We start from the raw sequence: 449453 nt of genomic DNA, 5'->3' as shown, positions 1-449453 counted from the left end.
GCTCAAGATCGATCCGGCCCTTCGCGGCAAAGCCCGACGTCAGGCAGCGGGAGCGGCCTTACAAGACATCATGACCGACACCGCCGTGCTGACGACGCCGATCGACCAGACGCTGTTCGAAGCACTCGTGCTTGCCCATCAGACCCGCGATACCGGCAAGCCCGCCATCGAAGATCCTCTCGGCACCAAGCTCACGTACAAAAAGCTGATCGTCGGCGCACAGGTGCTGGGCGCCAAGATCGCGCCAATGCTGCCGCCCGTCGGATCATCCGTCGGCGTCCTGTTACCGAACTCGGCTGGCGTCGTCGTCACGTTCTTCGCGCTGCAGACGATCGGCCGCGTCCCTGCGATGCTGAACTTCTCTGCAGGCCCTGCAAACGTCGTCTCGGCGTGTAAGGCTGCGAAGGTCGACATCGTTCTGACGTCGCGTGTGTTCGTCGAAAAGGGACATCTCGAACCGCTGATCAAAGCTCTCGAAGGCGTCGTGCGCATCGTTTATCTCGAAGACATTCGCCCGACGATCACCTTCGCCGACAAGGTCAAGGGCCTGATGCAGGGCACCCGCCCGCAGGTCGCGGTCGATTACAACGCTCCGGCCGCCATTCTGTTCACGTCAGGTTCGGAAGGCACGCCGAAGGGCGTCGTGCTTTCGCATCGCAATCTGCTCGCGAACTGCGCACAGACACTGACGCGAGTCGCATGCAACGGCACCGATAAGGTCTTCAACGCTCTCCCCGTCTTCCATTCGTTCGGGCTGACGGCAGGCGTGCTGATGCCGCTCGTCGCTGGCGTGCCGATCTTTCTTTATCCAACGCCTCTGCACTATCGGATCATTCCGGAACTCGTCTATCAGTCGAACGCGACGATCATGTTCGGCACCGATACGTTCCTGACGGGCTACGCCCGGGTCGCCCACCCTTACGACTTCGCCCGCGTACGCTTGGTCGTTGCCGGTGCCGAAGCCATCAAGGACCGCACGCGCCAGCTTTACATGGACCGCTTCGGCGTACGCATCCTCGAAGGCTACGGCGTTACAGAGACTGCGCCCGTCCTCGCGCTCAACACCCCACTTGCCAACAAGGCGCACAGCGTTGGGCGCATGTCGCCGCTGATGGACTACAAGCTCGAAGCCGTGCCCGGTATCGAGCAAGGCGGCCGCCTCTACGTCCGCGGTCCGAACGTCATGCTCGGCTATTATCGCGCGGAAAATCCCGGCGTCCTCGAACCGCCGGCCGAAGGCTGGCATGACACCGGCGATATCGTCGAGATCGACGCACAGGGCTTCATCTTCATCAAGGGCCGCGCCAAGCGCTTCGCCAAGGTCGGAGGTGAGATGATTTCGCTGTCAGCCGTCGAAGCTCTCGCCGCCGAACTTTGGCCGCAGCAGACGACGGTCGTCGTCGCGCTTCCCGATCAGCGCAAAGGCGAACGCCTTGTGCTGCTGACAACCGACGCCAAATGTAAGCGCGAAGACTTCCAGAAATTCGCTCGTCACAAAGGTTCGACGGAGCTGATGGTCCCGGCGGAAATTCTCGTTGTCAGCAAGATCCCACTGTTAGGCACGGGCAAGCCCGATTATGTCGCGAGCCTTGCGCTTGCCAAGGAGATGGTTGCCGCAAAGCAGCCGACGTCAGGGAGCGCTGAACAGAAGCCCCTCACGCCGGCCGTCTGAGAGGTAAGCCAGCACCTCGCGCGCGAGCACCGGCGCCAGCAGGAACCCGTGCCGGTACGCGCCGTTGACGCGGATAACTTTGCCGCCGTCTTCGACGACGATGCGCGGAACGTTATCGGGAAACGCAGGCCGGACACCCGCGCCCATCTCCAAAACCGACGCTTCGCCGAACGCCGGGTGCAAGGCATACGCCGAACCCAGAAGATCGAGCGCCGACTTGAGCGTCATCGGCCCGTCGTCCTCCCGCTCGACGACACTCGCCCCGACCACAAACCGTCCGTCGCCCTGAGGCACGATGTAGATCGGCTGCCGCGGATGTAACAGCCGCACTGGCCGCGAAAGGCCGACATCACGCGTTTCGATAAGCACGCGCTCGCCACGCACGCCCCTCAAAGGCTTGAGATCGCCTTGTGCGCCGATACCCCGGCAATCAACGACAATGCCGTCCGCGTTACCGTTCCACTGCACGCCGAGATGGAGCTCTCCGCCCAGCGCTTTAATTTGATCGAGAAGCCAATCCAGTGCCTTCCGCGCATCGAGATGCGACTCGGCCTCGAAATAGAGCCCGCGCTCGAAGCGGCCTGCGAGCGCAGGTTCGAGTTCGCCGATGCGCGCCGCACCTACGAGGTCATGTCCCTCGGTCATGTTTTGGAAGCGCGCCAGATCGCCTGCGTCGCGCGCGTGCGCCACGACGAGCGTGCCATTGTCGATCGTCGCCGGATACACATCACGCCAGATCTTCAGCGCCTCTCGGCCGAGATCGCGAACGATCGGCGGTGCGCCCTCGGCTTCGCATTCCGGCGCAATCATCGCGCCTGCCCACCGGCTCGATGCCCGCGCAAACGGCGCGCTACTTTCTTCAATGAGGCGAATGCGATAGCCGGCTTTGGCCAGCGTATAAGCTTGCCAAAGGCCGAAAATGCCTGCACCGACGACGGTGATGGTCGAATTGTTCACGTCTAAAGCTGCCTGCTGCTGTCTCTCAATCGCCGAGCGCTACGCCTTCGCGGCGCGGATCTGCTCCGCCTTCGAGCAAAGCGCCATCTCGCGCAACCGTATTGACGCCCGACGTCATCGTCGCGCCAGCGACGGCCTGACCGTATAGCGTAAGTTCATAAGCGGGCCAAAGGATCGGCTGCGAATACTCGATCAATACCGGTCCGCCCTGGCTGCCGAAGTTGGTCAGAGACGCCGCCTGTTGCGCGTTCATATCCCAATCGATCATCGCAACGAGCGTCTTCACAACATAGAGAATGATCTGCGACCCGCCGGGCGAGCCGGTCACGATCTCCGGATTTCCGTCCGCGCCGAGCACGATCGTCGGCGCCATCGAGCTACGCGGACGCTTTCCACCTTCGACGGCGTTAGCGACAGCTATGCCATGATCGTCGACAGGCTTGAACGAAAAATCCGTCAGCTCGTTGTTGAGCAGGAATCCCTTCGCCCACAGATGCGAACCGAACGCGCTCTCGATGGTCGCCGTCATCGAGAACGCATTGCCATCATCGTCGATGATGGACATCTGCGTCGTGCCGGGCACCTCATACGTCGCATCGACGCCGAATGTCTTCTTCGCGAGTCCCGGCGGCAGACCCGGCTCGGCTTTCTGCATCGCTCTCTTCGGATCGATCAGCTTCCGCCGCTCGGCGAGGTAGCCATCGTCAAGCAAACCCGAGGGAACAGGAATGCGCTCGGGATCGCCGATGTAGCGGTTGCGATCGGCATACGCGAGCTTTTCAGCTTCCGAGACGATGTGCAGCGCTGGCGCGGTCATCGCCGCAGCCGGACCTTGCACTTGCGGGAACAGTTCGATGAGCTTCAGCACCGCGCCGACCGTCAACCCGCCAGACGATGGCGGCCCCATCCCGCAGACCTTACGCCCGCGATAATCGACACAAACCGGCGGCCGCTCCGGCGCGGCATACAAAGCGAGATCGGCGGCGGTCATATCGCCTTTGATGCTTGTCGCGCCTTGCACAGCCGCAACGATCGCATTGGCAATATCGCCGGAATAAAAAGCCTCCGGCCCCTTATCCGCGATCACGCGAAGCGTCGCGGCATATGCCGGGTTCTTCAGCAATTCGCCTTCCGCGCGCGAGCGCGTTCCGCCTTCGTAAAAGTACGCGCGCGCTTCCGGCGCAAAGTTTTGCGGGTCGTCTTTCGCAAGCAGAACAGCAAGCCGCGGCGAAACGTGAAAGCCGTTCTCCGCAAGCTTGATCGCCGGATCGAACAAATCCTTCCACGGCAGCTTGCCGTGCTTTTCATGCGCCACATAAAGAGCGCGCAACACGCCCGGCACGCCGACGCTTAGGCCCGACAAAACGGCATCTTCGAAGGCCATCGGCTTGCCGTCTTTGGTCAGGAAGCGGTCCGGCTTCGCGGCGGCAGGCGCCGTTTCGCGTCCGTCGTACGTCGTGACCGAACGCGTCTTCGCATCCCAGTACGTGATGAAAGCCCCGCCGCCGAGCCCCGACGACTGCGGCTCGACCAGCCCAAGCACCATCTCAGCCGCGATTGCAGCATCGACCGCGGACCCGCCGCGACGCAGAATCTCGCGGCCGGTCTCCGCCGCCAGCGGCTCTGCCGCAGCGATCATATGCCGTTTGGCGGTAACGAGTGCTTTCTCGGTTGTTCCCGATGCTGCCTCAGGCGGCGGCCGAAATTCCTGCGCCGACGCTACGGTGGCGACAAGCAGACACGAAGCGGCGAGTAAAATTCGAAACGTCATTCCATCTCCGGGGAGGGTGTACCGCACCCGGCCCAAAGCGCGTGCGGAGATCAATAGCTTTGCTGGATGAAACTCTCGGGCGTTCCGTCTTCAGGGTTGACGAAGATGATATCCTTGGGATCGCGCCGGGGCGTATCGACCGAAAGAAATACCACTGGTCCTTCAAGGATATCGGGGAGCGCATGGACCGTCCCCTTCTCAAAGAACAATAGCTGACCGGGACTGAATTCCGCAATCGTCGCCGGATCTTTCATCCAGAACGTGCCGCGACCTGAAAACACATAAAGATACTCGTCGCACGTGGCGTGATAATGCGGCGGCGTCGGCTTGTAGACGCGGAAAACCCGCGCGCTCGCAGCCTCCCTGTTCGTGAGGTAGCGGTCGACGAGCAGAGTCGTCGCTGTCTCGGGAAACGACGCGGCGACCTCGGCGATATCGAAACGGCCCGTCGCCGAAGCTCCCGGTTTTTCGCTCATGAATAGAACCTCGAGTTTCCTGGTCTCGACAGTACCCCGCAGTGGCAAATCCGGCACGCGGCGCGATTCCCCTGTTTATGGCGCTTTGACAGTGGCTGTCTTTCGAATGCGCACCCGCTAGTTTCCGGCCGGGGAGACCCATTTTCGATCTGGAGGGGCAAATGCGCTCATTGAAACTCGGATTTGCAGTGGCTGCAGTAACGTGTGCACTTTCTGTAACGGCTCAGGCCGGCAGTTGCGTCAGAGTTGCAGCGGTCGGCGATGGCCTGACCCACGACCTCGCCGTTATCATGTCGACCCACGGTCTCGCGAACATCATCGAGGGTAAGGGCCGCACCGGCAAAGGCCCGGTTCACACCAAGTGTGTGCCCGGCACGTTCGGCACCCAGTGCACCTCCTGGCAGAACGCCTGCAACTAGCTCTCGATAGTAGACTGACCGACATCATCGCGCGGCCAAATTCCGTCGGCCTGGTTTCGCGCGATGATGCCTGAGGCCCTACCAGTTACGGCCGCAGCTGCTGTGTTTCCGCACACACCGGCAATCCATACTGAACAATCGTCTCGAAAACGGACGCGGCACAACGCGGCCAGTGTTCCGATTTTGTTCCCGCCGCAGCTCTATCGAAGCCCGCACTGGTTCAGACAAAGAACGAACATCGTCTGTCCCCGTCATCGAACCGCAACACGCAGTGCGAAAATTTCGAAAACTCTTGGAAAGTCAGCGATCCGAACACAATCGGCGCCCAACTGTGACTTCCCTGCTCTGCCGATAAAAACGGTCCTGAACTATACCCGCTCTTCATAATTCGGCGCACAGGATGATCACCCGTTCTGTGCATTGTTAACTATTGTTGCCAAACCGGAGCATCCCCCCGATGAATCTGCCACGTCGCCTCAGCGGATTAGCTCTCGCCGCCCTCATCATGGCTGGCGGACTGGTTTCCGCGTCTTCGGCCAAAGCCGAGGATCTCGTCGATTTTCTCTGGGGTGGCAGCCCTGAATATGGCGGTGGCCGCAGCATCGTCTCTTTCGACCCGCAATATAAGCCGGGCCAGATCATCGTCTCGTTCTCCGATCGCCGCCTCTACTGGATCATGAAGCCGGGCGTTGCGCTGACCTACCCGGTCGCCATCCCGACCGGCGAAGCCCGCTGGCAAGGCGTTACCAAAGTCTCGGCAAAGCGCGTCAACCCACCGTGGACGCCGACGCCTGAAATGGTCCGCAACAACCCCCGCCTGCCGCGTTGGGTCCCCGGCGGCCATCCGATGAACCCGCTCGGTATTCGCGCGATGTATCTGGGCTCCAGCGCCTATCGCATTCACGGCACAGACGCGCCGTGGACCATCGGCCAGGCCGTTTCGCACGGCTGCATCCGCATGACGAACCAGGACGTGCTGGACCTTTATCCGCGCGTGCCGGTCGGAACGCGCGTGACGGTCACGTGGCAGCAGTTCAAGACGCAGACCATCTCGGATGGCAGCAACCTGCCGCGCTATACCGACAAGGACTCGAACCCGCGGGCCGCAGCGGCGGTGCCCGCCCAGAGCCAGCAGCCCGAGCAGACGGCCGCCAAGCAATCGACTGGCGGCGGCATCGAAAGCCTGTTCTTCTGGGACGAGCCGAAGAAGCCGGTTGCGACCGCTTCCGCCTCTGAACCGGAGCCGCAGAACGATCAGCAGAACGCGCGCGACGCCACGAAGGACGATGACGATTTCGTGCCTGAGAAGAAGGCCGAAGCGGAAAAGCCCGCAAAGAAGGTTCACGAAGCGCGCGCCGTAATTGAAGAGCAAGCCCCGACGGACGCGCCGAAGAAGAAGGCAACGAACGCCTCGGCCGCCAAAAAGAAGCCGGCGGCCGCTGCCGTCGCGAAAGTCCCCTCGGCTTCCGATCCGTCCACGGATCCAACGGTTGCAGTTCCGGACCCTGTCAAGCCGACAGCTGCGACACGGGCATCCGACGCGACGCCTCGTGCCACTAAGGCATCGGTTTCGAGCAGCGAAATTGCTCATGTCCGGCAGGCATCGGTTCGAGTGCAATAAGCTGCCACGATCCGGCCTTGGAAATGCAAGGGCGGCTCCCACGAGCCGCCCTTTTTATTATCCTTCCCCGCGTCTGTCGCCGATCAGCCTAGCCCTAGGTCTTGTTGCAATCCGACCGCCACGGCGGCTATGCTCGGCCAACCTTCAGTTGGACAGATGGCGACCTTGACCACTCTGCTCGATACCGTCGGCATGCCGCCACGTCCGCGCCATCCCGAGAAAGCTTCGCATACTGATACCCCGGCGCTGCCCAAGCCGAACTGGCTACGCGTGCGCGCCCCCGGCTCGACGGGCTACGACGAAACCCGCTCGATTGTCCGCGCTCATCGCCTGCACACGGTCTGTGAAGAAGCCGCCTGCCCCAACATCGGCGACTGCTGGCAGAAACGCCATGCCACGATGATGATCATGGGAGGCGTCTGCACGCGCGCCTGCGCGTTCTGCAACGTCGCAACGGGATTGCCCACCGCGCTCGATCCTGACGAACCGAAGCGCGTCGCTGATGCCGTCGCCAAACTCGCCCTTGAGCACATCGTCATCACGTCGGTCGATCGCGACGACCTGAGCGACGGCGGCGCGGCCCATTTCGCCGCAACGATCCATGCCATCCGCGCAGCGTCTCCCGAGACGACCATCGAAGTTCTGACGCCGGATTTCCTGCGCAAGGACGGCGCGCTTGAAATCGTCATCGAAGCCCGCCCGGATGTCTTCAATCACAACCTCGAAACCGTACCGGGCCTCTATTTGAAAATTCGCCCCGGCGCGCGCTATTTCCATTCGCTGCGGCTGTTGCAGCGAGCAAAGGAACTCGACTCGAGCGTCTTCACGAAATCGGGCATCATGGTTGGCCTCGGCGAAACACGCGAAGACGTTCTACAAGTCATGGACGATCTGCGTTCCGCCGACGTCGATTTCCTGACGGTCGGACAATACCTGCAGCCGACGCGCAAGCACGCCGAGGTCAAGCGCTACGTCCCGCCGGATGAGTTTGCCAGTCTCGAACAAGTCGGACGCGCCAAAGGCTTTCTGCTCGTCGCCGCCTCGCCGCTCACTCGGTCGTCCTTCCACGCAGGCGATGATTTCCGCCGCCTCAAAGCGGCCCACCGCGCCCGCGTCTCGCCTTAGCCCGAATAGAGAAACCAATGCCGAAGTTTGCGGCCAACCTGTCGCTGCTGTTCAACGAGCTGCCGTTTCTCGATCGCTTCGAGGCCGCCGCAGCAGCGGGCTTCGACGCCGTGGAATTCATGTTTCCCTATGACTTCGAAGCCGAGGACATCCGCGCCCGCCTCAAAGCCAACGGGTTGCAGCTCGCTCTATTCAATCTTCCCGCCGGTAATTGGTCGGCAGGAGAACGCGGCCTCGCGATCTATCCGAACCTTGTCGGCGAATTCCGCGACAGCGTTACCCGCGCGGCGAAATACGCGACGACCCTCGGCTGCAAACAGCTTCATTGCCTCGCCGGCGTCGCCCCCGTCGGCGGCGACATACGCGCCATGCGCAAGACATATGTCGAAAACCTGCGCCATGCCGCGCATGTGTTGGCCGCCAACGGCATCACGCTCCTGATCGAAGCCATCAACACCCGCGACGTTCCGGGCTACTTTCTTGACACCACGGCGAAGGCCGCCGACATCGTCGAAAGCGTGGAAGGGGAAAACCTCCGCCTGCAATACGACGTCTACCATATGCAGATCATGGAAGGCGATCTTACCCCGACCATCGACAAATATCTGAAGATGATTGCCCACGTGCAGATCGCCGATACGCCAGGCCGCCATGAACCCGGCACCGGCGAGATCAACTACCCGTTCATCTTCAAGCATCTCGACAGCGTCGGCTATACCGGCTGGATCGGCTGCGAATATCGCCCCCGCACAACGACCTTCGAAAGCTTGGCGTGGTTTCGCGCGTTGAAACCGCACGTCGGCTAAGCGGGACCGAAATCGGCGCGTTTATGTCGACGCATCTGTCGGCGCCGCCGTCCCTGCCTTGACGACCTTCTCGGTCAGCGCCGGCGCGCAAAGCTCGATGAAGCGATAGGCGAATCCCCGCAGAAAACGTCCGCGCCGTAGCGCAATCCGAGACGTTGACTGCGGAAAGAGATGCGTCGTGTCGAGCAGAGTCAGACCTGTGTCCCGTTGTTCATCGTAAGCCATTGAGGCGACAATGCCGATGCCGAGCCCGACCTCGACATACGTCTTGATCACATCGGCATCAAGCGCGGCCATGACGATATCAGGAGCAAGATTGGCCGACGCAAACGCCGCATCGATTGCCGGACGTCCCGTAAAACCCTCATGATACGTGATGATCGGCCATTCGGCGATCTTATCAAGCGTCAACGGAGCGCCGTCGTCGAGCGGATGCCCCTTTGGAACAATCACAGCATGGTGCCACGAATAGAATGGAAACGACACATGCTCGGGCGTGTCTTCCAGCGCCTCGGTTGCGATTCCGATGTCCGCGGTGCCATCGCTCAGCATAGCCGCGATTTCCTTCGGCGTGCCTTGCTGCAGGATCATATGGACGTTGGGAAACTCCTTTCGGAATGCTGCAATCGGGCCCGGCAACGCATACCGCGCTTGCGTGTGTGTCGTCGCAATGGTGATCTCACCCCGATCCGACTTTGCGAATTGATCCGCCAGCCGCTTGATGTTTGCCGTATCGAGCAATATGCGATCGACGATCTGCGCCAGCTCCTTGCCCGGTTCCGTCAATCCTAGAAGCCGCTTGCCACGGCGCACGAACAGCTCAACGCCGAGCTCATCCTCGAGATCCTTGATGTGCTTCGAGACGCCGGATTGCGACGTGTAGAGCGCATTCGCAACTTCTGTCAGATTGAAATTACGCCGCAGCGTTTCTCGAATAATGCGGAGTTGCTGGAAATTCACGACGCGTTGCTACCGTTCTGATCTGAGAAGACACTCAATTTGCGTGCCTTGAGCTTAACACGTTGCCCGGCCGAAAGGCCGAGTGATTGCAATTCGAGGCCCGGAATTTCCACTTCAAAGAATTCCTTCCGGCCCTGTCGCGCCTCGCCGTTAGCAATAAGTTCCACACGCGCAAGCGCACCATTGCCCAGAATTCGGTTAATGCGTGCCGATACGCCGTCCTCAGACTGGTCATAAGAAACAATCTCAGTGTCCTGCGGCCGGCTGAACGCAATGACCTGCTGGCCGTCGGAGAAATGCTTGTCTTCGATGCGTAGCCTCTCGTCACCGATGCGCACGTAGCCTTGTTCGACACGCCCTCGAAATTCGTTGACGGATCCGATGAAGCCATAGGCGAATGCCGTCTCTGGATACTGATAGATTTCGCCCGGTGCACCGATCTGCTCGACTCGCCCTTTGTTGATCAGCACGATGCGGTCCGACACTTCGAGCGCTTCGTCTTGATCGTGCGTCACGAAGATCGACGAGATATGCAGCTCATCGTGAAGCGTGCGAAGCCAGCGACGAAGCTCTTTGCGTACTTTTGCATCGAGCGCGCCGAACGGTTCGTCGAGCAGAAGAACGCGCGGTTCGACCGCGAGCGCACGCGCTAGGGCGATACGCTGGCGCTGGCCGCCCGAAAGCTGCGACGGAAAGCGGTTTGCAACCCAGCCAAGTTGTACAAGCTCGAGTAGACGCGTAACTTTGGCGCGTATCTCTTTCTCACTCGGCCGTTCGCGACGCGGCCGAACCCGCAGCCCGAACGCGATATTCTCGAACACAGTCATGTGCCGGAACAGTGCGTAGTGCTGAAACACGAACCCGACGCGCCGCTGCCGCACATCCTTGTCCGTCGCGTCGACACCGTCGAGCAATATTCGTCCGCTGTCGGCGTGTTCAAGCCCGGCAATCACCCGCAGAAGTGTCGTCTTTCCGCATCCCGAGGGGCCAAGCAAGGCGACGAGCTCGCCGTCCGGGAATTTCAGCGAAATATCGTCAAGCGCCTTGAACGTACCAAAGTTCTTGTTGACGGCTAAAACTTCGATGCTCATCAGCCATGCTCCTCGGTAGCCGACTGGCCTGCCCGCCATTCGACGTAAGTCTTCAACACCAGCGTCACGAGTGCCAACAGAGCGAGCAGCGACGCCACCGCGAACGCGGCCGCGAATTGATATTCGTTGTAGAGAATTTCCACATGCAGCGGCATCGTGTTGGTCTCGCCGCGAATATGCCCAGACACGACCGACACGGCGCCGAACTCACCCATGGCGCGCGCATTGCAAAGGATCACGCCATAGATCAGCGCCCACTTGATGTTCGGCAACGTGACACGCCGGAACGTCTGAAAACCTGAGGCGCCAAGCGAAACCGCTGCTTCCTCTTCGTCCCGCCCCTGCGCCTGCATCAACGGAATAAGCTCGCGCGCAATGAATGGAACCGTCACGAAGATCGTAGCCAGAACGATGCCCGGCACCGCGAATATGATCTTGATATCATGATCCCGAAGCCAAGGCCCGAACCATCCCTGCAGCCCGAAGATCAGCACGTAAATCAAGCCTGCGATGACCGGCGACACCGAAAATGGCAAATCGATCAACGTGACGAGCAGATTTTTTCCGCGAAACTGAAATTTCGCGACCGCCCAGGCCGCCGCCACGCCGAAGACGAGATTTGACGGCACCGATATGGCAGCAGCCAACAGCGTCAATCTGATTGATGCCAGCGCATCAGGCTCGACGAGAGACGCAAAATACGTGTCCACGCCTTTGCGGAAGGCTTCGGCGAACACGGCAATCAAAGGCAACAGCAGAAACACTGCAAAGAACGTCAGGCCCAGTCCGAGCACGACGGCTTTCACCCAAAATGCATCGCGCGTCGCGGGATTGGCTTCGAACTTTCGCGCCCCGTCGAGACGCGCATCGAACGTAGCAGCAAGACCGGCCATCAGATTGCCCTCCCCGTCCGGCGCGACGTCCACGCCTGCAAGCCGTTCACGATCAACAATAGAATGAACGAGAAGACGAGCATCACCGATGCAACGGCCGTAGCGCCGCGATAATCGAACTGCTCAAGTTTCGTGATGATGATCAGTGGTGTGATTTCCGAAACCATCGGGATATTGCCGGCGATGAAAATCACCGATCCGTACTCTCCAACGGCACGCGCAAATGCCAGCGCGAAGCCCGTCAGAAGTGCAGGCAACAACGCCGGAAAAACCACGCGTTGGAATGCCTGCCAGCGGTTAGCACCAAGGCTTGCCGCAGCCTCTTCGAATTCCGTTTCAAGGTCTTCGAGGACTGGCTGCACCGTTCTGACGACGAACGGTAAGCCGATGAACGTCAGGGCAACAAGCACACCAAGCGGCGTGAACGCGACCTTGATGCCTAACGGCTCCAAGAGACCGCCAATCCAGCCGTTCTTCGCATAAATGGCGGTCAGCGCGATGCCTGCGACCGCCGTCGGCAAGGCGAACGGCAGGTCGATCAGAGCGTCGATGATCTTGCGACCGGGAAATGTGTAGCGCGTCAATCCCCATGCCAGCAGCAAACCGAACACCGCGTTGATGAGAGCCGCAAGAAGCGACGCGCCGAACGTCAATTTGTAAGATGCGACGACTCGCGGTGTAGCGACCGCTGACCAAAACTCAGCCCACGACATTGTCGCGGTTTTGAAGAAAACGGCCGACACCGGAATAAGGACGATTAGCGACAGGTACGCGAGCGTAAACCCGAGCGACAATCCGAAACCCGGAAGGACGCGTTTGCGTGAAGCGCTTGCCATGACCCGTTAAATCCTAGGCCAGAAGCGCGACGGCAACGATGAAGCCGGAGACGGCCAGAACCGTCGCCCAGGCAACCACGGTGCCCAACATCTGCGTATTGAGGATCATTTCCGCGCCTCTGCTAATGCGAACAGAGCGCATACTATGTGAGAGGCCGCGCCCCTCTAAGGAAGAAGAGTTGCTAAGCATTTTCGATTGCCGAATGAATGGGAGAGATGACGTCAGACTTGGCGTTTACGAGAACTCGTTGCTTCAAACGAACTCGAGACAAGCAACGCCGTTGCGTCTTTTTCGCCGGGATTGAAAAAGGTGTGCGCAGCATCGCCGTTGAAAAGGGCGGCATCACCGCTCGAAAGACGCATTGGCGTCTCTTCGCCGACGGTAATTTCTAATTGACCGGCGATCATCACCAGCGTTTTTTTGCTGCCCGACGGCGACGTCCGGAACGTCTCGATGTAACGCGGTGCGATAGTCACCTCATAGATCTCCACGCTCTGAGGCTCGCCCCATGGAAAAAGCGCGCGGCTGATAAATCCGCCTTCGCTCGACGCCACGATGGTTGCGCGATCATGCGGAATGACGATCGTGTCTTTGACGCCTGGGTTCGAAATCAGCCCGGAAACCGAAACGTTCAAAGCTTCCGCAATGCGCCCCAATAGGTTGATGGTCGGCGCACTTTTGCCTGTCTCAATCTGCCCGAGCATCGCCCGGCTGACGCCAGAAACGGAGGCAAGCTGCTCCAGAGACAACCCTTGCCGACGGCGAAGATGACGGAGATTTTCGCCGACGATCCTCGACAGCTTAGTCGATGCCCCCGCGATCGAGTGGAGCTGCGGACTGTCTTCTTTTCTTGCCATCGCAATCGCCATCGGCCTACTCGCAGTCGAGTGATCCTCTGCGAATACAGATAGCCGAGCTACGATACCGTCAGAACGAAGAAGAAATGCTGAGCTTATGCGGCGCCTTCAATAACGGCCGCCCGAAAAATGACAGTGCTTCTTATAAAATTGCGAGAAGAAGGACACTCGATGGTCCTCCTTCTCGCGAGAGTCTGACGGGAGGGTCAGAAATTCGTACGTATCTTAACCCTGGCGCCCCAAGATCAGAAGTTGATCTTCGCGCCTGCAATGACCTGCTGCATGGCCGAAAGCTCCGTGGGTGCCGTGTTAGGCACATTGCCGACAGTGACGTCGCCATCGACATGCTGATAGACAAGGTACATCGTCATCTCGGCAGCTTCGAAGTTCTGAGCCGCGCCCAGCGCCCAGAAATTGATGTTGGCATTCTGCGTCTGAAGTGTGCCCGAACCGTTTACGTTTGAACCAGCTTCATCGCGCCGATATTCACCGAAGAAATTCGTCTTACCGAACGAATTCCATTTGTTTTCGATACCGCCCTGCACGAACCATGTGAGATCGTTATCATCGACAAGGTTCTTGATCCCCGGCGCCACGAGATTGGCACGGGTATCGTTATTCTGATCGCCGTAACCACTGTAAACGTAGAGACCTGTCGGGACGTGCTGAATGAGACCGGCGACACCCCACCATTCGCAGTTCATGCCATTGTAGGGTGACGACGAAGAGCCCTGGCACGGCGTCGAAGCACCGTCAGTCGAGTTTCCGTAACCCGCGCGAGCCGTATATCTGAAATCACCCGCCTCTCCGACATAAGAGACAAGCATGTCCCAGACATCGTCCTCGCCCCACGAGGTGGCAAAGGTGAAGCCTCCAAACGTCGGCGTTTCATAGCGCACAACGTTACGACGGCCGCTATCGCCTGGTGTCGAGTTGTTGAAACCGCGCAGCGCATCCGACCAGCGCAATTGCGTTGTGCTCGTAGGCGATGCCTTAATGAAATTGCCGGCCTTATCACGCAGAAAAAAGTTCTGCATGTAGTCCGGCGCACCTTCCGCATCGTAGAAGTTTCGCGTCATCGTCGTGTCGGCATCGTCGAGCAAGTGATAGGTCGCCGTGCTTTCCTGTCCGACGGACACTTTGCCGAAGGTTTTGCTCTTCAGGTACCAGCTGCTTTTGCGAACGAGCAGGCTGTTGGCACCCGTCGAACCGTCCGGACTGTTTTGATCGAACTTCGAGCTATTGTCACCCCAAACGCCGATTTCGAGCAAATAGCCGGCCGAAAGATCCGGAGTGACCCGTGCTTCGCCGACGAACCTGAAGCGCGACTGCTCAACCGGGTTGGTTCCAACGTAGGCGTTGCTTTCGTGACCGTCGTCCCACCAGATGACATTCTCGTTGACCCAGCCGGAAACCGTCAGGCTAACTTTGCGATTGCCCTTCCGCGCCGTCGTCGCTTCGAGTTCGGCGACGCGCTCTTCAAGATCCGCGCAGCAATCTCCCCCGAGATCCGCAGCAGCGGCGGGCATCGCCCAGCCGCCAATCAAAAGAACGGCAGCCCCATATTGCCACCCCCGCCTTTTTCCCCACACTCGCTTCATGCCGTCAGACCCCATAAGATTGGCAGAATTTGCCTCTGCCTACCGCTTTGTTTTCAATAACTTTCTTTGTGAACGTCGGGCCGTGTCAATTGCTCAACGCGTCCATTACACTTTTCTGTCATAGCGGAGTGGCTATCTTGCCACCTATGATATCAGAGTCGGGGCCATACTCGGCCCGCCCCGCCGCGCGCAGCACGGCGGCAGCTCCGCCAAGGTCCCGAACATTGACCGAGCTCCCTTCGCGCCTCCGAAAACCGTAAGGCCGTCTCGCTAGCAAATGCTTTGTCTGGAAGCGCGACTGCAGCAGGCTGAGAGCTGCAAGGCGCTCCGATGATCGACGAAATTCCGCGGCCTTTCGCAGCCGTTCAAGCAGTGTCAAAGCCTCTGGCCATGGGCCAAACCCGGCGTCGGCATTGATATGGCCCGCAGCACCGAGATTGAGGTAATCGGCTCCCCAAAAACGCGACCAACGCTCAGCCGCCTCTGCCGACATCCACGGATCGTTACTGCTCGCAACGACGATCGTTGGAAAGGCCAGCCGCTTTGCCGGAAGAAAATCGGCGACGCCAAAGTGTTCGGGGTCGGCCGGTGCAACGAGCAGCACACCGCTGATTCGTTCCGCGTGATCGCTGGCGGCTTGTACGGCGGCAAGGACGCCGAACGAGTGGGCAGCGACGAAGATCGATCCCTGAGCCCGGACGATCTCACGTCTGATCCGGGCCGACCATTCCGGCAGATGCGGATCGTTCCAATTGCGTTGTGTGACGCGGACGCTGCCGGCGACGCGATGCTGAAGCCAAGTCTGCCAATGCGTCGGCCCGCTAGAATGGAGGCCAGGTACGATGAGGGTCGTGGACATGAAAGTCATCCTCGAATGCAGAGCCGTAAGCGGCTCTTGAATTTATGGGTTTGTTCGTCAGGAAGGCTGGCGCCGAAGACATTCGACATTTCTGGAAGCCCTCCAGGCAACAGCTCTCGCGCTTATGCATTCGCATCGACTCGGTTCTCTCTTCTGATGATCCTTCGCGCGCCGCCCAGTCCCACGCCCATTGGCAAAAATTGCAATGAGAACATCAGAATTGGCGCGGCGCACGGCTTTAAATTGAAGGTTTCAGCTTTTATTTCCGGGCGTATAGATCTGATCGAAGATGCCGCCGTCAGCAAAGTGCTTAGCCTGCGCCTTCGCCCAACCGCCAAAAACATCGTCGACGGTGAAAGTCTTCACAGGCGCAAACTGGCTTGCGTATTTAGCAGCGACTTTTTCGTCACGCGGACGATAGAAGCTCTTCGCTGCGATCTCCTGCGCCGGTTCGCTGTAGAGATGCTCGAGATAGGCGTGCGCGACCTCACGCGTACCGTGCTTGTCGACGACCTTATCGACGACGGCAACGTTCGGTTCAGCGAGGATGGACACCGAAGGCGTTACGATCTCAAACTTGTCAGGACCAAGTTCTTTGAGCGAAAGATACGCTTCGTTTTCCCAGGCAATCAGCACATCGCCGATGCCACGCTCGACGAATGTCGTCGTCGATCCACGTGCGCCTGAATCGAGAACCTTGGTGTTCTTGTAGATCTTGCCAACGAAATCCTTCGCCGTTTGCTCGTTGCCCCCCGGCTGCTTCAGCGCATACCCCCACGCCGCGAGATAATTCCATCGCGCGCCGCCCGACGTCTTCGGATTGGGGGTGACGACCTCGACGCCGTCCTTAGCAAGATCCGGCCAGTCCTTGATGCCCTTCGGATTGCCCTTACGGACAAGGAACACGATTGTTGACGTATAAGGCGCCGAATTGTTCGGGAACTGCTTGATCCAGTCGGCTTTGACCAGATCGCCGTTCTTATGCAGGGCGTCGATGTCTGCGGCCAGAGCCAGCGTTACAACGTCGGCATCAAGACCATCGATGACCGCCCGCGCCTGCTTGCCGGAGCCGCCATGCGATTGCTTGATCGTGACGGTGTCGCCGGTCTTGGCTTTCCACCACGATGCGAATTCCTTGTTGTAGGCCTGATAAAGCTCGCGCGTGGGATCGTACGAGACGTTGAGCAGCGTGATGTCTTTGGCTGCCGCGAGACCGGAAAATCCGGCGAGCCCCAGGCCCAGCGCCGCGCCGATGGCGGTTCGGCGGGTCAAAGTATGGATTGACATAAGGAACCTCTCAAGGTGTGCGTTAACCTGAGAGCGAACCTATTGGGCGACATGTCCTCCGCGAACGAAGAAGAACTGCTGAGCTTATGAGAGGCCCCGCGCCGCGAAACACGCACACCTCGAATCGACCGCAGACTAAAATAACAACCTAGACAAGGGCGCCCGAGAAGATTTTCATCCTCCGGACAGCCACTTGCATCGCGCTATTGCTTTCGCGGCTCCACGCTATCTGCGGTCATTGTGTAGCCGGCATCCGCGAGCCCAGTCGAAGCGAGACTCGTGCTGATTTTTCCCGTCACGGTCACCGGATCGAATTGTCCGCCGACTTCGAATCCCTTGTCCGTTTTCACGTAGATGATCTGGTTGGCCGGCGGCGGCGGCACGTGAATGCACGCGCCGACGAACGGCACCAGCAGAAATTCCTTCACCGTCGTCGCGTCGAAATCGAGCGGCACGACATACCCCCCGATGGAAACAGTCTGGCCGTTAAGCGCCTGGTTGATCGCCGGAGGCCTGTCATCGCCCGGCTGATGCCGCTTCACCGACATGAAGCGTCCTTCCGGCAACGGCGGCGGGGGCGGCCCGGCATCCGACAACGGCACCGAACCGCCGAAGAATGTCTTGGACTTCATCACGGTATTGGCGGCTGGCATGGTCTTCGGAATGAGGTCCGCCCATTTCAGTTGCCGCGGAGCTTCGGCCGCAGCGCTCGACGCCATTCCGGCAAGAAGCGCGAGCGGCAAAAACGCCCTCGATACCGACACGAATAACGACGTCATGTTCTCCTCCAATCGAGGCTTCATCTCAAATTCTAACCATCATGCCGTCGGCGAGCGACAGCCTGTAGGCACGCAACGCGGGTAGCAGTCCGGCCAGGAAACCGGCCACGACGATCGCGCCGAGCTTCAACCACTCATCAGGGCGTGGGGGGTCGATAGGAAGGCTCAGACCATACGTGTGATCGATGTAAGGCCGCGCCAGATAAAGTCCCGCATAAAGCCCCACGGTCCCGATGACCACCCCCGCGAGCGTCAACAGCCCACCTTCGACCGCGAGAAGCCCCAGCACCGTCGCTGGCGTCGCTCCCACGGATCGCAGAATGGCCATTTCGCGCCGTCGCTCGTTAAGCGTCGTCAGGATCATCGTCACCATGCCGAGCAGCGCCGTCGCGACCACCATCGCCGAGACCACCGACAGCGCCGTCTCCGCTGTTCCGATCAGTCCCCAAAGCTCCTGCAAAGCAACGCCCGGCATGATCGCGGACAACGGCTCTTCCTCATAGTTGTTGATCCGCCGCTGCACCTTGAACGTCGCGAGTTTGGATTTCAGACCCACCAGCGCAGCCGTGATCGCCCGCGGAGTCAAATCCATCTTGCGCACTTGATCTGCCGATATGCTCTGCCCCGGCACCGGCGCGCCGTTCTGCCAGTCGATGTGGATCGCCTCGATCGCTTCGAGACTGACATGCACTGTGCGATCAATCGGCGTTCCAGTCTTCGCCAGAATGCCCGAGACGCGAAACGGCTTGTCTTCGTGCTCGATGAACGAGATCGAGCCGACACCGTGCGCCACGACGATCTTATCACCGACCTTGTAGCCAAGTTGCTCGGCCACATCCGAACCGATCACGGCGTCGAACAAATCCTTGAACGGACCGCCCGCAGCGAACTGCATCGTCTGCCCGTGGCGGAATTTGTAATGCGTGAAATAATCCTGGTTGGTGCCGAGCACGCGGAAGCCATGATGGCTGTCCCCCAGCGACAGCGGCACGATCCAGGAAACTTCTGGCATCTTAGCGATGTCCTGATAGCTCTTCCACGTCACGTTGTTGGTGGCGTTGCCGATGCGAAAGACCGAGTAAAGCAGCAGGTTCAAGCTGCCGCTTCGCGCGCCGACGATGAGATCCGTGCCGGAAATGGTATCGGCGAAGCTCTCGCGCGCACCCGTCCGTACCTTCTCGACACCGAGCAGAAGCATGACGCTCATCGCAATGGCGAGTACCGTCAATAAAGCCGTCACCCAGCGATTGAGCAGCGATTGAAAAGCAAGTCGCGCAATCATCATGACCGGCCACCGCGCTGCGATTGAGCGATATCCTGTAGGCGGACGACCCGGTCGAAATGCCCAGCTAGTCCTTCATCGTGGCTGACCATGATTACGCTGGCATCCACCTCCCTGCTTTGCGCAAAGAGTAGTTTCAGAAATGCGCCTTCCGTGTTTCGGTCCAGCGCCGACGTCGGCTCGTCGGCCACGATGATTTGCGGTGCGCCGATCAATGCGCGTGCCGCGGCCACACGCTGTTGCTGACCGACGCTCAAGCTAGCGGCCTTGCTCGTCGCGATCACGGTTTCATCGAGGCCCAGCGCCAGCAAAAGGCGTTTCGCGACATCTTCCAAAGGCCCCTCACGCAACGCATTCTCACGGCGCAACTTCGAAAAGCGGAGCGGCAAAAGCACGTTGTCGATCAGCGATCCATAAGGAAGCAGATTGAACATCTGAAAAATGATTCCGAAGTGGTCGACGCGAAACCGGTCGCGCGCGGCGCCGCCGAGTGCCGCCATGTCCTCCCCGCTCACTTCGATCCTGCCACTATCCGGTACGACGATGCCGGCAAGCAGACTGAGAAACGTGCTCTTCCCGCTGCCCGACGGCCCGAGCAGCAAAAGCTTCTCGCCGCGGCGAAGTTTGAAGCGATTGATTGTCAGCGTGAACGGAGACAGTCCCGGCCACGAATACCTGACATCAGCGAATGAAACCGCATCGAGAGGGCTCTTGCCCTCTCTCGCGGCCGCCGGTGAAGCCACCATCGGCTCGTTCATCGCTTACATCACGCCCGTGAGATCGAGCGTCGGCTTTTCGCGCGTCATCTGCGCCTGCGTCTGCCCTTTCGGCGTCGTGACGTTGACATTCAGCAGCTGACCACCTGCAAAGTCGGTGAAGTATGCTGTTTCCAAGCCCGTGACGCTTTCCGGCGCCTCGCACGTGATGGTGTAAGTCGCGTGAAACTCTGAATGCTGCGGCTCGCCCGGCTTGTCGTCGTCATCATCCTTTTCGCCCGGATGATGTGTTTCCTTGCGGCTTTCGACATTCGCCGTGTCGGTCTTGCACTTTGCAGCGGACGGCAGCTTGAAGACATTCAGTACATCTGCGAGCTGCGCCTTGGCTTTCTCGACCTTCGCCTTCTGCTCATCCGTCGTTGCGACGTGCTCGAACCCGACAATGTCCATGCCGGGGGCAACAAGCTCCATCTCGATCTTGTTGCCTTCGATGGCGATATCGAGCGTACCCTGACCGTGCACATGCGGTCCGAGCTGGCGATGCTCTGCCTGGTCTGCGAGGACGGGCAGTGACACGAGAATGGCCAAGGACGCGATTGTCGATCTGGCTGTTGAAGCGGTGATCATGAAAATCTCCAACGGGTGATGAGTTGCGGCATGCCGCGCATGCGCCGCGCTAGCCGGCATGAACCGAGGCTCTGGTGCCATCGTGCCTGACCGGCAATTGAATCAAAAAAGGAAAGCAGTTCGCAGCGCGCACGTGCGCCCTGCAGAGTCGGCGTCAGCCGAGTGCGATGGGCGGCGGTCCCCGTGCACGCACTTCAGTCAGCCGTGCGAGGCTGACCGTCTGCGGTTCGTCGGCTTGGAGCCGAATACCATGCGCGACTGCCGGCAACGGCATGTCGAATGAAACCGGCGTGAGCGACGTCGCCGCTATTGCCGTTGCCCAACACAGAATGCAACCGTCGTGATCATGCTGGTGAGGCGCGCAAGGGTGGTCATTTGACGGACGGCACATGCCCGCCGTCATCGCCCGGGATTCAATGCCCGTACCGCGCGAAATGTGATGATGAAAGTCGGCAACAGCCATCTGAACGCCGAACGCGAAAAGCGTCAGCCAAAGCAGTCTCAGGCGGAGTCGCGCGCTGATCATCGATCCCCAAACATCTTGCCCGGCGCAGAGTTCGACCGATCTTGTGTCACAATCGTGGCGTCCGCCGACGGCGACATCTTGGTAACCCCGTGGCAAGATGGATAACGCTCAGAATAGGTCCAAAGCGCAAGTGGGAACCATTGAGACAATTAGGCATTTTCATCTGACTGCAGGGTTTGGCGAACCATGAACACGATAAGAAACGGATTGTGAACAATAATCTTTTGCAGAGGTTCTTCAGACCTCATCTCGCTCGAATGCTGCCGCACTTCCTCTTTCCAAGAGAGCCGTCCCGCCTGCTCGCTTACGCGCTTTGCCTCGGTATCCTTCTGCCGTCGCTGACGTTCGCCGCATATCTGCTGAACCAGCTCCATGCACGCGAATTGAGCATTCTCCATCAGTCCGCCGAAAGCCGGGCGTTGCTGGCAGCGTCCTATTTCGATGAACGCATGGCAAGCCTCGTTTCGAGCCTTAAGGAGCTCGCGAGCCCTCCGGCGGAAGCTTCGGAAAGCGTTTACGACCATCTGAAATCGGAACTTGGCCGTAACGGGATTCTCGTCTTCAATCGCGCGGCCAACCTCGATCTGCTATCTCCAACAAGCGGCGCCGATGCCGCCATCGCCGCGCTTGACGCACCCGCGCGCAGCGCAGCTGCCGCCGCCCTAGCGACCCTTGCGCCCCAGATCACACCGTACGGCATGGCAGCGAAGGGCGGAGTGAACATCTGGATCGCATCGACCGATAAAGCCGCGCCTCCTGTCGTGCTCCAAGCGCGCATTCCGTCGGCCTATCTCGCCGCAACATTGAAGAATTTCGTCTCGGACGGTCCGTGGTCGATTTCCATCGTCGGCGGCGATGGCCAAGTTTACGCCGAGGTCAACGGCAAGCCTCTCAATGCGTCCTATTCCGGGGCGGCAGACAACCCGTCCCTCGTCGAAGCGTTCGCCGATACGTCGCAATTCGGCTGGAAAATCGCGGCTGGGGTTCCATCCCGATCCATAGAACTTCACACTCGGCGCAACTGGATGACCTTCGTGGCGATTTCTTCTTTGCTCGCCATTGCTTCGTTTACCGGAGCGACACTGTTAACACGGAGCGTAATAGAAGAATCGAACTCGGATTTGGCCCAAGCTCCCCGCATGCCATCGTCAATTGATCGCCCGTCAAAAACGAGATCTGGCCTGATGTCCATCCCAGCAGCCGATGATCGCGCGCGCGCGGCATTGAAAGCCGGCAACGTCGGCCTTTGGGAATGGGACCTCCGGTCAGGCGCGATCCACTGGGACGCCGAAATCGCTCGGATATTCGGTCACGCGGTAAATGGCGATCAGCTCGCCCATCGCCTGCTGCGACTTGTCGAACCGAGTGACCGCCGCCCCCTGCTCAGCGCAATTTCGGCCTCTCTTGAGAACATGACGCCGCTCGCCGTCGAGGTCCGCGTACGACGTCTGGACGGTGAAGGCCGCTGGATCGCCCTCCGCGGCGCCGCAACGAAAATAGCGCGTGGAAAGATCTCTGTGTTATCTGGAGTTGCATATGACGTTACGGACCTGAAGGTCAGCCTTACGCGCACAGACGCACTACTGCGCGAAGTTTCCCACCGCTCGAAAAACCTTCTGGCGCTGATCCTGGCCATGGCCCGTCTGACGGCACGCGATGCCGTCGACGTCAAATCGCATTTGAAAGACTTCACATTGCGGGTCGCCGGTCTTTCTGCATCGCAAGATCTGATTGTCGCCTCCGACTGGCAATGTGTCGATCTCGCAACTCTGGCCTCAGCCGAAATCGGCGCCGTCGCACGAACCGACGCTGATCGCATCAGTGTCTCTGGGCCGCCGGTGTCATTGACTCCGGAAGCTGCACAGTCATTTGGCATGGTCCTGACGGAACTTGCACTCAATGCGGTCGAGCACGGCGCGCTTTCATCCGCAAAGGGGGAAGTCCATCTATCATGGAGCTTTCCAGACGCCGAAACCATCGAGATCATCTGGCACGAATCCGGAGGTCCACCATTTCTCGTAGACGGACCAAGAGGTTACGGCCGATCCGTCGTGGAAAGATTCTCGACCCAAGGCCTGAAACTATCGGTCCATGCCGCCGCCGGCATCGACGGCTTCAAGTGGACTTTGACAGGCCCACTGGCAAACGTCGGAGTGCGCGGCGGTCGCGAAGCTGAACCCTCCGTCTGAAGACGGCGGCTACCACGGACCGAAGTTAAGCAAAAAGACACAGTCGTACGTTGCGCGCGTCACACATGTGGAACCTTCTTCGGTTCGCCACGTTTCCGGAATCACAGACGCTGCCCGGCCCCATTTCGGTGGAATCGTAATCGGGCATCGTCTGTACTGCGGGGAAAACGATGAACGTCCTGATCACCGAAGATGAACCGATACTGGCCGACGAACTCGAAACCATCGTCAAGGATCTCGGCCACGAGGTCGTTGGCATTGCGGGATCATCGCGCGGCGCACTGAAGCTTGCTGAAACGTCGTTGTGCGATCTCGCTCTGGTCGACCTCCACCTCAGCGATGGAGCGACGGGGACGACCGTGGCACGTCACCTAAGTGAAGCATGGCAGGCGACCGTCATCTTCACGACGTCCAATCCCGGCCGCGTTCCTGAAGACTTCTCTGCGGCCTGCGGGGTGCTCGTAAAGCCGCTTTCCGAGCAGGCCGTGAAGTCGGCGATTTCTTTCGTCGCGGACTGCATCAAAACGGGCCACTCGGCACGTCCGAAGCCCCGTTCGCTACATCTTTCCCCGGCCTACGCAGCCCGCTGGAAAGTCGCCTGCTGACTTGGCGCACGCGGCACACGTTTGTGAAACATTTTCCTCGATCACGACCGTCGCCTACGCTGACGGCGGACGCCCTTCGTGCTGCGGCGATGTCAGTTGCTGGGGGTCGGAGAGAACGAGATCGGTCAGGGTAACGATGACACGCGTTCCGGGTTTGTCTGTTCCTGGACGCATGGTTTCGTAAGAAATCGTTCCGGAAAACTGTCGCGTCAGCAACGCAGCGATTTTGGTTCCGAGCCCCTCGGAGTGTTGTACCGCTCCGTCATGATCTGCGGTGGATGAGACTACGGCACCGCCGCCGACACCAATGCCATCGTCCTCAACGACGAGTTCTGCGCCACTCTCACCCTTCCGTTTCAAGAGAACGTTGACGCACCCCGACCCGCTCTCACCGAAAGCATGCTTGAAGGAATTCACCACGAACTCCTGCGTCAGCACGCACAGCGACGTCGCAACCTGCGCCGATGCAAGCAACGGCGGCACGTCGACCATCAGCGCAATACGGTCTTCTCCTGCGGCTTCAACAACATCATCGAGCACGGCCTGGATCAGCGTATCGATTCGCACAAGCTCCAGATCGTTGACGACGTTAATACGCCGCTGCGCGCTGGCGATGGCATGGATGCGGTCGCGCGCCCCGATCAGCGTCTTCAGGGATTTTGGGTCCGTCGTATGCCGAATATGCAAATTGATGAAGCCGACGACCAGCGCCAGTGTGTTGCCGATCCTATGCGTAACGTCACGCAGCAGTGCTTCAGCACGCTCCCGCTCCGCTTCCGCCCGGTCGCGCTCGATGGCCAGTTCTTCCGTACGCGACCTTACGCGCTGTTCGAGAGACCTATTCGCCGACGTCAAGGTCAGAGCCGTAAGCTCAAGAGCAGCCACCCGCTGGCGCTCGCGGATCATAGCCACAAGAGCTAGCGCCGCGCACGCCAGAAGCGTGGCCAGCATCGCGCCGAGAAGCCATGAACTTTGCCGGCGGAATTGCTTGAGTTCCCTGCGATAGAGCATCTGCTCTTGCTGCTTTGCGGCTGCTATCTGGCTTCGCAACCGCTCCATGATTTTGCCGCCGAACTCATCGGCGCCGAACGGGCGAGGCGACACATCACCGCCCTTACCCGCAGCGGCCATGTTCTTATCGAGAACCTCAAGCCGCTCTTTGATCGTCTGGTGTATCGACTCGATCACCGCGATCTGCCCAACGTTACCAGCGACCAGACGGACGAGGTTATTATGGATGAGCGAGACGGCGCCCTTCGCCGATTGATAGGGCTTCAGATAGCTTTCGTCCTTCGTCAGCAGATAGCCAAGCTGCCCGTTTTCGAGATCTTGCGTAGCGCTGAGCCACTTGGTCAGTTCCTGCTGGACGAGCTGTGTATGTGTAACCTCGTCGGCGGACTTGACCATCCACTGCCATGCGACGATCGCCGTCATCCCTGACAACACGGCGATCACTATCCAGATGAGCAGCGTTCGAGTCGCGTTCCAGGTAGGAAACAACGAGACGTTCCGAAATATGTTGAAACCAACCATAACAAGTGCAGCATATCCAGGACTTCTCCTGGAATGCTACGACATCCACACCTTTCCCCCGCGAGATCTAATCTTTTTAAGTTATCATGATTTGCGCGCGCCCGCCCACCGGCACACTACAGCTTCGGTAAACGCGGCTGAATCGGCATCCCACATGCTACACCAATCCCCGCCCTAGCAGACCTCTCAGACTTGTAATCCGTGTCGGTGGCTTTTTGGGGAACTGCCTGCAGGACGGCGCGTTTGTTCCATGTGACCGCGTCCCACACTCCCTCCCACTCCCCCCGTGGCCCAGGGGCGCGGCGCTTCCGATGAGAGTTCGCGACCGCTTTCCCCCGAGCGGCGCGAACTCTACATCTTTGGTCCATTCCAACCCATCGCGAACCCTAGTTTTACGACCCTCGTACCGTGGACTGCCCGCAAAGTCGCCGGAACTGCGAGCTTGGTGTGCACGTTAGATCGCCATTCGGGATATCAGATTAAACCGATCGGAGATCTGGATGGGAAATCTTCTGCACTACGCGATCGTATTCCTGATCGTCGCGCTTGTCGCCGCCGCTTTCGGATTTGGCGGCCTGGCCGGTACCGCAATGGAAGGCGCACGCATGATCTTCTGGGTGGCGATCGTTCTGTTTGTCGTGTCGCTCATTGCCAACTTCGTCCGCCGGGTTTGATCAAAAAGTCGTCAGGCCGACTGAAAGGATTCGCAAATGGACGGGAACCGCATCCAAGAAAACTGGATACAGTTCACCGGCAAAGCCAAGGAGCAATGGGCAAGCTGACAGATGACGATCTTCAAATCGTCGCCCGCTGGCGTGAGAAGCTCGAAGGCAAACTGCAGGAGCTTTACGGCTACGACAAAGCTCAGATCCGCAAGGAAGTCGACGACTGGCTGTCGCCTGTCTAGCAATAATGTCCCTGTGTTGATTTTCTGCGGCCGAGCGTCTTCGGCCGCTTTTTTTGATCTCCCGTAGAAAGGCCAAGTGCCCGCGAAAATCGGAACAAAAACGACGAGCGCAAGATTGACCAGATAGGAACGTCAGGGAGAGCGAAATGAAAAAAGCAAATATCTATCGCACCATGCTCGTCGCCGGGCTGGCAATCGCTCCGGTCGCGGCGACGACATCGGCATCGGCTCTGTCATTCGTGGCGACGCAGGGCGGAGGCGAACAAAGCACCGCGAGCGTCATTGGACTTCCAGTTGAGAATAACGCCGGCGACAAGCTTGGCGACATCAACTATCTCGTCCTCGACAATACCGGAATGATCAGCACGGCCGTTATCGGCGTCGGCGGTTTTCTCGGTGTCGGTGAAAAGAACGTCGGCATTCCCTACAACGAGCTGTCATTCACCGAGAAGAACGGCCGCCGTATCGCCACCGTCGACGCGACCAAGGAAACGCTGACGAATGCCCCGAGCTATACGTGGACTGAAAAGTCGGCGATGGAAAAAATGGGAGATCACGCCAAAAATTCCGTTTCGGGCTCGGAGACGAACAACTCGTCGAAATAATCCAAGCCTCGCTTTTCAGGCGCGAACAAACAATCGGGCGCGGAACAATTCTTTGTCCGCGCCCGAAAGTTCTAAAGCCTGAAGTCGCTATATCAGGCCGCGCGCTGTCCGGCCTTTTTCGATTTCAAGCCGAAGAACAGCGACTGGCTGATCATCGCCTTGACGACGGCAGGCTCGAACGGCTTCGTAATCAGGAACACGGGCTCAGGCTTGGTGCCGGTCAGCAGGCGTTCCGGGAACGCCGTGATGAAGATCACCGGCACACTGATGGTCTCGAGAATTTCGTTGACCGCTTCGAGGCCTGAACTGCCATCGGCAAGGTGGATATCAGCAAGCACCAACGAGGGCGCTTTCCTCGCAACCTCTTCGACCGCCTCCTGATGCGTGCGGGCGACGCCCTGAACGCGATGGCCGATATCGACCACCAGCGCTTCGAGATCCATGGCGATCAGCGGCTCGTCCTCGATGATGAGAACGTCGGCCGAAAGCTGCTCTGCAATTTCGGCACCGGCCATTTGCAGCAGTTCTGTCACATGCGCGGGCGTCACGTCGAGAACCTGCGCAGCCTCGGCGGTTGAAAAACCTTCCACAGAGACCAGCAGGAATGCCTGCCGCGGCAGCGGCGTGATCGACTCAAGACGGCGCTCCGGCAGCGGCTTGTCGTGCGAGACTTCTTCCGCCGTATGATTGACGGCGAGCGAATTCCAGACCTTCGTGAAAGCTCGATAGAGCGCCACACGCGGTGCAATCGACTTATCGAATGCGTCGGAATCGGCAATCAGTGCTTCCAGAACGGCCGCTACATAGTTATCGCCTGAAGCCTGACTGCCGGTCAGCGAGCGGGCATATCGGCGGAGATAGGGAAGGTGGGGAGCAATAGATTCGGCAATCGACATTGTTCACCTCGTAAGCTCGTAATTGGCAAGAAGACAACGGCGCGTTCGGCACGCGATCATCTTTCGTTCAGTCGTTTCGTCCGTCCAACTCACCCTCGACTGACAGCCCGAGTGATGCCGACGAATTCTCCATTCGGATTGAAATTCTCACCGTCTTCGAAACCAAGAGCCTTGTTCAGCGCGACACGTGCGCGATTGACCCGGCTCTTGACCGTTCCGACCGCCGCATTGGTGATCTCTGCGGCTTCCTCATACGAAAAGCCCTCGGCTCCGACCAGCAGCAGCACTTCCTTCTGATCATCGCTCAAACTGCCGAAAGCCTTCTTGAAATCGACGAGGTCCATATGGACCTGCTGCTCCGGCATCACCGACATACGTTCCGCCAGCGCCCCATCGGCGTCCTCCACCTCACGGCGGCGCTTGCGAAGCTCTGAGAAATAGGTGTTGCGCAAAATGGTGAAAAGCCAGGCTTTTAGGTTCGATCCGCGCTCGAAACCTTCCAAATTCGACCATGCTTTAACGAGCGTGTCCTGCACGAGATCATCCGCGCGCGTCGGATCCCCGCACAGGGAATTCGCGAACGCGCGAAGATTCGGCACTGCACTGATCAACAGAGCCTGCAGGTCGTCGTCGGTCTTGGTCACGACTGGCCTCCTTGCCCTTGATCCTCCCGCTGCTTCAATTTCTGCAACAGCGCGACAAACCGATCAGGAACCGGCTCATTGATGAGTTCGATATAAGCCTCCCGCAACCGCTGGCCAATCTGGCCCTGCAGCTCGACCGGTAAGGGTGCCTGCATTGTGACTGAATCCCCCCGCTTGGGGTCACTGCCAGTGCCCATCGTACAAAGACCTTATTGACGGATTCCGTGGTAACTTTCGCTCGTACTCCGGGTTCCCGACGAACCTTCCAGACCTAAATGCATGACGATCCGAAAAGTTCCGCCCCCGCGGTAACCTATTGAATTGCGCGAATTCCGAGGTGCGCAGCTTCACCGAAAAATATAGCCCGACACGACCGCGAAACGGTAGCCTATCTATCGATAAAGTGAAAAAAGGATCCCGTTGCAAAGCCGCGGCGGCTCCCCCCATTTTGCAGCGCTTCTCCGTCGGAATTCTCCAGTTTGAAAAGCGGCGCGTCCGGAGACGCAAGAACGCACGAATAATGAAACTCGTGCCCCATCAGGATATCGCCCGGAGCCCCCAAAGGGCACGGCGCAACGAGCTCGGCTCGTCGATACCCGAGGTTCATTTTTCGCACTGCAAAAGATGTTTCCAACCCCAAAAGGCCGAGCATCTCGTGCCGCTCGCCGTCAGCATCGATCAATCCCGCGCCGAGCACCATGTACCCACCACACTCTCCATGAACGGGACGTGACTGCGCAAATTCGAAAATCGCTGCCTTAAACCGCCGGGCACTCGCGATCGCCCCCGCGTGCAGCTCCGGATACCCGCCGGGTAGCCAGACCACGTCGGCACTCGCGTCGGGCGCTTCGTCCGCGAGCGGTGAAAAGGGCAGGATCTCGGCACCTGCGGACCGCCAGCCCGCCAGCACGTGCGGATAAACAAATGAGAAGGCCGCATCGCGGGCGAGTGCAATCCGTTGTCCAGGCGGCGGCACCGGCCTTGGCTCACCCGCTTCCATACGTCCGCGAAATGCGCAGCCCATGATCTTATCGAGATCGACATGTGCTTCGATGAAATCCGCCAGCGCATCGAGACGGCTGTCCAGTTCCGCCGTCTCCTCGGCCTGGACAAGACCCAGGTGCCGCTCGGGCAGCACGACACCCGTTTCGCGCGGCAGTGCACCTGCGACCGGCAATCCGACGCGTTCGAGCGCGTCCGTCGCAAAGCGAATGTGGCGCGGGCTGCCTGCCCTATTCAAAATCACTGCCGCGATTGTCACGCCATCGCGATAGCCCTGAAATCCTCGCGCCACCGCAGCAGCAGTCTGCGATTGGCCCGAGATATCGAGGACGAGCACGACAGGCCATCCCGTGGCGGCAGCGATATCGGCACTGGCGCCGTTGCCCCAAAGACCCGGCCGCGACACCCCATCGAACAGCCCCATCAACGCCTCGCAAACGACGATATCGGCGCCTTGCGACGCATCCGATAGGATGTACGCGGCATGATCCGGCCGCATTGCCCAGCTATCGACATTGTACGACGACCGCCCTGCTGCGACGGCATGAAAAGCTGGGTCGATGTAATCCGGCCCGCACTTGAACGGCTGCACCCGCAGCCCGCGCCGCTGCAAAGCCCGCAGCAGGCCGAGCGTCACCGTCGTCTTGCCGGAGCCCGAACGCGGCGCCGCGATCATAATGCCGGGCGGCAGCGTCCGAGCTTCGCTCATGACACCCCGCCTCGGAACCGACGCCGATAATCGACGCTGTAAAGTGCGCTCTCGCGAAAATCGTCCCGCCCCAACGCGTCGCCGACCAGGATCAACGCCGTGCGCTCCGGACCTGCTTCGGCTGTCTTAGCCGCAATCGTCCCAAGCGTGCCGCGAATAACCTGCTCGTCCGGCCACGTCGCGCGATAGACGACGGCCGCCGGACAATCGGGGCCGTAGAAGGGCAGCAAACGGCGCACGACATCCGCAATCGCATGAATGGAAAGATGTACCGCCAGCGTCGCGCGCGTTGCGGCGAAAGCTTCGAGCTGCTCCGTTTCCGGCATCGACGACGCCCGCCCCGACGTGCGCGTCAACACAACGGATTGCGCCACTTCAGGTAACGTCAGCTCCCGACCAAGCACCGACGCAGCAGCCGCAAACGACGGCACGCCGGGGGTAATCGTATAGGAGATCCCGAGTTGGTCGAGCCGCCGCAACTGCTCGCCGAGTGCACTCCAGATCGAGAGATCGCCCGAATGCAGTCGCGCGACGTCCTTGCCTTCGCGCGTCGCCAACTCGATACGCGCCATGATTTCGTCGAGCGTCATCGGAGCCGTATCGACGATCTCGGCGCCGGGCGGGCAATGCGTCAGCAGCGCTTGAGACACAAGCGATCCGGCGTAAAGGCAGACCGGACATTTTGCGATGAGATCGCGCCCACGAACGGTGATGAGATCGGCGGCTCCCGGACCCGCACCGATGAAATGCACGGTCATGTCCCCTGCTCCCGTTCGTCCGCCGATTGCGCCGCCGCAATCGTGACATGACCGACTGTCCGCCGCGGCGCGATCAACCGCGATCCAGGCCCAGCACCGGCGAGGGCCGCCGCTTCCGCGATCGAGGCAACGCCGAACAGCGAAAGCGATCGCTCGGAGCGCGTCAGACAGTCCCCATTTCGTGCGCGCATGCTGTCAATCGTAACTGCACGATAGGCAAGCGACGCCTGTTGCGCCGCCTCCCGCACATGAGAGGCAAAAGCCGCTGCCTCAGACGTTGCAACTACGTCAGCGCCTCCCGCGCGCTGCCGCGCATCATTCAAAGCCGCTGCAAAGTCTCGTTGCTCCGCACGGCTATTGGCACCGATGCCGATCGCGATCATGAGGCACCTGCAGGCTTTTGCGCCACCCACTGCATGATCGGCAATGCCGGACGCCACGTCGTGCGCGATCCGACCGGCTCGGCGCGTTCAACGCTCAAGCGCGTCAACGTTCCACCATGTCCATGATAGGCAGCGAGCAGGCCAAGCTCGGATTCAATCGTGACGGCATTTGCGACGATCCGGCCGCCCGGCTTCAGCGCCGCCCAGCACGCTTCGATAACCGCGCCTCCCGCCGTGCCGCAGCCAATGAAAATGGCATCCGGCTCCGCTAATTCTCGAAGCGCATCCGGTGCCGCTCCAATCTCGATCCCAAGATGCGGTACACCCAGCGCGACCGCGTTGCGCATAGCCCGTGCCGCGCGCGCTTCATCACGCTCGATGCCGATCGCCCGGTTCGACGGATGTGCGAGCATCCACTCGATCCCGATCGAACCGCTTCCTGCGCCGACGTCCCACAGCAATTCGCCCGCTCCAGGTCTCAGCGACGACAGCGTAACCGAGCGGACTTCACGTTTCGTCAACTGTCCGTCATTCTCGAAATAGCTGTCAGGCAACCCGCTCGTGAAGGGGATCGCCTGCGCATCCGGCCCGGCGACCACTTTGATACCGATGATGTTCAAAGGATCGACGCTCGTAAAATCAAAAGTATCGGCGGTCGCCCGTCGGATGCGCTCGCGGCTGCCGCCAAGCGCCTCCATCACGATCATCTCGCTGTGTCCAAACCCAGCCGTCGTCAGCAATGCCGCGATTTCGCCTGCTGTAGTGCTATTCAGCGCCAACGCGAGAATGCGGCGCCCATGATGCACATGGCGACGGACGAGAGGCGTGTACCCAGGCATATTGAGACCGAGCGTTGTCACCTCTTGCAGCGGCCAGCCGAGCCGCGCTGCCGCAATTGAAAAGCTCGACGGCGACGACACCACCAGCATCTCATCAAGCGGAATGGACCGCGCGAGCGTCGCGCCAGCACCAAACCAGAACGGATCGCCGGAAACGAGCACCACAACCGGCGAACCGCGCCGCGCCAGGATCGTCGTGGCAGTAGCTTCGAGCGGTTTTTCCCATTCCGCTTTTTCACCGCGCGTGTCGCCAATCAAATCAAGATGTCGACGCCCGCCGATGATAAGATCAGCTCCATCGACGAGGCAAAGCGCCGCCGCGCTCAACCCCGAACGCCCGTCTTCGCCGATTCCGATTATGGACAACCAGCGTCCGCTCATGGCATTGCGCTCACATGACAAAAGCGATCATGACGACGACGCTGCGCATCCTGCTCCTCGGCGGCACAACCGAAGCGGCAACGCTCGCCGACCGTCTTTCGACGGCCGACAACATCGAAGCGAGGCTTTCGCTCGCCGGACGAACCGCCAATCCCGCGACAAGCAAGCTTCCGACGCGCATTGGCGGTTTCGGCGGCAGCGACGGACTTGCCGCTTACCTGCGTCAGGAAAAGCTTGACCTGCTGATCGACGCCACGCACCCTTTCGCGGCACAGATAAGCGCCAACGCCGTAGCGGCCGCGGCGGCCACAAACATTCCGCTGCTCGCCATCGAACGCCCTGCCTGGACGCCGGTCGAAGGCGACAATTGGATTGAGCACGACAGCATCGATGCCGCGATTGCCGCCCTTCCCACTGAGCCTCAAGACGTCTTTTCGGGTTTGGGGCGCCAGGCCATCGATGCGCTCTGTCGAGCGCCGCTGCATCGTTATCTGATCCGCGTCGTCGATCCGCTCGAGCTGCCCTGTGAGCTGATCAACTCCGAACTCATCGCCGCGCGCGGACCGTTCCGAACGGGCGAGGATGCCAGGCTGTTCGCGGACTATGACATCCGCTACGTGCTGGCGAAGAACGCAGGCGGCAGTGCCGCTTATGCCAAGATTGAAGCTGCGCGCCAGCTCGGCATTGCGGTCCACATGGTTCGCCGGCCGGCGATCCCAGATCGCACGAAGGTGTCCTCCGCAGACGAGGCGCTGACCTGGATCGCAACCCATCATCGGTCGCGCTCCGACCTCGGCGTATAAACCCACGCGCGCCCATCGCTCGCCTGCACGGTCCGCGTCGCACGCGATCCAATCATCACGAGCGTGCGCATATCGCACGCCATGTCCGCCGCTGTCGCCAACGTCGCGATATCGATCTCTTCATCGGGACGTCCAACCGCGCGCGCGAACACGACGAGCGTTTCAGCAGGCAACACGTCTCTCAAAATCTCAAACGCCGACCTGATCTGCTGCGGCCTCGCCTTCGATGCCGGGTTGTAGAGCGCAATAACGAAATCAGCTTCGGCCGCAAGACGCAGCCGCTTCTCGATCGTCGCCCAAGATTTCAAATTGTCGGACAACGAAATGGCGCAGAAATCGTGCCCTAGCGGCGCCCCGATCCGCGCCGCCGCCGCCAGCATCGCGGTAACGCCGGGCTCGACACGAATGTCGACGCCATCGGCAGCCGCCGGATTTTTCTCGACGGCCTCATAAACCGCCGCCGCCATGGCGAAGACGCCCGGATCTCCGCCCGAAACTATCGCAACGCGACGTCCGCTCGCGGCAAGTTCGAGCGCACGTTCCGCCCGCACCAACTCCTCGCGATTGTCGGAAGCCTCCAAAATCTGGCCGGCCCGCGGCGTCAGACGATTAACATAGGGCGCGTACCCCAGAATGACATCCGCCCCGCCGACGACATCGCTCGCCGCAGGTGTCACCCAACCTTTCGGACCGGGCCCAAGCCCCACGATGGTCAACTGTCCGTTCATGCGATGCGCCGTCCACGCCCGCCTGGAAGCAGGACAATTGAGAAATAGGGAACCGCGCATTCTCCGAGGTCAGACAGCTTCGCGACGCGCTCGCCCGGCATCGTTCCGCGCTCGACATAAATTGCATCGTCGAAACGACCCGCCGCGCGCAGCGCCCGTTTGATCTTCTCGATGTTGTGGCCAACCTTCATGATCACGGCCGCGTCGGCAACGCCAAGGTGTTTCGCCAGCGCCTCTTCATCGAGCGTACCCGGCAACACCGTCATGACGTCGTCACCGTAGGTGATCGGCGCCTGCGCCGCCGTCCAGCATCCCGACATTCCCGTGATCCCAGGGATGACCATCACCCGATGTGCAGCCTTGATGCGATCATACATGTGCAGAAACGATCCGTAGAAAAACGGATCGCCCTCGCATAGCAAGGCCACATCTCTACCGCCCTCGAGATGAGCGACAATCGCCGCCGCGCTCTCTTCGTAGAAATCGCGGATCGCCGAAACGTACCCATCTTCTCGGAAATCGATCTCGGTCGTCACCGGATATTCGAACGCCGCCTCGACAACATCGGTGCGGATATGAGCATTCGCAATGGTTCGCGCGTGTCCCGTGCGTCCCGCCTTGCGGAAATGCGCGACGACCGGCGCTGAACTCAGGACGCGCACCGCCTTGAGCGTCATCAGCTCCGGATCGCCAGGCCCCAGCCCGACGCCGAACAACGTGCCGGATTTAACCTCGCTCATTCGGCCTCGCTTGCGAGCGCATTGACCGCTGCTGCAGCCATCGCGCTTCCGCCTTTGCGGCCTTTGACGATTGCAAATGGAACGCGCCCATCAGCCGCCAGCGCCTCCTTCGATTCGGCCGCACCGACGAAGCCAACCGGCATGCCGATGACAGCCGCAGGTTTTGGCGCGCCCGCATCGAGCATTTCGAACAGCCGGAACAGCGCCGTCGGGGCATTGCCGACAACAACGACGGAGCCCGCAAGCTTCGACCGCCAAAGCTCCATGGCAGCGGCCGTGCGCGTATTGCCGATCTGTGCCGCGATCTCAGGTACGCGCCGATCGCGCAGCGTGCAGACGACGTCATTCTTCGCCGGAAGGCGCGCACGCGTGATGCCATCTGCGACCATCATCGAATCGCAGAGGATCGGGGCCCCCGCTTTGAGCGCCGCCTCAGCACCGCGCGCAAACGTCGGTGACATCACAATATCGCGGGCTACCTCGACCATGCCGCAGGCGTGAATGATCCGCACCGCGACGCGCTCCTCGACCGGTGACAACCCGGCGAGATCGGCCTCTGCCCGGATGATCGCGAACGAGCGCGCGTATATCGCCGCTCCGTCGCGAATGTAGTCTTGTACCGTCATACTACGGGCTCCAGGATCAAGCGCGAAATCGTCGTGCTCATGTCGTCAGCATTGATCGTATCGTGTACGCGCATCGAATCCGCTGAACCGTCTCTGATGATATCGTACCGGCCGTCACGGCCGACGAGTGTCAAACGTGCTTCCGTCCGCCGCGCGCACCCCTTCTCGCATCCGGAAATATGCAGCGAGCAGCCGTGCAGCGAACCCTCAAACGTGTCGGCAAAGCGCTGCGCGTCCCGCCGCGTATTGGCGCGTGCATTTTTGCACCCAGGCGAGCCCGGACAGACATCCATCGCGAGCCGTATATCGTCTTCTTGCACGATCAGTCCTGCGGCATTGGCGCCCCGAAGCAATTCGTGCGCATGCATCGCATCCTGCAGTGGAAAGACGAGCACGCGTTCTGGGCTTGTGCGAACGTCTTCAGCGCCCGCCACTGTCGCGTGATCGCAAAGCGCGGCAAGCTGATCAGCAGTAATCCGCCCGAAGGGAAAACCGACGCCAGCTCCGAACACGCTGTCGTTCCGCTGCAACAATCCCACAGGCACACTGTCTGCAGCCGCTTCACCCAGGGGCGTCGGAAGCGGCAAACCTGCCATTGCAAATACCCTTGCGACGCCGAACTGAGCAACCGCGTCGCGCATACGCCGAAAACTCGCGTCATTTGCCTTCAGCTCGATAAACGCCAGCGCCAGACGATGCATGGCATCGACGACCTCTCCGCGCGCAACTTCGCAGCCCATCCCAATCGCACCATCGAGCACGATTGAGAAACAATCATCGCGCGCGGACATCATGATATCCGCGCTGCGTCCGCCGATGCGCGGCGTCGCCACGCCTGAAAAACTGAAACCGAATTTTCCGGGCAGAGACCATAAGCGCGCATCTCGCAGTAGGACCGTCTCCAACGCTGCCGCGAGATCGCAAATATCCGCGCGCCGCGGATCAAGCCCGCTCAACGGATCGACGACGACGTTGCGCACGGCCTCCGCGTCCGCAGACGGATCCAGCAAACCTGCCGTATCCAGCGCACCGAGAAGCACTGCGAATGCGCCGTCACTCACGCCTCTGATCTGCAGATTGCCGCGATTAGTCAAATCAATATCGCCGGACCCAAACTGAGCGGCGATCGCACCGATGGCTCGCAACGAACTGAGCGAAAGAGCGCCCGCGCGCGGACGCACACGCACCAGAAGCCCGTCGCCCGAACGCATCGGACGATGCGCGCCTGGGCACCAGCCTTTCCTCAAATGATCCGCCGACGTCATTCCGCTGCCTCGCGCGATGAACCGTCTTTGTTTGCGAGTTCGCCGATATCGTTGCGTCGCGGCTGCCAAAGCCCGCGCGCAATCGCCTCCTCGAACCGGCGCCGCATTGCCGCGATTGCGTCGGGGTTCTCGCGCGCGAGAAATGCTGCGACCACTGGGTCACCGAGATATGCCTCGTAGAGCCGCTCGAAGCCGCCGTTGTCGACGGCCCGCGCCGTCGCCGCGAAGGCGAATGCCGCGTCAACGCTCTGCGCCATCTCCGCGCCGCCGCGGAAGCCGTGACGCATCTGGCCCTCGATCCAGCGGATGTTCGCAGCGCGCCCATGAATCACGCGGGCACATTCTTCCTGCAGCGTGCGAACGCGCGGCGCATCTGGCATTGCCGTATCGCCATGATAAAGCGCTACGCGATCGTTTCCGAGAGAAGCAGCGGCAGCCGCGAACCCACCTTCGTGTGCCGCAAAGTCACCGCCGGTTAGCAAATCAATCTCGCTGTGATCCTGCACATGCACGAAGGCGTCTGCCGATTTCACGCGTCTTTCGAAGCCCGCGCTCGTCGCTTCCGAGCCATCGCCGCGATACGCCGACAGTGTGCTGACGAGATACGACCGCCCAAGATCGTCACGCTCGCTCCAGTCGCCGCGGTCGATGTGCTGCATTACGCCAGCGCCGAAGCTGCCGCCGGCGGGTCCGAAAATGCGATCGAGCTTTGCTTCGGACGACGAGGCCTGGCGCAGCGGATTATCGCCGACATCTTCTTCAAGACTGGCAACGAGCGCGACGGCGCTATCAAACAACGCAAGTTGCGCTCCGAACATATCGCGGAAAAGTCCTGAGATCCGCAGTGTCACGTCAACACGCGGACGGCCAAGCTCCGCCAATGCCTCGGTCTCGACGCCCGTCACGCGATAGGAACGCTGATCCCAGACGGGGCGGACGCCAAGCAGCGCCAGCGCGGTTGCGAGTTCCTCGCCGCCAGTACGGAGCGTAGCGCTGCCCCAAAGATCGAGCACGATCGCGCGGGGCCATTCGCCATGATCGGAGAGATAGCGATCGAGGATAGCTTTCGCCGCACGCTTGCCGTTCGCCCACGCCGTTGCGGTCGGCACGCTGCGCGGATCGACGCTGAAAAGATTGCGTCCTGTCGGCAGTACATCAGATCGCCCTCGGCTCGGCGCTCCAGCAGGACCCGGCGCGATGAATTTTCCAGCAAGCGCCCGCGTGATCGCTTCAAGCTCCCCCTTATCGAGAATATGTAGCCCGTCGCGGATCGACAGCTCTTTCACATCGCACAGAAAGGCGTCGATGCGCGTCAACGCTTCGCTCGCCGCCATGCCCGCATCGAGGCCGCACTGGGCCGCAATTCCGGCACGAATGGCGGCGTCGACGATCTGATCCGACAGAACCTTGCGCCGCCTCGGATCAAGACCTTCCGCCGACGCGAATTCATCGACCAGCCGATCAACCTCACTCAACGGCCCCGACAAACCGGCTTCCGTCATCGGCGGCGGCTTATGTCCGAGCGTCACGGCAGATAGCCGCCGCTTCGCCTCCGCCGCTTCGCCGGGATCATTGACGATGAACGGATAGATCATCGGCGTAGGACCAAGCAGCGCGCGCGGCGCACACGTTTCGCTGCCTGCAACGGCCTTGCCCGGCAGCCATTCGAGCGTGCCGTGCGCGCCGAGATGAATAAGCGCATCGATCTTTGCGACGTGTCTTAGCCAGAGATAGAACGCGACATAGCTGTGCCGTGGCGGTGTCGCCGGATCGTGATACTGCGCCTTCCGGTCAAGCGCCTGCCCGCGTTCCGGCTGCAGTCCAATCAAAAGACTTCCGCACGGCGCGACACGAAAGCGGAACGTGTTACCAACGAGTGCGTCATCATCTTCTGGCGGTCCCCAGGCGCTGACGACGCTTTCTTTAAAGGCTTCTGGCAGCGCATCGAATGCTGAACGGTAAGCATCAAGCTGCCACCCGATTGCCTGTGCTGGATCGAGTCGCGCCACAAGATCGCGACTGTCCGACGGACGATAGGCGACGTCATAACCCGCGTCTTCGAGATGCGACGCGATCCTGCACGCGCTCTCAAGGCCATCAAGTCCAACCGCGTGCGCGATCTGATCCGGCCGCCCCGGATACGTCGAGAGCAACAGACCAATGCGAAGATCATGGCGCGAGGCTGAACGAAGCTTCGCCCAACGCGCGGCAAGCTCGGCAACATGCGAAACGCTTGGCTTATAAGGCACATGGCGCAGCAACGACACGCCGAGTTCCGTCCCCAGCGTATCCGCTTCCTTGAACGATACGACGCCCGCAAACAACCGTCCGTCGAGCTCCGGCAAAACGACGTGCATCGCAAGATCAGCGGCACTGAGGCCGCGCTGCGACTTCTCCCAAAGCGTAAACGTCGAATTGGCGAGCGCGACCTGCAAGACCGGACAATCCGCAACGTCGAGCGGCGAGGCATCCGCGCCGTCGCGTGAGGCAAACGCCGTCGCATTAACGATGACGCTCGGCTGGAGACGTTGCAGCTCATCCTGAAGCCAAGCCGCGGCATCCGCTGCCTTCAGGCTTGGAACGTAGAGCGCCGCCCCCGCCAAGCCGCGATCTTCAAGTGCGTCCACCAAAGCATCGACTGGCGCAACATCGCCCGCAAGCAAATGTGAACGATAGAAAACAACGGCAGCCGCCCCGAGCGTAGCACCGGATTGCGCGCTTTCCCGATAGACGCCGAAATTCGGAATCTCTCGCGGCGATGCAATTTCTCCACGCGCGTCGCGTTTGCCGAGCGTCGCCAGCAAAGCCATGCGTGTATTCTCAATGCCGCCAACATCGAGCAGAGCCTCAAGCCGCGCCAGCTCATCTGGACCAAGCGTCGACAACGCCGAGAGTCGAATGTCCGGTCGCCCGTCGCCTGGCACGATAGCAAGTGTGATTCCCAGTTCGCGGCAGCGCCGCCCGAGTTGCTCGCCGCCATACCGCCAATAGTCGAGGCCGCCCAGCAGGCGCACGATCACGGCCTTCGAACCTTTCAGCGTCGCGTCGGCAAACAGATCGACCGACATCGGGTGGCGCAAGGCGTTGAGGTTTGCGATCCGCACACTCGGTTGCGTGCTCTCGGTGCCGCGAAACGCAGCCGCCGCCATCGCAAGGTCGGAATCGGAAAACGACAGAAAAACGATATCGGCGGGCGCGAGTCCGAGATCTTGAGGCGCGGCGGCCTCGTCCAGATCCCGGCTCTCGCGAACGACGATATGCATCAGGCAGCGCCCGTCAGGGTCCGAGTGATGCCGTCGCGATCAAGCCCCTTCTGGCCGATGACGACCAGCCGGCCCACGCGCGCCTCGCCCGATTGCCATGCACGTTCGTAACGCGTGTCGATCCGCTCACCGACACCTTGCAAAAGGAGCCGCATCGGCTTCCCACCGATGGCCGCGAAGCCCTTTACACGCAGCACGTCGTGATCGTTCGCGATGGCTTTCGCCCGCTGAGCAAGATCATCAGGCGACGACAGCTCCGGCACTTCGACAATGAACGTCTCGAAATCGTCGTGATCGTGTTCCGGTTCGGCATCGTGATGCGAAGGTCGAGCGGCGAGATCATCTTCCGCAGCTGCCGAAATGCCGAGCAGCACATCTGTCGGAACGACCCCATTTTGCGTTGCCACGATCTTGATTGCCCGCGGCACCATGCTGCGAATGTCTTGCGCGATCAAAGTCGCGTCTTCCGGCGAAAGATGATCGCACTTGTTGAGCACGACGAGGTCGGCGCAGAGCAGCTGATCCTCGTAAACCTCTTCCAGCGGATTTTCATGATCGACGGACGGATCTGCTTCGCGCTGCGCCGCGACCTTCACCGGATCGTCGGCGAAGCGACCGGCGCGCACGGCCGGGGCATCGACGACCGTCACCACGCCATCAACCGTCACACGATTACGGATATCCGGCCACTCGAAGGCTTTGACCAGCGGCTTCGGCAGCGCGAGGCCTGACGTCTCGATAATGATGTGCTCCGGCGCGGGCTCGCGCGCCAAAAGCGCTTCAAGCGTCGGAATGAAATCGTCAGCGACGGTGCAACACAGGCAGCCGTTCGTCAGCTCGATAATGTTTTCTTCCGGGCAATTCTCAACGCCGCACGACCGGAGGATCGTCCCGTCCACGCCGACATCGCCGAATTCGTTGACGATCAGCGCCAAGCGACGGCCTTGCGCGTTCTCAACGGCATGGCGAACGAGTGTCGTTTTGCCCGCTCCCAAAAAGCCGGTGACGATCGTGACGGGAACCTTGCGCGTGCTCATTGCCCCGCCTCCACAGACATTGAATTTTCGGAAGACCGGCCAGACGCGCGGTATAGCGCGCGGGATATTCTGAAGTGCATCTTAACCTTTCTCGCCCCACCGGCGATAAGTTGGAAATCTCGTTGACGGCAGGTCTCCTGGCTCGCGGGTCTTGGCATTAGGCGACCTTCCCGGGCTGTTGCCCAGTGGCGTTCTCGCCTATGCTCACCGCGCACAGTTGCGGGGGCAGCTGCGGAGTAAATACCGCATTCCCTTTTGAACCCTCTTGCGAGGGACCGTCGTCCCAATCGATAAGTGAGCCCACATCTTACGTCAATCGCAATAGCGGCCTCTGCGGCACGACCGAAAGTTTATAATGACGACTTTGCACCTCCCGCAGCTGACCCTCATCCTCGGGGGCGCCCGGTCCGGCAAAAGCGCTTACGCGGAGCGCCTTTTGACAGGCATTCCCGGGCCTTGGGCTTATGTCGCCACGGCGGAAGCGTTCGACGACGAAATGCACAGCCGCATCAAGCACCACAAGAGCCGCCGCGGCGCGGGATGGGTCGATCACGAATCGCCCCTCGAAATCGCCGACGTGCTGGCCAACCGCGTTGCAGAGCTTCCCTCTCTGGTCGATTGCCTGACGCTCTGGACCTCCAATCTGATGCACGCCAACCGCCCCGTTCCGGAGGCAAGCGACGCATTGCTGGCCGCCGTCGCCAAACGCGTCGCGCCCTGTGTGATGGTCTCGAATGAGGTCGGCCTCGGTATCGTGCCGGACAACGCGCTCGCCCGCGCCTTTCGCGACGAAGCCGGCCGCCTCAATCAGAAGATCGCAGCCGCCGCCGACAAGGTCATTTTCGTCGCCGCCGGACTGCCGCTGACATTGAAAGGCTGAGCCGTGAGCAACAATCCCACCACGGTCGACGACGCCGAGCGTCACAAAGCCAAGATGGCTAAGCGCAAAGCCGTGCAAGATGCCGAGGTCGCCTCGAAACAGATCGAAAAAGGTGTGCTGCTCGTCCACACCGGCCCCGGCAAAGGCAAATCGACGGCCGCGTTCGGCCTCGTGCTGCGCGCGCTCGGGCACGGCTGGCGCGTCGGCGTCGTCCAGTTCATCAAAGGCGCGTGGAAGACCGGCGAACGCGATGCGCTGGAACGCTTCGGCGATCAGATCTCCTGGCACACGATGGGCGAAGGCTTCACCTGGGAAACGCAAGACAAGGCCCGCGACATTGCCGCTGCCACGCGCGCCTGGGCGAAGGCAAAAGAACTGATGGACGATCCATCCATTCGTCTGCTCATTCTCGACGAACTCAACATCGCACTGCGTTACGACTATCTGCCGCTCGATGACTTGCTCGAAACGCTCCGCACGCGGCGACCCGATCTTCATGTCGTCGTCACCGGCCGCAACGCCAAGCCGGAATTGATCGCGCTCGCGGATGGCGTGACGGAAATGGGCGCCGTGAAGCACCATTTCGCCGCCGGCATCAAAGCTCAGGAAGGCATCGAATTCTGATGCCTGCGCGCGCGTTGATGTTCTCAGGCACCGGCTCCGACGTTGGCAAATCGCTGATCGTCGCCGGGCTTTGCCGTTTGTTCTCCAACCGCGGAGTTCGCGTCGTTCCGTTCAAGCCCCAGAACATGTCAAACAATGCCGCGGTCACGGCCGACGGCGGCGAAATCGGCCGCGCCCAGGCATTGCAAGCGCGAGCCGCGCGCGTTGCGCCATCCGTGCACATGAATCCGGTGCTGCTGAAGCCCGAGACCGAAACCGGCGCGCAGATCGTCGTGCAAGGCAAAATGCGCGGCTCGGCGAAAGCGCGCGATTTTCAATCGAAAAAGAAAGAGCTTCTGCCTGCCGTTCTCGACAGCTTCGCGCACCTCAAAGCGAACGCCGATTTCGTTCTCGTCGAAGGCGCAGGCAGCGCATCCGAGATTAACCTGCGTGCGAACGACATCGCCAATCTCGGCTTCGCACGCGCCGCCGACGTTCCGGTCGTACTGATCGGCGACATCGACCGCGGCGGCGTCATCGCCAGCGTCGTCGGCACACGCCACGTCCTCGATCCCGACGACGCGGCCATGGTGCGCGGCTTCATCATCAACAAGATGCGCGGCGACTCGACGCTCTTCGCCGATGGCATGACGGCAATCGCCAATCTGTCTGGCTGGACGCCGCTCGGCCTCGTGCCGTTCTTCCCCGATGCTCACAAGATTCCCGCTGAAGACGCGCTCGGATTGCGCGATCTTATGAAAGCGTCGAAGTCTGGCAGCGAGACGAAGCTGCGTATCGCCGTACCGCTGCTGCCGCGCATCTCGAATTTCGACGACCTCGATCCACTGCGCAACGAACCTGGCGTCATCGTCGAGCTGATCGAACCGGGCCAGCCGATTCCGGCTTCTGCCGATCTCATTCTGCTCCCGGGCTCGAAGACTACGATTGATGATCTAACAGCCTTGCGTGCCGCAGGCTGGGACATCGACATCAAAGCGCATGTTCGCCGCGGCGGCCGCGTACTCGGGCTGTGCGGTGGCTATCAAATGCTGGGAAAGCGCATCGCCGATCCGAACGGCATCGAAGGCCCGCCGCGCGCCGTCGATGGCCTCGGCCTTCTCGATATCGAAACCGAGTTCGGCACCGAGAAAACGCTAGAGCGCGTTTCCGGCACGCTTACGGGTTCCATAGCGCCGTTTGAAGGCTATGAAATGCACGTCGGCAAGACGACTGGGCCAGACACCGCGCGCCCCATGGTAACCTTCCCCGACGGCCACCGCGACGGCGCCACCTCGCCAGACGGCCGCGTCTCGGGATGCTACATTCACGGCCTATTTACGTCGGACGCTGCACGCCGGACCTTTCTGGCCTCTTTGGGCATGGAAACATCTGCGCTCAGCTACGATACAGAAATCGACGCCATCCTCGATCGCTTTGCCGAGCACCTCGCCCAACACATCGCAATCGAAGAGCTCCTCAGCCTGGCAAGATGATTGCGATGAGCAGCAGGCTGCCGACCATGACGCCCCAAGCCGTCGTCGTCAGCCGCAGCGCAGCGCGAATATCTTCTGCTGTTGCATCGCGCTTGCCGTCGCCCATGTAGGCATCTTCAACGCGCGTCTCGCCGTAGACCTTCGGACCGTTGAGCTTCAGCCCGAGTGCGCCCGCGAGCGCGCTCTCCGGCCAGCCCGCGTTCGGCGAACGATGCTTCGATGCATCGCGGGCCACAGCTTCGAGAGTTCCCGCCACCGACGCACCCGGCGTGAAGATGCTCGCCAGCGCCAGCAGCAGGGCTGTCAATCGCGAAGCAGGAAGATTGACAAAATCGTCCAGACGCGCCGAAGCCCACCCAAACGCCTCATGTCGCGGCGTCCGATGCCCTATCATGCTGTCAGCCGTGTTGATGGCCTTGTAAACGACAAGGCCCGGCAGCCCCAAGATCGCAAACCAGAACACCGGCGCCACGATGCCGTCGGAGGCATTTTCAGCAAGGCTTTCGATAGCCGCCCGCGCCACGCCGTGCGCATCGAGCGTCTTCGGATTGCGCCCGACGATGCGGCCAACCGCTTGCCGCGCATCGTCCAGACCATATTGATCAAGCGCCCGCGCCACGTCTTCGACGTGCGTGTAAAGGCTCCGGCTTGCAATCAGCATCGACGCCAAGAGCGCAATGAAAAACGCCCCGAAGGCAACGTGATCGAAAAACTGCTCCAACGCCCAGGCGATGACACCGGTAATGACGATAAGAATCCCGAGCGCCAGCACGCCCTTGTTGCGCCTGACTTGCGAGCTGTCGGTTTCCCGATTGAGCTTTTTATCGAGAAAGGAAATGAATCGCCCAATCCACGATACCGGATGGCCAATGCGCTGATAAAGCCAGTCCGGATATCCGAACGTGGCCTCAAGCGCGAGAGCGCCGACAAGGACGAAAAGCGTTTGTGCGGCTGTCACGGGCGGCTATGCGGGCAGGACGTACAGAGCACGCCACATCATCATGACTGCCCCGGCATGGCATCGACCGCCGCAACGATAGCATCGGCCTGCTCCGAGACATCGCGAACAGTCGCGTAGCGCAGCGCTTCTCCGACCATCACAAGCACCGGACCGTCCGGATGCGCCGCATGAAGCTCAGCCGCGATGGTCGCGACGGTCGCTATGAAAACCTGCTCGTCCGGTCGCGTCGCATTCGCAACCGCAATCGTCGGCGTATTGGGATCGAGGCCGTGCACCAGTGCCACGTCGGTCAGTTCCGCAAGCGTGCGCTTTGGCATGTAGATGACCGTCGTCGCCGCGCTGTCGGCAACTGCGCTCCAATCGATATCTTCCGGCAGATGTCCGCGACGATCATGCGCCGTGATGAACTGCAGCCGCCGCGCGTGATCGCGGTTCGTCAGCGAAACTTTGAGGCTGGCGGCCGCACCCTGCGCCGACGTCACACCCGGCACGATGCTGATCGGAATGCCCGCGCTGCGGCAGGCCTCGATCTCCTCTCCCGCGCGCCCGAAAATCAGCGGATCGCCAGATTTGAGGCGGACCACCTTGAGGCCCTCGCGCGCCAGCGAAACCATCGTCGCGTTGATGTCCGGCTGCTTGCAGGATGTGCGATAGCCGCGCTTGCCGACGTCGATCATCCGCGCGCCGGGCCGGACGAATTCGAGGATCGGCTTGGCCACAAGATCGTCGAACAGCACGGCATCGGCGGATTGCAGCGCCTTCAGCGCCTTCAACGTCAAAAGCTCCGGATCGCCCGGACCGGCACCAACCAATGTAACCGTTCCCATTGGCACGTCGGATGCCTTTGGCTCGTCAGCTTGCACGCTGGCCCGCTCCGCTATCGATCCGGCTTCAAAATAGCGGGTCTCGAACGGCGTGCGCGGCTGCCAACCGTAACGTTGCAGCTCCGGATCGAGATGCTCTTCCTCCGGCCAGCCGAGCAGAAGATAGCCGACGAGCTTCCAGTCGGCAGGTGCATCGAGCGCCTTTGAAACCTCCGCCGGATCGATGATCGACACCCAGCCCAGCCCAAGTCCCGCCTCGCGTGCCGCAAGCCACAGCACCGTCACCATGCACGCACACGAATGATCGAGCGTCTCGGGCATCGTCTGCCGGCCGAGACCGTGGCCTTGCAAAGCGCTCCTGTCGCAAAACACCGCGAGATGCACCGGCGCGGCATCAAAGCCGGAGAGCTTGAGCCGGTTATAAAGATCGGCCTGATCCCCGACGTAGGCTTCCGCCGACCGGTCCCGTGCCACTTGGAAATTCTCGATGATGGTTGAGCGCGTCTCGGCCGAACGCACGTTGACGATGCGCCACGGCTGGCTGTTACCGACCGACGGCGCCAGATCCGCAAGGCGCAGAAGGCGGTCGATCAGCTCGTCAGGAACCGGGTCCGGCCGGAAACGGCGGACATCGCGGCGCCAGCGGACGAGTTGCTCGAGCGAAGCCCGGCCGTCCTGCTGCTGATTGTGGTCGCTGGTCTTGCGGTCGGTCATGGTGAATAAATGCGTTCGGTCGGAAATGCCGTTGCGGCAATCCCGACCTATAGCACCATTCGACGCCCGCCGCGCAAGCGCTCGGCTTTCCGGCCCGAAACCTGCGGCGTTACGGCGTTATGACCCTGTATTTTCCAACAGATCGTCTTGTTTCTTAAGCAGGCCCGACACCTTCGCCACCGGAATCTTAAATTCCCAACCGGTCGTCAGCGCCGCGATATCATCGGCCTGCTTCTTAGCGTCGCCAGTGCCTGAAGGCGTGACGATGACCCAGGCCTGCTTGCCGTCGGACTTGACGTCGAGTTGAATTTTTAAGCCCTTGTCGGTCTCGTACGACACCTTCCCAGCGTCCGGCAGCGTCTCGGATTTGTCCGCCTTACGCACACCTTGGAAGTCGACATAACTTGCGGACTCGATGATCTCATCGACCGAGTTCACATACTTCAGCTTCTTGCCGGCCGGCATCTGCGCCAGCTTATGCGAACCGTCCTTCTCCGAATCGATCTGATAAGCCGGTTGCCCCGCAACTTCGATCGACGCCGTCTTGATCGAATTCGTCGGAATATCGACGACGCGCGTCTTCACCCAATCGCTGAGCTTGGCTGACGCATCGATCGGCCGGTCTGCGAGCCAGCTTTGATCGGTCCCCGGCTTGCGAACATATGTGCCGTTCTTGTTGGTTCCGAACGCATCCGCCTTACTATTGCCGGCCACGATCTCGCCAATGGCGTGTCCGCTCGCATCGAGAAACCGGATCAGCCGCGACGAGCTTGTTTTCGGATCGCCGAGACCGAGAATAGGCAGCATATCCTTCTTCGCCGTCTTACGTTCGACGAGCGATGCTTCCGACGCATTGAGCAGCAGCTTGCGGACGGCTTCGACATTCGCCGGGTAATCTTGCTGGCTCGCGACCACCCACTTGCCGTCCTTCAGCGCAAGCTTGATCGTATTGCCGCCTTGCTCGACTTCGATCACCGCGACTTTATTTTCCGCTGGAGTGAGCGCCGGCAGTGCCGCTTCGCCGTGGATGATGGCGGTCGGCGACCAAGGCCGCGACGACACGAATGCCGTCACCGCAACCGCCAGCGAAAGAATAGCTGCACCGAGCAGAGCTACGAAGGTCTTGGGCTTCATCGCGCGTCCTCCTCAGCGTTCGTTCTTCGGTGTCTTGCGGCGCTGGCGTGTCCGTCGCCACGACACGCCGACTGCCGCCATGCCGAGCATCAACGGCACGAGAGCGATGTTCGCGAACTTCAGCCAGCCGCCGAGGTTATCAATGTCCTGGCGAAGCGCGAGTTTGACGTTGCGGAGTTCACGCCGCGTATCGACCATCTCGCCGCGGAACTTCTCGACGGTCTCCTGTTCCTTATCGGAAAGGATCGCGCTGCCGCCATTCCCCGAGGCTTGAATTTTCTGCAGCTCCGCTTGCGTGGTCTTCAGCTTGTCTTCCAGCGCTTCTTCCTTCGCACGGAATTTCTGCTCTGCGCCCCGGCGCAGATCTTCGACCAGCGTGAACGGCCGGTCTTTGACGCCGCGCCCGCGCAGCGCGATGAGCGCATTACTGCCGGAAAGATTTTCAAGCGCCCCGACAACAAACGCAGCGTTGTGCGCCGTTGGAATGGCGACGTCCTGGCCGAGGCTGGTATTCACCCAGAACTGATCCGCCAGAATGTCCGTATCGGCAACGACGATGATGTTGATCTTGCCCGATTTGACTTGGTCGTTTTTGGCGGTGTCCGACGGGGCGGCGGGTACTGCATCCTTTTTCGCCGCATCCGCCGTTGAAGTACCGGCTTTACCAGCAGACTTGTCTTTCTCGTCTTTCTTGGCCGCTGCATCCGCGGCTTTTGGCGGACCGTCCGGGAACGCCGACATCACGTCGCCCGAAAGGCGCGCTGCAAGCACGAGCTTGTGACCGCCGGAAACGTAATTGCGCAACAGAGCAAGCGGATCGGCGCCATAGCCGACATCCTTCACGTTGACGGCCTCGGCGCTGTCGCTCGTCTCCAGAATGGGCGAAAAATCGACCGTCGCGCCGTCTTTCTTGCTCAAGAAGCCTGCCGACGCGACGTTGATCTGATCAATGCCCGCCGACAGCACGTCTTTCGGATTGATGCTTGATTTGTCGAGCCCAAGCCACGCGACAAAGTCGGTGACCGCAGGCTGCCCCGTCTGTGGGTTTTGGAACTGTACGCGCCTCGCGTGCTTGATGTCCGTCGCAACCTTCGATCCGTCGTAGTTTACACCCCAGCCAGCGAGAAGTTTCGTCAACTCCTTCTCGCCATTGCCCTGGTTCTGCAGAAGTTGCATCTCCGCCGTATCCGAAACCGGATCGGTGAAGATCAAGACTTTGCCGCCTTTCAGCGCGTATTGATCGATGGCGTAAGCGGCATCCGGCGTCAGCTTCGTCGGCTGCGCCACCATCAATACGTCCAGACCGGCCGGAATTTCCTTCACATCCTGGTCGATGGGTTTGACGTCGAAGAACTCGCGGATCTGTCCCATCATCAGCCACGGCTGCATCTGTTGCTGCCGCATCGGCGACTTGCCGCCGTCGAGAGGCAGCGACGTCATCAAGCCGACGGTACGCTTCTTCGGATTGGCAAGCGAGTATATAAGCTTCGTGACATCATATTCGAGATACGACTCGCGGCTCGGATCGAAGAACGGAATGACCTGCTGATTATCCGTCGCGTTTGTCGCGACGAGGCCGAAATATCCAACGTCGCCATCCGCATTGAGGCGAAGCCCTCTAAGGCCCCCTTCGACAGCTTTGTCTTCCGCATCAGAGAACGGTTCGGGATCAAGGATAGTAAGCTGCAGCTTGCCGCCCGAGATATCGCGATAGCGCTCGAACAACTCACGTACACGATCGAAATAGCGCACGATATCAGGCGAGGCGTCGGCAAGGTTTTTCGAAAAATAGAGCCGCGCCGTGATCGGCTCGTCGATCGACTTCAGGATCTGACGCGTGCCGTCCGAAATCGTGAATAGTCGATCTTGCGTAAGGTCGGCGCTCCACGCCTTGAGATCGATCGTCGAGGAAAGGTTGACCGACAGTAGGATAACAGCGCCAAGCGCCAATCCGCCCCAGGCAAGCGTCGATCTCTTGAATGACGAGAAATAAGCCACCGTCGCTTTGAATGCACCGGCGACGGGTCCAAACCCGTTCGACATGGCCAAACCTCACTGCGCTTTCTTCTGGTCGATCGCGATCACCGTCGCGAACAGCCAGAAAACGATCATCGAGAAGAAGAAGATGAGTGTCGGTAAATCGAGAACACCACGCGTGATCTGCTCGAAATGCGAAAGGAAACTCATCGACGAAACGGCAGACGCGAAGAACGCCGGCGTCCAAGCCCTCAACCCGCTCTGCACCATCTCCAAGCCGCTCATCGTGAACAGGAAGCAGATGAGCGACGCGACGATAAAGGCGATGACCTGGTTCTTCGTCAGCGTCGAAACGAACGAGCCGATCGCCAGAAACGCACCTGCCATCAGAAAGCTGCCGATGTAGCTCGTTAGAATGACACCATTGTCCGGATCACCAAGAATGTTGACCGTAATCCAGATCGGAAACGTCAACACCAGCGCGAGGCCGATAAACGCCCATGCCGCAAGAAATTTGCCGAGGATCGCTTCAAGCGGCGTAATCGGCAAAGTCATCAAAAGTTCGATGGTGCCGGTCTTGCGCTCTTCCGCCCAAAGCCGCATCGCCACCGCAGGCACGAGCAGCAGATAAAGCCACGGATGATAGGCGAAGAACGGAAACAGATCGGCTTGCCCGCGCTCGAAGAAATTGCCGACATAGAACGTCAGCGCACCGGTCAGAGCTACGAAGACCGTCAGAAACACGAGCGCCAGCGGCGTCGCGAAATATCCGCGAAGTTCACGCTTGGCAATAATCCAAGCGTTATCGAAAGTCTCAACCATTCGAGCCTCCGTCTTCAGGCATGGTGATCTGTCGGAAGACATCGTCGAGGCGACCGCGCTCGACATAAAGCTCATCGACCGGAATGTTCTGCGCGCGAAGCAGCGCCGCCACCTCGGCCGCGGCCATCTCCTTCTGCTTCGGGATCGCGCGAAGCAGAAAATGGCCGTTCGGCTTACCGAGCGTCTCGACCTTCGCAACACTGCTCGCGCTCGACAGCACTTTGATCGCGGCGTCCCCGCGCTCGGCAATGACCTTGAGCGACACCGCGCCGTGATAATGCATCCGCTGCATCAGATCGTCGGCCGTACCGTCGGCGACGATGTGCCCCCGATTGATGACGATCGCCCGCGAGCAGACGGCCTCGACCTCTTCGAGAATATGAGTCGAGATGATGATCGCCTTGTCCGAAGACATATCGCTGATCAGCTCGCGGACGTGATGCTTTTGATTCGGATCGAGACCGTCCGTCGGCTCGTCCATGATCAGCACGGGCGGATCATGCAAAATGGCCTGCGCGAGGCCGACGCGCCGTTTATATCCTTTCGACAGCGTGTCGATCACCTGATCGAAAACGGTACCGAGACCCGCACGCTCGACCGCGCGATTGATACGGGTCGTAAGCTCCACACCGCGATAACCGCGAATTTCCGCGATAAATGTGAGAAAACTGCGCGGCGTCATTTCAGCGTAGGACGGCGCCCCTTCCGGTACGTAACCGAACAGTACTTTGGCTTTTTTCGGATTTTCGAAAACGTCGACGCCGCAGATTGCGGCCCGTCCGGCATCCGGTTCGAGAAAGCCGGTGATCATCTTCATCGTCGTGGACTTACCGGCGCCGTTCGGTCCGAGAAATCCTAGAACTTCGCCCTTTGCAACTTTGAGCGATATGCCATCAACGGCTTTGATCTCGCCAAACTGTTTCTCAAGTCCGACGGCTTCGATCAGGTCCGTCATTGAAGTCCCCTTGGGTGAGGTAAAGGCGCGTTAGTCGAAAACGCTGAATGACGCCAAGAGCCCAAGGGGTCAAGTTTGATATCCTTAAATTTTAGACAGCAAAAACGGCCTATTACCTGATGTTCCCGCCGTCTCTACGTAGGTACTTCACGCGCCTTCGCCACCGACCGCATCGCGACAGCGTTCGCAAAGATCGCTATTTCCTTCGCTTGCACGCTTGATCGGAGATCCACATTTCAAACAGAGCGTATGTTGCCCGGGGCGCACGCCGTGTTCCAGCGCAACGCGCTCATCGAAGACAAAGCACTCGCCGCGCCACAGACTCTCATCGGGTGCAATCTGTTCGAGATACCGCAGGATTCCGCCGTGCAATTGGTAGACGTTCGTGAAGCCTTCCTGAAGCATGTACGAACTTGCTTTTTCGCATCGGATGCCGCCCGTGCAGAACATCGCAATCTTCTGTGAGCGGTTATTTGACAATGTGCGGCGCACGTAGTCGGGAAATTCAGTGAAGGATCGCGTCTGCGGATTGTGCGCGCCTTGGAACGTTCCGACATCGAATTCGTAGTCGTTACGCGTGTCGATGACGATCACGTCGGGATCAGAAATCAAAGCATTCCAATCTTCCGGTTCGACGAGTTCGCCGGTTATGGCGCCCGGCTCTGTCCCCGGTACGCCGAAGGTGACGATCTCGCGTTTGATCTTTACTTTAAGGCGCTGGAACGGATGCTCCGCCGTCTCTGAAAATTTGACGACGAGATCGGAAAAGCGCGCGTCCGCTCTGACCGCCGCAAACAGCGTATCGATCGCGTCGTTTGCACCCGAGACGGTGCCGTTGATCCCTTCACTAGCAACGAGAATGGTGCCCTTGATCTCCTGCGCCGCACACACTTCGCGAAGCGACGTTTGAAGCGCCGACGGATCGTCGATCAATACAAATTTATAGAAGGCAGCGACTTTGACGGCCACGCGATGAGTTCCGGCAATTGAGTTTGAGAAGGCCCGCCCCGGCTGTCCGATACGCGGTCGCCCATGTCCTTAAGACCCGCGTCGCCCCGGTGCAAGAGCCCTTCCCTGTCACCGGAACCTTAACAATATCGGGCAAATATCTTGACCGGAATCAAGCACTGGGTCCTCGAGCCATGTTATAAGAAGTGCTGGAAAATGCTGGTCTTGGAGGCCTTCGAGATGGTGAACCTTCTTCTTCGCCCGGTGATGTTCGTGGCAGCGGCCATCGCAGGCTGGTTCGTCGCCGAAGACGCCGTCAACTTCGACGTCATCCAGATGGTCGTTGCACTATTTCTGATTACAATCGTCGTCGCCGTCGCCGCGTTCTGGGAAACGCTGTCCGATTGGTACATGAACCGGAAGACAAACCGGAAAGTGAAGAACTGAGCAGCGTTCTCGTCGAACTGACGCTTCGCATCCGTTCGCCTATTATAAACCGTTCTGATATATCCAGGGGCACAACGTAGCCCTCACATCTGCACGGACATCTCGTGGACCTGCCAAGTCTTGCCCGCGACCTCGATAAACTGGCGACGGCTGACGCCGTCGTTGCGGACAGCTACATCCGATATGCATTGAGGAAGGGCGTTCTCTATGGCCTCGCCGGCATTCTTGCCGTCCTGGGGCTCGCGATTATGGGCTTAGCGCTCTATTGGCTGCTGGAAGAGAGCCTCGGCCGCATCGGCGCCGCGGCATTGGTTGGCGTCATCGGCTGTCTTCTGGCAAGCCTCGTCGCGATCATCGCGATGCTTCAGCGCCCTGGACGCGAATATGCCGTCGCCCAGGAAATGCGGAGATCCACTGTCTCGGCCCTCGAGAAAAACGTCGGAAGCCCAGCCATAGGGCCTAGTGCCTATATCTATCCTGCCAGCGAGGTATTGATCAGCTCAGTCTTGCTGCCGCTGCTGGGATCCCTCATTCACAGCCTCAAATCGCCCCGCAGCAAGGCCGCGGAAACACCGGCCAAGCTGGACAACTCCACCGCGTTGAGCGCGCCACCAGCGGAGTCTCGGGAAACCTGACGCCTCACTGACCTGCAAGTTCGGCTAAACGGTCGCCGTCCAGGATGTGAACTTCCGTACCGCGGACGACGTCAATGACGTGCATCGTGCGCAGCTTCGTGATCGTCCGGCTGACCGTCTCGATCGTGAGACCCAAGAGATCCGCAATGTCGGAACGGCGCATCGGAAGCTTGACGACGTTCTCTTCGCCATCGGAGGCCCGGGCAGAAAGGCCGAGGAGGAAGCCCGCCAACCGCTCCATCGCGCTCTGCTGCCCGACCGACACGAGCAGGCTGCGAGCAGCCGCGAGCTCGGCCGAGACGGCCTTGTAGAGCCTCAGTGCCAACCCAGCATCGCGGGCAGCTTCCTGCTCCAGGGCGGCCGCCGACAGGCACCGCACTTTCGCCGGGCACGTCGCCTGAGCATCGAAAATGTGCTCGCGCAGCGTCCCGAGCCCGATGTAATCGCCGGGATATGCAAATTCGATGATCTGCCGCCGGCCATCACCGAGCAACTTAGAAAGCGCGATGACACCTTCTTCGATGCGGAAAACATGGGTCCGCGGATCGCCATCGCAGAAGACATGCTCTTTCGCTTCGATACGCCGGATCGTCCCGCGTTCGAACCGGTCGGCAGAACTGTCGCTTGAAGAACTGGCAGCGGAGGCCGCAATGTGTGCCCCGTGGGAATTAGCTCCGATGACCTGAGAAGCGCCCAGCATGTCCAACCTCCTGCAATGCCGACTGTCTGCGGTGTGTCAGGAGTTCTAGCGACCGTTCGTTCGGCACATATGCGGCTGGCGTAACGGTTTGTAATTGTTTGTAACAGCGAGAAAGTTACGCGATAGCAATGCGTTAGCCTATTCGCCGGGCTGGGCGCCTGCCTGCGAAGGGCCATTTGCATCGGCGCCCAGACGTTTTAAGCCTTCCGCCGCTGCATAAAGCGTCGGCTCCAGCGCCAAGGCCGCGCGGAAGTCGGATATGCTGGCTGTCCGGTCGCCGATCATCTCGTTGGCGAGCCCTCGATTCAGAAATGCGGGAGACATGTCGGGCGCCAACTCGATCGCCCGCGAATAATCGGTAATCGCCCGATCAGGCTTGCCTAGATCGAGATACACGTTGCCGCGATTGTAATACGCGAAATTGTTGGCCCCGTTGGCGTCGATCGATGACGTAAAATCCGCTATAGCCTTCTTCAGCTGATGCTGCTGGGCGTAGGCAATGCCGCGGTTCATGTAAGCCGTGGACAGCGGATCGCCGAGCATCGTGCGCCCGATCACTTTCGTGCAACCGCGAATTTGCCGGGCCAGATTGGCACCGTCGTTACAATCCGCAATAGCGTCAGCTCGTCCGGCGGCCGGAATGACCGCTACAATTGCCAATATTGGATAGACGACACGTCTCACGGGTACACGGCCTTGCTACTCACTGGACCGACTGTTCCTTGCAGGACAGGGTCCGAAACATTTGGCGCTGAACTATGCGGCCTCTCGAAATATGTCACGCGCCAGCACAGTCTCAAGGCCCAGCATCACGCGGCGCGGATAAAAATTCCATAACAGAACGAATTTATGCACGTTTGATTTGTGTCACGTTAAAGACGTCGACTTTAGCCGCCATCGACCATAAGTCTCCCATGCCGCCCGCTCGCGCCGCGGGCAGGCGCTTTGCCGAAAAAGCGCGCATAGAGCAGCGCAAGGCAGACGAAAAATGCGGTATGCGCCGCGGCAAACCAAGCCATGCCCGCAACCGTCAGATGCCGCGCCCCAGCGAACCCCTCACCCGTGAGCGGCAACACCACCGCGGCGTTGAGCACCCATACGGCAAGGGCATAGAGAAGCCCCTTCATAACGGAAGAACCTGGAAGGTAGGGCTCCAGAACGAACGCATAAACGATAGCCATCGCCACGCCGATGGCCGCGTGAAATTCCCATCGGAATGCAGTCGTCGCGGGCAAGTGAATGCCGGTCGTTATCTGGAGCAGCCGGAGCAATCCACCATGCGCCGTCGCCAGCGAAATGAGATCGGCAGCGCGCAACAGCAGCGAATTTAGCGTAATCGCGATGGCGCCCGCGATAAGCGCTGCAAAGATTCGAGACATGTTTAAACCGGAAGAAACCATGGCCGCCGCGGTCTTGTACGCCGGGGCGGCCATAGTCCGATGATTTATTATGATGGTTCGGCGCCGATGGCGGGAACTACCCCGGCACCTTGCCCGGTACGATTCCCGGCGCGTCGCTTGGGAATTTCGCGATGTCTGCAACATCGATGTTGAGGTGCTGCGCCACAAGAGACGGCGGCGTATGGGTCAGCCAATCGGATAGGCTGATCTCCTGATAGTCGGGGACTTTGAAGACAGCCACGAACTTGAGGTCGGTCTTGCCTACGTTCTGAATCACATGCCCTTGGCTCTTCTTGACGTAGCCGACGTCCCCCGGCCTAAAGTCAGCCGTAACGGCATGCGGTCCGGCATCGAACACAGTCATCCGGCCCTCGCCTTCCATCCAGTACTGCCACTCGTCTGCGTTCGGATGCCAGTGCATTTCACGCACGGCGCCCGGCTTCAAAACCTCCATCGCCGCAGCGATCGTCTTTGAGGCTTTGAAGATCGAGCTGTCGGCCATGCGCAGTTCGCCCGAAGGATTGGCTTTGACCGGCTTCGAAGATCCGAGCTTAAAGGTGAACGGATTGGGTGGCGTCCCGCCCGACGCGACAGCCGCTTGATCGGCAGCGAGCGGCCCCGGCTCCTTGCCCTGGAATATCCAGAGATCCTGCAGCGGAATATTCTTGAAGACATCTTTCGGCACGCCAAAATTTGCGGCCAAGATATCGGGTGGCGTATGCGCAAGCCAATCAGTGACCAGCAGCGTGCTGTATTCCGATTGCCGGCCTTCGTCGAAAACCAGCACGAACTCCGCCCCGTCAGGACCAAGGCCCTGAAGCGAGTGCGGGAAGCCCGCCGGAAAATACCAAAGATCGCCCGGTCCAACGTCATCAACGTAGGCATGACCCTCCGGATCAAGAACGGTCACGCGGCAGCGGCCGTTCGTCATGATCGCCCACTCGGCTGCCAAGTGCCAGTGCATCTCGCGAACGCCGCCCGGCCCAAGCCGCATATTCACGCCCGACACCGCCTCAGAAATAGCGAAGTCGGCCTGCGTTAACTGCCGAGCCCATCCACCATTCTGGATGCGCTTCTGCGCATTGTTGAACGATCCCCAGAAGAGCGGCATGCCGCCGACATCCGTGGGCGGCGGACTTTCGAAAGACGGAAACTGACTATTGATGACCGGGTTCTTGGGACCTGGGTCCGACAGCCCACCAGGATTGGCGTTGATTGCACCTTCAGCCGGCTGATCGGGATTTCCAAACGTCGCAGCACGCGCCGCCGCTGAAGATGCCAACGTGCCGGTCGCCGCCGCGATCGCGAGAATATTTCTGCGGGAGATTTCGTTCATGAGACACGCTCCAATCGAGATGCAAAGCAATCATCAGCGGAGACCATTGACCACGCCGCCGATCCGAAGTGCGACGAACGTAGTGGGGCAAAAGGCAACCTTCTTTCACAATCGCCGCGGTGATTGCGGATTAGCACGAACGGCGATCAGACCAAGAAACCGGATCGATGATAGCCAGCTGCTAAATTCTAAAATTGGAAATCTGAATTTGAAGGCATCAGCGCCCATTCAGGCCGCATCGCATAGATAATCCGCACGCATTGCGGTTGGCGCAATATACCTACGTATAGCGTTCAGAAACGATTGTCTCCTGCACTCATCCCAACGTCGCCGTTTTACGAACCTTTGTGCGATAGCGAAAGAAACGTGAGCGGACCAAATTGTCGGTCAGCTGCTCACGAGCCAACGAGACCCGAAAGCAGCGGAAAATAAATCAAAGCTCTTTGGGAGTAATGGCTATGTCAATGCACAAGATTCTTTCCCTCGCAGTCGTTGCCGGTGCGTTCGCTCTTTACGGTGCCCCAGCAAATGCTGAATCGCTTCCGGAAATCGTGAACCAGCAGATCAGCGATCGCGGCGTCCCGAGCTACTCGGGTGCAGAAAACGGTTCAGATGCATCGATCGTTCAGCAGCAGCTGCAGCAGTACGGTAACTCGGCGCAGCCGGATGTTGATGCCTCGGCCTCGCGCGGTCACGATGACTCGCTCGTCCGCCTTCAGTACGAACAGATCCCTCACTAACCACTAACGATAGCAGACCCTCGCTTGCCCTAAAAAACCCGCCGCTCCTCCCGGCGGGTTTTTCTTTTTTGTTTAATGCAACGTTGAAAAACGCCGGTGAGTTAGCCTGAATATTGCAGGCAGGATGTGCGACGGCCGAGAGCGCGCCATCACCGATCGCAGCGTCATCAGTTCATGAGTTAATCGCGCCGCAGATGTCTAATCTGCCAGCTTCAGAGAGAAAATCCCGCAACGGCTGTGCGTATTTTCCCAATTGAACGAGACAAATCTCCCAACACGAACATTTATCTCTACACAGATAGACTAGCCCATAAGGCATATGCCAGCGTATTCGGATCGTTATATTTTTCGGAGTAAGCGATGCCGACAATATTGCTGGGCGGCCGACGCGATTGGCGAGAAATTCTCACGACTAAGCATGCTCGCATGACAGCACCGCCCCAAAAAAAGAAAAAGCACTTTTGGAAACGTTCCCGCACTGCCGCGGCGCCCGAGCCGGTCGGGACACGCCCGAAAATCACTTTCCTCGAAAAAGAATTCAATCGAGACACCGTGCTGGAATCGGAATGCGATTTCATATTGCCATTCTCAATGGAAGACTACGCCATACTGCGAGATTGCCCGCAGGTTCGGCACAAATGCATCTTTCCAGAAGAACACATCGCGAAAGCAATAGACGATAAGATCGTCTTCAACGCGCTGATGATGGAGTGTGGCTATGCGAACTGCATTCCACGCGTAGGCTCACCGAGCGAATTGGAATTGCCCTTCATTCAAAAGCGACGCGTCGATGAGTATGGAATCCATACCCGCATCATCACGAAGAGGTCGGAGACGGATAGGATCCACGATCCCGACTTCTATTTTCAAGAGTACGTTGCAGGTGCCGAGGAATATGCTACGCACGCGATCTGCGTCGCTGGCCGTCTGGTTTACGTGAAAACATACAAATATCTGTTCAGCAGTGATACTTACACAAAGTCGGCGCAAAACCATCCATGCTTCGTTGAGGACTTAGGCGGGTACATACCCTCAGAGCTTGCCAGCATTTTCGCAGACCTCTCTTACACCGGATGCGCATGCTTTAACTTTAAGCTCAAGGATGAAACGCCGATGATTTTCGAACTCAATCCTCGGGTCGGAGCGTCCTTCGCAAGAAATTACGAGCCCTATTTGTGGGCGTATATGCGCGCTGTGCAGGACAACAACAGAAGAGCAGCAAACCCGGAAGTCTCACGTCCTGGTCTGAGCAGAGCTTCGCTCACGGAAATAGCTTCACGCCAATCGCAGTGAACCTTCCTGCATCCGAAAATCTCAGGAAAATCGAACGAAGAATTTGGGAATGGCGGAAAAATCATAGCCGCCCGCATTATAGGGCACCCGCGCAGGTTGGCGATCGCCCCGCCCATCGACCACGCACGTTTCGATGAGATATGTTCCCGGTAGAGGCGACAACGGAATTTCGAACCTCACCCAGGTATAGCGGTTAGGCTGATGATCGATGATCCGTGCTGGCTCCCATTGGCCGCCGTTGACACGCACATCGACGCGTTTCACGCCCCAGTGCGGCGCCCAAGCATAGCCCCGCAAGGTCTGTGCCCCCGACGGCAGGACGGGCAGTTCACCGCGATTAAGCGGATAGTTGGATGGCATCTGCGGTTGCTTGGCGAGCACCAACGGTATTGCAAGCATGGACCGCGATGTGTGCCATGTCACCGGAATACCGATGACGTCCTTCGGCGTGACGAATCTAAACTCGTCGTCGCTGGACGGTTTCGGCGGCGGATAGTCCGGGCCAACCATGGAGTGGCCAATTGTGTTCAACCGCACCCAAAAATCGTGCGACGCAATTTTGATCTCGGTTAGCCATTTCGTCGATGCGCCTCCACACCGGCCCGGCACGAGAGCCCGGACTGGAGCGCCGTGATCCGGTGGCAACGGCATGCCGTTCATCTTGAAGGCCAGGCCGATGTCCTCGCCGCGCTCGATCAGTTCACTGATTGGAAGCGGTCTGCCGGTATCGGATTGAATGTTCGGCGCGTTGCCGTCGACTCCCGACCAGAAAAGCACGCTCTTGGCATTGGCCTTCAGGCCGACACGGCCGAGAATCTCGCTCATCGGAACGTACTGCCATTCCGCCTGTCCTACGCCGCCAAGCCCCCAGCCGTTTCCTGATACCTTGGTTGGCGACGACAGCATGTCCTGCTGTTCCCAAAACAGTGACCGGCCATTCCCCGCACACTGCATGACGCTAACGATCGACCGCGACGGCATCCTGAGGATGTCATCGTATGTGAGTTCAAGCGGCCGCTCTATCGCGTCGCCATGGATTTTGAGACGCCAGAATCGCGGATCGACGCGCTGATCGATCTCCGCACGCGGAGTCGGATATTCGTTGCGAATGTAGAATTCTTCGACTGGCGTAATGTACGTATCGAAGTTCCACCACGCCCCTCCTTGGTTCGTGGCGTTGAGGTCGGTGAGCAGACCGACGTCCTTCACGAACGAGGGATGATAACGGGATGGCCCACTGCCGCCATGCAGAAAACTTAGTCTCGGCTGTTCCGGCGCGGATACTGCCTGTGCGGCCGCGCTCGCGTTTTTTGCGGCAACGATCCCCGACGCTGTAAAGCTCGTAGCGCCGAGAAAAAACCGGCGCCGGTCGACGGACGACCTATCGGAAAATTGCCCGAGATGCGCGTCAACGAAGGCGTCGTTCATAAATCTCTCCATCTCCGGTCGAATACCCGGACGTACTGGATTTCATTTGTGAACGCCGACACGCGGCCGATCGCGAAAGTGTAGCGGAGGGGCGCACTGCACTTCACGGAGAAGGCAAAGCCTAACAGCCTCTGCTCCGCCGTTACAATGAATGATCAACGACAGGCACACCCATGCGTTTATGCGGCCGTCGCGAGCATTCCGCGCCGTCCGTACAAGGACGCCAGATTTTCCGGATTGAGGCCGTGTTCTGCTGAACGAATTTTAGCGAGGGACTTCAAAGAATACGTTGGGCAATGGTGCCCAGGGGCAGAATTGAACTGCCGACACTGCGATTTTCAGTCGCATGCTCTACCAACTGAGCTACCTGGGCCTGCCTCCGCGGCGCAGAGCCCCGAACGAAGTAGGCGGTCCTTATAGGGGGGCGATTGGCGGTATGCAAGCGCCTCTCGCAAGGCTTTTTTATACCCCCTCGTCTTCGTCCCCCGAACGCTTGCCGTTCTCGGGCGGCGTCGCGTTGTCGCCCTCGTCTTCGTCCCGTCCGGCAATGGCATAACCGCCCGTAAACCACCGCGCGAGGTCGATATCGGCACAGCGCTTAGAGCAGAACGGCCGATAGGCCTCGGCAGCCTCCTTGCCGCAGATCGGGCACTTGAGCGGCTTCGCTCCGGACTTGGCAGCGGACATAACGAAACTCAATCGCGGTCGACTTCGGCGTATTTCAGCCAGTTGTACTGGATCGGGAACTTCTCGGAATTGAGAAGCCCCACGACTTCCGTCAAGGGCAAGCCGACCACGTTCGTATAAGAGCCAATCAGCCGCTGCACGAAGCAGCCGGCCAAGCCCTGAATGGCGTATCCGCCGGCTTTGCCGCGCCATTCACGCGAGGCGATGTAGGATTCAAGCTCCGCCTTGTTGATGTAGCGGAAGCGCACCCGCGTATCGACAATCTTCGTCCGGACGCGATCGTCCGGCGTAATCAGGCAAATGCAGGTCTGGACCTTATGTGTCCGGCCCGAAAGCAGTTGTAGCGACGCCATCGCCTCTTCGATGTGCGCCGGCTTCATCAGGATCTTGCGACCCATCGCAACGACCGTATCGGCGGCCAGGATGTAGGCGCCTGCAAGCTCCGGATCGTTGGCGATTTGCGCGCGTGCCACTTCCGCCTTGGCGCGGGCCAGCCGGGACACCAGGGCACGCGGCATTTCTCCACGCTTCGGCGTCTCGTCGATAGAGGCGGGACGCAGTGCATCCGGGTTCACCCCGACCTGAGCCAGAAGCGTAACCCGGCGAGGACTGGCGCTGGCGAGCACAAGCTGCGGCCGCTCAATAGCGGCGTTCGTCTCCGATCGCTCGCGCGACAGCGTGCGCCGCAGCGTTTCTCGTCCGGGCACGCCGGACCGGGCAAAGACGGGCAATAAACTGCTCATGAGCGTCGTTATCATAACCGTGACCACAGGCGATAGAATAAAGGCGACACACAAGAGGCGAACAATGCGGCCGTCGTCCCAGCCTTTGCAAGCCCCAGCCCATGCGTTGCAGGCGGCACCAAAACAGGGCATGAATAGCCTGATCTTTCCCAGATTTGATGGCCGCAATGGCTTTGAAACCAGACCCCGCCGACGTACTTGCCAGGACGCCGCTTTTCGGCACGCTCGACGAATCGAGCCGAAAGGCTGTCGCGGCAGAGCTTCGTGACTCCGCCTACGAGCCCGGCCAGATCATTTTTTCGCGCGGTCAGGCCGGTTTAGAGCTTCACATCGTCACCAAGGGCCGCGTCCGGCTTTCGGTCCTGACGTCCGATGGCCGCGAACTATCTTTTGCGCATGTCGAGGCCCCTTCGATCTTCGGCGAACTGGCGGTCTTCGACGGCCTTCCCCGCTCCGCCGACGCGACCGCCGTCAACAAGGTCGAAACGTTGATGCTGTCGAAAGCCGCATTCGTCCGGCTGCTCGGTACCCAGCCCTCCGTCGGCGAGGCCGCGGTGCGTTTTCTCGCTGGCCGTCTGCGCGATGCCGATGAGCAACTGGAAGCAATCGCCCTGCACCCGATCGAAGCCCGGCTTGCGCGCTTTTTCCTTGCATCTGTTCGCCAGAAGGACCCGGCCGGAAAAGCCGAGAAAGTTTCGCTTGCCCTCCCAATTTCACAAAGCGAGCTCGCCCTGCTCGTCGGCGCCAGCCGTCCGAAGGTCAACGCCGCGTTGGGCATGCTCGAACAGGAAGGCGCCATCGAGCGTCGAGGCCAACAGGTCATTTGCAACATCGCGGCACTGAGCGGCATCGGCCGCCTCGACGACAGAGATTAGTCGTCTTGCCGCAATCGCCGGACCAAGCACATGACGATCGTTGATCGGCCAAAGCGGCGTGCCCTGCCTACGTTGGCAGTTGGGTGGTTGAAGGCCGCCTTCGATGGTATCCGCAGTTTTATTCGCCGGATATCCAATATCGGCATCAAAGGCTATCCGCCGGACATCCAGCGTCGCCTCAAGATCGTCAATGTATTCTCGGCGCTCGTTGTCGTCACGACCTGCATCTACGCAGCTCAGCTCTGGGCCTCTGGCGTGAAAGAGATGCTGCCCGCCGTCTATATCAACTTAGGCGTCGCGCTAATCGTCGCTCTCGTGCCGCTCATGCATCGCTACAACGAGATCGCGGGCGGACTGCTGCTCGTCGTCGCCGAGTTTTCCGCTCTCATCGGGTTCACCGCATTTTTCGGACGGATGGGCGGCGCACCACTGCAATACGTGATCGCCGCCGCAGCGCCGTTCGTCATTTTTGAAGCCCGGCGCTTCCGGATCATCATCGCCATCGTCTGGCTGGCGCTGATCCTGCACCTGTTCGTCTGGTTCTCGTTTCCCATGGAAGCCGCCAAGTTTCGTGTCGACGAGAAGACGATCAACTCGCTCTACGTCCAGGCCGCCGTGACGACGTTCGGACTGATCGCCGCTTGCGTTTATTATGCCTTCAGCCTGTTCGAGCGTGCCAAGGCCGAAACCGAGACGGTCCTCCGCAACGTCTTGCCTGACAGCGTGGTCGAGCGCCTCAAGGAAGCACCGGGCGAAACGATCGCTGACGGCTTTTCCGAAGCCTCGGTGCTTTTCGCCGACATCACCGGCTTCGTCGGCATGGCGCGCGGCCTCGGCCCGGAAAAAACGGTCGCGCTTCTCAATCACCTGGTCATCGCCTTCGATGAAATCGCGGATCACCACGGCGTCGAAAAAATCAAGACCATCGGCGATGCCTACATGGTCGCCTCCGGCGTACCCGTCCCTCGCAAAGACCATGTCGAAGCGCTTGCGGCCACCGCACTCGACATCGTCACGGCAGTGAAACGCATTAGCATTGAGGAAAATATTCCAATCAGCGTTCGCGTCGGCATGGCATCGGGCCCGATGATGGCAGGCATCATCGGCAAGAATAAATTTAGCTATGACGTGTGGGGCGATCCGGTCAATCTCGCGAGCCGTCTGGAACAGTCGAGCAAACCGGGCTTTATCGCCATCTGCCCGACATGCGCCGGCGCGCTGCAAAGCACGTTCGTTTTAGAACCGCGCGACGATATCGAGATCAAAGGCGTCGGCCAGCAGACCTCCTGGTATCTGCTTGCCCGCAAATGATCCGGCCACTCATCCCTTCCAGTGCAGCGAGCAAACGAGCGTGAACAGCCGCCGCGCCGTATCTTCATCGACGACGATCCGCGGCAACAGCTTTTCCTTGAGCAGCACACTGCCTTCGTCGTGCAGCGCGCGACGGCTGACGTCGATGGCCTGAATACGGGCCGGTGGCGCTGTCCGGACCGCTTCGTAGTACGACTCGCAGATCATGAAATAATCTTTCACGATCCGCTTGAGCGGAGCCAGCGCCATACCCAGTTCAACCGGATCGCCGCCTTCCGCTGGAGAAATTGCCAGAACGAGGCGCTCCTCCGTCAGCGACAGATGCAGCTTATATGGACCTGCATCCATTTCTTCGACGCGAAAGCTGTTGCCGTCGAGGATATCAAAGATCGCGACTTCGCGTTCATGCTCGATACTCGAGTTCGCGCGCCCCAGCGACTTTGCATCGAGCGTGATCTCTATCAGCCGGTCCCGGCTCTTTTCCGGTGAAGCGACGGTTTGGTCCATCTCGTTTTTTAACCTGCTTTTTCGAGCCGGATTTCCACGGAACGCCGATGCCCTTCGAGCCCTTCCGAGCGAGCAAGCGTCATCGCAGCAGGGCCAAGTTTCGACAGCGCCGCCGCATCGAGCTTCAGGATCGACGTCCGCTTCATGAAGTCGAGAACGCCAAGCCCGGATGAGAACCGCGCGCTCCGCGCCGTAGGCAGCACATGGTTCGATCCCGAAACATAATCGCCGATCACTTCCGGCGTCACACTACCGATGAAAACAGCGCCCGCGTTACGAATTCGTTTCGCGAGATCTTCGGCGTCTGCGGTTGCAATCTCCAGATGTTCGGCAGCGATCCGATCGGCCAGCGGTACAGCCTCGCCAAGCGATCCTAGAATGATCGTCGCGCCATACGTGTTCCAGCTTTCGCCCGCGATATTTCCGCGCGGCAGCGTTTCGAGCTGGCGCTTCACGGCCTTTTCAACTGCGTTTGCGAACTCCGCATCGTCTGTCATCAAAATCGACTGCGCCGCCGTATCGTGCTCGGCCTGCGCCAGAAGATCGGCGGCGATCCATTCCGGATTGTTGTTCTTGTCGGCAATCACCAGAACTTCCGACGGCCCCGCGATGGAATCGATGCCGACGACGCCGAACACCTGCCGCTTCGCCGCTGCGACATAGGCATTGCCAGGCCCGACAATTTTCACGACCGGCTTGATCGTCTCCGTGCCGTAAGCGAGCGCTGCCACGGCCTGCGCACCGCCGATGCGATAGATTTCCGAGACGCCGGAAATTTTTGCCGCCGCCAGCACGAGCGGATTGAGATCGCCGCTCGGCGACGGCACCACCATGACGATGCGCGGCACGCCCGCAACTTTCGCCGGTACGGCATTCATCAGAACTGAACTCGGATACGACGCAAGTCCGCCCGGCACATAAAGCCCAACGGATTCCACCGCCGTCCAGCGATGCCCAAGCTCGACACCCGCGGCGTCAGTATAGCGATCGTCCGTGGGCAATTGGCGCTTGTGATGCTCGGCAATGCGATTGCATGCGAACGTCAGCGCATCGAGCGTCTCTTCCGAACACGCCGCATACGCCGCCTCGATTTCATCGGCCGTCACCGCAATGCCGGCCTTCTTGAGATCGAGACGATCGAACTTCTGCGTCAAGTCGATCAGCGCTGCGTCACCACGCTTGCGGACATCCGCGATGATCTCGCGCACTGCGTTATCGACATCGACCGACACTTCGCGCTTGAGGCCAAGAAGCTCAACGAACTGCGCTTCGAAACCGTTATCGTTATTGTTGAGACGCACAGGCATCGGCAATCTGTCCTTGGGAAGCGATCGAAAAGCAGATCAGCTTGCATCCTCGGGATGCTCGGGAGAGCGTTTTGTCCCCCACGCCGCCCCGAGATCTTTCAGTTCGACCTCGATACATTCGACGCTCAGCCGAATGGCCGCGCCACCTGAAAATGTCAACGTGACATCGCCTTCGGGAGAACCTTCGCCGCCCTTCGGCTCGAACGTAACGGCCAGCAGCGCGAGCGCTGTTCTTTTGTCCTTGAAGTCAATTCCCTGTACTTGCGCGGCATTCACCCGCTCGAACCGGATACCTGCCCGGCGGCGCTCGAAATTCTCGTCGCGGCGCCCCTGCGCGGTCTGCGAATGGCCCAGCGCATTCGCCCAGTCGAAACGATTGACGATCGCAGCAAACCGCTTTTCCTTCGGCAAATACGTCATCTCGCCGACGCGCAGCACCGCATCCTGCAAATGCGCGGAAATAATACCGAGGTCTAAGGTATCGAAGGCGATGAGCTTAAGGTCCGGCATCGGGCGCGATTGTCTCCGCAAGGCAGGCGGGCGGCTTGGAAAGGCCGAGTGATACAAAGACGCGCCGAAAGCTGCAACGTCTCCTGGTACAGAACCTCAACCGCTGCTGAGGCGCTCGATTTCAGCACCGCAGGCGCCGAGCTTCCGCTCCAGCTGCTCGAAGCCGCGATCCAGATGGTAAACGCGGTTGATGACCGTCTCGCCCTCACCTGCGAGCCCCGCGATAACGAGCGAGACAGAGGCGCGAAGATCCGTCGCCATCACTGGCGCGCCTTTCAGCGCTTTCACGCCTTTGATCGTCGCCGTGTCGCCATGGAGCTGGATGTCTGCGCCAAGCCGCGCCAATTCCTGCACGTGCATAAAGCGGTTCTCGAAGATCGTTTCGCGAATGACGCTCGTTCCCGATGCGCACGTCAAAAGTGCCATCAGTTGTGCCTGCAGGTCGGTCGGAAATCCTGGAAACGGCTGCGTCTCGACCGACACCGGCCGGATGCCGCCGCCATTCCGCACAATGCGTACACCGGTTTCGGTGGCTTCGACCGATGTGCCCGTCTCGCCCAGCACATCGAGCGCAGTCTTGAGATCGTGAATGTGCGCGCCTTCGAGCAGCACATCGCCGCCCGTTGCCGCTACCGCCATCGCGAATGTGCCGGTCTCGATACGGTCTGGCAGCACCGTATGCACTGCGCCTTCGAGCCGATCGCGGCCCTGAATGCGCAGCACCGACGTGCCGATGCCTTCGACATGCGCCCCCATTTTCGTGAGGCACGTCGCCACGTCACCGATCTCAGGCTCGCGTGCTGCATTCTCGATCACGGTCTCGCCCTTGGCGAGAGCCGCGGCCAACAGCACGTTATGTGTGGCACCGACCGACACCTTCGGAAATACGATATGCGCACCGCGAAGTCCCTTTGGCGCCCTGGCGACGACGTAACCGCTGTCGATGTCGATCTCGGCCCCGAGTTCCTTAAGACCCATGAGATGCAGGTCGACCGGCCGCGTGCCGATGGCGCAACCGCCCGGCAGCGACACCCGCGCTTGCCCCATCCGCGCGATCAGTGGACCAAGCACCCAGAAGCTCGCCCGCATCCGCGATACCATTTCATAGGGCGCGGTTGTATCGACGATGTCGCGGGCCGTCAGATGGATGGTGTCGCCGAGATGGCCCGACGGGCTCGAACGCTTGCCATCGACGGCAAGGTCGACGCCGTGATTACGCAGGATCCGCACCAGAAGATTGACGTCCGCGAGATTAGGGACGTTCTTCAGCGTCAGGCGGTCTTCCGTCAAAAGGCTGGCGATCAGCAGCGGCAAGGCCGCATTCTTGGCGCCGGAAATCGGGATGCTTCCCCGAAGCGCGTGGCCGCCGACAATTCTGATCCGATCCATGAATTCCAATCGTCTCCATGTGGAAAATCCGCACGAATCGGCCAGAGGGCCCGAGATCGCGTGATTATCCGTTGAGCATTACCCTCGGCAAGCCGCTTTTCCGGGTGAAGCAGCCTTAGTCCTCATGATTGCCGGACGATGTTTCCCCGTCGTCCCCATCCGTCTCTTTGTGGCGCCGAGCCGCAGCCTTGCGGCGTTTCAGGTTGGCGCGCAACTCCTCGGCAAGGCGCTGCTTCCGGGACATCTGGGCGGCAGACGGCTTTGCACCCGGATTTGCAGGCGGTTTTTGCGGCAAATCTCCGCTCATTCAGCCTTCGCGCGTCTCGGAATGTGTCGCAAGACTTGCATCTTCATGCTCCGTCCTCCCCCCTTGTCGATAGCTTGGCTTTCCGGCTTGCTCGCCGTCAAGCCTTGTGGCAGTGTCCGCCCGCCCGAGCCAGGAACATTTCCGGCACGCCGGTTGGCGCGCCTGAATTTTCCGTTCGTTGGCCCTCAAAGGCGATACGCCAAATCAGCTGCCGTAGCTCAGTGGTAGAGCACTCCCTTGGTAAGGGAGAGGTCGAGAGTTCAATCCCCTCCGGCAGCACCACCGAAATAATCAATAAATTCCGATGCTTTGCCCATGTTTTTGGGGTGCTCTGCGTCATGTTCTCATGCGCTTCTCTGCGCTTGGACGCTTCGCGAACATTCCATGATTGCGTGGGGACGGGTTGGGGACGGATTCCGCCTTCTGGTGGGGTGTCGCCATGACCCTATTCCCAATCCCTGACGAAGCCTTGGACGACCGCCTTGCAATCGTCGGAACGAGTGGTAGCGGCAAGACATATGCCATGACCACGGCGGTCGAGCGGCTTCTCGATCGCAAATCCAAGGTCGTCATGATCGACCCTCTCGGCGTCTCCTGGGGTATCCGGCTCAAGGCCAACGGCAAGGATGCAGCGTTCCCCGTTGTGATCTTCGGCGGCGATCACGCCGACATCGATATCACCGAACAGTCGGGGAAGCTGATCGGCGAAGCGATCGCCGGCGCCGCCGAGAGCGCCGTGATTGATCTGAGCAATCTCGGCACAAAATCCGCCGAACGTCGCTTCATGCTTGGGTTCCTGGAGGCGATGTACCGGAACAGCACGGGCGAGCCCTTCCATCTCATCTTCGACGAGGCCGACCTCTGGGCGCCGCAGCGCTCGATGGAGCCGCAGCTCCAGGGCTTGATGGAAAACATCGTTCGACGTGGGCGCGTCAAAGGCTTCATTCCGTGGCTCATCACCCAGCGACCGGCCGTCATATCGAAGGACGTGCTGAGCCAGGCCGACGGCTTGGTCGCGATGAAACTCACGGCGAAGCAGGACCGGGACGCGCTCGGCGCCTGGATCGAAGGGCAGGCCGATAAGGCCGAGCAGAAAGAGTTCAACGCCAAGCTGCCGACGATGCAGCGCGGTCACGGCATTCTCTGGATCCCGGGCCGCGGCATCCTCCAATCAGTGAAGTTTCCGACGAAGACGACGTTCGATAGCTCGAGCACGCCGAAGCGCGGCGAGAAACGGCAGTCGGCATCTCTCAAGCCGATCGACATCGGAAGCCTCAAGGCAGCGATCGCCGCGATTGAAGCGGAAAAGACAAAGCCGAAACAAGTTGCTCGCACAACATCGACGGCGGCGACAACCATCGTCCAGCCTGAGCCGGCAGCATTGCGCGCCGCCGAAGATCGCGGCCGCGCCGCCGGCTTCGACGAAGGCCGTCGTGTCGGATTTGCAGAAGGGGAAAAGGCAGCACTGAAGAAGGCGCAGTCCGCTCTCGGAGCGATTCAAGCCGATGAGCCGACATTAGCGGCTCTTCCGGCGCGTGCCGCGCAGCCTCTGGTGGTTGGGAAGGAAATCGTTCTTCCGCCGCAGAAAATGAAGCCGGCAATCAAGATGGCCTATGGCGTTGGCACTCAGATGCCGAAAGCGGAACGCCTCGTGCTCACCGCACTGGCGCAATATCCGAGCGGCCGCACCAAGGTTCAGATCGCCATTCTGACCGGCTATGCGTCATCCGGAGGTGGTTTCAACAATGCGCTATCTGCTCTCCGGACGAAGGGCTGGCTCACAGGTCATGGGCAGCTATCGATCACCGACGCCGGTATCGAAGCGCTCGGCGAATACGAGCCGCTGCCCTCCGGCGAAGCCCTTCTTCAACATTGGCTCAATCAATTGGCAAAAGCCGAGCGTGCGGCCCTTCTGGTTCTCGCGCAAGCGTGGCCGAGAGCGCTGACGAAGGAAGAGGTCGCCGACCAAGCCGGATACGAGGCCAAGGGCGGCGGCTTCAATAACGCTCTTTCCAGACTTCGCACTCTCGAACTGATCTCCGGTCGCGGAGAACTCCGAGCTAGTGATGATCTCTTTGATGAGGCGGCATGACATGACGCTTCAAACCCCTTGGCACCACGAGCCCCGAAAGTTCCTAACCGACGCTCAAGCGGCGAAGCTTTTCCTGGAGCATGGCGGCCGATGCTGGAAGTGCAAGCAGAAGATCGGGCCGACCGAACTCGCTCGCGATTGGAGCGTCGGTCACAAGCTCGCGCTTGAGCTTGGCGGCACGAACGATTGGGCCAACCTCGCTCCGGAATGCTGCCTTTGCAAACCTCTTGTCGATGCTGAAGACCACAAAGCAGCCGGACATAACAGGCGTGCTGCAACAAGGCATGTCATTCCAAAATCGATGAAGAAGAAATCGGCTTTGGCGAAAAGGCCGGGAATGAAATTCAATTGGAAACAAGGGCGATATGTGAGGGAGACGGATTGATGGATCAGCAATTGAAAGACGAAGCACGCTCCCGTCGTCTCGAACTTCTCGCGATCAAGAAGACGAGCAATTCCAGGTTCGTTCGTTGGCTCTGCGACAAGTTTATGGACCTCGCTCTGTGGTTGGAGCGCGAAGCGAAATGGATGGATTCACATGACTGAGAAACCTGTAATCGAGAAATGGGCAGAAGACGAATATCGCGAAGGCGTCTCTGCTGGCGCTGCTATGCGCCAACTTTGCCGTCTCCTTGGGTGCAGCGGTGCCTATCCCAAGCTCAAAGAAATGATGGAGGATGTTCTCGCTGACCGCAATCGGGCAAGTTTCGACCGCAGCCAAATACTCGCAGCATTTCGCGAGGCTGCGCCAGAAGCGGCTGAATCTGCGAGCCGCGAGAGCTTCTACCGGAATAACCCTGATGCCCCGATCAGCCAACATCGAGGCGACCTTCAATGAAGACGATCGACGTCCCTCCCGCTACCTGCCGCACATGCGGGAAGCTCAACGACCAGATCAGCGGGGTTGGTCATGGCCATTCCGCAAAGCCCGGCGATCTCAGTCTCTGCATTCAGTGCGGAACGCTTTCGATCATCTGTGACGACTTCTCACTTCGAGAGCCTTCCGAAGATGAAGCCGCTTATCTCGAAAGACTTCCTGACGTTATCAAAGCGCGAGCGGTGATTAAGGCTGAAGCTGCGAAGAGATCTGGGAACTTTCATTTTCACGGGGTGAGGCAATGACGGAAAAAGCCGACCTCATCACCGAAGACTGGCTCAAGTCGATCGGGTTCAAATGGCACCAGATGGACCGCCAGCCCGATAAGCACTGGCTTCTCTGGATCGGCCGCGTGATGGAAGACTCGACAACCTGCATGGAGGATTTAGGCATCGAACTCGCGCCGATGTGGTTCAAGAATCATGCAGGTGAAGAGCGCGGCGACAGGAAATGGTTCTGTTGGATCCGGAGCGACTTCGCGCACAAATATTCGCGATTTCTGCATGTCCGCCACATCGAGACGCAGCGCGACCTGATCCGACTATTCGAGGGTCTAACGGGGAAGGATTGGGCGCCTGAGAACCATTTCTATGGCTCCGCATTGCCGCCCAAAATGGCGGAACGCGAGCGTGCAAATATGCAGCGCCTGGATCGTGTCATTGCGACCTCAGTGCCTTGGCGAGATCACGAGAAGGATCGCTCGCAAGGAGGCGCGCTGCCCGATCATCTGGAAGAACTTGAGAAGCGAAAATCGACTGAGGACACCACATGACAGAAGCAACGCTACTGACACTCGAAAGACTAAGAGAGGTTATTCATTACGATCCAGATAGCGGCGCTCTGACGTGGCTTATTAATACTAGAAACCGCATTCGATCCGGAGATGCTGCTGGATCCGTGAATGATAAAGGCTACGTGCGGGTACGACTGAACGGCCGCGATTACCTAGCTCACCGCCTTGCGTGGTTTTACATGACGGGCAAATGGCCGGTTGCGTTTTTGGACCATATAAATGGCGTTAGGGACGACAATAGACTGCGCAATCTTCGCGAAGTGAATAATACCGAGAACATTCGTAATGCGCGAAAGGGTCGTGGAAATAAATCTGGCTTCAAGGGTGTGCGCCTGAATAGAAGCACAAACCGCTGGGAAGCTAAGATTGGCGTTGACCGCAAGCAGAAATACCTTGGACTTTTCGACACACCGGAAGAGGCACATGCCGCATATTGCGCAGCCGCCAAGAAGTACCACGGAAAATTTGCGAGGTTCGAATGAACGCTAATTCAATTGTGGAGAGGCTGCGGGACGCGGCGCTTTTTTATCGAAGCAAACGGCCATCGGTCAATCACGAGAAACGTATTCCTCGGACTCAAGAGATTACCGAACGGGAATGCGATGAGATTGCAGAACGTGAGGAAGCGGCTATTGCCGAGATCGAGCGCCTGCAGAAAGAGCTTGGGGAAGCGAGGAGAATTATTTCTCGCGTAGCTGTAATTCTCGACCACGAAGATCCTTGGGACCGCGAAGACGTCGCTGCGTGGGAAGAAATCGCCAAAGCCATACGTTCTATAGATGGAGGGGGAAAGTGAGCCATTCCCTTCCCGGGCGCGTCGGCGCGCACAAAATAAGCCCCTGATGCGCGGGCAGGGTCCGGGCACCAGGGACTCTCGCTAGGAAAGTTCCGCCGGGAGACTGGCGGCGTTCCTAAGTTCGATTGACTGCGTCGCTGGTCTGTCGGCCAAAACCTCGCTGTTCGATAACCGCCATCGAGCTGCTTCCTCTCGCAGAAGGAAACCGCGCGTCAGCGAGACGGGAACCGAACGTGACGTCGAGTCTGCCGCTCATAATACGTTCCTCCAACTGCTTCGAAACATCGAGAGCCGACCTCTTTTGCGCGGCAAGCTTTTGCAGCTCATGTGGAGCATCGGCCAATACGTAAGGTATGCCCATCATCTTCATTTCGGCACACAGATCGAACGCTTCGTTGTGCAGGCCCTTATCTATCACTGCGGCGTCAAACTCCTGTCGTTCGAGGAGCGAGAACGCCGAGATGATATTGGTGGCGAGAACCACTTTCGCACCACGATCAGCTAGAACCGCCTCCAAAGCTTTTGCAGCGAGGAGCGACCCTTTGACGATGAGAATGCGCTTTGCAGAAAGTAAGGTTTGCATCGCTATCTCCCGTTCTATCAGCACAAAGAAGCTCCGGCCCGACGACTGCGACCTCGCGGGCGAACCCATGTCGGCCGGCGTCGACAACGATCCTGGATCGTTCGCAGCGGCCGAACGATGCGGTAATCGAGATCGTTCGCTTCAGCAAAGCCAATCGCCGCAACCAACGACTTGAAGAACTTGAAATTCCCCGGGAGCGGTAGTCCGAGAAGCCACGCGCTCGTACGCTCAAGCTCGAGACCCCAACCTTTTCCCAGTGGAAAGATCCGGCACGAGGGACGGCCCGAAAGCCGCCCCTGCCTCACTGCAATGCCGACGCCACTTCCTATCGCCATCGGCATTACGCCCGGCTCGGCCGCAGCAGTGCGGCCGCAGAAAGCAACTGCGCTCATTTCAGCCTCTCAGCCGATGAACTATGCTGCGATCTTTTCGAGACGCGCAGGCGCGCCAGAATCTGCGCCAACGGAAATGGGAATCGTGCGCGGCTTCATGACCTCCGGCAATTCGCGCTTGAGTGAGATCACGAGAAGACCATTCTGGAGATGCGCCCCAGTGACCTCCACGTAATCGGCAAGGTCAAACTCTCGCGTAAACTGGCGGGCCGCGAGACCGCGATAGAGATAGGTTTTTTCTGGATCACTCTTTGTGGCGCCACGAACAGTGACACGGTTTTCGGCTTGGATGATCTCAATATCGTCCTGAGATAAGCCGGCAACCGCCATTACGATGCGGAACTCGTCATCTCCGATCTTTTCGATGTTGTAAGGGGGGTATCCGTCGGCTCCGCGTTCCAAAGCGTGCGCCAGGATATTCGGGATTTGCTCAAAACCAATTGTAGAGCGGAACATCGGCGTGAAGTCGAATGTCGCCATAGCTATCCTCCTTCCAGAAGCGACAACCAAAGCAAGGGACGGCGCAGAGGCCCGTCCGGACAGCAAAATAGTTCAGTCAAAAGAGCGTTCAAGGGGCGATGAGGAAATTTTTTAACGTCCATAAGGTTTCTTTGCCATCGAAGTGCCGTTAAGCACTTTAAACCGTGGCAGACGAACTGCAAACCTTCTTGCTGGAGATCGATGGCCCGTTAGCGGTTCAGGGGCAAGGGGACTTTCACCTTTTGCCGCTGTTTGGTTTGATTTTAACGGCCTTTCATTCAGTCAACGGGAGGACTTGATGAATGTCTGGGTGCTCGAGGAAGAGCATGGTTACAACGGTGCCGCGGTCGTCGGTGTCTTCACAACCCGCGAAATAGCACTCGCGGCAATTGTGTGGAACGAGCCGTGCGTGACAGGCTTCTTCTTGAGTAAGTTGGCCGTCGACCAGATCCAAGCCGATCCGAGTGAAGAATATATTCCAAGGCCCTTCCAACCAACCGATTCGGAAGTCACAACAAATTGCCCCGATGCATGGACGGGACCGGCATCGGGGCATGCTAGGAAGCTGCCGGCGGGAGACGGACCGCGTTCCTAGGTTCGATTTTGGAGTTGGATTTCGTCAGCTTCCCCGGACGCCTGGATGCGTCATCAGCACGATCACAATAGCGGCAGCCGACGTCGCCACCGCAAACATCCAAAGCCCTATTCGTGTTCTTTGTGGCCATTTGCATTGTAGGTATGGATTAGATCGGCGACGGTCTCCGGATGCGAGGCCACGCTCAACGCCGCCACGATAATTGCGATCGCGATCGCCAGTTCTTTCAGCGATGCCACGGCCTCGATGAACTCCCGGCCCTCTTTGAGCAGGACGAGCAGGATATTCTCCTTTTTCTTGTCCTCGCTCTCCGGCTTCTGATTCAGCGCGCGCTCGATCGAGGATACGCGGCCATGGAGATCCTTCGTCGCCCAAATCAGGTCCTGATGGACTTCCCGGCCGTACGTGAGTTCGCGCCGCATTTCCACTTGTGCCCGCGCCATGTCCCCTTGGGCTCTCGCCATATTGCGCAGTTCGTTGACGTTGTCCTGCCCAAGCCGGACCAGAATCTCGATCGGGTCCATCCCGTTCCCCGCCTCTTTCCAGATCCCAAAGGGCCATAGCCGAGATCTCCCTGGTTGTGTTTACCGCCGCTGCTTTGTCTTCGATAAACGCGACGGGGCCTTTGCCAGTTTCTCGACTTGGTCTTTGAGCGTGGCGACTTGATTCTTCAGATCATCGATGCGCGCGTTGGCTTCGGCGACGTCGGAACGAGATGGTGTCGCCGCGGCAAGCTTACTGACGTTCGCCGCTAGCGATGAGACGGCAGCATTGGTAGCGGCGATCTCGGGCGCTCGATCCGGCACATTCGGAATGAGTGCAACGACCAAGCAAAAGGCGATCGCCGCCGCAAAGGTTGCCATGACTCCAATCGGGTGCGCTTTCCAAAAGGCGGCCGCCTTCGTCTTGATCTTCTGCCACCAGCCTGTCGCGATCGTTTCCGCGGCGTGAACGGCATCCTTGAGATCGGCGTCGGCGGCCGTAACGAGTTTCGACTCCAGCTTTTTGGTCTTTTCGATCACCTCGGTCGTGATGGTGGTTGGCGCCTTCGATGGCACGGGAACTGCTACGGTCTGGTCAGCCATTGTTCTCTCCTATTTCTTTGCTGCTTCGACGCCGGCGCGGCAGATCGATCGCCGATACCGCATCGCGTTGAATGCTTCCTTGTTGGTCTGGTAGTTCCGGGCCGCTTCGGAACGCTTCACATCGGCGTCCGGAAGTTCGGTCCATTTCGGGTCTGACGTTGAGCACTCGCGCGGCGGATCGACTGTCGCGAGCTGGGTCATGATTGCGGGCACGGGGTCGCTGCCGCAGCCCGCAAGGACAACGGTTGCAAATAAGACGATGCGTTTCATTTTCTGAGGCTCCGAGCGATCGACTTCGGGAAACAAACTGGATCGTCCGTCAGCAGCTTGAGCTGCGCTTCGAGATAACGGACGCGGTCCATGGAAACGGCGGCATCGGCTTGAGCCTTATCGCGTTCGGCCTGCGCAGCCTTCTCTGAGGCGTCGCTACGCGCTTTCTGTTCGATACGTGCTCGCTCGCTTACGGCATTGATCTCGCGGAGCCATTCGGCATTGGCGCCGTCGCGGATCCAGGAGACAAGAAACGTGCCGAGCCCCGTGATTAGCGCCATCAACAGCCCGATACCCAGCGCGCCGGCGGCCAACTGTCCAATCCGGCTGACTAGCCATGTCCAGATGATCATCACACGGCCTCGCGCTTCAGAAGCTTCGAACGATCGAGCCATGCGAAGCAGGCCGCAGAGACGACGCTCAGTCCGATCCAGAACACGGGATCGCTGGCGAGCGTGATCAGAAACAGCATGAAATCCATGCCTCTGTCGGCGTGATAAGCAGTTTGGGCCGCCTTCGCTACGGAGATTCCGACCGCGCCGTTGCCGGCGAGGCCAGACACGCCGGCGGCCTTCCCCGTCTGTGTAGCGGCAGTCGACGCAGGCGGCGGCTGGTCTGCTTTGCCCTGAGTGGCGCTCTGCTCATCTGAATACTCGACCGGTGACATCAGGGAGACTGGCGCATGGTTTGCGCCAGCCATCGCAACAGCAGCGTCTGTGCATTCCTGAACGCGAGTGAGCCAGCCTCGTCCGAATCGCCAGAACGTCGAAAGAGAGCGATAATATCTGCGGCGGTAATCAGCCATCTTGCTGACGATTTCAATTGGATCGCAGGCAGCCAGAGCGCGCTCGGTGATCTCACCCATATGCCCGTCTGGATCGACACCCAGCGCAGACTGGAGACACTTAATGCCGCGCTGCGGTCCGGCGTTCACGCCGAAATCGAAGGTCTGAAGATCGACACCAGGCGGCAGACGGTCACCGTTGACTTCATCCCAATATTTCGTGCGATAGATCTCGTCACGCTCGGCGGCCGAGATATTCCGAACCGACTGTTTCGCGAGGCCTTTGCGGAGACGATAGGCATCATATTCCTTCTGAATGATGCCGTTCATCGTGGCACCGCCAGGGTCGTATTTGTCGTTCGAGTAGCCGCCTTCCCATTTCAAAGTCTCTGCAAGGCACGCGTGAAAGCGCGCCTCGGCGTCTGGCGCCGTAGCCATCGGGTGTTCTCCTGATTGTTAATTGGATATTTGCTGCTAGCCGCGTCAGAGTTTGACGTGGATCACCGGTTAGTTAGGCTAAACGTAGAACGGCCATATGGATCTCAAACGATGCGTCTATCTAGAGCGCAGAATAGAGGAGATATACGGCGTGCTCGCGCTGAGGTCGCGCTCGCCAAAAAATAGCGATAGCCGTGCATCTAGAGTGTCGCATCGAATTATGCGGATAGTCCGAAAACATCGTCTAGATATTCGACGTCGCAGTGTGTGATCTCTGACCGGAACCCACCGACAACGCCACGTCTCACCTTGGATGCTCCGTTCCGTTTGCGCAGCCAGGGCTCTTGAAAATCCCCGGCATCTTCGACAGCACGCATTCTATCGATCGTCGAGGCCTCGATTGCTCGACGAATTAGCGAGTCATCGACATCAAGATCAAGATACGCAACGGCGATTTTGAGTGCAGAAAACGTATCCTGATGAAGACCCTCGTATGTTATCTTGAGAAAGCCCTTTCTATCTGCAATATCGTTCCACATTTTCCGGAAGCGATGCAAGTTCTGGGCAACGAAGTAGGGATCTCTCAAGAATTCAGACATCGTACCGCGATAATCGAAGAAATCCTTGAATCGGCCTGTTACCTGATGAAAGAGGCTGACCATTACATCCCGTGGATCGCGTTCGAGATAAATAACCCGATCAGCAGGACTGTAACGATTTATCCTCTTGGCGGTATCGAAGTCCAAACGCGGCTTGCGGCCATCATTGAATTCAAATCCATCATGGTGAAATTCGATGAGAGAGGCTTGGCCCATCTGGACGAGCATGTACCGCAGCCACGTTCGGCCTGATTTTGGATAAGAAACAAGCTCTCTCTTCATGCTAATGTGTAGTTGCTCGCTGACAGATCTCCAGAAGCGAGACACAGTAAGGCTTCCAATCAAATCTCTCAATAACTTCTCTGCCTTTGGCACTCAGTCTTTGGCTAAGCCCCGGGTCAGACTTCATCCGATCGATAGCCACGCGCAAAGCCTTAGCGCTCGGCTCTTCGACGACAATGGCAGTTTCACCGTCACGCGCGAAGGCCGTCGTCCCATGCGGCGTGCAAATCAGAGGAACGCCACTAGACATTGCCTCGGCGGCAAGATTGGCCCAGCCTGCGAATTCCTCCGTCATGACGACGCAATCGACATCACGATAAAACGCCGGAAGTTGCTCCTCTACGAGAGTTCCAACGAGGTCCAACCTGCCATCCCGAACGAGGTGTGAGAACTGAGATGCCAAGTCATAGTTGTCACGGCCAAACAGTTTTAAGACGACGTCCTTGGTTTCAGATACCGCCGCAACCAATGGTACGGGATTCTTATTGGCAAGCCCTCCAATCGTCCATCGCGCCCTATGTCCTGCATTGTTCTGCGGTGCAAAGCGACGCGTATCAACTGCTCCCAGAAGAATATCGAACCGGTCTGCTTTGAGTTCTTGGTATGATCCTTGGGGCCAATGCTCGTTGTTAAAGATCACGATATGCGGCTGTACCGATCTGTTCACGGCAGTAAAGCCAGCCTCCGCGTTTGATCGTTTAAGATAAACTGAATCCTGGTCCCGAAGTTCGGGTTCTGCAGTATCCGAAAACGCTCGATCGTTTCGGCCGGGAAGCCAGCCCCAGGAATCATCACGCCATCCCATCGCCTCGCCTGCGCCTCACCGATATCGAGAACTTCGAGATCGGTTGGACGGTCACAGTCCTTAGAGCCAAAGGCGACGAAGGAGAGACTATGCCCGTAGTCTGAAATGGTACGTGCGATTCGATCAAATCTTATAAGACCGCCAGAAAGAACAACGCGATCGCATGCCACAAGAAATTCCATTTATCCCCCATAATCAGTATCCCGGCGCTGCGCGGGCAGCATGATCCAGAGATCAAAAATTTAAGTTTCTAGCACACCTAAAACATAAAGTTCCGGCAGTTTAACCGGTACAATTGGTTGCAGATAATTTGAATCCGTCGCAGAAAATCAAGAACAAAAATAACTAGCTCAAATAAAAACATAGATCCAAATCGCGCTAGGCTAAGGGCCACGGCGGTTCCGGCAACATCGCGACAAGTTCAGCAATCGTCGGCTGTGAAATGGTTCCAGATTGCACGGCTGCGAGCTTGCCGAACACGAACGGCCATAAGGGATCGCGCCAGGCAGTGAACGCTTCGGCATCGGCCGCATAGTCGGCGACCGAACTTCCCCTGTAACTCGCGAGCGAAACGCCGCTATCATAATCCTTCGCACGGGCGACGGCATCGATATGCGACTGGATAGCAGTTTTATAATCATCGATTGTTGGTTGCGGCTCAAAAAATGGTGCGATCGGTTCGCCACTTGCAACGAGATCTCTGTAACCGATGTTGTTTGGGCTCGCTTGAATTAATAGCGTAGAACCATTCAGATCCGCCCATACGCTGGTCTTTTCTTTGTTTGCCCACCTAGCATTCATCATGTCAGCGCCATCCTAGCATCGAAGGCCATATAAGAAGCGGTGTTAAGACTATAAAGTAATGCGGCATAACCAGAGGTCATGCCGCCAGAAACCGTAACCTGAATGCGGGCCGTAGATTTTCCAATAAAAGTACTTGCTCCATATGAACTTCCAGACGTTCCTACACCAGCAGTGCTTACTCGCCAGTCGGCCGCCGAACCGCCGTCCCAATTTGGGACATCGCGCATCGGGATGGGATATGGAACAAGATAATTCACATTTGTCGATGATCCGACAAAGCCAGATGAGACACCTTCGTTAGCAGCCGCGGGCATCAGCTTCCAATAATGCCGCCAACACCGTATCAGCTCGATGTCTTTGGCGGGCGGGTCGAACACCGTCGGCGCGCTGGCTCCCTGCCCAAAGAACACGTTTGAAATATCAAATGTGACGTTCTGAGCTTGAGCACTGTCGGTCCAGAAGAAAATGACGATGTTGTTCATCGCCGACGAGATCGACGCCGACAATGAGACATCGGTCAGTGTTGATGCAGCGAGATCGATTGACCCGATTTCAGCGATCGTCAGGTTCGACGCCGCGAAGAATTGACCCGACGTAAACGTAGTGTTTGTCCAAGAATTTACGATATCCGCGAGCGTATCAGCAGCTCCTGTCCACTCGATGATGGCATATCGGAGTTTTGTAGGCACCGACAGGCGCACGACAGCGGATAGAGAGACCGTCTTCGATCGCAGATCCTTGACAAATGAACTCTCGAGCAGCTGCGCCCAGCCCATGCGCTGCGCCGTCGCTTGACTCTGCGTTAGCCGGCCCATGCTCGGAACGCCGTCGGCGACATTCGTAAGCAGCGAAGACGCGACAGCGCCCGTTTGCGTGTAGACGTGCCACTGATCTATTCCGGAATAGCCGCAATCCAGAACTGATCCCACACCGGCCTGCGCGATCGCAAATGTCGGGTTTATGATCCTATTACGAGATGAACTCGATGATCCTGATCCTGATGTCCCGAGTATCGTCGGGTCGCTCCAGTCTCCGGATTCCGCACTCAGTTTGAAAAAGAGGCAGGCAGTCGTTATTTGATCGCCATCACCGTCGATGGAAAGATAGCAATAGTTCGTATCCTCGCTATCGTGATCGGCCCGCTCGGCGAATGCACCTCGAGAATCAGGCTCAAGGCCCTCTCCCTGCTGACCGATCGGTCCCCTAATATCGACTCCATCTGTGATATCATCGACAAACCCCGTGTCGCCGACGTACTTATTGATCGCAGGCTTTGTTCCTATGCCGCCGGTCCAATCCGTAACTTCAAGAACGCGCCGATCGCCATCTTCTACGATCGAGAAGACGGGCGACCAACCGTCGTCGCCGGTCCGGTAGAAGGTGACAACGATCTGATCATTGGTCGCGAATGTTCCGTTTCCGCTCAAATATTCGACAGCAAGCTGTGACCACCCGGTGTTGTCTACCGTCGCGCCCACAATCGCGAGTTCAATGAACGTCTGTTCGGCGTCCTGCTTCGCGATCCGAAGCACGCCCTTGTTTTCGGTGTTACCGCTATTGTCCCAGCTCAGGATCGAAGCCGAAACGTCCGGATTGCCCGTCGCGGCGCAGAGATCTGAGATCGCGACAGCCGTGATCGTGGCATAGGTATTGCTATTGAAACGGAGAAAGCCGGTGCCGGGATCGACCATTCCGGTCATGGTCGCGAACTTGAATCGGAAACCCGCCTGGACGCCCGGATCGCCCTTGTCACCGGTACGAATGAACGCAATGGCAAGTTCGTCGCCGTCATCAATCGAGCCGCCAGAGGCGACATGGCTGACATTGACCTGCGTCCAACCCGCGTTATCGACGAGGCTGGTAATGGCATAGACGAGAAAGTTCTGGGTTGCGCCGACCTCATGAAAGATGAGATGGCCCTTGACGGTGTTCGTGCTCTGCGCCCACGTCGCGAGATACGCTGAGACGTCCGGAGATCCGAAATCTGCCGAGATATCATCGAATGCGATCTGCGTGACCGATGCAGAAGCGGCATTGTTGAGCCGGAACTTGCCGGCGCCGGGATCGGCCATCGATATCGATGACTTGTCGATCTCGAACTTGAAACCGGCGTCCATACCGTCGGCGCCGCCGAGATTCTGCGGGTCTCCCCAGACGCCATTGGTCTTCTGGTACCAGACGCGATTTGGACCGTCCCAGCCGATGGAGCCGTCACCACCACGCGTATCCGGCGGCTTGCCTGTGGTTTGAAACAGGTCGATCTGATTGAGAACGACGTCCTTATAGAGCTGGATGACTTCGACCTCGGCCGGCGTGTAACCGTTGCCGCGGTTGTCGATCAGGACGGAACCATCTGAGATTGTCGTTTCGGCGAAATCATCTGCGAGCGTGATCTGCGTGTTGCTGTCGACGGTGAGGATTTCGTAATATTTCGAGCCACCATCGAAGCTGATGCCGTTGCCGGGCTTCGCGGTTACAAGCCATACCGCCGCCTCTGCCGTAACCGTCGGAGATCCGTTCTCGACCGACACGTGATCGGTCAAGCTCCACTGACGTGTTGCCATTGTGATGTTCCGAATTTTATCGTGGGGTTTAGGTGAAAAGCCCAGCTTTGAGCCGGAATGAAACCGTGCAGCTGCTGACCGAGATGCTTCCTTGCGAGGCCTTGCTGCACCAAGCGCGCCGCACGAGCTGGACTGCGGTGCCCGAGACTCGGAAGTAGAAATGGATATGCTGGTAGAGGCCTAGGTTTGGATCAGGGCTATTTCCGATCGGTCCGTGGCCGTCCTGATAGAGAACGAAACAGCTCTCGTTCATTACCCGCTGCCAGGCATTGAGCATGATGCTGGTGTTGGAATCGACACCTCCCGGACCGGATATCGTGACACCTCCCCAGCCCGAGACGTTGCACATTCCATAGACACCGGTGCAGCCCGCGCTGCAGCTGCCGATGTTCCAGATGTCGGTTTGATCGAATCCCTTACCATCAGACGCATTGATGCTGCCCATGAGTTGGGAGCCAACAACCGGATCGACACCATGCAAGAGACCGTCATCGGTATTGAACTGGGTCGCACCGGCGTTATCGGTGATCAGGATGCGCCCGGCACCAACGCGCAAGCGGCTCATCTACGGAGACTTCAGAACCGACTTAGACGTGGACGTTAATCGGCGAATTGAAGCCGCTCGGCACGCCAACGAGCGTGTTCGACGCCATCGTTGCAGGTCCACTCTGCCAACGCCATCCTGCTTGTCCCGCACTGGTCGGATTGATGGCTATCGTTGGGCCGCTCGACATGTAGAGGTTTCGCTCCGCTGCATTCACGACGCGCCTGAAGAAGCGATATCGGCTATCGAACTGGCCATTTCCGATCGAGAAATAGGCGCCGAGATGGAATTGGTTAGCCATCAGAGAAGCTCGTTTGTCATGAGGACGGTGACGGGGACGGTAATCGCTGGATACGATCCGTAGGAACTGCTGTTGGACCAATAGTTGACGCAGTACTCGTGGACGTAGACGTAGGTCGCATCAGCGCCGAGCGACAGCCAGCGTGCGAAGCCTTGCGGCCAGAAAGTCGGATTGAGACCGGCATTGTTCAATTGAACCGGAATGCTTCCGGCGAAGTCGATGGGCTGGCCGCCGACGGTGATAATGCCGCCAATGACGGGGAAGCCGCCTCGTCCATGCGCATAGAGTGGAATGGTTTGTGACGCCGACTGAAACTTGTCGCGCGGCGGAAGGTAAACATTGAACGGCTTCTGATCAATGATCTTGGTGTAGTTGAACCCGCTGTGAAACAGAACGCGCGAGAGATTGGCCTTCGGGTTTGTAAATGGAGCGGTATCTGTCTCACCCTTCCAGATCGCACAGATGTTGCCAGCGACACGCCACCGCTTCGCCATGTCAGAACGTCCAGTCGATGACGCCGTTCTTCATGTCGAAGATGCGTTTTCCGTCGGTACTGACCCAGCGCATCAACGCCAAATTGAGCGTCGATGTATTGGCGGGGTCGGTGATAGAGACCGTTCCGAGGCTGACCGTATCGATGTGCTCGGCCTTGATCGTGCCTTTGAAAATGACCTGACTGGCATCGATGCCGACGCCCGTGGTGCCATCGGCGAGCAGACCGACGGTGATGATCTGCTTCTGTCCCGTCCCATCCGGCATCGCGAAGACGATGCGGTCTGCGAGAACGCTAAATTGGGTGTAGCTTGTATCGCCGGACAGTGAGACCAGACCGGTGACGTTGCCATTCTCGTCGATCGCGATGGACCACTGCGCCAAGAGCCCGTTGGGACCATTGAGCGCTTCGAGCACCTCAGTGATGCCGATCGAGTTTCCGTCGGTTTCGGCACGGACGCTGCGCAGAAGCTGTGTGTTCTTCGCCGAGATGCCGGCGATCGCACTGATCGCGCTCCGGAGCGTCGCAACGGTGTCGTCGAGACGCTGCTGGACCGAGCCCTGGAGACTGGCGAGCGCCGTCGACATCTCCAGCTCAAGTCTCGCCTGGGCCGACAGCATCTCCGGTGTCACCGTGTCCGGTGGCGTCCCGTTCTGTGAGAGCAGAGCGAGGGCGACGATCTGCGGCTCGGTTTGGCCCGTTGTTGCAGACCATCCTGTCGCGACGGTACCGCGCTTCGGGACGGTGACCATGTCAAGCCGGGCTTCATAATCGACGCCGCCCTGAACGCCGTCGATCCAGGTGTATTCGCCAGCCGACGGATCAAGGATCTGCTTTTGAAGCGCGACCGTTGAACCGACCTTCCGGAACTCGAGCTTAAGCGTCTGGACAGTTTGGTCGGTGATCGGATCCCATGTGATACGCAGACCAGGCGCCTGGACGCCGGTGTCCTCGTTGACGATAAGGGTTGTGGTGAGCGCAACGCCCGTTGGCGTCAGAAGTTTCGCACCCCCCGTGCCCACCGTAGCCGGATCGTTCGGATCGAGCTGATCGACCATCGGATTCCAGGCAAAGATCGACTCCGACGTCTCATTGATCTCGACCGGGACCGTGAGTTCAGGATTGCGATTGCCCTGGACCACACGGAATAACATATCCGTGAAGCCATAACGGCGCGACGTCCAGCTGATCCAGTCGCAGGACTCGAGCCCGACCGCTATCGGCGACAGCGTGAACTGGAGATTGCGCTGGAATCGCCCCTGGCGGCGTAGAATTTCGGTGATACGTTGGCCCTGCGTCCCGCTCGAAACGTAGGTCAGACCATAGTTCTGCGAGAGACGTAGACCGCCATCCGCTGCCTCGTCCGTCGGCGAAATCCGCGGCGGGAGCGCCGTGCTCTGGTACATCTGGGACGGATCATTGAACGATCCGAATACCGCATTCACGAGCCCGGAGCGGGACTGCTTTGGAACATACTTCACCGTGACATTCGACATGATGTCGTCGTCGGTGATGTGCAGTACTGGGGTCTGAGAGACGCCGGGGTAAAGCTTGAAGATGCCGCCGCAGTCCGCAACCGAGCCTGCCATGCTCGTCACAATATCGCGCATCACCGAGGCATTATCGGCATCGACCGGAACGATGCCCCCCATCCGGTACCGCCTCTCCGTCCCGCCGGCCTTGAGATTGACGGTCTCATCACAGGCGTTTGCCGCGGCCATCCAGTTATCGAGCGGCAGGAAGTCAGCAGGCACGTTCATGCCCGCGAGCGGCGCGCCGTTGACGCGGATACCGCGATACCAGTTGTAGGCGATGACTGCAGGATTTTCGGTGAACTCGTAGGTACTCTCAGTGCCCCAACGATGGGAGCCGGAACCGCCGACACTGCCGTCCTTGCGATAGTCGTAGAGCTTGGCGCCCTGAAATACGAAGACAAATGCCGGGAGCCCATTCTTGTAGAGCTTCTGGTCGAATTTGAGCGTGACGCGGACATAGCAGATGCCGCGACCGCGATACGAAGACAGGAACTCGCCACCGGTAGCCTTGGAGACAAGATCGCTATCGACGGACTGGTTCCAGTCGCCGCTGTGATAGCTGATCCACATCGCGCCCGGATATTCGAGGACTGCGGTCCCCGAGACATTCGCATCCCCAGAGGGAGAGCCAAGTGTCAGCTGTTCGCCGTTGGCAAAGACTTTGAGTAGACCACCGCACGGCACGTCCCCGAGCTTGTAGACAAGCTGGACGTAATCGTTGCCGTTGGGACCATAAGAATTGTGATAGATCAGCGTCCCGGCCGAGGCGCAGACGCCGAGGGGTACCTGACGCGGCCCGTTGGGCTGATAGCTCAGCGAGAGCTGCATGCCCGTCGATGAGGATCCAGCCGACGTCGATTGCGGTTGCAGCTTCTTCGCGAGATAGGAGACGCCGAACGACAGCCCAATCCCGACGATGCCTTCGCCAACAAGGCCAAGCGATCCCAGCCCCAGCGCCGTCGTGACGACGGGGGTGATCAGCGGAACGAGAAACGGCATCTCAGCCGACCCGGTACGCCGTGACCAATTGAGAGCGTGGAACCGTTATCCAGCCATCCGGATTCCTGGAAACAGCCTCGGCGCCGGTGATGATCGCGGGGCACATCAGCGACGTCACGTCTTCGGGATACCCGACGTCGCCGCGACGCGCTTCGGAAACCGGAATGATCTCAAGCTCGGCATCGAGATAATCCTTTACAGACACGAACCCGGTTGACACCAGCGCGCGCAAGGCACCGTGCTCGGAGTTCCAACGACCAAAGATTTTCATGGGATCGACGTCGGTCATTGCCCACGCGACGTCGGAGAAGATGATGCCGCAATCGGACTGCCCCCAAATGAAATCGAGCTTGCGATGTTCTCGAAGCGCGAAATTCATGCGCTCGATGCAGTCGTTGCGACGGGTCCAGGAGATCATCAGAAGATCTTGCTCAGGAATCCAGCGATGCCGCCCGACGACTGTTTTGGCGGTGACTGGGGTGCTGCACCCCAATCAATCGTGGTCGAGACAGCGGATTGCGCAAAACTCAGGATACCGTCACTTGAATCGCGTTCGCGCTGATCGGCGTCCGACGTTGTTCGTGTCCCGACACGGGAATATTCCCGTGACGTCGATTCACACGTCAGCTTAAGGATCGACGTTCCATCGACGTCTTCATCCCATTCGATCTGGTCCATGAATCCAGCAAACTCTGGAATGATGTTGAGCACCTTGGGCTGATTGATCGCGATGATGGCGCGCTGAACCAGGATCGGACGTTGGGACCATTGGGCCCCATCGACAAGCGCCACGGCCTGCGGATCGATGCCAGATAGGTTGACGGTGAGATTGCGGATCGAGAAGTCCGCAGATGAGCCAGAGGATTCAATCGTGAACCGCCGCGGCTTTCCGACATAGACATCGCCGCCAAATGAAATCGATCCGTTATCATCCCAGATGCAGAACGGATCGTCGCCATCGGGCGACGCCTTCAGCAAGGTGCGGATACGGCATCGGCCGCTCAAGAGAGCGGCTTGGGCCTGACTGGAGATATCGCGCATTTAGAAGGTCTGGACCGCGGAGAACGTCACCGACCCGAACCCGCCTTCGGTAAAGGGTCCGTCGATGGAGTCAGCATCGATCGTGGCGAGGCACCACGGTTTGAAAAACGTCGCCCAGACCGCGGGGCTGACGTGGGGATTGAACGACACCGGCAGAGTTGGCGCCACTCTGATATCGACGATTCCGGAGCCGTTCGCCGTCGCCGGGGCGATGATACGATGCAGGATCTGGGTGTCTTCGTACGGCATCGAGATCATGTCGCCGAGGCGGATCTTGAAGTCGTTGGGAAGGTGCGTCAGCGTCAATGTTGCGAGATCATCATCGACGTCAGAGATGACGCACGTCCCGTCGAATGCGCCGCCAGTGGCCCGAACGAGACCGTCGAAGCCATTCGGGTAACTCATCGGATACTTGAGAAGCGGATGCCAGATTTTGAGCAGGTTCAGACCGCCGGCAAGCGATTCCAATACGGTCTGGATCTCCATCGCCTCATCGAAATACATCGACGGCGTCGAGAACTGGGCCTGCCAGAGCTGGGTTCCAAGTTCGGCGACCTGCTGTCGGCCACCGCGGTCCGGAGCTTTGGTGACCGAGTACAGCGGCTTGAACGTGGCCTGATTGAACGGCATGACGCCGTCCGTCCTCTCCGGCATCTCAGCCGGAAAGCTTGTCGATATCACGAGGCTCATGCTCAGACTAGGTTCCGGGATTTGGCGTTTTGGATCGTGGATACGATGGTCTTCGGCAACGTCTGTTGCAGGCTCACGACCTGAGCTGTCAGTCTTGCCAGCTGCGAAGGATCGGCGCCGTCGGCACTGATCGATACCGGAACCGATATCGAGACACCGCCGCCGGCCGCTCGCGCGCCCTTTGGCACGACCCTCTCGCCGCGTTGCAGAATGGCCGGGACTTCATCCGGCTTCAGTCCTGCGATGCCGCCGCCGTGATACCGAGGTGCGTTGGCAAAAATTGCAGGCGAAACGGCGCGATGCGGATAGTTATCGTTACCCGCGATGCCGCCAGAATGAAGAATTCCCGGCAGTATGTTGCCGCCAAAGAGGCCTTTGCTCGCCGTGCTCGTTCCAAGACCAGCGAAGAGAGTATCCAGTGAGTTATCAAGGATCTTATCCGCAAGGCGATCCAACGCGTCTCCCAGGGATTCCACAGCTGATTTTCCGGATACCATGTCGTGCAGGAAAGTCGACGCAAAGTCTTTTTGGACGTCCATTGCCCGCTTGTATTGTTCGCCGAGGCGCACGACTGAGGCTGTCTGTTCGTCAACGATCTTGCCATTCTCAAGGAGACCGGCCGACTGCATTTTCTCGTAAACCGCTTGCTCTATTGGCGTGCGCCCAAGTTGGGCATTCTGAAACGCGACGTCACTCTTGACCTGCCCAGCCCTGATCGAATTGTTGATCTCCGCGAGCTGGTCCTTCTCGGCTAGCAGTTGCAGGTAGTGCTTCTTGTCGTACGCATCTCGGTCTCCATACAATTTCAGAGCTTCCTGCTCCATCTGCTGCCGAAGCTCCATGGCGCCGCGCGCTTTATCTTGTACCAGGGCTGAGGCATTCTGCAGGGCGAGATCCTGACGGGCCAGTTCGACCTGCTGCTGGGATTGGAGAAGCTGTTCTTGGAACTGTTTGAGAGCTTTGGCCTGCTGATCGGTCAGAGCCGTGCTCGCCTTCGGTGTTTGCTCTGACTTGGTAGTTGTCGTCTGCCACGTATTCGTGATGTTGCCCCATGCGCCCTGGATCTTAGCGATCCGGTCACTAATGCTCGCTCCCATCGCATCGGTAGCCGAGACAACATCCTTAAAATTTAGGGTCGCGATGTTCTTTAGGGTCAGCAGGAATCCCCATGCGGCATCCTTGGCGATACCCAAGGACTGAGAGATCGTGGTCCACACGGCTATCATAGTATTGCCGACGCTGATTGTCGTATCGCCAATTTTTTGGGTGTCATTCCCAAATTCGACGAGGTAGGTGGTTAGCGTGACAAGCGCCGTCGCCGCTAGCCCGCCAACTGCAAATATGGGGTTAGCCCTTACAGCTACGCCCAGCGCGAGGACCGCCCCGACGAGTGTCGTTCTAATCACATTTGCGACGGATAATAGGAGGCCGAGAATCGATGTCGAAAAAGCCGTCGCCAAAGAAGCGCCAGCGAGGATTGCCACTTTCGCTACCGTTTTCAAATTGACAGCGACGGCTACCAGCGCCTTCGCGAACCCCTCAGATAATCCGTTAGTCTGGTCATAGACGCCCACGAGTTGCAGCATGGCATTGCGGATACGACCAAATCCATCAGCAATAGTCGCCGGCATTTTGTCGGACTGCTCCCCCAGTTGCTCCATGCGCTTCACAAGAGCATCAAATATCACCTGGCTCGTGATCTTGCCTTCTTCTCCCAGACGCCGGAGCTGGTTCGTGCCGACGCCGAGCTGTTCCGCTAGTACCTCAGCGACGCGTCCGCCTACTTGGATGACTGTGTTGAGTTCTTGGCCCCTAAGTGCTCCACCGGCCATGGCGCGGCCGAGCGCTTCCTGAATCATCGCCGCGCGATCGCCCTTTGCGCCCGAGACGACAAGGGCATTATTGAGTGCTTCGGTGAAATCGAGTTGCTGAGACGTTGTTTTCCCAAGCTCTTTGAGCACGGTCGAATTGCGAATAAAGGACTCGACGGTTAGTTCTGTTGACGAATAGGTTCGGTCCGCGACCTTTGCCAATCTATCCATAATAGCGGCAGCACCATCCATGTCGCCGGTGGCGATTCCGACGCGCGCGCTCAAGTCGGACCAAGTGTCGGCCATACCGGCTACACTAACCGATAGCTTGCTGGCGGCCAGAACGATGGCACCGATACCGATTGCCAGTGCGGCGGTTCTGAAACCGACATCCTCAATAAGCGAGCCGAACGAGCGGAAACGCGATGCGACGCCGCCAAGGGGGCCGTCCATAGCGGCAATAGCCTGTCCCACCTTGCGGAATTTATCTCCAGCATCGAGAACCTTACCCGATGTACCTGAGACAGCTTTCTCAACCCGTTGTGATGCCGCTGTGAGAGCATCCAATCGAGTTATAGCGGGCGGCACTTGGCTGCTATCGACTGCAAGTGCTAGCGTGCTGACTTCGGCTGGCATGCGGCTACCTTTTGGGAGGACATGGAGTGAAGGTTCTTGCGGGAGACTGGAAAGAGGGAACGCCGGTATTGATCGCCAACTCGGAATTGCATTTCGCCGTGGGCATTTTCAAAAGCGACAAACTTCCAATGAACCAAATCTGCCAATTCGATATCGTGACCGAGGACAATCGATTTTCAATTCTTGGCAAAGTCGGCTGGGGCGCTGCCGGAGCATTGGCGCTCGGACCGATTGGACTATTGATCGGAGCCGTCGGTGGCGGCAGGCGGCAAGCCCGCGTTTTGTCCATTGTTTTCGACGATGGCCGAAAGGCCTTGGTTAAGGGAAACGCGAAAGATGCGGAGAAGATAACGGCAGCGACATATGCGCGACTATCGTCCCCACCGCAGCCCGTTGGCTAGTCAGGATGCGTCTCTCCATCCGGCGCCACCGATGCCAGATAGACGTCGTCCAGATCTTCGATCAGCTTGATTTCCCACGGCACGAACCGCAGGCTTGAAAGTCGAGAGAACGTCTCGATAGCTTGCAAAGTGATCGGTTCGGCGCCGCTATAGCCGCCCGCCGTTCGGCGACGGAGACGCATGAACGCCGACCAGATATATCCAAGTTCAATCGGGAACGGCGGTAAAGCAAGTTCGGCTTCCAGAGCTTTTATTCTCTCTTGGACACCTTTCCGTTCCGCTCGTTCGAGTAATGATTGAAGCCGGTCCCATTTCGACCGGCCTTCTTCCACCTTCGATAGGTCAAAGGCGCGCTCGGCAAAGTCCTTTAGTTCGTCGCCGAGCGTTTCGTAAAAATCGTTTCGTCACCGAGGAAATCGAGGCACTGCGTGAGAATGGTGCCCTTCTTCGGATCGGATAGCAGCTTCCTAGCATTCTCAGGTGAGAATGGGTACGGCTCGCCATCCAAAGTGACAGGCGTCCAGTCGATCAAACGTTCAACTATCAGCTGTATATTCTTAGCAATCACTTCTTCGACGGTTTCATCTTCCGGCTTCCATTTGCGCCCATTAACTTGCGCGCGCTCTTGCGCCTTCCGGCGTTCAAGATTTTCTCGGGCAAGGCGGTTTTCCTGCTGGATGGACTTCTGGTGCCCGGGGCCAGCAAACCGCAGTCGCCATCCTGAAAGTTTCCCGTTTATGCGAACTTCCATCTCGGCTTCATCAGCCGTATCCAATGACGAGAGGTCGAAAGAAGCTATTTCGCTTTTATTGCTCATCTGGTTTCCTATTCGAGCCATGACCAAGTTTTGCGAGTCGCAATGTCCGATATTGCTCGCGGCGAGACGCTGAACCGACTGGCGATTGAACGATACGAAGCATGGCCAACCAATCGTCGGATTGTCCGAACCTGGTCTTTGGTCAGCTTTGCCATTCCATGTCGCTCGCCTCGCGGGCTGTTCCCGTGAGCGACCATATCCTCTGCATTTTCTTGTTGAGTACCCCACCTAAGATGGGATGGGTTTACGCAACCAAGATGCCCGTTGCCGCATGAATGAAGCGCGAAGTTCCGATCAGGAGGCGGTGGGCCATGCGCTGCCTCGCAAACGTAGCGATGTGCGAATATTCTTTCGCCTTCGGGCTGCGCAGTTCCGTAGCCATTCCCGTTATGCCCGAAGGGCCATGGCAGACAATCATCCCCACGATAGGGAATGGCGACCTCCAAAAGGAACTGAGTAACTTCTCCTTTGAATGTCTCGCCAGCCAAAGGGTCTCCGTATTTTTGCCACCTCGGAAGGTGCATAGCGCAGTACCCGTGAGAGTCATGAATCCGATTACATCCGGGCGCTTTGCATTTCGGCGCTGTGGCCACAAGATTTTCTCGTCGCCATCGCTTGTAATGGAGATCGCACCATCCTCTTTTTGTCGCGGTTCTATCGCACCCGTCTATAGTGCACGGCGCACCATGATATTGAGTGACATCCGGTCCTCCTGCCGTCTGGTCTCCATGGGCTCGCCATCTTTGATAGTGACGGCTGCACCATCCTTTTTGCCCGCCTGCGCGGCTACCTGCATCTCGCTTGCATCCCGGAACGGCACATGGTTTGAAATTATCAGCCACTCGAACCTCCAATGTTCGGGCTTGGTCAGAACCGTCGAGTGTGTTGCAAGCACCTCGGCGGTTCGCTTTTATGCAGTAATATTGGGGCCTTTTTGCATCCTGCCTTCAACGCCATACCCTTAAGGGCTTTCGATCAGAGCTGAGAGCACGCGATAGATTTTGGTATTGATCGAGATCGGGAAGGTCTGGCGCACGATGTTGTTCTGCGCACCCTGATTGACGGCTTCACCAGTCACCAAGCCGATGAAATATTCGACCGTGTTGGTATAGCTCGCCGATCTGGCGTCATTTCTTACGATCTTGAAGGCGTAATTAAAGTCGGTCGCCTGCGCATCGGCAAGCGCGACCTGACCCTCGTCGAGAGGATCGACGCCGACAACGATTGTCTTCGTGCCGGCATTACGCGCGCCCTTCTGCTTCCGCGTGCGGGCATCGCTAACGGACGTGAACGTGATTTCTTCGGCGGTATCGCCGTGCTCGCCAAGGTCTTCGACTTCCTCGACTTCGACCCAGTCCGCGATAGCCTCGAAGAGCGCAAGAGCGGCTGCGTCATTCACGCCATTGTAATTGCCTGGGTCCACCGACACCGGAGAGATATAGATCTTGCTTCCGGCCGTTTTCGAGATTGCCATTTGGAGGTCTCCATAAAAAGAAACCCCGCTCGAAACGGCGGGGCTTGGGGTCTTTCGAATATGCTGACCAAAGTCAGCCGAACGCATACCAAGAGACTGAGATCGGGGTTTCGACCCGATCAGTTGACTGCATGTCAGCTGCAACGCTCGGCCGTCCATCGATCCTGACGACGAGATCTCCACTCGCGAGAGATGCGCCGCGTTCGAAATGATCGGCCACCTTGCCCGCTATCTCTGCGCCGGCAATGCTGCCGGCGCCACTCGGCGAGACCACAGTGATCTGAAAAATACCGCGGAACTCGGTGGTGCTATCATCCGACACGAATTGATTGCGGTTCGTATTCGGGATCAACTGCGCTTTCAGATATGTCCCTTCCGGTGGCGCGAACGAGATATCGGGATAAGCGACGGGCAACGGTGGCGTAAGTGACAGCGCGGCAAGATGCGCCAGAAGGGCATCACGGATCTTTGCTTCAACGGCCATTGCCATGCGTCACTCCCCGATCCGCGTCTGGGCTTCGAGTGTGACCTGATCAACGATCATCTGCCAATCCTGCGCGGCCTTTCTTACGAAGCCGAGGGCGGGACGCCCTTGGGTGCCATATTCGAGATAAGAAACGTAATTGGCGACCCAAGTTCCATAAATCACATCTTTGCCGATAGTGGCCCCGGCAATGACCAGGGCAACTGCGTTATCATCTGGAAAGAAAGACTGCGATCCGCCTTGGTTCTGACCCGCCGGCGTGTTCATCGGCCGGAATGTGACTGAGACATCCGGCGAGTTGAGCGTGGCACGAAAGCTTGCTTGTGCGAACCCGGTGTCGACGGGCACGCCGTGATTGGCCTGCATAAATACGCGCTGTGTGCTTGCTTTGACGATATAATCAATTCGACGCCGGCTTTTTGCGGCCCATGCACCGACTGAGGCGCTGAAGGTCTGCGCCACGATTATGCCGCCTCTTCGCGCGCCAGTGCACCGATGAAGTCGATTGTTGTATCGACTTGGCAGTGGCAGTTTGCCGTATGACTGACCGGAGCATCCGGATCGCATGGGTACATCAGCTTCGTTCCATCCGGCGCGGTGAACGGCTCCTCAAGTCCAACCGTCTGACCGTCCATCGAAATATGCTGCTCTCTCGGATGCAGGTTTCCAACATGCCGCCACGTCCTTTGAACGTCGCTCTGGTTCACTTGGCCTGTTCCGACGGCTTGCAGGAACGATTCATGCTCCGATTGATGCAGAGCGGCCTTAGCCTCAAGGCGCGCGATCGTCTCGCCGCGAAGATTGAGGAGGCCGGAACGATACCGCCCGACGATGGCTTCGGCGTCCGTAAGACTTAAGCCCTCTCCGTTTCGGATTGCCGCTAAAACAGCCCGGTCAGACCTCTTGTCCCGGCGACCCCTCGTCAGATAATTCCGCATCAGCGCCGGATCGCCGGACGTCAATTCTGCCAATGCTGTGCGGGCATATTTCTCCTGCATCGATGTGAGGCCGATCGCTCCGCCCTCGCGAACTCCCGTCGCCCGGTTTATGCGGCCGGTCAGGCTCAGCGCAATGGTCCGAGGATTAGACCCTTCTCTAAGACCCGCTGAGAGGATGTTGCGAACCATGACCCTCTGATCGTCGAGGATGCGCGTGATCATGGTGGACGAATGGTCAAGCAGCCAGCTTTCGGCTCGGGGGTCGCGAGCGTTGAAACGAAACACTGCTGCGATGCCGCTGCGAACGGCCTGAGATGAGATATATGCTGTTGCGGCGATGCCGCCGCTATCGAATGCTGCCGTCAAGGCGCGATCGAAAGCACGGAACGCGGCTGGATCAAGGTTCAGCGATTTTATGGCACCGTCTATATCATTTCGTTCCAGAGCCGCGACGATTAGGCGAAGGTTGGCATTGGATCGAAGGTCTTTGACGCCTTCCAGGAAGGCCTTCTGCAAAAGCGGCGCATGCTCCTGAAGAAGTTCCTCAATGCGTTTTCGAAGACTGCTCGCCACCGTCAACTGGCCCTGATTTGAAGGTCATACAGCACGATGACTCCGGCGGGATTTAGAGGCTTCGACAGAATAATTGTCCAAACCTTCCCAGATGCTTCGACCAGCTTGTCGGTTGGCTTGATCTCGTCGAGGGGGACGCCTTCGGTAGTTTTCAATCCCAGTGCGGAGACATAGGCGCGCTTATCTGTTGCGAGGATCAGCGTGCCGTCGCGTTCCGAGATCGTGTAATCGACGATGACGAGATCGGCCGCGAATTCGACCGGCGTCGACGGACCCGGATCGTACGGAGGGCCGTTACCGGGCACGAGACGCCGGATGGCGCCGTGTTGCCCGAACTTCTTGATGAGCTTCGCGGCGGATGCGGCGGTCTTCGAATAGTTAAACGTGCTCACCGCGCCCTCGCCTCTTCCACCGTTGTCGAGATATGAGACCGGATCAGCGCGATCTGCTCTTTGAGAGGCTTCTCCTTGATGCGGTTCATGAGTTCGAGGATGCGTTCCATTTCAGCGGCGAGCGCCTCATTCACCGGTTAAGCCCGGAGAAGGAGCGTCGATTTGGTATTGCTCTCAGCGCCAACCAGGGCCGACATGATGTCATCGATCAGTGTCACCGTAGGACGCATGTCGGTGGCGGTGACGATCTGGTTGTCGGAATAGGTCTGTGAGATCGGGCCGACGCGTTCGGAGATGACGCGTTCGGCAAGTATGAGGTCGGGCGAGAGCGAACCAGGGTCGGCAAGCTCGCGCAGGGCTGCCTCGTACGTCGCGCTCAGCACCTCGACCGGGACTTCGTCATCGGCGATTGCATTGCCTTCGACGTCTCGCGCGCATGATCGTGGCCAGCCCAAGAGCTGAGAGCGTCCGCCGGTCTTCTTGCCAGGATATTTCGCACCGAAACGACCGTCGAGCCAGGTGCTAGCTCTCACGAGCGCTGCTAGCCTCGCGCTGTCTGGGCTGCTATCTGCTGCGGCCCAGGCCGCGTTTCCGCGGGCATCATGGTAAGCGCTCGCTTGCTCTATCGTGCCGTAATAATCTGGCATCACGCGCTCCTAATGCCGGTATCCGCAGAAGTCCGAAAGATCGATCGGTGACCATCGCTGATCGTCACGCCATTGGACGATTGCAAATGCATATTCGCCCGGGTCGTCGGTCTCTTCGCCATAGACGTCAAGAAAGCTCTCGATGTCACCAATGGAGCCATGCTCGTCGATGACGTGCCGCTCTTTAACGTTCACGGCGTCGACGACGCGGGTGGCGCTCATGACTTCGGCCAAGGCTTGACGTTCATCATCCGCTTGTTCGCGGAACGGATCGCTGCGACGCCACACCCATAGTCGCAAGCAACGACCTTGCCGTTCAGAAGACCGAAGTTCTCAGGCTCGACGTCCTGTAGGAATGCGGGCAGCTTTTTCGGCCAATCTTTCCTGCGAAGGGGCTCGACCTTGTCCTGGATCAAGTATAGCCCACAAGGCGATATCGAGATGCAGGGGGCGAACCACTTCGCCATGGGCGTTCCGCGCGCCCATTCCCAAACCGTCCACTCCTGGACGTTCTGGAACATTCCGCCTGGCTTCTCGACTTTGATAACGCGCTTGCTGCTGAGCGGATCGATCATCGGAGCGCCGGTATCTTTGTGTCGGCCCCAGCAGCTCGGGTCATTCAGTTCGTATACCGTCCGCGATAGACCTGCACCGAGACGTTTCCCGAAAAGCAGGAACTCCATCTCGGAACGGTGCAGCGCATCGGACATTGCCGCGATTTACTTCTTTGCCGCCTTCGCGCGCCGCTGCAGTTCCTCGGCGATGATATGGACCGCCTGCTCACGGTTCACGACCGGCGTCTTCGAAAGCTTGCCGACAAGGGCGCGAAGATGCTTCCAGCCGAGAGTTTCGTAGTTGTCAGGGATCTCGACGTCGGCGGCAGACGCGTCGTCCTTCGCGGGGACTGTGGCGTGCGCCGCAGCCAGCTTATTGGCTTCGGTCGGAAGAATGTCTTTCACCGGTGCCGGTTCTTTCACGGGCTCGTCAATCTTCGTGACGGCCCGAGGCTCGACGTCCTTCTTCGGTTCGTCATCGACCGGATCAGGCACGACCATGACCTCTTCCGGCTTCTGACTTGCATAGAGCTTCCGGCGAGCCGCAGCGATTGCTTCTCGATCCTCCGCCGTTCTTGGGTATTTGCGCTGCATCTCTGCCTCCGAAATGGTTCAAAGCAAAGGGCGGGAATTGCTCCCCGCCCTCGATTGCGTGACCGGCGGCTAGCCGATTTTGTGCTTGATCTGCACCAGACGAATGTTTTTCGCCTCCCAGCAGCGAACCCAGTTCGCTGGATTGGCGAGTTCGGCATCGCTCGGCGTCGCCGAAGCGGGAACGCCCGAAATCGGGTTCCATTTGATGCCGCGGGGATGGATGACGAAGTGGCGACGAGAAACTACGAACTCTTCACCGCCATTCTTCAGTTCGTCACGATCCGTGGCGCTCGGTACCTTGGGCGAGCCCTCGCCAAAACCAAGAGCGCCGGCACCGAATAGGTACGTGGTGTAGACGCCCGTCGTCGGTGCGTTGGCATCATCCTGAACGATGCGCTTGCCCATGAACGTCTCGTACTGAACGACACCATCCGCATCACGGATCGTCTCGATGAGGCCCTGTTTGGCAAGCCAGGCGTTCACCGCCGAGTGCATGCCGACGCCGACGATGCCGCCTTTCGCATCGCCCATGGTCTGAGCGCCGTCGATGAAGGCTTCGCCATCCAGATAGGCAGCAGCACCCGATGCCGTCGAGATGTTGATGGAGTTCACTGGCGTGCCTTCGGCCGCCAAAGCGCCCATGGCGCCCTTCAGCGTCGCGAAGGTCATCATGTTGAACTCGTATGACCAGTTCTCGGTTAGGCCGGCGTTGATGGCATCCATGGGATCGTCCCCGGCGAGAGCATCCGACAAGTCGGTTGCACCGTAGACGAGCGCGCGAGCATGCATCACGGCGAAGTCCTGGCCGCTCTGGATCTTACGAATTTCCAGATCGTCGTTGTCGTCGATGAGCTGAGCACGCTCGCCGAGCGCCTTCCAGAACGGCATCGCGACACCCTGTCCGCCTTTCTGAGGAAAGACGAGATCGGGGACCGTCGCCATGATGCCGCCCTGAAAAAAGGCGTTTACGCGAGTGGTGTTCTCGCGGACGTATGCATTGCTCTGTTCCGGAACGAAAACGTCCGAAACTTTGGTTGGAGTATCAGCCATTGCCAAAATCTCCTGTGTTGATGGCTGGTTGCTGGGGTTTCAGCGCGGCCATCGGCACGGCTGGTTTCGGGAGTGGCGGCATCGCCGCCTACGCTTTACGGATTAGAGAGGACGTGCTGCGGCGTTCGCCGCATCAAGATTGCGGAAGCCCGCGGACTTCGCGAGACGCTCCGCTTTGCCGCGATCGGTGCGCAGAAGCTTGCCCTGTTCGGTCTTGCTCCAGTGCTCTTTCGAGAACGGATTCGAGTCGCCAGACCGCTGCTGCGATCCAGGTGCGCCGCTGCCGCTGGCAGGAGCGACGAAGCTTTTTCCCTCATCACCCTGAACCCAGTTGGCGACGTACTTCGCGATATCGTCACCTCCGAGCTCTGCCTTCATCTTGGCGACCGCAGTGCCATCCTCGTCGATGACCTCGACGCCGGATTCGAGCATTGCGCGCGCCGCCTTGAGGAATGCCGGGGATGTGACGCCGGACTCCGTCAGAGCCGCCGTCAAACCGTCGGTGATGAGACGCTTGCGCTGATCGCCCTCGAGCTTGGCAATCTTGGTGTCTTTCTCGGCGAGAGCCGTGGCATGGTCCTTCGTCAGCTTGCCGATCTTGGTCTCGTACTGAGACTTCACCGAAGCCGTCGCCGTCTCGATCTGCTTACGGACGTCTTTCCCGTCGGGATCGTTCTGTCGCGCAGCATCTTCGGTGCGGAGCCGTGCCCACTCGTCGGCGTCGAAATCCTCCGGAAGGTCTTTGACCTTGGAGTTTGCCGCCGCCAAGTCGGTCGTCAGCTTGACCTTGTCGGCCTTCACCCGCTCGAAAGCGGACTTCAAATTGACGACGCCGGGATGCGCATCGACCCCCTCGAGGTCGAGGACGTAAACCGTTTTGTCGCCCTGCTTCTGTTCCTTGTATTCACCACGAACCGCCTCAGCGACTTCGTCGAGTGAGGAAATTACGGTCTTAAGCAAAGGATTTCTCCGTGTTTGCCCGGGCATCGCCAGGGCGGTTGACCGGCATCGCCGGCATGAAAAAACCCGCCGAAGCGGGTCGTCGAGGCGTTACGCTGCCAACCAGTCGCTGCTGGGCTCGCCGAGCATCGATCGGGACCAGCCGGACATCGAACGGACATAAGGCGCGATCTCCGCGCGCCGATTGATCCAAGCCTGTCGAAACGTCTTCGAGGCATCCCAGGGATTGTCGTCGAAGAAGTGAGCACCCTCGGCACTCATTGGGACGCCACAGAGCACGATGCGCTCATATCCGAGCTCGCGCGCGATCTTGACCGCGAATAGGCCCGACGATCCCTTCCAATCCGACGTCGCGCGATCGACAGGACAGCCAGCAATCTTCTTGTGCGCCCAGGTCGTAAAGCCGTCTGGATGGCCTTTTTCGCGGCGGGCGCGGATCCAGCCTTCGAGCTTCTCCGGGTGAAGGCTGCAAAACACGTCGATCTTGCCGGCCCAATGTGCTCCGATATCATTAGCGGCGATGACGAAGTCGAACTCAGCCAGGTCTAAAGCGGCTTCGGCATCGGTCCAAACCGAAGCGCCGCCGCCCAACACTAAGCACCGTTTCGGCCTCGGCAGCGGCGAATTTCCTGCATAATTTGCAGCTAAGCCCGGAATTGCCTGTCGGACGTGATCGAACGCCTCTCCGGACTCGATCTCTGGCAAGGCCCACTGTCGATAAGCTATCGACCGGAACCAGTCCTCGCGATCCGGTGTGACGAGGTTCGCTTCAAGTCCGAACGCCGCTACCGGTTCGGCCATTGAACCGCTATCGCATACGATCGTCGGGATGCCAGCGAGGGCGGCATCTACCCCGGCGTTGGAATTAGCAGTTACCACGACGGCGGCACCGGCGAACGCTTTTTCGAGAGAGACGGCGCCGAGGCGGCAACTTGGCAGGACTTGAGACGTCAGATTCCCGGCCAACGGATGAGGCCTAAACTTGATCTCGAAGCCGCGCGCCTTCATCGTTTTGGCCGCGGCGCCATACCAGGCCTTCATGTCGATCTCGGCCGTTGCCATGTCTCCAGGGACTTGGCCGATGATCAGGGCATATCCGTTGTCATTCCAGCGCCAAGGCTTGACCAGATGGCGGAAATTCTTGTCGAAACGCTCGATCGACTTGCCGGTATCGGGCGCCCAGGTGGCTCGACCATTAAGTCCATTCCAGCCGAGCGACGTTTGAGAAAAACGATCACCAATGTACGAACGCTCCATCACGAGCACGTCGCGCCCGCGAGCGCGGATCAGCGATCCGGTGCGCCAGCCCCAGGTGACGAAGAAATCGGCGTTCTTGACCGTTTCATTGCTGCGGTAGAACTGGACCTCGATGCCATGCCGACCGAGTCCGGACGCCATCGCCTTGGAATGAAGCTGCTGATGCTCGGCAGGCCCGGCATAAACCGCAGCCTTCACCAAGGCTTGTCGTCCATCATGACGATGCCCAAGCCCATACCACGCAGCGGTGAAATGAACTCAATGACGTCATATTCGAGCTTGATCTCGCCCCAGAGCTTCGGAACCTCGACGTGCAGGAACCTTCCGTCTTTGGTCGTTTGGCCGTCGCCATCGATGTCGTGAAACGCGACGAGCCGACCGAGGTTTTGATAGGCATCCCAATCTGCTTTTACGCCGTCGTAACGATGATCGCCATCGATCAGGATCGCATCGAACTTGCGATAGGTACGGATCTCGTCGAGCACGCGTTTCGAGGTGCTGTCGCCGAAGATGACGTCGACATGGTAGCCGTTCCGGGTCAGGTCTTCAGCGGCCCTAACGAGATGTTCGGCGCTCTTATCTGTGCCCCACGCGCCACCCGGAAGATCAACAGCGACACCGACAGAACCCTTGGGCAACGCCGACATGACGTGATGGAACGTGTCGCCGTGTCGCGCGCCGATCTCCAAATAGGACATCGTGCACCAATCCTTCAGCATGTCGACGAAGCCTTTCAACTCGTCTTCACGCTGCGACGCGCGGCGGCCGGAAAAGGTCTTCATGCCGCGGCTGGCAGCACGTTGGTCGGCAAGATGCCGGTTTCTTCCGGCGTCGGAGGCGGATGTTCGATGTCTTCCTGGTCGATGAGATCGCGTTCCTCATCTGCGTTACGTTCCTCGGACGCGATTTCGCCGCGCTGCAGGTTCTCATAGAGCGTCGGATAGCTGATGGCGCCATCCTGCCAAAGCGTGACAAGCTGGACTGCATCCTGAGGCGTCAGCGCGCTATCGACAAGCCGCTTCGGTGCCTTGACCGTGACGAGTTCGGGATCGAGCCCCATCATCACAGCGATGTTCCGAAGGCCCTTTTCGAGAAGCGCGGCGCTCGCTTGAGCGATCGTCTGGAGCGTCGCGGTTTGGGCCGTGAACCTAAGCCGCAACGCGTCTCCGCTCTCTGCGGTCTTGGACTGATTGTCGAACAGACGGGCACCTGATGCGATCGCCGCGGCACGCTCGTCCTGCATTGCGATACGATGGTCAGCGGTCCCTCGACCAGTCGGTCCGACCATCTTCGCATCCGGCGGACTGTTATCAGTACCACCTTTCAATTCGACAACTACGCCCGCGCCGACTACTTCAGGCGCGTCGCCGTTGATGATGAAAAGGGTATCTTGGCCGGTGTTATAAAGTTGCCAGCGATAATCCGCGGACAGCTGATAGATCGCTATGCTAGAACGCCCTACGCCGAGTAATGGAGGTCCTTCAGGCCGGATCGCGACGTTGCGCGGACCCGCGACGGCGAAGGGGATAGCGGTCAGAGGCTTGGAACCGACGGCCGTGGGATTCGTTGCTGCGCCGGCGACGCCATTTTCCCAGACCGTGACCTGGTACTTGCCATTGACGAGTTCGAGGATGCGGTATTTCTTCTGCTCGTTCCAAGCGAAGCCGTCGCGAACGAGGCCGCATTCATCGAGCACAAAGAAGTCGCCAGCCTCGGACCAGTTGATCAGGCTTTCAGCAGTGTACCCCGCGAGATATGGAATTCGTTCGCCGCCTGTCGGGGCATCAGCCAGAAGCGCGAAACGCCCAGTTTCCAGAAGCTCGCGCGTGATCTGCTTATGCAGCGCTTCGAGCGGCATGCCATCAGCTGTCGCGCTCTCGAAGAGCGGCTCCATGGCATCCGGCATGTCGATCTGGGATTCATTGCGATGGATGACGCCAACCATGCCGTCGATCGTTGGTGAAACGATGTCGGGAAATTGGGCACGGCCGATATAATGCTTATATAGCTCCGCCCCTTTATCTTTTTTCGTGGCAAACCCCGACGGCATGAGAAGGTAATTAGTGCCTGCTTCTTTGATCGCCTTTTCGCCGCGTGTGGCTCGGCGCATAAGCTGCCATTCGTCGGCGCGATCCATCCAGTCTGGATGCTTTGTGGAGACGTCGCCTGCCATTTAATAGAACCCCGTCAAATCCTTGACCTTGGTCACTGTCTTGCGCTTCGCGAGAGCCATGAATGCGCGGGTAGCGGCATCGGTCTGGTCCTTGAATTGGCTACCGGGGAAGGTAGAGAGTTCATCTAGAAACGGTTCGATCCAAGCATCGCGCGCCGGATCACCGGTCCGCAGGATATCGACGTTGCCCGCCTCGGCTTGGGCGGCTAGCGGTTCCGCTCTCGTCGCCTTGTCGCCGCTTTCAGGTGTCGCTCTCGCATTGAAGCCGGCTAGCCTTCCTACGAGATATTGTGACTGGGCTTTCCCAGCTTGGCCCGGGTCTTGTGGCAAAGAGATCGCGCACTGTTGACCATCAGAGCCCGCAGTATTGACGATCAATCGTTCGACGCCGCCCGCGCTGAGACGATCACGACGACAATTGGCGATGACGTATCGCCCGTTTGGCGTCGCTCCCATCTTGACGCCAGCAGAAAAGGCCGACGTCTTTTCGGTCGATGCCGCCAAGTCCCAGCCGCGAACGAATTCAGTCCCTGCAGGAATGGCGCCGACGAATCCGAACCAGGCGCGCTTGAACATGCCTCCTTCGCGCGGCGCCGGCCGCTGCTGGAATTGCCCCGCAACGGCGTAGCTGCCCATGGTCTTCTTGAGATCTTCGACCTGTTGCGCGGAGAAGCGTTCGGGGAAGAGCAATTCGCCATCTTCGGTGCGCGGATCCTCGAAGCCGATTGAGGTCACGCACTTCCGATCGGGCTCGAACTCCATCGGGAGCATGAGATGCACGTAATTGAGCGAGCGAGCCAGGATAATGCCGGAAGTATCCTTCTGGTTCAGCCGCTGCATGATGACGATCTTGGCTGACTTCTCGTTGTTGACGCGGGTCGGAAGCGATTCCGTGAACGTGATCTCTGCGCTCAAAAGATCAGCTTCGGAGTTCGCCTCATCGACCGAAAGCGGATCGTCGAGGATGACACGGTCGCCGCGCGAACCGGTCATCGACGTGAAGGCCATCGCCTCGCGGAACCCGGTCTTGTCGTTTTCGAACTTGGTCTTAGCGTTCTGGTCGCCCGTCAAAACGATGGGCCATCGGTCCTGATACCAATCGGACTGGATCAGCCGACGGCACTTCATGTTGTCCCGGATCGCGAGGTCCCGATTATGCGACGTTCCGAGATATCTCAGGTCGGCGCGGTCCATCGGCCCCCATTCCCAAGCCGGGAACAGGACGCCAGTGAGAAGCGATTTCATGCATCCCGGCGGAACGTTCATCAGGAGTTCCGTGATCTCGCCGGCATTCACGGCCTCTAGATGCTCGCAGATTGCGTCGAGCGACCATCCCCATTTGAGAACGGCAGATGGCTCGAGAACATGCCAAGCGCGCTTTGCGAACTCGGCGAACGATCTAGTGCACGCCCTTCGATCGATCTCGATCTCGATATCTTTCAGAGGCGGCAGCGACAATTCGATAGGCAGCGAGTTCCTCATCGTTCAATCCCGAGAGGTCAACAGCCTGCTCGCTCCGGATCGGGCCTCCATCCTTGCCAGTATGCTCAAGCTTATGTCGGTTCGTATAGACCTCGCCCATCTCTTCCGCGATCTGCTTCATGAGCGATGCGGCAAGCACGGGATTCTTCTTTTCGACGGCAGCCATGGCCATGCGATTCAAGGTCCGAACGCGCACGGCCTTGCTGGCCAACGGAATGTCATCGGTGCTCTCTTTGAAATCTTTCCGCGCCTTCTCAAAAAGCACTTTCCATTTCGCCGACATGCGCTGCCCGGTCTTCGTTTTCGGGTCATAGCCCGAGACCGACTGCTTGCTGACGACGATGCCAAATTCCTGTTTGACAAGATCAATTACGACTGACGGCGGCTCGAAGGCAGCCAGATTCATCACGATAAAGGCTTTGACCTCGTCGCTGAGTTGTCTCTGCTTCGCCATGGGGTAAAACGGGCGTCTAAGCTAAGCCGCGCGCCTGGCCTGGCATGTGCCGCAGGCCTGCGCGATGTTCACCGACGCGATTTCCGGTCCTCTATTTGCAGCCTCCACCAACGCGGAGACGTGAGTTGCATTTGCTCCGTAGCGGCGCACGATCGAGACAAATTCTTCGCAATCGTGGCCTCTCATGGCAAAGACGGGATCGCCATTCTTCTTAAACTTCGGCATTCCGAAAAGGTCTGTGGCTTGCCCGCAATGCGTGCACTCATGGTCGATGAGCGCGAGAAATTCCGCATCCCCGCACGTCGCGGCGTATGCGGCGTCGAGCGTGATCAGGAAGGTCGGTATTTCTCCGAACCACTGCCTAAGCTGGTGCTCGACCCGCGCAACTCCCCAGCCCGAACCTGCAGGACGCGCGAACTGGGCGGTTCCAAGAATGCGCCGGCCACGGCTTCCGTTCGGCACATTGGTCCAGAGGAAGCCGATCTCCGCATCCGCGAGGTGTCTGTGGTCTTCGTTGAAAGCGGGGCCTTCCTCGTCGATCAGAACCGAGCGCACCCAACGATCCAATTCCGGGCTCGGAACAAACGTTTCATCGGCATCGACTTCGAGGATACCCGCCGGTGGCATGGGCCGTTTGAACCCGCGCAATTGGATAATCGCGGCCGACTGCGGCTTAGCCACGAGCTACCGGCTCCGGCACAGCGCTACCGACGCGCATAGCGAGCAAATGCTGCCCGAGCGGCCGCCCCTCACAACGGAATGCCGTACACCCAGCCTTCCCTTCCACCAGGGAGGAATAGTTCGGAGCCAAAGCCTTCTGGCATCTGCCGCCTTTAGAGATCCAGTCACAATGCCATGTTTCAGTTGAGCAAGGTCTACGATCAGTTAGAGAAAGAGGGCGGCTCCAGCGGGGCATCAGGCGCAGCCGGTTCCGTCGAAGTCGGGCTGATCGATGGGCAGGAAGTCCCTGACGTATCCGTCGGTATCAATGACAACCGAATAGTTGCGCCGACCGCCGTAGAAAGCCGCCAAGCGCTCCGCTTGCGACCGAGACGTAATGGTCACTAAGTCCAATTCACCGAAGAGGCGCGGCGCGATCATGCCGGGCTCGATAAAGCCACCGGCATGAAGCGGCTGAGCGAGTTCCTTGGCTACCATTGGAGCTACGACGGGAGCCGCAGCAAGAAACCTGAATAATCCGCGTCTGTTCAACATCTCAGTTCCTATCCCAGCAATGTTCGGGCTCTGATCCAGGTTCGCCGATTTCGATGCGAACCGATCCATGGATCGTCTCGGTCAGCAATTCTTCGCGGTCTTCAGTCAATTGTGGGCGGCCATCAGCGCTCATAACCGCGCGCCGGACGGTACCCTCGATATCGTCGCAGAGATCGACCTCTTTGATCTCTTGCCCATTAAGGAAAATGGTGATCTTACGGCCATCCTTTCTGAAGCGACGCCAGTTCAAGTAGCCGGGATCGGCGGGATCAGTACAGAGCCTCATCTAGCCTCCGTGACGACATAAAACAGCTCGCCGCTTTCCGCTCTGAGGGAGGGAACGGCCAACATGATTGTTACACCCCAAGAGGAAGCCCGTCCCTATGGAGCGCAGCGGCGGGTTTTCGACGATGCCGACCATCCGACGATCAGGCCTTGAAGCGCGCCCTGTAGGAATCCGATGTTCTGATCCATCTGCGGCTGGCCTTCTGTCGGTCGGGATGGTGAGCAAATCTTATCGAACCTGATAGATCAGCCAAACGCAGGCGAACCCGATCGCGACACTGAGCCAGAACGATGGGGTTTTGAGGATATCGCGCATCAGTGTGGGTATCCCGTTGCCTCATCAAAATCGTGATCTGGGTCGATTCCGGGCGTACGGCCCTCGGCCAGCGCGAGCCGGTCAAAGATCACGCGGAGCGTATAGGCGGAAACGACAAGGCTAGATGCAGGGTCGGATTCGCACCGGACTTCCCGCTCGAGTTCGTAGACCAGCCTCTTATCGCTCAGCATGCTGTCTCCCGAACCCCAGAAGTGTTCGCCGCCTCTCGCGCTGCTAGCGAGCTTTTAAGCACCGGGGCCATTTTCCTGCTGACCGGGGCGGACTTAGTTTCTGACCGGCAGGGTTCGACACCTGCTGCACAGCTTTTGTCAGGAATCCCGCCTAGACCTAAGTCCCCGGCTTCGGACGCCAACAAGAGCCAATTCTAAGCGTCCACCCTTCGGCACGCGGCTCCGCGTGTGCTGCATTGTCCTGTCAGCACGTCCTTCTGTGCTGCGGTCAGAATTCGAATAGTGTGTGATACACACAAATAGGTGCCGAGATTGATCCTTGTGAAAGAGGCTCGGCCCTCTCACCAGCGCTTGTTTATTGACGTTACTGGCTTAACAGCCTTTCGGCTCGTCAAATAATTTCTGGAAACGCCGCCATTTCAGGCTTCGCGACTTTTGGCCGATGCCTCGGACAAGGGGTCTCGCCTAACCTTCACGGATGCCGAAGCATTGCCGTCACGCCGCCAGAATTCGAACTCGTGCATTTCTTGCACTTATTGCAAAGAAGCCGCCGAGCGCCCTAGACCATTTTGCCAACGCCGGGAAAATGGTCTTGCTTTGCAGGGTAACAGACCAAAAATGGCTTCGAGTTGTAACCGTCGATACAAGGAGAAGATTTCAGGGTCTCTGCGAGCCCAATAAATACGGGCTCCAGAATGCGGATTTCAGTGGCCTAGGCACACTTCTCCGAGTCATAAAAATGAGCCCTCAAAAGAATCCTATTCGCGGATCTTGTCAATCGTCTTGATCAAAAAAGGGCTGACGGAATTTGCTTCGTCTCTTTAAGCCGCCGGAATGCCAGCCAATATTGTCCTGATCGAATTTGCGCGTTCGGCTGTCATATCCGCCATTATCGCCCTTATTCATGATCTCTGCCCAAAGGGCGCGCGCTCGGGGATCGGCGCTATTTTCGATGGAATTGTCCTTCAGAAACAGGAAGAGGCCAGACGTCATCAAGTAACAACCATCTTCCTTGGGCACTTCCGAGAATAACTTACGGATCGAAGCAAGCCGGGTCGTCGAACCTTCGACAAGTCCAATAAGGCGGCCGCCGTGAAAGTCAGGATCGACATTGTAGAGGGAATGGACGAACCCGATCTTGATCCGGCCGTCCGCGCGCTCGACGAAATAGATCATCCCTGATCACCAAAAACCAGTTTCAGAATTACGTCCGCATGCTCATCGCTCAGAAGCGCACTCGGCTCTACGTCCAGATCCCAGTCGCTAAATTCGGCAATAGCTCCGTCCGGAGAGATTGCCTGATAAACGCCATCGAACACTCCCGCGTCGTCGAAGCATTCAATTTGCCAGCCGTCTGCATAGATCGTGAACATCATGTCGCCGTCGAAGCGGACGTTTTCGGCTTGGCCTTCCGCCACGCGCTGCAGGACGGATAGTACCATCGTCGCCGGAATCGGGGTCATGCCGCCAACGCCGCTCCGACAAGGTAGGCGTCCTTTCCTTCGACCCTGACCCTGACACCAGCTTCGTGACAGAGCACGGCGAGTTCCCGGGTAAAGGCGCGGGCGTCGAGAGCTTTCACGCGCTCACGGGCGCAGGCCATTTGATAGGCCGCAAGCACGTCACGCATGCTGAGCTCGGCGCCGGGCGCGCGCACGATCTTGTGTTTCGCGAAAGGTGCCAGCTTCGAGTTCGATTGATCGAACGGCGTCACAGCAAGTTCTGAGAGGGAAGCTATTTCCGGCAGCATGACACGAGGGGCATCTTCCGCTGCTAGCGGCGTGGGCTCCGGACTGCTAGCAGTGGGTGGAGGCGTTGCTAGCTTGGTCTTTGATGCGGTGCTAGCGGGAAGGCCAAGCCACCAGCATTGCAAACCCCAGATGCCCAACGCCGTGAGCACTGCTGACATGGCCGACGTTAGCGTCGGGACCATCAATGGCTGATAGAGGCGTACCGAGTCCTCCGACACCGGGAGGATGGCGGCGATCCGCTTGGCAAGCGAGTCCGTCTTTCCAATTGGGGCTTCGGCACCGAGCGCTTTCGTCTTGTCGAGATTGGCGCGGGCATCGGCGACTTCCTTCTCGGCACGGATAACGGCCGCACTCAGAAGGGCGGCACAATTCGAAGCGCAGCCTTTCTTGGAGGCATTCTCAAGCACGTCATCATTAGCCTTGTCCAAGGCAATGTTAGCGGCGTCCAACCGGGCCTGAGCATCCGTGTGGGCTTGGGCAATCTGCGCATCGGTGTTCTCGATCCGCTCGCGGCGCTCCTGCGCGAGATCGGTTGCCGAGCCCGTCCGCGCCAAAGCAGAAGCGACAACCGATGCCAGCGCAACCACAAAGATCACCCAGATCGATGCCGATAGCAGCGGCCGGCCGCGCCAGGCAAATGATGCCCAGGCCGGAAGCAATGAGATCGCGGCCGCAATGGCGGCACCGGCGACGACGACGTACGTGATACCGCCCTGGTCCTTATGGAGATACTCAAAGGTCCCGAAGACCTCGCACCCTGCGAAGATAATCCCGAAAATCAATGCCGTGATGCTGAGGATGAGGCGCATTGGATCAGATCCCGACGGTTGCCTTGTAATGTTCCCAAGCGCGTTCGAAGAGCTCGGAAATAAGAATGCTCTGACCCGCGGCAGTCTGCTTGAATTCCACGACGGTCATTGGCCGAAGCCGGACGTTCAACTGATCGGTACGACCCGTGACCTGAAGTGCGCGTCGGTCCGCAGGGCTCAACTTCTTGTGTTCCTCGGCGCGGCGGCCTTTGAGTGTCTGACCGGCACGTTTCGGGGGTTGGTTCAGTGCGGCGAGCGCCGACGTGAAGCCGCCGACCATGTCGAACTCATCGCGATCCTGCTTCACCCGGGAACCCTCCCGTATTTCTCAACGGTGTCTTGAACGGTCTGCCAAAGCGCGTCGATCTCTCGTTTTGAGGTCTGATCCCGGCTTTCCCACGCCGTCTTGCCAACGAACATCGCGTTCGAATGGCTGGGCCGATAGGAGATGAACGGTTCCACGAGCATCCGCCGATTGGTCCTCAGATGCGCGGCCGCAGCCTCGGTGACCTTAGTTCCCGGAGCCACCATGTTCAGAATGAAGGCATAGGGCCTTCTGTGCTCGATGCAGATTTCCTCCGTAATCCGAACCGCCTCGAGATCCATGATGCCCGGGCGCGTCGGGATGAAAACGAAGTCGCTGCAAGCGATGATGGCGCTGATCCGATCCAGCTGCGACGGCGGCGTATCGAGGAACATCCAATTGAAGCCCTCCGATGCGACGAGACCGATAGCGCCGGCCGAACTGTCACCATCGAATAGCAAAGGATTTTGCGGTCCTCCGCGGCGATCCCACCAGCTCGCAAGACTGAGCTGGGGATCGCCATCGAAGAGCGCCACCTTCTCAAAATCCTGCGCCGCCCGGACGGCGAGTGCAGCCGTCAGCGTGGATTTGCCGACGCCGCCTTTGCTCGCAGCGAGGCAAACGATATGTGTGCGGAACTTCTTTTTAGACACGGGATCACGTCTCAATGCTAGCTGTAGCTAGCAGAGTCAAAGTGTTCGCCGGACGTGTCAAATGGAGATAACTGCTAGCTGTTAGTTTGGTGAGAAATATCAGTTGACGATACGCAATACGTATCATATATCTAGTTCATGATCGTCAATTTCGCAGATCGCGCCACGGCTGATTTCTACCAGACCGGTAAAACCAAGGAAGGCTGGCAGAGCGTTGGTAGGATCGCGATGCGAAAGCTCGATCAGCTTGCGGCCGCAACGACCTTGGAGCAGATGGCCGTGCCCCCAGGCAATCGGCTCGAAGCGTTGAAAGGAAAGCGCCTCGGTCAACATTCGATCCGCATCAATAATCAATGGCGGATTTGTTTTCGGTGGACAGAAGCTGGCCCGAGCGAAGTTGAGATCACAGATTACCACTGAGGAGTACATTGCATGACGAAGACAGCATATCCTTCCCCTTCCCTCCTTGAGATGAAGCGGGTCACGACACATCCCGGCGAAATGCTGAGCGAGGAATTCTTGAAGTCGCTCGGTATGAGCGCGCGGGCGTTGGCGAAGGAGATCGGCGTCCCGGCAAACCGGCTGACAGAGATTATTGCGAAGCGGCGCGGCATGACGGCGGACACCGCTATCCGGCTTGCACAATATTTTGGCGGGTCGGCAGAGTTCTGGATGAACCTGCAGTCGATGTATGATTTGACGGAGGCAGTTGTGAAGAAGCGGAAGGCTTATGCAGCTATCCCAGCGCGGGAAGCGGCTTAATCCTTCTGAGAAGGATCTCGGGGATCGAAGCAGGTGACTTCTTCGGTCATTTCTTCACTGCATCAAGAATGGCTGCAAGACCGAAAAGCGTGGTGCCTCCCAAGAATGACACGACTGCCAAAATCATCTGTATGTCAGAAACCATAACCTTAAGAGCAATTAAGCCGCCCGCGTAAGCAATGAGCCCGACCACGACTAGAAATATCTGCATGATCTATACTTCCCCCGTTTGATGCCGGACCGTTAATGCACAATCTCATAAAGTTCCGACGGCGCAGGTCCAGTATAACTCGACCCTTGTACAAACGACTCCCGTTTACGTCGCTCATATTCCGTGGCGGATGGCCAAAGTTCATCTTGGACCTTGTCCGCTACTTTCTCGGGCTCATCGGGATAATATTTCTGCTCAAGGTCGTAATGTCTCTGTGAAATGGCATTGCAAAGTTCGACCTTTTCCAGGTCCGCTTTGTAAACCGCCTGACAGAGCGACTGCAGTCGACCGCGAGCGTTTGCTTCGGCTTGCTGCTGCTCGTCGCAGCCCGCGAGTAATACACTCGTGATCAAGCCTAGAATTAGAGGCATATATCTCATTTGCGCTTTCTCCCCTGCTCGGACTCAATTTTTCGGGCGGCCGCGAATACCAGCTTTTTGACCATCGCTGTGCGGTCAACCTTCGGAAGTTCAGCCCCTCTGAGAAGATCGAGAGCTTCCAGAAAGGCTTCCCCTTCCTCTGTATCAGTTCGCATCGAGAACAATTTTTGCCGTGTCTTTGCCATGCCGAGGCTCATAACACGGTCGAATTGTTGCGTCAATGCACCGTAATTACATCGTCGCTACTTATTTTGTGGATAAGTTGATTTATGTATTGACTGTGTAATTACGCTTGCCTATATTAAGATCATCAAGACGGCAGTGCAGGCCCCTACCCGAACTAAGACGCCACGCAAGAGATGCCAGAACGGGCACCGCGAAGTGGAACGGGGACTCTAACGGGACGACCGGCAACCGATGAAAAAAGGTCGAAAGACCGAATGGCGAAGCTTTGGCTATTCGGTCTCCGGGGTTTTATGATCCCGCTGATGAGACCAGAACGTCTCTTGGAGAAGACAGATGACTAAAGAACAAGCACTCGCCGCTATGGGCATCGCCACTTATGGCGACGCTGCATGGTTTGACACCGACGATGTAGTTACGACAGCCGAAACGATCGCTGATTTCGTGGAGGCGCAAGGCAAGCCATCCTTCATCACGGACGGCGTGTACCAATGGGAGATGGGTAAGACCAGCCTCCTCGTGGTTGACGCCGGCGATGTTCGCTATGCGATCAAGTATTGAGGCCGCGATGCAAATTCATGACCCTATCGAAAAGTTGATCGCTGACGCACTGGACGAGGCTTCCACACCCTACATCCATGATCAAGCAGACAACATAGCAACCCTCGGCCTTGATTTCAAAGTCGAGGGAATCTTCATCGAGTGCAAAGCCTACCATACAGATCGTTCAAACGAGCAGCTGTCGCGTGCGCCCAACATAATTCTGGTTCAAGGACGCGGCGCAGCCGAATGGCTGGCGAATATTATCCGCAAATCAAAATGATGCGGCGTTCGAATCTGTGGTCGTTCCCCGCAGGTTCGCGCCCTGCGCCATTAAACGCGGGAAACCAAAAGGCCCGCCGAACTCCCGCTGTTTCAGCAGCGGGCGGCGAGCCTCTGAAGATCCAACCTGAGAGGAAAGATCCACATGCTCGAACCTACCACAGGCGAGCGCCGCCTCGCAATAACGGTCGGTGCTATCATTCTTGCCGCCGCTACCGATGTCGCTATCCGAAAGGCTGGCGGCTATGGCAGCGATTACGCAAGATTGCTTCTCGCTCTCGCGTTCGGCGTCTTTACCGGCGCCTATCTCATCGGCCGCGCGTGGTTGATGTCTCGTGTTCTTGCTGTCGCCATTGCTGTCACGCTTGGCGCCGGCGAGACGTACAATCTCTGGCAGACGGCAGAACGTGTCATGAATGCCAGAGAACTTGGCCGCGCTCCCGCCCGCGCAGCGCTCAAGCGGCACAACGATGCTGAAGCTGGTCTCAAAGCGGCCGAAGCTGCCGACGTCAGATCAGCGCGCCTCACTCAGGCAAGGGCCGACAAGATCAAGGCCGATGCTGATTACCAGAAGGAGCTGCGCGAGGGCGGGCGTTGCCGCACGATCTGCAATGGACTTAAAGCCGATGCTGATAAAGCTGAAGCCGAAGTCATTGCAGCCCTCGCGGAAGCGGAAAGCATGAAGGCATCGGCGATTGAAACCGCCAAGGCCGATCTTGCTGCCAATCCTCTTCCGGCATCGGGAACGGCGTCGTCGGATGAAACGGGCATCCCCGTTTGGGTGCTCGACATCATCTCGGCATGCCTGCTTTCTGCCGGCGCGAATGGTCTCGCCGCGTCGCTCATTGCCTTCGGAGCGCATTCAGTAGGTAAGGAAAGCTTACCAACTGGAACGGCCTCGGTCGGCCAAACCGACTTCGATCCGGTCTATGCTGAAAACGTCGTCCGGTTCTTTCGGCCGGATAGTGGCGGATCTGGCGGAACCGACCGGAATCCGAAACCGAGGCCGGTCCCGCCCGGACCGACCGGACTGAGCAAGGATCAGGCCCTTGCAGACATGCTCCGCAGGCTCTCTGAAGGCGAAAGAATACCGTCGCAGGACAGCCTAGCCGCAGATTGGGGCAGACCAAAGCAGACGGTCTCGGACTGGATGCGGGAGTGGCGCCGGATTGGCGTCGTACCGGCTCCGGTCCGGACCGGACGATATAAGGCGACGATTGCAGGATAAGATGAGCCCGGTCAGAAATGGCCGGGCTTTTTTGTTTCAGACAGCGGCACGATCTCCGTACCATCACCCATTTCCCGCCCTCGTCGCAGTCTTTCTGCCGCTTCCATGCTGTGAAACTTCATTGCCTCTTCTATATCCGGCCACCACATGAAATGCTCGAATTGTGCAGGGCCTCTGAAGTATTTCCCGTCCTTACGGCGGATGACATAGATCGTTTTGTGCATCGCTAGCTCCTGGTGCTAGCCGTCCCTTCTCCCGGTAGGATTTTAGAACAGCCAAGCGCCGGGCGCTACCATTCCGATCAGAAGAATGACGAACTCCGAGGCGCGGATTCTGACATAAACCGTCGGATCGCCATCGTCTCGGTGCTCGATCTTCCCAAACCATGTTTTCTCGCTGAAGTCGGCCGGGTCCTTCATTTCCTCACCACGATCCGTTCGAGAGGCTTAGCGCATTGCTTGTCGTGAAACTTGATCAAGAGTGCCGATGCCTTCTCAAGATGTCCGGCTGCTTCCGCGACAAGAGCATCCGAGGCAAGCGAGCGAACTTGATGAAGCGTTCGCGTGATCTGTTCGCAGATGTCGTAGGGACGCGGTTTCAGGGCCACAACCCCGGCAGGATCAGAAAGAAGTCTCCAACAAACAATGGAAGAGCTGCGAAGATAGCAATCATTCCCAAACCAAGAATGGTGCCGATAGCGATGTCCGTTGCAGCGATATCGGCGATCTTGGTGATGGTCGATCTTGCTAGCTGATGAGGCTTTGATGCTAGCTGCATTGTCGTCCCCCCCCCCCTAATGAACAGCATCACGCGCTTCGCGCATATGTTTCAGAATAAATTCCGATATACCGGACTCGCTCGACTCTTTAATCATCGACCAAGGCATTTCGATTTTGAGGATTTTGTCGTCCATCACGACAGCGCAGTTGATCGAGCCGCGCTCGCGCGCCGCGGCTATCTTTCCCGCTGGATCAGGCACCCCGAGAGCATCCCCGCGCTCGATCGCCTTCAGCTTCGCGGCGATCTTGTCGGCCTCGGATTTGAGCTTCCGAAATGGCGAGTGGGACGTGCTCATGTCCCCACCTTCTGGCCGTTATCCCAGACGAACTCGCCATCCTCTCCAACTGGGAAGTGGCTGCGGCACCCGACACAGAACGTGCCGCTGTAAAAATAGGGGTCGCGAGCGTAGGTCTCGGCAAGCTCTTGCCCCATCTTTGTCGCCACGCCGCACTTCTGATGGACATAGGTGCGGCGCACAGGCCGAATAAATCCCTTCGCCCGCTCTGCCTCAGATAAGACGACGTAGCCCTCTTGCTGACCGTTAGGCTTGAGTTTTGTATGGCTGTTATCCGCAGGGACTGGTGAACCATCCGTCAGCGTTCTTTCAGACATCTCGGCGTCCTCCTTATTGTGGCATCACAAATGCTGCCGCATGTCGCGGCTTGGTTTCGACGACATATCCGAGATCATTCCAGCGCTGCTCTTCCGCTCTCGGGTGCGCCGAGATTGGGCAAATCTCATAGAGATGCTTGATCTCCGATGAGACCATCCAAAGCGCACCCTTGCCCTGCCCATGAAGCCGGCCGACGAGCTTCACGCCCGGAATCATTCTCCGGCCGAAGTCTTCGAACGTCTGAATCGATCCGTCATTGTTCAGCACCTCGCAGGTGATCATGCATTTGATCGCCAACTTGGCTTCCCAGCTGAGATGCTTAAGCACCCATTCGAAGCGCGCGATTGACGTTCGGACCCGCTGCGGCTGGACACCGACGCCGCCGACGCCGGGAGCGGGCTTTTCGCCGGACTTCATCTGATGATTGGCGACCTTCACCTTGAGCGCATACTGAGCATCATAGAGGCATTGCTCACAGGCCCGGACGCGGTCTTCGCCAAGCTCGTGACGATATTGCTCGAACAGATACCTGACCTTGAAGCGTTTCGCCCCGATAACATCTCCCCGGCCGGCCGTTTCGGTGGCAATTCTCTTTCCTGCCCTAGTGAGCCATTCTTGAGTCGGATCGTTTGAGTTCCGAAGCGGCTCCGGCTCGCGATAGAGCAGCGGCGCACCTTGGATCGCAAGCCGCGCCCTCGAAGCCTTGACCTTAGCCTTAATCCCGTTCTCAATCTTATCGATTGTTTCCTGGCTATAGCCCTTGGCGATGGCGTATTCGAGCGCATCACGGGAGGCGTCACCGGTTTCGATGGCTCTTTCAAACGCGCGCTGCATCTTGGGCGTTGAGACAATGGTCATGTCAGTCCACTTCCTTCGTTTCGCGATGCGCAAGAAGAATCCTGTCCACAAGAGCCGTGCAGCGTGCCTTACTGGCAGGTGAAAGACTATCATACCAATCCATACACCCGAGTCGCTGCTTGGAGTAATGATCGCCCCAGAGATTCATTGCGATGATCGCTTCAGCATGCGGATCGAGATTGCGGCGCTCGCGCATGGTCTGGGCCGCCCGGCGCGTATCTTCGCGGAGCCATCCGGGTTTCAGAGAGACTTCCCTCGTCATTCTTTGCCCCCAAACATCGCATCGATGTGGCCAGCCAACTCAACGGGATCGACTTTACTCAGATCGACTTCCTCTCCCCACGGAGCTTCCATTGGAGCCCAGTCTTCGAGATGCGGAAGGATTTCTTCCAGTGCTAATTCTCTACATGATTTGAGGCGTCTCGCGGAATCCCTTGCGTGTGTTGCGAGAACAATTTCATGCGCCCAATCTTTCCATGAGGATTCGAGCCGCTCCGAATTAAGCTTTGCCGCTAGAACTTCTCTCTCAATGTCGTCAAATATGTCCGGCAAGTCGCTCATCGGCGTTGTTTCCATTGGCCTGATAGAAACGCGCACGGATATTTTGGAGGTCGCCTTCGCTCAAATGGCGGTCAACGACCTGCGTCGGCTTGATGGCCTTGGCCACATCGACAAAGAAGCCGCCTGCCTTGGCGCATTCCGCGCCAGTCGCATCACGGAGCGCTTTGCCGTTCGGCAGGAGCAGGTCTAGCAGGACGACGCTGCGGACCTTAGCCTTCATCTGCTCGAATACGATTGCAGTCCTCGCGGCAGATTCTTCCCTTGTTCGTCTGACCAACATCGGACTTGGCGGCTGATGGGGATGCTTGCGGCGATCCGCATTGTCCTGAGCAACATCTGTTCTTGTGAATGCATTCCCAAGAAGATTGCTCGAACGCACCGTCCATACAGCCGCCATTCTGTCGAAATAGTCTCTGGCCAATAAATCTAAGAAAATTTGGTCAGACTGCATCTGTAAAACGAACTCGTCCTGCGCTTCTCTTCTGGACGCATCAGGGTTTTCCATCATCGTAGATCGAAATATTTCAAACAGTTGAGCGCTCATTTTAGTGCCTCCAAGCCTTTGGATTCGATTTCACGAACGAGTTTGAGAGCGGCTCGGCTCTCGGCATAAGAATGCGATTGCCGCTTACGAATGACGTCACGATTTTCGGCATATCGCTGCCGCGCTTCGCATCGCATCTGGTCTGCGTCACGCCCATATCTACGACGCCTTTGGGCATTGCGCGCGGGCGCATTCTTCGCCCAATCCGCGGCGTGGTGCTTCCTGACCTGGTCAGGATTTGCGCGTTGCCACTTCCGCAGATTGCGAGCCCTGTGTACTTTTCGGCATTCGACCGAACACGCCTTCGTTTGTGGGTGCGGGCTTTTGAATCTGCGCCCACAAATACTGCATTGAATGGAAACCGGTTCGCGCCGGTTTTTGGCCAGTATTTGATCACGATGAATTTTGTAGTGACGGGATCGGCGGACGCGTTTCATCTCGCGCTCACGTGCTCTCATGCACTCCACAGAACATGAGCATGTGCTAGTTCCTGCCTCAAACTCTTCACCGCAAACCACGCATTCCTTGATCATGACCAAATCCAATCAGCCCAAGCCTTTCCGGTGAATTTCCCGAGCCTTGCCTAGGACGATGCTAAATTCTACGATATCAACCCACTTCTTGCCCTGCATGTGTTCGATCCAATCGTCTTCGTCGAGCCGCTCTATCTCGATGAAATAATGATAAGGACCGGCAATATTCTCGACGCCATATGAAGTCACCGCCCACTGTCTGTTCTTATAAATGACCCGATCTATTTCCCAATACATCGGTCCATACATTTCCGCCTCAGACATTAGATCCCCCCGAATTTCCCTCAATTCCGGTGATAGCTTCGAAAATGGCGGAGTTCCCGCGCTTAAGTAGGTTATGGCGATGGCGCTCAGCGACTCCTTCGAGCAGATCAAGCGTGAGGCCGGTTCGCCATGCGATCGTCATGAACACCGCACGCGCTGTATTCGTCATGCAGCATCGACCGTCTGAATCCCGGCATCCGCAGCAGCCGTATTCTCCCGCCAAAACATTCGCGACCTCTTCGACTAGATCATCAGGAGGCGTCATCATTCAGCGGCCTCATTGGGTGTCACGTCTTCGAGACTATCGGATAGCGTCTTCGCAGCGAGGACATCGCGCTCGATAGCGTCGAAGATATCGTCGCTAGGGGTCATTCTGGGATACCTCGAACGGCGAAGCGCGCAACGTCGTCCGACCTCGTCAAAGCCTCCCGCTGTCCCGGCGGTATCCAAACAATCCGCGACGGCGTGCCGAAATGCTCCCGCTCCCAAATGAACCAGACATATGACGTTGCCGTCGACGCTTTCGGGTCCCATCGGCCTTTGACCATCGGAACTCGCTCGGCAAATACAGCCACAGTTGTAGGCGGCCTATCTCTGAAGATCGTTTCATAGCGGTCGCGACCTTCGAGCCATGAGGTCCGCAGCAGCATGGCAACGCCTGTCGACGCCTCTTCAAGACCGCGAATGACAAAGTCTTTGGCGAGGTTGAAAGGTGGGTTCGAAATGATCCAATCAGGCCGGAACGGGCATCGAGCGAGATCGTCAACAAGGCCGGAATTTTCAGCAGCGAATGCCCCAATACCGTGACCGCGTCCATAGTCCCAGATATCGGAGGCAAAGACGTCGCGGAAGTATTCTGCGAGCACGTCGGACATATGCCCTTCGCCAGCGGCGGGCTCCCAGCAGCTCAGATTCTGGAGCGCGCCCGTTCCACCAAGCACAACTTCACAAAGGGCACGGGTCGACCATGGAGGAGTCGGAAAAAAGTCGAGACTGTCGAGCGGCTCCGAGCGAGAAGCCATGACTGCAGTATGTCCAGAGGCGCGCATTAGAACAAACTCATCTGCTCGCCCTTCACCGAAGGCGGCTGTACGGACTCAAGCACTGGAATTGAAACGGAAGCATTGGGGCAATATCTGACTTCCTCTCGGACACGATGCTGACCTGCGCCACACCAGTTCGAAGTCGATGATGATGAAGCCTGTCCGGAAGTATCGAGGCCGAGGCGATCAGAGCAGTGTTGGCAAGTCCAAAGTCCCGTCACGCTGCCTTCTCCCTCAATGAAGGCCTCGAAACCCTGAGGTCGGAAAAGAACGTAAGCCAATAAAATCCGTCGTCACACGGCGCTACGATCCCGGCATCTCTCGGGCTGGGATCGTGCGCGATACGACCGCCTTGGCAGACGACAGTATGATTGACACCTGTTCGGGATTTTCCGCCGAGCAGATAGACGAAGTCATCGCCGTTCAGGCGGCCGATCATATCTAGGATCTCGTCGAGGCTCTGGCCCTCCACGACGTTAAATGGAAAGGCGATTGGGAACAGACCGTGCGCGCGCAAGAACTCTTGCTCGCGAGTGGCAAATATCAAGTCCCCGGGATCGCCATCTGCAAAGTGTGGAACCGCATCGATATCGAGATCTAGAACGGTTGCTATCGCAGCTCTGTGGCAATCGCCGTAGATGCCATTCTCAGGATCGTGCTTATTGCGTTGCTTGACGGGCGTCATAGTGCGCTTCCCTTTCGTGATGAAGCTTTTGCCTCCTTCGCGGCATGCTTGAGTTTCGACAGGGTCAAAAGTGCAGGCTTCACATCAGGATGCGCCTGGTCATAAGCGAGGCCATGCCGACCATTAAGCTGCGGCAGGATTGATCGCGGGATCGCTTCCCAATTCGACGGATCACAGTTGGTTTTGTCGCCGTCCAGGCACTTCAGGACATAGCCTTCTGGCAACGGACCGTGCTTTTGCTCCCAAAGGTAGCGATGCTTGTGAACTGGCCGCGTCTTCGCGCCGGTCCAAGGGTTCGCTTCATCGACGATCAGGATGACATAGCCGTCCTTGCTATCGATCCGCTCGTGGCCGGCGCCGCGGGTGTTGTGGGGCAGGTTTCCTTTTCGAAACTGCGTCCGCTGCGCATTCGGGTGCCTGCCCCCTTGTCCTAGTGGACAGCGCTTGCCCTTATTGTGCGGAACGATCCCTTTTTCGAAACAGCCAGTGCGTCCCGTCTTCCAGCCTTTCCGCTTGCGGAGGGCATGGAGATGGCCGGCTGAAATATCCTCGCGACCAAACTTGGCGCAGAAAGCCCGATGATAGTCGCCGATGACCATCAGCCGGTTGGCTTCGAGCCAAGCGATTTCCGCCGGGCTGTATTTGATCCCATGCCCCTTCATGATTTCGCGCCCTCAATCGTCTTCGGTGCATCGAGCATCGGCAGATACTTGTCGATGTGCGCGCCGTGCTCGGCGACCAGTCGCGCGCCTTTGAGAGCGAGATCGGCATTAGCGATGATTTCCTTGCTCACCGCGACAATCGCCTCCGTGCGCTTCACTTCGTTGTCGATCTGATTGGCCGAAAGCCCTTCCTCGCCCAGCCGCTCAAGCTGGGCAAAGAGGTGATTATTCAAATCGACGAGCTTGTTCTTCATCCCGAAATCCCCATCGAAAATTCCCGCTATCCACTCGCCTCACTGCCGCCCGTTCGCCGCATATCTCGGTGCCTCATACGACGCCGGATATTCCGGTACTGGCGGCGGTGTCTGTGATTTCATCTGCTGCCGCATGCCGTTGAGCACGCGTGGAAGTTCTTCGGTTACGGCATCGGCGAGTTGCTGCTGACGGACGGGATCGATATCTCTACGCACTGCGCCTGCTAGCTGCGATGCAGGGGCTGCTATCACCTTCGGTTCATCGAGCACGTCTCGGAGCTGTGCGCGCATCTCCTGGTTTTTCTTCAGCGCCACGATGAGCGCATGACCGGTGCTGGTCTGGAGCGCTACTGCGGCTCCAAACTGGTTGATCAGTGTCGACGTCTCGTGCGTCTGATCGAGTTCGGTTCGGAGTGTGGCGTCTGCTGATGGGCCTTGGTTCTGCATGGTGTCGTCTCCCTCTTTGGATTTCACTTCACGGCTTCCTGGCCGCCCTGCGCGGCCGGTAATTCTATCGTTCTCGCCTCTCGGCTCATGGCATCGACTTCAGCCCACCAACGCGCGCTGAATGCGCGTTTCGCGATGATGGTCGGATCCGGCTTGGTCTCGGGTTTGGCCGGCGGCGCTGGCTGAATGGACATCACGGACGCCGGACGCTGCGCGACGATCGCGGACGGCTCGACGTCGGGCCAGAGCAGAAGGATTTCCCGGACCGTCCGGATCTTGGTCCGGAACTCTTCGTCCGAAACTGAGCGAGCACGCCCTTTCTGCAGTCCGACGACGATCGTCGAATGGTCTCGATTGCACAGCAGCCCGATTGCTGACGTCGACGAGTCCGGACGGAATTCCTTGATCAGCAACCAGGCCGCGCGCCTGGCGAGCGTCAGCTTGACGGAGCGCCGTGCCGAGACCAGTTCCTCAAACGAGAATCCAAAGGCTTCTGCGGTTTTCTCGGCGATGAATTTGCGGGGGATGCGAGGATTCATCAGGCACCCTCATTTTCACGAGGGCGCAACGACTCCATCCATTTCGTATACAGAACGTCAGAGAGCTGGTCGTTAATTCGCTCCACTATTTCATAGGCAACTTCAAACGGTTTATTCCAAATCTCAGATCCAGTGAATCTATGAACCTCGACCCCGGCGTTCTGAATTTCGCGATCACGAAGCTTATCGCGCTGCGCCTGGTCTCTCGTCTTCTCGTGGAAGTCATGGCCATCGCATTCAATGGCAATAAATCGCCTGCCGCCGTCAGCGCTCTGCGTGACAGCTAGGAAGTCCACTCTGTACTGAAGAATAGACACTTGGGGTTGGATAAAGGCATTGGACCGCGCAGGAAATTCTTTCGCCCGCACCACATCAAGCGTCTCGAACATGGTTCCAAAGAACACGATGTGAGATCGCGTTACATGGATATAGGCTTCCAATGCCGCCGCTAGAATTTCCTCTATGGGAGAGTCATATTCGCAAGGAACGCCGTTGCTAAGGCAGCCGGCAGACTCGATGGCGACCCTCTCAAAAAGGCAACCAATAAGGTCTTTCTTCGCATGGCTAACCAAATGCTCGTAGCTTTTTCTGTCCATTAGCTGTTCGTCCCTGAAAATCCATTTTCATCGTGATTAATTTGGCCGTGATAGATCTCGATTAGCGGCGCCTGGAGTTCCATCGGAACGAGGCACTCGGCGTGCCCAGGAGGCGCCGTCAGAAGCCACCACGGCCACGTTCCATTCGGGTTCGCCTTTTCGATCGCGGCCTGCCAGCGCTCCAGCGGGAGATTGCGGAGAGCATCGGCGTTGTCGCGCCACCAACCCCATCGCTTGCCATTTGGTCCAGGCTCCGCCGGGTCCGAGAATGCTCCGGCGATCGGCTCGGGATGATCTTGCCAACGGGCGCCGTTCAGCCACGTCGTTGGCATTGGCAGGTACTCGGGGTCCGGGTTTGATTTGGCGTAGCGCTCGGCGCCGCGAACGATTTCCTCGGCCCTGCCACGAATCCCCTTCCGGTGCGTGCCGGTCACGATGCGTTTGAAAATTTCGAAGGCCTTGGGTCGATCGGTCTTGCGGCCACGAGGCGGAGGTGATCCGGGGAAGGCCGACCAGAAATCGTCAAAAGCCTGTTCGAGTGGGTGGACGCCCCCTTGGGGGCTATGGGGGTTACTTTCTTCACTTACTTTAGGCTTAGGCTTAGGCTTAGGACGGGCACGCGCACGAGAGGCTCGCGTTTGCTCTGGCACGGTCGTGGCATCGCCTTCGTTGATTTCATAGCCTTTTTCGGAAACATCACACCCTAGCTGTGGCGGAAGTTCTCCGGACTTATCCTGGACTTCTTCCGGACTTGTGGGCGGAAGTTCTCCGGAAGTCTGCTGGAAGTCCGGGGGGATCTCGGCCTCGCGCTTCTTTCCTTCACGGGCTTTAGCCGCCTCGGATCGACGCTTAAATTCGCGAACATAATTCGTGATCTCACGCTCGACGCGAGAGTTAGAGACGCGACCGTCGGCGATGTAAATCTTGCCCAGCGCGACCATGCGCGCCTTCATTTTCTTGTAAACGCGGATGTCCAGGCTCATCGCGCGCGCGTTGTGCGCATCGTCGTCCAGAAGATCGCCCATGCGGTCGTAAAGAAGAACTGTGAAGCGCCAATAGAAGCCTTCTTCCTCCAGAGAAAACCCCCGGGTGGCGGCGGCCCAATCGTTCAGGTGAACGCGGACGATATGCATTCTCGGCACGTCGCCATCGACAATTGGAGGGCCACCATTTTCGCCGGGTATCATGCGAACCGCTCCGGCAATCTGGCCTCATCGGCGAGGTCGGAAAACTTAGTCAGATCACCGTTAAACGACATCGGAACGATGCCGACAGGCCCGTGACGATGCTTGCCAATGACAGCTTCGGCTTTGCCCTTTGCCGCTGCCATTTTCGCTATCCATTCGGAGGTCGCGGTAAGGTCAGTATCGGCCGGCTTCTCGCGCTCGATGTAATATTCCTCGCGGTAGACGAAGACGACGATATCGGCATCCTGCTCAATCGATCCGGACTCGCGGAGATCCGATAGCTGAGGTCTCTTGTCTTCACGTTTCTCGCTTGCGCGGGAGAGCTGCGACAGGGCGATGACCGGGATATTGAGTTCCTTGGCGAGCGCCTTAAGTCCGTTCGTGATCTGCGTCAGTTCCTGGACGCGTTCCTTTTTCGATCCCGATAGGAGTTGCAGGTAATCGATCACGAGAAGCTCGATGCCATGCCGCCGTTTCATGCGCCGCGCGCGGGAAACTAGCTGGGCAATCGTGATGCCGCCGCGATCATCGATATGGAGTGGTGTCGACGAAATCTCAGCCTGCTTACGGATGACTGCTTCGACCTGGTCGGGACGAAGTAAGCCGCGGTTCAGGCTCTCGCCCGAGATTTCCGTTTCCGACGAGAGAAGTCGAGCGGCAAGCTGCTGATCTGACATTTCGAGGGAGAAGAATCCGACCGGAGAAATCCTCTCGACGCCGTCGTCATCCACCCATTTCCCGCGCGCCACGTTCCACGCGATGTTGGTCGCCAACGCCGTCTTGCCCATCGACGGACGGCCAGCGAGAATGATCAGGTCCGAACGCTGTAGGCCGCCAAGTTTCTTGTCGAGATCGACGAAGCCGGTCGATAGGCCCTGTATGGCGCCACCGCGCTTGTAGGCGGCCAATATGCGGTCGAGTGACTTCTTTGATGCTTCGGCGAATGAAACGGTCGCCGCACCCTTTGTTGCCTCACGCTCGGCAACGCCGAACAACTTTCCTTCTGCATCCTCGACCAGTCCGGCCGGCGTATTGTCAGACTCCGGACGGTAGGCCGACGCCGCCAAGTCTTCGCCAATGATGATCAGAGAACGGCGGTCCGCCAACTCACGCACGGTCAGAGCATAGTCACGCGCGCCGGAAACCGTCGTTGCGTTTCGCGCAAGCGTGCCGAGATACTGCACAACAGTCCGGCCATCGCTGATCGGCTCCGCATTCTCGAAGAACGGCGCCAGACTGATCGGCGTCGCTGTGCGTCCGTCGGTGATGATTTTGGAAATCGTTTCGAATATCAGGCCATGAAGCGCATCGAAGAAATCCAGCGGCGCAATGATCTCGGACACGCGCTCGAAGGCGCGGTTATCGACGAGGATGGCACCGATGAGAGCCTGTTCGGCTTCAAGATTATGAGGAACACGTGGAAGCTTTTCAGCCTCGACAGACGGATCGCTGACGATTTTCGCGAGGGCATTCATTGAACCGTCGCCAGTTCTTCGCGGGCGCGCGAGGTATCAATTCCCATCTGATCGGCACAATCGAGTACGACGCGCCGCGCCGCACATCCAACCGGCGCCCAGGTCCAGGGCGTGTCGCCGCCATAGTCGATTTCGGAGTCCATTTATCCACTGTTTCCGGGCAATTCGCCTTGTTTTCGTCCGCGATTTGCAGTACAAAAACAAAACAAGTTAAAGGCGTTCCCAGAGATCGATCTCGACCTCTCGGTTATTGAAGTGTTCCTAGTCCGCTCTCAGACTTCGAACGCACACAGACAAAACAGCTTCGGCACATCCCCAGAGCTTCTGACGCAGCGAACGTCGGAAGCTCTTTCCGTTTGCGCTCCTGAAAATGACCGCCAGCTTTTGGCCGGCGGCCGAGTTCAGAGGAAACACGCCCGGGTAGGGCTCCTGTCTCGCGACAGGGGAGATGCAGGCCGAATGAACGGGTGATCACATCCCCGCGTCCGGAGCCGTTTCAACCTGCATCACCGCTATTGCGAAACCAACTCACACTCACTGCGGCTTTCCCGGAAGCGGGCTTGGTGCGGAGACACCCAAGCTCATTTCCCTTCCCCCGAAGACTTCCGGGAAAGCGGCGCTAAGTGCGAAACGCGAACGCTACTGAGAACAAAAGTGCGGGCGACCGAGTTAACCGGCCCGCGCGGTGATTTTTCCCGCTCGGCTCATCGATCAGGTTCCCGCGGAAATGACCTGACCAGTCCTGCAAACCTCGGAGGGAGCGACCCCCGTCAACGATCTGTCCGCACGTCCTCAAAACTCAATTCACAACCGGCGGCGCATTCGAAAACGCGCCGCCGCTTCCCCGAGGTCGGATGTCTCAAACACAGCTATCGGTGCTGATTGAACCGCTATCGCCGTGCAAGACACGCTAGACCCCAACCAACGCTCGGCTCATTTGCCGGGAGGTCGTCATCGTGTCCCAGAAGCCTTGGATGGCAGTTGGGGGACCCGGCTCCCAGGACGCTGCTGTGGATCAGCGGACAGGGGGATGTCACACGACAGACGACCGCCCGGTGAATGTTCCGAGCTAAGCGAACGCTACTGAAGCAACTGGAACTGGAACCGGTATCGAATCCCGTTAGACCGGATGGTGGAAAGCGACCCGCAACCAAAAGGACTCGATACCGATGACGGAAAAACTTGAACTCACTCAGGAAGCGCGTGATGCTGCAATTGAAGCAACGCTGAAGTTTCTCATCTCAAGAGCGGCCGCTAATGATGACCGTTCCGAGCATCGAAGACTTCTCGGCATTTGCGAACATCACATCCTCAATAACCTCCTGAAATCTGATGCAAACGGGCCAGATAAGACCGCAGCAAGCCACCTGATTAAGAAACTGTGCCGCTCGTCGTAATTGTTCCGTCTTCGTTGAGAATGAGCTTGAAGCATGCGTCGTCCCACTTTTTGTGGGCGGCGCACCACCGTTTGTAGAAAGCGTTCTCGTCTTCGAGCGCGGCGACGCGCTCCTGCAGCGAGGTGAGCGCAAGCTTCACGGCATCGATATCCGAAAGAGCTATGTCGGCTACTCCTCCACTCATCTTCCCCTCACCCTGCTCTGCGCTCTGCGTGCTCAACGGCATCGAATCCGTCAAAAGAGATGTTCTCAAGCAAACTCAACTGACAGGACTCGATACCGATGACTGACAAACCAAAAGGCTGGAACCTGCCGCCCGACCTCGCCGAGCAAATCAACCGCAAGAACCTCCTGATCGATTTCCCGACGGATCGGCTTCTAGGTACGTTCCTGGGCGTGGAAATTTCAAAATTAGAAGGGCGTCAGGAACCGTTGGCAGCGATAACGCTACGGAGCCATACAGGTCAGATCGAGAGAGCGTGGTGCGATCTCCCGAACTTGAAATTTCTTCTACGGTCACTCGCGAGCGAGCCAATGATTCGGGATTTTCCCGATCCGGTGCGAGAACCTCGACCGACACTTCCAATTTCGGAAACCGATCGACGCTAGGAGCACCGACATAGCCCTGGATCGCATCAGCAAAGGATGCAAAGCCGCGCGGAAGAACCGTCTCGCCCTTCTGAAGAATAGCGGGCGGTTCGTACGGACCGATGCCTGCTGGTGCCCTCTCGGTCATCAGACGAGATTCCTCTTCTGAGCGTCCTGCACCGTCGAAACTATTGTTTTCGGAAGCGAAGCCTGCAGGCTGTTGACCTGCATCTGAAGGCGCGTGAATTGATCGGCAGTTCCATCGCGTACGATGCGCCGGCAGAGCCGTTTCCAAAGATAGATCATCTTCCCCTCAACCCCCTAAGCAGCATCTGCCGGTACTTCACCCGCTCCCGACATGACGAATCGCTCCAGAGTGCGAATTGCAAAGTCCACAACTGGAGAATTCATCATGTCGGAAGATATCGAAAAGACGCTTGATAGTCTGTATTTGCGCCAAATCATGCACCAGAACGCACTTTGCATTCTGTTCGCCAATCTTGGCGCGGCCATGGGGCCGGGCAAAACCGAAGAATTGCTGAAAGCGTTTGAAGCCGAGGCAAAGCACATCATCGGAATTCGGCATCCTCTTGAGGATGAATCTCCTGAAGGCCAGAAACGGCGATCCGATCTGATGAAGAAGAACCAGAAACTGATTGCGGCGTTCTCGGATCGAGTTCGGCAAGCCCGCGTGAAGCCAAGTCCTCGTAAGGGATGAATGTCTCTTGACCGCCTTCCCCGACCAGGGTGACGCCGCCCGGGTCGGGACTGCGGACGACGTCAACAGGCCTTTCCAATTCAGAAAGCCGACGCTCGATCTCAGACAGTCTTTCTTCGGTCGTCATCAGTTCACCTTCCTAAGCCGCGTCAGCGGGTACTTCGAAGAACCATTCATAACCGAAGCTTATCTCTGTGATTTCGAAGACGAATTGCGTATAAATGCTTCGATTTTATCGACAGTCTTCAGCCTGACGTCCTTCCCATCTCGAAGCCTCTTAACGAAGCCACTGTCGTTCAAGGCCATCCGACCGAATTCGGATGCAGACAGACCATTGACCTCTAAGAACCGATCGATCTTGTCGACCAGCTGCTCACGGATGTTGTTCATGACCGAGAAGTTATGTGGATATTTCCAACAAGTCAATTGGAAATATCCTTGTGGGCTCTTGACCGTCGCCTTGGCAATATCCAAACATGGATGAGACGTGGTTGAAGCGCGCCCTGACGCGCATGAAAGTGCTGGGCTTGACGGTGACCGACCTGAATAGGGTCGGCAGCAAAAGCGGTACGCTGATTACTGATGCGGAAAGGAAGGGATCCAGTCCCTCGATAGATAATTTTGCGAAATTGGCGCGCCTTCTGCAAATGGGAGTCGGCGAATTATTTGATGGCGATAAACCCGTGCCGGAGAGATTATTATTGCAAGGTTTTGTGCGGGGGTCGGAAATGTGGCATGCTGCGTCGAAGAAAGAAGCAAAAGAAGTAAAATTATCATTTTTCGACAAAGACTTAGTTGTTCTGGAAATTGAAACTCAAGAAATGCAGCCGAGTTATCGGCTTGGAGACGTCGTTGTCGGCCCGAGAATGGTCGGGCGAAACCTCGACAATCTTATTGGCAAGGACGTGATTTGCGAGACTGGAGATGGCTCCAAATACCTGAAGAAACTTGCAAGGGGGCTCAGGCCTGGCACCTACAATCTTCGCTCGCTCATCCATGGCGTGGATGATCTCGAGTCGCAAAAAATTAGCTGGGCGGCCCCCGTCGAGATGATCATTCGCAGCCCAAGTTAGGATTGCGATTTTGAGAACAGATACTCGGTAAGGCCGATAGCAGAAGTCATTCCGGTAGGAATGACTTCGGTATCAATTTCGGCTTCATATGGCCACTTTACGTGGCGCACGGTGATCTTCTTGGCCTTTAGGGCTTCAGCTAGGGCGTGTCCGGAAATACAGCCCGATCGATCGGCCTTGATTGGGTGGCCACCGTCGATCCGGAACATGGCTTGCTTCCCAGGGAAATCGTGCATACCTGCGCAAATGGCAGTAGGCTTACGCTCGCCAGCAAATAATACAATGAGCGGCGCATCCATTCGCGAAAGCGTGCATGATCTTGAATCGTCCATCTTGTCCGTCTGGCAGCGCACATTCCATTTGTGCATAGACAATTCATCGCTATCTAGATTTACGCTGCCACTTCCATCAGAGAAATAGCGGTATTCAAATCCATCCGGCGTTCGTCCCTTGCGATAGGATTCCATAATGCCGAGGACCGGACCCGCATTATGGGCCGGAATAATCATTTCATTGGCCTGCCATCCGTCAGGAGCTGGCGTGCCTGCACTTTCCAAATCGGAAACGGTCGTCGGTCCAGCAGACGTCACTATGGGATAAGGCTGCTGGGCACATCCCCCTGACAGCAACGCTGCGCAGATAATTATTCGTCTCATTATGGCCCCCCACCACTACGCGACAGACTGAGCACATCTGAGCCCGAGCGCAAGCGCTTCGCCCGCGCCAAAAATTGGATTTTTGGAAATTTCCAATTTTGTTGTTGACCGTTTGGATATTTCCAATCATAGTCCACGCATCAACCTTGGTTGGCAAGGCGAAGCGGGGCGAACGACAAAATGCAACCGGCACTTCAAGCATCACATGCAAGTCGAGAGGTTCAGCCGGTTGTCATCCGCTGCGCACCGCGCCAGGTCACGTACGAGCTTTCAGCCTCGACCTTGCTCCGCCTCCAAGACCAGGAGCGCATCAATTTAAAGCTGGCTCACCTGCAGGCGTGCATGGCGCGCTCGGGTGTGAACATGACGGGAGGGCGTGCACGATGAGCAAGCCCGTCGAACTGATCATTGCCAATGTCGTTCATGAAATTCAGTACGCGATCAGCAACCTGTCCGTAGAGGCGCAGGAAGTTGCGAAGAAGGTCGCAGCGACGGGTTCTGATCCTGTCGCGCAGACCGCGGCGCGCTCGATGCTCGCGGCCATCGCTTTCGGTGCCGATCTATCTCAGGTTCTGAAGGCGCTCGCATCCGTTGGCGGCCCGAGCACACAGGACGAGATCGCACAGAGGCTTTCGGCTGCTCGTGATGCCATGGCTCGTGAAGCCGGTGGGAAGACAGCGGAGGCTTCCAATGTCTCGCGCTGATCGGATCGACATGCCACTTGGTGAAATCGTTTGCGAAGAATGCCGCGGTGATCCGCGCCAGTACCGCATCGACTTCGATGTCGATTGTCCGAACTGCCGCAACGTCGGGACGGTTCCTGATCCTGATTATTACGACGCCAGCGAAGCTTTTGATCCGCGTGCTGAGTACGGCACACACCATCACATCTATTGCGGAGGGCGCCGATGACATCGAACCCGGTAATCGATTGGGAGCCGACCTCGGCCATCAATCATGTCGAATGCGATCTGATCACGCTCCTGAAGCGTGATGACCTCACCGAGTCCGAGAAGGTGGCTATCCGCATCGCACGAGAAGCGATGCAGGTCGCCTGGAACTTGGCTTACGACCGCAAGAAAGCTGCTGAAGCCGCTCAATCAAGCGAGGTCGCCAGCAATGGAACATGATCTCAGGTACCCGACAGCCACTGGCATTCTCGAAGCGGCTGCCGAATTTGCTGCGATCGACATTGAGAGCATCATTCGCAACACCGTCATGGACGCATGGGCGAAGGAAGAGCTTGCCGATGCGGCGCGTCATCTTCGTGAAGCTGTGAAGCGTTCTCAGGACCTCACGGAGCGCGCGCGATGAGCCCGGAACCTTTCCGCACAAAGATCGTCGAGATCAAAGCCATCCAATGGGATGGTACAGATATCACGTTCTTCGCCCTCAAGGCCTGGGCTGGCGAGCTGATTATCCGCTCATCGGATGGTTCTGACCTGATCATCTTTGAGCCAACGGGCTCGTCTTACGTGAATATCGGCGATTGGATCATCAAGCAGAACGGCATCTTCTCGCTTTGCCCGAAGGACATCTTCGCCTGGAAGTATGAGGCGGTGTCATGATGTTCGACTCCGCATCAAACGACGCGATCCTTTTTCTCACGATCATTATCGGCGGCATCGTGATGCCGTTTGTCATCGCGCTTTCGATTGAGATCGGAAACGCGCGGAAGAACCGTTGCGCCTGGCGCGATAGTTTTGGGGGAGAGCAATGACGACCGAACGCAACGTCTATCAATATTGGCAGAAGCATCACAAAGGCGAGCAGACCGACGAGATGCGTCTGCCAACGCTCTCGGGAAACATCAATGCGCTCGCGGGCTGGGAAGACCCGCAACCCGGCCTTTGGAAAATCAAGACCGGCGGCGGATATCTCGATGGCAAGAAGAGGCCGAAGCAGTTCGCGCTGATGCAGGTCTGGCTTTGCCGCAAGGGCGATGCCGAGCGCAAGCCCGTCACATATTGGGAAGACGGTCTTGAACTCGTCGGCGATATCGACGGCCAGCCCGTCTCGGCGGATGTTCTCGCTTCTCGCTGGGTAGGTTCCACCTTCCTGACGAAAAAGGAAAAGACCTACTACTTCGACAATGAGATGCGCTTCGAGGAAGAAGCGCCGCCGGCGACGGACAACAGCAACGATCTAACGACGTTCGAAGGCATGTGCGCCCAGATCCGCGGCGAAATCTTCGAAGCGACACGGTTCTTCGCTGAGAACCCGATCGCCAGCAAAGCGCTCGCCGATCGCGCCGAGAACTATCGCGGCCGCATCGCGAAACTCGGCAAGCAAGCCGACGAACTCAAAAAGGCCGAAAAGCGACCGCTGCAGGACCTCGTCGATGCTGTCGAAGCCAAATGGAAAGTCGTCATCACCGAGGCATCGTCGGCCGCGATGATGCTGAAGGGCCTCGTCGACACCTTCGATGCCGCCGAACGCAAGCGCATCCGTGAAGAGGCCGAAGCTGCCGCCAAAGCGAAATGGGAAGCCGAGCAGAAGGCAAAACGCGAAGCCGCGGCGAAGGCTGAAGAGGAGCGCAAGGCGGCAGAAGCCGAGAACGCGCGCCGTCTCGCCGAGCACCAGGAGAAGATGGCCGACGATCCTATCGCGGCGCTCTCAGAGCCTGTCGAGTTCGTGCCCGAGCCGGATGTTCCCACGGTCGTCGAAGAGGTGTTCGTCGCCCCGGTCGTCGATGTCCCGAAGGCTCTTTACGGCACCGGCACGGAAGGAAATCGCCGGAGCGCCAAAGAGCCCGCGCCGACGGCGATCATCACGGACCTGAAAGCGGCAGCGCTCTTCTACGCCGAACAGAACGATCCCGATCTCATCAAGCTCATTCAGAAGCTGGCGGACAAAGCCGCGAAGGCGCGGGCAACCGTGCCGGGCATCACGATGCAAAAGGCTGCGGCCTAAACCGAGGATACCGCGATGTCGCGACACGAGATCATCATCCCGCCCGATCGCCAGACCGCGATGGCGGAACCCGCAATGGCGGAACGGCTCGCCAAAGTCGAGTTCGACCGGCAGATCGCGACCGCCCGGCAGTTCCCTCGTTCGATTGAAAAGTCTGTTGCCGCGATCACGACACTGGCGACGCTCGACGTCGAGACTGCGCAGGACTGCATGTATGTCCTGCCCCGCGGCGGCAAGAACATCAGTGGTCCCTCTGCCCGCTTTGCCGAAATCATCGCTTCTCAATGGGGCAACAACCGTGTCGCCGCGCGCGTCGTCTACGTCGATCGCGATGAAGGCTTCATCGAAGCCGAAGCGATCTTCCACGACCTCGAAACGAACTCCGCGTCGACGTCGCGTGTCCGCCGGCGGATCTTGGACAGCAAGGGCAAGGTCTATAACGAGGACATGATCATCGTTACCGGTAACGCGGCGTGCTCGATCGCCCGCCGGAACGCAATCCTCGGCGGTGTACCCAAACCCGCTTGGCGTCGCGCCTACGATCGCGCCCAAGCCGTAATCAAAGGCGACGTCCAATCTGTCGGAACGACGCGCGACCAGCTCGTTGCTGCATTCGGCTCGCTCGGCGTCGGGCCGCTAGCGATTGCCGCCGCTCTCGACCTCAAATCGGTAGCGGACGTCAAGCTCGACGATATCGTCACCTTACGCGGCATGTATGCGACGCTGAAGAGCGGCGAAGCCTCCGTCGAAGAAATGTTCGGCGAACAATCGAGAGCAGATCGTGCCGCGCTGGCGAAGGTGAACTCGCCCGATATTCCTGATGCCGAGGAACCGGAGAAGAAGCCGGAGCCGAAGCAAGAGGCCAACGTCGCCCAGGCGAGCACGCTTCTGCCGAAGACCGAGGCACCGAAGCAGAGCGCGCCATCTGACGACGATATGTTCCCCGGCGACCGTCCGGCGCGAACCGAAAACGTTCACCTCTCGCCGGAGGCGTTCATCGCATCGCTGCAAGCCGAATGTCGAAACTGTGACGACATGGGCGAACTCGAGAAAATCCGCGCCAAGCATAAGCCGATGATCAAGAAGCTCCCGAGCAACTTCGCTCAGAGAGCGACACAGATCATTGACGACGCTTTCTTTGCGGCATCGTGAGGGCGTCATGGCTGGTTCGGTCAATAAAGCAATTCTTGTAGGCAATGTCGGCAAGGACCCCGAAATCCGCCGCACGCAGGACGGTCGTCCGATTGCCAATTTGAGCATCGCGACGAGCGACACCTGGCGCGACAAGCAGACGGGCGAGCGCAAGGAACGCACCGAGTGGCATCGCGTCGTCTGCTTCAATGAGGGACTGAGCGGCGTCATCGAGAAATATGTGCGCAAGGGCACCAAGCTCTACGTCGAAGGCTCCTTACAAACGCGAAAATGGACCGATCAGAGCGGTGCCGAGAAGTATTCGACTGAGATCATCATTCAGCCATTCAACGGCACGCTGACGATCCTTTCTTCTCCCGATGGCGACCGCAAACCTGCGGAACCAAAGCAGGAAGAGTTCACCGGCACGAAGTTCGAGAAGGGCTACTTCGACAAGCCCGCTGAGGACTTCGACATCCCATTCTGAGTTCAGTTTCCCCTGCGTTTGTGCATGCGTCAAAACCAATGGAGACCCCGATGCGGGCCCTGACGATTGCTATTCTCGCACTTCCTCTAGCGCTTGCACCGGCGCATGCGGCATCACTTCTGAAATGCGGTGATGGACCGCTTGATATTCACAACTGTCCGGCGGGACCTGCGGGAAGTCCGGGCGTCGATGGCCGCGACGGAATCGACGGCAAAGATGGCTCCCCTGGCGTCGCCGGAAAGGACGGGAAGGACTCAACGCTCCCTGGCCCCCAGGGCGCACGCGGATTACCCGGCCGTGACGGCAGGGACTTCGATGAGGACGACGCGCTTGCGCTGAGCGCCGCACTGTCGCCCCCGGTTTGGCTGGGCGACAACGAGAAGGTTCGCATCAGCATCGGGACCGGCTTCACGGGTAGCGCTGCTGCCGTCGGAGCTACCGGCGTCGTGCGGATCAATAGCGCCCTAGCCGGCTTTGTCGGTGGCGCTGTATCGGCCGAGAGCGGCGACGCTGTGGGCAAGGCCGGCATCTCAATCGGCTGGTGATCAACCGAATACTGCGGTTCCCGGCGTAAGGCCACGGCATCAAGCACAACGGATGCTCCCCACGTAGGCCCGAAGGTAAGTAGCGCTGAAGCTCCCGGACCGCAGTTCATAATTTTGAATGATAGAGGGCAAGATGAAATTTGAATTTCGATCCCGCTGGGACAGCACGAAGATCATTTCGGAAGTCGAGTTCGAATGTTCGGCCGATGCCTCCGAAGGCATTAAGCTCGGTCTGGCGATCAAGGCGGCGATTAAATCCGGCGCGAACCTCGGCGGCGCGAACCTCCGCGGCGCGAACCTCTACGGCGCGAACCTCTACGGCGCGAACCTCCGCGGCGCGAACCTCTACGGCGCGAACCTCTACGGCGCGAACCTCCGCGGCGCGAACCTCTACGGCGCGAACCTCTACGGCGCGGACCTCGGCGGCGCGAACCTCTACGGCGCGGACCTCGGCGGCGCGGACCTCTACGGCGCGAACCTCCGCGGCGCGAACCTCTACGGCGCGAACCTCTACGGCGCGGACCTCTACGGCGCGGACCTCGGCGGCGCGGACCTCTACGGCGCGAACCTCCGCGGCGCGAACCTCGGCGGCGCGAAAGATCTCCCGGAAGCGGCGCTGCGGGTTTTCAAAGCAGACCTTTGGATGACGCTAACGCAAAATCGATCCGAAGCTGCCGGTGTCATCGTTGCATTGCGTGAAGGTCGAGTTGACGGAAGTACCTATGCTGGCGACTGCGCCTGCTTGGTTGGTACCATCGCCAACGTCCGTGGCATCGACGTTGGTGCGCTTGATAAGGGATCGGATCGCCCCGCCGAACGCTGGTTTGCGATGATCAGCAAAGGTGACAAGCCCGGAGATGATTCCGGCGGCGGTTTTGCTTCACGGAAGGCTTTGGAGTGGACTGAGGAATGGTGCGTTCTCAATGGGATTGAGGTTCCTGCAAGTGAGGCCGCAGCATGAGCCGCATCGCAAAAATCAAATTCAAGGACGGCCTTTGGCAGATCGTCGAGATCTCTGGAGAAGGCTCGCACGTCGAGTCGGAAACGACGCACAAGATCTACGAAGAACCGCATCCTGATCTTCCAGCCGCTCTCGCCGGCCTCGTCTCACACGCCCGCGAAATCCTCGAATGGCCGACGAGCTACGCCGACAACCGCGTCAGGATCACCGGCGTCTCGTTCTCTCATTCCGAGGACACAGGCGTCGAGGGGGCAGTGATCACCGGGTTCGTCGATCTCGATACCTCGGACTCGCCGTTCTCCTTCAACACGCCTCACCTTCCCTTCGAGCAATACAAGGAAGGCAATACCGCGAAGCTGATGCCGGATGGCGCCATCGATGCGCTCGAAAACCTAAGAACCGAAGCGGCGAAATTCCTCAAGGGCAAGCGGGCTCAGGGCAATCTGTTCGAGAGGGCGGCGTAGACATGGATGATTCCACCGAGATTGAGTTTCGCGAGTGTCCGCATTGCGGCGGCTACGGCGTTCGCGACAACGGTAAGAATTGCCGCACATGCGGCGGCGTCGGAAGTGGCGGTCTTTCGTCCGGCGGCATCGGCAGCGGCGAGATCATGATCGACAAGAAGACTCGTCGCCAGATCACCGCGAAGGAATTTCGCCAATATCACGAAGCCAAGGCAAATGAACAGGGGCGCCTAAATGTCGATCGATAAAGATGGTGGTGCGGCATACCCAGTGATCCCCCCATTAGATCCAGAAGTTCCCGGAAGCGCTTCGGGCTATCCTTACCCTTCATCTGGCATGACGCTTCGCGATTACTTCGCGGCGCAGGCACTCCCATCCCTGGTTCTCGCGTGCGGGAATGACACGCTCATTGATGGCGAGACGCTGGAAAAGCATGTCTCACGACTAGCCTATGATCTTGCTAGTGCGATGCTGAAAGCTCGGGAGGGCAAATCCTAATGCCCGCACCTGAACCCATCCTTGGCTACCCGAGCAAGACCGCAGCGGTTCGTGATCTATTCGATAACAAAAAGATGAAGCGTCGCGAGATCGCGGAATTGCTCGATATCGAGATCTCAACGGTGAGTTCTCTCATCTTCTATTCGAAGAACGGCAAGCGGCAGGATCCGGCGCGCGCCGACGACCGCATGATGCAGATGCCCGGCGATCTCTTCGCATTGGCCAAATCGGATGCCGAACGCCGACGCATTACACCGCACGAATTGTTCCGCCGCATCGTCAGAGCTGTGATCGAGGAAGGCATCGTCGATGCTGTTCTCGATGATGCTGAGGAGTATCGGCAGTGATGGAAGAGCCCATCCCAAAATTCACGCCGCAGCAGCTAGTCGGGCTCAAGGAGTCCGCTACCGGCATCCGAAAGATGATCCGGCTGCTCAATAGCGGTCCAGGCGGCGTTGTCCAGCTCAAGAGGGAATTGAAGGAGCGATTGGAGTTCGTCGATCACCAGATCTTCGTTGCGGAAAGGGATCAGGCATGAAAGTGACGCCGACCCTTTTTAGCGCGCCGATGGTTAGGGCCATCTTAGATGGTCGGAAGACGATGACACGGCGCATCCTCAAGCCTCAGCCCGACTTCCCGCCGCATCCTCGCGGAGGGATTGGCTTCTCGGCACTGACGCCAGAACGGCATTATGAGATTCGTGGATGGACCGAGGAACAAGGTCCCCTGATGCGACACCGACCGCTTCGATTTTGGCGGGGCGATCTCCTTTGGGTCCGCGAGACGTGGGCGCGTGTTCATGACAATTTCGACTGCGACGATCCTTTTTGTCGGCACCGCTTCATGTTCGCCGCCGACGATCAAGGCGGCAATGATGAACTTAAGTGGAAGCCTTCAATCCACATGCCCCGCCTCGCATCTCGACTTACCCTAGAGGTCAAGAGCGTCAAGGTGGAGCGAATTCAGGACATCAGCGATGATGATGCACTCGCCGAAGGCGTCTCGAAGATCAAAGATCACTGCTACGTCATCAAGGGCTTTGGCTACGACACCGCCGGCCTTTGTCACTCCCGCCCGACGATTCCGTTCGCCATCCTCTGGAAACATCTGAACGGCGAGGAAGCCTGGGAAGCCAATCCGTACGTCGTTGCAGTGACCTTCAAAACCCACCAATGCAACGTCGATGACTTCCTGAAACAGCGGGAGGCGGCATGAGCGACACTACAGACATCGAGTGGACGAACGCCACCGTCAATTTCTGGCACGGCTGCACCAAAGTCGGACCTGGCTGCGACCATTGCTATGCCGAGACGATGGACTCGCGCTTTGGCGAATCCCATTGGGGCCATGGCGTCGCTCGGAGGAAGATCAAGAGCGCGGTTGGGCTCCTTCACCGGCTCGATAATGCCTATGCCGATTGGGCGGCTGACGCAGAATGCGCGAACGGGAATGCTCGGGCGTTCGGGATGCCCGATCCTCAAGTACCGCGCCGGCGACGCGTCTTCATCCAATCGATGTCAGATCTGTTCGACTTGGAAGTGCCAACGGAATGGTTTACCGAAGCATGGCGCACCATCACGATTTGTAATCGCATCGACATCCAGATTGTCACCAAGCGAGTTTCCGCTATCGAGAAGCGGCTGAGCGAAATCGGCGCGAAGACATGGCCAGTACACGCTGGCCTGATCGTGACCGTCGTCAATCAGGCCGAAGCGGATCGCGATATCCCGCGTCTTTTGGCTTTGAAAACGAAGATGGGGATACCTTGGGTAGGTATCTCCGCTGAGCCATTGCTGGAGCCAATTGACCTCGAAGCGGTTAAAATCGAAGCGGCTCCCGGCTTCTTTGGAAGCCCTTTGCGCTGGCATCACCGGGGCAAATGCCACGTCGATGAAGGCGTCCGTTATCCGACATTAGATTGGGCCATAATTGGCGGTGAATCTGGCCCCCGCGCGCGCCCCTATGATCTCGAGTGGGGCCGCAGCATCATTGCTCAGTGCAAGGATGCTGGCGTTCCTGTCTTTCATAAGCAGGTTGGATCGCATCCGGTTGATAGCGCGAGACTGTGCGCACCAGATGATCGACCGCTGAGGCTTAAGCCGGTCGACCGAAAAGGCGGTGACCCCATGGAGTGGCCGAAAGAACTTCGCGTCCGGGAATTTCCATCAGTCGCAAAGCAAGTGGTGACGGCATGAGCCAGCGCATCAGAAAGGCCTGGGAGGTTTCGACGACCTGGAGCCGCGAAGACAACGAGTGGGATTGGATTTGGGCTGAGACGGCATCGAAGGCGCGCTATGCTTTCAAGCTCATCATCGGCGATTGCTACGACGATATCGAGTTCTCGGACATCCACGTCAGGCGCGCCAAGCATCACGATCTCGTCTTGCCCGCCGAACACCGCCTCGTGGCCGAACTCAGCGACGAAGAGCGCGACATCATCCTTCACGCCTTCGCGGCCGATCATAAGCGCGAGCCCGGCTATCGCGATCATTACTGCACGTCACCAAGCGATAGCCGACTTCACCGTCTCGCATGGGAACTCGGGCTTTTCAGCGGCCCTCACGGTCAGGAGACCGGGTACGGCGATGTCAAAGGTTGGTGCGGCGTCTTCTATTATCTCACCGATCTCGGAAAGCATGTCGCGCTTTCGATGATGCCAACATACGGGAGTGTGTCATGACGCCTCTCATGTTCGGCAACACTCCCGTACCGTGGACCGTCTCATGGTCGGCCGAGGAAGGCATGTTGTTGGCGCGGGACCCTTTCTTTGGCGGCCGCCTTGCGATCAGCCAGCGCGAACTGCCCGGCCAGGGCAAGCCGCAATTCGGAAAGCCGCATTCGAACCGACAGCGGAAATGTATCGCGCAATGTCGTTGCGATCTTTGCGGCCGTCTGCTCAAGCTCAGCACCAAGGTTTCGCTATCGCATGCCCGGCCGGTAATGCACGGTGCCGAAGGCTGGGCGATTTTGCAGGTCGAACCTTTGCTGCATCCCGAATGCGCCGCGCGATGCATCAAGTTCTGCCCGTCACTGAAACGCGACGTTGACGCCGGCACTCTGATGATCCGGCACGTCACGAAGTGGCGGCCCCAGTGCGCCATCATGGATGAAATCTACACCAAGGAAGTCACGGGCCAAGCCGTGAAGGCACTCGGTCACGCCAAGGTCGAGCTGATGCGGTGGACCGATCACGATCTCGACTGGCTGAATGCTAAGGCGGAAAGGCAGGCGGCATGAACTCGACGATCACTTTCAAACTGGAGTCCCCATTCTTTACGGCATTTCTGTTGGCGTGGGGCGTCATCTTCGCCGTCGGCATCAATCAGATTTTGAATGAACTGTCTCAAAACGACGAGACCCCTCCCCTTCGCATCGAATTCTCACCTCAAATCTCAGAGCCTCATTACGAGAGGCAGGACTATCGGGGGCCGGTATGACTTTGGAAACCTTCATGCCTCTTCGAGATTCGACTGTCATCTGCGCGGGCTGCCGCCTGTGCTGCCAGAACCGCTCACTTGTCCCCCTTCTCCGTGAATATGGTGATCGGCCGGAAGACTATGAGACGCAAACCATTTACGGCCTAACCGCTCTAGCGATGAAATCGAACGGAGACTGCGTCTATCTCGGCGATGATGGCTGCACGATTTACGACCGGCGTCCGATTATCTGCCGGAAGTATGATTGTGCCGAGCACTATCGCAGCTTGACGCGCGCACAGAGAAAAGAGGCGATAGCGCAAAAAATGATCTCGAAGGAAGTTCTCGCAGCGGGACGAGCGAGGCAATCGCCATGAACCAGCGCGGCTACTTCGCTATCGGCCTTTGCCAGCCGAAAGTTCGCGAGAACGTCGGCAGCGTGCTTCGCGCCGCATCTTGTTATGATGCGGCCTTTGTCGCCGTCACCGGCAGAAGATTTGAGCAGGCCTGCACGGATACCGCGAAAGCTTGGCGCCATCTTCCACTGCTCCGAACTCAGGATCTTCTCGCGATAGTTCCATACAGCTGCAAGATCGTCGCGATCGAGATCTGCGACAAAACTGAGAGCCTTCCTGCATTCGAACATCCCGAGCGCGCCTTCTACATTTTCGGCCCGGAAGATGGCTCGATTCCACCTTCGCTCATCGAGAAAGCACATCACGTCGTCAGCATTCCAACGCGGTACTGCATGAATTTGGCCTGTACAGCGAATGTCGTTCTTTACGATCGGATGGCGAAGCGTGCTCGCGTTCCAAAGACAGTGGAGGCGGCATAGCATGGCTGAGCAGAATAAGGACCTCATTCCGCTCGACGAGGCGCAAGAGCTTTTGCCGGCCGGTCCAGACGGAACGAAGCCGACGATCCGCTGGATAAGCGAAGAGGCGCGCCGCCTGTCATGCTATAGAAAAATCGGCAAAAGCGCGTTTATCATCGGCGCCGCTTGGACTTATTTCGTGCAAGGTATCCCATGGCCATACGCATATCCTGGCGCGAGCACATCGCCAAAGACGGCACCAAAACGACCTATGCGAGATACAAAGAGCCGCGCCGTGTCGAAGGCGGTGCCGTCGAGCTCAAATCCGTTGAGCGAAGCATTGGCACTCGCTCGAAGCGCGAGGGCGCGAAACTAGTCGAGGAATGGTACAAACAGGCGGTCGAGAAAGCCGATGCCGAACCCAAAGAAATTCCGACTTTTGCTGAGATCGCCGTTGTCTATCAGCGGACGCAGGGCGCATCGATTTATTTCGTTCCTATCCTTGAGAAGATCGGAAACAGACTCATTTCAGAAATCGATCAGAACCTCATGACCTCGCTAGCGACTGAGATTTACCCGAACCGTACCGCGGCGACGATCAACCGGCAACTCTTCACGCCGGTCAAAGCGGCGCTACGCTTATCTGGCCCCATCGGAATCGGCATCGCGGCAACTCTCAAACGGCCGAAGGGCCATGATAGCCTGCCCGATCTCGACGTTCCGAAGAATGATTGGTTCAGGGCCGTGCTTCCCCACGCCAATCCCTGGCTTCGGGCATTTCTGATCTGCGGCCGGTTGCATGGTCGCCGACCGGGCGAGTACCTCAATCGCAAGCGGGAGCATTTCGACGCCGAGGCGCGTACCCTTCTCGTCAGGGACAACAAGGGCAAGCAGAACATCGTTATCAATCTTGCCGAGCCCGCCTGGGCGGCGCTCATGGCACTTCCGGACCTTGCGGAAGCCGAGAAGATTCGGATGGGTGACCGGGGCAAGGAGACGCCAAGGCTGACGAAGAGCAAGCGCGGCTACCTGTTCGGCACAAAATGGCAGAGCACCATGCGGAATTGGCTGCTCGACGCCTGTAAGGAGGCCGGGGTTCCGTACCACATGGCCAAGGAAGCCGGCCGCCACGCCTTTGTGACGGGGCATCTGAGCGAGGGCAAAAGTCTGAAGTGGGTGCAGGACGCCGGGCACTGGAAGACGATCACGGCGCCGGCTCACAAATATTCGCATCTCGAAAAGCAAGAGGTCCATCGCCAAGCGAAGGATGGAGGCGAAAGTTGGTTCTCCAACAATGTCGGCAAGGTCTCGGCTGGCGCGCCGTTGCTCATCGTTTCCGGGGAAAATGCGGAGACGGAAGTTTCGTCAAACCGTGGGGACGAGATGGGGACGAACAAAGAGAGGAAGGCGAAATGACCTCAAAAACTCCCGTATTTGCTGGCATTTTGAATGCTGACCCTGATCTTGGAATTAGCCTTGGTAAGGGAGAGGTCGAGAGTTCAATCCCCTCCGGCAGCACCAGCATTTTTGCTCCAAAAAGCCAGGCAATACAGAGCGTGACGTCGATATTTCGAGCTGCTCCCAAGCGTCCCGTAAAGTACGTATCTCTCGGCGCCGTTGACGGTCAAATAAGCGATGAGTTGCATCGCTATTTCGATCGCTCCAGCCGCAGGTGATTTAATCCCATTCCTCGACTCTTGCTGCCCTAGGACGGTATCTGAACGAGCTAACAGCAATTATGACCGCTTTCGCTCTTCAGACCTTCGCTAACTAAGCGAGGCAGGTTGCGTCGGCCCCCCCGCTTCTGCAGGCACCGCAACATTTGAGATGACATTAGTTGACCGACGCCTGCTCCGATGATCCCTTGTCTTTCGATTGGCCGATATGACGCCGTTCCAGATAGGGAACATGGCAACCAGTCTAGGTGTCACCGCGTTTGGAACCGGCAAGAGGTAGGTTCGCCCCAGCGAGGTGACTAATGGCTGACATCGTCATCATCAATCCACGCTTCAATACGTCCTTCTGGGGCATGGAGCACTGCATGGGGATGCTGGGCAAGCGTGCGAACTTGCCGGTTGCATGCCTGCCCCTCCTCGCGGCGCTCGTCCCGGACGACCATAAGGTTACGATCGTCGATGAGAACGTCGAAGACTTGGACTTCGAGCGTCTCGGTCGTGCGGACATGGTGTGCTTGACGGGAATGTCAGTGCAGGGCGCGCGACTGCTGGAGATCCTCGACCAGCTTCGTCTGCGCAATGTATTCACGGTCGTAGGCGGCCCCATGGCAACCGTCGAGCCTGAAGCATTCCAAGATCTTGCCGACGTTATTTTTGTCGGCGAAGCAGACGTTACTTGGCCGCAATTTATCAAAGAGTGGGAGGCAGGGCGGCACGCACATCGCTACGAACAGACTGAAAAAACCAACATGACCACACTGCCGCTGCCGCGCCTCGACCTGTTGAAATCACAACACTATATGTTTGGGAGTATGCAGATTTCGCGCGGCTGTCCTTTCACGTGCGAGTTCTGCGATATAATCGTTACATTCGGGCGCAAGCCCCGTCTCAAGTCAGCCGATCAGGTGATCGACGAACTCGATGCCTATTATCGTGCCGGCGTTAGGATCATCTTCGTCGTTGACGACAACCTCATCGGAAATAAGAAAGCAATCAAACCGCTGCTGCGTGAGATCGCCAAATGGCAAGAGGCGCATGCCTATGCGCTCACGCTTTTCACGGAAGCTTCACTCGACTTAGCGGAAGATGAAGAGTTGATGGGCCTGATGGGACAGGCTGGGTTTCAAAGCGTCTTCATCGGTATTGAAAGCCCAGATGAGGCCTCCCTCAAGGAAACAAAAAAACTTCAGAATGTTCGAGAGCGTGCCGGGACGCTTGTTGAGCGCGTTCGACGCATCCAGGATCACGGCCTGGATGTTTGGTGCGGAATGATCGTTGGATTCGACAGCGACAAACCGCAAGCTTTCGATGTCTTGCCGGGTTTCCTCGCAGAAACCCGCATCGCGCACGCTCTTATTGGACTATTGCACGCCATTCCAACAACACCTCTTTTTGAGAGATTGAAATCAGAAGGCCGGCTGAACGATGATGCCGGCAGCGATGCCTTTGGCACGAACGTTATTCCTCTTGGAATGTCGCCTGCCATGCTGCGTGAAGGACTGGTGCGAGCGACCGAAAAGTCCTATTCGGCGAGCGCCTATTTTGAGCGTCTTGATAGGTTGTTCGTGGATGGTAAGTTCAAGTTTGCGGTTCATCAATTGCCCTATTGGCGAAATCATCGCTGGGCCTGGATAAAAAGCTGCATCGAAAATTATGTTATGTTTGCAGTTCTAGCGCTGCGCGTGGTTCACCAAATTGATGATCGGGCCATCGCACGTCGTTATCGGGCGCAGTTGCTGCAAATCGTCAAAAAGCGGATGTTCGAGCCGCAGTTATTATTTACGTATGCAATCAAAACGGCGATGCACCATCATTATGCGACGATAACAAAAAGTCTTGTGGCATCCGCCGGTGGGCCTGTACCGGAAGCGGTACGGTCGTTCTCTCGAACCAAGTCCGGGCGCCTAGACACGCGGCAATCCTCCCAGATCGATCGTGTTGCTTAAGCTTTCGCAGACTGCGTGTAGATTTTCTCTTCGATTTTTAGCTTCATTCAGGAAGCTGCCATCGAACTAGCTCAAGAGCTTAGCTTCTGGAGGCACGGTTTATCTGAGCTCGAATTGATGAAAAGATTGGCAAATATTGTCGGCGTGGTGACCGCATGAAGGAAATGAGCGCCTGGGAACGCATGCTCCGGCAACCTCGCTCAACTTCCCATTCTCACGTTCGTGCACCGATCAAATGTCCCCTCTTCTGCAAGACGCCGGAGGGCTGGGTGCCGGACATGTCGACAATGCCGACCTAAGCGCACCGCAACTTGGCCATGCCCACTTAAGCGCGCAGGCCGCATTTCGGCGTCGCCATAACCGCAACAAGCAGTAAAAGTTGATCGGGCCGGCGCGAAAATCTAATTTTGTCCGCCTGCATTTTTGCGTCAGCCAAGTTGCGCCTCGCACCCAGCAGGGAAGAACTTGGATCTTGCCATGTTGCTGCGAACGATTGCCATTCTGCTTTCGCTGTCCGTGCACGGCTTGATCGGCTACGCGATATGGCCCAGGATTCACAACGAGGAGCTGGAAATCCTCGATTTCGGCACGGGACAGGACATTGAGTTGATGCCGCAAGGCATGGTCCTAGATACCGTGGCCAATCGCGGCGACAGCGTCGAAAGCCTTGCGACGCCGGACGTCGTGCCGATGGACGAGCGCAAGCCGCCGCCGGAAGCGTCAAGCTCCGTTACGCCGATGCCGTTACGCGACGTGAGCGGCGGTGCGCTGGAAAAAAGCACGCAGGACGTCGCTATGCTTCCGCAGCAAAAACCGGCGCCGCAATCATCGCCCGTTGCGCCGCCGACGCCACTTCATGACGCCCCGGACGCTCAGCAAGCACAAAACACCGAGGACATTCCGGCGATCGAACCGCGAAAGCCGTCGACGCAACCGCCGACCGTGACCTCGTCGGACCCGCTGATTGACCTCCCAGACGACGCCGGACGACAAATCACACCGGACGTCGCGCCGGTTCGCGAGCAAGCTCCGGCTGCCCAACGCCCCCTCGTAGCGACAGCGGAGCAGCTTCGCGACGACGCCAGCAAAGTTGAAAGTCGGAAACCCGACGCTGCCGCAACTGTAGAAGAGCAACGGCCCGCGCCGGCGCACCCCATAACAAAGCCGAGCGAACAGCTCGACGCCATCGCCGCACCGCAGAAAAGCGCCGTCGAACAGATCGCGGCGCAACCCACCGAGACACCGCTGCCGACCCCTCTCAAAGCGCCAAGCTCCGGCAAGCCCGGAGACTTGCCGCCCCTAGACCAACTCAAGGAATCGAAGGTTACGCAGGTCGACAAGCCATCGCCCCCCACCCCGATGGCAGAGCAGCAGCCCGATACAAAGGAAGTTGAGGCCCAGCCCGAGCAGGTCGCGATTGTCACCGAAGAAAGTTCGGCAACGGTGAAGTCCGGCGGCGAGGCACGTGTCGTCGGAATTTATCTGGGACAAATCAACGACCGGGTGCAGCACTCGAAAGTCAATCCACGCTCGCGGCAAACGGGTGTGGTCGTTTTGAAATACACGATTGGCACCGACGGCGCTCTTCTTTCGAGAGAAGTGATGTCGTCATCGAAATATCGCGTTCTGGACGAAGCAGCACTCGCCGCCCTCGACCGCGCCACGCCTTTTCCGCCCATTCCGCCGGAAGTGAGCCTGAAGCCGATGACGTTCACGCAGCCCTTTAAATTCATAGTGCGCTAGGCACGCTGCACCTCGGCGTTACGCACCGCAAATTCTTTGGCCACCCAGTCGATGAAAACTCGGACCCGCGGCGACAGCTGGCGATTGCGCGGGTAAAGCAGCGAAACCGGCGTCGACGTCGGCGGATAATCCGGCAGCACTTCGACAAGCTCGCCCGCCTGCACCGCAATGTCACCGCGATAGCGCGGAATTTGAATGAGCCCGAGACCGAGCTTCGCCGCTGCGTGATAGGTCTCCGCACCATTCACCGAGACAGTCGATGGCAGCATGATATTGCGCACCTTGCCATCGACGATGAATTCCAGCGGCAGATGCCCGCCCGTGGCGGTCGAATGGAACGCGACCATCCGATGCCTTCCAGGCAAATCGTCAGGATGCCGAGGCAATCCGTGCGCTGCGATATAACCGGGCGATGCGAGCGTCATCTCCTCGAGCGTTCCGACGCGGCGCGCAACCATATCGCTGTCCAGCAGTGACCCGGCGCGCAATACGCAGTCAATCCCTTCGCGGACGAGATCGACGTAACGATCGCCTTCGCTGATGTAGATTTCGATGTCCGGATAAGTTTCAAGAAACGCCGGCAGGCTCGGCAAGAGAAAGTGACGCCCGAGCGTACCGTGCACATCGACCCGCAGCAGGCCTTTAGGCTTGGCGCCCGCAAACGCGCCCTCCGCGTCTTCGATATCAGCCAAAATGGAGAGGCAGCGCTGGTAGTAAGCCTCGCCATCGAGCGTCGGACTGACGTGGCGGGTGGTCCGCTGCAGCAATTGCACCCCAAGGCGCGCTTCAAGCTGCTTGACCGCATCTGTCACCGTCGAGCGCGGCAGCCCCAAGTCTTCAGCCGCAAGCGTAAAGCTCCGCCGCTCCACGACGCGCGAGAAAACCCGCATGGCATCAATTCGGTCCATCGCCCATTTGTTCGCATATTTCGAACAGTAATGCCGGATAATGCCAGATTATACGCCAAGCTGAAAGATACATCTTCCAGCAGAGGCGCCTCGGCGCACTTTTTCAAAGGAGAAGGGAAAATGACCGTCAACCAGAACAAGGTCGCCATCGTCACGGGCGCGTCACGCGGCATCGGGGCGACCGTCGCGGAGCGTCTCGCCAAGGATGGCTTCACGGTCGTCGTCAATTATGCCGGCAGCGCCGCCCAAGCCGATGACGTCGTGCGAAAGATCGAAAAGGCGGGCGGCAAGGCCGTGACAGCCCAGGCCGACGTATCAAAGCCAGAAGACGTGTGCCGCATGTTTCAATCGGCAGAAACAGCCTTCGGCGGTATCGACGTGCTCGTCAACAATGCGGGCGTCATGGCGCTCTCATCGATTGCCGATGCCGACGACGCCACATTCGATCGCCAAGTGGCGATCAACCTTAAAGGCTCATTCAATGCCATGCGAGAGGCCGGCAAGCACCTGCGCCACGGCGGTCGCATTATCAATTTCTCGACCAGCGTCATCGGGCTCAAGCTTGAGAACTACGGCATCTACGCCGCCACCAAGGCTGCCGTCGAAGCTATGACAGGCATCATGGCGAAGGAAATGCGCGGCCGGTCGATCACCGTCAACGCCATTGCGCCCGGTCCGGTCGCGACCGAACTCTTCCTTCATGGCAAGTCTGATGAGCTGATCGACAAAATGGCGAAGATGAACCCGATGGAACGCCTCGGAACTTCGGAAGACATCGCCAATGTCGTCTCGTTCCTCGCAGGCCCGGAAGGCGCCTGGATCAACGGTCAAGTGCTGCGCGCGAACGGCGGCATGATCTAACGACCCACGGCCAACCACCCTGGGTTGAAGCAAGATAGCCAGTCTGAAATTTCGCGCCTTTTGGAGGATTGTTGCGCGGCGCGCTGAATGCATAGCAGACCGTACCATATCAGAGAGCGCGCTAAGCGTCAGCAACAGCGCGCTCCTCTCACTTGCCCACAGCGTCCAAAAAAATACCGGCGTTTTTCACAGCAATTGTAACTTATCGCGATACGCGGTGACAACGCTCGTCCGGTTAGGACCGAGCCTAGAATTGCTCTGCATCAACGTTGTCTTGAACCATAGTCGTATTCTCCAAACACTGAACCTCAATATTTTCCCCGACCGCCGGGCAACCCTTAGTTCATCCCGCACTTTCCAAAAATCAGTCCTGAGAGCTTCGGCCCGCGCTGATCGGGAAAACAAGACGATAATCCTAGGAAGGACAAACGATGAAGTTCGTGACGACCAACCCCTATACGGGAGAAGTCCTGAAGACCTTTCCGACGGCCAGCGAATCCGAAATCAAACAGGCCATCGATAAAGCCCATGATGCATTTCTCAGTTGGCGCGAGACGTCGTTTCGCGAACGCGCGCGCATCATGCAGAAGGCTGCGGACCTCCTGCGCCGCGATGTCGATAAGTACGCGCCGATTCTGACGATCGAAATGGGCAAGCTGCTTTCCGAAGCGAAAGCCGAAGTTGAGCTTTCCGCCCGCATCTTTGAATATTACGCCAAGAACGCCGAGAAACTGTTGGCTCCGGAAAAGCTTCCGGTTGCAGATCCGGAAGAAGGCGAGGCCGTTCTGGTTTGCGATCCGCTCGGCATCATCCTCGCGATCGAGCCGTGGAATTTCCCTTACTACCAGATCGCTCGCATCATCGCGCCCCAGCTCTCGGCAGGTAACGTCATCCTGCTGAAGCACGCAGCCAACGTTCCGCAATCTGCTATGGCCTTCGAAAGCCTCATGCTGGAAGCTGGTCTGCCGGACGGCGCCTTCATCAATCTCTTCTTGGACCATCCCCACGTCGGCGTGGTCCTCAACGATCCGCGCGTTCACGGCGTCGCTCTCACCGGCTCCGAATACGCCGGTTCGATCGTTGCGGCTGAAGCCGGCAAGGCACTCAAGAAGTCAACGATGGAACTCGGCGGCGCCGACGCCTTCGTCGTCCTGAAAGACGCCGACCTCGACAAGACCGCGAAGTGGGCCGTGTTCGGCCGCCACTGGAATGCCGGCCAGGTCTGCGTGTCCTCCAAGCGCATGATTATCGAAGAGCCGGCGTACGACGGCTTCATGGAACGTTACGTTAAGGGCGTTTCCGAGCTGCGCGCAGGTGATCCGATGGATCCCAACACGACGCTTGCGCCGCTCTCGTCGCAGAAAGCCGTCGATGACCTCAAGGACAAGATCCGCCAAGCCGTCGCGCACGGCGCCAAGGCGATCGAAGTCGGCCCGAGCGTCCCCAACCAGGGCGCATTCCTGCAGCCGACGATCCTCACCGACATCGCCGAAGACAACCCGGCCCGTTACTGGGAGTTCTTCGGTCCGGTCTCGATGATCTTCAAGGCTAAGGACGAAGACGATGCCGTCCGCATCGCCAACGACTCGCCGTTCGGCCTTGGCGGTTCGGTCTTCACGTCGAACCCCGCTCATGGCGCCGAAGTCGCCAAGCGCATCTCGACCGGCATGGTGTTCGTCAACCATCCGACGATGGTCAAGGCCGACCTGCCGTTCGGCGGCGTCCGGCGCTCAGGATACGGCCGCGAGTTGCTCGGCCTCGGCATCAAGGAGTTTGTGAACCACAAGCTGATCGACATCGTCGACATCGACGCGGCGTTCTAAGCGGCCGGCAGCAAAACAAGACCATTCGCACCGTGCAGGAGAACTGGCACGGTGCGAATTTTTATCAGCCGAGCCTCATCGACACTTCCACATCGTCGCCGAACGGCGTCGAAAGATAACCATTCGACGTCGAACGGACGCGAGCGAGATAGTCGGGACTGTAATCGGCGTTATCGGCGATCACGAAGGCGCCCGGCCTGAGGCGGCTTTCCAGCAAGCTTAGAATTTCCGGGTAAAGTGCTTTGGCACCATCCAGCAGCACGAGGTCGATCACCTCGGGAAGATCGGCGTTCAGCGTCTGAAGCGCATCGCCTTGCCGAATTTCGACCAGATCAATCACACCGCCCGCCGTCAGATTTTCGCGTGCCTTTACCACTTTCGATGGCTCGAACTCGCTCGTAATCAGACGGCCTCCGCCATTGTCTCGAAGCGCCGCGGCGAGGTGCAGTGTCGAAATGCCGAATGACATTCCGAATTCGACGATCGATCGCGCCCGGCATCCGCGCGCAAGCATATATAGCAACGTTCCCGTCTCCCGCGAGACAGCAAGCGGGAAGTCCTTTAGTCTCCGATAGAAATCCCGATAACCAACCTTGCTGCTCATCAGTCGCGCATGTTCTTCGGACGAAAGGTCCCCAAAATCAGGACCGTCCGTCGGTGAGACGGCGCTGGCTACTTCAAAGAGGCTATCAAGAAGCGGTCCAACAGGGGGAGTAGTCAGCGTATTCATCGTAATCTCTCCTACGACTTTTGATCAGTCTTCCGCCCGATCAAGAATACGATTAATCCATCGCATTCACTATTCGCATTTCCCACGCCGCCCATGTCTCGAAAAAAAAGAACCCAAATTTCCTCGCGAAAAGAACCCAGGCAGGTCCGTTCCACCGAGCTTGTGACGGCCATTCTGGACGCTGCTATTCAGGTTTTAGCGAAAGAAGGCGCGCAGCGTTTCACAACTGCGAGGGTCGCCGAAAGAGCTGGAGTCAGCGTCGGCTCGCTCTATCAGTATTTTCCGAACAAGGCGGCGATCCTCTTCCGTCTCCAGTGCGACGAGTGGCGGCAGACGACAGAGTTGTTGAGCAGCATTCTCGGCGACTCACGCAAACCAGCGCTTCAACGACTCCGGACGCTCGTACATACCTTTATCCGATCGGAATGCGACGAAGCCGCAGTCCGTGTCGCGTTGGACGACGCCGCCCCTCTCTACCGCAATGCCCCGGAAGCAAAGGAAGCGAGAGCATCGAGCGCACGAGCGATGGACAATTTCATGCGTGAAGCATTGCCCAATGCCTCGAAGTCGCAGCAATCGTTAGCAGCCAAACTCATCAAGACGACGCTCAGCACCGTCGGAAAGCAGTTCTCGGAAACGCCGCGCACCCCGGCGGAAATTAAGGCCTTTGCCGGTGCTCTGGCCGATATGTTTTGCGCTTACTTGGACGGGCTGGCAAATCCTGGCAGCCCGCTAAGGATAGCTGGGCCAAAACGTGCTCGTCAGGCGTCCAACACCTCTTCGATCTGATAGAGCGGCCGATACCGCCGCGTCACAACCGTGATCCGCTCGCCATCTCGCAAGGCATGAAGCCCCTGGGTGACAAGCTGAATGGTAACGCCACTGTCGGTATGGAGCTCAGCATAATCGTTGCCCCACACCCGGACGGTGCCGGAGAACACGTGTGTCCCCGGTTCCAGCAGATCGGGAGTGCTTGTTCTGGTGCCACCCATGTGCCACACGCCGCAAATCCCAAAGCCATCCGAGTTTGCCGACGAAATCTCGGCGTGCGCAAGGCCGTCGCGGACACCATCTCCATAATTCTGCTGTCAGCCATCACCCTGGCCGTCCGGCCGAGGTAAAAATCCAAAAGATCGAACGTGTTGATCTTGACTATTACTCCCGAACGGCTCATGTGAACCGCGCGGTCGCCCCCGTTTAAGGCGCCGTGAATCCGAAGGAACCCAACCCTTGTCTAGCGACAGTAGTCGATTGCCCCGGCCGTCGAGGCTCGTGGACTGACCGTTGGGTCGGCTCCCGCGATCCGTGCGACGGCGGATCGGAAGGTGAGCCATGGAAAATATCCGCAAAGCATCGGGCGACGATGTCGACCCGATCGTTCTGGTCGAGTTGCTCGAAGAGCACGACGCCGACATTGTCGCTCAGCTCAATGAGGAAGACCTCGAAACGGCTGCGTCAATTCTGTCGCAGCTTCCGCTCGACCGCGTCGTCGAAATCTTCGACCGCCCCGAGCTGTCTCGCGCCAGCGACCTGATCCTCGAACTCCCAGAGGACTTTGCAGGCCAGGTCCTGACCGGCATGTCCGCCGACCGCGCGGCCGACCTCCTGCGTCAGCTCGACGGTACCGACCGCACGAAGCTGCTGTCGCTTCTCGATTTCGAGACCGCCCAATCCCTGAAACTGCTGCTCGCCTACCATGAGGGCACCGCCGGCAGCATCATGACGACCGAGTTCGTCAGCGTCCCCTCGACCTTCACGGTTGCCGACACCTTGCGGCTGATCCGCGAGGTCGAGCACACGCGCGAAACCGTCTATGCGATCTATGTTATTGATCCTGCGTCGCGCGTCCTCGTGCGCACCGTCACGCTGCGCCAGCTGATTACCGGCGAACCCGATCAGCCCATTCTGGATGTCGCGCCCGATCGCGATCCGATCTGGGTCGATCCCGACACCGATCGCGAAGAAGTCGCACGGCTGATCTCGATCCACGACCTTCTCGCTGTTCCGGTTCTCAACGCCCGGCACCGCGTGCTCGGCATTGTCACCGTCGATGACGTGATCGACGCCATCCTCGATGAGAGTACCGAAGACGTGCAGAAGTTCGGCGGCGTCGAAGGCATCGCCGAGCCGTATCTGGAAATCAGCTTCCTGGAGATGATCAAGAAGCGTGCCGGTTGGCTTTGCGCTTTGTTCCTCGGCGAAATGCTGACAGCGAGCGCGATGCAGCATTATTCCGACGAGCTTGAAAAAGCGGTGGTCTTGACGCTTTTCATTCCGCTGATCATGAGCTCGGGCGGCAACTCCGGCTCGCAGTCGACGTCGCTTCTCATTCGTGCGCTCGCGCTCGGACAGATCCGGCTGCGTGACTGGTGGCGCGTCGCCATCCGCGAGATTCCGACGGGCATTACGCTTGGCACCATCCTCGGCATCATCGGCATCGCGCGCATTTCGCTGTGGCAGACGATCGGTATCTTCGACTACGGCCCGCACTGGCAGCTCGTCGCCTTGACCGTTGGGCTCGGCCTCATCGGCATCGTCACCTTCGGCTCGCTGGCCGGCGCAATGCTGCCGTTTCTGCTGAAACGCATTGGCTTCGACCCCGCGAGCGCGTCAGCCCCGTTTGTCGCAACGCTCGTCGATGTCACCGGCCTGATGATCTACTTCAGCGTCGCCATGCTCGTGCTCAGGGGCACGCTGCTTTAGCTCGAAAATCGTACTTTGGAACGAGACGGCGTATGCAGGCAAAAAAACTGCATGCGCCTTCGTTATTTTCGTGTCGTAGTTTCATACAGCCTGCAAACGATCGCGGCATTTCTACTGGGATTGAGCGGCTTACTGAAATCCAAGTTTTGAAAGCCTCTCATTCGATCGAGGCTTTATGGCCACTATCTCGGGGCGAAATGCCCTTTGCCCGCAATGAGATGGGCCACAATGATGGTCAACATCATTGAATTTCGGATCGTCGGAATGCATGTGGTGTACTATTGTCCACTGGCGTCGGCGCGCCGTGGAAAATTCTCGCCTGTGGATTCTGAAAAAATGACGACGACCACCGCCCTTGTGAGGCTTAAGCCTCGATGCTCGGCCTTGTCCGTGCTGGCCGCGATGGCCTTCATCGCGAGCAACGTCCAATCTGCAAGCGCGCAGAGCGCGCCACCGGCGTTTCCGGTCACCGTGGCGCCCCCGATCGCGAAGCACATCAAGACGTGGGACGAATTTCCCGGCCGCTTCGAAGCCGTCGCCCGCGTCGAGCTGCGCCCACGCGTCAGCGGCTACGTCGATCAGGTCAATTTCAAGGAAGGCACGATCGTAAAACAGGGCGATCTCCTCTTCACGCTCGATAAACGGCCGTTCCAGATCGCCGTCGAAGCCGCGAAAGCGGATGTCGCGCGCACGCAGGCCCAGGTCGAATTTGCCAAGGCCGATCTCGAACGCGCCGGCCCGCTCGTCGAAACGAAAGTCTTGAGTGAACAGGTCTACGAGCAGCGCAAATCGAGCCTCGGCGTCGCCGAAGCCCAGGTGATGTCGGCAAAGGCCAATCTCAAATCGGCCGAGCTCAATCTGGAATGGGCGGAAGTGCGCGCTCCGATCTCCGGCCGCGTCTCGGACAAGAAAATCGACGTCGGCAACCTCGTGATCGGCGGTCAGGTCAATTCGACCTTGATGGCGACCATCGTCACGACCGACCCCATCCACTTCGTCTTCGATACCTCCGAAGCCGACTACATGCGCGATGCCCGCAAGCGGAAGTCGGGCGTGCTTCCCGCATCCCGCCTCGCGCCCGTTCCCGTCCGCGTGAAACTCGCCGACGAAAAGGACTGGGCGCACGAGGGCACGATGGACTTCATCGACAATGCCTTCAATCAGCGATCAGGCACCATCCGCGGCCGCGCCGTTCTGTCTAACAAAGACGATCTGCTGACGCCGGGACTTTTCGCCCGCATTGCCGTTTACGGCGGAGACGCGGATGCGCTTCTCGTTCCCGACGATGCCATTATCTCCGATCAAGCGAGCAAAATTCTTTATACCGTCAATGCCGACAACGTCGTCACCGCCACGCCGGTGACGCTCGGCCAGATGTACGAAGGCTTGCGCGTCATCACCTCCGGACTGAAGCCGGACGACCGTATCGTGATCGAAGGCGTCGCAAACCCCGCCATTCGGCCGGGAACGAAAGTTGCGCCGACGACCGGTGCGATCAAACCGCCAGAGAAGACGGCGCAGAACTGATCTGCGCCGCCGCGCCTGAACGAGCATTCCGTCTGAAGCTTCCAACGCCGATAGGGCCCGATGCGTCTGTCTCACTTTTTTATCGACCGGCCGATCTTCGCTGCAGTCGTCTCGATTATCATTACGATCCTCGGTTTGATCTCGATGCGGTTTCTGCCCATCGCAGAATATCCCGACATCGCGCCGCCGACGGTTGCCGTGCACGCTACGTATCCCGGCGCGTCCGCCCAAGTCATCGCCGAAACCGTCGCCACGCCGATTGAGCAGGAAGTCAACGGCGTCGACGACATGCTCTACATCAACTCGCAATCGACCGGCGACGGCCAGTTGACGATCAACGTCGTCTTCAAGCCGGGCACGAATGTCGATCAGGCGCAGGTTCTGGTGCAGAACCGCGTCGCGGTTGCTGAGCCCCGCCTACCGGAAGACGTACGCCGGCTCGGCATCTCTGTGCGCAAGGCCTCGCCCGACCTGATGATGGTCGTGTACATGATCTCGCCTGACGGCACGCGCGACCAGCAGTACATTTCGAACTACGCGACGCTCTACGTCAAAGACGTGCTGACCCGCATCGATGGCGTCGGCGACGTCCAGGTCTTCGGCGCCCGCGACTACTCGATGCGTATCTGGCTCGACCCCGACAAGGTCGCAGCTCGCGGCCTGACTGCAGGTGAAGTCGTCTCGGCACTCCAGGCCGCCAACTTGCAGGTTGCGGCAGGCTCGATCAATCAGCCGCCCGCGTCATCCGACGGCGCCTTCACGATCAACGTCAAGACGCTCGGACGTCTGTCATCGCCGGATCAGTTCGAAAATATCGTCGTGCACGCCGAACCGGACGGCTCGGTCGTTCGCATCCGCGACATCGCCCGCGTCGAGCTGGGATCGCAAGACTATACCGTCAACGCCTATCTCAATAACAAGGTCGCGACCGCCCTCGTCATCTTCCAGAAGCCGGGTTCGAACGCGCTTGCGACGGCGGCCAACGTCAAGGCCGAGATGGAGCACCTGAAAAAGAGCTTCCCGCCGGGCGTCGGCTATGCAGTCGTCTATAACCCGACAGAATTCATCCAGTTCTCGATCGACGCCGTCATCCACACGCTCATCGAAGCACTGGTGCTCGTCGTCCTCGTCGTCATCCTGTTTTTGCAGACATGGCGCGCGGCGATCATCCCGATCCTGGCGATCCCCGTATCGCTGGTCGGCACCTTCTTCATCATGAGCCTCGTCGGCATCACGTTTAACACGCTGTCGCTGTTCGGCTTGGTGTTGGCCATCGGCATCGTCGTTGACGACGCCATCGTCGTCGTCGAGAACGTCGAGCGCTACATCGCCCAAGGCATGACGCCGAAGGAAGCCGCTCATAAGACGATGGATGAAGTCGGCGGCGCACTGCTTGCGATCTCGCTGGTGCTGATCGGCGTCTTCTTGCCGACTGCCTTCATCACCGGCCTGCAAGGCTCCTTCTTCAAGCAGTTCGCCATCACCATCGCCGCTTCGACCGCAATTTCGCTGATGGTCTCGCTCTCGCTTTCACCCGCCATGGCTGCGCTGCTTTTGAAACCGCACGCCGGAGAGCATGAAAAGCGCAATCCCATCGTGACAATCCTCGGTGCGCCCCTGCGCTGGTTCTTCGCCGGCTTCAACTGGGCCTTCAGCACGCTGTCGCATGGCTACGCCTGGCTGACGCGCAACCTGATCCGCGTCGCCGCCGTTCTGCTCCTTATCTACGCCGGCCTGCTCTACGTCACCTATGAGCGATTAACGGCGACGCCGACGGGTCTCATCCCACAGCTCGATCGCGCCTACTTCATCACGGTCTTCCAGCTTCCGCCGGGCTCGACCTTGAAGCGTACCGATGAGGTCGTGCGCCGCGCCTCAGAAATCATCATGCATCGGCCGGGCGTCGCCAACGCCGTTGAATTCGTCGGCTTCGACGGCGCGACATTCACGAACGCGCCCAACACTGGCGTCGTCTTCGTCGGCCTGGAACCGTTCGAACAGCGCATCGCCAGCGGCCTGACCAAGGATATGATCCTTACCGACCTGCGCCAGCAAATGGCGACCCTCAAGGACGCTTTCATTTTCGTGCTGGAACCGCCATCCGTGCCTGGCATCGGAACCGGCGGCGGCCTCAAAGGCTATGTTCAGGATAAAGCAGGACGCGGTCTGCCCGCGCTCGAAGGCGCAGCCTGGGCAATGGCCGGCGCCACCGGCCAGACGCCGGGCTTCACGCAGGCCTTCACGCTCTTCAACGTGCGCACGCCTGAGGTTTATGCCGACATTGACCGCACCAAAGCCGAGCAGCTCGGCGTTCCGATCAGCCGCGTGTTCGAAACGCTCTCGGTCTACATGGGCTCGGCCTTCATCAATGACTTCAACATTCTGGGCCGCACGTATCGCGTCACAGCCCAGGGCGACAACCCATACCGCCTGTCTCTACGCGACGTCTCCAATCTGAAGACGCGCAACAACGACGGCGACATGGTGCCGATAGGTTCGGTGGCAACCTTCCAGGATACGACCGGCGCCTATCGCGTGCCGCGCTACAATCTCTATCCGTCTGCCGAAGTGCAGGTTCAGCTTGCGCGCGGCTATTCGAGCGGCACGGCCATTGCGACGATGGAAGCGATCGCCGAGAAAGTCCTGCCGCAAGGCTTCGGTTTCGAATGGACCGAGATCGCGCTGCAGGAAAAGCTTGCGGGCAATACCGCAATCTACGCGTTCGGCCTGTCCGTCGTCTTCGTGTTCCTGCTGCTCGCGGCGCTCTACGAAAGCTGGGCGCTGCCGCTTGCCGTCATCCTGATCGTGCCAATGTGTATCCTGGCGGCAATGATCGGCGTGAACATCCGTGGCCTCGATCGCAATATCCTGGTCGAGATCGGCTTGATCGTGCTCGTCGGCCTCGCGGCCAAGAACGCCATTTTGATCGTGGAGTTCGCCAAACAGGGCGAGGACAACGGCCTGTCGCGCGTCGACGCCGCCGTCGAAGCTGCCCGCACCCGTCTGCGGCCGATCCTGATGACGTCGCTGGCCTTCATCCTGGGCGTCGTGCCGCTGGTCTTCGCTGAAGGAGCGGGCGCCGAGATGCGGCAATCGCTTGGCACGGCCGTGTTCGCGGGTATGCTCGGCGTGACGCTCTTCGGCCTGATCTTCACGCCGATCTTCTACGTCGTCGTCCGGAAACTGTCGCCGCGGAGAGATCCGCATGCCGATCCGCACCAAACGCCGCATACCCCGGCGGCGGGCACGCCATCGGCGTAAAAAGGCACGGCGAGCACCAAATTAACTTGTCCGGCCTTACGGGGTCGACAAACCGGCCATCGGTCACCATCTAGAGGGACGGCAACAGGTGTTTGCCGTCTCAAATCCAATGGGTCTATAAGGGCGCTTCATTTTGCCCCCGTTGGCATGACCGTCTTCTCACAACAACTCAGTGGTCTCATGAATTCAGATCAGAAGCCGACGCGCGCCGACGTCGAATCCGCCATTAAGACCATCCTCCGCTGGACGGGCGAAGACCCCGACCGCGACGGCCTGAAGGAAACGCCCGCCCGCGTCACCAAGGCCTTCGAGGAATGGTTCCGCGGCTACGGTGAAGATCCCGAAGCGATCCTCAACAAGACCTTCGAAGAAATTGAAGGCTACGATGAGATGATCGTGCTGCGCGGCATCCGCTTCGAAAGCCACTGCGAGCACCACATGGCGCCGATCATCGGCCGCGCCTGGGTCGGATATATTCCGAATGGCCGCGTTGTCGGCATTTCGAAACTCGCGCGGGTGGTGAATGCCTATGCCAAGCGGCTTCAGATCCAAGAGAAAATGACGGCCCAAATCGCAAATGCGATCGAAGAGGCGCTGCATCCTCAGGGTGTGGCAGTCATAATCAAGGCCGAGCATCATTGCATGACGACGCGCGGCGTACTCAAGCCGGGAACCGACATGGTGACAAGCCGCATGCTCGGCGTCTTCCGCGACAACGCGATCACACGTCAGGAATTTCTGGCGCTGGTGACGGAGGATACGAAGACGTCGTGACGTTTGCGGGCGGATAATTGACCGCGACGAGGTAAAGGCCCGACGCCGGCGCGACGGGCCCGCACGCCTCCCGGTTCGCCGCAGCCAGCGCCTTTGCGAGGTCCGCACGAGCCCACTTTCCTTCGCCGACGAGCTTTAAGCTCCCGACCATCGACCGCACCTGATGGTGCAGGAACGAACGCGCTGACACGGCGCAGACGATCTCGTCGCCGTCTCGGGAAATCTCGAACCTGTCGAGGGTCTTGACGGGCGACGCCGCCTGGCACTGCGCGGCGCGGAAAGTCGTGAAATCGTGCTTACCGACGAGCACTTGCGCAGCTTCATGCATTGTGCCCGCATCGAGTTCCTGCATCGTCCACCACACGCGGTTACGATCGAGGATCGGCGGCGCGCGGCGCGTCAGCAGACGATACTTGTAGTGCCTCTTGATCGCGCTGAAACGGGCGTCGAACTCGGCATCGACAGCCGCACACGCAACGATACCGATCGGATGCGGACGCAAATGAAAGTTCATCGCGTCGCGAACGCGGCCTGGTGACCACTCTTTGCTCAAGTCGAAATGCGCGACCTGACCCAGCGCATGCACGCCCGCGTCCGTGCGCCCGGCGCCGCGCACACCGACAGTCTCTTGCGAGAACTTGCGGATCGCATCTTCAAGCAGGCCTTGGATCGAAAGGCCCTGCGCCTGCCGTTGCCAGCCGACAAATGGCGTTCCGTCGTATTCGATGGTGATGCGATAGCGGGGCATTCAAGCTCGGTGCTCAGGGATGGTCTCGCCATCCCTAGCCGTTCCGGAGCGCGGGCTCAACGTTCGGCAGTTATTCTTCGTTCTGCTTGTCGGGCGTTTGAGGCTTCGCTCTATGGACGGCCTTCGGCGCTCGCACACCTGGAACCCAGTAGAAGGCAGCGCCACGATACACGACCCCGCCAGGAATCTCGGTCTCCTCGTCGACCACCCACGCGGGATCGAACGGCACCGGACGAATGACCCTGACGCCCGCCTCGATCGTCACGTCAGCGCCGGGCACGAGATGTCTGCCAGCCGCCCCACTCGGCGCTCCGAAGTCCGCAGCCATGGCCGCGACTGGAAGAGCAGCCGTCAAAACCAGAACAACGCAGACCTGCCGAAACATTCTCGCACTCACCGCTACCAACCACTGGGTTGTAGCCTCAAGCGCTGGTCTTTGCAGCCCGGACGCCGGATATCATTAACGGGAAAATGGCGTCCCGGCCGCAACTGGAGTACCACGCAGAAAATCCGAGGCCGCCATCGGTTGCTTGCCGGCCCGCTGCAGCTTCACGATCCTGATCGCGCCGCTGCCGCAGGCAATGGTCAACCGGTCGTCGATCAGCGTACCGGGCGCACCCGAACCATCGACGACAGCCGCCAGCAAAACTTTGATCCGCTCGGGCTTCCCGCCGAGCAAAATTTCAAACCACGCGCCGGGAAACGGCGACAAACCGCGAATGTGATCCGCGACCTCTTTTGCAGACCGCGAGAAATCAATCCGCGCCTCGCTCTTGTCGATCTTGGCGGCATAGGTCGCGCCTTCGTCCGGCTGCGGCACGCATGCGAGCGTCCCCGCTTCGAGTTTGCCCAGCGCCTCGACCATAAGTTCCGCACCAAGCTTCGACAGGATGTCGTGCAACTCGCCTGCCGTCATATCCGGCGAAATGGGAACATCGCGGCCGACGCACACCGGCCCAGTGTCGAGTCCCTGCTCCATGCGCATGATGTTGACGGCCGTGACCGCATCGCCCGCCATGATCGCCCGCTGAATCGGCGCCGCCCCGCGCCAGCGCGGCAGCTTCGAGGCGTGCACGTTAAAACAACCGAGCCGCGTCGCGTCCAGGATCGCTTTCGGTAGCAGTAGGCCGTAGGCAACGACCACTGCCGCATCGGCCTGCAACGCCGCAAATGCCTGGCGATCGTCGTCGCTTTTGAAATTCACCGGCGTGCGAACTGGAATACCGAGAGCTTCCGCACGCCGATGCACCGGCGATTTCGCTTCCGCCATGCCCCGCCCCGCCGGACGCGGCGGCTGGCTATAAACCGCGACAACCTCATGCCCCGCCGCCACGACCGCATCGAGCACAGGCACGGAAAAATCCGGCGTCCCCATGAATACGATCTTCAATGGCATATGGACTCTTTTGTAGGCGCGATCGACGACCCAAATTTCGCGCGTGCGGCCGGCTGACCGGAGGTCAGTCGCACGCGCCAACCAAAACCTTAGCTTCGCGACTGCTTCTTGAACTTGCGGATGACCATATCGCGCTTCAGCCGCGACAGGAAATCGATGATGAGCTGGCCGTCGAGATGGTCGATTTCATGCTGGATGGCAGTCGCGAGCAAACCGTCGGCCTTAAGCTCCTGCTCTTTGCCGTTTCGGTCGATGTAGCGCACGGTCACTTCCGCCGGTCGCTCGATTTCGACCCGCACGTCGGGAATGGACAGACAGCCTTCCTCATGCACCCGCGTCGTTGATCCCAGCGCGACAAGTTCCGGGTTGGCCATGGCGAGCGGATTGGGCGGCTCGCCCTCGTCCGAGGTATCGAGCACGACGACGCGCCTCAGCACGCCGACCTGCGGCGCGGCAAGGCCGACACCCGGCGCCGCGTACATCGTCTCCAGCATGTCGTCCATCAGCTTGACGACGGCATCGTCCACGCGCTCGACCGGATCTGAGATCTTGCGCAGGACGGGATCGGGAATGGTGAGAATGGGAAGTACGGCCATGGCGCCTGACATATGAAAGGCCGCAGCCGCGGTCAATGGCGTGCGTCTCTATACCGTTCCGAGACCTGATCCCCGGCAGGTTGCCGCGCCGCTACAGAGGCCGCGAGCGCCGCGGCGGTTGTCTCTTGCGGCGCCCAGCCAATCCGGCGCAACCGGGCCGCGTCAACGACCAGATCACCCGTTAGCCGGTCGGCGAAATCACCCTTCCCGGCAATCCGCAGCAGGCGGGCGAGCGATGTATCCGGCACGGGAAGCAGCATTTCCGGCCGCCCGAGCCCCCGCCGCAGCGCACGAATGATCTCGGCCATCGTCAAAGCCCCCGGGTCTGCCACGATAAATGCAGCATTTTCAGCAGTTTGGGTTTGCAGAACATATTGCAGCGCGCTGATGAGGTTGCCGATGCTGACCAGCGACCGCCGCGCTTTGAGCGCCCCGAACGGCAGCGGCACCGGCAAAGCGGCGATTTTCAGCAGCGCCGCCATGTTGCCTTTGACGCCGGGTCCATAAACCAGCACCGGCCGGAGCACGGTCCAACGCGTCGCCGAACCATCGAGCATCTGCGCCGTGACGGCTTCCGCCGCCTGCTTCGACCGGCCGTAGGCGTCCGTCGGCGCGGCCGGCGTCGCCTCCGTCACGAGCTCAGGATAGGTCACGCCCACCTGCGCTCGGATCGACGACATCAAGACGAAGCGCTTCACCCGCGCCGAACGGGCGGCTCTGGCCAGCTGCCGCGTTGCATCAACATTGATAGCCGTATAGGCCGCAGACGGCAGATCGGTCCGCGCCGCCGAAAGCCCGGCCGCGTGCACGACGGCATCGACGCCGCGCACGAGGAATTCCGCGGCGAACGATCGCGACATGTCGCCGACGGCGACGCCCTCGACGCGAGGACTGTCAAATACGATGGGGTGCCGCGACGCCGCCCGGACGTTATAGCCACGCTCCGCCAGTACGCGGACGACATGCTGTCCGATGAAACCCGACGCTCCAGTCACGAGAATGCGTTGGGCAATAGCCACACCCGCTCTCCGTTAGCTCAACGTGGCGCTGCAATCGACTCTTCCAACACGATCTAGGACCGTCTCGTCCGAAAGTGCAACGCCGCGCGCGCTAAAGTCTCAGCGTTTCCCCAACGCGCGCAACCAGACGGTAGCCTACAAATATGGAAATTAAGCCAAAGGCGACGCCCCCGACCAAATTACCCGCGAGCACGCCCTCTGCGCCGTAAAACTTCCCGCCCCAAATGACGAAAGGAATAGTGCCAACCGTGGCGCGGCCCCAGTTGAGAATCGTCGAGACGTGCGGCCGACCCAGCGTATTGAAGACGGCATTCGTCACGAAGATCGCGCCCATGAAAACGAACAGCGGCGACAGCCAGCGGCAGAAGAAAACGATCAGATCACGCACCTCGCCCGTTGCATGAAACAACCTCGCCATGGGATCGGCCGCGACCGCAAGACCGAGCCACGCAACTGCCGTGAAGGCCGCCATCGTCAGCAGCGAGAGCGTGTAGGCGTCGCGCATCCGCGTCCGCAAGCCCGCACCGAAATTCTGTCCAATGATCGGTCCGACCACGCCGGAAAGCGCAAAGATCGCGCCGAACGCCACCGGAATGATCCGTCCAATGATCGCCCACGCCGCAACCGCTGCATCGCCATAGGGCGCAATGGCGTGCGTAATGTAGGCGTTACCGACGGCCGGTGCGATATTCGTCAGCACGGCAGGTGCTGCGATCCGCGAATAGGGCCCGACGTCCTGCTTCAACGTTGCGATCTTCGGCCGTCCCATCAGATCGTGGACGCGGATGACGCCGCACAGCCCGACGACCATCATCACCAGCCGCGCCAGCAAACTCGACAACACCGCACCTTCGATGCCCAGCCCGAAATGCACGATGAAAATCAGATCGAGGATCGTATTGACGATCGCGCCCGACAGCGTGACATTCATCGCGCGACGCGCATCGCCGACAGAGCGCAGCACCGCTGACGATGTCATGCCGAGCGACAGAAACGGCAGCGTCGGCAGCAGAATTTCGAGATAGAAGCTTGCCAGATCGAGCGTCCGCCCGCTGGCGCCGAGCAGCCGCAGCAACGGCTCGATCGCGAACCACAGCGCCAAGCTCGCAATCGCTGAGAAAACAAACGCCATCACGTGCGCGTTAGCCGTCAACCGCCGTGCCCTGACGCGCCGCTGCGCGCCAAGGGCCGGCGCGATCAGAGACGTAGCGGCGATGGAAAGCCCGATGCCGATCGACGTCGAGAAGAAGAGGATGGAACTCGCGTAGCCGACGGCGGCGACGATCGCGTCATCACCGATACGCGACAGAAAATAGATATTCGCAAGATCGCCGACGAACACCGCCATCAGGCCGAGCGCACCGGCAGCGGTCATCGCCAGAATGTGCCGCAACAGCGAGCCCGTGACGAACTTCGGCCCGCTACCGCCGCGCCTGACGATTTCGATTTCCGCCATATGCCTGACGTTTCCGCGGTGATATATCCGCGCTCCCGGAGTTCTTATAATTTCCGCCGGGCCTTGAAGGCGGCGGCCAGCGTGCCGTCGTCGAGATAATCGAGTTCACCGCCGATGGGAACACCTTGCGCCAGCCGCGAAACAGTAACGTCAGTACTCTGAAGCTGATCCGAGATGTAATGTGCCGTCGATTGGCCTTCGACGGTGGCATTCAGGGCCAGCAGAATTTCCTTCACATCCGGTGATTGCGCCCGCGCGACGAGGTTCGCGATATTGAGCCGCTCCGGCCCGACGCCGTCGAGGGGCGATAAGTGTCCGCCGAGCACATGATAGCGCGCCGAGACGATGCTAGCGCGTTCGAGCGCCCAAAGATCGCCGACCTCTTCGACGACGACGATCAAACTCGCATCGCGCCGCGGATCGGCGCAGACGCTGCACGGCGACACCGTATCGAGATTGCCGCACACAGGGCACTCGGTGATTTTGGCGATGGCCTGTTGAAGCGCGTCGGCCAGCGGCAGCATGAGATCGTTGCGTCGCTTCAAGAGCGCCAGCACCGCCTTGCGCGCCGAACGCGGGCCAAGCCCTGGCATTCGCGCCAGAAGCTGCACCAGCCGTTCGATTTCAGGGCCTGCCGTTTTGCGAGACATGGTTTAATTGTGATTTATTTCGTCATCCTCGAACGGCAAGCCTGCGAGCCATTCAAGGATCCGGCGTGAGACTGCCGGTCGAGGACGACGGGAGAGAAAACTCAGAAAAGCTTCATGCCCGGCGGAATCGGCAGACCGCCCGTGATCTCGGCCATCTTCGCCTGCATCACATTATCGACTTTCGCCTTGGCATCGGTCGCCGCCGCCACGATAAGATCCTCGAGTATCTCAACCTCGTCCGGCTTCATCAGGCTCGGATCGATCCGCACGCGTTTCAATTCGCCGCGGCCGTCGACCGTCACATGCACAAGACCGCCGCCCGCCTGGCCTTCGATCTCGGCCTTCTGCAGCTCGTCCTGCATTTCCTTCAGGCGCGCCTGCATCTGGCCCACCTGCTTCATCATACCCATAATGTCTTTCATATTGTCCTCGCGGCAGAGAGCCGAATTCGTCCTGAAGTTTTAAACGGCTTCGCTCTCGCTGTCCGTATCTGTCTCGCGCCCAGCAATTCGCCGCACCTCAGCGATCTTCGCATCCGGGAAAGCTTCCAGAACCGCACGCACCGCCGGATGCGCTTTCAGCGATTCAAGCTCCTGAGCTTCGCGCTCTCGGCGCACGACGCCAATAGGCGGCGCACCGGCATCCTTCGAAAGAACAACGACCCAGCGCCGCGTTGTCCAGAGGTTGAGTTTTTCCCGAAGGTCGTTGGCGAGTTCCGGCGGCGCCTCGGGCATCAGGAAAAGATCGATCGAACCCGCCACCGCATCGAACTTGACGAGGCTGACATGGTCTTCGAGGTGCCACTTGAGCTTCGCATCCCGCTTCTCGCCAGCGAGCGCTACGACGTCTGCAAACGATCTCGGATCGGACTTCATGGATCCGGCCGCAACAGCCGGAGCAGCCACTTCGTCACCCTCGGCATCGCCAATCGGCTCGCCGTCGTCGAATTCGAAGCCGTCGCCCAAATCGCCGAGGTCATCCTGATCGTTTTCAGCGACCGGAACGTCAACGCGCCCATTGAGCGGACCGCGCTGACCGGCCGGAGCATCCCCGGCCGGCAATGCCGGACGCCGCGCCGGAACAGCCCCGCCGCCGAGCGCTTTGATCAACTCATCGGGCGTCGGCAGATCCGACGTGTAAGCAAGCCGAATCAGAACCATCTCGGCCGCGACACGCGGATTGGGCGCGCGCGAAACCTCATCGAAACCTTTGACCAGCATCTGCCACGCCCTCGACAGGTACGGCATCGACAAACGAGAGGCGAAACCGGCAATGCGCGCCTTTTCTTCCGCCGTCAGCGCTTCGCCCGCAGGCTCCTCTCCGACAGCTTTAACGCGCGCTATAGCGTGTACGGCTTCAGCCAGATCGGACACGACCTCGGCCGCTTCCGCGCCGTCACGATGCAGCGATTCCAATCCGCGAATGGCCGTCGCGACATCGCCTTTGAAGAGCGCTTCGGCGAGATCAAAAATCCGCGCGCGATCGGCAAGGCCGAGCATGTCGCGAACCTTCGCCGCCGTGACGTGCCCCTCGCCCATCGCGATCGCCTGATCGAGAATGGACAGGCCGTCGCGCACCGAACCTTCGGCCGCGCGTGCGATAAGCTGCAAAGCATCAGCGTCAGCTTCAGCACTTTCCAGGCCGACGATCTTCTGAAAATGTTCAGCCAGCACCGGTTGCTCGACGCGGCGCAAGTCGAAGCGCTGACAGCGCGATAGCACGGTCACGGGAACTTTGCGAATTTCCGTCGTCGCGAAAATAAAACGAACATGCGATGGCGGTTCTTCAAGCGTCTTCAAGAGCGCGTTGAACGCGCCCTTCGACAGCATGTGAACCTCGTCGATCAGGAACACTTTCGTGCGCGCAACGAGTGGCGTGTACTGCGCGCTTTCGATGATCTCGCGGATGTTATCGACGCCGGTATTCGAGGCAGCGTCCATTTCGAGCACGTCCGGATGACGGCCCTCCATGATGTCCTTGCAGTGGACGCCGAGGCCCGGCATGTCGATAGTCGGCTTGTCGTAGCCCGGCGCTTCGTAGTTAAGCGCCCGCGCGAGAATGCGCGCCGTCGTCGTCTTGCCGACACCGCGCACGCCCGTCAGCATGTAGCCCTGCGCGATGCGCCCAGACGCGAACGCGTTGCGCAGCGTCGTCACCATCGCCGACTGGCCGATCAGGTCGTCGAATGTCGCGGGCCGATACTTCCGCGCCAGCACGACATACGGCTTCGCCGGCTCGGTGCTTCCCGAACCTTCGACGCCGTCAGACGTTTCCGATTTCTTTTTCGCCATGATCCCTGAAACAACCTTTCGCCCGAAGGGGCGAGGGAGCAAGGCGACCCGCGGTAAGCCGCGCCCCCGCGGAGAGCGCCGGATCGCCCTTGCGATCCGAATTGCGCTCGTGAGCGAGTAAAGAGGCTGGCGAACGACCCGATTTCTGATCGTTAGGGCTGCTTCCTTCCGGACCTGACCCGGTTGGCGACGAACTCGTCCGCCGCCAGCCCATTTCTATAATGGGCCGGGCGGCAGAAAAGTACAACCCTCCCCGCACAGGAAGCTAACAGCCTCCACAACAAGGCAAGCCGCAGATTTACCGGCCGAATTTCACTTCCGGCGCAGCGGCGCTATTCGGCGCGCTTGATCGGGACGAGGCCGTTGGCCGCAAGCTCCGCCGCCTCCTTGCGGTAGGGGCTCGCCGGATAGGTGCCGAGGATCTGCGTCTGCGTCGAGAAGAACGACAATTCCTCAAGCGCAAGTTGCACAGGCCGGTCGACCGGATGACCTTCGATATCGGCGAAGAAGCGGGAGGCGTTGAACGTCCCCTCCTCCTGATAGCTCTCCAGCTTCGTCATGTTGACGCCGTTGGTTGCGAACCCGCCGAGCGCCTTGTAGAGCGCCGCCGGTACGTTTCGCACCCGGAACAGGAACGTCGTCATCACCGGGCCGTTGCCGGGCTCGGCGTCATCCGGCTCCTTCGCCAGGATTATGAAGCGCGTCGTATTGTGGGACTGGTCTTCGATATCGCTCCTGATGATTTCGAGACCGTAGATTTCCGCCGCAAGGCGCGACGCGATGGCGCCCGTCGAAAGATCGTCGCTCTCGGAGACGAGCCGCGCCGAACCTGCCGTATCGGCTTCCGGCACCGGCTTCAAACCGAGCTTGCGAAGTGTCGTCCGGCATTGCCCCAGCGCCTGCGTATGGCTCATGACGCGCTTGATCGTCGAAAGGCTTGCGCCCGGCTTCGCCATGAGCTGATGGCGCACGCGCAGGAAGTGCTCGCCGATGATGTAGAGCCCGGCCTCGGGCAGCAGATGGTGAATGTCCGCGACCCGCCCAGCGACCGAATTCTCGATCGGGATCATCGCATAGTCCGCGTCGCCGTTCTTCACCGCCGCGAGCGCATCCTCGAACGTCGGATAAGCGACGCTTTCGGCATCCGGATAAACTTCGCGGGCCGCGAGATGCGAATTCGCACCCGGCTCGCCTTGATACGAGATTTTGAGGGCTCCGGCTTCGGAACCTGCTGTTTTGGTCATGGTGGATCGGTTGTCCGGGAAAGAAACGTCAGGGCGCGATGAGGCGTCGGGCGCGCTCAAGGTCGGCGGGAGTATCGACACCGAGTGGAACCGTGTCAACGACGCTGACGTCGATCCGCATTTGAGCCTCAAGTGCCCGTAATTGCTCTAGCTTTTCCCGTTTTTCCAATGTCGCTTGCGGCAACGAGACGAACCGTTCGAGGCTTGCCCGCCTATAAGCATAGATGCCGATGTGGTGGTAGAGCGGCCCGTCGCCGTGGGGTGCGGTGGCTCGGGTAAAGTAAAGCGCGCGCAGCCGGTTCTCACCGATCGGCGTTCCGACCACTTTGACCACGTTCGGATTGGTGCGCTCTTCGTCTTCCGAAATCACCGCCGCAAGCGTTGCGATGTCGGTCGCCTCATTAGCAAGCGGCGCGACACAATCGGTGACGAGCACCGGATCGAGCGTCGGTAGATCGCCCTGCAAATTGACGATGATCTGGGCTTTTTTCTCCGGATCGAGCGCCATGATCGCTTCGTGAATCCGGTCCGAACCCGAGGCGTGGTCGTCTCGCGTCATAACGGCTTCGCCGCCTGCCCGCTCAACCGCCGCTAAAATCTCCGAACTGTCGGTCGCGACGACGACCCGCCCCAGACCGGCCTCCATCGCCCGTCGCCAGACGTGCACGATCATGGGCGCGCCATGAATATCCGCAAGCGGCTTTCCGGGAAGACGGGTGGCGTGCATGCGGGCGGGAATGAGGATGAGCGTTTGTTGAGACACTGCGATCGAATTCTTTTGTTCGGTGACAAATCGCCCCAATACCGCTATCGACGTTCCTACAAAAAACGACGACGTGCTTGCAGGGCGGCCGAGCTTATATACCGCAAATCGATCTCGTCACCTTGAATTGCGCGTCATGGGGAGTGACCGTCCGAGGAGCTGAGACATGACGATGGACAGTTTCGAATTCACGAAACTTGCCGGGGCCGTGCTGTCTGCACTGCTTTTGATTTTCGGAACCCGCACGATCATCGAGATGACCGTTGGTCATACGCCCGAGAAACCGGGTTTCACGCTTCCTGCTGCCGCGCCCGCTGATACGGCGACGCCGCCCGCAGGCGGTGCAGCGGCGGCTGCCGCTCCGGCCGAAGACAGCGGCAAAGAGGTCATCGCGCTTCTGCCCAAGGCGAACGCCGAAAAAGGCAAGACGATTTTCAAAAGATGCCAAGCTTGTCACGTATCCGAAAAAGGCCAGACGCCGACCGTCGGCCCGAACCTGTGGGACGTGGTAAATCGCAAAAAAGGCTCATATCCCGGATTTAAATATTCGGCAGCGATGGAGAAAAAAGGCGGCGACTGGTCCTTCGACGACTTGGCGCATTTTCTTCACAGCCCCAAGACGTTCATCCCCGGCACAAAAATGACGTTCAACGGCTTGCCGACGCCGCAGGATGAAGCCGACGTCATCGCCTATCTCGCCACCCTTGCAGATACGCCCGTTCCACTGCCAAAATGACGGCGTTTTAACTCGCTATGGGTACAAAAGTTTGCGACCTTGCCGGCTCTTTGGCGGGGTCGTTTTTGTATCCGGCCCACGACTTGTCCCCGCTGCCCGGGGCTGTGTTAAGCTGGCCCCGGAATGTGACAGTTTGAAAGGGACGAAGTCGAATATGCAGATGCGCCTGACGCCGTTTATCCTTGCCGCGCTGGCGTTCACGAGTTTTTCGCTCCCGAACCCTGCAAAGGCGCAAGACGCCGCAACGCCGCCCGCCGCAGCGGCGCAATCCGCAGACGCTCCAAAGCCCGCCGAAGCTCCCAAGACCGACGACGCGCCGAAGCCGGTCGATGCGCCGAAAGCCGATGAACCCACCAAGCCTTCGGAAGCCGCTGCCCCCGCTGAAGCGCCGAAACCCGCGGAAGCCGCAACCACTCCGGCAACGCCGAACCCGTCAGACGCCGCTCCCGCCGGTGCTGCCTCAACGGCCGAAGCCGCTGACGTGCAATGCCATCACGCACTGTCCCTCGTCGGCGAACCGAAATACGGACCCGACTTCAAGAATTTCGATTGGGTGAACCCGAACGCGCCGAAGGGCGGCACGGTCCGTCAGTGGGCAGACGGTACCTTCGATACGCTGAACCCGTTTTCCGACAAGGGCGTCAAGGCTGCAGGCCTGGGTCTGATTTTCGACAGTCTGTTTACGCCGAGCCCGGACGAACCCTCAACCCAATACGGCCTGATCGCTCAGTGCGCCTCCTACCCGGCCGACTATTCATCCGTCACGTTCAAATTGCGCCCCGAAGCGAAATTCCACGACGGCTCGCCGATTACGCCAGAAGACGTCATCTTCTCGTTCGAGCAGTTCAAGAACGTCAATCCATTCTACGCCTTCTACTACAAGAACGTCGTCAAGGCCGAGAAGACCGGCGACCACGAGGTGAAATTCACCTTCGACAAGACCGGCAACCGCGAGTTGCCGATGATCGTCGGTGAACTGAATGTCGTCTCCAAGGCCTACTGGACCGGCAAGAACGCCGATGGCTCCCAGCGCAGCCTCGCGGCCACGACGGTTGAAGCGCCTCTCGGCAACGGCGCCTACAAGATCAAGTCGGTCGATACCGGCCGCAAGATTACGTTCGAGCGCGTGCCCGACTACTGGGCGAAGGATCTGCCTGTAATGAAAGGGCAGATGAACTTCGACACGCTCGAATTTACCTACTATCGCGACCGCACGCCGGCGTTTGAAGATTTCAAGATCGGCAACATCGACGTCTGGTCCGAGAACCGCGCCGACGCCTGGGCGACGCAGTACAATTTCGACTCGCTGAAAAAAGGCCTAGTGAAGAAAGAAGCCATTCCGGTGAAGCGCGTGGCGCCGATGCAGGCGTTCGTATTCAACATTCGCCGCCCGCAGTTTCAGGACCCGCGCGTCCGCCACGCGTTCAACCTGCTCTTCAATTTCGAAGAGACGAACAAAAAGCTGTTCTACAATCTGTATAAGCGCGTCGGCAGCTACTTTGAGAATTCAGATCTCCAGGCGACGGGCCTGCCGCAAGGCCGCGAGCTTGAGATCCTGAACGAGATCAAATCCGAAGTGCCGCCGGAAGTATTTACGGCGACCTACGAAAACCCGGTCAACGCCCAGGAAGGCGACTTCCGCAAGCACCAGCAGGAAGCGCTGAAACTGTTCGAGGACGCCGGCTGGAAGATCCGCAGCGAAACCGTCAACGATCCGCATTGCGGCTTCTGGTGCAAGGCGATGCAGACGATCGGCCTATCAGCGGGCTCGACCGCGCGCGTGCTGCGCAACGACAGGGGCGACCAGATGACCGTCGAATTCCTGATCAACGGCGACACGTTCGAGCGTATCATTTTGCCCTACGTGCAAAACCTCGAAGCCATGGGCATCAAGGCGACGGTGCGCAACGTCGACGACGCACAGTACAAACAGCGCGAGGACAACCGCGACTTCGATATCATCGTCGACAGCTTCGCCCAGTCGAATTCGCCGGGCAACGAGCAGCGCGATTTCTGGGGCTCTGCCGCCGCCGACAAGCCCGGTAGCCGCAACACCATCGGCATCAAGAACCCCGCGATCGACCACCTGATCGATAAGATCGTATTCTCGAAAGATCGAGCCGACCTCGTTGCCGCAACCCATGCGCTCGATCGCGTTCTCTTGTGGAACTACTACGTCGTCCCGCACTGGTATTACCCCTACGACCGGCTTGCCTACTGGGATGTTTTCGGCCGTCCGGACAAACTGCCGTCACAAGGCGCCGCTCTCACTCAGGTCTGGTGGTACGACGCGGACAAGGCGAAAGCCGTCCAGGCAGCGAAGGGAAAGTGACCCTGTTGGAACGACCTACTCGATCACGCGCGGCGGCCAGAGCGAAGCTCTCATTTCTCGCCGCGCTGGCATTGCTGTTTTCCATGCCCGGCGGCAGCCTGGCGCAGGCTGAGCCCCGCCATGGTCTCTCGATCTTTGGCGAACTGAAATACCCGCCCGACTTCAAGCACTTCGACTACGTCAATCCCGATGCGCCGAAGGGCGGCCGCATGGTGACGATGGGAACGGGCGACGTAAATACGTTCGACAGCTTCAACCAGTTCATCGTCAAAGGCGACGCCGCTCAAGATCTCGACCTGCTGTTCGACAGCTTGATGGTCCGCGCGCAGGATGAACCTGACGCCGTCTACGGCCTCGTTGCCCAAACGGCCGACGTCGCGCCCGACCGCATGTCGGTGACGTTCAAGCTTCGTCCCGAGGCGAAGTTTTCGGACGGCACCCAGATCACCGCCGACGATCTCGTCTACACGCTTAGCCTTCTGAAAAGCATGGCGACGCGCCCGCAATATTCGCAGCCTTTGCACGACGTCGTGAAAGCCGAGGCGCTCGATCCTGAGACGGTGCGCTACACCTTCCAGGGCAAACTTGTGCGCGATCTGCCGATCCTGATCGCTCAGCTCCCGGTTCTGTCGAAAGCCTACTACACGGCGAACCCCTATGATGAAACGTCGTTGAAGCCGCCCCTCGGCTCAGGCCCTTATCGCATCAAGACGTTCAACTCCGGCAGCTCGATCACATACGAACGCCGCGACGACTACTGGGCGAAAGATTTGCCGGTAAACAAGGGCCGCTTCAACTTCGACGAGGTCCGCCTTGACTATTATCGCGACCGCACCATCGAACTCGAGACGCTCAAATCCGGCAACTTCGACTTTCGCGAGGAATTCTCAAGCCTCGGCTGGGCGACGCAGTACGACATTCCAGCCGTTCGCGACGGTCGTCTCATCAAAGCGCTTTTACCCGACCGCCGCCCGTCCGGCGCGCAGGGCTACTTCATCAATACCCGTCGCGATAAATTCAAAGACCCGCGCGTGCGCGCCGCGCTCGATCTCGTCTTCGATTTCGAATGGTCGAACAAGAAGCTGTTTTACGGCCTGTACAGCCGCACGACGAGCTACTTCGAAAATTCCGACATGAAGGCCGAGGGCCTCCCCTCGCCGCAAGAACTCGCCCTGCTCGATCCTTATAAGGACAAGCTGCCTCCGGAAGTCTTCGGCGAGCCCTATACGCCGCCCGTCACCGACGGCAGCGGCAACAACCGCGCCAATCTCAAGAAAGCGCGCGATCTGCTCATCAGCGCCGGTTGGAAGCCCGACGCCGAAGGCAAGCTGCGCAACGCCAAGGGCGAGCAGTTAAGCATCGAGTTTCTAGATTTCGAAGCGCAGTTCGAGCGCATCACGCTTCCCTATGTCGAGAATCTCAAGCGCATCGGCGTCGACGCCAACTGGCGTCTCGTCGATCCGGCGCAATATCAGCAGCGACTGAAGTCGTTCGATTTCGACGTCACGACACAGCGCTTCTCGCTCGGCCTGACGCCGGGCGTCGATATGCGCGCCTTCCTCTCCTGTGAGGCGGCCAAGGCCCAAGGCTCGTTCAACCTCGCAGGAATCTGCGATCCCGTCGTCGATGCCCTGACCGATAAGGTCATAGCCGCCAAATCCCGCGCTGAGCTGACCACGGCCACACACGCCCTCGACCGCGTTCTGCGCGCCGGCCATTATTGGGTGCCGCACTGGTACAAGCCGTTCTATTCGGTCGCCTATTGGAACAAGTTCTCGCATCCAGCCGTCCAGCCGAAGTATGATAGTGGCGTTCTGGATACCTGGTGGTTCGATGCCAAGAAGGCCGCCGACCTCAATTCCGGCAAGCCTGAGCCTCAGAAAGCGTCGCAAACGACGCCGAACTCCACGCAACAACCAGTGAAGCAGTGATGGCCGTTTATCTTTTAAAGCGCTTGCTCCTGGTGATCCCGACGCTGTTCGGGATCATGCTGTTTTCGTTCGTCATCATCCAGTTCGCGCCTGGCGGACCGGTTGAACGCATGATTGCGCAGCTGATGGGCCAATCTTCCTCCATCGTCAGTCGCATGGGCGGCGGCGGCGGCGATACGCTCGGCGGCGGCGGTATGAACAGCCAGCTCGGCGTCGGCGGTGGCGATTCCATCACCTCGAAATATCGCGGCGCGCAGGGTCTCGACCCGGCCTTCATCAAGAGCCTCGAAAAGCAGTTCGGCTTCGACAAGCCGGCGCCCGAGCGCTTTTACTTGATGATGAAGAACTTCCTCACCTTCAATTTCGGCAAGAGCTATTTCCGCGACGTCTCGGTGCTCGATCTCATCAAGGAGAAGCTGCCCGTCTCCGTTTCGCTCGGCATATGGATGACGCTGCTGACGTACCTGATTTCCATTCCGCTCGGCATCCGCAAGGCCGTGAAAGACGGCGAACCTTTCGATACCTGGTCGAGCGCCGTTCTCGTCGTCGGCTACGCGATCCCGGGCTTCCTGTTCGCCGTTCTGCTGCTGATCCTGTTCGCAGGCTCGTCGTTCTTCCAGTGGTTCCCGTCGCGCGGTCTCTTCTCCGACAACTGGGATCAGCTCTCGTTGTTCGGGAAGATCACCGACTATCTCTGGCACCTCGTGCTGCCGATGATCGCGATGGCCGTCGGCTCGTTCACCGCTATGACGTTCCTGACCAAAAACTCGTTCCTGGATGAAATCCGCAAGCAATACGTCGTCGCCGCGCGCGCCAAGGGCCTCACCGAAAACCAGGTGCTCTACGGCCACGTCTTCCGCAACGCCATGCTGCTCGTCATCTCGGGTTTTCCGTCGGCCTTCATCAGCGCCTTCTTCTCCGGTGCGCTGCTGATCGAAACGATCTTCTCGCTCGACGGCCTCGGCCTCTTGTCGTTCGAGAGCATCGAAAAGCGCGACTATCCGGTCGTATTCGCCTCGCTCTACATCTTCTCGCTCGTCGGCCTGCTGGTCGGAATCCTGTCGGACTTCGTCTACACCCTCGTCGATCCGCGCATCGACTTTGAATCGCGCGAGGTATGACGATGGACCAGCGCGCCGACAACACACCCGAGACGGTCGCAGCGCCAGCCGCGAAGGCCAAGAAGTCCTGGTGGCGACGCCTCTTCCGGCTGTCGCCCGTCAACCGACGCCGCTGGGAACGCTTCAAGGCGCACAAAATTGGCTATCGCTCGTTCGTCGTCTTCTCGATCCTGTTCGTCGTCTCGCTGTTCGCCGAGTTCGTCGCCAACGACCGCCCGCTGATCGTCAGCTACAAAGGCGAAATCCTGTTCCCCGTGCTCGTCGACTATCCGGAAGACAAATTTGGCGGCTTCCTCGCCATCACCGATTATCGCACGCCCGATATCCAGAACGAGATCAACGCCAACGGCTGGATGCTGTGGCCGCCGATCCGCTATTCGTATTCGACCATCAACAAGGACTATCCCGGCCGCATCGGCGACAACGGCGTCTGCCTCGGTTATCCAGCGCCGCCGCCGTGGTCCTCGTCGCTGAAGCTGTGCCCGGCGCCGGCCGACCAGCTCGCCCGCTATAACGAGTGGGGTAACACCAACTGGCTCGGCCTCGACGATCAGGGCCGCGACGTCGTCGCCCGCATCATCTACGGTTTCCGAATATCCGTTCTCTTCGGCCTGATCCTGACGATCGTCTCGTCCGCCGTCGGCATCGTGGCCGGTGCGGTGCAAGGCTATTTCGGCGGCCGCGTCGATCTCATTTTCCAGCGCCTGCTCGAAATCTGGAACTCGATCCCTGAGCTGTTCGTGTTGCTGATCCTGTCGTCGCTGTTCGTGCCTGGTTTCTGGACGCTGCTCGGCATTCTGATGATCTTCTCCTGGACATCCCTCGTCGGCCTCGTCCGAGCCGAATTCCTCCGCGGCCGCAACCTCGAATACGTTCGCGCCGCACGCGCGCTTGGCCTGTCCGACTGGCAGATCATGTTCAAGCATCTGCTGCCGAACGCCATGGTCGCGACGCTGACGTTCCTGCCCTTCAAGCTGTCGGGCGGCATCGCAGCGTTGACCGCGCTCGACTTCCTCGGCCTCGGCATGCCCCCGGGTTCGCCGTCGCTCGGGGAATTGTTGTTGCAGGGCAAGAAGCACCTCGAAGCGCCATGGCTCGGCATCTCGGGCTTCATTGCCGTGTCGATCATTCTCTCGCTCGCGATCTTTATCGGCGAAGCCGTTCGTGACGCCCTCGATCCGCGCAAATCGTTCAGGGCCAAAAGCTGATGGCAAATCCCGTTCCCCTCGTAGACGTGCGCAATCTCTCCGTCGCCTTTGGCGAAGGCAAAGACCTCGTGCAAGTTGTCAACGGCGTCTCGTTCCACATCAACAAGGGCGAAACCGTTGCGCTCGTCGGCGAGTCCGGTTCGGGCAAGACCGTCTCCGCAATGTCGATCCTGCGCCTGTTGCCGAACTCCGCCTCCCACCCGACCGGCGAGATTTTATTCGGCGGCACCGACATTTTGAAAATGTCTGGCAACGACCTTCGCGAAATCCGCGGCCGCCGCATCTCGATTATTTTCCAAGAGCCGATGACATCGCTCAACCCGCTTCACACCATCGAGAAGCAGGTCGGCGAAATCATCAAGTTGCACCAAATGCTGCCCGAAGCCAAAACGCGAGAGCGCGTCATCGAGCTTCTGACGAAGGTCGGCATCCGCGATCCGGAGAAGCGCCTCGGCGCCTATCCGCATGAGCTGTCTGGTGGCCAGCGCCAGCGCGTGATGATCGCAATTGCGCTCGCGAACAAACCTGACCTATTGATCGCCGACGAGCCGACCACCGCGCTCGACGTCACTATTCAGGCGCAAATTCTGGAGCTTCTGAAGTCGCTTCAGAAAGAGATGGGCATGGCCATGCTGCTCATCACCCACGATCTCGGCATCGTGCGCCGCATGGCCGAACGCGTCTACGTCATGCGCAACGGCGACATCGTCGAGACCGGCGAAGCCGAACAGATCTTCACCGCACCCAAGCACGCCTACACGCGCCATCTTCTTGATGCCGAGCCGAAAGGCATGCCGCCCGCCACCGATCCGACGCGCCCCGTCGTCGTCGAGACGGACGATCTGAAGGTCTGGTTTCCGATCAAAAAAGGGCTGTTGCAGCGAACCGTCGATCACGTGAAAGCCGTCGACGGCCTTTCGATGAAGCTTCGTGCTGGCGAAACGCTGGGAGTCGTCGGTGAATCCGGCTCCGGCAAAACCACCCTCGGCCTCGCCATCCTGCGGCTCATTTCATCGCAAGGTCCCATCGCCTACGTCGGCAAGCGCATCGACGCGCTGACAAACAAGCAGATGCGTCCGCTACGCAAGGAAATGCAGATCGTCTTCCAGGACCCTTATGGCTCGCTCTCGCCACGCTTGACGGTCGGCCAGATCATCGAGGAAGGGCTTCTGATCCAAAACCCCGAACTCGACGAAGAGCAGCGGCGCGAACGCGTCGGCGCGGAACTGAAGGAAGTCGGCCTCGATCCAGCGTCGCAGGATCGCTATCCGCACGAGTTCTCCGGCGGCCAGCGTCAGCGCATCGCGATTGCCCGTGCCATGGTGCTTCAGCCGAAGTTCGTCATGCTCGACGAGCCGACAAGCGCTCTCGACATGAGCGTGCAGGCCCAGATCGTCGATCTTCTGCGCAAGCTGCAAGCAAACTACGGTCTCGCCTATCTCTTCATCAGTCACGACCTCAAAGTCGTCCGCGCGCTTTGCAACTACGTCATTGTCATGAAGAACGGCAAAGTCGTCGAAGAAGGCCCCGCGCGCGACATCTTCGAAAAACCGCAAGACGAATATACAAAGGCGCTTCTCGCAGCAGCCTTCGATATCAAAGTGGCATACAAGGGGGCACTTGCGAGCTGACAGGGAGGTCGCAATGCCAACGCCGAAGCTCATCCACTATCACGCTCCAAAAACCCGCTCCTTTGGTACGCGCTGGCTTTTTGAGGAACTGGGCTCGCCACCCCACGAGCTTAAAATTCTCAACATGAAAAAGGGCGAACACAAATCGCCTGAGTTCCTCGCCATCAATCCAATGGGAAAGGTGCCGACGATCACGGCAGACGGCGTACCTGTGAGCGAAGTCGGCGCCATCGCCATTTTCCTCGCCGATCTTTTTCCCGAAGCAAACCTCGCGCCGGGTCTCAGCGATCCGGCACGCGGCACCTATCTGCGCTGGATCGTTTTCAATCACGGCGATGTCGAGCCGGCCGTCATGGACAAGGCCCGCAACATCCAGCCCGGCGCCCTTCCGCCATCGGCCCTGTGCTACGGCAGCTACGATGATACGGTGAATGCGCTCGTAAGTGCGGTCCGCAATGGGCCATACATTTTGGGCGAACGTTTCTCCGCAGCCGACGTGGTGCTCGGCGGTGCGATCCGATGGCTGCGGCTGTTCAAACTCCTGCCCGACCGGCAGGAATTCGCCAGCTACGTGGAGCGCATAACGGCGCGCCCGGCCTTCAAGCGGGCCTTGGAGAAAGACGAAGCGCTGGCCCAGGCGATGGCATCCTGAAGCGCATCGCCTTTCCGTACCCGGAAGATCGGTTATTCTGGTGATCCTCCGAATCGCTGACGCGAGACTGCCAGATGCTCCCCGATGATGTATTCCGCGACCGACTCGAAAAAACGCTCGTGGAAATTGAAACGTCCGTCGCTCGCATGCGCGACTACGCCGCCGTCGAAGTAATCGCGACGACGGCTTATTGGCGTGTCGTCGTTCTGCCGATCGTGCCGGAAGCTTGTCCGTTTGAACTGCTCATAACATCCAAGCAGACCTTTAGCCTTAAGCTTGCTGAAGAAGCATTCGAAGACCTGCCGGTCGAGCATTTCGAGCTGTTCCCGCACCTCGTCCGCTCCATTGAAGCGGGCCACGTCGAGAAAATCTCCAAGTTCGATGCCATGACCGACGAGCTGGTCGCGATCGAGATGCGTGTGGCGCTCGGCCCCGGATGGGATTGGCGCGGCGAACGCCGGATTGCCAAAGCGCCGCCAGAAGAGGTCTGGCGAACGCATCACTATCTCGCCTACCGGCGCTAGAACCCATCCATCGCGGCATAGCCTGGAATGCGTTTGATCGCAGTAATCTGACTGCCCGTCTTGGCAATGCGCAGCACCGCCTCGGGCAGCGTCTCGACCGACGTCTGCATATGCCAGGCGTTGGCGTGCACCATCATGATGCCGTCGATCATGATGCCGACGTGTCCCTTCCAGAACACCAGGTCACCGCGCATCAAGCCTTCGAGATCGTCGGCCACGAGCACGTTGTCGCCGAGCTCGGCCTGCTGCATGTCACTGTCGCGCGGTGCGGGAAACCCGGCGGCGGCGAGCGACGTCTGCACAAGGCCCGAACAATCGATGCCGATCCGCGTGCGCCCGCCCCAGAGATACGGCGTGCCGATAAAGCGCTCAGCAATTTCCACGAAGTCGCGCGCAAAGCGATCGTGCGGTGCGGCGTGGCGCGCATAGACGAAGCCGCCGCTTTCAAGCTCCAGAAAGCCCTCGTCGCCGCCGCGCACGGCAATCGCGGCGTTGAGCGGCAGATGCATGATCGGCGGCGTCTTGATGTCAGGTTGGGCGTAAAGAAACGTCCCTAATGCCTGAATGTGATGCGTCGTGTGAAAGGTGCCGCGGCGGATGGCGTCGCTCGGCACATAGCCGACATAGCCGTCACGCGCGAGCTGCACCCAGCTCCATCCACCGCCGTCTTCGTAGATCGTCAGGCTCTCTCCGAACAGCGCTTCCGTCTCGAAGCCGCGGGCGGGATCAGGAAATTTACGCAACGGCACCGTTGCGCGGATCACGAAACCCGGCTCTCCAGCGACATAGCGTTCTGCGCGCACGACGCCTTCGAGCGACTTCGCCGCGAGATCCGAGCGGAATACGTTCCGTCTCGGATCGAGCGCGCCCGCCGGTCGCTGAGAAACGTCGGCCGTCACGTCATCAACTCTCGCCGCAAGTGTTCCATCACGGCCCTCGCCGTTTGTGGCTCACCGCCCTTCGGCCCGAGAGGACGCGCGGCGGGACGCCAGCCATAGAGATCGAAATGCGCGAAACGGCGCGCCTTGCTGACGAACCGTTTCAGAAACAGCGCCGCAGTAATGGCACCAGCAAATGGCGATTCCCAGACATTGTTGATGTCGGCAATGTCGCTGTCGAGATTGCGTAGGTAACCCTCCCAAAGAGGCATAGCCCACAGCGGATCGCCGATTGACGCTGCAAGCGGCGGCAAGCTCTGCGCCAGCTCGTTGTCGTTCGTGAAGAATGCCGGCAGGTCCGGCCCCAGAGCCGACCGCGCTGCGCCGGTCAGCGTTGCGAAAACGAAGATGCTGTCGGGCTCGTCGGCGTCGGCAAGCGCCAGGGCATCGGCGAGCACCAGTCGCCCCTCCGCGTCGGTATTGCCGATTTCAACACTAAGCCCCAGACGGCTCGCCAGAATGTCGCCTGGACGGAACGCATCGCCGCCAACGGAATTTTCCGCCGTCGGGATGATGACGCGCAGCCTGCAGTTGAGCCGCTGCCCCATGATCATATGCGCGAGCGTCAGCGCTGTCGCCGCGCCGCCCATGTCCTTCTTCATCAGCAGCATGGCGCTCGCAGGCTTGATGTCGAGGCCGCCCGTATCGAAGCTGATCCCCTTGCCGACGAGCGTGATTTTCGGCGCCCCGACCGGCCCCCAGCTCATGTCGATGAGACGCGGCGGCCGCGGGCTCGCACGTCCGACCGCATGAATGAGCGGGAAGTTCTTCGCCAGCAAATCGTCGCCGACGACGACGGAGATGTCGGCCCCATGACGGTCGGCCAGATCCCGCGCGACGGCCTCGAGATCGGCGGGCGCCATGTCGGATGCCGGCGTGTTGATCAGATCGCGGCCGAGCCAGACGGCTTCTGCCGTATTGATGATGCGCTCAGCACCCTCCGCCGCCAGACGCAGCTTCGCGCGCGCTCCGTTCGGTCCTTTGCTGCGGTAGCGCGAGAACGAATAGCTGCCGAGCGCCCACGCCAGCGCTGCAAGGTCGGGCTGTGACAGCTCTGATGCGATCCGATAGGTCCCGGCGGGCAATCCCGCACCGAGCAGCCCTGCCAGTAGCTCCGATGGACCGCTCGGCTCGCCCTGCTGGCCGTTGCCCGTGCCAAACGCGACGGCTGAAACTTTCCCCTCGGCGTTGGGCAGAAGAACGGAGCGCTTGGCGCTCCCGGAAAAATTCTGAGCTGCGAGCCACGCCTGTTGCGCGGCATCGAGCGGCGCTGACGGCTGAAGACTGTTCGACCCGATGAAGTGCACCGGTATGTCGCTCGCATCCGGCGCGCCAAGTGCAAAGGTCTCCGCTGCCGCCCAGGCTGTCGTCTCAACCATTCGTCTTCGTTCTCTCTTTTACCGTTGCACCAAGCTGACCAAGGTCGCGACCCGGTCGCAAACTGGCGCCCTCGATAGGCGCCCTCGGGCTGCAGTTCATTCGCGTTTTCTCCAGCTATCACAGGTCACTGGCAAGTCTTAAGCGTTTGTTGACCGATGCCCCAGAAACTGACGGCCTCACCTTGATTCGTCGCTGATGAGCGAATCACCCCAGGAGACCGTCATGACGCGTTTTGAGCGCCCCCGCTCGCAGACTTTGCCGCGCCTTCCGCGCCTCGGAACCTTCGCGTCGCTCACGGCATCGCTACTCCTGGGTGCCTGTTCCGCCTCCACTGACCTGCTGCCAAGCATCGCCATGAAACCCCGCGATACGACGACCGGCGATACCACGCCGGGCACGCCGCAGACCGAGTTGCAGAAGGCAACGATCTACTGGGGCCAGCAATACGCCAAAAACCCGGCCGAACTGAAGCCTGCACTCAATTATGCGAAAGACCTGAAGGCGCTCGGCGAAAAGTCGAAAGCCTTGTCTGTGCTGCAGCAAGCCGCGCTCATTCACGGCAGCGATCAGGAGCTTGCCGGCGAATACGGCCGGCTGGCGCTCGAAATGGACCAAGTCGGCGTCGCCAACCAGATGCTGACGATTGCCGACGATCCGGCGAAACCGGATTGGCGGGTCGTCTCGGCGCGCGGCACCGTGATGGCGAAGCAGGGCAAATATGCAGACGCCGTGCCGTTCTATGAGCGCGCGCTGACCCTTTCGCCGGACAATCCCACCGTCATGAACAATCTGGCCATGGCCTACGCCATGACGGGCGATCCGAAAAAGGCAGAGGGCATCCTGCGTCAGGCGCTTGTCGCTCCCGGCGCGACGCCGAAGGTTCGGGAAAACCTGGCTCTCGTGCTCGGCCTGCAGGGCCGCTACGATGAATCGAAGGCCATCGCATCCGGCGTGCTCTCGACCGATACCGCCAGCGCCAACGCCAACTACCTGAAGCAGATGGTCCAGCTCCAACCGACGACGGCCATGCCCGACGCCAAAAGCTTCGCCAGCAATACCTACGTGAGCCCCTCCCAACCGCGGATCGAAGTGCAGCGCGCCGCCGCCACGACGACGTCGTCGCTTCCCGTCAGCCAGAGCGTTTGGCAAACGACGACCGACCAAAGCCCGCCACTCGTGCGCTGAAGCCGCTTCCGGCTACCGCTCGACGTCATGACGCGTCGCGCCATGCCAAGCTCGCGCGTCTCACCAATAGACAAAGACCAATCGCAAACCGGGCGTCTCTTCTCGCTGCTCCTCGCAAACGTGGGGCGGCGAAAAGCGCGTCCTAATGCTGCTTCAGCGCCATATAGCTGATGACGGCCGGTCCCAGAATGACGACGAAAAGTACCGGCAGGAAGAACACGATCATCGGCACGGTGAGCTTCGGCGGCAGCGCGGCCGCCTTACGCTCGGCTTCCGACTGCCGGATTTCGCGGTTTTCCTTGGCCATCGTACGCAGCGCCGTCCCGACGGGCGTGCCGTAACGCTCGGCCTGAGCGAGCGCTGTCGTCACCGCTTTCACACCGGGCAACCCCGTCCGCTTCGCAAGATTGTCGTAGGCCTGCCGCCGGTCCTGAAGATACGAGAGTTCCGCAGTCGTCAGCGACATTTCTTCCGCAAGCTCGACCGACTGGCTGACGATCTCCTTGCCGACTTTCGCAAACCCGGCTTCGACCGACATGCCCGACTGCACGCAAATCAACAGCATATCGAGCGCATCCGGCCACGCCTGCTTGATGGCCATCTGCCGCTTCTGCACGCGGTTGGTGATGAACATGTTCGGCACATAGAAGCCGAGGAAACCCGCTGCCAGCGCGATCAACAGATTGATCATCGGCGGGTAGCCGCTGTCGTACAGCACGAAAAGATAAAAGAGCGCGAAAAAGAAAATCGCAATCGGCGCAGCAACGCGGAAGAATAGGAACGCGACAATATTGGCCTGACCGCGCAGACCAGCCCGCTTGAGGTTTTCGCGCAGTTCTTCGTTGTCGAACCGTTCCCGCAAATTGAACTTGTCGACAACCCGCTGCATAAAGCCTTTCGGCGTCGAGCGAAGCCGGCTCGTACCGCCCTGCTGGCGGTCTTTCGACGTCATTTCCGCAAGCCGCGCCGAGCGCATTTTGCTGCGCTCAATCGCCATTTCACGCATGCGCCGGTTCATCTGGTCCCGCTGCAGCATCGGCAACGCCACCGTCAAAACCGTCGCGAAGACGCAGATCGCCGCCAGCGCCGTCGCGATGAACTGCGGGTTCATGATTGTATCGATGAATGTCGTCATCTGCGCACGACCGTGCCTGCTCGCGTGAAAAGATCTAGAATTTGAAGTTGATCATCTTCCTCATGATCAGAACGCCGGTAAGCATCCACACCGCGCCAAACGCGACCATGAAATGCCCCATCGTCGTCGTGAACAGCGGCATGATGTAGTCGGGCGACGACAGATAGACCATCGTCATGACACCGGGCGGCAAAGATGCAAGCACGATGGCCGACGCCTTGGCTTCCGCCGACAGCGCCTTGACTTTCATTGCCAGCGACTGCCTTTCGCGCAAAACGCTCGCCAGATTGGAGAGCGCTTCCGACAAGTTGCCACCCGCCTGCTGCTGGATCGCAATGACGATCGTCAGAAAGCGCACTTCGGGAAGTGGAAGCCGGTCGCACATGCGCTCAAGCCCGTCCGCCAACCCGACGCCCATCTTTTGTTGATCGACGACTTCGAGAAACTCGCTTCCGAGCGGTTCCGGGCTCTCACGTGCGATGACCTGAAGACATTCGTTGAGCGGCAGGCCGGATTTGATGCCACGCACGATGACGTCGATAGCGTTTGCAAGCTGACCCAGAAATTTGGCCTGCCGACGCGCGGTCATCTTGTTCAGAATCCACCTCGGCAGACCAAAACCGCCGACGAACGCCGCCACGATCGCCGCCGAAAACGGCAATTCGAGAATGAAAAGCGCGATAGACGCCAAAAGCACGCCGAGCAACGCACTCGCAACATAGAAATCGCGAGGCTTTCGCTTCGTGCCGGCCCGCATCAAGCGCAGGCTCATCGTAATCTTCTTCTTGGCCTTCTCGCGGACTTCGATTTCCTTCAGCGTTTCAGCAACGGACTTTTTTCTGCTGCTCTGGATGTCGGCAATGGCCGAGCTACCTTTGCGCGACGACCGTCCTCCCGCAACGACCTCGACACGCTTTCCCTTGCGGTCGTCGGCAAAATACGGGTACGCCACTGCGAACACGATACCGGCGAAAGCCAGCGCGGCGAGTAGCGGAGCGAGAAACGTCGGCAGCCCGAGATCAGCCATTTTGATCTCCGAGCGGATTGCCGAGATCGTCCATGACTTCCGACCGCACGAGCGCCGCTGCGAGCTTTTCAGTCTCGTTGTAGTATTCTGCGCGCTCCCAGAACCGCGGACGAACGATGCCCGTCGAACGGTGCCGTCCCGTCAGCTTGCCGTGTGCGTCTTCGCCCGTGATTTCGTAGACGAGAATGTTCTGCAGCGTGATCGTTTCTTCTTCCATGCCGAGAACTTCAGTGATGTGCGTGATCTTGCGCGAGCCGTCCCGCAATCGCGAGGCCTGAATAATGACATCGACCGAACCGCAGATCATTTCGCGGATCGTCTTGATCGGCAGCGCGTAGCCACCCTGCATGATCATCGATTCAAGACGGCTCAAGGCTTCGCGCGGACTGTTGGCGTGAAGGGTGCCCATCGAGCCGTCGTGGCCGGTATTCATGGCCTGAAGCAAGTCAAACGCTTCAGGTCCGCGGACTTCGCCGACGATGATCCGCTCAGGCCGCATACGCAGACAGTTCTTAATGAGATCGCGCATCTTGATCTCGCCCTCGCCTTCGAGGTTCGGCGGGCGCGTTTCAAGTCGCACGACATGAGGCTGCTGCAGCTGAAGTTCTGCCGAGTCTTCGCACGTGATAATACGCTCGTCGTGGTCGATCGAGCCGGTCAAACAGTTGAGCAGCGTCGTCTTGCCCGAGCCCGTACCGCCTGAGATGACGACGTTGCAGCGAACGCGTCCAATGATCTCCAGAATGGTTTTGCCTTCCGGCGTAATCGAGCCGAACTTGACGAGCTGTTCGAGCTTCAGCCGATCCTTTTTGAATTTTCGGATCGTGAGCGCTGGCCCATCGATCGCAAGCGGCGGAGCGATGACGTTGACGCGTGACCCATCCGGTAGACGCGCGTCGCAGATCGGGCTGGATTCATCGACACGCCGGCCGACCTGGCTGACGATGCGCTGACAGATATTCATCAACTGCTGATTATCGGCAAATCGGACGCCGGTCTTTTGCACTTTGCCGCCGACTTCGATGAAGGTCGTCGCCGCGCCGTTCACCATAATATCGGCGATATCATCGCGCGCCAGAAGGGGCTCAAGCGGACCATAGCCGAGAACGTCGTTGCAGATGTCTTCGAGCAGTTCTTCCTGCTCCGAAATCGACATCACGACATTCTTGATCTGAATGATCTCGCTGACGATGTCGCGAATTTCTTCGCGCGCCGTCACGCTGTCGAGCTTCGATAGCTGCGTGAGATCGATGGTGTCGATCAGCGCGTTAAAGACCGTCGTCTTGACGTCGTAATACTCTTCGGAATGCCGCCGCTGCTGTTCCGGTGCGGGTTCCGGCCTTTTAGGCGGCGCGCTCGGTGGTGGCGCCGCACTGCGCGCCGGAGCGGCCGCAGCCGGTCTAGCCTCGCTGGCGGCAGGGACGGCCTGCGGTTCGGGAGGACGCGGCGTTACGCGTCGATCTGCCTGTGGCTCGTTTGAGCGCCTTCCGAACATGAAACTGCAATCCTCAACGCTTGAGCTTTAGCTTCTCCAAGATCGGCGCCAGGGCCGAAAGTGCCGAACTCTGTTTTTCGGCCTTCGTGTCTTTACGTCTCGTTAGCTTCATCGCCACATCGTGAAACTTTTCGACGGCTTTTGCCTTGGCGTTAAGCTCTTCGACCATCTGGCCGTTGTTGGCGGCATGGCTGAACGTCTCGCTGTCGTAGTCGACGACGGCGAGAACCTTCAAATCGAGCGCCTGCTCGAACTCCTTGACGCTGATTTCCTGCCGCTTCGGCTGATTTGCCATATTGAGGATCAGGTGCGGATGCTGGTCGTTCCGCCGCGAGGTCTTCATGAGATCGACGATATTCTTCGCGTTTCTCAGATTGGCGAGATCGGGGGCTGCGGTAATGACGATCTCGTCGGCCTGCAGCAACAGCCGCTTCGTCCACGGAGACCAGCCATGCGGCAGGTCGATCGCGACGAACGGCACGTTCTGCCGCGCAACATCGATAACGGTCTCGCAAGCGTCAGCCGAGAAGTCGAAGTCGCGATCGAGGACGACTGGCGCTGCAAAAATCGACAGCCGTTCGGAGCACTTCGTCAGTAACCGGTCGAGCAGCTGATCGTCCAGACGCTCCGGTGCCGACAGCGCTTCAACGATGCCTTGAACGGGATCCTGATTAAAATCGAGACCCGTCGTGCCGAACGCGAGGTCCATGTCGGCAATCGTGACGTCGGTTTCCAGCGCCTCCGACATCGTCCACGCTACGTTATGGCAGATAGTCGATGATCCGACGCCGCCCTTGGCGCCGATGAACGCAAAGACGTGCCCGACCGGGTCCGTCTCGGGGTTGTTGTAGAGATTGGAGATGCTCTCCATCAACTCGATGGGATCCGTCGGCGCGACCAGATATTCGGCGACGCCGCGCTTCAACAGCTCGCGATAGAGCATCACGTCGTTATGGCGACCGATAACGATCACCTTCGTTCCCGGATCGCAGCTTTCTGCGAGTTGATCGAGCTCCGACAGCAGCTGACTGCCGCTGTGAGAACTATCAGCGATGATGAGATTGGGCGTCGGACTATCGGCATAGTGCGCGATCGCCGCCGCGATCCCGCCCATGTGGACGCTGACATGCGCCTTCGCCAGCCGCCGATCTTCAGCCGCATGCTGAACTGCATCAGCGACGTTCAGATCATCGCAAAACGCTTGAATGGAAATGCGCGGGATCGGCCGGGCGCGATCGCTAGGATGGGCGGCCAACCCCTCATCGCTATCGAAGTAGGGCTCGTCGTCGGTAAGATGAGCAAGCTTGGACATGACGTCTCCGATCGATCACTGGCCGCTGGTGACACTCTGGACGGTCTGAGCCTCGGCGGCTGCCCCGACGGCTTCACCCTTCACGTATTTTTCGTACATGTCGTCGCGGCGGTTGGAATCGCGGCTCGTCATCGTACGCGGTCCGAGCAGATCGGCCGGATTGGCGACCATCACCGCCAAGTTGCGCTGCGCCGCGCAGCCCATGTTCGGATAAGGCGTGTTCTGATAAGCCCGCGCCAGGTTCTCAGACCAGTCCTGCCCGCAATTCGGCGCTTCCGCGATATAGCGCATATACGACAGCCGCACCGGCGCATCGCGGCCATAAGCCGGGTACGCCTCGACCGCGATCGTCGTCTCCGAATAACCTGTATCAATAAGAAGCTTGCGCGCTTCATCCGCGGCCTGCATCGAAGCGCTTTCGTTCGACGCGCCACTTGGTGCCGAGATAACGATACGGCTGTTACCGGCATCGGACGCCCGGCTGCGGCTGGAGAATTCGAGCACGCGCGCCCGCTGCGCTGGCGTCAAGCCATCGGCGTTCCGCGAGATATGCAGGCTGAGGGTCGCGGGCTGTTGCGAAACCAGAATCGGGTGGCGCTGCTCGGGATCGACGAGCGTCCAGCCCGCAACTTGCGGTCCCGTGACGCCATCATGCTGACAGCCGCCCGCAACGATGGACAGCAGTGCGATCGTGACGATCCTGCCCATATCGGTCCGCAATCTCTTCGGGCCGCCGGCACTCGTGCTTTTCATCTGCATGACGCGTCTTGCCCCAATTATTCGACGATAAAGCCGTAGTCACCTTTGAGCCCGCCGGACGGCATGGCTTCGCTCTTGCCGTAGATCCGGTTCAGGTGACCCAGAAAGTCTGCCTTGAGATCGGTCGCCGGCGCCAAACCATCCGCAGGCGTTGCAAGCTGCTGACGCGAGACCGGCTGCACGACATAGGGCGTCACGATCACGACCAGCTCCGATTCCTGGTTCTGGAAGTCGCGACTGCGAAACAGCGTGCCAAGGATCGGAATGTCTTTTGCGCCTGGCAGCCCGTCGATGTTCTGCTGCGTCTTGGTGCTGATGAGACCGGCAAGCGCCAAGGAACCGCCCGACGGCAACTCGACGACCGTCTTGGCCTGGCGCGTATCGAACACTGGGTTGTTGGCGATGAACTGCGAGATATCGCTGACGCTGGTATCGATCTTGAGACTGATGCGACCTTCGGAAAGAACGACCGGTGTGAAGCTCAGCTGCACGCCGAACTTCTTGAAAGCCACCGAGCTGACGCCCGACTGCGTGTCGATACCCGTGACGTAAGGAACCTCGCCGCCCGCCAGAAACTCAGCCGGTTCGCCCGAAATCGCTGTCAGGTTGGGCTCGGCCAGCGTACGGATCAGACCGTCGCGTTCGAGCGCACGGATCGCAGCCTGGACTCGGTTGTTTCCGCTCCCCCACGACGACGTAGCACCGCTATTTTGATATGTACCGCCAGCGCCGGTATTGATATTGCAAAGGCTACCCACCGCACAGCCGGTCGACGCTCCCGTTCCGATACCAATCTGAGGCATCGCGCCCAACCCCTGCGCAACTGTAATTGGCAGCGAGTTCTCAGTTAAGAGCGCCGTCGCGAAACTGCCGGACTGGATCATGGCGCCGACGTTGACACCCATCTGCTTGAGCAGCGTGCGCTGAACTTCTGCAACCGTGACCTTGAGCATAACCTGCTCTTCGGCCTCGACCGTCAGCATGTTGATGACAGATTCCTTGATCTGGTTCGTCTGCCCTTCAGCCAGCGAAACGCCTTCCTTGGTATTCGCCGAAAAGCTCCGCAGCTGCTGCGAGATGAATTGTCCGGCGATGTCGCCCGCACGCGTCGAGTCAATCGGGCTCTTGACGGTCCCGGTCAGGATCACGGTCTGGTTCAGCATTTCGACCTTGATCCGGCCCCCGGTTATGATGCGGTTCAGAAGCGATTCCAGTCCTGCCGTCTCGCGCGCAACATAAAGTTCCATAGTCGCGAATTGATTGCCGGACGTGTCGAAGAAGAAGGCATTGGCTTCGCCCATGTCTTTCGCCAGCAGAAAAACGCGGTTCGAGCTCAGCACCACGGCATCGACGACAGCCGGGTTGGAAACCATCACGTCGCGAACCGGCCGCGGGAACTCCAAGAGAACCGACTTGCCCATTCCGATCTTTATGCTCTTACGGATCGGACCTCCGGTATCCTGGATGCGGATAAACGACTGGTGATCCGCCCCCGAAACATCGTCGTCGTAAGACTGGTCGCCGCCCCGTTGAGCCTGCGCAGATGCGGGCGATAAATTCGCGCACAACATCCCGACGCCGACAAGCAGCGCGACGGCGCGCACCGCGGCGCGCCACGAAAATTCTAGAGTAATGCGCATGAGGTCTTACCTTATGACGACCACTGACTTTTGATGACTCAGTTCACGCCATACACACGCGATTTCGCGCCGTAACGTACGATACGCACGGAATTCTCTTTCGGCCGGCTGAGGCCCGCACCCGATCCCGTCGGATCCGAATTCAGATCGGCGACGCTGCGCAGCGAGAGGGTGATGTCCCCCATCGTATTTGCAAGCGCCATCATTTCGGACTGACGTGGCGTCAGCTCGAGCGTTGCCGTGCTCGCCGAGCTTTCGGCGACCATCTTGCCTTCTTTGGTCTGGATCTGCTGTCCGATCGCGAGCACCCGAACGTTGCGAAACAGCGTATCAGCGACGCTCTGGTCATCGTTGTTGCGACCTCGCACGCGCCGGATCAGGATGACGTCGACGTGATCGTTCGGCAGGATCAAGCTGCCCGCCGCGGTTTCCGCGCGGATCTTCGTCGATATGGCGCGCATGCCTTGAGGAAGAATGGCAGCGAGGACGCCGCCATCGCCGGGCTTGATCAGCTTTTGCTTCGTAATCGGCTCACCCGCGAGGATCGGCGCTCGCGCAACCGATCCGGCAAGTCGCTTCAAGATGTCAGCTCCGGCCGTTTTTTGGTTCAGATAGTCGGGCGACACAGCGCTTTTCGGCCACGTCATCCAGCGGAAGCTGCCTTCGTTGACGATGTCACCAACAGGAATATTCCTGCCCGCAACGAGCACCTTTGTGCTGTCGACATGCTTCTCGACGGTAATGGGAGCGGGCGGCTGCAGAAGAGCGCCCGCGACATAATAAGCGAGCCCCGCGGCAACGAGTGCCACTGAAAAACCGATAAGCTGAGCCCGCTTCATACGCCCCGCAAGTCCCTTCGCGAACGAACGTGATTCCTTCGCCCGACGATGGCCCGACAATCGTCAATTTGAAGTTAACCGCCGTCTCGAACTGGGGCGCGGAGGCAATTTGTTGTAGAGACAGTTATCGAAGCGTAAACGGCATTGCGCCGGGCGTTGCTCTGACGCCTATGCGCTTACGACATCAGCGACAGGAAAAGATCCGTGCTCGGGAACACGGCAAGCGCACCTGCCGCGATCGCGATGCCATAAGGGACTGGACCCTTTTCGGTGTGCAGCCGATGCGCCCAGCCGGGAAGCGCGAGGGCCGTGGCCGGGACCCATCGGCGATAAGCCAGGATGGCGAGGCACAGCACACCGCCGAAGATCGTCGTCAACAGCAAATAGTCGATGATGTGCGCCGCGCCGATCCAAAGCGCACCGGCCGCGATCAATTTGGCATCACCGCCGCCGAGCAGATTGAACGCAAAAAGGCTGAACGTCACCGCAAGGACGGCAAATCCGACCGCCAAATTCATGCCGAACACGTCTAGCGGCATGCGGGTCAGAAGCGCAATGACGACAAATCCGGAAACCAGTGCCATCGGAATACGATTGGGGATTTTCATCGTGAGAAGGTCGTTCGCCGCTGCAAACGCCATCGCCACGGGGAAAACCATCAGAACGACAGAAGCCAATGAATTCATACGCCAAAGACCCGATTACAGACCGCAATGGCGGGAAGCCTGCCCGAACAGGGTAAAAGTCGACCTAATATCCAGAAGCCTGGCACAGCTTTATTGGCGCGCCAAATTAAGCTGCGTACCAACGTTATTGAAAGTGCCCTGAAGGGTTCCGGAAATCTGCGTCAGACCTGCCACCATGCAGACACTGATGATCACCGCAATCAGTGCATATTCGATTGCGGTCGCGCCTTCATCGTCGGCACAGAGCCTCAACAGTTTGGCTTTAAGCATCGCTTAGCTCGCTTTCCATTTGCGGCGCGCCCGCCCTAAAAACGCATCACCACGTCTCAAAAAAATGCGCCCGGAGAAATACTCTCCGGGCGCGATAAACGCTGATAAGCGTCACGGAATTAGTTGCCGTTCGCGGTATTGAGCTGCGTGGCGACACCCTCGAACGTCGTCTGCAGAGAGCCACGAACCTGGCTCAGAGCGGCAATGATGCCGACAGCGACGATGGCAGCGATAAGGCCATATTCGATAGCCGTTGCGCCCGACTCGTCCTTCACGAAACGCGAAAACATGTTCATTCGTACTCTCCCAAACCAATCTTCAAGTAGTTGTCCGATCCATGTCCCATTGGGTCTCCGCCCAAACTGGGAACTTTCGGAAACATAGTCCTGAAAAATTAAAGCCGAGTAAAATAGGCGAATTTCGCCATAAATCTCCATTAATACACGATTATCCAAGTTAACATCAGCAGTATTAAAGAAATAAGCGACGAAATACACTAAAATAAACCGTTACCATTTCGAAAATGGGCGTCACAAAGCGCATAGCGCACAAGTATTTATGGGTTAATACTAGATTTATCGAATGATATACTAAAAGAACAAGAATGAGAAATTCTGCCGGTTCCGCACCGTGTCCGGACCGCCGCGCCTGTGCATCTGGCAAGCCAGTATCTTAACTCGAACAAGCACTGCCGGGCCACGAGAGTCGATACGAACAAATTTATCGATTGGCAGAGCTTCGCTTTGACGCCGCCGACCGTACCTCCTCCAGGCTTAGGCCGCTCTGAGACGGACGTTTGCACATCCTTCACCAATTTCTGGGGTAATGGCGCAATTCCTCACGAACCCGGATTCCGTCAGATGCTGACAAACGCCAGAACAACCACCGTCTCCTCCCAAGTGAGGAGCATTGTGCTCGGCATCGGCGTCTCATTTCTCTTCGCGATGCCGGCAACGGCCGCCGATCTGATCGTCCGCTATGATCAATCGCAGTTGCTTCGGCTGCCGCGCCCCGCTTCCGAAATCATCGTCGGCAATCCGTCGATCGCGGACGTCGCTTTGCAGGACGGCAACCTGCTCGTCGTGACGGGTAAGACCTTCGGCATCACCAACATCATTGCGCTCGACACCGACCACAACATTATTCAGGACCAGCGCGTGATGGTCGAGCGCGACGACAGCCGTATCGTCAATCTCCATAAAGGAAGCGAGCGCTTTACATATGCGTGCACGCCGAACTGCGAACCGACACTGACGATTGGCGATGAGAAGGACTTCTTCAAAGACGTGGAGTCCGCAAACTCATCGAAGATCAAATTCTCGTCCGGCACATCGGACCAAGGCAACAACGCCAACAACGCGCAATAGCGAACGGAAGCGGCATCTCGGCAACGCCTTCTTAACCGATAAAGAAAGACCACCTTTCGATAAATGCCGTCTTAATCTTCCGCAGTTTAGCTCTTCGCAAAATATGATCGCGATGCGGAGCTCCAACCCATGGCAGGCCTGGCAACGGCCAGACGACGGCCGTCTTTGAGATTTGCGAGCCTACGCCGCTTTAGTCGCGACGACCGGGGCGCAACCGCAGTCGAATTCGCCATCCTCCTTACACCGTTCCTGATGTTCGTCTTCGCACTGATCGGCTGCGCGCTTTACTTCTTTGTTTCCAATACCCTCGAACGCGGCATGGATCAGACGAGCCGGCTGATCCGCACTGGCGAAGCCGTCAACAACAAGATGACCGTTGCTCAATTCAAGAAGACAATCTGCGATAGCGCCGGCGGTTGGATCAAATGCGACAAGCTTCAGGTCTGGGCCCAAAGCTGGACCGACTGGGGTGCCATTGGAACGAACAATCCGACGGACGACACTGGTTTCAACTCCAACGGAATACACCGCTGCGTCGATGCAAACAACACGGCGAGCGTGAACAATCGTAATCCGGGAGATCTCATCGCTACCTATACCGGTGGCGCCAGCAACGTCGTGGTCGTGACGACCTGCTACCAATGGGAATACGCATCAAAAATTCCGTTCCTCCATTTGGGCAACATGCAGGACGGAACGATGATGATCCAGTCGTCTACGGCATTCCGGACTGAGCCGTTTCCGGGAACGGGCAGCTGACATGCGCAAGCTTTGGACATCCTCGCTGTCGGCAAAATTTCGCGTCTTCCGCACCGATGTCGCGGGCGTCGCCGCGATCGAATTCGCATTGCTCGTGCCCCTACTCTTAATGATGACCTTCGGCACGATCGAGCTGTCGCGCGCCCTGATGATCCATAAGCGCTTCCAGCGTGCAACGGCGATGGTTGGCGACCTCGTCACGCGCGAAAAGCAGCTTTGGCCGGAAGATGAAGCCGAGGCAAACGTAACGACAACGGATGCCAAGAATACTCTTGCGGGCATCATGCAGTCCGTCGCGCACGCGATGGAACCATACAGCGTCACGCCGCTGTCGCTTCGTGTCTACCAAGTTTGGGCCAAACTCGATGCGCCGAAGCAAACGAAAATCGAATGGTCTTACCAGTATCCCACCGGCGCTACGGTCGGATGCGGAGATTCTAAGACGATCGCCGAGAACGTGCTGGTCGGCAATGGACGCGCCGTTTTCATCGAGGCCACATACACGTACACGCCCATCCTCTCTAACCTGCTGCCCAGCGTCATTCGGCAGTCAACATGGTCAGATACGATGGTCATGACGCCCCGCGATGTTCCCTCTGTCATGTTTCTGCCAGGCCTGAACAACAACAATACGTGGGATAATCCCTCGAAAGCCGCTTGCCAGTGACGTCTCCCAGCCCTTTTTGCGGCAAATAACAAAATTTTGTTCAGCGCTGGCCAACGTTCACATTTGCGATATAATCAGCATGCTGATGTTATAAAACCCTGACACAGCATGTCTTTGCGGATCGATAAATCATTCTATTCCCTTGGGAAATAAACATAATTTCCCCGAAAGAAATTCACCTCTAGGATTTCAAACTCCGAGTTCTATATTTCCTTGTGCTGTTATAAACGTAAGTTAAAGTCCACCTTACGAAAATGTAAACACTGTTTGGGGATCGTAGGAAACCTATGGGACGGAGATCCGTTCACTCGCCGGAAGAATTGAGACAGCTTATTCTTGATGCGTCTCAGACCATTGTAGAACGCAATGGAATTACTGGTCTTTCGGCTCGCGAAATTGCGCGAATGATTGGTTATTCGCCAGGCACGCTCTATAACATCTTCGAGAACCTCGATGATGTTTTGCTGACTCTCCAGGTTCAACTGATGGGCCGCACGGTCGAGCACCTGAAACGTGTGCCCCTCGGACAAGACGGTGAAAAGAACATCGAAGACTTGTCGTACGCCTACGTCGACTTCGCGCTGGTCAATCGGCGGATGTGGAACCTATTCCTGGCCCACAATCTCCCGGCCGGAAAAACAGTCCCGGCGCCCTTCCATGACTATACAAACAGCCTTGTCGAAGTCGTCAAAGGCGCGCTTGCCCAGGTCGCACCAAACCTGTCGACCGAGGATCTCGATACGACGGCGCGCTCTTTCTTGGCCGGCCTGAATGGCATCACGGCCTTCGCCGCCACTGAGAAGGGCGTCTACATCACTCCAGCAACGGCCCAGACTTACGCCAAGGATCTCACCTCGACGTTCCTCAAGGGCTTGCGCTGCCGCTCGGCCCACCAGTAACGGCGGCCGGGGCTACGGCCGGAGCTGAAACCGCTGCAGGCGTCTGCGACGCGGGAAGAGGTGTAGTCGCCTCCCCTGCGCCGCCGCGGGCCTGCTGTGCCGCCGAATGATCTGCCGCCGCGCCCGTGCCGCTCGCTGGTTGAGAGGTGGCTGGCTGGGCGGCGATTGATCCCGTCGTCATCCCTTCGCCCGCCACCGGCTTGCGAGACGCGAAATGCGGCCCCTCGATAACGCCGAACCATTTGCCTGTCGGCAGCAACCGCTGCTCAAGGCCCGACCACATGTCGTGCGAGCTGAGCCCGTGAACGAACGTGCTCGTCTGCGGCGATAGCATGATCGCGAGCGCCGTCGCTGCCGCCATCCCCGCCGACGCATAGAGATGTCGGCGATCGAACAGCTTCAGCGCCGTCCCGAACGAAGACTTGATGCGGGTATCCATGACGTCGACCGAGTATATCTCATCGAGCGTCAGATGCGTGATGTAGCCCACGAACATGAACGCCGCCGCCAGCCACGACACGCCCTCCGGCTTTCCCAGAAGATGGCGAAACACGATCGCCGTCGCCACCGCACAGAAAACAGCAGCCAGGATCGAGTGCCAGATACCGCGATGAACGGCCATGCGATGGAAGATCGTATGCAGCCCGTAGCGCACAAGAAGCAATGTGCCGAGCCAAAGCAGCCAAAGCTCTGCAATCGAATAATGTGTCGCGGCGTTAAACAAGACCGCGAAGGACGCAAAAATAGCGAGTCCGGCGAACATCGCGCGGCTCGGCCGCGAGTCCTTGAGGTCGATATCCGGCAACACCGATCCGAGCGCACCGGCCAGTGTCACCGCCACGAGGTTTTGCGGCGCCACGACGTCGGCCGCGAGCGTCAGCGTCGCCAGCGCGCCGGAAACGACGGTGCCGATCGCAATGTGTGTCGTGAAATTCGCCATTGGGGTGCTCCAGCCCGCTCGCAGCCGAAATACCGGGCTGAGAGATTCGGCAGTCGATAATGCGACTATTGGAGCATCAGATTCTCGTCTTCCCGACGAGATGCCCGGCCGGCCCGCATGTGGATAAGCCGCCGCAGCCTCCATTCTTATACCGCTCGGGCGACGAGTCCGGCTCTGCGGTAGCGCCCACCGATGGAATGTGCGACTAGGTCACGACATCAGCGAAACCAATGCTCACATGTCTACGAACAGCACCCCGACCAGCAACAAAATCACGAAGGTTGCAGCCGCAAACATAGCCGTGGCTCTGGTGGTGATATGTCTGAAGTACGCCGCTTACGTCGTCTCCGGCTCCGTCGCGTTGTACTCAGACGCACTCGAAAGCATTGTCAACGTCATAACGGCGGTGGCCGCCTACGTCGCCATCTGGATGAGCGCGAAGCCGCCGGACTCGGACCATCCGTTCGGCCATTCCAAGGCTGAATTTCTTGCCGCGATGTTCGAAGGCGCGATGATTGCCGTCGCAGCCGTGCTGATCATGATCAAGGCTTACAACGGTCTCGTTGAAGGCGTGACGCTCGAACATTCGGTGCTCGGTCTCTCGATCAACAGCTTCGCGACCATCATCAACGCGATCTGGGCCGGGGTGATGATCAAATGGGGTACGCAATGGCGCTCTCCCGCGCTTGTTGCCGATGGCCATCATCTCTTCACCGACGTCATCACATCGGTCGGTGTGGTCATTGCGCTCATCCTGGCGCTGATGACGGGCTTGTACATTCTCGACCCGCTGATTGCGGCCGTTGTCGCGGTCAACATTCTGATGATGGGCTATCGCATCGCGACCGAATCAATGTCGCGCCTGATGGACCAAGCCGCGAGCCCCGAAATTGAGGCGCGTATTCGCGGCGCCATCGAAGCGAACGGTATTGGCGCGCTTCAGGCGCACGACATTCGCACCCGCCAAGCGGGCCGCGCCCTGTTCATTGAGTTTCATCTTGTTGTGCCGGGCTCGATGACCGTCGATGACGCGCATGCAATCTGCGACCGCCTCGAAAACTCCATCGAGAAAAGCATCGAAGGCTCGGAAGTCGTGATCCACGTCGAGCCGGAATACAAAGCGAAGCCGGAAGATTCCGGCGCAGTGCCGCTTTAGAACTTTTTCGTCATTCTCGATCGAGCGTCAGCGAAGATCGGGAATCCAGCCGTTAAACCACCCGCTCGCCCCAGAGGTCGTATTCGTCGGCCTCAATGATGTTCGCCTTGACGATATCGCCGGGCCGCACATCGCCATCACCGTTGAGAAACACGTTGCCGTCGATCTCCGGCGCGTCCCATTTCGAGCGACCGATAGCGCCGTCCTCGTCAACCTCGTCGATGATGACGTCGATCGTCGTGCCGACTTTGCCGCGAAGCAATTCGCCGCTGACCTCTTTCTGCGCTTCCATGAAGCGATGCCAGCGCTCGTCTTTCAGTTCTTCCGGAACTGCGCCTTCGATCTCGTTCGCCTGAGCGCCTTCAACCGCTTCATACTTGAAACATCCGGCGCGGTTGATCTTCGCTTCCTTCAGCCAATCGAGCAGAAACGCGAAATCGTCTTCGGTCTCACCGGGAAAGCCGACGATGAACGTCGAGCGGATCGCAAGATCAGGGCAGACATCCCGCCAGCGCCGAATCCTCTCTGCCGTCTTCTCCTGCGAGGCCGGACGCCGCATCTTCTTCAATACGGCCGGAGACGCATGCTGAAACGGAATGTCGAGGTACGGCAAAATCTTGCCCTCGGCCATCAGCGGAATGACGTCATCGACGTGCGGATAAGGATAGACGTAGTGCATCCGGACCCACGCACCGAGGTCGCCCAGCGCGCGCGACAGATCAAGAAAGCGCGCCTTGAGCTGACCGCCCTTCCAGGCACTCTCTTGATATTTAAGATCGAGGCCGTACGCACTGGTGTCCTGGCTAATGACGAGTAGCTCTTTCACGCCCGCATTCACCAGCCGCTCCGCTTCCGTCATCACGTGGTTCGCGGGGCGGCTCGCAAGATCGCCCCGCAATGACGGGATGATACAGAACGTGCAGCGGTTGTTGCAGCCTTCCGAAATCTTCAGATACGCGTAGTGGCGCGGCGTCAGCCGCAAACCTTCCGGCGGCACGAGATCGACATAAGGATCGTGCAGCGGAGGCACCGCGTCGTGAACGGCTTCGACGACCTGCTCGTATTGATGCGGTCCCGTTACCGCCAGCACGCCCGGATGCGCCTCGCGAATGCGCCCTTCCTCGGCGCCGAAGCACCCTGTCACGATCACCCGGCCGTTGCCGTTCATCGCTTCGCCGATAGCGTCGAGGCTCTCCTGCTTGGCGGAATCGAGGAAGCCGCAGGTATTGACCACGACAACGTCTGCGCCCGAATACTCGCGCGCGATCGCGTAGCCTTCCGAGCGAAGCTTGGTAATAATGCGCTCGCTATCGACCAGCGCCTTCGGGCATCCGAGCGACACAAAGCCGACCTTGGGGGTGCGCGCTTGCTCAGCCGTCGCGCCATGCGCCAGCCGCCGCACCTTCGCACTTGCCTTCGCCTTGATCTTTAGAGAGGGTCTCGCCATCTTCGGGCTTCTAGCCTCGGGACTTCCGAAGCGCAATCGCGACACTGTGGCAACCAGTTGAAGATACCCCCGTGACCGATCTCAAGACCGCTGAAACGCCTCAAAAATCCGACGCCCCGAAGACCAATCCTCGGGCGGCAGCAAGGGCTTGGCTCGAAGCCGGACGCCCCGTCGCCATTGCGACTGTCATCGACACTTGGGGGTCGGCCCCCGTCCGCGCCGGCGGACAGATGGTTATCGCCGGCGAGGATGAGTTCCAGGGCTCCGTGTCGGGCGGGTGCGTCGAAGCCGATGTCATCGCCGCCGGGATGGACGTCATCGAGACCGGCAAACCCGACACGCTGAGCTTCGGGATAGCCGACGAAACAGCCTGGCGCGCAGGCCTGGCATGCGGCGGCAAGATCCGCGTCCACGTCAGCAAGCTCGAACCTAAAACCGATCTCGACTTTCTGAAAAAACTCGACAGTGCCGCCGCCGCTCGCGAGCCCGTCGTCGTGATGACGCGCCTCGCCGACGGCGCGAGGCAAATCTATGACGGCACAAGCACAACCGATCCCGCCATCTCCGAAGCCATCCGCCGCGCCCATAGCGGCGTCGACAAAAGCGGTGAAACGTTTCTCCATGCCCTGACGCCGCCGCCGCGCATCGTCATCGTCGGCGCGACCCACATCGGCCAGCACCTGGCGACGATGGCGACCGCTTCGGGCTACGATGTGAAGGTGATCGACCCGCGCACGGCCTTCGCGAATGCCACGCGTTTCGACCCGTCGCAGCTCATCGCGGGCTGGCCGGAGGATTGTTTTAGAAAGCTCACCGCCGATCCGTTTTCCGCCGTCGTCACGCTCACTCACGTCGACCACATCGACGACGAAGCCCTGTCCATCGCGCTCAAGTCGCCGTGCCGCTACATCGGCGCACTCGGCTCGCGCAGAACACACGCTAAACGCGTCGACCGCCTGAAGGCCGCGGGCTTCACCGACGACGATATTGCGCGCATACACGCGCCGGTCGGCCTCAATATCGAAGCCGAAACGCCGGGCGAAATCGCAACCTCGATCCTGGCGCAGATCATCTCGGCGTTCCGCAAAGCGCCTGACGCGTGACCGTCTCGGCTGTCATCCTGGCCGCTGGACGCTCATCCCGCTTCGAAGATGGCCACAAGCTGTTGGTCGAAATCGACGGCATTCCCGTTGTCCGCCGCGTTTGCCAGGCGCTGGCAGCATCCGACGCTGCCGACATCGTGCTGGTGACTTCGGAAGCAAATAGAGCTGTTGCAAAGGCCGCCGGACCAGGGCGCTGGAGCGTTGCCGAAAATCCCGACGCTCGCGATGGCCTCTCGACGTCGCTACGCATCGGCCTGAAAAGCATCTCGCAAGACGCCGACGGCCTGCTCGTTGCATTGGCCGACATGCCCGCCATTTCGACGGAGCTGGTGAATGCGCTTGTTTCGGCGTTCCTATCCAACTCGGCCACGATTGTCTTTCCCGTCGCGAGCGACGGCCGCAGGGGGCACCCGATCCTCTGGCCAAAATCGCTTTTTCCGGAACTCATGACCGTCACGGGCGACAGCGGCGGCAAGGCGATCCTCACCTCGCATCAAGCACTTTGGCGACCCGTACCGTGCGACGACGAAGGCGCCTTTGCCGACATCGACACCCGAGCCGACCTTGAGGCTTTCAAAGCCCGCGATCAGGCGATGCGCCGCAAGTGATTGTCGAACGCGATGTCCTGCAGCGCGCGCTCTGAAATCGTGCTCGCTTGCGCCGTCTCGTAGCGAATGATGCCGAAGCCCGACGACGCAGCGAAATCCCGCGTGCCTTCCGCCGCAAGCCCGCACACATCCTTGAGATTGCTGCGCCCGATGACGGTCGCCGTCTCGGTATCGACGTAGAGCACGTGCCCAGCCTTCGGCGCACTAGCCGCAATGAAGCGGCCGTCATTGCTCACCGCCATGGCGCCGATATAGCCCTTGAGGTCGTCGCCGCCCTTGCCTTGCGGTTCGAGAAGCTTGAACGGCCGATCGAGCCCGACGCTGCCCACGATCTGCGGCGGCGTCTCGCTTGGGCTGCCCTCCCATTGGCCGCCGAACCAGACGACGCCCTTCGCGTCCTGCGTCACGTGCCGGATCGACAGTGATTGCACGTCGCCCGTCATCTCATGTTTCGATAAAAGCTTGCCGCTTTCCGCATGGACGAACGTCAGCGACGGCTGCATCGAATCGACGTTGAGATTTTCGCGTCCCGCCTCGGGTGTCGTATCGAGACCGCCGTTTCCGCACGCGATCGTCTTACCGTCAGCCAGCAGCATGATCTCGTGCGGCCCCATGCCGAACGTGGAGTGCTCGCCGATCTTCTTGAAGCTACGCGCCACATCATAAATGCCGATCACGCCCACGCCGGTCGCAATGTCGTTCTCTGATGCATAAAGCAATCGCCCATCCTGCGAGAACGAGCCATGCCCGAAGTAGTGGCGGCCTTCGCCCGGCGTAAATACATGCGGTGGCGTTGCGTCGTTGAGCTCGAAAGAAACCGCGAACGCGCCAGGTCGCCGAGCAAACACCACAACACGCCCCGACGTCTGGTCGACAGCAATGTCGTGTCCACGCGCCGACAGCGGCACTTCGCGCAAGATCGCCCCATCAGCGCTGAGCAGCAGAATTCCAAACGAACCGTCGGCAAGGCGCGCTGCCGTAACGTAAGCCGCGCTTGTTCCCGCCGCCGCGAATTCCGGTCGAAGTGCCGTCGCGCCGACAAACGCCAGCGTACCGAGCAACACCTGCCTGCGATCAATCGCCATCAAGCTCATTGAAGCCTACCGTCAGTTTGGCCGCCACCGACAGCCTGTTTGCGACCATGTTGCGCAATCCATTCGTGCGATCGAACACTTCCCGAAGCGTCGGCGCATCCTCGCGCTTGGCGTGGGGCATATGCCCGCCGACGCCATCGCTCGATTCGAGCGTGCGCCATGTTCCCAGCGCCCAATCCTTCATCCAAAGACGATCGGGCGGCAGCCAGCTTTCGAGATTGAGGACATCGTAAAGCTGATGCAACGACGCGACGCTCGCCGCATAATAGGCTTTCTGCAATCCCGATTTATCGTAGGGCGGCGTCAGCCGGACCTTGGCATCGATCTGCGGCTTCACCTGCAGATCGGCCGTCAACCCTAAGCCGACGATCAATGCCTTGACGACTTCAACAGCCGCCTCACTATCGCTTTTGTACGTGTCGTTCGCGGGGCCTGGATGCAGCATCTTATCGGCCCAGCCGTCCGGCTTCTTCCAGCCCTCGGCCACTTCCGTCGCGAGGCTTGTGACATTGACAGCAATCGCATGCGCCACAAGGCACCGGTAACGCGCGGCATCGGCTGGCCCCAGTGGCACATTCTTATCGTGCATCAGCGTTTCGAGCGCCGGAAGCCCCTGCACAGCCGCACTCTGTTTGCGAATGGCGCCCGGCTGCGCAATCGTTTCATCCTTGTTCAAAAGCAACAGCCGCATCTGCCGGGCAACGAACCCGCGCGGATCGGGCCAGAATGAAATCTGCTCGCGCCGCCCCTTTTCGAGCATTGGGCCGAAGCGCAGGAAATCGACACCCGCATAGGCGATAACGGCCTTGTCGAAGCGCTCTTGGAGCGCTTTTTCGGCTTCCGGCGAGCCCGTCTTGCAAGCATCTTCGACGGCTTCCGGCAACGGCGCGGTTGCAGCCCTCAGCGCATCGATGTGCGGGATGATGTATTGTTCGATTGCAGCCTTCACCATGCCCGCATGGCTCAGCGGTTCAGGAGGCAGATCGGCGCTGACTGCCTCCGTCGCAAATGCCAAAAACGCCAGCACCGCGATCATGACTTTTCGTACCATCATAGCCCATTCACATAATCGACAAGCCGCTTCTTGTCGTCGACCTTCAAGGCCTCAAAAAGATTACGGCTGTGTTCCGCTTCTCCACCGTGCCGCTCGATCGCGTCTTCAACCGTTGCAGCCGAACCGTCGTGAAGATAGCGCCGGTCTTCGGGCCGCAAACGGCCATTGATTAACGGCGCCGTCCGCCATTCGAACGATTTCACGCCCGGCTCTCCGACATGGTCATCGAGCCCTGGACCCATATCGTGAAGCAAAAGATCGGTGAAGGCCGGAATTTGCCGCCCGTCGCGCGCCGTTAACGCCGGGACATGGCATGCCGCACACCCCGTCGAAGTAAATAGCGCCAAAGCCTCGGTCACGGGCCGGGCGCGAAGAGATTTCAGATAACTTGCGACGACACCGATCATCGGCGACGAAAGCTCGCGCCCCTCGAACGCCGGACTTTCGCCGTTCGGCGCGGACAGACAGGCCGTCTCAGCCGTCGTGCAGTCTCCATACGGCAACGGGAACAGCGGGCTCGAGAGCCCGATATCGAACGCGAACGCACGCGCGATCTGCTCGTCGATCGAAACGTGCGCCGCTTTCCAGCCATAACGGCCGATGCCGTGCGGCGTGACGTTGGCGCGGCCTTTAACAGGGCCACCGCTCTTCGCGTTGGCGGCGGCGCGCTTTACGATCTCTTCGTCCGGCACGTCATCGAACTTGGCCTTGCCGAACAACTGCGGAGCAAGACGAACGCCCGCATGCACGCCCTCCCCGAGCGGCGGCCCATTCAGGTTGTAGCTAAGGTGCGGCAGAAATCGTGCGCTGCCCTCGGGTTTCAATCCTGGGATCGCGTTGGTTTGCAGTTCAAGACCGTAATAAGAATCTGTGGTGCCGTCGGCGGTGCCGAAGCGAACGACGGCGCCAGCGATGTCCGGTTTGCCATCATCGCGCACGACCACATGCGCGCCGTCCGCGCGGGCATGACAGCCCGTGCATGACCGCGACGCAAACAGCGGCCCAAGACCATCGGTTCCGTTCGTAGAAGACGGCGCCGGAATCCACTGCCGGTCGAACAGCGCTTTGCCGACGGCAGCATCGAGCGGGTCGGCGCAACCGGCATCGGGCAGCAACATTCCAGCGAACAATGCCAGCACCGATAGGGCCTGCAACCGCCGCGTCATACGACCTCGATGTACCCCATCATGCCCGTCTCCTGATGTTCGAGGATATGGCAATGGAACATCCATTTTCCCGGAAGGCCCGCAACCAATCCGACCTGGATGCGCTCGTTCGGGATCAGCAGCACCGTATCGCAACGGAAGCGCGGAAGCTTCCGTTTACTTGAATTCAAAACTTCAAATGTGTGTCCATGGATATGGATCGGATGCGATCGCGGCGTCGTATTATCGAGTTCGAAGATATAGCTTTGCCCGGATTTCAGCACCGCGAGCGGCGGCCCGAGATCGCGATGATCCTGCCCTGGCCACGCGCGCTTGTTGATCGCCCAGAACGTCCGCTTCGTCAGACAGAGCGGCCCAAGCTCGATGCCGGGACCGGCGCCGATATCCGCGATGGCCTGTCCTGTTGGCGTCGCTGAAAACTCGAACGGAACGATTTGCGCGTTCGCTTCGTCGAGTTTCGGAAACGGCATCACCTTGAGCGGCGTCGGCTCGAACGCGTCCGAGCGTTTCGGCGGGCCTTCCGATTTGAACTCGGCAAGCACGAACGGTTCTTTCGCGAAGTAATCATAGAGCTTAATCGACCCGCCGGGCGCTGCCGTGCGCAACAGAATATCGACACGCATCGCGGTGCCGAGACGCCAGGATTCGAACGTCATCGGCGGCAGGCCGTTGCCATCGATGGCGATGATCGCAGCTTGCGCATCTTCAAAACCGATTTCGGAAATGCGCATCGGATCGAGGTTGTAGAACCGGATACGAACATTCGCCGACGATGGCACCGTGATCACCGGCGAGGTCGCACCATTGACGGACCGGATCGTTCCCGGCGTTCCGCCTTTGGCTGCGCCCTCGTCCGTCGAGAACGGAAGAAATTTGCCGTCGGGTCCGATGCGCCAGTCTTTGGCAAGCAGCACGTATTCCGCATCCGCCGGCTCGATCTCGTCACCTTCGACGATCAGTGCGCCAACCAATCCGCGCCCGAAGTGCTCCACCGAATTGCAGTGCGTGTGAAAGAAGAACGAGCCCGTGTCCGGCGGCACGAATGAATACCGTCCCTCGCCGCCCGGCGGTATCGGCTGCTGTGTCAGATACGGAACGCCATCTTCCGCGTTCGGAATTCGAAGCCCATGCCAATGGATCGAGGCGACCTCGCCATTGCGCGGCAGATGGTTTCGGAAAACCGTATCGAGCCGCTCGCCGAGCTTGACCCGCACGATCGGAAACGTCGGGCCGGCTTCGAACGTCCAGAGCGGCAGCGTCTTGCCGCCGAAACATGGTAATGCCGTCGGCCGCTCTGCGAGATCGAGCGCAAGCGACTTGACGCCGTGCGCGATCGGCTTGGCGATGACCTCTTTTGCCTGAACCTTCCGCCCGGGGGCGACAAACCCCACCCCCGCGCTCGCGGTGAAGGCTGCGGCTCCGAGCATGAGGTCGCGACGCGTTACCATGCGTGCACCCTTTCAGCTCGCAGCCGCTGCGCTTTGACCGAAATCACCTTACTTTGCCTTGGCGATCTTATCGGGATCGTCAAGACTGTCCGAGCCCTCAATCTTGACCTTGAGGTTCAGCGCCGCAACGACCGCCTCGATGGCACGCGCCTGCGCAACGAGCGCATCGACCGCATCCAGGATCATCTTGTTTCCAGCCTCGTTCCCGGCTGCCAGCATTTGATCATAAGCCATTTCGCCGGAGTCGGCCTTGATCTTGATCGCCTTGATCTTCTCCAGCGTCACCGCCATCGCATCATCGACACGCTTCGCGGCGTCGGGCGCCTTATCGCGAGCAAGCTCGGCGATGCTCGGCCCACCGACCGGCGTCACGCCGTCGTACTTGCCGCTCCAGATCTCCATCATGCCGACCTGGTCGTAGTAGTGGCTGTTATGCGTATTGTCGGAGAAGCAGTCGTGCTCTTCCTCCGGATCATGCAGCAGAACGCCAAGCTTCATGCGCTCGCCTGCAAGCTCTCCGTACGACAGCGAACCGAGACCCGTGAGGATCGTGGAGAGCTGAGCATTGTCGTTCTGCTCCGCAAGCGCCTTGCGGGCTTTGCCGTCCGTCTTCCAGTCATCGACCATCTCGGCAAGATCATCGACCAACAGACCCGAAGCGGCTTTCAGGTAATCGCGGCGGCGGTCGCAATTGCCATGCGTGCAGTTCTTGAGGTCGTAATCGCTTGCCGGACGCTCGCCTGCACCCGGTCCTGTGCCGTGCAGATCCTGTCCCCAGAGCAGGAACTCGATCGCGTGATATCCGGTGCCGACATTCGACTCGACATCGAGCGCACTGTTGAGCTTTTTGATGACGTTCTTGTCGATCGTGCTGGCATCGAGCATCTTCGGCCCGAGCCGGATTTTCTTATTGGCGATGACGTTGGCCGTGTAGAGCGGATTTTCTTCCTTCGTGTCGCCGTAGCTTGCCTCGTCAACGTAATCAATCAGGCCTTCATCGAGCGGCCACGAGTTCACCTCGCCCTCCCAATCGTCGACGATGCTGTTGCCGAAGCGGAAGCCCTCCGTCTGCATGTAGGGGACGCGCGAAGCTTTCCAGGCCGTGCGCGCGGCCGCCAGCGTCTCGGCGTTCGGGGCCGCTAAAAACGCGTCAATCGACTTGTCGAGATCCTTGGCTTTCGCCAGCGCATCGCCATACATTGCCTCGGCCATGTCGCCGTAGTTTTTCATGATGTCTTTGGTGGCAGGCGGGCCCGCGAGCGCCGGTCCACAGGTGACGGCCAGAGCAACGGCCGATACGGCCGCAAATCGAGTTGCGCAGGTCCACAAATTTGCATTCTTCGACATCACAGATCTCCCGCAGCTTGCTGTCCTCTGCGATCCGCAACACTCGGACGGATTCGCCCAGCCCCATTATTGACCTCGATGGTATAGAAAGCCGGCGCAATTAAGTGTCAAGTGAACTCAGGTCAGTTCGGCCACTTGCCACCCTGACAAGAATTTGAAACAAGCAGGGATAGGAATTCTTCCGTCGCGATCGCGCGGTCCAGGTAATTCGAATATGCGCTTGACGAAGCAAACCGGCCACGCGATCCGCATTCTGATCGATTGTGCGCAGGCAAAAGACCAGCTTGTGAAAGTTGCCGACGTCTCAGACCGTCTGGGCGTCACGAAGCAGAATGTTTTCAAGATCGTCCACATTTTGTCGCATGCCGGATTTCTGACCGCCGTAAGAGGTCCCAACGGCGGCGTCCGCCTCGCCCGCCCGGCCACCCAAATCCGTGTCGGCGACGTGGTTCGTGCCATCGAAGTGACGCGCGTTCAAGTCGAAGGCGGCAATTCCGACCAGCCCAGCGAAGCCGACCCCGGCAACATCAACGCCATGTTCGACGACGCGCTGACAGCATTCATCTCTGTCCTCGATCAGCACACGCTTGCGGAACTCGCGGTCAAGTCGCCGATCGGTTTCACCGAAACCGAACCGAACGGATCGAGCCATTCGGACCACAAACTCCGTAGCAAAAAGCCGGCAGCACGCGGCACGCGGCGAACCTGAATTGCTGACTAGCTTATGGCGCCCTTCAAGATTACTCCAAAGGGCATGACCCGTGAGAACGCTCGCCTAAGTTTTGCAGCCCTTTGCGCTGTCGCCCTTCTTTTGTTCGCTCTATTGTCGATCTGGGCGAGCGGGCCACTTCGCGATTTAATTTTTTTCGGCTGTGGATTGTTTGCTGCCATTGCCGCGTTATTTGCATGGCCACGCGTTACGCTCGATCAAAAAGCGAGTGACATGACAGGCATTGGCTCAAGCTCAGATAAGAATTTGACTTGGATCGATCTCGCCGCCGCGATGCCCGATCCGGCGATCGTGCTCGACGAAGCCTCCGTCATCCTTAATTATAACGCTGCCGCCCGCAGCCTATTCGACCGCCTTCGCCAAGGCGTCCCGCTTGAGCATGTCAACCGCGATCCCGAGTTGATCTCAGCCGTTTCCAACGCACTTCAGAACGGCGAGAAAGGCACCGCACATCTCGTTCCGCGCGGCGGTGCCGGTCAGCGTCTCATCGCCACTGTTGCCCCTCTCGGCGCCGCGGTGGAACACCCTCCGATTGCCGCGCTAATTACAATCCATGATGAATCCGAGCAGCATCGCCTGCTTGAGATGCGCACGGACTTTATCGCCAACGCCAGCCACGAACTTAGAACGCCGCTGGCATCCGTGCGCGGCTTCATCGAAACCCTGCAAGGCCCGGCGCGAAATGACGAAAAAGCCCGAGAGCGCTTCCTCGCCATCATGGCCGATCAGGCCGAACGCATGACGCGCCTGATCGACGATCTGCTGCTACTCAGCCGCGTCGAGGAAAAGGCCAACCTGAAGCCGGAAGGCCGCGTTGACGTCAACGATCTCATCGAAGACGTCACCCGCTCTTTGATGCCTTTTGCAGAAGAACGGCACATCACAATCGAGGTCGAACCATCAGCCAGCCCGCTGATCGCGATGGGCGATCGCGATGAGTTGTTCCAGGTCTTTCACAACCTCGTTGAAAATGCCGTCAAATACGGCAAAGAAGGCGGCTCCGTAAAAGTTTCCCTACTGAAGAAAAACAGTGCGCGAGATGAAAAATTTCCCGCACGCGCTCACGTTTCGATCACGGATAACGGCCCAGGCATCGCACCTGAGCATTTGCCCCGCCTCACCGAGCGCTTCTACCGCGTTAGCGCCGAACATAGCCGCCGCATCGGCGGCACAGGTCTCGGCCTCGCGATCGTCAAGCACGTGCTGAACCGGCACGAAGCCGAGCTTTCCGTCCAATCGGTGGTCGGCCAGGGCACCACTTTCAACGTCTCTCTGCCCGCCTACAAATAAATATAATAAAATCATACAACTAGACTGTCACAATTCCATAGCTTGAACTCGCTAGAACGAGTCCCGCGTTGGATGACAGTGTTATGACTGCCGCTGAAAGCCAGTTGGCCTAGTCCGAACAACCTAATCTTTCGCGGCGCGCGCCTTGGGGGAGGGCCGCAGACGCTTCCTGAAATTGTTCTCTCAGGGAGCATCTTTGCAGGATCCGTCGGAAGAAACCCGATCACCGCATCTGAAAGAGACGACTACGGACGATTTCTACGGCTTAGAAAACAATCCGTTAACGTTTCACAAAGGCGTGAACTAACTGGACTAGAGAGTGCTTGCCGGCTCGCCCGGCAGATGGAGTGGCGAGGCCTCAAGCCCCCGTTCAACAAGGAGACCACGAGTGAAACAGTCTTTTATGGCGCTTATTGCGGCGTTTGCGGCGACAGCCGCTGCGACCGCCCCCGTCAAAGCCGACAACATTTCCGGCGCGGGTGCCACGTTCCCGTATCCGATCTACGCAAAGTGGGCTGACGCCTACAAGAAAGAGACCGGCGTCGGCTTGAACTATCAGTCGATTGGCTCCGGCGGCGGCATCAAGCAGATCGAAGCCAACACCGTCACGTTCGGCGCTTCCGACATGCCGCTGAAGGGCGACAAGCTCGAGAAGGACGGCTTGGTTCAGTTCCCGACCGTTATGGGCGGCATCGTTCCTGTCGTGAACCTCGACGGCATTAAGCCGAACGAACTCGTTTTTGACGGCCCGACGCTCGCCAAAATCTACCTCGGCGAAATCACCGCCTGGAACGACCCGGCCATCGCGAAGCTCAACCCGGGTGTGAAGCTTCCCTCGGATGCGATCGCCGTTGTTTCGCGCTCGGACGGATCGGGCACGACGTTCGTCTGGACGAACTATCTCTCGAAAGTCAGCCCTGACTTCAAGTCGAAGGTCGGCTCGAACACGTCGGTTCAGTTCCCCGTCGGCATCGGCGCGAAGGGCAACGAAGGCGTTGCTAACAACGTGATGCAGACGAAGGGCGCTATCGGCTACGTCGAATACGCTTATGCCAAGCAGAACAAGCTCACGAACACGAAGCTGATCAACAAGGACGGCAAGGCTGTCGAGCCGGTTGTGACGGCATTCCAGGCCGCTGCTGCCAGCGCCGATTGGGCTTCGGCTCCGGGCATGGGCGTTGTCCTGACGGACGAGCCGGGCGCGGAATCGTGGCCGATCACGAACCCGACCTTCATCCTGATGCACAAGAAGTCGAAGGATGCTGCTGCTGCGAAGGAAGCTCTCAAGTTCTTCGAATGGGCCTATGCTAACGGCGACAAAGCTGCGGAAGAACTCGACTACGTTCCGCTTCCTGACAACGTCGTTGCGATGATCAAGAAGAGCTGGGCTGATATCGTCGGCGACGATAACAAGCCGGTTCTTTCGAACTAAGCAACTTTCGCTAAGCTGGGAGACGCCTGCTCGCAGGTGTCTCCCGGTTGCGCTAAAAAAATGATGTCCTTATCCTGGTGCGGAGCGGAAACTTGACCTTCATGACAGACGCCAACACGCAAGCGATGGCTGCGGCGGCAGCCAGACGCAAAGTACTTGAAGGTCTAAAAACGACGGACACAATGTTCCGTCTACTAACGAAGTCCTCCGCTTATTTCGTTCTGATCCTCCTAAGCGCGATTTTCATTTCGCTGGTCATCGGCGGCTCACTCGCATTCAAGACCTTCGGCCTAAACTTTCTCACGACCGAGGTCTGGAACCCTGTTACCGAGCAATTTGGCGCGCTGGCACCGATCTACGGCACGATCGTGACGTCGGCGATCGCCATGCTCGTCGCTGTTCCCATAGCCATCGGCATTGCAGTATTTCTGACCGAGCTTTGCCCGATGTCCCTTCGGCGTCCGATCGGCATTGCAATCGAATTGCTCGCCGGCATTCCAAGCATCATCTACGGCATCTGGGGCTTGTTCTATTTCGCCCCTACTCTGCAGCGCTATGTCCAGCCCGAGCTGATCGCCTTCTTCAAACCGATCCCGGTCCTCAACGGCCTGTTCGCCGGTCCGCCATATGGCATCGGCATTCTGACCTCGGCCCTCATCCTGGCGATGATGGTTCTGCCCTTCATTACTGCGGTCTGCCGTGACGTTTTCGAGACTGTCCCACCGGTGCTGAAAGAAGCGGCCTACGGCTTGGGATGGACCACCCGCGAAGTCGTAAAAAACGTCGTCATTCCCTATACCCGCGTCGGCATCATCGGCGGCGTCATGCTCGGCCTCGGCCGCGCTCTCGGGGAGACGATGGCGGTTACCTTCGTGATCGGCAACGCACACCGGATTTCGGAATCAATCCTGGCACCGGGCACCACGATCTCTGCCACGATCGCCAACGAGTTCACCGAAGCGGTCGGCGACATCTACACATCGTCGCTCATCGCTCTGGGCCTCATCCTCTTCTTCATCACCTTTGTCGTCCTGGCTCTCGCTCGCCTCATGCTGATGCGTATTGAGAAAAAGGCGGGAGCATAAACATGGCCTTGGATATGGCAAAATACCGCCGTCGGCGCGTGCGAAGCACGATCACCGTCGGCCTGTGCTGGGCGGCATCCGCGCTCGGCTTAACGATCCTGGCCGTCATCCTCGCGACGCTGCTGTTCAAAGGCTTCGCGGGCTTGAACTTCAAGGTATTTACGGAAATGACGCCGCCGCCTGGCAGCGACGGCGGCCTTCTGAACGCCATCGCGGGCAGCTTCGTGATGTCTTTCATCGGCGTCGCGGTCGGCACGCCGATCGGCATCCTTGCCGGCACGTATCTAGCGGAGTATGGCCGTTACAGCAAAGTCTCGTCGGTGATCCGCTTCATCAACGACATTCTGCTCAGCGCCCCTTCGATCGTGACGGGCCTCTTCGTCTACGAGATCCTCGTCCGCACGATGGGCCACTTCTCGGCCATCGCCGGTGCTGCGGCCCTGGCGGTACTTGTCATCCCAACGGTCGTTCGCACGACTGAAAATATGCTGCTGTTGGTTCCGAACCAGCTTCGCGAAGCCTCTTCAGCGCTCGGCATGCCCCAGTCGCTCGTCATTCGTAAGGTGGCTTACAAGGCGGCCCGCGCCGGCATGATCACGGGCGTGCTGCTGGCCATCGCCCGCGTCAGCGGCGAAACCGCTCCGCTTCTGTTCACCGCTCTTAACAACCAGTTCTGGAGCACCGATCTTAATGCTCCGATGGCAAGCTTGCCGGTCGTTATCTTCCAGTATGCCTTGAGCCCTTACGAGGACTGGCAGCGCCTCGCCTGGACCGGCGCACTGTTAATCACCGCAGCGGTGCTCACGCTCAGTATCGCCGCTCGTTACCTGGGTACTTCGAGGACATCCAAATGAACGTAATGTCAAAAGACGTCGACACCGGCCTGACCGAGAAAATTTCGGTCCAGGACCTGAAGTTCTACTACGGATCGACTCTGGCCCTCAAAGGCATCTCGTTGCCGCTTTACGAGCGGCAGGTGACAGCCTTCATCGGACCTTCGGGTTGCGGCAAGTCTACGCTCCTGCGTGTTTTGAACCGCATGTACGATCTTTATCCCGGCCAGCACGCCGAAGGTAAGATCATGTTCGACGGTGAAAACATCCTCGACATGAAGGACCTGAACCTGCTGCGCTCGCGCATCGGCATGGTGTTCCAGAAGCCGACGCCGTTCCCGATGACGATCTACGAAAATATCGCGTTCGGTCTTCGCCTTTATGAGCGCCTGCCGAAATCCGAAGTCGACGCCCGCGTCGAAAGCGCCCTCGAAAAGGCGGCTCTCTGGAAGGAAGTAAAAGACAAGCTGCACGCCAGCGGCCTGTCGCTGTCCGGCGGTCAGCAGCAACGTCTGTGCATCGCCCGCACAGTTGCGATCCGCCCAGAAGTCATCCTGTTCGACGAGCCCTGCTCCGCTCTCGATCCGATTTCAACCGCCAAGGTCGAAGAGCTGATCGACGAGTTGAAGAACGAATTCACGATCGCCATCGTGACCCACAACATGCAGCAGGCAGTCCGCGTCTCGCAGAATACTGCTTTCATGTACCTCGGCGATCTCGTCGAATTCGGCGACACCAAAAAGCTTTTCACAAACCCAACGGATAGTCGCACGCAAGACTACATCACCGGCCGCTTCGGCTAGTGATGACGTTGAGGCCAAACCGGATTTCAGGATTACGACGATGAACGAACATACCGTGAAGTCATACGAGGAAGAGTTGAAGCTCCTCGACCGCCGCATCGCGCAGATGGGCGGCTATGCCGAAAAGCTTCTCGTTCAGGCGATGGACTCGCTCGAACGCCGCGACCCTAAGCTCGCCGAGAAAGCCGTTTCCGACGATGTCATGGTCGACCAGCTCGAACGCGAGCTGCAGGACCAGGTCATTCTGATGATTGCCCGCCGCCAGCCGGTCGCCAACGACCTGCGCCACATCATGACGGTCATCAAGATTGCGGGCGACCTTGAGCGTATCGGCGACCTTGCCAAGAACATCGCCAAGCGCGCTCTCACCATTGCAGGGGAAGCCTATCCCAAGCCGCTGATGACCGGCATGCGCCACATGACAGAGATGGTGCAGCAGCAGCTCAAGGACGTTCTTGATGCGTTGACGACGCTCGATGCCGAGAAGGCGATGGAAGTGTGGCGCAACGACCAGCAGGTCGACGCCATGTATAACTCGCTGTTCCGCGAACTGCTGACGTACATGATGGAAGATCCGCGCAACATCGGCATCTGCACGCACTTCCTCTTTGGCGCCAAGAATATCGAGCGCATTGGCGACCACACGACAAACATCGCCGAGAACGTCTACTACCTCGTGCACGGCGTACCGATCGCCGACGATCGGCCGAAGGGCGACAAGACCTCTTCGACGCTGATTACGCCGCGCCAATGACCGTGCGACCCTGAGAGCAACCCCGATCCAATATCATGCCAGCTAAGATCATCGTTGTTGAAGACGAAGCGCCGCTAGCCGAGCTTCTGAAGTACAATCTTCAGTCGGAAGGTTACGACGTCGTGCAAGCCGCCGACGGCGAGGAAGCAGAACTATTGCTCGCCGAACAAACCTTCGATCTGGCGATATTGGATTGGATGATCCCGAAGATCTCCGGGATCGAGCTTTGCCGCCGTCTGCGCAACCGCGGCGACACGCAGAGCCTGCCCATCATACTGCTGACCGCCCGCGGTGAGGAATCTGACCGCGTGCGAGGCCTGACGACCGGCGCCGACGACTACGTCACGAAGCCGTTCTCCGTGCAGGAATTGATGGCACGTGTGAAGGCCCTGCTCCGGCGCGCGGCGCCGGAGCGCATGAGCGATATTCTCGTCTCCGGCGAGATCACGATGGACCGTGGCGCCCACAAAGTGACGCGTGGCGTCCGCGAGGTCCGCCTCGGCCCGACCGAATACCGAATGCTCGAAGTCTTCATGGAAAGCCCGCGCCGCGTTCTCTCGCGCAGCCAGCTCCTCGACCGCGTATGGGGCCAGTCTTCGGAGGTCGACGAGCGCACCGTCGACGTTCACATCGGCCGTCTCAGAAAATCGCTGATCCGCGGCAACGAAGCCGATCCGATCCGCACGGTCCGCGGTGCCGGCTATGTCTTCGACGGCCGCGAAGCCGAAACGCAGGCTTGATAGCGAGCCACGTCCTCGGGCTTGTCCCGAGAAACCGACAATCAACATCACCGCGGCATAATAGATCCCCGGTCTAACGCCGAGGATGACGAGAAAATACAGCTAAAGACTGGCTCTCAGCTCGGCGCGGTTAGGCAGCTCGACAGGTTGCGCGCGACGCCCCGCATCAGATCGAAGTAGAGCTTCGGCCCCGGCGTCAGCAATTGCCCTTCGACGTCGATCGTCCCCGAACGGGCATGCGTCCCTTCGGTAACCGCAGCAACAAGGTTTGGCTGGAACTCCGGTTCGGTAAAAACACAGACCGCACCGAGCGACGAAATCTTGCTGCGAACCTCCGTCAGTCTTTTTGCACTCGGCGGCACGTCCGGGCTGACCGTAATCGATCCCACGGCGTGAAGCCCGAAGTGATGTTCGAAATACTGTGTCGCGTCATGGAAGACAATGAAGGGCTTGCCTTGCGCCCCTTTCAGTTCACTCGAAAGGTCATGGTCGAGCGTATCGAGATCGGCATCGAGCGCCGCCTCGTTGCTTTTCACTTTGCTCGCATACTCAGAATAGCGGGCAATGAGTGCTTTCGCGACGTCGGCCGCAATCGCCTTGGCGTTCGACGGATCGAGCCAGAGATGTCCATCCTTGCCATCCTCATCATGATCGTCGTGATCGGCAGCGCCCGCTTCGTCGTGATCGTGCGCGTCCGCCTCATGCTCGTGCTCATGCTTCTCGAACGTGCCGCCTTCGCGTTGATCGAGCAGCGTCACGCCATCTGCGCCTGCAAGCGTCACCACTTTCACGTTCGACGGCAATGTCGTCACGATCTTGCGCGTAAACGGCTCCAGCGTATCCGACACACGAACGAAAATATCCGCTTCGTTGATGGCCCGCGCTGTCGACGGCTTGAGCGTGAACGTGTGCGGCGACGCCGACCCTTCAACGATCAGCTTCGGCGTCCCGATGCCGTCCATCAGACGCGTCACAAGCGAATGTATGGGCTTGATCGTCACGACGACTTTCGGCGCTTCGGCAGCGCTGACGGCGGTCGTCGCGCTTGTCATCGCGGCCGCCAGAAAACCGAAACATCGTGCCGCTGAAAGCTTCATTCCCGCCATCCTGCTGAGTAAAAGGATATAATATAACCGTCGCTGTCGGCGCGCAACCGCACCGGCGAATTGGCCTATGCCCGCCAAATAGCGCAGCGCGTCGCAATCTCGCCACGTTCAATGTGCGTTTCGTATGAAACGCACTCCGAAGAATCGCGCACAATGCGGAGCAAAGGAATTGGGGCCGATCTTGCATAAGTCGTTCAATAAATGTCTCAGCCTCGCGGCCGCCGCGATAATGCTCCTCGCTTTCTCTATACCGGCCTCTGCGCATCCTCATATGTGGATCACGTATGAGATGACGGTCGACTACGACAACGGCACCGTTACGGGCGTCGACCATGTCTGGAGCTTCGACGACTCATACGCCGCCATGGCGCTCGAAGGTCTCGACACCAACAACGACGGCAAATACGACCAGCACGAGCTTGAGCCGCTCCTGAAGGTCAACATGGATGGCCTCAAAGAGTTCAACTACTTCACGGTGGCCAAGCTCGGCGAAGAGCAATTGGCGTTCTCACCGCCGACGCAAGCGCACCTCGAATACACCAATGGCGTCCTCCGCCTTTACTTCCATCTGTCGCTGGCGAAGCCTGTCCTTGCCGATGCCGAGGGCCTGACATTCGCCGTCTTCGATCCCTCCTATTTCATCGACTTCGAGCCAGAGAAAACGGACGCCATCAAACTTGCATCAGCGCCCGCAGGCTGCGCGGCGACGCTGCTCGATCCCGATGCGGAAAAGACCGACGCGCAGGCCCGGAAGCTCGGCGCCGCGATGGCGCAGCAGTTCGGCGCCGGCGTCGTCGGTTTCGGCTCCTACAAAACCGTGGCGATCACCTGCAAGAAATCCTGACCGTCCCGCTTTGGCACAGCGGTTAAGGAACCGGCGAGATTCCTCAGCCCCAGACGCATTAATGACTTAGAAAGGATGTCTTCTTGCGGACCGCGAGGTGACATCAAATGCGTACGGCCCTTCGCACGTTGCTTTTCCTCGTGCTGATGCTCGCACCCGTTACGATTTCGCACGCCGACATCGATACCGAAGCTGCCATTCCGAACGGCGCATTCGAACTCGTTGTCGTCGAAGCCGAGGGATGCATCTACTGCCAGCTTTTCCGCCGCGACGTGCTGCCGGCCTACGAGGCATCGTCTCAGGCCAAGGATCTGCCGGTGCGCTTCGTCGATATTAACGATATCGCGGCCGACCATCTGAATTTCAAATCCGGTGTAGACATCGTGCCGACATTTGTGGTCGTCAAATCACATACCGAAGTCGGCCGGATTTCCGGCTACATCGGCCCGGAGAACTTCTTCCACTCGATCAGCTATCTGCTGGCTTCAGCCCCCTAAAAGCGCCCAAACGTCGCCCAAGCAACCAAAAGCCCATGCAATTGGCCTTTTCATTTCGAATTCCCCACGTATCGGTGCCCAAAACCCTTGTAAACTCGGGCTCGCTCCTGTACCGACGCGGTTTCCGTTTTCGGGGGCTTTGGACGCCATCATGAGCCGGATCAGGCCACACGTCGGCATTATCATGGGAAGCCAGTCAGACTGGCCGACGATGAAGCATGCCGCCGATATTTTAACGGCTCTGGGCGTTTCCTTCGAGACCAAGATCGTCTCCGCCCACCGTACGCCGGACCGTCTCTATAGCTACGCCAAGGGTGCCAAAGCTGCAGGCTTGAAGGTCATCATCGCCGGGGCCGGCGGCGCCGCGCATTTGCCTGGCATGGCCGCCGCCATGACGGTGCTGCCGGTATTGGGCGTGCCGGTGGAATCGAAAGCCCTCAAAGGTCAGGACAGCCTGTATTCGATCGTGCAGATGCCGGCGGGCGTTCCGGTCGGCACGCTCGCCATCGGCGAAGCGGGCGCCAAGAACGCGGGGCTGTTTGCCGCGGAAATTCTGGCACTCTCCGATCCCGGCCTGGCAGAACGCCTCGAAGACTGGCGCAAACAGCATTCGGCCGATGTCGCCGAGACACCCGTTCAGGGTTGAAGACCGCGCGATGACTGCATTCCCTCCCGGCTCAACCATCGGAATTCTTGGCGGCGGACAGCTGGGCCGCATGCTTGCAATGGCTGCCGCGCGCCTCGGCTTCAAAACGCATATCTATGCGCCGGACGCCGACAGTCCGGCATTTGATGTCGCTTCCGCACATACGATCGCTGATTACGAAGATGAAGCGCACCTCGCGGCCTTCGCCAAGTGGGTCCATGTCGCGACCTATGAATTCGAGAACATCCCCGTTCGCACCGTCGAATTTCTGTCGGCGCGCATTCCTGTTCGTCCCGGTGCCAAGGCTCTCGCCTGCGCCCAGGATCGTATGAACGAAAAATCGCTCGCGCGCGAACTCGGCGCCATGACGGCCGACTTCGCTGCGATCGACAGCTTCGCCGATCTCACCCAAACGCTCGACGGCGGCTTTGCCATTCCGTCTGTTCTGAAGACGCGCCGTTTCGGCTATGATGGCAAAGGCCAAGCGAAAATCTTGACGCGTGCGGACGCTGAAAGCGCCTGGGCAGCGATGCGCGATCAGCCTTCGATACTGGAGAGCTTCGTCAATTTCCGCGCCGAGGTTTCGGTCGTTGCATCTCGCGCCACCGATGGCAGCTTCAAGGCCTTCGACGTGACTGAAAACGAGCACCGAAACCACATTCTGCATCGCTCCGTCGCGCCGGCCGCGCTTTCACCCGACGTCGCGGCGGAGGCCGTCGCCATCGCGCAGAAGATCGCTGAAAGGCTCGATTACGTTGGCGTGTTCGCGATCGAGTTTTTCCTCGTCGCTCAAAACGGCCGCGACCACCTCTACGTCAATGAGATGGCGCCGCGCGTGCACAATTCCGGCCACTGGACGATGGATGGCGCACTGACTTCGCAATTCGAGCAGCACATCCGCGCCGTCGCCGGCTGGCCGCTCGGCGAAACGACCCTGAAAGCGCCTGCCGCCGAAATGATCAACCTGATCGGCGACGATATCCTGGCCTGGGAGAAGATCGCGGCCGAGCCTGGCGCCTTCTTTCACCACTACGGCAAGAAAGAAGCCCGCCCTGGCCGCAAGATGGGCCACGTCAATTATCTGCTGACGAAGAAGTGAGTTCAACGCGCGCTCCGTCGATATGCCATCGTCGATAGACAAGCGGCGAGCAAAAACACGGCCGGCGGCAACAACCCGCGAACAAGCGGCACGTAACCGGGCAGCACCACGACCAGCACCCAGACCGCGTCTGCCCAACCGACGACAGCAAGATTGAGCCAAAATCCTAATCGATCGTTCTTCGCCACGCGCCACAACGCAACGACGATTGCAAACAGCGAGATTGACAGCATATAGGCCGCAAGCTGCAACAACCGCCCTTGCGCAATGCCATGCTCATCGAGCGCCAGCATCGTGATCTGCCACGACACATAAATGTGAAACGCGCCCCACGCCGCATAAAGGAGGGCAGCGGATCGCGAAAGAAAGCGCGTCGTGACGATCATGTCCGCTCCATGCAAAGCCTCGAAAGGCATTCGCATGGAACAACGAGTGCGTTACACGCAAAGCAAGCGGGGCGATTCGGCCGTCAAAGCATTGAGCTTTCAAGCGGCTGATCGAGCTTCCTCTCGTCGCCGCCGAGCGTATGCTTCACGATCCGCCAGTTCCCGTTCTGCAGCGCGAACTCGGCGGCGAACCGCCCGCCCAGCAAATCGCGTGTGCCCTTACGAGCGCCGGTCACGCGATAGAGAATGAAGCCACTCGCGACAGCCGAATTGCATCCCGGCGTCACAGTCATCTTGACGACGACCGGCTGCGGATGCCGGGCGAGCAGTCCGGCGTAAAAATTCCGAATGGCATCTTTGCCGACCAGCGGGGCCGACGCTTTCGCGGGGATCAACGTCGCATCATCCGCATAGAAATTTGCAAGCTTGTCCGCTGATCCGGACGCGACCGCCGAATTCCAGCTATCGAACAATTGCGAAATCACCTGCGGCGACGGCGTGGTGCAGTCCAATTCGTCGGCGCGAACCGTGCGCGGAACAAGAAGCGCGGCCGCGACGAAAGCCGTCATGGCAAAGCGAAAAACAATGGACCTTGTGATGGTATCTATGGGCAGCGAAGAGATCATGGCGATACGTCCCTATCCTTCCCTCGAAGGCTATCCCCGTCGCGATTTCCTGACCGTTTAATCGACTATTGTGCGCTAATATCCTGCACAAACCCTTGCTACACTGCGCTAAATCAATTTCCTGCATTTGAATTTGTTTTTAAACGCAGATGCCGATGACGTCGGTTCGCAAGTATGTTTCGACGGCGCGAGCCCTATCGTTTCAATTGCACTTTCGGACGGCCATGATTGCGATCTTCCCCCGCTTCGGTCGAACTCGGTCGACATGCGCACCATAAGACGCAGCTGCCCAGTCGTTGCATGCCTTTGCCGGGCGCCCCACACGAACGCAGACCGACGAGCCACGACGAAATTTCTATCCGACGACAGGCTCTGAAAGCACCCTTAAGCGCAGCGCCCAAATCGCGGCTGCTTCCGTCCGCACGCAGCTTCGCGATGCACATAAAATTCCGGATTTTGCATAACGGGCCCGCAGCCGGAATCCGGCGCAGGACGCGCATTTTCCCACTGCGGTTCATCCTCAGTTAATCGTGCATCCGTTTTGTGGGAACTGCAGCGAATGAACGCCGTTGAGCGGATACCGATTGTGTCGGTATACGACGCTTCAGTCGCACCCCTGAAAAATACCCAAGGAGCCACAATGAAACGCATAATCATATTCGTGATGGCGTTGATGACGGCCATGGCAGTGCCGGTCATCGCCGAAGCGAGACACGGAGGCCATCACGGCGGCGGTCACCACTTCGGCAGACATCACGGCGGCGGTCATCACTTCCGTGGCCACCGCGGTTTTCGCGGCCATCACTTCCGCGGCGGACGCCACTGGGGCCATCGTGGTCATTGGCGCGGTCACCATTGGCGTGGCGGTCGTCACTGGGCAGGACGTCATTGGCGTCGCGGCCACTGGCATGGTCACCGTCGCTGGTGGCGTGGACGCTGGTGGGCCTATGGCGTCGGTTCGTGCTGGCGCTGGTCGCCGTACTATGACCGCTTCGTCTGGGTCTGCTACTGACGTCGCCTGAACGCGAAGCACGCATAAACGTTCCAACGGCCCTGCTCGCGCGGGGCCGTTTTTTTCACTTCGCTATGATAAGCGACCTGCACCGGCCATTCACCACATATCGAGATCAAGGTCTTTCTCGACGGGTAAAGACTGCGAGATCATCGCCGTGACTTTGTTGAGCGGCGCCGGAAAGAAGCGGCAGCGCGCGCCAGTCGCGGCTTCCTTCGCCGCTTATTCGGAATTTGATGCATCACAACATCATCTCGCGCTGCAATGACGATATTTTCTTAACGGAATTCACGTCGAAATCGGGCGCTCGATTTACATAGTCGCGCATTCAGCCCGTGCTATTAAATTCGAGGAACTACGGCGGATAAACGCCGTTGAGCGATCACCGGTTTTATCAGCCTTGGTCACTTTGATTGCACCCCAAATAAAACCAAGGAGCCACAATGAGACGCATAATCGTATATGTGATGGCGATGATGACGGCGTTGTCGATGCCGCTCATTGCCGAAGCTCAACCAAATTTCGCAAACCCGGCTCTCCGCACGCAAGCGGCTGAGCACAACGGAATCGACCAAGTGAGACGAGGCGGCGGTGGATTCCGTGGTGGCGGGTTCCGCGGCGGACGGCATTTCCGCGGCGGTGGCCGCCACTGGAACGGCGGCCGGGCTTGGCGTGGCGGACGCGCTTGGAGAGGTGGCCGTGCCTGGCGCGGCGGACGCTACTGGCGCGGTGGTCGCTGGTACGGTGGTCGTGGCCGTTATTGGGGTGGCCGCTGGTGGGCCTACGGTGTTGGCACCTGCTGGCGCTGGTCGCCGTACTATGGCCGCTTCGTGTGGGTCTGCTACTGATGTAATCTGAACGTGCGAAGCGCACACGAAAGTTTCGACGGCCCCGCCTTGCACGGGGCCGTTTTTGTTTGCGCGCAACAGAAGCCGTCGAGAAAAACGATCGTCACGCCGCGCACTTGACACCACACCGCCGCCAAGGCGATTGATGCGTCAACGGTTGAAATCAGAAAGCTTCAGGAGACGCAGGCTTTGGACACCAAATCAGTCATGATCGGAATTCTTGTCGTCGCCGTCGTCGTCCTCGGCTACCTCCTCTGGGACGCGAACCAGACGAAAGTGAAAGTCGATCTGCCGGGGATCAAGATCGAGGGGCGTTAATACGCTGTGCTCGGGAAACGCTATCGGGTCTGCTACTAGCTAAAAATCACAGCCATAAATCTTCGGTATCCCGTGGGAATTTGAGGTGAGAAGCTGCAGGATGTTTTGACCTTCCAGCGGCGTGAGTGGAAGGGACATCGAAGGGAGTAGCATGGACCCGTAGCCTAGATTGTCCCAGTCGTCCGCAAAATCTGTTCCTTTACTTGCTACGGCATGCACATAAAGCCCCTCTTCATCAAAAATCGGGCTTCCGCTCATGCCCGGAGAAAGCTTCGCTTCCACCGAAAAACACGGACCTGGTGTTGAGACGGTCTTCGTTTCGAGATTATCAGGAAATTGCTCTATTATCCGCCCTTTCGAGACGTATAAATCAAACTTGAAATCCCCAATAACGGCTCCATTCGGGCGAGCTTCGAGCTGGGTATCCATCATTCCTGAATAACCAAGAGCTGTTACATTCGAACCAACTCTCATTCCCCTGCCTTGAATACCCGGTTGGACAATGGAAAGAGGCTGGTAGGGCGTCTGCTCATCGATTGGCTGAACTTTACAAATCGCAATATCGCTAGACAGCTTAAGATCAATCCCTCGAAACGGTAGAGGGTTGGCGCGCTGCTCCGCCAAAAAACCGCACCATTCAAATTTCCTAAAGAAAAAACCACTGACTTGTAAAATGGGGTTAGTGGCAATCATAACACCGAGATTCAGGTTATCATACTGCCAGTTGGAGTGATCTACAAACGCCGCGCCTCCATACTTCCTCTCGATGGGATCAGCTATAACATGGGCGGCAGTTATCAGCAGTCCTGAGCAACTTATAAAAAAACCCGTCCCCAAACACTTTAACTCGTTTTCTCCCCTTACATTAGCAACGATCGGAACGATGCTCTGTCCCATGGCCGAACGTATAGTCGTCGCCTGATTCGGCGGAAGAACTAAAACGTCATCGCGTATTTTGTAGAAGTTGCTTGGAGCATCGTCGCGATCGGTGATCAGCGGAATACCTTTCAGGTTCGCGATGCTCCAAACGGCGTCGGATTCGCGCCGTTCGAAGAAAGCCTTAAGCACCTGAGTAGCTTTCATTGTTTCCCCAATCCCCGCGCCTCTTCCTGCACTTTCACATCCGCGATGATGCGGTCGAGAAGCAGGCACGTTCGCTTCCACAGGTCCGAGCCTTTGCGGTAGTCGGCGCTGGCGTAGAAATCGCAGCGCCCGGCGTTGAAAAGCTCGATGCACTTCGTCTCGCTCTCGTCCGCCCCGTGCACCGCAATCGCGTGGCCGCCGTTCTTTTTCAGAAGCGCCATCGACGGCACGTCCGTGTCTCCGTCGCCGAAGTAGATGAAGTTCGAAAACGGAATGGGCCGCTCGTCCTCGGGCATGTGCACGTTGATACTGCGCCCGAGATCCTCAATGCCCTTATTGATGCGGAACAGAAACTGCGTCTTGCCGGTGTCTGAGATCACACGCTTCGGAAACGGCAGGTCGTAAGCATCGAACCAATATTCGCTGGCGAACACGTTGGCGAAGTGCCGATAAATCTTCGTGCCCTCGATGATCTCCGTCAGTCCTGACGACACGAGATAATGCTTCACCGAGATTTCCGCGTCGCCCGCGCGCTTCTTCACATACGCGTGCATCGCGTCGAACCATGCCTCGACGCCGGGATACAGCTCGACCGTCTTGCCCTGCGCGACGAGATCGGCACGATCGATGCGGACGTTCTTCTCCTTCGCCTTCTTGTACATCAGGTGCATGTAGGTGATGAGCGCGTCGGCGCGCTCGGCCTTGGCGATGCGCGTGCACTCGGCCCAGAACTCTTTCGGCTCGATGCCGAGCTTCGGCAGGAACGCATATTCCTGCATCGGCTTCGGCGACAGCGTGCCGTCGAAGTCATAGACCAGCGCGATGACTTTCTTGTTTGCCGCAACCGTTTCAGCTGCGCTGAGCTTGCCGGTCGCGGCGGCCTTGGCTCGCGCGCGTGGCGGGCTTTTCCTCGACGCATCCGTCTCGCGTTCCGCAAGCCGCCCGGCTACGCCGTTCCCCTGCCTTCCACCGACCCGCTCGACCATGAGCCTCTCTCCGCTCTCGACTTGTAGAGCGGAGAGAAACGTGATTCGGGTGGCGCAAGAAAGTCGGACGGCTATTTCCCGTCCGGATCGGCGTAGATTTCCTCGCGAACTTGCGCGTAGCTCAGCACCGAAAACAGAACTGTACCGCCAAAAACATTGCCCGCCAGCGTCGGCATGAAGAAACGGAACACCGCATCCTCGAGCGTCGTGGCGCCCGTCAGCACGCCGTAGATCGCTTCCGCACTTCCGGCGACAATGTGAGTAAAGCCGAACAGCGCGATCAGATACGTCAGCAGAGTAATGATCAGAAACTCGACGTGCTCCGTCGATGACAAGATCCAGACGAGCGCCGCGATGATCCAGCCCGCGCCGATGCCCTTGGCGAACATCTCGCCCGGTGTATTGGCCATGACCCTGCTAACGATGCCACTCATCGCCGTCGCGACGTCCGCCGGCACGATCGGCAGGAAGGCCGTCGCCATCGCGAAAATCAAACAGCCGACGATGTTCGCTGCGAGCACGATGCCCCACAGGCGCACCATCCGCAAAAGCCAGTGCAGCTGCTTGCGCGCCATGATCGGCAGAACGGCCGTCAGCACGTTTTCCGTAAAGAGCTGCTGATGCCCGAGAATGACAATCAGGAAGCCGACGGCATATCCGAGCTTGGCAATAACTTCGCTCGAACCACCTGCGGGCAGATGCGCTGCAATCGCCGCTTCGGTCAGAAACGAAAAGCCGATCGAGATGCCCGCCGCAACACCCGACCACCACAGCGCCGAAACCGGCCGCCGAAGCTCGATCTCGCCCTGCACGCGGATGATCTCATAAACGACCGCCGGACGATGGCGCACGCCTTCGCGGACCTGCTGCTTCTCCTTGCGGCTAAGTCCGGAGCCCGGCGACGGATCGTTCGATTTGGAGGGTTTTTCCTCCTGCGCGGTCTCCACCTCGTCTTTCGGAGGTTTAGCCGCCATCAGTGCTTGCAATCCGGACCATGCACATGGCCGGGAAGCCCGTGCGCAACGCCATGATCGTGGTCGTGATCATGCCCGTGATGATGGTGATGATCGTGGCCGTGGTCATGTCCATGGTCGTGGCTGTGATCGTGTCCGCAGCCGCATTCGTCGCCATGTTCATGATGGTGATGCGCTTCCGGATCGACGAGCGCCGCCGCAAGCTTGCGCTCGAGCGCAATCGACATGTCGCGAGGGCTGTCCTTATCCTCGATCAACAGCGCCATCACTTCGGCGCCGAGGCGGAAATCATCGACCGCACCGAGATAGTGCCGGCGCAGGCGCCCCTGCCGATCGAACAGCAGCAGCGCAGGCGTGCCTTGCAGTTCATATGCCTTCATCGTCTCCGGCAAACCGTCGCCGTTCGGCTTATCGAGCGCAACCGGAATGGTGATGCCGTTCTCGTTCAAATAGGTTTCGACTTTTTCCGGCGTCTGCTCCTCGAGTCGCTCGAACGGCATGTGAAGTCCAAAGACTGCAACTTCGTTCTCTTCGAACGCACCGCGCAGACGCATCGCCTGCGGCAGACCGAATTTCTGCGAGCCCGGACAAACGAGCTGCCACACGGCAACGACGATGACTTTGCCCTTTTCGGCCTTCAGCGTGCGCTTTGAATCCGAGTTCAGCCAACGCTGGGCGGCAATCTCGGGCGGGCGTTCCGGGTTGAACATTTTTGAAACAATCCTCGGTTGATCTGTCGGTTATATAACACCGCAGCCGCCCTCTGCGCAGGGGCTTCCGGCCTGGATATTCGGTACTTCAGTCGCAGTCGCCTGATTTCTCGAAGCCGATGGGCGCCGTCTTCTCGGAACAGGAAAACGTCGCCGGCATAGTGCAGGGTTCCGCGGGGTTAGGCGAATAAATGCGAAAATAGAGCGGGCAGCCGCGCATCACGTTGTAGGCTGAAACACAACCCGTGGGCTGCGCCAGGCGCTCTTGCGATTTTGACTGAAGCGCCCAATTCGTCCGTTTCGCCCACCGATCTTCGACAATTGACAACGTCGGCGTCTTGGCTGCGAAACGCTCAGCCAACGCATCCGGGGTCTGCCGCTCGGGCGGAATGTCGAGAAGAAACCGGCCCGACGGTTCGCGAAACCCGATCATGACCGCATCCTGCTTCGGACAGGCGGCAATGGCCGTCGCGATCATCTGCGCCGGCCAGATCCTGTCGATGCTGGGCAGCACGACGCCGAGCAGCGTCACTCCGAACAGTCCGAGCGCGGAAACGCCCACCGCCGCCCAGCGCCGCAAGTGCCCTTCGCGGCCAAGCTGGCCGGTCCAGATGAAGAGCGACGCGATGACGGCGATAAGGACCAGCGCGAGAAGACCCGGCAACTCGCCGACGAAGGCATAGATAGCTGCGAAAATCGCCAACGGCAGCGCCGCGAGCGCGGTTGGCCAGATCCAGAAGCCGCTCCATTCCGGCTGCTTGCCGTCGCCCCGCTCACTCGTCACGACCATCGCCACAGCGAGCGCCAGTGCCGGAAACATCGTCTGCACCATGTAGGTGCCGGGCTTCGACGACAGCCCTTCGAGATAAATCAGGTATCCGATAACCCAGGCGAGCAGGAAACGCGGCAATCGCTGTTGCTCGCGTTCGGCCCAGAACCGTTTGACGGCGGTGCCGAGCAGCATCGTTCCAGGGATGAAACCAAGCAACAGCGCCAGAACAAACGTGCCGGGAAAAGCGCGAAGCTTCATGTCCTGCGCACCGCCGAGCGCGGCAAGAAACTCCCTCCAGCTCAGACCCGAAAACGCCACGCCGTCCTGATGCGCACGCACCAACAGCCACGGAGCACCGAGCACCAGCGCTATCGGCACGCCAAGGACCGGGCGTAACCGCTTCAGCCACGATAGATCGCGATCAAAAACGTAAAGCGCGATCAGCGTCGCCAGGACAAGGATCGGAACCAGAAGCGCATTAATGAGAATGCCGATACCGACCGCGACCCAGAACAGCAGCGCCGTTCCGATCGGCCCTTCCTCATTGGTATAAATGCGCGCGAGCGCCAGCATCGCCACCGTCGCGGGTAACAGCGACAACCCCTCGGCAATGGCAAGTTGCGAGACGAGCACTGTCAACGGCGCGACCGCAAACAGCGCCGACGCAATCAGCGCGGTCTCCGCTCCGACCAATCCGCGCGCCAGCCAAAACAGCGCGAGGACTGCCAACGTCACCGCCAGAAACGACGGAATGCGATAGACGCTAATATCGCGATCATGCGCTGGTCCCGCCAGCCATCGCGCCGCACCTTGTGCCCAGAACGTGCCGATCGGGCGATATTGGTGCACGACGTCGCCAAACCGCGGGCTCGTCCAGTCGCCGCGGTCGACCATTGCCCGGGTCGTCTCCGACCAAATGATTTCCGTGCGATCGACGGGCGGCAGGCGCACGAGACCCGGCAAATAGACGACGGCACACAGCGCCAGAAGCGCCAGTGACGGCAACCACGGTCGCTCCGTCAAAGTCGCCCACCAGGTCCACATCGTGCGCTGGCGATCCACTGCCTCTGCCCCCTCGAAACTTGACATGCCTTCGGAACTCGGGTGTTTGCGCATCCGAACGACAAAACGCAAGGGCTTCTGTCCGAATGCCAGGAAAATCGGCCGACCGCGCCGCCCGCCGGGCGCGACTTATCGAGCTCATTAAGTCGCGGTCCTTCCAGGAGGGGCCGGAATTCAAGCTCGCGTCAGGTAAAACATCGACTTTTTACTTTAATATGAAACCGACGATGCTCGATAGCGAAGGGGCCTATCTCGTCGCATCGCTGATCCTCGATCAGCTTGAAGGTACCGATGTCGACCTCATTGGCGGCCTGGAAATGGGCGCCGTGCCGATTGCATCGAGCGTGGCGGCCGTTGCTTTTACCGAAGGGCGAAAGCTGCCCGCCTTCTTCGTGCGCAAGCAGGTCAAGGAACATGGCACGCAAGCGCTCGTCGAAGGACTGGCGAAGGGCGAAAGCATGGCCGGCAAGAAAATCGTCGTCGTCGAAGACGTGACCACGACCGGCGGCTCGGCCTTGAAAGCGGCTGACGCCTTGAAAGCGGCCGGCGCCGACATCGTGCGCGTCATCACCATCGTCGACCGCTTAGACGGCGCAGCCGAAACCTTCGCCTCCGCCGGCCTGAATTTCGAACCGCTGCTGACGCTGGCTGATTTCAAGAGGTAATCGTCATCCTCGGGGCCGACCCGAGGATGAGAGAACTTCAGCCAATAAAGTCACAGAAGCTGCAGCCTACCCGAGCTTCTGCTTCAGAAATGCGCTCGTGCGCTCCCACGCAAGCTCGGCACAGTGACGATCATGAACAGAGCGCTGCTCGTTCATGAACGCGTGGCTTGCATCATAGCGGTAGAACTCGAACGCCTTGCCAGCTGCCTTCAACCCCGCCTCGAACGCATTGACGTTCTCAGGCGTCACGAAATCATCGCTGTTTGCAAAATGCCCCTGCAGCGGAATTTTCACATCCGCCGGCTTCGCGACCGCATCCGGCGGCAGGCCATAGAACGAAACCGCTGCGGCAAACTCCGGAACGCGGCACGCCGCCAGCACCGTAACGGCACCGCCCATGCAGAACCCCGCCACCGCAACCTGTGGGCTCGACTTCAACAGAAACTGCGCTGCGCCGCGCACAACCTGATCGCACGCGTCGAGGAAGTTCAGCGACTGCATCTCGCGCAAAGCGCCTTCGCTATCGTGATAGGGAATAACGGTTCCGGCATAGAGGTCCGGCGCCAGCGCATCATAGCCAAGCAAAGCGAAGCGATCGCACAGACCCTTGATCTGCTCCTGCAGTCCCCACCATTCCTGGATGACGACAACGCCCGGCGCATTCGCGGTGCCTGCAAGCGAAAGGTAACCCTCGGCCGTCTTGCCGTCGGGACGTGTGAAAGGAATACGGGTGCCCATGCTCTGACGCTCCAGTTTCTGCCGGCGCGCCTTTCTTAGGCATCGTAACGCGGATGATCAACGCCCGAGGCGACGCACGTGCCCCGCCTCGAGCGCAACGCGCGTTATTCCGCCGCGATACCCGGCTGCACGACGGGGCTTGCCTTCATGACCTCGGCATCAACGTAAGCCGCAAACTTCGCGAAGTTATCGTGGAACATCTGTGCGAGCTTCGACGCCATGGCATCGTAGGCTTTCGGATCGGCCCACGTCTGGCGCGGATTGAGCAGCTTCTGATCGATCCCGTCCATCGCCACCGGGACAGCGAAACCGAAAACCGGATCGACCCGCATCGGCTGTTCTTTCAACGTGCCCGAAAGCGCCGCATTGAGCAGGCTACGCGTCACCTTGATCGGCATGCGCGAACCCTCGCCGTACTTGCCGCCGGTCCAGCCCGTGTTGACCAGCCAGCAATCGACGCCATGCTCAGCAATGAGCTGACGCAGCAGGTTGCCGTAGACGCTCGGATGGCGCGGCATAAATGGCGCACCAAAGCACGTTGAGAAGGTCGGCTTCGGCTCCGAGCCCATGCCCTTCTCCGTGCCCGCAACCTTCGCTGTGAAGCCTGAAAGGAAATGATACATCGCCTGACTCGGCGTCAGCTTCGCAATCGGCGGCAGCACGCCGAACGCATCGGCCGTCAGCATCACGATGTTCTTTGGATGTCCGGCGGTCCCTGTCGGGCTTGCGTTGGCAATGGCATCCAGGGGATAGGCCGAGCGAGAATTCTCAGCCAAGCGATTGTCATCGAAATCCGGAATGCGCGTATCCGGATTAATCACGACGTTTTCAAGAACCGTGGCGAAGCGGTTGGACGCCGCCCAGATCTGCGGCTCGGCGGCCTGCGACAACCGGATCGTCTTCGCATAGCATCCGCCCTCGAAATTGAAGATGCCCTTTTCCGACCAACCATGCTCGTCGTCACCGAGAAGCTCCCGCGACGGATCAGCGGACAATGTGGTCTTACCCGTTCCCGACAACCCGAAGAACACCGCTGAATTGCCGTCCTTGCCGACATTCGCCGAGCAGTGCATCGGCATGACATTCTTCTGCGGCAGCAAATAATTCAGATACGAGAACACGCTCTTCTTGATTTCGCCCGCGTAGCTTGTGCCGCCAATCAAAACGATGCGCTTCGTGAAGTTACAGGCGATGACCGTTTCGCTCCGCGTGCCATGATAGAGCGGCGCGGCGCGAAAGCTCGGCAGATCGACGACCGTGAACTCAGGCAGGAAGTTCTCAAGCTCGCTCGCTTCAGGCCGCCGCAGCAGATGGCGAATAAACAGCGATTGCCACGCGTGCTCGGTCACGACGCGCGTGTTGAGCCGGTGCTCGGCGTCGGCGCCGGCATAAAGATCCTGGACGAAGAGTTCCTTGTGACGCGCAAAGCCGACGAAATCTGCAAGCAGGCGGTCGAATTGCTCTTCCGACATTTCCTTTGCGTTGTCCCACCAGATCGCGTCATCGGTCTGGTCGTCGCGAACGATATATTTATCTTCCGCCGAGCGGCCCGTGTGCTGCCCAGTCTCGACGCCGACGGCGCCGCTCGCGGCAAGCCGGCCCTCGCCGCGCCGAATGATGAATTCCATCAACTCGGCCTCGCGGAGATTGCGACGAACCTTCTGAGAGGGCAGTGTGGGAAACAGCTCGGTCATAAGATTTTAGCCCTTTGGGGTAAGCGCCTATCGGCGCAGCGCACATATAATCACGCCAGCGCTGCGAACCATCGATGGGCGAAAAACGCACCACTCGCCCATTTGTGCCGCACAATAAAATCGCTCCGGCGGGATCGTCCCGCTGTTGGCGGAGGATAGCTGTAAACTCAAGCCGTTCTTAGGTCCTACTTGGGACGATAAAAGGGATAAGAACGCGAAAAAACCGGTAACACTGTGTTACCGCTCAGAATTCCTAAGAGTCGTCATTACGCGGACCATGCGGCGAATAAAGGCCGTAAACAAGCGCTTTTCTGCATTTGTAAGCTGCGAATTTCGCCACATTGCTTGCCGACAGCGGCCCCGTCGCCTATTCAGGTACTATTCAGCCTCCGGAGCCCATTTGATCGGAGCGCCACAATTGCTACACCATGCCGCCATATGCGCCTAAGGGGCATAGCGAGCATTCCCGTCGCGGCCGAGGGGGCAGAAGAGGAAAAGATGAAGGAAAAGAGCACCATCGCACTCGTCGACGACGAGCGGAACATCCTGACCTCGTTGCGGATGGCGTTGGAGGCCGAGGGATACAAGGTTCGCACTTACGGTGACGGTGTTTCAGCACTCGAAGCCCTGACGGAAGAGCCCGCCGACCTTGGCATTTTCGACATCAAGATGCCGCGCATGGACGGCATGGAATTGCTGCGCCGGGTGCGCCAGCAATCCGCGATGCCCGTCATTTTCCTGACCTCCAAGGACGAGGAAATCGACGAACTGTTTGGCCTCAAGATGGGCGCCGACGATTACATCGCGAAGCCATTTTCGCAGCGTCTCATCGTTGAGCGCGTGAAGGCTGTGCTCCGTCGTGTTTCGCCCAAGGACGGCACGACCACCGAAGATGAAGCTAAGCGCGTGCTGGAGCGCGGCAAGCTGAAACTCGATCCCGAGCGTCATACTTGCCACTGGGATAGCAAGGCCGTCACGCTGACGGTCACCGAATTTCTGATCCTGCAGGCGCTGGCAACACGCCCCGGCGTCGTCAAGACCCGCGACGCATTGATGGATGCCGCCTACGACGATCAGGTGTATGTGGACGACCGGACGATCGACAGTCACATCAAGCGGCTTCGCAAGAAGTTCAAGCAGGTCGATGACGACTTTGACGTGATCGAAACACTTTATGGCGTCGGCTATCGCTTCAAGGAGTAAGCGACCCGATAAGCCACCGGGGACGGGATGGCACTAGACAGCAACGACATCTCGACAGCGGCAGCGCTTGAAAGCCCCGCGGGCGAGATCGCTGCGCCTGAAACGGCTAAATCGCGGCCTAAGTTTGATGCACGCGCCTTCGCGGCGCGTGCTGCGACGGCTACGGGTAGCTGGCTGGCGAAAGGTTGGATTGCGCGCGTCATCGGGAAAAACCTGCGACGACGCATTCTTCTTGCGAACCTGCTCGGCCTCGCCGGGCTTTTGTTCGCGATGCTCTACTTGAGTCTCCATCACGGCTGGCTGCTCGACGCCAAGGTTGACGTCGTCAAAACTGTTTCGCGCATCACCGCCGAAGCCATCGCCTACCGCGCCGTCAACGAGCGCGCGATTTTTGATCCCAACCGCATTCCAGACAAGGCGCCGTTGCGCGCCCAGCGCGATGATGCGTTCGCGGCCCTCGAACTGCCGATCGACCCGCATCAGGCGGCGATCATTCTGAGAAAGCTTGTCGGCCCCGCCGATCTCAAAGCACGTATCTATTCGGCCAAGGGCACACTGATCCTCAACGGCGACGCGCTGTTCTCCAACAGCAACGACAAGCCGGACCCGCCACCTGACGCCAACGACCCGACACCGCGCCTGAAGAATTTCTGGACGCGTCTGCATTATTGGGTGATCAACAAGGAATTGAAGGTCTACCGCGAACTCGGCACCGCCAACGGCTTCCTCTATCCGGAAGTCCGCAACGCTGCGATCAATGGTATCGAAACGCCCATTCTGCTGCTCAATCGCCACGGACAGCAAATCGTCTCGATGGCCGAGCCGATCAAGCGCGGAAACAAAATCCTCGGCGTTTTGCTGATTTCGACGAACCCCGGCGATATTGACGACATCCTCTGGGACGAGCGCTGGCTGATCTTGCAGATCGCCGCGATGGCGCTCGTGGTTTCTGTCGGAAGCTCGCTCGTACTCGAACGAACGGTCGCTGGCCCCATGCGCAGGCTTTCCGATGCCGCCAACCGCGTGACGCAGAACATTTCTGCCCGCGAGCAGTTGCCTGACATGACGGGCCGACGCGACGAAGTCGGGCAGACCGGTCGCGCCTTCGTCTCCATGACGAACGCGCTCTACCGGCGCATCGAAGCCAGCGAGAAGTTCGCGGCCGACGTCGCGCATGAACTGAAAAACCCGCTGGCTGCCGCCCGCTCGACGGCCGAAGCCTTGGCTTACGCGAAGTCCGATACTGATCGCACCGAGCTGGTCCAAGAGATCCAGGCCGAGCTGAAACGCCTGAACCGCCTTATCAACGATATTTCCAGCACCTCGCGTCTCGATGCCGAGTTGGCTCGTCAGGAAATGCAGCCGATCGACATTCGGGTCGTGCTCGAAAACATCAACGCGCTTTTCACCGACATGCTCGCCGACGACAGCCGGAAATTGCGACTGTTCATCGAACCCGGCGGCCCGGCGTCCTACACGGTCCGTGGCAACGACAGCCGCCTCGGCCAGGTTTTCACGAACCTGATCGACAACGCCTTGTCCTTCTCGCCGGAAGGCACGATGGTGACGGTGCGGGCCCGACCCAACGGCGCCAATGTCGAAATCACCGTCGAAGACGAGGGACCCGGCATTCCCTCCAACAAGCTCGGACAGATATTCGATCGCTTCTACAGCGACCGGCCTCTGACAGACGCCAAGCGCGGAAAAAATTCCGGACTTGGGCTTTCGATTTCGCGCGAGATCATCGCCAGCCATAACGGCGAAATCTTCGCCGAGAACCGCAGTAAGGACGACCCTCAGTCACGTAAGGGCGCGCGCTTTACCGTTCGCCTCCCGCTGTCTCCCATTGTTGGAGTCGGGCTTGTCTGGCGAAGTTGAGCGCGTTCACGCCACGGCGATCGCCCTCGGCAGCCGCGCCGCGCTCATTCGCGGAGCATCCGGAGCCGGAAAATCCGACCTCGCATTCCGCTGCCTCGGGCTTGGCATCTCCGGCCTCATTCGCGACACCGTAAAGCTCGTCGCCGACGACCAAGTCCTACTAAAGCAGCAAGGCCCTGACATCGTCGCGAGCGCGCCCGCGACCCTACGCGGTAAACTTGAAGTGCGCGGCCTCGGCATCCTGGAGGTTGACGCCATCGCGGAAGCGAATCTCGTCCTCGTTGTAGACCTCGTCAGCCGCGGCGACATCGAAAGATATCCCGACCCCTGGCCCGAAACCTGCATTTTAGGGCTCGAAATTCCGCTGCTCCACCTATATCCATTTGAGAGTTCGAGCGCCCTTAAACTTGTGACAGCAATCACGATGGCGCCCCGGTCACGTTTTGCGCCGTAAGGTTCGATGTCAATCCAGAAACCTCTTGCACCGACGGCAAACACTTGCCACTTTCCGCGCCAAACGGCGAAGCTACAATCGGCTCCGCCGAATGGTACTGAAATGGCCCGTCGCACATGATCGGACTTGTCATCGTCACGCATGGCGGGCTTGCGCAAGAATTTCGCAATGCGCTTGAGCACGTCGTTGGAAAACAAGAAGCGCTCGAAACGATCGCGATCGGACCGGACGACGACATGGAAGCGCGTCGTCTCGAAATTCTGAATGCCGTGCAGAGCGTCGATAACGGCAAAGGCGTCATCATCCTGACGGATATGTTTGGCGGAACGCCTTCTAATCTTGCCATCTCGGTGATGGACGAGACGAAGGCCGAAGTGATCGCCGGCATAAGCCTGCCGATCCTCGTGAAGCTTGCGAGCATTCGCGCCGAGACACCTCTCGACCAAGCTGTCATTATGGCCCGCGATGCCGGCAAGAAATACATCAAAGTTGCGAGCCAAGAACTCTCTGGCGGTTAAGAGCGAGCGATGCCCGAACTGGCCAATAGCCTGAAACCGGAAGCCATAGTCATCATCCGCAACGTCAAGGGCCTGCACGCCCGCGCGTCGGCAAAATTCGTGAAGCTGGCGGAAAGCTTCGACGCAGCCGTCACGGTTACTCATCACGGCAATTCGGTCGGCGGCACGTCCATCATGGGCCTGATGATGCTTGCAGCCGGACCCGGATCTGAGTTGCACATCGTCGCCGAAGGCGCGCAAGGACCGGAAGCGCTTCAGGCCTTGGTCCATCTCGTCGAAGCCGGTTTCGACGAAGAATGCATCGGCGACGCTTGATCCACTCCACATGGCGGCTGGTTCCACGAAGCGGAGTCGCCAAGCACAAACAAAAAAGGGAACGCCAATGCGTTCCCTTTTTAGCAGTGCCCGATGTCTCGCCCGTTATTGCGAGAGGTAAAGGGTCGAAATTTTCAGCGCGATGTCGCGGAACGCAGCCTTGAGCGCATCGCCCGTCGATGAGTTGTAATAGTGGTTTGTATCGGTCGCGCAGTTCTTGAGCGTAGTGTCCGCCAATGTGCCGGTGCCGATCTGAAAACCTACCGTATAGACTTCGATGCCTTTCGCCTTGATCGCCGTGCACAAACTGCTTGCTTGCACGGAGGAGCAGCCCTCTTCTGCGTCTTTGCAGGAATAGCGAGGCGGCGTCTGGCCATAATCGACCGAATAGCCATATGAATCATACTGCGTATTGTAATCACCGTCCGTCATCAACACGGCGATCTTTTTGAGCTTCTCGGTCCCGTAAGCCGCCGGAGCACTGCTCCCCCAGACGGATGCCCAATTCGGTGACAGCATATACCAAGCCCAGGCCGTTCCGATATGCCCAGCCGTGCCGCCTTTGGTGGACAAGCCACTGATCTTGTCCAACAGGGCCGACTTGTTGCTCGTCAACGGAAGCAACTCGTCCTCGTCATCGTCCAGATCACAGTAGGGCGTCACTGACTTCTTGTCGTTCTTGTTGTGCACCGTGATGTATGCATTCGATCCTGGAGCAGCATCAGTCGCCGTCTGCTGCCCCATGCGCTCCACGACGCACGGGCTCGAAGTCTTTTTGGTGTAGCCGGTTACCAACTTGAACTTATCCGACGGCAACCGAACGTCCTCGGCAAACGGCACAATCGCGATCTTCGAGGTGTATTTGCTCTGATCTTGCCAGACGACAATGTTGATAAGATCGCTTGCCGCTGACTTGAGATCGGTGAGCTTCTGCCCCGCCATCGAGCCCGTGATATCGAGCATCAGCGAGACTTCGAGGCTCTGCTCGCCATTGCCGCCCACAGCCAACACAGCCTTAGAATAGTCCGATCCATCGGCACGAAGCAGCGGCAAAGTCGACGACTGTGTTCCAGCTAACCCAAATGCCAGATGCATGAACGGTGTCGAGATCACGGCGTTGCCGTCCGCCTCCATAGCCGTGCCGCTGTCCACGGCGTCAAAGTGGATACTGTCGGACAAGAGATGAATACGGTTCAACGTGGCCTGCTGGTAATAAGTCATGGCCACTCTTTCTGCGTCCTCCTGATCGCCCCCGTTGGACTGCAGGGCACGCGCACCGGCCAGCACGGCCGCGTCGGTCGCGGCAATCGTCTGCGAGCGTGCGTTGACGAAACGCGCGTAATCGACTGCCAAGCCGACCATCGCAAACAAAACGAAAATCGTGAGCCCGAAGATGATCGCGACGCTTCCGCGCTCATCGGAACCGAGTGCGGCCCACCGCTTCTTGCTTGCCAAGACAGCCCAGACGCTGCGCCGCGAATTCAGTGCACTACGCCATACCAACGCGCACTTCATTGTCCGCCTCCACGGAAATATACTTGGGCGTCACATTGCCGGCGGATAGATTTATAGGAAATTAATGCACTAATTTTTAATTGTTTATGAGATTAACACGAAATTACTTAAAAAATTTAAATAAAAAACCAATTGTATTTAGAAATACAGGACTTCCTTTACCAGAAGATCTTGAGCGCGCCACCCCGGCGGCTTGCCGCGCGGAAAAGACATAAAGACTTGTTTATATGTTATTGCGCGGCGAGGGTGAGTTCGCTATAGCAACCCCGGAAAGTCCAAGACGGCATGCAACCCCGGAACGGGAGCATGGAACGCGCGCTGTCTGTGCCGACGCGGTGCAGGTCACGGTGCATCTATGAGGAACTGAGCCGCATGAGCACGAAATTTTCCGATTACATCGTCAAGGATCTCGGCCTCGCCGAGTGGGGGCGCAAGGAAATCGCCATCGCCGAGACCGAGATGCCGGGCCTCATGGCGACCCGCGAGGAATATGGCGCTGCAAAGCCGCTGAAGGGCGCCCGCATTGCCGGATCGTTGCATATGACGATCCAGACAGCCGTGCTGATCGAGACCCTGGCCGCCCTCGGCGCCGACATCCGCTGGGTTTCCTGCAACATCTATTCGACCCAGGATCACGCCGCCGCAGCTATCGCAGCGGCCGGTATTCCCGTCTTTGCCATCAAGGGCGAGACGTTGAAGGATTATTGGGACTACACCGCAAAACTGTTCGACTGGCACGGCGGCGGCCATCCGAACATGATCCTCGATGACGGCGGCGACGCCACGATGTACGTCCACCTCGGTCTGCGCGCCGAGAACGGCGACACTGCGTTCCTCGACAAGCCCGGCTCTGAGGAAGAGGAAGTCTTCTTCGCACTGCTCAAGAAGCAGTTGAAGGAAAAGCCCAAGGGTTACTTTGCCGAGATCGCGAAGAGCATCAAAGGTGTGTCGGAAGAAACGACCACCGGCGTGCATCGTCTCTACGACATGCAAAAGGCCGGCAAGTTGCTGTGGCCCGCGATCAACGTCAACGACTCGGTCACCAAGTCGAAGTTCGACAACCTCTACGGCTGCCGTGAAAGCCTCGTCGACGGTATCCGCCGTGGCACGGACGTCATGATGGCCGGCAAGGTCGCGATGGTTGCTGGCTTCGGCGACGTCGGCAAAGGTTCGGCGGCTTCGCTGCGCAACGCCGGTTGTCGCGTGATGGTTTCGGAAGTCGATCCGATCTGCGCGCTTCAGGCCTCGATGGAAGGCTACGAAGTCGTGACGATGGAAGACGCCGCCCCGCGCGCGGACATCTTCGTCACCGCCACCGGCAACAAGGACATCATCACGGTCGAGCACATGCGTGCCATGAAGGACCGGGCGATCGTCTGCAACATCGGCCACTTCGATAACGAAATTCAGGTTGCCGGCCTCAAGAACCTCAAGTGGACCAACATCAAGCCGCAGGTCGACGAAATCGAGTTTCCGACCGGCCGTCGCATCATCCTGTTGTCGGAAGGCCGCCTTGTGAACCTCGGCAACGCCATGGGTCACCCCTCGTTCGTCATGTCGGCGTCGTTCACGAACCAGACTCTTGCGCAGATCGAGCTGTTCACGAACGAAGGCAAGTACAAGAAGGAAGTCTATACGTTGCCGAAGCACCTCGACGAGAAGGTCGCGATGCTGCATCTCGCCAAGATTGGCGCCAACCTGACGAAGCTTCGCCCGGATCAGGCAGCCTACATCGGGGTCAAGCCGGAAGGCCCGTTCAAGCCCGACCATTATCGGTACTGAGATCGTTTCAGACCGACAAAAAGACGAGAAACGCGGCGCCAGGGAAACACTCTGGCGCCGTTTCAATTTGCGCACGCTCCCGCGGTGGCGGCCGTTCCCCTAGAGCCCCATACTGAAAGTGATTCGCGTCGCGAGACTCGGATTGCATAGGCGCGTCTGCACCTGACGGATCGCCAGCTTTTATGCGCAATGGAATATGATGCCGACGACTCCGCCATCCGGCCGACGATTGAGAACCAAGCTCCAGCTCGCGCTGCTGCTGGCGGCGGCGATGGGTTTGGTTGCGACCCTGTTGACCGTGCTCGTGGGCACTCGCAGCGCCGCTGTAGCGTCGTTTGATTTTCGCCAGCTCGCTGTTGGCGGCCTTGTCGCTGGCGCGGTGTTTATCGCCGCCCTCATCGTCTGGCATATGGCGAGCGTCGCGCGGAAAGAGGCACGAAAGGCCAAAACCGAAAGCCAGCACCTCCGCCGCAACCTTGCTGCCGCCGACGCCATCATCCGCGCCGAGCCCCAGGTCTTGATCTTCTGGGAGCAGGGTCAGGCAGTCCGCATCGTCTCGCACACGCTCACCGGCATCCCCGGCCTTCCTGATCAGCACGCCGAGATCCTGCGTTTTGGCCAATGGCTGGAAGTACCATCCGCCGACACGCTCAAGGCCGCGCTCGACAAGCTGTTCACCAACGGCCGGTCGTTCAACATCATCTTAAAGACGATCGCAGGCGGCACGCTCGAAGCCGAAGGCCGCGCCGCCGGCGGCCGCGCAGTGCTCCGCTTCAAAGACGTATCGACCTACAAAGCCCAGATCGCTCGCATCGACGAACAGCACGATGCGCTGGCGCGCGACATCCGCTCAAGCCGCGCTCTGCTCGAAACGCTGCCGATGCCGGTTTGGCTTCGCGATACGGCAGGCCGTCTGGTGTGGGTCAACTCTGCCTACGTCAAGGCCGTCGAAGCCGATAGCGAGCTTGAAGTTCTCGAACGTCAGATCGAGTTGCTCGAAACGCGCCAACGCCGCCAGATCGCAAAGACTGTTGCATCCGGTGACAGCTATAAGTCCCGCGTGCACTTGATCGCGGGCGGACAGCGCAAGCCGCACGACATCGTCATCCTGCCGGTCGATGGCATGACCGCTGGCGCCGCCGTCGACGTAACCGACATCGAAACCGCGCAAGGTGAACTCGACCGCCAAGTTGCCGCCTACGATCGCACCCTCGACCGCGTCGAAACGGCGGTCGCAATCTTCGACCGCGATCAGAAGCTCGTCTTCCACAATACGGCTTTCGCAAATCTTTGGTCGCTCGACCCGGACTGGCTGGCCACCCGCCCGACCGATAGCGACATTCTCGATCGCCTGCGCGAAATCGGCGCTCTGCCGCCCGTCGTCAGCCACCGCGATTGGAAAGTGCAGGTGCTTGCTACCTCGCGCACCGGCACGCCGCTCGAAGATGTCTGGCACCTGACCGACAGCCGAATCGTGAAGGTCATCGCCGAACAGCGCGCAGACGGCGGCGTGACCTACCTGTTCTCCGACGAAACCGACCGCATCGCACTCGAAAGCCGATATAACGCCTTCATCGACGTCCAGCGCGAAACGCTTGATGCGTTAAAAGAAGGCGTCGCTGTGTTCGGCACCGACGGACGCTTGAAGCTCTTCAATCGCGCGTTCTGCGACATCTGGCAGATCCCGCCGCGCAAACTGAATGAATTGCCGCACATCGGCGAGATCATCGCCGCCGTCCAATCGCTGTTCCCCGATGCCGGCACGTGGCTGCGTATCGGGCGTGCCGTCACCGCCTTTCAGGACGAGCGCGAGACCTTCTCAGGCCAGATGGATCGCACCGATCACTTCGTCATTGACTACGCGCTCATGCCTCTGCCGGATGGCGCCACGCTTCTGACATTCGCCGATGTCACCGATGCCAAGCGCGCCGAACGGGCTCTCGTCGAACGCAACGAAGCGCTCATTGCAGCCGACCGCCTCAAGACGAATTTCATCGGCCACATCTCGTATGAGCTAAGAACTCCGCTCAACACGATCATCGGCTTCTCAGATATGCTTGCGAGCCCGATCTTCGGCGCCCTCAACGCCAAGCAGCGCGAATACCTCGCCGACATCATGTCATCGTCGAAAACGTTGCTCGCGATCATCGACGACATTCTCGACCTGACCACGATCGAAGCGGGCGGCTTGGAACTGAAGCTCGCGCCTGCCGGCGTCCGCGCCATCATCGACGCGGCGATCCTCGGCATTCGCGAACGCGCCGTCCGCTCTCGCCTAACCATTGACATTGCGGTCGCCGACGACGTCACCGAAATCATGGTGGACGAAGCGCGCATGCGTCAGGTCCTCTACAATCTTCTGTCAAACGCCGTCGGCTTCTCAAAAGTCAACGGCACGGTTCGCCTCGCCTGCTGGCGTGAAAACGGCATGATCAATTTCCGCGTCGAGGATGACGGCATCGGCATCCCGAAGGACCAGATCGGCCGGGTCTTCCAGCGCTTCGAAAGCCGCAGCCGCGGGTCCGAGCACCGGGGCGCCGGTCTCGGCCTTTCAATCGCCAAAAGCCTCGTAGAACTTCACGGCGGCACCATCGAAATCACATCGGAAGAGGGCCGTGGTACGCGCGTCATGGTTCGCATCCCGGAAGAACCGATCGCTCAGACGACGGACGGCGCCGCGGGCGGCTCCGGCGGCAGCACTGAGAGACTGGCGGGCGGCTCGCGCGCAGCGTAAAAAGCGGGCGCCATGACACATACGGTCTTTTCATTTCCCGAGCTCACCGAGGGCGACGTTTCGCGCTTAGCGCAGGAAATCGCATTTCTCGTCCAACCCGGCGACACGCTGGCCCTTGAAGGCGATTTGGGGGCCGGAAAATCGACATTCGCGCGCGCCTTCATCCGCGCTGTAGCAAGTGACGCCGAACTCGAAATCCCGAGCCCGACATTTACGCTCGTGCAGTCCTACGAGACGCCGCGCTTCGAGATCGCACATTTCGACCTTTATCGCCTGTCTGATCCGAGCGAAATCGACGAGCTTGGCCTCGACGCGGCACTCGCCCGCGGCATTGCCATCGTCGAATGGCCCTCGCGCGGTGACAGCCGTATCCCGACCGACCGGCTGACGCTTCGCTTCGATGAGACGACAGCTTTCGACCGCCGCGACGTTCGCCTCGAAGCCGCCGTCGATCTCACCGCCCGGCTCGAACGTTTTGCTGCAATCCGCAAATTCCTCAATCGCAGCGGCTGGGGCGATGCCGCAACAGCTTTCAGCTATCTCCAAGGCGATGCCTCGCCGCGCCGCTACGCTCGCCTCGTGAAGGCTGACGGCTCGCGCGCCATCCTTATGGACGCCCCGCAAAAGCCTGACGGTCCGCCGATCCGCGATGGCAAATCCTACAGCGCCATCGCGCACCTTGCAGAAAACGTTAAAGCCTTCGTCGCCATCGACCGAACGCTTGAAGCCGCCGGTCTTTCGGTGCCGCACATTCTCGCGGAAGACTTATCCGCTGGTCTGCTGTTGATCGAAGATTTCGGCGACGCCGTATTTGGCGCCGAAGTCAAAAAAGGCCGCGATCAGGGGACTCTCTGGCAGCGTGGTGTCGATGCGCTCATCGCCGTTCAAGCGACCGCGCCGCCCGAAAGGATCTCGCTCTCCGACGGCACCATGTTCGAGCTGCCTGTTGCCGATCGCGGCGTTCTCGAAATCGAAACCGAACTGCTTCTCGATTGGTATTGGCCCGCGCTTCGTGGAGGTCCCGCGCCCCAGGCCCCGCGCGATACCTTCAGAGAACTCTGGCAAACCGTTTTCGACCGCGTTCTCAAGCAACCTAAATCGTGGCTGCTGCGCGATTTTCATTCTCCGAACCTGATCGCACTCGACAATCGCACGCCGCCCCGCGACGTCGGCATCATCGATTTCCAGGACGCCATGATCGGGCCGGCGGCCTACGATCTCGTCTCGCTGCTCCAAGATGCGCGCCTCGACGTTCCGGAAGACTTGGAAAAGCGGTTGTTCGCGCGTTACGTCGCCGCCATCAGTACGCGCGACCCTGCGTTCGACCCGGAAGAATTTGCCGTCAGCTATGCCGCACTCGGCGCCCAACGAAACACCAAAATCCTCGGCATCTTTGCCCGTCTCGCGGCGCGAGACGGAAAACGGCAGTATTTGGCCCATGTGCCACGCATCTGGGGGTATCTCGAACGGGATCTGCAGCATGAGGCTCTCGCACCGCTCAGGGCGTGGTATGACGACAACCTACCTCGCAGCCTGCGCGCAGAAGTCTTGAATATTTAACCCGAATTCCGGAGACGCATTCGATATGACGTCCGCCAAGCGCCCAACAAGCGCATTCGTCCTGGCTGCCGGCAAAGGCGAGCGCATGCGCCCCCTGACCGCCACGATCCCAAAACCGCTCGTACCGCTCGGCGGCAAACCCTTGATCGACCACGTGCTTGACCGCCTCGCCACCGCAGGGATCAAAAAAGCCGTCGTCAACGTCCATTACCTTGCCGACAAGATCGAACAGCACCTCGCCCACCGCGCCAAGCCGCAGATCGTGATCTCCGACGAGCGCAAGCATTTGCTCGATACCGGCGGCGGCGTGCTTCACGCGCTGCCGAAGTTCGGAAAAGATCCCTTCGTCATCCATAATTCGGATTCCGTCTGGATCGAGGGATTAGGCTCGAACCTCAATCGGCTGCTGGACGCCTGGGATGAGACGACTATGGATAGTCTGATGCTCGTTGCGCCGCTCGCAGCAAGCATCGGCTATGACGGCCGCGGTGACTTTCAAATGGACCCGATGGGCCGGCTTACGCGCCAGTCCGGCCCCAAGATGGCGCCGTTTGTTTTTGCAGGCGTCTCGATCGCGCACCCGCGCTTGTTCGAGGGTGCTCCAGCAGGCCCGTTCTCGCTCAACAAGCTCTGGAACCAAGCCATCGAAAGAGAGCGCCTCTTTGGCCTGCGCCTCGAAGGAATCTGGATGCACGTTGGTACGCCCGAAGCGTTGGCCGAAGCCGAAGCCGCCCTGATGGAACCGCTGACGACGAGTTCCGACTGATGGTGCCGAACGTCTTCACTCTGCCGCTCGGCGTCCCGTTTCTGGAAGCGCTCGCGCGCGCGATTTTGAAGGGAGACCTGCCGCGGCCGGGCGGCAACGCTCCCGACATTCTCTCGCTTCCAAAAATCACGCTGCTGCTGCCGACGCGACGCGCCGCACGCGCCGCGCGCGAAGCCTTTCTGTCCGTCGCCGACACACGCGCGCTGATCATGCCGCGCATCCAGCCCATTTCCGAGGGTGATGACGATGTCTCGCTGATCTCCAATCTGCTTGAACTCGGCCCCTCCGGCATCGACGCACTGGAGCAGACACCAGCGATCAATCCACTCAATCGGATGCTAGTCTTGATGCAGCTCGTCGGTCATTGGCGGCGGACGATGGCGGAAGCATCGACAGACAAGACAGCCCTTGGCTCGACGCCCGCACAAGCCGCCCAGCTCGCTACCGAACTCGCCAAGCTGATGGACGACATCGAGCGCGAGAACGTCTCGCTGGATGGCATCCAAAATCTCGTGCCGGAAAACTATGCCGAGCACTGGAAGAAAACGGTCGAATTTCTCAAGATCGTCACCGAATTCTGGCCGGCCTATCTCGCGGCCAACGGCCTTGCCTCGCCAGAAGCGCGCCGCAACGCGTTGATCGTCGCCGAAACGGAACGCATTGCTCGCCTGCAGCCAGACGAGGTCGTGATCGTTGCGGGCGTTACAGGCTCCATTCCCGCGACCGTCTCTCTCATGCACGCCGTCGCAACGCACGCCTCCGGCGCTGTCGTGCTGCCCGCTCTCGACACCTCGCTGGACGAGAGCAGCTGGAACAGGATCAGGCCAGAGCATCCCGAACATCCGCAGTTCGGCTTGAAGAAACTTCTCGACGATCTGGGCGTCTCACGCACCGACGTGCGCGAATTGCCCGGACTGGAAATCGACGCCGCCCGCCGCACACGCTCCGCGTTCTTCAGCGAGGCGATGCGCCCCTCGGCGACGACCAACCTCTGGCATGACTTTGCCACTCACGCAAATCGCGATGACCTCACCGAGGGCCTCGCTGGCGTCTCACTGATCGAAGCGCCGTCAGCACAAGATGAAGCCGAAACAATCGCGCTGATCCTGCGCGAAGCGATCGAAACGCCCGGCCGCAAGGCCGCCCTCGTCTCCCCTGATCGCTTGTTGGCGCGTCGCGTAGCGATCCGTCTCGAAGCTTGGGGCATTCGCGTCGACGACAGCGCAGGACGTCCTTTCGCCAAGACAGTTCCGGGCGCCTTCCTCGCACTCGTCATCAATACCGTCGTCAGCAGGTTTGCGCCGCCCGAAACGATGGCACTTCTCCGCCACCCGCTCTGCCGCATCGGCTTCAAGGCGTTCGACATCCGCCGCTTTGCACGCGCGCTCGAAATCAGTGCTTTTCGCAGGCCCTATCTCGGCCGAGGTATTGAAGGCATCCTCGCCGCGCTCGACCACGCCGATCTTGACGAAGACCAGCGCAAGCACCGCGCCGCCGAACGGCTTTGGCCGGAAGACACCGAAGGCGCGCGAGCACTTGTCCTCAAAATGGCCGAGGCATTCGGCCCCCTCCGCGAACTCTATGCCTCCGACGATCAACACACGCTTGCAGACCTGGCACGCGCGCACGCAGCAGCAGCAGAAGCACTTGCAGCATGGCCAGAAGACGAGCGTGGCGTTTCATCCGAGCAAAACCAGCTCTGGCAAGGCGAGGCCGGCGAGATGGCTTCGCGTTTCTTCGCCGATCTGCTCAATCCCGACACACCCAAGGTCGAAATCCGCGCCGCCGATTACGCTGATCTCTACGCGACGCTTCTATCGCGTGCGAACGTCCGCGAACGAACAGCCGTGCATCCGCGCATCTCGATCTGGGGACCGTTCGAAGCCCGCTTGCAGCAACCCGACGTCCTGATCGTCGGTTCGCTCAATGAAGGCACGTGGCCCGAAGCAGCCGAACCCGGCGCGTGGCTCAACCGGCCGATGCGCACCGAACTCGGTCTGCCGTCACCGGAAGAAGAAATCGGCCGTGCCGCGCACGATTTCATCTCGCTGCTCGGCGCCGAAACCGTCTATCTCACGCGCGCCGAAAAAGTCGATGGCGTGCCGACTGTCCCATCGCGCTGGCTGATGCGCGTGACGGCGCTGCTGAAGGGCATGAATCTGCTTTCCGTGCTGGAAGCCGAAAAGCCCTGGCTCGGATGGGCGCGCGCGCGCGATCACATTGATCCGCAAAACCGCCGCACCATTCAGGCTCCGGAACCCAGGCCTCCATTCGAAATGCGTCCACGTCGGATGAGCGTGACGGAAGTGGAACGCTGGACGAGCAACCCTTATGCGATCTTTGCCCGTCGCATCCTCGCGGTTGAGCCACTACCAGAGCTTGGCGCCGAGCCGGACGCAAGTCTTCGCGGCGGCATCATTCATAAGGTCGTTGCCGATTTCACCAGGACATTCCCTGCTGCCCTCCCCGCCGATCCGCAGAGCGAACTCAAGCGCATCGCGACCAGCGTGCTCGAAAGTTTTACGGGCCATCCGCGGATCGCAGCGTTCTGGCTGCCGCGTCTCGAACGCTTCCTTGACTGGTTTGCGATGACCGAAGCGGCGCGCCGTACCGGCATCGATAGCGTCATCGCGGAGACCTCCGGCCGCCTCGTGCTTGCGGGATTGACTGAGCCCTTCACGCTCTCCGCCCGCGCCGACCGTATCGACGATCTGGGAACAGCTATCGTCATAACGGACTACAAGACGGGGGCAGCGCCAAGCGATACCGCAGTCAAATCCGGACGCTCGCCGCAGCTTCCGCTCGAAGCCGCCATTGCATCGAGCGAAACGGGCTTTCCTAACCTGTCACGGCGTTCGGTCCAGGCTTTGCGCTATATTCGTGCTTCCGGCAGCGAGCCGCCAGGAGAGGAACGCATCGTCAAAACCGACGACGTCGCTGCCCTTGCCGCCGAAGCACGCACGGGCCTCGAGCAACTGATAGCGACCTTCGACAATCCGCAAACGCCATATCGCGCCATCCGCCGTCCCGGCTATCGCTACGATTACGACGCCTACGCCCATCTCGCCCGCGTGGCGGAATGGTCTGCCCATGTCGAAGACGAGGCCTCGTCATGAACCTCGAAGTCAAAAAAATCTCCGTCGAAGACATTCAGCGCGATACCAACGCCAACCAGAGCGCGGCATCGCATCCGCTGAATTCCGCCTGGGTGAACGCCAACGCAGGGACCGGCAAGACCCACGTTTTGACATTGCGCGTGCTGCGCCTGCTGCTCGCCGGAACGCGTCCTGAACGTATTCTTTGTCTCACCTTCACGAAGGCTGCCGCGGCCGAAATGTCGAAGCGCGTCTTCGACCGCCTCGCGGGATGGGTGACGGCCGAAGACAACGTGCTGCGCAAAGACCTGACTGACGTGACGGGCGAGCCGGTTCCTGACAGTCTGATGGCGCACGCCCGCACACTCTTCGCCCACGCCATCGAAACGCCCGGCGGCCTGAAGGTCCAGACCATCCACGCCTTCGCCGAACGGCTGCTACAGCGCTTTCCCCTCGAAGCGGGCGTTCCGCCGGATTTCAAAATCCTCGACGACGTCGCCGCAGGAGATCTCAAGGCCGACGCCATCGAAGCGACGCTGACGCTCGCGACCAGCAATCCGAACTCCCCGCTTGGCAAAGCGCTCGACGTTATCATTCGCTACGCCGCAGATTCGCAATTCGACCAGCTCATCTCGAAAGCGGTCGAAGAGCGCAAGTGGCTCGAAGCGACCGCACATATCAGCCCGCTCGACGTCGTCGAAGAACTGTCCTTGATGGACACGCTGCTTCGCCAGCACCTCGGCGTTCGCGCGGCCGTTGCTGTCGCCGATCTCCATCGCGAATGCGCAGACGTGCTTTCACCAAGCGACCTTCGCGAACTCACAGACCATCTGCTGAAGGGAAAAAAGACGGACACGGGCAACGGCGAGAAACTTACAGCCGCGCTTTGTGAAAACAACCATCGCCGCCGCGCCGATATTCTCTCCGATTACTTCCTGATCGAAAAAGGTGAAGCTCTTCGCAAAAGCCTCATGACCAAGGCATTGAGCGATGAAAAGCCGGGGCTGCACGATCGCTGCCAACAAGCTCAGCGGAACTTTTTCGGCCTCACGCAAGAACTGCGTGCGCTGACGCTCGTCGAAGCATCCCTCGCGCTCTATCGCATCGCGGGGGACGTGCTCCGTCGCTATGCCGCCGCCCGAAGCGCAGCCGGTGCGCTCGATTTCGACGACCTCATACTGAAAACGCGCGACCTACTGACCGGCGACAACGGCCAAGCGCAGTGGGTGCTCTTCAAGCTCGACGGCGGTCTTGATCATATCCTCGTCGATGAAGCTCAAGACACAAGCCCCGAGCAATGGGAAATCGTGTCCGGACTGGCGCGCGAGTTCTTCTCCGATGCAGGCGCCGGCAGCACGACGCGCACCCTGTTTGCCGTCGGTGACGAGAAACAATCCATCTATTCGTTCCAAGGCGCGGCGCCTGAAAAGTTTGCCGACATGGGACAACGTTTCGCCGATCTCGCGATGCAGGCCCAACGCACGTGGAAACGCGTGCCGCTCACGCTTTCGTTCCGCACTGTCAAACCCGTGCTCGATGCCGTCGACAAGGTTTTCAGCGATGCCAAACGAACGCCAGGCTTGATGGCGAATGAGGGCGTCATCACCCACGTCGCAAACCGCGTCGGGCACGCGGGCGTTGTCGAAATCTGGGACACGGAAAAATCGGACGACACCGCCGGCGCCGACCCGTGGCAGCCGCTTGCCGACGGCAAGGAGCAATCGCCCGCCAACCGCCTTGCCGATCGCATTGCTGACACGATCCAAGCTTGGCTCAAAAGCGGCGAACGGCTGCTGTCTGAGAACCGGCCCATCACGCCCGGCGACATTCTTATCCTCGTGCGCAAACGCCATCCCTTCGCAGTACCGATGGTCGCCGCCCTGAAGCGCCGTGGCATTGCGGTCGCCGGTTCCGACCGGATCAAGCTGATCGAACAGATCGCCGTGCAGGATCTCATGGTGCTCGGCGATTTCCTAACGCTGCCCGAAGACGATCTGGCGCTGGCGACCGTTCTCAAAAGTCCGCTTTTCGATTTCGACGATCACGATCTTCTCGACGTCGCGTACGACCGCAAGCAGAAGACGCTCTGGAAAGCGCTTATCGACAAGGCGGTCCTCAAAACCGAATACGCCTTCGCGGCCGAAACGCTGAAACGCTGGCGCGCCAAAGCCGACTTCACGCCGCCGTTCGAATTCTACTCGGCTATTCTCGAGCGTGACGGCATGCGCGCCCGCATGCTGAATCGCCTCGGTCCGGAAGCGGCCGACATCATCGACGAATTTCTCGATCTGGCGCTTTCATACGATGAAAGCAATCCGCCATCCTTGACCCAGTTTCTGTCGAAGCTTCGCGGCGCCAATCCCGAAGTGAAGCGCGACATGGACCACGGCCGAGACGAGGTTCGCGTCATGACGGTGCATGGCGCCAAAGGCCTTGAAGCTCCGATCGTATTCTTGCCGGATACCTGCACGACGGCGTCCGGCGAAGACGCAACATCGCGGCTCGTGAAACTCGGCGACATAGCCAGACCGGATAACGTTGCCGAACCCATCGTCTGGGCCGTCAAAGGCACGTCGAAAGTGCCTGCCGTCAGCAATGCTCGCGCGGCAAAAGAGGGCCTCGATGCACAAGAGCGAAATCGCCTGCTCTACGTTGCAATGACGAGAGCGCGCGACCGACTTTACATCGCGGGCTTTGAAGGCAAGCGAGGCAAGGCGCCTGGATGCTGGTATGACGTCGTCTCCGAAGCGCTCACGCCGGACATGACCGAAATCGTGCGTGACGACGGCCAGAAGATCTGGCGCAAGGAAACACCACAGATCGCAGCGCCGGAAAAACCAAAACACGAAAAAGGCGTTGAGAGTGAAATTCTTGCTCGCCCCGATTTCGCCACCCAGCGCGCAGCGGCCGAGCCCAAACTCTCCGTGCCGCTCGCGCCATCGCGCCTGGAGCCTTACGCGCCGGACGCCGAAGGCGAACCCTCCGCGCCCGCGAAGCGCGATGCCGCCGCGACGTACGATAGCCCGTCGCCGCTTTCGGTTGGCGGTCCCAATCGCTTCCTGCGAGGCACCATCACGCATGCGCTTTTGCAGCATCTGCCATCCGTTAATGAAGATCGTCGCGCAGAAATCGCAGAGGCCTTTGTCGAACGGCGCGGCGCGGCTCTTCCAGCCAAGGTGCGCGCGAGCGTCGTCAGCGAAACGCTTGCCGTTCTGCACGATGCTGCCTTCTCCGCGATCTTCGGGCCGCAAAGCGTCGCCGAGGCGCCCCTCGCGGCCGTCATCCCACGTCCGGCGGGCACAGGCCCGGCACTCGATTTGTCCGGCCAGATTGACCGCATCGCAATCACCGAGCAGGAAGTCTTGATCGTCGATTACAAGACCAACCGGCCGCCGCCCGCCGAGGTCCATCTGGTTGCAGACGCTTATCTTTACCAGCTCGCGGCCTACCGCCTCGCCCTCCATGAAATCTATCCCGGCAAGACCGTCCGGGCGGCACTCCTCTGGACGGACGGCCCACGACTCATGGAAATTCCGGCAGACGTCCTCGATGCCTATACGGGCCGCCTTTGGGACCTGGACCTGGGCAGCCTTGACGCTGTTTGACCTAATCCCTACTTGTGGTGTCGGTTTTTTGCATTGCCCGCGACCGCGGCAAACGGGCCCGGACGATAGAAACCGGCCCGGAAATGGAGAAGAATCAATGTCTAACGCAGTGACCGATGCAAGCTTCGAAGCTGAAGTCCTGAAGTCCAGCGAACCTGTCGTTGTTGACTTCCATGCCCAGTGGTGCGGCCCCTGTAAGGCTATGGCACCCGCCCTCGACCAGGTCGCCAAGGAAATGGCCGGCAAGGTCAAGGTCGTCAAAGTCGACGTCGATGAGAACCCGCAGGTGACCGGCCATTACGGCATTCGTGCCATGCCGACGCTGCTGATCTTCAAGGGCGGCAAGGTTGCGGCTCAGCACACCGGCGCCATTGTGCAGAAGAAGAAGCTTGAAGACTGGATCACCTCCAGCGTTGCAGCTTCGGTCTAAGGCACCACCGCACTCCGACAACGAAAGCCCCGCCTCGCGCGGGGCTTTTTTTGTGCGAAGCGATGCCCGCTTCAGTCGGCAATTTTATCTATCGTCGGCACGACAACAGCGAAAATATCGTTGAGAGCCGCCAGGCTCGCCTCGTGCAGATCCTTGGCCGAAACCGCACCGCCGGATGGATTGGGAAGCGACCGCGTCGCCGTTGCGTTTCCGATCACCGTGGCGCGATAGCCGTGATTGAACGCAGCGCGCGCCGTCGAATTCACACACACATGCGTCATGAAGCCGACGAGCGCGACCTCCTCGACACCATAACCTTTCAGCAGATCATCGAGATTGGTCTTCTCGAAAGAGCTCGGATAGTTCTTCACGACGACCGGCTCGCCATCACGCGGGGCAACGATGTCGGCGATCGCGCCGATGCTGTCACGCACATCATAGGGCGTGCCCGTCCCGGCATCGTGCTGGATGTGAATGACCGGCCGCCCAGCATTGCGATAGCGGCTCAAAAGAGATTGGCATTCGATAAGCGCAGGCTCGACACCTTCGAGCTGCATCACGCCTTCCCGATACGTGTTCTGGCAGTCGATCAAAATGAGTGCCGAATGACCGATGCTCGTGGGCGTGTAGCCCATACCCGTGATATCGCGCAGCGTGCGTGAAACAGCCATCTTCAACAATCCTGCTTTAAGTCGTCGTTTGTCGCGTCGAACAGAGAGCAACGTCTCACATTGACGGCGGGTGCTCTGCTCCGCTCGGCGGAGGACCGAGCGCGTCCAGCTCGTCGTTCTCGGCATCGGTATAAATGCGTGACCGCGTCAGGAAGCGAACGCCTTCCGGACTCTCGACGGAAAAGCCCGACCCGCGTCCCGGCACCACGTCGATGATCAGATGCGTGTGCTGCCAATATTCGAACTGGGAGCGGCCCATATAAAACGGCTGGCCGCCGATCTCGCCCATGTAGACGTCTTGCGCGCCGACTTTGAATTCGCCGCGCGGATAGCACATCGGTGCACTGCCATCGCAACATCCGCCGGACTGATGAAACAACAGCGGGCCGTGAATGCCGATGAGTTTGTTGATGAGATCGAGCGCCGCCTGCGTGCAGGAAACCCGCGACACTTGAGATTCAAGTTTTTCCGCCGTTTCGGTTGTCATTTTTTCCTCCGCGAGGGCTCGCAATTCTAATTCTTCTTATCAACGCTCTCCTGAGAGCAAGTCTCTCCCGCAACGGGCATCAATGTAAAGCGCTGCCCAGCCCCCGCAGGCAGCGAAAAGCCGATAGCTGGTCCAGGCGCGATATCCAGAACATAGGCACGCGCACGACAGGCGACACCTCCGTCGCGATCCTCCATTTCGTAGACCGGCACACCGTCGACTTCGCCAAGAAGATGATCGCGCGCCCCGATCCGCAACGCCTGAGCCGGTAGACAAATCGGATACTGCCGCCCTCCGACGCGGCCGCCGCTTGTATGAAGCATGAGCGGCCCGTGATCGTCACGGGCCTGCGCAAGCGCAGCCCGAGCTTCTGGCGTTGCTGAAATCTTGACCGACGTCATCCGAGCATCCCGTCTCTTTGGTCGGGGAGAAACATATCGATAAGAGGCAAACGCAAACGGGGCGCATCCGTTGCCGGAACGCGCCCCGCGGAACTCTTAAAGCGCGAAGGCTCAGAAGAAGCCGAGCGCCTTTGGGCTATAGCTGACGAGCATGTTCTTCGTCTGCTGATAATGATCGAGCATCATCTTGTGCGTCTCGCGGCCGATGCCCGACTGCTTGTAGCCACCGAACGCAGCGTGCGCCGGATAGGCGTGATAGCAGTTCGTCCAGACGCGGCCAGCCTGGATGCCGCGGCCCATGCGATACGCGCGCGTGCCGTTACGGGTCCACACGCCCGAGCCGAGGCCGTAGAGCGTGTCGTTGGCGATCGCCAGCGCTTCCGCATCGTCTTCGAAGGTCGTAACGGAAACGACCGGTCCGAAGATTTCCTCCTGGAAGACGCGCATCTTGTTGTGGCCTTCGAGCACGGTCGGCTCGACATAGTAGCCGCCCGCGAGTTCACCGCCGAGGTTGGCACGACGGCCGCCCGTCAGCACGCGAGCGCCTTCGCCCTTGCCGATCTCGATGTAGCTCAGGATCTTTTCGAGCTGATCGTTGGATGCCTGCGCACCGATCATCGTCGAAGCGTCCATCGGATGGCCCTGCTTCACCTTCACGACACGCTCAAGAGCTCGCTCCATGAACTTCTCATAGATCGAACGCTGGATGAGCGCACGGCTCGGACAGGTGCAGACTTCGCCCTGATTCAGCGCGAACATCGTGAAGCCTTCGAGGCACTTATCGAAGTACTCATCGTCCGCATCCATCACGTCGGCGAAGAAGATGTTCGGCGACTTGCCACCAAGCTCCAGCGTGCACGGAATGATGTTTTCCGACGCGTACTGCATGATGAGGCGACCCGTCGTCGTCTCGCCCGTGAAGGCAATCTTGGCGATGCGCTTGTTCTGCGCCAGCGGCTTACCCGCTTCGACACCGAAACCGTTGACGACGTTGACGACACCTTCGGGCAGGATATCGCCGATAATGTCCATCAGAACCATGATCGACATCGGCGTCTGCTCGGCAGGCTTCAGCACGACGCAGTTACCGGCGGCAAGCGCAGGTGCCAACTTCCAGACTGCCATCAGAAGCGGGAAGTTCCATGGAATGATCTGCCCGACGACGCCGAGCGGCTCATGGAAATGATAGGCGACGGTATCGTGGTCGATCTCGGCAATCGAACCTTCCTGCGCGCGGATACAGCCCGCGAAATAGCGGAAGTGATCGATTGCGAGCGGCAGATCGGCGTGCGTCGTCTCGCGGATCGGCTTGCCGTTGTCGATGGTCTCGACAAGCGCCAGGACGTCGAGATTTTCTTCCATCCGATTGGCGATTTTCGCCAGTACACGGGCGCGCTCAGCAGGCGAGGCATTGCCCCAGGATTCGCGCGCCTTGTGCGCAGCGTCGAGCGCCAGTTCAATATCTTCCGCCGTTGAACGCGCGATTTCGCAAACCTGCTGGCCGGTAATCGGCGTCACGTTGGAAAAGTATTGGCCGCGCACCGGCGCAACCCACTTTCCACCAATGAAATTGTCATAGCGCGGCTTGATGATTTGCCGGCCTTTGAGCTTATCCATAGCTACGTGCTGCATGCTTCATCTCCTCCGGAATGACGCCTGTTCGGCGGTCTTATTTGCTTTGGTGTTTGGTCGTACTGGAAGCTTGGTTTCTATGGCTCCGTTCTTGGGGTGCCGCAACAGGACTGCAGTAGGAGCTGCAGACCGATATAGTCGCTCTAACCTAGCGCATTTCGCGGACCGCTGAACCGAAAAAAGCCGGACGTCGGATGACCAGCCTTGACTTGGCGCAAGCCGGCAAACACCGCCGTTGCAGCTTATTCGAGGCCTTGCTGAAGGGAAAGCACATGGCCCGCCAAATAAAGCGAACCGCAGATTAAAACCCGCTTCGGACCTTCGGGCAGCCCCGCAATCGTCTGCAGCGCATCGATCACGTTTTTGCGATCAAGCGACTGCATGCCGGCGTTTCTGGCAACTTCCGCGAGATCCTCTTCGCTGTGCGGAGCCTCATGTGCACCGGGGATCGGCACGGTGTAGATCGCGCGAACGAGCCCACGAAACGGCGCCAGGAAACCGAGAGAATCCTTGCCCCCCATCATCCCGACGATCAGATAGACCGGCTTGGGAGATTTCTCATCGAGCGCTGCAAGCGTATCGGCGAGCATATCGCCCGCGGCCGGGTTATGACCGCCGTCGAGCCACAGCTCGGCTTCCTCACCGAGGATGGCCGGCAGCGGACCTGATGTGAGCTGCTGCATGCGCGCCGGCCATTCGACCGTTCGCAGCCCCTCCTCGATGGCGCGTTCATCGACGGCAAGTTCCGGAACCGTCTCGCCGAGAACGAGCGCTGCCGCGACAGCCGTTCCAGCATTGACGATCTGATGCCGGCCAATCAGCGCCGGGAGAGGCAGATCGAGTAGCCTGTCCTCTCGTTGCACGACCAGGCGCCCGGCCTGCTCGTAGGCGTCGTAGTCCCGGCCCCATACGGTCAGCGGCGCACCGATCGTCCGGGCTCGACCGTCAAGCACAGTCAGCACATCATCCGTTTGCTGCGAAATGATGCCCGGAACGCCGGATTTCAAAATACCGGCTTTCTCGAAGGCTATCTTGCCGAGGGTCGGGCCGAGCTTCTCGGCGTGGTCCATCGAAATCGGCGTGATGACCGTCAACGCGGGCTTCGCGATCACGTTCGTTGCATCGAGCCTGCCGCCAAGGCCGACTTCGAGCAGCAGTACATCTGCCGGACGCTCCGAAAACGCCAGGAAGGCCGCCGCCGTCGTGATCTCGAATTGGGTGATGTCGTCGCCGTCATTAACAGCGTGCACGCGCGTCAGCACATCGACGAGTGCGTCCTCGTCGATTGCGTGCGCTTTCCCGTCATCACCGGCGAGCGCGATGCGCTCGTGAAAGTGCACGAGATGCGGTGACGTGTAGATGTGGACGCGCTTCCCCGCCGCCTCGGCGAACGCGCGAAGATATGCCGTCACCGAACCCTTGCCATTGGTCCCGGCTATATGGACGACGGGCGGCAGCTTCTTTTCCGGATGACCGAGCTTAGCAAGTAGACGCTCCACCCGGCCGAGCGACAGGTCGATCAGCTTCGGATGCAGGAGCATCATGTCGGCCAGAATCGCGTCGCTGGTCCGCCGTTTCGTCGACGAGGTCATATCCGTGCGCCCCGCATTTTTTTGAAGGGTTCGTTAGGCGCTCCGCGGAGCATCTTTCTGTGCCGTCGAAGCTGCAGTCTCGTCACGCTTCGGCTTGTCCGCCTTGGCCGGTTCGAACCGCTGGCTGTTCGGCACGGCCTCAGGCTCGACCACTCCGGATTCCCGAGCCGCCGTCTCGATGACGTTGCTGTCGACAGACGAGCCGTTGACGTATGGCTTGCCGTTGACCTTGCCTGTGCTCTTCGAAGCCTTAACCGTGGCCCCGCCCATGAGCAGCCGGCAAACACGCGCCAAAGTCTCGCGCATCTGATGACGATGCACGACCATATCGATCATGCCATGCGACAGCAGGTATTCCGCACGCTGGAAGCCGTCCGGCAACTGCTCGCGGATCGTCTGCTGAATGACGCGCGGACCGGCAAAGCAAATGAGCGCGCCTGGTTCTGCAATATGGACGTCACCCAGCATGGCGTATGATGCCGTAACGCCGCCGGTCGTCGGATCGGTGAGAACGACGATGTAGGGAAGGTGCGCATCGCGCAGCTTCTGTACCGCAATCGTCGTGCGCGGCATCTGCATGAGCGACAGGATGCCTTCCTGCATGCGAGCGCCGCCCGAGGCCGCAAACAGAATGAAGGGCGTCTTGAGTTCCAAGGCGCGCAGCATGCCCGCAATAATCGCTTCGCCCGCAGCCATGCCGAGCGAGCCCGCCATGAAGCGGAAATCCTGAGCCGCAGCGACGATCGGCATGCCTTCGAGCTGGCCTTCACCGACCAGAACGGCGTCTTCGAGCTTGGTCTCGGCCTTGGCGTCTTTCAGACGATCAGTGTATTTGCGGCCGTCGCGAAACTTCAGCGGGTCCTGCTGCACGGTCGGAACGGCGACCGTCCGATACTCGCCAGCATCGAACAGGTGTTGCAGCCGTTGCTGCGAACCCATGCGCATATGATAGTTCGAGCCGGGTACAACGAACTGGTTCGCCTCGAGGTCTTTGTAAAAAACCATCTGGCCCGACTCCGGGCACTTCACCCAGAGATTGTCCGGTACCTCACGCTTCGCCGTCGACAAAAGCCCGCTGATTTTCGGGCGAACGACGTTATTGATCCAATTCACGTCCCGTTGGCTCCTCAAAAGCCGCTACAAGGTGTGCTTACCGCATCAGTGTGCGGGCACAATGGCACCCCTCTCTCAGTCCGCCCATCTTTGGCGCTCCTGGCGAACCGGCGCTCGGACATGGTCCGGACATGGGGTGCAGAAGGCCGTATCCAATAGAGCTAATCAAGGAAAAGCGCTAGTCGGCGCTTAGTGCCGAGCTTAATTCACGGACCAGTCGAGAAACGCTCTCGCAGGTCGTTCCGCTCGGCTCACCCTTTGATCCTAAAGACTTTTCGATGGCCGACACAATAGCCGAGCCGACCACGACGCCATCTGCTCCCCGGGCAATTGCCCGCGCCTGCTCGCCGGTCCGGACGCCAAAGCCCACCACAACCGGCAGCGGTGTCGCGTTCTTTATCCGCTGCACCTCATTATGAACATCGTTCACTACGGGGGCGGCTGCCCCGGTGATGCCGGTGATCGACACGTAGTAAACGAAACCTGACGTATTCTGCAGTACCGCTGGAAGGCGTTTCGCGTCTGTTGTCGGAGTTGCGAGCCGAATGAAGTTCAGCCCGGCCTTGAGCGCCGGCAGACACAGCTCGTCGTCGGCCTCGGGTGGCACATCGACGACGATCAGACCATCGACGCCGGCAGCCTTCGCATCCTTGATGAAGCGCTCGTTGCCGTAGACGTAGATCGGGTTGTAGTAGCCCATCAGAACGATCGGCGTCGCATCATCCTTGGTGCGAAACGCCCGCACCATTTCGAGCGTCTTGAGCATGTTTTGGCCGGCCTTGAGCGCCCGCTGTGAGGACGCCTGGATCGCCGGACCGTCCGCCATCGGATCGGAAAACGGCATGCCGAGCTCGATGATGTCCGCCCCGGCTTTGACCAGATCGTCCAAAATCGCCGCGCTCGTTTCGAGGTCGGGATCGCCCGCCGTCACAAACGTGATCAACGCCTTGCGCTTCTGTTTCTTCAGCGCTGCAAAGCGCGCGTCGATGCGTGTCTCGTGCTTGGTCATCGTCAGATCTTCATGCCCAGATGCTTCGCGACTGTGGCCAGATCCTTGTCACCACGGCCAGAAATGTTGACGACGAGAAGGTGATCCTTCGGCAAGGTCGGCGCGAGCTTCTTCACGTGCGCCAGCGCGTGGCTCGACTCGAGAGCCGGAATGATGCCTTCAAGCCGCGTGCAGAACGTCAGCGCATCAAGCGCCTCCGTGTCGGTCGCAGGAACGTAGGTCACGCGGCCGATATCCTTCAGCCACGAATGTTCCGGCCCGACGCCTGGATAATCGAGGCCCGCCGAAATCGAATGGCCTTCGAGGATCTGTCCGTCGCCGTCCTGCAAGAGATACGTGCGATTGCCGTGCAGAACGCCCGGCGAGCCACCCGTCATCGATGCCGCATGGCCGTTCTCAACATCAACCCCGTGACCGCCCGCTTCGACGCCATAGATCGCGACGTCCTTATCATCGAGGAACGGATGAAACAGCCCAATGGCGTTCGAGCCACCGCCGATGCACGCGACCAGCGTATCCGGAAGACGGCCTTCCACCTCCATCATCTGCTCACGCACTTCCCGGCCGATGATCGCTTGGAAGTCGCGCACCATCGCCGGATAGGGGTGGGGACCTGCCGCCGTACCGATGAGATAATATGTGTCGCGAACATTCGTTACCCAGTCGCGCAACGCTTCGTTCATCGCATCTTTCAGCGTGCCCGCACCTGAGGTGACGGGATTGATCTTGGCGCCGAGGAGTGCCATGCGCGCAACGTTCGGCGCCTGCCGCTCGACGTCGGTTGCACCCATGTAGATCTCGCACGGCATGCCGTACTTTGCACAGACCGTGGCCGTTGCAACGCCGTGCTGACCCGCACCGGTTTCCGCGATGATGCGCGTCTTGCCCATGCGCCGCGCCAACAGGATCTGGCCAAGGCAATTGTTGATCTTGTGCGAGCCGGTGTGATTGAGCTCTTCACGCTTGAAATAGATCTTGGCGCCGCCAAGCTCCGCTGTCATGCGCTCCGCGTAATAGAGCGGGCTCGGGCGCCCCGCATAGGTCAGGCTGAGATTGTTCAGCTCGCGCTGAAATTCCGGGTCCGCCTTCGCCGCCTCGTAGGCGCGTTCGAGATCAAGGATCAGCGGCATCAGCGTTTCGGCGACGAAGCGGCCGCCAAAGATGCCGAAAAAGCCCCTGTCGTCCGGCCCCGTTGCGAAACTGTTGAGCGCGGCTTCCGCCGCCTTCGTCGATGTGGTTGCCATGTCGGTCGCCGTAAAGGCCTCGCTGTGTCGCCCTACTCCCGCATCGGGAGAGAAAGAATGTCTAGGTGTGCTTAGCGGTCTTCGCTGCCTGAAGAAAGCGGCGGATTCGCTCGGGGTCTTTGATGCCGGGCGCTATCTCAACGCCCGACGAAACATCGACCGCAACGGGGTGTGTCCGGGCGATGGCCGCCGCGACGTTGTCAGGGCTCAGGCCACCCGACAGCATGAACGGCAAATTATCTGAGATGCCATCAAGAGCCGCCCAATCAAACGTACGTCCGTTGCCGCCCGGCAGATCAGCGCCTGGAACGGCCTTGGCATCGAAAAGGATAAGGTCGGCGATGCCCGCGTACGCGTCGGCATTACGCACATCATCAGCCGTCGCGACGGAGATAGCCTTAATCACCGGACGTTCGAACAGCTTCTTGATTTCAGCAACCCGTTCCGGTGTTTCGCTGCCATGAAGCTGCAGCACATCGGGCAAAACTTCATCGACGATCTCGCGCAGCGCTTCGTCGGTGGCGTTGACCGTCAGCACGACGCTTTTCACGCGTCCCCGCGCCAAAGCCGCAAGCTCCTTGGCTCGATCGATTTCAAGATGACGCGGGCTTTTCTCGAAGAAAACAAATCCAACGTAATCGGCGCCGCCGGCAATGGCCGCGTCCAATGCTTCAGACGTCGAGATCCCGCAAATTTTTGCGCTAATGCTCATAAAGTTTCGTGAGTTAAGTCGCCGAGTTACTTATGAGACGCTGCTTTTGCCAGCGCTTCAATGCAATGAAAGTCCGCACCTTCGACCAGTCCGATCAGATATGCACTCTGGTGCAGTCCGTAAGTCGCAGCCGTTGCGCGATAAAACGTCGAGGACGCTCGAAGGCAGCGCGAAAAATCAGCGGCCGGAGATAGCCAACTGACCGCTTGCGGCAGGCGCCTCGGTTTCACGCTCGCGCGCAAGACGGTCGGCTTCAGCCTGCCATCGCGCGGCGCGACGGCCTTGCGAACGCGCGGTCTGACGCCATCGGCTCTGCCCCATCCACGTTGCGATACCGCCGAGAACGACACCCAAGACAAGCGCCGCCAGCAGATAAATATAGAAAGGCAGTTCAATCGAAAGCGCAGGTGTTTCCGGCCGGAACGGATCGAGGATCAGATCGACCGGCTGACGATTTGAAACCGCAATCGCGACCAGAATGATGCCGAGCGGAAAGCCGATAAGAAGCGACAGAATGCGCCTGAACATGACGGACCTCATTTCGGCTTTCGATCGGCGACTGAACTTTCCGCTCAGTGACCGTTGAGCTTATTGAGCCGATCCCGAAGCTCTTTACCGGTCTTAAAGAACGGGACGAACTTCTCGGCAACTGCGACTGTTGAACCAGTCCGCGGATTTCTTCCCTGCCGAGACGCCCGATGTTTCACGGTGAATGCGCCGAAACCACGAAGCTCGACGCGATCTCCTCGCGACAAAGCGTCAACGATCTCATCGAAAATGACATTCACGATGCGCTCGACATCACGATGATAAAGGTGAGGATTGGCAGTTGCGATCCTCTGCACCAGCTCCGATTTGATCACGTTTCGCTCCCCAGCTCGACGGCCATTTATCGTTATTTTTCAGAAGGGTGCCAAACTGAGAGAAGACCGTCAAGCCCGAGTGTTGAAATCGTCCGATCACGAAGCAAAAAATTTGTTGCGTCCGCCGCCGATGGCCCGAACAGCCACCCGGCGATGCCCGCGGACATACCTAGAATTCCGTAACTACCTGATTTTTCAGGCTTCCAGTCGGTAACCTTGGCGTTCTGGGGAACATTTTTCACGTCCTTCAGCCACTTCACGGCCTCATCCTCGCCGCCGATCTGGTCAACCAGCTTGGCCTGCAAGGCCTCCCGGCCGGAGAAGATTCGACCATCGAGCAGCCCCGGAATATCGGCCGCCTTCACGCCGCGACGGGTCTCGACCAAGCCCACGAACCACTTGAAGCCATCCGCGATCATGTCCTGGATGACCTTCTTGCTACCATCATCCAATGGTTCGAACGGCGAGGGCGACGCCTTCAGCGGACCGCTTTTCACTTCATTGACTTTAACGCCGATTTTATCGAGCAGCTGCACGAATTCCGGCCACTGCACGATGACACCGACAGACCCGGTGATCGAGTTGCCACGCGCCACGATATGGTCGGTGGCAATGCCGGCGATATAGGCCGCCGAGGCCGCCATGGTGCCGAATTCGGCCACAACCGGTTTCTTCTTGGCGAGCGCCCTGATCGCCTCGTAAAGCGCCTCACCACCCGTTGTCGTGCCGCCGGGGCTGTTGATGAAGATCAGCACGCCGGAAACGCTGTCGTTGTCGGCGATGTCCTTCAGCATTTGAAGCTGATCGCGATCTTCAGTGATCGTGCCGGTAATGGTCACCCGCGCAATCTGCTTCTCGCCCGCCAACGTTGCGAGTTTGTTGCCCCCCAGCGCCAAAGCGCCAAGCGCTACGGCGATCGCGGCAAGTCCCAGACCGCGCCAAATCGAGACCGAACGGCGAAGCCGGCGGCGGTCGAGAACAGTTTCCGTTTCAAGCATAGGGTAGCCTCTCCCTCGGCACACGAGCTGGGAGAACCGGGGGGCCACCAGCACGGGATGCATTCTGCGCGCGAACGTAGGCAAGGTTTGCCTCGCGGGCAACGGGGCACGCTGCGGCGTCTCGTACAAAAGTTAAGCGCGCAGCAGGGGTTGCCGCGCGCTTATTAATATTCCTTTCAAGACCGTTGCCGGCCTCGGCCTTATTCGTTCTCTTCGGCGCCTTCGCGCTTCTTGATCGCGGCCTTGAAGATGTCGCCCAGCGAAGCACCCGAGTCGGACGAGCCGTACTGCGCAACCGCCTGCTTCTCTTCAGCCAGCTCGAGAGCCTTGATCGAAACCGCGATCCGGCGGGCGGCCTTGTCGACCGACAGAACTGCCGCATCGACCTTATCGCCGACGTTGAAGCGCTCCGGACGCTGCTCGGAGCGGTCACGCGAGAGATCGCCGCGCTTGATGAACGACGTCAGCTCGCTGTCCGCAATGCGAACCTCAATGCCAGCCTCGCTGACCGATGTGACCGTGCCGGTCACGGCATCGCCCTTCTTGTACTTCGCCATCGCGTCGGCCGGATCGCCGGCGAGCTGCTTGATACCGAGAGAGATGCGCTCCTTCGAGCCATCAACGTCGAGAACGACGGCTTTGACGTTGTCGCCCTTCTTGTAGTCCTTGATGACTTCGTCGCCCGGCTTCTGCCAGTCGAGGTCGGACAGGTGGACCATGCCGTCGATGCCGTTATCGAGGCCGATGAACAGACCGAATTCCGTGATGTTGCGGATCGGACCTTCGACGACAGAACCCTTCGGGTGCTGCGTCAGGAACGAATCCCACGGATTTTCCTGCGTCTGCTTCAAGCCAAGCGAGATACGGCGCTTCTGCGGATCGACTTCGAGAACCTGCACTTCGACCTGCTGGCTCGTCGAAACGATCTTGCCCGGGTGCGTGTTCTTCTTCGTCCAGCTCATTTCCGAGACGTGAATCAGGCCTTCGACGCCCGGCTCCAGCTCAACGAACGCGCCGTAATCAGCGATGTTCGTGACGGTGCCCTTCACCTTCGCGCCGATCGGATACTTGCTCTCGATCGAAGACCACGGATCCGACTGCAGCTGCTTCATGCCGAGCGAAATACGCTGCGTTTCCGGATTGATGCGGATGATCTGCACCTTCACCGTATCGCCGACGTTGAGGATTTCGGACGGATGATTGACGCGGCGCCATGCCATATCGGTGACGTGCAGCAGGCCGTCGATGCCGCCAAGGTCGATGAACGCGCCGTAGTCGGTGATGTTCTTGACGAGGCCGTCGATGATCTGGCCTTCTGCCAGACGCGCGACGATCTCGGTGCGCTGCTCGGCACGGCTCTCTTCGAGAACCGAACGACGCGAAACGACGATGTTGCCACGACGGCGATCCATCTTCAGGATCTGGAAGGGCTGCTGCTGATGCATCAGAGGTCCGATATCGCGAACCGGACGAATATCGACTTGGCTGCCCGGAAGGAACGCGACGGCGCCGTCGAGATCGACGGTGAAACCGCCCTTGACCTTATTGAAGATGACGCCCGTGACCTTTTCGCCCTTTTCATAGAGGCGTTCGAGGCGCGTCCAGCTTTCTTCGCGGCGAGCCTTGTCGCGCGACAGAACCGCTTCACCGAGCGCATTCTCGACGCGCTCCAGGTAGACTTCGACGGTATCGCCGACTTTGAGGTCGCCGGGCTTTCCGCCGACGCCGAATTCCTTCATTGCAACGCGGCCTTCCATCTTCAGGCCAACGTCGATGATCGCCATGTCTTTTTCGATGCCGACGATCTTGCCCTTAACGACGGAGCCTTCGAACAGGTCGTCCTTGGCAAGGCTTTCAGCGAGGAGGGCGGCAAAATCCTCGCGCGAGGGGTTAAGTTCTTTGGTAGCGAGTTCAGCGGACATTAGGTCTCCTAGGTTGATGACGTAAGCTCGGCGCTGCGGCCAAGCGTGTTGCGTTGAATGGTTGAAAACGCCATTGATCCGAGCCGCGCGAACGCAATGCCCGGTTTATTGGCGCTGATATCTCTGGAATGATGTCACCGTGATGGGCCGCAGCCCTACCGGTCAGAATTCGGGGGCCCTATAGGGCGCCCAACCGGCTGATCTTCCTCATGACCATCCGACGGTGACGTCGAATGAGGGTGGATATAACGAACCGGCCTCGCAAACGCAAGGGTTGCAGGGCCTTAACTTTTCGGCCGCGGCGGCTTCGCTGGCATCAGGTCCGTGCAGACGCCTTCCGCCACCTCGGCGGCCATGCCGACCGATTCCGACAACGTCGGATGCGGATGGATTGTCCTGCCGATATCGACCGCGTCGGCCCCCATCTCGATTGCCAGGCAAATCTCGGAAATCAGGTTTCCGGCCTCCGTCCCGACGACGGCGCCGCCTATAATCCGTTCTGTTTTCTCGTCAAAAAGCAGCTTGGTGAAGCCTTCATCGCGGCCATTGGCGATGGCCCGGCCTGAAGCCGCCCACGGAAACACCGCTTTTTTGTAAGCAATCCCGCGCGCCTTGGCCTCGACCTCAGTCAGACCGGCCCAGGCAATCTCCGGGTCGGTATAGGCGACCGACGGGACCTGCCGCACATCGAAGAAATTTTTTTTACCGGCGGCATTCTCAGCCGCAACATGCCCCTGATGAACGGCCTTATGCGCCAGCATCGGCTCGTCTGCGATATCGCCGATGGCAAAGATATGCGGGACATTCGTGCGCATGTCCTTGTCGACCGGAATGAAGCCACGCTCGGAAACTGCCACGCCCGCGTTATCCGCCGCTATCATTTTCCCGTTCGGCTTGCGTCCGACGGCCACGAGCACGAGACCGTAACGCTGCGGCTCAGGCGGCGCATTCTCGCCCTCAAACGTCACGCAGATACCGTCGCGCTTCGCTTCCGCCGCGACGACTTTCGTCTTCAGCATCACCTTGTCGAAACGACGCGCATTGACCTTCTGCCAGGTGCTGACGAGATCGCGATCCGCGCCAGGCATCAAGCCATCGAGCAACTCGACGACATCGAGCCGCGCGCCGAGCGTCGAATAGACCGTCGCCATTTCGAGTCCGATGATGCCGCCACCGATAACAAGCATCTTGTCCGGAACCTGACGCAATTCGAGCGCGCCGGTGGAATCGACGATACGCGGATCGGACGGCATGAACGGCAACGCGACCGCCTCTGATCCTGCAGCGATGATCGCGTTCTCAAAGCGCACGGTCTCTTCATGTCCGTCGTCGAACCGCACCTTCAGATGGTGCGCACCCACGAATGTGCCCGTGCCCCGCAACGTCGTCACCTTACGCGCCTTCGCCATTGAAGCGAGGCCGCCGGTCAATTTACTGACGACCCCATCCTTGAAGGCTGCAAGCTTTTTCAAATCGACTTTCAGCGATCCGAACGAGATGCCGTGTTTCGCGAGCGCCGCAGCTTCGTCGATAACGAAAGCCGTGTGCAACAGCGCCTTCGACGGGATGCAGCCGACATTCAGGCAGACACCCCCGAGCATCGGCCAGCGATCGACAAGGATGGTCTTCGCTCCGAGGTCAGCCGCGCGGAACGCCGCAGAATAGCCACCCGGCCCAGCGCCGAGCACGAGCACCTCGCAGTTATGATCCGCATCGCCCGAATAATCTTTCGCAGCAGACGCGACGGGTGCGGCCTCTGTCTTCGTCGAAGCTTCCTGCTGCGATGGAGCCGTCGCCGCGCCCGACTCGAGGGTCAGGATCACGCTGCCTTCGCTCACTTTGTCGCCAACCTTGACAAGCAGATCGACGATCTTCCCGGCTTCCGGCGCCGGAACGTCGAACGACGCTTTATCGCTTTCGAGCGTAATGAGCGGATCTTCCGGCGCAACGCTTGCGCCAGCCTTCACGTGCACTTCGATGATGGGCACGTCCTTGAAGTCGCCGAGATCGGGAACGCGGATTTCTTTTTTGCTCATGTCGGCGGCCTATAGCACCAGCTGCCGCACATCTGCCAGCGCATCGCAGATCTTGCGCAGGAAGCGCGCAGCAAGCGCGCCGTCCACCACGCGATGATCGTAGGACAGGCACAGCGGCAGCATCAGCCGAGGCTGAAATGTCGAGCCGTCCCAAACCGGTTTCATCTGCGCACGCACCGCCCCGAGAATGGCGACTTCCGGCGCATTGACGATCGGCGTGAAGTTCGTGCCGCCGATGCCGCCGAGGCTCGAAATCGAGAACGTCGCGCCTTGAATATCCGCTGGCGTGATCTTGCCGTCGCGCATCCGCGCCGATACCGCCGTCAACTCTTGACTGAGTTCCAGGATGCCCTTGCGGTCGACATCCTTGATCACGGGCACGACTAGTCCATCCGGCGTGTCGACCGCGACGCCGATGTTGTAATAGCGCTTCAGGATCAGCGCATCCTTGCTCGGGGCGAGCGACGCGTTGACCTCGGGATATTCCTTCAATGCCGAGACGGAAGCTTTCAGCAGAAACGCCACGAGTGTCACGCGATAGCCCTTCGTCTTCGCCGTCGCGTCGAGTTCTTTGCGATAGGCTTCGAGATCGGTGATATCCGCATCGTCCGAATTGGTGACGTGCGGAACGTTGAGCCACGCGCGATGCAGATTTGGCCCAGTCAGCCGCTTCAAACGCGACATCGGCTTCGTCTCGACCGGCCCATACTTCGCAAAATCCTGCGGCGGGATTTCCGGAATGCCGGACATTGCCGCGCCCGATCCCGCTGGCGTTCCACTCCGCGCGATGAAAGCCTTTACATCCTCCTTAGTGATCCGCCCCTTGTTGCCAGTACCTTTCACTTTCGTCAGATCGACGTCGAGTTCGCGCGCGATGCGCCGCACGGATGGACTCGCAAAGACCGCATCGAAATCGGCAGGCGGCGGCAGTTCGCCTTCTTCGTCAGGCTCCGCGGGGAAAGAATTTTCCGCTGCCTTGGATTTCGGAGCGGCGTCCGCTTCGCGGCTTTTGCCGTTTGCGACCGGCTCTATCTTGCTCTCGCCCGCCGTGTCGAGCCGCAGAATGGCGCTGCCCTCGCTGACCTTGTCGCCGATCGTTACGAGAATTTCTGCGACCTTGCCTTTCGCAGGCGACGGCACATCCATCGACGCCTTGTCGCTTTCGAGCGTAATCAGCGGATCGTCGGCGTTGACCTCATCACCGGGCTTCACCTGAATCTCGATGATCGGCACATTTTCGAAGTCACCGATATTCGGAACTTTGACATCGACGAGCGGCATGAGAGCGAACCTGTGCGTTATCAGCTATGCGCGGGATTGGGCTTTTCGGGATCAATCCCGTATTTCGAGATGGCTTCCGCCACGTTGATCGACGGAATCTTGTTTTCATCAGCCAGCGCCTTCAGCGCCGCAATCGTCACAAAGTGACGATCGACCTCGAAGAAATACCGTAACGTGCGGCGATAGTCCGAGCGGCCAAAGCCGTCGGTTCCAAGCACCGAATATTTGTTCGGCACCGAAGGGCGGATTTGCTCCGCAAACATCTTGATGTAGTCGGTCGATGCAATCACCGGCCCTTCGCCGCGGCCTGAAACCATCTGCGTGACATAGGGCACGCGCGGCGTCTCTGTTGGGTGCAGCAGGTTCCAGCGCTCAACGTCGTGCGCTTCGCGCGCAAGCTCGGTGAAGCTCGTCACGCTCCAGATATCGGCTTCAACACCCCAATCGTCGCGCAACAAATCGGCGGCGGCGATGACTTCGCGCAGAATGGCGCCCGAGCCCATCAACTGCACCTTGTGGCCTTTGGCATTCTTCGCCCCCTCGCGAAAAAGATACATCCCCTTGATGATGCCGGCCTCAGCACCCTCCGGCATCGGCGGATGCTCGTAGTTCTCGTTCAGCAGCGTCAGATAGAAGAACACGTCCTCCTGATCCTGCAGCATGCGCTTGAGACCGCTTTGAATGATGACGGCGACCTCGTAGTTGAACGTCGGATCATAAGACACGCAGTTCGGCACCGTCGCCGACATGAGATGGCTATGCCCATCTTCATGCTGCAAACCTTCGCCGTTGAGCGTCGTCCGCCCCGACGTACCGCCGATCAGAAAGCCGCGCGAACGCTCGTCACCGGCCGCCCAGGCAAGATCGCCGACGCGCTGGAATCCGAACATCGAATAGAAAATATAGAACGGCATCATCGGCACGTTCGATGTCGCATAGCTCGTCGCGGCCGCGATCCACGACGCCATCGCACCGGCCTCGTTGATGCCTTCCTGCAGCATCTGACCGTGCTTGTCTTCCTTATAGAACATCAGCTGATCGGCATCTTGCGGCACGTAAAGCTGCCCGACCTGACTGAAAATGCCGAACTGCCGGAACATGCCCTCCATGCCGAACGTGCGGCTCTCATCGGGCACGATCGGCACGATGCGGCGACCCAGCGCCTTGTCGCGCATCAGCGCCGTCAGAATGCGGACGAACGCCATCGTCGTCGAAATCTCGCGGCCGTCCGAGCCTTTAAGTTGTGACTCGAATAACGACAACGGCGGTGCTTCGAGCGAGATCGACTTCCGCCGCCGTTGCGGCAGATACCCGCCGAGCTTGTCGCGCATCGCGTGCAGATAGTTGTCTTCCGGCGACCCTTTCGGCAGGCGGACGAACGGCAGCTTCTCCATCTCCGCGTCGCTTACCGGTATCTTGAAGCGATCGCGGAACTGACGCAGCGTATCGACGTCCATCTTCTTGGACGAGTGCGCGAGCATCGTGCCCTCGCCCGCCGCGCCCATGCCGTAACCTTTGACGGTTTTCGCCAGGGTGCACGTCGGTTGGTTTTTGTGCGCAACCGCTTCGGCATAAGCCGCATAGACTTTCGAGGGATCGTGACCGCCGCGTGTCAGCCGCCATATCTTATCATCCGACCAATCTTCGACGAGCGCCGCTGTCTCGGGATAGCGGCCGAAGAAGTGCTTGCGAATGAAAGCCCCATCGCGCGACTTGAAGACTTGGTATTCACCATCGACGCATTCTTCCATCAACTGGCGAAGCTTGCCCGTCGTGTCCTTCGCCAGAAGCTCGTCCCACTGCGAACCCCAAATAACCTTGATGACGTTCCATCCGGCACCGCGGAAATTCCGTTCGAGTTCCTGGATGATCTTGCCGTTACCACGCACCGGCCCGTCGAGACGCTGCAGGTTGCAATTGATGACGAAAATCAGGTTGTCGAGCTTCTCTCGGCCCGCCAGAGAAATCGCGCCGAGACTTTCCGGCTCGTCCATTTCGCCGTCGCCGCAAAACACCCAGACCTTCCGGTCCTCGGTGTCCGCGAGCCCGCGTGCATGCAGATATTTGAGAAAGCGCGCCTGATAGATTGCCATAAGCGGCCCGAGGCCCATGGAGACAGTCGGGAATTGCCAGAAATCCGGCATCAGCCATGGATGCGGATAAGATGACAGCCCGTGCCCGCCGACTTCCTGCCGGAAATTCAAAAGCTGATCTTCGGTAAGCCGCCCTTCCAGAAACGCTCGCGCATAAATGCCGGGCGAAGAGTGGCCTTGGATCAACACGAGATCGCCGCCGTGTTCCTCCGACGGCGCGTGCCAGAAATGATTGAAGCCGGTTTCATAGAGCGTCGCTGCCGACTGATAGCTGGCGATGTGCCCGCCAAGCTCGCTCGACTCTTTGTTTGAACGAAGCACCATCGCGGCGGCGTTCCATCGGATTGCCGCGGCAATCCGATGCTCAAGCTCGCGATCGCCCGGAAGCGGTGCCTCGTCGCGAACGGGGATAGTGTTGATGTACGCCGTGCTCGATGCAAACGGGATCGCTGCACCGCTTGCACGCGCCCGCTCGACCACTTCACCCAGAATATCGTCAGCCCGATCGGTGCCTTCATAGGCGATGACGGACGAGATCGACTCGCGCCAATCCTGGATTTCGGCGTCCTCGGCCTTCGAAGACTTTTGTTCCTCTTTGCCCATACCGTCCTTCGCTCGGAAACGCTTTCGTTGGCGACTTTGCCCGACTGTTTAACACAAACGCCCGACCGCCGTTTATGCCACTAAAGTGAATTGGTTATGCAGAACCTCGTTTGCGACCTCGCTCCGCGAAAATGTCCGGCATTGCACAGTGCGTCGCAACCTCACCTTAAGGAACTGCGTTGTGCTTTGATCTTCGATAACTCTGCATAGGAGCCGCGAAAATGAACGCTATGAAAACAATAGCACTCGCAATGGTTCTCGGAGTGGCCGGAAGCGCAGCCGCCTTTGCCGATAACGACGTCCCCGGCGCCGACTGGATGCCCAAGGAACACGTGACGAAGAAGCTGGAAGCCGCGGGATATTCAAATATCACCGGCCTTCACGCTGATGATGGCTATTGGGAAGGCAAGGGCGTCAAAAACGGTAAGATCACGGAGTTCCATGTCGATCCTCATTCCGGGGCGCTCTTAAAGGAAGAGATCGACCACGACTGAGGATTTCCGGATCGCGAAATGTGGGCCTCGGACGCTTAGAGACTGCCGAGCTTGGTCCTGATCAACGTCATCATGGCATCGAAAGCCTGATTAGCATCAAGCTCGGTCGTATCGAGGTGCATCGCGTCTCGCGCGGCAAGCATAGGCGCCGTGGAGCGCCCACGGTCGCGCGCATCGCGTTGCCGAATATCCGTCAGCAGATCATCATACGAAATGTTTTCGCCGCGCCCCTGATGCTCCAAAAAGCGCCGCTGCGCCCGCGCCTCGTCGGACGCCGTGACGAAAACCTTTACATGCGCTCCAGGACAAACGACCGTGCCAATATCCCGGCCGTCCAGCACGGCGCCCCCGTCCTGCCCAGCGAAGGCACGCTGATAATCGAGAAGCGCGGCGCGAACTTCCGGAATTTTCGCCACGATGGACGCCGCGTCGCCGGCCCTCGGCCCACGTAACGCCGGATCGTCGAGCGTTTCCGCTAAGATCGCACGCGCAGCAGCCTCCGCTGCAGCAATGTCATCAAGCGCTGCGCCATTTGCCAGCACGTCGCGCGCCACTGCCCGATAAAGCAATCCCGTATCAAGCCACGGCAGACTGAAATGCGCCGCAACACGCCTCGCAAGCGTACCTTTGCCCGATGCGGCCGGGCCGTCGATGGCGATGATCAGGGTCATCGCGCCACCTCGGCGTAACGCGCCCCTAGCGTTTCCATGATCGGCCGGAATTCCGGAAAGCTTGTCGCAATCATCGTCGCGTCATCGACAACAATGGGCGTCTTGCTAGCGAGGCTGGCCGTCAAAAACGCCATCGCGATGCGATGATCCAGATGCGTCGCGACGATGCCGCCGCCGTTGAGCCCGCCTCCGCCTTCAACTTTCAGCGTATCGCCATCGACATCCGCGCGCGCACCATTCGCGATGAGGCCCGCAGCTGTCGCCTGAAGGCGATCGCTTTCCTTGACCTTCAGTTCCGCCAAGCCGTCCATCCACGTCTGTCCTTCGGCAAACGCCGAGATCGCCGCCAGAACCGGGTATTCGTCGATCATCGACGGTGCCCGTTCGGCCGGGACATGTACCCCCTTCAGGCGTGAAAATCTGACGCGAATATCGGCAACCGGCTCGCCCCCTTCTTCGCGCGCATTCTCGAACGTGAGGTCGCCGCCCATCTCCTGCAGCGTGAGATAAAGACCCGTCCGCGTCGGATTGACGAGCACGCCTTCGATAGTGATATCGGACCCCGGCACGATCAGCGCTGCCGCCACGAGAAACGCAGCCGATGATGGGTCGCCGGGAACGATGATGTCTTTGCCGGCCAGCTCAGCATCACCATCGACCGTGATATACGTCTCTTCGCCCTTCGTTTCGTTCGTAACGGTCGCGCCGAAATGCCGAAGCATGCGCTCGGTATGATCGCGCGTCGGCTCACGCTCGATGACGGTCGTTTTCCCGGCTGCGTGCAGACCCGCGATCAAAACCGCGCTTTTCACCTGCGCCGACGGCACCGGCAGCCGATAGACGATCGGCATCAGCTCGCTCGTGCCGCGAAGCGTAAGCGGCAACGTCTCCTTGCCGGGCTCCATGATCTCCAAGCCCATCTCGACCAGCGGCCCTAGGACCCGCCGCATCGGCCGCCTCGAAAGCGAGGCATCGCCCGTCATCGTCACGGTGATAGGGTGCCCTGCGACGACTCCCATCATCAGACGCGTCCCGGTACCCGAGTTGCCGAAATCCAGCGGCCCGTCCGGCGTCCGCAGGCCACCCACGCCTCGCCCCTTCACGACCCAAAGATCGCCCTGCTTCTCAGCCGAAGCCCCTAGCGCCGCGACAGCCCGAGCCGTGTTGATGACGTCCTCGGCCTCCAAAAGTCCCTTGATCCGCGTTGTACCTGTCGCCAACGCCCCAAAAATGAGCGCGCGGTGCGAGATCGATTTGTCGCCCGGAACCCTGACCCGCCCTACGAGTGGGCCAGCCTTGAGCGCTGAGAGCGGTTTTGCTGGAGATTGCGCGTTCAATTGAGACGTTCCAAAGCGTTAGAATCCAAGGCCGGCGGGCAATTTTCCGGACAATTTCGCTCCGGATAGACACCGCGCCGCGACGCTCTGTCAACGGCACCGGGGCCGTCCGGTCAAGCGCTCGATCAGGGAAGACCTTGACGCATCCCCACTTCGTCCCACCTTTTCGTTTTGACAGGGGACGACGCCTATGGCAGACGGGCTCCCTTGAATTTCCGAGAACTGAGGCACGACGAATGGCGACCAAGCAAGAGCGCGGGACGAAGCGCACCTGTCAGAATTGCGACGAGCGCTTTTATGATCTGGGACACGACCCGATCATTTGCCCGTTTTGCGGCACGAAATACGTGATCGCATCGTCCCCGGCAGCGCTGGCGGCTCTGCAGGCCGAACAGCGTGATCTTGCCGCCAAGAAGGCCAAGAAACCCGTCAGCGATGACGACGGTGATTTGCCGGCAGTCGAGGGCGAAGAGGCTTTGGCGGACGTCGAAACGGATGACGCCGGCGGCGCTGACGATGACGAGACCTTCCTCGAGGAAGAGGAAGAAGAGGGCGGCGATGTGTCGAACATCATCGGCGGCCCGGCAGGCGAGGGCGACGAAGAGCCCTAATATTCCTGTCGAACGTCCTTGCAGTTTTTGCAAAGACGACTTATCAGGCGGGTCTTCGGCGGGAACCAGCCCCGCCGCTTGAAGTGGTTCGGGGCTATAGCTCAGCTGGGAGAGCGCTTGCATGGCATGCAAGAGGTCACCGGTTCGATCCCGGTTAGCTCCACCAATTTTTCACTCGCGCACAGCCGCCACGCCAACCCTGCGCGCAATTTGGCGCCCCTTGGGTTCCGGCTCGGCAAGCCCATAGGGCGAAGGCGGTCACGCCAAACTCGCGCAGCGACCGAGCCACTGCAATCAATAATCCCGTCATGGCCGCGCAGACGGCCATCCACGCAACGAGCCCTGCTGGCTCTTCACCACACATTTTATGTAGTCTTCGGCCAAACGGCGACTTGCGAAGCATAATCGCAGGCGTCAAAGGACGGAGACGATGACGAACATCCAAGCAAAACTCATGTGGACCAGCGTCGCGGTGCTCGGCGCTGTTGCGCTCGGCATCGTTGCACTTTCGCGCGGCGAGACGATCAACGCCATCTGGCTCGTCATGGCCGCCATCTGCTCCTATCTACTGGCCGACCGCTTCTATGCGCGGTTCATCGCCAATAAGGTTTTACAGCTCGACGCAGATCGTCTCACGCCCGCCCAGCGCTTCAATGACGGCCTGGACTACTGCCCGACCGACAAAACGGTGCTGTTCGGCCACCACTTCGCGGCAATTGCGGGCGCCGGTCCCCTCGTCGGCCCGGTTCTGGCGGCACAGATGGGCTATCTGCCCGGCACGCTGTGGCTGATCGCAGGCGCCGTGTTCGCGGGCGCTGCACAGGATTTCATCGTGCTCTGGGCATCCGTGCGCCGCGACGGCCGCTCGCTCGGCGAAATGATCCGCAGCGAGCTAGGCGACATCGCCGGCACCATCGCCATGATCGGCGTCCTCATCATCATGGTGATCTTGCTTGCCGTGCTGGCCCTTGTTGTCGTCAAAGCCCTGACACACAGTCCCTGGGCAACCTTTACTGTCGCAATGACTATCCCGATCGCGGTCCTGATGGGGATCTACGGGCGCTTCATACGGCCCGGCCGGATCGGAGAAATGTCGCTGATCGGCTTCGTGTTGCTGATGCTGTCGCTTATCTTCGGCCGCAATGTCGCCGCCGACGCAACACTTGCTCCCCTGTTCGACTATTCCGGCGAAGCGCTTTCGATGATGCTGATCGCTTACGGCTTCGTCGCTTCCGTTCTTCCGGTCTGGGCCTTGCTGGCGCCGCGCGACTACCTTTCGACGTTCCTGAAAATCGGCACCATCGTCGGCCTCGCGCTCGGCATCTTCGTCGTCCTGCCCGACCTCAAAATGCCTGCCGTGACGAAATTCGCTGACGGCTCCGGCCCGGTCTTCTCCGGCAGCCTCTTTCCGTTCCTCTTCATCACGATCGCCTGCGGCGCGATCTCCGGCTTTCATGCGCTGATTTCATCGGGCACGACGCCGAAGATGCTCGACAATGAAGTGAACGCCCGTGTCATCGGCTACGGTGCGATGCTGATGGAAAGCTTCGTGGCGATCATGGCCATGGTCGCGGCGACGACGCTCGAACCTGGCATTTACTTCGCATTGAACAGCCCGCCCGCGCTGATCGGCACGACACCCGAAACCGCCGCATCGGCAATTTCCGGATGGGGCTTCGCGATTACACCGGATGTGTTGAAACAAGCCGCATCTGACGTCGGCGAGACGACCATTCTGTCCCGCACCGGCGGCGCCCCGACGCTTGCTGTCGGCATGGCCGAAATCCTTTCAAACGCCATTGGCGGCAAAGCGCTGATGGCGTTCTGGTATCACTTCGCCATCCTGTTCGAGGCGCTTTTCATCCTGACAACGATCGACGCGGGAACACGCGTCGCACGCTTCATGATCCAGGATCTCATCGGCACCGCCATCCCCTCGTTCAGAGCGACAAAATCCTGGAGCGCCAACATTGTCGCGACCGGCATCGCGGTTCTCGGCTGGGGTTATTTCCTTTATCAAGGCGTCGTCGATCCGTTGGGCGGCATCAACACGCTGTGGCCGCTATTTGGCATTTCGAACCAGATGCTCGCTTGCATCGCGCTGCTTTTAGGGACGGTCGTTCTCTTCAAGCTGAAACGCGAACGCTATGCCTGGGTCACGCTCGCGCCCGCGACATGGCTCGGCGTCTGCACGTTGACCGCAGGCTGGCAGAAAATCTTCAGCGATAATCCAGCCATCGGCTTTCTGGCCCACGCGGATAAATTCGCAAGCGCGCTCACAGCGGACCAAATCCTGGCGCCCGCCAAATCCATTGGCGATATGCATCGCATTGTCTTCAATGACTACGTCAACGCCACGTTGACGGCGCTGCTGGGCGCGGTGGTCATCGCGATGGCAGGCTTTAGCATACGGGCCATCGTCCAGGCGCTCGACAACCCTCACGTAACGGCGCGCGAAGCTGCCGCCGTTCCAGCGGAGTAAGCCCCATGCGCGAAACCGTCACGGCTCCGATTTTCAGGCTCGCCCAGCGCATCATCCGCACTGCCCGCCTCATGGTCGGCATTCCCGATTATGACGCTTACGTCGCCCATCGCCGCCACGCGCATCCCGACGAGCCGGTCATGAGCTACGAGGCCTTTTTCCGCGAACGACAGGCGAGCCGCTACGGCGAGGGCAGCGGCAAAATCAACCGCTGCTGCTGACGGACGCACGGGGCGCGAGGTTGCGATTGATCCCGCACGCATCCCCCGCTACGAGGGGCGCATGGCACCTCCCCTGATTACCCTCAAAGACATCAATCTGACGTTCGGCGGCACGCCGCTGCTTGAAGGCGCGGAACTGACGGTCGCGCCCGGCGACCGCATCTGCCTCGTCGGCCGCAACGGCTCCGGCAAATCGACGTTGCTGAAAATCGCTGCAGGGCTGGTCGAGCCCGATAGCGGCGAGCGCTTCGCCCATCCCAGCGCCAGCGTTCGTTATCTGCCGCAAGAAGCCGACTTCAATGGCTTCTCGACCGTCCGGGATTATGTCGTTGCCGGCCTCGGACCAACCGACGATCCTTATCAGGCGGAGTATCTTTTGGCCGAGCTTGGCCTTTCAGGAGACAGCGAGCCGCAGCATCTTTCGGGCGGCGAATCCCGCCGTGCGGCTCTGGCCCGTGTCATTGCCGCCAAGCCCGACGTTCTGCTGCTCGATGAGCCGACGAACCACCTCGACCTGACCGCCATCGAATGGCTTGAAACAACACTCCTCGGCATGCGCTCGGCGCTGCTTCTCATTAGCCACGACCGGCGCTTTCTCGAAAACCTGTCGCGCGCCACGGTCTGGCTCGACCGCGGCAAGACCCGGCGGCTCGAACAAGGCTTCGCTGCTTTCGAAGACTGGCGCGATAAGGTTCTCGAAGAAGAGGAGATCGAGCGCCACAAGCTCGACCGCAAGATCGTCCGCGAAGACCAGTGGATGCACGGCGGCGTCACCGGACGGCGCAAGCGCAACGTCCGCCGCGTGCGTGAGCTTCGCGCCATGCGCCAGGAGGTCCGAGAGCAGCGCCATGTCGTCGGCAGCGTCCGCCTCGACGCTGCGGAAGGCAGCATCTCCGGCAAGCTCGTCGCGGAGGCGACCGGCATTTCGAAGAGCTACGAAGGCGTCGATATCATCAAGAACCTCGACCTGCGTATCATGCGCGGCGACCGGCTCGGCATCGTCGGCCCGAACGGCGCAGGCAAAACCACGCTCATCAAGCTCCTGACGGGCCAGATCGCACCGGACAGCGGCACGATCCGCCACGGCGCCAACCTTGAAGTCGTCGCGCTCGACCAGCGCCGCGACGAACTTAATCCGAATTGGACCGTCGCGGATGCCTTGACCGGCGGCCGCGGCGACCAGGTCGTCATCAACGGCAAGGCGCGTCACGTCGCGAGCTATATGAAGGACTTTCTGTTCCTTCCCGAGCAGCGGCTGTCACCCATCCGTGTGCTCTCAGGCGGAGAGCGCGCCCGTCTGATGTTGGCTCGCGCGCTCGCAAAGCCCTCGAATGTCCTCGTGCTCGATGAGCCGACGAACGATCTCGATCTCGAAACGCTCGATCTGCTGCAAGAATTGCTGTCGGATTACGGCGGCACGATTCTCCTCGTCAGCCACGATCGCGATTTTCTCGACCGAATTGTAACGAGCGTATTGGCCCCGACCGGAAACGGGAATTGGACCGAATATGCCGGCGGATATTCCGATATGCTCGCCCAACGCAAAGGCGATGCTTTAGAGAAAGATCAAAAACAAGCGGCATCACCAGCAAAATCGTCGGAAGGCAACACTGCATCTTCCGCCGCCGCGCCCGCAAGACAGAAGCTGTCCTTCAAGGACAAGCACGCGCTATCGACGCTTCCCGGCGAGATCGCAAAGCTTGAGACGGAAATCAAAACTCTCGGCGCCAAACTCGCCGACGCCGAGCTTTTCACCCGCGACCGCGCCGCATTCGATAAGACAAGCGAACGCCTGCAACAGGCTCAGCAGCAGCTCGAAACCGCTGAAACGCTTTGGCTGGAACTGGAAGAAAAGCGCGAGGCGATCGAAAATTCTGGCTGAGTTCCGCTCAAACAAAAGCGACGGCCGAGTGCCCTCGACCGCCGCTCAAAGTTCCACCTAAGCCGACATCACCTAAAGTTAGATGACGTCGATCTCAGCCGGTAGGTAGCTGGTCACTTCGAGACCAACTTCCTGCTCGCGAACTTCGGGCTTCGACCACGTCTTCATGGGTTCCTCCAAGAGTGGTTAGTCCACGCTTCACAACGTGAGCTACCTATATCGTCAAACCAACGGGGGCCAATCGTATTTGCCATAATCGCTCATAAGCGCGCCTAATAACATTATAACACTTCGCTTTTGCGAATTGATATGCGAGCTGCCTATTGCTTGGCAGCCCATTGATCTTTCACCTCATCGCATCGCTTGCCGATGAACGTGTTCACTTCTTCGACAATAGAGCCCGATAGAATGTTCACGGTATTGTCAGCAGCCGTCGCGGTCCAAAGCGCGCTTTTGATCAGAGTAGGCGCTTCAATCTTGCCCCACTCAGCCTTTGCGCTGACGGCTTTGCCGTCCTCGAACGTCACCTTCGGCGTCAGCTCAAACGAGAAGTCCGTGGGACCCTTCTTCTCGCTTGCGATCGAACACGTCACGGTATGCTTGGCGAACTGGATTTCCGCTTTCGGCTCAGCCATCGCCTTAACGAGGTCGGCCCTCTTCACGTTGAGATCCATCGAGCAATGCGCACCCTCGTACGGCCAAGTGATCTTCACCTTGCTGACAAGCTTCGCCAACTGCTCCTTCCGCCAGCTCTTGATGACGTGGCAGGCGATATCAGGACCGGATGCATCTTTTGAGTGAAAGGCACGACAAAGGTCGACCTTGCACGCCTTCCGCGCCTCCTTCTCGGCTTTCTCCTCCGGCGTCAGCGGACCGTCAGGGTCGCCGAGAACGGTCCCGGAGTCTCCGGCGACGGCCGGCTTGGCCGCATCCTGAGCCATTACGGCCGAACCGGCTGAAAGAGAGAAAAAGGCTAAAACCGAGACAAAGAGCGCAGAAGCCGGCGTCATAGATTCCCCACGCAACCCGAGCTGAAAAAGCTCTGCGTCTTCGCGGCCAAGGCAGGCAGCACTAAGGCGGAATTCCGGATAATCCCTGATTTCCGGCTCCCCGAGGCGCCAGCGACACGCCCGGTCCGCGCGACGTCTCCTGCCGCTTGAAGACCGGTCACCGGTTCCCATATCTTCATCAAATCGCCGGGCAGTTGTGACGGCGAGGCAGATGGCCGCAAGGCATCTGGGAATAGGACGTTGGTCGCTTGCTTAAGGACCTTCATATGACGCGTGTAACGGCACTTTCGAACCCCCTGCTTCTGGGTTTTGAAGAGATCGAGCGGTTGGTTGACCGCGCGACCAAAGGCGGGGATGGTTACCCACCGTACAATATAGAAAGGGTCGCCAAGGACGGCGATTCCGGTGAGCTTTTGCGGATCACCCTGGCTGTGGCTGGGTTCACGCGTGACGACCTCGAGATAACGCTCGAAGACAAACAATTGACGGTTCGTGGCAAGCAGCAGGACGATAAGGCTCGCGATTATCTCTACCGGGGCATCGCATCCCGGCAGTTTTCGCGAACGTTCGTCCTTGCAGACGGCATCGAGGTCAAAAGCGCAGAGCTTGCGAATGGCCTCCTGGCCGTCGACTTGCAGCGGCTTGAGCCTGAGCGCCTCGTACGCCGGATTGAGATCGGAGCGGCCAAGCCAACCAAAAGCCGCACCTGAGCTGAGTCTTTCGCGTCACAGCGCAAGCGACCGAATCGTCGGAGGATCGGAGCAGACGAGCAGATCGAGAGGCCCCTGTGTGGGCCGCGGTTCCCGGTTTGCGATGAGAGCCCGGCCTCGACACAAGGAGGAAGAGCGTCATGAATACTAAGTCCACCGCGAAATCTGCCGACATCCACGATGCCGTCGCGCCGGTCATGAGCGAACTGGAGCTTGCACGGCTTGGCGGCGGCGAGGTCGCTTACATCAAGACATTGACCTCGGACGAAGCTCTGGAAATGTTTCCGCAGATCGAAGGCTTGCCAAAGGGCATCCCTCTGTTCTCGCTGCATGCGGCTGACGGCACGCCCATCGCGTTGACCGATACGCTGCAGGCCGCAATCGGGCATGCTCAGGAAGACGAGTTGTCGATCGCACCGCTACACTGACCCGCGGCTGAACGGGCGACGTATAAATCGTCCGCCGGCCCACAGGGGGGTGCTATGAACCGGCAGGGGGCCGCCCAAAGGCATGGGCGGCCGGCGTGCCGAAGGCTTTCGCGCTTACAGGCAGCGCAGCTTAAGCAAAGCTCACGGATGGTAATGGGCGTACTGGCCCCGTGCCTTGAAACGCTCAAGATACGCTGGAACCACGCCATCGACGGCGGCTGGCCGCGGAACGTCGAGCGCCATGATTGTCCGACCGTCCTTTTTGGCACCCTCAGACACCACATTATCTGACTGCAGCAACCGGACCTGATCGACCGTCATCGGCCGAAGCGTATTCGGCAGCGGCCAGGTCAGCGCAGCCATGAGCTTGGCCATCCAGAATGGAATGGGCAGCAAAAGCCGCTTGCGATCCGAATAGTCGAGCGTCAGCTTCAAAAGCTCCTTGAAGGTCGAAACCTGCGGCCCGCCAAGTTCGTAGGTCGTGCCAGGCGTACCCGCGCCGGTTGCCGCCGCCGCAGCAGCATGACCGACGTCGCCGACGAACACCGGCTGGAACTTCGTAACGCCGCCGCCGATCAGAGGCAGAAACGGACTAACCCGCGCCATAGCGGCGAAGCGATTGAAGAACTCGTCCTCCGGACCGAAAATGATCGACGGCCTCAGCACCATAGCGCCTGGGAAGCCAGCGAACATCGCCTCCTCGCCCAGCGCCTTCGTCTGGGCGTACTTGGCCGGCGAGGTCTTATCCGCGCCGATAGCCGAGATGTGAACAAGGCGCTCGGCGCCCGCCGCCTTCGCGGCTTTCGCGATCCTGGCGGCGCCTTCAACGTGGATCGCGTCGAAGGATTGTGCCCCTGTCGGCGCCAAAATCCCCACAGCGTTGATGACGACGTCAGCCCCCTCGACGGCCCGCGCCACCGAATCGGCAAATCTCAGATTGGCCTGGACCGGAAAGATCTGCCCGACGACGCCCATGGGTTGCAGATAGCCCGCGAGATCCGGTCTGCGGACCGCAGCACGCACCCGGTATCCCTTTCGCGCCAGCGACCACACGATATGACGCCCGACGAACCCGGACCCGCCGAAAACCGTCGCTAGTTTACCGTTTCCTGCCATTCGAAACCTCGCTGCAGCCGTCGGCCTGCCACCCGGCCAGCCTCACATCTAGCGAGCCTGAGCGACCGTGTGAAGCACACGAAGGACGACTTTACCCGCAATCTGGCCTGGCTCACGCGATATGGCCCCAAAAGCCTGCAAGATGCATACGTCACGCAATTGACTTCCGCTGCGGACCAATTTACCTGACACCCGCAAGCCCAGATGGCGGAATTGGTAGACGCACTAGTTTCAGGTACTAGCGCTCACAAGGCGTGGAGGTTCGAGTCCTCTTCTGGGCACCAGCAATGCAACGGCCGAAGAATCCAGCACAGGCGGGCCGACCGCCGAGCCGTACGCGAACTCAGTCCGTTTGCGCTGGCGTGCGGAGGTCGCATTGAAGTCCTCAGCACGCGGCGCCATCGTATTCGCGAGTTTCGACTTTAGGTCCTCGTGCTAAAGATAACTGTCGCGAGCGGCATTCCTATTGCTTCGGGATGAACGCAATCTGTTTGTCGGGCAGCGGCGACGGGTTTCAGCACCAATAATCGCTTTGCGCGTCCTCGCTGAACGCACGTCCCGTTCGCACTTACCAACTCTCCCATCCAGAATTGCCACGCATGCCATTGCCTGTGCGCTCTCGCCGCGTGTTGCTTGGTACGCGCCGTGGCACTCGGCTACGCCACCGCGCAACAAGCAGAAAAAGCAATAAGATTGGGAGTAAACACCATGCTCAAGAGACTGGCGGCCGTAGCGGCCACGTTTGTCCTCGCCTCCACGGTTTATGCGTCCGCTGACGAATGGGGCGAGAAGTTCAAGATCATCGACACCGATGGCAACGGTTCCATCAGCCGCACGGAGTGGGAAGCAAACTGGACGAAGCTCAAGATCGATCCAGCCCCCACCTTCACGGCAATGGACGCAGATTCAAACAACAGCGTCGATACGGACGAATGGGTGACCGCCCAGAAGATGGTGAAGGCATTCCCTGAGGGGTGCAAATCGTCTTCGGAATCCTGGTGCCCGAAGCAGTACTAACAGTCTGTACTTTTAGTTCGCGCCGGGCGACCGAATTCATCGGAACGCCCGGCGTACGATTTCCCAAGATTTCTGCGAGTCATTTTCCTGCTCCGCAGTTTGCACATATCCGGGTGATTTCGCCGGCAACAGAAACCTCTTTTCATATGACGTCGGCAATCATTGCCGATCGGGCGGCATGGGATAAAATTCGCCATGTCGAGGGAAAAAATCCCTTTAAAATCGGCATTGATAATCGGTTCTCGCTCGTTAGAACGGCTTGGGCTCGGATGCTTGAGGTGAGCGCAACCAACCGTGAAGCTTCTCATCGTCGAGGATCACCCGATCGTCATATCCGGCTGCCGAGCGCTCTTTTCTCAAATCGATGGGATGGCGATCGTCGAAGCGCGAACGGCAGCAGAAGCACGGCTCGCAATGCCGCGCGAAGATCCTGATGTGACGATCATCGACATCAATCTTCCGGATGGCTCGGGCCTTGAGCTGACACGTGAGTTCGTCGGCCACGACCGCGAAGCTCGCATCGTCGTCTTCTCGACGAGCGATACGCCGATCCTTGCGATTCAGGCGATCCAGGCCGGCGCAAGAGGCTACGTCAGCAAGACCGGCGGCTCGACCGATCTGCGCGAGGCCGTGCTGGCGGTCGCCCGCGGCGATACGTGGATCTCGGATGATCTCGTGCAGGAGATGGCGCTGCTCCGGGCACAAAACCATCAAACAGAAACGCTTCTCAGCGAGCGCGAGCAGCTCGTCCTGCGAATGCTGGCGCGCGGCCGAAGCATGGCCGAGATCGCCAACGATATTTCCGTGTCCTATAAGACCGTCGCATCGGATTGTGCGATCCTCCGGAAAAAGCTCGGCGCCCGCACTTCGACCGAAATGGTCCGCATTGCCCTTGAAATGAAGCTGATCTGAAAGCTGCCGAGCGGTTGCGATATTCGCCGAGCCGGACAGCGATCTGGGAAATAGTTCCCGACATTTCTTCCTATTTATCACCTTAATTCGGGAAGTTGTCCTCTGTTAGCGTGCTGTCAGTATGCATCTCGGAGGGAAGTAGTCCTCTGAGCTTAAGAAACGACTTCGAAACGGGGGCCGTTTCATATCGCCCATAGAGGAGTTTTTCGAAATGAAATTTGGATTATTGGGTGTCGCAGCACTGGTGGCAGGCGCCGCATTGGCGTCCGTTCACTACGCACACCCGGCCATCGCCGCTTCGGCACCTCTGACCGCGCTTGATCCCGACAACGACGGCACGGTCGATGTGCCGGAAGCCAAAGCTGCCGCGACAAAACTCTTCACCAAGCTGGACCCCGACAAGGACGGAACCCTTGATGGCAAAGAGCTGTCCGGCCGCGTTGACGAAGCCGGTCTGAAAGCTGCTGACCCCGATAACGATGGCACGCTCGATCAGAACGAATACGACGCGATCGTTGTAGAGCGCTTCAAGGCTGCCGATCCCGATAGTGACGGCACGCTCGACGACAAAGAGCTAGCCTCGGATGCCGGGAAATCATTCCTGCTTCTTGTTGAGTAAATTTCCTCGGCTGTCTGGATCGCATGCAAGTCGCGGCCAGGCAGCCTCTTTTCCTGTGTGTGCACTGAGATTTCGAGACGCATGTGACGCCGCTGCAGTTGAGATCTACCGATTCTTCCCTCACGCTTTCAGGAAATTGAGAAGAAGGGTCTCGGAGGCGCGCGCTCGAGGTTTGGGTTCACCCAGTTTGTGAACGTTTAGCCTTTGGAGAAGCCCATGCCTCTCGTAAGCATTTCACGGATTGCTCTCCTTATTTCAACCGTCACCCTTTGCGCCGCAGCACCCGCTCGCTCCGACGACCCGGTACGGGTCTCAGGCTATTTCTGCGGTCAAAAGCACGAACAGGTCGCTTTTCTTCAGCGGGAAGCTGCGGGCGACTCGGAAGAGATCGCAGCCAATGAGGTAAACAAGGTGGTTGGCAAACAGACCTGCGCCTACTTTCTTCCCGCCAATGCCATTCCCGTGAAAGACGAAACCGTGATGAGCAACGGCCTCGTCTATAAGATGCAGAGCTTTATTTTCTTACCAGAGAAGGTCGAACGTTGGACCGGCACCTACTTCGGCTCGATGCAATCGACCAGGACCTTCAGCGAGCTCTGATCCCTCCTCGACGAAGCCGCACACCTAAAGATGCTTACTACTCGAGGGATCGACCGGCTTGCTGTCATCGGGTCGGCATGGCTCCGCAGACGCACGGCATTTGAACGTGTTGAAAGGTCCCGCGTGGCACGAGACGGATTTGTTCTTCGCGTGGTCCCACACTTGATACCCCTCGCCGAGCGCACCGGCGCGGGATGTCCACCATGTCGTTGCGGCGGATTTAGCTTCGGCTTCGGTCTTGCCAGATGCAACGCCGCTTTTGACCATAGCGCCACAGAGCAGTTCGGCGTGGCCGGTGCTGGGTGCTGCTCCAGCTGCAACCACGATGGTAAGCGCGATGGCGCTAATGTTCCACAGCGCCGGCAATAACCATCCGCGGTCCGCTAGGACATTTGATCTTCTTGATCTCGACATTGCTGGCAAGATCGAGAACTGAAATGGTGTTTGAAAACCAGTTCGCCACATAGGCTTTTCTCCCATTGTGCAGCACGGCCACGCCTTCCGGATAGCGCCCGACCTTGATCTCGGCGCGCGATGCATACGTTTGCGCATTGAAGATCGAGACGGATCCGCCGTGTTGGTTGGAAACGAGGATTTCTGAATTGTCGTCGGTGACGGTCACGCCATAGGGCATCGCGCCCGTCGCAGGCGTCGAGACGATCTTCAGAGTTTTCGTATCGATGATCGACAGCGTCGCGGCTTGGACGTTGGCAACCGCCAGTTGTTTTTCGTCCGGACTTATTGCCAATGCGAACGGCGCACGGCCGACGGGAATTTCCGCCAGAATTTTGAGATTCTTTGTGTCGATGACTGCGACATTGTTCGATTCACGATCGGCAACGAAAAGCCGTCTGCCATCTCCCGTTGCAACAAGATGAGCCGGCGAGCGCCCCACGGTAAACGTCGCTTCAGCCGCGCCGGTCGTCTCATCGACGATAGAAATGCGATTGGCGCTCCAGTCGCCTACAAAAAGGCGGCCCGCATTGTCGGACGCAATGCCGAATGGCTGGCCGCCGACCTTTAGGGTCGCCAAGACAACGCGCCGGTCAAGATCGATGACGGCAATCTCGCCGCTGTCGGGAAGCGTTGCGAAGGCTTTGCGTGATTTCGCATCGATCGTGAAGGCTGCCGGCTTCCCGGTAATGGCGACCTTCGCCGCAATTTCGTCGGAGGACGTGTCGATGACAGAAAGAATGCCGTCGTCTTGACTGAGAACGTAGACGCTTTGCGGTGAGGCCATCGCCACTGCGCCTTTCAGCGCAATGGCGATGGTGCTCAAAAGGGCAGCGACGGGAAGACGTGCCCTCATTTACCTTCAACTTTCGCCTTGAGGCCTGCGAGGCCGGCTTTGATGTATTCGGTCGATCCCTTGACTGCCGCTTCGTCATTCTGATCGTCCGCCGGCTCGTTGCCGGTATCGAAGCGATAGAGACGCGAGATCCACTCGACCTCGCTACCTCCGTCGGCAGCGGGCTGCACGATAATCGCATCGGAATACGAACTGACCGGGAGAGCCTTGAGGTCTTCGTTTTGCAGGCGGTAGTCGATCTCCATCGCCTTGTCGTCGATAGCATCAAGGCTGTCGATGAGCGTTCCGCCAGACTTTAGCGTCAGCGTTCTGGTCGTGTCGTCGCCGCTCCCTTCGACCTTGATATTCGTGACCCACGGATGCCACGTCCCGATGGACGCAAAGTCTTTCACGACTTTCCAGACGTCAGCGGGTGGGGCGGAAATCGTAATTTTCTCGTCCACTTTTTGTGGCGTCGGGCCATGCGCCCACGCAGCACTCGAGAACGAAAGAACAGCAGCGATAACGAGAAGTGGACGTAACTTAATTGCCATAAACCAAGGCTCCTTTGGGATGGGACGTAAAGCCGAACTTCAAGAGGTGGCGGAGATTGGGGAAACGCACCGTCTCGAACAGTGAAAATGCGTAGAGTGCGAGCAGCAGCAGAAGCGCCGCGAGCGCGGGGACGTGGGACATATTCGTATCCACCGGCACGAGCCGAGGTTCCGTTGCTGAGAGAAGACGCGGCGCCAGAGAATTGACGTGCTGAAGCTCGGCGTATTGCAGGCCCGTACGCCGCGCGAGGTCTTCCAGATGCCCCGTTTTTACCGACGACAATTGTTCGTCGCCGGTCGCGGACATGGCACCAAACGGAGCGTTGCGCGGATTGTATCCTTCGCGCGTCTCGGCATCCGGCGGCGGCGCCCCGATTCGATTGTCCTGCGGAACGTCAGTTTCGCTGTAGACGCCGGCTTGCCGTCCCTCGTCATCGAATTTTGGGATCGGCGTTTTTTCCGTTCCTCCGACGCCGACGATCAAGCCCTTTACAGCACCCGGCTTGCCATCGAAATCCGGAACGCCCGTGAAGGGCAGAGGCGGCGCTTCATGTCCGTCAGTCAGAAATAGAAGATCCGATTTCAAGCTCTGAGCGATGTCTATACCCGAATAGAGGCCCAGGGCGATATAGCTGTCGCCCGCCCACGCCATGCGCCAATCGAGATCCGAGATTGCCCCTTCGAGTGCATCGTAGTTGGCGCAGATCTCGGCCGGATCGAAGAGGAGATACGAAATGCGCTCCGTAAAGACGCCGAGACCGAGACGTGAGTTGCAGGGAAGATCCTGCATCAGATTGACGAGCGCAGTCGTGGCGGATTCCAGACGATCCTGCGATCCGCGCGGGTTTCCCATGTCGCGCGTGTTCATGCTACCGGTGATATCTATGATTGCCAAAACGTCGGCGATGCGCTGGTTGCGCACGAGATGGAAGCCGATCATCGCGGCAATAGTCAGTGCCAGCGCGCCGGTGAGCAAAGCTGTTCGGCGATCGAATTCAATCCCGAAGAAAGTCATGGCAACCCCTTCGGAATGCCGGGCAGATCCGTCCATAATTTTTTTGGTGCGTCAGGCGATTCTTTATCGGGATTATCCGCTTGCGGCAGGTCACGCACGATCCGCATGGCAACGTCGATGTTATAGCGCGCATCCCAGTTTGCCGGATCGAGTTTGAGGGCGAGGCGATATTCGGATTTCGCCAAATTGACGAGCGCAGCCGCTCCGTCGAGATCCCCCTTGCGAACGGCCTCGGCCGCGAGCAGCGTTCTGGAATTGGCGATATTGTAAAGCGCAGCCGCATGAATGGCCCGGGGAACCCTTTCGACCGACGAACTCAAGGTTGCTTGCGCATCATCGATTTGATCGCGTCGCAAAGATTCATTTATGCGCGCCAGAATCTCCTGCGCCGTCGCGGTTCGAACGTTGATCGCAGCATCACTCCGTGCCAGGAGTTGGCGGATCGTGCTGTTAGCGCGTTCGGCTCGGAAGAAGTCATTGGCGGCGTATCCAAACCAAACCGCGCACAACAGCGTGAGAAACCAAAGAATTTTTCTGCGCTGATCCGATAAAAGCGTGATGAAGCGGTCAACGAGCATGCGCGCCTCCGGGCATGGCGTGGAGCGAGCGGGCGCAGAGCTTCGCAGCAAGAAGAAGAGCTAAAGCCAGCGCCGCATACCCGTATGCCCATCGCGACAGGTCGTATTGCGGGATGCGCTCGGTGTAGACGATTGGCGTCTGCTCAAGCTTGCCGATATCTTTGATGGCGGCTTTGACCGCATCAGCGTTCTCCGCTTCATAAGCACGGTAGGGAATGCGCAAACTCTGAAAGAACTTGTTGAGGTGACGTTCGGGGAGCGCCTGCGGCGTATCCTCTGCATCGGACGGAGGAGTGGCGAACATGCTGTTCGAACCTTCGGTGCGCAGATAGAGGAAATAGAGATGGACGGGGCGCCGGGCGAAATCCGTTCGCAACGCCTCCTGCACGCGCCGCCCCACGACCGCGACGCCGTCCGAGACCAGAACGATAGCGCGCGAACCAGGCAGAACATCTTCGTCGATCATGCTGAGCGCCATGCCGAGGCCGCGGCCGACATCCGTGAACGCGAGACCCGGCCGGTCGATCGCATCGATTGCATTGAGAACGACGCCTTTGTGATCGGTAATCGGCACTACATGTAGCGGCGCAGTTGAAAATTCGGCGATACCGAACCGGTCATGTTTGCGTTCCACGACGAAATCCTTGAGCAGCCGCTTGGCCGCCGCCGATTTCGATTCTTCTGCTCCGCTGGGCTGACGACCTGCGAAGGTATCATTCATGCTGGCGGAACGGTCTATCAACAGCACGATGTGCGCGCCCTGTCCAAAGCGCTCGATCTTGCGTTCACGCAGCGCAATTCCCGACAGTCCGAGAACGATGCCACCAATGGCGAGCACTCCCGCAAATCGCAGTGCCCAAGTCAGAACTTGCGAAAGCCGGTCGATCGGGAGGTCCGCAAGCGAAGGGTAGCCCTCCTGCTTCTGTGTCCCGAGAAAGAGCGGGATAAGCATCAGCGGCAGCAAATATAAACCGAGCGGGTTCGTAAAAATCATGCCGCCGCTCTTTCTTCGCGTGCAAGATCGCCGGCCAGCCTCTTCACGCTTTCAAACGGGAAGCGATCCTCGGCGGTGCGTCGATCGTCGCCGAAGAAATAAAGGCGCGAACTTTCGAAAAAAGCTTTGAGCCGCGGTGCCAGCCCTACAAAGCGCGGATGTTCTCGCGTGAACGCTGAAGCGTCTTCGGCAAATAATCGATGACCGGCCGCTTCGTCGAAAGCGCGATGCAGAATGAGAAGTGCCTCACGATAGGAAGCGTCGCCCACCCCATAGGGCAGGAGGTCCCGGATCTGGCGGTCGGCTTGCGTAAACGGACGGCCGGCGCGTTTCTTGAACGGCCAGATGGCATAATGCCAAAGCAGCAGTAGCCCACAGCCGAGAAGCGCGAGACCCGAAAACGCAAGCATTTTTTCTTTGGAGGCGACTGGAATCTCGTGTGCCTGCACGTTAGGACGCAGGACGTCCGAAAGTTCTTTCGTCTTTTCGGGCATGAGATCGTTCAAAACGAGATTGCGAAGCGGCGAGAGGGTCAGGCGCAGAGCAGGAACCGACGCGGAATATTTCTTCGCAGCTTCTTCCGAGTCATTCGGGGCAATTTCATCCGGCGCAACACTCGTCGGATTTTTGAACTTCAGCGGGAAGGCCGGGATGTCGAGTTCAGTTGCCTCGATCGCGGAATAGAAAATCTGATACTTCAGCTTGATATCGTAGATCCGCCGCCCGTCAGCTTCGCGCTCTGTGTGGTCGATGGAAACCAAGTCGAGCCAGTACGTCAGGGGACCGGGCCGTGGAAGTGCCGCCGTAAAGAGTTCGGTGTTACCGCTGGTGACGACTTGAACGTCGCGTTCGAGCATATCTCCGATAAAATAACCGAACGTTCGCGGCTCATAGATGTTGACGGCGTCTATGGCCGCCACCGCCGGGCGAATGCCGATCAGAATGAATACGATCATCCAAAAGATGCGCATCAGGCGGCCCCGTAGAGAAGATAGGCGGTAAGGCGCATCCAATCGATCGAATCGCGAATGGTGAACATCTCGCGAGCGTTCGCGTCGAGGACGCGCGTGATGCGATCGCGCCGCTCGTTTCGCAGCGTCAACCATTTCGCTTTCAATGATGGACGCATGGCGACAAGACGATGCCGTCCGGTTTCAAGGTCGCGAAGATTGAGCAGACCCCAACGCGGCAAGTCCTCAATCTCAAGACTGTCGCGCAACTCGATTGCCACGACGTCGTGGAAGGCGAGCGCCTCGGCTGCAGCCCGCGCCCCCTCTTCAGGCCACAAAAAATCGGAAACAATGAAGACAAGCTTGCGCGATCCGGCAATTGCCGCACCGGCTTCGGCGATACCTTCAATTCCTTTGTGCTCGGCTTTTGCGTGGCGAAGCCGGTCAATGGCGTCCAGGTGCGCCGCGCGTGACAGCGTCTTCCAGAGCAAGAGGTCCGGGCGCAACACGCTGTCAAACGGCAGCAATGCAAAGGTATCGCCGGTACGTTCGGTGCAAATCGCAAGCGCTTCGGCAATATCTGCCGCAAGGGCCATCTTGTTGCAGTGGCCTTCGAAGGCCATCGAAGCTGAAACATCGACGAGAACGACGACATCAATCGCGCTCGGCTGTTCGGCGCGACGGACAAGAAGACGTTCGAACGGGTCGCTCAACGAGGCGCGAACGGCGATGCGCCTCGGATCAGGAAACGCGGTCAGCGGAACGACATCGCGGAACAGGCCGCTGCTTCCCGACAGATAGCTCTTGTGCGCGCCGACGCGGACGCCGCTCGTACGCCAGGGTATGGCATAAGCGAGATCGCACGCGGCGTCGTTCATGGCGCCGGTACCCTGGCGAACACGCCTCTGATAAGCGACCGAATGATGTCATCGCGTCGAAGTTCATAGACCGGCGCAAGGAAGATGCGGTGCGCCATGCACTCAGAGAAAATCTCGCGAATATCCTCCGGCACAACCATGTCTCTGCCGGAGAGCCACGCCTGCACGCGCGCCGCTCGGATTAGATAACTCATGCCGCGCGGGCTGGCTCCGCCCGCCACGAGACGCGTGATGTCGACGTTTGGAATATCAATGCCGGCCTTCGCGGGTTCGCGCACGGCGGTCCAGAGATCGAGAACGTAGCTCTCCAGCGCCGGGCTTACGATGATGCTGTTCTGAATGACCTTGGAAAGCGCATTCAGACGCCGGTAGCCGATCACGCCTTCCCTGAGTGATGAAATAAGCGCGTCGACATCATGGAACTTCGTCTCAAAGAGCAAGTCTCGGCGCGCCCTATTGTCTGTCGGGGTAGCAATGCCAACTTCCATCAGAAAGCGATCGCGTGCCGCGGCAGGCAGCTCAAAGGTTTCCTCACGCTCGATGCGATTGCGATCAGCAAAGACGAGCAGATTGGGAAAATAGTGTTCCTTGTTGAAGGCCGTGATACTGCGCTCGGCCATCAATCGCAGCAGCAGCGAATGCACCTGAGGGCGCGCCCGGTTGATTTCGTTGAAAAAGAAAACCGAGAGATCGCTGCCATGGCGAAGAACGGGACCCGGATCGACGCGTGGCTTACCCTCTTCGTTAAGAAACGTATGATAGATCATGTCAGAAGGCATTAGATCGATCGTGCCTTCGATGCGCTCGTAAGCACCACCGAGCGCTCGAGCCACTGCGCGCAGGAGCGTTGTCTTGCCGACGCCGACGTCGCCCTCCAGAAGAACATGCCCGCGCGCGAATACGGCAATTGTCAGGAGACGGATTGCCCGTTCTTGGCCGACGACAGCTTTCGCGATTTCCTGCTCGAAGTCGCGAGCATCGCGGCGCCAGCTTTCGAGGTTAATTGGTTCGGACATATCGGCAGTAGGCTGCCGATCAAGCGTTGGGCGATTCATTATTCTTGTTCCCAAGCGTGGCGTGCTCAGCCGGCCGAACGACTGGACGTCAGATTTAAGTTCGGACGAAAAGGGGGGTGCTGTTTTGGGCAGCACCCCAGATACCTCGGAGAGGAAATTTTTTCGTCCTGCAAGCGTCGCAAGATCCGAGGATTATTTATCCGCCTCGACTATTGGATTTTCGAGACGTCGTAGACCCACTTGCCGGTCTTCTTGAAGTTCTCAGCGCGCTTCGCATTCCGCTCTTCCATGGCAGCCATGGATTCGCTCTGCTTCGCGAGCTGCTTCGGGTCGTGCTTCGGATCGAACTTCGTACCCTTGATCTTTTCGGGGAAGCCGGGCTTCGGCTCCCAGCAGTTGCCCGGAGCGCGGCAGTGCGTGCCATCGTAGGCCATGGCCGCGGGAGCCATCGCGCCAGCGAGGCCGGCAAATGCAATTCCGGCAACGAGCGTGAGTGAAAGGTTCTTCATAGGCATTCCTCCATTTTTCTACTCGTCTTCGGACGGTCTGATCCGTCCTTGTTGTTCCGTACCAGCCAAGCCCTGTGAGGCAGCCCTAATCAGGACATGAGCTAGTTGCCGGAAATCTTGCATTGCTGCTTCGCAGCGGCAGCGCGTCCCGTTTTTTCCCATTCGTCGATATTGAAGGCTTTGAAGTTCTTCTTCTGCTCGTCCGTCAGCCACTGAGCGTCTTTGACGTCGTCCTTCTGGATGTGGCGGATCCAAGCAATGAGCTTCATCATGTCGTCGAGCTCGATGTCTTGGCCGTGCGGACCCATCATGCCGTTGGCACCGCCGAAGATGGTCTCAAACAGACCCTTGTCGGTCTCGTTCTTCGGATAGGTCCAGTAGGAATCGTTCAGACCCGGACCGACCTTGCCTTCTCCGATATGCCCGTGACAGCCCGAGCAGGACTCGAGAAAGACCTCTTCGCCTTTGGGTAGGCAGCCTGGAACTTCGACGTAGGCATCCACACCGGTTTCCAGGAATTTCTTGACCGCAGGGGTATCACGGCCTTCCTTCGGTGCCGTGGCATCGACGTCCAGGGTTTCACCGGTAATGGTATTCTGAAAAACCTGTTGGGCATTGGCCATCTGCGCACCCGCGATCAACGACCATACGACAGCGCCGGCTGCCAGAATTCCAAATCTCATCTGCAATTTCTCTTCCACTCTTCTTCGATTGCCGATCTGCGGGACATCTGTCTTCAGGTCGGCGGTTGAGGCGCTTCGAAGGGAATTCCTTCGTCTTTCAGAACCGCATCGATTTTCTTCTGTATGCCCGGAAGGGCGGTGTTTATCGCGGCCATCAGATCTTTCTCGTCTTTGCGGACGGCGAATGACTGGTCGAAATGAAACGGAACGCGCTGGCCATCGTCGCGAACATTATTATCGGGAATGACAGTCAACTTGAGCGCGTCATTCGCCTTGACGTAACGCGCGACTTCCGGCGCGAAACCAATAGCGAGCTCGGCTTTTCCCGAAGCCACTTCGCCGACCATCCGATCTGGCGGAACGCGCGTGTAGGAGTTGCGCTTATCCTTGAAGTTGGTCAGCGACGACACGTAGTTGATATTGTCGTTATAGAGATCGAGCTTGGTAATCATCGTTTCGGCGGGCGTACCTTGCACGAAGCCAATCGGATTTGCCTTGACGATATCGGGACTATCAAAGCTGTCGATCTTCAGCGGCGAGTCCTTGCGCTGAATGAAAACATAGGCCGCTCGATAATAGGGCTTCGACGTCAGAACGCGGGGATCGTTGGCATCCGTTCCGATAATGACATCGCAAAGATTTTTATCGAGCTGATCGCGCACCGCGTAGATGGCATCTTTTTGAGACCAGACAAATTCGGCTTTTCGCCCCAAGCCATCAGCAAGAATTTTGGCGATCTTATTTTCGAATCCGGACTCGTCGTCCGCCGAATACGGCAGTTCTTTCGCGGCCGCGCAGACACGCAGGACATTTTTGTCATCCGCCGCAGCAGGCTTTGCATCATCCGACATCGACGGATTGAAAGCTGCGAGCGCGAATAGCGAAACACTGATGGCAGCCGCGACTTGCCAAAGATGCGAAACAAATGTCCGCGAATGAGCGGTCTCTAATTCGGGAGCCATGATTTGAACAAGGCCTTTCAAATCGGTCTGGCGGTTGCTCGCGCCTCGCGCGGGATCAAGCGCTGTTGCCGGAAATTCGAATGCATTGCTCGCGAGGCAGATAGCCGTCGTTGTGAAGCGAATAATCGACTATCGCCGCGCGGCTCGGGTCCTTTTCGGACACGAGAGATATCCAGTGGGCTATGGCGTCGGTGAAGATCGCCGATGCCATAGCCCAAGGCTGATTATCAGCCCTTCTCGTATTCGCCGACGTTGACGTCGTCGTAGGGGTTCTTGCCGTCAAGCGAGAACACTTCGACGCTGCCGCCCATCTGCGTGTAGTTCTGGAGTTGCTTGAAGGCGCCAACCGCACCGAGACCAGCGGTCGGATCCTGGAGGTCGAACACCAGACCGACGCCCGGCCAACCACCAACGCCCGACATGATAGCAATGTACTGGATGCCATTGTGCTCGTACGTCATCGGGTAACCGATCACGCCCGACGGCAACTTGTGCTTCCAGAGCAGCTCACCGGTGTCCGAGTTGCGTGCTTTGATGAAGCCATCAAGCGTACCGTAAAACACCAGGTTGCCAGCGGTTGCGAGCGTGCCGCCCCAAACCGAGAAGCGCTCCATGTGCTCCCACTTGTACTTGCCGGTGATGGCGTTGTAGGCCTTGATTTGACCGAGGCCCAGGAAGTTCTGGCGATCACCCTTCGGACCTGGGTACATCCACAACGTTGCACCAACGAAGAACTGACCTGCGCGGTAGGGAAGCATGAAGGGCTCCCAGTCCATGCAGATGTGGTTGATACCCATGAAGAACAGCTGCTTCTTGGGATCATAAGAGTCGTGACCCTGGTTGTGGTAACCCATGGCCGAGGGGCAGATGTCCGTGCCCTTGTGGTTCATGTAGGTACCGTATTCAGGATCGCGAACCGGAAGGCCGGTCTTCAGGTCGACCGTCTTGAAGACGTTGACCGTATCGTCGAGCTTGTTCGCCGAGATGAGGTCGCCGTTTGAACGATCAAGCGTGTAGACGATGCCGTTACGATCGGGATGCGTCAGAAGCTTGCGCTCCTTGCCGTCTTTGTCTTTCTGCTCAGAGAGCATCATGACGTTGACGCCAGCGAAGTCCCACTCGTCGTGAGGCGTCTTCTGGTAGCCGAACTTCAACTCACCGGTGTCGGCATCGCGGGCCATGATCGTCATGGTCCACTTGTTATCGCCCGGACGCATCGTTTCGTTCCACGGAGCGGGGTTGCCCGAGCCGTAGTAAATCAGGTTGAGCGATGGATCGTAGGCATACCAACCCCAGTTGGTGCCGCCGCCGATTTTCCAAGCGTCACCTTCCCAAGTCGCAAGGCCAAGGCCCTTTTGACCGTAGTGCGGGTTCGCCTTATTGAAGTCATCGCCGATACCGATATCGGCGTCCGGACCGGTCGCGTACTTGCGCCAGACTTGTTCGCCGGTTTTGACGTTATAGGCGGTTGTGTAGCCGCGAACGCCGAGTTCGGCGCCCGAAGAACCGACGATTGCCAGATCCTTCACGACGTACGGAGCCTGGGTTTCGGTCTGGCCGACTTTGATATCGGCGTTTTCGACTTTCCAGTATTCTTCGCCCGTCTTGGCGTTAAGCGCGACGAGGTGACCGTCGAGCTGGGTCTTTATGATCAACGCCGGTACCTTCCCGTCGCCCGGCCAATAAGCCAGACCGCGGTTCACGAGATCGCAGCACGCCACGGAACGAGCGGCTGGGTTCTGCTTCGGGCTGTGCTGCCAGAGGATGTGGCCCGGGTCGTTGAGATCAAGAGCAAAGGTCTTGTTGGGGAATGACGTATGAACGTACATCACACCATCGACGACGAGCGGAGCGCCTTCGTGGCCGTGCAGCTCACCGGTCGAGAACGACCAAGCATGCTTCAACTGCTTGACGTTGCCGACGTTGATTTGATCGTCTTCGCTGTAGTTATTCGAGTCGTAATTCCGACCCGGCATCACCCAGTTGTCTTTGCTCTTCGACAGTTCAACTAGCTTGTCATTCGCGTAAGCGCTGGTTGCGACGCCGAGCTGCATAGCGGCGGCTATCGCCATGCAGGACGCCGACATCAGCATTGAGGTGCCAACGACTTTTTTCATGCCCATTTAACCTCGCGTTTCCTAAACCCAGCTTTTTCTTATTCGGCCGAGGCGACTTCCCTTGTGAAACGAAGGGGTACTTTTGCCGTCCCGACCCTCTGAGGCACGAGCGGAATACGGGCAAAAGTCTCACCCGAGGCCACTCTTAGATGCGTGCTGCGCGTTCGGATCGCTGGTCGTCCGATGGTTGCGCGATCAGCACGGGCCGGACCGTAACGATGTAGCCTTGCGAGGTCTTCAGATTGATCGGCAAATTGGGCCGGGAAGTTTTGGCAAAGAAGACTGCAGACGTTGTCCTGGTAGTCTCTGCGCGCGTCTGTCATAGCTGGCGATGAGAGAATGAAAACCACCTGTAAAAGCGCAAATAATCGTGATGACCCATCGCCTTTCCATCTTTGCACTGGCCCTCGTGATTGCCGCCGGCTTAAACGGATGCAGTGACGAACAACCGACACAGCACCAAGCAGAACACCGTTCCGGGCTGACGAAGGTCGGCACGAAGAGCTGGTTGACGGAACAGGACGACGTGAGGCCGGAGATCTGGTTGATTGAGCATGAGACGAAGAGTGACGGGAAAGTTGCCGCCTCAAAATCGGGAGAAGTTCGCCGTGCTCTGATCGAGGCGTCCGAAAAGTTTAACGACTCGCCACGCATGGTCGCGAACCGCGCTGTCCAGCTCGAAGATATGCTGAAAGGTGCGGGCGGCGATGAAACCGCCATCAGCTTGATTACTATGTTGAACAACGCAATCGCCGCCAATCGGATCGAGAGTTTCGGCGCAGCGGGACAGCAGTATTACAATTTGCGCAAAGCCGGATTCACCGGCGAGCAGGCGCTCGATGCGCTTTCGAAACGTTATGGTTCCCGCAGTTGACGTAATGCAAACGACATCGCGTTTATCCGGTTTCGCTGCCCGCTTGCGAAAGGCGGCATGGTTTAGTCGCTCCATCCGGCAGCAAGTTCTGCTCGCGATTTCCGCGATGCTTTTTCTTGCCACCGTACTGATGGGAGCAACCGCCGTCCTCAATGGCCGCCAATCCGTGAACGTCGAAATCGAAGCGTCGATGGATACGGCGGAAGGCTATCTGCGCGAGCTTGTTCGGCGGATCAACGCCGAAAATCATCTCTCCGACCTCGATAATCTCGTTGCCCACGAAATTCAGCATCTGCGTCATGCCCGCGTTTACGTTGAAGATCCGGGCAAGCCGATGCGCGTCCTGCGATCACCGGAAACGGTGTCCGATATCGATGACGCCAATGATCGCACGCCCGACTGGTTCGAGGCACTGATGATGCCTAAAGGCGGTAACGATCATACCCGCGTCATCAGCATTGAGCCGAACGGCCGCTCGCTCATTCTGAAGGGTGACCCGGACGACGAGATCGCGGAGAAGTGGGAGCAGCTCTCTGCTTTTGCGACGGTCGCGGTCGTCGCCATCGTTTTCATCGTCTTGGCTTTCTATATCGTTCTCGGACGTATCCTCAATCCGCTGACGGACCTTGCGAAGGGACTGGTGGCGCTTGAAGCGGGTGAGCGGTCGCAGCGCCTCAAAATTCCAAAAGTGACCGAAGTTGCCGACATTGCAGTGAAGTTCAATTCGCTTGCTGCATCTCTCGATCAGGCGCGAGAAGAAAACGGCGAACTCTATCGGCAGATTCAATCCGTGCAAGAAGATGAGCGGCGCGAGATTGCGCGCGAACTCCATGATGAGGCTGGTCCCTGCCTTTTTGGAATTACCGCGAACGCGGAATCAATCAGCCGTCTCACCGATGCGCTCCGCGAAGACAGTGCTGAAGCCATTCGCAAAAGAACGGACGAAATCCTGTCGATTTCCTCGCGTCTCAAGGCGATGAATCGCGCGCTTTTGAAGCGCCTTCATCCTGTCTCCGTCGGCAAAGTGCCTCTCTCTGCGCTCATTCAAGATCTCGTCTATGATTTCGAACGGCGCCATCCCAACGTTCGCATCGGTCTTTCGGTCACCCCGCTCATCAGGCCCTACGGTGAGCGCATCGACCTCACCGTCTATCGCTCAACACAAGAGGCGCTGACGAATGCCATTCGGCATGGTCAGGCGACGCACATTGTCGTCCAACTTCGCGAAGAGGCCAGCCAAGGCGCCGGCAGCGATCATGATGCAATCGCCCTGCGCATCAGCGACGATGGCGTTGGCCTGAAGCCCGACGTGCAAGCAGGCTTCGGATTATCCGCGATGAGAGAGCGCGTTCTGGCAGCGGGGGGCAGCCTTGTCCTCGCCGGTCACGAACCCCACGGCACCACGATTTCAATCAAAATCCCGTTGCGGCCCCGAGATCTTCACGGTGGTTCCGTCAACGCATTTTCCCAGGCGACCGCATGACCAAAATTCTCGTGATCGACGACCATCCCATCGTGCTGCAGGGCTGCCGCCGCGTGCTTGAAGATGCCGGCATCGACGACATCATGCTCGCGTCAAATCTCATTGAGGGATTTCGCGCCTATCGCCACGATAAACCCGATCTCATCATCATCGACCTTGCAATCAAGAAAGGTGTGCTCGGAGGGCTATCGTTTATCCGCCGCCTTCGCATCCACGACAAGCACACGCCGATCCTCGTGCTGACGATGCACGAAGACCCCATGATCGCCAGCCAATCGCTGCGACTCGGTGCCAATGGCTACATCCTAAAAGATACATCGTCCGTAGATATCGTGAAGGCACTGCAGGCCGTGCGCCAGGGCAAGGCGTTTCTGAGTCATGCCATTGCCTCCGCAATTGCTGTGATGGAAACAAAAGGTCGGACCAACCCCCTCAACGGCATGACGTTGCGCGAATTGCAAACGTTGGAGTTGATTGCCCAAGGCAAGCAATATGCTGCTATCGCCGACGAATTGCACGTCAGCTACAAAACAATTGCAAATACATGCTCCCAAATCAAAACGAAGCTTGGCGTAAAATCGCTCCCCGAGCTGATGCGCATTGCCATCGATCACCTGCCTGAAATGTCGGGGCAGAGAATAAACGATCGTTCTGCGCCGCCAATGCGCCTCGGGAAGGTTTGGTAGCTCGAATTGCAGTGACTTGGCATGTGTTCCTGGGCCATCCGTTCGACTGTAAAAAATACAAGAACTTCGGAAACGGCTCGGGTAGGATTCTCATGAGATTTTTTGTTATCGGATTATTGGCCTTCATCGCCGGTCCGGCTTTCGCCGATCAGTCGTGCAAGGACCAAGTCGATGCGGCGTTCGCAAAGCTACGAGAGGCAAAAGCATTCCGTCTTGAAACCACGATTACGAATGCTGACGGTTCGTTGAAGATGAAAGCCGATTACGTTCTTCCCGATCGGATGCACCAAATCGTCGAAGTCTCGAACCAGCCGATGCCTATGGAGATGATCGTGATCGGCAAGCGCGCTTGGTCCAATCAGCAAGGCGTCTGGGCGGAGTTGCCTCAATCGTTCGCGGATACCGTCGCCAATCAGATCAAGGAAACGGTCGCGCAACCTCCGAAAGTCGGCACCGACTATAAGTGCGCCGGCAACAAGAATTTCGAAGGCAAAACCTACACAGTCTACCAAGGCACACTTGCAATGCCGCTCACAGCCGACGCGAAGGACAAGGGACCGCGCGTCTCTGCCGTGTCGGTGCCGAACCAGCAAAGCGTTTACATCGATAAGACCACAGGCTTGCCGGCACGCAACATCGTTACGCCGGTGACCGATCCAACCAAGCGGCTATTCGACGGAACGTTCACAGTCATGCCCAATCTGACGATCGAGCCGCCGGCAGTAACCGCCAACTGAAGCGTGGCATACCCCGGTCACCGAGTGGCGGCTGATGCCATCGCCTATAACAGGTGGCCGACGACAAGATCGCGATGCGCGAGGCGCGCCCGACCGTCTACGGTCAGATCATAGACCGACCGTGGATGTGTCGTTCGCGCAATCAGAATGACGCTCAGCTGCAATCGGTTCTCACGCAGCGACAGCCGGAAACCCGGCTACGCAAATCGGAAGCGACAGAAATGGGTTTTTCTTGTCTTCGAATTTCCGTTTTTTTCTCATGCCTAATGGCTGCCAGCTCCGCAGCGGTAGCCACTCAGCTACCTGTTCGAAAAGCCGGGCACTGGCAGCTGACGACGGTTGCGGCGACAGTTGGTATGAAAACATTCGACGCGTGCATCACAAGAAACGATCCGATTGTGACCGGTATAGGTAAAAAGAATTGCACGACGTCCGGCGTTAGAGTTCTTGGCGATGAGCGATACGTTGATGTGGTTTGTACGACCGGCGCGGGCAAAGAAACGACCAGCACAGTACTTACTGGCAATTTTTCAACGTGGTACCGCGCCATGTCCAAGATCACGTTCGATCCGCCGCAAGACGGCGTTGCTCACATGGGTGTGACGATCGACGGGAAATATCTTGGACCGGATTGTCCGTCGAATATGTCCACTGGGAACGTGAGATAGACTCAATTACTTGGCTTGCCGCAATGTCCGCGGTCTACTTCGAACAGATCTTTGCAAGAAACCTCAGCAAACAACTATGCTCCCGCAGACGTGGCGAATTTGTCCGCTGAGGTGTATCTCCATTTTCATTCCATCAAATTCTGCCGTCAGATCGCGCGCATAAGACCGGTCTGCGGATGGCAGTTGATATACTCGTAGTATTGGTTCGCACCATCGAATACCGACACTTCGTGATAGAGCGTCAAATTTTTGAATTTCTTTGCCAGCCGGTTGAACGTGACGAAGATCTGAAGGTGCGTTTGGTGCGTTGCGCCCCATGTTTCAAGTGACGAAACCGATCGCCAGAGGCTGTATCCAAATCCTCTCTCGGTTTTGTTCCCATTCTCATCCATATGATGGAGATAGCGGTTGCAATAGCAGCCGACCTCGAGTCCGTCGTCACGCAGATAGTTCATGCCTGCGTGCAGGACCGGTTCGATTTCCTCGTACCACGTGCGACGTTCTTCGCCCTCGGTCGTGCTCCAGTCTTCGCCGGAACGAATGAGCGTAAGATTATCATGCCCATTGATAATCACTCGTCCACCCAACGCCGGAGATCCAGAGTTAAGCGAGAGTTCGCCCTCCGGGTCCATCGTACTGGTCTGCGACAACGGCAGCCGATCGCGCATCGAGCCCCAATAACCGTGCTCGATGATCGGTTCGCTCATCTTGCCGAAAAGCACGCTAACGCCCTCGAACGGACCGTGCTCATGCGTGAAGATGGTTTCAAATTGCTCCATGCGTGGACGCAGGATTTCACGGAAGTAGCCAACGCCTTCAGTGAGGCGCTTATCTGACGCCCACCAATTTGCGATAGCGGGACTTTCATTCCATTTATGAAACGTATCAGAATCGAGCCAGTAGCCGACGGCTATGGCGTTGAAATACCCTTGGGCGTCGATGAATCGGACCAAGTCGTATCGTGCCGGCCCGTTCTGCTCTTTAAACGAGGCGACGATGTTCTGAAGCGCTGCGAGCGCCTGCTCTTTCTTCTCCTCCCCCTCGACCTGCACGCCGAAATACGACATCACGATATTTTCTATCGAGGGATCCGGGCGCGAGGAAAACGCCGGCACCGGCGGAACCCATTTATCGCTCACTTGGCGCGTGCGGGTTCGCGGACAGCGCAGATGGCTGGGTATCGATGAATCCAAAGTCATAGCAGCTTCCTCCCGACTTTCACTAGGCTGCAGAGCAGCATCAATCGTTGCACCTCCTAAGAGGGCTTTTGCGATCGACGGGAAAAGAGGTAGCTCGAAGTTTTCGGGCGAACTAGAGCACGGTGCCCTCAGGCTTCCGGGCAATATACCCGCTTAGTGCGTGATCACGCTGTCCGCAGGAATAAGCCCCGCGGCGAGTGCTAGCCACACGAGATGCGCATCGTTCTCCGCGCCAATCTTGGATTTCACGGCGTAGTGAATGTTGCGCACCGTCTTCAAACTAAGATTGAGCAGCGATGAAATCGACTCACTGCTGAGGCCGGTTGCAACGAGGCGCGGCACCTCTGTTTCGCGCGGAGAAAGGGCATCGATTGCCCTGTCGCCGCTCAGGCGATCGGCAGCAATCGCGCGCGAAATGTCTTCGCTCATGGCGCGGCCGCCTTCAGCAATGACTTCGACTGCTTTGATGAGTTCAGCAGGCGCGCTGCTTTTGGTAATATAGCCGCGAGCACCCGCCTCAAACGCTTTGAGCGCAAAAGCACTTCCTGCGTGCATGCTGAAAATTAGGATTTTGGCGTCCTTGTCCAACTCTCGGATCCGGCGCAATGCCTCCACACCGCTGACCCCTACCAGCGACAGATCCATGATGACGACAGAAGGCCTATGAGCTTTGTAGGCAACATAGGCCTGGTTGGCATCTTCGGCCTCCGCACACACGATAAACCGAGGTCGCAACTCGAGAAGACGGCGGTATCCTTCCCTCACGATCGGATGGTCATCGACGAGCAGGATCGAAATCGGTTTCATGTAGCCGCGCCTTCACTGTCCAATGGCACGCGCGCCGATATCAAGATGCCTTTTGGCGCATCGGCGATCTGAAGAGAACCGCCGAGTCCTGCCAATCTCTCACGTATGCCAAGGATCCCGTGACCGGCAGTCGTCGATAGATGCCGGCTGTCGCCGCCGCCGTCATCCTCGACACTCAACGTGACATGCGGCTCGCCAAAGCCGTGATGATCGAGACGAACCCTTACTTCCGTTGGTCGGCCGTGTTTGCTGGCATTTGTCAGGCATTCCTGAACAATGCGATAGAGATCTACAGCGACACGTTTCTGAAGGCCGGCCAACCGCCCCGTCATCTGCAGCCGAAAAATCGTGCCCGTCTTCGATTGTGCGTTGAAGTCGGTAATCAGCTGGCGAAGACTTGCTTCCAAACCCAGTTCCTCAATGCTTTGCGAACGCAATCGGATGAGTGTCGTGCGAAGCGTTCCCATCAGGCGTTCTTGCGTGGCTGCAATGGCCCTTGCGTCACGTGCGATATTTGGCCGATCAGGCGCACTGGCCTCGATGACAGTTGCCAGTGCCCTCGTGGCAGCCAGCGCTTGGCCAAATTCGTCATGGAGATCGCGCGCGAGCGACCTCCGTTCCTCTTCTTGAACTTGGAACAACCGCGCTGTGAGCGCCATGCGCTCTTGGTTTGTTTGCTTCAGTGTTGCAGCGAGACGGTTGACGGCATTCGCAATATGATTGAATTCGGTGCTTTTGAATTTTCCGAGACGTTGCCCGAGATGCCCTTCTTCGATCTCCTGCAAGGCCCAGATGATGGACCGGGCGGGAAGCAGGGCATGACCGATCATAGCTGCTGCGAGGATTGCGATGCCGCCGGCCAGCATGATGGCGATGTCGACGACCGTTGAAATTTCTTTCCACGCACGGCGAAGCGCAGCTTCCTGATCGGCGGCGGTCACGATAGGCCCCGCACTTTCATTGTGGATTGAAAGCGGTCGTACAACGGGCGGATACACGCCCAGGGTCGCAAGGTAGAGGCGTGCGAACCACGCTGGAGCGGGCGGCCCTAAGGCTTCAACCTGACTACATAGTTTGCGGGGGTCGCCACCGGGCAAAGCAAACGTTACGCATACGCCCGGCGAGATAATGCTCTGGGTCTCGACTGTGTCCCAATCCGGAAGAGGAACGAGAGATCCTCGCGAAATGCCGTTATGCCAGACCATATGCTGCCAATAGAGGGCCTGCAGACGTTGATCGACACGCGTTGCCGTTGCGGTCACGTCCCCTTCGATCGAACGATGCGCGTCCCACACGAGGCACGCAATCGCGACCGAAAGACAAAGCAGCACAGCCGCCATGAGCCGGATGATGAGGAGCGTAAGAAGACGCATGGTCTCTTCCCGTTTTTTGGCAACGTGCACCATCTGCATGTAAAAATGAAGAGAGCAGCCGCTCGGCGGGCATATTGCCCGGTTTGACGCAAGAGAAAGCCAGTAAGGACCGGGAAGGCCAGCGCCCTTTAAACTTATGGGCGGATATAGGCAGGAACGGCGATCCTGTTTGTGGTGCTCGTCTAATGGCGCGCGGATAGTCTTGCTGCAGCCAATTTCTTTTTAGCCGTTCCAAACGTCGTTTGCCGCATCGGTCATTATTCTGCCCGAGCACATCCTCAGCTCCTCCTGTTTGGTCAAATTCCTAAGCCCCTCCTGAAGCTTAGGTTTCCGCCGGAGGAAATGCGCCGAGTCGAGCGAGCAACTCGGGCACTCAGATGATTGAATTGGCTTCTGGTGTGACTATCGACGACGTGCTCAATAAAACCGATGGTTCGGATACTTCTGTAAGTCGCGATTTTTGTAATGCGACGACATTACGGATGCGGACAAGCGCTGCCCGCACACGCAGCGCATCCGCCGGATGAAAACTATCGTGACGACCTTGCCGCCCTCACGATAGTTTTTCGCCCATCGGCAATTTTCTGAACCGTTTGCCAGTTGCGGCAAAGATGGCGTTGGCGAGCGCCGGTGCGAATGGCGGCACGCCCGGTTCCCCGACGCCACCCGCATGCGTGGTTTCTGGTGTTTCGATAATGTGGACGGAGACTTTCTCCGGATAATTACTCATCCTGGTCACGTTATAATCGAAATAGTTCGACTGCTCGACAGCGCCCTTTTTGAAGGTAATGCCGCTGTAGAGCGCATTCGACATGCCCATGACGGCCGCCCCCTCCATCTGAGAGCGGATGCGCTCGGGATTGACATGGAAGCCGCAATCGATGGCCGAGGTAACATGCGGAACGCGGATGGTACCATCGTCGTCGATCTTCACGTGCACGACACTTGCAACGTAACTCGCAAAGGCACGATGCGCAGCGATACCAAGCCCTTCCCGCGGCGGCAGCGATTGCCCCCACCCGGCTTTCTCGGCAGCGACGCGAATGACGTTCTTCAGACGGGCCGTGTTGATCGGAAATTCCTCGTACGGCTCGCCGTAGTTCCAGAAGTCAGCCGGGAAGCCGGACGTCTTCGGATCTATGGTCCTGTCGGGGCCGATCAGCTCGAGCAGGAAATCCTTCGGATCACGGCCGAGCTTGTGCGCGACCTCGCACGCGGCCGACTGCACTGCGAACGCCCGCTGAATGTTGGAGACCGAGCGATACCAGCCGATGCGGGCATGTGCCATCGCCTGACCGTTCTCGCACCGGATGTTCGGGACGTCGAACGGCACATCAACAAAGCCCATGCCGTACTCGATGGGGAATTGGTAGCCATCGTCGGCCTTGAACGTGGAGACGATCGATGGCGCAACGGTGCGGTGGCGCCAGCCTATAACTTTACCCTTATCATCGACCGCGGCTTCGATGCGCTCGACAGACGTCGTGTGATAAAATGAATGCTGTATGTCGTCCTCGCGCGTCCACTGCAGCAGCACGGGTGCGCCGCCCAGCTTCTGCGAGACGAGAGCCGCCTCGAGCATGAAGTCCCACTTCGATTTGCGGCCGAAGCCTCCGCCGAGCAACGAGACATGTACGGTCACATTCTCGATCGGCATCTTCAGCGCCTCGGCGATATCCTTGCGGGCGCCGTAAGGACTTTGGACAGGCGCCCAGATCTCGGCCTTGCCATCGACGATGCGTGCGATCGCGACGAGCGGCTCCATCGGAGCCTGTACCATGTGCTGGCCGTGATATTCTGCGGTGATGACATCCTTCGCGTTTGCAAAGGCGGTATCCGGATCGCCCTGATTGCGCAGAACCTTGCCGGGCTTTGCAGCTGTTGCCGACATTTCGGCGGTATAAGCGGCCGTATCGTAGGAGACGTTCGGTCCGTTCTCCCACTCAATCGTCAGCGCTTCACGCCCCTGGATCGCCGCATAGGTCGTATCAGCGACGACGGCAATACCGCCGAGCTGACCGAACTTTCTCGGAACGGTAAAGACACCTTCGATCTCATGCACGGAATGGACGCCGGGCACCTTCAGCGCTGCGGACGCGTCGTAGGATTTCACCTTGCCGCCGACCACCGCGGGCCTGGCGACGACCGCGAACTTCATGCCGGGCAGACGCATATCGGCGCCATAACCGGCCTTGCCCGTCGTGATATCGTGAAGATCAACGATTTGGACTTCACCCTTACCCATCAGGGTGAATTCGTCGGGCGACTTGTAGAGGATCGTCTCCGGCGCGGGCACCGGGAGTGCCAGCGCTGCTTCAGCGAGTTCGCCGAACGTCAGGACCTTGCCTGTCTCCTTGCCGTCTTTGTCGAGCAGAGCGACCTCATGATTGCGCGCACGACAAAGAGAGACGTCAGCACCCCATTTTGCGGCTGCGGCGGCTTCCAGCATCTGACGCATCGCCGCACCGCATTGGCGCATCGGCTGGATGAAGTGGCGCATGCTGCGCGATCCATCCGTATCCTGGTTGCCGTATCTTGGCTCGTCGCCGGGCGCCTGCACGAGATGCACGCGAGACCAGTCTGCGCACATTTCATCGGCGACAACCATCGGCAAGCTCGTCCGGATGCCGGTTCCCATCTCGCTTCTGTGTGTGACGATCGTCACGTCGCCGGTCGCGGCGATGGCGATGAAGACATGCGGATCCGAAACGACGCCGCTCGGCATGTTGAGCCCGCCAGTCGGATAGGGCTTCAAGACCTCGCGCGCCTCTGCCGGCGCAAAGCGCACGGCCATGACGAAAGTCGAAGCGCCAAGAATTCCGCCGAGCACACCGCGGCGACTGACGTTCGAAATCTCGGCATCGGATTTCTTCTCAATAGCAGTATCCGCTTCGGTTTTGAGATAATGCAGCATGATCAAACGCCTCCCGCGGCCAGACGAACGGCTTCATGAATGCGCTGATAGCAGCCGCACCGGCAGATGTTTCCGGACATCGCTTCGACGATTTCGGCGTCGGATGGCGCGCGATTCTTGGCGAGCAGCGAAACTGCCTGCATGATCTGGCCGGCTTGGCAGAAACCGCATTGGGGAACGTTGACCTTCCTCCAAGCCTTCTGCACTTCGTGATTGCCGTCGGGGCTCAGCCCCTCAATCGTGGTGATCGACTTGCCAGCGGCGTCACCAAGGGTTGTCTGGCACGAACGGGCAGCAACACCATCGATGTGAACCGTACACGCGCCGCAGACGCCCGCGCCGCACCCGAATTTCGTTCCGGTGAGATTCAGGATATCGCGCACGTACCAGAGCAATGGCATGTTGGGATCGCCGCTGAATTCATGGAGCTCGCCATTTACTGTAACGGATGACATATCAAGCTCTCCTTTATGTCGTCGGTTCGAAATTCATGACGCGAACTTTGCTCTGCTGCGCCGGATGGCATTCCTAGAGTGCAAGAAGCTTGAAAGGCCAAAGGTAAGTCCCGGCCATAACGAGCAGGCCGACGAGCATCGCCAACGCCAGCGAATGGAAAAACACAAAGCGCAGGATCGACCCTTCATGGCCGTACCATTTGGTTGCGGTCGAGGCGACGACGATCGACTGCGCATCGATCATCTTGCCCATGACGCCGCCAGCGCTATTGGCGGACGCCATCAGGATTGGATTGATTCCCAGCTGCTGTGCCGTAATTTTCTGCAGGCCACCAAACAGCACATTCGATGACGTGTCCGATCCCGTGAGCGCGACGCCAAGCCAACCGATCAGCGTGCCAAAGAACGGATACGCCCATCCCGTTTGCGCGAGTGCCAGACCGAGAGTGGCGTCGCTGCCGGAATACCGTGTGACAAATCCGATGGCCATCATGCACGAGATCGTCATCAGCGAATAGCGAACCACGTAAATGGTCTTCGCGTACATTCGCATGAGATCAAGAACGCCGTAGCCCAAAAAAAGGCCGGAAACGATTGCGGACAGCAGGATACCCGTCCCGGTCGCCGACAGAAGGTTGACGTTAAAAACGGCGGCTTCGACCTTCGGCGTGGGAACAACGGGCGGCATCTTCTGCACGAGATCGTGCAGCCCCGCGACGGGAATTTTCTCGATCCAAATCCCATCAAGACCGGCCCGGACCTGCGGCGTTCCCCAGAGGAACACGAAGACCGCGAGGATGATCCAAGGCGTCCAAGCGCGCCATAACGCGTCTGAGGAATGCTGCGTCGAGTGTGCCGCCGGCGATGGTTCCGAAGAGCCAGAGTCCGACACCTCGGTCATCACCACCTTGGGGCGCCAAACTTTCAGAAACAAGGTCAGACCCGCCATGGATGCGAGCGAGGCAACGATGTTGACCAGCCAAGGTCCGTGAAAATTCGAGACGAGATACTGCGGAACTGCAAAGCAAACGCCCGCGACCAGTATAGGCGGCCAAACTTCGATCATTTTGCGGAAGCCGACGAAAGCCCAGACCACCCAGAACGGCACAATGATCGCGAATGGCGCGAGCAGCCTCCCGACTGTGGCACTCAGACTATAAAGGTCGAGGCCGGTGACGGCCGACAACGCCACGAGAGGCGTTCCGAGCGCACCGAATGCAACCGGTGCCGTGTTGGCGATCAGCGATAGCCCTGAAGCGGGCAGCGGCGGAAAGCCTAGACCGATCAGCATCGCAGACGTCACGGCGACCGGTGTTCCGAAGCCCGCCGCGCCTTCAAAAAAAGCGCCGAATGAAAAGGCAACGAAGAGAAGCTGCAATCGCTTGTCGTTGCTGATGGCGCCGATGGATTTCTGCAGGACATCAAACTCGCCTTTCTCGCTCGCAAGCCGGTAGAGAAAGATTACATTGAGAATGATCCAGCCGATCGGCAGAAATCCGAACGCAGCGCCATAAAGTGCTGCCGTTCCAGCCATCTGCGTCGGCATGCCGTAAGCAAATATCGCGACGAGCAAGGCAGCCGTCAGGCCGAGGATCGCCGCGACATGTGCTCGAACCTCGAAAATCCCGATGCTCGCAAGGAGCACAAACACCGGGATTACAGCTACAGCCGCCGAAAACAGCAGACTGCCAAACGGGTCATAAACTTGTGACCACATGCGACCCGTTCCCCCGGTAACGGCTGCTTTGACATCGCCGCCTTTTTGGTAAAATTTTTATACCACAACTTGGAAGCGGTCAAATCTGATTGCCATATAGCTGCACGGAAACGACCTATGGCATTGCTCATTGCGCAGTCTTAAAAGAGTGACACAATAATTCTCCGGGGCGGCCATTTCATGCTTACTGTTCGCACACCGAAAATTGCCGACGCCATTGCGTCTCAGATCGAGAAACTCATTCTCGAGGGGGCATTGCGTCCAGGCGAGAAGCTCATCGCCGAGCGAGAACTCGCACAGAAACTCGACGTATCGCGGCCTTCACTGAGAGAGGGCATCGACAAGCTCGTACACCGTGGACTGCTGAAATCTTCCAAGAATGGAACTTACGTGGCGCAATTTCTGTCGCCCATCATGGCGCCACTGGCGAACCTATACCGCGACAACGCGCACGCCTTTGCCGACTATTTCGAATTTCGCCAGTGCGTCGAGGCCCGGGCTGCGCGCGACGCAGCGCTTAGAGCAACCGACGTGGAGCGAGTGGCAATCCGTTCGTGTCTCAGCAATATGCGAAAAGCGCACAAACTCCAGGATCCTGAGCAAGAGGCAGAGGCCGACGTCACATTGCACATGCTCGTCTATGAAGCCGGGCATAACTTCGTAATGCTCCACGTGATGCGCGCGTTGAGCGAGCTTCTTCGCAACAACATCTTTTTCAACCGCAAGAACCTCTATCTGAAGGCTGGCGTGCGAGAAAAATTGCTCGCACAGCACATCGAAATCGGCAAAGCCGTGATCGCAGGCGATCCGGAACGGGCTGAAACCGCCGCGACTGATCACATTCGCTTCGTATTTGATACCGTCGCTGAAATTCAGCGTGCCAATGCCCGGCTTAATACCTCGCTGCTGCGGGCCAAACGCAGCGACCTTCTCGCAAACTGACGTGCGCGCACAGTATCGCTGCGCCGCCTACCGTTCCGCTGCGGCCTGACGCCAGCGCATGACGAACTCATCGAGCTCGTTCATGGCGAGGTCCGACACAACGATGTAATCGAAGTCCTGTCCACGCCAGCGGATGACCGAATAGCCGTCTTTCGTTGTGACGAGCGACGGTTCGGATGTTGCTTTTTGTCCAACCTTCGGAATCGCGACGACACTGATAATATGTGCGCGGCGATGATAGACCAGAACCGGCACAGGCTTACCGTCGATGACCTCGACACGACCGCCTGCCAGCGGAAAGCCGTCGCTCGACAGGTCGATGACCTGAGGCGACAGCGCAAGCTTGCTGTCAAACCAAGGTTTCACGGTGTGCCGATCGCTTGATGCAACATCGAACGGCGTCGCAGCAAGAAGCGAACGTTGATGATCGGCGACGATCGCGGCTATCTCGCTCGCCTCCGGATTAGGCCGCAAAATGCCGTACATGCCCATGCCGGTAACGGCGGCAGCGAACACAGCCGCCGCTGCCATGTGTCGCCAGTCATTCGATCGTCGGGCAGGCGCTGACAACGGCACGACAGTTTCTTTAGGAAATTGAGTTTCAGGACCTTCGGCAAGCATAGCAATACGCTTCCGAAAAGCATCTGAGGCGACTTCGCTTTTCAAATGAGAGGAAAGCACGGCCCGTAACTGGGTGAGCCGGTCATACTCAGCGCGAAGGGCGGGATCATTCGCAAGCTGACGCTCAATATTCAAAACGGAAGCCGCATCCAGCTCATTATCTATATAAGCGTTGAGCAGAAGCAGCGACTCTTCGCGCGATGACCATGAAGAAGGCTTGTTCACGCTGCACCCGCCTTTCCCTTGCCGACCATCGCCATACGCTGAATGAGGAGATTGCGCGCACGGGCAAGCCGAGACATCACGGTTCCAATCGGGATCGACAAGACTTGCGATATTTCTTGATAGCTGAGGCCTTCAATTTCCCTCAGCACAAGCGCCTCGCGATAGGACAGGGGGAGCGCCGCTATCGCGAGGTGCAAATATTCCGCATCCATTTTTCCAATGAGAATAGCTTCAGGAGACGCATGCGGTTCAATCATCTCCAGCACCGCCTGCTCGAACAATCCGTCATCGTCAGTTGCAACCACGGCCTTTGATCGATTCTTCGAGATCCAAGTGAATGCAGTATTGCGAACGATGGCGAGAAGCCAGGCGCGCCCATCTGTAGGCCTCACTGTCGCGATCGCCCTGAAAGCCCGGATGCAAGCGTCCTGGACGACATCTTCCGCATCAGCCACATTGCCCGTCAGCCAGCGAGCCAACGACAAAGCATCGTCGATATACGGAAGAACCGCCTCGTTAAACCGCTGCCGGTCGTCCATTGATCTTCGCTCCAAGCGCGCGTAGCGGGACTTTACGCCCGATGAAATTATTTCGCTCGCTCTTTCAAATATTCTATGACATCCGCTCGATCTTGGGCGGCATCGAGGTGAAAAAACATCTTCGCTCCGGGAACGAGCTTCTGCGGGTCCGCGAGCCATTTGTCGAGGGTATCTTCGGTCCAAACTATACCGGAAGTCTTGAGCGCAACCGAATAACTATAATCGGGAACTGCTCCCGCCTTTCTCCCGAATACACCGCGATGCTTGGGGCCGACATCGTTGGTGTCGAGCGAATGACAATCCTGGCAGCTTTGGTAGATCTCTTCACCGTGTACCGCACTCGGCGCGGCCCTGGCGCTTGGAACAATGATGAATATCCCGACCGCGACAGCGGGAAGCAATTTTGCAGTGCGAAGCATTTTGAAATCCGCCTCAATCCGCCAACGACGTATCTATGATGGCAAGTGGCGACTTGTTCTTTTTGAACGAGACACTCGTCAGCCCGAGCATGCCAAGCAGCTTGCCGGCTGGAACGACCATCGGCCCGGGTGACGGTGCTTCTCCGGGAGCAGGTTGTGGAAACGCTGTCGAGCGCGCCGTGTGAAACGTCACGTTGCCTTCGACTTTCTGCATCAGCTGATGAATGTGCCCGTTGAGAATGGTGACCGAGCCAAAACGCTTTAAGTAACCAAGCGCAACAGCAGCATCGTCCGTGCCCCATCCCCAATTCGGATAGACCGACCACAGCGGAATGTGCGCGAAAACAACGATCGGCGTTGAAGACGACAGTGCTCGAAGATCGTCCTCCAGCCATTTGAGCTGTTCATCGCCAAGAAATCCCAAGCCAAACTTCTTGAGATTGACCACGTTGTTCAGACCGATGAAGTGCACGCCATGTTGGTCGAAGCTATACCAACCGCCGCCCTTTACACCTTTACCGTACCGTTCGAGATAGGCCTTCTCAGTCGCTTGGTCCGTGATGTCATGCTCGCCGGGGACATAATGAACATTCAGGCGCGTCGAGCCTATTATCTCATTCGCATCGTCAAACTCTACGGGCTTCGCGCTGTGAGTAATGTCCCCGGTATGAAGCAAAAAGGCCGGCTTCTCGGGGAGCGCGTCGATCCGACCGATCGCCTCTTTCAGTGTTTCAATCGCATGCGGATTGGCAGGCTTGTTGAAGCCGACATGGCTGTCGGAGATTTGCAAGAAAGTGAAACCGCTTTTTGCCGCTTCGGCAGCTTCAACGTCATCGAGCAGCGAAAGTGATTTCGGCACTCCGCCCGCTACCGTCCAAAGGACGCCGGATCCCGCCCAAATCATGCATTCCAGCGCATGCCGCCGGTTGATAGCTTTCCCGTCATTTTGAGCCATTTTCTGCATTCCCTTCCAAAAGCCCGCGAATTGGCGTTTTGAAAGGGAAGACTCGTGCTCCTGGCGCTTTATTCCATCTCGCTAAGAAAAATTTGATGTCGCCTCGATATGGAATCGGCCACAGCATGATGCAGATCTTGGACAGGCTAGGCATTTGGTGTGTAGGCGCCGCCCCCCAGCTGCAACTGGCTGCGCTCAGCCAGTCGCGACCATTAGGAACGAGATGCTCGTCCCGACCTCAGTCTTGACATTGAATTAGATCGCATACAGCAGAAATATCGAAATGTGCGAGCGACCAAGAGCAGGTCGGATCGTCACTCGTGGGGAGCAGATAGATTGGACTCCGTTGTCGGCAGCAATGTACTTCCGCAGGCGTTCTTTGACCGTCCGGCCGCAAAGGTTGCGCGCGATCTCCTCGGAAAAAACCTCGTGCGTCGGATCGGGAAAATGCGAACCGCGTTGGCCGTGACCGAAACCGAGGCCTACGAAGGAGTTCACGACCTTGCCTCGCATTCTTCCAAAGGAAGAACGGCGAGAACTGAAGTCATGTTCGGGCCGCCGGGACGCTTTTATATTTACCGCATCTACGGCATCCATTGGATGCTCAATATCGTGACGGGCAAGGTGGGTGACGCATCGGCTGTGCTCATCCGAGGCATCGAAGGAGTAAGCGGTCCCGGCCGCGTCACCGCGTCGATGGGCATCGATGCCAGCTTCCACGGCCGAGAAGCTACACCCAAAACCGGACTTTGGTTTGCGGATACGAGCGAGAGCGCAGCGAAACTCCGCATTCACTCAACGCCGCGCATCGGCGTCGATTACGCAGGCCCAATATGGGCCGCCAAAAAACTACGCTTCGTCAGAATTTGAGGACAGCTAAGCCGCCGCGCCAGACCGGTCGGACGAAAAGTCCAAAATTTGCGCGTTTCGCAAATAATTCAGCCGACCCCCGTTTTCTCAAGAACTGAGTCTCTCCACGCTAGGTTGAGAAATAGCGCTTTTTCCGTGTATCTCATCGCAATCTGTGACTGGCATCAAAGTTGCTTTCCTCTCGTTGGCTTTCACCGCAGCGGGATGACTGGATGTACCGCGAATTTTCTGTCGAGGCGATGCCCCCACCGCAACGCATCCGCACATGGCAGGATGCGGTCTCCGAAACGATCTTTCCGGTCGAAGCATCATATCGGCAGCCTGAATCATTCAACGCTGTCCTGCGAAATTGGGACCTCGGCACCGCCACGCTGACTTGGATGCGGTCCGACGAGATCCGCTATATTCGCGGCACCCAGCACGTTCAAAGCGATAACGAAGACAACATCATCGTTTCATTCTCATCGGCTTCCGACATCTTTTTCGCACAGGACGGCATCGAGCTGACGTGCCCGAAAAAACAATTCTTCATCGAAAAAGGACGCACGCCTTCTGATTTTCTCCAAGCGACCCCGAACGAAGTCTGGTGCCTGAAGATACCGCTGGCATCCGTGAAACGGTATATCCGCTCCCTTGAGCCGTTCTTCGGCCGCCTTTTCGACGGCGATTGCGGAGTTGGCGGCCTTTTGTTTGATATGGTTCGCCACGTTCCATTGCGGTTCGGCTCATCCGAGCAAGCCTCCGCCGAAGGCGTCGGCAACACATTTATTGAGCTCTTCGTGCTCGCCCTTCAATCCGACGATCACGCGGCAAATAGCGCTCAGACATCGGTTCAGCGCGCACATCTCGGTCGTGTCGAGCGCTTTGTGAAGCAAAACATCGGCAATCCATCGCTCTCCCTCGATATGATTGCACGGGCATGCAACATATCCGTGCGCTATCTTCACACGCTCTTTCAGGGCAGCGGCATCTCCGTAGCGCAATGGATCCGGGACACGCGTTTGGAAGCATGCCGCGCGCAACTTGCCGAAACCCATAGAAAAGAGAGCATTAGCGAAATCGCTTATCGCTGGGGCTTCAGCGATCAAGCTCAATTCAGCCGGCACTTCAAGGCACGCTATGGAATGACGCCCCGCGAAGTGCGCGCCGCTGCGTCGCGTGCAAAAGAACGCGCACAAATGCCCTCCTGACGCGCAAGCTGAAACGATTTTTCGAAAGATAATGGGGCTACGGGGACCGAGCCTCGCTGCGGCAACCCGTCTGCCTGCATCGTACGCGCGACTTTTTCAAATCGAAAATGACACGTTGCGCGATTGCGCAATCGATTGTGCGCTCACCTGCAAGTGTGGGCCAGATCAGACTGTTATCGTGCCAAGCAAATGCACGGAGCCCCCAACTGAATTGGCAAGCTCCGGCAACACACCATCAGAACTTCCATTCTCCGAAGCCAATAAGGCTGCTCGGCATTGCCGGCGGCTTCCGCACGAACTTGCGAAGTTTCGACCACGGCAAACCCAGGGAATTAATTTGATGCGAAAACGCCTGCTCACGACACTCATCGCACTCGCGACATGCAGCCTGGCCTTCATGACGCCCGCGATGGCGGAAAAGAAAGATCACTTCCGGGTTGCCTGGTCGATCTACGCAGGCTGGATGCCGTGGGGCTACCTCGCCGACCACGGCATTCTCAAGAAGTGGGCCGACAAATATCACATCACCATCGATATCGTTCAGCTCAATGACTACATCGAATCCATCAACCAATATACCGCCGGTAAGTTCGACGGCTGCGGCATGGCCACGATGGATACACTGACAATCCCGGCCGTCGGCGGCGTCGACACGACTGTCCTCATCATGGGCGACTACTCGAACGGCAACGACGGCATCGTCATGAAGAAGGGCAAATCGGTTTCCGACCTCAAAGGCCAGCAGGTCAACCTCGTCGAGTTCTCGGTTTCCCACTACCTGCTCGCGCGCGCCTTGAACAGCGTCGGGCTGTCAGAGCGCGATGTGAAGACCGTCAACACGACGGAGAGCGACGGCGTCGCAGCTTTCACCAGCTCTAACGATATTCAGAACATCGTGAGTTGGAACCCGATGCTGAGCGACATCAAAAAGGTTCCAGGCTCAACGCTCGTCTTCGATAGCTCCAAGATCCCCGGTGAGATCATGGACGTCATGGCCGTGAACACCCAAACGCTGAAAGACAATCCCGACTTCGGTAAAGCTCTGACGGGAGCCTGGTATGAAATGCTGGCCCTGATGAACTCAGGAACGCCGGAAGCCGACAAGGCGATCGCGTCGATGGCTGCAGCATCAGGCACCGATGTTCCAGGCTTCAAGGCTCAGCTCGCCACCACGTACCTATTCAATACTCCGGCAGAGACGCTGAAATTCGAAAGCCCTGCCGAGATGAAGAGGATCATGGATCTCGTCCGCACGTTCTCATTCGAGCACGGCCTGCTTGGCCAAAACGCGGCGTCAAAAGATGTCGTCGGCATCGAATTCCCCGACGGGTCCACGATCGGCGACCCAAAGAACATCAAATTCCGCTTCAACACCAAGTTTACGGAGATGGCCGCCGAGGGAAAGCTCTGAGGTGCCGCGCATCATCAATATAAAGCCCAACCCGAGGATTGCACGTTTCCTCGGGTTGGTGCCCTTTATCGCCCTCATCATCCTCTATCTCATCTGCTCCGAGATAAGGTTGCATGCCAATCCCAACGACAAGCTCCTGCCGCCCTTCAGCGCGATGGGATCGGCAATTTCCCATCTTGCCTTTTCCGAGGATGCACGCACCGGTCAGTATCTGTTTTGGGCCGATACGTTTTCGAGCCTCCGACGTCTTGCCATTGGCTTGGGCACGTCCTTCGTGATCGCCATCGTCGTTGGCACTCTTCTCGGACTTATTCCCTACGCTGCCGCGCTCGCCAATCCGTTCGTGGCCGTGCTGGCGCTGGTCCCGCCGCTTGCCCTTCTGCCGATTCTGTTTATCGCCTTCGGTCTCGACGAACTTTCTAAGATCGTCCTGATCATTCTAGGCGTAACGCCCTATCTTATTCGCGATCTGGCGCTGCGTATCGAGCAGATGCCATACGAACTCCTCGTGAAAGCGCAAACAATGGGCGCCTCGACTTGGCAGATCATGACGCGGATCGTCCTACCACAAATGCTGCCGCGCGTGCTGGATGGATTGCGCTTCTCGATCGGACCCGCATGGCTGTTTCTCATCGCTGCGGAAGCGATCGCCTCGACCGACGGCCTGGGCTATCGCATCTTCCTCGTCCGCCGCTACCTCGCGATGGATATCATCATACCCTACGTCATCTGGATCACAGCTCTTGCATTTCTGATGGACTATGGTCTGCGCATCCTGAGTGCGAGGCTCTTTCCGTGGGCAAAGGCGGCCGCCCCATGAGTGAAATTACGATCAAGAATGTGTGGAAGGAGTACGGCAGTGCGACCGTACTCGAGCGACTGAATTTCACGGTCCAAAAGGGCGAATTTTGCGCCCTTGTCGGGCCCTCGGGATGCGGAAAGACGACGTTCCTCCGTCTTCTGTTATCGATGGAGCCCGCGACCCGCGGTGAAATTCTGGTCGGTGAGGAACAGATATCAACTGAGCCCGCGCGCGATCGCGGTATCGTCTTTCAGAGGTACTCCGTTTTTCCCCATCTCACCGTTCTTGGCAACGCAATGCTCGGGACAGAACTCGCGCAATCAAAAATGGGCGGACATCTCTTCGGCAATAAACGCACACAAGCGAAAAGTTCCTCAACCGATATGCTTGGGCGTGTTGGCCTCGGTCACGTCCTAAACCACTATCCGGCACAACTCTCGGGCGGCATGCAGCAGCGACTTGCGATCGCCCAAGCGCTTCTCTGTCGACCGAAAGTCTTGCTTCTTGACGAAGCCTTCGGCGCCCTCGATCCGCCGACTAAATCGAACATCCACACGCTGATGCACCAGCTTTGGCAAGATCGCCAGATGACGGTCTTCATGGTCACGCACGATCTGACCGAAGCATTCACGTTGGCAACGCGCGTCCTCGAATTCGGTAAAGTCCGGCGCGATCCCCAAGCTCCTGATGCCTACGGCGCAACTTTGATTCGCGATGTCGACCTTGCCGGCCAGACGCCGATTGAGCGTGGTGAAACTCTTGCCTCCTGGCAGGCGAATTCCGAAAGCCCGCATGTGATCGACCTCTTTTCCAATTCCCACCGCTAGCAACCATCCCTCCTATCAGGAATGAATTTTTGTCGTTTCGCGCAAAGGCGGCAGAATCTCATTGGGACGCAAAAGGCGTGATCTTATCGTTGGGCAGACGCACCAAATAACGGCAGCGTCTCAATGGAGATAATGAATGACCGCTAAACGCTTCCATCTCGGCTGGTTCACGAACTTCACCGCCGACGAATGGTTAGGCCCCTTCTCGAACGGCGGCGCCCCCTGGGACGGCAAGTTTTACGTTGAAATGGCCCAGTCGCTCGAACGTGCCTGCTTCGATTACATCATGCTCGAAGACAAACTCGCCATTTCCGAATCCTACGGCGGCACCGCTGAAATCACCTTGAAGCACGCTCTCGGATTTGCACCGAAGCATGATCCCGTACCGTTGGCCACGATGATCAGCGCTGCAACAAGCAAACTCGGCGTCGTCGCCACCATGTCGACGCTGGCCTATCCGCCGTTTCTGCTCGCACGGCTTGCTTCGACCGTTGACAGCATCGCAGGCGGCCGCTTCGGCTGGAACATCGTGACCTCGGCAGAAAACGCTGCTGCACAAAACTTCGGCCTCGATGCACTACCTCCTCGCGAGCTGCGGTACGAGATGGCCGATGAATACATGGACCTGTGCTACAAACTCTGGAACTCCTGGGAGCCGGATGCCGTCATTCGCGACCGCGCGACGTCGACGTATGCCGACTTCAGAAAAGTTCACACGGTCAACTTTGAAGGCAAATTCTTCAAGTGCCGGGGCCCGCTCAATACCGTCCGCTCACCGCAAGGCGTGCCCGCTCTGGTGCAGGCCGGCGGATCCCCCAAAGGCCGCGACTTCGCGGCCAGGCACGCCAACTCGATCGTCGCCGTGGCGCCGGGCATCGAAAAGATGAAAGCATTCCGCGACGACGTACGAGAACGCGCCAAGGCCCACGGCCGCAATCCGAACGACATCAAGATACTCTTCCTCGTCGCGCCCGTTCTCGCGGAAACGGAACAAGAGGCCAAGGCAAAGAACGCGCGCAAGACGTCCGATCCGATGTTTCTAGAACAATGCCTCGCGCTCATCTCCGCCATCACAGATATCAATTTCAAGAAGTACGACATCAACAAGCCGTTGCCTGAGAAGCTTACCACGAACGGCGAACAGGGCTCGCTCGACATGTTCCAGCAATGGGGTTCGAATAAGACGCTTCGTCAGCTCGTCGTCGAAGCATCCGGCGGCATCGTTGGTTCGGTCGAACTCGTGGGAACGCCAGAACAAGTAGCGGATAAAATGGCTGACACGATGGCCGCCGTTGGCGGTGACGGCTTTCTCATCACGACACCCGTGCAATCGACGAACCGCCGGACGGTCATCGAGGTGTGCGACGGCCTCGTACCTGTTCTTCAAAGAAAAGGTCTGGTTCGCACCGAATACACCGGCAAGACGCTGAAAGAAAATCTTGTCGCGTTCTAATGCGACGAGAGGCGGAAGATGAGTTCTCGTCCTCCGCCTCGTCTCGTGACAAAATACTGACAACAAAAAAAGGAACAGAGCGTACCTTTATTACGCAACGCTGTTCGCAGCAAACTTCACGGCTTCATCGAATTGACCGACCACCTGATCTAGCATCTCGCTATAGCGCACGTCTGTGATCAGTCCATTTGACGTCGGATCGAGAACGCTCTCGATAACGAAATGTCCCTGAACGGAATGACGTGCGCCAAGCGCATGGAGTACTGGCCGCAACGCATAATCAAGCATGAGCGCATGGGCCAACGTTCCGCCAGTCGCCAGAGGAAGGATTGCTTTACCCGCGAGCGCATATTGCGGCAGAAGATCGAGAAAAACCTTGAGCAGCCCGGAATAGGATGCCTTGTAGGTGGGCGTAACCAAGACGACGCCTTGGGCGTCCTTAAGAAGAGCTGCCGCCTCTGCGATCTGAGTATTTTTGGTATCCGCGCGCACCAACGCCTCGGGCGGCAAATCCCTCAGCCGCAAGTGCCGGGCTTCCATCTCCATCGAAGTCAGACGATCGGCAACATGCTGCGCCAATGCCGCCGTCTTCGATTTCTCGGAAGGGCTGGCAGAGACGACAAGGATAGACGGCATCGAGGTCACTTAGCTCCTGTGGGCTTCGATATACATAAAGTGCACGATAACTCCTATGCCGCAGAGGTCTTGCACTTTGATGCATAAGCCTTTGCACATCCGCGCATGGGGTCAAACTTCAGACTTGAAAGCCGGCACACTTGCAAAGAGACTTGCGATCACATCCGCTAAAGCAGGCGCCACTCAACGAGTAATCCAGGATACGGGGCTGAAATAAAATGCGACTGGCTGTCTGTCAGGTAAGCGCTGCGCTTGGGGACAAAGCGAAGAATATCGCCACGATCAGTAGAGCCGTCCACACTGCGGCATGCTGGGGGACCGATCTTGTCGTTCTGCCCGAACTATTCTTGACGGGATACAACATCGGCTCCAGAGCAGCCGAGTTGGCAGAAGCAGTGGATGGCCCCTCGCTCACCGCCGTCGCTAAAATCGCAGCACGCGAAAGCTGCGCGATATGTGTTGGGTTTGCCGAACGCGACGGAAAAAACGTTTTCAATAGTTCCGCCCTTTTCGACACGCAGGGCAATCTTGTCGCGCTTTATCGGAAGATTCACCTGTTCGGTCCGAAGGAACAAGAATTGTTCACCGCCGGTGACGAATTGGTCGTCGCCCGCCTCGGCGACTGCACGATCGGAATGGCGATCTGCTACGATATCGAATTTCCAGAATTCGCCCGCGCATTGAAGCGACGCGGCGCTGATCTCATCGTCGCGCCAACCGCGAATATGCTTCCCTTTGTCGAGGTTCCGACCACATTCGTCCGCGCCCGCGCACTTGAGAATGGACTATTTCTCGCCTACGCAAATCATTGCGGCACCGAAGCGGAACTTGAGTATACGGGCATGAGTGGCATCAGCGGTCCCGACGGCCTGGACCTAGCGAGAGCGGGCATTCGTGGCGAAGCGCTTTTGCTTGCGGAACTCCCGACCACCTATCCTATAGGTTCGCTCTCAACACAGAGCGATGATCTGCGACTATCAGCAGAGAAATAAGAGACATCGTTCGCATACGGCGCGAGGGCCGACGTACCGAAGAGTTCTATTCTTATACTCGCCGATTGCCGCAAAGCGCCGACAAATCAATCAAACAGGAGCGAAATCCTTCCAAGGAAGTCAGTTCGGTTCCCGCCTGAACATCCACTTGATGAACGCGAAATCCGCTCTCATGTACGGCGCTCACCATCATCAGATTGTCCGGCATGTCGAAACGCTCGACCGACGTGCCCGCGCTGTACATCTCCAGCAAATCTGCTCGACCATGCTCGTAATATCCGCTCGATCTCTGATGGAACGGCGACGTCACATGCGTGTAGCCGAGGACCGGCTTGCCCGTGGCAGCCATGAACCCCATTTCGAATGCCGTGCCTGGATCCATACTCACGCCCCGGAAGGGCGTCATATTTGCAATCACGGCATCGCATCTCTCCATGTGATCGAGATTACCGCGATAAATAGCGATGCCCTGGCTGAACGCCGAGAGTTTGCCGAGATCCAGCTCGCCGTCCATCGGTGATACGCCCTCGAAATCAAATTCAGCACACAGTGCTTTTTTTGCGTCGAAGACTGGCTTTCCAAATTCGGGCAAAAATACTTCAGGCCCAGCCAGATAAATCTTGTAGTTCGACACAATGCCTCCCGCTTTTGCCCCTGCGCACGACAGGACAAGACGATGCCTGTCACCCTGACTATGTGCGCGTGGAAATTCCCGCCAGGAGAATATCGACCAAACGTTTGGCCGCATCAGTTCCCGATGGACCCGTCGCAATCGTCGCGACGCCGGCCAACGCCCGCAAAAGATCGAGAGGCTCGACCGACAGCCGAATATCGCCACTCGCCGTCGCGTTTTCGACCAACGTCGAGATCGCCTGGGTGACCTTGGCGCCGGATGACGCGTAAAGATCTGACGGTCCGCAGACGAGTGAACTCAATGCTTCCGACATCCCGTGCTTGATCGCCATGTAGTCGACAAAAATAAGCAACCACGCACGCAACGCATCGACTGGCGGCCGCTCTTTCGCGAGCCGTGTAGCCGCCGCCATCAATTGCTCGGTCTCGTTGCGATAGACAGCTTCGATGAGCGCATCGCGCGTCGGAAAATGCCGATACAGCGTTCCGATGCCGACACCGGCATCGCGTGCAATCTCCTCCAGGCTCGCGGCTGATCCTTTGTCCGCAAAGACCACTTTCGCTGTTTCCAGCAGGCGAAGCCGATTGCGCTCCGCATCGACGCGGACCTTCCGGGCCGCAGTAGGCTTACGTTTATCGCTCACACACGAAATGCCTCTTGATAAACGGAGAACGCCTCCGTATATAAATGGAGGCACCCTCCTTTTATGCCAAATCGGGTCGGCAGACAATGCTCCGCCGCCAATGGAGGCGTGCGTCTACTGATAAAAGGAGAGTGTCATGGCCGCGGCTTTCGGAGCAACCTCAACAACAGAAGATGTCCTTCAAGACGTCAACTTGCATGGCAAACGCATACTTGTAACGGGCGTTTCAGCGGGCTTAGGCGTCGAGACCGCGCGTGCGCTAGCAGCCCATGGCGCTGAAGTCGTCGGTGCCGTACGCGACCTTGCGAAGGCAGAGCGTGCGACGGCAGAAGCCCGCGCCGAAGTCCAGAACCGCGGCAGCATCACATTTATAGATCTCGATCTCGCCTCCCTCAAAAGCGTACGCGCGTGCGCCGACGCTCTGCTGGCTGACGGACGTCCTTTCGACGCTGTAATCGCCAATGCCGGCGTCATGCGCACGCCCTTCTGGCACACGGAAGATGGCTTCGAGATGCAGTTCGGAACCAATCACCTCGGACACTTCGTCCTCGTCAACCGCATCGCCTCATTGATCGCACCCGGTGGACGGCTGGTGAACGTCTCCTCGGCAGGCCACCGTTATTCCGACGTCGATCTCGACGATCCGAATTTCGCGAATACGCCCTACGATCCCATGGTCGCATACGGTCGGTCGAAGACAGCGAATATTCTGTTTGCTGTCGAATTCGACCGACGCCACAAAGAAAAGGGCGTTCGCGCCACCGCGATACATCCGGGTGGCATCGCCACCGAGCTTGCGCGCCATATGCAGCCCGGCGAGATCGATGAACTATTGAAGCAGATCAATGCTCAAGCCGCAGCGGCCGGAAGACCGCCATTCCAGTGGAAGACCGTTCCGCAGGGCGCTGCAACAACCGTGTGGGCGGGTTTCGTAGCGCCAGCCGATGAAATCGGCGCAAAGTACTGCGAAGATTGCCACGTCGCGTCCGTAACCGATGGCAAGATGGACATCGTGAGCGGCGGAGTGCGCGCTTATGCACTGGACCCTGAAAGGGCGAAGGCGCTGTGGGCCAAAAGCGAAGAAATGGTCGGCGAACGCTTCTAATCGCTAAGCGCGAGGAACCGCGGCCCACTGCCAAAGTAGGATGCGGTTCCTCGCGGGCGATGTCTCGTCACTCGCAGAACGACCGTCTACGCCGAGTGCGCAATAGATTCTAAGAAAATGTATCCAGATACGCCGCAGCTTCATCTGAAATTCCGACAATCTTATTCGTGGCCTGTCGATAGAATTTGAAGTTGAGTTCTGTTTCAGGCCGGCCATCGTCCCAGTCCGAAAAAAGTTTAAGGTTGTTGCGACCAAGAGCTTGCTTTGCCAGGCCTGTCCGTTTGATGACCACGCTTACGCGAGGTGTCTGCCTCACGACGCCGAGTTTTCTCGCGACCGGTTCGGCAGCGACAATAACACCCCTCGCGATGAGACCAACACCGCCCTCATTTTCGCTGGCGAATACAAAGATCGTATCGCCCTCAGCAATTTTTTTGCCGTCATACATCGTCTTCTGCGACGCGAAGGCAAATGTCTTCGCCTTCACATCCAGCACTTCAACTTTGATGGCGTACTTCATGGCGGCTCGTCGGCAAATGCGCACATAAACTCAATCTGGAATATCTGGTTCGACGAGTTTCGCAAGCTGCTCCAGCGACTGTTGCCACCCGAGATAACAGGCTTCGACCGGAATGGCGGCCGGCAAACCAGACTGCTCGATGCTGACGTCCGTGCCGACTGAAACGGCCTTGAGCACAACCGTGACATGAATGATGCCGGGAAGATTGGGATCGTCGAATTTATCCGTATAGCGGATGAACTCGTTCGGAATGAGTTCCAGGTATTCCCCGCCAAACGAATGCACTTTTCCGCTCGTGAAGTTCTTAAATGACATTTTGAACTTGCCGCCCACCTTTGCGTCCATCTGCGCGACGTGGCAGATAAAGCCGTAAGGCGGCAGCCATCGCGCCATAGCATCGCCATCGAGAAATGCCCGATAGACCTTCTCCGGCTTGGTGGCAAAGACACGATGCAATCGAACGGTATTTGTGGCTGCTGCAGTCGCTTTCTGCTTATCCGACACGACGCTTCTCCCTGTTTCGCAGTCGCGGAAAAGCCGTTATCGGCTCCGCTCTGTCTTCAAGACGTTTGCTGCGCCGCCCATCCGACAACAGGAAAGGGTGATTTTTTTGGAATATTCATTCGCCATCCGGAGCGACAGCCCTATACCCGATGCCGTACTGCGATTTTTTTATTGAACATGTCGGATTGCCAGGCGTTGAGACGTCCTGGAAGCAAACACAGAGGAGACGCCATGCTCTACACGCTGCTTTGCTACAATAAAGAAGACGTCGTCTGGTCCTGGAGCAAGGAGGAAGACGACGCTGTGATGGGGCGGCTGAATGTGGTTCACGAGAAGCTCGTCAAGGAAGGCAAGCTCGGCCCCGCACTACGGCTCTTGCCGACCACCGCCGCAACCACGCTGCGTGGTCCCGACATCGTTATTGACGGCCCGTTCGCCGAAACCAAAGAGCAGCTCCTCGGCTTTTATGTCATCGACGTTCCCGATCTCGACGCAGCGTTGGCGGTTGCGCGTGAACTCTCTGCGGCCAATCCGACGAGCGTCTACGAAATACGTCCCGTAGCCCTCTACGTGCCTGAAGCGCGAGAGAATGCACCAAAGGATCGCATCAAAGCCTATTGATATGAGCCAGGTCATTCAAGATCCGACATGGATCGACAGCACACTTACCGCTTCCCGCCCGCAAGCGGTCAGCGCACTGCTTCGCTACTTTCGCGATATGGACATGGCCGAAGAGGCCTATCAGGAAGCCTGCCTTCGCGCACTCCGCAATTGGCCTCGAAACGGCCAGCCACGCGATCCGGTCGCTTGGCTAATCTTGGTTGGCCGCAATGCAGCTCTCGACGGCACCCGCCGCAAAAGCCGCGACATCGCGTTACCGCCTGATGAGATGATCTCCGATCTTGGCGATGCGGAAGCTCCGCTGATTGAGCGGCTGGATGACTCGCATTACCGAGACGATGTCTTACGCCTTCTCTTTATCTGCTGCCATCCGGAGCTTCCCGCGACACAACAAATTGCGCTGGCGCTTCGTATCGTCTCGGGCCTCTCCGTCGCGCAGATCGCACGCGCATTCCTTGTCAGCGATGCTGCAATGGAGCAACGCATCACGCGCGCCAAGGCTCGAATAGCGAAAGCTGACGTACCGTTCGAAACGCCAGGGCCGGTTGAACGATCCGAACGCCTCGCGGCCGTCGTAACGATGATCTATCTGCTCTTCAACGAAGGCTATACCGCGGGCAATGATCCTGCCCGCGCGTCTCTATGCGATGAAGCCATTCGCCTGGCGCGATTGATTTTGCGCCTCTATCCAACAGAACCGGAAATCATCGGGCTGACGGCGTTGATGATGCTGCAGCAATCACGTTTGCGCGCCCGGTTCGATGACAAAGGCGAAGCAGTCCTGCTGGAAGATCAGGATCGAAATCTCTGGAACACAAAATTGATCAACGAAGGCGTGGCTCTCTTGGACAAAGCCATGCGCCATGACCGTCCTGGCCCATACCAGGTCCAAGCTGCCATCGCCGCAACACATGCCCGCGCCGGAAGCTTCAAGGAAACCGACTGGCTGGCGATCGACGGTCTTTATGCAGCTCTCGAACGCATGCAGCCTTCACCCGTCGTCACGTTGAACCGCTCTGTGGTGGCAGCAAAACTTCGCGGACCCGACGCAGCTCTTGCCATGATCGAACCGCTCGAAAAGCCCTTGTCCGGATACTTTCATTATTTCGGCGCCCGCGGTGCATTCCTGTTGCAACTCGGTCGAACGGCGGAAGCACGCGCTGATTTCGATCGTGCCATATCGCTGGCTACGACACCGGCCCAGGCGGCTCATATTCGCCAGCACCTGGACCGGATCATCCGCGACGCCGAATGATTTTTTATCCACCCTGTAGGATGGCGACCGGAAGCGCCGTCCTTGAGGTGCGATAAAGACGGAGGAAATCATGACCGAAAGTGTCAAAGCGCCGGTAAAAGGTGGCGCCATCGTCTATTTATCCATTGATGGTGCAGTGAAGGCGGCGGAGTTCTATCAACGCGCGTTTGCAGGCACCCTGGCCGCTCTCGTCCCGCCCGACGAACAAGGACGGACGATGCATGCTCATCTCTACATCAATGGTTCGTCCGTGATGCTCAGCGACTTTTTCCCAGAGCACGGCTATCCGCCCGTCCCGCCCGCAGCCTTCAACATTACGCTTGCCGTCGAAAACACTGACGCATGGTACGAGCGGGCGATCGCGGCGGGCTGCACTCCTAAAGTTCCGATCTCGGACATGTTTTGGGGGACCGGTATGGCCAAGTCCAAGACCCCTTCGGCATCGTCTGGGCCATCAATGGCCCCGTAAAAAAATAATTCCATAAGGAGAGCTGCAATGAAAAACTACCTTGCCGTCTTCTTCGGAAGATCAGACGCGATGGAAGCTTGGAAGGCGCTGCCTGAATCGGAGCGCAAAGACCGCGAGCAAGCCGGTATGGCCGATCATAACGGCGTCATATCCGAAATGGGCTCGCCTCTCGGAAAAACAAAGCGTGCGGACAAGAACGGCATGTCGGACGCGCGCAACGAACTATGTGCCTGGACGGTGGTTAAAGCCAATTCACAGGAAGAAGCAACGCGCCTGTTCCTTAACCATCCTCACTTTACGATTTTCCCCGGCGACTACATTGAAGTGATGGAGTGCCTGCCAGTTCCAGGGATGGCGTAATAGCGTCCACCTCGGCGCATCCATCGCAAAATCTTTCAAGGGCGCGATATGTTTCGCGCCCTCTTCAATCTTCTGCCACCGCTATTACGGATATAGCCCCCGCGCCTCTCGCGCAGCCAGGATTCGCTCGCAAGCCACGATATAAGCAGCCGTTCGTAGCGAAACCTTATTGAAATCCGCGCACGCCCATATTTTGCGGAATGCTTCAACCATAAGCGTATCGAGACGCGAATTGATTTCGTTCTCGCTCCAGAAAAAGCTGGAAAAATCCTGCACCCATTCAAAGTAGCTCACCGTCACGCCGCCGGCGTTACAGATGACATCCGGCACCACAAGAATATTGCGGTCGGTAAGAACATCGTCGGCATCAGGAAGGGTTGGTCCGTTGGCACCCTCAAGCACAAGCTTTGCCGTCGTCCGGCGCGCACGCTCGGCCGTCAATTGCGATTCCATGGCCGCTAAAATCAGAACATCGCACGGCGTGTTCCAGAAAGCATCGTTAAGATCCGGCGACCCGCCGATCCCTTTTCTCGACGGCGCGCTCGCCATCAGCGCAGGAACGTCGATCCCCGCCTCGTCGATAACGGTGCCCCACTGATCCTGCAGCGCGACCACCTTTGCACCATTGAGAACGAAAAGCTCCGCCGCGGACGAACCGACGTTGCCGAAACCCTGCACACAAACCCGCGCACCTTCGAGGCTCAAGCCCATACGCGATGCCGCTTCGCGTCCAGTAACGAAGACGCCGCGTCCCGTTGCCTTGACGCGCCCCAACGAACCGCCAAGATGCAATGGCTTTCCCGTTACGACACCTGACGCCGTAAACCCAACCTGCATCGAGTAGGTGTCCATGATCCATGCCATGACCTGGGCATTGGTATTGACATCTGGCGCCGGAATGTCTTTTTGCGGGCCTATAATGATGCTGATTTCGCTGGTATAGCGCCGCGTAATCTTTTCCAGCTCATTATCCGACAGCGCAAACGGATCAACGCGAACGCCGCCCTTCGCTCCTCCAAATGGCAGATCCATCGCCGCCGTCTTGATCGTCATCCAGGCAGCGAGTGCCATTGTCTCCTCCAGCGTAACCTGCGGATGAAACCGAAGGCCGCCTTTGCCAGGCCCGCGCGAAAGATTGTGCTGCACGCGAAAGCCTTCGAAATGACGGACGATGCCATCGTCCATTTCGACAGGCACGTCGACGATCATCGTCCGCTTGGGATGCTTGAGCGTTTCCACCCAACGCGCCAAAGTCTTGAGATAGGGCGTTACGCGATCGACCTGGGCAAGATACGTTGCCCAGGGGCTTGGAATTGAAGACTTTGCATACGACAACCGCGGCGACGTCTTTTCTGTGATGTTGATCATGCGTTTCTTATCGCTGTTATTTGAAAGATGAATGTCCCTTATTCGATGGGCGCAAAACATGACGTGGCTGCGCCGGAAATGCGCCGCGGCCACTCACCGCAAAAACGCGCGATAGCTGTCCGAGCTAGCGGCCCGCAAGCGCGATATCGCGAAGAACCGCTGCCTCGAACTGCACTTCGTCAACTCGGTGTTTCAGAACGTCGCCGATACTGATGATGCCGACGAGATGATTATTCTCGACCACTGGAAGATGTCGGACACGCCGTTCCGTCATCAGATGCGTCACGTGCGCGATCGTATCGCCGGGAGAACACGTAACGATTTCGTGCGTCATGAGAGCTGATATAGGCAAAGCCAGAAGCCTATTTTCGTTGGTCGCCAAGGCGCGCACCACATCGCGCTCAGAAATGATCCCATCCAACGCTTGGCCATCTCTGCTGACGACCATTGCGCCAACCCCCTCGGCCCGCAGCATCTGTACGAGCTTAAGGATCGTGTCGTCCGGCCGAACGGTCAGAACATGCGCATTCTTTTTTGCTTTGAGGATACTTTGAACAATCATAGCCATAATCCTAAAAATTGCGGTTTGGCCACTCACACCCCCGAATCTATCACTGACGACGTGCCTGTGCAGGGCTAATTTAGTTGGATGCCATGTCTTAAAGGCGGGGAAGGAATGCCGGAAAAATCGACAACGGTCGCCGACTACCTGATCGAGCGACTCAAACAGGCTGGCCTTGAGCATGCCTTTGGCGTTCCCGGCGATTATGTCTTGACGTTCATGGATCGCTTGATCGCATCTGGCGTCGACCTGATCGGAACCTGTAATGAACTTAATGCGGGCTATGCCGCCGATGCTTATGCTCGCATCCGCGGCATCGGTTGTATCGTCGTGACATGGGGCGTCGGCGGCTTCAGCGCCATGAATGCCGTCGCGGGCGCTTATGCGGAACAGGTTCCGCTCGTGGTCTTGGTCGGCGGACCGCGCACAAATCAGCGCCGCTCCTCAATGCTGCTTCATCACGGCGTGGGCGAATTTTCGACAATGCAGCATGCCTATGCACACATCACAGTAGCGTCCGTTCTGCTCGACGATGCTGGAGACGCACCCCAACTCATCGACCGTGCTCTTGCCCGCTGTCTCTCTGAGAAGCGCCCGATCATGATCGAAATTCCCGTCGATATCGTTGATCAGCCCTGCGAGCCCTCGAAACGGCAGACGCCGTCCGGACCACCCGTGTCAGATCCAGACTCATTGAACGAAGCCCTGGACGAGGTCATGGCCCTGCTCGCGTCGGCGAAGCGGCCGGTCATTCTCGGTGGCGTTGAGCTGCATCGCTACGGCCTGATGCAACAATTCATGCGTCTCGTCGAAAGGAGCAAGCTGCCGGTTGCAACGACCCTCCTCGGCAAGACCGTCATCTCGGAACTTCACCCGCAGGCAATTGGAGTTTACGAAGGCGCCATGTCGCGAAAGGATGTTCGGGCAATCGTCGAAGCCAGTGACGTCCTGCTCTGCATCGGCGCGTGGATCAGCGACATCAATTTCGGCGTGTTTACCGGCAAGCTCGAAGGCCGCCAATTGATCCTCGCAAATTCCGGTCGCCTGAAGATCAGCCAACACGTCTACGAGCAAGTATGGATCGGCGACGTGGTGACCGGCCTCGCGGACCGCATGCCGGCCCAGGGGGTGCCCCATCCCCCATTCGAAAGCGTAGCCAAACGTGAGGCCAAGCCATCGATTGCGCGCCGCGGAGCCAAACTCACGGTCGACAAGGTCATGAGCCGCGTCAACGATTATATCTGCGACGACACCATCGTCGTTGCCGAGACCGGGGACAGCCTATTCGCCGCTGCCGACCTCGTCATGCATCATGATGTTGGCTTTATAGGGCAGGCGTTCTACCTGTCGATCGGCTACGCCCTTCCTGCCGTCCTCGGTGCATCGATCGCTGCCCCGAACCGCCGCGTTCTCGCTCTCATCGGCGACGGCGCGCTGCAAATGACGGTGCAGGAATTATCGTCGCTCTGCCGACGCAACATTCCAGCCGTGCTGCTGATCATGAACAATGACGGCTACACCACCGAGCGCGTCATTCACGAAGGCCCATATAACGATATTCAGCAGTGGGACTATCACAAGCTGCCGGATGTCTTCGGTGGCGGCTGGGGGCGTCGCGTCGAAACCGAGGAAGAACTTGAGGCGGCATTGAGCCAGGCGAGAAGCAGCAACGATGGCCCCGCCGTCATCGAAATCATGCTCGACAAACTGGATATGTCGGACGCCCTGAAACGCCTCGGCGCTGAACTTTCACCTGATAAAAAGCACAGCCGATAATAGGCGTCTCGCCTCGAAACCTTGCCTTTGGCCCGAGCGCAGAGCCTCAAGAGACACGAAGCGTTCCGACTGCCTAACCCGGCAAGCAAAGACTTGTCAGAGCTTCTGACGGAATGACGGCGCTCGCCAAGCCGAGTATCGCAACAATCGTCCCCGCTGCCGTTCTGAGACGCGGCCAAGAGAGCATACTCGCACCACCTACGGCCCGCGCCGATCCATACGCAGCGAGGCTGACCGCCGGCATCGTCGCAATTGCGAAACCGCCCATGAACAACGCGCCATCGGTCCCTGATCCACTGACCATTGCCATCATCAAAGCGTTGTAGACCATGCCGCACGGTGCAAATCCCCAGACCATGCCGGACACCACCGGCAAACCTTTCGTCATCCGTGCAGGTAGCCGCCGACGAATGCGCTCATGGACAGCGGGGACCGCCTTAAAAAGACCGTATCGCGGCAGAATGCCGGCAATCGACAGCCCTACTGCAACGAGGAGAGCGGCGGCCATGATACGCGCAGCTGCCTGTAATCCGGCAAGATGCATCAAACTCGCAAATGATGAACCGACCGAGGCGACCACCGCTCCGCCGAGCACATACGTCAGCGCGCGCCCGGCTTGAATGCTGGCAAGTGCGCGCAACTGCAATCTCTGCGCGGAAGAGCTGGGCGCCGTCGCCAACAGCAGCGACGACGCAATGCCACCGCAAACGCACGAGCAGTGAAGACTTCCCGCGAGCCCCACGACGAACCCGCCGGCCAACAAAGCTGTGCCTTCCATCTGTCAACCTCCTCGTCCCAAAACGGACTGGACCTCCAACGCAGCTATTTTCCGGTGTCGGCGTAGCAACTCGCAGCGTTAACGACGGGTGGCAAATTGATCGCCGGATTTCCGTCAAAGAATCCTGACGGCATCAATTTGAATCCAGCCGAAATGCACGGCTGTACGGGAAAGTCTTCTGGCCGAACCGAATGGTGCAACCCGAACGTGTGCCAGAGCACGATATCCGTGTTCTCGATCGGGCGGTTCTTCGCAACGAAAGACTTGATATCTCCCGATCCGTCCGAATGATTCATGAATTCGCCAGCAGGGAAACGCTCGGTCGGATCGTATGCCGAAACCCAGACGTGGTTTTGCGTGAAGGACGCGCGCTTGCCCGAAAACGAATTCGGCGCAACGAATGACGTCAGGCAATCCGGGGCATCGAGCTTGTATCCGACCGGCGTTCCAGCACGATTGAATTTGTTTGGATTGATAACCTTCCAATAGCGCTGCGTACCGAGATTTGCGGTCCGTGCGGCCTCGCCCTCCGTCTTGATGAGGGTCTCCTCTTCGTAGAAGGCGTTGCCGTAGGGGTTCTCTCCGTCTTCCTGCTCGGCATAGGTATTGCACTCGACAAAGCTGTTCTTGTCGCCATCGACGCACATCTCAAGCCGCGCGCAGAGGATGTGCTGATGGATCTGCCCGACGACGCCAGGCGCAACTTCGCGCCCGTATTTTCCCGGCTGGCCGGGAATGCAGGCCGTCGTGTTGATAATGCCGGTCGCCTTGAGTTCGAATTCGATCTTGCCGTCGAGAAAGAAATACCAGTACAGCGCATACTCATAGTTGCCGACCGTGCAGATCGACGAAATGACGAGCTTAGCGCCGCGGCGAATTTCAAACCGTTCCGTGCGGAAATCGGTATGCTTCCAGAGCAAGCCTGAATCTTCTTCGTGAATGCAGATCGCCTTTTTAATCGTCCACGGCTCGCCATCGCGCGTATTGAGATGCGCGTCGAGATACTTGATGACGCCCAGGCAATCGCAACCGAGTTCCAGAGAGTTCGCAAGCTTACCAATTCCGTATTCACCGATATCGAATACGTGCTTACGGAAGTGCCCGGCGTCCGGCGAACCATAGGGCACAGTCATCTCGACGATAGACGCCCGCCGGACGATCGGACGGCCGTTGAAGCTGATATCATGCAGCGTCAGCGACTCGCGCGTATTGAACCCGATATTGAGCGCCCAATTACGCCACGTCAGCCGACTTCCCTCGATTTTGAAATTCACGCCTTCCGGCTGGACGACATTGATCGGCTTTGCAGGCGGCTGGAATTCATCGAAGAACTGGTGTTCATAGTTGTATTCTGCCATCGGGATCGGCGTAACGCCGTAATCGTCGATCCGAATGACCTCACCGCTGTTAATGTCCACCACAGCGTTGAGGCCTTCTATAGGATGCGCGTAAAAGTTCTCGAACTCCTGGAGCCGAAGCCAGCAAAAAACATGGCAGAGATGGCGCCCTTCCTCCCCCGGAATATCGAAGCTCCCCGCCGACCACGGATCGACACACACTTTGCCCATGTCGGTAATGCCGCGCTTGGCACACGCAGCGATGAATTCCGCATTGCCGCGAACAATGTCCTCGATAGCCAAGAACTGTTCGAGTTGTATCATTGGCCGTTTGTCGGGGCAGTCTTCGCTGAACAACACCTTTCCTGTATCGAGAGAAACGACGAACTTTGTAACGCCGATCGTCTCGGAGCTTGAGGCGTTGACTGCCGCACGCCGCTCGACTGGCTTACATTCGGCATAAGCCTTGAGTTCATCCTTTGTCGGCTCGTCCAATCCGATCGACTCGAAGCATGTCTTCGGTCCGTATGGCGCGACGGCCTTGACGATCCCAGCGGCATTCCGGATCTCATCGGGCGATAACGGATCCAATGGATGCCGGACCAACGATGACTTTTCCAGCACGGCCGTCGAGCAACAGCTTTCTGACATGATTAGGCTCCCGAGTGTTGCAATGCGCTCTGGTTGGTCACGCACTTTGGCCGAACGACGCTGCTTCAACAGCAGCCGAGGCGACGCCCTATCAGGGCAATCGTCCTTTCTCGAAAGACCCTAGCCAGCGCCATACGGACTGTAATTGATAGTTGGCGCCAAAAAGCGAATCTGTTCGCTCAGAAACCGTTTGCTGCGCTCATCTGGAAACCACCTCCGCACAGAGATTCACGTTCAAAGGTGATCTGACGTCGCCGCAAACGAAGTGGTACGCTTCTTGCGATGCTGTCCCACTCAACGGCGACACTATGGGATAGAGTTGCATGCCTTCATCGGGCGTCATCGCGGCATCGATCATCAACGGAGTTCTCTCTACGATCGATCGCCGGAGAATGGACCCGGAGACGATTTCCGCGCGCGTCGGCATAGCAAACGATGGGTTGTTTGGACGCTCGCCTTTTCTTCCGCTCTCAGCCTTCACAACAATGCTGGAGATGGCGGCAACTCAAACGAACGATCACGCACTTGGCATGAAGTGGGGAAAACTCTTCAATATTCACGACTTAGGAGCAGCCGCCCAGTTATATCTCACCGCCCGCACCGTCGGCGAAGGGCTCACCAAGCTTTGTGAGTATTTTCCCACCTTCCAGGGCGGAACGCACTGCGCGCTGAACGTCAGCGGCGACACTGCACGCCTGACCTATTCTATTTTCGACAGAACCGTCTCGCATCGCGTCCAGGATGCGAATTTCTCAGAGGCTGTCTTGTGCTCGGTATTGCGCGCGACTTTGGGCAAGGACTGGGAGCCGCTATGCCTAGAGTTCGAGCATTCTCCTGGTGCAAATCTCGCCAGTTATCAGGCGCATTTTCATTGCCCACTACGTTTTGGCGCTCGTTATAACGCTATATTGTTTCCACTCTCGGAGCTGAGCCACCCAATACACTCATATGATCGCATGCTGCACCACCGCTTGGAGAGTGAGCTGTCCGACTGCCTAAGATCGCAGGAACTTGAACTCGATCTCAGCAACAGCGTCAAGGCATGGATCAACGCCAGACTATGCTGCGTTAAGAGCATCGACATCCAGGACGCGGCCAGCGACTTCGGCATGAGCGTCAGAAGCTTTCAACGAAAGCTCGCCGATGCTGGCCTGAATTATGCAGATCTTCGCAACGCCGTGCGAACGGAAATCGCGAAGGCGATGCTGGCGTTCACCGATCGCACCATTCCGGAGATCGCGTTCGATCTTGGCTATAGTGAAACGAGCGCATTCTCACGAAGCTTCAAAAGCTTCACCGGCTCGACACCAGCCAAATACCGAGACGGCGCCGTTCGCGCGCGAACGTCCTCGGGAGAAAGAGCTTCTTTCATGGCGCCGACGAGCGCCACAAGTCACTGATTGGATGAGACAGCGCTAAGCCTTAGACGCTGACGCAAGTCCTTTGCCGCGCGAAGCTACGACACCGATCACGATGAGAACAATTGAAAATGCAATCACCAATGTCGCAACGGCGTTGATCTCCGGCGTCGCCTCGCGACGAAGGATCGACCAGAGCGCCATCGGCAAAGTGTTTTCGCGGCCGGTCAGTAGGTATGTAACCGCAATCTCGTCGAACGAGATCGAAAATACGATCAGCATCGTACCGAAGATGGCGGACTTCAGGTTCGGCAACGTCACTTTAAAGAACGTCTCGATCTGCGAAGCGCCAAGATTGAAGGCAGCCTCCTCCTGGCTCCGACCGAGCTGCTGCAGACGCGCAAAAACTTCCGTGACATAGATGCAAGTCAGAGCCGTACCTTGGCCGAGCATGATCGTATTGAGTGATAGCCGAAACCCGATCGTGATGTAGAAACTCAAAAGCGCAACACCGGTAATGACACCGGGAAGCACAATCGGCAGCATCACGATCCGCCGGAAAGCGGCTTTCCCCTGAAACTCGTAGCGGTCCAGCGCAATCGCCGCTGGCAGGCCGATGAGCATACTCAGAATGACCGTTCCGATGCCGACATAAACGGACGCGCCGATCGACCGCATCAGCGTTTCGTTCTCGAGAACCTTCTCATACCAGGAGAGCGTGAAGCCTTTGAACGGAAGCCCGGTAAACTGGCTAGCATTGAATGAAAAGAATGCCATTACGAGCAGCGGCGCATAGAGAAACAGCAGCACTGCTCCGGCCAGACCTGCGACAAGGGGTTTGTTTCCAAATGCGCGCATTCAATTTGCTCTCGTCCGTTCTAGAAGAGCACCTGAAATTGGTGCTCAAGGCGATGAGCTAAGGCAACCAGCCCAAGCCCCAGGGCGATAATGACCAGACCGATCGCCGCCGCCATCGGCCAGTCGTAGGCCGCGCCCAGCAGATTGATAACGATATTGGATATCATGATGGAATCCGCGCCGCCGACGAGCGCGGGCGCCACGAAATCTCCAAACCCCAACGAGAACGTGATGACGCCGCCTGCGATGATGCCCGGAATGCTGATCGGCAGAACGATCTTGCGGAAGATCTCCATACGCGTCGCACCCTGGTCGAGCGCTACTTCGATAAGCGACGTCGGGATGCGTTCGAGTTGAGCGTAAATCGAAAGCACTGCAAATGGCGTGAAGATATAGGCGAGCGTCAACGTCACGCTGAACTCGTTATAGAGAAACAACGTCAGCGGATGATCGATTATACCGAGCCCGAGCAGTGAGGCGTTGATGAGACCGCCTGTTCCGAGAATGGTTTTCCAGGCGTAGGCCTTGACGAGATAAGACGCCCACCACGGCACGATTACCAGAAGATAGACGTAGCGTTTGGTCGCTTCCGAAGCATGAAACGCCAAATAGAACGCCAACGGATACGCAACAATCGACGACAACACCGCTGTATAGATGCCGATCTTCGCTGATTTGAGCATCACGCTGAGATATGGCTCGGTTGTAAAAACCCTGACGAAATTCGCCAGTGAAAAGCCCGGCTTGAAGACGACGTAATCGACCGATCCCAGACTGTAATAGAACAGCATGCAGTAGGGCAGGATCATAAAGACGAAGAACCAAGCCGCCGGAGGCAAAAGCCAGAACAGCATGCGCGCGCGTTCGATCTTTTTCGCCTTCAGCGCGCCTGGGCTGATCTCGGCGGCCGTCTCCAAGATGGCGCTTGAAGTCGTCATGACGGAAGCTGCAGTGTCATTCATGGATCAAGCTGCCAACACGCGAATATCATCCGGTAGAACGGAAAGCGGCACGACATCGCCGATGCTGGCCTGCGCGCCGGTCGTTCGATCTTGCACGCTTATCCGACCGGCACCGTCCGCAAGCTCGATCACATACTCATTCTTCGCACCGAGGAAGAGACGCTCAGCCACAGTGCCGCGAAGAATATTTCTTTGGTTAGATCCGTCCTCACCGATGGCAACGCGGTCGACGCGGATCATCACGCCGACTGTCTTGCCTGAGATGGTCGCGGCGTTGGCCGGTGCCGAAAGCGTTGCGCCGCCTGCCAAACGGATCTTAGCCGTCGGGCCATCGACGGCATCGACCACGCCTGTAAGAACGTTAGCCCGATCGATGAAGTTCGCCACAAACTTGGAATTCGGCTGGGCATAAACTTCTTGCGGACTTCCGCTTTGGACGATGCGCCCCTTATTCATGACGACGATGCGATCGCTCATCGCCATCGCTTCTTCCTGATCGTGCGTGACGTAAATGAAAGTCTTGTTGAACTGCCGGTGCAGCCGCTTGATCTCGACCTGCATCGCCTTGCGCAGATTGGCGTCAAGAGATGCAAGCGGTTCGTCGAAGAGAACGACCGCCGGATCGGTGATGAGCGCGCGCGCCAGAGCCGTGCGCTGCTTCTGCCCGCCGGAGAGTTCATGCGGCATTTTCTTGCCGTGATCGGCCAACTGCACGAGGCTCAAGTATTCATCAACCCGCGCACGGATTTGCGCCTCGGTGTAACGGCCTCGCATTTTTTTGAGGCGGAGACCAAAGGCAACGTTTTCTGAAATCGTAAGATTGGGAAAGAGAGCGAAATCCTGAAACACCATCCGCATGTCGCGTTCCGACGGCTGCGAATATGTTATGTCTTCGCCATCGATGCGAATCGTGCCCGTGTCCGGCATTTCGAAACCCGCAATGCAGCGCAGCGTCGTTGTCTTGCCGCATCCGGATGAGCCCAGAAGGGTGATAAACTCACCCTTCTGGATCGACAGGTCCACACCATCGACTGCTGCAACGTTCGAAGTTCCATACGTCTTGCGAATACCGATGAGATCTATGTAAGCGGCCATTCGCGCACCCTCTTGATCGCAGCTTGGACAGAGTAAAATGGGTCGTGGTTATTGCGCGGCTTTGACCTGGTTCCAGATTTCCAGATACTTCCCGCGCTGTTTCACCGGCTGCCACCAGCTGACGGTCTTCAGCGTCTCCGGATTCGTCATGCCGAGTTCTTCAAAGGACTTCTTCTGATCGTCCGGAAGGAAATCGACCATCTTGCCGTTCGAATATCCAAATCCCGTAACGGCGTGTCCGAGAGCTTGCGCCTTCGCACTCGACACGTAATTCAGCCATTTGTAGACGCAGGCGTTGGATGAAGCGCCCTTCGCAATCATCCAGCTATCGCTCCAGCCGCCCCGTCCTTCCTTCGGAACGACGTCGAGGAGCTTGCGGTCGCCGCCGCGCAGCTTAACGAGCGTTTCTTCCCATGCGTTGCCGCCGATGACTTCCTTGCCTTGGAGCAAGGTTGTCATCTCACCCGCTGTCGTCCAATATTTGCGAATGTTCGGCTTGAGCTTCAGAAGCGCTTCTTTGACCTTCGCTAGCTCCTCGTCATTCATGTCGTAGACGTTCTTGATCCCGAGATAGCGCGCAGCCTCGTAGAGCGTCTCGATATCATCCCACATCGCGAACTTGCCGGCATACTTGGGGTCCCAAAGAAATGCGAGGCTCGTCGGCGGCTCCGATACGGCAGTGGCATCAACGACGATGCGAATGATACCCCAGGCATAGGGAACGCCGTACGTCTTGCCATCTTTCGACAGCCACGGCGGCGATTTCAGCATCGGGAAGAAATCGGCCTCCGCTGAGATCTTGCCGGGATCGATCGGATCGACCAATCCAGCATCAATCAGCTTCATCGTCGTGTCGTTGGAGGGCGTCACGAGATCATAAGTGCCGCTGCCGGCCATCAGCTTGGCGAAAATTTCGTCGTTCGTTCCGACATAGACAGCCGAGACGTCGCAGCCGCTTTCCTTTTTGAAAGGCTCGACGAAACTCGCGTCGGCGTAGCCCTCCCAAACCAGCATGTTTAGGCTATCGGCAGACGCGACAGAGGCGCCAAAAAGTGACAGCGCCGTGACTGCTCCGAGCGTTCGCGACAGACGTCGGACCAAGCCGCCACGATTTTCCGAGAAATTTTTACGTTGCGATACGCGACGACCTTCCGGCATGCGTTCAAACTCCATCGTTTGCGAAACCGAGCACAGCTCACGCTGAATGGGACTGACGAATAGTGCCCTGGCTCAAGCCAACGCCGCGCGCGCTCCTAGCCGACAGCCTGGAAAAACCTATCCAGGTCAGACTGGGAAGTAATTGACAGTTCATGCCAAAGTTTTCAGCGGCTTATTTTGCAGCCGCCAGGCTCGCGTGCGAATAGCGAGGCCGCTATCTCAGGAAGCGCCTGAAGCTCCACATGGAGAGCGCAAACAGCACACAGCCGATACCAAGCAGCGCTGCGAACTGCGGCCAGACGACGTCAAATCCCGAGCCGCGAAACAGCACTGACTGAGCAAGAATGATAAAGTGCGTGTTCGGAGCGGCCAGCATGATATCCTGAATGATGGCCGGCATGCTCTCGCGAGGCGTCACGCCGCCTGACAGAACCTGCAAGGGGATAAGAACAAGAATAAGCAGCATACCGAATTGCGGCATCGTCCCCGCCATCGTCGCCAGAAAAACGCCCAAGGCCGTCATAGCGAAAATATCCAGGGCAGCGCCAACGAGGAACAACGGCACCGAGCCGTTGACCGGAACCTGCAACAATCCCTGCACGACGAAAATCAGCGACATGCTCGACGCCAGCAGCACGACGAAGCCCATCGACCAGATCTTACTGACCATGATCTCGAATGGTGTTACGGGCATCACGAGAAGATGCTCGACCGTACCGTGCTCCCGCTCTCGAATGAGAGCGGCGCCGGTCAAAATGATCGACAGCATCGTAATCGACATGATGACGTTCGTTATCGCACCGAACCAAGTCTTGTTAAGATTTGGGTTGTATCGAGCACGCAGCGTCAATCGAACGGGAAGATCACCGTTCGAGCGATAGCGATCGAGAAACTCGCTGATCTCACCTGCGAGAATGGATTCGATATAACCGCCACCCGTAAAGGCCTGCGTCATGCGGGTTGCATCGATGTTGAGCTGTATCGTCGGCGAGCGGCCTGCAAGTAGATCGCGTTGGAACTCGGGCGGAATATCGAGCGCAAACGTATCGGCGCCGGCATCCATACGCTCGTCCATTTGCTCCTGAGTGATCAGCCGCGGCACACTGAAGTACGGCGGATAAAATGCAGTGATGATACGGGACGATACGGGCGACTGATCCTCATCGACGATTGCGATCGCCGCGTGATTGAGCGTATCCGGCAACGCCCGCGACGCCGAATAGATCGAAACCGAGAAAGCATAGACGATCAGGATCAGCATCGTCGAATCGCGCATCAATCCGCGCAATTCCTTGACCCCGAGCTGCCAGATGTTCGCGACGCGCATCTTACGTCGCCTGCTTTTTGAGGAAGGCCGCGCCTAGGCCGAACAGGATGGGAATGGCAATCAGCAACGCCAGATAGTCGTTGGCCAAATCGCCAAACCCCAGCCCTTTCGAAAACGTCCCACGCGAGATCGTCACGAAGTAGGCCGCCGGGTAGATCTTGCCGATATAAGCACCGACTCCCTGCAGCGACGCCACCGGGTCAATCAAGCCTGAATACTGGACAGCCGGAATCAGTGTTATCAGCGTCGTGCCGAAAATGGCCGCTATCTGGCTGCTCATGAATGACGACACCACCAGCCCCATGGACGTCGCCACGATCACATAGAGCAGCGCTCCGAAGGTGTAAGACAGAAAGCTGCCCGTAAACGGCACGCGAAAGACGAACACCGCAAACGCCGCCAGCAAAACGAAGTTGAGCATTGCGAGCGCTACATACGGAATTTGCTTGCCGAGCAGAAACTCCAGGCGCGTCACCGGCGTAACGTAAAAATTAATGATCGACCCGAGCTCTTTCTCTCGCACCACGCTCAGAACTGTGAGCATCGCCGGGATCATCATGAGAAGCAGCGGAATAACCGCCGGCGCCATCGCGACGAGACTTTCTACATCCGGATTGTAGCGATAGCGCAGCGCGACCTGAAAAGCACCGAGCGCTGATGAATCGCCATAAAGTTCACGCGCCTTCTGCGCCAGCCACTCGGCATGAATCTGCTGGACGTAGCTTGCGATGGTATCGCCGCGCATCGGCATCGCGCCGTCGATCCAGGCGCCGATCTCGACGTTTCGCCCGCGTGCAACATCACGTCCGAACCCCGGAGGAAATTCGAGGACGAGACTCAACTCGCCATCTCCCATGCGGCGATCGAGGTCTTTATAATCGGTGACCGGCGATTTCTCATTGAAATAGCGAGATCCGGCAATCTGCATGGCGTAATCACGACTGATTGTCGTGTCGTCGCGATCGAGAACGGCGAAGCTCAGATTGTCGACGTCGAGATTGATGCCGTAACCGATGACGAACATCAAAAGCACGCTGCCGATCGTCGCGAGCGTGGCCCGGAGCGGGTCGCGCCGCAGTTCGAGTGTCTCGCGTCTCATATAGGCTAGCATCCGCCGGATGCTCTGGCTCAATGGGCTCGCCGGTCGAGCAGAGACAGCATGATGACCGGCTTCAAGTGACGTGGCGATCTGGTCGGCTTCAACGGCGCTGCCCGCCTTGCTCCCGATCGCATCCTGCAGATAGTCGATAAAGGCATCTTCGAGCGACGATGCCTTGCGCTGCTCAACGATCGCGGCCGGCGTATCGCTGACGAGAACGCGGCCGGCATGCATCAACGAAATGCGGTCGCAACGCTCCGCTTCATTCATGAAGTGGGTCGAAACGAAGATCGTCACGTTGTCCTTGCGCGAGAGATCGGCGAGGATCTGCCAGAACTGATCGCGCGCAACCGGATCAACGCCCGACGTCGGCTCATCGAGAATGAGCAATTCCGGGGAATGGATCATCGCCACGGCGAGCGACAGGCGCTGGCGGATACCGAGCGGAAGCGCATCAGGCAATGCGTCCATGACGTCGGAAAGATCGAAGCGGCGCACGACTTCAGCAATGCGCGGCGCGATATGATCGGGCTCCAGATGAAAGAGCCGCGCATGCAGATCGAGGTTCTGTGCGACGGTCAGTTCCGAATAAAGCGAAAAGGCCTGAGACATGTATCCAACGCGACGTCGGACGGCCATGTCATTGGGATCGACCTCTCGCCCGAACAATTTCACGGTGCCTTCGCTGGCCGGCAGAAGACCGGTCAGCATTTTCATTGTCGTCGTCTTGCCGCAACCGTTTGAGCCGAGAAAGCCGAAAATCTCTCCTTTGGTAATTCGGAAGCTGACATCATCGACAGCGGTGAAATCACCGAACCGCATCGTTAAATGATCGGCCTCGATCGCGACCTCATCGTCATTGTTTTCTGTGCGCGGCGGAATGACGACATCGACGTGTCCGCGGCGTTGATCTTCCGGCAATAGGGCAATGAAGGCTGCATCGAGATTGGGCGCACCGGTCTTCTTCAGAAGATCGCTCGGCGCGCCCGTTGCGAGCACGTTTCCTGCGTTCATCGCAATCAGCCAGTCGAACCGCGCCGCCTCTTCCATGTAGGCGGTCGCAACGAGAACACTCATGCCTTTCCGGCCGAGACGAATGCCGTCGATCAACTCCCAGAACTGCCGGCGGGAGAGCGGATCGACGCCGGTGGTCGGCTCATCGAGAATGAGCAATTCCGGATCGTGGATCAGCGCGCAGCAAAGCCCGAGTTTTTGCTTCATGCCGCCGGAAAGCTTGCCGGCCGGTCGGTCGGCAAAGGAGGCAAGACCCGTGCTCTTTAGCAGCTCGGCAATCCGGTCCTGTCGCTCATGCTGGCCGAGCCCAAAAAGTCGACCGAAAAAATCGACGTTCTCGAAGACCGACAGCGTCGGATAAAGGTTTCTGCCGAGCCCCTGGGGCATATAGGCGATCTGCGGACAGGTTCGTCGGCGATGGGCCGCGTCCCGCATGTCGCCGCCGAGAACGGTGACGCGTCCCTCCTGCATCTTGCGCGCACCGGAAAGGAGCGACAGCAGGCTCGACTTGCCGACGCCGTCCGGGCCGATCAGGCCAGCCATAACCCCCGCAGGGACATCGAGTGTAATAGCATCGAGCGCCAGCGTCTTTCCGTAGCTTAGACTGACATTTTCGAGACGGGCGACGACGGGTACAGGTTCGGCCGGGCCGCTCGTCATTGCACCAGCTTTCCTGCGAGCACCGGCCATTGCGCGTTGGGATCAAGCTTGACGTACGCCACGCCGGGCAGCCCAGTCTTGACTTGCCGGATGTACTTCTGAAGCAGCGCCTTGGGTATCTGCGCCTTTATCCGGAACATCAGCTTCAGCCGCTCTTCTTCCGTTTCGACGCTTTTCGGCGTGAACTGCGCCACGTCGGCAACGAACGTTGCCTTTGCCGGGATGATGTATTGAGGTGCCGCATCGAGCACCAGCCGGACCTCCGCGCCCAGCGCCACTTGTCCCGCTTCCGCCGTGGGCAGGAAGAACGTCATGTAGACGTCGCTGAGGTCGACCATGTTGAGCACCCGTCCCCCCGCCGACAGCACCTCGCCAAGCTGCGCGACGCGATACTGCACCCGCCCGTCTCTCGGCGCCCGCAACGTGCTGTCGTCGATGTCAGCGGTGATGCTGTCGATAGCGGCCTTGGCGGCGTCGACGGCCGCACGCGCGTCAACAACCTGCGCCTCGGCCGAGCTGATTGCCGCCTCGGAGGCCGCAAGCTGAGCCTTTGCCGCCCCGACTGCTGCAACCGCGCCTTCCTTCGAAGCGCGATCGTCGTCGAGCGTCTGCCGTGACACGACGTTCGTCTTGACGAGTTCTGCTGAGCGCTTGAACTTACTCTCGGCGGCATCGAGTTCGGCCTCCCGCTGCGCGACGACTGCAACCTCCGCCGTTTTCTCCGCATTGCGTTGGGTGACGAGACTCTTCGCCGTATCGACCCCGATCTGCGCACGGTGGAACTGCGCTTGGGCCTGTCGCCGTTGCGCTTCGAGTTGAGCGGTATCCATCCTCGCAACGACCTGCCCAGCCGTCACAAAGTCGCCCTCGTCGACGTATATCTCTTTGATTCGCCCCGCTATTTTGCTCGCGATATCGATTTCGACAGCCTCGATGCGGCCGTTGCCACTGGCGATGCCGGGGGGCAAAGCCGAGCTGAAAAATTCTTTCCAGGCGAGATAGCCTCCGACCGCCGCAATCAAGACGATGACGATCAGCGCATCGCGGCCGATCCTTGCTGCCAGTTTTTTGGCTCCCGGACCAAGCGGGTTTGTCCGCAACCAATGGCTCAACGATTTCTGCTCGCCGGCCGCCGGGGGCTGCTCAGTTTGAGACTCACTCATGCGCCCCCCCCAGGAGAACGGCCGGAACGACGACACCGGCGGCCGGACCGATATCGGAGCGGAGCAGTTTCGAGGGATGCAAGAGAACAACCTTTGATAAATGTTGGCGCTGCGATTTAGCCCATGCTGGGATGAGCCACAGCGAAGACTCCGCCCACTAGCTGGCCTGCGCTAGGTCAAGATGCGTTGACCTGGAACAATACAATCGTTCGGGTTCCGTCCCGGAAGTAACCTTCTCTTCGCCGCGCTGAGAGCCAAGCGAATCCCCTTCCGGCTCATCCGCCAAGAGATATTCCCCGATCGGAACGTTTGCCCCCATTGGAGTCACAATTTTTTAGTCGAAGCGGAACAAGATGACGGCGTCCGAGTTCGCCTGTCATCTGCTCCGGAGACGCGACTATGCCCTACTCGTTTTATGCGGTGCTCAACGTTTTGCCGCAGATCGCGGCCACCGCATTCCTGCCGATCGTCGGCATCGCCCTCGTAAGCTACCTGATCAAATCGACCCGCCCACAAGGCCCACAGAAGCCGATCGGAATCGACTGAACCGGGACTGAACCGGTCATTGAGCGGCTGGGACTGTTAGGTCGCGGCAGGTGGCGGCCAATTCTCTACACGTTCGATCGCATCCCCCAGGCTTACTTCCCCACCAGTAATAATGCGTGCCGTGTGTCCGCCGCGGCCGCGAACGGCGTTATAGCCTCCCGGCCCCAAGTTCGCCTCCATCTGGCTGCACGGCGCACACTCGCCACTGACCTCCAAGACAACCTCACCCATCAGAATGCGCCGCTCCTTTAGGGCATTCAGATTGAGCCCGCTCGTGACGAGGTTTCGCCGCAACAGCTCCGGCGAAACGTCCCTACCCATAAATGACGCTATCGCGGCGAGATCCTCAGCGGCAATGAGCGTCACTTGTCGCGGACCGTTCCGCTGCGTCTTGTAGCGATCACCCTCGATCCCTTGACCCGCAACGAAAAGCGCCGATGCTGGAGTGAGCATCGGCGCTTTGCGGGAAGGTCGAAGACCGATCCAAATAAGCCGGCCCGGCCCCACGGGACCGGCCAGTAATTTCGCCAGAATCGATTGGGGAGGCAGCGACTGCACATGCCCCTCCTGTCACCTTAGTTCTTAGGCGGTTCGGCATCCTTCTGAGGCTCGGCCGATTTCGTCAGCTCATTCCACTTATCGCCGAGCTGCTTCTTGAGATCGTCGATCTTCTTCGACGCCTCTTCGGCTTTGGCGTTATATTCGGCCCGGGCTGCGGAATAGTCGGCGTTCGAAAGCTCGAATTCTGTCATGAACGGGCAACCGCCGTGCGACAGGTTCGGCGCTGCATAGCGAACGAGCGTCGTTCCAGGCGTGGCGCCCGGACCGATTTTCATGATCACCGAATCCTTCTCCATGTGGCACTTCTCGCCCTTGGCGATCTTCTTGAGATCAACCGCCACGTACTTTCCGCCCTCGTTGAGCAGCGTCACGTCCATCGCGCTCGGCATGAATGCCAGCTCGACGCCGTTCTCGGCGCTCTCAGCGGCATAAGCAGCCGGAGCAAGGGCCAAGAACGACACGGCGACGAGCAGTGACTTCAGGGTCGTTTCCATATTTCATTTCCTTCCGCTGTCCGCAAACACGGCCAGAACCTTTGACGAACCAGGATGTATTCCCGATGAACAGTTGATGCCACACGTCTCAATGATGCCTCAACCCACGCAAATGGACGAGGTGGTCATGTTCGATGCGCGCACGTACGTTTTACTGGAGCCTCAAGCAGATTTTGCGGCAGCTTTAACAATCGACCCGCAGATTTGTTCCAGACTGTTCTGATAAACATCCAGTAATATTCGCTTGTTCGTCAAAGCCAACTCTTGAGTTGTCTAGCTCAGGCGGAGGCGCCGGTTTCTCAGTGCGCCTATGACTGGTAGCATCGCGCTCTGACTGGCCAAACGGAACCGACCGCACACCCAGCAATGGCATTCGTTCGGGCAACCCATGCGCACTTTTCCTCCTCGCCGGCTTGTATGCCTGACCGAAGAGACTGTCGAAACGCTCTATTTGCTCGGCGAGCAAGACCGCATCGTCGGCGTATCCGGATATGCCGTTCGCCCCCCGGAGGTCCGCCGCGAAAAACCCCGAGTTTCGGCATTTACCTCTGCCGATATCCCAAAGATACTCGCGCTCGAACCCGACCTCATCCTTGCGTTCTCAGACCTTCAGGCCCAGATCGCGGCCGATCTCGCGCGAGCAGGGCAAGAGGTGCACATTTTCAATCAGCGCGACCTCGCGGGGATCTTCGCGATGATCCGGACGCTTGGTACACTCATCGGTTGCGGAGACAAAGCCGAAGCCCTCGCCACCTCGCTCGCACAACGGGTAGAAGCCGTCAGCGCCGAAACAGCAGGACAGAAGCATCGTCCGCGCGTCTATTTCGAGGAATGGGACGACCCGCAGATCGCCGGTCTGGGCTGGGTATCCGAACTTATCGAAATCGCAGGTGGCGACGACATCTTTTCCAACCTGCGCCGCAAAGCGGCCGCCAAGGACCGCATCGTATCCGCCGAAACGGTGATTGCCCAAGCGCCCGAGGTCATTCTCGCATCATGGTGCGGTAAGAAGGTACGCCTGGAGACGATCCGCCGCCGGCCGGGCTGGGAAACCATTCCTGCCGTCGTCAACAATCTGGTCTTTGAAATCAAATCGTCACTAATTTTGCAGCCCGGACCGGCCGCACTCACCGACGGTCTCGATGCCATTAGCGCGGCGATGCGACAGGCATTAGTCACATTCAAAGATAACTGAGCAAATTCCGCTAAGATGATTTTTATCAGCCCACGGGAACGGCCGGGAAATCCGGGCGTAGTCTGTTAGGTTGGTGTGGGGGCACCCGAAGTCGAGTTTCAGACTGGTGCCATGTCTAATCGCGTCTACACCTCGCTATTTTATATAGCTCTGATCGTCGGAAGCTCTTGGATAGCAGTAACCGTCGGCGAAGCGTTGGCCCGCGAAGCGATGACCAAATTGGCCCTGCTTCCGTCGCGCGATCCGCGCCCCTCGCGCGTCGAAACCTATCTTGCCGAGCAAAAGCAGGCGCCAGAGCCCAAAGCCGACAAAACGCTGCTGATCCCAACCGCCCCCGTGATGACGGTCGGCGCACTGGCCAAGGCAATGGATGAGTCCGAGCAGATCAACTCAATCGATGTGAGCACCGATGGTCCTGTAACCGATCCGTCGCCGAATACTGCGGCGCCAAAACCGCGCGTAGCAGGCTGGATGAGACAGGCGCCGAGGCGCTCTCCATCGCTCGCCGAGCACGATGAAACATCGAACCAACTTATCATGCGCACGCTGCGCGCAGGTATGTGATTTCCCCGTGCGCCATACAGGCAAGGTGGTGGGCACCCGGCGGGGGGAATGAGGGGGATGGCCGGATGCCCACGCTTCAAGCCTCATTCCGGGGGGAGGACATGAGGTATACTGAATATATCAGATAATCGAGAGTAAGGAGTTAACAACTGCCGTTTTATCGAAGAACGATGTTTAAATTGAGCCAGTTATTCGATTTTTCCGCGAACTATATTGCACGAAAGTATGAGCTGATCTGCGCAAGCTGCAATCAAGCATACGCAATTGCAAAACATCCATTCCGAAAGAATTAACCAAGAGCAAAGGGCACGGGCCGATAGGCGCCGTGAATAGGCGAATTCCCACTTCGCTGGCGCGTCAATCACCGCGCGGACGCTGAGCGGCGTCAAAAGCCTCTGGGTCGATTGATGTCGCGGCGATGGGCAGGCGCCCGTTTCGCATCCGGACGGGTCGAAAGCGCCTGCTCCCACGCACGTGCCAAAACATAGAGAAGCACGATCCCAAACGCATAAAGGCTGGCGACAAAAAAGATGACGGACGCTGCATCTTCATCTGGCATTGGGACGGCCTCCAATATCGCGTCCACAGCAACATGGATATTCGGAAAGCTACGAACAAGACGGCGATCACATTGCCGCGGACTTTCAAAATGCCCGCCAGACATCGCGATCAGTCGCCGACCATCACGACAAAAGGAAGTCCCCTTTACGCATTCCCGTTAGCGAACCAGCCGCTGTGGAGACCAATTTGGTCGCCCTTTCTGAGGCAATCCAAATCACGTAGCCTGCGAAGAAGGGAGGGTCTTGCCTATGGATGCAAAGCTTGTCTCGCTCTTCCAGCGCGAAGCCACAGCTCGCTTGAACGCAGCGGAGCATGAGCTCGTCGCGTATACCCGCACATGCCGCGGTAAGGTCATCGAGCTACCTGAAATGACCCGGATCAGGCATCTGCGCTGGACCCGCTATTGTCTGCTCGCGGAATCCGGCGTCAACTGACGATCTGCATTCACATTAGGCAGATCGCCCCGCATTTTGTCTAAATACTGATCAGGAAATTTGAACGCCTCTGATGTAGATTACCGACGTGTGCTCACCGATTCGCGTTCCCAAGGGACGACAGGCGTGACACTGGTCTTCATCGTTTTTATTGGCGCTATTTGCGATTATTATTTCGGTGCCATCGGCGCCATCCTCGGCGCTTTGGTCATCATCGCATCGCTTTCCAAAGCCAAGGCGAGCGTTATCTTTCCCTCTCTGTTGCTGATCGCCATATCTTGGGCGGCCGGCACTTTGTTGGCCGACAGCACCGGCGCCATCCTCGGCGTCATCGCCGCGACGGCCTTAGCCCTCTGGCTCGAAGCGGGCGGCAAGCTTGCTATTCCCGGCAACCGGCGTCCGCAAATATCTTCTCGAGATAGTGCCGGGTCATGACACGAAGCTCAACAAGCGCGCTCGGCCGAACGCCGTTGCCAATCTCCTTCGTCAGCGCACCTATGGACTTCATGTTCTGTAACAGAACTGCTGCCGCGTCCTCAGCCTGACCCTTGCGAAGCTTCGGACAGCGATGGATGAGCGTCCGCGCGATGCGCTTGCGAAGCTCCCGGCGAAACTCAAGCCGGCGGGCTGACAATTCTGCTCTGCCCTCCAGAAGCGCGACGATGGTTTGCGTCTCCGATCGGAGATCTCCAAGCAGGTCGAGCAACGCGTCAGTCAACTCGGCAACGGAAAGCTCGCCGGCCCGTTGATCGATCGCATCGAAGAGCGAACCGGCCCTGTCATGAAACCGTTCGATCAGCGCGCTCGCAAGAACGTCCTTGTTGGGAAAAAACCGATAAAGCGATCCGATCTGCGCGCCCGCCCGCGCCGCAACCTCCGCCATCGTCGTGGCGTCATAGCCTTTTTCCGCGATGACAACTGCTGCCGCCTCAAGCAGCGCCGCCACCCGCTCCTGCCCTGGCCGCCGCTGCGGGCTCAAGGCGGTGCGCTCTTGCGTCCCTGTTGACTTACTTGAGGTCATCCTCAACTATCCAGAATAATTTGAGCGATGCCTCAAATATCACGAAACCGTAATCAGGCCAACGGGCACCAATGGCCAAGAGCGAAAGGCAGATGCCGATGCTTCAGCTTGACCCCCAAACGACGGCCCTCATCCTCATCGATCTCCAGAACGGAATTGTAGCGCGCAACGTCGCGCCACACACGGGAGCGGATGTCGTCAAGCGTGCGTCGGAATTGGCAACGCGCTTTCGTTCCGCAGGCGCCCCCGTCGTCCTCGTCAATGTCGCCTTCGCCAAAGATTTCGCCGACGCTGTCCGCGTTCCTGTCGACAGCCCCATAGCGATCCCTCCGGGCGGATTTCCCGATGACTTCTCAGAACTCGTCGATGGCTTAGCAATGCCGACTGATATTCGTGTTACCAAACACAACTGGGGCGCGTTCTACGGCACGGATCTCGACGTGCAGCTCCGTCGCCGCGGCATCAACACGATCGTCCTCGGCGGCATCGCAACGAACATCGGCGTTGAATCCACTGCGCGCCAAGCCTGGGAACGCAACTATGCCATCGTTCTCGCCGAGGATATTACCGCAAGCTTCTCAGCGGAAATGCACAACTTTGCCGTCGAAATGATTTTCCCTCGGATCAGTCGCGTCACCGAAGCAGACGATATCGAATTAGGTGGCCGATAACGGTGTCGCCCAATCCGACCCGAACCCCAGACGCACTCCTGGCCAACCTTACGAAGCCAGTTCAGTGGCTGATCCTCGTCGCTCTATCGTTTGTGGTGACGGCGCTGATCGGTCTGACTGGACTTCCGGCCGCGATTCTTCTCGGCCCAATGATCGCAGCGATCGTCGTCGAAACCAACGGCGGCTCGATCCGGTTACCGCCCTTCGTCAGGCTGGTGGCTCAAGCCATAGTCGGTTGCACGCTGGCGAGCGCCGTATCGCCGCAAATCGTCGCGAGGTTTGTAACCGAATGGCCCCTGCTGCTTTCGGTGGTTCTGACAGTGATTTCGGCCACCAGCCTGATCGGTTGGGTGTTGGGCAAATACCAGATCATGCCGGGCACAACTGCTGTGTGGGGGTTTTCTCCCGGAGCTGCGACAGCCGCAATCCTTATGGCCGGCGCTTATGGCGACGATGTGCGCCTGGTGGCGTTCATGCAGTATTTGCGTGTCATCATGGTTGTCGGGGCGGCCGCGATCGTCGCTCATATCTGGATCCAGGTCACGCCTACAGCCGATACGACCACGTGGTTTCCGCCTATCGATTGGACCGCATTCGCCGAAACGATTGCGATCGCGACCATCGGCGGAGCGGCTGGTCATCTTTTACGATTTCCGGCGGGTGTCATGTTGATCCCAATGGCATTTGGCGCCGTTTTGCAGTCCTCGGGTATCGTGAAAATCGAGCTGCCCGATTGGTCGCTGTCGGTGTGCTATGCCTCCATCGGCTGGATGATCGGCCAAACGTTTTCTCGCGACATTCTTATGCACGCGTTGAAAAAGCTGCCTCACATTGTTTTGGCCGTTCTGGTTCTCATCATATTTTGCGGGGGCCTTGCCGCGATCCTGACCGAACTCCTCGGCGTCGACCCGCTGACGGCCTATCTCGCAACGAGCCCCGGCGGCTTGAACTCGATTGCCGTGATCGCCGCCTCATCGAAAGTCGACATGTCATTCATCATGGCGTTGCAAACGCTGCGCCTCGTGATCGTCATCGCGGTCGGCCCCTCGATCTCACGCTTCGTTGCGCGACGGTTAGAGCAGACGCTCAATATTGGCACTTTGAAATAGAGCTTCAAACCGATAGACGGCTGCACGTCAGCCGTCCCCAAAAAGACGGCTTCTACCGACGGAGGAATCCCGATGGATTACGTCAAACTTGGCCATACCGGTCTCGATGTGTCGCGCATCTGCCTTGGCTGCATGAGCTATGGCCAATCCAACGATGGCGTCATGAAATGGGCGTGGACGCTCTCCGAAGAGGAGAGCCGACCCTACATCAAAACTGCCCTCGAAAACGGACTCAATTTCTTCGACACCGCCAATGTTTATACGCACGGCGAAAGCGAACGCGTGTTGGGCCGCGCCATCCGCGATTTTGCTAGGCGTGATGAAGTCGTCATCGCGACGAAAGTGTGCTCGCCGATGCGCGAAGGCCCGAACGGCCGCGGTCTCTCGCGTAAGGCGATCTTCGCCGAAATCGACGACAGCCTGACGCGGCTGGGCACAGACTATGTCGATCTCTATATCATCCATCGCTACGACTACGGCACGCCACTTGAGGAAACGCTTGAAGCCCTCGATGAAGTCGTGCGCTCCGGCAAAGCGCTCTATCTCGGCGCGTCGTCGATGTTTACTTGGCAATTCATGAAGGCGCTCGGCTTGCAACGCGCACACGGGTGGGCGCCGTTCGTTTCGATGCAGAACTACTATAATCTTCTCTATCGCGAAGACGAACGGGAGATGCTTCGGCTCTGCCAGTCAGAGGGCGTCGCCGTGACCCCATGGTCGCCGCTCGCGCGCGGACGTCTTGCGCGTCCCTGGCAGGACGAGCCGGAAACGACGCGCGCACAGAACGATCCCTTTGCACAGCGGCTCTACGAGAAATCAAAGAAACTCGACAAGCCAGTCGTCGATCGTGTGGTCGAAGTTGCAAAAGCCCGCGGCGTTCCGCCAGCTCAAGTAGCGCTTGCGTGGATGCTGCATAAACCGGTCGTGACCTCGCCCGTCATCGGTGCGACCAAGCCCTACCAGCTTGATGACGCAATAAAAGCCGTATCTCTGAAGCTCTCGGACGAAGAGATTTCCAAGCTCGAAGAATTGTATGAGCCGCACGCACAAACCGAAGCTTTTGTCTGACATTTACGTTTTGGGCTGAAACGTACCCCTAGCTCCTGCGTTCTCATTGCAGACGCAGTGAGCTTAACGGGGGATGTGATGCAGAAGACGGCCTCGGACGCGGAAACGCAAACGGGCGACATTATCGAGACGAGCATCCCGCAACGCCTCGATCGCCTGCCGTTCGGACGCTTTCATATCCTCGTCATCGCGGCGCTCGGCATCACATGGATCCTTGACGGCCTTGAGGTGACGATTGTCGGCGCTATCGCCGGAGCACTTAAAGAAAGTCCCGCGCTCAAATTCTCCAATACCGATATCGGCCTCGCCAGCAGCGCTTATCTCGCAGGCGCCGTTTTAGGCGCAATTTTTTTCGGCTGGCTGACGGACCGGCTGGGCCGCAAGAAATTGTTCTTCATCACTCTTGCGACATACATGCTGGCGACGTTCGCAACAGCATTTTCATGGAATTTGGCGAGCTTCGCAGCTTTCCGTTTTTTCACCGGCGCGGGCATCGGCGGCGAATATACCGCCGTCAACTCAACGATCCAGGAATTGATTCCCGCCCGCCTCCGCGGCTGGACCGACCTCGCGATCAATGGCAGCTTCTGGCTCGGCGCCGCAATCGGCGCGTTCGGTTCGATTGTGCTTCTCGACACGTCCCTGATTCCAACCGATCTCGGCTGGCGCCTCGCATTCGCCATTGGCGGCGGCATGAGCATTGTCACCTTCGCGATGCGCTTCTGGATACCGGAAAGTCCGCGCTGGCTCATCACGCATGGCCGCGCCACCGAAGCCGAAAAAATCGTCAACGGCATCGAAGCGGATTTTGCGCGCGAGGGTCACGCCTGGGATCGCACCGGCCTCTCGACAACGCAATTCAAAGCCCGCACCCACACGCCGCTGGCTGAAATCACAACGGCGATCTTCAAGACCAATCGCGATCGCGCCATCGTCGGCTTTGCCCTGATGGCTGCCCAAGCCTATTTCTACAACGCGATCTTCTTTACCTATGCTCTGGTGCTGTCGTCATTCTACGGCGTCCCGACCGATGAGATCGGCCTCTATATCTTGCCGTTCGCCGCTGGAAATTTCCTCGGACCTTTGTTGATCGGCCGCCTGTTCGATACCTGGGGCCGCCGGCCGATGCTCGTGCTGACCTATAGTCTCTCGGGCATTCTGCTTGCCGGTACAGGTTGGCTCTTTGCGGCCGACCTCGTTTCGACGTGGCAACTGACGGCCTGCTGGGTCGTCGTGTTCTTTTTCGGCTCCGCTGCCGCAAGCTCCGCGTATCTGACAGTCAGCGAGTCTTTCCCGCTTGAAGTTCGCGCACTTGCGATTGCCATTTTCTATGCTGTCGGAACGGGCGTCGGCGGCATTATCGGGCCTTATTTCCTCGGCCATCTAATCGACACCGGATCGCGCGATAGCGTGCTCATTGGCTACCTCATCGGCGCCGCCCTGATGATGACTGCAGCCGGTGTCGCAGCATTTAAAGCCCTCGCCGCGGAACGCAAATCTCTTGAAGAGGTCGCGCGCCCATTGTCGGCGACGGATTGATCAGTGTGCCGCCGCACCTGCGGCGGGTTTGGCTTTGCGCGCAAAGAGCAATGCAATCGCCGCGATCGACAGCATCACGCCGATGACCGCGAACGTGTCGCTGAATCCCATGATCAGCGATTGCCGCTTGACGATATTGCCCAACGCGACGATCGCCTGGTGCTTCGCTATCGCCACGTCGGACACGCCATGCGCCATGAAATAATTGGTCATCTCATCGATACGCTGGCGCACGTTCTCCCGATTGATGTTTACAGACTGCCCGATGATGTTCGAGTGAAACTGCTCGCGCTTCGTGATGATCGTCTCCAGCGACGCGGTCCCGACCGCGCCGGCGAGGTTGCGCAGCATATTGAACAGCCCTGACGCGTTTGCTGCATCCTTCGGCCCGATCTGTGCCGTCGCGATGGCCGTCAGCGGCGTGAGGATCAAGGCTTGCCCGACCGCACGCACGATATTCGGGACGAACAACTGATCACCGGAATAGTTGAGCGACATCTCGATATTCATGAAGCAGCTCGCAGCAAACAAGGCGATGCCGACGATTGTGATATAGCGAATGTCGAAACTCTTCATCAGGCGAGGAACGAATGGGATGATCAGAAGCTGCGGCAGGCCCGTCCAGGCCAGAACGTTGCCGATCTGCTCCGAGTTATATCCCTGCACCTGACCGAGATATTGCGGCAGCACATAAACCGTGCCGAACAGCGCAAAGCCAACGAGCATGTTCGCGACCGTCCCTATCGCGAAGTTCCGGTTTTTCAGCAGCTTCAGATCGACGAGCGGCTTCTTCACCACCAGCTCGATCCAGACGAACGCCGTCAGAAACACGACGGCTGTGACCGCGAGATTGACGATGAACTGCGACCCGAACCAATCGTCCTTGTTGCCTTCCTCCAGCATAGTCTGCAGTGACGAAAGTCCGATCGCCATCGTCACGATGCCCGCCCAATCGCCTTCCTTGAGCAGCCCAAGCTGCATCTTTTCCTTTTCGAGCGTCGCCAGCAGCGCAACGATCATGATTGCGCTCGGAATGGTGTTGATGAAGAAAATCTTCTGCCAGCCGTAGTTCTCGGTCAGATAGCCGCCGATGGTCGGGCCGATGGCCGGCGCAAACGTCACCGCAATCGCAAACAACGCAAGCCCGATCGGTTGCTGCGGCTTCGGCAGTCGGGTCACCACCATCGTGAAAGCCATAGGGATCAGTACGCCGCCCGCGAAGCCCTGAAGGCCACGCATCGCAATCATCTCACCGAGATTATGAGCGAACGCGCATGCCATCGAGAACACGGCAAAGAAGAACGTGCTCGCGACGATATATGTACGGAACGAAAAAACGCGACTGAGATAGCCGGTCAGCGGAATGACGACGATCTCGCCAATGAGATACGACGTCGAAATCCACGCCCCGTTATCGGCGCCGGTCCCGATGCCGCCTTCGATGTCGAGCAACGACGCGTTCGTGATCTGGATGTTCAAGATCGACATAAACGCGCCGATCATGCCCGCGATAACGGCGATCCACGTCGTCAGACTGGCTTTGTCTTCTGAAATCGAAGTCGTCTGACGGGGCAGAGTCGCGCCCGGCCCTGTCGTCTCAGCGATGCTTGCCATGACGTTTACTCCACAGTGCAGCCGCGCGTCATCACGCGCAGCCGCTGGGCTCACTTGGCTGCAACGGACGCAGCCGTCCCATCTGTCTTCTTCTTCGTCTCGATGGTCGGATAGACCGACATCCCCGGACGCAACTCACCCGCCAGCGGGCTATCCGGATCAAGCACAATCTTTACCGGGATACGCTGCACGATCTTCGTGAAGTTGCCCGTCGCATTGTCCGGCGGCAGCAACGCAAACTGCTGACCACTTGCCGGCGCGAGGCTATCAACGTGCGCCGGGATCTCGACGCCAGGGAACATGTCGACTTCAACATTCACCGGCTGCCCGGGACGCACATCTTCGAGCTGCGTCTCTTTGTAGTTCGCGACGATGTACGCAGCGTTCAACGGCACAACAGCCATCAGCTGCGTACCCGCCTGCACGTATTGGCCGACACGCAATGTACGATTGCCGACGACGCCATCAATCGGAGAAACGACCGTCGTGTATGAGAGATTGAGTTCGGCCTGATCCTGCACGGCCTCATCATGCGAGAGCGTAGCTTTCGCTTGCGCAACTTCCGCTTTCAGAATGTCGATCTGCTTCTGCGCGTTCGTCAGCGTCGCCGTATCGCGGGCGATAGAAGCACGGGCAGCCGTAATCCGAGCCTCCGCCTGCTGCGCATTCTGGACGCTACCATAGCCTGTCGTTGCAAGATGGCTGTAACGCTCGCTGTCTTGTTCCGCGAATGTCTCGTTGGCCTTGTCGACGTCGATCGTTGCCTTGGCGGCGTTGATAACCGACTGCTGGGCATCAAGCGCGGCAACCTTATTGGCAACAGCAGCCTTCGCCGCCTGAACGTCGGCCTTCGCCTGCTCCAGTGCGACATTGAAATCACGATCATCGATGCGCGCCAGAACCTGGCCGACCTTCACACGCTCGTTGTCATTGACAAGAACCTGCGTGAGGTAGCCTGAGACGCGCGGAGCTATGGTTGTATTATCCGCCTGGACATAGGCGTCGTCGGTCGAGACTTCGAAGCGCCAGACGTTCCAATACTCCCAGCCGACATAACCGGCAGCAGCCAACGCGAGAAGGCTCGCACCAGCAATGAGGACGCGTTTCAGCCCTTTGCGGGGAACAGGCTCAACGGCCGTGTCTGCTCCGTGCGTCTGCGAGGGAGCGACATCTGACTGGTCGGTGGCGCGACTATGCGGCGCGGTCTCGGCCGGTGCCGGAAGGCGCTGGAGCGTTCTTGGACGCTCAACGTATGGTACTGTTTCGTCTTCAGAAATTGACCTATCTGGCGTCAGAGCATTCGGATGAAGACTCATGGCCGGCTCCTGTACAAATGTCGGACTTAGCGCCCGAAGAATTCTTTTAGAAACTTGCTGTTTTCCAAAATAGGGACCATTATCTCTGTGTCAAGTGAATTTGGAAAATGATCATGGGACAAAATAGTGCGGTTCAGAAACGGTGCCGCGGGCGGCCCCAGGTCCGGCCGGACTCGGAGACGCTTCATCTTCTGGTCGAAGCCGCCACCGCTGAATTTCAAGCCAACGGCTTTGCGGCGACCACAATGGGTAACGTCGCGCAGAGAGCTGGCATATCGACCAAGACGATGTACCGTCTGGTCCCGTGCAAAGCTGATCTATTCGAGAAGGTGATTTCCGAGCGGATCGGCAACTTCATGCTGGCCGTCGATCCTGTCAGCCTCGACAAATTGGACCTGACGGAAGCGCTCGAACGTATTCTCATTTCATTCGGCACGCTGACGCTGAGCAGGGAGACCATAGGCCTTCTTCGCCTCGTTATCGGCGAAAGCGACCGCTTTCCCGAACTCGCGGCTGCCTTTCACGAGATCGCCGTGACCCAAACCACAAACGCCATTGCCGGATGGCTCGAACGCCAGCGTCAACGCGGTTTACTCAAAATTGACGATCCCTTCAGATCTGCCTCCGCAATCCGCGGCATGATGACAATGGACCTTCAGCGTTCGGCTATGCTCGGCGTCGGCCACGTGCCTGAACCCGACGAAATCGAGGCCCGCGCGAAGTTCTGCGCGCATCTTTTCCTCGACGGCTGTCGAGCCTGAGCAAAACCACGATAGCCGCTGATAACCTCTGCCATCTACATCGTGCGTTTCGGCAATTTTAGGACTTCCCTTCGGCGTCCAGATGGGGCAACGAGCCATGTATAGTGCCGTTGCGAATACTCTTTCTCTACGGCCATGATGTTCTGCCGGCACTGCTTCGAGGAGAGTCATGACCGACAGCCCAGCCGGCACGCAACAGCCCGACCCTGCAACGACCCCACGCCGCGCGACACCCGCCTGGGTCTTTACGACCTTGCGCGTGCTGGCGGTTGCCATCGCGATTTACATCGCGTGGTACGTCGCCGGGCATTGGGATCGCTGGACCGGAGCCGCGCGCTTCGAAACGACCGATGACGCATTCATTTCAGGCGACGTGACGCCGCTTGCGGCGAAGGTGTCCGGCTATATCAAATCGGTCGCCGTCAACGATTTCCAGTTGGTGAAAAAAGGACAGCTCATCGTCGAGATTGATCCTGCCGACTACAACGCCGCCCTGGTGCAGGCACAGGCCAACGTCAGCGCCGCTCAGGCAAACCTCGCCAATCTCGCCAACCAGAAAGATGTGCAGCGTGCGTTGGTCCGCCAGGCCGAAGCGACCATCGACGCCACCAACGCCGACCTCGATCGCTACAATCTGGAATCCGAACGTCAGCGCAACCTGCTGAAATCCGGCGTCGCCGGCACGCCGCAAGGCGTCGAACAGGCCGACGACAATGCCAAGCGAACAGCTGCTCAGCTTGAACTCAACAAGGCGCAGCTCACCCAGCAAAAGGCCATTCTCGCAAGCCTCGACGTCGAGCAGGTCCAACTCGAAGCGCAAGTCCGCGCCGCCAAGGCTCAGGCCGCCCTCGCCCAGAACAACGTCGGCTATGCCCGCATCGTTTCCCCCGTGAACGGTTTGGTCGGCCAGCGTCTTGTGCGACCTGGCCAGTTCGTCAACATCGGCACCCAAGTCATTGCAGTCGTCACACTTCCGGAAATCTGGGTCATCGCGAACTACAAAGAAACGCAGATGACCAATATCCGTCTCGGTCAGCCTGCGACCGTCCACGTCGACGCCTTTCCCGATTTGAAATTGACTGGTCACGTCGACAGCTGGTCCCCCGGTACGGGCAGCACGTTCGCCCTCCTTCCGCCCGATAACGCAACCGGCAACTTCACCAAGGTCGTGCAGCGCGTTCCGGTCAAGATCGTGCTTGACCATCATCCGGCTCTTGGCACGCTGGTGCGCCCAGGAATGTCAGTCGAAGCCACGATTGATACCGGCGCCGCACCACCGGAGTCCGCAGCAAGCCCAACGGCCGGCACACCGAACATTCCGTCGGGCTCCGGCAAATGAGCGCCGCTGCCGCGACAGCTCCCGTCCCATCCCTCGCAGCCGCGAGCGGCGCGGAGCAGACCGCCCAGCAGACCCACAAGATTTCGTCGCGTCCCTATATCGGGCTGGTCGGCGTCCTGCTTGGCGCAACGATGAGCACGCTTGGCAGCCGCACGACGACGTTTGGCCTCGCTGATCTGCGCGGCGGCTTGCACGTCGGCTTCGATGAAGGGGCCTGGATCACCACCAGCTTCGGCGTCGGACAAATGTTAATCGGCGTCGCCTCGCCCTACCTCGGCGCCATCTTCGGCGTTCGCCGCATCCTGCTGATGGGCATTATCGTCTTCTTCATGACGAGCCTGCTCGGACCGCTATCGCCGAACCTCACCGCCTTTCTCATCATGCAGTTTCTCGGCGGCATCGGTTCGGGAACGTTCATTCCACTGACGGTCAGCTACATTCTTCGGAACATTCCGAAAGGCCTCGTCATATACGGCATCTCGATCTACGCCATGAATTCGGAGTTGTCGCAGAACGTCGCCGCCTCGCTTGAAGGCTGGTACACCGACAATCTGTCTTGGCATTGGATCGACTGGCAGTACTGCATCGCACTGCCCATCATGTATTTATGCATCTGGTACGGCATGCCGGTCGAAGGCGGCCTAAGCCGCCGACTGCGCGATCTCGACTGGCCTGGGATTTTCTATGCCGGCGCTGGCTTCGGCCTTCTCTATGCCGCGCTGGACCAGGGCAATCGCCTCGACTGGCTGAACAGTGGCCTGATCGTCGGACTGCTCGTCGGCGGCGGCCTGCTGACGATGCTGTTCATCGCCCGCGAACTGATATCGCCCAGCCCGTTCGTCAATATCCGGGTCATCGCCCACGAAAACCTGATCCCGCTGCTGCTCCTGCTCGCCGGCTTCCGGTTCATCATTCTGTCGACCGCCTACATCATCCCGAGCTACCTGCAGACGGTGCAGAACTTCCGCGAATTGCAGGTTGGGTCGGTGCTCCTTTGGATCGCGTTACCGCAGTTCGCGATCGTCCTGCCGCTCGGCTACGTCCTGAACCGCGTCGATGGCCGCTACGTGCTCGCGCTTGGCAACTTGATGATTGGCATCGCGTGTCTGATGGGAACCAACCTGACGAGCGAGTGGGCGACCAATGATTTCCTGCCGTCGCAAATTCTGCAGGCGCTTGGACAGTCGTTCGCGTTGACGAGCCTGATCGTTCTCGTCATCAAATCGATCTCGCCCGCGGACGCGCTGACAATCGGCAGCCTCTTGCAGATGAGCCGATTGTTCGGCGGTGAAATCGGCACGTCTTTCATGCAAACGTTCGTGCGCGTCAGAGAACAGGTTCATTCGAACCTAATCGGACTTCATGTCGACGCTTCGTCCGTCATGACAGTCGACCGGCTAACGACGTACCAGAACGCTCTGGGCGCGCACTCCGCCGATCACGCCGTCACAGCCGGACGAGCGACAAAACTGCTTGGCTCGGCCGTCGCTCAGCAGGCCGCTGTTTATTCTTATATTGACGGCTTCCTTGCCGCGGCAGTCGGCTCGGCGATCTGTCTGCTTCTCGTGGCAACCGTCCAGAAGCCGAAAAACCCGGCGTTCTGATCCAAGCGGTCATCTGCGCTTTTGATCGCTTCGACTACTGCAGCCGTTCGCCGTCGTACTCTCTGAACCGAGAGACCGCGTGAACTTTCAGTCGATCCGGATCGAGCTGGCCAGCCTTTGCCAAGGTAATGACGGCTTTCGCAACCCGAGCCCGCCCCTCTTCGTCCGAGGGTGTAATACCGAGCTCTCGGCAAGCGATATCGAACGTCATCTGAAGAATATCGACTTGCGCGCTATCGAAGCCTCCGAAGGTACCTTTCATGTGCGCTCCATCACTAAAAAAACAGGCGGGAGCACACGTACCTCTCTCAGCCATCGGCGCCCGGGCGATAGGCCGATGATGGTGAGAGCATACTCGAGGTTTGCTTTGCGACCTAACGCCTTTTCGACATTCAATACAGCCCCCGGTTGATATTACCGTGAACACACTTAGGACCCTGCTTGCTATCGTCGATATGCGAATGCTACAGACGAACTGCTTTGAGTCCTCGAGCGCATAACAACATCAATCTCTTAGCGTCCCGAGTGCTCGCAAATGCTGTGCGTTACTTCCAGGCTTCTCCAGGTTTTCGAGCGCCGCGATGAAACTCTCGTCGCCAGAGCCGCGATAGACCGTTGAAAGACAACATGACCAAATCCAACATCAAAATTCATCACGGCGATCTTCCTGCCGGACTGTCGTTTCCCAACGGCGTCGCCATCGACACGGAAACGCTCGGACTTAATCCGCATCGCGACAGGCTGTGCCTCGTGCAGCTATCAAGCGGCGACGGGACGGCGCATCTCGTCAAGTTCGACGGCAAGAACTACGATGCGCCGCGTTTGAAGGCGCTGCTGACGGATCCGGCGATCGTGAAAATCTTTCATTTCGCCCGCTTCGACATCGCGGTGATGAAGCAGTATCTCGGCGTCGAAACGGCCCCGCTCTACTGCACCAAGATCGCCTCCAAATTGGCGCGCACCTACACCGACCGCCACGGGCTGAAAGACCTTGTCGGCGAGCTACTCGGAATTGAAATCTCCAAACAGCAGCAAAGCAGCGACTGGGGCGCACCCGAACTATCGGAAAGCCAGATGGCCTACGCCGCCAATGACGTGCTGCACCTTCACGCGCTCAAGTCGAAGCTCGACACGATGCTTGTGCGCGAAGGCCGCGCCGAGTTTGCGCAATCAGCCTTCGGCTTCCTGCCGACACGCGCCCGGCTCGATCTTGCCGGCTTCGAGGACGACGACATATTCGCTCACTAAAGTCGGGAAAAATCGCCTCAGGCGACAAGGTCCCAAAGTCTCCCCAATTTAAGGCGAGATTACCGGACCTAAGGGGGGCAATGGCATGGCCAGCATGGCTGCCGCTGAAACTTCAAGCGTCGCGCACGGACGGTCACGCGCATCGGGCAGCCGAATCGTCATTGCCGGCGATCGCACCCAAAGCCGCACGGCTGCACACCGCCATTCCCGCCGTGTGCGATTTCTGAAAATCGGACTACCGCTCACTGCCATCGCAACGGTGGCGCTCGCGACATTGAACATCCTTGAAAACATGGGGGTCGGGCCGACGCTGCCACCCATCGAGGTTCCGAAGATCATTGCCGACAACCTGAAGATGCACAACCCGCATTATCAGGGCTTCAATTCGGACGGCGGCCACTATTGGGTGAAAGCCGAAACGGCGCAGCAAGATCTCAAAACGATGACGGCCGTTCATCTCGACCGCATAACGGGCGAGCTGACCGACGCCAAAAAACAGAAGACCTACCTCACCGCTGCACGCGGCATCTTCGACAACAAGTCGAACATCCTCGAACTGTTCGACGCGATCAACGTGACCGGCGACGGCGGCCTCAATGCCAAACTCACGCGCGCGACGATTCAGACCAAAGAAAACATCATCACGTCGAACGAACCCTCGACGATCGTCATGGGCGCCGGTCAAATCACGTCCAATCAGCTGAAGATCCGCCAGAAGACGAAGGAATATACCTTCCTCGACAACGTGCGGACCCACATGCAGCCCAAGAAGACGGCCGCCTCCGCTGACAATCAGCAGGACCAGAATGCGCTGCCGTTCGGCAAGCCCGGACAACCCGTCGATGTCGCATCGAACCGCCTCGATATCGACGACATCAAGAAAACCGCGACCTACACCGGCGGCGTCGTCGCGAACCAGGCCGGCGCGACGATGACAGCGCCCGAAATGGTCGTCAGCTACCAGGGCTCGGTCGCACCGGCCGGCAAAGGCGACGACAAGACCAAGGCGCAGACGGCGAACGCATCGGACCCGTCTGGAACCCAGGTCAAGCTGATCGTCGCGAAAGATTCGGTCGTTCTGAAGCAGCCGAACGGCCAGACCGCAACCAGCGACCTGGCGACGTTTGACACTCTGGCCCATACCGCCGTTCTGGAAGGCAACGTCGTCCTCACCCAAGGCAACGACCGGCGTGCCGTCGGCGACCGTGTCGATTACGATGAGACCGCCCAGACGATGACGCTGACCGGCCCCGTTGTGGTGACCCAGGGCGCGAACGTGCTCAAAGGCCGGCGCCTCATCTACAATCGCGGCACGCAAAAGATGCAGCTTTCGTCTCCCGCGAACCTTATGGGAAGTTCGTCGGCGGGACGGATCACGGCGCATTTCGTCAAAGACCCGGCGAAGGCGTCGGCGGCGAAATCTGATAACGACAATGAAAACAGCGACGGCATCGCGTTTGGTGCCGCCTTCAAAGCCGACCCGAACTCACCTTATGATGTCGTGGCCGACCGTCTCGACGTCGACGACAACGCCAAGAAGGCAATTTTCGTAGGGAATGTCTCAGCCGTTCAAGGCACCATGACGATGCGCTCACAGGAGCTTACGGCATTTTATACCGGCAGCGCCGGAATGGGCGACAGCAACGACGGCAAGGCATCCAGCACCGCCGCTTCTCTCACCCACCTGACCGCGCGCAAGAAGGTCGTCGTCACCGCCAAGGATGGCCAGACGGCGACCGGCGACTGGGCCGAAGTGGATGTGAAGAAAAATTTGACGACGATGGGCGGTGCTGTCGTGCTAACGCAAGGCAAGAACATTGTTCACGGGACCAAGCTCGTGATCGACATGACAACCGGCGAAGCCACGATCAAAACAGAGCCGACGGCGACAAGCAGCGGAGCGATGGTCAGCAGCAGCGATGGCCAAGGCGGTGGTCCAGTGTTCAAGGCCGACCGGCCGAGTGCGGTCTTTTATCCCGGCCAGCTCCGAAAATCGAAAATTCAAGCTGACGGTTGGCAGGTCCGTACGTCGCCTTGACCGCGCCGCAGAGTTGGCCTGAGTTCGGGCGTCAAGGGAGCTTGCCGAACAGCGGCAAGGTATTTGGTGTTTAAGGCTCTACCCATCCGCCTGAAAAAGAACCGTGAGGCGCCGAATGGATCGGCCGCTTACAGCAACGGCGTGGCCAACGCCGCGCCGGCCGCGGAAGATCCCCACGCCATCGGTGCCGACGGCTGGCTGACGGCCTACGACGTTAAGAAATCCTATCGCAAGCGGATGGTCGTCAAAGGCGTCAACCTCGCGGTCGGACGCGGCGAATCCGTCGGCCTGCTAGGTCCCAACGGCGCCGGCAAAACGACGGTTTTCTATATGATTACGGGTCTCGTCGCCGCCGACGAGGGACGCATCACACTCGACGGCGAAGACGTGACGAACCTCCCAATGTATCAGCGCGCGCGCCTCGGTGTCGGCTACCTGCCGCAGGAAGCTTCGATCTTTCGAGGGCTGACCGTCGAGCAAAACATCATGTCCGTGCTCGAACTGATCGAGCCCGACCGCAAGGCGCGCAAAGAACAGCTCGACAGCTTGCTAGAAGAATTTTCAATCACACGGCTTAGAAAATCGGCGGCGATGGCGCTCTCGGGCGGCGAACGCCGGCGGTGTGAAATCGCCCGCGCACTCGCATCGCGCCCGTCGTTCATGTTGCTGGACGAACCATTTGCCGGCATCGACCCAATCGCCGTCGGCGACATTCAGCAGCTGGTTCGCCACTTGACCGAACGCGGTATTGGTGTGTTGATCACAGATCACAACGTTCGTGAAACATTAAGTCTCATCGATCGCGCATATATCATCTACGACGGTCAGGTTCTGACGCAGGGCAAGCCTTCGGAAATCATATCGAATGAAGATGTGCGGCGAGTTTATCTTGGCGATATGTTCGTTAATACCGGTTGAGTATAGGTCGCTCCGGAATTCCAAGTACGGAGTAGCAAAATAGCGTGGCACTTTCAGCAAAATTGGAGCTGAGACAAGGCCAGCAGCTGGTCATGACGCCACAGCTGCAGCAGGCCATACGCCTGCTCCAGCTCTCGAACCTCGAATTGACGGAGTTTGTCGACACCGAACTTGAGCGCAATCCGCTGCTCGAACGCGACGAAACGGGCGGCGCGAAATCCGTCGAAGAACCTCTGAACGAACGCCAGGAAGAACGCAGCAGCAGCACCGACGAGAGCTGGCTCGACCTGCGAGAGCCGGTCCGCGATCACACCGGCGGCCTCGACGTCGATTTTGGAAACGTTTTCCAGGAGCCGGGTACGGGCGAGCCGGGCTCCGCAGCGGGCGCAGCATCCGGGCTGAGCTGGGCCAACGTCTCGCAGCGAATGCACAATGGCGGCGACGGCGAAAGTGACCTCGAGGAATTTGTCGCCAACCAGGTTTCGCTGCGGGAACATCTGGCCGCGCAACTGCCGCTGACCGTGACCGATCCCGCTGAACGGCTAATCGGCCAGTACCTCGTCGATCTTGTCGATGAAGCGGGTTACATCCCGGCCAATCTGGATGCGATCTCGGAGCGGCTCGGTGCCCCGCTGGAATTCATCGAAAGCGTCCTCACCAAGCTACAATCGTTTGATCCACCGGGAATTTTTGCCCGTTCATTGGCGGAATGTCTGGCGCTCCAGCTCAAGGACCAAAATCGCTACGATCCGCTGATGGCGGGCCTGCTGGCCCACCTCGACCTACTCGCCAGTCGCAACATACCGGCCCTGAAAAAGGCGCTCGGCATCGACATGGATGAGCTGGCCGACATGATCCGCGAGATCAAGCGCCTCAATCCCAAGCCCGGTCTGAAATTCGGCTCGGTGCAGGTCCAGCCCATCGTCCCGGACGTCATCGTCAGAGCGGCGTCGGACGGCGGCTGGCACGTCGAGCTGAATAGTGACACTCTGCCGCGCGTCCTGATCAATCGCACCTATTATGCGCGGGTCGCACGTACGGCGACCTCCGAAAAGGACAAGACCTACCTGTTCGACTGCCTGCAAACGGCCAACTGGCTGGTGAAGAGCCTCGATCAGCGCGCCCGGACCATTCTGAAGGTCGCCGAGCAGATCGTCCGCCAGCAGGACGCCTTTTTCATGTACGGCGTGCAGCACCTGCGCCCGCTCAATCTCAAGGTGATAGCAGACGCCATTTCGATGCACGAGTCGACGGTCTCCCGGGTGACCTCAAACAAGTATATTTCGACGCCGAGAGGCATTTTCGAGCTTAAGTATTTCTTTACCTCGGCTATCGCGTCCGCCGCAGACGGCGAAGCTCATTCGTCCGAAGCGGTCCGCCACCGCATCAAGCAGCTCATCGATGCCGAAAGCGCAGAAGACGTCCTATCCGACGATCAGCTTGTAGACCGCCTGAAAGGCGAGGGCATCGACATCGCTCGCCGCACGGTCGCCAAATACCGGGAAGCCATGCGCATCCCCTCATCCGTTCAACGCCGCCGCGATAAGAGATTGGTGGAACGTTTGGGTGGCATGGCTTGAACTCCATGACCTTAACTTAATGAACAACCTATATTTTCTCGTTTCACTTAATTGCCCAAGCGTGATTTGACAGGGGAACTTGCCGAGCCTATCGCTATTAACAGGTACGTCCCGTCAGAAGTGGCGGTCACACTTTCCTCACGGACGTCCCGATAGGTGGCTCGCAACCTCTGAGCAGACATTGCTCGGTCCCGAGGCACGCACTTTGGCAGTGCAGAACAGGCATCTACATGACCATCCAAATCACCGGTAAGAACGTTGAAGTTGGCGACGCCTTCAAAAGCTATGCGGCCGATAAAATCCGCGCCGTCCTGCAGAAATACCTTGCGCGCGAAGTCGATGGGCACATCCGGCTGGAACGCGAGCGCGAGGTCTTCAAGACCACGTGCTCCGTGCGCCTGACGAACGGCCTCCTGCTCGAAGCCCATGGCGAAGGCGCCGATGCCTATAGCAGCGCCGATTCCGCTGCTCACCGGCTCGAAACGCGCGTGCGCCGCTACAAGGGCCGCATCAAAAACCATTCATCCGCCACCGCCCGGCGCAAAGTCGATATCGAGGCCCGCGACTACGTTGTGAGCCTGAACGATCACGACGAGCCCGAGCAGGACGAGGCGAATCCGCTTATTATCGCCGAAGGACAGCGCAATATTAGCCATATGACGGTCAGCGAAGCCGTCCTGCAGCTCGATTTGTCGGAAGCGTCGTTCATGATTTTCAAGAACGCCGCCCACGGAGGGCTCAATGTCGTCTACCGGCGCAATGATGGGCACATCGGGTGGATCGACGCCGATCTTCCCATGGGGGCAAAACCGAACGGCGCATCGGCGTCGAAGCACGTGGAATAAGCGTAGGCTTAACTTTGCATGACTGTGGACACCGCCCGTCATCCGGCGCGGCAAGCCACAATGGCGGCCATTTCATCGTGGATGGGACTGGGATGAACATCGAAGATATGCTTGCCGACGACGCGATAATTCCGCGTCTGGAAGCTGATGACAAAAAGCAGGCCCTGCAGGCACTCGCCGCCAAGGCTTCGGCCGCAACGGGAGCCGGTGCGCCGGACATCTATGCCGCGCTGCTCCAGCGGGAACGGCTGAGCTCGACCAGCCTCGGCCGCGGCATTGCGATCCCGCACGTCAAGCTTCCGACGGTAGAGGCGATCACATGCATTTTCGCGCGGCTCGAACACCCTATCCCATTCGAGAGCCACGACGGTGAACCCGTCGATCTTCTGTTTTTCCTGCTCGCCCCCGAGGGCGCGGGCGCTGACCACTTGAAGGCCCTTGCCCGCATTTCCCGCCTCGTGCGCGATCCAGCAACGCTCGAAGGACTGCGTAACGCTGAGGACGTCGACGCGTTGCGCAACGTTCTGATGAACCCCGTCACCTCGCACGCCGCCTGAGCCGGCCACTCACTTGGACTGTGGGAGACTGTGGCTGACTAGTGCAGCACCATCAGCGCACCGAGCCCCAAGCCGCCCACGAGAATACGCCACCAGCCGAAGAACGACAGACCGCGCCGCGAGATAAAGTCGAGCATGTAGCGCACGACGATCGCGCCGGTGATGAACGCCGCGATGAAGCCCAGCACGATGTGGCTGACATCGTCCGGCGTCAAAATCGACCAGTTCTTGTAGAGATCGTAGGCAAACGCGCCGGTCATCGTCGGCATCGCGAGAAAAAAGGAAAACTCGGCCGCCGTCCGCTTATCAGCTCCGAGCAGCATGCCGCCGACGATCGTCGATCCTGAGCGCGAGACGCCGGGGATCATCGCCAGACACTGCACGAATCCGATGATCAGCGCTTTAAGCGGCGGGATATCCATCACATCGACATATTGCGGCTGATAACGCATCCTGTCGACGACGAGCAAAATGATGCCGCCGATAACGAGTGAAATGCAGATGATCATCGGCGATTCGAAAAGGAAATCCTTAATAAATTTATGGGCCGCGACGCCGATGAAAACAGCGGGCAGAAACGCCAGCAGCACAGCGAACACGAAGCGCCGCGTCCGCGGATCGCTCGGGAAATCCACAGCTAAGCGCCAGAGCTTTGCGGAGTAGACCGTCAGCAGCGCCAAGATTGCGCCAAGTTGAATCAAAACTTCGAACGTCCGTCCCGTAGACGACACACCAAGAAGACGCTCCGTTAGCAAGAGATGCGCCGTCGAAGAAACCGGCAGATACTCCGTCAATCCCTCGATCAAGCCGAGCAATATGACTTGCCACGTTTCCATCGCTGCTTCCCCCCTCGGGCTCATACAAAACGAGGGAGCGTTAGCAGAATTTCCAACAACTCCAAAGCGGTCGTTTGGCCGAGTTGCCATCGAATTGACGACACCACGTGTATAGTGCCGCCACCACTACGATCAGGAACGCTATGCCACTGCGCCTTACGCAATACCGTCTTTGTCCGCGATCCCGGTCTATCCGCCTGGCGCTTGCCGAATACCGCGTCGACGTCGAACTGTTCGAAGAAAAGCCCTGGGAATGGCGGCAAAGCTTTCTCGCCAAAAACCCTGCCGGAGAATTGCCTGTCCTCGAACTAGAGAACGGCCTGACGCTCTGCGGCGCTTATTCGATCTCTGAGTTTATTGCCGAAGACATGCCGTTCAGCGCCGACGGCGCTACCGCCGCGCCGCCAGCCCTCATTCCAGGCAACCGTGAAGACCGCGCAGAAGTCCGCAGGCTGATCGATTGGTACCAAGGCAAGTTCGATCGCGAGGTTACCCGCGAGCTGCTGATCGAGAAGGTTTACAATTCGATGCGCCCGAGCGGCCCGATTGCACCCGATCCAGGCGTGCTGAGGGCCGTCCGCGCCAACCTCAAATATCACCTCTCCTACACCGGCTACCTCGCCGACTCGCGCCGGTGGTTATCGGGCGACGAGTTGAGCTTTGCAGACTTCGCCGCCGCCGCCCATATTTCGACGTGCGACTACCTGGGCGAAATCTCGTGGCACGACTATCCAGCCGTTAAGAATTGGTACCAGCGCATGAAATCGCGGCCGTCGTTCCGCGCCCTGCTGGGCGACCGCGTCCCTGGGACCGCGCCGCCCCTTGCCTATTCGGATCTCGATTTTTAAATGGCAGTATGCCTGACGCCAGAAACGCGAGTTCCGATCACACTGAGATGCTCCGCGCCGAAGCGCAGAAGCTCGGTCTCGATGCAGTCGGCATTGCGCGGCTCACATCCGACGCGCATCTGCCCGGCAGGCTCTCCCACTTCCTGAACGAAAAACGCCACGGCGACATGGACTGGATGGAAACCCACGCCGATCGGCGCGGCGATCCGCTCCGGCTCTGGCCTGAAGCGAAAAGCGCAGTCGTCTTCGGTCAATCTTATGCCCCGCCAACCAATCCGCTCGAAGCGCTCGATCACCGTTCGAACGCCGCTATCTCCGTTTACGCCAAAGGCCGCGACTACCACGACGTCCTAAAGAAGCGCATCAAATCTCTGGCACGCACGTTTGCCGAACGATCCGGCGCGGACGTCAAAGTCTTTGTCGATACCGCTCCATTGATGGAAAAACCTCTGGCCGCGAAGGCCGGTCTCGGCTGGCAAGGCAAACACACCATCCTCGTATCACGCGAGCATGGCGACTGGCTCTTTCTCGGTGTCATGCTGACGACGGCTGAATTGGAACCCGATGCCGAGATGACGGACCATTGCGGCTCATGCAGCCGATGCCTCGACATCTGCCCGACGAACGCTTTCCCAGCGCCTTATCAGCTCGATGCCCGCCGCTGCATTGCCTACCTCACCATCGAACACAAAGGCCATATCGCCCCCGAGTTTCGCACCGCTATCGGCAATCGTGTTTTCGGATGCGACGACTGCGCCGCGGTTTGCCCGTGGAACAAATTTGCCGGCGCTGCGACCGAAATTAAATACGCAGCGCGTCCGGAAACCGATAATCCGCCGCTCGCCGAACTCCTCGCGCTTGACGACGCGGCCTTTCGCCTGCGCTTCGCCGGCACGCCGATCAAACGCACCGGACGCGATCGCATCGTGCGAAACACGCTCATTGCGTCCGGAAACTCCGGCGACCGTTCGCTCCTCCGTCATATCGAACCGCTTCTTGCCGACGAGTCCCCTCTCGTTCGCGCCATGGCGGTCTGGGCAGCGCGGCGTCTCGCCGATACCAATGAACTGCACGCCCTGCAGCGCCGTTATCGAGATAGCGAACACGATCCTGAAGTCGCCGCCGAATGGATCATTCCAATGGAGGAACAAGCGGCATGAGCCGTCTTTTCTGTTTCGGACTTGGATACTGTGCCGCCGAGCTTTCCCGCCGCCTGTTGGCGCAAGGCTGGTCGATCGCAGGAACGACGTCGCACCCTGACAAGCTCCGAGGGCTGAAAGCGCAAGGCTTTACGCCCTTTCTTTTCGACGGAACATCGGCACCTGCCGATATCGCCGAAGCGCTCAAGTCGACAACACATGTACTGCTCTCTATTCCGCCCGACGCCGAAAGCGATCCAGCTCTGCGCTATTTCGGCGACGCCATCGCAGCCAGCTCCTCCATCACGTGGATCGGCTATTTTTCGACTGTCGGCGTCTACGGCGATGCCCACGGCAACTGGGTCGATGAAACGACCGAGCCCAACCCCGGAACAACGCGCGGTCAACGCCGCCTGCAGGCCGAAACCGGTTGGATCAACCTCGCCAGGAAAAGCGGCAAGTCGCTCGTCATCTATCGCTTGCCCGGCATCTACGGACCAGGCCGCAGCGCCATCGACCAATTGAAGGCTGGAACTGCACGGCGCATCTTCAAGCCGGGACAATTCACCAACCGCATCCACGTCGCCGATATCGCGACGGCTGTCGAAGCCAGCATGAATCTCGCGCCGGGAACGCATATCTTCAACGTTACCGATGATATGCCCGCGCCGCCGCAAGACGTGATCGAATACGGGGCCGAGTTGCTCGGCGTACCGTGCCCGCCGGCCACCGATCCGACGGACGAAGCGCTGTCGCCCGCGGCGCGCAGCTTCTACATCGAGAACAAGAAGGTCTCGAACGCACGCATGAAGACCGAGCTTGGCGTCAGACTGGCCTATCCGACCTATATCGAAGGCCTGAAGGCGATCGCCGGTCTTGCGCCGTGAAGTTTCTTGCAAATGGTCACATCATCTCCGCCATTCCGCCAGAATGGAGAATAATGGTCTCATCGTAGCCGTCGCACATTGCGCGACGCGCACTTCGGCGAGATTGCCATGAAGCATATAGTCTTTCTTGCCGCGTTGGCCGCAGTAACGGTATCCGCCGCTACGGCCCACGCTGAAACAGTCGATCCCGCGCAAGCCATCGCGCAGAAATTCTCAGACACGGACGCCGAGCCGCAGCAGCGGAGTTTCGCACGCCCCGGCGCAGACTACGAAGCCGACATGCTGGCGCGCGCCCAGGCCGAAGAATTGGCGCGCAAACAACAAGAAGCAGAGCAAATGGCGGCAAAACCGGCCATATCGGAATCGGCACCGCAGTTTGTTCCATCATCCACAGTGTCTGCGCCACCTGTCGCGAAGCTCGCTGCACTGCCGCCGAAACCGGCCGCCGATTTGCTGCCCACACGCTCTGAACCCGCGCCGATGCCGACGCCACCCACGCGCTCCGCGGCAACCGTTCTTCTCGTTCTTGATCCCGATAACACCGGTCTCGGCTTCAAACCCGACCCGATCCTCTGCATCGACAATACCTGCTGGCTCTCGAACGGTTTTCGCGCCCCCGCGCGATCGCTGCCGCGCAATCAAGCCATGGCCTTGAGTGGTACGAACGACATGACGGCGGAATCCTGCAGCGGCAAATCGGGTTGCGTTTTTCGCAACGTCATCATTGATCCGATGCATCGCATCGACGTCATCGAGGTTGGCGAAGGCGGTGGTGCTTCATCGGGTGCGTACACCATCACCGCCGACAAAACCTGCCGCGTCGACGGCACCAGCTTGGCCTGCAGCAACGGCCTCGCAACTCAGAATTTTCGCATCTGGGTCGTGCCGGAAGCGCAAGCCGAAGCCGCAGGCGCCGTACGGCTCGAAAACACCCTTGCCGAAGGCCTTCCCGAAATCGACGTGACGTCGGCCAACGACAAATAGCTAGACCAGTTTATCGAGTTCCGAAAACAGCAGATCGAGATCCTGCGGCCGCGACAGTCGATGCTCGCCGTCCGCAATCTCGATCAGCTTGACCTTGTCGCCCGTCAAAAACGTCTTAAGTTCCCTCGTATGGGGAGCTGGCACATCAGGGTCTTGAAGTCCTTGCAAGATGACGATTGGGCGGCCCGGATCGAAAGATTCGCGCGCAAGAAGATGTTTGCGTCCATCCTCGATCAGTCTGCGCGTAATCAGATAAGGCGACGCATAGGCGGACGGCTGCCGGTAAGAGCCTGTGGCCATAATGTCGCGGCGCGTCTCTTCCGGAAAGCGCTTCCACATCAGTTCTTCTGTCATGTCCCAGGCCGGCGCGATCAGCAGCATCGCTTTGATGCGCGCAGCCTCTTGAGACCGGTCGCGCAAGAGCCTCCGCAAAAGCAGAAGCGCAATATATCCGCCCATGCTCGAACCGATGATAACCTGCGGTCCGCTTGTTATGGTCGAGAAAATCGCGTCGGCCTCGTCGAGCCAGCGCCCGATGGTGCCGTCTTCCATGGTGCCGGACGAGCGCCCATGCGCCGAATAATCGAAACGTGTCGATGACAGTCCGCGCCCATCCGCCCATGCGGCGACGGCCGTCGCCTTCGTAGAGCCCATATCCGACATAAAACCGGAGAGCCAAAGTACTCCCGGTTCGCCTTTGGTGTGGTGGATAAACGCGATTTCCCGCACCTCCGTACCGACACCGACAGGAAGCATTTGCGGTTCAGAGCCCGGAATTTTATAGGAACTGTCCATCGTTGATCCCAACGAATCCCAATTGATGAGCTGAGATGACCAAGCCGTTGACCGTCCTGCAAGTAATACCTCGCATGCGAGCGGGCGGCGCCGAATTAGGATGTTTGCAGATCGCCGCTGCATTGGTCAAAAACGGACATCGGGCGCTGGTCGCTTCAGAAGGTGGTCCGCTTGCCGATCAGGTGGTCGCCACTGGCGCAGAACATATCGTTCTGCCGCTCGCAACGAAGAACCCGATCGTTCTGACGCAGAATGCTTCTAAACTTGCCGGCATCATCCGTCGCGAAAACGTCTCGATCATTCATGCCCGCAGCCGCGCTCCCGCATGGAGCGCGCTCCTTGCCGCACGACGCACCGGCATTCCCTTCGTCACCACTTACCATTCCGAGTATTCCGAGAAGGGTCGCATCAAGAACTTCTACAACAGCGTGATGGCGCGCAGCGACATGGTCATCGCCGTCTCGGATTACATGGCGCACCTCATTCGCACGCGTTATCACACGCCAGAGGATCGCATTGCCGTCATCCACCGCGCGTTCGATTCAGAGGTCTTCGATCCATCGAAGCTTACGCCCGAGAGACTGGCGGCGGTGCGCACGCTGCTCGACGCCGACGGCACAAAACCAGTACTGATGCTTGCTGGTCGCATTACACCGCGCAAGGCGCAGCACCATCTCGTTTCCGCTCTCGGTCTGTTGAAGCAGCGCGGCGCGCCGGATCTCGTTTGCGTGCTCGCAGGCGAAATCGAAAAGCCCGCGTTCAAGGCCGAACTCGAAGCGCAGGCCGAACGCCTCGGCGTTGCGCATCAACTACGCTTTCCTGGCCATGTCCGCGACGTCGCAGCCGCCTACGCGATCAGCGACATCGCCTTGAACATCTCCGAGCAGGAAGGTTTGCCGCGTGTTGCCATCGAAGGCCAGGCAATGGGCGTGCCGCTGATCGTTTCTGATACCGGCCCCGGACGCGAGGTCGCGCTGACCGAGCCCGATGTTCCGGCGAATGAAGCTACCGGACTGCGCGTCCCTTATGCAGATCCCGAAGCCGTCGCCAACGCCGTCGCCAAAATGCTGAGCTGGTCACCCGACGAACGCAAGGCCATGGGCGCACGCGGTTCGGCTCAGGTCAGGCGCCGCTTCACCCTCGACCAGCTCAAGTCGAAGACGCTCGCCGTCTACGAGCGCGTCATCGCGAGACGAACGTCGTCGAAGCAACGCGACAAAGAACCGACCGCAAGCTCGAAGTCGCGCTTGCCTGTTTCCTGCTTCATCATTGCGTTGAACGAGGCAGACCGAATCGGAGCCACCATCGCCTCCGTTCGCGACTGGGTCGACGAGATCGTCGTCATCGATTCCGGCAGCACCGACGGGACCCAGGCGATTGCCGAAGCTGCCGGCGCCAAGGTGATCTTCAATGCTTGGCCCGGCTTCGGCCAGCAAAAGCGCTTCGGCGAAGAGCAGTGCCGCAACGACTGGCTATTGAACCTCGATGCAGACGAAGTCGTAACCCCTGATCTGCGCCGGTCGATCGAAGCCATCTTCGAAAAAGGCCCGCCAGCCCAAAGCGTCTATGGCATGGCCGTCAAAATCGTCTATCCCGGCTGGACCAGACCGCGCCCAATAGCCAATGATCACTACTGCCTCCGGCTCTATGACCGTCGGCGGGTGCGCTTTGCAAACTCGACCTTGTTTGATTCGGTTGAGCCAAAAAACGAAAAGGTCGGCCACCTCCGCGGCACCCTCTATCACCATTCGATCCGGTCGCTGGAAGATCTGGCCCGCAAGTGCGACGAGCGCGCGACTTACAACGCCTTGAATTCAAAACAAAAATCTCCAATCGAACTCAGCATCCGGACGGTGACTGAATTCCCCGCGCACTTTCTGAAATATTACATCGCCCGTGGTCACTTCACCGGCGGCTGGACCGGCCTCGGTTTTGCAGGAATTACGGCCTATTACCGCTGGCAGCGGATCCTGCGAATGCGGGAAAACCGCAAGTCAGCTGGCCTCATATTCTGACGGCTAGCCCCTGTGCCGACCTCTGTCGCGGCCCAACATGATTTCACCACCTGACGGTCATCTCCGCTTGACTTTTAGCGCCGAGTTACGAACTCTGCGCAATCGCGAAACTCTGGCCCTAGGCCGGAGCAATTGCATTTACGACGGTGGATAACGGAAACAGCAAGAGGAGCTTTTACCATCCGTAGACCTATGCGCCCCGAGCCTCAGAGCCGGGAAAACTCAGGGCCCCGCATCAACGACCAAATCCGGGCCCGAGAAGTCCGTCTCATTGATGAGAACGGCCAGAACGTCGGCGTAATTTCAAAATTCGATGCCCTTGCCCGCGCCGAGGACGCCGGACTGGATCTCGTTGAGATCTCGCCCGACGCTGAGCCTCCCGTTTGCAAAATTCTCGATTTCGGCAAGTTCAAATTCCAGGAACAGAAGAAAGCCGCCGAAGCCCGCAAGAACCAGAAGATTGTCGAGCTGAAAGAGATCAAGATGCGTCCGGGCATCGACGATCATGACTACGACGTCAAAATGCGCGCAATCAAACGGTTCTTCGAAGACGGCGACAAGGTCAAGATCACGCTGCGCTTCCGCGGTCGCGAGATGGCGCACTCGCAACTTGGCATGGCGGTCTTGCAGCGCGTGAAAGCCGATACCGAAGCAATCTCGAAGGTCGAAAGCGAGCCGCGTTTCGAAGGCCGCCAGATGGTGATGGTCCTGGCTCCCAAGTAACCGAGCCCCAAGTGATCGGAAGGCGGCGGGGTCTCTCTTTTACCCCGCCCTTCGCGTCTCGGTCGGCCGGCCTACGACTTGCAGACGCACACGGACGGCTCTAGCTTGATCGGACATCTCGCGCCAGACGCCGGAGGCGCCGCATGATTGACGAGCAGCCGTTCGACTTTTCTCTTCTTGACCGCATCGGCGCACCATTCCGCCGCTTCGATGCGGGCGAAAAAATCTTTCTCGAAGAAGATGCCGGCAATGCCATGTACATGGTGCGCTCAGGCCGCGTCGACGTCATTACCTACGGGATCGTCCTCGAAAACGTCCGCGCCGGCGGTATTTTCGGCGAGATGGCCTTGATCGACGACGGACCGCGAAGTGCTGCCGCAATGGCCGCCGAGCCGACGGAGGTCGTCGCCATCGACAAGCCGACATTCCTTGCCGTCATTCGCGACGATCCGCAATTCGCCCTGAGGGTAATGGGCTTGCTCGCCACCCGTCTGCGACGGACGAATAAACAAATCTGAGAAAAATTCCCTGAAATGAAATCGCCGACGACCAAGTCCGGTCGCCGGCGTTTTTGTTTGAACGGCGAATACTCAGCAGCCGTGGCGCCACATGCAGCGGCGGAACCGCGGACCGCCCCAACCCCAGCGATCTGCGCAGATATGGCGCCACCGCCAGCAGTACCGGCGCCACGCAACAGGCGCCGCAAGCGATTGATTGGCTTCAATTCCTTTAAGAGGTGCGGGCGCGAACGTCGCCGCCTGCGGTGCGGAAGCCGCAGCAGTAACACCGATCGCAACAACGGACGCTGCCAAGAATGGTGCGAGACGCATGTTCAACTCCGTTTTTGTTTCTAATCGTGCCATAAGCGCTTACGTTTGTGCGCGTGCAGAATGTCCAATTTATTGGCTGAATGGTGACTGAACATCAGAAATACGGCGGATTATTCGAAAACTTCGAAATGCATCGTTGCTCGGCGGCTAGCGTCGCAATGACAAATTGGATCAATCTCAATCGAGATCGACAATTCCTAATGCGGCTAGCGAAATGAAGGTCGCAATCATGACGATGCCGACGACGACGACAAGCGCCGGATAGAACGCCGCGAACACAATACCCGCGCGCCAACCGGTGGTTGACCGCAAGCTGATGACGGCCGTCGGAAGTGCTGCAACAAGAAGAATGGCAACAACGAACGGATCGAGTTTCATGGCCGAACTCGCAACGGGGGGACACAAAAGCTTCCCCAGAATGCCATATCCCGACGTCTTCACCACTCAAGCAGGGGGAAATAGGCGCAATTGGAGGAAAACTGAACTTGCCGCTGAATGCCACCACACACGACTGAAACACCCGTCTCCGCTTGACCCGAGGCAAGCGGTCGGCTTGAAGCCGCGCTGCAAAATATCCATCCTCCGCCGACACCGACGAAAGCCTCGATCATGAACCCTAAGGTCCGCGAAGCGCTTCTCTATACGGGCGTAAATCTAAGCGCGACCATTATTGATTATATCATTTTCTTGACGCTGACCCACGCCTTCGGCTGGCCCATTTTGCAGAGCGTTATATCGTATTCCATCGCCACGATCGTGAATTACGGACTGACACGAACCTTCGTTTTCCGGCATGGCCTGTCGCCGAAGTCGGAGCATCGCCGCTTTCTCGAATTCCTTGCAACGAACGCCGTCGGGCTTCTCATCACGGCCGTCGTCATCTGGTTGACGGTTCACGAATGGGGCCTGAAGCCCTTCTTGGGCAAAACCATCTCCGTGCTAATCTGCTTCGTGACGCTCTATTACGTGCGCACGCAGATCGTATTCGGAAAGGATCCCGACGGGCAGAGCGCAAGCTCACCGGAAGAAGGCACCGGCCGCGGCTTTAGAAATTCACGTGCTGGATGACATAGCTTCCCGCTGCCGCGATGATGCCAGCCAGCAGCACGAACGGCAGCACCGATACCAGCACCAGCAAAAGCTCGACGAACGCTTTGAAAATCTGCTCGGCCGCCCGCCAGAGCTGGAAGAAGCCGCGGTAGAGCACATAGATGATCGCGATTACGACGATCGCCAGTACGACGATCTTCCAGATCGGTAGCGCCTGCCAGTTAGACTGAAAGATCGCGAACATCTGGCCGAACGACCACTGCCAGACCAGATCTACGAACTTGAAGATCGCCGTGATGCCCTGCTGGAGCAAATTGACGATCTGATCAACGATTTGCCTCACGCCCCGTCTCCCCTCGCGATTTCCCGCCCCACCAACGCATTAACCATGTACTTGGTTCGGTGGTATCCATACGGATTTTCGCGATAGGGCTATGAAAACCGTCAGCCGGGATGCTTTTTTTCCGGCGCGCGTCGAAAAAGTTGCACTTTTCCCAACTCTTCCCTATAAACCGCCTCCAGAGCCGCCCGGCGAGGCATGCCGTGGCGGTTCTTATGCTTTTGAAAAACCAGCGGAAACCGCAAAAAGCATCCCTTCGCAGGAGAGTGCGGACATCTATCTGTCTGCACTTCGGACCGCAAGGTCCGTGGGCGCGACCGCGCCCCGCCGCTAGCGGCGCCCCGCGGAGGGCCAGGATACGAAGCGCGTCAGCGCAAGTGTCCGGCGCGGACCGTCACCGATAATTAGGATAAGCAAAATGCCTAAGTTGAAGACCAAGAGCGGCGCGAAAAAGCGCTTCAAGATGACGGGCACGGGCAAGGTCGTTGCGGCCCAGGCCGGTAAGCGTCACGGCATGATCAAGCGCACGGCGAAGTTCATTCAGAAGGCGCGCGGTACGGGCGTTCTGAACGATTCTGACGCCAAGATCGTCAAGAAGTACATGCCCTACAGCCGCTGAATTCTCCGGCGCTTGCAGCCGGCTCCGCGAAGCGGAGTCGCAAGCGTCGAGTAGAGAATCTCAGCCCACCCAATAAATCTTGAAGTTCTAGGAGCTATCCCATGGCCCGCGTCAAACGTGGCGTTACCGCCCACGCCAAGCACAAGAAAGTCATCAAGGCCGCGAAGGGCTTTTACGGCCGTCGCAAGAACACCATCCGCGTCGCCAAGCAGGCGGTTGAGAAGTCGCAGCAGTACGCCTATCGCGACCGCAAGCGCCGCAAGCGCAACTTCCGCGCCCTCTGGATCCAGCGCATCAACGCTGCCGTCCGCGAGCATGGCCTGACCTACGGCCGCTTTATCAATGGCCTTTCGAACCTCGGCATCGAAGTCGACCGCAAGGTTCTGTCCGACATCGCCATCAACGATCCGGCGGGCTTCAAGGCACTCGTCGACAAGGCGGCCGCTGCTGCCTCGTCGCCCGTCGCCAAGGCCGCCTAATTTCGGTTCGCCGAACCTCCATTATTGTCGCCCTCGGGCTTGTCCCGAGGGCCCATTCTGCTGCAAATCACCACGCGCGCCCGCGTGCTCCTTTTTCTACCGCGACATCAGCGGGGCCTGCGCATGGATCCTCGGGACGAGCCCGAGGATGACAATCTGCGAGGGCACGTCCCGCCTATGACCGACACACAAACGGATCTGACGAAACTCGAAAGCGAGCTTCTCGTCGAAATCTCTGGCGCAGCCGACCTCGCAACGCTCGATGCCGTCCGCGTCTCGAGCCTCGGCAAGAAAGGCCGCGTCTCCGAGCTGATGAGCAAGCTCGGATCGCTTCCTCCGGACGAGCGTAAAAGCTTCGGTCAGACGGTCAACGCCCTGAAGACGAAAGTTGCAGAGGCGCTCGATGCCCGCAAATCCGATCTCGAAACCGCTGCCCTCGACGAGCGCCTGAAGACCGAACGCGCCGACGTTACACTGCCGGTCCGCCTCGGCCCCGTTGCCTCCGGCCGCATCCATCCCGTTTCGCAAGTACTCGATGAAGTCGTCGAAATCTTCGCCGACATGGGCTTCTCGGTCGCCGAAGGCCCGGACGTCGAAACCGACGAGATGAATTTCGACAAGCTCAACATCCCGGCCGAGCACCCTGCGCGCCAGGATCACGACACGTTCTATTTCTCACCGAAGGCAGACGGTTCGCGCCTGCTGCTGCGCACGCACACGAGCCCGGTGCAGATCCGCACGATGGTCTCGCAGAAGCCGCCGATCCGCATCATCGCGCCGGGCCGCGTCTATCGTATGGACAGCGACCAGACCCACACGCCGATGTTCCATCAAGTCGAAGGCCTCGTCATCGACGAGACGACCCACATGGGCCATCTGAAGTGGGTGCTGCAGGAATTCTGCAAAGCCTTCTTCGAGGTCGACGAAGTAAAGATGCGTTTCCGCGCCTCGCACTTCCCCTTCACGGAGCCGTCGATGGAAGTCGACATCGGCGCAGAGGCCATCGGCAAGCCGGGCCAATGGCTGGAAATTCTCGGTTGCGGCATGGTTCATCCGAACGTGCTGCGCAACTGCGGTCTCGATCCGGAAAAGTATCAGGGCTTCGCATTCGGCGTCGGCCTCGACCGGCTGACGATGCTGAAGTACGGCATCCCGGACTTGCGGTCGTTCTTCTCCGGCGATCTCAAGTGGCTCAGCCACTACGGCTTCTCGATGCTCGACGTCCCGACCCTCGGCGGCGGGCTGTCTTCCTGAAACCGGAGGCGCACTATGGCGTGGGTCAAAGAAATTGAATGCAAATCCGGCGATGGAAAATTGCAGCCAACCCAGGTCGTCGCACAGGTCAAAATATTCACGCCCAACGGTGCTCTTCCGGTCGTCCAAATTGATACCTACGGATCCGAAGAACGTAAGATCCCCGGAAAGCAAAGTCAGACACTTCAACTGGGAAAAGAAGCCGCCTTCAAACTCTACAAAATTCTGAAAGAGACTTACGGCTTCTGAGGAACGTATGAAATTCACGCTCTCCTGGCTCAAAGATCATCTCGACACGGACAAGTCCGTCGATGAGCTGGCAACTGTACTGTCTGCCATCGGCCTCGAGGTCGAAGGCGTCGAAGATCCGGGCAAGACGCTTGGAGCCTTCAAGGTCGCGCGCATCCTCGAAGCCAAAAAACATCCCAACGCCGACAAGCTGCAGATCGTGCAAGTCGAGATCGCCAAGGGTCAGCCGCTGATGGAAGTCGTCTGCGGCGCCCCGAATGCGCGCGCGGGCATGGTCGCGGTCTTTGCACCGCTCGGCACTTACATTCCCGGCTCAAAGATCACGCTCGAAAAGAAGCCGGTTCGCGGCGTCGTCTCGAACGGCATGATGTGCTCGGCCGCCGAGCTTGAGTTGTCCGAAGAAAGCGACGGCATTCTCGATCTCCCCGCCGAGTGGGCAGATAAGGTCGGCCAAGCCTATATCGACGTCGCCGGTCTCAACGATCCGATCATCGAAGTGAAGCTGACGCCGAACCGCCCCGATTGCACCGGTGTGCGCGGCATCGCCCGCGATCTCGCTGCGGCCGGCATGGGCACGCTGAAGCCCGAGCCGAAACTTGCGCCGCTTAACGAAGCTTTCGACTGCAAAATCCCGATCAAGCTCGAGTTCACACCCGAGACGGCGAACGCCTGCCCGGTGTTTGCCGCGCGAACGATCCGCAATGTCACGAACGACGCATCTCCCGACTGGATGCAGAACCGGTTGAAGGCCGCAGGCCTGCGCCCCATCAACGCTCTCGTCGACGTTACGAATTACATCTCACTCGATCGCGGCCGCCCGCTGCACGTCTACGACGCGCACAAGATCAAGGGCGCGCTGCACGCTCGTCTCGGCAAGAACGGCGAAAAGTTCCTCGCGCTCGACGGAAAGGAATACACGGTCGATGACACGATGTGCGTCATCGCCGACGACACCGGACCGCTGGGCCTCGGTGGCGTGATGGGCGGCGAAAGCACCGGCTGTACGCCGGAGACCAAAGCCGTCCTGATCGAAAGCGCGTACTTCGATCCCCTGCGCACCGCCGCCACCGGCCGCAAGACCGGACTGGTGACAGACGCACGCTATCGCTTCGAGCGCGGCGTCGATCCGGCATCAGAACGCCCCGGTCTCGATCTCGCGACCGACATGATCCTGAAGTTCTGCGGCGGCGAAGCCTCGAAAGCGAAAGTAGCCGGCAAGGAACCCATCGAGGAGCGGGTCATTGCGTTCGACTACGCAAGCGTCGAGAAACTGTCCGGCGTGACGCTTTCCGAAGCCGAAATTACGAAAATCCTGAAAGCACTCGGCTTCACCATCACCGGCAAGCCTAACGCAGCGAAGGTGACCGTTCCGACGTGGCGGCCGGACGTCCACGGCCCCGCTGACCTCGTCGAAGAAGTCGTGCGCATCGCCGGGCTCGACCGCATCCCGGCAACGCCGCTTCCGCGCGCGGACGGCATCGCCCGCGCCGTTCTGACGGATAAGCAAAAGCGCGCCCGCCGCGCCCGCCGTCTTCTTGCGGCCCGCGGCTTCGTCGAAGCCGTGACTTGGAGCTTCATTCCGAAGGGCGAAGCTACGCATTTCGGCGGCGGCGCTGCCGAACTCGACCTCGCCAATCCGATTTCCGTTGAAATGTCCTCGATGCGTCCAGGGCTTTTGCCGGGGCTTCTCGCGTCCGTCACGCGCAATCGCAATCGTGGCGTCGCGGATGTTGCGTTGTTCGAGCTCGGTCAGGCCTATCGCGGTGAGAAGCCCGAAGACCAATACCTGAGTGCCGCTGGCGTCCGCGCCGGAACGGCGCATCTCTCCGGCTCAGGACGCAACTGGGACGGCAACGCCGCACCCGTCGGCGTATTCGACGTCAAAGCCGACGTCTTCGCCGCACTTGCAGCACTTGGAGTCGACCCGACCAAGGCCCAAATAACTCGTGATGCACCGCACTGGTATCACCCCGGCCGTTCCGGCGCACTCAAGCTCGGTCCCAAAACCGTTCTGGCATATTTCGGCGAGGTCCACCCGGCGACGCTGAAAGCCCTCGATGTCGAAGCGCCGGTCTCTGCATTCGAGATCTTTCTCGACGCTCTGCCGCCCGAGAAGAAGAAGTCGCGCGCCAAACCGCCGCTTACGACTTCCGACCTCTTGCCGGTCACGCGTGACCTCGCCTTCATCGTGCCCAAGGATGTACCGGCAGGCGACGTCATAAAGGCGGCCGCGAATTCCGATAAAGCCTTGATCAGGGCGGTGAATGTGTTCGACGTATTCGAAGGCGGCAGTCTCGCTGCCGAGGGCAAGAAGTCGGTTGCGATAGAGGTAACGATCCAACCTGCGACGGAAACCCTCACGGATCAGGCTATTGAAACGATCACGAAAAAAATAGTTACCGATGTTAAAAAGGCGACTGGCGGAGACTTACGCTCCTAAAGCCGCCGTCATGACATGCGCATGAGGCCAAGATGAATTCGCTCCCCCCCGCGACCACCGCTCAAGCCGAAAGCGTGACCGACGAAAAACACCCCTACCGCATCGTCATCGTTGGAGGCGGCGCCGGCGGTCTTGAACTCGCAACGCAGCTTGGAAACAAGCTCGGAAAATCCGGTAAAGCGGAAGTCACCCTGGTCGACCGTGCTCGCACCCACATCTGGAAGCCGCTTCTCCACGAAATCGCGGCCGGCAGCATGGACACAGGCCGCCATGAGTTGCCTTATCAAGCGCAAGGTCACTGGCACGGTTTTCGTTACCGCTACGGCGAGATGATCGGTCTCGACCGCGCGGGCAAGCGCGTGCACCTAGGCGCGACGTACGACGAGGATGGTCGCGAGATCACGCCGGATCGCTGGTTCCCCTACGACACTCTAGTGATCGCTGTGGGCAGCATCTCGAACGACTTCCGTACGCCGGGCGTCAAAGAAAATGCGATCATGCTCGACACGCCTGAGCAGGCCGAGCGTTTCAACCGCCGCATCCTGAATGCGTGCGTGCGCGCCTATGCGCAGCCTGGCCCCATCAGAGACGGCCAATTGCACGTTGCCATCATCGGCGCAGGCGCGACCGGCACGGAACTGTCGGCGGAGTTGCATCACGCCGCGCGCGGCCTCGTGGAATTCGGTCTCGACAAAATCGATCCCGAGAAAGACTTCAAGATCACGTTGATCGAAGCCGCGCCACGCATTCTGCCCGCGCTGCCTGAGCGTCTCTCCAAAGCGACAACGAACATCTTGCACAGCATCGGCGTCGAAGTTCGCACCGGCAGCGCCGTGACGAACGTCAGCAAGGAAGGCGTGACGCTGGCGAATGGCGATTTCATCCCATCCGAGCTGGTAGTTTGGGCCGCGGGCGTCAAAGGCCCCGAAGTTCTATCGAACCTCGACGGCCTCGAAGTCAGCCGCATGAACACGCTCGTCGTGAAGCCGACGTTGCAGACGACCGTTGACGACAACATTTTCGTCATCGGCGACGCAGCCTATCTGGTGCCCGAAGGCGAGACGGCGCCTATTCCGCCGCGCGCTCAGGCGGCACACCAGGAATCGAGCCACCTCGTCACGCAGATTCAGCGCCGCATGAAAGGTGAGACGAAGCTCGCACCCTTCAAGTATCGCGATTTCGGTTCGCTTGTGTCGCTCGGCAAGTATTCGACCGTCGGCAACCTGATGGGCTTCATCGACGGCAAGTCGCTGCGCATCGAAGGCTGGTTCGCGAAGATCATGTACCGGTCGCTATACAAAATGCACGAGATCGCCTTGCACGGATACGTGAAGGTCTTCCTCGACACCCTGTCACGACTCCTGACGCGTCGCACGGAACCGCAGGTCAAGCTGCACTGATTGTTGGCGCCGCCGACACGCGTTTCGCGAGGCGGTCGGCGGCGCTACCGGCATAATCCACGGTTGTCAGCTTGGAATCCGCGCGTGCGGCCACCTCCGCCAAACGGAGTCGCACGCGCCATCATAAAGCCTTAACTCCGCTCTCTCAGCGCCGTCAGCAGGTCCGCCGTCGGATAGCTGTCCGCCGGCAGCCCGAACTTCATCTGCATCGTTTTCACGGCTGCGCGCGTGTTGGCGCCGAGCTTGCCGTCAACCTCGCCGACGTCCAGGCCACGGCGCTTCAACAGGCTCTGAACCTCTTTGATCTGCTCGTAGCTGAGCGACGCGACGTTGCCGTCGGCCCGCGTCAGGTTCGGAGCACCAGCCATGCGAGCGGCAAGATGCGCCGCCGTCAGGGCATACGTCAGCGACTGGTTCCACTGCGTGTAAACGTCGAAATTCGGGTACGCCAGGAACGCGGGTCCGTGCCGTCCCATCGGCAAGACGAGCGACGCCGGGAGATTGTCGGCGGGCAGCGGCTTGCCGACGCCCTCGACGCCCCATGCCACCCATTGCGAGCGCGGCAGCTTGATCGCCAGATCCGCTTTGTCCCAAGGCAGATCCTTGGTGACGCGAACCTGTTCCAGCCACGGCTCACCACGCTTCCATCCCATCGACTTGAGGAAGTTTGCGGTCGAGCCGATTACGTCGGCGTTGTCGCGAATGAGATCGACGCGGCCATCGCCATCGAAATCGACGCCGTAGTTCAGATAGTGCTGCGGCAGAAATTGCGTCTGACCAAGCTCACCTGCCCACGATCCGATCATCTGATCCGGAGTGAGGTCGCCGCGCTCAACAATTTTCATCGCGGCAATCAACTCGCCCCGAAAGAAATCGCCGCGGCGGCAATCCCAGGCGAGCGTCATCAGCGAACGCAGAATGGACAGCTTGCCCATGCCGCCGCCGAAGTCGCTTTCGAGAGCCCAAAAGCCCGTGATGACCGGACCCGGAACGCCGTACTGCTGCTCCGCGCGATCAAAGATCGCCTTGTAGCGCTTGAGATACGTTTTACCCGTCTGCTCGCGGTTCTTGGTCGCAAGCTTGAAATAGAAGTCGATGAACGTCTGCGAGAAGAAGCCCTGCTTCCGGTCGCGAGCGATCGTACCCTGGTCCGGCGTCAGCCCCCCGATCGTTTCTTCGATCGTCTCCGGCCGAATGCCTTGAGCGATGGCGTCACGCTTGAAATCGGCGAGCCACTGGTTGAACGGCACGGTGTTCTGGCAATTGCGCTTGTTTGCCGGTGGCGGCGGCGTGTTCTCCGCATGGGCACTGGCGGAAAGCCCCGCAAGCATGAAAGAGGCGATCGCTGAAACGATAAAACCTGCGCGCATAGAGGAATGCCTTCGGCCGTTGACGTAGGGCCAGCACATTGCCGACAGTCTGGAGAGCGTCAAGAGACTATGGCCTCAGTGAGGCCTTTAGCGCATTCGTCTACGCACTACCGATCAGAATGCCAACAGCAAAGACGATCAGACCGCCGACAACCACCTCCAGCGCCGCTCGCCAGAACTTCGTTTCCATGTACCGCGAGCGGATTCCCGCAATAATCCAGAGTTCAATGAACACCACACCGATTGCGATCGTGGTAGCTGTCCGAAAATCGGAAATGAGATAGGGCATCGTATGCCCGAGGCCGCCGACCGTCGTCATCGCGCCCGTTACCGAACCGCGGAGCCAAGGGTTGCCGCGGCCCGAAATCTCGCCGTCGTCGGACAAAGCTTCGGCAAACGCCATCGAAATGCCGGCGCCGATCGACGCCGCGATGCCGACGAGAAACGTCTGCCAGGTGTTATGGGTCGCAAATGCCGCCGCAAAGATTGGCGCCAGCGTCGAGATGGAGCCGTCAATCAGGCCGTTCAATCCCGGTTGCACGTACTGGAGAACGAAGGACCGTCGCGCGGTCTCGTCTTCGCTCAAACGCGCCTCATTCGTCAGCTCAACATCGGCGAGATGCTGCGCGATGCTTATATGCTGGCTTTCCGTCTCCAGGAGATCGCCGAGCAACTTGCGGATGTCGGCGTCCGTCGCCCGCTTCAACGCCGAGGCATAGAATTCGCGCGTTTCCTCCTCGATCTCCTGTGCCTGCCGGCGAACTTTCCCGATGCCGAGTGGCCGCACCATCCAGATCGGATCATGCCGCACGAGGCCCGAAACGTCGTGGCGGCGGATGAGTGGAATGTGATTGCCGAACTTGCGCTTGAAAATTTCGATCAGGCTGCGCCGGTGGGCGTTTTCCTCTTCGCCAAGCTCCGTGAAAATCTTTGCGCTGGCCGGATACTCGGCGCTGAGACCGGCAGCATAATCGGAGTAGATCCGACTGTGCTCTTCTTCCAGGGAGATCGCGAGGGCAAGAATCTCGCGCTGATCGAGATCGGTGAAACGACGCATGGCAGCCTAAATAAAATTTAGAATTATTCTAATTTAACATCTTGCCCGCCGGTCGTACAAGATCTCTCATGTCGCGGCGACGATGGCACAAGGGAGTCGGGGCCGGATCAAACGAAAGCGCCGGTCCAACGGACCGGCGCTGCCGAAGAAGAGAAAAGCTCGTAGATATAAATGCCTTAGCGCGAATTCGGCTTATTCATGCCTTTGACGGCGTTCTGCTGCGCTTCCATCCAACTCGACATGGCCTGCTGCCAGCCCTTCTGCCACATTTCGGCAGCCTGCATCCAAAACTGGATGGGGTTCGTGGCGCCAGCCGCGAAATCGGGCATGCCAGGGAAGCTTGCCCCAGCGCCGGGGAACTGCGGCATGCCGGCGCCGAAGCCTGAAACATTCGAGAAGTTGGGGAACTGGCCCGGCGCTCCCAGCGCCTTGACCTGCTTTTCCCAGACATCCATGACCTGATCGACCGCCTGCAATTGCAGCTTGGAAGCGCTCAGCATCTGTTTCCGGCTCAACTCGACGAAATCAGTGGGCCAGCCGAGCGACTTTGCCGCTTCGGCCATCTTGTCGAACACAGCGTTGCTGTTCTTTTCACCCAGTTCGGCGAGTTCGGCCCGCCAATTCGACATGGCGTCGAAAGCCTGTATGACCGCCTTCTTTGTATCCTCGCCGAGTTTCGTGAAAGCCGGGTTGGCTTCGAAGGGTGAGTTCGCCATATCGCTTCTCCAGGGGCTCATGATCGGCACAGAGGGACGGTGAGCAATTTTCGCACACCCCACCCCCGGTTGCCACACCTCTTATAGGCCATGCGGCGATCAAAACGGCTCCGAAGTCGCCCTAAAGCCTTAACGCCCCTTTTGCCGCCCAGTTCCGGGTGCTATGAGCCCGGCCCATGACAGCCATTTCACACATTCGAAATTTTTCGATCATCGCCCACATCGACCACGGCAAATCGACCTTGTCCGACAGGCTGATTCAGCTCTGCGGCAACGTCTCGAACCGTGAGATGAAGGAGCAGATCCTCGACTCAATGGACATCGAGCGCGAGCGTGGCATCACCATCAAGGCGCAGACCGTCCGTCTCGACTACAAGGCCAAAAACGGCGAAATCTACCAGCTCAACCTGATGGATACGCCCGGTCACGTCGACTTCGCCTACGAAGTCTCGCGCTCGCTGGCGGCCTGCGAAGGCGCGATCCTCGTCGTCGACGCGAGCCAAGGCGTCGAGGCCCAGACGCTGGCCAACGTCTACCAAGCGCTCGACAACAACCTCGAAATCCTCCCCGTACTGAACAAGATTGATCTGCCTGCGGCCGATGAGGACCGCGTCAAAAAGCAGATCGAAGACGTCATCGGCATCGACGCCTCCGACGCGATCGGCGTCTCGGCCAAGACGGGCCTCAACGTCGAAGCTGTTCTCGAAGCCATCGTCGAGCGCCTGCCTGCTCCGGAAGGCGACGCTAAGAAGCCGCTGAAGGCCATGCTCGTCGACAGCTGGTACGACGCCTACCTTGGCGTCGTCGTGCTCGCCCGCATCATTGATGGCACCCTAAAAAAGGGCCAGCGCGTCAAACTGCTTTCGACCGGTGCCACCTATCAGCTTGAGCGGGTCGGCATCTTCCGTCCCAAGCAGCAGATGTTGGATCAGCTCGGCCCCGGCGAGATCGGTTTTTTCACGGCCGCGATCAAAGAGGTCGCCGACACCCGCGTCGGCGATACGATCGTAGATGAAAAGAACCCGGCGCCGGAAGCACTTCCGGGCTTCAAACCGGCGCAACCCGTCGTATTCTGCGGGCTCTTTCCGGTTGATGCCGCTGACTTCGAAGACCTGCGCGATGCGATGGCGAAGCTGCGCCTCAACGACGCGAGCTTCTCATTCGAAACGGAAAGCTCCGCCGCCCTCGGGTTCGGCTTCCGCTGCGGCTTCCTCGGTCTTCTCCATCTTGAGATCATCACCGAGCGTCTCGAGCGCGAGTTCAATCTCGATCTGATCACGACGGCCCCGAGCGTCATCTATCACTTGCACATGAACGACGGCACGATGATCGAGATGCACAATCCGGCCGACATGCCGGATGTCGTCAAGATTGATCACATCGAAGAACCGTGGATCGAAGCCACGATTTTGGTGCCGGATGAGTATCTCGGCGCGGTGTTGAAGCTCTGTCAGGATCGCCGCGGCCGCCAGAAGCAGCTCACTTACGCCGGTTCCCGCGCTATGGTCGTCTACGAGCTGCCGCTGAACGAAGTCGTCTTCGACTTCTACGATCGCCTGAAGAGCGTCTCGCGTGGCTATGCCTCATTCGACTATCACATCAAGGACTATGAAGAAGGCGACCTCGTCAAGCTGTCGATCCTCGTCAACAGCGAGCCAGTCGATGCGCTGTCGATCGTCGTCCATCGCTCACGCGCTGAAAGCCGTGGCCGCTCGATGTGCGAAAAGCTGAAAGAACTGATCCCGGCGCACCTCTTCCAGATTCCGATCCAGGCCGCCATCGGCGCCAAGGTCATCGCCCGCGAAACGATCAAAGCACTCCGGAAAGACGTTCTGTCAAAGTGCTACGGCGGCGACATCACGCGTAAGCGCAAGCTGCTCGACAAGCAGAAGGCCGGCAAGAAGAAGATGCGCGAATTCGGCAAGGTCGAAATCCCGCAAGAGGCGTTCATCAACGCCCTCAAGATGGACGACAACTGAGATCAAGCGGCGCGCTGGCAGCGCGAGCTTTCGGTCGGCTGGCGGCCCGGTCCAGTTCTCAGGGATAACCGCCGAACGACTTCATCATTTCGTCGGCCGACGTGCGCCGCTTGACGGGTTTTGGTGGCAACGTCGTCCGTGTGACCGTCGGCTTCACGGCGGGAACCGGTTTCGGAACGGGCAGTCCGGTCGCCGGATCAATCGCAGCCGGTTGTCCGGTGCCAGTTTGTCCGCCACTCGCCGCGTTGCGGGCCTGACCGTTCAAATTCTGCGGCTGCGGCTCCAATGTGGATCGGTTGTACGGCTGTTGCCCTGCCCTGGCGGGAGGCGGCGCCGATCCGAAGAAATCATCCGGATCGTTCTCACTGCTGCCCTGAGACGGCGCCGCAGTCCCCGCCGACTCCGGAATGACCGGCGGCAATTGCTGCTGGATCCTTTGCTGAGCCGCAGCGCGATCCGCTGCTTCTTTCCGGTTAACGTCCATTTCCTTCTGCAGCCGCGCGCGTTCTTCGTCCGCCCGCCGCGCCTGCTCGAGCTGCTCCACGTTGCGCTCCATCTGGCGCACCGTGAGTTCACGCTGCAGATCGCCGACATCGGCGCTCACCGACAGGGAGGCAAGCCGGCCGAGTTGCCCGCTGTAGAGCACGATTGCAGCCGGCAGTTCAGATTTCGCCGTGGCCGCGGCCTTCCGTTTTGACGTCTGCGCTGCGGGTGCAAGCGCCGGCGGAACCACCGATGTCAGTTGGAACGACGCGCTCATGCCAAGGGTCGCAAGATCGGCCGAGACGGCTCCCTCAGCCGTGCCGACCACGCTGCGCAGATCGATATTGCTGAGCTTCAGCGTCCCGTCGGAAATGGAAATCGCCAACTTGCGGTCTCCAAGCGCCAACTCTGACGATCCAACCTCGCTGACCAGAGCGTTCGCAATAGATGACGGGTCATTCTGAACGGTGCCCGAGATCACATCGTCGACGACGTTCGTAACGGCGGTCGGCGACGGCCCCGTCAATCCGGCTCCGGATAGGGTTGCTGTACCCGATCCCGTCATCACGGCGATCAGCCCTGCCGGGCTTTGCGCCCGCGCTTCTGTATGCAGCTCGAAGGCGCCCGAGCCTTTGCCACCCGAATTGAGCGTCGCCAGCTTCACATCATCAAGCTTCAACTCCGATGCGAATGCGACGCCGTTCGAAACCTTCTCCAGGCTGGCATATCCGGCGAACTGGCCACCGGCCGCCGCCGCTTTAATATCGGTGATCGACAGCTTTCCGGGCGCGAGCGCAACCATCATCGTGCCGTCGCCCGTCGCCAATCCCTCGCTCAACCCCAGCGATTTGAAACCAACCTTCAGTGCTACCATTGTGTTGCCGAGCGCTGCAAAATCAAAAAGCCCTTCCGGCCAGACTTGCGCTACAGCGGCGCCATTGACGGCGTTCGGATTAGGAGCACTTGGCGCTGCTGAGACGGGAACAGTCGAGGGCGCATCCGTCACGGCCGACAACAGGCCCGGAACCATAACGCGATTGGCGAATATATTGCCGTCGATCTTCGTCGCTCCGCTCGCAGTCGCAGCCGTCACCCGCCCCGACAGCAAGGAATCTCCCAGCGAGACGTTCTGCGCCGTGACGATCCATGCGCCCTTGTCGCGATGGAGATCCAACGTACCCTGCAACGGAACAGCCGTCAGACCGCCGGGCAACGATAGTCCGGCAACGGCGAAAGCTTGCGCGCTTTGTGCGGCTTTGACGTTGAGCAGCCCGTTCAAGGCAAGGTCCGATGTGTCCGGCCATTGGGCGCGCCCGCGGAACCGCATATCGAAATCTTGCGACGAAATCTCGATTTGCGACACGGCACCGGAGCCCAGCGTGCCACTGGTCAGCAGCGACGCCAACGCCGGCTTCTGCGATTCGGCTGCGATACCACTACTGTCTCGCCCGAGAGTCGCAAGAAGCCCGGACAGCGTCGGCGCATCGAGCGTCGCCTGCAGCCGGCTCGGCTGGGTGCGCCAATTCGCAATGCCACCGTCGAACTCGGCCCTACCGTCAAACTTCGAACCGTCGAGCAGGCCATCGAACGTCAAGTCGGCGGTCTTCGGCCCTCGAAGACCCAGACGAACGAGGCCCGCGATCTTGCCGTCTTTCAATCCGCCGAAGCGATCCTCTCCGACCACATCGAGCAGACCGGCCTTGCGAATGAGATCCCGCATCGCATCTGCGGAAGGCCCGACAAGATCATAAGCCAAGGTCCCTACCGGACCGCTGTCCTGCGTTTCGATCCCACCCTCAAGCCCGATTTCGAGGCCGCTGTCTGTCGTCAGTTTCGCGACCGGCAGACTGACCTTCCGTCCCTGGATCGCGAACGACACGTCGACATCCCGGTAGCTATCTTGGCCATCCGTCAGCCGCCCCGCGATTACGCGCAGACGAACATCGCTCGGCAGGTCTTCGTCCGCTTTGCGATCATCCTTTCGAGACGCCAATCCAAGCGATTTGCGAAACTCGGAACGCAGCGCTTGGGAGATCTTCGGAAAGACCACCTGCGTATCCAGATCGGCGGCCTGAAGCGTCAGCTCCGTGCGCTCTCGATCTCCGTGCGTCACCTTGAGTTCGCCCGCGAGCGGCTTACCTGAAATGTCTCCCGACGCGTCTGTCAGGAAAAATCTCTTATCGTCAATTTCGAGCTTACCGGCCGCCGAGTATGCGCCATCGGCGTTAACGTCGATCGGAATGCCGGACTTATCCGCCCACGCCTTGAAACGCCCGAAGCTAGCCCCGCCGATGAACCCTCGGCCTAGGAAGCTCAGTTTGCCGTCCTTGCTCCTCAAATCGCCCGCGAGATCGAGACGCGTTCCGCCCGGCAGGCTCACCTTGAAGGTCTTGAGATGCGTGACGCTTCCCTGCCGTTCGGCATCGATTGAAAGGCCGCCGGCATTCTCGCCGCCGATCTTGACCTGTTCGAGATTGATCTTCGCCGATGCCTGGCTATCTCCCGCGACCGACTGCATCAGCCCAAGCGCGAGTTGCCTCAGCTTCGAAAACCCGGCGCCGCCCTTGCCTGCGCCCGCCAGCCAGTCGATGTCGAGCCATTTCGAATTGAGCGTCACATCAAGCCGCGGCGACGGCGACCAGCTTGCAACGGCCGCCCCCGTAATGGTCTGTGGTTCGGCAGCGTTATTGAGCGTCAACGTCAGGTTTTCGAGCTTGGCCGCCAGTGCATCCGCCGTCACATCGGAGCGAAGATCGATAAGCGGCGGCGGCGCTTTTCCGTTCGGTTCGACCGTTGGGCTTCCCGGCACTTGGACTTTCCCGGTCCATCGCCCCTTGAACGTTGTCTTTTCACTGGCGTTATAGACCCGCCCATCGAGCGTCAGAACGTTTGGCGAATGGTCCGTACGCGCCGAAAGCTTGAGTGCGAACGCGCCGTCACTTGCCGGAACGTCCGTTGCAAATTTGACGTCATGCTCGGTTCCGGCCCATGACGCCGAACCGTTGAACCGGAACGGCCCTCTGATCCCATCTGCCGAAAACACCCCGTCGATACCGTCAACGGCAGCGATCTGCTCTGACGCAGCGTTGTAGATCGACACTGCGCCGTCCGTGATCTGCACCGACCGCAGCGCGACGTCGCGCGGAACGAACGGCAAATCGCCTGCCCGCAATTCGATCTTCGACCAGTTACCGACGCCCTTGTCGTCGACGGACAAGCTGAGAACGGGCTTTTCGAGTTCGATCTGGCTGGCTTCTAGTACGCCGCGAAGCATCGCCGCCACCGAAAGCCACATCGTGAAGCTGTCGGCGCGAATGAACGGCTGTCCGGTCTGCCCAGAAACGCTCGCGATACGGACTTTCTCGAATCGGACGTAGGGAACCGGCAGGATCTTTAAGTTGACGTTGCCACCGACGCGCACGTCACGGCTCAGCACCTTCGAGGCTTCTTCCTCGAAAACACCGCGATAGCTGTTCCAGTCGATGAAATTCGGCACGGCGAACAACGCTGCGAAAATAGCAACGAGGAGTCCGCCGAGGAATAATAGCCCGTTGTTCATGAGCGTCTCTTGCAGTCGTGCTCGACACGCAATGCACACCGGCAGACGTGATCGAAGCTACGCCCTTGCCGCCCACCTGTATGGCACGTGAGCACAATACTCTGAACTTGAAATTTGGCTCATTTCCAGGCGTTTGACGTTTTTTGGGCCGTATTTTGGTCTGCTGTTGCCGGAACCTCGATCCACCGCGGCGCCGCGCCGCGCCAGTTGTACGATCAGCTTCGGTGGGTTACCTGAGTTCCATGACCTCGATTCAAAAGCCGGACGCTGCCGGCGGCGCAGATTTGCCGCACGATGACGACGATCCGCCGTTCGATTTGCCCGACGCTCCCGCCGCGAAACCGCACGAGAGCGGCAAGAGTGGTATGTCGATTTCGGCGCGCGCCGTTGCGGCGTCTCGCGGCCAGCCGACGTATCTGGACGGTCTCAATCCGGAGCAGCGCGAAGCCGTCGAAACGACCGAAGGCCCGCTCCTGGTTCTGGCCGGCGCCGGAACCGGCAAAACTCGCGTTCTGACGACCCGCATCGCCCATATTCTGGCAACCGGCCGCGCCTATCCCTCGCAGCTTCTCGCCGTCACGTTCACGAACAAGGCCGCCCGCGAAATGCGTGAGCGTATCGGCTCGCTGATCGGCGGCACGCTGGAAGGCATGCAGTGGCTCGGCACCTTCCATTCGATTGGCGTCAAGATTCTGCGCCGTCACGTCGAACTCGTCGATCTGAAACCTGGTTTCACGATCCTTGACGACGACGATCAGGTTCGCTTGCTGAAACAAGTGATCGAGGCAGCAGGTATCGACAAGGACCGCTGGCCCGCACGCCAGCTCGCAAGTCTGATCGACGGCTGGAAAAACCGCGGCCTGACGCCCGACAAAGTTCCAGGCGGCGAAGCCTTCTCGTTCGCTGCCGGCAAGGGCGCGCAACTCTACGCCGCCTATCAGGCGCGCCTCAAAGACCTGAACGCCTGCGACTTCGGCGATCTATTGCTCGAATGCATCCGTCTGTTCCGCCAGCACCCTGACGTGCTCGCCGATTACCATCGCCGCTTCCGCTACATCCTCGTTGACGAGTATCAGGACACAAACGTCGCGCAGTACCTGTGGCTCAGGCTTCTCGCGCAAGGGTCGCCGAACATCTGCTGCGTCGGCGACGACGATCAGTCGATTTACGGATGGCGCGGCGCTGAAGTCGACAACATCCTGCGCTTCGAGAAAGATTTCCCTGGCGCGAAAGTCATCCGCCTGGAGCGCAATTACCGCTCGACCGCCAACATTCTCGCCGCCGCTTCCGGCCTGATCGCTAAGAACAAAGACCGCCTCGGCAAGACGCTCTTCACCGACGGCGCTTCAGGCGCGAAGATCAAAGTCGCAAACTTCTGGGACGACGAGGCCGAAGCCCGCGCCATCGGCGACGACATCGAGAACCTGCAGCGCGCCCACGAACCATTGAACGATATGGCCGTGCTCGTCCGCGCCTCGTCTCAGATGCGCGCCATCGAAGACCGCTTCATCACGCTGGGCCTCCCCTATCGCGTCATCGGCGGCCCGCGCTTCTATGAACGCCAGGAAATCAAGGACGCAATCGCCTATCTCGACGTTGTCGCCAATCCAGCGAACGACTTGAAATTCGAGCGCATTGTCAACGTGCCGAAACGCGGCCTCGGCGATACGACGATCAAGCGCATTCACGAGCTGGCTCGCGCCCGCTCCATTCCTCTATATCAAGCCGCGCGCGAGATCATCGAAACCGACGAGCTGACGCCGAAAGCCCGAAAATCTCTATTCGATGTTACGCAATCGTTCGAACGCTGGCGCGCCAATCTGGAGCACATGCGCCACACCGACCTCGCCGAACTCATCCTCGATGAATCGGGCTACACAGCCATGTGGCAGGCGGACAAGAGCCCGCAATCGCAGACGCGGCTTGAAAACTTGAAAGAACTCGTGCGCTTCATGCACGACTTCGACACGCTGCAGGGCTTCCTCGAACATGTGTCGCTCGTCATGGACGCCGACCAGGGCAACGATGGCGACCGTGTCTCCTTGATGACGCTGCATGCCGCCAAAGGCTTGGAGTTCGGCATCGTTTTCCTGCCGGGGTGGGAGGAAGGGCTTTTTCCCCATCAGCGCTCGCTCGACGAAAGCGGGAAAGCCGGCCTCGAAGAGGAACGCAGGCTGGCCTATGTCGGGCTGACGCGCGCCAAGCGCCGCGCCAAGATTTCCTTTGCGCAGAACCGCCGCACGCACGGTCTCTATCAGTCGGCACTGCCATCGCGCTTCGTTGATGAGCTGCCCGAAGCCACCGTCGAGATTGTCGAAAGCGAGATGCCCTACGGCGGCCGGCAGAACCCGTTCGGCTTCGGCGGCTCGTTCGGCACCAGCCGGTTTGACCGCGCGGGCGGCGCCGAACCGTTCAAATCGAGCTACAATACGCCCGGCTGGCAACGCGCCCAGCAGTCCTGGAGCCGGAGTGATCAGAAACAAAAGAAGCGGTCACGCGGCCCGCTGACGCTCGAAGGCGAACTCGTCGCAGCGTCAACCGCCGCCGCCCCCTCGTTCAAGACTGGCACGCGGGTGCGTCACGAAAAATTCGGGCTCGGGACCGTCACCCACGTCGACGGCAACAAACTGACGATCGAGTTCGATGACGGCTCGACCAAACGGGTCGTCGCCAGTTTCGTTGACGTCGCATGACCAACCCGCTATAGTTAATACTCAGGTGGCGCCCAAGTCTCGCCGCCAGTTTCTTCATATTGCCGCAATTCTGAGGCATACGCTCCACTGCTCGTTGAGCTGTGGGGGTTCATCAGCTGCTGTAAATCTTTGCGCCGCCGGTTCATTACCGGCCGACGACGCATGCGTTGCGACCTAAGTTCCTGAAATAAAATGAAAAAAAAGTTGCGGGAGCGTGAAACTCGAGCGGGAATTCTTGGTTTGGGAGGGTAGAGTCCTTGAAAGGAGCTATCCATGAGCACTTACCGCTTTCCTCTGAGAGGTAAGATAGGCGTCGTGCGCGGGAAGGACGGGGAAACCCTAACGCGACGCATTGGTGCCCAGCGCGATTTGAGCCGGGCCAACCGGCGCAATTATGAATTAGCCGATATGCAACAGCCGCTGACCGAGGAGGAAGTCCGTAATCTTCCGGTCGCACATCGTTCTTCATCCTGATGACAGGCAAGAACAGCAAACCAGGGCTCGAATAAACGGCATCGCAAATCGCGGTGCCGTTTATTTCTCTACAATCACCGTTATCAAGCCGCAGCCGCCCGCTTCACCTTCAACAAGTCCCACGCCGCATTGACCTGCTTGATCCGCTGCTCGCGATACCGCCGGTCGGCTTCGTTCTTGGCGTGATCCGGATGCCACGACATCCTCAGCGCGTCGACGATCTTCTTGACCGCCGCATCTGGTGCATCCGGGTTGAGACCCAGGATGCGGTAAGCCTCGAACACGGTTGACGGCACATCGGGCTCAGGCGCCGCCGACGCCCGCATCTCGGCCGAAGCCGGCATTGCCCCCTGCGCAATCCGGCTGACACGATCGAGATCCCGCACAATCGTCCGGATCGCGCTATTGACCCGCTCTACGCCAAGCTGCGCCTCACGACGTCCCAGATCCGCGAGGCGATCATGCAAGCTATCGAGTTCCGACGTGAGGACGTCACGCAACAAGAGATCAGCTGGAAGCATCGAAACGAGAAACTCGGTTTCGTGCAATCGTGTACGGATCGGCGCCAGCATCTCGGAGCCGTCGTCGTCATCGTCGGCTGCTGACGATCCCGGCCGCCAAGACTCGAACCGCCGCTGAAACAGCGAGAATGGCGCTGCCGCGAACTCCCAGAATCGCGCCCCAGCCGGAACAGCGTTTCCGGCTCCGAATGAAAATTCGAACGCCATCAGCTGCCGCCGCCGCACCAGAACGATGCACGCGAGCAAGAGCGACACCAACAGCGTTGAAATCACGCCCGCTACTTTAAAGGCGTTGCCGGTCGCAGCCGGAGGCGCTGCGACGGGATCGACGACGGTCACCCAAGCCGCGGATTCAGGTTCCACCTTCTGCGCCGGCGCCTCGATCACCGCATCGCGCGATAGCTTCTCTGAGGTGACGCTCGGCAGCATTGTCGTTTTGCCGAACCCGGGAAGAACGAAGCGGCCTTTGAGGCGGCTCACCGGCGCATATCCTGGCGGGAGTTTTTCCGGCAGGACGACGCCCAACGCCTTGGCTGAAGCGGCCACCTTGGCCCAAGCAACGCGTTCCCCGCCACACTCGACGGTGAACTTGTGGACCATCATCGTTTCACAGGTCCAAGCCGCTGAAGATGCACAAGCTGTAAAAGGCTGATCTTCCCGTGGCCCGACAATCCGGTACGTTGTCATTTCGGATGGAGCGAGACGCGGAACACCTCTATCCATTATGCAGGAATAAGGCAGCACAAGCTCGTCAGCCGCCGCGACGGTGCTCGCAAGGGCCATGCACACAGCAAAGCCCAAGGCTAAAAAACGCAAAGCCCCCATTTCGCGCCCCCGCAAAATCCCCTGTCGTGCCGCCGTTCATGATCCTAGCTAAACAGCGGCAACACTGTGGCGAAAGAGCAAGTTATAAACGCAAATTATACAAGGCATGCGTGCATTTAATGATGTATCATCAACCAACTAGCGGACAACAAGTCCTTTGATCCTTGCGCCACGGCACGCGTCATTTTTCGGCGAAGAAGTGCTGACACGCTCGAAAATTCCCCGGTGACTCTATATGAGGTCCTGGGGGCAAGAAACTGGATCGCAAAGCAAGTTCGGGGGAGAGCATAATGGCGGCGACGGACTTTGCATCGGGTCGAATGCGCCGGAAGCAAAGCCTGTACGACAGGCTCTCGGATTTGGCCGACCTCGATCCAAAGCCAGCCGCGATGCCCGAGGACGCCGCGCGCGAACCCATCGATATTCTCGCGCCCGACGATAAGCGCAAACGCGAACGTTTCATCCCGGTGACGCGGTTCGCGCTGCTTGACCGCCTTACGCAGACGCACCTCTGGGCGCCCGGACGAGCCGCCGAGGCGCGGCGCTTCTTCCGCTATCTCGATTACTGGCGGCAACAGCAGTATTTCTCGATGCTGTTGGAACTCGAACAGACGTATGAGGCGTTCTCTCCCGACAGCGACCTCCTGATGACCCGCAAGTTCTCCGACGACGATCGCGAGGTCTTGCAGCATCGTGTCTTCGAAGGCGTCGAAAGCCTGCTCGTGCGCGCCAACTATGAGCGTATCGATCCCAACGACGTCGAAGTCATCCTCACTCGCGAAAGCCATTACGGCCTCGATCTCTTCGTCGATATGAAAGCTTTCGAGCGGATTGCGATCTACTATCGCGGCGCTTCAAACCGGAAATACGAGAAACGCTCCCTGCGCAAATTCCTGCACAAGGAAGAGTTCGACGTACCAATTTTCCAGCGTCTGTTCCTGATGTTCAAACTGAAGACCACCGAGACACGCGTCGAAGAAGTCATGCGCGAGAAAAAGATGTCGCGCGATGCCGCGGAAAAATGGGTCGAACATCGTCGCCAGCATCTGCCGCCCAGCATCAACGACAGAAACATTTATCTGAAGCTCTTCAAGAATATTCCGCGCACTGACGTCGAGATGATCTTCCCGAACACCGAAGTTCGCTTTCGTGCCATGGACAAGCTACGCCTGGGCGTGACGGCTGGCGGCGGGCTCGGCATGGGCGCAGTCGGAGCGGCGGGCAAACTCGCGCTGGTGTTGAGCAATCCGATTGCAGCCATCGGCGCGTTGGCGGGCCTTGGCGGCATCGCCGTCCGCCAAGCGATGGGCTTTCTCAATCAGAAACAACGCTACATGGTCGTGATGGCGCAGAACCTCTATTTTCACACCATGGCCGACAATCGCGGCGTCATCCTGAAAATCGCAGCGCGCGGCGCCGAGGAAGACGTGAAAGAGGAAATGCTGCTCTACAGCGTCCTCGCCAAGGAGCCCGCGACCCGCGCCGACCTGCCCTCCATCGACCTCGCCATCGAAAACTACCTGACGCGCACGTTCGGCATGAAAATCGACTTTGAGATCGACGATGCTTTGGATCGGTTAATCCGCGATGGAATCGTAACTGAAAAGCCCGACGGCACTTTTGTCACGTTGCCGCCGGCCGAGGCGGCGAAGCACATCGACGACAAATGGGATTTGTTCCTCGATCACCTGCCCGATCCGATTACCTCCGAGGGCTATGAATACGAGGGCAAATCCGTCCCCAACCCTTAGCATCCGATGTCAGTCAGAAAAGTCACAGCTCTTTTCGCCGATCGCACGCTCGCGTACGCGACCGGCAACGCCATGCAAGATCTGCTTGAGCCGCCGCCCGATGCCCTGACCGTCTTCGAAGACGGCCCGGATCGCTGGCGCGTCGAAGCTTATTTCGACGCCGAGTCCGGCGAACGCGACGTTGCCGCTGAACTGGCCGCGTTCGTCGAATGGCCGCTGCCGCCATTCGAAACAGAAGCGGTGCCGGAGTTAAACTGGGTCGCGATTTCGCAAGCTGCCCTGCCGCCCGTGCCCGCCGGTCGTTTCACGATCCATGGCAGCCACGATAAGGGCCGTGTCGCGCACGGACCGAACGCCATCCTGATCGACGCGGGCGAAGCCTTCGGAACGGCCCATCACGCGACGACGCTTGGATGCCTTCTCGCCATCGACCGGCTGACGCGCGCGCACGCTTACAAGAACATGCTCGACCTCGGCTGCGGCTCGGGCGTGCTCGCTATCGCTGCCGCAAAGGCCATGCCGCACACACGCATCGTCGCCGCCGACATGGACCCGCAGTCTGTCAAGGTCGCGAGCGAAAACGTCCGCCTCAACGGTGCGGGCAAACGTATCGCGCTGTTCGTCGGTAACGGTCTTGGACATCCGAGAGTTCGCGAGCGCGCACCCTTTGATTTCCTGGTCGCAAATATCCTGGCGGGACCGCTGATTTACCTTTCGTCGTCGATTGCCCGCGCCGTCATTCCAGGAGGAACACTGGTGCTCTCCGGCATTCTCTTGCCGCAAGCGCCCGAGGTCATTGCGACATACCTGGCTCACGGCTTCACCCTTCAGCGCCACGACCGCATCACCGGCTGGTCGACCTTGACCTTCTGGCGGCGTTGAAATCTCACCGCCCGGTGCTTAGAAAATCAGCCATGCTGCAGACATTCCATTCCTTGTCCAAGCCCGAACGCGTTGCGGAACGCGTAAAGGCGCTCCGCGCCTACATGGCGAAGTCGAAAATCGACGCCGTTCTTGTTCCCCGGGCCGATAAGCATCAGGGCGAATATGTTCCGGCCTGCGCCGAGCGCCTGAAATGGCTGACGGGGTTTTCGGGCTCCGCCGGCATCGCCGTTGTCGGCAAGAAAGCCGCCGTGCTGGCGATCGACGGCCGCTACACCGTGCAGGCCGCCGCCGAAACCGACACAAAAGTTTTCGAAGTTTCGCTCTTGTTACGTCCGAAGCTGGCGGACTGGTTGATCGCGAACGTCGCCAAGGGTGGCACGGTCGGATTCGACCCTTGGAACCACACCGCCGGAGAGATCAATCGCCTGACGGCGGCACTCGCGCCGAAAGGCATCAAGCTCAAGGCGCTGTCGAAAAATCCGATCGACGTTCTGTGGGGCAAGGACCGCCCTAAGCCGCCGCAAAATCCTGTCATCGCCCAGCCGATTGCCTTTGCAGGCCGAACGGCCGCCGACAAAATCTCCGAATTGCAGACGCGCTTGAAACAAGACGGCCAGAGCGCCGTCATCCTGACGCTGCCGGATTCGATCTGCTGGCTGTTCAACATTCGCGGCAGCGACGTTGCACATAACCCTGTCGTTCTCGCTTTCGCCATCGTTCCCGCGAGTGGCAAAGCCGAACTCTTCATTGCGCCCGATCGCCTCGACAACGAAGCCCGCGCCGACGTCGCACCCGTCGCCAGGCTGCTCCCACCCGCGATGCTGCCGGACCGCGTAAAAGAGCTGAAAGCCAAAGGCAAACGGGTTCGCCTCGATCCCGAAACAGCTGCCTATTGGTTCGAGCAAAAGCTCGGTGCCAAGCTCATCTCGCGCGGCCAGGATCCGTGCATCCTTCCCAAAGCCATCAAGTCCGATGCGGAGGTCGTCGGTGCACGCGCCGCCCATGTCCGCGACGGTCACGCCGTGGTACGCTTCCTCGCCTGGCTCGATGACTGGGCATCCGACGGCACGCTCGACGAAATCACCGCCGTGCAGAAGCTCGAAGAATTCCGCCGCGACACCAACATGCTGCGCGATGTGAGCTTCCCGACGATCTCCGGCTCCGGCCCAAACGGCGCCATCGTGCATTACCGCGTCTCCGACGAAACCAACCGCCGCGTGAAGCCCGGAGAACTGTTCCTGATCGACAGCGGCGGCCAGTATCCTGATGGCACCACCGACATCACCCGCACGATTGCCGTCGGCAAACCGACCAAGGACATGCAGCGGCATTTCACGGCTGTCCTGAAAGGTCATATTGCAGTCGCAACAGCGCGCTTTCCGAAAGGCACTCGCGGCATCGACCTCGACCCGTTCGCACGTCGCGCACTTTGGCAGATCGGCGCTGACTTCGATCACGGCACAGGCCACGGAATCGGCAGCTATCTGTCAGTCCATGAAGGACCGCAGTCGATCTCGCGCGCCGGCATGGCGCCGTTGCACCCCGGCATGCTGATCTCGAACGAGCCCGGTTATTACAAGGTCGGCGAATACGGCATCCGCATCGAAAACGTCGTGCTCGTGACAATGCCGGAAACCGTCGAAGGTGGCGACCGCGAAACGATGGAGTTCGAGACGTTGACGCTCGCGCCCATCGACCGGCGGCTTATCCTTCCCGAGATGTTGGAAAGGAGCGAGCGTGACTGGCTCAACGCCTATCATAAGCGCGTCTACGATACGCTTGCGCAGAGCCTCGATCCTTCGACGCGCAATTGGCTGAAGCAGGCGACGGCACCGGTTTAAACCGGGCGGCTCACGCCAGCCCAATCAGCGCAAGCCACCCGTCTTCGTCGAGCACGGTAACGCCCAGCGCCCGTGCATTATCGAGCTTCGAGCCCGCTTCCGCGCCTGCAACGACGTAATCCGTCTTCTTCGAAACAGAGCCTGAAACCTTCGCGCCGAGACGCTCCGCCTGCGCTTTCGCTTCGTTGCGCGTCAGCTTCGTCAGCGTTCCCGTGAAGACAACCGTCTTGCCGGTGACAGGCGACTCTTTCGTTTGCGTACGCACAAAAGGTGTAACGGTCACTTCCTTCAGCAGCGCTGCAATCTGTTCCTGGTTGTGATCCTCGCCGAAGAAATCGACGAGTGCATCGACCACCGTCTCGCCGATGCCTTCGATATTGTCGATATCCTGATAGGCGTCGCTGCCTTTTCCGCCCTCGACCGCCGCATCGACAGCCGAACGCAGCGCGTCCAGCGTTCCGTAGGCTTTTGCGAGGTCTTTCGCGGTCGTCTCCCCAATGTGCCGAATGCCGAGTGCGAATAAAAATCGATCGAGCGGAAGCTCGCGGCGCGCGTCGATGGCGGCAAACAGCTTGCGGACCGACGTTTCCTTGAAACCGCGGACTTTCAGCAGCGGTTCGTCCGACGCCTTATCGCGGGCTTCCAGCGTGAAAATATCCGCAGGCGATTTGATCCGCCCCGTATCGAAGAAAAACTCGATCTTCTCCGTGCCCAATCCCTCAATATCGAAGGCATTGCGCGACACGAAATGCTTCAGACGCTCTTTGACTTGCGCCGGACAAATGAGACCGCCCGTGCAACGGCGCACGACGTCCGCCTTGCCCGTTTCCTCGACGGCCTCTCGCACTGCATGACTGCCGCACACCGGGCAAACGGTCGGGAACTTGAATGGATGCGAGTGCGAGGGGCGCTTCGCCAGCACCACTTCGACGACCTGAGGAATGACATCGCCCGCTCGCTGCACGATGACCGTATCGCCTTCGCGAATATCTTTGCGCGCGATCTCATCTTCGTTGTGCAGCGTCGCGTTCGACACGACGACGCCGCCGACCGTCACGGGCTTCAGCTTCGCGACCGGCGTCAGCGCACCCGTGCGCCCCACTTGAATATCAATCTTTTCAAGAACGGTCGTCACCTGCTCGGCGGCGAACTTGTGCGCAATCGCCCAGCGCGGCGAGCGCGACACAAACCCCAACCGTTCCTGGTAGTCGAGCCGGTTCACCTTGTAGACGACTCCGTCGATGTCATAGCCCAGCGACGCGCGCTTCTCTTCGATATTGCGATAGAACGCCAGCAGCTCCTCCGTCGTCGTCGCGATCCGCATCAGTGGATTGACCGGCAATCCCCAATGCGCGAACGCTTTGACGACGCCCGCTTGCGTGTCCTCCGGAAGTTTCGAAACCGCACCCCACGCATACGCGAAAAAACGCAGCGGGCGCTTCGCCGTAATCGACGCATCGAGCTGCCGAAGCGAACCGGCAGCGGCGTTGCGGGGGTTGGCAAAGATCTTATCGCCGCTTTCAGCCTGTGCGGCATTCAACGCTTCGAAATCTTTGTGGCCGAGATAGATCTCGCCGCGAATGTCGATCAGCTCGGGAATGTCCTTGCCCTTGAGCTTATGCGGAATCTCGCGAACTGTCTTGATGTTGGCCGTAACGTTCTCGCCTTCCGCCCCATCGCCGCGCGTGGCGGCCTGCACCAACTCGCCATGCTCATAGCGGATCGAAATCGAAAGCCCGTCGATCTTCGGCTCGGAAGTCACTTCGAGCGTGTCGTCTTCGCCGAGCATGAGAAAACGGCGCACCCGCTCGACGAAATCGACGACGTCCTGATCGTCGAACGCGTTGCCCAGCGACAGCATCGGTACGTCGTGGCGAATCTTGCCGAACGCCGCGACCGGAGCCGCACCGACCTTCACCGTTGGGCTGTCTTCGCGCCGAAGCTCGGGATGGGCTTTCTCAAGATCACCAAGACGGCGACGCAGCGCATCGTATTCGGCGTCGGAAATCTCCGGTGCGTCATGCCGGTAATAAAGCTGATCGTGATGCGCGATTTCGGCTGATAGCCGGGCAATCTCGTCGGCAGGCGTCCCGCTTCCCGCTGACGCCGCTGAGACGGTCTTGCGCTTCTTTCTTGATTTGGCGTCAGACATCGTAATTTTCAAAGCATCGGAAAAGCACAAGCCCGAAATAAAATCGGGCCCCGCTTTCAGATCTAGCACAATGTGGAGGGTGTGACAGCGACAGGTTCCACCCGCCGGACCGACAAGATCAGCCGCTACCCATGCTGATGCTCGGCATCTTGATCGTCGGGACCGAGAGCTTCGGAACGGAATTCCAGGTCTTGCTCAGCCAGGAATCGCTGTCCTCGCGTGGCGCCAGACCGCCCGATTCCAGTAGAGCGTAGGAATCCTTGTACCACTTGCTGTCGGGATAGTTGTGTCCAAGGATCGCCGCTGCGTTCTGGGCTTCCTTGGTGATGCCGAGCGCCATATAGCATTCGACAAGACGCGCCAGCGCCTCCTCGACATGCGCCGTCGTCTGATAATCGCTGACGACCGTCTTGAAGCGATTGATGGCGCCGACGTAGTTGTGCCGATCAAGATAATACCGCCCGACATTCATCTCTTGAGCGGCGAGATTGTCCAAGCAGATGCGAATTTTGTTGTCGGCGTCCTTAGCGTACTCGCTGTCCGGATAACGCGCCTTCAAGATTTTGAGCTGCTCAAGCGCCTTGCGAGCCGCCGTCTGATCGCGGTCCGCCTTGTTCATCTGATCGAAATAGGCTTCCGCGATAATATGGTGCGCCATGGGCGCTTCTTTCGTGCCCGGATGCATCGCGACGTAACGCTCGGCCGAGGCGATCGCTTCCGGCGCCTTGCCGGCACGATAATACGCATATGCGGCCATCACGATCGATTTGCGCGCTTCCTGCGAGTAGGGGTGGTCGCGATCGACGGCTTCGAACTTCGTCGCGGCGTCTTCGAAATTGCCTTTCGTCATCATCGCGTCGGCGTCGGCGAACATCTTCGCTGGCGGATCGGGATTGAGCGCAGCCGTATCGAGCTTCGGTCCATTGCTGCAACCGCCGACGGCAAGCATCGAGAACGCGAGCACTAGCAACACCGACACTGTGCTCACGATTTTCAGAAGATGCCGTGCCGATATCATCATACGCCGCGTTGCTTCCAAAAGAGGCCGACGGCTGCGTTGCTGTCGACCACACGTCTCAACGATCGCAAGCGGATAGCACCCCGAGACGCGCCCCGAAAGATGAATCGTCGGCAGCGCGCTGTCTGCTAACAGCCCCGTGTGGCGAGTGTATCGTCAGAATATGGTGCATTCCAGGCCGTCGATTGGGCCAGGAGCACCAGCCGACGGGAATAAGCCGAAGCTTATTCCGCGGCGACAACCGTCTCAGACACGATCTGAACCGGCGAGCGGCTTGCACGGGTGCGCGGTGCCTGCGCGTATTCCCAGTTCGACGCATCGGCGAACAGGGCCTGAAGCACCATCGAGTTGAGCTTGTGACCGCCCTTGTAAGAGCGATACGCGCCAAGGAGCGGCAGTCCGGCAAGCGCCAAATCGCCAACCGCGTCGAGCATTTTGTGACGCACGAACTCTTGCGGATAGCGAAGGCCGTCACGGTTCATGACCTTGCCGTCGCCGATCGCAACCGTGTTGGTGAGGTCGGCTCCGAGTGCAAGACCTGCCTTCCACAACTTCTCGACGTCGCTCATGAAGCCGAACGTGCGAGCGCGGGAGATCTCGTGGCGGAAAACGCCGGGGCTCATTTCGTACTGCAGCCGCTGGCGACCGATCACCGGCGTTGCAAAATCGATTTCAACGTCCATGCGGAACCCGGCATGCGGCTCAAGTTCGCCCCAGCAGCCGTTTTCTTCTACCCGCACAGGTTTGAGAACTTTGATGTATTTGCGCGGCTCTGAAAGCTCGCGAATGCCGACCCGGTCAATGGCATCGACGAATTCCGCCGAGCTGCCGTCCATGATCGGAACTTCTTTGCTGTCGATCTCGATATAGAGGTTGTCGATCGAGAGACCGCGAAGCGCGGCGAGGAGATGTTCGACTGTGCTGATTGTTGTGCCAGCGCTGTCGCCGATGACGGTACAAAGTGTAAGATTTTTGACGTTCGCTACGTGTGCCGCGATTTCCGATACGACTCTTCCTCGTTTTGTAACGAGAAAGCGGAGCCCAGTATCAGCCTCTGCTGGATGCAGTGTGAGTGATACCGGAGCTCCGCTGTGCACCCCCGTGCCTGTCAACTGGATCTCGCGGGCAAGCGTGGTTTGCCGCGCACCGATGAATCGATTCGACATACAGCGCCGTCCCTCATTCTCTTGGCGGACCGCTGCTCCCCAGCATATGCGGCCAACCACCCCCTGACCTACCTTGAAGTCCTTCTGATTCTATCAGCTCGTTCCAGCCTTATTTTGGCCGCGTCCGCTCTGATCAAAGGCTCATCACAAGTGGTCGATGCACAAAAGCTAACTGCTTCGCTAAACACCGACAAATCACGCTTTCTTACATTGTGTTACGCTTTAGCAACCATTCTTGACGTTTCCCGAGACCTGATGCAGCCGCATTTTGACCGCGTTCTTCACCCGAAAAATCGCACTCTCTCGCCACCTTTCTATCACGTTCGAAGCCGGAAATGTGGCGGCGAGAAATTCTATTCCGTATACGGCTGATTATCTCCGGCCTAAACCGGCAAAACGTCCCAAAAGGCCCGGTTTTCTTTGCTCTTCTGCATCTCTGCCGTGGGTCCGCGGAGCGCCGTTCTGACGCGCATTCCATTCCTTCTGCGCCTGCGGCGGAAATTCCTCGATGCCAGGCACCCGGCGCGCGCCACGCTGGATCTCCGTCGGGGCCTGCGGCTCGAATCGATGATCGTAATTTTGCGCCGGAGCGTCGGCCGGAAGGGGCGGGGTCCGTAACAATGCGTTACCGGACAGGGGAGGAAAATTTTCCAGCCCGTCCTCGATCATGACATTCCCTGGGGCTACCCAGCTGTCGCGGCCACCACGCGGTTGTTCTCTGTGGATAGGCTCAGAAAAATTCTGTGGTGCCGCAGCCGTCGGCGCCTGCAAAGCTTCAGCAAGACGCCGCTGCAGGTCGCCCGGAGGTGCGGGGAGCACGGCACTGCGTTCCACCTGCTGCTGTGGCGCTGCATGCTGCTGCGACATCTCCGCAGCCTGCTGCTGTGACTGGGGAGCATACGTGCCCTGACCGTGACCCTGCACCTGCTGCGCAGCGTTGAAGGCCGCCTGCTGCGCCATCATACGTTCGGCCATCCGGTGATCCATGCCCGATGCAACAATCGAGACGCGAAGACGATCGCCGAGCTGCTCATCGAATGTCGCACCAACGATGATGTTGGCATCGTGATCGACCTCCTGGCGGATGCGGCTCGCTGCCTCATCAACCTCATAGAGCGTCATGTCGCGGCCGCCGGAGATCGACAGCAGCAATCCCTTGGCGCCGCGCAGCGTCACGTCATCGAGCAGCGGATTGGCAATGGCTTCTTCCGCCGCGAGTATGGCGCGCTGTTCACCGGTCGCTTCGCCCGTGCCCATCATCGCCGTACCCATGCCGCTCATGATCGTGCGGACATCGGCGAAATCGAGATTGATAAGGCCTTCCTTGAGAACAAGCTCGACGATGCAAGCGACGCCCGAATAGAGCACCTGGTCGGCCAGAACAAAGGCTTCCGCAAATGTCGTCCGCTCATTGGCAATCCGGAACAGGTTCTGGTTCGGAATGACGATCAACGTATCGACGAGATGGCGCAGGTTTTCGACACCCGCCTCCGCAATGCGCATGCGCCGCGCGCCTTCGAATTGGAACGGCTTGCAGACGACGCCGACCGTCAGCGCTCCAAGCTCCCGCGCAATCCGCGCGATGACGGATGCCGCGCCCGTGCCAGTGCCGCCGCCCATACCGGCCGCGATGAACACCATGTGCGCGCCAGCAATATGCGTACGAAGCTCTTCGAGCGCTTCTTCCGCCGCAGCTTCGCCGATCTCCGGCTTGGCGCCTGCGCCGAGCCCTTCGGTCAGATTGACGCCGAGCTGAATGCGATGTTCCGCACTCGAAGCATCGAGCGATTGCGCATCCGTGTTCGCAACCACGAACTGCACGCCCTGAAGCCCGGCGGCAATCATGTTGTTGACGGCATTGCAGCCCGCGCCGCCGACGCCGATGACGGTGATCCGAGGCTTGGCGTCGACCAGCTTCGGCAGTTGCAGCTTGATGCTCATAGCGTCCCCGAGAATGATAGTTGGGCGTTCGGCACGACTGTTTCTGCCGCCAACGCCGCCTGCTTCGACGATCTCATTTCTGTCTTCGACACGTCTTTAAAACCCGCCTTTAAGCCACGTTCCGACGCGACCGAGATATCCTTGCGTCACGGTCTTGCGACCGCGCGCCATGTTGAGTTCGCCGTCTCCGCGCGCCGCCACGATCGCAAGACCGGAAAGCGTCGCGAGCTGCGGCCCTGAGAGACTTGCGGCAAGACCGTGCAGATCCATCGGCCGACCGAGCCGGACCGAACGTCCGAACGTATCCGCGACGAATCCCGGCAATCCGGTGAGTTGGCTGGCCCCGCCCGTCAGTACGATCTTGTCTCCCACGTAGCGGCTCGCGGCGTTCAGCGTTAAGCGCTCGCGCACAAGCCCCAGGATCTGCTGCACGCGCGGCCGGATGATATCCGTGAGCCGCGCTTTCGTTGTTTCGTAGCTGCCGTCATCCTCCTCTCCGGCGATCGGATAGGAGAACGACTCATGCTCGTCTGACTGGGCGTTGAGGAGTGTGCCATAAAGCGTTTTGATTCGCTCGGCTTCTGCAAGTGGCGTCTGCAACGCCTTCGCAATATCGTAGGTAATATGTTGACTGCCGACCGGGATCACGTCGATGCCCGTAAAGCGCCCATCTGCGAAGAGCGTGATCGACGTCGTTCCGGCGCCGAAATCGATGCATGTCACACCGAATTGCCGCTCTTCTAGCGTTGTAGCAGCGAGCGCACTTGCATAAGGCGACGCGACGAGCGCATCGCAACTCGCATAGCACCGGTCGATCAGAACCAGCAGATTGCGCAGCGGCGCTTCATCCGCCGTCACGGCGTGCAGCCCGGCCGAGATTCGTCGCGCCGAAAGACCGAGCGGATCGCGGACACCCTGTGCCCCATCGACCTCATAGCCCAGGTGGTTGAGATGGAGCAGCGTTCGGCCGTTGCGCTCAGCGTAGCTTTCGCCCGCTGACATCAGCCGCGCCAGATCTTCTTCCCGCACGCTGCCGGTTTCGATATCCGCACGCGCCGTGCAATGAACCGATGAAATCCGCCCCGCCGATACAGACAGCGTAAAGCCGCCGACCGACGTTCCGGCCGCGCGCTCTGCTTGGCTGATGACGCCGCGAACGACGCCTTCCGCTTCATCGAGATCCGTCAAAACTCCGGCTTTGACGCCTTTCGAACGCTGCATGCCAAGACCCGCGAGCCGCAACGACGGCATCGCCATTCCGGCCACGTATTCGGCGACGACGACGGCGGCAACAGTCTTGCTAGTGCCGATATCGAGAAGCCCGAAGGTCTTGTAGGTGCGCCGCTCCGCCATGCCAGCCCCCTACTGTTGCGCCGAGGCGACCGCTGTCGTCCCGGAGCTTCTGAGAGATGCCGTCCGCGCAGATGACGTTACCGGCCGCATCGCGATCCGGCCCGGCGTGCGCACGTCGACGATCATCGGCGCGCCGGTCAAGGCTGCCTGGACCGCCGGCGTATTGGCGATTTCCTGCAAACCTTCGATCTCGCGATCGGCGGCGAGGTCGAGCGCCGTGCCGTTCCGCAAGACGATCCGCCACCGCCGCTCGGCAACACGCTCGCCATAGGCGTACTGCCGCTCGATCTTGGGAACGAGATGAACGGCTGAGAGCATCAGCATCGCTTCGCTGTCGGCGCCCTCACCGACCACGCGTGGCAATTTCCATGTGCTGGCGGTCGGCATCGGCCCAAGCGCCCGCCCCGTCGCATCAACGAGATAATTCGTTTCGCCCCGCGTCCACACGAAAGCCGGAGCGCGCTCATGAATGACGATATCGAGCGTCCCTGGATAGATGCGAGTAAGTTGCACGGTATCGATCCACGGAATGCGCTCGATCCGCTTCATGGCGGCGTCAGAATCGAAAGCTGCGAATGTTTTTACGTTGGTGAGGTCCAAGGCGTCGTACACGTCGGAATCGGATGTGAAATGCTGGCCGGAGAGGTTGACCTGATCGATGCCGAAACCCGCCGCGATCATCAGACTGTCAGCTTTGTCGGAGAAATCGAAAGCCACGAGCTTGTCGAGCGGCAGCGTATAGGCCGCCACGCCAGCGACAGCCGCGACCAGTGCGGCAACTGCCGACGGCATCACCCACCGCCGTCCGCGACGCGTGCGTCTCAGGCGACGTTCGCCACGCGGAATTTGAAGTTTGGTCGTCACGCGCTTGGAGATCGTATCCGCAGAGCTGCGCCCGCGGGTCGTCGGCGTCGCCTCGGGCGAGGGCGGCACCCATTGAGCAGCCTCCGGTTCCGGCGTTGGCGCATCATGTGCAGCCCGCCACCAGAACCGATGCTTGCTCTCTACCTGTTGCAACTCGCGTCCTCGACCATCCACCGGACTAGGTCACTGAACGACCACCCGGCATAACCCGCCAGCTCGGGCACCAGGGATGTCCCCGTCATGCCCGGCTGAGTGTTGACTTCGAGGCAGATCAGCTCGCCCGTTCCACCGGCCGTGTCGTCGTAGCGAAAGTCGGCCCGCGATACGCCGCGACAGCCCAAAGCCTGATGCGCCCTTAACGTTAAGGAACGGAGTGTCTGGTAAACATCTGGTAAAAGTTTCGCGGGCAGTTCGTGCTTCGAGCCGCCGGGTGCGTATTTGGCCTCATAATCGTAGAACGCGAGGCCGCGAAGCGGCACAATTTCAATGATATCCGTCACAAAATTGCCAATGACGGCGCAGGTTAACTCGCGCCCCGCCACATAACGCTCGACCATCACGATCTGATCGAGCGGACCACCAGCTGCGATCGAGTTCGGCGGCCGCTCGGCGCCGGGCGGCACGATTACGACGCCGACGCTCGACCCCTCCGTCACCGGCTTTACGACGTAAGGGGGAGCCATGACGTGGCCCTCCAGCGCCTCGCCGCGCGTCACCAGAGTGGCATCGGCAACGGGCACTCCCGCAAGCTTCATGATGTCCTTCGCCCGCTCCTTGTGCATGGCGAGTGCCGACGCCAGAACTCCGGAGTGAGTGTAGGGAATGCCGAGCAGCTCCAGCACGCCCTGCACGCAGCCATCCTCGCCGAACTTGCCGTGCAGCGCGTTGAAGCAAACGTCAGGCTTCAGCTCCTCCAACCGGCTGCCGAGATCGCGGTCGACGTCGATCTCGGTCACCGTGTAGCCGCTCTGCAGCAGCGCCTCCCCAACCGCCGCGCCGGAATTGAGGCTCACCTCGCGCTCAGCCGAAAGGCCACCCTTCAGAACGGCGACGTGATTGCGCGTACGCTTCGGGACCGGGCCGAGTGTGTTCATGTCTGGCTCGCTTGCAGATTGAAAATCATGTGCTGTGAATTAGTTTTGGTCGGCTCGCTCAGCGGCCAGCGCTTCCCCGACCGGACGGCCGGGTTTGGGAATACCGAGACGAATGATCTCCCAGTCGAGCGTGATGCCGGCCGTCTCGCGAACGCGCGCCCTAACCGTCTCACCGAGCGTCTCGACGTCTTCGCCGCTCGCTTGATTGTCATTGATCAGAAAATTGCAGTGCATCTCCGAAACCTTCGCACCACCGACGCGAAGCCCACGGCACCCCGCCTGATCGACAAGTTTCCACGCACTATGACCGGGCGGGTTCTTGAACGTTGAGCCGCCGGTCCGTTCCTTGATCGGCTGGTTCTTCTCTCGATACTCCGCGACCGCATCCATCTCTTTTAGGATTTCAGCCGGATCGCCGGGCTCACCCGCATACGTCGCTTCTGTGAAAATCCAGTCTTTCGGAATGCCGCAATGACGATAGGTGAAACCCATGTCGGCGAGCGACAGCACATGAACGGTGCCACTTGGATCAACCGCACGCGCGCCGATCAGACAATCTTTCGTCTCACGCCCGTGTGCACCCGCATTCATACGCAGCGCGCCGCCGATGGACCCCGGAATGCCGCGATAGAACGCGAGCCCACAAATGCCCGCGTCCGCCGCCGCCCGCGCGACCTTCACGTCGGGAACTGCCGTGCCGACGCGCAGCCGATGCCCGTCTTCGACGGCGATTTCAGAAAACCCGCGCCCGAGCCGGATGACGACACCCGGCACTCCCCCATCGCGGACGAGCAGGTTCGAGCCGAGCCCGATGACCTGCACCGGAACATCGCTCGGCCGATGCTTCAGGAAATACGCAAGGTCAGCTTCGTCGGCAGGCATGAACAGCATCTGCGCCGGACCGCCCACCCGAAACCAAGTGACATCCGCTAAAGACGCATTCGCGCTCAGCCTGCCTTTCAACTGGGGCATTGCAGCCTTAAGGTCGGCAGTGATGTCCGCGAACATCACCCCGCGCTCCCTGTCCGCTTCGGTTCTTCTGCAAGCCACGCGGGAAGCGCATTCGCCCACTCGGTCGAATTGCCAGCCCCCAGGCAAATAACCAGATCGCCGGGTTCGGCCAATCTCTTGACGGCGGGCGCGATAAGCGCCGGATCGTCGACCGCCTCCGCTGGCCGCTTCCCGACAGTTCGGATGCGCTCAGCCAGAGTGCGATTGTCCACGCCGTCGATCGGGCTTTCGCCCGCCGTGTAAAGCGGCGCTACGATCACGCTATCGGCGTCCATGAAGCACTGCGCGAACTCATCCATCAGATCGCGCACACGCGTGTAGCGATGCGGCTCGACGACGGCGATCACGCGGCCTTTCGTGCCGCCCCGCGCTGCTGCCAGCACCGCGGCGATTTCAGCCGGATGATGGCCGTAGTCGTCATAGATGGTCACGCCATTCCATTCGCCGGTGAACTGGAACCGACGTTTCACGCCCGAGAACCCGGCCATTGCCGCCTTGATCTTGGCGTCCGACAATCCCGCGTGCGTCGAAACCGCAATCGCGGCAAGTGCATTGAGCGCGTTGTGCGCACCCGGCACCGGCACCGACCAATCCTGTAATACGCGCGCGCCACCTTTGACACGCGCCGCCAAGCTCGCGTCGAAATAAGTCGTGTTTCCGACGATGCGCACACCCGTCAGGCGGAGGTCCGCATCCTCGCTCTGGCCATACGTCAGCAGGCGCCGGCCGTCGATACGCAGGTTCAACTGCTGCACCATCTCCCGCACCACCGGATGATCGATGCACGCCACAACCAACCCGAAGAACGGGATGTTGCGTAGAAAAGCCTCGTACTCGCGGTGCATCGCCTCGACCGAGCCGAAGTAATCGAGGTGCTCCGGATCGATGTTCGTCACGATGCCGATTTCCGTCGGCAACCGCGTGAAAGTGCCGTCGCTCTCGTCGGCCTCCACGATCATCCATTTGCCCTGCCCGAGCCGCGCGTTCGAGCCCCAGGCATTGATGATGCCGCCCGTGATGACCGTCGGCTCCTCGCCGGCTTCGGTGAAGATGTGCGATAGAAGGGACGTCGTCGTCGTCTTGCCGTGCGTGCCCGTCACCGAGATCGTCGAATAGAGCCGCATCAGCTCAGCGAGAATTTCAGCGCGGCGGATGATCGTCAGGCCCTTCTGGCGTGCCGCGACCAGTTCCGGATTAAGCGCCTTCACCGCCGTCGAAATCACGACATAGCGCGCCCCGATCAGGTTCACCGGATCATGGCCGACAAAAACGCGAATGCCCTTGGAGCGCAGACGTTTGACGTTGGCGCTCTCCTTCTGGTCGGAACCCTGAACGGTGTATCCTTTGGCGACCAGGATTTCGGCTATCGCGCTCATCCCGATGCCGCCGATGCCGATGATGTGGAAAGGTCCGATGTCGCGCGGCATTTGCATGGCCGGAAGCTTCCTCGCTGTCTCGATCTCGCGCGGTTCGACGAAATGCAGATCCCTCAATGGTCACGCCCCGTACCTGTTTTACGCCCTTCTGCTAAAGCCAGCGTAAAATCGGCCAAATTCCGGACGGCATCGGGGCGTCCAGCGGTTTTAGCGGCCTTCGCTGCCGCCGCAAGGGCGTCAGGCGCAATCAAGAGCTTTTCCAGTTCGTCAGCGAGGCGTTCCGGCGACAGGTTTCGCTGCTCGATGCACCACGCGCCGCCCGATTCCGCTAAGCGGCGCGCATTGTTGAGCTGATCGTTGTCGAGCGCGTGCGGCAACGGCACCAGGATGGAGGGCCGCCCCATCACCGTCAATTCCGCAACCGTGGAAGCACCCGCCCGCCCGATGACGAGATGCGCGGCCGCCATCCGAGCCGGGAGATCTGCGAAAAACGGCGCAATTTCGGCGCTGATGTTCGCCTCCAAATAGGCATCGTTGACGCGCTCGATATCCTCTTCGCGCGCTTGCTGCACCACGCGCAGCCGCCCCCGGATGTGATCGGGAAGCGCAAAAAGCGCGAGCGGGACAGTATCTGAGAAAAACCGCGCACCCTGGCTGCCGCCGAAAATTAGAAGACGGATCACGCCCTCCCCGGCTGGCGCTTCATAAGGGCGCGTCGCGGCATCCATGACCGCTTGGCGCACTGGATTTCCGGTCAGCACCGCTTTTTCGGCGAGCTTGCCTTCCAGAAACTTCGTGCGCTCGAATGACGTGGCGATTGCCGTGACGCGTTTCGCTAACAGCTTGTTGGCGCGCCCGAGCACGGCATTCTGCTCATGAATAGCAGTCGGAATTCCGCGCAGCCGCGCCGCAACAAGCGGCGGATATGTCGGATAGCCACCGAAACCGATGATGGCTGCAGGCTTTACACGGCCGAGGATCGAATACGCCGCCTTCGTGCCGCGCGCCAGCATCAGCGCCGTCTTCGCGATATTGCCAGGAGACCGCGACGCAAGCGTCGCCGACGGCACCTGATAAATATCGCGCGCCGGAAAACCGCCGCCATAACGATCGCCACGCATGTCCGTCATCAGATCGACGACGACGCCGCGGCGCTTCAGCTCTTCGGCCAAGGCGAATGCCGGGAACAAATGCCCGCCCGTTCCCCCTGCGGCAAGCATGATGGATTGCGCGCCCGCCATTACCTCTTGCTCATCGTGTTGGAGTTTGACCCCCGAGTTGTACTTCGTCGATAGCTGGAATCCATCGCGGCTTTTTGAGGCGCTGTGGATCGGGCCGCCATCGCGTCAACGCCAGCAGCATGCCCGCGGTAACTGCCAGCGCCAACATCGACGATCCGCCCGCGGAAATGAACGGCAGCGTCATGCCCTTCGGCGGCAGCAGTCCGATATTGACGCCCATGTTGATAAGCGATTGCAGCCCGAAAACGAGCGCCAGCCCCTGGATCGCGAGCCGGTCGGCGGTGTTGGGTTCGTTCGCAGCGCGCCGCATGGCCCGCGCCACGATAAAAGCGAAAACACCGAGCAGCGCGATACACGCGATCGCACCGTATTCCTCGCCGATCACTGCGAAAATGTAATCGGTGTGCGCGTCGGGCAGGATCGACTTGATCACGCCCTCGCCCGGCCCACGGCCGAACAAGCCGCCTTCCGTAAACGATTGAATAGCCCGGCCCGCCTGCGAATTCTCCATCGGCGCCGCGCCGAAAAACTTGTCGAAGCGCGATTGCACGTGCGGAAAGTAGATATAGGCCATCCCCATTCCGCAACCGCCAAGAACCACCAGAATGCCCGCACCGATCACCGGCATTCCAGCGAGCAGATACATGAGACCCGCAGTCGCGCTGATCAGCACGGTCTGGCCGACGTCAGGTTGCGCCACCAGGATCGCCCCGAAGAACGCCCAGAGCGCCAACCCGAACGGGAGCGCCGGCATATCGCTGCGCTTTCCCGCCTCGCCGAATAGCCACGCCAGGATGACGATAAACGCCGGCTTCGCAAATTCGGACGGCTGAATCGTATAGCCGCCGAAACTCAGCCACCGCTGCGCGCCGTTGATCTCGGCACCGGAAAAAATCACGACGATCATGCCGCCGATCGCGACGAGAAACAGCCCTGCCGCCAGTCGCCTGACGCCGCCCGGCGTAAAAAACGAAATGACGATCATCAGGATCGTACCGAGCGCCGCGAAGAACACATGCCGCTCGACGAAATAATAGGTCGGCAAACCTTTCTTGATCGCAACCGCAGGCGACGCCGCAACCGACAGCACGACACCAATGGCGATGAGCGACAGCAGCGCGATCAGCAGCCCGCGATCGATCGTGAACGACCACTCCGCAAGCAGACTGCGATCGGCGCGCGAGAGCTTCATGGCCCAGCCCGCAATTCAATGCCGGGAAGAGCTGCGACCAGCCCCCGGAAACAATCGCCGCGGACTTCGAAATTACGGAACTGATCGTAGCTCGCGCACGCAGGCGAAAGAAGCACGACGGGTTCCTGCCCATCGCTCAACTGAGCGTCAGCCGAAGCCGCCCATAGCGCCTCGTTCAGCGTGCCGCTGCGCTCGAACGGAACTTTGCCGTCGAGCGTCGCTGCGAAGGCATCCGTGGCCTCGCCGATCAAATATGCTTTCGTGATACCGCCGAAATGCGGCTCCAGGCTCTCGATGCCGCCGGCCTTCGGCTTGCCGCCTGCGATCCAATAGACATCGCGCGGAAACGACTGCAGCGCTTTCTCCGTCGAGTCCGCATTCGTCGCTTTGCTATCGTTGATGAACAGCACCTTGCCGATGCGGCCGATCTCTTCCATCCGGTGCGGCAGACCGGGGAACGACGACAGCGCACCCTGCCAATCGAGATCGGTCGTCCGCCCGAGCGCGCTGAGACACTCCCGAACCGCCGCGACGGCGGCCAATGCATTCTGACCATTGTGCTTGCCGCGCAGCGTCGGGACACCTTCAAGAGAGCCAAGCTTCACTGCGAGGCCCTCGCGGTTGCTGCATACGATCGTATCGCCCAGCAGGCTGTAACCCGGTGCGATGGATTTTTCCGCGCTGAAGGCCACAACAGGACCGACGTTGATCCGCCTGCGCAGCATCGCCAGGCCGAAGTCGTCATCGATGCCAACCGCCGCAATGTCCGCGCCGAGCACGAGGCGCTCCTTGATCTCTGCGTAATGCTCGATCGAGCCGTGGCGGTCGAGATGATCGGGCGTGACGTTCAGCATCACACCGACGGTCGGCCCGAGCGTCGGTGTCAGGTCGATCTGGAACGACGACAGCTCGACGACATGAAACCGTCCCGGCTCTGGCGGTTCAAGCGTCAGGATCGGCCTGCCGATATTGCCCCCCATCTGCACGTCGAGCCCCGCGTGCCGCAGAATGTGCGAGATCAGCGCCGTCGTCGTCGATTTGCCATTGGTGCCGGTGATCCCAATGAACGGCGAGCCGGGGGCATGCAGCGCCCGCTCGCGCGCAAAAATCTCGATATCGCCGATGACCGCAACACCGTGCTCGGTCGCGCGTTTCACCGTCCAATGCGGCTCCGGATGGGTCAGCGGCACGCCCGGTGCCAGCACCAGCGCGGCGAAGCCCGACCAATCCACAACAGACAGATCAAAAAGCGGAATGTCCCTGGCGATGGCCGCATCCCGCGCCGCAATACCATCATCCCAAGCGGAGACGATGGCGCCGCTGGCAATCAAAGCCTCGGCAGACGCAATGCCGGACGCACCAAGCCCAAACACCGCTACGGATTTTCCCTTAAAGGACGTCGCGCGAATCATTGAGGTCAATCTACAGCAAGTCGCGTCGTTTGGCGTCCTAGCGCAGTTTCAGGGACGAAAGCCCGATCAGCGCCAAAATCACCGAAATGATCCAAAACCGGATCACGACCGTCGATTCCTTCCAGCCCTTTTGCTCGTAGTGGTGATGCAATGGCGCCATCTTGAAGACGCGCTTGCCGGTCCACTTGAACGACAGCACCTGGATGATGACGGACAGCGTTTCGAGCACGAACAGGCCGCCGACGACCGCCAGCACGATCTCGTGCTTGATCGCGACCGCAATCGCCCCGAGCGTGCCCCCCAGCGCCAGCGAGCCGGTGTCGCCCATGAAGATCATGGCGGGCGGTGCATTGAACCACAGGAAGCCAAGGCCAGCGCCGATCAGCGCCCCGCAGATGACGGACAACTCGCCCGTGCCCGGCACGTGATGAATTTGCAGGTAACCCGCAAACTTCGCGTTGCCCGACAGATACGCGATCATGCCGAACGTCGCCGCCGCGATCATGACCGGAACGATGGCAAGGCCGTCGAGCCCGTCCGTCAGGTTGACGGCATTGCCCGCACCCGCGATCACCAATACGGCCATCAGCACGAAAAACGGCCCGAGATCGATGACCAGCTCTTTGAAGAACGGAAACGTCAAATCCGTCGCGAGCCCGGCCGGACTGAGCTTCATCAGCGCAAAGCCCGCCAGCGCGGCCACGAAAAGTTCGAGCAGGAAGCGGATGCGGCCTGAGAAGCCCGCAGTCGACCGCTTCGTCACCTTCAGAAAGTCGTCATAAAAACCGATCGCGCCATACGAAAGCGCAACGCCGAGCACGACCCAGATATAGCCGTTGTCGAGCTGCGCCCAGAGCAGCGTCGAGACCGTGACGCCGGCGAGGATCATCAGCCCGCCCATCGTCGGCGTACCGCGCTTCAAAAGATGCGTTGCCGGGCCGTCATCGCGGATCGGCTGCCCTTTGCCCTGCTTGACGCGCAGGAGATCGATGATCGCCGGTCCGAACATCATCACGAACAACAGCGCTGTAAAGATCGCGCCGCCAGTGCGGAAGGTGATGTAGCGAAAGACGTTCAGCGCGCTGATCTGGTCGCTGAAATTGACGAGCTCGTAGAGCATGCCGCGCGAACTTCCCCCTCAATGATCCCGGCCGGCTAAGCGGCGGGCCCGTCTTTGCCAAACTGTGATTTCAGCGCCGCCACCACAGCGCCGAGCCGCGTCCCGTTCGATGCCTTCACCATCACGACATCGCCCGCCCTCAGACGATCCGCAAGCGCGATTTCGAGCGGCGCCGACGTCAGAGAGTAGCCGCCTTTCTTGGCCGCTGGTAGGGCATCATAAAGGCCTTTCATATGCGGCCCGCATGCGAACACCAAATCGACATCCGCCGCATCGACGGCACTTTTGAGGCCGGAGTGTAGCGCCGGAGCCTCGCTGCCGAGTTCCAGCATGTCGCCGAGCACCGCAATCCGTCGCATAAATCTTTGTCGAGGAACCGCTCCGAGGGTCGCCAGAGCCGCCTGCATCGAGGCCGGATTGGCGTTGTAGCTCTCGTCGATGAGCAGCACTTCTCCATCGCCGACGTAGAGCGTGCTGCGCGCGCCCCGGCCGCTCGGCGGCACAAGATCGGCCAGCGCAGCGAGCGCTGTGGGGACCTCCGCGCCGATGGCAGCAACCGCGGCCGCAACCGCCAGTGCATTCTCCGCGATATGCCGTCCCGGCATCGCCAGATGAACCGGAATGCTCAGGCCCGCAATAGAAACGGTCATATCGCTGCCATCGTCGGACATCCGGAAATCCGACCCGCAAGCGTCGGCATTGCTGTCAAAACCGAACGTCACCGGCTTCGCGCCGAAAGCCTCGGCGATAGCTTTGAGGCGACCCGCAAACGGATTGTCATATTTGATGATCGCCGCCCCGCCATGCGGCAAGCCTTCGAAAATCTCGCCCTTGGCATCCGCGATGGCCGCGACCGACGGAAAATACTCTAGATGCACCGCTTCGACCGTGGTGATGATCGCCGCATGTGGACGCACCATCTTGGTCAGCGGCCGGATCTCGCCCGCGTGATTCATCCCGATCTCAAACACGGCGAACCGCGTATCGGCCGGCATCCGCGCCAACGTCAGCGGCACGCCCCAATGGTTGTTGTAGGATTTCTCCGACGCGTGCGTAGCCCCGAGCCGCGACAGACACGCGCGCAGCATCTCCTTGGTACCGGTCTTGCCTACGCTGCCCGTCACGCCGACGACGCGCGCATCTGTCGACAACCGTTTGCGCGCCGCTAGCCCCAACGCCACCAACCCATCAAGCGGATCGGTTACGCGAAACAAAGCGCCATCGCCCGCTTGACGAACATAATCGCGGCTGACCAGGGCCGCAGCAGCCCCGGCCTTGAACGCCGCCGAAACGAACTCGTGCCCGTCGCGCTGATCCTTGAGCGCGACGAAAAGATCGCCCGCTTGCATCGTCCGCGTATCGATCGATACGCCCGTGATGGCAACGCCGTCACCGTCGGACGCAACGCCCAATGCAGAAGAAAGTTCGGAGAAAGACCACAGAGCGTTCATTGCGTTCATCAGCTTGCGAGCGCCTTCCGGACTTCGTCGTGATCGGAAAACGGAATGATCCGATCGCCGATGATCTGGCCGGTTTCGTGACCCTTTCCGGCCACAAGCACGACATCGCCCGGAGTTATCATGCGAACCGCCGTCGCGATGGCTTCCGCGCGGTCGCCGATTTCATGAGCGCCCACCGCACCCGCGAGAATTTCCTTGCGGATTTCAGCCGGTTGCTCGCTGCGTGGATTATCGTCGGTCACAATCGTGATGTCGGCGCGTTCGACCGAAATGCGGCCCATGATCGGCCGCTTGCCCTTGTCCCTGTCGCCGCCGCAGCCGAACACCGAAATCAGCCGCCCGGTCGCAAACGGACGGCACGCATCGAGCGCCGCCGCCAGCGCCTCAGGCTTGTGCGCATAATCGACGATGGCGAGACCGCCGTTGCGCTCACCGATGATTTCGAGCCGCCCAGGCACGCCCTTCAAACCGCGAAGCGTCTGCAGCACGGCTTCCGTCTCTTCTCCGACGGCTATCGCAAGACCGGCAGCCACCAGCGCATTCTCGACCTGATACGCACCGACCAAAGGCAAATGAACCTCGTAAGATTTACCACCCGCGCTCACGCCGATGATCTGGCGAAATCCATCACGCGATAGCGACGTGCGCTGAAGCGCATCGCCGCCCGTGCCCACCATCATCACGCGCAAGTCCCGCGTCTTCGCCGCCGCCGCGACGTCACGCGAATAAGCCCCGTCCGCATTGATGACAGCAGGCTGCCCCGGTTGCAGAAGCTCCGTGAACAGCCGCAGCTTCGCACGCAAATAATCTTCGACTGTCGGATGATAATCCATGTGATCGCGGCCGAGGTTCGTGAACGCCGCCGCCGAAAGCTCCACGCCGTCGAGCCGATGCTGGTCAAGTCCGTGCGACGACGCCTCGAACGCCAGATGCGTCACACCTTCGTCCGCGAGCGCCGCAAGCGCGGCATGCAGCGTGACGGGATCCGGCGTCGTCAGCGAACCGTAAACGGCGCCGGACGGCTTGACGATGCCGATGGTTCCGACCGATGCCGCCTTGTGACCCAGCGCCGTGAAGATCTGCCGCGTGAAATCGGCGACGGACGTTTTCCCGCTCGTTCCTGTGACAGCGACGGCTGTTTTCGGTTGGCGGCCCGCGAACTTCGCCGCGATCTTGGCCAATGCGGCGCGGGGATTATCGACCTCGATCAGCGCCACGCCTTCGGGAACGCGCACGCCCTTGTTCCTGCCAACGATGACGGCAACTGCGCCCCGCTCGATCGCTTCAGGAACGAAACTAGAGCCATCAACTTTCGTGCCCGGCAGCCCGGCGAAAATCGCTCTCGGACCTACCGCAGCACTCGCGGCCGTGATGCCTGAAACGGAAATGGCGTCCGCATCTGGCGGCGGCGCGATATCCGCCGGAAGCACCTCGCTAAGCCGCATCATCCCCGCCTTATCGTCCCCCGGCCGCACCGCCCCTTGTCTGGAACGTGATAGGAGGCGCCAAGCGAACCGTCAAATCCAGCTGCCGTCGCGATCACCGGCTGGCCGTCTGGGTCTCCGGCGCGACGCCCAGCTGCGCCGCAATGCGGGCGATGAGTTGGCCGGTAATCGGCGCCGCGTTCCATCCCGCGGTACGATAACCGTGTGTTTCTTTACGGCCCTTCGGCTCGAACAGTACGACATACGTCAGGAACTGCGGATCATCTGTCGGAAATGTCGCGAGAAACGACGAAATGACCGAATTCGACGTGTACCCGCCTTTTGCAGCGACGTCGGCTGTACCTGTCTTACCGCCGACCCGATAGCCCGGGACATCGGCCTTTCCGCCCGTACCATCACGATTGACGACGTTGAGACGCATGAGGTGCGCCATCAGCCGCGACGTTGCCGGGCTGACAACGGCCTTGCCGTCTGCCGTCCCCGCATCGAATTTACGCAGGAATGTCGGATGCACGGTCTTGCCGTCGTTCAGAATGGTCGCGGCGGCGGCGACGAACTGAAGCGGCGAAACGGCGATACCGTGCCCGAATGACGTCGTGATCGTCGAAATCCGGTTCCAGCGCTGCGGCAGTTGCGGCGCCGCGAGCGGCCCTTCCTCGGTTTCCATCTGATCCAAAAGACCGAGCTTCTTGAAGAACGCTTCAAGCTTTTCCGGCCCCGCTTCAAGCGCCAGCATGCCGGCGCCGACGTTCGAGGAATGGGTGTAGACCTCGGTCACGGTCAGCGGGCGGCTTGCCGGATGAAGGTCCTTGACGGTGAAGCGTCCCGCTTCGAGCGGCTGGCGCACGTCGAGCAACGTATCGGGCCGCGCCAGACCTTCGTCGAACGCCATCGCGAGCGTCAGCGTTTTGAATACCGAGCCAAGCTCGTATGTACCCCCCGCCGTGCGGTCGATATGCTTCTGGTCGAGTGCCTCCATCGGCCACGACGGATCGACACGCGGCAGCGATGCGCTCGCCAGGATTTCGCCGGTCTTGACGTTGAGGACGACACCCGCCGCGCCCGCCGCCTTGTAGTCGCGCACGCCGTCGTCGAGCTCGTCTTCGAGGGCATGCTGCACCCCGATATCGAGCGACAGCCGCACGGGCGGGCGGCTCGATAGCACCGCCGAATGCACCGGATCGACGCCGACTTTCTGGTCGATATAGCGTTCGATGCCCGAGACGCCGCGATTGTCGACGTCGGTATAGCCGAGCACATGGCCGGCCATCATGCCGCCGGGATAGGCGCGTTTCAGCTCATATCGGAAGGCGATACCCGGCAGACCGAGATCATGCACTTTTTGCGCGATGCCCGGCGAGACGCCCCGGCGCACCCAAAGAAAGCGCCGCGATTTATCGGCAAGATCGCGAAAGAGCTGGTCGCCGTCGAGATCGGGCAGCACGGTCCGTAGCTTTTCGACGACCTCGTCGCGATCGATCACGAGCCCGGGGTCAGCAAAGATCGACGGCGCTTCGAGGTCGGTCGCGAGCAGACGGCCGTTGCGGTCGACGATATCGGGACGGCTGAAGCTCGTTGCCGCGACGGGTTCGGAAATGGCGAGTGTGATGTCGGTATGCCGCGATGCCGCCAACACCAGAAGCTGGCCCGCGACGCCCGCAAAGGCCGCGATCAGCACGCCGTAAACGACGCGCTCCGAACCTCGGCGCGAACCACGCATCATGATCTCTGAACGCCCCCCAGCCACGACCAACCGTCCCTCTATTGTCCGCCGGAAGTGTTCACTCGTCCGCTGAGTTGGGACACTTGGCCCTCGCCCTCAAACTGTTCAGGCTTCGGCGGGCCTAGTCCGAGTTGCCGCGCAAGCCCATCAATCCGGTCGGGGCGCGAGAGCGTGCCGCGTTCCGCCTTGAGCACGGCGATGTCGCTGCGTGCCTGGTCGGCGTAACGTTCCTTCTCCTGAACCTCGGCTTCGAGGCGGCGGGTATCGTAGTTCAAGGCATAAAGAAGCAGCGCACTCGACACTGCAAAAAAGAAAGCTGCAATATTCAAGAGACGCATTTTGAAACAGTTCCCGTTAAGCTTGCAATCAAGCTGCGCATTATCGCCGGTGCTGGGAGAGGCCCGTCGCGCCCGTATCTAAAGGCCATGCCGCTGCGTCTAAGCGGATGGCTGCCCGCAAACGTGCGGACCGGGAACGGGGGTTCACTTCCAATTCACCTTTAGAAGGTGTTAACGGGCGCGAGTTAACAAGTCGGAAACTTGGATCGGCAGATTTTATCAATTCCGGCGGCTGATGCCGCGACGCACCAGCAGTCTTGCCGCTGCGCTCGGTCAGAAACTTTTTGACAATGCGATCTTCCAGGCTGTGAAAGCTGACGACAACGAGCCGTCCGCCGGGCTTCAAAATGCGCTCTGCTGCCGCCAATCCGGTTGTCAGCTCGCCGAGCTCGTCGTTGACGAAAATCCGCAATGCCTGAAACGTCCGCGTCGCCGGATGGCGGCCGTCGACCTTCCGGCCATGAAAAACCCGTGACACCACATCGGCGAGTTCGAGCGTGCGCGAGAACGGCGCGTCAACGCGTCTTTTGACGATTGCCCGCGCAATCGCGCGTGAGCGATGCTCCTCGCCGAACTCGTAGATAACGTTTGCGATGTCTTCCTCATCCGCAGTGTTGAGGAAATCGGCGGCACTCATACCCGATGACGACATGCGCATGTCGAGCGGGCCATCCGACTGGAATGAGAACCCGCGCTCCGCATCGTCGAGCTGCATCGAGGAAACGCCGATATCAAGCACAACACCATCGACCTGCTGTCCCGGCAGCTCGGCGCCGACGGCGTCTTCCATCTGGCTGAAAGGCGTCTCGATGATCTTCAGCCGTCTGCCGAATTGCGCAATAAGCGGCGCCGCACCGCGAATGGCGTTCGGATCGCGATCGAGCGCGAGAACGGAGCAGTCGGCTTTTTCGAGGATGGCGCGCGTATATCCGCCCGCGCCGAACGTGCCGTCGACATAGGTTTCGCCCGCCTTTGGCGCGAGCGTCTCCAGCACCTCCGAGATCAGCACGGGAATGTGGCGCGGATGCTTGTCAGCTGGCCCCAGCGAGGCTCCCTCTGCCCCGCCACCGCGCGTCATTCCCGTGCTCCCTCGTTGCCGTTGTCATCCGACGAACGGCCACCCGCTGCAAAAAGTTTGCGCGTCACTTGGACTTTGCTGCGCGCTTCCTTGCGGCGTTCTTCGAAGGCTTTGGGCTCCCACATCTGGAACTTGTCACCAAGGCCAACAAACGTGACGGCGGTTGCCAGGTTGGCGTGCTCACGAAGGCTTTCAGGAAGGACGATGCGGCCGTCGCCATCGATCGAGAGAACCTGGACGTCGCCGTAGAGTGCGACAGAGAGCTCGTCTCGCTCATCCGAATAGTCCGGCAAGCCCGCGAGAAGCCCGTCGATTTTCTTTGCAAGTCTTTCGCCGCCTGCATCGAGAGCAGAAGCATCGAGCGAGGGGTAGCAGTAGAGGCCGCCGGCGTAACCGTCACGCTCAAGGACGGCGCGAAACGAGGCTGGAACGGAAACGCGCCCTTTTGAGTCGATCTTGTTTGTGAATGTCGAGACAAAGCGGTCCATCCCCCAGCTACGATTTCCGTCCTCCTACTCACTTACTTGGCCCTGACGACTCCGCTTCGCGGAGCCGGCCGTCAGGGCCGCACCAAAAACTCGGCCGCCGCGGCCGGGATGCTCCGTTTCGGGCGGCCGGCGCGCGGAACGCGTGTCGCCCGAAACAATCAAGAAAGGGGCCGTGGCGGTCGCTCAGATTTGGGCCCTCTAACCAAATCGGCGCCCAGCCACGGAGTCCTGCCCGGTGCGGACGGGCATATATGGGATCGCATGGGAATTGATGGTCGTCAACGGAATATTAAGGATATTTCGTGGTGAGAACTGGAATTGTCACCCGTGATCCACAGCCCGATGCCGACGGGCCTGTCCATCGAACGTCGCGGCCTACTGCAAGCTTCTGAAAACCTGGAAATTTTCCGAAACGCGCAAACGCGGTCACGGAGACCTGATTGGTCGCGGCGCACGCGGGAGCGCATGATCTGCACCAGCGCAAAGCGGGGCACACGTCAGCCGGTGCCGAGGCGGATGAGACCGTCGGCACCCACAAGGAGGTGCACCATGGCGAATCTCACGCGTCCGACGCCGTCCCATCCTCATTCCGACATCGAACTTCGTTGGCCCGCGTCCGTTCTGTGGCGCGACGGCGATCCGGCAGTCCGCTCGATCACGACGGCAGACGTCTGGCAGTCGCTGCGCGAGGGCATCGATGATTTCCGCGCGATGCCAACGCACGTCGTCTTCGCCTGCATCATCTATCCGGTCGTCGGCATCATCCTCGCGCGACTGATCTTCGGTTATGAGCTGTTGCATCTGATCTACCCGATGGCGGCAGGCTTCGCGCTGCTCGGACCGTTCATCGCCATCGGCCTTTATGAATTGAGCCGCCGCCGTGAGCAGGGCCTCGACGTATCGCCCGCCCGCGCGCTCGACGTACTGCATCGGCCCGGCATCGACTCGATCTTCACGCTCGGCGCTTTCCTGGCGCTGCTGTTCGTCGGCTGGCTCTACGTCGCGAACATGATGTACACGCAGATCATAGGCGGCACGCCGACGTCGCTGTCGGACTTCGTCAATCAGGTCATGACGACCGATAAGGGACGGCAATTGATGTTCGCCGGCAATCTCGTCGGCTTTCTCTTTGCCCTGTTTGTGCTGGCAATCAGCGTCGTGTCGTTCCCGCTGCTCGTCGATCGTGACGTCGGCGTCGGTGCCGCCATCCGAACATCCGTTCGCGCCGCGCTGGAAAACCCCATTCCGGTGGCGCTGTGGGGCCTGATCGTTGCCGTCGGTCTCGTTCTAGGTGCGCTGCCGTTCCTGTTCGGGCTCGCCATCGTGCTCCCGATCCTGGGCCACGCGACTTGGCACCTCTATCGCAAGCTCGTCGTGACCAGTCCGTGATGCACCCTCAGTGCTTGCGCACGAAATCCGCGAGCACAGGAAGAAGCTGAGGATCGAGCGGCAAAAACGAATTGCCGTACGTCGCGAAATTTTGCGCGCGATCCTCAGGCGCTTCCTTCAAGATGTGGTTCATGCCTGGAATGACGACCAGCCGTGCCGACGGCAATGCCGCCGAAAGGTGGTGAGCGTCGTCGAGAAACACCTGCAAATCGGTACTGCCCTGTACGATGAGGACGGGACAAGTGACCGTCGACAATTCGGCGGCCGGATCGATCGGCATCCACGACATCAGATACTCTTGCACGCGCGGCTGATAGAGCGCCACGAGTTCAGCCGGAACGTTCGGAACGGCAACGCCGTGTTCCAATCGCTCCGTAATCTGCTTTGAAATGCCCTGTAGCTTTGGCGAAACACCTGCGCTCGCGAGTTGCCGCGCCAAAACATCAGCAATCGGCCTCCCTGCGCCCTCAAGCAAGATAAGCCCCGTGACACTCATTTTTTTCGCCGCGAGCGTGCCGACAAGAGCGCCTTCGCTGTGCCCGAGAATGAACAGCTTCGAGACGTCAGGCCGATTGCGCAAAAAATCGAGCCACGTGATTGCGTCATCGACATATGTGCCAAAGCGCAAGTCCTCGACGCGTGGACCGGCGGCATAGCTCTCGCCCACACCGCGCTTGTCGATCCGAAGCGAGCTGATGCCGAGATCGGCGAGGCCCCGTGCCACAAGCTTGAGACTGTCGGTATCCATTCCAGGTGCATTGCCGTCGCGATCCACAGGACCGGAACCGGGCAAGATCAACATCATCGGCCCAGGCTTGCCGCCGGTCGCCGGGATCAGAGAACCGGCAAGGCCCTTGTGGAAAATGTCCTGTTCCGTCCAAGCCATTGCGGGAAATGATATCGCCGTGAATGCGGCAACGGTCATAATCGCGCGCTTCGCCCTAGGTAGCAACGAAAGGCTGACGTGTACGACGAGAGCGATACTCCTTCGGAGAGCGACCATAGCGCGCGCGAAATGCGCGGCTAAAATGGCTGAGATCATTGAACCCATAGGAATATGCGATCTCACCAATCGACAGGTTGTCATAGTAGGCATCGCTCAGCATTTCCCTACAGCCGGCCAAACGCTCGCCGATTATGAACCGCCCCAGCGATGTATTTTCCTCCGCTAGAAGGCGGTTGGCATGTCGAACGCTGATACCTGCCGAACGCGCGGCAAGTGTGGGACAGAAATCAGGATCGCGAATGTGCCTTCGTATCGCCTGCTTCAAGCGTGAACGCATCGCAGCATGGCCGTTCGCAAGCTGAAAAGCATCGCCGCGCTTGCTTCCGAGCGACAATGCCAACAGATCGACGACATGCTCTGCAACGCCTTCTGCAGCGGCTTTATCCAATTCAGAAACTCTTTTCGGCAACATACGCGCCAGCTCCAGGAAGAGACTGGCAACTCCATGTTCTCCGTCCACTGCTCTAGCCACGAACGGCGAAACCGGCCCGAGACGACCGACGATCTCGCTGCGCGGAAATTGCAGGCAAATAAGCCGCGTATCGTCGGACATGCGCAGGACGTAAGGTCGAGAGCTATCGTAAAGGGCAAAATCACCAGCATTTAGCACAGCCTCGTGGCCGTCCTGTATGAGCTGCGTCTTTCCCTTGATTTGGATGGAAACTAAGAGGTCATCTTCACAGCCCTTGGCGATCTGCCGCCGCGAGCGCTGAGCCTCGATGGCATCGCTTTCCGCTTCTACGACGCGAAGCCAACCGAGAGTGTCATAAAGCATCGTGGCCTTGAAGCGATCTCGCACTGTCGAATTGCAATCGAGCTTTACGAAGACATCGCAAACGAGATCGCTCCAATAAGCGAACGCATCTTTTGCAGCCACGCGATCCGTTGAAAAGGATCCCCTCATCCCACCTCCCGACGCTGGCCGCCGTGGCCAAGACTTTTGTCCTGATCAGTCAAGCGACTGCGCTGACGATTGTCTATGTAAATTCGCGAAAACAGTGGGAAATCGGAGCCAAGAAAGCCGTGCCAACACAATTCCTGTTGCTGACTGCAAGCCTATGTCTTGTCGTGGCCCTGCTTCAGGCTTGGCTCCTCGTCGCCGTCTTTTCATCCGACGACAGCCCAGTGCTCAAACTTATTCCCGGCCGCCAGGATCTGCTGAAGTCTCATATCGACTATCTGATGATGGCGCAGTTTCAGTTCATCTTTTTCATGCTGTTTCGCACGCTTGAAATCATACCGCCGACATGGATGACGGCCTTCATTTGCATCGGCTCTTTTTTCAACCCGTTTGCATTCTTCGTTCGGGCGCTCCGGCCGGGCTACCTGAAATCGCCACCGATCGCTTTCACGGCGATGATCACGTTGAGCTGTATTTTGACGACGGTCGGATATGGCGCGGCAGCCTGGTTCGCGGCAAAAGAGGCACTTTCGGCTCTCTAATCGCGAGGCATGCAAAAGAATAAAATACCAGCCGGCCTGTAAGCCGGGTTCTGTTTGGAGGATTGCGCCTCCGCGACGGCCATTCATCTGGGACGCCTGTCGCCAAGCGCCTCGTGCAATCAACCCGGGCAGGTAGCGTGAGAACGCGCCTTGCGTCTGCGGTTTCCCGCTCCGCGCGCCCACCCCTATTTGATCTTGCTCCCGGTGGGGTTTGCCCTGCCACTTCTGTTGCCAGAAGCGCGGTGCGCTCTTACCGCACCTTTTCACCCTTACCGCCGAGCCCGAAGGCGCGGAGGCGGTATGTTCTCTGTGGCACTTTCCCTGGGGTCGCCCCCGGCGGCCGTTAGCCGCCACCGTGTTCTCTGGGAGCCCGGACTTTCCTCCACCGGACGCTTTGCTCGCGAGCCTTTAGAGCCCGTTTCGCCTCAACGATATCCGGCAGCGGCCGTCCGGCCGGCTGGTGGGAGGAGATAAGCGACGTGCAAGGCCAAAGGTCAAGGGGCACGCACGGCGGTGGGCTGAGGGAGTTGGAAATTGCCCTCATCATCCACGACAACTTTGCAATTCGGTTAAGAGCCCACCGTGGCCACAGAAAAATATATGTCACCAACGTAACGGAACCGGAGATTCACTGGCCCGTTTTCAGCTCATCGAACAGGCGAGCGGAGCCAACAATGTACGACGATGAGTGGATGACGGGCTTTAGAGCGAAGGCGGCGCCGCGGTTGAAATCCCTCTTCGAGGCAGATCTTCGCGAGCCCTCGCCTCGGCTGGAGGAACTGCTGACAAGGCTAGGGGAGACCGAAGCCCAAGCGGGGGCCTTGGCATTGGCCGCCTAGAACCCGCGGGATATGAGCCACGCGGAATAATTTCACCCATAAACGGCGTGAGGCGTCGGGGCCGGAGTGGACAACACTCCGGCCTTTTCAAAGTGCGGCGGCCCGCATGTTATGGGAGCGATCGTGAATGGCGCGCTCCAGCCGGTTGCCCGCCGCCTTCGTCGTCAGAATCTGGTTGACGCGTTCGGCGATCTGTACGGCGGCTTCGCTCGGCGGCAAGCCGCCAGCATAGATGTTCGAGATCACCGTGTATTCGTAGCGCACATCCGGGTTGCCGCTGAACTGCGCTGCCTCTTTCTTCGCATCATCGTCGAGACGATACGCGATATAAGCCGACATGCTGCGCGAAGCGAGCGCGTCGCCGCCCGGTCGCTCCCCGATGAGATTGATCACGAGCTTCGGCTGCAACGCATCACCCAGCGCTTCGGCGAGCTTCACGCGGCCATACGGCGCGAGGATTGGCTTGCCGGCTGAAATGCTCTGCTCCTTCAAGCCGTCAAGCAACGCGGGCAGCAGGTCCGGAATGTTGTGATGCACGGCTTCCGCGCTCAATCCGTCCGACACGATGATCTGCACGTCGACGCTTTCCGGCGCCAACTCGGCTAAAATCTCATCCGCCGGTTTTGCACCCCGATCCGGATGACTCAAATGCACTTCCTTGCTCTCAGCCGATGTCTTCACGCGCCGGAAGTCAATGCCGGCAAGCCGTTCCGGCGTGACCTCGGCATAGATCGCTTCGCGCGCAGCCGCGAGATTAGCTTTGATCGCGCGCGATACCTGCTCGCTCGGCCGCGGACCGGCGCTCTCGAAGCCGTAAGCCGCCGGCAGGTTCTTGCACAGCCGCTCGAACTCTTCCTCCGAGCAAAAGATCTTCGGATTGCCCCAGTTCGGCCCGCGCTCTATCTCGCCGTCTTCGTTACGCACGAAGATGCCGCGCGAAATCGTCCACTCGAGAAACTCGGGCGCTGGCGTCAGGTCGTGCACCTCGCGCATCGTCTGGTCGTCGTGCCCGCACGTATCGAAATAGGCGAGCATGCGATCGATCGAGAGATAGACGTCCATAAAATAGTTGGCGCCCGCAGCCGTCAGCAACTCGGCTGCGATCTGCTGACCTTCCATCGTGATCTCGGAATGCAGCGTATAGCAGGGCGCCATGCCCATCGGCAGGCCGAGCAGCTTGCCCATGAAATGATCTTGCAGGTTCGATACGATCATCTCGAAGTTCGAGCGATGTGTTTCCGGCCCGATGAAGCCCGTCACGTTGTTGACCATGAACGGATCCCAGCGGCGCGCCAGTCCATAGCAGAGCGCTTCCGTCGTCGTCATGTCGATGTCGTTGTGTTTGCCGTAGGTCAGCTCGCTGCCCTGACCGGTTTCGAAATACATGAATTGATCGGCTTCGCCCGCGAGCGGCCCATGCTTCGCCATCGTCGTATAGGCTTGGTCGAGTACGTCGGCCGTGCAGTCGAACTCTTCGATGAGCGTGCGATCCGTGCCGGCCAGCGACTGGAACATGATCTCGACCGGCGCGCCGCTTTCAAGGCACGCGAGCTGCGTCTTGACGTGGGAGAGCACGCAGATCTGCGTCGGCGCACCCGTTTCGCGGCGCAGCTTGTCGAGATGCTTCAGCGCCTTCGTGATGTTCTCGACCGTGTCGATTGCAGGATTGAGCCCGAGCAGCGCATCCCCCGAGCCCATCGACAGACCCGTATAGACCAGCGCCGACATGGCATCGAGATCGTCGGTCGGGTGGTTGGGTTGCAGACGCGACGACAATGTGCCGGGCGCGCCGACGAGCGTCCTCGCCTTGCCGGACCGCTTCAATTTCTTCGCCGCATAGACAAGCTCATGCACGTCCATGAGTTTGGCGATGGCCGCTGCCATGACGCCTGTCAGCGCCCCGCCGATGCGCTTGGCTTCTGCCGACTTCGCGCGCAGCAGTAGGTTCTTGATCTCGCCGAGCGTCTTCGGCGCCAGCTCCGCGAAGGTCGCAAGATCGATATCGTAGTTGATCCGCATAACTGAATCGACCTGGCCTTCGTCGTCGGTCAGCGGCCGGTCGTAAAGGTGTTGCAGCGTGAGACCTGAAAGGATCGTCCGCGCGGCTTCGCGCTCGACGTCGTCCTTCGCTGCCAGTCCGCAATTGCGGTCGCCCGCCTTGTCGAAGTCGGCCGCGCCGAGCAGCGCCTTCAGACCGCGGAAGCTATAAGTCTTGTCGAAAAGCGAAAGCTGATAAAGCTCGTCCGGCTGCGGCTCCGGAACGTCGATCTGCCGCCAAGGCTTTAGCTCGATCCTCGGTTCGCCCATGTCACCGCCCTCATTGCTCTCATCCGGCCGGTTCGGAACGCGCGACGCTCACGCCGCTAAAGGCGTCCTCAACGCATGTACGGCCGACTGAGCACATCATAAACGAAGTTCGTGAGGCGCAAGTCAAGTTCCTATTAGTCAAATCTGGCAACTGCCGGAAAAGACGTCTGGATGCCTATTGGGGCTGGGGCAGCGAAGAACAGGACACACCCTGTCATCCTTGGGAGGAGCCGAGGACGAGAGCGCCACTACTGGCGCAGTGCCGCCGCGCGCCGGGCAACTTCCGTCGGGCTCACCTCTCCCGCGTCGACCAGGGCGTTGAAGCAGCGTTCCGATAGCCGCTTGCCGACCGAGCGCATGCACTGGCGAACCTCGGGGCTGTCCGAAGCGAACTGGCTGCAATAGGCATAGTAATCACGCGAGCAGGCCAGCTTGACGTGCAGGCTGACCGCTTCAGCGCCGGTCGCCCAGACAGAAGCCACTGCGAAAAATCCAACCGCAAACGATGCACATGGACGCAAACGGACAACTCCGCTTAGCTTCGACATTTCAGCACCCTGGTGTGGCATGAGGTGTTAACAGCCTGACAATAAACCCTTTAACAAAGGTTAATAGCAGTTTGCGATTTGTTTAAAGATGGTCCGATGTCTAGCAAACGCCAGCCTGACGTCGTGACATCTGAACATCGCTTATCTGACGGCGCGATCAAGATTGACGGCCTGATCGAGACCTTTGGCCTGAGCAATGCCGATCGCCCCCACGAAATTGGCGCCATCGAGATCGGCGCGCGTAAAGTCGGCACCCGAGATATCCGCACCTGAGAAATCCGCTCGCGACAGGTCCGCTTCGGTGAAGTCCGTGCCTTTGAGATTGGCGCCGTTGAACCGGGCGAACCAAAGTACGGCTCGCGTCATCTTCGCGTCTTCGAGACGCGCCCCAGAGAAATCGCAATACTTGAGAATGTTGCGATACGTCGTGGCAAGCGTTCCCTCACCCGGCCGGCCCTCAAGCGGATAGAAGTTGGCGTGAAAAAGGTTTGCGCCGCGAAAGTCGGCGCCGGACAATTCCGCCTGAACATGAACGTCTGTCAGATTGGCCCCGGTGAAATGGGGCGCATCTTGAGTGTTTGCTGAAAGATCCGTGTAAATTGTCGGCCTGAGAATTGTCGCGCCAGTCAAGTCGGCACCCGAGAGGTCGGCACGGATCAGCACCGACCGGTCCAGACGCGTATGTGACAGATCGGCTCCTTTCAGATTAGCACCGGTGAAGTCCGTGCCATAGAAATCCGAATGCGCCAGGTTCGCGCCTTTGAAATTCAGTTCCGACAGATCAAGGTAAACGAGAAACTTGCCTGAGAGATCGGGCCGGACGCCCGGCTTGGCTTGAAAAAGCAGAGTCGTGATGGCTCGGGCGTTCATTTCCGGCTTTTCCGGAACCGGGCCGATCGGCTGTTCAGCCCACGCCACCATCGGGCCGCAGATCACAGCCAGAAAAGACAACGCGGCAAGAATTCGACCCATGCTCAAATTTTCCAAGCGCAATCCATATACGGATCATGCATGAGTCCGGATGACCCGAGGATATCATTTTCGTCGCGCCTGGGTGGTGAAATCGTCGCGTCACAACCTGTCACGCTACGTTATCTCGTTATGGCGTGAGCTGCCCATAAGCTTTTCGCGTTCGGTTGCGGCAGCCCGCGAATAGATCGAGCGCCGGATCATAAACGCGCGTCTTCACGTTCATGATCCCAAGGGCAGAATGAAAAAGATTGTCGTGACTGACTCGCTCGCTCGCGTGCGCCACCATGCAGGACTGATCGATGCCGCGCGATTCACGCAGCGTCGGTGACAGCCACACCACCATCGGCACGTGTATCTGCGCTTCAGGCGCCAGCGCATAAGGCATGCCGTGAAGGTACATACCGTGCTCGCCGAGGCTCTCGCCGTGATCAGACACATAAAGCATTCCGGCATCGACGCCGCGGTTTTGCGCATCTGCGAGCACGCCGATAAGCCGCGCCAGAACGTGGTCTGTGTAGACGAGCGTATTGTCGTAAGCGTTGACAATCGTCTGTAGCTCGCACCGGCTGAACTGCGCGTCTTTGCAAGCCGGCGTGAATGTCTCGTATTGCGGCGGATAGCGCCGCCAGTACGCAGGACCGTGACTGCCCATCATGTGCAGCACGATGACCTCGTTGTGCTGCATCTTCTCGATGCGTTCCTTGAGACCATCGACGAGAATATCGTCGTAGTTTTCGGTGCTCGGAAAGAACGTCGGAACTTTGTGTCCGGTCAGAGTTTCGGTTTCAATGCGTGCGCAGACGCCCTTACAGCCCGCTTGATTTTCACGCCATAGCACATTCACGCCCGCTCGCTTCAAGACATCCAAAAGGTTCTGGCGCGTCTCCGCCTTTGCATTGGTGAAGCCGTCGTGGCCGTAGCCTGAAAACATGCACGGCACCGACTGGGCGGTATCGGTTCCGCATGAATAAGCATGCGGATAATTGATGAGGTCCGGCACCTTGGAGAGTTCCGGATTGGTTGGCCGCGCGTAACCGTTGAGCGCGAAATGATCTGCACGCGCAGTTTCCCCGACGACGATTACGAACAGCGACTTGCGCGCCGGATTCGACGCTGCCGCCTGATACGCATCTTCGCCGTAAGGTGCGGCCACCTTGACCTGCTTACGCCCTTCCCGCCGCCAATACGTCGTAACCGCCGAGATGTAGTTCAGCGGCGTCAGCGTCATCTTCAGTTCGCGATGCTCGCGGCCGAGCGAAAGAATATTGCCTAGGAACGGCAGCACCACCGCGACGCAGATGACAGAAGCCACCGTCGCGTATTTGAGTTTCGCCAGCGTTTCATCGCGCCACGACCGCTCCATCCACGGCACGAGCCAGAATAGAACGCCGGGCACAATCCCGAGAAATACGACGTACCCGATGAGCTTCCACGTGACGAGATCGCCCGACTCGCCCCTGTCCGTCTCAAGGATATTTCGCACCATATGCGCATCGATGAGGATGCCATACTCGCCCATAAAATACGCAGCCGCCGCCGTCACCGGCAGCAGAACGAGAACGAGCACACGCAGCAATGGCTTCAGCGAAACGGCAAGCAGCGCAAGATACGCGATGACAATAGTCGCGACACCAACCGCGCCGACAAACACCCAATCGCTGAACCGATGCGGCGCGACGAGGTTCAGAAATTTGTGCCAGAACGGCCGGTTCAGAACCAGCGCGACGTAGACGGCAACGATAAGCGCCAGAATTTCCGGCCGCCGCGGCTTAAACACTGTCTGCCCTGCTTCGGTTGTTTGTGCCGAGTTTCGCCGAGCCCCGGCCGGCGAGATGCGCTGCAATTCGTCAGCACACTCCCGGCATCAACATCACCGCTGAAGTTGCGTCAAGCAGCAGCCGGCTTCGACGATGCCGCAATAAGGCGTTCGAGCGTGCCTTCGGTCGAACGATCGAGCCGTCCGTCCACCCGGCGTGGCCTGAAATGCAGTTGAAAAGCCTTGAAAACCTTTTCCGTATCGGCGTCCAGTACGCCACTGGCGTCGAGGCCATATCCGTAGGCGGCAAGATTTTTCTGTGCATTGAGAACACGCGGACCTTCGGCGCCAAGCTCCAGCCCCGGATCGTCGGCCCGAACGGGCAACGGCCGGACCCACAGCCCCAGACCTTCCCGCGCCATCAGAAGCCAGTTGAACTTCTCGCCCGGATCGATCTTCCGCCCTGGCGCCACATCCGAATGCGCCAGAATGTTTTCAGGCCGGATATGATTTCTGGCTACGATATCCTTGGACAGCGCAATAACGGACCGCATCTGCGCTGCGGGAAAATCAGGATAGCCGTTCTGATGTCCAGGATTGTGGATCTCGATCCCGATCGAGTGCGAATTGATGTCCGTTTCGCCCTTCCAATTGGACACGCCCGCGTGCCACGCCCGGAGTTCTTCCGGCACGAGCTGCGTCACGACACCATGCTCGTCCACGACGTAATGGCAGGACACGCCGCTTTCCGGCCGCGACAGCCAGTCGATCGCTTTCGCAGCCGACCCTATGCCGGTGTAATGCAGAACGAGCAGCGACGGCTTTACGCCGCCGCGTCGCGGCTCCCGATTATGGGCCGTACAAACCGCATGCGTCAGCGGCGTATCCGGCTCGAAGGTCACGGAGTGGGTTCCAGCTCGCGCACCGCCCGCTGACCACGCTCTTCAAGAATGGCTTCGTAAGCCGCCGTGATCGCCGCCAGCCGCCGTTCGGCCCCGGCAAGAAACTCCGGCGGTACGCCCTTCGAAACGAGCGCATCGGGGTGGTGGCCTTTGACCAGTTCGCGATACCGCGCCTTAAGCTCGGCATCCGAAGCGAGCGGCGAAACGTGCAGCACCTCGTACGGGCTGTCGGCATCGAAGACGAAGCCGCGGCGCACGCAGCGGAACTCCCCTTTGCTCAAGCCGAAGATCTCGGCGACGCGCTCAAGGTACTTGTCTTCGCCGGGGTGCAAAACGCCGTCCGCGCTCGCGATATGGAAGAGGCTTTCAAGCACCGAGACCTTGATCTCGGGCTGGCCTTCGAGAATGTGCGCGATCTGCGAGGCGTACGTCTCGTATCCGGCCACATCCCGGCTCGCGAGTTCATAGAGCTTGCGTACGTGCGCGCACTCGCTTTCCGGCACCTGGAATTGGCGCTTGAACGCTTCCGCTTCGATCGGCAGCGAAACGCCGTCCGCCTTGCTCATCTTGGCCGCCAGCGCCACCACCGCGATCGTAAATGCAACGCGTGATTGTCCAGGCGTCTGCGCGCCGTCGAAGCCGAACGCCTCCTTGAGGTGTTCAAGCGCCGAGCGCAAGCCTCCACCATACGCAACAACTGCGTTTTTCAAAAATTGCCAGGCCATGATCGTCCGTGATTTTCGCCTCGAACAAGCCCGTCCGCCGTGACGGCCCTAGCGTTCAGCATAGCCGAGCCGGTACGGTAACTCCCCTAAAATATCAGCAACATGGGCGAAAAAATGGGGAATTTCTGCTATGCAGACGGGGCGCGCCGCCACGCCCCGATCGTCAGGCCGCTGGCCCGTTTTCTGCACGCCGCGATTTAAGAAACGCCTCGAACGCGGCGGCGTCGGCCGCACGCCGCAACCCATCGAGATACTTGCGGAATTCCTCCGCCTCAGCCTCGAGCTTCCGCAAAGTCGCGCGCCGATAATCATCGAACGCCTCATTTCCGAAACGCGCCGGCCGTGTTGCCTCCGGCCTTTCCTTCATGCGAGAGGCGCTGCCGCACCGCCGCCTGCGGAACGCCTTCGTCAGAATCACCGCTGCAAACGCCAGGAAGAGAAAGCCGACGACGTGAAACAGAACGAAAAACGGCAAGAAGATCAGATGGTGAAGATGAAACATCGAGTCCGCTCCGCGTGGTTGGGCACACCGAATGAAAAGCCGGAAAAGATGAAGCAGGGCGGCCACGACAGCCACCCTGCCTTATGTCATGGAAATCAAGTCGTGGGACTGGTACCGGGTTCCTGTCCAGGTTCCGGACGATCGCGCCTTTCAGCCATGAACTGGTCGAACTCGGACTTGTCCTTGGCCTGCCGTAAACGCTCCAGAAATTCCCGAAATTCGCGCTCTTCGTCTTCGAGCCGTTTCAGCGTTGCTTCGCGATAATCGTCGAAGGCCTTGTTACCGCTGGAATAACCGCCGCCTCTAGGTCCATCGCCTCTGGGTCCATGGCCGAAGCCGCCGAATTTCTCTTCCATTCGGCATCGCGCCCGCTCGAAACGTTCCGCCATCCGGTTTTCCCAGCGTTCGCGACCCCGACCACCGTGCCATCCGCAGTTCATGCGTCCACTCCAAAGCATATAGGCCAGGATGACAGCCCCAACCGGCCAGAAGACGATGAACCCCAGAACCATCGCGGCAAGCCACGCGGGCCTGCCGAAGTCATCGAGTGTCTGCACCACTTGCGTCATTGCCACCCTCTCCTCATTCAGGATGTAAATGTATTTTACATTCACATACGTGGGACGGCAAGGGGTGAGTTCAAGGGCTGGCCGCAGCTATCGCGTAAAAAAGGTTCGCGACAGGCTCACCGGCCGCCGCGCATCCGCTTCATCACTTCAATGGCGATCTCGTTCTTGAACGCATAGGGATCGACCACGACCCCCAGGATCGTCTGGCAATGCGGGCAAACATAGCTCGCCCCGCTGAAAGTGTTGCCCGCCATGTTTGTAATACCGATCTGCTCGGCGCGAACGTTGCCAACGACGTTTTGACATTTCGGGCATTTGCCGGGCATCGCGAACTCCTGAAGACGTTTTTAAAAATCGCATTCAAAAAATCAGACACGTCTGAGAAACGAGGATCAGACGACGGCGATTCAGCCGTTACCGAGTATGCGGATCATCGCGGGAGCGGCAATGATCCCAAGGGGGAAACCGCGCAGCTTTAAGCGGGCTATCAACCGCTGTTTGCTTTTCTAACGCCCAGCCCGTCGAGATAGATCAGGACGGCGGCGTCGAGCAGGTCTTCGGGCGTCATCGGGATCGGCCGGCGCGCCTCGTCGCCACGGGCAAAGAGCGAGGCAATCCCGTGCGCCTCAGCCCAAATGTGAAGCGCCATCATCATCACCGGCGGCCGCTTGGCCTCCGGCATCGTCGCGACCAGGGCCGCACATCCGTCCTTCAGCACATCAAACGCCCGCTCCCCTGCCACATGCAGATCAGGAAAAGCGGCGAACGACAGACCTGATTCGAACATCGCCGAATATTGCGCCGGTTCCTGCCGCGCGAAATCGAGATACGCCTTGCCGACACGCTCGAATGCCTTGAACGGATCAGGCGCACCGCCCGCCCAGGCTTGCCGCAGCTTCGCTTCGAACTGCTCGAACGCATGCCGCGCGACATCTGCCATCAGCGCGTCGCGGTCGCGATAATGCCGATAGGGTGCCGCGGGGCTCACGCCAGCCGCCCGCGCCGCTTCGGCAAACGTAAATCCGGACGGCCCCTTTGCCGCGATCAAATCAAGCGCCGCCTTCATCAAGGCTTCGCGCAAGTTGCCGTGGTGGTAGCCACGCCGGTGGCCGCTCGGTGGCGGATCGTGATCCCAAGTCATGGGGCGCTTCTAGCGGATTTGCGCGCACTCTGCACGCGGACCCTACTTGCAGATATGCATCAACCCGTCGCGGCCGTGGTGCGCCAGGTCGAGATGAAAATGATTGCTGTGCAGGCTGTTGTAGTTCGGACCGAGCACTGTCGTGAAATAAGCGCACGATCCGTCATGCACGACCCTCAGAAAGGCTTGTTCCGCCCGCGACCCATTCCAGCCGCGCTGGACGCTGATCGTCGTTCCGTCGGCGAGCGTGAAACCGCCGACGTCGATCGCATTCGCGTAGGCATGCTCCGAGATCATCGCCCCTTCGACATTGTTCATCGGCCGGCAGGAATAAGAGGCGAGCACTTTGATGCCGACAAGCTCCTGCCGGAATTGATAACGCGCCGCCGGTTCGACGACTTCCTTCACCCAGCGGTCGAGTTGCGGGATCATCGGACAGCGCAATGCCGCCGGCGGATTGAACGCGACCCGGCCGTTGTCCGCCGCCGACATCTCGAATGGTTCGACAGCGCCGCAAACGCTAGGACCACCCAGCGCCGAGCGCGCTCGCACGAATGCCGTCTGCCGCACCACGCCGGATGCCAAACAGGCGCGCTCTTCTGGCGTGCGCCACGGATCGTCTCGGACTTGAAAGCTCGGCCCTGTCGTTCCGCAGCCCCAAAGCAGACCGAGCCCTGAAATCATCAGGACGGCCGTGGGCACAAGAACTCGGATACGACGCGGAACCATGACGGCGAGTAAGCGGAGTTAACGTTAACGGCCGGTTAAGGAAGTGTGAGATCCACCCGGAAAACAGTTATATCGCTGGCTTTTCAGACGGATTTTGGCCGCCGGCTTGACGATGAAAAGACCGACTGCGGCGGTCCGGAGGCGGCGCCGTCATGTGGCAGTCAAGTCGCACAAAGTTGCAGCGCCAAAGTTATCCACAGTTAAAGCCGCGCCGACACACGCCTGAAATCGCCGCGTCATTGAGCAAGGCTATTTCGCAAGCGCTCCCGGAGGCGCTACCGGCCTCGAACTCGTATCGCGTGCGAGACCGGAATGAGTGCCGTCCCCGCGTCTTCGATCGGACTAGTACCGCGTACCGGTCCGAAGACGCACCATCGGGACAGATAAGCGCTTGCCGAAGCCACTCGCCTCGGCAGGAGCGTGTGCCCTGAGGACCTTCGAATCGGCCTAAGCGATCAATCCCCCGTGCCGGTCCGGTTCATCGGTCCCCAGGGCCACCGTTTCCCTCGAAAAATGCCAGCGCCTCGGACTTGAACGATCGGTCGCCGACGGCCCGATTGTGATCCTTGCCCGGAATTGTATAGGCCCTCGCACCGGAAATGAGCTTGGCAAGCTCCTCCGCCGATCCGCCAATGACGTCCTCGTCTCCCACGGCAACCAGTACCGGAACCGAGATTTCCCCGATCATCTCCGCCGTGATCGGCGCACGCGACGACCGTATGCACGCCGCCAGCGCCTGCAGATCGCTCTTCGTCTGCTCGGCAAAAGCGCGGAACGTTCGCGCCGTCGGGTTGGTCACGTCCGCGATGCTCGGCGCTTCGAGCGCCCGCGCGATGGGACCGGTCCCGGCCATTCCACGCACCATGTTGATGCCAAGTCCGCCGAACACGACGCGCGCCACCCGATCGGCATGCGTCAACGCCAGAAACGCTGAAATCCGCGCGCCCATCGAATATCCGATGACGTTCGCTGTCCTCACGCCGACATGGTCAAGCAACCGCCGCGCATCTTCCGCCATCAGCGGCGCACCATAATCGACAAGCTCGTAAAGCTTCTGACTTTGCCCATGACCGCGGTTATCAAGCGCGATGACACGATATCCGGCGCGCGTCAGAAATGTCACCCAGCCGGTATTGACCCAGTTGGTCTCAACGTTCGACGCAAAGCCATGGATGAGCAGAACCGGGGGTTTGTCGCCGCCGCCTCCGGTGTCGAGAAATGCGATGTCGACCCCGTCGCTGTCGAAATGGTCCATGCTGCCGCACTCAATTGCCCGAAAGTTTTTTATGTCCCCTACCATCCCCGCCGCCACGAGGATATGGTGCGGCCAAACATCTCCCATCGCGGAAGGATGAAGCATGGCCGGAGCCGTAATCCCGCACTTTGCCAACGACGTTGGCGCCGAGCGAATCTTTGTCCGGGTGAAAGAATTCAACTGCATGGGCGCCCGGCCGCCCTTTGATCATCCGCACGTCTACCTCGACATGGGACAGGACAATCAGATCCTGTGCCCCTACTGCTCGACGCTGTACATCTACGATCCGCGCCTGAAAGCGACCGAGAGCGATCCCAAAGACAGCCTCGTCGCAGACGCCGCTTGAACTCTAGACACGTTTCGGAATTCGCGTGACCGGCTCCCAACGCCCGAGCGCCCTGATCGCCGGTGGTGGCATTGGCGGCCTCGCGACCGCCCTCGCGCTCGCCCAGCGCGGCATCGACGTTCGCGTTTGTGAACGCCGCGCTGAATTTCCCGAAGAAGGCGCCGGCATCCAGATCGGCCCCAACGGCACGCGCATTCTGCAACAGCTCGGCGTCGCGGAATTTCTGGAAGACAAGGTCGCGAGCCCCGACACGCTCGTTGTCCATGATGGTGCGTCTGGCCGCGAGCTGACGCGCTTACCGCTCGGTTCGTGGCTTACCAAGCGCCATGGTGCTCCATACTGGACCGCGCATCGCCGCGATTTGCATTCCGCGCTGCGAACGCGCGCCGAAAGCGAGCCGCGCATCACGCTATCGCGCGCGACTGAAATTACCTCTTGCCGTGACGAGCCGAATGGTATCGCCGCGGTCGATGCATCAGGCGAAGTGTTGAGCGCTTCGCTTCTCGTCGCGGCGGACGGGCTGTGGTCCACGCTCCGCCGCGGCATCGCAGGCGAATCGGCCGTTCCGACGCCCGTCGGCAAAACCGCCTTTCGCAGCGTCACGACAGCGGAAAACATGCCGCCCGAACTTGCGCGCAACGCCGTCCATATCTGGCTGTCGCCGGGCGCACACGCAGTGCATTATCCCGTCACCGGCGGACGCGACGTCGCCATCGTCGTCATCGCCGACGATCCGGCGTTGAGCGAAGACTGGGACGCACCTGCCGCCACCGACGCCGTCAAAGACAAAATGAAATCCTTCGCGCCGTCGCTTCGGTCGCTGGCGTATAGCACGCAGACTTGGCGGCAATGGTCGCTCTATCGTCTGCCACCCCTCACACATTGGACGTCGGGCCGCGCGGCACTCCTCGGCGATGCCGCGCATCCGATGCTGCCGTTTCTCGCGCAAGGCGCCGTCATGGCACTCGAAGACGCTGTCGCGCTGGCGTCGTCCATCGCGGCTTCGAACAGTGAACTCGAACATGCGCTTCAGAACTACGAACAAGCCCGCCGCCCGCGCGTTAGCAAAGTTGTCGAGGCTTCCATCCGCAACGGGCGCATCTATCATATGCATGGCCCAACAGCACTCGCCCGCAACGCGGTCATGAAACTGCGGCCGCCCGAGCGCGTCATGGCAGGCTTTGATTGGCTCTACGGCTGGACCTCGAAATCATGCTGAGCCGCCTGAAATCTTTTCTCGCGCGACGCGCCGATATCGTCACGCTCGGCGCTCAAGGCCTGATCATCGACGACGCCTCGCGCGTACTTCTCATTCGTCACGGCTATCGTCCCGGCTGGCACTTTCCTGGCGGCGGCATCGAGCATGGCGAAGACGTCGAAACCGCGCTCGCACGAGAGGTGCTGGAGGAAACCGGCATTACCATCACCGCACCACCGCGTCTGATCGGCATCTATTCCCACTTCGATGATTACCCCGGCGATCACATCATTCTTTTTCTTATTCGTCATTGGCAGCGCGACGTCATGCCCGAAGCCAACGCCGAAATCGCCGAACAGCGTTTCTGCACCCTCGACGATCTGCCCGAACGACTGTCGCCCGGCACGGACCGGCGGCTGAGGGAAGTTTTCGGCGGAACAGAACAATCACTCAAGTGGTAGTCCGTTCGGCCGCACTATCGCGTCAGCGCTATCAAGGCTAGAAGATCGTCCTTCGATCTACCCGGGGCGTCCTTTAAGCGAAATCCATGGCTTACCTCAGCGGCATCATCACGAGTTTTCTCGTTGCCTTTCCCGCCTTGTTCTCGATCGTCAATCCGCTCGGCGGCGCGCTGATCTACAGCCAGATCACGCTCGGTCGCCCGCATCCCGAACGTGTCTCATTGGCGTGGCGTGTCGCGACCTATGCTGCCATCGTCATGCTCGTCTCGCTGCTCGTCGGCGCAACGTTGATGAGCTTTTTCGGCGTCGGCATCGATGCTCTACGCGTCGCGGGTGGCACCGTCGTCGCTGTCTCCGGCTGGCGCATGCTCTACAATCCGCAAGAGACCGAAGACCGCAAGCAGGACCATGCGTCCGGCACCAACAGGGCCGCCGCATGGGGCAGCGACGTTGCGTTCTTTCCGTTGACCATGCCGTTCACCACGGGACCCGGCACGATCTCGGTTGCGATTGCGTTGAGCGCCAACCGGCCACGCGAAGCCGCCGAGCTGCTGCCGTTCTTCGCCGGCACCTGCGGGGCAGCTATCGCCGTCGCGCTGACAGTGGGCGCCTGCTATGCCTACGCCGACCGCCTTGTCTCACTGCTTGGCCCAGGCCGCGCCCGCATCCTGACACGGCTCTCAGCGTTCCTGCTGCTCTGCATCGGCGTGCAAATTCTGATGACCGGCATCCAGGGCGCTCTGCAGGCGACCCTCACCTCAGTTCATTGAGGAACGTCAGCCGGCCTGCCGCGCCATCTCGGCGACGCGCTCGGCGGCTTCCTGCATCGTCGCGCCTCTGAGCAGCAATCCGAACCACGCGAAAAGCTCGCGCGAGTTGGCATTGTCCGCGACACGCCATTCAGGATGCCATTGCACCGCCAGGATTCGCTCGCCGGACTTCGGCCGAATGCCCTCGACGACGCCGTCGGGACTCGTCGCCTCGACGGCGAGCTTGCTGCCGAGATCGCGGATGCCCTGAAAGTGGACCGAATTGACGGTGATCGACGGCGCGCCCATCACGCGTTCCAGCACGCCCTCTGGCGCTAGATCAACAGGATGCTCAAACGCGAACATATCCGCAAACGCCACGTCGGGCGCCGCATGATGAACCTGCTCGCGTCCGGCGGCACCGAGGTCCGGCCTGAGCGTCGCGCCATAGGCAACCGCGACTTCCTGAAAGCCCCGGCAGATGCCGAGCAACGGCCGGTTCTGCTCAGCCGATTCCGCGATCAGCCGAAACGACATTGCATCGCGGCCGGGATCGAACGGCCCTTCACCTGCATCAGCGCTGCCATAGAGCTTCGGCGCGACGTTCGACGGGCTTCCCGTCAGCATGACGCCGTCCAGACGACTAAGGATCGAAGTCGCATCCATGATGTCCGGCAGCGACGGCACCAGCACGAGATCCGCCTCCATAAAAGGCGCGACCTTGAGATACCGCTCGGCAACGCCCTGAAACGGATCATCCGGATTGCGCTGGCAGCAAATGACACCGACGAGAGGGCGCTTGGACATGGAATGAAACCTTGAAGGATGGCGCGATGTGCCGCCCATATGGCATTGCGAAGCGTCGGCGGCAATGGACGGCGAAATATCTTGATCCGCGTCAAGACCAAATAAAACCAATTCATCGGCTATATTCCATATCGCTTCGACGACACCTATGGTGACGCCGAATTAGGAGTGCCGATCAGGAGCGCAACGTGTCGAGCGGTTTGAAATTCGACTGGGAAGACCCTCTTCTTTTGGAAGATCAGCTATCGGAAGACGAGAAGCTGATCCGCGACACGGCCCGCGCGTTCGCCCAAGATAAGCTGCAGCCACACGTCATCGAAACCTACGCTGAGGAAAAGACCGATCCCGGCATCTTCCACGAGATGGGCGCGCTCGGTCTGCTCGGCCCGACGCTTCCCGCAGACTACGGCGGCTCAGATTCGAACTACGTCTCCTACGGACTGATTGCGCGCGAGGTCGAGCGCGTTGATTCCGGCTACCGTTCGATGATGAGCGTGCAGTCCTCGCTCGTCATGCATCCGATCTATGGCTATGGCAGCGAGGCGCAGCGCACAAAATATCTGCCCAAACTCGCCAGCGGCGAATGGATCGGCTGCTTCGGGCTGACCGAACCCGACGCCGGTTCCGATCCCGGCGGCATGCGCACGCGCGCGGAGAAGATCGACGGCGGTTACCGCCTCTCAGGCGCGAAGATGTGGATCACCAACGCGCCGATCGCCGACGTCTTTGTCGTCTGGGCAAAATCTCAGGCGCACGGCGACAAGATCAAAGGCTTCGTCCTCGAAAAAGGCATGAAAGGCCTGTCCGCGCCGAAGATCGCCGGCAAGCTATCGCTGCGCACCTCCATCACCGGCGAGATCGTCATGGACGGCGTCGAAGTCGCCGACGAGGCGCTGCTGCCGAACGCGGAAGGCTTGGCCGGCCCGTTCGGCTGCTTGAACCGTGCCCGCTACGGCATCGCCTGGGGCGTGCTTGGCGCCGCCGAGTTCTGCTTCCACGCGGCACGGCAATACACGCTCGACCGCAAGCAGTTTAACCGCCCGCTCGCGGCGACGCAGCTCGTCCAGAAGAAGCTCGCCGACATGGAGACCGAAATCACGCTCGGCCTGCAGGCGGCGCTGCGCGTCGGCCGCTTGCTCGACGATGGCAAGTTTGCGCCCGAAATGATCTCGCTGATCAAGCGCAACAACTGCGGCAAGGCCCTGGACATCGCCCGCATGGCCCGCGACATGCACGGCGGCAACGGCATTTCGGAAGAGTTCCAGGTCATGCGTCACATGCTGAACCTCGAAACGGTCAACACGTATGAAGGCACGCACGACATTCACGCCCTGATCCTCGGCCGCGCCATCACCGGACTGCAGGCCTTCGCATGACGACGTCTGAAAGTCCGAAACCGCTCGCGGGCCTACACGTGCTGGAACTTGCCCGCGTGCTCGCCGGCCCCTGGGCCGGACAGACGCTTGCCGACCTCGGGGCCTCCGTCATCAAGGTCGAACGGCCCGACGGTGGCGACGATACCCGAGCCTGGGGGCCGCCCTTCATCGTCGATGACGATGGTCCCGGATCGGCGGCCTACTTCCACGCGACGAACCGCGGCAAGCGATCAATCGCGCTCGACTACGATAGCCCCGAAGGCCGTGAAGCGGCGGTCGCGCTCGCCAAACAGGCCGACGTCATCATCGAGAACTTCAAGGTCGGCGGCCTTGCCAAATACGATCTCGACTATCCGGCGATCAAAGCCATCAACCCCGGCGTCATCTATTGCTCGATCACCGGCTTCGGCCAGACGGGGCCGTATGCCCCGCGCGCAGGATATGACTTCATCGTCCAGGGCATGGGCGGCATCATGGACCTGACCGGCGCGCCGGACGGCGAGCCTCAGAAGATCGGCGTGGCATTTGCCGACATCTTCACCGGCATCTACGGCACCATCGGCATCCTTGCGGCCCTTAACCGCCGCAATGCGACAGGCGAAGGCGCACATGTCGACATGGCGCTGCTCGATACGCAGGTCTCGGTGCTGGCCAACCAGGCCATGAACTATCTGGCGTCCGGAACGCCGCCGCGCCGCCTCGGCAATGCGCACCCCAACATCGTGCCTTATCAAGTGTTCGAAACGGCCGATGGACCGATCATCATCGCCGCCGGCAACGACGGCCAGTTCGCGCGCGTCTGCGATCTACTTGGGCTGAAAAGCCTCGCTGCCGACGAGCGCTTCAAGACCAATGCCCGCCGCGTCGCCAACCGTGCCGAACTGATCCCGCTTATCGCCGTTGAAATTGCAAAACGGACCGCAAGCGACCTGCTTGCGGCTCTGGAAGCCGCCGGCGTTCCGGCCGGTCCGGTCAACCGGCTCGACCAGGTCTTTGCCGACCCTCATGTTGTTGCGCGTGGACTACGCCAAGATCTTCATCGGCCCGGCGCGCCCCCTGTGCCCACCGTCCGCAGCCCCATCGTGATCGACGGAAAGGCGTGCTTGTCCACAATCGCAAGTCCGACACTCGGCGAGCATACCGATGTCATTATCGAGCGGCTCCGAACGAAGAACGATCCGTGGAGTGATGAATAGGCGTTCAGCTCTTAGAGCGTAGCCGAGTGCTTGTCGTGAATGTCGTTGAACACGACTTGCGGCCCCGTGATATCGGCATAGTTTTCAGCCGGAAGCGGCTTGCCGAAGAGGTAGCCCTGAATTTCGTCACAACCGATAAGGCGCAGCATCGCCAGCTGTTCCTGCGATTCAACGCCTTCGGCCACTACGCACAGCCCCATCGAGCGCCCAAGCCCGATGACCGAATTAACGATCGCGGCCGCGTCTGAATTGTTGATCATGTCTCTAACGAAGCTGCGATCGACCTTGATGCGGTCGAACGGAAATGCCCTCAGCGTGCTGAGCGATGAATACCCGGTGCCGAAATCGTCCATCGCAACGCTGACGCCCAACCGCTTCAAGCGGCGCAAGATCGATGAAGCGGCCGCGAGATCCTGAATGAAGAGGCTTTCCGTCACCTCGATTTCGAGACGACAGGGTTCCAGCCCCGTCTCGGACAGCACATCGGTCACGAGTTGCACGAAATCGCTGCGCATGATTTGCGCAGCAGATACATTCACCGCGACCCGAAACTTTTCACGCCATCGCGCAGCTTCCCGGCAGGCTTCCCGCAAGGCGAACTCGCCCATCCCGTGAATGGCCCCGTTGGCCTCCGCAACGGGAATGAAATGATCCGGCGAGATCAGACCCGCATCCGGATGCACCCAGCGCAGGAGAACCTCGAAAGCTCTGACTGATCCGGTTTTCGCATCGACCTGAGGCTGAAAGACAAGCGAGAGCTCCTGTCTCTCGACGGCGAGGCCGACATCGCGTTCGAGCGAACGACGCTGCCGCCGCTCGTACTCCATCTGCGGCTCGAACAATGCAAAGCGCGCACCGCTCCGTTTGGCGCGCAACAACGCCATCTCGGCGCGTTCGAGCAATTCGTCCTGATCTTCGCCGTCCTGCGGAAAACTAGCCACGCCAGCGCGCACATCGATCATGAACTCTTCGCCGCGCTCGACCCGATAGCGTCCGCGCAGACCCGAAACGATGGCTTCGGCGAATTGCTTGGAATCGGAATCGTCTGACGCCTTGGTTTTCACGACGACGAACTCATCTCCACCCATCCGCACGATGAGATCACAATCCAATGCCACAGAGCGCAGCACCTGGGCGACCTTGATCAGCGCCATGTCGCCGACGACACGGCCGTGAAGATCGTTAATTGCGCGGAATTCAGAGATATCGATATGATACACGGCGACGGCGCGCCGCATCTCGCTCGCCCGCTGCAGAATAATGCCAAGCCTGTTCTTGAGCGTGACGCGATTTCCAAGTCCGGTCAGTGGATCGAAGAACGCCAGATTATTGAGCCGCTTCCTCGCCTCGGAATTTTCGATGGCCATCGCGCAGAACTTGACGCATTCGCCCGCAATCTGACGTTCGAATAAATTGACGCCGCGCTTTTCCCGAAAATAGAAAGCGAAGGCACCAAGAACGCGTCCATCGGCAGCCTCGATCGGACACGACCAGCATGCCCGCAGATCGAAGGGCAAAGCGAGCGATTTATAGGGCGCCCACAGCGGATCCGTCTCGATGTCACGAACCTCAACGGCGCGGCGTAAATAAATGGCGGTCCCGCAAGATCCAACATTAGGCCCTACTCGAATGCCGGCAATCTGGCGCGCATATAAATCGGGGACGGAAGGACCGGCGACAAACGTCAGCCGCTCGTCGTCCACGCCCGAGATCGAGCAGATGACCCCCGGCGCTAGCGCCTCAACGCCGATACAGAAAGTTGTCAGGACATTCTCAAGCGAATCGCCCAGCGCAATTCCTACAAGAATTTCCTGCTGGAGAGCATGCAGCCGCTCTCCAACATGCATTTGGTCCGGAACTCTTACCTGCCCGGTCATTGCCCGCCGGCTATCACTCGTTAAATGCGCGAACGCGCATAGAGAAAAACTGCTCGAATATCGTCCAATAGAAAATGCAGCGAAAGAGTTTAAGAAACTAAAACTGGGGCGCGAAACAAGAATATCGTCCGAATAGTGAGCGATTGTATAATAAGTTCTTCAATATGACCGCATCTGTAAAAATCGCATACTTGGACCGCGCACTGATCCGATCTGCCCGGAAACGGCGGGAAATTAACCGTTGGCCCCACCACGCTGCCGTTCGGCGGTGCAAAAACATCCTGCCGGAGACAGATCCGGCGCACAGGTAAGCGCATGGCCGCCCTTAAGCACAAAGCTAGGAGGTGGGCAGCGTTCACCACCGTCAGTATCTTGCCCGATCCCGTACCTTATTGCCATTTTGTCAGTCGACGAACCGCCAAGTTCGTGGCTTGGATCCGCCTAGTCGCAATATTGCCAAACTAACTCCGTGTCTCTGACCACAGCGTGCGTTTGAAAGGCAACGATTGAAACCTAACTGCCATCCAAAGTTGCCTTCCGCCGACGAAGGGCTTGGCCCTGCGACAAAGTTGAAATAACCGTCGGGCCGCCGATATAAGCCCTCGCAACATCCAATCATCCAACCCTCATCTGGTCTCTGAACAACATGCCTTTCACGCTCGACCGTCGACACGTTTTAGCCGGCGCTCTCACGACCACGGTTGCGGGATGGACGACCTCGGCCAGAAGCGACACACCTGTCGGTGCAGCCAATCTTGGCGCGCCGCAGCCGTTTTCCTTCGATGCCCTGAAGCAGCAGGCGAAGACGCTCTCGAAATCGCCGTACGTTCCGCCGCCGCAGCCCGACAAGTCCGATCCCTTGCGCGACATGACGTTCGATACGTTCGCTCAGGCCGTGTTCAAACCTGACATGGAGCTTTGGCATGGCGTCCCGGGCGCCCAGACCGTGCGATTGTTTCCGCAGGGCCG

The 449453-nt window shown here is 59.2% G+C and carries 472 protein-coding genes, 4 tRNA genes, 2 other RNA genes, 1 pseudogene and 1 riboswitch (2 of these 480 only partly in view); of the genes and pseudogenes, 198 read left to right on the top strand and 281 right to left on the bottom strand.

Translation table 11 applies throughout. The features are described 5' to 3' along the window. On the top strand, nucleotides 1–1672 hold the 3' portion of the coding sequence (locus RLW41_RS14275) for an acyl-[ACP]--phospholipid O-acyltransferase (protein ID WP_414461902.1). 1772 nt of this gene lie to the left of the window's left edge; 1672 of the gene's 3444 nt are visible here — the last part of the coding sequence; its start codon lies beyond the left edge, outside the window; the stop codon is at nucleotides 1670–1672. On the opposite strand, the gene RLW41_RS14270 is transcribed toward RLW41_RS14275, so the two are convergent. From RLW41_RS14270 to RLW41_RS14260, 3 genes are read right to left on the bottom strand one after another with little or no spacing between them, the layout of a single operon-like run. Beyond that, entirely contained in the window at nucleotides 1631–2629 is a 999-nt protein-coding gene (locus RLW41_RS14270; RefSeq protein ID WP_414461901.1) for an FAD-dependent oxidoreductase, read from the bottom strand. The two genes, RLW41_RS14275 and RLW41_RS14270, sit on opposite strands and share 42 nt — an antisense overlap. A gap of 25 nt (nucleotides 2630–2654) precedes the next feature. Next, the gene (gene ggt / locus RLW41_RS14265) at nucleotides 2655–4400 is read right to left on the bottom strand and encodes a gamma-glutamyltransferase (RefSeq protein ID WP_414461900.1); all 1746 of its coding nucleotides are present in this window, start codon (nucleotides 4398–4400) and stop codon (nucleotides 2655–2657) included. Nucleotides 4401–4450: 50 nt separating this feature from the next. Beyond that, nucleotides 4451–4876 carry a cupin domain-containing protein gene (locus RLW41_RS14260; protein WP_414461899.1) on the bottom strand — a complete coding sequence of 142 codons (426 nt, stop codon included), beginning with the start codon at nucleotides 4874–4876 and terminating at the stop codon, nucleotides 4451–4453. Nucleotides 4877–5037: 161 nt separating this feature from the next. On the opposite strand from RLW41_RS14260, the gene RLW41_RS14255 reads away from it, so the two are divergent. The 4 genes from RLW41_RS14255 to otnI all read left to right on the top strand — a co-directional run bounded on the left by RLW41_RS14255 (nucleotide 5038) and on the right by otnI (nucleotide 8847). Further along, on the top strand, nucleotides 5038–5295 hold the full coding sequence (locus RLW41_RS14255; protein ID WP_013946370.1) for a hypothetical protein: 258 nt from the start codon (nucleotides 5038–5040) through the stop codon (nucleotides 5293–5295). A 457-nt stretch (nucleotides 5296–5752) separates the two neighbouring features. Beyond that, nucleotides 5753–6916, top strand: coding sequence for a L,D-transpeptidase family protein (locus tag RLW41_RS14250; RefSeq protein ID WP_409562326.1), 1164 nt, complete (start codon nucleotides 5753–5755; stop codon nucleotides 6914–6916). Between the two features lie 156 nt (nucleotides 6917–7072). Next, entirely contained in the window at nucleotides 7073–8041 is a 969-nt protein-coding gene (gene lipA, locus RLW41_RS14245) for a lipoyl synthase (RefSeq protein ID WP_414461898.1), read from the top strand. Between the two features lie 17 nt (nucleotides 8042–8058). Beyond that, a complete protein-coding gene (otnI, locus tag RLW41_RS14240) occupies nucleotides 8059–8847 on the top strand; it encodes a 2-oxo-tetronate isomerase (RefSeq protein ID WP_414461897.1) in 789 nt (262 codons plus the stop codon). A gap of 21 nt (nucleotides 8848–8868) precedes the next feature. Here otnI and RLW41_RS14235 read toward each other — a convergent pair whose 3' ends face one another. The 13 genes from RLW41_RS14235 to RLW41_RS14175 form a co-directional block, all read right to left on the bottom strand. Continuing rightward, the gene (locus RLW41_RS14235) at nucleotides 8869–9807 is read right to left on the bottom strand and encodes a CysB family HTH-type transcriptional regulator (RefSeq protein ID WP_414461896.1); all 939 of its coding nucleotides are present in this window, start codon (nucleotides 9805–9807) and stop codon (nucleotides 8869–8871) included. Beyond that, on the bottom strand, nucleotides 9804–10898 hold the full coding sequence (locus RLW41_RS14230; protein WP_414461895.1) for a sulfate/molybdate ABC transporter ATP-binding protein: 1095 nt from the start codon (nucleotides 10896–10898) through the stop codon (nucleotides 9804–9806). The genes RLW41_RS14235 and RLW41_RS14230 overlap by 4 nt, the downstream gene beginning before the upstream one ends. Continuing rightward, nucleotides 10898–11791 carry a sulfate ABC transporter permease subunit CysW gene (gene cysW, locus RLW41_RS14225; protein ID WP_414461894.1) on the bottom strand — a complete coding sequence of 298 codons (894 nt, stop codon included), beginning with the start codon at nucleotides 11789–11791 and terminating at the stop codon, nucleotides 10898–10900. Before cysW ends, RLW41_RS14230 begins: the two co-directional genes overlap by 1 nt. Beyond that, nucleotides 11791–12627, bottom strand: a complete 837-nt coding sequence (gene cysT, locus RLW41_RS14220; protein WP_414461893.1) for a sulfate ABC transporter permease subunit CysT — start codon at nucleotides 12625–12627, stop codon at nucleotides 11791–11793. The genes cysW and cysT overlap by 1 nt, the downstream gene beginning before the upstream one ends. A 222-nt stretch (nucleotides 12628–12849) precedes the next feature. Then, nucleotides 12850–13485: a helix-turn-helix domain-containing protein gene (locus RLW41_RS14215; RefSeq protein ID WP_414461892.1), complete on the bottom strand. Its 636-nt coding sequence runs from the start codon at nucleotides 13483–13485 to the stop codon at nucleotides 12850–12852. A gap of 245 nt (nucleotides 13486–13730) precedes the next feature. Further along, nucleotides 13731–15014, bottom strand: a complete 1284-nt coding sequence (locus RLW41_RS14210) for a porin (RefSeq protein ID WP_414461891.1) — start codon at nucleotides 15012–15014, stop codon at nucleotides 13731–13733. Between the two features lie 190 nt (nucleotides 15015–15204). Next, on the bottom strand, nucleotides 15205–15945 hold the full coding sequence (locus RLW41_RS14205; protein ID WP_409562318.1) for an RBBP9/YdeN family alpha/beta hydrolase: 741 nt from the start codon (nucleotides 15943–15945) through the stop codon (nucleotides 15205–15207). 252 nt (nucleotides 15946–16197) lie between these two features. Next, complete coding sequence (locus RLW41_RS14200) at nucleotides 16198–17232, bottom strand: sulfate ABC transporter substrate-binding protein (protein WP_409562317.1); 1035 nt, start codon at nucleotides 17230–17232, stop codon at nucleotides 16198–16200. A 203-nt stretch (nucleotides 17233–17435) separates the two neighbouring features. After that, nucleotides 17436–18011 (bottom strand): DUF3299 domain-containing protein, encoded by a 576-nt coding sequence (locus RLW41_RS14195; protein WP_414461890.1) that lies wholly within the window; start codon nucleotides 18009–18011, stop codon nucleotides 17436–17438. A 25-nt stretch (nucleotides 18012–18036) separates the two neighbouring features. Continuing rightward, nucleotides 18037–19296: an ABC transporter permease gene (locus RLW41_RS14190; RefSeq protein WP_409562315.1), complete on the bottom strand. Its 1260-nt coding sequence runs from the start codon at nucleotides 19294–19296 to the stop codon at nucleotides 18037–18039. Continuing rightward, nucleotides 19293–20051: an ABC transporter ATP-binding protein gene (locus RLW41_RS14185; RefSeq protein ID WP_414461889.1), complete on the bottom strand. Its 759-nt coding sequence runs from the start codon at nucleotides 20049–20051 to the stop codon at nucleotides 19293–19295. Before RLW41_RS14185 ends, RLW41_RS14190 begins: the two co-directional genes overlap by 4 nt. 3 nt (nucleotides 20052–20054) lie before the next feature. Next, nucleotides 20055–20636 (bottom strand): DUF2796 domain-containing protein, encoded by a 582-nt coding sequence (locus RLW41_RS14180; RefSeq protein WP_414461888.1) that lies wholly within the window; start codon nucleotides 20634–20636, stop codon nucleotides 20055–20057. Nucleotides 20637–20790: 154 nt separating this feature from the next. Then, nucleotides 20791–21162, bottom strand: coding sequence for a hypothetical protein (locus tag RLW41_RS14175; protein ID WP_414461887.1), 372 nt, complete (start codon nucleotides 21160–21162; stop codon nucleotides 20791–20793). Nucleotides 21163–21371: 209 nt separating this feature from the next. Here RLW41_RS14175 and RLW41_RS14170 point away from each other — a divergent pair, with 209 nt between their 5' ends. Both RLW41_RS14170 and RLW41_RS14165 read left to right on the top strand, forming a co-directional pair. Then, nucleotides 21372–23351, top strand: coding sequence for a sensor histidine kinase (locus tag RLW41_RS14170; RefSeq protein WP_414461886.1), 1980 nt, complete (start codon nucleotides 21372–21374; stop codon nucleotides 23349–23351). A 170-nt stretch (nucleotides 23352–23521) separates the two neighbouring features. After that, nucleotides 23522–23956, top strand: a complete 435-nt coding sequence (locus tag RLW41_RS14165) for a response regulator (protein ID WP_414461885.1) — start codon at nucleotides 23522–23524, stop codon at nucleotides 23954–23956. A gap of 54 nt (nucleotides 23957–24010) precedes the next feature. On the opposite strand, the gene RLW41_RS14160 is transcribed toward RLW41_RS14165, so the two are convergent. Further along, nucleotides 24011–25390 carry a CHASE3 domain-containing protein gene (locus tag RLW41_RS14160; RefSeq protein ID WP_414461884.1) on the bottom strand — a complete coding sequence of 460 codons (1380 nt, stop codon included), beginning with the start codon at nucleotides 25388–25390 and terminating at the stop codon, nucleotides 24011–24013. Nucleotides 25391–25989: 599 nt separating this feature from the next. Between RLW41_RS14160 and RLW41_RS14155 the strand changes: the two genes are divergently transcribed. The 3 genes from RLW41_RS14155 to RLW41_RS14145 all read left to right on the top strand — a co-directional run bounded on the left by RLW41_RS14155 (nucleotide 25990) and on the right by RLW41_RS14145 (nucleotide 27001). Beyond that, nucleotides 25990–26163 carry a DUF1328 domain-containing protein gene (locus RLW41_RS14155; protein ID WP_414461883.1) on the top strand — a complete coding sequence of 58 codons (174 nt, stop codon included), beginning with the start codon at nucleotides 25990–25992 and terminating at the stop codon, nucleotides 26161–26163. 95 nt (nucleotides 26164–26258) lie between these two features. Next, nucleotides 26259–26396 (top strand): hypothetical protein, encoded by a 138-nt coding sequence (locus RLW41_RS14150; protein WP_414461882.1) that lies wholly within the window; start codon nucleotides 26259–26261, stop codon nucleotides 26394–26396. Between the two features lie 146 nt (nucleotides 26397–26542). Continuing rightward, nucleotides 26543–27001 carry a PRC-barrel domain-containing protein gene (locus tag RLW41_RS14145; protein WP_414461881.1) on the top strand — a complete coding sequence of 153 codons (459 nt, stop codon included), beginning with the start codon at nucleotides 26543–26545 and terminating at the stop codon, nucleotides 26999–27001. Between the two features lie 92 nt (nucleotides 27002–27093). Here the strand turns inward: RLW41_RS14145 and RLW41_RS14140 are convergent, their stop codons facing one another. The 7 genes from RLW41_RS14140 to cbiE all read right to left on the bottom strand — a co-directional run bounded on the left by RLW41_RS14140 (nucleotide 27094) and on the right by cbiE (nucleotide 32613). After that, nucleotides 27094–27897 carry a response regulator gene (locus RLW41_RS14140; RefSeq protein ID WP_409562309.1) on the bottom strand — a complete coding sequence of 268 codons (804 nt, stop codon included), beginning with the start codon at nucleotides 27895–27897 and terminating at the stop codon, nucleotides 27094–27096. Nucleotides 27898–27986: 89 nt separating this feature from the next. Next, nucleotides 27987–28541 carry a sigma-70 family RNA polymerase sigma factor gene (locus RLW41_RS14135; protein WP_013946342.1) on the bottom strand — a complete coding sequence of 185 codons (555 nt, stop codon included), beginning with the start codon at nucleotides 28539–28541 and terminating at the stop codon, nucleotides 27987–27989. Continuing rightward, a complete protein-coding gene (locus tag RLW41_RS14130) occupies nucleotides 28538–28696 on the bottom strand; it encodes a NepR family anti-sigma factor (protein WP_244420968.1) in 159 nt (52 codons plus the stop codon). The genes RLW41_RS14135 and RLW41_RS14130 overlap by 4 nt, the downstream gene beginning before the upstream one ends. Before the next feature lie 233 nt (nucleotides 28697–28929). Continuing rightward, the gene (locus RLW41_RS14125) at nucleotides 28930–30252 is read right to left on the bottom strand and encodes a cobyrinate a,c-diamide synthase (protein ID WP_414461880.1); all 1323 of its coding nucleotides are present in this window, start codon (nucleotides 30250–30252) and stop codon (nucleotides 28930–28932) included. Beyond that, nucleotides 30249–31010: a precorrin-4 C(11)-methyltransferase gene (gene cobM / locus RLW41_RS14120; protein WP_414461879.1), complete on the bottom strand. Its 762-nt coding sequence runs from the start codon at nucleotides 31008–31010 to the stop codon at nucleotides 30249–30251. Before cobM ends, RLW41_RS14125 begins: the two co-directional genes overlap by 4 nt. Then, entirely contained in the window at nucleotides 31007–31393 is a 387-nt protein-coding gene (locus tag RLW41_RS14115; RefSeq protein ID WP_409562306.1) for a cobalamin biosynthesis protein, read from the bottom strand. Before RLW41_RS14115 ends, cobM begins: the two co-directional genes overlap by 4 nt. After that, nucleotides 31390–32613, bottom strand: a complete 1224-nt coding sequence (cbiE, locus tag RLW41_RS14110) for a precorrin-6y C5,15-methyltransferase (decarboxylating) subunit CbiE (RefSeq protein WP_414461878.1) — start codon at nucleotides 32611–32613, stop codon at nucleotides 31390–31392. Before cbiE ends, RLW41_RS14115 begins: the two co-directional genes overlap by 4 nt. Nucleotides 32614–32627: 14 nt before the next feature. Between cbiE and RLW41_RS14105 the strand changes: the two genes are divergently transcribed. Continuing rightward, nucleotides 32628–33416: a cobalt-precorrin-6A reductase gene (locus RLW41_RS14105; RefSeq protein WP_414461877.1), complete on the top strand. Its 789-nt coding sequence runs from the start codon at nucleotides 32628–32630 to the stop codon at nucleotides 33414–33416. On the opposite strand, the gene cobJ is transcribed toward RLW41_RS14105, so the two are convergent. The 6 genes from cobJ to cobW are packed head-to-tail and all read right to left on the bottom strand — an operon-like array spanning nucleotide 33386 to nucleotide 41075. After that, on the bottom strand, nucleotides 33386–34144 hold the full coding sequence (gene cobJ / locus RLW41_RS14100) for a precorrin-3B C(17)-methyltransferase (RefSeq protein ID WP_414461876.1): 759 nt from the start codon (nucleotides 34142–34144) through the stop codon (nucleotides 33386–33388). The two genes, RLW41_RS14105 and cobJ, sit on opposite strands and share 31 nt — an antisense overlap. Further along, the gene (locus RLW41_RS14095) at nucleotides 34141–34884 is read right to left on the bottom strand and encodes a precorrin-2 C(20)-methyltransferase (protein WP_414461875.1); all 744 of its coding nucleotides are present in this window, start codon (nucleotides 34882–34884) and stop codon (nucleotides 34141–34143) included. The genes cobJ and RLW41_RS14095 overlap by 4 nt, the downstream gene beginning before the upstream one ends. Continuing rightward, entirely contained in the window at nucleotides 34881–35510 is a 630-nt protein-coding gene (locus RLW41_RS14090; RefSeq protein WP_414461874.1) for a precorrin-8X methylmutase, read from the bottom strand. The genes RLW41_RS14095 and RLW41_RS14090 overlap by 4 nt, the downstream gene beginning before the upstream one ends. Continuing rightward, entirely contained in the window at nucleotides 35507–36775 is a 1269-nt protein-coding gene (gene cobG / locus RLW41_RS14085) for a precorrin-3B synthase (protein ID WP_414461873.1), read from the bottom strand. The genes RLW41_RS14090 and cobG overlap by 4 nt, the downstream gene beginning before the upstream one ends. Continuing rightward, the gene (cobN, locus tag RLW41_RS14080; protein ID WP_414461872.1) at nucleotides 36772–40038 is read right to left on the bottom strand and encodes a cobaltochelatase subunit CobN; all 3267 of its coding nucleotides are present in this window, start codon (nucleotides 40036–40038) and stop codon (nucleotides 36772–36774) included. Before cobN ends, cobG begins: the two co-directional genes overlap by 4 nt. Further along, a complete protein-coding gene (gene cobW, locus RLW41_RS14075) occupies nucleotides 40038–41075 on the bottom strand; it encodes a cobalamin biosynthesis protein CobW (protein WP_414461871.1) in 1038 nt (345 codons plus the stop codon). Before cobW ends, cobN begins: the two co-directional genes overlap by 1 nt. Before the next feature lie 109 nt (nucleotides 41076–41184). Further along, nucleotides 41185–41370: riboswitch (cobalamin riboswitch) on the bottom strand. Between the two features lie 60 nt (nucleotides 41371–41430). On the opposite strand from cobW, the gene cobU reads away from it, so the two are divergent. The 3 genes from cobU to RLW41_RS14060 are packed head-to-tail and all read left to right on the top strand — an operon-like array spanning nucleotide 41431 to nucleotide 44051. Further along, on the top strand, nucleotides 41431–41955 hold the full coding sequence (gene cobU / locus RLW41_RS14070) for a bifunctional adenosylcobinamide kinase/adenosylcobinamide-phosphate guanylyltransferase (protein WP_414461870.1): 525 nt from the start codon (nucleotides 41431–41433) through the stop codon (nucleotides 41953–41955). 3 nt (nucleotides 41956–41958) lie between these two features. Next, on the top strand, nucleotides 41959–42579 hold the full coding sequence (cobO, locus tag RLW41_RS14065) for a cob(I)yrinic acid a,c-diamide adenosyltransferase (protein WP_414461869.1): 621 nt from the start codon (nucleotides 41959–41961) through the stop codon (nucleotides 42577–42579). After that, entirely contained in the window at nucleotides 42579–44051 is a 1473-nt protein-coding gene (locus tag RLW41_RS14060; protein ID WP_414461868.1) for a cobyric acid synthase, read from the top strand. The genes cobO and RLW41_RS14060 overlap by 1 nt, the downstream gene beginning before the upstream one ends. Here RLW41_RS14060 and cbiB read toward each other — a convergent pair. From cbiB to RLW41_RS14025, 7 genes are all read right to left on the bottom strand, one after another. Continuing rightward, entirely contained in the window at nucleotides 44035–45009 is a 975-nt protein-coding gene (gene cbiB / locus RLW41_RS14055) for an adenosylcobinamide-phosphate synthase CbiB (protein WP_414461867.1), read from the bottom strand. The two genes, RLW41_RS14060 and cbiB, sit on opposite strands and share 17 nt — an antisense overlap. Before the next feature lie 41 nt (nucleotides 45010–45050). Continuing rightward, on the bottom strand, nucleotides 45051–46550 hold the full coding sequence (cobA, locus tag RLW41_RS14050; RefSeq protein ID WP_414461866.1) for a uroporphyrinogen-III C-methyltransferase: 1500 nt from the start codon (nucleotides 46548–46550) through the stop codon (nucleotides 45051–45053). Nucleotides 46551–46667: 117 nt separating this feature from the next. Then, nucleotides 46668–47684, bottom strand: a complete 1017-nt coding sequence (locus tag RLW41_RS14045) for a DUF4340 domain-containing protein (RefSeq protein WP_414461865.1) — start codon at nucleotides 47682–47684, stop codon at nucleotides 46668–46670. Between the two features lie 12 nt (nucleotides 47685–47696). Next, nucleotides 47697–49727 (bottom strand): GldG family protein, encoded by a 2031-nt coding sequence (locus RLW41_RS14040; protein ID WP_414461864.1) that lies wholly within the window; start codon nucleotides 49725–49727, stop codon nucleotides 47697–47699. Between the two features lie 9 nt (nucleotides 49728–49736). Then, complete coding sequence (locus RLW41_RS14035) at nucleotides 49737–50483, bottom strand: ABC transporter permease subunit (RefSeq protein ID WP_013946322.1); 747 nt, start codon at nucleotides 50481–50483, stop codon at nucleotides 49737–49739. Beyond that, the gene (locus RLW41_RS14030; protein WP_414461863.1) at nucleotides 50476–51438 is read right to left on the bottom strand and encodes an ABC transporter ATP-binding protein; all 963 of its coding nucleotides are present in this window, start codon (nucleotides 51436–51438) and stop codon (nucleotides 50476–50478) included. The genes RLW41_RS14035 and RLW41_RS14030 overlap by 8 nt, the downstream gene beginning before the upstream one ends. Nucleotides 51439–51585: 147 nt before the next feature. Then, nucleotides 51586–52407: a rhodanese-related sulfurtransferase gene (locus tag RLW41_RS14025; RefSeq protein ID WP_409562290.1), complete on the bottom strand. Its 822-nt coding sequence runs from the start codon at nucleotides 52405–52407 to the stop codon at nucleotides 51586–51588. Nucleotides 52408–52602: 195 nt separating this feature from the next. Between RLW41_RS14025 and RLW41_RS14020 the strand changes: the two genes are divergently transcribed. Both RLW41_RS14020 and RLW41_RS14015 read left to right on the top strand, forming a co-directional pair. Continuing rightward, nucleotides 52603–52833, top strand: coding sequence for a hypothetical protein (locus RLW41_RS14020; protein WP_409562289.1), 231 nt, complete (start codon nucleotides 52603–52605; stop codon nucleotides 52831–52833). A gap of 104 nt (nucleotides 52834–52937) precedes the next feature. After that, the gene (locus RLW41_RS14015) at nucleotides 52938–53468 is read left to right on the top strand and encodes a hypothetical protein (protein WP_414461862.1); all 531 of its coding nucleotides are present in this window, start codon (nucleotides 52938–52940) and stop codon (nucleotides 53466–53468) included. A gap of 4 nt (nucleotides 53469–53472) precedes the next feature. Here the strand turns inward: RLW41_RS14015 and RLW41_RS14010 are convergent, their stop codons facing one another. The 4 genes from RLW41_RS14010 to RLW41_RS13995 form a co-directional block, all read right to left on the bottom strand. Then, nucleotides 53473–54168, bottom strand: a complete 696-nt coding sequence (locus tag RLW41_RS14010) for a Crp/Fnr family transcriptional regulator (RefSeq protein WP_409562287.1) — start codon at nucleotides 54166–54168, stop codon at nucleotides 53473–53475. Nucleotides 54169–54306: 138 nt separating this feature from the next. Continuing rightward, complete coding sequence (locus RLW41_RS14005; protein ID WP_414461861.1) at nucleotides 54307–54852, bottom strand: tetratricopeptide repeat protein; 546 nt, start codon at nucleotides 54850–54852, stop codon at nucleotides 54307–54309. A gap of 203 nt (nucleotides 54853–55055) precedes the next feature. After that, complete coding sequence (locus RLW41_RS14000) at nucleotides 55056–55547, bottom strand: hypothetical protein (RefSeq protein WP_414461860.1); 492 nt, start codon at nucleotides 55545–55547, stop codon at nucleotides 55056–55058. Nucleotides 55548–55644: 97 nt separating this feature from the next. Then, entirely contained in the window at nucleotides 55645–56904 is a 1260-nt protein-coding gene (locus tag RLW41_RS13995; RefSeq protein ID WP_409562284.1) for a cupin domain-containing protein, read from the bottom strand. A gap of 458 nt (nucleotides 56905–57362) precedes the next feature. Between RLW41_RS13995 and RLW41_RS13990 the strand changes: the two genes are divergently transcribed. After that, complete coding sequence (locus RLW41_RS13990; protein ID WP_409562283.1) at nucleotides 57363–57644, top strand: hypothetical protein; 282 nt, start codon at nucleotides 57363–57365, stop codon at nucleotides 57642–57644. Between the two features lie 360 nt (nucleotides 57645–58004). Beyond that, nucleotides 58005–58937, top strand: a complete 933-nt coding sequence (locus tag RLW41_RS13985) for a hypothetical protein (protein ID WP_414461859.1) — start codon at nucleotides 58005–58007, stop codon at nucleotides 58935–58937. 21 nt (nucleotides 58938–58958) lie between these two features. On the opposite strand, the gene RLW41_RS13980 is transcribed toward RLW41_RS13985, so the two are convergent. The 4 genes from RLW41_RS13980 to RLW41_RS13965 all read right to left on the bottom strand — a co-directional run bounded on the left by RLW41_RS13980 (nucleotide 58959) and on the right by RLW41_RS13965 (nucleotide 61795). Further along, nucleotides 58959–60365, bottom strand: coding sequence for a molybdopterin-dependent oxidoreductase (locus tag RLW41_RS13980; RefSeq protein WP_414461858.1), 1407 nt, complete (start codon nucleotides 60363–60365; stop codon nucleotides 58959–58961). Between the two features lie 297 nt (nucleotides 60366–60662). Then, a tRNA-Phe gene (locus tag RLW41_RS13975) sits at nucleotides 60663–60738 on the bottom strand. Nucleotides 60739–60827: 89 nt separating this feature from the next. After that, nucleotides 60828–61052 (bottom strand): DNA gyrase inhibitor YacG, encoded by a 225-nt coding sequence (locus RLW41_RS13970; RefSeq protein ID WP_013946310.1) that lies wholly within the window; start codon nucleotides 61050–61052, stop codon nucleotides 60828–60830. A gap of 8 nt (nucleotides 61053–61060) precedes the next feature. Next, a complete protein-coding gene (locus tag RLW41_RS13965; protein WP_409562280.1) occupies nucleotides 61061–61795 on the bottom strand; it encodes a Maf family nucleotide pyrophosphatase in 735 nt (244 codons plus the stop codon). A 167-nt stretch (nucleotides 61796–61962) separates the two neighbouring features. On the opposite strand from RLW41_RS13965, the gene RLW41_RS13960 reads away from it, so the two are divergent. After that, on the top strand, nucleotides 61963–62670 hold the full coding sequence (locus RLW41_RS13960; protein WP_024275376.1) for a Crp/Fnr family transcriptional regulator: 708 nt from the start codon (nucleotides 61963–61965) through the stop codon (nucleotides 62668–62670). A gap of 30 nt (nucleotides 62671–62700) precedes the next feature. Further along, nucleotides 62701–63981 carry an adenylate/guanylate cyclase domain-containing protein gene (locus RLW41_RS13955; protein WP_414461857.1) on the top strand — a complete coding sequence of 427 codons (1281 nt, stop codon included), beginning with the start codon at nucleotides 62701–62703 and terminating at the stop codon, nucleotides 63979–63981. Nucleotides 63982–63990: 9 nt separating this feature from the next. Here the strand turns inward: RLW41_RS13955 and RLW41_RS13950 are convergent, their stop codons facing one another. The 5 genes from RLW41_RS13950 to RLW41_RS13930 all read right to left on the bottom strand — a co-directional run bounded on the left by RLW41_RS13950 (nucleotide 63991) and on the right by RLW41_RS13930 (nucleotide 68001). Then, a complete protein-coding gene (locus tag RLW41_RS13950) occupies nucleotides 63991–64488 on the bottom strand; it encodes a UPF0262 family protein (protein ID WP_409562278.1) in 498 nt (165 codons plus the stop codon). A gap of 8 nt (nucleotides 64489–64496) precedes the next feature. Then, nucleotides 64497–65795, bottom strand: coding sequence for a histidinol dehydrogenase (hisD, locus tag RLW41_RS13945; protein ID WP_414461856.1), 1299 nt, complete (start codon nucleotides 65793–65795; stop codon nucleotides 64497–64499). Between the two features lie 36 nt (nucleotides 65796–65831). Then, on the bottom strand, nucleotides 65832–66305 hold the full coding sequence (locus RLW41_RS13940) for a DUF2948 family protein (protein ID WP_409562276.1): 474 nt from the start codon (nucleotides 66303–66305) through the stop codon (nucleotides 65832–65834). A 96-nt stretch (nucleotides 66306–66401) separates the two neighbouring features. After that, nucleotides 66402–67694: a UDP-N-acetylglucosamine 1-carboxyvinyltransferase gene (gene murA / locus RLW41_RS13935; RefSeq protein ID WP_414461855.1), complete on the bottom strand. Its 1293-nt coding sequence runs from the start codon at nucleotides 67692–67694 to the stop codon at nucleotides 66402–66404. Between the two features lie 115 nt (nucleotides 67695–67809). Then, complete coding sequence (locus tag RLW41_RS13930; protein ID WP_013946301.1) at nucleotides 67810–68001, bottom strand: hypothetical protein; 192 nt, start codon at nucleotides 67999–68001, stop codon at nucleotides 67810–67812. Nucleotides 68002–68208: 207 nt separating this feature from the next. On the opposite strand from RLW41_RS13930, the gene RLW41_RS13925 reads away from it, so the two are divergent. From RLW41_RS13925 to RLW41_RS13885, 9 genes are all read left to right on the top strand, one after another. Next, nucleotides 68209–68283 (top strand) — tRNA-Thr (locus RLW41_RS13925). A gap of 157 nt (nucleotides 68284–68440) precedes the next feature. After that, nucleotides 68441–70093, top strand: a complete 1653-nt coding sequence (locus RLW41_RS13920) for a helicase HerA domain-containing protein (RefSeq protein WP_414461854.1) — start codon at nucleotides 68441–68443, stop codon at nucleotides 70091–70093. Nucleotide 70094: 1 nt separating this feature from the next. Next, nucleotides 70095–70478, top strand: a complete 384-nt coding sequence (locus RLW41_RS13915) for an HNH endonuclease (RefSeq protein WP_414461853.1) — start codon at nucleotides 70095–70097, stop codon at nucleotides 70476–70478. Continuing rightward, nucleotides 70478–70639 carry a hypothetical protein gene (locus RLW41_RS13910; protein WP_414461852.1) on the top strand — a complete coding sequence of 54 codons (162 nt, stop codon included), beginning with the start codon at nucleotides 70478–70480 and terminating at the stop codon, nucleotides 70637–70639. The genes RLW41_RS13915 and RLW41_RS13910 overlap by 1 nt, the downstream gene beginning before the upstream one ends. Beyond that, the gene (locus tag RLW41_RS13905) at nucleotides 70632–70931 is read left to right on the top strand and encodes a hypothetical protein (protein ID WP_414461851.1); all 300 of its coding nucleotides are present in this window, start codon (nucleotides 70632–70634) and stop codon (nucleotides 70929–70931) included. The genes RLW41_RS13910 and RLW41_RS13905 overlap by 8 nt, the downstream gene beginning before the upstream one ends. Beyond that, complete coding sequence (locus RLW41_RS13900; protein WP_414461850.1) at nucleotides 70928–71215, top strand: hypothetical protein; 288 nt, start codon at nucleotides 70928–70930, stop codon at nucleotides 71213–71215. The genes RLW41_RS13905 and RLW41_RS13900 overlap by 4 nt, the downstream gene beginning before the upstream one ends. Beyond that, nucleotides 71212–71742 carry a hypothetical protein gene (locus RLW41_RS13895; protein ID WP_414461849.1) on the top strand — a complete coding sequence of 177 codons (531 nt, stop codon included), beginning with the start codon at nucleotides 71212–71214 and terminating at the stop codon, nucleotides 71740–71742. Before RLW41_RS13900 ends, RLW41_RS13895 begins: the two co-directional genes overlap by 4 nt. Then, on the top strand, nucleotides 71739–72245 hold the full coding sequence (locus tag RLW41_RS13890; RefSeq protein WP_414461848.1) for an HNH endonuclease: 507 nt from the start codon (nucleotides 71739–71741) through the stop codon (nucleotides 72243–72245). The genes RLW41_RS13895 and RLW41_RS13890 overlap by 4 nt, the downstream gene beginning before the upstream one ends. After that, entirely contained in the window at nucleotides 72242–72559 is a 318-nt protein-coding gene (locus RLW41_RS13885) for a hypothetical protein (RefSeq protein ID WP_414461847.1), read from the top strand. Before RLW41_RS13890 ends, RLW41_RS13885 begins: the two co-directional genes overlap by 4 nt. A gap of 115 nt (nucleotides 72560–72674) precedes the next feature. Here RLW41_RS13885 and RLW41_RS13880 read toward each other — a convergent pair whose 3' ends face one another. Beyond that, nucleotides 72675–73166 (bottom strand): hypothetical protein, encoded by a 492-nt coding sequence (locus RLW41_RS13880; RefSeq protein WP_414461846.1) that lies wholly within the window; start codon nucleotides 73164–73166, stop codon nucleotides 72675–72677. 389 nt (nucleotides 73167–73555) lie between these two features. Next, a complete protein-coding gene (locus RLW41_RS13875; protein WP_414461845.1) occupies nucleotides 73556–74014 on the bottom strand; it encodes an Hsp20 family protein in 459 nt (152 codons plus the stop codon). A gap of 298 nt (nucleotides 74015–74312) precedes the next feature. Between RLW41_RS13875 and RLW41_RS13870 the strand changes: the two genes are divergently transcribed. After that, nucleotides 74313–74609 carry a hypothetical protein gene (locus RLW41_RS13870; protein WP_414461844.1) on the top strand — a complete coding sequence of 99 codons (297 nt, stop codon included), beginning with the start codon at nucleotides 74313–74315 and terminating at the stop codon, nucleotides 74607–74609. Between the two features lie 107 nt (nucleotides 74610–74716). Here RLW41_RS13870 and RLW41_RS13865 read toward each other — a convergent pair whose 3' ends face one another. From RLW41_RS13865 to RLW41_RS13780, 18 genes are all read right to left on the bottom strand, one after another. After that, entirely contained in the window at nucleotides 74717–75133 is a 417-nt protein-coding gene (locus tag RLW41_RS13865) for a hypothetical protein (RefSeq protein WP_414461843.1), read from the bottom strand. A gap of 60 nt (nucleotides 75134–75193) precedes the next feature. After that, entirely contained in the window at nucleotides 75194–75694 is a 501-nt protein-coding gene (locus RLW41_RS13860; RefSeq protein ID WP_414461842.1) for a hypothetical protein, read from the bottom strand. A gap of 9 nt (nucleotides 75695–75703) precedes the next feature. Next, complete coding sequence (locus RLW41_RS13855; RefSeq protein WP_414461841.1) at nucleotides 75704–75964, bottom strand: hypothetical protein; 261 nt, start codon at nucleotides 75962–75964, stop codon at nucleotides 75704–75706. Further along, nucleotides 75961–76317, bottom strand: a complete 357-nt coding sequence (locus RLW41_RS13850) for a hypothetical protein (RefSeq protein ID WP_414461840.1) — start codon at nucleotides 76315–76317, stop codon at nucleotides 75961–75963. The genes RLW41_RS13855 and RLW41_RS13850 overlap by 4 nt, the downstream gene beginning before the upstream one ends. Then, a complete protein-coding gene (locus RLW41_RS13845; RefSeq protein ID WP_414461839.1) occupies nucleotides 76317–77186 on the bottom strand; it encodes a glycoside hydrolase family 108 protein in 870 nt (289 codons plus the stop codon). The genes RLW41_RS13850 and RLW41_RS13845 overlap by 1 nt, the downstream gene beginning before the upstream one ends. Before the next feature lie 218 nt (nucleotides 77187–77404). Beyond that, nucleotides 77405–78067 carry a sulfotransferase domain-containing protein gene (locus RLW41_RS13840; protein ID WP_414461838.1) on the bottom strand — a complete coding sequence of 221 codons (663 nt, stop codon included), beginning with the start codon at nucleotides 78065–78067 and terminating at the stop codon, nucleotides 77405–77407. Between the two features lies 1 nt (nucleotide 78068). Beyond that, the gene (locus tag RLW41_RS13835) at nucleotides 78069–78734 is read right to left on the bottom strand and encodes a glycosyltransferase family 4 protein (protein WP_414461837.1); all 666 of its coding nucleotides are present in this window, start codon (nucleotides 78732–78734) and stop codon (nucleotides 78069–78071) included. Beyond that, entirely contained in the window at nucleotides 78731–79054 is a 324-nt protein-coding gene (locus RLW41_RS13830; protein WP_414461836.1) for a hypothetical protein, read from the bottom strand. The genes RLW41_RS13835 and RLW41_RS13830 overlap by 4 nt, the downstream gene beginning before the upstream one ends. 196 nt (nucleotides 79055–79250) lie before the next feature. Then, nucleotides 79251–79676 carry a hypothetical protein gene (locus tag RLW41_RS13825; RefSeq protein ID WP_414461835.1) on the bottom strand — a complete coding sequence of 142 codons (426 nt, stop codon included), beginning with the start codon at nucleotides 79674–79676 and terminating at the stop codon, nucleotides 79251–79253. After that, entirely contained in the window at nucleotides 79673–82240 is a 2568-nt protein-coding gene (locus RLW41_RS13820; protein ID WP_414461834.1) for a hypothetical protein, read from the bottom strand. The genes RLW41_RS13825 and RLW41_RS13820 overlap by 4 nt, the downstream gene beginning before the upstream one ends. Before the next feature lie 28 nt (nucleotides 82241–82268). After that, complete coding sequence (locus tag RLW41_RS13815) at nucleotides 82269–82805, bottom strand: hypothetical protein (protein ID WP_414461833.1); 537 nt, start codon at nucleotides 82803–82805, stop codon at nucleotides 82269–82271. Between the two features lie 22 nt (nucleotides 82806–82827). After that, nucleotides 82828–83085, bottom strand: coding sequence for a hypothetical protein (locus RLW41_RS13810; RefSeq protein WP_414461832.1), 258 nt, complete (start codon nucleotides 83083–83085; stop codon nucleotides 82828–82830). Then, complete coding sequence (locus tag RLW41_RS13805) at nucleotides 83085–83579, bottom strand: hypothetical protein (RefSeq protein ID WP_414461831.1); 495 nt, start codon at nucleotides 83577–83579, stop codon at nucleotides 83085–83087. The genes RLW41_RS13810 and RLW41_RS13805 overlap by 1 nt, the downstream gene beginning before the upstream one ends. A 1-nt stretch (nucleotide 83580) precedes the next feature. Continuing rightward, the gene (locus RLW41_RS13800) at nucleotides 83581–86112 is read right to left on the bottom strand and encodes a hypothetical protein (protein WP_414461830.1); all 2532 of its coding nucleotides are present in this window, start codon (nucleotides 86110–86112) and stop codon (nucleotides 83581–83583) included. Between the two features lies 1 nt (nucleotide 86113). Beyond that, nucleotides 86114–86530 carry a DUF6950 family protein gene (locus RLW41_RS13795; RefSeq protein ID WP_414461829.1) on the bottom strand — a complete coding sequence of 139 codons (417 nt, stop codon included), beginning with the start codon at nucleotides 86528–86530 and terminating at the stop codon, nucleotides 86114–86116. After that, nucleotides 86530–87153: a hypothetical protein gene (locus RLW41_RS13790; RefSeq protein ID WP_414461828.1), complete on the bottom strand. Its 624-nt coding sequence runs from the start codon at nucleotides 87151–87153 to the stop codon at nucleotides 86530–86532. Before RLW41_RS13790 ends, RLW41_RS13795 begins: the two co-directional genes overlap by 1 nt. Continuing rightward, nucleotides 87154–87843: a hypothetical protein gene (locus tag RLW41_RS13785; RefSeq protein WP_414461827.1), complete on the bottom strand. Its 690-nt coding sequence runs from the start codon at nucleotides 87841–87843 to the stop codon at nucleotides 87154–87156. It lies immediately after the preceding gene. A 2-nt stretch (nucleotides 87844–87845) separates the two neighbouring features. Continuing rightward, entirely contained in the window at nucleotides 87846–89960 is a 2115-nt protein-coding gene (locus tag RLW41_RS13780; RefSeq protein ID WP_414464595.1) for a tape measure protein, read from the bottom strand. 356 nt (nucleotides 89961–90316) lie between these two features. Between RLW41_RS13780 and RLW41_RS13775 the strand changes: the two genes are divergently transcribed. After that, nucleotides 90317–90691 (top strand): hypothetical protein, encoded by a 375-nt coding sequence (locus RLW41_RS13775; RefSeq protein WP_414461826.1) that lies wholly within the window; start codon nucleotides 90317–90319, stop codon nucleotides 90689–90691. On the opposite strand, the gene RLW41_RS13770 is transcribed toward RLW41_RS13775, so the two are convergent. The 29 genes from RLW41_RS13770 to RLW41_RS13630 form a co-directional block, all read right to left on the bottom strand. Continuing rightward, nucleotides 90688–90873 carry a hypothetical protein gene (locus RLW41_RS13770; RefSeq protein WP_414461825.1) on the bottom strand — a complete coding sequence of 62 codons (186 nt, stop codon included), beginning with the start codon at nucleotides 90871–90873 and terminating at the stop codon, nucleotides 90688–90690. The genes RLW41_RS13775 and RLW41_RS13770 overlap by 4 nt on opposite strands. A 185-nt stretch (nucleotides 90874–91058) precedes the next feature. Beyond that, on the bottom strand, nucleotides 91059–91508 hold the full coding sequence (locus RLW41_RS13765) for a hypothetical protein (protein ID WP_414461824.1): 450 nt from the start codon (nucleotides 91506–91508) through the stop codon (nucleotides 91059–91061). Between the two features lie 8 nt (nucleotides 91509–91516). Beyond that, nucleotides 91517–92032: an HNH endonuclease gene (locus tag RLW41_RS13760; protein WP_414461823.1), complete on the bottom strand. Its 516-nt coding sequence runs from the start codon at nucleotides 92030–92032 to the stop codon at nucleotides 91517–91519. 437 nt (nucleotides 92033–92469) lie between these two features. Continuing rightward, nucleotides 92470–92982 (bottom strand): iron ABC transporter substrate-binding protein, encoded by a 513-nt coding sequence (locus RLW41_RS13755; RefSeq protein ID WP_414461822.1) that lies wholly within the window; start codon nucleotides 92980–92982, stop codon nucleotides 92470–92472. A 73-nt stretch (nucleotides 92983–93055) separates the two neighbouring features. Then, entirely contained in the window at nucleotides 93056–93472 is a 417-nt protein-coding gene (locus tag RLW41_RS13750) for a DUF4128 domain-containing protein (protein ID WP_414461821.1), read from the bottom strand. A gap of 3 nt (nucleotides 93473–93475) precedes the next feature. Then, the gene (locus tag RLW41_RS13745) at nucleotides 93476–93928 is read right to left on the bottom strand and encodes an HK97 gp10 family phage protein (protein ID WP_414461820.1); all 453 of its coding nucleotides are present in this window, start codon (nucleotides 93926–93928) and stop codon (nucleotides 93476–93478) included. A 2-nt stretch (nucleotides 93929–93930) separates the two neighbouring features. After that, nucleotides 93931–94977, bottom strand: coding sequence for a head morphogenesis protein (locus RLW41_RS13740; RefSeq protein ID WP_414461819.1), 1047 nt, complete (start codon nucleotides 94975–94977; stop codon nucleotides 93931–93933). A gap of 2 nt (nucleotides 94978–94979) precedes the next feature. Further along, nucleotides 94980–95369 carry a hypothetical protein gene (locus tag RLW41_RS13735; RefSeq protein ID WP_414461818.1) on the bottom strand — a complete coding sequence of 130 codons (390 nt, stop codon included), beginning with the start codon at nucleotides 95367–95369 and terminating at the stop codon, nucleotides 94980–94982. Next, nucleotides 95366–95503 carry a hypothetical protein gene (locus tag RLW41_RS13730; protein WP_414461817.1) on the bottom strand — a complete coding sequence of 46 codons (138 nt, stop codon included), beginning with the start codon at nucleotides 95501–95503 and terminating at the stop codon, nucleotides 95366–95368. The genes RLW41_RS13735 and RLW41_RS13730 overlap by 4 nt, the downstream gene beginning before the upstream one ends. 3 nt (nucleotides 95504–95506) lie before the next feature. Further along, nucleotides 95507–96016 carry a DnaT-like ssDNA-binding protein gene (locus RLW41_RS13725; RefSeq protein ID WP_414461816.1) on the bottom strand — a complete coding sequence of 170 codons (510 nt, stop codon included), beginning with the start codon at nucleotides 96014–96016 and terminating at the stop codon, nucleotides 95507–95509. A 9-nt stretch (nucleotides 96017–96025) separates the two neighbouring features. Next, complete coding sequence (locus RLW41_RS13720) at nucleotides 96026–96238, bottom strand: hypothetical protein (protein WP_414461815.1); 213 nt, start codon at nucleotides 96236–96238, stop codon at nucleotides 96026–96028. Next, complete coding sequence (locus RLW41_RS13715) at nucleotides 96235–96726, bottom strand: hypothetical protein (RefSeq protein ID WP_414461814.1); 492 nt, start codon at nucleotides 96724–96726, stop codon at nucleotides 96235–96237. Before RLW41_RS13715 ends, RLW41_RS13720 begins: the two co-directional genes overlap by 4 nt. Before the next feature lie 9 nt (nucleotides 96727–96735). After that, nucleotides 96736–97164 carry a hypothetical protein gene (locus RLW41_RS13710; RefSeq protein ID WP_414461813.1) on the bottom strand — a complete coding sequence of 143 codons (429 nt, stop codon included), beginning with the start codon at nucleotides 97162–97164 and terminating at the stop codon, nucleotides 96736–96738. 69 nt (nucleotides 97165–97233) lie between these two features. Next, a complete protein-coding gene (locus RLW41_RS13705; RefSeq protein WP_414461812.1) occupies nucleotides 97234–98214 on the bottom strand; it encodes a major capsid protein in 981 nt (326 codons plus the stop codon). A 102-nt stretch (nucleotides 98215–98316) separates the two neighbouring features. Beyond that, nucleotides 98317–99174 (bottom strand): hypothetical protein, encoded by an 858-nt coding sequence (locus RLW41_RS13700; RefSeq protein WP_414461811.1) that lies wholly within the window; start codon nucleotides 99172–99174, stop codon nucleotides 98317–98319. Nucleotides 99175–99264: 90 nt separating this feature from the next. Next, on the bottom strand, nucleotides 99265–100632 hold the full coding sequence (locus RLW41_RS13695) for a hypothetical protein (protein ID WP_414461810.1): 1368 nt from the start codon (nucleotides 100630–100632) through the stop codon (nucleotides 99265–99267). Further along, nucleotides 100626–101213, bottom strand: a complete 588-nt coding sequence (locus RLW41_RS13690; protein ID WP_414461809.1) for a class I SAM-dependent methyltransferase — start codon at nucleotides 101211–101213, stop codon at nucleotides 100626–100628. Before RLW41_RS13690 ends, RLW41_RS13695 begins: the two co-directional genes overlap by 7 nt. After that, nucleotides 101210–102604, bottom strand: a complete 1395-nt coding sequence (locus RLW41_RS13685) for a DUF4055 domain-containing protein (RefSeq protein ID WP_414461808.1) — start codon at nucleotides 102602–102604, stop codon at nucleotides 101210–101212. Before RLW41_RS13685 ends, RLW41_RS13690 begins: the two co-directional genes overlap by 4 nt. Then, nucleotides 102605–104086, bottom strand: coding sequence for a phage terminase large subunit (terL, locus tag RLW41_RS13680; RefSeq protein ID WP_414461807.1), 1482 nt, complete (start codon nucleotides 104084–104086; stop codon nucleotides 102605–102607). It abuts the gene before it with no gap. Beyond that, the gene (locus RLW41_RS13675; protein WP_414461806.1) at nucleotides 104004–104540 is read right to left on the bottom strand and encodes a DUF2280 domain-containing protein; all 537 of its coding nucleotides are present in this window, start codon (nucleotides 104538–104540) and stop codon (nucleotides 104004–104006) included. The genes terL and RLW41_RS13675 overlap by 83 nt, the downstream gene beginning before the upstream one ends. Nucleotides 104541–104561: 21 nt before the next feature. Next, nucleotides 104562–105221, bottom strand: a complete 660-nt coding sequence (locus RLW41_RS13670) for a putative metallopeptidase (protein ID WP_414461805.1) — start codon at nucleotides 105219–105221, stop codon at nucleotides 104562–104564. A 234-nt stretch (nucleotides 105222–105455) separates the two neighbouring features. Continuing rightward, entirely contained in the window at nucleotides 105456–105755 is a 300-nt protein-coding gene (locus RLW41_RS13665) for a hypothetical protein (protein WP_414461804.1), read from the bottom strand. A 1-nt stretch (nucleotide 105756) separates the two neighbouring features. Next, nucleotides 105757–106041: a hypothetical protein gene (locus RLW41_RS13660; protein ID WP_414461803.1), complete on the bottom strand. Its 285-nt coding sequence runs from the start codon at nucleotides 106039–106041 to the stop codon at nucleotides 105757–105759. A gap of 314 nt (nucleotides 106042–106355) precedes the next feature. Then, entirely contained in the window at nucleotides 106356–106547 is a 192-nt protein-coding gene (locus tag RLW41_RS13655) for a hypothetical protein (RefSeq protein WP_414461802.1), read from the bottom strand. Between the two features lie 774 nt (nucleotides 106548–107321). Continuing rightward, on the bottom strand, nucleotides 107322–107723 hold the full coding sequence (locus RLW41_RS13650) for a hypothetical protein (RefSeq protein ID WP_414461801.1): 402 nt from the start codon (nucleotides 107721–107723) through the stop codon (nucleotides 107322–107324). After that, nucleotides 107720–108010: a hypothetical protein gene (locus RLW41_RS13645; RefSeq protein WP_414461800.1), complete on the bottom strand. Its 291-nt coding sequence runs from the start codon at nucleotides 108008–108010 to the stop codon at nucleotides 107720–107722. Before RLW41_RS13645 ends, RLW41_RS13650 begins: the two co-directional genes overlap by 4 nt. After that, on the bottom strand, nucleotides 108007–109107 hold the full coding sequence (locus tag RLW41_RS13640; RefSeq protein ID WP_414461799.1) for a hypothetical protein: 1101 nt from the start codon (nucleotides 109105–109107) through the stop codon (nucleotides 108007–108009). The genes RLW41_RS13645 and RLW41_RS13640 overlap by 4 nt, the downstream gene beginning before the upstream one ends. Before the next feature lie 4 nt (nucleotides 109108–109111). After that, the gene (locus RLW41_RS13635; RefSeq protein WP_414461798.1) at nucleotides 109112–109414 is read right to left on the bottom strand and encodes a hypothetical protein; all 303 of its coding nucleotides are present in this window, start codon (nucleotides 109412–109414) and stop codon (nucleotides 109112–109114) included. Continuing rightward, complete coding sequence (locus tag RLW41_RS13630; protein WP_414461797.1) at nucleotides 109411–110064, bottom strand: ParA family protein; 654 nt, start codon at nucleotides 110062–110064, stop codon at nucleotides 109411–109413. The genes RLW41_RS13635 and RLW41_RS13630 overlap by 4 nt, the downstream gene beginning before the upstream one ends. Nucleotides 110065–110202: 138 nt before the next feature. Between RLW41_RS13630 and RLW41_RS13625 the strand changes: the two genes are divergently transcribed. Both RLW41_RS13625 and RLW41_RS13620 read left to right on the top strand, forming a co-directional pair. Further along, on the top strand, nucleotides 110203–110484 hold the full coding sequence (locus RLW41_RS13625) for a type II toxin-antitoxin system RelE/ParE family toxin (RefSeq protein WP_414461796.1): 282 nt from the start codon (nucleotides 110203–110205) through the stop codon (nucleotides 110482–110484). A gap of 12 nt (nucleotides 110485–110496) precedes the next feature. Then, nucleotides 110497–110826 (top strand): HigA family addiction module antitoxin, encoded by a 330-nt coding sequence (locus RLW41_RS13620; protein WP_414461795.1) that lies wholly within the window; start codon nucleotides 110497–110499, stop codon nucleotides 110824–110826. 46 nt (nucleotides 110827–110872) lie between these two features. Here the strand turns inward: RLW41_RS13620 and RLW41_RS13615 are convergent, their stop codons facing one another. Further along, entirely contained in the window at nucleotides 110873–111037 is a 165-nt protein-coding gene (locus tag RLW41_RS13615) for a hypothetical protein (protein ID WP_414461794.1), read from the bottom strand. A 376-nt stretch (nucleotides 111038–111413) separates the two neighbouring features. Then, nucleotides 111414–111602: a hypothetical protein gene (locus RLW41_RS13610; protein ID WP_414461793.1), complete on the bottom strand. Its 189-nt coding sequence runs from the start codon at nucleotides 111600–111602 to the stop codon at nucleotides 111414–111416. Nucleotides 111603–111936: 334 nt separating this feature from the next. Here RLW41_RS13610 and RLW41_RS13605 point away from each other — a divergent pair, with 334 nt between their 5' ends. The 3 genes from RLW41_RS13605 to RLW41_RS13595 all read left to right on the top strand — a co-directional run bounded on the left by RLW41_RS13605 (nucleotide 111937) and on the right by RLW41_RS13595 (nucleotide 113650). After that, on the top strand, nucleotides 111937–112161 hold the full coding sequence (locus RLW41_RS13605) for a hypothetical protein (RefSeq protein WP_414461792.1): 225 nt from the start codon (nucleotides 111937–111939) through the stop codon (nucleotides 112159–112161). Between the two features lie 7 nt (nucleotides 112162–112168). After that, nucleotides 112169–112423 carry a hypothetical protein gene (locus RLW41_RS13600; protein ID WP_414461791.1) on the top strand — a complete coding sequence of 85 codons (255 nt, stop codon included), beginning with the start codon at nucleotides 112169–112171 and terminating at the stop codon, nucleotides 112421–112423. Nucleotides 112424–112567: 144 nt separating this feature from the next. Next, nucleotides 112568–113650, top strand: a complete 1083-nt coding sequence (locus RLW41_RS13595; RefSeq protein WP_414461790.1) for a hypothetical protein — start codon at nucleotides 112568–112570, stop codon at nucleotides 113648–113650. 11 nt (nucleotides 113651–113661) lie between these two features. Here RLW41_RS13595 and RLW41_RS13590 read toward each other — a convergent pair whose 3' ends face one another. The 20 genes from RLW41_RS13590 to RLW41_RS13495 form a co-directional block, all read right to left on the bottom strand. Beyond that, complete coding sequence (locus RLW41_RS13590) at nucleotides 113662–113874, bottom strand: hypothetical protein (RefSeq protein ID WP_414461789.1); 213 nt, start codon at nucleotides 113872–113874, stop codon at nucleotides 113662–113664. Nucleotides 113875–113916: 42 nt separating this feature from the next. Further along, nucleotides 113917–114069, bottom strand: a complete 153-nt coding sequence (locus tag RLW41_RS13585; RefSeq protein ID WP_414461788.1) for a hypothetical protein — start codon at nucleotides 114067–114069, stop codon at nucleotides 113917–113919. 178 nt (nucleotides 114070–114247) lie between these two features. Beyond that, a complete protein-coding gene (locus tag RLW41_RS13580) occupies nucleotides 114248–114427 on the bottom strand; it encodes a hypothetical protein (protein ID WP_414461787.1) in 180 nt (59 codons plus the stop codon). Nucleotides 114428–114443: 16 nt separating this feature from the next. Beyond that, the gene (locus RLW41_RS13575; protein ID WP_414461786.1) at nucleotides 114444–114725 is read right to left on the bottom strand and encodes a hypothetical protein; all 282 of its coding nucleotides are present in this window, start codon (nucleotides 114723–114725) and stop codon (nucleotides 114444–114446) included. Then, nucleotides 114722–115042: a hypothetical protein gene (locus tag RLW41_RS13570; RefSeq protein WP_414461785.1), complete on the bottom strand. Its 321-nt coding sequence runs from the start codon at nucleotides 115040–115042 to the stop codon at nucleotides 114722–114724. Before RLW41_RS13570 ends, RLW41_RS13575 begins: the two co-directional genes overlap by 4 nt. Nucleotides 115043–115055: 13 nt before the next feature. Further along, nucleotides 115056–115901, bottom strand: coding sequence for a hypothetical protein (locus tag RLW41_RS13565; protein WP_414461784.1), 846 nt, complete (start codon nucleotides 115899–115901; stop codon nucleotides 115056–115058). A gap of 1 nt (nucleotide 115902) precedes the next feature. Beyond that, entirely contained in the window at nucleotides 115903–116163 is a 261-nt protein-coding gene (locus RLW41_RS13560) for a hypothetical protein (RefSeq protein WP_414461783.1), read from the bottom strand. Beyond that, a complete protein-coding gene (locus tag RLW41_RS13555; RefSeq protein WP_414461782.1) occupies nucleotides 116160–116462 on the bottom strand; it encodes a hypothetical protein in 303 nt (100 codons plus the stop codon). Before RLW41_RS13555 ends, RLW41_RS13560 begins: the two co-directional genes overlap by 4 nt. Further along, a complete protein-coding gene (locus RLW41_RS13550) occupies nucleotides 116437–117006 on the bottom strand; it encodes a hypothetical protein (protein WP_414461781.1) in 570 nt (189 codons plus the stop codon). The genes RLW41_RS13555 and RLW41_RS13550 overlap by 26 nt, the downstream gene beginning before the upstream one ends. A gap of 545 nt (nucleotides 117007–117551) precedes the next feature. Further along, entirely contained in the window at nucleotides 117552–117803 is a 252-nt protein-coding gene (locus RLW41_RS13545; protein ID WP_414461780.1) for a hypothetical protein, read from the bottom strand. Nucleotides 117804–118171: 368 nt separating this feature from the next. Further along, the gene (locus tag RLW41_RS13540; RefSeq protein WP_414461779.1) at nucleotides 118172–118825 is read right to left on the bottom strand and encodes a hypothetical protein; all 654 of its coding nucleotides are present in this window, start codon (nucleotides 118823–118825) and stop codon (nucleotides 118172–118174) included. Nucleotides 118826–119063: 238 nt separating this feature from the next. After that, nucleotides 119064–119531, bottom strand: coding sequence for a hypothetical protein (locus RLW41_RS13535; protein WP_414461778.1), 468 nt, complete (start codon nucleotides 119529–119531; stop codon nucleotides 119064–119066). After that, a complete protein-coding gene (locus tag RLW41_RS13530) occupies nucleotides 119528–120130 on the bottom strand; it encodes an HNH endonuclease signature motif containing protein (protein ID WP_414461777.1) in 603 nt (200 codons plus the stop codon). Before RLW41_RS13530 ends, RLW41_RS13535 begins: the two co-directional genes overlap by 4 nt. Before the next feature lie 59 nt (nucleotides 120131–120189). After that, nucleotides 120190–120447, bottom strand: coding sequence for a hypothetical protein (locus RLW41_RS13525; protein ID WP_414461776.1), 258 nt, complete (start codon nucleotides 120445–120447; stop codon nucleotides 120190–120192). A gap of 39 nt (nucleotides 120448–120486) precedes the next feature. Continuing rightward, a complete protein-coding gene (locus tag RLW41_RS13520; RefSeq protein WP_414461775.1) occupies nucleotides 120487–120921 on the bottom strand; it encodes a hypothetical protein in 435 nt (144 codons plus the stop codon). After that, nucleotides 120918–121433, bottom strand: a complete 516-nt coding sequence (locus RLW41_RS13515; RefSeq protein WP_414461774.1) for a helix-turn-helix domain-containing protein — start codon at nucleotides 121431–121433, stop codon at nucleotides 120918–120920. Before RLW41_RS13515 ends, RLW41_RS13520 begins: the two co-directional genes overlap by 4 nt. After that, a complete protein-coding gene (locus RLW41_RS13510) occupies nucleotides 121433–122029 on the bottom strand; it encodes an endonuclease domain-containing protein (RefSeq protein WP_414461773.1) in 597 nt (198 codons plus the stop codon). Before RLW41_RS13510 ends, RLW41_RS13515 begins: the two co-directional genes overlap by 1 nt. Next, nucleotides 122029–123216: a DUF1376 domain-containing protein gene (locus RLW41_RS13505; RefSeq protein ID WP_414461772.1), complete on the bottom strand. Its 1188-nt coding sequence runs from the start codon at nucleotides 123214–123216 to the stop codon at nucleotides 122029–122031. Before RLW41_RS13505 ends, RLW41_RS13510 begins: the two co-directional genes overlap by 1 nt. Further along, nucleotides 123213–124691 carry a replicative DNA helicase gene (locus RLW41_RS13500; RefSeq protein ID WP_414461771.1) on the bottom strand — a complete coding sequence of 493 codons (1479 nt, stop codon included), beginning with the start codon at nucleotides 124689–124691 and terminating at the stop codon, nucleotides 123213–123215. Before RLW41_RS13500 ends, RLW41_RS13505 begins: the two co-directional genes overlap by 4 nt. Beyond that, entirely contained in the window at nucleotides 124688–124834 is a 147-nt protein-coding gene (locus RLW41_RS13495; RefSeq protein ID WP_414461770.1) for a hypothetical protein, read from the bottom strand. The genes RLW41_RS13500 and RLW41_RS13495 overlap by 4 nt, the downstream gene beginning before the upstream one ends. Before the next feature lie 1026 nt (nucleotides 124835–125860). Between RLW41_RS13495 and RLW41_RS13490 the strand changes: the two genes are divergently transcribed. Next, entirely contained in the window at nucleotides 125861–126088 is a 228-nt protein-coding gene (locus tag RLW41_RS13490) for a hypothetical protein (RefSeq protein ID WP_414461769.1), read from the top strand. Here RLW41_RS13490 and RLW41_RS13485 read toward each other — a convergent pair. Both RLW41_RS13485 and RLW41_RS13480 read right to left on the bottom strand, forming a co-directional pair. Next, nucleotides 126063–126272 carry a hypothetical protein gene (locus RLW41_RS13485; RefSeq protein ID WP_414461768.1) on the bottom strand — a complete coding sequence of 70 codons (210 nt, stop codon included), beginning with the start codon at nucleotides 126270–126272 and terminating at the stop codon, nucleotides 126063–126065. The two genes, RLW41_RS13490 and RLW41_RS13485, sit on opposite strands and share 26 nt — an antisense overlap. Nucleotides 126273–126823: 551 nt before the next feature. After that, nucleotides 126824–126982 carry a hypothetical protein gene (locus RLW41_RS13480; RefSeq protein ID WP_414461767.1) on the bottom strand — a complete coding sequence of 53 codons (159 nt, stop codon included), beginning with the start codon at nucleotides 126980–126982 and terminating at the stop codon, nucleotides 126824–126826. A 106-nt stretch (nucleotides 126983–127088) separates the two neighbouring features. On the opposite strand from RLW41_RS13480, the gene RLW41_RS13475 reads away from it, so the two are divergent. Together RLW41_RS13475 and RLW41_RS13470 are read left to right on the top strand one after the other, a co-directional pair. Continuing rightward, nucleotides 127089–127394, top strand: a complete 306-nt coding sequence (locus RLW41_RS13475; RefSeq protein ID WP_414461766.1) for a hypothetical protein — start codon at nucleotides 127089–127091, stop codon at nucleotides 127392–127394. 476 nt (nucleotides 127395–127870) lie between these two features. Continuing rightward, on the top strand, nucleotides 127871–128467 hold the full coding sequence (locus RLW41_RS13470; RefSeq protein WP_414461765.1) for a hypothetical protein: 597 nt from the start codon (nucleotides 127871–127873) through the stop codon (nucleotides 128465–128467). Here RLW41_RS13470 and RLW41_RS13465 read toward each other — a convergent pair. Continuing rightward, nucleotides 128464–129123 carry a hypothetical protein gene (locus RLW41_RS13465; RefSeq protein WP_414461764.1) on the bottom strand — a complete coding sequence of 220 codons (660 nt, stop codon included), beginning with the start codon at nucleotides 129121–129123 and terminating at the stop codon, nucleotides 128464–128466. The genes RLW41_RS13470 and RLW41_RS13465 overlap by 4 nt on opposite strands. A gap of 383 nt (nucleotides 129124–129506) precedes the next feature. Here RLW41_RS13465 and RLW41_RS13460 point away from each other — a divergent pair, with 383 nt between their 5' ends. The 27 genes from RLW41_RS13460 to RLW41_RS13330 all read left to right on the top strand — a co-directional run bounded on the left by RLW41_RS13460 (nucleotide 129507) and on the right by RLW41_RS13330 (nucleotide 145717). Next, nucleotides 129507–129827, top strand: a complete 321-nt coding sequence (locus RLW41_RS13460) for a hypothetical protein (protein ID WP_414461763.1) — start codon at nucleotides 129507–129509, stop codon at nucleotides 129825–129827. After that, nucleotides 129814–130035, top strand: a complete 222-nt coding sequence (locus RLW41_RS13455) for a hypothetical protein (RefSeq protein WP_414461762.1) — start codon at nucleotides 129814–129816, stop codon at nucleotides 130033–130035. Before RLW41_RS13460 ends, RLW41_RS13455 begins: the two co-directional genes overlap by 14 nt. Continuing rightward, complete coding sequence (locus RLW41_RS13450) at nucleotides 130032–130253, top strand: hypothetical protein (RefSeq protein ID WP_414461761.1); 222 nt, start codon at nucleotides 130032–130034, stop codon at nucleotides 130251–130253. The genes RLW41_RS13455 and RLW41_RS13450 overlap by 4 nt, the downstream gene beginning before the upstream one ends. Then, a complete protein-coding gene (locus RLW41_RS13445; RefSeq protein ID WP_414461760.1) occupies nucleotides 130243–130437 on the top strand; it encodes a hypothetical protein in 195 nt (64 codons plus the stop codon). Before RLW41_RS13450 ends, RLW41_RS13445 begins: the two co-directional genes overlap by 11 nt. After that, complete coding sequence (locus RLW41_RS13440) at nucleotides 130434–130691, top strand: hypothetical protein (RefSeq protein WP_414461759.1); 258 nt, start codon at nucleotides 130434–130436, stop codon at nucleotides 130689–130691. Before RLW41_RS13445 ends, RLW41_RS13440 begins: the two co-directional genes overlap by 4 nt. Then, nucleotides 130688–130843 carry a hypothetical protein gene (locus RLW41_RS13435; RefSeq protein ID WP_414461758.1) on the top strand — a complete coding sequence of 52 codons (156 nt, stop codon included), beginning with the start codon at nucleotides 130688–130690 and terminating at the stop codon, nucleotides 130841–130843. The genes RLW41_RS13440 and RLW41_RS13435 overlap by 4 nt, the downstream gene beginning before the upstream one ends. Then, on the top strand, nucleotides 130840–132036 hold the full coding sequence (locus RLW41_RS13430; protein ID WP_414461757.1) for a hypothetical protein: 1197 nt from the start codon (nucleotides 130840–130842) through the stop codon (nucleotides 132034–132036). Before RLW41_RS13435 ends, RLW41_RS13430 begins: the two co-directional genes overlap by 4 nt. A gap of 15 nt (nucleotides 132037–132051) precedes the next feature. Beyond that, on the top strand, nucleotides 132052–133188 hold the full coding sequence (locus tag RLW41_RS13425; protein ID WP_414461756.1) for a hypothetical protein: 1137 nt from the start codon (nucleotides 132052–132054) through the stop codon (nucleotides 133186–133188). Between the two features lie 7 nt (nucleotides 133189–133195). Continuing rightward, nucleotides 133196–133654 carry a single-stranded DNA-binding protein gene (ssb, locus tag RLW41_RS13420; protein ID WP_414461755.1) on the top strand — a complete coding sequence of 153 codons (459 nt, stop codon included), beginning with the start codon at nucleotides 133196–133198 and terminating at the stop codon, nucleotides 133652–133654. A 50-nt stretch (nucleotides 133655–133704) separates the two neighbouring features. Further along, on the top strand, nucleotides 133705–134199 hold the full coding sequence (locus RLW41_RS13415) for a hypothetical protein (protein ID WP_414461754.1): 495 nt from the start codon (nucleotides 133705–133707) through the stop codon (nucleotides 134197–134199). 133 nt (nucleotides 134200–134332) lie between these two features. Further along, nucleotides 134333–135160 (top strand): pentapeptide repeat-containing protein, encoded by an 828-nt coding sequence (locus tag RLW41_RS13410; protein WP_414461753.1) that lies wholly within the window; start codon nucleotides 134333–134335, stop codon nucleotides 135158–135160. Next, nucleotides 135157–135624 carry a hypothetical protein gene (locus RLW41_RS13405; protein ID WP_414461752.1) on the top strand — a complete coding sequence of 156 codons (468 nt, stop codon included), beginning with the start codon at nucleotides 135157–135159 and terminating at the stop codon, nucleotides 135622–135624. Before RLW41_RS13410 ends, RLW41_RS13405 begins: the two co-directional genes overlap by 4 nt. A 2-nt stretch (nucleotides 135625–135626) precedes the next feature. Then, nucleotides 135627–135872, top strand: a complete 246-nt coding sequence (locus RLW41_RS13400; RefSeq protein WP_414461751.1) for a hypothetical protein — start codon at nucleotides 135627–135629, stop codon at nucleotides 135870–135872. Then, entirely contained in the window at nucleotides 135859–136122 is a 264-nt protein-coding gene (locus RLW41_RS13395; protein ID WP_414461750.1) for a hypothetical protein, read from the top strand. The genes RLW41_RS13400 and RLW41_RS13395 overlap by 14 nt, the downstream gene beginning before the upstream one ends. Then, nucleotides 136122–136469 (top strand): hypothetical protein, encoded by a 348-nt coding sequence (locus tag RLW41_RS13390; RefSeq protein ID WP_414461749.1) that lies wholly within the window; start codon nucleotides 136122–136124, stop codon nucleotides 136467–136469. The genes RLW41_RS13395 and RLW41_RS13390 overlap by 1 nt, the downstream gene beginning before the upstream one ends. Then, nucleotides 136469–136660 carry a hypothetical protein gene (locus RLW41_RS13385; RefSeq protein ID WP_414461748.1) on the top strand — a complete coding sequence of 64 codons (192 nt, stop codon included), beginning with the start codon at nucleotides 136469–136471 and terminating at the stop codon, nucleotides 136658–136660. The genes RLW41_RS13390 and RLW41_RS13385 overlap by 1 nt, the downstream gene beginning before the upstream one ends. Next, on the top strand, nucleotides 136657–137337 hold the full coding sequence (locus RLW41_RS13380; RefSeq protein WP_414461747.1) for a hypothetical protein: 681 nt from the start codon (nucleotides 136657–136659) through the stop codon (nucleotides 137335–137337). The genes RLW41_RS13385 and RLW41_RS13380 overlap by 4 nt, the downstream gene beginning before the upstream one ends. Next, a complete protein-coding gene (locus RLW41_RS13375) occupies nucleotides 137334–138317 on the top strand; it encodes a DUF5131 family protein (RefSeq protein ID WP_414461746.1) in 984 nt (327 codons plus the stop codon). The genes RLW41_RS13380 and RLW41_RS13375 overlap by 4 nt, the downstream gene beginning before the upstream one ends. After that, nucleotides 138314–138802 carry a hypothetical protein gene (locus RLW41_RS13370; protein ID WP_414461745.1) on the top strand — a complete coding sequence of 163 codons (489 nt, stop codon included), beginning with the start codon at nucleotides 138314–138316 and terminating at the stop codon, nucleotides 138800–138802. The genes RLW41_RS13375 and RLW41_RS13370 overlap by 4 nt, the downstream gene beginning before the upstream one ends. Beyond that, nucleotides 138799–139359: a hypothetical protein gene (locus RLW41_RS13365; RefSeq protein ID WP_414461744.1), complete on the top strand. Its 561-nt coding sequence runs from the start codon at nucleotides 138799–138801 to the stop codon at nucleotides 139357–139359. Before RLW41_RS13370 ends, RLW41_RS13365 begins: the two co-directional genes overlap by 4 nt. Further along, on the top strand, nucleotides 139356–139559 hold the full coding sequence (locus tag RLW41_RS13360) for a hypothetical protein (protein WP_414461743.1): 204 nt from the start codon (nucleotides 139356–139358) through the stop codon (nucleotides 139557–139559). The genes RLW41_RS13365 and RLW41_RS13360 overlap by 4 nt, the downstream gene beginning before the upstream one ends. Nucleotides 139560–139573: 14 nt before the next feature. Continuing rightward, the gene (locus tag RLW41_RS13355; protein WP_414461742.1) at nucleotides 139574–139915 is read left to right on the top strand and encodes a YkgJ family cysteine cluster protein; all 342 of its coding nucleotides are present in this window, start codon (nucleotides 139574–139576) and stop codon (nucleotides 139913–139915) included. Beyond that, nucleotides 139912–140373 carry an RNA methyltransferase gene (locus RLW41_RS13350; RefSeq protein ID WP_414461741.1) on the top strand — a complete coding sequence of 154 codons (462 nt, stop codon included), beginning with the start codon at nucleotides 139912–139914 and terminating at the stop codon, nucleotides 140371–140373. The genes RLW41_RS13355 and RLW41_RS13350 overlap by 4 nt, the downstream gene beginning before the upstream one ends. 192 nt (nucleotides 140374–140565) lie before the next feature. After that, entirely contained in the window at nucleotides 140566–141768 is a 1203-nt protein-coding gene (locus RLW41_RS13345) for a hypothetical protein (protein WP_414461740.1), read from the top strand. Then, nucleotides 141765–142028: a hypothetical protein gene (locus RLW41_RS13340; RefSeq protein WP_414461739.1), complete on the top strand. Its 264-nt coding sequence runs from the start codon at nucleotides 141765–141767 to the stop codon at nucleotides 142026–142028. The genes RLW41_RS13345 and RLW41_RS13340 overlap by 4 nt, the downstream gene beginning before the upstream one ends. 302 nt (nucleotides 142029–142330) lie before the next feature. Next, nucleotides 142331–143974: a B12-binding domain-containing radical SAM protein gene (locus tag RLW41_RS13335; RefSeq protein WP_414461738.1), complete on the top strand. Its 1644-nt coding sequence runs from the start codon at nucleotides 142331–142333 to the stop codon at nucleotides 143972–143974. A gap of 477 nt (nucleotides 143975–144451) precedes the next feature. Then, nucleotides 144452–145717 (top strand): TonB family protein, encoded by a 1266-nt coding sequence (locus RLW41_RS13330; RefSeq protein WP_414461737.1) that lies wholly within the window; start codon nucleotides 144452–144454, stop codon nucleotides 145715–145717. Here RLW41_RS13330 and RLW41_RS13325 read toward each other — a convergent pair. Then, nucleotides 145714–146625: a LysR family transcriptional regulator gene (locus RLW41_RS13325; protein WP_414461736.1), complete on the bottom strand. Its 912-nt coding sequence runs from the start codon at nucleotides 146623–146625 to the stop codon at nucleotides 145714–145716. The genes RLW41_RS13330 and RLW41_RS13325 overlap by 4 nt on opposite strands. Before the next feature lie 120 nt (nucleotides 146626–146745). Here RLW41_RS13325 and RLW41_RS13320 point away from each other — a divergent pair, with 120 nt between their 5' ends. Then, the gene (locus RLW41_RS13320; protein ID WP_414461735.1) at nucleotides 146746–147486 is read left to right on the top strand and encodes an SDR family oxidoreductase; all 741 of its coding nucleotides are present in this window, start codon (nucleotides 146746–146748) and stop codon (nucleotides 147484–147486) included. A 431-nt stretch (nucleotides 147487–147917) separates the two neighbouring features. Continuing rightward, nucleotides 147918–149309 carry an NAD-dependent succinate-semialdehyde dehydrogenase gene (locus RLW41_RS13315; protein WP_409562166.1) on the top strand — a complete coding sequence of 464 codons (1392 nt, stop codon included), beginning with the start codon at nucleotides 147918–147920 and terminating at the stop codon, nucleotides 149307–149309. Nucleotides 149310–149373: 64 nt separating this feature from the next. Here the strand turns inward: RLW41_RS13315 and RLW41_RS13310 are convergent, their stop codons facing one another. Beyond that, a complete protein-coding gene (locus tag RLW41_RS13310; protein WP_414461734.1) occupies nucleotides 149374–150039 on the bottom strand; it encodes an O-methyltransferase in 666 nt (221 codons plus the stop codon). A gap of 93 nt (nucleotides 150040–150132) precedes the next feature. On the opposite strand from RLW41_RS13310, the gene RLW41_RS13305 reads away from it, so the two are divergent. Then, a complete protein-coding gene (locus RLW41_RS13305) occupies nucleotides 150133–150828 on the top strand; it encodes a TetR family transcriptional regulator (protein WP_414461733.1) in 696 nt (231 codons plus the stop codon). Here RLW41_RS13305 and RLW41_RS13300 read toward each other — a convergent pair. Continuing rightward, nucleotides 150801–151031 carry a hypothetical protein gene (locus RLW41_RS13300; protein WP_409562163.1) on the bottom strand — a complete coding sequence of 77 codons (231 nt, stop codon included), beginning with the start codon at nucleotides 151029–151031 and terminating at the stop codon, nucleotides 150801–150803. The genes RLW41_RS13305 and RLW41_RS13300 overlap by 28 nt on opposite strands. Nucleotides 151032–151371: 340 nt before the next feature. Between RLW41_RS13300 and mgtE the strand changes: the two genes are divergently transcribed. The 5 genes from mgtE to folE all read left to right on the top strand — a co-directional run bounded on the left by mgtE (nucleotide 151372) and on the right by folE (nucleotide 158304). Next, nucleotides 151372–152742, top strand: coding sequence for a magnesium transporter (gene mgtE / locus RLW41_RS13295; protein ID WP_414461732.1), 1371 nt, complete (start codon nucleotides 151372–151374; stop codon nucleotides 152740–152742). Between the two features lie 32 nt (nucleotides 152743–152774). Further along, nucleotides 152775–152990, top strand: coding sequence for a hypothetical protein (locus tag RLW41_RS13290; protein WP_414461731.1), 216 nt, complete (start codon nucleotides 152775–152777; stop codon nucleotides 152988–152990). 88 nt (nucleotides 152991–153078) lie between these two features. Then, complete coding sequence (locus RLW41_RS13285) at nucleotides 153079–154269, top strand: efflux RND transporter periplasmic adaptor subunit (RefSeq protein ID WP_414461730.1); 1191 nt, start codon at nucleotides 153079–153081, stop codon at nucleotides 154267–154269. 60 nt (nucleotides 154270–154329) lie between these two features. Then, entirely contained in the window at nucleotides 154330–157530 is a 3201-nt protein-coding gene (locus RLW41_RS13280; RefSeq protein WP_414461729.1) for an efflux RND transporter permease subunit, read from the top strand. 180 nt (nucleotides 157531–157710) lie between these two features. Beyond that, the gene (folE, locus tag RLW41_RS13275) at nucleotides 157711–158304 is read left to right on the top strand and encodes a GTP cyclohydrolase I FolE (protein WP_414461728.1); all 594 of its coding nucleotides are present in this window, start codon (nucleotides 157711–157713) and stop codon (nucleotides 158302–158304) included. On the opposite strand, the gene truA is transcribed toward folE, so the two are convergent. The 12 genes from truA to RLW41_RS13215 form a co-directional block, all read right to left on the bottom strand. Continuing rightward, entirely contained in the window at nucleotides 158252–159052 is an 801-nt protein-coding gene (gene truA / locus RLW41_RS13270; protein ID WP_414461727.1) for a tRNA pseudouridine(38-40) synthase TruA, read from the bottom strand. The genes folE and truA overlap by 53 nt on opposite strands. A gap of 70 nt (nucleotides 159053–159122) precedes the next feature. Further along, complete coding sequence (locus RLW41_RS13265) at nucleotides 159123–159437, bottom strand: hypothetical protein (RefSeq protein WP_414461726.1); 315 nt, start codon at nucleotides 159435–159437, stop codon at nucleotides 159123–159125. A gap of 75 nt (nucleotides 159438–159512) precedes the next feature. Beyond that, nucleotides 159513–160448, bottom strand: a complete 936-nt coding sequence (fmt, locus tag RLW41_RS13260) for a methionyl-tRNA formyltransferase (protein ID WP_414461725.1) — start codon at nucleotides 160446–160448, stop codon at nucleotides 159513–159515. 89 nt (nucleotides 160449–160537) lie between these two features. Beyond that, entirely contained in the window at nucleotides 160538–161044 is a 507-nt protein-coding gene (def, locus tag RLW41_RS13255) for a peptide deformylase (protein WP_024275369.1), read from the bottom strand. A gap of 32 nt (nucleotides 161045–161076) precedes the next feature. Further along, the gene (locus tag RLW41_RS13250) at nucleotides 161077–162063 is read right to left on the bottom strand and encodes an NAD-dependent epimerase/dehydratase family protein (RefSeq protein ID WP_414461724.1); all 987 of its coding nucleotides are present in this window, start codon (nucleotides 162061–162063) and stop codon (nucleotides 161077–161079) included. A gap of 91 nt (nucleotides 162064–162154) precedes the next feature. Beyond that, nucleotides 162155–163519 (bottom strand): MATE family efflux transporter, encoded by a 1365-nt coding sequence (locus RLW41_RS13245; protein ID WP_414461723.1) that lies wholly within the window; start codon nucleotides 163517–163519, stop codon nucleotides 162155–162157. 44 nt (nucleotides 163520–163563) lie between these two features. After that, nucleotides 163564–164169: a recombination mediator RecR gene (recR, locus tag RLW41_RS13240; protein ID WP_024275366.1), complete on the bottom strand. Its 606-nt coding sequence runs from the start codon at nucleotides 164167–164169 to the stop codon at nucleotides 163564–163566. Between the two features lie 101 nt (nucleotides 164170–164270). Beyond that, a complete protein-coding gene (locus RLW41_RS13235) occupies nucleotides 164271–164591 on the bottom strand; it encodes a YbaB/EbfC family nucleoid-associated protein (protein ID WP_409562155.1) in 321 nt (106 codons plus the stop codon). A 39-nt stretch (nucleotides 164592–164630) separates the two neighbouring features. Beyond that, nucleotides 164631–166460, bottom strand: a complete 1830-nt coding sequence (locus RLW41_RS13230) for a DNA polymerase III subunit gamma/tau (protein ID WP_414461722.1) — start codon at nucleotides 166458–166460, stop codon at nucleotides 164631–164633. A 118-nt stretch (nucleotides 166461–166578) separates the two neighbouring features. After that, nucleotides 166579–166674: signal recognition particle sRNA small type (gene ffs / locus RLW41_RS13225), an RNA gene on the bottom strand. Between the two features lie 118 nt (nucleotides 166675–166792). Beyond that, nucleotides 166793–167704 (bottom strand): prephenate dehydratase, encoded by a 912-nt coding sequence (locus RLW41_RS13220; protein WP_409562153.1) that lies wholly within the window; start codon nucleotides 167702–167704, stop codon nucleotides 166793–166795. Between the two features lie 28 nt (nucleotides 167705–167732). After that, a complete protein-coding gene (locus RLW41_RS13215) occupies nucleotides 167733–168467 on the bottom strand; it encodes a 3-deoxy-manno-octulosonate cytidylyltransferase (protein WP_414461721.1) in 735 nt (244 codons plus the stop codon). A 166-nt stretch (nucleotides 168468–168633) separates the two neighbouring features. Here RLW41_RS13215 and RLW41_RS13210 point away from each other — a divergent pair, with 166 nt between their 5' ends. The 8 genes from RLW41_RS13210 (at nucleotide 168634) to RLW41_RS13175 (ending at nucleotide 178602) form a co-directional block, all read left to right on the top strand. Further along, nucleotides 168634–169203, top strand: coding sequence for a c-type cytochrome (locus RLW41_RS13210; RefSeq protein ID WP_409562152.1), 570 nt, complete (start codon nucleotides 168634–168636; stop codon nucleotides 169201–169203). Between the two features lie 154 nt (nucleotides 169204–169357). Continuing rightward, nucleotides 169358–171535 (top strand): extracellular solute-binding protein, encoded by a 2178-nt coding sequence (locus tag RLW41_RS13205; protein WP_414461720.1) that lies wholly within the window; start codon nucleotides 169358–169360, stop codon nucleotides 171533–171535. Beyond that, nucleotides 171532–173466, top strand: coding sequence for an extracellular solute-binding protein (locus RLW41_RS13200; protein ID WP_414461719.1), 1935 nt, complete (start codon nucleotides 171532–171534; stop codon nucleotides 173464–173466). The genes RLW41_RS13205 and RLW41_RS13200 overlap by 4 nt, the downstream gene beginning before the upstream one ends. Further along, nucleotides 173466–174587, top strand: a complete 1122-nt coding sequence (locus tag RLW41_RS13195) for a microcin C ABC transporter permease YejB (RefSeq protein WP_409562149.1) — start codon at nucleotides 173466–173468, stop codon at nucleotides 174585–174587. The genes RLW41_RS13200 and RLW41_RS13195 overlap by 1 nt, the downstream gene beginning before the upstream one ends. After that, nucleotides 174584–175795 (top strand): ABC transporter permease, encoded by a 1212-nt coding sequence (locus tag RLW41_RS13190; RefSeq protein WP_409562148.1) that lies wholly within the window; start codon nucleotides 174584–174586, stop codon nucleotides 175793–175795. Before RLW41_RS13195 ends, RLW41_RS13190 begins: the two co-directional genes overlap by 4 nt. Beyond that, the gene (locus RLW41_RS13185; RefSeq protein WP_414461718.1) at nucleotides 175795–177426 is read left to right on the top strand and encodes an ABC transporter ATP-binding protein; all 1632 of its coding nucleotides are present in this window, start codon (nucleotides 175795–175797) and stop codon (nucleotides 177424–177426) included. Before RLW41_RS13190 ends, RLW41_RS13185 begins: the two co-directional genes overlap by 1 nt. A 13-nt stretch (nucleotides 177427–177439) precedes the next feature. Beyond that, complete coding sequence (locus tag RLW41_RS13180) at nucleotides 177440–178078, top strand: glutathione S-transferase family protein (protein ID WP_414461717.1); 639 nt, start codon at nucleotides 177440–177442, stop codon at nucleotides 178076–178078. Between the two features lie 74 nt (nucleotides 178079–178152). After that, on the top strand, nucleotides 178153–178602 hold the full coding sequence (locus RLW41_RS13175) for a hypothetical protein (RefSeq protein WP_414461716.1): 450 nt from the start codon (nucleotides 178153–178155) through the stop codon (nucleotides 178600–178602). Here the strand turns inward: RLW41_RS13175 and RLW41_RS13170 are convergent. After that, a complete protein-coding gene (locus tag RLW41_RS13170) occupies nucleotides 178599–179501 on the bottom strand; it encodes an NlpC/P60 family protein (protein ID WP_409562144.1) in 903 nt (300 codons plus the stop codon). The genes RLW41_RS13175 and RLW41_RS13170 overlap by 4 nt on opposite strands. Continuing rightward, nucleotides 179498–180919, bottom strand: a complete 1422-nt coding sequence (locus tag RLW41_RS13165) for a leucyl aminopeptidase family protein (protein ID WP_409562143.1) — start codon at nucleotides 180917–180919, stop codon at nucleotides 179498–179500. The genes RLW41_RS13170 and RLW41_RS13165 overlap by 4 nt, the downstream gene beginning before the upstream one ends. 223 nt (nucleotides 180920–181142) lie before the next feature. Here RLW41_RS13165 and RLW41_RS13160 point away from each other — a divergent pair, with 223 nt between their 5' ends. Continuing rightward, on the top strand, nucleotides 181143–182105 hold the full coding sequence (locus RLW41_RS13160; protein WP_414461715.1) for a tetratricopeptide repeat protein: 963 nt from the start codon (nucleotides 181143–181145) through the stop codon (nucleotides 182103–182105). Between the two features lie 142 nt (nucleotides 182106–182247). Here RLW41_RS13160 and RLW41_RS13155 read toward each other — a convergent pair whose 3' ends face one another. The 10 genes from RLW41_RS13155 to RLW41_RS13110 all read right to left on the bottom strand — a co-directional run bounded on the left by RLW41_RS13155 (nucleotide 182248) and on the right by RLW41_RS13110 (nucleotide 191564). Continuing rightward, nucleotides 182248–183240 (bottom strand): type II secretion system F family protein, encoded by a 993-nt coding sequence (locus RLW41_RS13155; protein WP_409562141.1) that lies wholly within the window; start codon nucleotides 183238–183240, stop codon nucleotides 182248–182250. 34 nt (nucleotides 183241–183274) lie between these two features. Then, nucleotides 183275–184267, bottom strand: a complete 993-nt coding sequence (locus tag RLW41_RS13150; RefSeq protein ID WP_409562140.1) for a type II secretion system F family protein — start codon at nucleotides 184265–184267, stop codon at nucleotides 183275–183277. Then, nucleotides 184260–185762, bottom strand: coding sequence for a CpaF family protein (locus RLW41_RS13145; RefSeq protein ID WP_414461714.1), 1503 nt, complete (start codon nucleotides 185760–185762; stop codon nucleotides 184260–184262). Before RLW41_RS13145 ends, RLW41_RS13150 begins: the two co-directional genes overlap by 8 nt. Before the next feature lie 13 nt (nucleotides 185763–185775). Then, a complete protein-coding gene (locus RLW41_RS13140; protein ID WP_409562138.1) occupies nucleotides 185776–187074 on the bottom strand; it encodes a CtpF protein in 1299 nt (432 codons plus the stop codon). A 15-nt stretch (nucleotides 187075–187089) separates the two neighbouring features. Continuing rightward, nucleotides 187090–187833 carry a CpaD family pilus assembly protein gene (locus RLW41_RS13135; protein WP_414461713.1) on the bottom strand — a complete coding sequence of 248 codons (744 nt, stop codon included), beginning with the start codon at nucleotides 187831–187833 and terminating at the stop codon, nucleotides 187090–187092. 17 nt (nucleotides 187834–187850) lie between these two features. Then, the gene (locus RLW41_RS13130) at nucleotides 187851–189473 is read right to left on the bottom strand and encodes a type II and III secretion system protein family protein (protein ID WP_409562136.1); all 1623 of its coding nucleotides are present in this window, start codon (nucleotides 189471–189473) and stop codon (nucleotides 187851–187853) included. A 38-nt stretch (nucleotides 189474–189511) separates the two neighbouring features. After that, the gene (cpaB, locus tag RLW41_RS13125) at nucleotides 189512–190312 is read right to left on the bottom strand and encodes a Flp pilus assembly protein CpaB (protein WP_414461712.1); all 801 of its coding nucleotides are present in this window, start codon (nucleotides 190310–190312) and stop codon (nucleotides 189512–189514) included. 176 nt (nucleotides 190313–190488) lie between these two features. Beyond that, nucleotides 190489–190998 (bottom strand): prepilin peptidase, encoded by a 510-nt coding sequence (locus RLW41_RS13120; protein ID WP_414461711.1) that lies wholly within the window; start codon nucleotides 190996–190998, stop codon nucleotides 190489–190491. Nucleotides 190999–191088: 90 nt separating this feature from the next. Next, on the bottom strand, nucleotides 191089–191268 hold the full coding sequence (locus tag RLW41_RS13115; protein WP_414461710.1) for a Flp family type IVb pilin: 180 nt from the start codon (nucleotides 191266–191268) through the stop codon (nucleotides 191089–191091). A 119-nt stretch (nucleotides 191269–191387) separates the two neighbouring features. After that, the gene (locus RLW41_RS13110; RefSeq protein ID WP_414461709.1) at nucleotides 191388–191564 is read right to left on the bottom strand and encodes a Flp family type IVb pilin; all 177 of its coding nucleotides are present in this window, start codon (nucleotides 191562–191564) and stop codon (nucleotides 191388–191390) included. 564 nt (nucleotides 191565–192128) lie between these two features. Here RLW41_RS13110 and RLW41_RS13105 point away from each other — a divergent pair. The 4 genes from RLW41_RS13105 (at nucleotide 192129) to RLW41_RS13090 (ending at nucleotide 194960) form a co-directional block, all read left to right on the top strand. Beyond that, nucleotides 192129–192635 carry a pilus assembly protein N-terminal domain-containing protein gene (locus RLW41_RS13105; protein WP_414461708.1) on the top strand — a complete coding sequence of 169 codons (507 nt, stop codon included), beginning with the start codon at nucleotides 192129–192131 and terminating at the stop codon, nucleotides 192633–192635. A gap of 129 nt (nucleotides 192636–192764) precedes the next feature. After that, a complete protein-coding gene (locus RLW41_RS13100) occupies nucleotides 192765–193394 on the top strand; it encodes a TadE/TadG family type IV pilus assembly protein (protein ID WP_414461707.1) in 630 nt (209 codons plus the stop codon). A gap of 1 nt (nucleotide 193395) precedes the next feature. Next, nucleotides 193396–194061, top strand: coding sequence for a TadE/TadG family type IV pilus assembly protein (locus RLW41_RS13095; protein ID WP_414461706.1), 666 nt, complete (start codon nucleotides 193396–193398; stop codon nucleotides 194059–194061). Nucleotides 194062–194348: 287 nt separating this feature from the next. Beyond that, complete coding sequence (locus RLW41_RS13090) at nucleotides 194349–194960, top strand: TetR/AcrR family transcriptional regulator (RefSeq protein WP_013946250.1); 612 nt, start codon at nucleotides 194349–194351, stop codon at nucleotides 194958–194960. Here the strand turns inward: RLW41_RS13090 and RLW41_RS13085 are convergent. After that, entirely contained in the window at nucleotides 194926–195900 is a 975-nt protein-coding gene (locus RLW41_RS13085) for a metal-dependent hydrolase (RefSeq protein ID WP_414461705.1), read from the bottom strand. The genes RLW41_RS13090 and RLW41_RS13085 overlap by 35 nt on opposite strands. Nucleotides 195901–196138: 238 nt before the next feature. Here RLW41_RS13085 and RLW41_RS13080 point away from each other — a divergent pair, with 238 nt between their 5' ends. Continuing rightward, nucleotides 196139–197056: a cation diffusion facilitator family transporter gene (locus RLW41_RS13080; protein WP_414461704.1), complete on the top strand. Its 918-nt coding sequence runs from the start codon at nucleotides 196139–196141 to the stop codon at nucleotides 197054–197056. Nucleotides 197057–197108: 52 nt separating this feature from the next. Here the strand turns inward: RLW41_RS13080 and rimO are convergent, their stop codons facing one another. Continuing rightward, on the bottom strand, nucleotides 197109–198503 hold the full coding sequence (gene rimO / locus RLW41_RS13075; protein ID WP_414461703.1) for a 30S ribosomal protein S12 methylthiotransferase RimO: 1395 nt from the start codon (nucleotides 198501–198503) through the stop codon (nucleotides 197109–197111). Between the two features lie 71 nt (nucleotides 198504–198574). Here rimO and RLW41_RS13070 point away from each other — a divergent pair, with 71 nt between their 5' ends. Next, nucleotides 198575–199606, top strand: a complete 1032-nt coding sequence (locus RLW41_RS13070; RefSeq protein WP_414461702.1) for an XdhC family protein — start codon at nucleotides 198575–198577, stop codon at nucleotides 199604–199606. Continuing rightward, nucleotides 199603–200214 carry a nucleotidyltransferase family protein gene (locus tag RLW41_RS13065; RefSeq protein ID WP_414461701.1) on the top strand — a complete coding sequence of 204 codons (612 nt, stop codon included), beginning with the start codon at nucleotides 199603–199605 and terminating at the stop codon, nucleotides 200212–200214. The genes RLW41_RS13070 and RLW41_RS13065 overlap by 4 nt, the downstream gene beginning before the upstream one ends. Here RLW41_RS13065 and RLW41_RS13060 read toward each other — a convergent pair. The 5 genes from RLW41_RS13060 to RLW41_RS13040 are packed head-to-tail and all read right to left on the bottom strand — an operon-like array spanning nucleotide 200193 to nucleotide 206323. Further along, entirely contained in the window at nucleotides 200193–201308 is a 1116-nt protein-coding gene (locus RLW41_RS13060; RefSeq protein ID WP_414461700.1) for a DUF1513 domain-containing protein, read from the bottom strand. The genes RLW41_RS13065 and RLW41_RS13060 overlap by 22 nt on opposite strands. Next, nucleotides 201289–202362, bottom strand: a complete 1074-nt coding sequence (locus RLW41_RS13055; protein ID WP_414461699.1) for an imelysin family protein — start codon at nucleotides 202360–202362, stop codon at nucleotides 201289–201291. The genes RLW41_RS13060 and RLW41_RS13055 overlap by 20 nt, the downstream gene beginning before the upstream one ends. Further along, nucleotides 202359–203528 carry a di-heme oxidoredictase family protein gene (locus RLW41_RS13050; protein WP_414461698.1) on the bottom strand — a complete coding sequence of 390 codons (1170 nt, stop codon included), beginning with the start codon at nucleotides 203526–203528 and terminating at the stop codon, nucleotides 202359–202361. The genes RLW41_RS13055 and RLW41_RS13050 overlap by 4 nt, the downstream gene beginning before the upstream one ends. Further along, entirely contained in the window at nucleotides 203525–204976 is a 1452-nt protein-coding gene (locus RLW41_RS13045; RefSeq protein WP_409562120.1) for a multicopper oxidase family protein, read from the bottom strand. Before RLW41_RS13045 ends, RLW41_RS13050 begins: the two co-directional genes overlap by 4 nt. A gap of 48 nt (nucleotides 204977–205024) precedes the next feature. Continuing rightward, nucleotides 205025–206323, bottom strand: a complete 1299-nt coding sequence (locus tag RLW41_RS13040; RefSeq protein WP_414461697.1) for an imelysin family protein — start codon at nucleotides 206321–206323, stop codon at nucleotides 205025–205027. 214 nt (nucleotides 206324–206537) lie between these two features. On the opposite strand from RLW41_RS13040, the gene RLW41_RS13035 reads away from it, so the two are divergent. The 8 genes from RLW41_RS13035 (at nucleotide 206538) to phoB (ending at nucleotide 213990) form a co-directional block, all read left to right on the top strand. Further along, complete coding sequence (locus RLW41_RS13035; protein ID WP_409562118.1) at nucleotides 206538–207032, top strand: RrF2 family transcriptional regulator; 495 nt, start codon at nucleotides 206538–206540, stop codon at nucleotides 207030–207032. Between the two features lie 234 nt (nucleotides 207033–207266). Next, the gene (locus RLW41_RS13030) at nucleotides 207267–208343 is read left to right on the top strand and encodes an ATP-binding protein (RefSeq protein WP_414461696.1); all 1077 of its coding nucleotides are present in this window, start codon (nucleotides 207267–207269) and stop codon (nucleotides 208341–208343) included. Between the two features lie 403 nt (nucleotides 208344–208746). Further along, nucleotides 208747–209775: a phosphate ABC transporter substrate-binding protein PstS gene (gene pstS / locus RLW41_RS13025; RefSeq protein ID WP_409563225.1), complete on the top strand. Its 1029-nt coding sequence runs from the start codon at nucleotides 208747–208749 to the stop codon at nucleotides 209773–209775. Nucleotides 209776–209867: 92 nt separating this feature from the next. After that, nucleotides 209868–210860 carry a phosphate ABC transporter permease subunit PstC gene (gene pstC / locus RLW41_RS13020; protein WP_409562116.1) on the top strand — a complete coding sequence of 331 codons (993 nt, stop codon included), beginning with the start codon at nucleotides 209868–209870 and terminating at the stop codon, nucleotides 210858–210860. Nucleotides 210861–210862: 2 nt separating this feature from the next. After that, nucleotides 210863–211714 (top strand): phosphate ABC transporter permease PstA, encoded by an 852-nt coding sequence (gene pstA / locus RLW41_RS13015; protein ID WP_013946234.1) that lies wholly within the window; start codon nucleotides 210863–210865, stop codon nucleotides 211712–211714. After that, entirely contained in the window at nucleotides 211711–212496 is a 786-nt protein-coding gene (gene pstB / locus RLW41_RS13010) for a phosphate ABC transporter ATP-binding protein PstB (RefSeq protein ID WP_013946233.1), read from the top strand. Before pstA ends, pstB begins: the two co-directional genes overlap by 4 nt. 40 nt (nucleotides 212497–212536) lie before the next feature. Continuing rightward, the gene (gene phoU, locus RLW41_RS13005) at nucleotides 212537–213250 is read left to right on the top strand and encodes a phosphate signaling complex protein PhoU (protein ID WP_013946232.1); all 714 of its coding nucleotides are present in this window, start codon (nucleotides 212537–212539) and stop codon (nucleotides 213248–213250) included. A gap of 35 nt (nucleotides 213251–213285) precedes the next feature. Beyond that, nucleotides 213286–213990: a phosphate regulon transcriptional regulator PhoB gene (gene phoB / locus RLW41_RS13000; protein WP_013946231.1), complete on the top strand. Its 705-nt coding sequence runs from the start codon at nucleotides 213286–213288 to the stop codon at nucleotides 213988–213990. 116 nt (nucleotides 213991–214106) lie between these two features. Here the strand turns inward: phoB and RLW41_RS12995 are convergent, their stop codons facing one another. Continuing rightward, nucleotides 214107–215087, bottom strand: coding sequence for a zinc ABC transporter substrate-binding protein (locus RLW41_RS12995; RefSeq protein ID WP_414461695.1), 981 nt, complete (start codon nucleotides 215085–215087; stop codon nucleotides 214107–214109). Nucleotides 215088–215220: 133 nt separating this feature from the next. Here RLW41_RS12995 and RLW41_RS12990 point away from each other — a divergent pair, with 133 nt between their 5' ends. The 4 genes from RLW41_RS12990 (at nucleotide 215221) to RLW41_RS12975 (ending at nucleotide 218182) form a co-directional block, all read left to right on the top strand. Further along, entirely contained in the window at nucleotides 215221–215940 is a 720-nt protein-coding gene (locus tag RLW41_RS12990; RefSeq protein WP_414461694.1) for a DUF1007 family protein, read from the top strand. A 107-nt stretch (nucleotides 215941–216047) separates the two neighbouring features. Further along, a complete protein-coding gene (locus RLW41_RS12985; protein WP_409562113.1) occupies nucleotides 216048–216437 on the top strand; it encodes a thioredoxin fold domain-containing protein in 390 nt (129 codons plus the stop codon). A gap of 160 nt (nucleotides 216438–216597) precedes the next feature. Next, nucleotides 216598–217083, top strand: coding sequence for a 5-(carboxyamino)imidazole ribonucleotide mutase (gene purE / locus RLW41_RS12980; RefSeq protein WP_409563224.1), 486 nt, complete (start codon nucleotides 216598–216600; stop codon nucleotides 217081–217083). A gap of 10 nt (nucleotides 217084–217093) precedes the next feature. Beyond that, entirely contained in the window at nucleotides 217094–218182 is a 1089-nt protein-coding gene (locus RLW41_RS12975) for a 5-(carboxyamino)imidazole ribonucleotide synthase (protein ID WP_414461693.1), read from the top strand. Between the two features lie 2 nt (nucleotides 218183–218184). On the opposite strand, the gene RLW41_RS12970 is transcribed toward RLW41_RS12975, so the two are convergent. Both RLW41_RS12970 and RLW41_RS12965 read right to left on the bottom strand, forming a co-directional pair. Then, a complete protein-coding gene (locus RLW41_RS12970) occupies nucleotides 218185–218568 on the bottom strand; it encodes a hypothetical protein (RefSeq protein WP_414461692.1) in 384 nt (127 codons plus the stop codon). 83 nt (nucleotides 218569–218651) lie between these two features. Further along, on the bottom strand, nucleotides 218652–219194 hold the full coding sequence (locus RLW41_RS12965) for an SgcJ/EcaC family oxidoreductase (RefSeq protein ID WP_414461691.1): 543 nt from the start codon (nucleotides 219192–219194) through the stop codon (nucleotides 218652–218654). A 640-nt stretch (nucleotides 219195–219834) separates the two neighbouring features. Here RLW41_RS12965 and RLW41_RS12960 point away from each other — a divergent pair. The 3 genes from RLW41_RS12960 to RLW41_RS12950 all read left to right on the top strand — a co-directional run bounded on the left by RLW41_RS12960 (nucleotide 219835) and on the right by RLW41_RS12950 (nucleotide 221372). Continuing rightward, nucleotides 219835–220206 carry a hypothetical protein gene (locus RLW41_RS12960; protein WP_155831159.1) on the top strand — a complete coding sequence of 124 codons (372 nt, stop codon included), beginning with the start codon at nucleotides 219835–219837 and terminating at the stop codon, nucleotides 220204–220206. A 443-nt stretch (nucleotides 220207–220649) separates the two neighbouring features. Beyond that, on the top strand, nucleotides 220650–221054 hold the full coding sequence (locus RLW41_RS12955) for a hypothetical protein (RefSeq protein WP_409562109.1): 405 nt from the start codon (nucleotides 220650–220652) through the stop codon (nucleotides 221052–221054). A 189-nt stretch (nucleotides 221055–221243) separates the two neighbouring features. Next, nucleotides 221244–221372 carry a hypothetical protein gene (locus tag RLW41_RS12950; protein WP_409562108.1) on the top strand — a complete coding sequence of 43 codons (129 nt, stop codon included), beginning with the start codon at nucleotides 221244–221246 and terminating at the stop codon, nucleotides 221370–221372. Nucleotides 221373–221411: 39 nt separating this feature from the next. Here RLW41_RS12950 and RLW41_RS12945 read toward each other — a convergent pair whose 3' ends face one another. The 5 genes from RLW41_RS12945 to RLW41_RS12925 form a co-directional block, all read right to left on the bottom strand. Then, nucleotides 221412–222455, bottom strand: coding sequence for a S1 family peptidase (locus tag RLW41_RS12945; protein ID WP_414461690.1), 1044 nt, complete (start codon nucleotides 222453–222455; stop codon nucleotides 221412–221414). Then, complete coding sequence (locus tag RLW41_RS12940) at nucleotides 222452–223441, bottom strand: HAD family hydrolase (protein WP_414461689.1); 990 nt, start codon at nucleotides 223439–223441, stop codon at nucleotides 222452–222454. The genes RLW41_RS12945 and RLW41_RS12940 overlap by 4 nt, the downstream gene beginning before the upstream one ends. 71 nt (nucleotides 223442–223512) lie before the next feature. After that, nucleotides 223513–224415 carry a formate/nitrite transporter family protein gene (locus RLW41_RS12935; RefSeq protein ID WP_414461688.1) on the bottom strand — a complete coding sequence of 301 codons (903 nt, stop codon included), beginning with the start codon at nucleotides 224413–224415 and terminating at the stop codon, nucleotides 223513–223515. Beyond that, on the bottom strand, nucleotides 224415–225125 hold the full coding sequence (locus RLW41_RS12930) for a TlpA disulfide reductase family protein (RefSeq protein ID WP_414461687.1): 711 nt from the start codon (nucleotides 225123–225125) through the stop codon (nucleotides 224415–224417). Before RLW41_RS12930 ends, RLW41_RS12935 begins: the two co-directional genes overlap by 1 nt. Nucleotides 225126–225213: 88 nt before the next feature. Then, nucleotides 225214–226986 (bottom strand): ArnT family glycosyltransferase, encoded by a 1773-nt coding sequence (locus tag RLW41_RS12925; RefSeq protein ID WP_414461686.1) that lies wholly within the window; start codon nucleotides 226984–226986, stop codon nucleotides 225214–225216. A gap of 59 nt (nucleotides 226987–227045) precedes the next feature. Between RLW41_RS12925 and pyrE the strand changes: the two genes are divergently transcribed. Continuing rightward, complete coding sequence (pyrE, locus tag RLW41_RS12920) at nucleotides 227046–227624, top strand: orotate phosphoribosyltransferase (protein WP_409562103.1); 579 nt, start codon at nucleotides 227046–227048, stop codon at nucleotides 227622–227624. 66 nt (nucleotides 227625–227690) lie between these two features. Here the strand turns inward: pyrE and RLW41_RS12915 are convergent, their stop codons facing one another. After that, entirely contained in the window at nucleotides 227691–228362 is a 672-nt protein-coding gene (locus RLW41_RS12915; RefSeq protein ID WP_013946213.1) for a dienelactone hydrolase family protein, read from the bottom strand. 104 nt (nucleotides 228363–228466) lie between these two features. Beyond that, nucleotides 228467–230056, bottom strand: coding sequence for a phosphoenolpyruvate carboxykinase (locus RLW41_RS12910; protein WP_414461685.1), 1590 nt, complete (start codon nucleotides 230054–230056; stop codon nucleotides 228467–228469). Nucleotides 230057–230554: 498 nt separating this feature from the next. On the opposite strand from RLW41_RS12910, the gene RLW41_RS12905 reads away from it, so the two are divergent. The 5 genes from RLW41_RS12905 (at nucleotide 230555) to RLW41_RS12885 (ending at nucleotide 234424) form a co-directional block, all read left to right on the top strand. Continuing rightward, complete coding sequence (locus RLW41_RS12905) at nucleotides 230555–231259, top strand: response regulator transcription factor (protein ID WP_024275335.1); 705 nt, start codon at nucleotides 230555–230557, stop codon at nucleotides 231257–231259. Between the two features lie 27 nt (nucleotides 231260–231286). Continuing rightward, the gene (locus tag RLW41_RS12900; RefSeq protein WP_409562101.1) at nucleotides 231287–233137 is read left to right on the top strand and encodes a stimulus-sensing domain-containing protein; all 1851 of its coding nucleotides are present in this window, start codon (nucleotides 231287–231289) and stop codon (nucleotides 233135–233137) included. After that, on the top strand, nucleotides 233121–233591 hold the full coding sequence (locus tag RLW41_RS12895) for an HPr kinase/phosphorylase (protein ID WP_414461684.1): 471 nt from the start codon (nucleotides 233121–233123) through the stop codon (nucleotides 233589–233591). Before RLW41_RS12900 ends, RLW41_RS12895 begins: the two co-directional genes overlap by 17 nt. A gap of 116 nt (nucleotides 233592–233707) precedes the next feature. After that, a complete protein-coding gene (locus RLW41_RS12890) occupies nucleotides 233708–234109 on the top strand; it encodes a PTS sugar transporter subunit IIA (RefSeq protein ID WP_013946207.1) in 402 nt (133 codons plus the stop codon). Nucleotides 234110–234118: 9 nt separating this feature from the next. After that, entirely contained in the window at nucleotides 234119–234424 is a 306-nt protein-coding gene (locus RLW41_RS12885) for an HPr family phosphocarrier protein (protein WP_409562099.1), read from the top strand. 105 nt (nucleotides 234425–234529) lie between these two features. Here the strand turns inward: RLW41_RS12885 and RLW41_RS12880 are convergent, their stop codons facing one another. Further along, entirely contained in the window at nucleotides 234530–235939 is a 1410-nt protein-coding gene (locus RLW41_RS12880) for a vWA domain-containing protein (RefSeq protein WP_414461683.1), read from the bottom strand. A gap of 372 nt (nucleotides 235940–236311) precedes the next feature. On the opposite strand from RLW41_RS12880, the gene ahcY reads away from it, so the two are divergent. The 7 genes from ahcY to trxA all read left to right on the top strand — a co-directional run bounded on the left by ahcY (nucleotide 236312) and on the right by trxA (nucleotide 249911). Next, entirely contained in the window at nucleotides 236312–237721 is a 1410-nt protein-coding gene (ahcY, locus tag RLW41_RS12875; protein WP_013946203.1) for an adenosylhomocysteinase, read from the top strand. Between the two features lie 229 nt (nucleotides 237722–237950). Then, nucleotides 237951–240455, top strand: coding sequence for an ATP-binding protein (locus tag RLW41_RS12870; protein ID WP_414461682.1), 2505 nt, complete (start codon nucleotides 237951–237953; stop codon nucleotides 240453–240455). A gap of 12 nt (nucleotides 240456–240467) precedes the next feature. Beyond that, nucleotides 240468–242015, top strand: a complete 1548-nt coding sequence (gene tsaE / locus RLW41_RS12865; RefSeq protein ID WP_414461681.1) for a tRNA (adenosine(37)-N6)-threonylcarbamoyltransferase complex ATPase subunit type 1 TsaE — start codon at nucleotides 240468–240470, stop codon at nucleotides 242013–242015. 25 nt (nucleotides 242016–242040) lie between these two features. Further along, the gene (locus RLW41_RS12860) at nucleotides 242041–242781 is read left to right on the top strand and encodes a nucleotidyltransferase family protein (RefSeq protein WP_414461680.1); all 741 of its coding nucleotides are present in this window, start codon (nucleotides 242041–242043) and stop codon (nucleotides 242779–242781) included. After that, nucleotides 242781–245897: a double-strand break repair protein AddB gene (addB, locus tag RLW41_RS12855; protein WP_414461679.1), complete on the top strand. Its 3117-nt coding sequence runs from the start codon at nucleotides 242781–242783 to the stop codon at nucleotides 245895–245897. Before RLW41_RS12860 ends, addB begins: the two co-directional genes overlap by 1 nt. After that, nucleotides 245894–249481 (top strand): double-strand break repair helicase AddA, encoded by a 3588-nt coding sequence (addA, locus tag RLW41_RS12850; RefSeq protein ID WP_414461678.1) that lies wholly within the window; start codon nucleotides 245894–245896, stop codon nucleotides 249479–249481. The genes addB and addA overlap by 4 nt, the downstream gene beginning before the upstream one ends. A 97-nt stretch (nucleotides 249482–249578) precedes the next feature. Further along, the gene (gene trxA, locus RLW41_RS12845) at nucleotides 249579–249911 is read left to right on the top strand and encodes a thioredoxin (RefSeq protein WP_414461677.1); all 333 of its coding nucleotides are present in this window, start codon (nucleotides 249579–249581) and stop codon (nucleotides 249909–249911) included. A gap of 71 nt (nucleotides 249912–249982) precedes the next feature. Here trxA and RLW41_RS12840 read toward each other — a convergent pair whose 3' ends face one another. From RLW41_RS12840 to aceE, 16 genes are all read right to left on the bottom strand, one after another. Continuing rightward, nucleotides 249983–250582 (bottom strand): cysteine hydrolase family protein, encoded by a 600-nt coding sequence (locus RLW41_RS12840; protein ID WP_414461676.1) that lies wholly within the window; start codon nucleotides 250580–250582, stop codon nucleotides 249983–249985. Nucleotides 250583–250637: 55 nt separating this feature from the next. Then, the gene (locus tag RLW41_RS12835; RefSeq protein WP_414461675.1) at nucleotides 250638–251069 is read right to left on the bottom strand and encodes a DUF779 domain-containing protein; all 432 of its coding nucleotides are present in this window, start codon (nucleotides 251067–251069) and stop codon (nucleotides 250638–250640) included. A gap of 26 nt (nucleotides 251070–251095) precedes the next feature. Continuing rightward, nucleotides 251096–251470, bottom strand: coding sequence for a DUF779 domain-containing protein (locus RLW41_RS12830; RefSeq protein ID WP_013946194.1), 375 nt, complete (start codon nucleotides 251468–251470; stop codon nucleotides 251096–251098). A 111-nt stretch (nucleotides 251471–251581) separates the two neighbouring features. After that, a complete protein-coding gene (gene adh / locus RLW41_RS12825; RefSeq protein ID WP_013946193.1) occupies nucleotides 251582–253102 on the bottom strand; it encodes an aldehyde dehydrogenase in 1521 nt (506 codons plus the stop codon). Nucleotides 253103–253344: 242 nt separating this feature from the next. Next, nucleotides 253345–254694 carry a bifunctional folylpolyglutamate synthase/dihydrofolate synthase gene (locus tag RLW41_RS12820; protein WP_414461674.1) on the bottom strand — a complete coding sequence of 450 codons (1350 nt, stop codon included), beginning with the start codon at nucleotides 254692–254694 and terminating at the stop codon, nucleotides 253345–253347. A 33-nt stretch (nucleotides 254695–254727) separates the two neighbouring features. After that, nucleotides 254728–255807 (bottom strand): acetyl-CoA carboxylase, carboxyltransferase subunit beta, encoded by a 1080-nt coding sequence (accD, locus tag RLW41_RS12815; protein ID WP_409562089.1) that lies wholly within the window; start codon nucleotides 255805–255807, stop codon nucleotides 254728–254730. 178 nt (nucleotides 255808–255985) lie between these two features. Further along, nucleotides 255986–256816: a tryptophan synthase subunit alpha gene (gene trpA / locus RLW41_RS12810; protein WP_414461673.1), complete on the bottom strand. Its 831-nt coding sequence runs from the start codon at nucleotides 256814–256816 to the stop codon at nucleotides 255986–255988. A gap of 2 nt (nucleotides 256817–256818) precedes the next feature. Further along, nucleotides 256819–258060 (bottom strand): tryptophan synthase subunit beta, encoded by a 1242-nt coding sequence (trpB, locus tag RLW41_RS12805; protein ID WP_414461672.1) that lies wholly within the window; start codon nucleotides 258058–258060, stop codon nucleotides 256819–256821. 61 nt (nucleotides 258061–258121) lie between these two features. Continuing rightward, nucleotides 258122–258772: a phosphoribosylanthranilate isomerase gene (locus RLW41_RS12800; protein ID WP_414461671.1), complete on the bottom strand. Its 651-nt coding sequence runs from the start codon at nucleotides 258770–258772 to the stop codon at nucleotides 258122–258124. Nucleotides 258773–258949: 177 nt separating this feature from the next. Further along, on the bottom strand, nucleotides 258950–259300 hold the full coding sequence (locus tag RLW41_RS12795; RefSeq protein ID WP_414461670.1) for a lipopolysaccharide assembly protein LapA domain-containing protein: 351 nt from the start codon (nucleotides 259298–259300) through the stop codon (nucleotides 258950–258952). Between the two features lie 44 nt (nucleotides 259301–259344). Continuing rightward, nucleotides 259345–259635 carry an integration host factor subunit beta gene (gene ihfB, locus RLW41_RS12790; protein ID WP_013946186.1) on the bottom strand — a complete coding sequence of 97 codons (291 nt, stop codon included), beginning with the start codon at nucleotides 259633–259635 and terminating at the stop codon, nucleotides 259345–259347. Nucleotides 259636–259667: 32 nt separating this feature from the next. After that, on the bottom strand, nucleotides 259668–260501 hold the full coding sequence (gene sppA / locus RLW41_RS12785) for a signal peptide peptidase SppA (RefSeq protein ID WP_414461669.1): 834 nt from the start codon (nucleotides 260499–260501) through the stop codon (nucleotides 259668–259670). A 332-nt stretch (nucleotides 260502–260833) separates the two neighbouring features. Next, entirely contained in the window at nucleotides 260834–262555 is a 1722-nt protein-coding gene (gene rpsA, locus RLW41_RS12780) for a 30S ribosomal protein S1 (RefSeq protein WP_409562084.1), read from the bottom strand. 284 nt (nucleotides 262556–262839) lie between these two features. After that, entirely contained in the window at nucleotides 262840–264591 is a 1752-nt protein-coding gene (gene lpdA, locus RLW41_RS12775; protein WP_414461668.1) for a dihydrolipoyl dehydrogenase, read from the bottom strand. 9 nt (nucleotides 264592–264600) lie between these two features. Then, complete coding sequence (locus RLW41_RS12770) at nucleotides 264601–265872, bottom strand: 2-oxo acid dehydrogenase subunit E2 (RefSeq protein ID WP_414461667.1); 1272 nt, start codon at nucleotides 265870–265872, stop codon at nucleotides 264601–264603. 20 nt (nucleotides 265873–265892) lie between these two features. Beyond that, nucleotides 265893–268568, bottom strand: a complete 2676-nt coding sequence (aceE, locus tag RLW41_RS12765; protein WP_414461666.1) for a pyruvate dehydrogenase (acetyl-transferring), homodimeric type — start codon at nucleotides 268566–268568, stop codon at nucleotides 265893–265895. A gap of 221 nt (nucleotides 268569–268789) precedes the next feature. Between aceE and RLW41_RS12760 the strand changes: the two genes are divergently transcribed. Continuing rightward, nucleotides 268790–269062 carry a PepSY domain-containing protein gene (locus tag RLW41_RS12760; RefSeq protein WP_414461665.1) on the top strand — a complete coding sequence of 91 codons (273 nt, stop codon included), beginning with the start codon at nucleotides 268790–268792 and terminating at the stop codon, nucleotides 269060–269062. Between the two features lie 35 nt (nucleotides 269063–269097). Here RLW41_RS12760 and cmk read toward each other — a convergent pair whose 3' ends face one another. Both cmk and aroA read right to left on the bottom strand, forming a co-directional pair. Next, complete coding sequence (gene cmk, locus RLW41_RS12755; RefSeq protein WP_409562079.1) at nucleotides 269098–269733, bottom strand: (d)CMP kinase; 636 nt, start codon at nucleotides 269731–269733, stop codon at nucleotides 269098–269100. Further along, nucleotides 269730–271070, bottom strand: coding sequence for a 3-phosphoshikimate 1-carboxyvinyltransferase (aroA, locus tag RLW41_RS12750; protein WP_414461664.1), 1341 nt, complete (start codon nucleotides 271068–271070; stop codon nucleotides 269730–269732). Before aroA ends, cmk begins: the two co-directional genes overlap by 4 nt. Nucleotides 271071–271306: 236 nt before the next feature. Between aroA and RLW41_RS12745 the strand changes: the two genes are divergently transcribed. The 5 genes from RLW41_RS12745 to RLW41_RS12725 all read left to right on the top strand — a co-directional run bounded on the left by RLW41_RS12745 (nucleotide 271307) and on the right by RLW41_RS12725 (nucleotide 276266). Continuing rightward, nucleotides 271307–271681 (top strand): TIGR02300 family protein, encoded by a 375-nt coding sequence (locus RLW41_RS12745; protein WP_013946176.1) that lies wholly within the window; start codon nucleotides 271307–271309, stop codon nucleotides 271679–271681. A gap of 90 nt (nucleotides 271682–271771) precedes the next feature. Further along, nucleotides 271772–271847 (top strand) — tRNA-Ala (locus RLW41_RS12740). Between the two features lie 264 nt (nucleotides 271848–272111). After that, nucleotides 272112–274163: a carbon starvation CstA family protein gene (locus RLW41_RS12735; RefSeq protein WP_414461663.1), complete on the top strand. Its 2052-nt coding sequence runs from the start codon at nucleotides 272112–272114 to the stop codon at nucleotides 274161–274163. Between the two features lie 5 nt (nucleotides 274164–274168). Then, the gene (locus tag RLW41_RS12730; protein ID WP_024275318.1) at nucleotides 274169–274384 is read left to right on the top strand and encodes a YbdD/YjiX family protein; all 216 of its coding nucleotides are present in this window, start codon (nucleotides 274169–274171) and stop codon (nucleotides 274382–274384) included. Nucleotides 274385–274445: 61 nt separating this feature from the next. After that, nucleotides 274446–276266 (top strand): ABC-F family ATP-binding cassette domain-containing protein, encoded by a 1821-nt coding sequence (locus RLW41_RS12725; protein ID WP_414461662.1) that lies wholly within the window; start codon nucleotides 274446–274448, stop codon nucleotides 276264–276266. Nucleotides 276267–276344: 78 nt separating this feature from the next. Here the strand turns inward: RLW41_RS12725 and pqqA are convergent, their stop codons facing one another. Both pqqA and RLW41_RS12715 read right to left on the bottom strand, forming a co-directional pair. Continuing rightward, nucleotides 276345–276434, bottom strand: coding sequence for a pyrroloquinoline quinone precursor peptide PqqA (pqqA, locus tag RLW41_RS12720; RefSeq protein WP_015598624.1), 90 nt, complete (start codon nucleotides 276432–276434; stop codon nucleotides 276345–276347). Nucleotides 276435–276586: 152 nt separating this feature from the next. Continuing rightward, on the bottom strand, nucleotides 276587–277276 hold the full coding sequence (locus RLW41_RS12715) for a hypothetical protein (RefSeq protein ID WP_414461661.1): 690 nt from the start codon (nucleotides 277274–277276) through the stop codon (nucleotides 276587–276589). Between the two features lie 266 nt (nucleotides 277277–277542). Between RLW41_RS12715 and RLW41_RS12710 the strand changes: the two genes are divergently transcribed. Both RLW41_RS12710 and RLW41_RS12705 read left to right on the top strand, forming a co-directional pair. After that, nucleotides 277543–277986 carry an Hsp20 family protein gene (locus tag RLW41_RS12710; RefSeq protein WP_409562073.1) on the top strand — a complete coding sequence of 148 codons (444 nt, stop codon included), beginning with the start codon at nucleotides 277543–277545 and terminating at the stop codon, nucleotides 277984–277986. Nucleotides 277987–278126: 140 nt separating this feature from the next. After that, complete coding sequence (locus RLW41_RS12705) at nucleotides 278127–278414, top strand: DUF1150 domain-containing protein (RefSeq protein ID WP_013946167.1); 288 nt, start codon at nucleotides 278127–278129, stop codon at nucleotides 278412–278414. A 141-nt stretch (nucleotides 278415–278555) separates the two neighbouring features. Here RLW41_RS12705 and RLW41_RS12700 read toward each other — a convergent pair whose 3' ends face one another. Further along, complete coding sequence (locus tag RLW41_RS12700) at nucleotides 278556–279530, bottom strand: complex I NDUFA9 subunit family protein (RefSeq protein ID WP_414461660.1); 975 nt, start codon at nucleotides 279528–279530, stop codon at nucleotides 278556–278558. A 198-nt stretch (nucleotides 279531–279728) separates the two neighbouring features. On the opposite strand from RLW41_RS12700, the gene RLW41_RS12695 reads away from it, so the two are divergent. From RLW41_RS12695 to RLW41_RS12675, 5 genes are all read left to right on the top strand, one after another. Then, nucleotides 279729–279814 (top strand) — tRNA-Leu (locus RLW41_RS12695). Between the two features lie 424 nt (nucleotides 279815–280238). Next, nucleotides 280239–280547, top strand: coding sequence for a hypothetical protein (locus RLW41_RS12690; RefSeq protein WP_414461659.1), 309 nt, complete (start codon nucleotides 280239–280241; stop codon nucleotides 280545–280547). Nucleotides 280548–280841: 294 nt separating this feature from the next. Beyond that, a complete protein-coding gene (locus tag RLW41_RS12685; protein WP_409562071.1) occupies nucleotides 280842–281459 on the top strand; it encodes a response regulator in 618 nt (205 codons plus the stop codon). A 211-nt stretch (nucleotides 281460–281670) separates the two neighbouring features. Then, complete coding sequence (locus RLW41_RS12680) at nucleotides 281671–282078, top strand: EF-hand domain-containing protein (protein WP_414461658.1); 408 nt, start codon at nucleotides 281671–281673, stop codon at nucleotides 282076–282078. Nucleotides 282079–282294: 216 nt separating this feature from the next. After that, complete coding sequence (locus tag RLW41_RS12675) at nucleotides 282295–282678, top strand: hypothetical protein (RefSeq protein ID WP_409562069.1); 384 nt, start codon at nucleotides 282295–282297, stop codon at nucleotides 282676–282678. A 24-nt stretch (nucleotides 282679–282702) separates the two neighbouring features. On the opposite strand, the gene RLW41_RS12670 is transcribed toward RLW41_RS12675, so the two are convergent. The 13 genes from RLW41_RS12670 to RLW41_RS12610 all read right to left on the bottom strand — a co-directional run bounded on the left by RLW41_RS12670 (nucleotide 282703) and on the right by RLW41_RS12610 (nucleotide 294192). Next, nucleotides 282703–283044 carry a hypothetical protein gene (locus RLW41_RS12670; protein ID WP_414461657.1) on the bottom strand — a complete coding sequence of 114 codons (342 nt, stop codon included), beginning with the start codon at nucleotides 283042–283044 and terminating at the stop codon, nucleotides 282703–282705. Then, nucleotides 283022–283987, bottom strand: coding sequence for a YncE family protein (locus RLW41_RS12665; RefSeq protein ID WP_414461656.1), 966 nt, complete (start codon nucleotides 283985–283987; stop codon nucleotides 283022–283024). The genes RLW41_RS12670 and RLW41_RS12665 overlap by 23 nt, the downstream gene beginning before the upstream one ends. Next, a complete protein-coding gene (locus RLW41_RS12660; RefSeq protein ID WP_409562066.1) occupies nucleotides 283984–284520 on the bottom strand; it encodes an SRPBCC family protein in 537 nt (178 codons plus the stop codon). The genes RLW41_RS12665 and RLW41_RS12660 overlap by 4 nt, the downstream gene beginning before the upstream one ends. Further along, entirely contained in the window at nucleotides 284510–285535 is a 1026-nt protein-coding gene (locus RLW41_RS12655; protein WP_414461655.1) for a vWA domain-containing protein, read from the bottom strand. Before RLW41_RS12655 ends, RLW41_RS12660 begins: the two co-directional genes overlap by 11 nt. Beyond that, a complete protein-coding gene (locus tag RLW41_RS12650) occupies nucleotides 285532–286113 on the bottom strand; it encodes a hypothetical protein (RefSeq protein WP_414461654.1) in 582 nt (193 codons plus the stop codon). The genes RLW41_RS12655 and RLW41_RS12650 overlap by 4 nt, the downstream gene beginning before the upstream one ends. Further along, complete coding sequence (locus RLW41_RS12645) at nucleotides 286103–287107, bottom strand: vWA domain-containing protein (RefSeq protein ID WP_409562063.1); 1005 nt, start codon at nucleotides 287105–287107, stop codon at nucleotides 286103–286105. Before RLW41_RS12645 ends, RLW41_RS12650 begins: the two co-directional genes overlap by 11 nt. Then, nucleotides 287104–288078, bottom strand: a complete 975-nt coding sequence (locus tag RLW41_RS12640; RefSeq protein WP_414461653.1) for a nonribosomal peptide synthetase MxaA — start codon at nucleotides 288076–288078, stop codon at nucleotides 287104–287106. The genes RLW41_RS12645 and RLW41_RS12640 overlap by 4 nt, the downstream gene beginning before the upstream one ends. Beyond that, nucleotides 288078–288935 (bottom strand): VWA domain-containing protein, encoded by an 858-nt coding sequence (locus RLW41_RS12635; RefSeq protein WP_414461652.1) that lies wholly within the window; start codon nucleotides 288933–288935, stop codon nucleotides 288078–288080. The genes RLW41_RS12640 and RLW41_RS12635 overlap by 1 nt, the downstream gene beginning before the upstream one ends. Next, on the bottom strand, nucleotides 288932–289951 hold the full coding sequence (locus RLW41_RS12630; RefSeq protein WP_414464594.1) for an AAA family ATPase: 1020 nt from the start codon (nucleotides 289949–289951) through the stop codon (nucleotides 288932–288934). The genes RLW41_RS12635 and RLW41_RS12630 overlap by 4 nt, the downstream gene beginning before the upstream one ends. 209 nt (nucleotides 289952–290160) lie before the next feature. Beyond that, nucleotides 290161–290460: a methanol dehydrogenase [cytochrome c] subunit gene (locus tag RLW41_RS12625; protein WP_013946132.1), complete on the bottom strand. Its 300-nt coding sequence runs from the start codon at nucleotides 290458–290460 to the stop codon at nucleotides 290161–290163. 101 nt (nucleotides 290461–290561) lie between these two features. After that, the gene (gene moxG, locus RLW41_RS12620; RefSeq protein WP_414461651.1) at nucleotides 290562–291143 is read right to left on the bottom strand and encodes a cytochrome c(L), periplasmic; all 582 of its coding nucleotides are present in this window, start codon (nucleotides 291141–291143) and stop codon (nucleotides 290562–290564) included. A 53-nt stretch (nucleotides 291144–291196) separates the two neighbouring features. Continuing rightward, nucleotides 291197–292105 (bottom strand): methanol oxidation system protein MoxJ, encoded by a 909-nt coding sequence (gene moxJ, locus RLW41_RS12615; RefSeq protein ID WP_414461650.1) that lies wholly within the window; start codon nucleotides 292103–292105, stop codon nucleotides 291197–291199. A gap of 227 nt (nucleotides 292106–292332) precedes the next feature. Then, nucleotides 292333–294192, bottom strand: coding sequence for a methanol/ethanol family PQQ-dependent dehydrogenase (locus RLW41_RS12610; RefSeq protein ID WP_409563222.1), 1860 nt, complete (start codon nucleotides 294190–294192; stop codon nucleotides 292333–292335). 403 nt (nucleotides 294193–294595) lie between these two features. Between RLW41_RS12610 and RLW41_RS12605 the strand changes: the two genes are divergently transcribed. The 5 genes from RLW41_RS12605 (at nucleotide 294596) to RLW41_RS12585 (ending at nucleotide 298670) form a co-directional block, all read left to right on the top strand. After that, nucleotides 294596–295096: a hypothetical protein gene (locus tag RLW41_RS12605; protein ID WP_414461649.1), complete on the top strand. Its 501-nt coding sequence runs from the start codon at nucleotides 294596–294598 to the stop codon at nucleotides 295094–295096. Between the two features lie 106 nt (nucleotides 295097–295202). After that, entirely contained in the window at nucleotides 295203–296579 is a 1377-nt protein-coding gene (locus RLW41_RS12600) for an ATP-binding protein (protein WP_414461648.1), read from the top strand. After that, nucleotides 296576–297265 carry a response regulator transcription factor gene (locus RLW41_RS12595; RefSeq protein ID WP_409562055.1) on the top strand — a complete coding sequence of 230 codons (690 nt, stop codon included), beginning with the start codon at nucleotides 296576–296578 and terminating at the stop codon, nucleotides 297263–297265. The genes RLW41_RS12600 and RLW41_RS12595 overlap by 4 nt, the downstream gene beginning before the upstream one ends. Before the next feature lie 92 nt (nucleotides 297266–297357). Continuing rightward, nucleotides 297358–298002, top strand: coding sequence for a hypothetical protein (locus tag RLW41_RS12590; RefSeq protein WP_414461647.1), 645 nt, complete (start codon nucleotides 297358–297360; stop codon nucleotides 298000–298002). A 53-nt stretch (nucleotides 298003–298055) separates the two neighbouring features. Then, entirely contained in the window at nucleotides 298056–298670 is a 615-nt protein-coding gene (locus tag RLW41_RS12585; RefSeq protein ID WP_414461646.1) for a DUF3617 domain-containing protein, read from the top strand. A gap of 146 nt (nucleotides 298671–298816) precedes the next feature. Here RLW41_RS12585 and RLW41_RS12580 read toward each other — a convergent pair whose 3' ends face one another. From RLW41_RS12580 to RLW41_RS12555, 6 genes are all read right to left on the bottom strand, one after another. After that, nucleotides 298817–299869, bottom strand: coding sequence for a phenylacetaldoxime dehydratase family protein (locus RLW41_RS12580; protein WP_414461645.1), 1053 nt, complete (start codon nucleotides 299867–299869; stop codon nucleotides 298817–298819). Nucleotides 299870–300022: 153 nt separating this feature from the next. After that, complete coding sequence (locus RLW41_RS12575; protein ID WP_414461644.1) at nucleotides 300023–300676, bottom strand: response regulator; 654 nt, start codon at nucleotides 300674–300676, stop codon at nucleotides 300023–300025. Next, complete coding sequence (locus RLW41_RS12570; protein WP_414461643.1) at nucleotides 300673–302049, bottom strand: sensor histidine kinase; 1377 nt, start codon at nucleotides 302047–302049, stop codon at nucleotides 300673–300675. The genes RLW41_RS12575 and RLW41_RS12570 overlap by 4 nt, the downstream gene beginning before the upstream one ends. Nucleotides 302050–302602: 553 nt before the next feature. Continuing rightward, nucleotides 302603–304963 carry a molybdopterin cofactor-binding domain-containing protein gene (locus tag RLW41_RS12565; protein ID WP_414461642.1) on the bottom strand — a complete coding sequence of 787 codons (2361 nt, stop codon included), beginning with the start codon at nucleotides 304961–304963 and terminating at the stop codon, nucleotides 302603–302605. Between the two features lie 2 nt (nucleotides 304964–304965). Beyond that, nucleotides 304966–305418: a (2Fe-2S)-binding protein gene (locus RLW41_RS12560; protein ID WP_013946111.1), complete on the bottom strand. Its 453-nt coding sequence runs from the start codon at nucleotides 305416–305418 to the stop codon at nucleotides 304966–304968. Between the two features lie 73 nt (nucleotides 305419–305491). Beyond that, entirely contained in the window at nucleotides 305492–307135 is a 1644-nt protein-coding gene (locus tag RLW41_RS12555) for an L-lactate permease (protein WP_414461641.1), read from the bottom strand. Nucleotides 307136–307315: 180 nt separating this feature from the next. Between RLW41_RS12555 and RLW41_RS12550 the strand changes: the two genes are divergently transcribed. Next, nucleotides 307316–308077, top strand: a complete 762-nt coding sequence (locus RLW41_RS12550; protein WP_409562047.1) for an FCD domain-containing protein — start codon at nucleotides 307316–307318, stop codon at nucleotides 308075–308077. A gap of 27 nt (nucleotides 308078–308104) precedes the next feature. Here the strand turns inward: RLW41_RS12550 and RLW41_RS12545 are convergent, their stop codons facing one another. From RLW41_RS12545 to RLW41_RS12530, 4 genes are all read right to left on the bottom strand, one after another. Then, the gene (locus RLW41_RS12545; RefSeq protein WP_409562046.1) at nucleotides 308105–308608 is read right to left on the bottom strand and encodes an anti-sigma factor family protein; all 504 of its coding nucleotides are present in this window, start codon (nucleotides 308606–308608) and stop codon (nucleotides 308105–308107) included. Nucleotides 308609–308919: 311 nt separating this feature from the next. After that, nucleotides 308920–309462, bottom strand: coding sequence for a sigma-70 family RNA polymerase sigma factor (locus RLW41_RS12540; protein ID WP_414461640.1), 543 nt, complete (start codon nucleotides 309460–309462; stop codon nucleotides 308920–308922). A gap of 47 nt (nucleotides 309463–309509) precedes the next feature. Then, complete coding sequence (locus RLW41_RS12535; protein ID WP_414461639.1) at nucleotides 309510–309881, bottom strand: c-type cytochrome; 372 nt, start codon at nucleotides 309879–309881, stop codon at nucleotides 309510–309512. A 13-nt stretch (nucleotides 309882–309894) separates the two neighbouring features. Further along, nucleotides 309895–310836, bottom strand: coding sequence for a metallophosphoesterase family protein (locus RLW41_RS12530; RefSeq protein WP_414461638.1), 942 nt, complete (start codon nucleotides 310834–310836; stop codon nucleotides 309895–309897). A gap of 285 nt (nucleotides 310837–311121) precedes the next feature. Between RLW41_RS12530 and RLW41_RS12525 the strand changes: the two genes are divergently transcribed. The 6 genes from RLW41_RS12525 to RLW41_RS12500 all read left to right on the top strand — a co-directional run bounded on the left by RLW41_RS12525 (nucleotide 311122) and on the right by RLW41_RS12500 (nucleotide 317389). Continuing rightward, nucleotides 311122–311706: a DNA-3-methyladenine glycosylase gene (locus RLW41_RS12525; RefSeq protein WP_414461637.1), complete on the top strand. Its 585-nt coding sequence runs from the start codon at nucleotides 311122–311124 to the stop codon at nucleotides 311704–311706. 212 nt (nucleotides 311707–311918) lie between these two features. Further along, entirely contained in the window at nucleotides 311919–312896 is a 978-nt protein-coding gene (locus RLW41_RS12520; RefSeq protein WP_409562041.1) for a helix-turn-helix domain-containing protein, read from the top strand. A 340-nt stretch (nucleotides 312897–313236) separates the two neighbouring features. Next, nucleotides 313237–314307 (top strand): putative urea ABC transporter substrate-binding protein, encoded by a 1071-nt coding sequence (locus RLW41_RS12515; RefSeq protein WP_409562040.1) that lies wholly within the window; start codon nucleotides 313237–313239, stop codon nucleotides 314305–314307. A 1-nt stretch (nucleotide 314308) separates the two neighbouring features. Continuing rightward, complete coding sequence (locus RLW41_RS12510; RefSeq protein ID WP_409562039.1) at nucleotides 314309–315127, top strand: ABC transporter permease; 819 nt, start codon at nucleotides 314309–314311, stop codon at nucleotides 315125–315127. Then, nucleotides 315124–315936 (top strand): ABC transporter ATP-binding protein, encoded by an 813-nt coding sequence (locus tag RLW41_RS12505; protein WP_414461636.1) that lies wholly within the window; start codon nucleotides 315124–315126, stop codon nucleotides 315934–315936. The genes RLW41_RS12510 and RLW41_RS12505 overlap by 4 nt, the downstream gene beginning before the upstream one ends. A 136-nt stretch (nucleotides 315937–316072) precedes the next feature. After that, nucleotides 316073–317389, top strand: a complete 1317-nt coding sequence (locus RLW41_RS12500) for an NtaA/DmoA family FMN-dependent monooxygenase (protein WP_414461635.1) — start codon at nucleotides 316073–316075, stop codon at nucleotides 317387–317389. 90 nt (nucleotides 317390–317479) lie between these two features. Here the strand turns inward: RLW41_RS12500 and ssuE are convergent, their stop codons facing one another. Beyond that, entirely contained in the window at nucleotides 317480–318025 is a 546-nt protein-coding gene (ssuE, locus tag RLW41_RS12495; RefSeq protein ID WP_414461634.1) for an NADPH-dependent FMN reductase, read from the bottom strand. 218 nt (nucleotides 318026–318243) lie between these two features. On the opposite strand from ssuE, the gene RLW41_RS12490 reads away from it, so the two are divergent. Beyond that, entirely contained in the window at nucleotides 318244–319017 is a 774-nt protein-coding gene (locus RLW41_RS12490; RefSeq protein WP_414461633.1) for a carbon-nitrogen hydrolase family protein, read from the top strand. Between the two features lie 52 nt (nucleotides 319018–319069). Here RLW41_RS12490 and RLW41_RS12485 read toward each other — a convergent pair whose 3' ends face one another. After that, on the bottom strand, nucleotides 319070–319651 hold the full coding sequence (locus RLW41_RS12485; RefSeq protein ID WP_414461632.1) for a nucleoside 2-deoxyribosyltransferase: 582 nt from the start codon (nucleotides 319649–319651) through the stop codon (nucleotides 319070–319072). A 58-nt stretch (nucleotides 319652–319709) separates the two neighbouring features. Further along, on the bottom strand, nucleotides 319710–320294 hold the full coding sequence (locus RLW41_RS12480; protein ID WP_414461631.1) for a TetR/AcrR family transcriptional regulator: 585 nt from the start codon (nucleotides 320292–320294) through the stop codon (nucleotides 319710–319712). A 136-nt stretch (nucleotides 320295–320430) separates the two neighbouring features. Here RLW41_RS12480 and RLW41_RS12475 point away from each other — a divergent pair, with 136 nt between their 5' ends. Further along, on the top strand, nucleotides 320431–321399 hold the full coding sequence (locus tag RLW41_RS12475) for an SDR family NAD(P)-dependent oxidoreductase (RefSeq protein WP_409562032.1): 969 nt from the start codon (nucleotides 320431–320433) through the stop codon (nucleotides 321397–321399). Between the two features lie 109 nt (nucleotides 321400–321508). Here RLW41_RS12475 and RLW41_RS12470 read toward each other — a convergent pair whose 3' ends face one another. Both RLW41_RS12470 and RLW41_RS12465 read right to left on the bottom strand, forming a co-directional pair. Next, a complete protein-coding gene (locus tag RLW41_RS12470; RefSeq protein ID WP_414461630.1) occupies nucleotides 321509–321919 on the bottom strand; it encodes a hypothetical protein in 411 nt (136 codons plus the stop codon). Nucleotides 321920–321949: 30 nt separating this feature from the next. Continuing rightward, on the bottom strand, nucleotides 321950–322423 hold the full coding sequence (locus tag RLW41_RS12465) for an SRPBCC family protein (protein ID WP_414461629.1): 474 nt from the start codon (nucleotides 322421–322423) through the stop codon (nucleotides 321950–321952). 231 nt (nucleotides 322424–322654) lie between these two features. On the opposite strand from RLW41_RS12465, the gene RLW41_RS12460 reads away from it, so the two are divergent. The 4 genes and pseudogenes from RLW41_RS12460 to RLW41_RS12445 all read left to right on the top strand — a co-directional run bounded on the left by RLW41_RS12460 (nucleotide 322655) and on the right by RLW41_RS12445 (nucleotide 325128). Further along, complete coding sequence (locus tag RLW41_RS12460; RefSeq protein WP_414461628.1) at nucleotides 322655–323044, top strand: YciI family protein; 390 nt, start codon at nucleotides 322655–322657, stop codon at nucleotides 323042–323044. A gap of 1 nt (nucleotide 323045) precedes the next feature. Next, a complete protein-coding gene (locus RLW41_RS12455) occupies nucleotides 323046–324299 on the top strand; it encodes an RNA polymerase sigma factor (protein WP_414464593.1) in 1254 nt (417 codons plus the stop codon). Between the two features lie 70 nt (nucleotides 324300–324369). Continuing rightward, nucleotides 324370–324776, top strand: a pseudogene (locus tag RLW41_RS12450) (VOC family protein). A gap of 19 nt (nucleotides 324777–324795) precedes the next feature. Then, a complete protein-coding gene (locus RLW41_RS12445) occupies nucleotides 324796–325128 on the top strand; it encodes a hypothetical protein (protein WP_414461627.1) in 333 nt (110 codons plus the stop codon). A gap of 84 nt (nucleotides 325129–325212) precedes the next feature. Here the strand turns inward: RLW41_RS12445 and RLW41_RS12440 are convergent, their stop codons facing one another. Then, entirely contained in the window at nucleotides 325213–326496 is a 1284-nt protein-coding gene (locus tag RLW41_RS12440) for a Glu/Leu/Phe/Val family dehydrogenase (protein WP_414461626.1), read from the bottom strand. Nucleotides 326497–326620: 124 nt separating this feature from the next. After that, nucleotides 326621–327058: a CBS domain-containing protein gene (locus RLW41_RS12435; protein ID WP_409562024.1), complete on the bottom strand. Its 438-nt coding sequence runs from the start codon at nucleotides 327056–327058 to the stop codon at nucleotides 326621–326623. Nucleotides 327059–327172: 114 nt separating this feature from the next. Between RLW41_RS12435 and RLW41_RS12430 the strand changes: the two genes are divergently transcribed. Further along, nucleotides 327173–328834 carry an alpha-keto acid decarboxylase family protein gene (locus RLW41_RS12430; protein WP_414461625.1) on the top strand — a complete coding sequence of 554 codons (1662 nt, stop codon included), beginning with the start codon at nucleotides 327173–327175 and terminating at the stop codon, nucleotides 328832–328834. Between the two features lie 73 nt (nucleotides 328835–328907). Here the strand turns inward: RLW41_RS12430 and RLW41_RS12425 are convergent, their stop codons facing one another. Together RLW41_RS12425 and RLW41_RS12420 are read right to left on the bottom strand one after the other, a co-directional pair. Next, complete coding sequence (locus RLW41_RS12425) at nucleotides 328908–329612, bottom strand: sulfite exporter TauE/SafE family protein (RefSeq protein WP_414461624.1); 705 nt, start codon at nucleotides 329610–329612, stop codon at nucleotides 328908–328910. A gap of 44 nt (nucleotides 329613–329656) precedes the next feature. Next, the gene (locus RLW41_RS12420) at nucleotides 329657–331600 is read right to left on the bottom strand and encodes a primary-amine oxidase (RefSeq protein WP_414461623.1); all 1944 of its coding nucleotides are present in this window, start codon (nucleotides 331598–331600) and stop codon (nucleotides 329657–329659) included. Between the two features lie 323 nt (nucleotides 331601–331923). On the opposite strand from RLW41_RS12420, the gene RLW41_RS12415 reads away from it, so the two are divergent. Next, the gene (locus RLW41_RS12415; RefSeq protein WP_409562020.1) at nucleotides 331924–333000 is read left to right on the top strand and encodes an AraC family transcriptional regulator ligand-binding domain-containing protein; all 1077 of its coding nucleotides are present in this window, start codon (nucleotides 331924–331926) and stop codon (nucleotides 332998–333000) included. Between the two features lie 15 nt (nucleotides 333001–333015). On the opposite strand, the gene RLW41_RS12410 is transcribed toward RLW41_RS12415, so the two are convergent. The 7 genes from RLW41_RS12410 to RLW41_RS12380 all read right to left on the bottom strand — a co-directional run bounded on the left by RLW41_RS12410 (nucleotide 333016) and on the right by RLW41_RS12380 (nucleotide 342294). Then, nucleotides 333016–333816: an ABC transporter permease gene (locus RLW41_RS12410; protein WP_414461622.1), complete on the bottom strand. Its 801-nt coding sequence runs from the start codon at nucleotides 333814–333816 to the stop codon at nucleotides 333016–333018. Between the two features lie 20 nt (nucleotides 333817–333836). Continuing rightward, nucleotides 333837–334778, bottom strand: coding sequence for an ABC transporter permease (locus tag RLW41_RS12405; RefSeq protein ID WP_414461621.1), 942 nt, complete (start codon nucleotides 334776–334778; stop codon nucleotides 333837–333839). A 3-nt stretch (nucleotides 334779–334781) separates the two neighbouring features. Next, nucleotides 334782–335873 (bottom strand): ABC transporter ATP-binding protein, encoded by a 1092-nt coding sequence (locus RLW41_RS12400; protein ID WP_414461620.1) that lies wholly within the window; start codon nucleotides 335871–335873, stop codon nucleotides 334782–334784. Between the two features lie 48 nt (nucleotides 335874–335921). Beyond that, a complete protein-coding gene (locus RLW41_RS12395) occupies nucleotides 335922–337031 on the bottom strand; it encodes an ABC transporter substrate-binding protein (RefSeq protein ID WP_414461619.1) in 1110 nt (369 codons plus the stop codon). A gap of 214 nt (nucleotides 337032–337245) precedes the next feature. Further along, nucleotides 337246–338358 carry an ABC transporter permease gene (locus RLW41_RS12390; RefSeq protein WP_414461618.1) on the bottom strand — a complete coding sequence of 371 codons (1113 nt, stop codon included), beginning with the start codon at nucleotides 338356–338358 and terminating at the stop codon, nucleotides 337246–337248. Between the two features lies 1 nt (nucleotide 338359). Then, a complete protein-coding gene (rbbA, locus tag RLW41_RS12385; RefSeq protein WP_414461617.1) occupies nucleotides 338360–341131 on the bottom strand; it encodes a ribosome-associated ATPase/putative transporter RbbA in 2772 nt (923 codons plus the stop codon). Next, complete coding sequence (locus RLW41_RS12380; RefSeq protein ID WP_414461616.1) at nucleotides 341128–342294, bottom strand: HlyD family secretion protein; 1167 nt, start codon at nucleotides 342292–342294, stop codon at nucleotides 341128–341130. Before RLW41_RS12380 ends, rbbA begins: the two co-directional genes overlap by 4 nt. 399 nt (nucleotides 342295–342693) lie before the next feature. Between RLW41_RS12380 and RLW41_RS12375 the strand changes: the two genes are divergently transcribed. Then, the gene (locus RLW41_RS12375) at nucleotides 342694–342840 is read left to right on the top strand and encodes a hypothetical protein (protein ID WP_013946049.1); all 147 of its coding nucleotides are present in this window, start codon (nucleotides 342694–342696) and stop codon (nucleotides 342838–342840) included. Nucleotides 342841–342876: 36 nt separating this feature from the next. Here the strand turns inward: RLW41_RS12375 and RLW41_RS12370 are convergent, their stop codons facing one another. Both RLW41_RS12370 and RLW41_RS12365 read right to left on the bottom strand, forming a co-directional pair. Continuing rightward, on the bottom strand, nucleotides 342877–343293 hold the full coding sequence (locus RLW41_RS12370) for an MOSC domain-containing protein (RefSeq protein ID WP_414461615.1): 417 nt from the start codon (nucleotides 343291–343293) through the stop codon (nucleotides 342877–342879). Nucleotides 343294–343415: 122 nt separating this feature from the next. Then, on the bottom strand, nucleotides 343416–343895 hold the full coding sequence (locus tag RLW41_RS12365) for a hypothetical protein (protein WP_414461614.1): 480 nt from the start codon (nucleotides 343893–343895) through the stop codon (nucleotides 343416–343418). A 388-nt stretch (nucleotides 343896–344283) separates the two neighbouring features. Between RLW41_RS12365 and RLW41_RS12360 the strand changes: the two genes are divergently transcribed. Together RLW41_RS12360 and RLW41_RS12355 are read left to right on the top strand one after the other, a co-directional pair. Further along, the gene (locus tag RLW41_RS12360; RefSeq protein ID WP_414461613.1) at nucleotides 344284–345090 is read left to right on the top strand and encodes a cobalamin-binding protein; all 807 of its coding nucleotides are present in this window, start codon (nucleotides 344284–344286) and stop codon (nucleotides 345088–345090) included. Between the two features lie 111 nt (nucleotides 345091–345201). Further along, on the top strand, nucleotides 345202–345654 hold the full coding sequence (locus RLW41_RS12355; protein ID WP_414461612.1) for a hypothetical protein: 453 nt from the start codon (nucleotides 345202–345204) through the stop codon (nucleotides 345652–345654). A 385-nt stretch (nucleotides 345655–346039) separates the two neighbouring features. Here the strand turns inward: RLW41_RS12355 and RLW41_RS12350 are convergent, their stop codons facing one another. Beyond that, nucleotides 346040–346213 carry a hypothetical protein gene (locus tag RLW41_RS12350; protein WP_409562008.1) on the bottom strand — a complete coding sequence of 58 codons (174 nt, stop codon included), beginning with the start codon at nucleotides 346211–346213 and terminating at the stop codon, nucleotides 346040–346042. Between the two features lie 250 nt (nucleotides 346214–346463). Here RLW41_RS12350 and RLW41_RS12345 point away from each other — a divergent pair, with 250 nt between their 5' ends. Both RLW41_RS12345 and RLW41_RS12340 read left to right on the top strand, forming a co-directional pair. Next, a complete protein-coding gene (locus tag RLW41_RS12345) occupies nucleotides 346464–346649 on the top strand; it encodes a hypothetical protein (protein ID WP_414461611.1) in 186 nt (61 codons plus the stop codon). Nucleotides 346650–346775: 126 nt separating this feature from the next. Then, complete coding sequence (locus RLW41_RS12340) at nucleotides 346776–347084, top strand: hypothetical protein (RefSeq protein WP_409562006.1); 309 nt, start codon at nucleotides 346776–346778, stop codon at nucleotides 347082–347084. Here RLW41_RS12340 and RLW41_RS12335 read toward each other — a convergent pair. Beyond that, nucleotides 347029–347670, bottom strand: coding sequence for a TetR/AcrR family transcriptional regulator (locus RLW41_RS12335; RefSeq protein WP_414461610.1), 642 nt, complete (start codon nucleotides 347668–347670; stop codon nucleotides 347029–347031). The genes RLW41_RS12340 and RLW41_RS12335 overlap by 56 nt on opposite strands. A gap of 98 nt (nucleotides 347671–347768) precedes the next feature. Here RLW41_RS12335 and RLW41_RS12330 point away from each other — a divergent pair, with 98 nt between their 5' ends. From RLW41_RS12330 to RLW41_RS12315, 4 genes are all read left to right on the top strand, one after another. Then, nucleotides 347769–348341 (top strand): hydrolase, encoded by a 573-nt coding sequence (locus tag RLW41_RS12330; RefSeq protein ID WP_409562004.1) that lies wholly within the window; start codon nucleotides 347769–347771, stop codon nucleotides 348339–348341. A gap of 2 nt (nucleotides 348342–348343) precedes the next feature. Continuing rightward, the gene (locus tag RLW41_RS12325; protein ID WP_414461609.1) at nucleotides 348344–349450 is read left to right on the top strand and encodes an AbrB family transcriptional regulator; all 1107 of its coding nucleotides are present in this window, start codon (nucleotides 348344–348346) and stop codon (nucleotides 349448–349450) included. Nucleotides 349451–349522: 72 nt separating this feature from the next. After that, complete coding sequence (locus RLW41_RS12320; RefSeq protein ID WP_414461608.1) at nucleotides 349523–350518, top strand: aldo/keto reductase; 996 nt, start codon at nucleotides 349523–349525, stop codon at nucleotides 350516–350518. 78 nt (nucleotides 350519–350596) lie between these two features. After that, nucleotides 350597–352057 (top strand): MFS transporter, encoded by a 1461-nt coding sequence (locus RLW41_RS12315; RefSeq protein WP_414461607.1) that lies wholly within the window; start codon nucleotides 350597–350599, stop codon nucleotides 352055–352057. On the opposite strand, the gene RLW41_RS12310 is transcribed toward RLW41_RS12315, so the two are convergent. Together RLW41_RS12310 and RLW41_RS12305 are read right to left on the bottom strand one after the other, a co-directional pair. Next, nucleotides 352058–353671, bottom strand: coding sequence for a DHA2 family efflux MFS transporter permease subunit (locus RLW41_RS12310; protein WP_414461606.1), 1614 nt, complete (start codon nucleotides 353669–353671; stop codon nucleotides 352058–352060). It abuts the gene before it with no gap. A gap of 50 nt (nucleotides 353672–353721) precedes the next feature. After that, the gene (locus tag RLW41_RS12305; protein ID WP_414461605.1) at nucleotides 353722–354987 is read right to left on the bottom strand and encodes an HlyD family secretion protein; all 1266 of its coding nucleotides are present in this window, start codon (nucleotides 354985–354987) and stop codon (nucleotides 353722–353724) included. A gap of 113 nt (nucleotides 354988–355100) precedes the next feature. Here RLW41_RS12305 and RLW41_RS12300 point away from each other — a divergent pair, with 113 nt between their 5' ends. The 3 genes from RLW41_RS12300 (at nucleotide 355101) to RLW41_RS12290 (ending at nucleotide 358691) form a co-directional block, all read left to right on the top strand. Continuing rightward, nucleotides 355101–355748, top strand: a complete 648-nt coding sequence (locus RLW41_RS12300) for a TetR/AcrR family transcriptional regulator (protein ID WP_414461604.1) — start codon at nucleotides 355101–355103, stop codon at nucleotides 355746–355748. A gap of 169 nt (nucleotides 355749–355917) precedes the next feature. Then, nucleotides 355918–357087 carry an HlyD family secretion protein gene (locus RLW41_RS12295; RefSeq protein WP_414461603.1) on the top strand — a complete coding sequence of 390 codons (1170 nt, stop codon included), beginning with the start codon at nucleotides 355918–355920 and terminating at the stop codon, nucleotides 357085–357087. After that, nucleotides 357084–358691 (top strand): MFS transporter, encoded by a 1608-nt coding sequence (locus RLW41_RS12290; protein WP_414461602.1) that lies wholly within the window; start codon nucleotides 357084–357086, stop codon nucleotides 358689–358691. Before RLW41_RS12295 ends, RLW41_RS12290 begins: the two co-directional genes overlap by 4 nt. Nucleotides 358692–358725: 34 nt before the next feature. Here the strand turns inward: RLW41_RS12290 and RLW41_RS12285 are convergent, their stop codons facing one another. Continuing rightward, complete coding sequence (locus RLW41_RS12285; protein WP_409561995.1) at nucleotides 358726–358953, bottom strand: hypothetical protein; 228 nt, start codon at nucleotides 358951–358953, stop codon at nucleotides 358726–358728. A 365-nt stretch (nucleotides 358954–359318) separates the two neighbouring features. On the opposite strand from RLW41_RS12285, the gene RLW41_RS12280 reads away from it, so the two are divergent. The 6 genes from RLW41_RS12280 (at nucleotide 359319) to RLW41_RS12255 (ending at nucleotide 365877) form a co-directional block, all read left to right on the top strand. Continuing rightward, on the top strand, nucleotides 359319–359939 hold the full coding sequence (locus RLW41_RS12280; protein ID WP_414461601.1) for a ribonuclease D: 621 nt from the start codon (nucleotides 359319–359321) through the stop codon (nucleotides 359937–359939). Nucleotides 359940–360024: 85 nt separating this feature from the next. Continuing rightward, on the top strand, nucleotides 360025–361977 hold the full coding sequence (gene lptC / locus RLW41_RS12275; protein WP_414461600.1) for an LPS export ABC transporter periplasmic protein LptC: 1953 nt from the start codon (nucleotides 360025–360027) through the stop codon (nucleotides 361975–361977). Nucleotides 361978–362067: 90 nt separating this feature from the next. Further along, nucleotides 362068–362895, top strand: a complete 828-nt coding sequence (gene lptB / locus RLW41_RS12270) for an LPS export ABC transporter ATP-binding protein (protein WP_414464592.1) — start codon at nucleotides 362068–362070, stop codon at nucleotides 362893–362895. A gap of 44 nt (nucleotides 362896–362939) precedes the next feature. Continuing rightward, the gene (gene rpoN, locus RLW41_RS12265; RefSeq protein ID WP_414461599.1) at nucleotides 362940–364475 is read left to right on the top strand and encodes an RNA polymerase factor sigma-54; all 1536 of its coding nucleotides are present in this window, start codon (nucleotides 362940–362942) and stop codon (nucleotides 364473–364475) included. Nucleotides 364476–364705: 230 nt separating this feature from the next. Continuing rightward, nucleotides 364706–365320: a ribosome hibernation-promoting factor, HPF/YfiA family gene (gene hpf, locus RLW41_RS12260; RefSeq protein WP_409561991.1), complete on the top strand. Its 615-nt coding sequence runs from the start codon at nucleotides 364706–364708 to the stop codon at nucleotides 365318–365320. Between the two features lie 92 nt (nucleotides 365321–365412). Continuing rightward, entirely contained in the window at nucleotides 365413–365877 is a 465-nt protein-coding gene (locus RLW41_RS12255) for a PTS sugar transporter subunit IIA (protein ID WP_409561990.1), read from the top strand. A gap of 38 nt (nucleotides 365878–365915) precedes the next feature. Here RLW41_RS12255 and RLW41_RS12250 read toward each other — a convergent pair whose 3' ends face one another. After that, nucleotides 365916–366713, bottom strand: coding sequence for an undecaprenyl-diphosphate phosphatase (locus RLW41_RS12250; RefSeq protein ID WP_409561989.1), 798 nt, complete (start codon nucleotides 366711–366713; stop codon nucleotides 365916–365918). A gap of 143 nt (nucleotides 366714–366856) precedes the next feature. On the opposite strand from RLW41_RS12250, the gene RLW41_RS12245 reads away from it, so the two are divergent. The 4 genes from RLW41_RS12245 to RLW41_RS12230 all read left to right on the top strand — a co-directional run bounded on the left by RLW41_RS12245 (nucleotide 366857) and on the right by RLW41_RS12230 (nucleotide 370571). After that, nucleotides 366857–367561, top strand: a complete 705-nt coding sequence (locus RLW41_RS12245) for a glutathione S-transferase family protein (protein WP_409561988.1) — start codon at nucleotides 366857–366859, stop codon at nucleotides 367559–367561. Between the two features lie 8 nt (nucleotides 367562–367569). Further along, on the top strand, nucleotides 367570–368721 hold the full coding sequence (gene queG / locus RLW41_RS12240; protein WP_414461598.1) for a tRNA epoxyqueuosine(34) reductase QueG: 1152 nt from the start codon (nucleotides 367570–367572) through the stop codon (nucleotides 368719–368721). Next, entirely contained in the window at nucleotides 368718–369587 is an 870-nt protein-coding gene (locus RLW41_RS12235) for an SDR family oxidoreductase (protein ID WP_409561986.1), read from the top strand. Before queG ends, RLW41_RS12235 begins: the two co-directional genes overlap by 4 nt. A gap of 108 nt (nucleotides 369588–369695) precedes the next feature. Then, nucleotides 369696–370571, top strand: a complete 876-nt coding sequence (locus tag RLW41_RS12230) for a hypothetical protein (protein WP_414461597.1) — start codon at nucleotides 369696–369698, stop codon at nucleotides 370569–370571. On the opposite strand, the gene RLW41_RS12225 is transcribed toward RLW41_RS12230, so the two are convergent. After that, nucleotides 370572–371366, bottom strand: a complete 795-nt coding sequence (locus tag RLW41_RS12225) for an alpha/beta hydrolase (RefSeq protein ID WP_414461596.1) — start codon at nucleotides 371364–371366, stop codon at nucleotides 370572–370574. Between the two features lie 35 nt (nucleotides 371367–371401). Here RLW41_RS12225 and RLW41_RS12220 point away from each other — a divergent pair, with 35 nt between their 5' ends. From RLW41_RS12220 to RLW41_RS12210, 3 genes are all read left to right on the top strand, one after another. Continuing rightward, a complete protein-coding gene (locus RLW41_RS12220) occupies nucleotides 371402–373381 on the top strand; it encodes a glycosyltransferase (protein WP_414461595.1) in 1980 nt (659 codons plus the stop codon). 192 nt (nucleotides 373382–373573) lie between these two features. Further along, nucleotides 373574–374104: a translation initiation factor IF-3 gene (gene infC / locus RLW41_RS12215; protein ID WP_013946013.1), complete on the top strand. Its 531-nt coding sequence runs from the start codon at nucleotides 373574–373576 to the stop codon at nucleotides 374102–374104. Between the two features lie 143 nt (nucleotides 374105–374247). Continuing rightward, nucleotides 374248–374622, top strand: coding sequence for a cyclic nucleotide-binding domain-containing protein (locus RLW41_RS12210; RefSeq protein ID WP_013946012.1), 375 nt, complete (start codon nucleotides 374248–374250; stop codon nucleotides 374620–374622). Between the two features lie 489 nt (nucleotides 374623–375111). On the opposite strand, the gene RLW41_RS12205 is transcribed toward RLW41_RS12210, so the two are convergent. After that, nucleotides 375112–375312, bottom strand: coding sequence for a hypothetical protein (locus tag RLW41_RS12205; RefSeq protein WP_414461594.1), 201 nt, complete (start codon nucleotides 375310–375312; stop codon nucleotides 375112–375114). 231 nt (nucleotides 375313–375543) lie between these two features. Between RLW41_RS12205 and RLW41_RS12200 the strand changes: the two genes are divergently transcribed. After that, nucleotides 375544–376002 (top strand): GtrA family protein, encoded by a 459-nt coding sequence (locus RLW41_RS12200; RefSeq protein ID WP_409561982.1) that lies wholly within the window; start codon nucleotides 375544–375546, stop codon nucleotides 376000–376002. On the opposite strand, the gene RLW41_RS12195 is transcribed toward RLW41_RS12200, so the two are convergent. Continuing rightward, nucleotides 375980–376327, bottom strand: a complete 348-nt coding sequence (locus RLW41_RS12195; RefSeq protein WP_013946008.1) for a hypothetical protein — start codon at nucleotides 376325–376327, stop codon at nucleotides 375980–375982. The genes RLW41_RS12200 and RLW41_RS12195 overlap by 23 nt on opposite strands. A 415-nt stretch (nucleotides 376328–376742) precedes the next feature. On the opposite strand from RLW41_RS12195, the gene rpmI reads away from it, so the two are divergent. The 6 genes from rpmI (at nucleotide 376743) to RLW41_RS12165 (ending at nucleotide 382765) form a co-directional block, all read left to right on the top strand. Then, on the top strand, nucleotides 376743–376943 hold the full coding sequence (gene rpmI / locus RLW41_RS12190) for a 50S ribosomal protein L35 (RefSeq protein ID WP_013946006.1): 201 nt from the start codon (nucleotides 376743–376745) through the stop codon (nucleotides 376941–376943). Nucleotides 376944–377044: 101 nt separating this feature from the next. Then, complete coding sequence (gene rplT / locus RLW41_RS12185; RefSeq protein WP_013946005.1) at nucleotides 377045–377422, top strand: 50S ribosomal protein L20; 378 nt, start codon at nucleotides 377045–377047, stop codon at nucleotides 377420–377422. 177 nt (nucleotides 377423–377599) lie between these two features. After that, complete coding sequence (gene pheS / locus RLW41_RS12180) at nucleotides 377600–378676, top strand: phenylalanine--tRNA ligase subunit alpha (RefSeq protein ID WP_414461593.1); 1077 nt, start codon at nucleotides 377600–377602, stop codon at nucleotides 378674–378676. Nucleotides 378677–378691: 15 nt separating this feature from the next. Then, a complete protein-coding gene (locus RLW41_RS12175; protein ID WP_414461592.1) occupies nucleotides 378692–378925 on the top strand; it encodes a hypothetical protein in 234 nt (77 codons plus the stop codon). A gap of 7 nt (nucleotides 378926–378932) precedes the next feature. Further along, nucleotides 378933–381365 (top strand): phenylalanine--tRNA ligase subunit beta, encoded by a 2433-nt coding sequence (gene pheT / locus RLW41_RS12170; RefSeq protein WP_414461591.1) that lies wholly within the window; start codon nucleotides 378933–378935, stop codon nucleotides 381363–381365. A gap of 32 nt (nucleotides 381366–381397) precedes the next feature. Beyond that, nucleotides 381398–382765: an NAD(P)/FAD-dependent oxidoreductase gene (locus RLW41_RS12165; protein WP_414461590.1), complete on the top strand. Its 1368-nt coding sequence runs from the start codon at nucleotides 381398–381400 to the stop codon at nucleotides 382763–382765. 131 nt (nucleotides 382766–382896) lie between these two features. Here the strand turns inward: RLW41_RS12165 and RLW41_RS12160 are convergent, their stop codons facing one another. The 3 genes from RLW41_RS12160 to RLW41_RS12150 all read right to left on the bottom strand — a co-directional run bounded on the left by RLW41_RS12160 (nucleotide 382897) and on the right by RLW41_RS12150 (nucleotide 385908). Next, a complete protein-coding gene (locus tag RLW41_RS12160; protein WP_409561976.1) occupies nucleotides 382897–384135 on the bottom strand; it encodes a lytic murein transglycosylase in 1239 nt (412 codons plus the stop codon). A gap of 100 nt (nucleotides 384136–384235) precedes the next feature. Then, nucleotides 384236–385192 carry an iron exporter MbfA gene (gene mbfA, locus RLW41_RS12155; protein WP_013946000.1) on the bottom strand — a complete coding sequence of 319 codons (957 nt, stop codon included), beginning with the start codon at nucleotides 385190–385192 and terminating at the stop codon, nucleotides 384236–384238. A gap of 176 nt (nucleotides 385193–385368) precedes the next feature. Further along, entirely contained in the window at nucleotides 385369–385908 is a 540-nt protein-coding gene (locus RLW41_RS12150) for a hypothetical protein (RefSeq protein WP_013945999.1), read from the bottom strand. Between the two features lie 176 nt (nucleotides 385909–386084). On the opposite strand from RLW41_RS12150, the gene lepA reads away from it, so the two are divergent. After that, nucleotides 386085–387887, top strand: coding sequence for a translation elongation factor 4 (gene lepA / locus RLW41_RS12145; protein WP_013945998.1), 1803 nt, complete (start codon nucleotides 386085–386087; stop codon nucleotides 387885–387887). Between the two features lie 58 nt (nucleotides 387888–387945). Here the strand turns inward: lepA and RLW41_RS12140 are convergent, their stop codons facing one another. After that, entirely contained in the window at nucleotides 387946–391929 is a 3984-nt protein-coding gene (locus tag RLW41_RS12140) for an AsmA family protein (RefSeq protein ID WP_414461589.1), read from the bottom strand. Nucleotides 391930–392171: 242 nt separating this feature from the next. On the opposite strand from RLW41_RS12140, the gene RLW41_RS12135 reads away from it, so the two are divergent. Together RLW41_RS12135 and RLW41_RS12130 are read left to right on the top strand one after the other, a co-directional pair. Beyond that, complete coding sequence (locus RLW41_RS12135; RefSeq protein ID WP_414461588.1) at nucleotides 392172–394622, top strand: ATP-dependent helicase; 2451 nt, start codon at nucleotides 392172–392174, stop codon at nucleotides 394620–394622. 273 nt (nucleotides 394623–394895) lie between these two features. After that, a complete protein-coding gene (locus RLW41_RS12130) occupies nucleotides 394896–395096 on the top strand; it encodes a hypothetical protein (RefSeq protein WP_013945995.1) in 201 nt (66 codons plus the stop codon). A gap of 83 nt (nucleotides 395097–395179) precedes the next feature. On the opposite strand, the gene RLW41_RS12125 is transcribed toward RLW41_RS12130, so the two are convergent. Continuing rightward, nucleotides 395180–396220: a J domain-containing protein gene (locus RLW41_RS12125; RefSeq protein ID WP_409561973.1), complete on the bottom strand. Its 1041-nt coding sequence runs from the start codon at nucleotides 396218–396220 to the stop codon at nucleotides 395180–395182. Nucleotides 396221–396732: 512 nt separating this feature from the next. On the opposite strand from RLW41_RS12125, the gene RLW41_RS12120 reads away from it, so the two are divergent. From RLW41_RS12120 to RLW41_RS12110, 3 genes are read left to right on the top strand one after another with little or no spacing between them, the layout of a single operon-like run. After that, nucleotides 396733–398193: a TMEM143 family protein gene (locus RLW41_RS12120; protein ID WP_414461587.1), complete on the top strand. Its 1461-nt coding sequence runs from the start codon at nucleotides 396733–396735 to the stop codon at nucleotides 398191–398193. 6 nt (nucleotides 398194–398199) lie between these two features. Continuing rightward, nucleotides 398200–399075: a 50S ribosomal protein L11 methyltransferase gene (locus tag RLW41_RS12115; protein ID WP_414461586.1), complete on the top strand. Its 876-nt coding sequence runs from the start codon at nucleotides 398200–398202 to the stop codon at nucleotides 399073–399075. A 32-nt stretch (nucleotides 399076–399107) separates the two neighbouring features. Beyond that, a complete protein-coding gene (locus RLW41_RS12110; RefSeq protein ID WP_414461585.1) occupies nucleotides 399108–400919 on the top strand; it encodes an aminopeptidase P family protein in 1812 nt (603 codons plus the stop codon). Nucleotides 400920–400929: 10 nt separating this feature from the next. Here the strand turns inward: RLW41_RS12110 and ligA are convergent, their stop codons facing one another. The 19 genes from ligA to mraZ form a co-directional block, all read right to left on the bottom strand. Beyond that, nucleotides 400930–403071 (bottom strand): NAD-dependent DNA ligase LigA, encoded by a 2142-nt coding sequence (gene ligA, locus RLW41_RS12105; RefSeq protein ID WP_414461584.1) that lies wholly within the window; start codon nucleotides 403069–403071, stop codon nucleotides 400930–400932. Between the two features lie 118 nt (nucleotides 403072–403189). Next, complete coding sequence (locus tag RLW41_RS12100) at nucleotides 403190–404092, bottom strand: outer membrane protein assembly factor BamD (RefSeq protein ID WP_409561968.1); 903 nt, start codon at nucleotides 404090–404092, stop codon at nucleotides 403190–403192. A gap of 221 nt (nucleotides 404093–404313) precedes the next feature. Continuing rightward, on the bottom strand, nucleotides 404314–405255 hold the full coding sequence (lpxC, locus tag RLW41_RS12095; protein ID WP_013945988.1) for a UDP-3-O-acyl-N-acetylglucosamine deacetylase: 942 nt from the start codon (nucleotides 405253–405255) through the stop codon (nucleotides 404314–404316). 372 nt (nucleotides 405256–405627) lie between these two features. Next, a complete protein-coding gene (gene ftsZ, locus RLW41_RS12090; protein ID WP_414461583.1) occupies nucleotides 405628–407196 on the bottom strand; it encodes a cell division protein FtsZ in 1569 nt (522 codons plus the stop codon). Between the two features lie 96 nt (nucleotides 407197–407292). Next, nucleotides 407293–408549 (bottom strand): cell division protein FtsA, encoded by a 1257-nt coding sequence (gene ftsA / locus RLW41_RS12085; RefSeq protein WP_414461582.1) that lies wholly within the window; start codon nucleotides 408547–408549, stop codon nucleotides 407293–407295. 9 nt (nucleotides 408550–408558) lie between these two features. Continuing rightward, entirely contained in the window at nucleotides 408559–409566 is a 1008-nt protein-coding gene (locus tag RLW41_RS12080) for a cell division protein FtsQ/DivIB (RefSeq protein ID WP_414461581.1), read from the bottom strand. After that, a complete protein-coding gene (locus RLW41_RS12075) occupies nucleotides 409554–410507 on the bottom strand; it encodes a D-alanine--D-alanine ligase (protein WP_414461580.1) in 954 nt (317 codons plus the stop codon). The genes RLW41_RS12080 and RLW41_RS12075 overlap by 13 nt, the downstream gene beginning before the upstream one ends. A gap of 39 nt (nucleotides 410508–410546) precedes the next feature. Beyond that, nucleotides 410547–411515, bottom strand: a complete 969-nt coding sequence (murB, locus tag RLW41_RS12070; RefSeq protein ID WP_414461579.1) for a UDP-N-acetylmuramate dehydrogenase — start codon at nucleotides 411513–411515, stop codon at nucleotides 410547–410549. Next, nucleotides 411515–412951, bottom strand: coding sequence for a UDP-N-acetylmuramate--L-alanine ligase (murC, locus tag RLW41_RS12065; protein ID WP_414464591.1), 1437 nt, complete (start codon nucleotides 412949–412951; stop codon nucleotides 411515–411517). Before murC ends, murB begins: the two co-directional genes overlap by 1 nt. 56 nt (nucleotides 412952–413007) lie before the next feature. Continuing rightward, nucleotides 413008–414135, bottom strand: a complete 1128-nt coding sequence (murG, locus tag RLW41_RS12060; protein ID WP_409561961.1) for an undecaprenyldiphospho-muramoylpentapeptide beta-N-acetylglucosaminyltransferase — start codon at nucleotides 414133–414135, stop codon at nucleotides 413008–413010. A gap of 10 nt (nucleotides 414136–414145) precedes the next feature. Further along, nucleotides 414146–415327: an FtsW/RodA/SpoVE family cell cycle protein gene (locus tag RLW41_RS12055; protein WP_013945979.1), complete on the bottom strand. Its 1182-nt coding sequence runs from the start codon at nucleotides 415325–415327 to the stop codon at nucleotides 414146–414148. Further along, nucleotides 415324–416739, bottom strand: coding sequence for a UDP-N-acetylmuramoyl-L-alanine--D-glutamate ligase (murD, locus tag RLW41_RS12050; protein WP_414461578.1), 1416 nt, complete (start codon nucleotides 416737–416739; stop codon nucleotides 415324–415326). The genes RLW41_RS12055 and murD overlap by 4 nt, the downstream gene beginning before the upstream one ends. A gap of 37 nt (nucleotides 416740–416776) precedes the next feature. After that, a complete protein-coding gene (gene mraY / locus RLW41_RS12045) occupies nucleotides 416777–417859 on the bottom strand; it encodes a phospho-N-acetylmuramoyl-pentapeptide-transferase (RefSeq protein ID WP_013945977.1) in 1083 nt (360 codons plus the stop codon). 35 nt (nucleotides 417860–417894) lie between these two features. Next, a complete protein-coding gene (locus tag RLW41_RS12040; protein ID WP_414461577.1) occupies nucleotides 417895–419319 on the bottom strand; it encodes a UDP-N-acetylmuramoylalanyl-D-glutamyl-2,6-diaminopimelate--D-alanyl-D-alanine ligase in 1425 nt (474 codons plus the stop codon). Continuing rightward, nucleotides 419319–420764 (bottom strand): UDP-N-acetylmuramoyl-L-alanyl-D-glutamate--2,6-diaminopimelate ligase, encoded by a 1446-nt coding sequence (locus RLW41_RS12035; RefSeq protein WP_414464590.1) that lies wholly within the window; start codon nucleotides 420762–420764, stop codon nucleotides 419319–419321. Before RLW41_RS12035 ends, RLW41_RS12040 begins: the two co-directional genes overlap by 1 nt. Before the next feature lie 94 nt (nucleotides 420765–420858). After that, a complete protein-coding gene (locus tag RLW41_RS12030; RefSeq protein WP_414461576.1) occupies nucleotides 420859–422487 on the bottom strand; it encodes a peptidoglycan D,D-transpeptidase FtsI family protein in 1629 nt (542 codons plus the stop codon). Nucleotides 422488–422525: 38 nt separating this feature from the next. After that, the gene (gene ftsL, locus RLW41_RS12025) at nucleotides 422526–422825 is read right to left on the bottom strand and encodes a cell division protein FtsL (RefSeq protein WP_414461575.1); all 300 of its coding nucleotides are present in this window, start codon (nucleotides 422823–422825) and stop codon (nucleotides 422526–422528) included. 40 nt (nucleotides 422826–422865) lie between these two features. After that, the gene (rsmH, locus tag RLW41_RS12020) at nucleotides 422866–423903 is read right to left on the bottom strand and encodes a 16S rRNA (cytosine(1402)-N(4))-methyltransferase RsmH (protein ID WP_414461574.1); all 1038 of its coding nucleotides are present in this window, start codon (nucleotides 423901–423903) and stop codon (nucleotides 422866–422868) included. Then, the gene (gene mraZ / locus RLW41_RS12015; protein ID WP_409561956.1) at nucleotides 423900–424391 is read right to left on the bottom strand and encodes a division/cell wall cluster transcriptional repressor MraZ; all 492 of its coding nucleotides are present in this window, start codon (nucleotides 424389–424391) and stop codon (nucleotides 423900–423902) included. The genes rsmH and mraZ overlap by 4 nt, the downstream gene beginning before the upstream one ends. Nucleotides 424392–424940: 549 nt before the next feature. On the opposite strand from mraZ, the gene RLW41_RS12010 reads away from it, so the two are divergent. After that, on the top strand, nucleotides 424941–425780 hold the full coding sequence (locus RLW41_RS12010) for a DUF2189 domain-containing protein (protein WP_414461573.1): 840 nt from the start codon (nucleotides 424941–424943) through the stop codon (nucleotides 425778–425780). A 7-nt stretch (nucleotides 425781–425787) separates the two neighbouring features. Here RLW41_RS12010 and RLW41_RS12005 read toward each other — a convergent pair whose 3' ends face one another. Both RLW41_RS12005 and RLW41_RS12000 read right to left on the bottom strand, forming a co-directional pair. Next, a complete protein-coding gene (locus RLW41_RS12005; RefSeq protein ID WP_414461572.1) occupies nucleotides 425788–426705 on the bottom strand; it encodes an alpha/beta hydrolase in 918 nt (305 codons plus the stop codon). 16 nt (nucleotides 426706–426721) lie between these two features. Continuing rightward, entirely contained in the window at nucleotides 426722–427690 is a 969-nt protein-coding gene (locus RLW41_RS12000) for a helix-turn-helix domain-containing protein (protein ID WP_414461571.1), read from the bottom strand. A gap of 23 nt (nucleotides 427691–427713) precedes the next feature. On the opposite strand from RLW41_RS12000, the gene RLW41_RS11995 reads away from it, so the two are divergent. Continuing rightward, nucleotides 427714–428229: a hypothetical protein gene (locus RLW41_RS11995; RefSeq protein WP_414461570.1), complete on the top strand. Its 516-nt coding sequence runs from the start codon at nucleotides 427714–427716 to the stop codon at nucleotides 428227–428229. 23 nt (nucleotides 428230–428252) lie between these two features. On the opposite strand, the gene rnpB is transcribed toward RLW41_RS11995, so the two are convergent. The 13 genes from rnpB to RLW41_RS11930 form a co-directional block, all read right to left on the bottom strand. Next, an RNA gene (gene rnpB / locus RLW41_RS11990) (RNase P RNA component class A) lies at nucleotides 428253–428690 on the bottom strand. 465 nt (nucleotides 428691–429155) lie between these two features. Continuing rightward, entirely contained in the window at nucleotides 429156–431375 is a 2220-nt protein-coding gene (gene eutB / locus RLW41_RS11985; protein WP_414461569.1) for an ethanolamine ammonia-lyase subunit EutB, read from the bottom strand. Nucleotides 431376–431623: 248 nt separating this feature from the next. Continuing rightward, nucleotides 431624–431857: a hypothetical protein gene (locus RLW41_RS11980; RefSeq protein ID WP_409561949.1), complete on the bottom strand. Its 234-nt coding sequence runs from the start codon at nucleotides 431855–431857 to the stop codon at nucleotides 431624–431626. Nucleotides 431858–432064: 207 nt separating this feature from the next. After that, nucleotides 432065–432895: a pentapeptide repeat-containing protein gene (locus RLW41_RS11975; protein ID WP_409561948.1), complete on the bottom strand. Its 831-nt coding sequence runs from the start codon at nucleotides 432893–432895 to the stop codon at nucleotides 432065–432067. Nucleotides 432896–433022: 127 nt separating this feature from the next. Continuing rightward, nucleotides 433023–434672 carry a phosphoethanolamine transferase gene (locus RLW41_RS11970; RefSeq protein ID WP_409561947.1) on the bottom strand — a complete coding sequence of 550 codons (1650 nt, stop codon included), beginning with the start codon at nucleotides 434670–434672 and terminating at the stop codon, nucleotides 433023–433025. A gap of 110 nt (nucleotides 434673–434782) precedes the next feature. Then, a complete protein-coding gene (locus tag RLW41_RS11965) occupies nucleotides 434783–435553 on the bottom strand; it encodes an N-acetylmuramoyl-L-alanine amidase (protein WP_414461568.1) in 771 nt (256 codons plus the stop codon). After that, a complete protein-coding gene (locus tag RLW41_RS11960) occupies nucleotides 435550–436278 on the bottom strand; it encodes a TerB family tellurite resistance protein (protein ID WP_409561945.1) in 729 nt (242 codons plus the stop codon). Before RLW41_RS11960 ends, RLW41_RS11965 begins: the two co-directional genes overlap by 4 nt. Nucleotides 436279–436441: 163 nt before the next feature. Beyond that, nucleotides 436442–436780 carry a DUF2852 domain-containing protein gene (locus tag RLW41_RS11955; protein ID WP_414461567.1) on the bottom strand — a complete coding sequence of 113 codons (339 nt, stop codon included), beginning with the start codon at nucleotides 436778–436780 and terminating at the stop codon, nucleotides 436442–436444. 95 nt (nucleotides 436781–436875) lie between these two features. Next, a complete protein-coding gene (locus RLW41_RS11950) occupies nucleotides 436876–437349 on the bottom strand; it encodes a DUF2852 domain-containing protein (protein ID WP_414461566.1) in 474 nt (157 codons plus the stop codon). Nucleotides 437350–437465: 116 nt separating this feature from the next. Then, on the bottom strand, nucleotides 437466–437675 hold the full coding sequence (locus tag RLW41_RS11945) for a hypothetical protein (protein WP_013945958.1): 210 nt from the start codon (nucleotides 437673–437675) through the stop codon (nucleotides 437466–437468). Between the two features lie 161 nt (nucleotides 437676–437836). After that, complete coding sequence (locus RLW41_RS11940) at nucleotides 437837–438490, bottom strand: TetR/AcrR family transcriptional regulator (RefSeq protein WP_414461565.1); 654 nt, start codon at nucleotides 438488–438490, stop codon at nucleotides 437837–437839. 42 nt (nucleotides 438491–438532) lie between these two features. Next, nucleotides 438533–439192 carry an extensin family protein gene (locus RLW41_RS11935; protein ID WP_409561942.1) on the bottom strand — a complete coding sequence of 220 codons (660 nt, stop codon included), beginning with the start codon at nucleotides 439190–439192 and terminating at the stop codon, nucleotides 438533–438535. Nucleotides 439193–439697: 505 nt separating this feature from the next. Next, nucleotides 439698–440474, bottom strand: coding sequence for an alpha/beta fold hydrolase (locus RLW41_RS11930; RefSeq protein ID WP_409561941.1), 777 nt, complete (start codon nucleotides 440472–440474; stop codon nucleotides 439698–439700). A gap of 103 nt (nucleotides 440475–440577) precedes the next feature. Between RLW41_RS11930 and RLW41_RS11925 the strand changes: the two genes are divergently transcribed. From RLW41_RS11925 to RLW41_RS11910, 4 genes are all read left to right on the top strand, one after another. After that, nucleotides 440578–440820, top strand: a complete 243-nt coding sequence (locus tag RLW41_RS11925) for a zinc-finger domain-containing protein (RefSeq protein WP_414461564.1) — start codon at nucleotides 440578–440580, stop codon at nucleotides 440818–440820. Nucleotides 440821–440845: 25 nt separating this feature from the next. After that, nucleotides 440846–442039, top strand: coding sequence for an FAD-dependent monooxygenase (locus RLW41_RS11920; RefSeq protein WP_414461563.1), 1194 nt, complete (start codon nucleotides 440846–440848; stop codon nucleotides 442037–442039). Further along, nucleotides 442033–442479 carry an NUDIX domain-containing protein gene (locus tag RLW41_RS11915; protein ID WP_414461562.1) on the top strand — a complete coding sequence of 149 codons (447 nt, stop codon included), beginning with the start codon at nucleotides 442033–442035 and terminating at the stop codon, nucleotides 442477–442479. The genes RLW41_RS11920 and RLW41_RS11915 overlap by 7 nt, the downstream gene beginning before the upstream one ends. A gap of 86 nt (nucleotides 442480–442565) precedes the next feature. After that, nucleotides 442566–443249, top strand: coding sequence for a MarC family protein (locus RLW41_RS11910; protein WP_013945951.1), 684 nt, complete (start codon nucleotides 442566–442568; stop codon nucleotides 443247–443249). A gap of 6 nt (nucleotides 443250–443255) precedes the next feature. Here the strand turns inward: RLW41_RS11910 and RLW41_RS11905 are convergent, their stop codons facing one another. Further along, complete coding sequence (locus RLW41_RS11905) at nucleotides 443256–444035, bottom strand: gamma-glutamyl-gamma-aminobutyrate hydrolase family protein (protein WP_414461561.1); 780 nt, start codon at nucleotides 444033–444035, stop codon at nucleotides 443256–443258. Nucleotides 444036–444223: 188 nt separating this feature from the next. Here RLW41_RS11905 and RLW41_RS11900 point away from each other — a divergent pair, with 188 nt between their 5' ends. Further along, nucleotides 444224–445411 carry an acyl-CoA dehydrogenase gene (locus tag RLW41_RS11900; protein WP_409561937.1) on the top strand — a complete coding sequence of 396 codons (1188 nt, stop codon included), beginning with the start codon at nucleotides 444224–444226 and terminating at the stop codon, nucleotides 445409–445411. Next, nucleotides 445408–446607, top strand: a complete 1200-nt coding sequence (locus RLW41_RS11895) for a CaiB/BaiF CoA transferase family protein (protein ID WP_414461560.1) — start codon at nucleotides 445408–445410, stop codon at nucleotides 446605–446607. The genes RLW41_RS11900 and RLW41_RS11895 overlap by 4 nt, the downstream gene beginning before the upstream one ends. Nucleotides 446608–446618: 11 nt before the next feature. Here the strand turns inward: RLW41_RS11895 and RLW41_RS11890 are convergent, their stop codons facing one another. Continuing rightward, nucleotides 446619–448454, bottom strand: a complete 1836-nt coding sequence (locus RLW41_RS11890; RefSeq protein ID WP_414461559.1) for a putative bifunctional diguanylate cyclase/phosphodiesterase — start codon at nucleotides 448452–448454, stop codon at nucleotides 446619–446621. Between the two features lie 676 nt (nucleotides 448455–449130). Between RLW41_RS11890 and RLW41_RS11885 the strand changes: the two genes are divergently transcribed. Beyond that, nucleotides 449131–449453: the 5' portion of a glucan biosynthesis protein gene (locus RLW41_RS11885; protein WP_013945944.1), read on the top strand. It continues 1246 nt past the right edge of the window; 323 of the gene's 1569 nt are visible here — the first part of the coding sequence; it begins with the start codon at nucleotides 449131–449133; its stop codon lies off the right edge, out of view.

It is taken from the genome of Hyphomicrobium sp. DY-1 (assembly GCF_047497105.1).
In the GTDB taxonomy this organism is placed as follows: Bacteria; Pseudomonadota; Alphaproteobacteria; order Rhizobiales; family Hyphomicrobiaceae; genus Hyphomicrobium_B.
This window is presented reverse-complemented; position numbering and strand designations above follow the sequence as displayed.

Bases quoted from the DNA above. Each gene is read 5' to 3' on its own strand.
- ggt (WP_414461900.1), bottom strand. From the start codon at position 4,400: ATGACGTTTCGAATTTTACTCGCCGCTTCGTGTCTGCTTGTCGCCACC.
- RLW41_RS14260 (WP_414461899.1), bottom strand. From the start codon at position 4,876: ATGAGCGAAAAACCGGGAGCTTCGGCGACGGGCCGTTTCGATATCGCC.
- RLW41_RS14255 (WP_013946370.1), top strand. From the start codon at position 5,038: ATGCGCTCATTGAAACTCGGATTTGCAGTGGCTGCAGTAACGTGTGCA.
- RLW41_RS14250 (WP_409562326.1), top strand. From the start codon at position 5,753: ATGAATCTGCCACGTCGCCTCAGCGGATTAGCTCTCGCCGCCCTCATC.
- lipA (WP_414461898.1), top strand. From the start codon at position 7,073: ATGGCGACCTTGACCACTCTGCTCGATACCGTCGGCATGCCGCCACGT.
- otnI (WP_414461897.1), top strand. From the start codon at position 8,059: ATGCCGAAGTTTGCGGCCAACCTGTCGCTGCTGTTCAACGAGCTGCCG.
- RLW41_RS14230 (WP_414461895.1), bottom strand. From the start codon at position 10,898: ATGAGCATCGAAGTTTTAGCCGTCAACAAGAACTTTGGTACGTTCAAG.
- cysW (WP_414461894.1), bottom strand. From the start codon at position 11,791: ATGGCCGGTCTTGCTGCTACGTTCGATGCGCGTCTCGACGGGGCGCGA.
- cysT (WP_414461893.1), bottom strand. From the start codon at position 12,627: ATGGCAAGCGCTTCACGCAAACGCGTCCTTCCGGGTTTCGGATTGTCG.
- RLW41_RS14215 (WP_414461892.1), bottom strand. From the start codon at position 13,485: ATGGCAAGAAAAGAAGACAGTCCGCAGCTCCACTCGATCGCGGGGGCA.
- RLW41_RS14210 (WP_414461891.1), bottom strand. From the start codon at position 15,014: ATGCCCGCCGCTGCTGCGGATCTCGGGGGAGATTGCTGCGCGGATCTT.
- RLW41_RS14205 (WP_409562318.1), bottom strand. From the start codon at position 15,945: ATGTCCACGACCCTCATCGTACCTGGCCTCCATTCTAGCGGGCCGACG.
- RLW41_RS14200 (WP_409562317.1), bottom strand. From the start codon at position 17,232: ATGTCAATCCATACTTTGACCCGCCGAACCGCCATCGGCGCGGCGCTG.
- RLW41_RS14195 (WP_414461890.1), bottom strand. From the start codon at position 18,011: ATGACGTCGTTATTCGTGTCGGTATCGAGGGCGTTTTTGCCGCTCGCG.
- RLW41_RS14190 (WP_409562315.1), bottom strand. From the start codon at position 19,296: ATGATGATTGCGCGACTTGCTTTTCAATCGCTGCTCAATCGCTGGGTG.
- RLW41_RS14185 (WP_414461889.1), bottom strand. From the start codon at position 20,051: ATGAACGAGCCGATGGTGGCTTCACCGGCGGCCGCGAGAGAGGGCAAG.
- RLW41_RS14180 (WP_414461888.1), bottom strand. From the start codon at position 20,636: ATGATCACCGCTTCAACAGCCAGATCGACAATCGCGTCCTTGGCCATT.
- RLW41_RS14175 (WP_414461887.1), bottom strand. From the start codon at position 21,162: ATGATCAGCGCGCGACTCCGCCTGAGACTGCTTTGGCTGACGCTTTTC.
- RLW41_RS14165 (WP_414461885.1), top strand. From the start codon at position 23,522: ATGAACGTCCTGATCACCGAAGATGAACCGATACTGGCCGACGAACTC.
- RLW41_RS14160 (WP_414461884.1), bottom strand. From the start codon at position 25,390: ATGACGGCGATCGTCGCATGGCAGTGGATGGTCAAGTCCGCCGACGAG.
- RLW41_RS14155 (WP_414461883.1), top strand. From the start codon at position 25,990: ATGGGAAATCTTCTGCACTACGCGATCGTATTCCTGATCGTCGCGCTT.
- RLW41_RS14150 (WP_414461882.1), top strand. From the start codon at position 26,259: ATGGGCAAGCTGACAGATGACGATCTTCAAATCGTCGCCCGCTGGCGT.
- RLW41_RS14145 (WP_414461881.1), top strand. From the start codon at position 26,543: ATGAAAAAAGCAAATATCTATCGCACCATGCTCGTCGCCGGGCTGGCA.
- RLW41_RS14140 (WP_409562309.1), bottom strand. From the start codon at position 27,897: ATGTCGATTGCCGAATCTATTGCTCCCCACCTTCCCTATCTCCGCCGA.
- RLW41_RS14130 (WP_244420968.1), bottom strand. From the start codon at position 28,696: ATGCAGGCACCCTTACCGGTCGAGCTGCAGGGCCAGATTGGCCAGCGG.
- RLW41_RS14125 (WP_414461880.1), bottom strand. From the start codon at position 30,252: ATGAGCGAAGCTCGGACGCTGCCGCCCGGCATTATGATCGCGGCGCCG.
- cobM (WP_414461879.1), bottom strand. From the start codon at position 31,010: ATGACCGTGCATTTCATCGGTGCGGGTCCGGGAGCCGCCGATCTCATC.
- RLW41_RS14115 (WP_409562306.1), bottom strand. From the start codon at position 31,393: ATGATCGCGATCGGCATCGGTGCCAATAGCCGTGCGGAGCAACGAGAC.
- cbiE (WP_414461878.1), bottom strand. From the start codon at position 32,613: ATGAGCGGACGCTGGTTGTCCATAATCGGAATCGGCGAAGACGGGCGT.
- RLW41_RS14105 (WP_414461877.1), top strand. From the start codon at position 32,628: ATGACAAAAGCGATCATGACGACGACGCTGCGCATCCTGCTCCTCGGC.
- cobJ (WP_414461876.1), bottom strand. From the start codon at position 34,144: ATGAACGGACAGTTGACCATCGTGGGGCTTGGGCCCGGTCCGAAAGGT.
- RLW41_RS14095 (WP_414461875.1), bottom strand. From the start codon at position 34,884: ATGAGCGAGGTTAAATCCGGCACGTTGTTCGGCGTCGGGCTGGGGCCT.
- RLW41_RS14090 (WP_414461874.1), bottom strand. From the start codon at position 35,510: ATGACGGTACAAGACTACATTCGCGACGGAGCGGCGATATACGCGCGC.
- cobG (WP_414461873.1), bottom strand. From the start codon at position 36,775: ATGACGTCGGCGGATCATTTGAGGAAAGGCTGGTGCCCAGGCGCGCAT.
- cobN (WP_414461872.1), bottom strand. From the start codon at position 40,038: ATGCATATCGTCGTTCGCGAGAGCCGGGATCTGGACGAGGCCGCCGCG.
- cobW (WP_414461871.1), bottom strand. From the start codon at position 41,075: ATGAGCACGCGCAAGGTTCCCGTCACGATCGTCACCGGCTTTTTGGGA.
- cobU (WP_414461870.1), top strand. From the start codon at position 41,431: ATGACGACTTTGCACCTCCCGCAGCTGACCCTCATCCTCGGGGGCGCC.
- RLW41_RS14060 (WP_414461868.1), top strand. From the start codon at position 42,579: ATGCCTGCGCGCGCGTTGATGTTCTCAGGCACCGGCTCCGACGTTGGC.
- cobA (WP_414461866.1), bottom strand. From the start codon at position 46,550: ATGACCGACCGCAAGACCAGCGACCACAATCAGCAGCAGGACGGCCGG.
- RLW41_RS14045 (WP_414461865.1), bottom strand. From the start codon at position 47,684: ATGAAGCCCAAGACCTTCGTAGCTCTGCTCGGTGCAGCTATTCTTTCG.
- RLW41_RS14040 (WP_414461864.1), bottom strand. From the start codon at position 49,727: ATGTCGAACGGGTTTGGACCCGTCGCCGGTGCATTCAAAGCGACGGTG.
- RLW41_RS14035 (WP_013946322.1), bottom strand. From the start codon at position 50,483: ATGGTTGAGACTTTCGATAACGCTTGGATTATTGCCAAGCGTGAACTT.
- RLW41_RS14030 (WP_414461863.1), bottom strand. From the start codon at position 51,438: ATGACGGACCTGATCGAAGCCGTCGGACTTGAGAAACAGTTTGGCGAG.
- RLW41_RS14020 (WP_409562289.1), top strand. From the start codon at position 52,603: ATGCTGGTCTTGGAGGCCTTCGAGATGGTGAACCTTCTTCTTCGCCCG.
- RLW41_RS14010 (WP_409562287.1), bottom strand. From the start codon at position 54,168: ATGCTGGGCGCTTCTCAGGTCATCGGAGCTAATTCCCACGGGGCACAC.
- RLW41_RS14000 (WP_414461860.1), bottom strand. From the start codon at position 55,547: ATGTCTCGAATCTTTGCAGCGCTTATCGCGGGCGCCATCGCGATTACG.
- RLW41_RS13995 (WP_409562284.1), bottom strand. From the start codon at position 56,904: ATGAACGAAATCTCCCGCAGAAATATTCTCGCGATCGCGGCGGCGACC.
- RLW41_RS13990 (WP_409562283.1), top strand. From the start codon at position 57,363: ATGTCAATGCACAAGATTCTTTCCCTCGCAGTCGTTGCCGGTGCGTTC.
- RLW41_RS13985 (WP_414461859.1), top strand. From the start codon at position 58,005: ATGCCGACAATATTGCTGGGCGGCCGACGCGATTGGCGAGAAATTCTC.
- RLW41_RS13980 (WP_414461858.1), bottom strand. From the start codon at position 60,365: ATGAACGACGCCTTCGTTGACGCGCATCTCGGGCAATTTTCCGATAGG.
- RLW41_RS13970 (WP_013946310.1), bottom strand. From the start codon at position 61,052: ATGTCCGCTGCCAAGTCCGGAGCGAAGCCGCTCAAGTGCCCGATCTGC.
- RLW41_RS13965 (WP_409562280.1), bottom strand. From the start codon at position 61,795: ATGAGCAGTTTATTGCCCGTCTTTGCCCGGTCCGGCGTGCCCGGACGA.
- RLW41_RS13960 (WP_024275376.1), top strand. From the start codon at position 61,963: ATGGCTTTGAAACCAGACCCCGCCGACGTACTTGCCAGGACGCCGCTT.
- RLW41_RS13955 (WP_414461857.1), top strand. From the start codon at position 62,701: ATGACGATCGTTGATCGGCCAAAGCGGCGTGCCCTGCCTACGTTGGCA.
- RLW41_RS13950 (WP_409562278.1), bottom strand. From the start codon at position 64,488: ATGGACCAAACCGTCGCTTCACCGGAAAAGAGCCGGGACCGGCTGATA.
- hisD (WP_414461856.1), bottom strand. From the start codon at position 65,795: ATGCCTGTGCGTCTCAACAATAACGATAACGGTTTCGAAGCGCAGTTC.
- RLW41_RS13940 (WP_409562276.1), bottom strand. From the start codon at position 66,305: ATGCCGGACCTTAAGCTCATCGCCTTCGATACCTTAGACCTCGGTATT.
- murA (WP_414461855.1), bottom strand. From the start codon at position 67,694: ATGGATCGGATCAGAATTGTCGGCGGCCACGCGCTTCGGGGAAGCATC.
- RLW41_RS13930 (WP_013946301.1), bottom strand. From the start codon at position 68,001: ATGAGCGGAGATTTGCCGCAAAAACCGCCTGCAAATCCGGGTGCAAAG.
- RLW41_RS13920 (WP_414461854.1), top strand. From the start codon at position 68,441: ATGACCCTATTCCCAATCCCTGACGAAGCCTTGGACGACCGCCTTGCA.
- RLW41_RS13915 (WP_414461853.1), top strand. From the start codon at position 70,095: ATGACGCTTCAAACCCCTTGGCACCACGAGCCCCGAAAGTTCCTAACC.
- RLW41_RS13910 (WP_414461852.1), top strand. From the start codon at position 70,478: ATGGATCAGCAATTGAAAGACGAAGCACGCTCCCGTCGTCTCGAACTT.
- RLW41_RS13905 (WP_414461851.1), top strand. From the start codon at position 70,632: ATGACTGAGAAACCTGTAATCGAGAAATGGGCAGAAGACGAATATCGC.
- RLW41_RS13900 (WP_414461850.1), top strand. From the start codon at position 70,928: ATGAAGACGATCGACGTCCCTCCCGCTACCTGCCGCACATGCGGGAAG.
- RLW41_RS13895 (WP_414461849.1), top strand. From the start codon at position 71,212: ATGACGGAAAAAGCCGACCTCATCACCGAAGACTGGCTCAAGTCGATC.
- RLW41_RS13890 (WP_414461848.1), top strand. From the start codon at position 71,739: ATGACAGAAGCAACGCTACTGACACTCGAAAGACTAAGAGAGGTTATT.
- RLW41_RS13885 (WP_414461847.1), top strand. From the start codon at position 72,242: ATGAACGCTAATTCAATTGTGGAGAGGCTGCGGGACGCGGCGCTTTTT.
- RLW41_RS13875 (WP_414461845.1), bottom strand. From the start codon at position 74,014: ATGGCGACATTCGACTTCACGCCGATGTTCCGCTCTACAATTGGTTTT.
- RLW41_RS13870 (WP_414461844.1), top strand. From the start codon at position 74,313: ATGAATGTCTGGGTGCTCGAGGAAGAGCATGGTTACAACGGTGCCGCG.
- RLW41_RS13865 (WP_414461843.1), bottom strand. From the start codon at position 75,133: ATGGACCCGATCGAGATTCTGGTCCGGCTTGGGCAGGACAACGTCAAC.
- RLW41_RS13860 (WP_414461842.1), bottom strand. From the start codon at position 75,694: ATGGCTGACCAGACCGTAGCAGTTCCCGTGCCATCGAAGGCGCCAACC.
- RLW41_RS13855 (WP_414461841.1), bottom strand. From the start codon at position 75,964: ATGAAACGCATCGTCTTATTTGCAACCGTTGTCCTTGCGGGCTGCGGC.
- RLW41_RS13850 (WP_414461840.1), bottom strand. From the start codon at position 76,317: ATGATCATCTGGACATGGCTAGTCAGCCGGATTGGACAGTTGGCCGCC.
- RLW41_RS13845 (WP_414461839.1), bottom strand. From the start codon at position 77,186: ATGGCTACGGCGCCAGACGCCGAGGCGCGCTTTCACGCGTGCCTTGCA.
- RLW41_RS13840 (WP_414461838.1), bottom strand. From the start codon at position 78,067: ATGAAGAGAGAGCTTGTTTCTTATCCAAAATCAGGCCGAACGTGGCTG.
- RLW41_RS13830 (WP_414461836.1), bottom strand. From the start codon at position 79,054: ATGGAATTTCTTGTGGCATGCGATCGCGTTGTTCTTTCTGGCGGTCTT.
- RLW41_RS13825 (WP_414461835.1), bottom strand. From the start codon at position 79,676: ATGATGAATGCTAGGTGGGCAAACAAAGAAAAGACCAGCGTATGGGCG.
- RLW41_RS13820 (WP_414461834.1), bottom strand. From the start codon at position 82,240: ATGGCAACACGTCAGTGGAGCTTGACCGATCACGTGTCGGTCGAGAAC.
- RLW41_RS13815 (WP_414461833.1), bottom strand. From the start codon at position 82,805: ATGAGCCGCTTGCGCGTTGGTGCCGGGCGCATCCTGATCACCGATAAC.
- RLW41_RS13810 (WP_414461832.1), bottom strand. From the start codon at position 83,085: ATGGCTAACCAATTCCATCTCGGCGCCTATTTCTCGATCGGAAATGGC.
- RLW41_RS13805 (WP_414461831.1), bottom strand. From the start codon at position 83,579: ATGGCGAAGCGGTGGCGTGTCGCTGGCAACATCTGTGCGATCTGGAAG.
- RLW41_RS13800 (WP_414461830.1), bottom strand. From the start codon at position 86,112: ATGCCGTTTCTCGTTCCGCTGATCACCCCCGTCGTCACGACGGCGCTG.
- RLW41_RS13795 (WP_414461829.1), bottom strand. From the start codon at position 86,530: ATGATCTCCTGGACCCGTCGCAACGACTGCATCGAGCGCATGAATTTC.
- RLW41_RS13790 (WP_414461828.1), bottom strand. From the start codon at position 87,153: ATGCGCGATATCTCCAGTCAGGCCCAAGCCGCTCTCTTGAGCGGCCGA.
- RLW41_RS13785 (WP_414461827.1), bottom strand. From the start codon at position 87,843: ATGAGCCTCGTGATATCGACAAGCTTTCCGGCTGAGATGCCGGAGAGG.
- RLW41_RS13780 (WP_414464595.1), bottom strand. From the start codon at position 89,960: ATGGCCGACACTTGGTCCGACTTGAGCGCGCGCGTCGGAATCGCCACC.
- RLW41_RS13770 (WP_414461825.1), bottom strand. From the start codon at position 90,873: ATGCGTCTCCGTCGCCGAACGGCGGGCGGCTATAGCGGCGCCGAACCG.
- RLW41_RS13765 (WP_414461824.1), bottom strand. From the start codon at position 91,508: ATGAGCAATAAAAGCGAAATAGCTTCTTTCGACCTCTCGTCATTGGAT.
- RLW41_RS13760 (WP_414461823.1), bottom strand. From the start codon at position 92,032: ATGCACCTTCCGAGGTGGCAAAAATACGGAGACCCTTTGGCTGGCGAG.
- RLW41_RS13755 (WP_414461822.1), bottom strand. From the start codon at position 92,982: ATGGCAATCTCGAAAACGGCCGGAAGCAAGATCTATATCTCTCCGGTG.
- RLW41_RS13750 (WP_414461821.1), bottom strand. From the start codon at position 93,472: ATGGCAATGGCCGTTGAAGCAAAGATCCGTGATGCCCTTCTGGCGCAT.
- RLW41_RS13725 (WP_414461816.1), bottom strand. From the start codon at position 96,016: ATGCCAGATTATTACGGCACGATAGAGCAAGCGAGCGCTTACCATGAT.
- RLW41_RS13720 (WP_414461815.1), bottom strand. From the start codon at position 96,238: ATGAGCGCCACCCGCGTCGTCGACGCCGTGAACGTTAAAGAGCGGCAC.
- RLW41_RS13715 (WP_414461814.1), bottom strand. From the start codon at position 96,726: ATGTCCGATGCGCTGCACCGTTCCGAGATGGAGTTCCTGCTTTTCGGG.
- RLW41_RS13710 (WP_414461813.1), bottom strand. From the start codon at position 97,164: ATGCAGCGCAAATACCCAAGAACGGCGGAGGATCGAGAAGCAATCGCT.
- RLW41_RS13705 (WP_414461812.1), bottom strand. From the start codon at position 98,214: ATGGCTGATACTCCAACCAAAGTTTCGGACGTTTTCGTTCCGGAACAG.
- RLW41_RS13690 (WP_414461809.1), bottom strand. From the start codon at position 101,213: ATGAAGACCTTTTCCGGCCGCCGCGCGTCGCAGCGTGAAGACGAGTTG.
- RLW41_RS13685 (WP_414461808.1), bottom strand. From the start codon at position 102,604: ATGGCAGGCGACGTCTCCACAAAGCATCCAGACTGGATGGATCGCGCC.
- terL (WP_414461807.1), bottom strand. From the start codon at position 104,086: ATGAGGAACTCGCTGCCTATCGAATTGTCGCTGCCGCCTCTGAAAGAT.
- RLW41_RS13675 (WP_414461806.1), bottom strand. From the start codon at position 104,540: ATGGCGAAGCAGAGACAACTCAGCGACGAGGTCAAAGCCTTTATCGTG.
- RLW41_RS13665 (WP_414461804.1), bottom strand. From the start codon at position 105,755: ATGTTGAACAGACGCGGATTATTCAGGTTTCTTGCTGCGGCTCCCGTC.
- RLW41_RS13660 (WP_414461803.1), bottom strand. From the start codon at position 106,041: ATGAGGCTCTGTACTGATCCCGCCGATCCCGGCTACTTGAACTGGCGT.
- RLW41_RS13655 (WP_414461802.1), bottom strand. From the start codon at position 106,547: ATGCTGAGCGATAAGAGGCTGGTCTACGAACTCGAGCGGGAAGTCCGG.
- RLW41_RS13650 (WP_414461801.1), bottom strand. From the start codon at position 107,723: ATGATCTATTTCGTCGAGCGCGCGGACGGCCGGATCAAGATCGGGTTC.
- RLW41_RS13645 (WP_414461800.1), bottom strand. From the start codon at position 108,010: ATGACCCCGATTCCGGCGACGATGGTACTATCCGTCCTGCAGCGCGTG.
- RLW41_RS13640 (WP_414461799.1), bottom strand. From the start codon at position 109,107: ATGCGCCTCATCCTCAGCATCACGGCATTGATTTTCGGGATTATCTTC.
- RLW41_RS13625 (WP_414461796.1), top strand. From the start codon at position 110,203: ATGATCGTCAATTTCGCAGATCGCGCCACGGCTGATTTCTACCAGACC.
- RLW41_RS13620 (WP_414461795.1), top strand. From the start codon at position 110,497: ATGACGAAGACAGCATATCCTTCCCCTTCCCTCCTTGAGATGAAGCGG.
- RLW41_RS13615 (WP_414461794.1), bottom strand. From the start codon at position 111,037: ATGCAGATATTTCTAGTCGTGGTCGGGCTCATTGCTTACGCGGGCGGC.
- RLW41_RS13610 (WP_414461793.1), bottom strand. From the start codon at position 111,602: ATGGCAAAGACACGGCAAAAATTGTTCTCGATGCGAACTGATACAGAG.
- RLW41_RS13605 (WP_414461792.1), top strand. From the start codon at position 111,937: ATGACTAAAGAACAAGCACTCGCCGCTATGGGCATCGCCACTTATGGC.
- RLW41_RS13600 (WP_414461791.1), top strand. From the start codon at position 112,169: ATGCAAATTCATGACCCTATCGAAAAGTTGATCGCTGACGCACTGGAC.
- RLW41_RS13595 (WP_414461790.1), top strand. From the start codon at position 112,568: ATGCTCGAACCTACCACAGGCGAGCGCCGCCTCGCAATAACGGTCGGT.
- RLW41_RS13590 (WP_414461789.1), bottom strand. From the start codon at position 113,874: ATGCACAAAACGATCTATGTCATCCGCCGTAAGGACGGGAAATACTTC.
- RLW41_RS13585 (WP_414461788.1), bottom strand. From the start codon at position 114,069: ATGAAGGACCCGGCCGACTTCAGCGAGAAAACATGGTTTGGGAAGATC.
- RLW41_RS13580 (WP_414461787.1), bottom strand. From the start codon at position 114,427: ATGCAGCTAGCATCAAAGCCTCATCAGCTAGCAAGATCGACCATCACC.
- RLW41_RS13575 (WP_414461786.1), bottom strand. From the start codon at position 114,725: ATGAGCACGTCCCACTCGCCATTTCGGAAGCTCAAATCCGAGGCCGAC.
- RLW41_RS13570 (WP_414461785.1), bottom strand. From the start codon at position 115,042: ATGTCTGAAAGAACGCTGACGGATGGTTCACCAGTCCCTGCGGATAAC.
- RLW41_RS13565 (WP_414461784.1), bottom strand. From the start codon at position 115,901: ATGACCATTGTCTCAACGCCCAAGATGCAGCGCGCGTTTGAAAGAGCC.
- RLW41_RS13560 (WP_414461783.1), bottom strand. From the start codon at position 116,163: ATGACGAGGGAAGTCTCTCTGAAACCCGGATGGCTCCGCGAAGATACG.
- RLW41_RS13555 (WP_414461782.1), bottom strand. From the start codon at position 116,462: ATGAGCGACTTGCCGGACATATTTGACGACATTGAGAGAGAAGTTCTA.
- RLW41_RS13550 (WP_414461781.1), bottom strand. From the start codon at position 117,006: ATGAGCGCTCAACTGTTTGAAATATTTCGATCTACGATGATGGAAAAC.
- RLW41_RS13545 (WP_414461780.1), bottom strand. From the start codon at position 117,803: ATGTCTGAGGCGGAAATGTATGGACCGATGTATTGGGAAATAGATCGG.
- RLW41_RS13540 (WP_414461779.1), bottom strand. From the start codon at position 118,825: ATGGCTTCTCGCTCGGAGCCGCTCGACAGTCTCGACTTTTTTCCGACT.
- RLW41_RS13535 (WP_414461778.1), bottom strand. From the start codon at position 119,531: ATGACGCCCGTCAAGCAACGCAATAAGCACGATCCTGAGAATGGCATC.
- RLW41_RS13530 (WP_414461777.1), bottom strand. From the start codon at position 120,130: ATGGTCATCGGCGACTATCATCGGGCTTTCTGCGCCAAGTTTGGTCGC.
- RLW41_RS13525 (WP_414461776.1), bottom strand. From the start codon at position 120,447: ATGAAGAACAAGCTCGTCGATTTGAATAATCACCTCTTTGCCCAGCTT.
- RLW41_RS13515 (WP_414461774.1), bottom strand. From the start codon at position 121,433: ATGAATCCTCGCATCCCCCGCAAATTCATCGCCGAGAAAACCGCAGAA.
- RLW41_RS13510 (WP_414461773.1), bottom strand. From the start codon at position 122,029: ATGGACAGAAAAAGCTACGAGCATTTGGTTAGCCATGCGAAGAAAGAC.
- RLW41_RS13505 (WP_414461772.1), bottom strand. From the start codon at position 123,216: ATGATACCCGGCGAAAATGGTGGCCCTCCAATTGTCGATGGCGACGTG.
- RLW41_RS13500 (WP_414461771.1), bottom strand. From the start codon at position 124,691: ATGAATGCCCTCGCGAAAATCGTCAGCGATCCGTCTGTCGAGGCTGAA.
- RLW41_RS13495 (WP_414461770.1), bottom strand. From the start codon at position 124,834: ATGGACTCCGAAATCGACTATGGCGGCGACACGCCCTGGACCTGGGCG.
- RLW41_RS13490 (WP_414461769.1), top strand. From the start codon at position 125,861: ATGACGGAAAAACTTGAACTCACTCAGGAAGCGCGTGATGCTGCAATT.
- RLW41_RS13485 (WP_414461768.1), bottom strand. From the start codon at position 126,272: ATGAGTGGAGGAGTAGCCGACATAGCTCTTTCGGATATCGATGCCGTG.
- RLW41_RS13480 (WP_414461767.1), bottom strand. From the start codon at position 126,982: ATGATCTATCTTTGGAAACGGCTCTGCCGGCGCATCGTACGCGATGGA.
- RLW41_RS13475 (WP_414461766.1), top strand. From the start codon at position 127,089: ATGTCGGAAGATATCGAAAAGACGCTTGATAGTCTGTATTTGCGCCAA.
- RLW41_RS13470 (WP_414461765.1), top strand. From the start codon at position 127,871: ATGGATGAGACGTGGTTGAAGCGCGCCCTGACGCGCATGAAAGTGCTG.
- RLW41_RS13465 (WP_414461764.1), bottom strand. From the start codon at position 129,123: ATGAGACGAATAATTATCTGCGCAGCGTTGCTGTCAGGGGGATGTGCC.
- RLW41_RS13460 (WP_414461763.1), top strand. From the start codon at position 129,507: ATGAGCAAGCCCGTCGAACTGATCATTGCCAATGTCGTTCATGAAATT.
- RLW41_RS13455 (WP_414461762.1), top strand. From the start codon at position 129,814: ATGTCTCGCGCTGATCGGATCGACATGCCACTTGGTGAAATCGTTTGC.
- RLW41_RS13450 (WP_414461761.1), top strand. From the start codon at position 130,032: ATGACATCGAACCCGGTAATCGATTGGGAGCCGACCTCGGCCATCAAT.
- RLW41_RS13445 (WP_414461760.1), top strand. From the start codon at position 130,243: ATGGAACATGATCTCAGGTACCCGACAGCCACTGGCATTCTCGAAGCG.
- RLW41_RS13440 (WP_414461759.1), top strand. From the start codon at position 130,434: ATGAGCCCGGAACCTTTCCGCACAAAGATCGTCGAGATCAAAGCCATC.
- RLW41_RS13435 (WP_414461758.1), top strand. From the start codon at position 130,688: ATGATGTTCGACTCCGCATCAAACGACGCGATCCTTTTTCTCACGATC.
- RLW41_RS13430 (WP_414461757.1), top strand. From the start codon at position 130,840: ATGACGACCGAACGCAACGTCTATCAATATTGGCAGAAGCATCACAAA.
- RLW41_RS13425 (WP_414461756.1), top strand. From the start codon at position 132,052: ATGTCGCGACACGAGATCATCATCCCGCCCGATCGCCAGACCGCGATG.
- ssb (WP_414461755.1), top strand. From the start codon at position 133,196: ATGGCTGGTTCGGTCAATAAAGCAATTCTTGTAGGCAATGTCGGCAAG.
- RLW41_RS13415 (WP_414461754.1), top strand. From the start codon at position 133,705: ATGCGGGCCCTGACGATTGCTATTCTCGCACTTCCTCTAGCGCTTGCA.
- RLW41_RS13410 (WP_414461753.1), top strand. From the start codon at position 134,333: ATGAAATTTGAATTTCGATCCCGCTGGGACAGCACGAAGATCATTTCG.
- RLW41_RS13405 (WP_414461752.1), top strand. From the start codon at position 135,157: ATGAGCCGCATCGCAAAAATCAAATTCAAGGACGGCCTTTGGCAGATC.
- RLW41_RS13400 (WP_414461751.1), top strand. From the start codon at position 135,627: ATGGATGATTCCACCGAGATTGAGTTTCGCGAGTGTCCGCATTGCGGC.
- RLW41_RS13395 (WP_414461750.1), top strand. From the start codon at position 135,859: ATGTCGATCGATAAAGATGGTGGTGCGGCATACCCAGTGATCCCCCCA.
- RLW41_RS13390 (WP_414461749.1), top strand. From the start codon at position 136,122: ATGCCCGCACCTGAACCCATCCTTGGCTACCCGAGCAAGACCGCAGCG.
- RLW41_RS13385 (WP_414461748.1), top strand. From the start codon at position 136,469: ATGGAAGAGCCCATCCCAAAATTCACGCCGCAGCAGCTAGTCGGGCTC.
- RLW41_RS13380 (WP_414461747.1), top strand. From the start codon at position 136,657: ATGAAAGTGACGCCGACCCTTTTTAGCGCGCCGATGGTTAGGGCCATC.
- RLW41_RS13375 (WP_414461746.1), top strand. From the start codon at position 137,334: ATGAGCGACACTACAGACATCGAGTGGACGAACGCCACCGTCAATTTC.
- RLW41_RS13370 (WP_414461745.1), top strand. From the start codon at position 138,314: ATGAGCCAGCGCATCAGAAAGGCCTGGGAGGTTTCGACGACCTGGAGC.
- RLW41_RS13365 (WP_414461744.1), top strand. From the start codon at position 138,799: ATGACGCCTCTCATGTTCGGCAACACTCCCGTACCGTGGACCGTCTCA.
- RLW41_RS13360 (WP_414461743.1), top strand. From the start codon at position 139,356: ATGAACTCGACGATCACTTTCAAACTGGAGTCCCCATTCTTTACGGCA.
- RLW41_RS13355 (WP_414461742.1), top strand. From the start codon at position 139,574: ATGCCTCTTCGAGATTCGACTGTCATCTGCGCGGGCTGCCGCCTGTGC.
- RLW41_RS13350 (WP_414461741.1), top strand. From the start codon at position 139,912: ATGAACCAGCGCGGCTACTTCGCTATCGGCCTTTGCCAGCCGAAAGTT.
- RLW41_RS13345 (WP_414461740.1), top strand. From the start codon at position 140,566: ATGGCCATACGCATATCCTGGCGCGAGCACATCGCCAAAGACGGCACC.
- RLW41_RS13340 (WP_414461739.1), top strand. From the start codon at position 141,765: ATGACCTCAAAAACTCCCGTATTTGCTGGCATTTTGAATGCTGACCCT.
- RLW41_RS13335 (WP_414461738.1), top strand. From the start codon at position 142,331: ATGGCTGACATCGTCATCATCAATCCACGCTTCAATACGTCCTTCTGG.
- RLW41_RS13330 (WP_414461737.1), top strand. From the start codon at position 144,452: ATGTTGCTGCGAACGATTGCCATTCTGCTTTCGCTGTCCGTGCACGGC.
- RLW41_RS13325 (WP_414461736.1), bottom strand. From the start codon at position 146,625: ATGGACCGAATTGATGCCATGCGGGTTTTCTCGCGCGTCGTGGAGCGG.
- RLW41_RS13320 (WP_414461735.1), top strand. From the start codon at position 146,746: ATGACCGTCAACCAGAACAAGGTCGCCATCGTCACGGGCGCGTCACGC.
- RLW41_RS13315 (WP_409562166.1), top strand. From the start codon at position 147,918: ATGAAGTTCGTGACGACCAACCCCTATACGGGAGAAGTCCTGAAGACC.
- RLW41_RS13310 (WP_414461734.1), bottom strand. From the start codon at position 150,039: ATGAATACGCTGACTACTCCCCCTGTTGGACCGCTTCTTGATAGCCTC.
- RLW41_RS13305 (WP_414461733.1), top strand. From the start codon at position 150,133: ATGTCTCGAAAAAAAAGAACCCAAATTTCCTCGCGAAAAGAACCCAGG.
- RLW41_RS13300 (WP_409562163.1), bottom strand. From the start codon at position 151,031: ATGGGTGGCACCAGAACAAGCACTCCCGATCTGCTGGAACCGGGGACA.
- mgtE (WP_414461732.1), top strand. From the start codon at position 151,372: ATGGAAAATATCCGCAAAGCATCGGGCGACGATGTCGACCCGATCGTT.
- RLW41_RS13290 (WP_414461731.1), top strand. From the start codon at position 152,775: ATGCAGGCAAAAAAACTGCATGCGCCTTCGTTATTTTCGTGTCGTAGT.
- RLW41_RS13285 (WP_414461730.1), top strand. From the start codon at position 153,079: ATGACGACGACCACCGCCCTTGTGAGGCTTAAGCCTCGATGCTCGGCC.
- RLW41_RS13280 (WP_414461729.1), top strand. From the start codon at position 154,330: ATGCGTCTGTCTCACTTTTTTATCGACCGGCCGATCTTCGCTGCAGTC.
- folE (WP_414461728.1), top strand. From the start codon at position 157,711: ATGAATTCAGATCAGAAGCCGACGCGCGCCGACGTCGAATCCGCCATT.
- truA (WP_414461727.1), bottom strand. From the start codon at position 159,052: ATGCCCCGCTATCGCATCACCATCGAATACGACGGAACGCCATTTGTC.
- RLW41_RS13265 (WP_414461726.1), bottom strand. From the start codon at position 159,437: ATGTTTCGGCAGGTCTGCGTTGTTCTGGTTTTGACGGCTGCTCTTCCA.
- fmt (WP_414461725.1), bottom strand. From the start codon at position 160,448: ATGCCATTGAAGATCGTATTCATGGGGACGCCGGATTTTTCCGTGCCT.
- def (WP_024275369.1), bottom strand. From the start codon at position 161,044: ATGGCCGTACTTCCCATTCTCACCATTCCCGATCCCGTCCTGCGCAAG.
- RLW41_RS13245 (WP_414461723.1), bottom strand. From the start codon at position 163,519: ATGGCGGAAATCGAAATCGTCAGGCGCGGCGGTAGCGGGCCGAAGTTC.
- recR (WP_024275366.1), bottom strand. From the start codon at position 164,169: ATGTCTCGCAAAACGGCAGGCCCTGAAATCGAACGGCTGGTGCAGCTT.
- RLW41_RS13235 (WP_409562155.1), bottom strand. From the start codon at position 164,591: ATGAAAGACATTATGGGTATGATGAAGCAGGTGGGCCAGATGCAGGCG.
- RLW41_RS13230 (WP_414461722.1), bottom strand. From the start codon at position 166,460: ATGGCGAAAAAGAAATCGGAAACGTCTGACGGCGTCGAAGGTTCGGGA.
- RLW41_RS13220 (WP_409562153.1), bottom strand. From the start codon at position 167,704: ATGACCAAAACAGCAGGTTCCGAAGCCGGAGCCCTCAAAATCTCGTAT.
- RLW41_RS13210 (WP_409562152.1), top strand. From the start codon at position 168,634: ATGACGATGGACAGTTTCGAATTCACGAAACTTGCCGGGGCCGTGCTG.
- RLW41_RS13205 (WP_414461720.1), top strand. From the start codon at position 169,358: ATGCAGATGCGCCTGACGCCGTTTATCCTTGCCGCGCTGGCGTTCACG.
- RLW41_RS13195 (WP_409562149.1), top strand. From the start codon at position 173,466: ATGGCCGTTTATCTTTTAAAGCGCTTGCTCCTGGTGATCCCGACGCTG.
- RLW41_RS13190 (WP_409562148.1), top strand. From the start codon at position 174,584: ATGACGATGGACCAGCGCGCCGACAACACACCCGAGACGGTCGCAGCG.
- RLW41_RS13185 (WP_414461718.1), top strand. From the start codon at position 175,795: ATGGCAAATCCCGTTCCCCTCGTAGACGTGCGCAATCTCTCCGTCGCC.
- RLW41_RS13180 (WP_414461717.1), top strand. From the start codon at position 177,440: ATGCCAACGCCGAAGCTCATCCACTATCACGCTCCAAAAACCCGCTCC.
- RLW41_RS13175 (WP_414461716.1), top strand. From the start codon at position 178,153: ATGCTCCCCGATGATGTATTCCGCGACCGACTCGAAAAAACGCTCGTG.
- RLW41_RS13165 (WP_409562143.1), bottom strand. From the start codon at position 180,919: ATGGTTGAGACGACAGCCTGGGCGGCAGCGGAGACCTTTGCACTTGGC.
- RLW41_RS13160 (WP_414461715.1), top strand. From the start codon at position 181,143: ATGACGCGTTTTGAGCGCCCCCGCTCGCAGACTTTGCCGCGCCTTCCG.
- RLW41_RS13155 (WP_409562141.1), bottom strand. From the start codon at position 183,240: ATGACGACATTCATCGATACAATCATGAACCCGCAGTTCATCGCGACG.
- RLW41_RS13150 (WP_409562140.1), bottom strand. From the start codon at position 184,267: ATGGCTGATCTCGGGCTGCCGACGTTTCTCGCTCCGCTACTCGCCGCG.
- RLW41_RS13145 (WP_414461714.1), bottom strand. From the start codon at position 185,762: ATGTTCGGAAGGCGCTCAAACGAGCCACAGGCAGATCGACGCGTAACG.
- RLW41_RS13140 (WP_409562138.1), bottom strand. From the start codon at position 187,074: ATGTCCAAGCTTGCTCATCTTACCGACGACGAGCCCTACTTCGATAGC.
- RLW41_RS13135 (WP_414461713.1), bottom strand. From the start codon at position 187,833: ATGCAGATGAAAAGCACGAGTGCCGGCGGCCCGAAGAGATTGCGGACC.
- RLW41_RS13130 (WP_409562136.1), bottom strand. From the start codon at position 189,473: ATGCGCATTACTCTAGAATTTTCGTGGCGCGCCGCGGTGCGCGCCGTC.
- cpaB (WP_414461712.1), bottom strand. From the start codon at position 190,312: ATGAAGCGGGCTCAGCTTATCGGTTTTTCAGTGGCACTCGTTGCCGCG.
- RLW41_RS13120 (WP_414461711.1), bottom strand. From the start codon at position 190,998: ATGAATTCATTGGCTTCTGTCGTTCTGATGGTTTTCCCCGTGGCGATG.
- RLW41_RS13115 (WP_414461710.1), bottom strand. From the start codon at position 191,268: ATGCTTAAAGCCAAACTGTTGAGGCTCTGTGCCGACGATGAAGGCGCG.
- RLW41_RS13110 (WP_414461709.1), bottom strand. From the start codon at position 191,564: ATGAACATGTTTTCGCGTTTCGTGAAGGACGAGTCGGGCGCAACGGCT.
- RLW41_RS13105 (WP_414461708.1), top strand. From the start codon at position 192,129: ATGCTGACAAACGCCAGAACAACCACCGTCTCCTCCCAAGTGAGGAGC.
- RLW41_RS13100 (WP_414461707.1), top strand. From the start codon at position 192,765: ATGGCAGGCCTGGCAACGGCCAGACGACGGCCGTCTTTGAGATTTGCG.
- RLW41_RS13095 (WP_414461706.1), top strand. From the start codon at position 193,396: ATGCGCAAGCTTTGGACATCCTCGCTGTCGGCAAAATTTCGCGTCTTC.
- RLW41_RS13090 (WP_013946250.1), top strand. From the start codon at position 194,349: ATGGGACGGAGATCCGTTCACTCGCCGGAAGAATTGAGACAGCTTATT.
- RLW41_RS13085 (WP_414461705.1), bottom strand. From the start codon at position 195,900: ATGGCGAATTTCACGACACACATTGCGATCGGCACCGTCGTTTCCGGC.
- RLW41_RS13080 (WP_414461704.1), top strand. From the start codon at position 196,139: ATGTCTACGAACAGCACCCCGACCAGCAACAAAATCACGAAGGTTGCA.
- rimO (WP_414461703.1), bottom strand. From the start codon at position 198,503: ATGGCGAGACCCTCTCTAAAGATCAAGGCGAAGGCAAGTGCGAAGGTG.
- RLW41_RS13060 (WP_414461700.1), bottom strand. From the start codon at position 201,308: ATGAGCTTGATGGCGATTGATCGCAGGCAGGTGTTGCTCGGTACGCTG.
- RLW41_RS13055 (WP_414461699.1), bottom strand. From the start codon at position 202,362: ATGATGGTACGAAAAGTCATGATCGCGGTGCTGGCGTTTTTGGCATTT.
- RLW41_RS13050 (WP_414461698.1), bottom strand. From the start codon at position 203,528: ATGACGCGGCGGTTGCAGGCCCTATCGGTGCTGGCATTGTTCGCTGGA.
- RLW41_RS13045 (WP_409562120.1), bottom strand. From the start codon at position 204,976: ATGGTAACGCGTCGCGACCTCATGCTCGGAGCCGCAGCCTTCACCGCG.
- RLW41_RS13040 (WP_414461697.1), bottom strand. From the start codon at position 206,323: ATGTCGAAGAATGCAAATTTGTGGACCTGCGCAACTCGATTTGCGGCC.
- RLW41_RS13035 (WP_409562118.1), top strand. From the start codon at position 206,538: ATGCGCTTGACGAAGCAAACCGGCCACGCGATCCGCATTCTGATCGAT.
- RLW41_RS13030 (WP_414461696.1), top strand. From the start codon at position 207,267: ATGACAGGCATTGGCTCAAGCTCAGATAAGAATTTGACTTGGATCGAT.
- pstS (WP_409563225.1), top strand. From the start codon at position 208,747: ATGGCGCTTATTGCGGCGTTTGCGGCGACAGCCGCTGCGACCGCCCCC.
- pstA (WP_013946234.1), top strand. From the start codon at position 210,863: ATGGCCTTGGATATGGCAAAATACCGCCGTCGGCGCGTGCGAAGCACG.
- pstB (WP_013946233.1), top strand. From the start codon at position 211,711: ATGAACGTAATGTCAAAAGACGTCGACACCGGCCTGACCGAGAAAATT.
- phoU (WP_013946232.1), top strand. From the start codon at position 212,537: ATGAACGAACATACCGTGAAGTCATACGAGGAAGAGTTGAAGCTCCTC.
- phoB (WP_013946231.1), top strand. From the start codon at position 213,286: ATGCCAGCTAAGATCATCGTTGTTGAAGACGAAGCGCCGCTAGCCGAG.
- RLW41_RS12995 (WP_414461695.1), bottom strand. From the start codon at position 215,087: ATGAAGCTTTCAGCGGCACGATGTTTCGGTTTTCTGGCGGCCGCGATG.
- RLW41_RS12990 (WP_414461694.1), top strand. From the start codon at position 215,221: ATGAAACGCACTCCGAAGAATCGCGCACAATGCGGAGCAAAGGAATTG.
- RLW41_RS12985 (WP_409562113.1), top strand. From the start codon at position 216,048: ATGCGTACGGCCCTTCGCACGTTGCTTTTCCTCGTGCTGATGCTCGCA.
- RLW41_RS12975 (WP_414461693.1), top strand. From the start codon at position 217,094: ATGACTGCATTCCCTCCCGGCTCAACCATCGGAATTCTTGGCGGCGGA.
- RLW41_RS12970 (WP_414461692.1), bottom strand. From the start codon at position 218,568: ATGATCGTCACGACGCGCTTTCTTTCGCGATCCGCTGCCCTCCTTTAT.
- RLW41_RS12965 (WP_414461691.1), bottom strand. From the start codon at position 219,194: ATGATCTCTTCGCTGCCCATAGATACCATCACAAGGTCCATTGTTTTT.
- RLW41_RS12960 (WP_155831159.1), top strand. From the start codon at position 219,835: ATGAAACGCATAATCATATTCGTGATGGCGTTGATGACGGCCATGGCA.
- RLW41_RS12955 (WP_409562109.1), top strand. From the start codon at position 220,650: ATGAGACGCATAATCGTATATGTGATGGCGATGATGACGGCGTTGTCG.
- RLW41_RS12945 (WP_414461690.1), bottom strand. From the start codon at position 222,455: ATGAAAGCTACTCAGGTGCTTAAGGCTTTCTTCGAACGGCGCGAATCC.
- RLW41_RS12940 (WP_414461689.1), bottom strand. From the start codon at position 223,441: ATGGTCGAGCGGGTCGGTGGAAGGCAGGGGAACGGCGTAGCCGGGCGG.
- RLW41_RS12935 (WP_414461688.1), bottom strand. From the start codon at position 224,415: ATGGCGGCTAAACCTCCGAAAGACGAGGTGGAGACCGCGCAGGAGGAA.
- RLW41_RS12930 (WP_414461687.1), bottom strand. From the start codon at position 225,125: ATGTTCAACCCGGAACGCCCGCCCGAGATTGCCGCCCAGCGTTGGCTG.
- RLW41_RS12925 (WP_414461686.1), bottom strand. From the start codon at position 226,986: ATGTCAAGTTTCGAGGGGGCAGAGGCAGTGGATCGCCAGCGCACGATG.
- pyrE (WP_409562103.1), top strand. From the start codon at position 227,046: ATGCCAGGAAAATCGGCCGACCGCGCCGCCCGCCGGGCGCGACTTATC.
- RLW41_RS12915 (WP_013946213.1), bottom strand. From the start codon at position 228,362: ATGGGCACCCGTATTCCTTTCACACGTCCCGACGGCAAGACGGCCGAG.
- RLW41_RS12910 (WP_414461685.1), bottom strand. From the start codon at position 230,056: ATGACCGAGCTGTTTCCCACACTGCCCTCTCAGAAGGTTCGTCGCAAT.
- RLW41_RS12905 (WP_024275335.1), top strand. From the start codon at position 230,555: ATGAAGGAAAAGAGCACCATCGCACTCGTCGACGACGAGCGGAACATC.
- RLW41_RS12900 (WP_409562101.1), top strand. From the start codon at position 231,287: ATGGCACTAGACAGCAACGACATCTCGACAGCGGCAGCGCTTGAAAGC.
- RLW41_RS12890 (WP_013946207.1), top strand. From the start codon at position 233,708: ATGATCGGACTTGTCATCGTCACGCATGGCGGGCTTGCGCAAGAATTT.
- RLW41_RS12885 (WP_409562099.1), top strand. From the start codon at position 234,119: ATGCCCGAACTGGCCAATAGCCTGAAACCGGAAGCCATAGTCATCATC.
- RLW41_RS12880 (WP_414461683.1), bottom strand. From the start codon at position 235,939: ATGAAGTGCGCGTTGGTATGGCGTAGTGCACTGAATTCGCGGCGCAGC.
- ahcY (WP_013946203.1), top strand. From the start codon at position 236,312: ATGAGCACGAAATTTTCCGATTACATCGTCAAGGATCTCGGCCTCGCC.
- tsaE (WP_414461681.1), top strand. From the start codon at position 240,468: ATGACACATACGGTCTTTTCATTTCCCGAGCTCACCGAGGGCGACGTT.
- RLW41_RS12860 (WP_414461680.1), top strand. From the start codon at position 242,041: ATGACGTCCGCCAAGCGCCCAACAAGCGCATTCGTCCTGGCTGCCGGC.
- addB (WP_414461679.1), top strand. From the start codon at position 242,781: ATGGTGCCGAACGTCTTCACTCTGCCGCTCGGCGTCCCGTTTCTGGAA.
- addA (WP_414461678.1), top strand. From the start codon at position 245,894: ATGAACCTCGAAGTCAAAAAAATCTCCGTCGAAGACATTCAGCGCGAT.
- trxA (WP_414461677.1), top strand. From the start codon at position 249,579: ATGTCTAACGCAGTGACCGATGCAAGCTTCGAAGCTGAAGTCCTGAAG.
- RLW41_RS12840 (WP_414461676.1), bottom strand. From the start codon at position 250,582: ATGGCTGTTTCACGCACGCTGCGCGATATCACGGGTATGGGCTACACG.
- RLW41_RS12835 (WP_414461675.1), bottom strand. From the start codon at position 251,069: ATGACAACCGAAACGGCGGAAAAACTTGAATCTCAAGTGTCGCGGGTT.
- RLW41_RS12830 (WP_013946194.1), bottom strand. From the start codon at position 251,470: ATGACGTCGGTCAAGATTTCAGCAACGCCAGAAGCTCGGGCTGCGCTT.
- adh (WP_013946193.1), bottom strand. From the start codon at position 253,102: ATGCAGCACGTAGCTATGGATAAGCTCAAAGGCCGGCAAATCATCAAG.
- RLW41_RS12820 (WP_414461674.1), bottom strand. From the start codon at position 254,694: ATGACCTCGTCGACGAAACGGCGGACCAGCGACGCGATTCTGGCCGAC.
- trpA (WP_414461673.1), bottom strand. From the start codon at position 256,816: ATGACCAAGCACGAGACACGCATCGACGCGCGCTTTGCAGCGCTGAAG.
- trpB (WP_414461672.1), bottom strand. From the start codon at position 258,060: ATGGCAACCACATCGACGAAGGCGGCGGAAGCCGCGCTCAACAGTTTC.
- RLW41_RS12800 (WP_414461671.1), bottom strand. From the start codon at position 258,772: ATGAGCATTAGCGCAAAAATTTGCGGGATCTCGACGTCTGAAGCATTG.
- RLW41_RS12795 (WP_414461670.1), bottom strand. From the start codon at position 259,300: ATGTTCAGGCGCATTCTGTCGCTTCTTATCGGCTTTCCGCTCGGCATC.
- rpsA (WP_409562084.1), bottom strand. From the start codon at position 262,555: ATGTCCGCTGAACTCGCTACCAAAGAACTTAACCCCTCGCGCGAGGAT.
- lpdA (WP_414461668.1), bottom strand. From the start codon at position 264,591: ATGAGCAAAAAAGAAATCCGCGTTCCCGATCTCGGCGACTTCAAGGAC.
- RLW41_RS12770 (WP_414461667.1), bottom strand. From the start codon at position 265,872: ATGCCGCTCGTCGATGTCAAAGTTCCGAATATCGGTGACTTCGAAAAT.
- aceE (WP_414461666.1), bottom strand. From the start codon at position 268,568: ATGGGCAAAGAGGAACAAAAGTCTTCGAAGGCCGAGGACGCCGAAATC.
- RLW41_RS12760 (WP_414461665.1), top strand. From the start codon at position 268,790: ATGAACGCTATGAAAACAATAGCACTCGCAATGGTTCTCGGAGTGGCC.
- cmk (WP_409562079.1), bottom strand. From the start codon at position 269,733: ATGACCCTGATCATCGCCATCGACGGCCCGGCCGCATCGGGCAAAGGT.
- RLW41_RS12745 (WP_013946176.1), top strand. From the start codon at position 271,307: ATGGCGACCAAGCAAGAGCGCGGGACGAAGCGCACCTGTCAGAATTGC.
- RLW41_RS12735 (WP_414461663.1), top strand. From the start codon at position 272,112: ATGACGAACATCCAAGCAAAACTCATGTGGACCAGCGTCGCGGTGCTC.
- RLW41_RS12730 (WP_024275318.1), top strand. From the start codon at position 274,169: ATGCGCGAAACCGTCACGGCTCCGATTTTCAGGCTCGCCCAGCGCATC.
- RLW41_RS12725 (WP_414461662.1), top strand. From the start codon at position 274,446: ATGGCACCTCCCCTGATTACCCTCAAAGACATCAATCTGACGTTCGGC.
- pqqA (WP_015598624.1), bottom strand. From the start codon at position 276,434: ATGAAGACGTGGTCGAAGCCCGAAGTTCGCGAGCAGGAAGTTGGTCTC.
- RLW41_RS12715 (WP_414461661.1), bottom strand. From the start codon at position 277,276: ATGACGCCGGCTTCTGCGCTCTTTGTCTCGGTTTTAGCCTTTTTCTCT.
- RLW41_RS12710 (WP_409562073.1), top strand. From the start codon at position 277,543: ATGACGCGTGTAACGGCACTTTCGAACCCCCTGCTTCTGGGTTTTGAA.
- RLW41_RS12705 (WP_013946167.1), top strand. From the start codon at position 278,127: ATGAATACTAAGTCCACCGCGAAATCTGCCGACATCCACGATGCCGTC.
- RLW41_RS12700 (WP_414461660.1), bottom strand. From the start codon at position 279,530: ATGGCAGGAAACGGTAAACTAGCGACGGTTTTCGGCGGGTCCGGGTTC.
- RLW41_RS12690 (WP_414461659.1), top strand. From the start codon at position 280,239: ATGCTCAAGAGACTGGCGGCCGTAGCGGCCACGTTTGTCCTCGCCTCC.
- RLW41_RS12680 (WP_414461658.1), top strand. From the start codon at position 281,671: ATGAAATTTGGATTATTGGGTGTCGCAGCACTGGTGGCAGGCGCCGCA.
- RLW41_RS12675 (WP_409562069.1), top strand. From the start codon at position 282,295: ATGCCTCTCGTAAGCATTTCACGGATTGCTCTCCTTATTTCAACCGTC.
- RLW41_RS12665 (WP_414461656.1), bottom strand. From the start codon at position 283,987: ATGAGGGCACGTCTTCCCGTCGCTGCCCTTTTGAGCACCATCGCCATT.
- RLW41_RS12660 (WP_409562066.1), bottom strand. From the start codon at position 284,520: ATGGCAATTAAGTTACGTCCACTTCTCGTTATCGCTGCTGTTCTTTCG.
- RLW41_RS12655 (WP_414461655.1), bottom strand. From the start codon at position 285,535: ATGACTTTCTTCGGGATTGAATTCGATCGCCGAACAGCTTTGCTCACC.
- RLW41_RS12650 (WP_414461654.1), bottom strand. From the start codon at position 286,113: ATGCTCGTTGACCGCTTCATCACGCTTTTATCGGATCAGCGCAGAAAA.
- RLW41_RS12645 (WP_409562063.1), bottom strand. From the start codon at position 287,107: ATGATTTTTACGAACCCGCTCGGTTTATATTTGCTGCCGCTGATGCTT.
- RLW41_RS12640 (WP_414461653.1), bottom strand. From the start codon at position 288,078: ATGCGCATCTTTTGGATGATCGTATTCATTCTGATCGGCATTCGCCCG.
- RLW41_RS12635 (WP_414461652.1), bottom strand. From the start codon at position 288,935: ATGAACGACGCCGCGTGCGATCTCGCTTATGCCATACCCTGGCGTACG.
- RLW41_RS12630 (WP_414464594.1), bottom strand. From the start codon at position 289,951: ATGTCCGAACCAATTAACCTCGAAAGCTGGCGCCGCGATGCTCGCGAC.
- RLW41_RS12625 (WP_013946132.1), bottom strand. From the start codon at position 290,460: ATGAAGAACCTTTCACTCACGCTCGTTGCCGGAATTGCATTTGCCGGC.
- moxG (WP_414461651.1), bottom strand. From the start codon at position 291,143: ATGAGATTTGGAATTCTGGCAGCCGGCGCTGTCGTATGGTCGTTGATC.
- moxJ (WP_414461650.1), bottom strand. From the start codon at position 292,105: ATGGCTCCCGAATTAGAGACCGCTCATTCGCGGACATTTGTTTCGCAT.
- RLW41_RS12610 (WP_409563222.1), bottom strand. From the start codon at position 294,192: ATGTCGGCGTCCTGCATGGCGATAGCCGCCGCTATGCAGCTCGGCGTC.
- RLW41_RS12605 (WP_414461649.1), top strand. From the start codon at position 294,596: ATGACCCATCGCCTTTCCATCTTTGCACTGGCCCTCGTGATTGCCGCC.
- RLW41_RS12600 (WP_414461648.1), top strand. From the start codon at position 295,203: ATGCTTTTTCTTGCCACCGTACTGATGGGAGCAACCGCCGTCCTCAAT.
- RLW41_RS12595 (WP_409562055.1), top strand. From the start codon at position 296,576: ATGACCAAAATTCTCGTGATCGACGACCATCCCATCGTGCTGCAGGGC.
- RLW41_RS12590 (WP_414461647.1), top strand. From the start codon at position 297,358: ATGAGATTTTTTGTTATCGGATTATTGGCCTTCATCGCCGGTCCGGCT.
- RLW41_RS12580 (WP_414461645.1), bottom strand. From the start codon at position 299,869: ATGACTTTGGATTCATCGATACCCAGCCATCTGCGCTGTCCGCGAACC.
- RLW41_RS12575 (WP_414461644.1), bottom strand. From the start codon at position 300,676: ATGAAACCGATTTCGATCCTGCTCGTCGATGACCATCCGATCGTGAGG.
- RLW41_RS12570 (WP_414461643.1), bottom strand. From the start codon at position 302,049: ATGCGTCTTCTTACGCTCCTCATCATCCGGCTCATGGCGGCTGTGCTG.
- RLW41_RS12565 (WP_414461642.1), bottom strand. From the start codon at position 304,963: ATGCTGCATTATCTCAAAACCGAAGCGGATACTGCTATTGAGAAGAAA.
- RLW41_RS12560 (WP_013946111.1), bottom strand. From the start codon at position 305,418: ATGTCATCCGTTACAGTAAATGGCGAGCTCCATGAATTCAGCGGCGAT.
- RLW41_RS12555 (WP_414461641.1), bottom strand. From the start codon at position 307,135: ATGTGGTCACAAGTTTATGACCCGTTTGGCAGTCTGCTGTTTTCGGCG.
- RLW41_RS12550 (WP_409562047.1), top strand. From the start codon at position 307,316: ATGCTTACTGTTCGCACACCGAAAATTGCCGACGCCATTGCGTCTCAG.
- RLW41_RS12545 (WP_409562046.1), bottom strand. From the start codon at position 308,608: ATGGCAGCGGCGGCTGTGTTCGCTGCCGCCGTTACCGGCATGGGCATG.
- RLW41_RS12540 (WP_414461640.1), bottom strand. From the start codon at position 309,462: ATGGACGACCGGCAGCGGTTTAACGAGGCGGTTCTTCCGTATATCGAC.
- RLW41_RS12535 (WP_414461639.1), bottom strand. From the start codon at position 309,881: ATGCTTCGCACTGCAAAATTGCTTCCCGCTGTCGCGGTCGGGATATTC.
- RLW41_RS12530 (WP_414461638.1), bottom strand. From the start codon at position 310,836: ATGGCTCAAAATGACGGGAAAGCTATCAACCGGCGGCATGCGCTGGAA.
- RLW41_RS12520 (WP_409562041.1), top strand. From the start codon at position 311,919: ATGTACCGCGAATTTTCTGTCGAGGCGATGCCCCCACCGCAACGCATC.
- RLW41_RS12515 (WP_409562040.1), top strand. From the start codon at position 313,237: ATGCGAAAACGCCTGCTCACGACACTCATCGCACTCGCGACATGCAGC.
- RLW41_RS12505 (WP_414461636.1), top strand. From the start codon at position 315,124: ATGAGTGAAATTACGATCAAGAATGTGTGGAAGGAGTACGGCAGTGCG.
- RLW41_RS12500 (WP_414461635.1), top strand. From the start codon at position 316,073: ATGACCGCTAAACGCTTCCATCTCGGCTGGTTCACGAACTTCACCGCC.
- ssuE (WP_414461634.1), bottom strand. From the start codon at position 318,025: ATGCCGTCTATCCTTGTCGTCTCTGCCAGCCCTTCCGAGAAATCGAAG.
- RLW41_RS12490 (WP_414461633.1), top strand. From the start codon at position 318,244: ATGCGACTGGCTGTCTGTCAGGTAAGCGCTGCGCTTGGGGACAAAGCG.
- RLW41_RS12475 (WP_409562032.1), top strand. From the start codon at position 320,431: ATGGCCGCGGCTTTCGGAGCAACCTCAACAACAGAAGATGTCCTTCAA.
- RLW41_RS12470 (WP_414461630.1), bottom strand. From the start codon at position 321,919: ATGAAGTACGCCATCAAAGTTGAAGTGCTGGATGTGAAGGCGAAGACA.
- RLW41_RS12460 (WP_414461628.1), top strand. From the start codon at position 322,655: ATGCTCTACACGCTGCTTTGCTACAATAAAGAAGACGTCGTCTGGTCC.
- RLW41_RS12455 (WP_414464593.1), top strand. From the start codon at position 323,046: ATGAGCCAGGTCATTCAAGATCCGACATGGATCGACAGCACACTTACC.
- RLW41_RS12445 (WP_414461627.1), top strand. From the start codon at position 324,796: ATGAAAAACTACCTTGCCGTCTTCTTCGGAAGATCAGACGCGATGGAA.
- RLW41_RS12440 (WP_414461626.1), bottom strand. From the start codon at position 326,496: ATGATCAACATCACAGAAAAGACGTCGCCGCGGTTGTCGTATGCAAAG.
- RLW41_RS12435 (WP_409562024.1), bottom strand. From the start codon at position 327,058: ATGATTGTTCAAAGTATCCTCAAAGCAAAAAAGAATGCGCATGTTCTG.
- RLW41_RS12430 (WP_414461625.1), top strand. From the start codon at position 327,173: ATGCCGGAAAAATCGACAACGGTCGCCGACTACCTGATCGAGCGACTC.
- RLW41_RS12425 (WP_414461624.1), bottom strand. From the start codon at position 329,612: ATGGAAGGCACAGCTTTGTTGGCCGGCGGGTTCGTCGTGGGGCTCGCG.
- RLW41_RS12420 (WP_414461623.1), bottom strand. From the start codon at position 331,600: ATGTCAGAAAGCTGTTGCTCGACGGCCGTGCTGGAAAAGTCATCGTTG.
- RLW41_RS12415 (WP_409562020.1), top strand. From the start codon at position 331,924: ATGCCTTCATCGGGCGTCATCGCGGCATCGATCATCAACGGAGTTCTC.
- RLW41_RS12410 (WP_414461622.1), bottom strand. From the start codon at position 333,816: ATGCGCGCATTTGGAAACAAACCCCTTGTCGCAGGTCTGGCCGGAGCA.
- RLW41_RS12405 (WP_414461621.1), bottom strand. From the start codon at position 334,778: ATGAATGACACTGCAGCTTCCGTCATGACGACTTCAAGCGCCATCTTG.
- RLW41_RS12400 (WP_414461620.1), bottom strand. From the start codon at position 335,873: ATGGCCGCTTACATAGATCTCATCGGTATTCGCAAGACGTATGGAACT.
- RLW41_RS12395 (WP_414461619.1), bottom strand. From the start codon at position 337,031: ATGCCGGAAGGTCGTCGCGTATCGCAACGTAAAAATTTCTCGGAAAAT.
- RLW41_RS12390 (WP_414461618.1), bottom strand. From the start codon at position 338,358: ATGCGCGTCGCGAACATCTGGCAGCTCGGGGTCAAGGAATTGCGCGGA.
- rbbA (WP_414461617.1), bottom strand. From the start codon at position 341,131: ATGACGAGCGGCCCGGCCGAACCTGTACCCGTCGTCGCCCGTCTCGAA.
- RLW41_RS12380 (WP_414461616.1), bottom strand. From the start codon at position 342,294: ATGAGTGAGTCTCAAACTGAGCAGCCCCCGGCGGCCGGCGAGCAGAAA.
- RLW41_RS12375 (WP_013946049.1), top strand. From the start codon at position 342,694: ATGCCCTACTCGTTTTATGCGGTGCTCAACGTTTTGCCGCAGATCGCG.
- RLW41_RS12370 (WP_414461615.1), bottom strand. From the start codon at position 343,293: ATGCTCACTCCAGCATCGGCGCTTTTCGTTGCGGGTCAAGGGATCGAG.
- RLW41_RS12365 (WP_414461614.1), bottom strand. From the start codon at position 343,895: ATGGAAACGACCCTGAAGTCACTGCTCGTCGCCGTGTCGTTCTTGGCC.
- RLW41_RS12360 (WP_414461613.1), top strand. From the start codon at position 344,284: ATGCGCACTTTTCCTCCTCGCCGGCTTGTATGCCTGACCGAAGAGACT.
- RLW41_RS12355 (WP_414461612.1), top strand. From the start codon at position 345,202: ATGTCTAATCGCGTCTACACCTCGCTATTTTATATAGCTCTGATCGTC.
- RLW41_RS12350 (WP_409562008.1), bottom strand. From the start codon at position 346,213: ATGCCAGATGAAGATGCAGCGTCCGTCATCTTTTTTGTCGCCAGCCTT.
- RLW41_RS12345 (WP_414461611.1), top strand. From the start codon at position 346,464: ATGGATGCAAAGCTTGTCTCGCTCTTCCAGCGCGAAGCCACAGCTCGC.
- RLW41_RS12335 (WP_414461610.1), bottom strand. From the start codon at position 347,670: ATGACCTCAAGTAAGTCAACAGGGACGCAAGAGCGCACCGCCTTGAGC.
- RLW41_RS12330 (WP_409562004.1), top strand. From the start codon at position 347,769: ATGCTTCAGCTTGACCCCCAAACGACGGCCCTCATCCTCATCGATCTC.
- RLW41_RS12320 (WP_414461608.1), top strand. From the start codon at position 349,523: ATGGATTACGTCAAACTTGGCCATACCGGTCTCGATGTGTCGCGCATC.
- RLW41_RS12315 (WP_414461607.1), top strand. From the start codon at position 350,597: ATGCAGAAGACGGCCTCGGACGCGGAAACGCAAACGGGCGACATTATC.
- RLW41_RS12310 (WP_414461606.1), bottom strand. From the start codon at position 353,671: ATGGCAAGCATCGCTGAGACGACAGGGCCGGGCGCGACTCTGCCCCGT.
- RLW41_RS12305 (WP_414461605.1), bottom strand. From the start codon at position 354,987: ATGAGTCTTCATCCGAATGCTCTGACGCCAGATAGGTCAATTTCTGAA.
- RLW41_RS12300 (WP_414461604.1), top strand. From the start codon at position 355,101: ATGGGACAAAATAGTGCGGTTCAGAAACGGTGCCGCGGGCGGCCCCAG.
- RLW41_RS12295 (WP_414461603.1), top strand. From the start codon at position 355,918: ATGACCGACAGCCCAGCCGGCACGCAACAGCCCGACCCTGCAACGACC.
- RLW41_RS12290 (WP_414461602.1), top strand. From the start codon at position 357,084: ATGAGCGCCGCTGCCGCGACAGCTCCCGTCCCATCCCTCGCAGCCGCG.
- RLW41_RS12285 (WP_409561995.1), bottom strand. From the start codon at position 358,953: ATGAAAGGTACCTTCGGAGGCTTCGATAGCGCGCAAGTCGATATTCTT.
- RLW41_RS12280 (WP_414461601.1), top strand. From the start codon at position 359,319: ATGACCAAATCCAACATCAAAATTCATCACGGCGATCTTCCTGCCGGA.
- lptC (WP_414461600.1), top strand. From the start codon at position 360,025: ATGGCCAGCATGGCTGCCGCTGAAACTTCAAGCGTCGCGCACGGACGG.
- hpf (WP_409561991.1), top strand. From the start codon at position 364,706: ATGACCATCCAAATCACCGGTAAGAACGTTGAAGTTGGCGACGCCTTC.
- RLW41_RS12255 (WP_409561990.1), top strand. From the start codon at position 365,413: ATGAACATCGAAGATATGCTTGCCGACGACGCGATAATTCCGCGTCTG.
- RLW41_RS12250 (WP_409561989.1), bottom strand. From the start codon at position 366,713: ATGGAAACGTGGCAAGTCATATTGCTCGGCTTGATCGAGGGATTGACG.
- RLW41_RS12245 (WP_409561988.1), top strand. From the start codon at position 366,857: ATGCCACTGCGCCTTACGCAATACCGTCTTTGTCCGCGATCCCGGTCT.
- queG (WP_414461598.1), top strand. From the start codon at position 367,570: ATGCCTGACGCCAGAAACGCGAGTTCCGATCACACTGAGATGCTCCGC.
- RLW41_RS12235 (WP_409561986.1), top strand. From the start codon at position 368,718: ATGAGCCGTCTTTTCTGTTTCGGACTTGGATACTGTGCCGCCGAGCTT.
- RLW41_RS12230 (WP_414461597.1), top strand. From the start codon at position 369,696: ATGAAGCATATAGTCTTTCTTGCCGCGTTGGCCGCAGTAACGGTATCC.
- RLW41_RS12225 (WP_414461596.1), bottom strand. From the start codon at position 371,366: ATGGACAGTTCCTATAAAATTCCGGGCTCTGAACCGCAAATGCTTCCT.
- RLW41_RS12220 (WP_414461595.1), top strand. From the start codon at position 371,402: ATGACCAAGCCGTTGACCGTCCTGCAAGTAATACCTCGCATGCGAGCG.
- infC (WP_013946013.1), top strand. From the start codon at position 373,574: ATGCGCCCCGAGCCTCAGAGCCGGGAAAACTCAGGGCCCCGCATCAAC.
- RLW41_RS12210 (WP_013946012.1), top strand. From the start codon at position 374,248: ATGATTGACGAGCAGCCGTTCGACTTTTCTCTTCTTGACCGCATCGGC.
- RLW41_RS12205 (WP_414461594.1), bottom strand. From the start codon at position 375,312: ATGAAACTCGATCCGTTCGTTGTTGCCATTCTTCTTGTTGCAGCACTT.
- RLW41_RS12200 (WP_409561982.1), top strand. From the start codon at position 375,544: ATGAACCCTAAGGTCCGCGAAGCGCTTCTCTATACGGGCGTAAATCTA.
- rpmI (WP_013946006.1), top strand. From the start codon at position 376,743: ATGCCTAAGTTGAAGACCAAGAGCGGCGCGAAAAAGCGCTTCAAGATG.
- rplT (WP_013946005.1), top strand. From the start codon at position 377,045: ATGGCCCGCGTCAAACGTGGCGTTACCGCCCACGCCAAGCACAAGAAA.
- pheS (WP_414461593.1), top strand. From the start codon at position 377,600: ATGACCGACACACAAACGGATCTGACGAAACTCGAAAGCGAGCTTCTC.
- RLW41_RS12175 (WP_414461592.1), top strand. From the start codon at position 378,692: ATGGCGTGGGTCAAAGAAATTGAATGCAAATCCGGCGATGGAAAATTG.
- pheT (WP_414461591.1), top strand. From the start codon at position 378,933: ATGAAATTCACGCTCTCCTGGCTCAAAGATCATCTCGACACGGACAAG.
- RLW41_RS12165 (WP_414461590.1), top strand. From the start codon at position 381,398: ATGAATTCGCTCCCCCCCGCGACCACCGCTCAAGCCGAAAGCGTGACC.
- RLW41_RS12160 (WP_409561976.1), bottom strand. From the start codon at position 384,135: ATGCGCGCAGGTTTTATCGTTTCAGCGATCGCCTCTTTCATGCTTGCG.
- mbfA (WP_013946000.1), bottom strand. From the start codon at position 385,192: ATGCGTCGTTTCACCGATCTCGATCAGCGCGAGATTCTTGCCCTCGCG.
- RLW41_RS12150 (WP_013945999.1), bottom strand. From the start codon at position 385,908: ATGGCGAACTCACCCTTCGAAGCCAACCCGGCTTTCACGAAACTCGGC.
- lepA (WP_013945998.1), top strand. From the start codon at position 386,085: ATGACAGCCATTTCACACATTCGAAATTTTTCGATCATCGCCCACATC.
- RLW41_RS12140 (WP_414461589.1), bottom strand. From the start codon at position 391,929: ATGAACAACGGGCTATTATTCCTCGGCGGACTCCTCGTTGCTATTTTC.
- RLW41_RS12135 (WP_414461588.1), top strand. From the start codon at position 392,172: ATGACCTCGATTCAAAAGCCGGACGCTGCCGGCGGCGCAGATTTGCCG.
- RLW41_RS12130 (WP_013945995.1), top strand. From the start codon at position 394,896: ATGAGCACTTACCGCTTTCCTCTGAGAGGTAAGATAGGCGTCGTGCGC.
- RLW41_RS12125 (WP_409561973.1), bottom strand. From the start codon at position 396,220: ATGATGGTCCACAAGTTCACCGTCGAGTGTGGCGGGGAACGCGTTGCT.
- RLW41_RS12120 (WP_414461587.1), top strand. From the start codon at position 396,733: ATGGCGGCGACGGACTTTGCATCGGGTCGAATGCGCCGGAAGCAAAGC.
- RLW41_RS12115 (WP_414461586.1), top strand. From the start codon at position 398,200: ATGTCAGTCAGAAAAGTCACAGCTCTTTTCGCCGATCGCACGCTCGCG.
- RLW41_RS12110 (WP_414461585.1), top strand. From the start codon at position 399,108: ATGCTGCAGACATTCCATTCCTTGTCCAAGCCCGAACGCGTTGCGGAA.
- ligA (WP_414461584.1), bottom strand. From the start codon at position 403,071: ATGTCTGACGCCAAATCAAGAAAGAAGCGCAAGACCGTCTCAGCGGCG.
- RLW41_RS12100 (WP_409561968.1), bottom strand. From the start codon at position 404,092: ATGATGATATCGGCACGGCATCTTCTGAAAATCGTGAGCACAGTGTCG.
- lpxC (WP_013945988.1), bottom strand. From the start codon at position 405,255: ATGTCGAATCGATTCATCGGTGCGCGGCAAACCACGCTTGCCCGCGAG.
- ftsZ (WP_414461583.1), bottom strand. From the start codon at position 407,196: ATGAGCATCAAGCTGCAACTGCCGAAGCTGGTCGACGCCAAGCCTCGG.
- ftsA (WP_414461582.1), bottom strand. From the start codon at position 408,549: ATGGCGGAGCGGCGCACCTACAAGACCTTCGGGCTTCTCGATATCGGC.
- RLW41_RS12075 (WP_414461580.1), bottom strand. From the start codon at position 410,507: ATGAACACACTCGGCCCGGTCCCGAAGCGTACGCGCAATCACGTCGCC.
- murB (WP_414461579.1), bottom strand. From the start codon at position 411,515: ATGTTCGCGGACATCACTGCCGACCTTAAGGCTGCAATGCCCCAGTTG.
- murC (WP_414464591.1), bottom strand. From the start codon at position 412,951: ATGCAAATGCCGCGCGACATCGGACCTTTCCACATCATCGGCATCGGC.
- murG (WP_409561961.1), bottom strand. From the start codon at position 414,135: ATGGCGGGCGCGCAATCCATCATGCTTGCCGCAGGGGGAACGGGCGGG.
- RLW41_RS12055 (WP_013945979.1), bottom strand. From the start codon at position 415,327: ATGAAGCTCTCGCGCGCCGATCGCAGTCTGCTTGCGGAGTGGTCGTTC.
- murD (WP_414461578.1), bottom strand. From the start codon at position 416,739: ATGATTCGCGCGACGTCCTTTAAGGGAAAATCCGTAGCGGTGTTTGGG.
- mraY (WP_013945977.1), bottom strand. From the start codon at position 417,859: ATGCTCTACGAGCTCGTCAATTTCAGCGACCAGATCAGCGCGCTGAAC.
- RLW41_RS12040 (WP_414461577.1), bottom strand. From the start codon at position 419,319: ATGAACGCAATGAACGCTCTGTGGTCTTTCTCCGAACTTTCTTCTGCA.
- RLW41_RS12035 (WP_414464590.1), bottom strand. From the start codon at position 420,764: ATGCGGCTTAGCGAGGTGCTTCCGGCGGATATCGCGCCGCCGCCAGAT.
- RLW41_RS12030 (WP_414461576.1), bottom strand. From the start codon at position 422,487: ATGATGCGTGGTTCGCGCCGAGGTTCGGAGCGCGTCGTTTACGGCGTG.
- ftsL (WP_414461575.1), bottom strand. From the start codon at position 422,825: ATGCGTCTCTTGAATATTGCAGCTTTCTTTTTTGCAGTGTCGAGTGCG.
- rsmH (WP_414461574.1), bottom strand. From the start codon at position 423,903: ATGACGCGCGGTGGCGGGGCAGAGGGAGCCTCGCTGGGGCCAGCTGAC.
- mraZ (WP_409561956.1), bottom strand. From the start codon at position 424,391: ATGGACCGCTTTGTCTCGACATTCACAAACAAGATCGACTCAAAAGGG.
- RLW41_RS12010 (WP_414461573.1), top strand. From the start codon at position 424,941: ATGGCGAATCTCACGCGTCCGACGCCGTCCCATCCTCATTCCGACATC.
- RLW41_RS12005 (WP_414461572.1), bottom strand. From the start codon at position 426,705: ATGACCGTTGCCGCATTCACGGCGATATCATTTCCCGCAATGGCTTGG.
- RLW41_RS12000 (WP_414461571.1), bottom strand. From the start codon at position 427,690: ATGAGGGGATCCTTTTCAACGGATCGCGTGGCTGCAAAAGATGCGTTC.
- eutB (WP_414461569.1), bottom strand. From the start codon at position 431,375: ATGGGCGAACCGAGGATCGAGCTAAAGCCTTGGCGGCAGATCGACGTT.
- RLW41_RS11975 (WP_409561948.1), bottom strand. From the start codon at position 432,895: ATGGGTCGAATTCTTGCCGCGTTGTCTTTTCTGGCTGTGATCTGCGGC.
- RLW41_RS11960 (WP_409561945.1), bottom strand. From the start codon at position 436,278: ATGGCCTGGCAATTTTTGAAAAACGCAGTTGTTGCGTATGGTGGAGGC.
- RLW41_RS11955 (WP_414461567.1), bottom strand. From the start codon at position 436,780: ATGTTTCATCTTCACCATCTGATCTTCTTGCCGTTTTTCGTTCTGTTT.
- RLW41_RS11950 (WP_414461566.1), bottom strand. From the start codon at position 437,349: ATGACGCAAGTGGTGCAGACACTCGATGACTTCGGCAGGCCCGCGTGG.
- RLW41_RS11945 (WP_013945958.1), bottom strand. From the start codon at position 437,675: ATGCCCGGCAAATGCCCGAAATGTCAAAACGTCGTTGGCAACGTTCGC.
- RLW41_RS11940 (WP_414461565.1), bottom strand. From the start codon at position 438,490: ATGACTTGGGATCACGATCCGCCACCGAGCGGCCACCGGCGTGGCTAC.
- RLW41_RS11930 (WP_409561941.1), bottom strand. From the start codon at position 440,474: ATGGACCATTTCGACAGCGACGGGGTCGACATCGCATTTCTCGACACC.
- RLW41_RS11925 (WP_414461564.1), top strand. From the start codon at position 440,578: ATGGCCGGAGCCGTAATCCCGCACTTTGCCAACGACGTTGGCGCCGAG.
- RLW41_RS11915 (WP_414461562.1), top strand. From the start codon at position 442,033: ATGCTGAGCCGCCTGAAATCTTTTCTCGCGCGACGCGCCGATATCGTC.
- RLW41_RS11910 (WP_013945951.1), top strand. From the start codon at position 442,566: ATGGCTTACCTCAGCGGCATCATCACGAGTTTTCTCGTTGCCTTTCCC.
- RLW41_RS11905 (WP_414461561.1), bottom strand. From the start codon at position 444,035: ATGTCCAAGCGCCCTCTCGTCGGTGTCATTTGCTGCCAGCGCAATCCG.
- RLW41_RS11895 (WP_414461560.1), top strand. From the start codon at position 445,408: ATGACGACGTCTGAAAGTCCGAAACCGCTCGCGGGCCTACACGTGCTG.
- RLW41_RS11890 (WP_414461559.1), bottom strand. From the start codon at position 448,454: ATGCATGTTGGAGAGCGGCTGCATGCTCTCCAGCAGGAAATTCTTGTA.